The following is a 460,136-nucleotide window of genomic DNA, read 5'->3' as shown; positions in this document are numbered from 1 at the left end:
TCGACGCGGGCGCGACCGTCACGATGCCCGTCACCGACATGTTCTGGGGCGACCGCTACGGCCAGGTCAAGGATCCGTTCGGCCACAGCTGGTCGCTCGCGACGCACAAGCGCGACCTGAGCGCCGAGGAAATCCAGCAAGCGATGGCCGCGATGGACCGTTCGTCCCAAGAGAAGAAGTGAGCGGCCGATGGGCGTCGGGCAATCGCACGCCCACGCCCACCGACACCAGTCCCGAAGGAGCAACGTCATGCAGAAAATCGCGCCGTGCCTGTGGTTCGACGGCAACGCGGAAGAAGCCGCGGAGTTCTACACGTCGGTGTTTTCGGCGTCGCGCATCGCCACCACGCTGCACGCCACGGACGCCGGCCCAGGACCGGCGGGCAAGGTCGTCGCCGTCACCTTCGAAATCGAAGGCCAGGAGTTCATGGCGCTGAACGGTGGCCCGCAATACAAATTCACGCCGGCCATCTCGCTGTTCGTGCACTGCGACTCGCAGGAGGAAATCGATCGCTACTGGTCGAAGCTGCTCGACGGCGGCGGCGAGCCGTGGGCCTGCGGCTGGCTGCGGGACCGCTTCGGCGTGTCGTGGCAGATCGCGCCCAACGTGCTGCTGCAGATGCTGCGCGACCCGGATCGCGCAAAGGCAAGCCGCGTGATGGCGCAGATGATGAAGATGGTCAAGCTCGATATCGCGCCGCTCGAACAGGCGTATCGCGGCGAATAGGACGGCGGCCAGCGGGCACCCCGCCTCGCCCGCGCGATCTTTTGATAGGATCGGTCTCGACCCCAACACGGCGAGACAACCACGGTGCGCGTCAACCATCAGGCCTTCTTCTGCTCGCTGTTCATCGCGCGTCTCGCCGATCAGATCCTGCTCTTTCTGGTGCCGCTCGTGGTGTTTCAAACGACGCGCCAGGTCTCGTGGTCGGGGCTCGCGTTTTTCATCGAAACGCTGCCGCGCTACCTCGTGTTCCCGTTCTTCGGCGCGCTCTGCGACCGCTTTCCACCGCTGCGCCTGATGCGGCTGAGCCAGGCGGTGCGTGCGCTCGCATGCTTCGGCGGTATCGCCGCGTATGCGCTGTTCGGCGGCATCGGCTGGCTGATCGCGCTGTCGGCCGCGTGCGGCGTGCTGACGAGCCAAGGGCTCGTCGCGCGCGAGGTGATGCTGCCGCAGATCTTCAGCACGCAGCAGATCCAGAAGGTGCTCGCGTATTCGCAACTGGCCGATCAGCTCGGCTTCGTGCTTGGGCCGATGCTCGCCGCTTTGCTGCTCGGTGTGTGGCGTTGGGAATGGGTGGTCGCCGCGACCGGCGTGCTGTTTCTGTGCGCCGACGCCGCACTGTTCGTCTGGCAGCGACTGAGCGGTTTTCGCGCGCCTGCGCCTGTGTCCGCTCGATCGCTCACGCCCACCGCTCACTGGACCACGCCGCTGCGCATCGCGCTCGATCACGTGTGGACGCTGCCGGGCCTGAAGAAGGTCATCATGCTCGCGGCCGCGGAGAACCTCGTCATCGGTGTCACGCTTGCGACGTCGGCGGCGATGGTGACGGGTTTGCATGCGCAATCGAGCCGCTACTACGCCGGTCTGCAAACGGCCGGCGCGATCGCCACGGTGCTGGTGCTGCTGACGGTTGCGCGCGCCGGAAGGCCGGCGCGCGTGCTCGGTCTCGTCGCGTTCGTCACGATCTGCGCGGGCGGCGTGATCGCAGGCGCGAGCGCGTCGCCGTGGGGCTATGCCCTCGGCTTCCTGCTGATCGTCGGCTTCGACAAGATGTTCAACGTCTACATCCGCAGCGCGCGTTTGCAGATCATTCCGCCCGAGGACTACGGCAAGACCATCGGCGTCGCGATTCTGCTGAACAACCTGACGCAGCCGCTCGCCGGCCTGCTCGTCGGCGTGTTCTCGGCGAGCACCCAAACCGGCCCACTGATCGTCGCGCTGTCGCTGACGATGGGCGGCATCGGCGCGGCGGTATCGATCGGCTCGGCGCTGCTGCGCCGCAAGCGCGCGTGGGCGCTCGAACACTAACGGCGCTTCGACGCGCGACGACACGCTCAAAGTTACCCACAGTTTTTGTTGGCAAATCTGTGCATAACTTCCCGGAAAAATCCGCAAGCCTTTGATACGGCTGTCGTTTTTTCGTCTGCATCGAAGGTGCGGCAGCGCACGGAGTTTTACCGGGGTTCATGAGTGGCCGGCTGCGCGCAGACCGTCGTCAGCGCCGCGCATGCGAAGAGTTTCATCAGATTTACACGCCCGTCAGCTAAACCGGGCACGCTGTAATTCATGACAAAAAGGCCGCGTTCTATTGCGGCGCAATTAGTCGCATTTCTGGTTAAGAATTCACGAAAAGAAACGATCCACACATAGCCTAAATTTTTTGTATCGATGACAATGGGTCTGCATGCTCTCACGCAACCGGGGCCCACGCTTCCGCTTAGAATCAGGTATTGAGTCAATTCGATGTGAACTCGATCCGAATATGCGCCGCAAATCATTATTAACAGATAGAAATTGTTAAATCCTGATCTGTCAAATTCAATTTAAATTACATTTGTCAAATGCGTCCGGAGTACCGCATCTTTAACCAAATGCTTCGGCGAGCGCAGCAATTGCGGCGCGAAATCGGCGCCGTGCCCGCGGACGTCGGCCCCGCGCTACGCGAAGACGCGGAAGCTGCCGGCGTGTCGCAGGGACGGCGGCGCGCGCTGAAAACGCTCTCGGGGCTTGCGATCGCCGCGCCCGCAGGCTGGCTCGCGAGCCGCTTGCCGTGGCAGATGTGGACCGCCGAATTCCGCACCGCGACTGGCGAACTGGACGACGTGCTGCTGGCGGACGGCACTCAGATCACACTGGGTAGCGCGAGCGCGATCAACGCCGCGTTCGAGGCGAACGTTCGGCGCGTCGATCTGCTCGGAGGGGAAATCATGGTGCGGCCCGTGAGCGATGTTGGCGGCGCACCGGGCGCCCGAACGACTCATGCGCCTTTGCTCGTGCAGACGGCCGAAGGCGTCGTCGAAGCGCGCGGCGCGCAGTTCAGCGTGAGGCAACGGGATGGTTTCACACGCGTGGCCGCGTTTCGCGGCGACGCGTTGGTGAGGCCGGCATCGGGCGCGGCGCTGGTGCTGACGCAAGGCCAACGGTGCACGCTGACACGCTTCGGCGCCGCGGCCCCGCAAGCACTCGACCCGCGCGAGGCGATGTGGACGCGTGGCCTGCTCTACGCGAACGACATGCGTATCGCGGATCTCGTCGACGAACTCGCGCGCTATCACACCGGCGTATTGCGCTATGCCGACGACGTCGCCGATCTGCGCGTGTCGGGCGTCTATCAGCTCACCGATACCGACGCGACGCTCGCGCTGCTGCAGCGGACCTACCCGATCCGCTTGCGCTCGATCACGCCTTACTGGACGCTCGTCGAAGCGCTCGACAGCGCGAGAATCTGACGCTCAGGCCGCGACGGCCTGCGGCAACGCGAACCCTTGTTCGCCCTGCTCGCCGCCCAGCGCATCGAGCAGATCGCGCAGCATGCGGTCGAGCTCGGCCGTCATCAGCGCGACGTCGGAATCGAAGCGCTCGTCGTCGTTCTGCGCGGTCGGGTCGCTCGCTTCCTTGAGCACGTCGAGCGGCGCGACGCGCTTGATCGTCAGCGACGGCGTCAGCACGAACGACACGCGATCGTTCCACGTCATCGCAAGCCGCATGCATTGCTTGCCCGCCTCGATGTGGCGGCGCATGTCTTCGGCGTCCAGCGCATGCCCGACATAGCGCACCGTCGCGTTGCCCTCGGCGGGCGAACGCAGCTCGGTGTCCTGATCGAGCGTGAAACCCGCCGGCGCGTCGCCCTCGAGCAGCCAGCCGGTCATCGCCGCGACCGGCGACTGCGCGACGCGCACCGTCATCAGCGGCAACTGGTCGATCGACTTCACGAGCAGACCGCGCACATCGTCGGCGACTGCTTGCGACGCCGCGTCGATCACGAGCCAGCCATTCGTGCAATCGATCCACACGCGCGTATCGCGGCGGATGCTGAACGCGCGCGGCCGCAGCTCGTCGGTGACCTGCTCCTTCAGGTCGCGCATCTGCTTGCGGCCCGGCTTGAAGCCCTGCTGCTCCTCGAGCTCGGCCGCGCGCTCGCGCGTGACCTGGGTGACGACCGACGCGGGCAGCAGCTTCTTCTCGGCACGGAACGTCAGCAGCATCTGACCGTTCATTGCATAGGCCAGCGAGTCGCCGTCGCGCGGCGGCGCCCAGCCTTGGGCCTGCATCTCGACGCTCTGGCCGGGCGCGAACGCGTACGGCGCGAGCCACTTCTGCATCTGTTCAGGGTTAACGGACCACGGCGCGGGCAGACGGTGCAGCTGAAGGTTTTTGAACCACATGAGCGAAGTCGGATTTAGGCAAAGCGCAACATTTTATCCGACGAGAACCCACCGGGGCGTCCTGGCGGACACAATCCCGCAGTCCGCCTATTTTCAAAAATTAAACGAAAATCCCTCCAACTGCAGGCCAATTATCAAACGTCGCTGATGTCAGCAGAATGCGCTTCATCAACTTCCTTCCCAAGAGCGCCTACATAGTCGAAGCCGTCATGGTTTGGCCGTAGCCGGCCGCCCGCGCGTTTTGGCGGCAAATCACCTAGACTTTTGGACAGGACAGACCCGGACGGAGGCGGTCATGGCCGACCAAACCGCAAGCTGGCAGACGGTGCGATACGAGGGCTTCGAGATACACGTGTCAGCTGTCGCGAAGGATCCACCCGACCCGGCGCATGCCGCCGATGCGGCCGCGAAAAACAGCCGCTACACGTATCTAGGCTACGTCTGCCATCCGGGCGCCAACCCCCAGCTTCCCGGCCATGCGGTGCCGTTTCACGCGGACGGCGAGGAGAGCTTCGCGAGCCTCGACGACGCGCTCTACGAAGCGGTGCACGTGGGACGCAGCATCGTCGACGGCACGCATCCGGATCTGACGGTGCTGCCGCTCGTAACGCGCGGCGTTTGACACACGCAGCGCGTCAAGCAGCCGTTTTCGGCTCGCCGCCCGTCAGCCCAACGCGCGCTTGATGCGCGACTTCAACAGCGCACGGCGCAGCCGGCCGGTGCGCTCGGGCTCGCTGACCGCGAGCGCGCCGTCGATGGCGGTGCCGCGGCGCAGGTAATAGCGGTCGAAGGTCGCCTGTGTCATCCCCCACTTGTTGAGGAACTGGCGACGCCCGTCGTTCTTCACGATCTTGCCGGTGCTCTTCTGCTGGAAGTGATAGACGAGACTGTCGCCGACGCCGACGAACACGCGGCAGCCCGCGTCCCACAGCTTCATCGAGAAATCGTTGTCGCTGCTCATGCCGGGGCTCAGTTCGCTGCTGTAGCCGCCCACCTTGAACCACCAGTCCCGATACACGAGCGTCGGCGGCCACGTCGCGCCGCGCCAGTCGGCGCGCACGAGACCGGCCGCGGCGGCGACCAGCTCGTCGGCGCGAAACGCCTGCGCATCGCGGCCAAAGTCGCGCACGACCACGCATGGATTGCCCGAATCAACCGGCTCGATCATCGTGCCCGACAACATGAACAGGTTGTCGGCCGGCATCTGCGCGAGACGCTTGACGAGCGCGTCGTCCCAGCCGGGGCAGCAGTACATGTCGTCGTTCATGTAGACGATGTAGTCCCGCGTCGCGCGCGCCGCCGCGATATTGACCGCGTGGCAGATGCCGATATTGCCGGGCGACGCCGTGTGCTCGATGCCCTCCTCGCGCACCCACGCGAGCGTGCCGTCCGAACCGTCGTTCACGTGCACGATGATCTGGTGCGGATGCGTCGAATGACGGCGCAGGCTTTTGATCACGAGGCGCAGATAAGGCAGGTTGTTCCAGGTCGGGATGATGATTGAGAACATCGAGTCGGGGTCCGTTGAGCTGGGCGCGGGGCGCGGCATGCGCCGCGCGCCGGCCATGAATGTCGCGCGATTGTACCGCCCCCGCCTGCTCGCACGACAGACGCCGCCCGCGCCCGCCCCACCCGCATGCCGCGGACCAGCGGAACCTTCCCGCGTGCGGCAGCAAGCATTTCGCAAGCAAGCGCATGGTTATAATCCGGATCGCTCTACCGTCTTGAAAAACTCAAATGGTCCGGCACCCCCTGCAATTTCACCACCGGAACGGTAGTGTGTTCATCGATAACGTAGACCTATGATTTTTGCTTCCAGTCTGATCTGGCTCACGTCGGCTCTGCTGTTTCTCGCGCCCGCGGTCAATCTGATTTGGCGCGGCGGCACCGGCTACTGCTTTTTCGCGCTCGTCGCGCTCGCGCTCAGCGCGGCCATCGTCAACCGGCGCATGCCGGGCTATTTCTCCGCGTTGCGGACCTACCGCTGGTTCACGATCGGCATGCTCGCGTTCGTCGTCGGCATCGGCGCGCAGCAGTTGGTGCTCGGCTACTGGCTGCCACGCGAGTTCGACAATGCGTCGCGTTTCGTGCTCGCGCTTCTGGTGTTCCTGCTGCTGCGGCAATTGCCGTCGCGCAATCTGCGCACGATCGGCTGGGGCTGCGCGGCCGGCGCGCTCGCGGTCGGCGCATGGGCGTTCATCAATCAGCCGCCCGGCGGCTGGACCGACGCGAACCGCCTGAACAACTCGTACACGAACGCGATTCCGTTCGGCGATACCGCGCTGCTGCTCGGGTTCCTGTCGGTGTTCACGCTTGGCTGGGACAATCCGCGCGACTGGCGCGTGCTGGTGCCGCGCGTGCTCGCGCTGGTGTCGGGCGGCTATGCATCGTTTCTGTCGGGCTCGCGCGGCGGCTGGCTCGCCGTGCCGGTGTTCGTCGTGCTGCTCGGCATTCAGTACCACTGGTTCACGCAGAAGAAGCGCCTGCTGATCGCGACGCTCGTCATCGTGATCGGGGCGGGCGGTCTGTTGTCGACCGAACGGGTTCAGAAGCGCTTTGCCGAGGTGCCGAACGACGTGTCGATGATGCGCAAGGGCGAGGACGACACGGCCACCGGCCTGCGCCTGCAACTGTGGAACGCTTCGCGGATGATGTTCGAGCGGCATCCGGTGTGGGGCGTCGGCAAAGGCCATCTGGTCGACGAGCTCGGCGTGATGGCGAAGCGCGGCGAAGTGAAGGCCGAGATCGTCAACGAGCGCGCGCATAGCGACTTTTTCTCGACGCTCGCCGAGATGGGCGCGGTCGGCGTTATCTGCCTGTTGCTGTTCTACTACGGGATCACGGTGTATTTCTGGCGACACCGGCATGCGACCGATCCGGCGATTCGCGCCGCGTCGTACGCGGGTCTCGCGGTCGCGGCGAGCACGGTGATCTTCGGGCTCACTATCGACGTGCTGGTGCCGATGATGGTGACGGTGCTGCTCGCCTCGCTGGTGGCGACGCTGCTGGCGGTGATCGATGCACGCAAGCGCGAGTTGCGAAGCGAAGCGCGGACCACGCCGGCGCCAGCAGCGGTCGTGCGCGAGACGCAGCCGCGCGATTGATTATGATTTGACGAGAAGCGGCAACCCGAGCGCGGAGCGCCGTCCTCATCCTCGCGTGAACACCTCGTAAAGCGCCGCGACGTGCGCGTCGACGCTCGGGTCGTACACGAGGCTGTCGCGCGGCGTCGCGATGCGCGCGGCGCCGCTCTTCACGCGCTCGACCGCCTGCTCGATCGCGCGCTCGAAACTGCCCGCGGTCTGCCGCGAGAACCCGATCTTCGCGGCACCGGTCACCGTCTCCGCCGAGCCGACGTTGTCGGCGATCACGAGCGGCGTGCCGCACATCACCGACTCCACGCCGACGAGCCCGAACGGCTCGTACGCCGACGCGACGACCGTGAAATCGGCGGCCGCGAACAGTTTTTCGATCTCCTTGCTGTAACCCGCGTAACGAATTGTATCGCCGGTTTTCGGCACCGGGCGTCCCGCGACGACGAGGCAGACCGGCAGCTTCGTGCGCGAGAAAAACGCTTCGAGCAGCGGATAGCCCTTGCGCTCGTGACTCGTCGACGAGAACACGAACATCACGCGATCGTCGGGCACGCCGAGCTGGCGACGCACTGCCGCGCGCGCGGCGGCGTCGAGCGGCCGGAAGCGTGCGGTCTCGACGGGCGGATAAAGCACGTCGATCCGCGCGGCCGGCACGTCATAAAAACGCTGCAACTCGCGGCTCATCAATTGCGAATGCGCGACGATCGAGCGCGCCCGCGTGTAGACGCGCCGCTCGAGATCGATCTGCCATTCGTCGCTGCGGCGCGGCGCGCGGCCCGCGGCTTCGAGCGAACCCGGATGCGTGCCGCCGCACAACGCGACGTCGGCATGCGTCGAGTGATTGATCGAGAACACGCACGCCGGACGATGCCGCTTCAACCGCTGCTTCAGACGCCAGTCGAACGCGAGGTTGCGCAGCTTGCGCGGCGCCCAGCGTACGTCGAGCGGCTGCGCATCGATCCACGCGGCCTCGGGCAGCGCGCGGTCGATCTCGCGCGCGAACAGAGTCGGGCGCAAACCCATGCGATGCAGGCCGGCGATCACGTCGCGCGTGTAACGCTCGGCGCCACCGCTGTTCTTCAGCGCCTGGGCGGTCAGCGCGATGTCGGTGAGGGGGCGGCGGTTCGGGTCGAGGGCTGCGTCGCGGGTTGGCTCTGACAAGGATCGGTCTCGGTGAGGCGCACGCGCGGGCGAGGCCGTGGGTGCGGAGTTTCGGGGCAGCGGCAATTGTAAAGGATGGCTTTCGCCGGCTTCGGCTCGGGGTGCCCGGGTTCGCCGCGTGCGTCGCGCGGCGCGGCCGTCAGCGGCTAGAATCTAGGCCAATCGCCTTCGTCCCGACTCCATGACCGATTGCCCGCCGTCCGCCGCAACCGCCGACACCACCCGCCCGCTCGTCTCGATGCTGGTGATCGCCTACAACCAGGCAGAGCAGATCGGCGACGCCGTGCGCAGCGCGCTCGCGCAAACCTACGAGCCGCTCGAAATCATCGTCTCCGACGACGCGTCCAGCGACGCCACCTACGCCGCGATCGAAGCGGCGCTCGCCGGCTACGTGGGCCCACATCGCGTCATCGCACGGCGCAATACCGTGAACCAGGGCATCAGCGCGCACCTGTCGCAACTCGCGCAGCTCGCGCACGGCGAACTGCTGTTCGTCGCCGCCGGCGACGACATGTCGACGCCCGCGCGCTGCGAGCGCGTCGTCGACTGCTGGCTCGCGCATGGGCGCCGCCCCGACCTGATCGCCACCGATCTCGCCGACATGGACGAAGCGGGTCACGTGCACGAGCGCGTGAGCCCGACCGAGCTCGATCGCTATCGCAGCTTCGACGACTGGCTCGTCGAGCGTCCATGGCTGATCGGCGCGGCGCATACGTGGTCGCGACGCCTGATCGAGCGCTTCGGGCCGATGCTGCCGGGCGCCGCGGCCGAGGATCAGATCATGGTGCTGCGCGCGATCCTGTCGGGCGGCGCGATCAGTCTGCGCGAGCCGCTGGTGCGCTATCGGCGCGGCGGACTCTCGCGCAAGCGCCGCTACCAGTCGGTCGACCAGCTGATCGCGCGGATGCGGCAAAGCAATCGCTACGGACTCGCGGAGCTCGCGCAGCTGCAGCGCGACGCTCAGATCGCCGGTGTCGGCGAACGCATGCGCGCGGCGATGGCGCCGAAGCTCGCGCGCGAGCAGTTCATCCACGCGATGTTCGAAGCGGGCAGCCTCGGCGAACGCCTCGAGCTGGTGACGCGCAGCGCCGGCGTGAAGCTCGGGCTGCGGATTCGGATGTTCCTGTATGCGAGTTGCCCGATGGTCTACGCGCCGGGCATCTGGATCAAGCGGGCCGTGCGGGGCAGAAAGGCCTGAAGATGACGATAGGATCTCGCGGTGCCTGGCGACGCCACATCGGTCACGAAAGTCCGCGCGACGCACCCCGCCGCTGCCGCAAGCGTCGCGCGAGACTCGGCCTTCGCACCTCGACGCCGAAGCTCAGCACGCTCGCGCGCAAGCGCCGCAACATCTTCACCGAGCGCACGAAGGTCTCGCCGGTGTGGCTGATCATCACGAACTCGAATGCGCCGCGCCAGCTCGCGACACCGCGCGAAAACGCATACATGTCGTGACGCGCATCGACGGGCAGCTCCGCGCCGAAGCGTCGCGCGAACACCCGCACCTGATCCGCGATGGCTTCGATCTGCCGCTGCCGGCTCGCGCCGCGCCGTCGTGCCGCCTCGGCGCCGCATTCGTCGCGCGCCGCGCCGCGCTCGTTGGTCGCGCTCGCGCCGACCGCGTTGCCGTCATGCTGCCGATACTTCAGATGCGGCGCCGCGACGTGGCGAATCTCGCCGAACGACGCGACCACCATCGCGAGCCACCAGTCGTGCATCACGATGCCGGGCGGGGAACGGCAGCGCGCGTTCGAGCGTCGCGCGATTGACGAGCATCGCGCAGCCGGGCACATGGTTGCTCAGCAGAAAATCGCGCAGTCGCGTCACGCAGCGCGACTTCGCGGTGATATCGAACAGCGAGCGTGACATACAGCACAGCGTCGAGTCGACGAGCTCGATGTCGCAGAACGCGAGCGCCGGCGTCGCGGCGGCGTCGCCCGCGCTTTCCACGCGGCGCAGCTCGCGCATCAGATCGGTGACTTTCTCGGGCGCCCAGACGTCGTCCTGGTCGGCGAGCGCGATGTAGTCGCTGCGGCAACCGGCGAGCGCGCGCTCGAAATTGCCGACGATGCCGGCCCGCGTGCCATCGCCGATGAGCCGCACCGGCACGCGTCCCGTATGGGACGCGAGCAGTTCGCGGGTGCCGTCGCAGGAGGCGTCGTCGGATACCACGACTTCGAGATGGGGCCAGCTCTGCGCTTCGAGCGAAGCCAGCAGCTCGGGCAGATAAGCGCGGCCGTTGTACGTCGCGAGCGCGATGGAGACGAGCGGCTTGCTCGGATCGTCGTGAGACATGGGCAGTCGATTTCCGCGAGGCGGACCGTGATTGCCCGCCAGCATGCGATTAGCGCCGAAAAAGCGCAATAAATTGAGACTTAAACACAACACTGGCCCGCGCTCCCGTTCGCAATGTGCCGGATCAAACCGGGCTTTGCTGGAACTGGATGCGATGCAGATGGGCGTACAAGCCGTCGTGCTCGAGCAGCTCGCGATGGCTGCCGCGCTCGACGATCCGCCCCGCCTCCATCACGAGGATGCGGTCGGCGCGCTCGATCGTCGACAGGCGGTGCGCGATCACGAGCGTGGTGCGGCCTTTCATCAGCGTTTCGAGCGCCGCCTGCACGTGGCGCTCGGACTCGGAATCGAGCGCCGACGTCGCTTCGTCGAGAATCAGGATCGGCGCGTTCTTGTAGATCGCGCGCGCGATCGCGAGACGCTGGCGTTGGCCGCCCGACAGCATCATGCCGTTGTCGCCGACGAGCGTCTCGATGCCCTGCGGCATCGCCTGCACGGTGTCCCACAGGTTCGCCGCGCGCAACGCCGCCTTGACCTTCTCCGCATCGACCTCCTGACCGTACGCAACGTTGTGCGCGATGGTGTCGTTGAACAGCACGACGTCCTGGCTCACCATCGCGATCTGGCGGCGGAGCGCGTGCAGGTCGTACTCGGGCAGCGCGACGCCGTCGACCAGAATCGCGCCGCTGGTCGGATCGAAGAAGCGCGGCAACAGGTTCACGAGCGTGGTCTTGCCGCTGCCCGACGGACCCGCGAGCGCGACCATCTCGCCCGGCGCGATCTTGAACGACACCTGGTCGAGCGTATGGCGGTTGTGCGTGGAGTTCGTGCCGTAGGTGAACGACACGTCGCGGAACTCGACCTCGCCGCGCGCGTGAGCGAGCGGCTTGCCGCCGCCTTCCGGCTCGGCCGGCTCGTCGATCAGGCCAAAGATCAGCTCGGCCGCAGTCATGCCGCGCTGCAACGGCTGGTTCACGTCCATCAGATGCTTGAGCGGCGAGATGATCAGGAGCATCGACGTGACGAACGCGACGAAGCCGCCGACCGTCGTCTGATCCGACGACGACTGCACCACCGCGATCGTGATCACGACCGCGAGCGCGATCGACGCCAGGAACTGCGTCAACGGCTGCGCGAGGCCACCGGAGACCGTCATGCGCATCGCGTAGCCGCGCAGACGCCGGCTCATCTCGGTGAAGCGGTCCGTCTCGTACTGCTCGCCGTTATGCACCTTGACGACCTTGTAGCCGCCCACCGTTTCTTCGACGATATACGACAGCTCGTTGGTGAGCAGCTGATGCTCGCGGTTCAGTCGCCGCAGCCGGCGATTGATCTTGCCGACCAGCCAGCCGATGCCTGGCAGCAGCACCGCAACGATCAACGTCAGGCGCCAGTTCAGATAGAACAGATAGCCGAGCAGGAAGATCACCGTCAGCGAGTCGCGCACGAGCGTGACCATCACGCTCAGCAGCACGTTCAGGATCTGATTGACCTCGAAGACGATCGCGTTGATCACCGTGCTCGCGGTTTCGCGCTGGAAGAACGCGACGCTCGTGTGGATCATGCGGTCGAACATCTTCAGACGCAGCTCGAGCAGGATCTTGTTCGACACGTACGCGAGCAGATAGCCGGACGCGTACTGCGACACGCCGCGAATCAACGCGAGGCCGATCACCGCGATCGGCACGAGCCACTTGGTCTTGTCGACTGCGTGCGAGCCGAAGCCCTTGTCGAGCAGCGGCTTGAGCAGCGCGGGAATGGCGGCGTCGGTGCCGGCGCTCACCGCCATCGCGATGATCGCGCCGACCACGACCCACAGCAGCGGCTTGATGAAGGGCCACAGGCGCCGCAGGACGACGGCCGGCGACGACGCATCGCCTGCACCCATGGGTTTGCTTAACGTTGGCTTCGCGCTCAAGGAATCCTCTGGAAATGCGGAACGGCGAGCACGCGGCGCATGATTGGGCGGCCGCGTGAAATATCAAAAAAGAGCATTGTAATCGGTTGCAGATGACGGCCGGCGCTCGGCGCGCGACGGCATGCGCGCAACGCCTGGCGGATCGGCGCCGTGGTGTGGGGCCGGATGAGATGTGTATACTCGCTGCTCGATTGCCGGGTCGCGACCCGCTCCGTCACTTCGTCCTCCACGCAACTCAGGTATGCAAGAAACCACTCTTGGCGTTGCCATCATCACCCGGAACGCGGCGGCGCGGCTGGCCGAATGCCTGCAGGCCGTGGCCTTTGCCGACCAGATCGTCGTGATCGACGGCGGTAGCACCGACGGCACCGCCGACATCGCTCGCGCGAACGGCGCGCGGGTCATCGAACAGACGGACTGGCCGGGCTTCGGCCCGCAAAAGAACCGCGCGGTCGATGCCCTGACGACAAGCTGGATCCTGTCGCTCGACGCCGACGAAATCGTCACACCGGAACTTGCCGCATCGATTCGCGCGGCGCTCGCCGCGCCCGCCGCCGACGTCTATGCGGTGGACCGTCTGTCGAGTTTCTGCGGCCACTGGGTCCATCACAGCGGCTGGTATCCGGACTGGATTCCGCGCCTCTTCAAACGCGGCACCGCGCGCTTCTCCGACGACCTCGTGCACGAGCGCCTCGTGTTCGACACGCCCGCGCAACGCCTGACCGGCAAGCTGATGCACTACTCGTACGAGGACTACGAGGGTGTGCTGCGCAAGCTCGACGCGTATTCGACGGCCGGCGCGCGGCAGCGTTACGAGGCCGGGCAGAAAGGCAGCATTCGACTCGCGCTCGGGCGCGGCCTGTGGGCGTTCGTGCGGACTTATCTGCTGCGGCGCGGTTTTCTGGATGGCCGCACCGGGCTGATGATCGCGCTGTTCAATGCGGAGACGGTGTACTACCGGTTTCTGAAGCTGGCGCGCCTGGAAAAAACGGGCGGGCGGTAAGGCTAGCCGGTACACGCGGCACTGGCCCATCCATACCGCGGACCTCGCTCAATACACGATTTCGATCGAGCTTCCCGCAAACTCGCCGCGCAGCGCGGCGAGCAGTTCATCGGTCGGCTTCACGCGCCACGCGTCGCCCAGACGCATTTCGCCTTGCGCATGCTCGCTGCGATAAACGACCTGCACCGCGAGCCCGTTCGGAATCTGCACCGCTTGACGCTGACGGCCGCCGTCGCCGCCGAAGCCGCCACGCCCACCGCCATTGCCGCGCGGCGCGGCCGCCGGAGCGGCAATGGCGGACGGCTCGTCCTTGCCGGCGGTGTGCGCTTCGAGCACCCGGCGCAATGCCTGCGCGTCCGCGTTGCCGTTCATCTGCACCTTCAGCGAGTCCGCGTAACGGCAGCGCGCGCGGCCGAGATCCATCACCGTTTCGACCGTGAAGCGGATGCCGCCCGTGAACGCGTCGTTGCGCGCCTGGCCCTGCACGACCAGCAGCTCGTCTTCCTTGAACAACTGCTTGTGCTCTTCGAAGACCTCGTTGAACACCGTCACTTCGCACTGGCCGGTGCCGTCGTCGAGCAGCGCTATCAGCATCTTGCCGCGCTGGGTCATCTGCGTGCGCAGCGACACGATCACGCCCGCGACCAGCTTGTCGCGCCCTTCCTTCAGCTCGCCGATCTTCTGGCGCACGAAGCGACGCACTTCGTCCTTGTATGCATCGAACAGATGGCCCGACAGGTAGAAACCGAGCGCGGCCTTTTCTTCCTGCAGCTTGCGCTTTTCCGGCCACTCCGGTTCGTCGACGAGTTCGTGGCCTTGCGACGGCGCGTCGCCCATGTCGAACAGGCCGGCCTGCAGCGCATTGGCCGCCGCCTGCTCGGCCGCTTCCATCGCGAGCGACACCGACGCGATCAGCTGCGCGCGGTTCGGATGCAGCGTGTCGAACGCGCCGGCGCGAATCAGCGCCTCGATCGTGCGACGATTGACGATGCGCCGATCGACGCGGTTGCAGAAATCGAAGATGTCGATGAAGCGGCCTTCCTCGCGCGCGCGCAGGATTTCTTCGATCGCGTTCTGGCCGCTGCCCTTGATCGCGCCGAGACCGTAGCGGATCGTGCGCGAGCGCTTGCCGTCGGCTTCGGCGACCGGCTCGAAGCGATACGCGGACAGGTTCACGTCCGGCGGCAGCACGGCCATCTTGTTCGCGAGGCAGTCTTCGAACAGGATCTTGACCTTGTCCGTGTCGTCCATCGCGAGCGACATGTTGGCCGCCATGAATTCGGCCGGATGGTGCGCCTTCAGCCACGCGGTGTAGTACGCAAGCAGCGCGTAGGCGGCCGCGTGCGACTTGTTGAAGCCGTAGCCCGCGAACTTCTCCATCAGGTCGAAGATTTCGTCGGACTTCTCGCGCGTGAGGCCGTTGGTGGCCGCGCCTTCCGCGAAAATTTCGCGGTGCTTGGCCATTTCCTCGGGCTTTTTCTTACCCATCGCGCGACGCAGCAGGTCGGCACCGCCCAGCGAGTAGCCGCCGATGATCTGCGCCATCTGCATCACCTGCTCCTGGTAGACCATGATGCCGTAGGTCTCTTTGAGAACAGGTTCGACGCGCGGGTCCGGATATTCCACCACCTCGCGGCCGTGCTTACGCGCACAGAAGCTCGGGATCAGGTCCATCGGACCCGGGCGGTACAACGCGACGAGCGCGATGATGTCTTCGAAGCGGTCGGGCTGCGCGTCCTTCAGCATGCCCTGCATGCCGCGGCTTTCCAGCTGGAACACGGCGACCGTATTCGCTTTCTTCAGGATCGAGAACGACGCCGGGTCGTCGAGCGGCACCTGGGCGAGCGACCAGTCCTGCTTCGACGGATCGAGGCGGCGGATGTAGCGCTCGGCCCAATCCAGAATGGTCAGCGTGGTCAGGCCCAGAAAGTCGAACTTCACGAGGCCGACCGCTTCGACGTCGTCCTTGTCGTACTGGCTGACGACGCCGCTTTCGTCGCCCTGCGTGTACAAGGGGCAGAAATCGGTCAGCTTGCCCGGCGCGATCAGCACGCCGCCCGCGTGCATGCCGACGTTACGCGTCAAGCCTTCGACGCGCTGCGCGAGTTCGAGCAGCTGGTGCACTTCGTCTTCGTTGTCGAAGCGCTCCTGCAACAGCGGCTCTTCCTTCATCGCGTCGGCGATCGTCACGTGCTTGCCCGGCTTGAACGGGATCAACTTCGCGATGCCGTCCGTGAACATGTAGCCGAGATCGAGCACGCGGCCGATGTCGCGCACCGCCGCCTTCGCCGCCATCGTGCCGAATGTCGCGATCTGCGACACCGCGTTCGCGCCGTATTTCTCCTTCACGTACTGGATCACGCGATCGCGGCCGTGCTGGCAGAAGTCGATATCGAAGTCGGGCATCGACACGCGTTCCGGATTCAGGAAACGCTCGAACAGCAGGTTGTAGCGCAGCGGATCGAGATCGGTCACGCCGAGCGCATAGGCGACCAGCGAACCCGCGCCCGAACCCCGGCCCGGCCCGACCGGCACGCCGTTGTTCTTGGCCCAGTTGATGAAGTCCGCGACGATCAGGAAGTAGCCCGGAAAGCCCATCTTGATGATCGTGCCGCACTCGAATTCGAGGCGCTGGTAGTACGTCGGGCGTTGCGCGTCGCGCTCGGCCTCGTCCGGATACAACTGTTCGAGCCGCTTTTCGAGGCCTTCTTTCGACAGCTGCACCAGGTAGTCGTCGAGCGACATGCCGTCGGGCGTCGGAAAGAGCGGCAGCTTCGGCTTGCCGAGTTCGAGCGTCAGATTGCAGCGCTTGGCGATCTGCACCGTGTTCGCCAGCGCCGAAGGAATGTCCGCGAACAGCGTGGCCATTTCCTGTTGCGTGCGGAAATACTGCTCGGCCGTGAAGCGCTTCTGGCGACGCGGATTCGCGAGAATGTCGCCTTCAGAAATACACACGCGCGCTTCGTGCGCGGTGAAGTCGTCCGGCGTCATGAACTGCATCGGGTGCGTCGCGACGACCGGCAGTTTCAGCGACGCCGCGAGCGCGACCGCCTGCTGCACGTACTGCTCGCCGCCAGGCTGGCCATAGCGCTGCAGCTCGATATAGAAGCCGCCTGGGAACACCTTCGCCCAATGCTGCGCGTGGCGCTTCGCCGCCTCTTCGTTGCCGGCCGCCAGCGCGAGACCGATGTCGCCCTGCTGCGCGCCCGACAGCGCGAGCAGCCCTTCGCCCAGACCGGATTCGAGCCAGCCAGCTTCGATTTCCGCGCGGCCGCGATACTGGTTCGTCAGCGAGGCCTTGCTGAGCAATTCGCAGAGGTTCAGGTAACCGCGGCGGTCCTTGACCAGCAGCAGCAGCCGGGAAGGCTTGTCGCGGTCGTCAGGATTGGTGATCCAGACGTCGCAGCCGGCAATGGGTTTGATCCCTTTGCCACGCGCTTCCTGGTAGAAACGGACGAGGCCGAACGCGTTGCCGAGGTCGGTAAGCGCGAGCGCGCCCTGACCGTCTTTGGCCGCCGCCGCGACGATGTCGTCGAGACGCACGATGCCGTCGGCAATCGAGAATTCGGAGTGAACGCGGAGATGAACGAAGCGGGGATCTGACATGGGCGACATTGTAACTCCACCCTTCCGCGGATTTCAGGTCAAAACGGTGCGTTGGCCATCCGGCCAGAACGAGGTCGGAGCGAGCGCGGTTTGCGCTAGCGCAACTCGTTAGCCATTCGGCCAGGTCGGGGAAAATGCCGGGTTGAGGGATAATAGAGCTTTCGCCTCTCTCGACGTGGCCATTTAAGCGGCAAACGCGCGCGAACCCGCGCGTCAAACCCCGGGTCTCATACGGGGCGCAACAGCGGCGGCACATCCCGCCGCCCCTCGCCACGCCGGCCATCTTTACCGCAGAACACACATGAGTATCGTCAATCTCGCCGCGTATCAATTCGCGACCATCGAAGACACCGCCGCCTGGCGCCCGTTCGTCACCGAACGCTGCAATGCGCTCGGCCTGCGCGGCACCATCCTGCTCGCGCCGGAAGGCATCAACCTGTTCATTGCCGGCACGCGCGAGAACACCGACGCATTCGTCGACTACATTCGCCACGACGCGCTGTTCGAAGACAAGTTCGCGAATCTGCAGTTCAAGGAAAGCCTGTCGGACAAGCAGCCCTTCACGCGCATGCTGGTCAAGCTCAAGCGCGAAATCATCACGATGAAAAAGCCGGCGATCCGCCCCGAGCTCGGCCGCGCACCGTTCGTCGACGCGCCGACGCTGAAGACCTGGCTCGACCGCGGTCACGACGACGAAGGCCGTCCGGTCGTGATGCTCGACACGCGCAACGCGTTCGAAGTCGACGTCGGCACGTTCGACAACGCGCTCGACTATCGGATCACGAAGTTCAGCGAATTCCCCGAGGTAATCGAGAACAACCGTGCCGATCTCGAAGACAAGACGGTGGTGTCGTTCTGCACGGGCGGCATCCGCTGCGAGAAGGCCGCGATCCATATGAAGGAGGTCGGCATCGAGAACGTGTACCAGCTCGAAGGCGGCATCCTCAAATACTTCGAGGAAGTGGGCGGCGCGCATTATCACGGCGACTGCTTCGTGTTCGACTACCGCACTGCGCTGAATCCGCAACTCGAACCGACCGCGACCGCGCAATGCTTCGGCTGCCGCGCGGTGGTCACGCCCGAGCAACAGCAATCGCCGATGTACGTCGCGGGCAAGACCTGTCCGACGTGCCATCCGGACGGCAAGGCGGCGTGCGCCGCGTAATGACAGCCGGGGGGCTCCGTGACGCGGGCGCCTCGCCTGTCGTCTCCAAACCATGAACTATCGCGGACGCTTCGCGCCGTCGCCGACTGGCCCGCTGCATTTCGGCTCGCTGGTCAGCGCGCTCGCGAGCTGGCTCGACGCGCGCGCGCAGCGCGGCGCGTGGCTCGTGCGCGTCGAAGATATCGACGGACCGCGCACGATGCCGGGTGCCGCCGAGGACATCCTCGCGACCCTCGAACGCTTCGGCATGCGCGCGGACGAAACGCCGGTCTGGCAAAGCCAGCGCATGGCGCGCTATCAGCACGCGCTGGAGCAGTTGAAATCGGCCGGTCTCGTCTATCCGTGCGGCTGCACGCGCAAGGAAATCGCCGATTCGCTGCTGCACGCGCACGCGCGCAACACCACACTCGCCTACCCCGGCACCTGCCGCACGGGTCTGCATGGCAAGCCGGCGCGCGCGTGGCGCCTGCGGGTGCCCGACGGCGAGCCCGCCGTGATCACGTTCGACGACCGCTGGCAGGGTCCGCAGACGCAAAATCTCGCGACCGAAGTCGGCGATTTCGTGCTGCGCCGCGCGGACGATCAGTGGGCATATCAGCTGGCGGTGGTGGTGGACGATGCGGACGCGGGCATCACGCACATCGTGCGCGGCGCGGATCTGATGGATTCGACGGCGCGGCAGATTTATCTGCAGCGTTGTCTGGGTGTGGCAACGCCCGAGTATCTGCATGTGCCGGTCGTCACGAACGAGCACGGCGAGAAACTGAGCAAGCAGAACGGCGCGACCGCGCTCGATAGCGACAAGCCGCTCGAAGCACTAGGCGCGGCGGCACGGCATCTGGGACTGAAGTTGGGAAGCGAGCCGCTCACGACGCTGGAGCAGTTCTACAGCGCCGCGACCGCGGCCTGGGCAAAACGGATGAACATTCGCGCATCCAGATGATGCGCACGCGTGAAGCCTGCTGCGTTTTCCGAGACATCGAACCGCGCGGCCCCACCGTTTTTACGCTCGAGGCGTTGCACCCCGAGCTCTGAACCCGACAGCCCGTCTTACGACGACGAAGGCGTCTTCCTCGGCATTCCGAAGCCACCGAGCAACGCGGCCAGCTGCCGCTTCGGCGCCGTCTTTTGCGGCGCGGAGTTCGACGCGGCCGTCTCCTCGATCTTGCGCACCGATGCCGGCGACGGCTCGTACGGCTTCAGGAAGAAATCGTCGACCGGTTGCGCGCGATGATGATGCGGACGGTCATACGAACCCGACGCCCCGCCCGTGCGACGGCGGCTGCGCTCGTCGCGCGATTCGCTGCGATCGCGGCGCGGCGGACGGTCCTCGTGATGATGGCGCGCCGGCGCCTCGACGGTCAGGCGCTGCAAGTCGAGCGGACGCTTGATCAGCTTCTCGATGTCGGCCAGTTGCTTGCGCTCGTTCGGGCTGCACAGCGACAGCGCGTCGCCCGATGCACCCGCGCGGCCCGTGCGGCCGATCCGGTGCACGTAGTCTTCGGCGTTGAACGGCAGGTCGAAGTTGATCACGGTCGGCAGTTCGACGATGTCGAGACCGCGCGCGGCGACATCCGTCGCGACGAGCGCCTCGACTTCGCCGCGCTTGAACGCCTCGAGCGCCTGCATGCGCTCGCTCTGCGTGCGGTCGCCGTGAATCGCGGTCGCGACCACGCCGTCGCGTTCGAGGCTGCGCGCGAGCCGGCTCGCGCCGATCTTGCTGTTGCAGAACACGAGCACCTGCTTCAGGCCACGCTCGCGGATCAGCTGCACGACCGCGCCGGTCTTGTCGCCCTCGGCGACTTCGTAGACGATCTGCGTGACATTGGTCGCGGTCGAGTTGCTGCGCGCGACTTCGATGGTCTGCGGGTTGCGCAGATACGTCGCGGCGAGCTTCTTGATTTCGCCCGAGAACGTCGCGGAGAACAGCAGCGTCTGGCGCTCTTTCGGCAGCAGGTTCAGGATGCGCTGCAGGTCGGGCAGGAAGCCCATGTCGAGCATGCGGTCGGCTTCGTCGAGCACGAGCATCTGCACCTGGCCCAGGTTCGCGGTTTTCTGCTGCACGTGATCGAGCAGACGACCTGGCGTCGCGATCAGGATTTCAACGCCGCGGCGCAACTGGTCGGACTGCGGATTCATATCGACGCCACCGAACACGACCGCGCTGCGCAGCGCCGTGTGCTTCGCGTACGCCTGCACGTTCGCGGCGACCTGGTCGGCGAGTTCGCGGGTCGGCGTGAGGATCAGCGCGCGGACCGGATGGCGCGCCGGCGACGCGCTCGTACTGGCCTGCGGCAGCAGACGCTGGATGATCGGCAGCGAGAAGCTCGCGGTCTTGCCGGTGCCGGTCTGCGCGGCGCCCATCACGTCACGGCCTGCCAGTACGACCGGGATCGCCTGAGCCTGGATCGGCGTGGGCGACGTATAGCCCGATTCCTTGACGGCTTTCAGGATGTCGGGCGCGAGGCCGAATTGATCAAAAGTCTCGGTACTGGGCGTGACGGCTGTGTCGGACATGGTGGCTTTCGCTAAAAATGCGCGTGGCGCGATGCGCGCAGCAGCGGTCGGGACCGCGGAGGGCATCATAATGAAGGTGGAGCCATGTCGTTCCGCGCGAGACCCGTTTGAGTTCGGTTAATGCGGCCGGCTCCGGCTGGCGGAAACACCCGCCGAAAGCCGAGCATTGTAGCACTTCAGCAAAAACGCTCGTGACAGCCGACTGGCGGCTCCCGGCCGTCGTTTCGGTCGAAGCGTAGTGCGCACAAACGACAGTGGCGTGACAGCCGGGCGCTTTGGCGGGCGCCCGGCTGCGGGCGACCGGCGGCATCAGCCAGCCGCGCCGCGCCGCACTGGCCCCATTGCGAACCGCCGCCCCGCCCCCGCTCACGTCAGATCGATCCCTTCACCACGTCTCGCGCATCACCATCAGCCGCAGTTCGGTCATATCCTCGATCGCGTAGCGCACGCCCTCGCGCCCGAGCCCCGAATCCTTGACGCCGCCATACGGCATGTTGTCGACACGGAACGACGGCACGTCGTTGATCACGACGCCGCCCACTTCGAGCGCATCCCATGCGCGATGCGCATGCGCGAGCGAATCGGTGAACACGCCGGCCTGCAGGCCGAAGTCGCTGTCGTTGACCTGCGCGAGCGCCGCCTCGAAATCGTCGAAGCGCTCGAGTATCGCAACCGGCCCGAACGCCTCCTTGCGATACAGATCGGTGTCGCGCTTCACGCCTTCCAGCAGCGTCGCCTCGAACATCGCGCCGTCGACCTTGCCGCCCGCGACGATCTGCGCGCCCCCCTGCACCGCCCCCTCCATCCAGCCAGCGAGCCGCTTCGCTTCCGATTCGGAGATCATCGGCCCGACGAAGGTCTTCTCGTTCTTCGGATCGCCCATCACGAGCGACTTCGTCTTCGCGATCAGCTTCTCGCGCAGCGCGTCGTAGACGCTCGTGTGCGCGAGAATCCGCTGCACGCCGATGCAGCTCTGCCCCGACTGATAGAACGCGCCGAACGCGAGCCGGTCGACCACGTAGTCGAGCTTGCCGCCCTGGTCAGCGTCTACGATCGCCGCCGCGTTGCCGCCCAGCTCCAGAATCACCTTCTTCTTGCCGGCTTTGCGCTTCAACTCCCAGCCGACCGCGGGCGACCCGGTGAACGACAGCAGCTTGAAGCGCTCGTCGGTCGTGAACAGGTCGGCGCCGTCGCGATGCGCGGGCAAAATCGAGAACGCGCCCTTCGGCAGATCGGTTTCCGCGAGAATTTCGCCCATGATCAGCGCACCGACCGGTGTGCGGCTCGCCGGCTTCAGCACGAACGGCACGCCGGCCGCGATCGCCGGCGCGACCTTGTGCGCGGTCAGGTTCAACGGAAAATTGAACGGCGAGATGAACGAGCACGGCCCGATCGGCACGCGCTTCACATAGCCGTGATACCCGTTCGCGCGCGGCGAAATCTGCAGATTGATGATCTCGCCGTCGATCCGCACGCTCTCCTCCGCGGCGACCTTGAACGTATCGATCAGGCGCGTGACTTCGCCCTTCGAATCGTTGATCGGCTTGCCCGCCTCGATGCACAGCGCGAGCGCGAGTTCATCGTAGCGCTCGCGAAAGCGCTTGACGCAATGTTCGAGCACCGCCTGGCGCTTGAACGGCGGGTAGGCGCGCATGGCGGGCATCGCATCGACTGCGTGGCCGATCGCCTTGTCGATCGCGGCCGCGTCGGCCATCGCGACGCGCGTGGCGACTTCGCCGCTGAATTTGTCGGTGACTTCGAGATCGGTGTTGGCGGCCACCGGCTCGTTGGCGAGGTAGTACGGATAGGTTGTCTGCAACATGTCGCACTCTCCTTGATTCGATGCACGGATGCTCAAAGCCGCGCGGACAGCCGCTTGATCTCGCGATTGAGCACGCGCTCGTTGTCCGAATAGTCGATCGGCAGGTCGATCACGTGCACGCCCGGCGTCGCGAAGCACTCGCGCAACAGCGGCGCGAACTGCTCGGCCGCCTCGATCCTATGCCCCTGGGCGCCATAACTCTGCGCATAGGCGACGAAATCCGGGTTCGCAAGCGTCATGCCGTAGTCCGGGAAGTTCATGTTCTCCTGCTTCCAACGGATCATGCCGAACGCGTCGTCGCGCAGAATCAGGATCACCAGATCGAGCTTCAGCCGCACCGCCGTTTCGAGCTCCTGCGAGTTCATCATGAAGCCGCCGTCGCCGCACACGGCGATCACCTTGCGCTCGGGATGCACGATCTTGCTCGCGATCGCCGACGGCAGCCCCGCGCCCATCGACGCCAACGCGTTGTCGAGCAGCAGCGAATTCGGCTCGTGCGCGCGGTAGTAGCGCGCGAACCAGATCTTGTACATGCCGTTATCCAGACACACGATGCCGTCGACCGGCGTGGTCTCGTACACGTCGTTGACGATCCGCACCGGGTACATCGGGAAGCGATCGTCGTGCTGGCCTTTCATCAGATGCGCCTCGAAGTGCTCCTTGATCTCCTTGAAGCGCGTGAAGTCCCAGTGCTCCTGACGCGTCTTCAGGCTCTCCTTGAGTTGCCACACCGCGTTGGCGATATCGCCGACCACTTCGATCTGCGGGAAATACACCGGATCGACTTCGGCGCCCAGGAAGTTCACGTGGATCACGGTCTTTTCACCCGCCTCGCCGCTGCGCATGAAGAACGGCGGCTTTTCGATCACGTCGTGACCGACGTTGATGATGCAGTCCGCGAGTTCGATCGCGCGGTGCACGAAGTCGCCGTCGGAGAGCGTCGCGTTGCCGAGCCACATAGGATGCGATTCGTCGATCACGCCCTTGCCCATCTGCGTGGTGAAAAACGGAATGCCGATCTGGTCGACGAACTCGCGCAGCATCTTCGTCGTGGTTTTGCGGTTGCCGCCCGCACCAATCATCAGCAGCGGATGCTTCGCGGCGGTGATCGCCTCGACCGCGCGCGCGACCGCCTTCTCCTCGGCGACCGGACGGCGGCTGTAGCTCTTCGGAATCGGCTTGCCGTCGCCCTCCTCGTGCGCGACGTCCTCGGGCAATTCCAGATGCGTCGCGCCCGGACGCTCTTCCTCGGCGCGGCGCACCGCCTCGCGCACCGTCGCCGGAATATTGCCGATCGACACGATCTGCCGTGTGTATTTCGTCAGCGGCTCCATCATCCGCACCACGTCGACGATCTGGAAGTGCCCCTGCTTGCTCGACTTGATCGGCTTCTGGCCCGTGACCATCAGCATCGGCATGCCGCCCAGCTGCGCGTAGGCGGCCGCGGTCACGAAGTTGGTCGCGCCGGGGCCGAGCGTCGCCAGACATACTCCCGTGCGGCCGGTGAGCCGCCCGTAGGTGGCGGCCATGAAGCCGGCCGCCTGCTCGTGGCGCGTGAGGATCAGACGGATTTTCGAGCGGCGCAGCGACTCCAGCAGATCGAGATTTTCTTCACCGGGGATGCCAAACACATACTCGACACCTTCGGCTTCCAGCGATTTGACGAACAGGTCCGATGCTTTCATTGAGGGTCTCGCTTGATGACTCGGGGAACGGACAATCGAAGACGACAACGACGGCTGCGCGCGAAACACCGCACCGCGCGCGCGGCATGGCAAACGGCATGGCGAACGCCCTGCCGGACAGCTTACTACTCGAACGGAAACGATGCGCGCGAGCGCACGAGGCGGCGCGGGGGACAGGAAGCCAGGCGCGAGAAGAAGCAGGCGGCGGTAGGGGATGAAGCCGCCGCATGAGGTGCATGTGTCCGCCGATCAGCAAATCAGCGAATCACGGTCACGCAGTCGGAGAGAATCGGCGGCGCGTTCTCGCCGCTCATCAGGTCGTACAGGTTGGCGCGGGGACCCTTGGTCCACCAGGTGTAGCTGCCGGCCTGGTACTTCGCACCGGACCCCGAGATCGTGTTGACGAACAGCATCGACGCGCCTTTCACCGGCAGCACGGCGAAGCTCTGGCCGTTCTGCGCGTTCCAGTAGGTGACTTGCAGGATCTTGCCGGTCGCGCAGGTGTATTTGCGCGTCTGGTGGTTCTTGCCCTCGATGTGCTTGAACTGCAATGGCGCGGCCGATGCGCCGCCGGAAGATGCTGCCAGCCAGGCCACCATCCATGCTGCCGTCGTGAGGATTGCAACACGCCATGTCTTCATCGAACACCTCGATTGTTGCGGGGGTCAGGCAGGGAAGGCAACACCGGCAGCGACGCCGGTCACGGCCGAGTCACAGGCAGCTCATGGGCGATTCACGGACAGCTCAACGACGCTTCAAGGATCGATCACGTCGGCACACGCATCGGTCGGCGCTGCGGCGACGTGGCCGACCACCGGCACGATCTTCAGTCCCGCCGAAGCGATCCGGCACGGCGCGGCCGCGAGCCCGCAGCCGCTGATGCCGGCGCACAGCGCGAACGCCACGCCGAGTGCGCCGACCCGGCGAAGCGCGCCGCGCCATGGATTGCTGCGCGATTCAAGCGCCATACGATCCTCTACTCCGATCTCTTTGCTTCGATAAGCCGGAAACGAATGCGGTGGGCCCTTTCGTGTGCGTCCCGCACACTTTTGCGCTGCGCCTCGCCGCCTGTCCGTTACTTCGCCGACACCGGCCGCACCGCGGCCGCCGCCTGCCTGGCACGCGAGCGCGCTTGCTCGATGTTCTCGCCGGTCGCGAGCGCGACGCCCATGCGACGTTTGACGAAGCTTTCCGGCTTTCCGAACAGGCGCAGATCCGCATTGGGCACCGCAAGTGCGGCCGCGACGCCTTCGAACGCGATGCCGGCCTCGTCGCGACCGCCGTAGATCACCGCCGACGCGCCCGGCGCACGCGGCGACGTATCGACCGGCAGGCCGAGGATCGCGCGCGCATGCAGTTCGAACTCCGAGAAGCGCTGCGAGCACAGCGTGACGAGCCCCGTGTCATGCGGACGCGGGCTGACTTCCGAAAACCATACGTCGTCGCCGCGCACGAAAAGTTCCACACCAAACAGGCCGCGGCCGCCGAGCGCCGCCGTCACCTTGTGCGCGATCTCGCGCGAACGCTCGAGCGCGAGCGGGCTCATCGGCTGCGGCTGCCACGATTCGACATAGTCGCCCGCGATCTGCACGTGGCCGATCGGATCGCAGAAATACGTGCCGACCGCGCCGCTCGCCGGGTCGATCGCGCGCACGGTGAGCTGCGTGATTTCGTATTCGAAGTCGATGAAACCCTCGACGATCACGCGCCCGAAATTCACGCGGCCGCCCGCCATCGCGTACTGCCAGGCGGGTTCGACGTCGGCGTCGCTGCGCAGCACCGACTGTCCCTTGCCCGACGACGACATCACCGGTTTCACGACGCACGGATAGCCGACCTTCGCGATGCCCGCGCGCAGCTCGTCGAGCGAATCGGCGAATGCGTACGGCGAGGTCGCGAGGCCTAGCTCTTCCGCAGCGAGGCGGCGGATGCCTTCGCGGTTCATCGTCAGTTGGGTGGCACGCGCGGTCGGGATCACCTCGGCGAGCGCCTCGGTTTCGATCGCGGCGAGTTCGTCGGTGGCGATCGCCTCGATTTCGGGGACGATCAGATGCGGGCGCTCCTGCTCGATCAGCGCGCGCAGCGCGGCGCGGTCGGTCATGTCGATCACATGCGCGCGATGCGCGACCTGATGGCCCGGCGCGTTCGGGTAACGGTCGACGGCGATCACTTCGACGCCCAGCCGTTGCAGCGCGATGATCACTTCCTTGCCGAGCTCGCCGGCGCCGAGCAGCATCACGCGCGTCGCGGATTCAGAAAGGGGCGTGCCGATCCGTTGGCCGATCTGCATGGGAACTCCAGATAAAAGTCGGGATGAGGGTGGGATTGGATAGACCGCGATGTTAACATGCGGGCCCCTTGCCGCGCGGCGCTCAGGGTGCGCTCAGGGTGCGCTTTGGGTGCGCTCGCGAGGCCGTGGCGGTCGAGCGGAACCGTGCCGCCGCGTCGACGTTCGCAGCCGCGATCACGTCACCGCGAGCACCGCTCGCGCACGACAAGCTTAGTACGTTACCCTTACGCCTTCGCCAGTTTGAACAGGAACGACGCCATGCTCATCCGCTCCCGCCCGCGACCTCTTGCGCGCATCATTCCGTGCCTGCGCACGGCCGTCGCCGCGTTGAGCATCGCCGCGCTGCTCGGTGCCTGCGCGATCCCGAAGCATCCGGACTCGTCGGCGCCGCCGCCTGATCCGTTTAATCCCGCCGCCGCGCAACTGCTCGACGACACCAGCTGGGTGCTGAGCTCGTGGAAGAACGCCGACGGCACGGCGCGCGCGGTGCCGTCGGAGGATCAGAAGCCGCTCACGCTGACGTTGTCGACCGAAGGCGGCCGGCGTCACGCGAGCGGCTTTTCCGGCTGCAACCGCTTCATGGGTTCGTACATGCTGAAGGACGGCAAGCTGAGCTTCGGTTCCCTCGCCGGCACACGCATGGCGTGCGTCTCGCCGGGCGGCGACATCGAGAAGCCGTTCCTCGACGCGCTCGAGCGCATCGATCGCACCGGCGTGCAGATGCGAGCGCCGCAGCAGATGCAGCTGATCCTCGACAACGGCGACACCCTGATGTTCGATCGCAGCGACAAGTGATGCGAGTTTGCGCCGCGTTCGGGATTCGCGCCGGCCTTCGAAGCCGCGCGCTGCGCCGTTTAAACTCGACGGATTGCGCTTGCGCGCGCTCCGTCATTCGTAGATGTCTGGTATGCACACGGTAGTTTTCGGCTGGTTCGGCGGGTCGGCCGTCTGGTTCATTCCTCTTTTGTGGCGCCTCGTCAAGTCGATGCTGCCGGGCGGCGCGGGTCTGCGCGGCCCCGGCACGATCCGGCTGTGGCTCGGCTTCGTCTGCGTGCTGATCGCGAGTTGCACGCTCGAGGGCTCGCTGATCGGCATCGCCGGCATCAATGGTTTCGGTCATGCGCTCGCCGCGGGGCTTGGACATCTGCTCGGCCATGTCGGCACGCCGCTCGCGGCGCTCGCGCTGCTCGTGATCAGCCTGCCGTGGCTCGTCGACTTCCGCTGGAGCGACGTCGCCGTTTGGGCCGACGGCGCGTTCGGCCTCGGTCTGTCGCGGGGACTCGCGAAGCGCGACGAGGATGCGCGCCGCCACCGCAACGTCGACGACGGCGCGCCGTCGCATGTGTCGCCTGCTACCAACACGATGGCGCCGCGCAATAGCAAGGGTCGCTACGCGCGGCCGACGGTGTGGCGTCCGCCCGCGAGCGGGCGCGGCGCGGGCTCCGCCGCTGCTTCCGGCACGGCGGCGGCTGGCATCGCGGTTAGCAAGGACGCTTCCGCCCGTGGCGCCGGCGCAAGCTGGCGAGCCGATGCGGCCGCTGACGCGGCGCGCGGGCAAGTCAAGCTGACCGAGCCGGTGCTACGCACGGGGTCGAGCGCGTCGCCGCGCCCGGCAACGTCGACGGCAACGCAGGCGCTGCATGCGGACAAGGCTGCGAACAGATCCGCCGCACCATTCGTGCCGACCGAGCCGGTTGCGCCGACCGGCTGGTTGCGCAGCACGGAGCCGCGCGCGGCCACGGCGGCGGCATCGCTGGGTGCGGCGGGTGCATCGGCCGAATCGGGCATGTCGGCTCGTGATGGTGCTGCGCAGGTCGGGCGGCGCTCGGTCGGAGATCAGCGTGCGGCCGCGTCGTTCGGCTCCAGTGCCGCGTTGGCGGCGACGGCCGCCAACGCGGCCGGCGTGTCGGCGCGAGCGGCACAGGCAATGGGGGGCCGCGCCGCCGCCTCGGGCGCCGGTATCGGCATCACAGCGGGATCGATGAATGCCGCGGGCCACGCAAGCCGCCCGTCGTCGCTGTCACGTCCGGCCGACGGCAGCGCGCCGCTCAATCGCGGCGCGACGCCGCGTCAACCGTTCCCGGCCGCTTCGCGCGCCAACAGCGTGACCTCGCCGTCGACCGTGCACCGGCCTACATCGAACTTCACGCGAACGACGACGAACGCGTCGACGGTCGCGCCGCCCGCGAGCGTCGAGGAAACGCTGCGCAGCATCGCGGAAAACGCCGCGCGCTGGACCGACATCGCCGGCGTGAGCCTGGCGCGCAGCCGTGGCGCCGATAGCGCGAAGATTGGCGATGCAGAGCGTGCGTCGACGACGTTCGATGTGCCACCGGCGCAGCGGGACGTGCTACCTGTCGAAAACGGCGAGACGGTTGCGGCGCCGCAGGCGCAGAGCGTGGAGAGTTCGGCGCGGATGGTGTCGCCGGCGCAGTCGCAGCAAGAAACCGCATCGGTCGAGTTGCCGGCTGAGCGTGCGGTGGCCGAGTCCGAGACGTCGGTCGAGGGCGGCAACGAAGCGGTTGCGCAATGGCCGACCGAACCGCCCGTCATTCATGCGCCGCTTACGGCTGCGCCGCAGACGACGACTGCAATCGAGTCGATGGCCGACGTGGCTGCTGCGGCTGTCGAATCCGCGGTTGTCGAGCCATCGGCATCCGCTGTGGCTGAGCCTGCCGCCACCGAACCCGCCGCAAGCGCGCCGCAACATGAGTCGCCGACGGCGACGCCATTCGAGCGCTTCGCAGCCAGCCTACGGGACGATGCTTCGCAAGAAGACGCACCGGCGGTCCAAAACGATTCGACGCAGACAGCGACAAACACCAGCGTCCCGGCATCGCAGAGGGAGGAATCCGCGCGAACCGTCGAACCGGCCACCGCCGACACCGCGACGCCTCCGCAAGCGCTGGCTCCGGCAGCCGAAATCGTCATCGACAAGACGCTCGTGCCTTGGGAGAGCAAGCTCGGCCCCGCCGCGGCTCACCGCGCGGCCGCGTCAGCGGACTCGCCGCAGACGGAGGCCGCCGCGCCGTCGAGCGCAAGCGTGCCGCCGTGGTCCGGCGCGACGGTCTCGGAACTCGCGAGCGAACGTGCGCAGTCAGGTGAGCCCGCGACGTCGCAAGCCCCTGCCCTGCCCGCTGTGAACGAGCCCGCGAACACCCCCGCAAACGACTCGCCGTCGTCGACTTCGACGAGTGCGGCGAACCTCGCTATGCCGGCAACCGCACCGGCCGTCGTCTCGAACGTAGTCCGTTTCCCGGGCTCTGCCGCGCCGGCGACCAGCATCGAGCCTTCGGTCGGCGCAAGCGCAACGCCTGTCGCGAACACGCCGGCCGTCGAACCGTTGCCCGCTCCGTCGCCCGCTCCGTCGTCTTCACCCGCGCTAACACCGCAACCGCAGGCCCAATCCGCCGACCAACCCGCTACCGAGCCCGCCGGCCGCCCACCGCTGCGCGGCCACGCGCCGGTCAACGGCTTCGAGTTCCACGCGCCGGCCGCATCGATGGTCGAACTACCGACGCTCGATCTGCTCGCCCCCGCCGATGCGAACATCGAACCGATCTCGGATGAAATGCTCCGCGAAACCGGCCTGCTGATCGAGCAGCGCCTGCAGGAATTCAAGGTGCCGGTGATGGTGGTCGGCGCATCGGCGGGTCCGGTCATCACACGCTTCGAAGTCGAACCGGCGCTCGGCGTGCGCGGCAGCCAGATCGTCGGTCTGATGAAGGACCTGTCGCGCGGTCTCGGTCTCACGTCTATCCGCGTGGTCGAAACGATTCCGGGCAAGACCTGCATGGGCCTCGAACTGCCGAACGCGAAGCGCCAAACGATCCGCCTCTCGGAAATTCTCGAGGCGAGCGTCTACCAGAACTCGCACTCGCGACTCACGCTTGCGATGGGCAAGGACATCACCGGCCATCCAGTCGTCGCCGATCTCGCGAAGGCGCCGCACATGCTGGTGGCCGGCACGACCGGCTCGGGCAAATCGGTCGCGATCAACGCGATGATCTGCTCGCTGCTGTTCAAGGCGACGCCAGAGGAAGTGCGCCTGATCATGATCGACCCGAAGATGCTCGAACTTTCGGTTTACGAAGGGATTCCGCATCTGCTCGCGCCGGTCGTCACCGACATGAAGCTCGCGGCCAACGCGCTGAACTGGTGCGTCGGCGAAATGGAAAAGCGCTACCGGCTGATGTCGGCCGTCGGCGTGCGCAATCTCGCCGGCTTCAACCAGAAGATCCGCGACACCGAGGCGAAGGGCAAGAAGCTCGGCAACCCGTTCTCGCTGACGCCCGATGCGCCCGAGCCGCTGGCGCCGCTGCCGCTGATCGTCGTCGTGATCGACGAGCTCGCCGACCTGATGATGGTCGCCGGCAAGAAAATCGAGGAGCTGATCGCGCGGCTGGCGCAGAAGGCGCGCGCGGCCGGCATCCACCTGATCCTCGCGACGCAGCGGCCGTCCGTCGACGTCATCACCGGTCTCATCAAGGCGAACATTCCGACGCGCGTCGCGTTCCAGGTGTCGTCGAAGATCGACTCGCGCACGATTCTCGACCAGATGGGCGCCGAGTCGCTGCTCGGCCAGGGCGACATGCTGTTCCTGCCGCCGGGCACCGGCTACCCGCAGCGCGTGCACGGCGCGTTCGTCGCCGATGAGGAAGTGCATGCGATCGTCGAATATCTGAAGCAGTTCGGCGAGCCACAATACGAGGAAGGCATTCTCGACGGCCCGGCCGCCGATGGCGGCGCGGCCCAGGACCTGTTCGGCGAAGCGCCGGATGCGGAAGCCGATCCGCTGTACGACGAAGCGGTCGCGTTCGTCGTACGCACGCGGCGCGCGTCGATCTCGTCAGTGCAGCGGCAGTTGCGCATCGGCTATAACCGCGCGGCGCGGCTCGTCGAGCAGATGGAGACGGCCGGCCTCGTGTCGGCGATGAGCATCAACGGCAGCCGCGAAGTGCTGGCGCCGGGGCCGGCGGAATGAGCGCCCGGTGAATCGCTAACCGGGTCGGCGATGATCCGGAAGAAAAAACGGACAGCCTCAGGATGTGAGCTGTCCGTTTTTCATTTACCCGCGCGTGCCGCGCATCACGACGGTGATACCAGCTTGAAGTCGACCGGCGAGCCGAGATCGAAATGCTGCTTCGGATTCGGATCGAGCAGCCCCGTCTGCGGATCGCGCTTGAACACATAGACCGTGTCGCTCAGTTGATTGCCGACGATCAGCCAGTTACCGGTCGGATCGATGGCGAACTCGCGCGGCGATTTGCCGAGGCTCGACTGCCGGCCGATCTGCTTCAGGTGTCCAGTGGAGGGATCGACCGAGAAGATCACGATCTCGTTCGCGTCGCCGCGATTGGACGCATACACGAAGCGTCCGTCCGGCGACATATGGATCGCCGCCGCGCCCACCTTCCCCTTGAAGTCAGGCTCGCTCAATGGCAGTGTCTGCACGAGCTTCAGCCTGCCGTCGTGGTAGTCGAACGTGCTGACGGTCGCCGCGAGTTCGCTCGTCAGATACGCGTGCTTGCCGTCCGCGCCAAAGATCAGATGGCGCGGACCCGTGCCGGCCTTCTGCTGCGTGTAGCCCCAGTCCGTCGCGATGAATGGACCCGCGCCGGCGCTGCTCTGCGGCGCGTAGCGGTACGAGTACAGCTTGTCGGCGCCGAGGTCCTGCGCGAACAGATAGCGGCCGTCAGGCGAGAACACCGTCGAATGCACGTGCGAGTTGTCCTGCCGCCCTTTCACCGGACCGCCGCCCTCGTGATGCACGGTCTGCACCGAGGTGCCGACCTGGCCGTTCGCCTGCAGCGGAAACACCGCGAAACTGCCGCCCGGATCGGGCGCGACCGAATAGTTCGCGCTCAGCAGATACTTGCCGTCCGCCGAGATGCTCAGATAGCACGGATCATTGCCGTCCGACGACACCTTGTTCAGAAACGTCAGCTGCCCGCGCGCGGCATCGAAGCCGAACGCGCTGATGCCGCCGCGCTGCGTGGCCGGGCCGTTGTCACCGGGCAGTTCGTTGACCGAATAGACGAAGCGGCGGTCGCGGCTCACGACCAGAAACGACGGATTGACCGTCTGCGCGACCGACACCTGGGTCGCCGCGCCGGTCTTCGTATCGAAGCGAAAGACGTAGATGCCCTCGCTCTTGCCGCTGGTGTAAGTACCGACCAGCATCGTATAGACGCCGTCCGTGGGGACCGGGCCAGAATCTTGCGCATACGCGTGCGAAGCAACAATCGAAACCATGAGCGCGAAACCTCTTATTATCGAACGGGCGGCTAGCAACGGCGCTGGCCGCGTTGCGCGCCGGGCGGTGCTTTCCACCGTGCAATCCGCGGCAGATGGAGCGGCGCGGGGAGCGCCACGCGGACGGGAACCCTGAAAGGCAACACTGGCAAGAACAGAAGTAAAAACGGAAGTCGGAACTGGGCGCACGGCAATACGCCCGACGGCACGGCGACTGTGAAGCATGAGACCTCCTCGACAACGGTTGTCTGGTACGGGCTCGCGTATGAGCCGGGGTACGAGCGGTTGTAACGGTGTCTGGTCTGCCGCGCCGCGAATCGAGCGTCGTTCCATGTTGTTGTTGTCGAAGTCAGTATAAGAGCGTCAGGTCGGATCATGCAGTGAATCCGCCGCTGCGGCACGGTCTGCGCCAGCGGCTTGGGTCCCGCGCGGCGGGACGTTTTTCAATCGTTTTCTCAATCGCGCATCACGCGTCTCAACCACGGAGTCTCCATGAACGTCACTCTCAGCCTGGGTCCGCTCGTTTCGCTGATCGCCGGCATCCTGATCCTGATCATGCCGCGCCTGTTGAACTACATCGTCGCGCTTTACCTGATCATCATCGGCATCATCGGGATCTTCGGCGTGGGCTCGTCGCATCTGTGAGCGACAGGCGCCGCGACGCCGGGCGTGAGATTTGTGTCCGGTATCGAGGTGGTTTCGCACGAAGAGAAGGTTCGCTGAGTGCCAGCGCCACTCGCCCGTGTGAGAGCGCGGCAAATGTCACGCCATGATATATGCGGGAAGCGGGCATCGCGCGCAAGATGGACGCGCGCGACCGCCCGCGCCACGCGAGCGATCGACCTGACGCGACGCGGCGTGAAGATACGGATAGGAAATGCGAAGGCGCGGTACGAAGGGATGCGGCGAATGACCGGCGCGGATACGCCAGGAACCTGCGCTACGAACGCTCGGCCCTACCGCTCAACCGTTCGCCAGCTGTTCGAGCCGCAGGCGCCCCTGCAACGACAGCGCGCCGACCGCATAATGATCGGCATCCTGCTGATAGCGCCGGAAGCAGGCCCGCTCGACCAGGAAGGAGGCGGCAGCCAGCATGCCGTTGCGGCTCAGGCCGAGCCGGCCATGATCGAGTGGCAGCATGGAGTCGCCGGCAAGCTGGCTGGCGGCCGAGAGAATCGTGATGCAATCGGATTTCGAAGGGTTCAGCATGGCTTTCGTCCTCGGAAACGGCGTCTGCATGCGCCATGAGCAAGGCCGATTCGCAGTCCGGCAGCTCGCCGGACATCGGCATGAAATTTGATTGTATGCATGGATTTGACAATTTTCCAACCCGCGTTTTGCCGCACTGTGCGGTGAACCAAACACTGCCGATCGTGGTCCGGTAATAACACCCACTCGAAGCGCGGCTGCTGTCGCCGTCCGTAATAACGACTCGTTTTCCGACACGCTTTCCATGCCTGCACACATCGAAGACTACGCACTCATCGGCGATGGCCATACCGCCGCGCTCATCTCCCGCGAGGGTTCCGTCGACTGGCTCTGCTGGCCGCGCTTCGACTCGGGCGCCTGCTTCGCCGCGCTGCTCGGCTCGCCCGACAACGGCCGTTGGCTGCTCGCCCCCGCCACCGAGGGCGAGCACGGCGCGCCGACCATCACGCGGCGCTATCGCGGCGAAACGCTGATCCTCGAAACCGACTTCGAAACGCCCGACGGCGCCGTCACGCTGATCGATTTCATGCCGCCCGGCAACGGCTGGTCGGAGCTGATCCGCATCGTCGTCGGCAAGCGCGGCACCGTGCGCATGAAGATGGAACTCGTGCTGCGCTTCGACTACGGCTTCTCGATTCCGTGGGTCGACAAGCTCAAGCACGACAGCGGCATCAAGGCGATCGTCGGCCCCGACAACGCGGTGCTGCGCACGCCGGTCGAACTGCATGGCGAAGACATGAAGACCGTCGCGGAATTCACGGTAACCGAGGGCGAGCGCGTGCCGTTCTCGCTCGCGTACGGGGCGTCGCATCTGCGCATTCCGCCCGCGCGCGATCCGCACACGTCGCTCGCGCGCACCGAGAACCACTGGCTCGAATGGGCGGCGCGCGGCACCGTCGAAGGACGCTGGGCCGGGCCGATCCGCCGCTCGCTGATCACGCTGCGCGCGCTCGCCTACGAGCCGACCGGCGGCATCGTCGCGGCGCCCACCACGTCGCTGCCCGAGCGGCTCGGCGGCACGCGCAACTGGGACTACCGCTACTGCTGGCTGCGCGACGCGACCATCACGCTGCTCGCGATGATGCGCGGCGGCTACTACGACGAAGCGCGCGCCTGGCGCAGCTGGCTCGGCCGCGTGATGGCGGGCGCGCCGGACCAGTTGCAGATCATGTACGGCATCGGCGGCGAGCGGCGCCTGCCCGAATCCGAAATCGACTGGCTGCCCGGCTACGAGGGCGCGAAACCGGTGCGCATCGGCAACAATGCGGTCGGGCAGCGTCAGCTCGACGTCTACGGCGAAGTGATGAACGCGCTGCATCTGGCGCGCGTCGGCGGCCTGCAGGCGGACGTCACCGCGTGGAGCGTGCAGCGCGCGATGCTCGAGCACCTGAGCACGATCTGGCGCGAACCCGACGAAGGCATCTGGGAGACGCGCGGCGGCCCCGAGCATTTCACGTTCTCGAAGGTGATGGCGTGGGTCGCGTTCGACCGCGCGATCCGCTCGGCCGAAATGTTCAAGCTCGACGGCCCCCTCGACGAATGGCGCGCGATGCGTGACACGATCCACGCCGAGGTCTGCGAGAAGGCGTGGAATCCGGAGCTCAACGCGTTCTCGCAGTACTACGGCAGCGATCAGCTCGACGCGAGCGTGCTTCTGATGCCGCTGGTCGCCTTCCTGCCGCCGCACGATCCGCGCATCAAGGGCACGGTCGAGGCGATCGAGCGGGACCTGATGCACGGCGGCTTCGTGCTGCGCTACCGCACCACGGAATACGACGACGGCTTGCCACCGGGGGAAGGCACCTTTCTTGCGTGTTCGTTCTGGATGGTGGATAACCTTGCGCTGCAGGGTCGCGTGCAGGAAGCAATCGAGATGTACGAGCGGCTGCTCGCGCTGTGCAACGACGTCGGCCTGCTGTCCGAGGAGTACGACCCGGTCGATAAACGTCTCGTCGGCAATTTTCCGCAGGCGTTCTCCCACGTCGCGCTCGTGCACACCGGACTGAATCTGATGAAGCACGAGCAGGAGATGGCGCAGGCGACCGGCCATCCGGCGCATAACGGCATCCACGCGATGAAGCTTGAGGTTCAGGCAAGCCCTGATAGCGGCGGAGCAGCATCGCCGTTAGCATGACGCAGTGACAATTTGCGTACACTGAATGCGAATATTGTTGCATTGCACAAATTTGCCTTATTCGATATTATCGATCTGACTGTCGGCCGACAATAATGTGCCTACAACCACAATGGCCCGCCGCAACGCCTCACGCGTGTTTGCGAAGCCCCATGCGAACCGCTTAATACGGAGCAAACATGCTCTATCAATTTCACGAATTCCAGCGGGCGATGTTGAGCCCCCTCACCGCCTGGGCTCAGGCCGCATCGAAATCATTTGCGAATCCGGCCAGTCCGCTAGCCTATGTGCCGGGCGCCACGCGCCTTTCCGCCGGCTACGAACTGCTTTACCGGCTCGGCAAGGACTATGAAAAGCCCGAGTTCAATATTCACCAGATTGTCAAAGACGGCCATAACATTCCGATCGTCGAGCAGACGTTCATCGAAAAGCCGTTCTGCCGTCTGATGCGCTTCAAGCGCTTCGCGGACGACAGCGAAGCTGTCAGCCAACTGAAAGACGAACCGGTCGTGCTCGTCTGCGCACCGTTGTCAGGACACCACGCCACACTGCTACGCGATACCGTGCGCACGTTGCTGCAAGACCACAAGGTCTACATCACCGACTGGCTCGACGCGCGCATGGTGCCGCTAGAAGCCGGCTGGTTCGGTCTGAACGACTACATCGCGTATATCCAGGAATTCATTCGCCATATCGGCGCGAAGAATCTTCACGTGATCTCGGTGTGCCAGCCGACCGTGCCGGTGCTCGCCGCCATTTCGCTGATGGCGAGCCGCGGCGAGGACACGCCGCGCACGATGACGATGATGGGCGGCCCGATCGACGCTCGAAAGAGCCCGACCTCGGTCAATTCACTGGCCACGCAACACTCGTACGAGTGGTTCGAGAACAACGTGATCTTCACGGTGCCGCCGAACTATCCCGGCGCGGGCCGCAAGGTCTATCCCGGCTTCCTGCAGCACACCGGTTTCGTCGCGATGAATCCGGAGCGTCACGCGGCGTCGCACTGGGATTTCTACCAGAGCCTGCTGCGCGGCGACGAGGACGACGCCGAAGCGCACCGCCGGTTCTACGACGAGTACAACGCGGTGCTCGACATGGATGCCGATTATTACCTCGACACGATCCGCGTCGTGTTCCAGGAGTTCCGTCTTGCCGAGGGCACGTGGGTCGTCAACGGCGAACCGGTGCGGCCGCAGGACATCACGACGACCGCGCTGTTTACGATCGAAGGTGAACTCGACGACATATCCGGCGACGGCCAGACTTACGCGGCGCACGACTTGTGCAGCGGCATTCCGGCGAAGAACAAGCGTCACTTCACTGCGGAGAAATGCGGCCACTACGGCATTTTCTCGGGCCGCCGCTGGCGCACGATCATTTACCCGCAATTGCGCGACTTCATTCTCGAGCACAACAAGGCAGCAAAAACGACGAAAGAAAAAGTCGAAGCCTGAGCATTAAACTTGCATTAGCATATAAAAAGCCAACGGTCCCGTTCGAGGCCGTTGGCTTTTTTATCGCGCTTTGTTCGTGATACTGATTTTTTGCCGCGGCCATGTTCACCGCGGCACTACCCGTTACTTTCTCAACAGATACGCGAGCAGCAGTTCGGTATTCATCTGAATCACCTCGCTGCGTTCGGCGGCGCTGCTGAAATCGCGGCCGAGCGTCGCCTCGAGCGTGAAACGGTTCGACACGATGTAGTAGCCCATGCCCGAGAGCGTCACGTAAAAGCGCAGCGGGTCGATGTTCGTGCGAAACAGCCCCGCGCGCTGCCCACGTTCGAGAATGCCGCCGAGCGTGGCGACGATCGGCGAAATCATTTCGCGTATGCGCGTGGACTTCTGCATATAGCGTGCTTCATGCAGATTCTCGTTGTTGATGAGCCTCAACAACTCGGGATGATCGCGGTAGTAGTCCCACACGAAATGCGCGAGACGCGTAACCGCCTCGACCGGCGCGATTCCGTTGAGTTCGAGCGTGCGTTCCGCTTCGTTGAGTGCGCTGAACGCGTGCTCGAGTACCGCGGTGAATAGCTGCTCCTTGCTACCGAAGTAGTAATAGAGCATTCGTTCATTGGTTTCCGCGCGGCGAGCGATCTGATCGACCCGCGCGCCGAACAACCCTCCATTTGCAAACTCTTCCGCCGCCGCGAGCAAGATGCGGCGCCTCGTGCCTTCAGGATCTCTTTTGATTTTCGGCTGATTCATGGTGGCATCGTCTTCGTGAGCCGCGTTCTCCGGATCGCGCCGCCGGCCTCTCCTCGAGCCTTTTTGTGGCGGCGTTTAGCGGGCGCGTCGTGGTTGGGAAACACACCCTTTTCTGCGGTCTTTCGAATGAAGCGCTTCGATTATGGCACATGGATTGCGAATGGCAATCCGGGAAATCGGCGATAATGTGCTATTTAGTTCAGGTCGTGCGATCGCACGGCAAACCCCCGCGCCGCAACCGTGACAGACGTCAAAACACTCGCGGATCGCATCGAAGATCTGCTGCCCCAAACGCAATGCACGAAGTGCGGTTATCCCGCATGCCGTCCGTATGCCGAAGCCGTCGCCAATGGCGAGGCGAACTATAACCAGTGCCCGCCCGGCGGCGCCGAGGGCATCGCGCGCCTCGCCGCGCTGCTCGGCAAACCGGTGATTCCGCTCAATTCGGCCAATGGCGTCGAACGTCCGCGTCCGTTGGCGGTTATCGACGAACAGGTGTGCATCGGCTGCACGCTGTGCATGCAGGCGTGTCCGGTCGACGCGATAGTTGGCGCACCGAAACAGATGCACACCGTGGTCGCCGAGCTATGCACCGGCTGCGACCTGTGCGTGCCGCCCTGCCCGGTCGACTGCATCACGATGCTCCCCGTGACCGGTGAGGCCACCGGCTGGGATGCATGGAGCCAAAGCCACGCGGACGCGGCGCGGGCGCGTCATAACCGCCACGAGACCCGTCTCGCGCGCGAGCGCGACGCCGCCGAAGCGCGCGCTGCGGCGCGGCGAGCCGCAAGCGCGCCGCCGGCTGCGCCGGACGCGCTTGCGGCAAGCGGCGCAACAGTGCCGTCCGAGGCTCCCGCCGCCCCGATTGCGGACGACGCGGAAGCGAAGAAACGCGCGATCATCCAGGCCGCGCTCGAACGCGCGCGCAAGAAGAAGGAAGACTTGGCCGCGAAAGGCGAGGGACCGCTGAACACCGAGAACGTCAGCGCCGACGTGCAGGCACAGATCGACGCCGCCGAAGCGCGCCGCCGCCGTCTCGGTCTTGCCAGCGGTGGCGACACGCCCGGCTCGGAGCAGCAGTCCGACGAGTCAAATGAGTCAAACGAGTCCAATCCGCCGTCCAACTCGCCGCCAACCGCGCGCTGACCACGCCGACGCAACCCGGCCCACTCACACGGACCCGCTCCGCATGAACGCGAACAAACGCCGCGCGATCTACGAAACGCTTCAGAGCCTCAATCCGCATCCGACCACCGAGCTCGAGTACACGACGCCGTTCGAACTGCTGATCGCGGTGCTGTTGTCGGCGCAGGCGACCGACGTGTCGGTCAACAAGGCGATGCGCAGGATGTTCCCGGTCGCGAACACGCCGCAGAAGGTGTTCGACCTCGGCGAGGAAGGTGTCGCGAGCTATATCAAGACGATCGGTCTGTATCGCACGAAGGCGAAGAACGTGATCGCGACCTGCCGCATTCTGCTCGACCGGTATGGCGGCGAGGTGCCCGAGGATCGCGCGGCACTCGAAGGGCTGCCCGGTGTCGGCCGCAAAACGGCCAACGTGATCCTGAACACCGCATTCGGCCATTCGACCATCGCGGTCGACACTCACATTTTCCGCGTCGCCAACCGCACCGGCCTCGCGCCCGGCAAGGACGTGCGCGCGGTCGAAGCGGCACTCGAAAAATTCACGCCTGCCGAATTCAGGCAGGATGCGCACCACTGGCTGATCCTGCATGGACGCTACGTGTGCAAGGCGCGCCGCCCCGAATGCTGGCATTGCGCGATCGAGCCGCTGTGCGAGTTCCGGCCGAAGACTCCGCCACCCGATCTATAAGGCCGGCCCAGTTCGAGACCCGAGGCCGTGCAGCGCGCCTGCAGCCCACGCGGCCGCCGCGTAAAATAGTGTCTTACGGCGCAGCGGGCACTGCGGACACGCACCGTCGCGCTCCGCGCCTCCACTCCCACGCACCGGTTCCACGATGTTCAATCCCAGCCGCGACGAAGTTCGCCTCTTTTTCACCGACACCTGGCGCAAACAGCGCCAGGGCGAGATTTTGACGCCGCTCGAGGCGATCGCCGCCGACTGGATCGTCGAGCATCCCGAATATCACGCCGATCTCGCCGATGGTCCCGCCGCCCAGGCGCAGGACTATTCGCCGGAGCGCGGCCAGACCAATCCGTTCCTGCACCTGTCGATGCACCTGGCGATCTCCGAGCAGTTGTCGATCGATCAGCCGCCCGGCATTCGAGCCGCGCATGAGCGGCTCGCCGCGCGCCTCGGCTCGACGCACGAGGCGCAGCACGCGATCATGGACTGCCTCGGCGAAACCATCTGGGAAGCGCAGCGCACCGGCACGCCGCCGGACACACACGCGTATCTGCAACGCATCGAACGGCGCGCGACGCGCGACTGAGGCGACTGGAAACTCCGGCGCGGCACGACGCCAGCACGCCGAGGTACGACGCCCTCAAAGCAAAACACCCCGCCAAGGCGGGGTGTTTTGCTTTTGAAGCTTCGGCGCGAAACCGGCGCCCGACGCTTACTTTTTCTGCACGAGGTCGCCTTTCAGCGATTCGACGTAAGCGGCGATGTCCTTCATGTCGCCTAGCGACAGGCTCTGCACCTGTGCCTGCATGATCGCGTTGTTGCGGCCGAGGTGTGGATTGCCAGTACCCATCTGGTACTGACGCAGCGCCCAGAAGACATAGTCGGCGTGCTGACCGGCCAGCTTCGGATACTCCGGGCTCACCGGCTTGTTCAGGTTGGGACCGTGGCAGGCCGCGCAGTTGTGGCTGTCGGAGAGCACCTTACCGTTGCCGGCGTCGGCCGCGTGTGCTGCGGTCGCCGCGGCCAGACCGATTACCGCCGCAGCGCCGACCGCCTTGAATACCGTCTGGAGTGCCTGTTGGGGCTTGATCATGAAATCTCCTATCCCGCGAATTGGATGTGCTGGTGACCGACGCCGATCACTTGTCGGGATTGTTTTTCGAAGCGGCAGTTTGCGCTGCGTAGTACGCGGCGACATCGGCAATGTCCTGATCCGACAGCGTCACCGCGATCGCGTGCATCGTGGCGAAATGGCGGTCGCCCTTCTTGTAGGCGCGCAGCGCGTTTTCGAGGTACGCCTGATTCTGGCCACCGAGCATCGGCACGCGGAAAACCTCTGGATAAGCCGTGCGGTATTCAGGGATGCCGTGGCAGCCGATACACATCGCGACCTTGTCCTGGCCCGCCTTGGCGCTGCCTACGACATCCGCTGCCTGCGCATTGGCCGCATACCCCGCGAGCACCGACAGCGCTGCGATCACGACGTGTTTGCCGACGAATTTATTCATAGATGTAACCTGGCTTGAGGGGAAACGGGTGCCCACAAAGGCAGCGGTCCGCGCCGTTCTTCTTTTCTTGTAGGGTAGCCACGCAGGCCAAAAAAATCGGGCTCATTGTACCGCGACGCCGCGCCGAACGTCCACCAGACACGGGGGCCGCGCAACGCCCGCCGGGACGGGGCCCCACGCCACGACCGCGGCGGCTTCGCAACGACGCCACAGCGGCACCGCCGCCGCGTCACTGCGCGGCTGACACCATACGTGAGACGGTTTCAGGCCAACAGGCCTTCTGACTTATACTGGGTTTTTTCCCGCACAAGAGCATCTCGTCATGCGTTTCGAAGGCTCATCGCAGTACGTCGCCACCGACGACCTCAAGCTCGCGGTCAACGCCGCGATGACGCTCAAGCGTCCGCTGCTGATCAAGGGCGAACCAGGCACCGGCAAGACCATGCTCGCCGAGGAAGTCGCCGCCGCGCTCGGCATGCCGCTCTTGCAATGGCACATCAAGTCGACCACCAAGGCACAGCAGGGGTTGTACGAATACGACGCGGTGTCGCGTCTGCGCGATTCGCAGCTCGGCGACGAGCGCGTGAAGGACATCCGCAACTACATCGTCAAGGGCGTGCTGTGGCAGGCGTTCGAATCGGACGAGCAGAGCGTGCTGCTGATCGACGAGATCGACAAAGCCGACATCGAATTCCCGAACGACCTGCTGCGCGAACTCGACCGCATGGAGTTCTACGTGTACGAGACGCGCGAGCTGGTGCGCGCCAGACATCGCCCGCTCGTGATCATCACGTCGAACAACGAGAAGGAGTTGCCCGACGCGTTCCTGCGCCGCTGCTTCTTCCACTACATCAGGTTTCCGGATGCGACGACGATGCAGCAAATCGTCGACGTGCACTACCCCGGCATCAAGAAGGATCTGCTCGCCGCGGCGCTGCAGAGCTTCTTCGAGCTGCGCAACGTCGCGGGGCTGAAGAAGAAGCCGTCCACCTCCGAACTGCTCGACTGGCTCAAGCTGCTGCTCGCCGAAGACATTCCGCCCGAAGCACTGCGCTCGGCCGATCAGAAGCAGATCGTGCCGCCCCTGCACGGCGCGCTGCTGAAGAACGAACAGGACGTGAGCCTGTTCGAGCGGCTGCTGTTCATGAACCGCAACAACCGTTGAGCGGGCGCCGCGCCGCAGGACATCCAGCATGCTGATCGACTTTTTCTACTCGCTGCGCGCCGCCCGCCTGCCGGTCTCGGTGAAGGAATACCTGACGCTGCTCGAAGCGCTGAAGGCCAACGTGATCGCGCCGTCGCTCGACGAGTTCTACTACCTCTCGCGCATCACGCTCGTGAAGGACGAGCAGTACTTCGACAAGTTCGACCAGGCGTTCGGCGCCTTTTTCAACGGTGTCGCGGCGACCTCGGAGCTCGCGTTCGAGATTCCGCCCGACTGGCTGAAGAAGAAGCTGCAACGCGATCTGTCGCCCGAGGAAAAGGCGCAGATCGAGGCGATGGGCGGCATCGACAAGCTGATGGAGCGCCTGAAGGAACTGTTCGACGAGCAGAAAGAGCGCCACGAGGGCGGCAACAAATGGATCGGGACGGGCGGCACGTCGCCGTTCGGTCACGGCGGCTATAACCCCGAAGGCGTGCGCATCGGCGGCGACGCGGCCGGCAATCGCACGGCCGTCAAGGTATGGGAAGCGCGCGCGTATCGCGACTACGACGACCAGGTCGAAATCGGCACGCGCAACATCAAGGTCGCGCTGCGACGGTTGCGCCGGTTCGCCCGCGAAGGCGCCGCGGAAGAACTCGATTTGCCCGACACGATCCGCAGCACCGCCGCGAACGCCGGCTGGCTCGATCTGAAGATGGTGCCCGAGCGGCACAACAACGTGAAGGTGCTGATGCTGCTCGACGTCGGCGGCTCGATGGACGATCACGTGAAACGCACCGAGGAGCTGTTCTCCGCCGCGAAGGCCGAGTTCAAGCACCTCGAGTTCTACTACTTCCACAACTGCGTGTACGACTTCCTGTGGAAGCACAACCGCCGCCGCCACGCCGAGCGCACACCGACGTGGGACGTGCTGCACAAGTTCACGCCCGACTACAAGCTGATCTTCGTCGGCGACGCGACGATGAGCCCATACGAAGTGTTGCAGCCCGGCGGCTCGGTCGAGTACAACAACGCCGAGGCCGGCGCGGTGTGGTTGCGCCGTCTCGCCGACCACTTCCCGCACTTCGCGTGGCTGAACCCGGAGCCGGAAGCGCTGTGGCCGTACCGGCAGTCGGTCAGCGCGATCCGCGAAGTGCTGGGCCACCGCATGTATCCGCTGACGCTCGCGGGCCTCGAGACGGCCATGCGGGTGCTGAGCAAGTAACGCCCGCCGTTCCAGAATCCACGTCCCGACGCTTCAACTTCCACAACAAGAAAGCCTTCGCATGAGTTCGTCCCCGTCGCCCCAGCTGTCCCCCGCCGCCACGTCGCAAAGGCGCTTCAATCCGCTTGCCGATACGTCGCTGTCGACGATCGTCGCGGGCTTCGTCGCGGCGATGACCGGCTACACGAGCTCGCTCGTGCTGATGTTTCAGGCGGGCCAGGCCGCGCATCTGAGCGACGCGCAGATTTCGTCGTGGATCTGGGCGCTGTCGATCGGCATGGGCCTCTGCACGATCGGCCTGTCGCTGCGCTTTCGCGCGCCGATCGTGATCGCATGGTCGACGCCGGGCGCGGCGCTGCTGGTGTCGTCGCTGCCGCATGTCGAGTATGCGCAGGCGATCGGCGCATTCATCTTCTGCGCGGCGCTGCTGACGCTGGTCGGCGTCACCGGCTGGTTCGACGCGCTGATGAAGCGGATTCCGTCCGGCCTTGCGGCAGCGCTGCTCGCGGGCATCCTGTTCGAGATCGGCATCGAGATTTTCCGTGCCGCGCAGTACCAGACCGCGCTCGTGCTGACGATGTTCTTTACCTACCTGATCGTCAAACGGTTCGTGCCGCGTTATGCGATTCCGACCACGCTCGTGGCAGGCACCGCAGCCGCCGGCGGCCTCGGGCTGCTCGACTTCAGCCACTTTCACGTCGCGCTCGCGCACCCGGTGCTGACGATGCCGTCGTTTTCGGTGGCGGCTTGCGTGAGCATCGGCATTCCGCTGTTCGTGGTCGCGATGGCCTCGCAGAACGTGCCGGGCATCGCGGTGCTGCGCGCCGACGGCTATACGACCCCGTCCGCGCCGCTGATCGCGACGACCGGCGTCGCATCGCTGCTGCTCGCGCCGTTTGGCTCGCACGGCATCAATCTTGCGGCGATCACGGCGGCGATCTGTACCGGCCCCGAAGCGCACGAAAACCCCGCCAGGCGCTACACAGCGGCCGTATGGGGCGGCATTTTCTATCTGCTCGCGGGCGTGTTCGGCGCGACGATCGCCGCGCTGTTCGCGGCGTTCCCGAAGGAGTTGGTCGTCTCCGTCGCGGCGCTCGCGCTGTTCGGCTCGATCATGAGCGGGCTCGCCAATGCGATGCAGGATACGAGGCAGCGCGAGGCGGCGCTCGTCACGTTCATGGTTACCGCGTCGGGACTCACACTGCTGTCGATCGGCTCGGCGTTCTGGGGGCTCGTCGCCGGCGTGGTGACGCAAGTCGTGCTGAACGCGCGCCGCGTGTGAACGGATCGCCACGCCCGGCTGTCCATACGCGGTGTTCATACCGTCCTCGGCGATCCGCCATAGAATAGATGTATCCGGCAGCGTTTCCCAAGCCATCGTGGGACGCGCTGCGGCTTGACCCGCGGCCGCCGGCGCCGGCTGATTCCCCCTGCCGGCGCGGCGGCGTCCTCACTTCTCCGAACCATGGCGCACACGCGCCCTGAAGGCCCGAACATGACAACCGCACTCGACCAACTCAAGCAATACACCACCGTGGTGGCCGACACCGGCGACTTCCAGCAGCTCGCGCAGTACAAGCCGCGTGATGCGACCACCAATCCGTCGCTGATTCTGAAGGCCGTGCAGAAAGACGACTACCGGCCGCTGCTCGAAAAGACCGTGAAGGCGCATGCGTCGAAGCGGGCCGGCGCGATCATCGACCAGTTGCTGATCGCCTTCGGCACCGAAATCCTGAAGATCATCCCGGGGCGGGTGTCGACCGAAGTCGACGCGCGCCTGTCGTTCGACGTCGAAGGCTCGATCGCGAAAGGCCGCGAGCTGATCGCGCTGTACAAGGAACACGGCATCGAGCGCGACCGCGTGCTGATCAAGCTCGCGTCGACGTGGGAAGGCGTGCGCGCGGCCGAGGTGCTGCAGAAGGAAGGCATCCACTGCAACATGACGCTGCTGTTTTCGCTCGTGCAGGCCGCCGCCTCCGCGGAAGCTGGCGCGCAGCTGATCTCGCCGTTCGTCGGCCGCATCTACGACTGGTACAAGAAGAACGCCGGCAGCGCGTGGGACGAAGCGAAAGACGGCGGCGCCAACGATCCGGGCGTCAAGTCGGTGCGCCGCATCTACGCGTACTACAAGAAGTTCGGCTACAAGACCGAGGTGATGGGCGCGAGCTTTCGCACGACCTCGCAGATTCTGGAACTGGCCGGCTGCGATCTGCTGACGATCAGCCCCGACCTGCTGCAGAAACTGCATGAGAGCACCCACAAGGTCGAACGCAAGCTGTCGCCGGAGACATCGCACGACGACGCGGACATCGAGCGCGTGCCGGTCGACGAGAAGTCGTTCCGCTTCCTCCTCAACGACGAAGCGATGGCGACCGAGAAGCTCTCCGAAGGCATCCGCACGTTCGCCGCGGACGCGGTGAAGCTGGAAAAGCTGATCGACACGCTGCGCTGAGGCGCCGCAGGCGGTGGGCGTGGCTGGCTGAGTGACGCTCACGCTCGCTGCGCGGCTCCGCGCGAATGCCATCCATGACAGGCGGCGCTGGACCTCACGGTTCAGCGCCGCTCCTCGTTTACGCTGCGTCGCCACCGGCGACATCACGTCACAATCGACGCGCCGCCACCGACTACAATCGACTCCACGCCCCTCCCCGCCGCCGCTGGCGAGGAACGACGGCGCCCGCCCAACGCCTGACCATGGAGACGATCATGCACGTTCAGCCCTATGTGTTCTTCAACGGCCGTTGCCAGGAAGCGCTCGATTACTACACCGACAAGCTCGGCGCCCAGGTGACCTTCAAGATGCTGTTCAAGGAAGCGCCGCCGGACGCGCACAATCCGCCACGCCCCGAACTCGCCGACAAGATCATGCACGCGAGCGTGCAGCTGGGCTCGAGCACGTGGATGGCTTCCGACGGCAACTGCGATCCGGCGGCCGGCCCGTTCAATGGCTTCAGTCTGTCGCTGACCGTCGATGACGACGCGTCGGCGGAAAAATGCTTCAACGCGCTCGCGGATGGCGGCCAGGTCGTGATGCCGTTCCAGCAAACGTTCTGGAGCAAGGGCTTCGGAATGGTGGTGGACCGCTTCGGCATGATGTGGATGGTCACGCTGCCGCCGCAGGTTTGAGGCTTAGGGGCAGACCAGCGCTAGCACCTACCTACCACGCGTCGCCCGCTCGCGCCGCTCGATGTTCCAGTTCGGCTCGGTCTCCAGCAATAGCGCGCGCAACCGGTCTACCTGCTCCGCGAGCCGCTGACCGAGCCAGTACGGCCCTTGCCAGTCGGGCGGCAACGCGGTGGCCACGTCGCCGTGCCCCTTCGCGAGCGGCGCCGCGGCCGGAATGCCAACGCGCGACGCACGGCCAAAACGCAGCCCGCGCGCGGTGGACAACAGGATCGCCCGCACGGCGCGCACCTCGGCGCCGCAATGCGCTGCATAGGCGGTGCGCGCGGCGGCATCGGCGTTCATCAGCGGCCCCGTGGCAAGCAGTTCCAGCGAGCTGAGCACCGAGCGATGCAGCCGCTGGATCTCCTCGAGCCTCGACTGCGGCACGTCGATTTCCTTCGCGACCGACGGCATCAGCGAGCGCAGTTGCACGAGCCGCTTGTTGATCCGCAGGAAGCGCTTGATCTGCTCCTCCTCGGTGATCGTTTCGCCGTCGAGCAGCCGCGCGTAGATGCCCGCGCATTCGCGCAGATTGGCGGCGAGGCCGTCGCGCCACGAATACGTCGCGTGCAGCGGAAACGCGAACGAAAACGCCAGCGCGATGACGATACCGATCAGCACGTTCAGCGTGCGCCACAGGCCGACGTCGATCAGATTGTCGCCGTGGCCCGCGACGATGCACATCGTGATGGCGGTCAGGAGCCCGATATAGCCGGACGAGCCAATCGCGAACCACGCGCAGATCGACGCGATGATCGCCTCCAGCCCATAGGTGAGCGGCAGCGAACCGATGAAGTGCTGTTGCACGATCAGCAGGAGCCCGATCGATGCCCCGAGCAGCGTGCCGGCCGCGCGTTCGGCCGCTTTCTTGCGGATATTGCCGTGATGCTGCAAGCCGCCGATCACGACCAGCAGCGTCACCGACGACCAGATGCCGTGCGGAATATCGATGCCGGTCGTCGCGAGAATCGACACCAGCATCGCGAGGCCGACGCGCAGGCTATGCAGCACCTTGGCGTGCCGGTAGCGGTAGTACGGCGACGTGACCGCGCGCACCATCCGGCTGAGCGCCGCGCGGCGGGGAATCAAAGTGGGAGTATCGGCAGCAGCCATGGCGGCGCGCGGCGAACGCGTGAAAGGACGGTTCCGCTATCCTGCCCTGGAGTGCCCCGCAAACACAAACGCCCGCCAACTTCCGTCGGCGGGCGTTGCGTGTTTCAGAACGTGAATTGCAGCTGGAATCAGCCTTCGACGATGTCCAGGTAGTCCTCCGGACGCGTACGGTCCTCGGCGCGCTGCATGCCCACCGCGCGCACGATCAGGCTCACGACGACCGACACCACGAGGTTCACGACCAGCGACCACACCGCCGCATAGCCCGGAATCGCCATGCCGAACAGATGGATCGTGAAGATCGAGCTCGCGAGGTTCAACGAAATCGCCATCCACGTGCCGGTCGCGATACCTGCCGCCCAGCCGAGCAACAGACCCCGGTAGTCGAGCACGCGCGTGTAGAGACCCAGCACGATCGCCGGCAGCGTCTGGATGATCCAGATCCCGCCGAGCAGTTGCAACTGGATCGCGTACGTGAGCGGCAGAGCGAGAATGAACGCCACCGCGCCGACCTTGACGATCAGCGACACCAGCTTCGCGACGTTGGTCTCCTGGTCGTGCGTCATGTTGCGGTTGACGAACTCCTTGTGCACGTTGCGCGTGTACAGGTTCGCCGCCGCGATCGACATGATCGCCGCCGGCACCAGCGCGCCGATACCGATCGCCGCGAACGCGACGCCGACGAACCACGACGGGAAGAAGTGCAGGAACAGCGCCGGCACTGCGAAGTTCGGGCCGAAGGCCTTGAAGTACGGCGCGAACTCCGGCATGTCCTTCACGCCGGCCGCGAGCGCCATGAAGCCGAGCAGCGCGAGCAGGCCGAGCACCAGCGAATACGCCGGCAGCAACGCCATGTTGCGGCGGATCGTGTTGCCCGACTTCGACGACAGCACCGCGGTGATCGAGTGCGGATACAGGAACAGCGCGAGCGCCGAACCCACCGCGAGCGTCGCGTACGCGCTATAGCCGTTCAGGCTCGACACGTCCGGCGACTTCAGCAGCAGCTTGGCCGGCGGGACCGCGCCGAAGATATGGCCGAAGCCGCCCAGCTGCGGCGGAATCACGATGATCGCGGCGAAGATCGTCACGTAGATCAGGATGTCCTTGACGACCGCGATCATGGCCGGCGCGCGCAGGCCCGACGTGTACGTGTAGGCCGCGAGGATCGCGAATGCGATGATCAGCGGCAGATCGCCGACGAAGCCGGTCGTGTCGAAACCGAGCGCGCCGATCACCACTTCGATACCGACCAGTTGCAGCGCGATGTACGGCATCGTCGCGACGATGCCGGTGACCGCGACGGCGAGCGCGAGCATGCGGCTGCCGTAGCGGGCCGACACGAAGTCCGCCGAAGTCACGTAGCCGTGCCGCTTCGCGACGCTCCACAGCTTCGGGAACACGACGAACGCGAACGGATAGATCAGGATCGTGTACGGCAGCGCGAAGAAGCCCGTTGCGCCCGCACCGAACACGAGCGCCGGCACCGCGATGAACGTGTAGGCGGTGTACAGGTCGCCGCCGAGCAGGAACCACGTGACGATCGTGCCGAAGCGCCGGCCGCCGAGACCCCACTCTTCGATATGCGCGAGATCGCCGCGCCGCCAGTGGGCCGCGACGAAGCCGAGAATCGTGACGCCGATGAAAAACAGAACGAAGACGAAAGTTGCAATGGGGTTCATCGTTGCGCGCCCCCGTTCGTGCGACCCGTATAGCGGGACCTGGTCTTCGAATAGACGAACGCGGTGATGACCGCGCTGATCAGCACCCACAGCAGCTGATACCAGTAGAAGAACGGGAAATCGAACAGCTGCGGCTCGATCCGGTTGTAGGACGGCACCCAGATCATCGCGATCCACGGTAGCAGCAATAGCCAGAGCCAGTGCTTGCTGGCTTTCTTCACGTCGGCGTCGTGAGCCATGACGTCTCCTGTTTCCTATTTAGAATTTATCTGCCCGCGGTCAGCCACGGGCTCCCCGAAAGCTTCGAAAGAGTATAGGAGTGGCGAACACCCGGTCAAGCAGGGACGACCCGAGGCGCGTCGGCGTCCAACAACGCGACGGAAGCGCCAACGATGCAGGCTGGATGACGTTGCAGCGTAGACGTGAAAAAAATACCGGAAGCAAAGCGGCCATGCCGACCGATACGCCGGTACGGCCGCTTCATTCTCCGTGCGCTGATCAGAACTCAGCGCTCAGCGCTTCGCTTCAGCGAAGCGGGATGGCGTCGCTCAGATCGCAAACGATGCGCCCGTCTGCCCCGTCGATTCGCGCAGGCCCTTGATCCATTTGCGCGCCGGCAAGCCGAGCTCGGCTTCGATCAGCTTCGCGCGCGCCTCTAGCTCGGTGAACGGCACGTCGAGCGCGGGGCCCGAGAAGGCGATCGCGATACGGTTGCCGTCGTGCACTTCGGGCAGCGCGACGACGCGACCGTCGAAGGCTTCGTTCAGACGCTTCATGTTGCGCACGAAGCTCGGATGATCGCCGAACAGATTCACCGTGACGATGCCCGCGTCGGTCAGACACGCGCGTGCCGCACGGTAAAAGCCGACGCTGTCGAGTACCGGGCCGCGCGCGGTCGCGTCGTAGACGTCGATCTGCAGCGCGCCGATGGTGCCGTGGTTCGCGCTCTCGTTGACGAAGTCCCACGCGTCGCTTTCATGCACGCTCAGACGCGCGTCGTCGGGCGGCAGTTCGAACATCGTGCGCGCGGCCACGACGACCGCCGGATTCAGTTCGACGGCCTCGACCTTCGCGCTCTTCAGGAAGCGGTGCGCGAACTTGGTCAGCGACGCGGCGCCGAGCCCGAGCTGCACGATGCGCTTCGGCGTTTCGAGGAATAGCAGCCAGGCCATCATCTGCTGCGCGTATTCGAGTTCGATGTGATCGGGCTTGCGTAGACGCATCGCGCCTTGCACCCATTCCGTGCCGAAATGCAGGTAGCGCACGCCGCCCTCTTCGGAGAACGTCACCGGTGCGAAGCGCGGCTTGCGCGGCGCTTCGATTTGCGGCGCGTCGTGTGCGTCGTGCTCGACGGTGCCGCTCGCGTTGCGCGTGGATTTGGGCGCCTTTTTGTGGGCCATTTTCTGTTTACCGCCGATGGCTTGGGCGTCGCGGTTACGGAAAGCGCGCGCCTCGGCCGAAGCGCGCTTGATCAGATTCGTCATGTAGGGATGTCGCGCGACAGGCGCAATATTTTTGGTCGAACGAGAGCATAGCATTCGCCGCGACTCGCTCATTCAAATCGACCGCTCACAAACGGCTTTCAACGAACTCACAACCCGCCAACGACGAAGCCGGATTTAGTTCGGCATCCTCGAAGAACCAAAAATTTTTGCGACGGCTGGGTCGCGACCAACCTGCGCCATTACGCCACGCGCAAACGATTCACGTGGCGCTTTATCGCCGTTTTCCGTCACCAGCCGCAGCTTGCAGCGCATTTCCTCCCGGTGCGGCCCTCTCCCGCCGGTTAAAGAGTCCCCTGCCCAATGTCGTAAACGGGCATACGAGGAATGGCTGTCGACCCGTGCGATGCATCGCATCGCGTCGCACGGCCGCCATTACAAATCAGCGCTGCAGGGGAATTACTTTGAATCGTCAACAGTCCTGGACGCGCACAGCAGCGCCCGGCGAGATCATCTATTCCGAGGGCTACTCGGGTGAGGCCGTGGTCTTTCTGATCACGGAGGGCAAGGTCGAACTTTCCACTCGCTGCGACGACAAGAAGGTCGTCGTCGCGATGCTGGGCCGTGGCGAATTCTTCGGCGAGGCCGCGTTGCTCGCTGCCGAGCCACGCAGCAACACGGCGAAGGCGCTGACCTTCTGTCAACTGACCGTCGTGCCGGCCGGCATGCTCGACGACGAGATCGAGCGCGTGTCGCCGTTGCTGCGTCATATCACGCGCACGCTGATTCGTCGCGTAAAGCGCAAGGACGATCTGCTTGCGACCTACACCCACGCCGACTTTCTGCCGGGCGTACTCTCGTACGCGCACGTGCTGACGCTGATGTCGAACGGCGAACGGCGCGATGGGAACGACAGCTGGGGACGCCGGCCGCTGCAATCGCACGCCGAGGAGATCTCGGTGCCGCTCGTCGAAGTGATCAAGAAGTGTCGCGCGATTGCCGGCCATTCGCGTCCGCACGTGATGGCGATGCTCAAGCGGATGGAGAAGCTCAACCTCGTTACGATCGAGGCCGCGCAGCCCGGCCAGCTGACTAACGCGTCGAACGAATACTCGGCGTATGACGGCGCGGCCGCGCGCCAGGTCGTCACGTTCGACGCCGCGCGCATCGTCGATCGCGCGCAGCAGGTCGCGGACGGCGACCTCGATATCGCGGTGAACAGCGAACTCGAGCTGATCGAGCTGACCGATCTGGAAGCGTTGATCGGTGTCGACAAGACGCTGATTCTGAACAAGCTGTCGCACGGCGAAATCGCCGACGAAGTGTTCGCGTTCCGCAAATCGAAGGTACTGACCTATGTCGAGCAGCAAGGCGTCGCCTATTTCTCGCGACGCAATACGCACCAGAGCGGCGCGCTGAATTCGCTCGACGATCTCGCCTTCGTCGACCAGCGCACGCTGTTCGAAGCCGTCAGCGGCTTCGATACGTACGATCTCGCGAAGCTGCTCGCCAGCGTCGACGGGCAGCCAGTGGCCGAGCGCCTGCTGGCGGTGATGACCGAAGTGCGTCGCAACGAAGTGTCGTGGGTGATGCGGCGCGATATCAAGATCGATGCGATCGAAGTCGGCGACATCGAGCAACGGCTGCTCGACGCGGTGAAGACACTGAAGGCACCGGCGGCGCCGCGCGCGGCGCTGCAGGACGCCGCGCGCTAAGCGGTTTGACGGCGCGCCGTCGCTCATGCGCGCAGCGTGAGCGCGGCGCCGAGCGAGGAAAAGCATGGATCTGTTGACGTTGTTTGGTGTGCTGTTCGGTGGAGCGGCAATCGTTTTTGGCTTCGCGCTCGAAGGCGGGCATTTTCTGACGCTGTTCCAGTACGAGGCGTTCGTCATCGTGCTCGGCGGCACGTTCGGCGCGGTGATGATTCAGAACACGTGGGCGCGCTTCTTCGATGCGCTGAAGCTGCTCAGTCTCGCGTTCACGCGCGCGCGACGAGTCGACCAGAACAGCCTCTCCGACCTCCTCGAATGGGGTGACCAGGCGAAGCTCAACGGTCTGCTCGCGTTCGAATCGATGGACCTCAGCGGCATTCATCCGTTCGCCAGACGCGGGCTCGAACTGCTCGCGAACGGCGTGTCGACCGCCGTGCTCGAAGATGCGCTGCAGCGCGAACTCGATGCGTACGCGCGCAACCACATGGCGGCGGCGCGCGTGTGGCAGCAGGCGGGCGGCTACGCGCCGACGTTCGGCATCCTCGGCTCGGTGCTCGGGCTGATCCAGGTCACCAATCACATTCTCGACCCGGCGCAACTCGGCTCGGGGATCGCGACGGCGTTCGTCGCGACGCTGTATGGTCTCGCGCTCGCGAATCTGGTGTTTCTGCCGCTGTACGGCAAGCTGCAGGCGCAGGTCGACAGCGAGGTGCGGTTTCGCCGCCTCTATCTCGACGGGCTGCTCGCGATTTCACGCAAGGAGTCGCCGCATACGATCGCAACGCGCCTGACGGGCGAGGTGCGCGGGCGCGCGGCGGAGTCGCTGGCCTGAGCCTGCCATCGAGCGCGTTCTCATTGGAAACGGAACAATCACCTATGCAAACGACGGCTGGTGGCAAGCGCGCGCCAGGCGGCGCGGACGATCGCGCCGAACAGGGCGGCGAAGGCACCGAGGGCGGCCGCTGGCTGATCTCGTACGCGGACCTCATCACGACGATGATGGTGCTGTTCCTCGCGCTATATGTGTTGCAGTTGGCGAGATCGAAGCAACTCGAACTCAGGTATCAGACGCTCGAAACGAAAACATCGCAGCAGAGCGCGCCCGCGCCAGCAGGCGGCACGCAACAGGAGGCGCGCAAGCAGTTGAGCGCATGGCTCGATGCGCTGCGCGAGAAAGGGCTGATCACGGTGACCGACGTGCCGCACGGCGTCGAAATCGGCGTCAACGCGAAGATCCTGTTCAACGCCGGCGATGCGCGGCTGCTGCCCGATTCGTTCGATGTACTCAATCAGATCGCGCAGGGATTGCAAAAGGATGCGACGGGGAATGTGCTCGTCGAGGGGCATACCGACAGTGTGCCGATTTCGACCGCGAAGTATGCGTCCAACTGGGAGCTGTCGTCGGCTCGCGCGGGCGCAGTGGTCAGGTATCTGGTCGAGCGCGGGATCGAGCCGCATCGGCTGGCCGCGATCGGACGGGCGGACAATTTTCCGCTGGTCGCCGGCAATGACGCGGCGGCAAGAGCGGCCAACCGGCGGGTCGCGATCGTCGTGCAGTATTGAACGCGTTCGCCGGTAGCATTGGCCGCCCTTCCCTGCTACGAGCCGCCCGCCGGCGGCTCGTCTTCACATCACCTCACTTCACGCATCACGTCATTCGACGCGTACCGCCCCAAGCGCCTCGTTCAGCGTACGGCTCGGCCGCATCACCTCTTCGAGCTTGTTGAAGTCCGGCTTGTAATAGCCGCCGATGTCCGCCGGCGCGCCCTGCACCGACGCAAGCTCCGCCACGATCACCTGCTCGTTGGCGGTCAGCTGCGTCGCGAGCGGCGCGAACTGCGCGGCGAGCGCGGCGTCGTCCGTTTGCGCGGCCAGCTCCTGCGCCCAGTACATCGCCAGATAGAACTGGCTGCCGCGATTGTCGAGCTCGCCCGTCTTCGGGCTCGGACTGCGGTTGTTGTCGAGCAACTTGCCGGTTGCGGTGTCGAGCGTCTTCGCGAGGATCTTCGCCCGGTTGTTGCCGGTCTTGATGCCCAGTTCTTCGAGCGACGCCGCGAGCGCGAGGAACTCGCCGAGCGAGTCCCAACGCAGATGGTTCTCTTCGACTAGCTGCTTCACATGCTTCGGCGCCGAACCACCCGCGCCGGTCTCGTACATGCCGCCGCCCGCCATCAACGGCACGATCGACAGCATCTTCGCGCTCGTGCCCAGCTCCATGATCGGGAACAGGTCGGTCAGATAATCGCGCAGGATGTTGCCGGTGACCGAGATCGTATCGAGGCCGCGCACGACGCGCTCGAGCGTGTAACGCATCGCGCGCACCTGCGACATGATCTGGATGTCGAGGCCGGTGGTGTCGGAATCCTTCAGGTAGGCCTCGACCTTCTTGATCAGCTCCGCTTCGTGCGGGCGATACGGGTCGAGCCAGAACACCGCGGGCATGCCGGAATTGCGCACGCGCGTGACCGCGAGCTTGACCCAATCGCGGATCGCCGCGTCCTTCACCTCGCACATGCGCCAGATGTCGCCCTGCTCGACGTTCTGCGTGAGCAGCACCTCGCCGCTAGCCAGATCGACGATGCGCGCCTCGCCGTCTTCCGGCACTTCGAAGGTCTTGTCGTGCGAGCCGTATTCTTCCGCCTTCTGCGCCATCAGGCCGACGTTCGGCACGGTGCCCATCGTGACCGGATCGAACGCGCCGTTGGTCTTGCAGAAGTTGATAATCTCCTGGTAGATGCGCGCGAACGTGCTCTCCGGGATCACCGCCTTGGTGTCTTTCGGACGGCCGTCGGCGCCCCACATCTTGCCGCCGAGGCGAATCATCGCCGGCATCGACGCATCGACGATCACGTCGTTCGGCGCGTGCAGGTTCGAGATGCCCTTCGCCGAATCGACCATCGCCAGTTCCGGACGATGCTCGTGGCATGCGTGCAGGTCGCGGATCACCTCCTCGCGCTGCGATTCCGGCAGCGTCTCGAGCTTCTCGTACAGATTGACGAGGCCGTTGTTGACGTTCACGCCAAGTTCCTCGAACAGCTTGCCGTGCTTCGCGAACGCGTCCTTGTAGAACACTTTCACCGCGTGGCCGAAGACGATCGGATGCGAGATCTTCATCATCGTCGCCTTCACGTGCAGCGACAGCATCATGCCGGTCTTGCGCGCATCTTCCATCTGGTCTTCATAGAACTCTAGCAGCGCCTTCCTGCTCATGAACATGCTGTCGATGATCCCGCCGTCCTGCAGCGCGACCTTCGGCTTCAGCACGATCGTCTTGCCGTTCTTCGTGACGAGTTCCATCTTTACGTCGCGCGCGCGATCGAGCGTCATCGATTTTTCGCCGTGATAGAAGTCGCCGTGCCGCATGTGCGCGACGTGCGTGCGCGACGCCATGCTCCATTCGACCATGCTGTGCGGATGCTTGCGGGCGTAGTTCTTCACCGCGGCCGGCGCGCGACGGTCCGAGTTGCCCTCGCGCAGCACCGGATTCACCGCGCTGCCGAGACACTTCGAGTAGCGCTGACGGATCGCCTTCTGTTCGTCGGTCTTCGGATCTTCCGGATAGTCGGGCACCTTGTAGCCCTTCGCCTGCAGTTCCCTGATCGCGCTCGTCAGTTGCGGCACCGATGCGCTGATGTTGGGCAGCTTGATGATGTTGGTGTCGGGTAACGAGGTCAGGCGACCGAGTTCCGCGAGGTTGTCGGGCACCCGCTGCGCTTCGGTCAGAAACTCGGGGAACTCACCGAGGATGCGGCCCGCGACCGAGATGTCGCTGGTCTCGACCTCGATGCCGGCCGGCCTGGTGAAGGTCCGGATGATCGGCAGGAACGCGGCCGTCGCAAGCAGCGGCGCCTCGTCGGTGAGGGTGTAGATGATGGTCGGTTGCTGGGTCGTCATTGCTAGACTCTGGGCGGGCGGTTGAGAGGCATCTCGCACGTGATACGGGCAGGATGCGCAAACGTCGATCAGGAAAACGACAACGCCAGGACACAAACGCTGGGCGTGGCGGATGGCGACGCGGGGCCCTGGAACGCCAAAGCGGAACGATTAAGCGAACACGGCGGACTGCGTCGCGCAACGGGTCGCACGTTTGGATTCTGCCTCATTTTCGGGCTGCGAGGAGAATTCGGAATGTGAACATCGGGGAGCACGCATGGACACGGCAGAGCAAATGACGATCGCGACTGACTGGATACGCGAAGCCGACGGCATTCTGATCACGGCGGGCGCAGGCATGGGCGTCGATTCCGGGCTACCCGACCTTCGAGGCGATCACGGATTCTGGGCGGCTTATCCGGCGTTGAAGACCGGCGGAATCAATTTCCATGACATTGCCAATGGAACAGCCTTCCTGCGTGATCCGGTCCGCGCATGGGGTTTCTACGGCCATCGGCTCAACCTGTACCGGCGCACCGTCCCGCACTCGGGTTTCGAGATCTTGCGCAGCTGGGCATCGGCGAAAAGAAGCGGCGGCTTCGTATTCACCAGCAATGTGGATGGCCAGTTCCAGAAGGCCGGCTTCGCCGACGATCGCCTGTTCGAATGCCACGGATCGATCCATTTCCTGCAATGCGGACAGTCCTGCAGTACGCCTGAATACATCAGATCCCGAATTTTCATCCGTCGCCCATTCCTCTCCCTGTTGTCGCCTGCTAGCGTGGCAGTCCCGACAGCTACGGAGAAGTTCGGAATGTCGTATCAACAGGACGCGGACGGCGTGCGCGTGGTGCTCAGCGCGCCGCAACTGGCGGCGGTACTGGCAAGGCAGTCAATCACCCAGACCGAAATGCTTTCCAACCGGCTATGGGGCGGGTTGCAAATCGTCGGTGGCGTGCTGGAAATGGTCGGCGCAAGTGCGTTGTGTGTGATCCCGGAACCGACCATGCTCACCAAGGCAGGGTGTGTCGTGTTCGGCGTACATGGTTCTGATACGGCGGCGGCTGGTTTGCGTCAGGTCTGGACGGGCCAGGACACGGCCACATTGACCCAGCAGGGTACGACGAAGCTGGCCGAGGCAATGAAGGCAAGTCCTGACATGGCCAACAATATCGGCCTGTCACTTGACATGGTCGTGCCGTTCGGCTTTGCCGGGTCAATCAAGGCCGTGCGGGCTGCGCGTATCACGATGGGCGAGATCAACCTGAACATGCATGAAGCGAAGACGCTTCGCGGGGTTGACGGGCATACACTTTTGAAGCATGTGGGAAAGGATGATGCCTGGTTGCGACAAAGACTGAAAGATGAGCCACGGATAAAAGCGGCGACATCATTTAAAGACCAGAAGACTGCCGAGAAAGCCATTTCGGAAGTGATGATGGGCGAAACTACCCGCATCAGATCCTGGTCTCAGTCTGCGACGAGTGCTCCGTTGCGTTTAACAAGGCACATATCTGGGGACGTCGGTTACGGGGTTGTCAGGAAGACAGGACAATTTGCGAAAGGAAACAAGATTTTGGTGGTACTTAAGCGGGAGATATACAATGGAATGCCCTATTACGTCCTGACGGCGTTCATCGACTTATGAGACGCAGTTATGAATGAAAATCCGCTGTACCCCGAACTAAACCAGCTCTTTGGTGTGTACCTTAACGAGGATTTTTCGTACTGGGGTAACACCATCAAGGTGATCGTAGGTTGCTACAGAAGAGATAGTTCACAAGAGAGTTTAAGGAACATACTTGTTGAAATTGAAAACTTCGAGAGAGAGAACTTTAGCAATCTGGACGATGCATTCGAAGATACGTATGGCTCCCAGTTCGGCCCGGAGTTGTGGGGTTACACCACTGCTTCCTTCCTTGACGAATTGAAGCGGTTACTGAGTGAGTAGGCAATTGCTCAGGACCGGACCCGCGACGAGACACTGACGTCAGTCGCACTATCGTGCATGCCAAGCGTGCGAACATTCGCACCGGTACAATCCTCCGATATCGATGTTCCCGCAGATCTGCCAAACCAAGCCGGAGCGTGTGATGGACGGCGATACCAGCAAAGCCCAATCCGACTGGATTTCCCGTTCGGAATCCACCCACGGAGTCGAACGTATCGAAGCGTTTTTCCACGGCAACGCGTACTCCATGCATCGGCATGACACCTACGCGATCGGCCTGACCCTCGCCGGCGTTCAGTGCTTCCATTACCGACGCGGTTTGCGCACCAGCCTACCTGGACAGACGATGGTCCTGCATCCCGACGAAGTGCACGACGGTCAGGCCGGCACGAACGAGGGATTTCGTTATCAGATGATTTACGTGCAACCCGCTGCAATCCAGGAAGTCCTCGGCGGCCGCCCCCTGCCGTTCGTCGAAGGCGGCGTCACGACCGATCCGCGCCTGTTCGAAGCCACGCAGACAGCGCTGCGCCAGATGCGTGACGACGCGGAGCCGCTCGAACGTGACGAGGCGCTCGCCGGTCTCGCGCTCGCGCTGGATAACGCCTCGGGCGCGCGGCAGACGCGCAAGTCCGCGGATTTCGCGGCAGCGCAGCGAGCACGGGAATATCTGCACGCATCGTGCACGCACACCGTCACGCTCGATGAACTTGCCATTCTCAGCGGGCAGGACCGCTGGAGCCTCTCGCGCGATTTCCGAGCTTTTTACGGCACCAGCCCCTATCACTACCTGGTCATGCGCCGGCTCGAAGCCGCGCGCGCGATGATGCTGCGCGGCGTTTCCCTCGTGGACGCGGCGGCGGCAGCCGGCTTCGCCGACCAGAGCCACATGACCCGACATTTTCGCCACGCATACGGAATCCCTCCCGCACGTTGGCTCGCGATGACGAGCGATCGGCACGCCGGCTAACGCAAGCTTGCACGATCGTTCAAGACACTCGCCGGCGGCGGGACTATGCTCTGTTCCAGGTATCACCCGAATGGAGCCACCATGCACAGCGATTCCCAGCCGACACCCGAGCAACGCGGCCAATACAAGACCATCAACCTGCTCGACAAGATCAGTCAGATCGACGACCACTGGCAGCCGCGCGTCGTTGCTGAAATGAATGACTATCAGTTCAAGGTCGTAAAGATAGTCGGCGATTTCGTCTGGCATCGGCATGCCGATACCGACGAGACGTTCATCGTCCTCGCAGGCCGGTTGCGCATCGACTTCCGCGACCGCTCGATCGAACTGTTTCCCGGAGAAATGGCGGTGGTACCAAAGGGAGTCGAGCACAAGCCGTATGCCGAGTCCGAGGTGAAGCTGCTGCTCATCGAACCGCGCGGCGTCGTCAATACTGGCGATACGACCAACGAAAGAACGGCCGAAAACGACGTATGGATCTGAGAGCCGCCATGCAAACGCCGCGGCCGATCGTTCGCGAAGCCGTATTCCCCGCCGACACGCACAACCTCGTCGCCGTGATCCGCGAGTATGTCCGCTGGCTGGATATGGATCTGTCGTACCGTGGATTCGATGCAGAAATGGACGCGTTCGAACACGTTTATACGCTGCCATCCGGCATGTTCTTCGTCGCCGACGCCGACGGCGAGCTCGCCGGTTGCGCGGGGCTGCTTCGTCATACGGCAGAGACTGCGGAAATCAAACGGCTCTATGTTCGTGAAGCATTCAGAGGGTTGTCGCTTGGCGAAACGCTGGTCACATCGGTGATCGGGAAAGCGAAGACATTGGGATTCTCGACGCTGGTTCTCGACTCGGTTCCGCAAACCGGTTTTGCACAGCGCATCTACGAGCGGTTAGGGTTCGTCGAAACCGCGCCCTACTACGAGAATCCAGTCGAAGGCACACGGTTTCTTGCGCTCGATCTATGACCGCGAATGGCATCCTGTCGGTCGATCAGACGCAGGTTAGCCGTCGCCATATGTCCAGCTTTTGAGCGTATGAAACCGAGGCATGGGCGGGACTGCTCGATGGCAAACGGACAAGCCGATATTGCTCTCCGCGCTCGCCCAACGCTTTCATCCCGATTTTGGCCGCCGTCCCCCCGTTGAAGGCGATGGTAGCCAGTTTCGGCAGCGTATCGATGAGAGCAATCAGATCGTTGCTGGCATGGTCGCGAATCCGGCTATCCAGGCTTCCTGCTCGACGAGCCTCGGCAACGACATCCCACAGTCCGATATGGTGTTCGAGCAACGTCTCAAGACGCGTCGAATAGGCCAGACCAACCAGATCCCGTTCTATCGCTTCACCGACCAGTAACCAGAATTTGTTCTGCGGGTGTGCGTAGTATTGGCCGTGAGCCAACGACACCTCGCCCGGCAAGCTACCGAGGATCAAGACCCGCGTATCAGCGTCGACGACAGGCGCAAAGCAACGCTTGAACGACATCAGCGGCTCCGCTCGTCGGCGCTACGCGGCACGCTGTGCGCACGCGACGCGGTGTGATCGAGCGGACGACCGTGCTCGCGCACCCGCGCGTGCGCGATATGCGCCGCGCCGGTGCCTGACGCGGCAGCGTGCGCGCGAGCGGCCGCGTCCAACGCACGCAACTGCTCCCACAGTGCCGGCAACATGCATTCGGTCACCATCAAAGGCGCGCCATGCCGCTCGAACACCGAGCGACGCGCCACCAGCGCATGCGGCGCATGCCGATCGCCGCCGTCGATTTCATGCGCGGCCAACCGATACAACGGATGCCGCTGCCCCACCCTGCGGCTCACCAGCGACGAACGCGCGACGCTGCTATCGCTATACAGCAACTCCGCGAGCGGCCGGGTGCGCAGCCGGCGCGTCGCCTGCCAGATGCCGACGCTCGCGGCACGCGGCGTCACGCTATGCGCGGCGACGAACGGCACGCCATCGACCGACAGCACCACTTCGCGCACCCACACCGGCGCGCGCGGCGCGAGTCCGAGCGCGGCGGCTTCGTCGGGCCACGGCAGCGCGACGGCTTCGCGTGTCACGCGCACCGCGACCGCGCCGAGCGCGCGCAGGTGCGCGGTCAGTGAACCGCCGCGGGTCAGCCAGTCTTTCTGGGCGGCGCTGAAAGTGGCCAAAGGCGCGACGCGCCAGTGCGCGTCGGCGGGATCGAAACGGATAGGCATGGTGTCGGATTATAGCGGCGTGCTCCGACGGTAATTTTTCGCGGCAACGACCGCGGCGATCGTGCGCGCTCCTTCAGCCAGGGGAGCCGACGCAAACCAGAAGGCAAAAAAAATGCGCTGCCGAAGCAGCGCATTTCTCAACTACCGGGCGTCAATCCAGCAACGACATCAACGCTTTCGGCTCACGCTCAACCCGCGCGCGACAGCAGCAACGCATTGGTCCGCTTCACGAAGCTCGCCGGATCTTCCAGCGCGCCGCCTTCGGCGAGCAGTGCCTGATCGAACAGCAGATGGCACCAGTCATCGAAATTCGCGCTATCGGCATGCAGACCCTTCACGAGGGCGTGCTCCGGATTCACTTCGAGAATTGGATGGAACTCAGGCGCCTGCTGGCCCGCGGCCTTCAGCATGCGCTGCAGGTAGCCGCTCATTTCGCCGTCGTCGGCAACGAGGCACGACGGCGAGTCGGTCAGGCGGAACGTCAGACGCACGTCCTTCGCCTTGTCCTTCAACGCTTCCTTCATCTTCTCGACGAGCGGCTTGAACGCTTCGCCGATCTTCTCCTGCGCCTCTTTTTCCTCGTCGTTCAGCGCGCCGAGATCGAGGTCGCCGCGCGCGACGCTTTGCAGCGGCTTGCCGTCGAATTCGTTGAGGAACGACAGCATCCATTCATCGACGCGATCGGTCAGCAACAGCACTTCGACGCCCTTCTTGCGGAACACTTCGAGATGCGGGCTGTTCGACGCGGCCTGCCACGTGTCGGCGGTCACGTAGTAGATCTTCGTCTGTTCGGGCTTCATGCGAGCGACGTAGTCGGCCAGCGACACGGTCTGCTCGGCCGTGCCCGTATGCGTCGTCGCAAAGCGCACGAGCTTCGCGATGCGCTCGCGATTGCCGAAATCCTCGCCGATGCCTTCCTTCAGCACCTGGCCGAATTCCTTCCAGAAGCCCGCGTACTTTTCCTTGTCGGCGTCGTTATCCGCGTTGGCCAGTTCTTCGAGCATCGACAGCGCGCGCTTCGTCACACCTTCGCGGATCGCCTTCACGTCGCGGCTTTCCTGCAGGATTTCGCGCGACACGTTGAGCGGCAGATCGGCCGAATCGACCACACCCTTCACGAAGCGCAGATACGTGGGCAGCAGTTGCTCGGCGTCGTCCATGATGAACACGCGCTTCACGTACAGCTTCAGGCCGCCGCGCTGCTCGCGGTTCCACAGATCGAACGGCGCATGCGCCGGCACGTACAGCAGCTGCGTGTATTCGCTGCGGCCTTCGACGCGGTTATGCGTCCATGTCAGCGGATCCTGATGATCATGCGAGACGTGCTGGTAGAACTGCTTGTACTGATCGTCGGTGATGTCGTTCTTCGAACGGGTCCACAGCGCGCTCGCCTGGTTGACGGTCTCGTCCTCGTCCTTCGTGACCATCTCACTCTTTTCCGCGTCCCACTCTTCCTTGCGCATCAAGATCGGCAGCGCGACGTGGTCCGAGTACTTCTGGATGATCGACTTCAGCCGATACGACGACAACAGTTCGTCCTCATCGGCACGCAGATGCAGCGTGATGGTCGTGCCGCGCGCGGCGCGCTCGATCGTCTCGACCGCGAAATCGCCTTCGCCCGCGCTTTCCCACCGCACGCCTTCCGCGGCCGGCAAACCGGCGCGGCGCGTCTCGACGGTGATCTTGTCCGCGACAATGAAGCCCGAGTAGAAGCCCACGCCAAACTGGCCGATCAGCGCCGCGTCCTTCTGCTGGTCGCCCGACAGCTTGCCGAAGAATTCCTTGGTGCCCGAACGCGCGATCGTGCCGAGGTGCGCGATCGTCTCGTCGCGGCTCATGCCGATGCCGTTGTCGTCGATCGTGACGGTGCGCGCGGCCTTGTCGAACGACACGCGAATCCGCAGATTCGTTTCGTTCTCGTACAGCGCGCTGTTTTCGATCGCCTCGAAGCGCAGCTTGTCGGCCGCGTCGGACGCGTTCGAAATCAGCTCGCGCAGAAAGATTTCCTTGTTGCTGTACAGCGAATGGATCATCAGTTGCAGAAGTTGCTTCACTTCTGCCTGAAAGCTCATGGTTTCTTGTGCCATGGTCGGACTTCCTCTCGGTTGCGAATGGGGGATGAGCGGCGGCCGAAGCGGATTCCAACCGCGGTTCGGGCCCGCCGTGCCGGATCGTCCGCGCAAATGGGGACGCTCCGGCGCGGTTTCAAGAGGGGCGGCGCGCGACGCCGTCGAGATAACGGCTTAGGAACGCCGGTAATTCAGGATCGCCGCAATTGGCGATGTTGAAGCGCATCCACGTGCTCGGCGACTGCTGCGGCGAAAACAGCCCGCCCGGCGTCAGCAGATAGCCGGCTTCGTGCCCGGCCGCGGCGAGCGCGCCTGCATCGACGCCGGTGTCGGCCCACAGGAACATCCCGGCCGCCGGCGTCAGAAACAGCTTCATGCCGGTCTTCTCGATCATCCGCACGGCCTTCTCGCGCACGCCGTCGAGCCGTGCGCGAATGCGCTCGACGTGCCGCCGGTAGTGGCCCTCGGTCAGGATCTTGTAGATCACGCGCTCGTTCAACTCCGGGCTCGTCATGCCGACCAGCATCTTCTGATTGGCGACCACCATCGCGACCTCTGCCGCGCATGCGATGAAACCGACGCGCAGATTCGGCGCAAGCGTCTTCGAGAAACTGCCGAGGTAGATCACGCGCTTTAGCTGATCGAGGCTCGCGAGCCGCGTACCCGCGTAGCTGGGCGGGCACAGGTCGCCGTAGATGTCGTCCTCCACGACGATGAAGTCGTACGCCTCGGCAAGCCGCAGGATGCGGAACGCCTGCGCGGCGCTCAGCGAGGTGCCGGTCGGGTTCTGCAGCACCGAGTTGATCACCAGCATTTTGGGGCGCCATTCCTGGACCAGCGCTTCGAGCGCGTCGAGATCGGGGCCGTCCGGCGTGTACGGCATGCCGACGAGCCGCGCGCCCTGCGACGCGAAGCAGCCGAACATCTGGAACCACGCCGGATCGCCGACGATCACCGCATCGCCCGGCTTCACGTAGATGCGCGAAATGAGGTCGATCGCCTGGGTGATGCCCGACACCATCACAATCTGCTCAGGCGACGCGCCGATCTCCAACTCCTCGAGCCGCGTCTGCAACTGCTGACGCAGCGGCAGGAAACCTTGCGCGGTGCCGATGCCGAGCATCTGCATGCCGCTTTGCCGGCCGAGCGTGCGCAGCGCGTTGGTGATCAGGTCGCCGTCGAGCCAGCGGGCCGGCAGATAGCCGAGGCCCGGGCTGCGCTCGGGCCGCGCGCCGGTGTGCAGCATGTTGCGCAGCAGCCAGACGACGTCGATATTGGCCGGCGCGGGCAGCGTCTCGGCGCGCGGGTGCAGCTCGGTGACGCTCGCCGCGCCGCCCTGGCGCTCACGCACGTAGAAGCCGGAGCCGCGCCGCGACTCCAGAAAACCCTGCGCAACGAGTCGCTCGTACGCTTCGACCACCGTGAAGCGCGACACGCCCTTGTCGAGCGCGAGCTTGCGGATCGACGGCATGCGCATGCCGGGGCGGAACACGCGCTCCTCGATGCGGCGCCGCGCCCACTGGACCAGCTGTTCGACCAGCGTCAACGACGCGGTGTCGTGCGGGGCAGGAATCTGGGTAAGCGGGACGGACATGACGGACTCCAACTGTACCGAACAGTATCGCGCCGATTGTACCGTTACTGTGCAGGTCACGGTCGTTACATTTGAATCCAGCGAGGCTGGTGACACCATGCAAATCTATCCGCATGGGCCGCCGATCCGGCAAACGGTTATGCTTACGGCCCCGGTAGCGCAGCCTTCAAGCGTGGCGCGCAACTGGCCCTTGCGAAGAACAGCGTTTTCCGTCGATCCGCCATGACCACCCTGACAGCCCAATCGCTCAGCCTCGATCACCTCGTCGTCTCCGCGCGCACACTGGACGAAGGCGTCCAGTACGTCGCCGATACGCTCGGCGTCGCGCCGGCCGGCGGTGGCGCGCATCCGCTGATGCGGACCCACAATCGCCTGCTCGGCCTGTGGGGCGGCGTCTACCTGGAAGTGATCGCCATCGATCCGCACGCCGCGGCCGACGCAACCGATGGCACCGCGCCGCGCCCGCGCCTGTTCGCGCTCGACGACCCGGCGACGCAGGCGCGACTGGAAAACGGGCCGTATCTGTCGCACTGGGTCGCGCGCGTCGAGCGGCCGAAGCATCTGGCGACGTGGCAAGCGCAGTATCCGCAGCGCATCGCGCCGGTCGTGCCGATGACGCGCGGCGATTTCACGTGGGGCCTGACGGTGCCCGACGACGGGTCGTTCCCGGCGTGGCAAGGCGCCGGCGACGGCGTGCTGCCCTCGCTGATCCAGTGGGACTCGATGCGGCATCCGTCGCAGTCGCTGGCGCCGACCGACCTCGCGCTGAAAGCGTTGAAAGCCGTGCATCCGCGGCCAGAGCTGATTGGCGAGCAACTGCGCTGGCTCGGCGCCGCGCATCTGCTCGACGTACAGCCGACCGACGGCGCGGCGGCGCTCGTCGCCGAATTCGAAACACCCGAGGGTTCTCGAACCCTCGGATAAACAGCGCGTGATTGGGCAACCCCCGTGACAACCCCGGTGGCACCCCCGGTGGCACCCCAGCGGCAATGGTTGGCCAGTCGCGCGATAATTGAAATTTTGACCGGTTCCAGAAATACCAGAGGAGATCATGGACCAAAGCGACCTGAAAGCCCCGACGTGGCAATTGTCCGAACGCGCGCGCAAGCTCACGAGCTCCGCGATCCGCGAGATCCTGAAGGTCACGGAACGGCCCGAAGTCATCTCCTTCGCCGGCGGCCTGCCCTCGCCTGCCACCTTCCCGGCCGAGCGCATGCGCGAGGCGTCCGACCGCATCCTGCGCGACACGCCCGCCGCGGCGCTGCAGTACAGCGCGACCGAAGGTTATCTGCCGCTGCGCGAATGGGTCGCGCAGCGCTACTCGATCAACGGCGCGCAGATCCGTGCGTCGCAGGTGCTGATCACGACCGGCTCGCAACAGGCGCTCGACCTGCTCGGCAAGGTGCTGATCTGCGTCGATAGCCCGGTGCTGGTCGAAACGCCGACCTACCTCGGCGCGCTGCAATCGTTCTCGATGTACGAGCCGCACTACGTGCAGGTGCCGACCGACGAGCAGGGCCTGATCCCCGAGGGCCTGAAGCCGGAACTGACCAATGGCTCGCGTCTGCTGTACGCGCAGCCGAATTTCCAGAATCCGACGGGCCGCCGTCTGCCGGTCGAACGCCGCCGCGTGCTCGCCGAGTTCGCGAAGACCGCGCCGTTCCCGGTGATCGAGGACGATCCCTACGGCGCGCTCGACTACGCGGGCGAACCGCTGCCGACGATGTTGTCGATGGCGCCCGATCACATCGTCTATCTCGGCTCGTTCTCGAAGGTGCTCGCGCCGGGTCTGCGCGTCGGCTTCATCATCGCGCCCGAGGAGCTGATCTTCAAACTCGTGCAGGCCAAGCAGGCCACCGACCTGCACACGCCGAGCTTCACGCAGCGCATCGTGCACGAGGTGGTCAAGGACGGCTTTCTCGACACGCACGTGCCGACGATCCGCGAGCTATACCGCAACCAGTGCGACGCGATGCTCACCGCGCTCGAGCGCTATATGCCCGATGGCGTCAGCTGGAACCGTCCGGAAGGCGGCATGTTCATCTGGGTCAATCTGCCGGCGGGCATCGACACCATGAAGCTGCTCGAGGAAGCGGTCGCGCAGAACGTCGCGTTCGTGCCGGGCGCTCCGTTCTTCGCGAGCGAAGCCCAGCACAACACGCTGCGTCTGTCGTTCGTCACGGTGCCACCGGCTAAAATCGACGAAGGCGTTGCGCGTCTCGCCGCACTCGTGCGCGCGAAAATCTGAACGGAGTTAGCCGCACTGCCATCGAGGCGAAGCTTGCACGCGCGTTGCGTGCGGACTTCGCCCCGCCTGCATTCATGCAATCTCACCGAAACGAGGACACGATATGGCTCAATCGAATGTGTACGACAAGCTCAAGGAACTCGCCATCGAACTGCCGGCGGCGGGTGCGCCGGCAGCGGCCTATGTGATGAGCGCGCAAAGCGGCAACACGGTGTACCTGTCGGGCCACATCGCCAGGAAGGACGGCAAGGTGTGGGTCGGCAAGCTCGGCGCGACGCTCTCCACCGACGAAGGCAAGGCCGCCGCGCGCTCGATCGCGATCGATCTGCTCGCCACCTTGCATGCGCACGTCGGCGACCTGAACCGCGTCACGCGCGTCGTCAAGCTGATGAGCCTCGTCAACTCGACGCTCGAGTTCACCGAGCAGCATCTGGTCACCAACGGTGCGTCCGAGCTGATCGCCGACGTGTTCGGCGAACGCGGCAAGCACGCGCGCTCGGCGTTCGGCGTCGCGCAGATTCCGCTCGGCGCGTGCGTGGAGATCGAGCTGATCGCCGAGGTCCAATAGCATCGACGCGATGTGACAATGCGTGCGGTGTCGCGCGAGATTGGCACCTGATTCACGCCGCATTGCGATTGAAACGCGCCGACCGGTGTCACGCACCGGCGGCGCGTTTTTGTTTGATGCGACGGTGGATCGCCGCCGCGCAGACGGATAGAATCCGCGAACTCCCTCAACGTCCATTGCGCCGGGGCCTGTCGATGTCCGCTCACACCGTTCGTTTCAAACAGGTCGACGTGTTTACGTCGACACCGTTCAAGGGCAATCCGCTTGCCGTCGTGTTCGATGCCGACGCGCTCGATACTGCGCAAATGCAGGCCATTGCGCGCTGGACCAATCTGTCCGAAACCACGTTTCTGCTAAAGCCGACCGACGCGGCCGCCGACTATCGCGTGCGCATTTTCACGCCGGGGGGCGAGTTGCCGTTCGCGGGTCATCCGACCTTGGGCACCGCGCATGCTTTGCGCGAAAGCGGCTACCAGCCGAAGCAGGCCGGCAAGCTGATCCAGCAATGCGGGGTGGGTATCGTCGAACTCGAAGCGCTCGACAGCGGCGACAACATGCACGGCGCATGGGCGTTCGCCGCGCCGCCCGCGCGCGTGACACCGCTCGCCGAGCATCGTTACGAAGCGCTGTCTACGGCTTTACGTAGTCAGGCGATCGACTTCAGCGCGCCGCCATGCGCGGTCGACAACGGTGCGCCGTGGCTCGTCGTGCGGGTCGATTCGGCACGCGCCTGCCTCGCGCTCGAAACCGACGCGGCGGCGCTCGCCGAGCTCGTGCGTTCGGTCGACACGCACGGCGTCGCCGTGTATGGACCGCACGACGCCGACGGCCCCGCGACGTTCGAGGTCCGTTGCCTGATGGCGGGCGGCGGCTTCGGTGTCGGCGAAGACCCGGTGACGGGCAGCGCCAATGCCGCGCTCGCGGGTCTGCTGAACCTGCAGCACCGTCGTCCCGCCGCGCGCTACACGGCGCGTCAGGGCACCGCGCTCGGGCGCGCGGGCGACGTGTCGGTCCACTACGACGATGCGCGCGGCAAGATCTGGATCGGCGGGCCTTCGGTGACAATCGTCGACGGCACGTGCCGGCTCGCGTAAGCGAGCTGCGGCTTCGCGCGCACGCCACGGCGACACGCCACATGCCGCCGCTTCACACCACAAAAAGCCGCAGCGCGAGGGCGTCGCCATACCTGGTTCTCCGAATTCATCGTGGCCGGATTGCAAAAGCCCTGCCAGAAACTGCCCAGTGGCAGGCACCGTTGCCGATGAAGTCTTCGACAAACCATGGACCGGTCGCGTCGTAAGACCGGCGATGCAGGCCACGTGAACAGCCGCACCTGGGCGCCCGCCGCGCGAGCGTATACCCCATGCCCGGAAGCTTCCTTAATCCAGTGGCATTCAGTAATATCGAGACGTATATAGCGAACTCTATCCGATGACCTGTGGACGGTCCGTCGCGGCGCCACGCCCTCTCTTCCTGCGCAGCAGCTTTGGCACCTTGGTCACCATGCAGCCATCCATCTATTTCGCGCAGTCAATGCCCATGCGTTTGCAAGCGGCCCGCACCCAGCCAAGGCCCGCGCGATGACTCAGTCCCGCTTCTCCGAGCCGCGCGAAGCCAGGCCGCGACGCGATCCATTGGTCACGCGCCGGCGCGCATTGCTCGTCATTCCAGCGCTCGGGGTACTCGTACTGATCCTGCTGTGGACCGTGATCTTCGCGCGGCTGTCGGTAGAAAGGGACGCGACGTACCGCGAAGCGATGGCGTCTTCCGCAATACTTTCCGCGGCGCTCGAGCAGCACACCATCAAGGCGATTCACCAGGTCGATCAGATCACGCGCTTCGTCAAGTACGAGTTCGAAAAGACGCCCAATCATTTCGATCTCGCGAGCACGGTCGAAAAAGGCGTCGTGCAAAGCGAAACGCTCGTGCAGGTGTCGATAATCGACGAGCACGGCAGACTGATCGCCAATACAGCCGAACTCAACCCCGCTCACATCGACTTGTCGGACCGCGAGCACTTCAAGGTCCACGAGCACGAAAACGACGACCAGCTGTACATCAGCAAGCCCGTGCTCGGCCGCGTGTCGGGTCACTGGACGCTGCAGATGACGCGGCGTCTCAATCATCCGGACGGCTCGTTCGCGGGCGTCATCGTGGTCTCCGAAGACCCGAGCTACTTTACGTCGGACTTCTACAACAACGCGGCGATCGGCCGCGAAGGCGTGATCGCGGTGATCTCGGACAGCGGCACCGTGCTCGCGCGCCGCACCGGCAACGCCAGCAGGACGAGCAGCACGTTCACCGCGAGCGGCACGTATCCGACCTCGGAGCATGTGTCGGGCACCTACGTCGATTCGATCGACAACGTCACGCGCATCGTGTCGTACCGGCACATCGACGGCTATCCGCTCGGCGTGCTCGTCGGTCTTTCGCAGGGCGAAGAATTCGCCGATTACAACCACACGCGCAACGTCTATCTGTTGATGGCGGGCTTCATCTCGCTCGCGATGCTCAGCTTCTTCGCGGTCGCGACCGGCCTGATAGGCAAACTGCTAGGCCGCGAGCGCGAGATGACGCAACTCGTCGAATACGATCTGTTGACCGGCCTGCGCAATCGCTACGCGACGCTGCAGGCGCTGCGCCATGACGTCGCGCAGCCGTTCAACCTGGGTCGCCTCGCGATTCTTTTTATCGACCTCGACAACTTCAAGACCGTCAACGACACGCTCGGCCACAACGCCGGCGACATCGTGCTGCAGATGACAGCCTCGCGCCTCGCCACCGCGGTCGGCGACGACGGCGCGCTGAGCCGCATCGGCGGGGACGAGTTCGTCGTCTTGATCAAGGGCGACGATGTCGAAAAGCGCGCGGTCGCGCTCGCCGAAGCCGCCGGCGAAGCGTTCTCGAAGCCGTTCGAGGTGCGCGGCAGCGCGTTCGTGCTGCATGCGAGCATCGGCATCGCGCTGTACTCGGTCGCCAACGAAAGCGAGATCGACCTGCTGAAGAAAGCCGACCTCGCGATGTACAGCGCGAAGGACGCCGGCAAGAACTGCTACCAGTTCTATTCGCCGCATCTGTCGCATCGCGCGGACCATCTGATGAAGTGGGAGCAGCAGTTGCGCGTCGCGCTGGCCGAGGGGCAACTGTTCCTCGCCTATCAGCCGAAGATCGATCTGAAGCGCCGCTGCATCACCGGCTTCGAAGCGCTCGTGCGCTGGAACCATCCGCAGCACGGACTGATCCCGGCCAACGAGTTCATCCCCGTGGCCGAGTCGACAGGCCTGATCGTGCCGATCGGCGACTTCGTGATCGAGACCGCATGCCGTCAGCTCGCGCAATGGCAGCAGCAGGGCTACGACACGCTATCGCTCGCGGTGAACATTTCGGCGGTGCAGTTCTGGCGCGGCGACCTGTTCGAAACGGTCTCGCGCGCGATCGAGGAAACCGGCATCTCCGCCCGTCGCCTCGAACTCGAAATCACCGAAACGACGATGATGGAGTTTCCGGAAGTGGTCTCCGAAAAGATCTTCGCGTTGAAGCGTCTCGGCGTACGCATCGCGCTCGACGATTTCGGCACCGGCTACTCTTCGCTGTCCTATCTCAACCGCTTTGCCGTCGATACGCTGAAGGTGGACCGCTCGTTCGTCCAGGCGATTCCGGGCGACCGCAGCGTCTGCGTAATGGTCACCGCGATCGTCAACCTCGCGCGCTCGCTCGGGCTCACGGTGGTGGTCGAAGGCACGGAGACCGAAGAGCAGATTGCGTGGCTGGCCGCGCTCGGCCATATCGAGGCACAGGGCTTCCTGTTCTCGCGGCCGGTGCCAGTGGAGGCGATCCCGGCACTGCTCGAGCGCTTCGGGGTATGCGGCATGAACAGCGTCGGCGGCCGCCGCGTCGCACACGAAGCCCACAGCGCAAGCAGCCTATCCAGCAACAATTAAAGGACGGGCGCCCGCACAGCGGGGCCCGTGCAGCGCCGATGCAGACCATCACGAGCGATGAGGCTGCCCGCCGCGGGCAACGGGAACCGCTATGGACGCTGTTCCGGGTCGTGTGCGGCCTGTCGGCGCTGTCGTGGGGCGGTCTCGCGTTGATGGCGCAGCTCGAGCATCATTACGTGGAACGCGAGGGGCGGCTCTCGCGCGTGGCGTTCTCGGACCTGATCGCGCTCGCGTGGATGGTGCCGGGACCCGTCGGCTGCAACGTCGCCGTGCAGCTCGGGCACGCGCTGCGCGGACGCGCAGGCGCATGGGTCGCCGGGGTGGCGAGCGTACTGCCCTTCTTCACGCTGATGACGCTGTTCGCGATCTTCTATCGCACACCCATCGTGCACACGATCGCGTCGCAAACCCTGCTGCGTCACTTCAGCGTCGTGCTCGCGACGCTGATCGCGGTCACCTGGTACAAGCAAACCCGCGCGCTCGTGCGGGGCAAGCTCGAATGGACGGCGGCGCTGCTCGGCAGCATCGCGCTGCTCTATGCGCACAGCGCCGCGGCGTATGTGGTGATGCTCAGCGCGGCCTTCGGCGCCGGCTGGTTCGCGAGTCGGGAGCGCGACTCGGGACTCGCCGTGTCGCTCCAGCGCGGCGACTATCGGCTGCTGGCCGCGCTCGGCGTACTGCTCGTGCTGTTTGCGCTGCCGCTGCCGCATCGCTATGACCTCGCGCTGCTGTGGCCGCGCCTCGCGGGCGCCGGCATGACGCTGTTCGGCGGTGGCTTCTCGGCGTTGCCGGTGCTCAAGACGCTGTTCGTCACGCCGGTGGTCGGCGTATCCGATAACGACTTCACGCTCGCGTTTACGCTGTCGCCGTTGTCCCCGGGACCCCTGCTGAACGTGGTCCCGTTCTTCGGTTATCTCGTCGATGGCTGGCTCGGCGCGCTGATCGCGACGCTCGCGCTATTCGTGCCGTCAGGCTGCCTCGTCGTGCTCGCGCAGCGGCATCTGCGTCAGTTGAAGGTGAACCCGCGCTTCGAGCACGGCATGAGGATTCTGCGCGCGGTCACGACCGCGTTTCTCGCGGTCGCGGTACTGCGCATTGCCGTGCACGTACCGCTGGAGCCGATCTATCTGCTGACCGCGACGTTCTCCGCGATGTGCTTCGCGAAGCTGAAGGTGCCGGTGTATGCCGTGTATGGAACGGTGGCGGTGGCGTGCGGTTTGTGGCTCGCGTACGGCGCCACGACGTGATGCGTCGCGGGCCGCACGAAGCCTGCTGCGCCGTTGGCGATCCGGCGGTCCGGCGATTCGGCGATCAGAACCCGCGCGACAGCACAGCGACGCCGATCGTCACGACGCCCAGCACGAGATTGATCAGCACGAGACGGCGGACCGTACCGACCGCCTGCGCGCCATCGGGCCACTTCTGCGCCTGCACCGCGCGGCGAATGCGCGGATACACGGCGAAGCGGATATGCCCGAAGATCAGCATCATCACGATGCCGAGACCGGCCATCGCATGCAGCGGCCAGCTAGCATGAGCGCCGCCGAATTGCATCAGCAGGAAGCCGCCGCTGATCAGGATCACGAGCACCGACACCCCGACCCAGTTGAAGAAGCGGCCAAATACCGACTCCCACAGCGGCAGGCGCAGTTGCGGCGACAGATCGCCGAGCGCAGGGCGCAGGCAGAAATGCGCGAACACCATACCGCCGACCCACACCGCCACCCCGAGCAGATGCAGAAAAAGCGCGACTTCGATAGCCTTGTTCATGTAGTTTTCCTCTCCCGACGACGCCACACCGTTTAGGACACGCGATCCCGCTCAGCACCAACTGAGCGCGTTCGACCATACGTGATGCAGGCAGTTCCGGGTATCGACGTCTATTGCGTCGTGTTTTGTCGTTGTGATCGCGGCACGTTCATCTGGCCGCGACGCCGCCGCGCCCCGTTTGCTTCCACGCCCTTCGCGCGACGGACTTTGCTGCGACAGACCGCAGCGCCCCGCATGCTAGCAGGCGCTCACGGTTTTACAGCGTCAAACTTCGTTAAATCGACTCCACTAAGCCGGCAGCACCGGACGCATGCCGTCGAGCTTCAGCTTGCTGGCGGGCGCGCGTCCCTTGCGCGCACGCTTGCCGACATGCGTCGCAAGCTCGGCGCCGGCCAGCTTCTCCTCGTCGACGCGGCCGCCACGACGCGTGCCGATCAGCATCACGCCTGCTTTATTGATCGCGAGCGCCTGCACGAGCGTTTCGTTGTCGTCGAGCGCCATCAGCGTGACGCCACGGCCGCCGCCCGACAGCGTCTTCATCTCGTCGAGGCCGAACACGAGCAGACGTCCGCCCGACGACAGACACGCGACCTGCGCCGCGTCCGGCAGCATCGGCATCGGCGCGAGCGGCGCGGCGCCGGTGTCGATCGTCATGAACGACTTGCCGGCCTTCACGCGGCTCACCATATCGCCGACCTTCGCGATGAAGCCGAAGCCGTTGCTCGACGCGAGCAGCAGCGCCTGTTCCGCCGACGCCGCGTAGTAGTGCATCAAATGACTGCCCGATTCGAGCTCGATCAGCGACGTGACCGGCACGCCGTCTCCGCGTCCGCCCGGCAGTTGAGCCACCGCGACCGAATAGACGCGCCCGTTGCTACCCCACGCGATCAGCGTATCGGGCGTGCGGCATTGGAACGCCGCGTAAAGGCCGTCGCCGGCCTTGAAGCTGAAGCCGGCCGTATCGAGCCCGTGGCCCTTCAGCGCGCGCACCCAGCCCTTCTGCGACACCACGACGGTGACCGGCTCGTCGACCACGCGCGCTTCGAACGTCGCGCGCTTTTCCTGCTGGATCAGCGTGCGGCGCTCGTCGCCATACTGTTTCGCGTCGGCTTCGATTTCCTTGATCAGCAGGCGCTTCATCGCCGGTTCGCTGCCGAGCAGCTCTTCGAGCTTCGCCTTCTCGTCGCGCAGCTCGGCCAGCTCCTTCTCGATCTTGATCTTCTCCAGGCGCGCCAACTGACGCAGCCGGATTTCGAGGATGTCTTCGGCCTGGCGGTCCGTGAGGCCGAACGCGGCCATCAGCGCGACCTTCGGCTCGTCCGATTCGCGAATGATGCGGATGACTTCGTCGATATTCAGGAAGACGATCATCCGGCCTTCGAGAATATGGATGCGGTCGTCGACCTTCGATAGACGATGCCGCGTGCGGCGCGTCACCGTCGCGAAACGGAACGCGATCCACTCGTGCAGGATTTCGCTCAAGCCCTTCTGACGCGGCCGGCCGTCGCCGCCGACCATCACCATGTTCAGCGGTGCGTTCGATTCGAGGCTCGTATGCGCGAGCAGCGTGTTGACGAAGTCGGTCTGATCGATGCGGCTCGACTTCGGCTCGAACACGAGACGCACCGGTGCGTCCTTACCCGATTCGTCGCGCACCGCGTCGACGAGCCCGAGCAGCGTCTGCCGCGTCTGCAACTGCTCGGGCGTGAGCGTCTTCTTGCCGAGCTTTATTTTCGGGTTGGTCTGTTCTTCGATTTCTTCGAGCACCTTCTGCGCGGCCGTATTCGGCGGCAGTTCGGTGATCACGAGTTGCCACTGGCCGCGCGCGAGGTCCTCGATCTTCCAGCGCGCGCGCACCTTCAGGCTGCCGCGGCCGGTTTCGTACGCGGCGGCGATTTCCGCCTCGCTCGAAATGATCTGGCCGCCGCCGGGGAAGTCCGGACCGGGCACATGCTGCATCAGCTCCGCATGCGAGAGCTTCGGATTGCGGATCAGCGCGACCGCCGCTCCTGCGACTTCGCGCAGGTTGTGCGACGGAATCTCTGTCGCGAGGCCGACGGCGATGCCTGATGCGCCATTGAGCAGCACGAACGGCAGACGCGCCGGCAGCACCTTCGGCTCTTCGAACGAGCCGTCGTAGTTCGGCATGAAGTCGACCGTGCCCTGGTCGATTTCGGCGAGCAGCAGCTTTGCGATCGGCGTCAGGCGCGCTTCGGTGTAACGCATCGCCGCCGCGCCGTCGCCGTCGCGCGAGCCGAAGTTGCCCTGGCCGTCGATCAGCGGATAGCGCATCGAAAAGTCTTGCGCCAGACGCACGAGTGCGTCGTACGCGGACTGGTCGCCGTGCGGGTGATACTTACCGAGCACGTCGCCGACCACCCGCGCCGATTTGACCGGCTTCGCGTTGTCGCCGAGGCCCATCTCGTTCATCGCGAACAGGATGCGGCGCTGCACCGGCTTCTGCCCATCGCAAACATCCGGCAGCGCGCGGCCCTTGACCACGCTGACCGCATACTCGAGGTACGCGCGCTCCGCGTAGTTGCCGAGCGTCAGCACGTCGCTGTCCGACGGCGGCTCGTTGAAAAGGTCGAGAGTGTTATCGTCGTCCATCTAGATTCCGTGTCCGTGTTTGGCTTGAAGTGTCGTATGCCGCATTGAGGCGCAATGCGCTCAGATGTCCGCTTCCACTTCGTTGCCCTTCTCTTCGAGCCAGCTGCGGCGCGACGCCGCTTCGCCCTTGCCCATCAGCATCGTCATGCGCGCGACGGTCGCATCGTAGTCGAGTTCGCCGAGCGCGACCGGCTGCAGGCGGCGCGTGTCGGGATTCATCGTCGTGTCCCACAGCTGCTCGGCGCTCATTTCACCGAGACCCTTGAAGCGGCTGATCGACCACTGGTTGTCGCGCACGCCGTCCTTGCGCAGCTTGTCGAGAATCGCCTCGAGCTCGCCTTCGTCGAGCGCATAGAGCTTCTGCGCGGGCTTCTTGCCGCGCGCGGGCGCATCGACGCGAAACAGCGGCGGACGCGCGACGCACACATGACCGCGCTCGATCAGTTGCGGGAAATGCTTGAAGAACAGCGTGAGCAGCAGCACCTGGATATGCGAGCCGTCGACGTCCGCATCCGACAAAATGCAGATCTTGCCGTAGCGCAGATTCGACAGATCGACCTTGTCGTCCGGATTATGCGGATCGACGCCGATCGCCACTGAAATGTCGTGCACCTCGTTGTTCGCGAACAGGCGATCACGTTCGGTTTCCCATGTGTTCAGCACCTTGCCGCGCAGCGGCAGGATCGCCTGGTATTCCTTGTCGCGACCCATCTTCGCGGAGCCGCCCGCCGAGTCGCCCTCGACGAGGAACAGTTCGTTGCGGCCGATTTCCGTCGATTCGCAATCGGTCAGCTTGCCGGGCAGCACGGCAACGCCTGAGCTCTTGCGCTTCTCGACCTTCTGCCCCGCGCGCGTGCGCGCCTGCGCCTGCTTGATCACGAGGTCCGCGAGTTTCTTGCCATGCTCGACGTGCTGGTTCAACCACAGTTCGAGCGCCGGCCGAGCGAACGACGACACGAGCTTGACCGCATCGCGGCTATTCAGGCGCTCCTTGATCTGCCCTTGAAACTGCGGATCGAGCACCTTCGCCGACAGCACGAACGACACCCGCGCGAACACGTCTTCGGCGAGCAGTTTCACGCCCTTCGGCTGCAGGTTGTGCAACTCGACGAAGCTCTTGACCGCCTGATAAAGACCGTCGCGCAAGCCCGACTCATGCGTGCCGCCCGCGGGCGTAGGAATCAGGTTCACGTACGACTCGCGCGTGAGCGGCCCTTCCTCGCTCCACGCGACGACCCACGCCGCGCCCTCGCCTTCGGCAAACGTCTCTTCGCTCGAACGCGAGCTTTCCGCGTAGCGCTCGCCCTCGAACAGCGGAATCAGCAGATCGCTGCCGTTCATGCCTTCGAGCAGATAGCCGCGCAGGCCGTCTTCGTATTTCCAGCTTTGCCGCTCGCCGGTTTTCTCGTTGACGAGCGTGACCTCGACGCCCGGCAGCAGCACCGCTTTTGAGCGCAACAGACGCTGCAATTCGCCGAGCGGCAGGTTCGGCGAATCGAAGTACTTCGGATCGGCCCACGCGGTCACGCGCGTGCCGGATTTCTTGTCGGCCTTGGTGGCGGCACGCACTTCGAGCGGCTTCGCGACGTCGCCGTGCGCGAAGCTCAGTTCGGCGACCTTGCCGTCGCGCCACACGGTGACGTCGAGCCGCGTGGACAGCGCGTTGGTGACCGACACGCCGACGCCGTGCAGACCGCCCGAGAACGTATAGGCGCCGCCGGCGGCCTTGTCGAACTTGCCGCCCGCGTGCAAGCGCGTGAAAACGATTTCGACGACCGGTACGCCCTCGTCGGGGTGCAGGCCGAACGGAATGCCGCGGCCGTCGTCGTCGACCGAGACCGAATGGTCCGCGTGCAGCGTGACCGTGATTTGCCGGCCGTAGCCGCCGAGGGCTTCGTCCGATGCGTTGTCGATGACTTCCTGAATGATGTGCAGCGGATTCTCGGTGCGGGTGTACATGCCGGGTCGTTGCTTGACCGGCTCCAGACCCTTCAACACCTTGATCGACGCTTCGCTATACGCGGCGTTTGGCTTTTTCGTAGACATGATTGACTCGGTGCGTCGGTTCATCGTTGTCCACAGGTCCTGTGGACAGGGCCGTGGACAATGCGTTGAGTATTCAAAAAAAGCGAAACGAAACAACGGGGTTAGGTGGAGCGCCCGCGATGCGGGCAAGCTGTTTTGTCGCGCGGCTTCCGTTGGCGCGCTCGAATGCCGGACATGGACGCACAGCCCGCCGGGGAAGCCTGTTCGCGGGGTATTGTACTGATTTCGATCACGGCGGCAATTGACCCCGCGCTGAATTGGCCGACTGGATAAGGCGCGGCGGGCGTTGGGGGACATGCACTGGAGGATGGATGGCTCGCAGGACGGCGGCGCGATAGGTAGCGGCGGAAAATGCACGGGCGCGCGCCCGCTGAATTTCGGTGCCGTGCGCGGTGGCGCTTTCTGTTGTTTTTGTGCCGGCCGCGCACGCCGCGTTACCTGACGCGGTTTTCCAGCTCGTCCCAACGTTCGAGCGCGAGCATCAACTCCTCGTCGATCTCGGCATAGCGCTCGGTCAGACGCGCGCCTTCGCGTGCATCTTTCGCGAACACCGAGCCGTCTTCGAGCTGCGCGCCGATTGCCTTCTGTTCGGCCTCGAGGTCGGCAATCATTTTCGGTAGCGCCTCCAGTTCGCGCTGCTCCTTGAACGACAGCTTCGCGCTGCGCTGCGCATTGCGGCCCGACGCGCTGTCCTTCGGCGCCGCTTCTTTCGGCGCTTCCTTGCTCGATTCTTTCTGCGCTTCGAGCGCGAGTTGCTCCGAGCGATCGCGCTGCGTCTGCCAGTCCGTGAAGCCGCCGACGTATTCGCGCCACTTGCCGCCGCCTTCCGATGCGATCACCGACGTCACGACGTTATCGAGAAACGCGCGGTCGTGGCTGACGAGCAGCACCGTGCCGTCGTAGTCGATCAGCAGTTCTTCGAGCAGTTCGAGCGTCGGAATGTCGAGGTCGTTGGTCGGTTCATCGAGCACCAGCACGTTGGCCGGGCGCGCGAACAGGCGCGCGAGCAACAGCCGGTTGCGCTCGCCGCCCGACAGCGACTTGACCGGCGAACGCGCGCGCTCCGGCGCGAACAGGAAGTCGCCGAGATAGCTCATCACGTGCTTCTTCTGGCCGTTGATTTCGACCCACTCGCTGCCGGGGCTGATCGTGTCCGCGAGACTCTTTTCCAGATCGAGCGCCGCGCGCATCTGATCGAAATACGCGACCTGCGGATTCGTGCCGACGCGCACGTTGCCCTCGTCCGGCGCGAGTTCACCGAGGATCAGCTTCAGCAGTGTGGTCTTGCCCGCGCCGTTCGGACCGACGAAGCCGATCTTGTCGCCGCGCATCACCGAGGCCGTGAAGCGGTCCACCACCGCGCGCTCGCCATAGCGCTTCGTCACGTCCGTCAGTTCCGCCACGATCTTGCCGGACTTCTCGCCCTGACCGACGTCGAGCTTCACGTTGCCCTGCACGTTGCGGCGCTCGGCGCGCTCGTTGCGCATCTCCACGAGGCGCGCGATGCGGCCGACGCTGCGCGTGCGGCGTGCCTCGACGCCCTTGCGAATCCACACTTCTTCCTGCGCGAGCAGTTTGTCGAACTTCTCGTTCTCGATGCGCTCGACTTCGAGCTGCTGCGCCTTGCGCGTCTGGTACGCGGAGAAATTGCCCGGATACGACAGCAGCCGCCCGCGATCGAGCTCGACGATGCGCGTCGCGACGCGGTCGAGAAACGCGCGATCGTGTGTGATGAACAGCAGCCCAGCGCGCAGCGACACCAGCAGATCTTCGAGCCAGCGGATGCCGTCGAAGTCGAGATGGTTGGTCGGCTCGTCGAGCAGCAGCACGTCGGGCTGCACGACGAGCGCGCGCGCGAGCGCGGCGCGCTTCTGCATGCCGCCTGACAGCGAGCCGACACGGGCTTCGCCGTTCAGGCCGATCTGCTGCAGCGTGGTCGCGACGCGCGTGCTCCAATTCCATGCGTCCGCGGCGTCCAACGACGATTGCAGCGTGTTCATGCGCGCGAGCAGCGCGTCGTGTTCGGCGCCCTCAGGCGTGTCGGCGAGCTGATGCGCGACCGCGTCGTATTCGTCGAGCAGCGCGCGCGCCTCGGTGAGTCCGGCGGCGACCGCGTCGAACACGGTGTCGTCGGCGTTGAACTCGGGCTCCTGCGGCACGTAGACCGTGCTCAGATGCTGCTGACGCGTGACGAGGCCGTCGTCGGGTTTGGCCAGATCGGCGACGATTTTCAACAGCGACGACTTGCCCGCGCCGTTGCGCCCGATCAGCCCGACGTGCTCGCCCGCTTCGAGCGAGAAATCCGCGTGGTCGAGCAGCGCGACGTGACCGAACGCGAGCTGCGCTCCGGTAATGGTGTAAAGCGACATGGGAATGGAAGAAGACAGCGATGAGTCGGAACTGCTCATTGTACCGGGCGCAGGGCCGGTCGCAGGTATGCCGGGCGGGAACATCCGTGCGATGAAGCGCGCGACACAGCGTGCAACGCTATCGGCGCGGGCCGGCGACGCGCGCGCCGGCCCGGCCTTTCAAGCAGTTGCTTACTTGACGTGCACCGTGATCGTCTTGCTCATCTCCGGCCCATACGAGCGATGCGCGCCGTCGCCGAATTGCAGCGTCAGCGTATGGTCGCCCGGCGGCAGCGTCAGATCGGTTTCAGTCTGGCCTTTGCCGAAGTGCAGCGACTTGTCGGTCGCGGGGACGACCTCGCCCTTCGGCAGCGGCTTGCCGTCGATCAGCAGGTGATGATGCCCGGTGCCGTCCGTCAGCGTGCCGGCGGGCGCGATCTTCATGCCGTCGAGGCCAAACACGACGTGCACCGGATTGGTGACGGTCGCGCCGTCCGCCGGTTGCACGAAGGTCACGCCCTCCGCCTGCGCCACACCTGACCCGGCGAGTAGCCCAGCCGCCGCGACGCCGACCAACCATCTGTTTTTAAACATCGTTTTCTCCTTTGGAAACGAAACCCCGGCGATGCGGCGCCGCCAGCGGCCTCGCCCGAGACCGATCGTCGCAATACGTGCGAAGCGAGCGCCACATCTGTCCAATCAAATAGCTTGCAGGTCAAAGCGTACACGGCTTGTGTGACGAGGCCCGTCGCGCGAACCCGGGCTCGCCGCAGAGGTGTCGGGGCGGCGCCGCATCGGTCGTCTGCGGCTGATTTGACAAATTCCGGTAATATTGCGGGTCGCCGCGCCGCCCCATAAAGGGGCAGAGCAAGCCGGCCATTGCATTGAATGAGAGAGCGTGTCGTGAGCGAAGTAATCGAAGTGACGGAATTCAAGAGCTGGGTCTGCCTGATTTGCGGTTGGATCTACAACGAGGAAGACGGTCTGCCCGAAGAAGGCATCGCACCGGGCACGCGTTTCGCCGACATTCCGGAAGACTGGCGCTGCCCGCTGTGCGACGTGGGCAAGGCGGAGTTCGCGGTGGTGGAGTTTTGACAGTGAGATGAGCTTGGGGCGATAGGCGCGGTTGCGTGCGCTTCGCCAGATGCTCAGGTGGTTTGCGCGGCCCGGCAGGCGATGTCTGCGGGGCCGTTTGTTTTTGCGGGATTTGTGCGAGGCGCGGGCGGCTGCTGGCTTGGCTCTCCTTTTGCCCGCGCCGGTTTGATATACTCTGCGCTCGCTGGTCTGTCCGGCTCGGTCCTCTCCCTGTAGTTCAATGGATAGAACAAGTGCCTCCTAAGCGCTAGATACAGGTTCGATTCCTGTCAGGGGGACCAGATTGGCCGCAGTATCTCCTGAGAATGTCCAGAAAAGCCCCGTATGCCTTGCGCTGTGGGGCTTTTTGCTGCCATCTTGCCCACGATAGCCCAAGACAAACCAGATTTTTTTGGGGTATTGGTGGGGATATCGCCGAATATCCCAAAAATCGATACCGCCACGCCCTGCGCAATCAGATTGCACCGCCTACCGAGCTCCAAGGCCGCAAGGCCAAGCTGACTGAACAGCCCTACCGTCTTGCCGATGACAAAGGGCTCTATCTTCAGGTGATGCCGAACAGCTCACGCTACTGGAGGATGAAGTGTCGGTTTGACGGAAAGGAAAAACTCGCTTCGTTCAGTCCGTCGAGACTGGCTCGCCATCGCCTGAAAGCAATTCCGAGAGATCTTTGGCGCGTAGGCGCCGCATCGCCGTCTCAATCTTCTTGTCGTAGCGTCGATCATTGGGATCGTGGCCAGCGTGCGCCTTGCGCGCGTACTTCTGCACGAAGCAACCAAGCTCGCCAGTCAAGCGGGCACGCTTTCGATCGTCATTCACGAAAACGACTCGGGTGCAATCTTGCCGCCTTCAATCACGAGGTGTGCGGCATCAACGCCCGGCGCGAAGAAGCGCCAGTCCTCATCATCTTCAACGCCGTCAGGGATCACAACAAGGCTGTATCCTCGGGACAACGACACGTCCACGCCGCCCGCATCGTCTGCCGATACGGCCTCGACCTCGATAGGCCCTTGTCCTACGAGCGTTTCATGCAAGCGCTTGGCTGAGTCGTGCGCCTTTTCATCGACGCCACGCAGATCATCGCGGGTCGCAATAGTTTTGCCCTCGCGCTCTAGCTTCCACGCGCATTGCACGTGAAGCGCCCACGCCCCGTCCTCACGATCCCTGCCTCTAAGCGTGTACCGCCTTTGCGGGCCAAACTGCATGGTGAGCATGTCTCCCGCGTGACTGACCCAGCTCACATCGAGCCCGATGAGTGCGGAAAGACGCGTTGTTATTTCTGTCTTGGTATCAGTCATCACCGCCTCCAAACAAGTCCTGCCCACGTTCCAGCATCTCGTGATAGCCGAGGCCCTGCTTACTCATGTCGTCGTGAAGTTGCCTCGCCTGATCCTGATTGAGTCGCAACGCCTTTACGACGGCCTTGAACTGCTTGTTTTGCGCCTGATTATTACGCGGCGTGCCCTCCGCGCCCGCCAACTCCACCGCATCAACGCCCGACATAGCGTCGCTGTATTCGAACGCCTGCGCATCGCCCAGCGGCGTTGATACCGCCATGGCAATCGTTCCATCGGGCAACACGTCGCCCGGGCGGGCGAACCAGATCGCGAGCCCATCTTCGGCGGGCAGTCGCGGCAGCACTGGACGCTGGAAAGAACGCCCGGCACTCACGACAGGCAGCGCACGCCTGAATAGCTGCGACGGCGTGACGGTCTCGTAGTACGGTCGGATATTCTGCTCGATAGGCGCAGCACCTCCGCGCGAGGTACGCGGCGTGGACACGACTGCGATCACATCGCCCCGCTCGACGGCGGTCTGTAGCGCCCGGGCAATCTGCTCTGGGGCAGCGCCATTCGCATATGCGCCGCTGCGCGTGTTGCGGATGAATTCGACGAGCCCCGCTATCTGGCGCGCATCGCGCGTGAGTTCCCGCGATCCTGCCGAGGTAATGAGCTGACGGCCGGCACGCGCCTCGTTGCTCAACGCACTACCGCGATACTCCTGTCGCGTGTAGAGCGTGCAGCACCGATGCGTTCCGGCTTCGAATTCAATCGCCATCTGTCTGTAGCCCCATCAACATGCGCCCCCTCCAGATCGATTTGAAGGGGGTATACGTAGCACAAAGCCGTGAACGGAGCGACAGATCCGACACAATTGATGACATTCATTCGCGCGGCGGCCTGCCACGCGGCACCACGCACGGCAGTGCATGCGTCAAAGCAACAGAAAGATAGTGAGCGTATTTGTAGTAGGCCAAGGGGACCAAGCGCCCAACCGGCTGCCAGGTCCGCTCTTAAAAGCCCCGCACGCCTTGCGCTGTGGGGCTTTTTGTTGCCGATCCGCCTTCCGCGCGGGATCAGAGCGATCCCTACACTTCACGCGAACCACCCGTTCGACAACCCCGGAAAATCAGGCGCTCCCGTAAATCTCAGATCGCTATAATCTGCGAGCCGACTTCGAAACGTTTCCGAGGACCGACATGGATCAAGCGCTTGAATGCGTTACCGCGTTGAATTTTTGTGAGCAGGCCTATCTCGCCGCAAATCCGGACGTCGCTGAGGCTGTCAGGCTCGGCGCATTACGATCGGGAAGATCGCATTTCGAAGTTTTCGGAAGCGCCGAAAGTCATCGCAGGCAAGATGCACTGGTGGCGGCCCAATCCAGGCAGGAACGAAGAAAAAAAATAGCGTCTGTTCTTCGCACTGATATGCCATTTAGTGACGACGGAAAATTTTTCGATTTTTTGTCGCCCGATCTGCGCTCCCAGTTCGACATTTACGACTCGGAACTGGCCGGAAGCAATCTGTACGATCAGGATGCACTGAGTATGATCGAGCGCCATCCGTCGGGGATCATTCTGGATTGTGGGGCCGGCAGCCGTCCCGCGATCTACGAAAACGTGATCAATTTCGACATCACCAACTATCCATCCACCGATGTGCGAGGTGTCGGCGAAGTTCTGCCATTCAAAGATGCATCGTTCGATGGCCTTCTGTCGTTGAATGTCCTCGAACATGTGAAGGACCCATTCACTGCCGCCAAAGAGATTCTTCGCGTGTTGAAGCCAGGAGGCGATCTGGTCGTGGTGGTTCCGCTCACTCAACCTACTCACGGCTACCCGCATCACTACTACAACATGACAGCCGAGGGGATTCTCAACCTCTTCGGATCTGCGATCAATGTCGAACGTGTGTACGTACCGGAATCGACAACGGCCATCTGGTCGATTTACTGGATCATAAGCGAATGGGCCGATGGTCTCGACGAGAATGCGCTGAAGGAATTCAAGGCGCTCACGGTCGAAGAAATTCTGCAAGGACCGCCGACGTTGCTGGATCGATCGTTTGTGAAGCAGCTAAGCGCAAAAAAGAATCTCGACATTGCGAGTTCGACGACGGTGATCGCGAAACGTGTTTGAGACGACGCCAGTCCAACGGCTCCATTATTTTTGCATCGGCCGACGGACACTTTGCTCGTATATCGAAGGATCGACGACGTTCATCTGATCCTTTGGGCGTTCACCAAAAACTCGCTCGAAGTCCTCGGGACCCAGAATGTCAGCAGCGTCGTGGAGAAAAGACGAATAGGCCTGGTTCAGCTCCGAGGCGGACGGAACATCGCTGCCCTGCGGGGCATGTTGCAAACGCTCGACCTGCACCATAAATGCGCGTCGATGATTCATCAACGACTTGATTTTCGCATCCGCGTCGGGACCCTTCAAAGTCGCCTGAAGATGCTCCTGAAAATCGTCGACATCGGATTCCTGATGTCCTGGCTTCATCGCGTCACTCCCGCTTGGTGTCGAGCACTGAATCTTCTTGCTCGCCCATGCAGCATGCTGCTTGCCGTATGTTCCGAAGATCGCGATGCTCAACCAGTAGCCCCTGGACATGCGGACGGTAGCTGGAGCCGCTCCACCGCTGCCGGTCGCCCAAAGAATCTGGTTTGACAGCTGATGGCATACACCATCGCGACCATAGCTGAATATCGTTCCACGAGCGGCCGGATCGATGTTCGAGTCCACATCGGGCTTACATAGACAACTAGCATAGAGCAGATTTGCCGCGCCGGAAGCCAAAAAACCATCCGCACTGACCGGCGTCCCACCTCGGGCGTGGAAGCTGCCCCAGCTGTACCAATAGTGCTCGCCCGCGATCAGGACGTCCGCCAGCGCTGGGTAAATCTTCACGCGGCTGTCGTAGGTCGTCACCCATGTATGGTCGACCACGGAACCCTGGAAATACGCCGGAACGGACCATGCGAACAATGTAACGGCGCTCATTGCTTCACCTTTTCGTCCGGTCGCATCACAGCGCTGTCGCGCGATTCTCGCCCGATAAGCCGGTAAGAACTTTACTCACCTCAAAGGTTATACGCGCTCAGCGGTATTAATTTCAAGGACACGAAAAACCGTCGAAGCACGCTTACCGCTTCGCTCCGGCTACCGCGCTTCCCCACGACAACCCGGCGATCCAGCTGGCCACGGCCCGACTTGCCGGTCGCTCGACCCACCGATACGACCCGAGCGCCATCGCCGTCGACGCGACTACAACCGCCCCGCCAATCAGATCTCCCGGCAACCGATGTCGCGCATCGATCATCTGCATGAAGCCGACCACGACCGGCATCGCGAGCAGATGCGTCAGATACAGCGAATACGACGCATCGCCGATGCGCTCGAGCCATCGGTTCCACCGCACCTTGCTCTCGACCGACAATCCCGCCACCACGACCGCCAACGCCGGCAGGCCAAATACGAGAAACCGGTTCGCATCGGTCAACCTCGGCGCAAACACGCCCGCTGCGGCGACCACCACCAGCAATCCCGCCGCCGCGGCCACCGGCACCGTCCGCCCCGACGCATACCAGGCTCCGACGCAACACCCCAACACGAACTCCAGCACCAGCGGATTCGTGTAAAACGCGAACGCGACGCCCTCGCCGGGCAGCAGATGCAACGCGGACCTCAGGAGCAGGAACGCCCCTACCGCCAGCAGACGACGTCTCGTCACGCACATCGCCGCGGCAAACACGGCGTAAAACCACATCTCGTAGTTCAACGTCGAGCCGACGCCCAGCACGGGCGCGGCCATGCCGGTCCAGATCATCGACGGTAGAAACAGAAACGACGACAGCGCATGCCAGGCGCTCACGCGCGCATGACCGAACGCTTCGGGAACGCCCGGCACGAACGCGACGAGCGCGATAAACAACGCGGTGAGAATCCAGTAGAGCGGCACGACCCGCGCGATGCGGGCGCAAATGAACGAGCGCGCCGACTGGATTCCCGGGGGGCAAACCCTGAGTCGCCAGCGCCATCACGAAGCCGGAGATCACGAAGAAGACGTCGACGCCGATTTCGCCATAGCGCGAACACGCGCGGAAAAACATGGACTAGCCAGCCATGCGCGACAACGATGCCGTCGGTATGAAACGCGACGACGCCCAGCGCGGCGAGCGCGCGCAACGCCTGAATTGATCGATACTTCCTGAAACCTGTCATGCCCTTCGATCCGGCAAAGTGCGTAAGGGGGCATGGTAGTGCAGAGCGTCGCACGATGCCGCGTGGCCGGGCGCGTTCGATTCGCGCCCGCCCGGCCGAGCGGTCAAGCTCGCGAAACGCTCAGGCCATCAAGCCGGCCGCTGCGGAATATTCAGGCCGCGCACCACCGCCGGACGCTCGACGAACGCCGCCAGCACGCGCCGCACGTTCGGGAAGTTCTGAATCCCGACCAGTTCTCCCGCCTCATAGAAGCCGACCAGATTGCGCACCCACGGGAAGATCGCGATATCGGCGATCGAATACTGATCGCCCATCACCCAAGTGCGTCCTTCCAGGCGCTGCTCCAGCACGCCGAGCAGCCGCTTCGATTCGGCGATGTAGCGATCGCGCGGACGCTTGTCCTCGTATTCCCTGCCGGCGAATTTGTGGAAGAAGCCGACCTGGCCGAACATCGGACCGATGCCGCCCATCTGGAACATCACCCACTGGATCGTCTCGTAGCGCCCGGCGGCGTCCCGCGGGATCAGCCGGCCGCTTTTGTCGGCGAGATAAATCAGGATCGCGCCCGATTCGAACAGCGGCAGCGGTTTGCCGTCGGGACCGTTCGGATCGAGGATCGCCGGAATCTTGTTGTTCGGGTTCAACGACAGAAACGCCGGCGTCATCTGATCGTTGGTATCGAAGCGCACCAGATGTGGCTCGTACGGCAAGCCGGTTTCCTCGAGCATGATCGAGATTTTTACGCCATTGGGCGTCGGCAGCGAATAGAGCTGAATCCGGTCCGGATGCTCGGCCGGCCATTTCTTCGTGATCGCGAAAGCGGATAAATCGGTCATGGGTTCGGGTCGCCCTATGGGACAGAAATTGCAAGACCGCCCAATATAAACCGACTCGCCACAACGCGTGCGAGGCCGCGTGAAGACCCTACAAACGCTGCGGCAACAGCGCCGTTCGCGATCGGCGGTTCACCACAAGTCCTTCGTCGCCGTACCCGCGCGCACGTTGAAGCCCTCACGCCACAGCGCCGCGCCGACCGTCAGCAGCAGCGTCCTTTCGGTGCTGTCGAGCAGTTCCCACGCGGCCGCGAGCCACGTCGCGAAGTTCGCGCAGGTCGCTTCGAGATCGGGCGGCGCCTTGCCTTCCAAATACTGCCGTTCGAACATCGAAAGTATCTTTTCGGGTGTCATTGGCGCGACCTCCTGATGGGATTGCGCCAAGTCTAAAGGGCTCGCAGCGCGTGCGGAATGCCGATCATCGCGATCACGGGTTACTCCCAGGCCGGCCGCCGCGCCAACGTCAGCCGTGACCCAACTGGTGAAATCGGACGCGTCGTGTCCGACCTGCGCCATACAAAAAACAAAGGCGCCGCGACGATCGCGACGCCTCCGCCGTTACGGCAACCTGCACCGAACGGGTTCTCAGTGACGACCGCGCTTTGCATCGTCCTTGGCGTGTTCCTTCGCATCGCCATAGGCCTTCTGCACCTTGCCGGCGCCCTGCTGCAGGTTGCCCTTGAGTTCCTTCGCAGGGTCGTTCGTGGCCTTGCCGACGGCCTCGTTGACCTTGCCCTTGACCTGCTCGCCAACGCCCTTCACTTGATCCTTGTTCATGCTCGGCTCCCATATGCGTAGTCGACGGAAATGCCGGCGCGGTATTCCGCCGGTGTGTGGGAAGCAGCAACGGCTGTTCCCGGGAGCTGCTCCGCGCGCCGGGCCGCGGCACCGACGAACGCCGACGCGCGATCGGGCAAATTTTTTATCAAAAGGCCTAAAGTCTCGCCGCGCACCGCCGTAAATGCGCTCAGGGAGGAGTCATGGACCGCACGGAGACTACGATTTCGGGATCATCGCAAGCTGCGTTGATCGACCACGACATCGCGCACATCGCGCGGGTGATGCACGTATCGCTGCGCGGCGATTTCGGCGGTCCGATCCTGCCAGCCACCTATTGGCGCAAACGACTGACCGCGCTGGTCGACAGCGGCCAGCTTTCTACCGCCCAATTGGACAAAGTCGACAGCCTGCTGCTGCAACTCGATCGGCTGGCCTCGACGCCGCTGCCCGAATGGGAACGCTTCGCGCCCGCGCCGACCTCGCGATTCGAGCCGGCTGACCCGGTGAAGAAGGTGAAGTCGGCCTGACCGCATCCGCCCCGCCCGCTGCACCCGCACGCGTGGCGCCAAGCCGGCCCGCGGCTCGTCTTGCGCGCCGCAAAAAGGCGGCCGGGCACGAGGTCGCGGCCGCCACCACGCGTCGCAACGCCGCAAACCAGCGTCACGGGACAAGCGTATATCCGCATTCGTGACAGGCATGTTTCGCCGCAGACAAACGCAGCGGCGCGACGTATCGCGAAAAATTCCTGATCAATCGGCGCCGACAATAGGGAAAGGGGACGACCTTAGGTCATAATGTCCGCAAAAATTCCCAGCAAGGACGCCACGTGACCCTCGCCGCCCCGTTCGACCTGCTCAAGCAGGCGCGCGCCCGTTTCACCCAACGCGAAATCGCAGCCCATGTCGGCAAGGACATCAAGACGGTGCGTCGCTGGGAAAAAGGTGAAACGCCTTGTCCCGCGATGCTGGAACCCGCGTTGCGCGATCTGCTGCGGCAAGGCGCGCGTGAGGCGCAACACGCGGGCGACGCGGCGCGCTTCCGCTTCATCGATCTGTTCGCGGGTATCGGCGGCATTCGCATGGGCTTCGAGGCGCACGGCGGCGAATGCGTGTTCACCAGCGAGTGGAACGAGTTCTCGACGCGGACTTATCGCGAGAACCACGGCGACAACTCCGCGAGCGGCGGCGCGCACGCGCTGATCGGCGACATCGTCACGTTTCCCGCCGAGGACGTGCCGAGCCACGACGTGCTGCTCGGCGGCTTTCCGTGCCAGCCGTTTTCGATCGCCGGCGTCAGCAAGAAAAACGCGCTTGGCCGGCCGCACGGCTTCGAATGCACGACCCAGGGCACGCTGTTTTTCGACGTCGCGCGCATCATCGCCGCGAAGCGCCCCGCCGCGTTCCTGCTCGAAAACGTAAAGAACCTGCTGTCGCACGACAAGGGCCGCACCTTCGACGTGATCCTGCAAACGCTGCGCGACGAACTCGGCTACGAGGTGCACTACCGCGTGATCGATGGCCAGCATTTCACGCCTCAGCATCGCGAGCGCATCATCGTGGTGGGCTTTCGCGGCAAGACCAGGTTCACATGGGACGACCTGCGCCTGCCCGAACAGGGTCCGCGGCTCGGCGCGATCCTGCATCGCACGGACGGCACGGAACCGGTGCTGCCGTGGGACCACGACCGCTTCTTCGACCACAGCGCCCGCCGCGTGCAGCCGAAGTACACGCTCACCCCGAAGCTGTGGGCGTATCTGCAAAACTACGCGGCCAAGCATCGTGCGGCGGGCAACGGCTTCGGTTTCGGCATGGCCTATCCGGACAGCGTGACGCGCACGCTGTCGGCGCGCTATCACAAGGACGGCTCCGAAATTCTCGTCTATCAGGGCGAGGCGCTGCGCCCGCGTCGCCTGACGCCGCGCGAATGCGCGCGACTGATGGGCTTTCCCGACACCTTCAGGATTCCGGTCAGCGATACGCAGGCCTACCGGCAGTTCGGCAATAGCGTCGTGATGCCGGTGATGCGCGAAGTGGCGCGTATCATGCTGCCGCATGTGCAAACCCTGCTTGCCCACCCGACCCGCGATGCGTCGAAACACTCCCTGCCGCTCTACGCGTGAGCGGCCGCGCGACCCGTTGGCCCGCTGACGATGGTCGATATCGTCGATAGCGCGACGCGCAGCCGGATGATGTCCGGCATTCGCGGCCGCAATACCAAGCCGGAGATTCTGATCCGCAGCCTGCTGCATCGGCGGGGCCTGCGCTTCCGGCTCGACGCGCGCGATCTGCCCGGCCGCCCCGACATCGTGCTGCCGCGCTATCGCGCGGTGGTGCTGGTGCACGGCTGCTTTTGGCATGGCCACGACTGTCATCTGTTCAAATGGCCGCAGACGCGGCCCGACTTCTGGCGCGACAAGATCGGCCGCAATCGCAGCAACGACGACAAGGTGCGCGCCGCGCTGCTCGCGAGCGGCTGGCGCGTCGCGGTCGTGTGGGAATGCGCTTTGCGGGGCGCGAATCGCGATATCGCGGGCGTGATCGAGCGGCTCGTCGCGTGGATCAGAAGCGACGCGCCGGAGTTGGAGGAACGCAGCTGAAAACCGCGCGCGACCTGCCCGGCTCGCGCAAGTCTCGCGGCCGCTGGTGCTACACTCGAAAGGCTCACCCGGCGCGCTTTCGAGATGCCTTCGAGGCACGCTTCGGCGGCGTTTTCCGGGTGCTTTCCGGCGCTTTCGCGGCACGTCCTCACGCGCTTCGGCATGCCACGAGATGCGCCTCGCCCGCCGCGACATCGCGAACTCCGACGATCCCAGAACCAATCAACAAGGGAGGCACATCATGGCTGACTTCCGTCTCTGGTCCGACGATTTTCCCACCAACGGCTTCATGCCGAGAGCCCACGAGTACAACGACAAGGCGTTCGGCGGCGACGGCGAAAACATCTCGCCGTCGCTGCAATGGGAAGCGCCGCCCGCGGACACGCAAAGCTTCGCGCTCACCGTTCACGATCCCGACGCGCCGACCGGCAGCGGCTTCTGGCATTGGGTCGTCGTGAACATTCCGGCCGACGCGCGCTCGCTGCCGCGCAACGCCGGCAAGGCCGACGGCTCGCTGCTGCCGCAGGGCGCGATGCAGGTGCGCAACGACTATGGGACGGTCGGCTTCGGCGGCGCCGCGCCGCCGCGCGGCGATCGCACGCATCGCTATATCTTCCGGCTGCATGCGCTGAAGGTGCCGCATCTGCCGGTCAGCGCGGAAACCACCAACGCGGTCGCGCGCTTCATGACGCACCTGAACGAAATCGATTCGACGACACACACGGGCCTTTACGAACTCAAATAACGCACGCGCGGCGCCGGCGCCCGGTAACGCCGGCGCCGCGCCGACCGATACGCCCGCAGCGGCCAGCGCGTGAGCCGCGCACAGGCGCGCCAACATCTCCGGCAAATCAAACAATCGATGCACGCACCCTCCCCGCGCACGGACGGCTCGACGCCCTCCACTTCCCGCTTCGAAGGCAAGGAACTGGGCCTACCGGTCCCACAACGCTACTGGGCGATGCTCGTCATCGCGCTCTCGCTGACGCTCGCGGTGCTCGACAGCGCGATCGCCAACGTCGCGCTGCCGACGATTGCGCGCAACCTCAATGCGAGCGCCGCCGCGTCGATCTGGGTCGTCAACGCGTATCAGCTCGCGATCACGATCTCGCTGCTGCCGCTGGCGTCGCTCGGCGACCGCATCGGCTACCGGCGCATTTATCTGTCGGGCCTGATCCTGTTCACGGTCGCGTCGTTCGGTTGCGCGCTGTCGAACTCGCTGGCGATGCTCGCGCTCGCGCGAGTGGTTCAGGGCTTCGGCGCGGCCGGCATCATGAGCGTGAACACCGCGATCGTGCGCATGATCTATCCGCCCTACCCAGCTCGGGCGCGGCGTCTCGATCAACGCGATGGTGGTGGCGGTGTCGTCGGCGGTCGGGCCGACGGTCGCCTCGGGCGTGCTCGCGATCGCGACCTGGCCGTGGCTGTTCGCGATCAACGTGCCGATCGGAATCGCGGCGATCGTCGGCGGCTTCAAGGCGCTGCCGATGAACCCCGGCCACGAATCCCCGTATGACTATCTGAGCGCGGTGATGAACGCGTTCGTGTTCGGCCTGCTGATTTTCGCGGTCGATGGCCTCGGCCACGGCGAGCATTTCGGCTACGTGACGCTCGAGGCGCTCGGAGCGCTGGTCATCGGCTACTTCTTCGTGCGTCGCCAGCTGACGCGGCCCGCCCCGCTGCTGCCGATCGACCTGCTGCGTATTCCGGTGTTCGCGCTGTCGGTCGGCACGTCGGTCTGCTCGTTCTGCGCGCAGATGCTCGCGTTCGTGTCGCTGCCGTTCCTGCTGCAGGAAACGCTCGGCATGTCGCAGGTCGAAACGGGTCTTTTGATGACGCCGTGGCCCGCGATCATCATCATCGCGGCGCCCATTGCCGGCGTGCTGTCGGACAGGATATCGGCCGGCTGGCTCGGCGGCGTCGGGCTCGCCGCGATGACGGTCGGCCTGCTGCTGCTCGCGACGCTCGGGCCTCACCCGGACGCGCTGCAGATTTCGTGGCGCATGGCGCTGTGCGGCGCGGGCTTCGGCATCTTCCAGTCGCCGAACAATCGCACGATGCTGTCGTCCGCGCCGCGCGAACGCAGCGGCGGCGCGAGCGGCATGCTCGGCACCGCGCGCCTGACCGGGCAAACGCTCGGCGCGGCGCTGGTCGCGCTGATCTTCGGCGTCGCGCCGCAGAGCGGGACGATCATCGCGCTGTATGTGGCCGCGGGGTTCTCGGCGGTCGCGGCGGTCGTCAGCACGATGCGGGTCATGCAGAAGGCGGCGCAGCCGGCATGAAGGCTGTGGCCGTTATGCGCGCAAGACATGCACGATAAAAGGCGCGCATCGCACGAGGCGATGCACGCCTTTTTGCTTTGATCTTCCCTGTCACTCCATGCACGACGTGAGCGGCACACGCGCGGCCCGCCCGCGCGGGCCGCGCCTGTCGGCTCAGGGCAATGCCGTCACGTCAGCGAGCTTTACCGCTTTGGCCGTCACCGAAGACGCGGTCGCGACGTGGCGCAGATCATCGAGCAACGTATCGCGCCACACCGACAGGTTGCTCTCGCGCATCGGCTCCATCATGTCCGCATGACGCGCCTGACGTTCGGCGAGCGGCATCGCTAATGCGCGCTCGAGCGCTTCGGCCATCTGCGACAGATCGAACGGATTGACGACGAGCGCGCCCGGCAGCTGCTCGGCCGCGCCCGCGAATTGCGACAGCACGAGCACGCCCGGATCGGCCGGATCCTGCGACGCGACGTACTCCTTGGCCACCAGATTCATGCCGTCGCGCAGCGGCGTCACATAGCCGACCTGCGACTGGCGGAAGAGCGCCATCAGCAGATTGCGCTCGTACTTGCGGTTCAGATACTGGATCGGCGTCCAGTCAAGCTGCGCGAACCGGCCGTTGATGCGGCCCGCCTCGCCTTCGAGCGTTTGCCGGATGCGCTGATAGGTCTGCACGTCGGCGCGGGTCGGCGGCGCGATCTGCACGAGCGACACGCGGCCATGCCAGCCGGGCGCGTTCTGCAACAGCCGCTCGAATGCCTGGAAGCGCTCGACCAGCCCCTTCGAATAATCGAGCCGGTCGACGCTCATGATCAGCTTGCGCCCGCGCATGCCGTCGCGCAGGCTGCGCACCGCCTTGCGGTCGGTGAACTGCTCGGCGGCCTTCGCGATCGCGTCGGGATAGATGCCGATCGGGTACGCGCCGACCTTCAGGAAGCGGTTGTACGCGTGCACCATGCCGTCTTCGCTCGACGTGCCATGGTGACCGCGCTCGATATAGTCGACGAACGACTGGCGATCCGCCTCGGTCTGAAAGCCGATCACGTCGTAGCTGCACATCGCCTTGACGATCTCCTCGTGAGGCGGGATCGTGCGCAACACTTCGGGCACCGGAAACGGAATGTGCAGGAAGAAGCCGATCGGGTTCTTCACGCCGAGCTCACGCAGGCAGCGCGCGAACGGCAGCAGATGGTAGTCGTGCACCCAGATGATGTCGCTGGGCTTGAGCAGTTCCTTGAGCTGCTTCGCGAGCGTCGCGTTGACGCGCTGGTAGCCCGCGTAGTCCTCGCGGTCGTAGCGGGACAGGTCGTTGCGATAGTGGAAGGTCGGCCACAACGTGGTGTTCGAAAAACCGCGGTAGTACTCGTCGTAATCGCGCTTGGTGAGGCCCACAGTCGCGTAGGTGACGTTGCCCTGCTTCTCGATCACGGGCGCGGATGGCTCGCTGACCGTTTCGCCGCTCCAGCCGAACCAGACGCCGCCGGTCTCCTTCAGTGCGTCCAGCACGCCGATCGCGAGCCCGCCCGCTGCCGGACGCGCTTCCTGAATCGGTGCGACACGATTCGATACCACGATCAATCTGCTCATTAGTGCTCCATTGTTTCGTTGTATGCGGAATTGCGCCAAAACGGTGCACGCAATCATCGTGCCGACATATGAGATATCGAAAATAAAGTTGTATGAAGATGTGACAAACGAGCGAATCCCCGCCATCATCACGGATGGCGAAGAAAATTTTTCTGTTAAATCCGACGAATGCGGAGGTCTTTCTTACCGGTATCCCGATCGCCGGGATACCCCGCCCGGGTGCTACGCTGCCTCAGGCATCCTGCTCCGAGCCCAGATCGCGCTGGTATTCGAGGCCTTCCTGACGCACCCCGCCCTGGTTGTGCTCGCCGTCCGGCGGCGTATGCGGGGCGATCCGATTCTGCGCGGCCGGGTCCGGCGACACCACCGGCTCAGTCTCGACCTCGGCCGGCCGTGGCCCGCGCTTGGGGTGCCGCGCGGAACGTCGCAATGCGGGGTGTCTCATGATCGTGCCTTCGGGGGAAGCCTGCCGCTTGTCGCGGCATCCCTACAGTCTAGGGGGCGAAACCGTAAATTGCCGGTAAAACATGCGCCGGCTTTGTAACAAGTACAGCAATGCTCTGCACCGACCCAGGGCATGGCGCCTTGCAGTGCGGGATGTGGTTCCATCGAGTGCGCGACAGGGCGCCGACATCGACCGTCGTATCAACATTGCCGTGGCCGCGACGGACGGTCCGGACGGTCGGCGGCCTGAGGCGTTTGCGTTGGCTGCGGCGGCGGATCGCCGATCGGCGGCGTGACCGGTTCGACGGGTTCGATCGGATCGGGTGTCGGGCCGGGAATCGTGTCGGGTTCGGCCGGGTCCGGCGGCGCGATGGGAGGTGCCGTGGGCGGCTCGACCGGTTCGGGCCGATGAGCGTGCAACGGCCTGGACGGCGCGGAAACGGCAGCGTAATGCGACAGGTGCGGCGGCAGGTGCGGCATGTCGGTGACCTCGTTTTGCGTTCCACCGGAGCGCAGCAAGGCTTGTGCCGTTCGGGTGCCCACCCGGAAGCCCGGGCGGGCGGATACTGGGGACGCGGATGACGTGCGAACGAGCGCGGATCAGGCGTCCGCGCCGCCGAGTGCGCGTGATTCGTCGGTGGGATCGCCGTCGTCGCGCGCATCGTTGCCGTACTCGACGAGCCGGTTGTACAGCGTCTTCAGGCTGATGCCGAGAATTTCCGCGGCGCGCGTCTTCACGCCGCCGCATTGCTCGAGCGTCGCAAGAATCAGCTGACGGTCGGCTTCCGCGAGCGAGGTGCCGAACGGGATCGTGATCGCGGTGCCGGCCGCGGGCTTCGACAGCGTGATTTGCAACGGCACCGTCGCCGTGCTATCCGAATTCCCGCTCGACATGATGTGCGCGCGCTGCACGTAGTTCTTCAGCTCGCGCACATTGCCCGGCCACGGATACGACAGCAGCATGTCCTTCACCGCGACAGGGAAATGCTTCTTCGTGCCGTGACGCTCGTTGAGCTCATCGAGGAACGATTGCGCGAGCAGCTCGACGTCCTTGCCGCGATCGCGCAGCGGCGGCAGGCTGATCGGAAACACGTTCAGCCGGTGGTACAGATCGAGCCGCAGCTTGCCTTCGAGCACCGCCTGCTCGGGATCGCGATTGGTGGCCGCGATCAGACGCACGTCGGTTTCGATTTCCTTGGTCGTGCCGACGCGCATGAACATGCCGGTCTCGAGCACGCGCAGCAGCTTTACCTGCAGCTCGATCGGCATCTCGGTGATTTCGTCGAGGAACAGCGTGCCGCCGTTCGCGCGCTCGAAATAGCCCTTGTGCTGCCGGTCCGCGCCGGTGAACGAACCGCGCTCGTGGCCGAACATTTCCGATTCGATCAGATTCGGCGAAATCGCGCCGCAGTTGACCGCGAGGAACGCGTGCTTGCGGCGCAGGCTCAGCTCGTGCAGCGTCTGCGCGGCAACTTCCTTGCCGGTGCCCGATTCGCCGACGAGCATCACCGAGGCCGCAGTCGGCGCGACGCGGCTGATCTGGTCGTAGACCTCCTGCATCGCCGGCGAATTGCCGAGCATCAGACCGAAGCGGCCCATGCGGCGCAACTCGCCGCGCAGCGTGCCGATTTCCGCCTTCAGGTCGCCGGCGCGCGGCAGGCGCGACAGGATCGACTTCACGCGCTGCATGTTGATCGGCTTCACGAGGTAGTCGGCCGCGCCCATTTTCAGTGCGCTGACCGCCGACTCGACCGTCGCGTGGCCGGTGATCACGATCACTTCGACGCCGGAGCGCGGATCGAGATCTTCGAACAGATCGACCCCGCTGCCGTCGGGCAGCTTCAGGTCGGTGAAAACGACGTCCGGTATCTGCCGGATCAGTTGAATACGCGCTTCGCGCAGATCGCCCGCCGTGGCGGTGGTCAGCCCGTCTTCCCCGATGACGGCGGAAAGTGCCTCGCGGGTACCTGCGTCGTCATCGACAATGAGTACATGTGGCATCGCGTTTCGAAAGCCTGCAAGCGTGGGTCAGAAAATATGCGGAACATGCCAATGGGCATGCCGCTGGGTCGGGTCGGCTGCATGACGCGGACTCGACTGCCTCCCGTTCCGCCGACCATTTGATGAAAAATTGCAACAATAACGGCCAAATTAGCGCCAACTTCGGCGTCATTGTTGTCTATTTACCTATTATACGGCTTTATAAGATTCATTTAACAATCCCGTTCCAGGCGCCGGCCGCAGGCCATTGCATTCGAGCGAACCGCGTCAGCCCCGCGGAAACGGCCATGCGCGCTGTTCGCCGTTGACCTGGCCCGAGCCGTTGGCGCTGTGCGAGGCGGGCGCCAGCTCGGTCGACAAAGTCGCCGGCGCCGCCACCGCGCCGCCCTCGTTTTCCCAGCGGCTCAGCTCGCGCGCCGGTGAGACCTGGCCCGTACGCTTGTGTTGCACATAGCGAACCGCCAGGAAGCCGCCGATTGCCATCAATGCGCCAAAAAAACCAATTGTGGGTCGTGTCATCATGAACTCCTTGGATCGTGATGCGGATGAATGCAGCCGTGCCAAGCGCGCGCCGCGCCTTCCGGCGAGCCGATGCGAGCGCCGCCCGCTGCGCCGCGTCTAACGCGCGACCAGCACGCCGAGCAGAAAACCGGTGCCCGCCGCGAGCGCAAGCGAGCGCCACGGGTTATGGCGCACATAGTGCTCGGTGATGACCGCCGCCCCGCGATACCGGCGATGCACGTTGCGTTGCGCATCGCCGAGCGCCGATTGCAGCGTTTCCACGTGCGTGCCGAGCCGGTCGCGCAAGGCATCGACGCCTTCGCCCGGCACGTTGGCGGCGAGCCGCAGCATTTCTTCCGAGTCCCGCAGCAGCACCCGAAGATCCTCGACGATCTTCTGTCCGCCGAGTGCAAGTTGTTGTGTGGTGTCAGTCATCGTTCACTCCTCGTCTGATTCGGCGTTCGTGCGTTGCCGCGGAATCGGTGCGTCGACGGTGCAACAGTTCGGGCTTCGGGCGCACGATGCGGCCTGCCGGTTTGCGCTGGCCGGCGGCGCTGCGACGTAGCCGTCAAACCTCGCACGACTCGATCAAACGGTCAATGATGCAATGCATGTGCCCGGTATATTTACCGCTCCAGCGCGCTGATAAAGCCAATTTCGCGCACTTTCGACCGATTGCGCGCACGGCTATTTCAGCGGCTGCCAGTTCGATTGCCGGAATCAGTGTCGAAGTGGTTAAATCGTCTTTTATGAGATAGCGGCTGTACGGTCTATCGCATTCAAGGCCTGCGCGCCGCAACACGAACTCCATTTTGCACAGGACTTCCCTTTTTATGGCGTCAATCGATCTGGACTCGCCCACCGTGTCCGCCGGTGGCAATGCTTCGCCACAAGCGAAGCAGCGCGTCGCGGACGCCGTCGCGGGACTGAAATCGTACGGGCTGCTGTACGGCTCGTCGCCGGTAATGCTCGATCTGTACGAACAGATCGAACGCGTCGCCGATACCGACGCGACCGCGCTGATCATCGGCGAATCGGGCACCGGCAAGGAGCTGATCGCCCGCACCATCCACGAGCGCAGCGGCCGCAAGGACGGCGCGTTCGTCGCCGTGAACTGCGGCGCGATTCCCGATGAGCTGATCGAAGCCGAACTGTTCGGCCACGAAAAAGGCAGCTTCACCGGCGCGGTCCAGGGCCGCGTCGGCTACTTCGAACATGCGAATGGCGGCACGCTGTTTCTGGACGAAATCACCGAAATGGCGCCGGTGCGCCAGGTCAAGCTGCTGCGCGCGCTCGAAACCGGCACGTTCTATCGCGTCGGCGGCAACGAGTTGATCAGCGGCAACGTACGCGTGATCGCCGCGACCAATCGCGACCCCGCGGTAGCCGTCAAGGAAAACGGCTTGCGCGAGGATCTGATGTACCGGCTCGCGGTATTTCCGCTGCGCGCGCCGCCGCTGCGCGAGCGCGAAAACGATCGCGAACTGCTCGCGCAACACTTCCTCGCGCAATTGAATCAGCAGGAAGGCACCAACAAGAGCTTCAGCAAACGCTCGATCGAAACGCTGCGTTCATGGTCGTGGCCGGGCAACGTGCGCGAGTTGAAGAACGCCGTATATCGCGCGTTCATTCTCGCGGAAAAGACGGTCGAATTGCCGCATCCGCATCTTGCGTCGCGAGTCAAGAAAGCGGTCACGCAAGGCGACGCGATGAGCGTGTGGATCGGCACGCCGCTCGCCGACGCGCAGAAGCAGATCATTCTCGGCACCCTCAAGTACTGCGGCGGCGACAAGCGACGCGCTGCCAAAGCGCTCGGCGTGAGCCTCAAAACGCTGTACAACCGGCTGAGCGCATACGGCGACGAAAGCGGGGAAGACGAAGCCGAGCAATAGGCACTGCAACGCGGGCCGTTCGCCGATCGCGCCGGCCCGCAGCGCAGCTCGCCGTGATCGTTTCGCCGCACGTTTCTCAGCACCGAATTCACCTCCCCCTGGGAATAACTCCGACGGCAAATTTGCCCTCATTTCTCAAAATACTTTGCACAACTAGGTAAATCTTCTCCCCCATGCAACAGAAAACATCGCACCGCACGATGTTTTGCAATTTCTTGCATTTTTTCGCTGCCAATTACAAAACGCATCCTGCACAATGCGGCAGCGTATTAAACGACGTGCCCTTCGCTTACACGCGCAACACGTGATCGAAGGCACCTGTACGGCAGGGACGGGAGAAATGCAAAAGAAAATGGTGTGGGCTGGCAACGCGAAGTCCGTTGCCGCAGGCAAACGCCCTCACGCAACGGCGCTGATCGCGGTGGCGCTGGTGGTTTCGTCGGCGTTGAGCGGCTGTAGTTCGTTGTACTCGGAAGGCGCAGTCGCGGGCGCCGGTGTCGCGGGTGCCGCGGTCGCCGGCAAGGTCACCAGCAATGCGGCGGTCGCGACCGGCATCGGTCTTGGCGCGGTCGCCGCCGCCCGCGCCGGCGTGCAGTACTCGGAGCGCGTAGTCCACACGAATACGCAGAACAGCATCGCGCAGGCGGCCGGTCCGCTCGAAGTCGGCGCTGTCGCCCCTTGGAGCATCACCCACTCCTTCCCGATCGAAGACGACGAGCACGGCCGCGTGACCGTCAGCCGTCTGATCAGCACCGGCGCGCTCGACTGCAAGGAAATCGTCTTTTCTGTCGATCAGAACCCAACGCGCGACAAACCCGCGAGCAGCGCGTTTTATATCGCATCGGTCTGCCGCGATGGTCAGAACTGGCGTTGGGCATCGGCCGAGCCCGCCACCGAGCGCTGGGGTGCGCTGCAATGACGGCGTGCTCGCTTAGCGTTCCGATGCGTGGTCGGCTGCGTCTGTTCGCGGCCGGCGCGCTATGCGTCGGCGCGGGTCTGCTCGCGAGCGGCTGCTCGTCGATCGGCGCGGCAAGCGGCGCGGCGGCGGGTGTCGCGTCGGGTATCGTGACCAGCAATCCGGCCGTCGCGCTCGGCGTCGGCATCGCCGTGCAGGCCGCCACCGACGAAGCCGTCGCGCGCTACATGCGCAGCATGCACAAGGACCAGCAGGATCTGATGGCGGCGCTCGTCGGCACGATGCCGGTCGGCGAAACGAAACCGTGGTCGGTCAAGCATACGTTGCCGATCGAGAACGGCCACGGCCAGGTGCGCGTGACCCGCGCGTTCGGCTCGGCGCTGGCGCTGTGCAAGGAATTCGTGTTCTCGGTGCAAGACGGCGACGGACCGAACGCACCCGAGATGTGGTTCACCGCGAGCGCGTGTCAGCAGGACGAGGGCTGGAAATGGGCGACGGCCGAACCAGCGGTCGCACGCTGGGGTAATCTGCAATAAAAAAAGCGGCGAGGTTTTCCTCGCCGCTTTTTTGTCTGAACCGCAATCTCTCGCGCGCAAAGGCCGGCTTAAGACTCGACGTCTTCCAGACTGAAGATTTCGGTCTGATCGTTATACGAAAAGATCTCGCCGTAACGGCCCCAGTTGATGACCGCGTCGAGCGTCTCTTCCGCCGCGCTGTCCGACAGGAAGTCCTCGAGCTCCTGCTCGAAACGCACGCGCGGCGCGCGATGTCCCGGCCGCTCGTTCAACACCTTCTTGATCCGCGCCGCGAGCGGCACGTGCCGCAGCAGATGCTCGGCGAACATCATCTTCCGTTCCTGCGTGCCGAACTCGGAGAACACGCGCGCCGGCGGCGTCAGGAAAATGTCGCCCTCGCGCACGTCGGCGAAACCGAGGTGCTGCAGCACTTCGGCGATCGGGAACAGATCGTCGACCTCCAGATGCAGCGAGCGCGCGATTTCCGGCATGTCCGCGCGGCCGTGATACGGCGCGGCGGCGAGCGTTTCGATCAGACCGGCCATCAGGTTGGTCGACACGTGCGGCAGCCAGCTACCGAGCTCCAGCCCCTTCCTGGTCTTTTCGTCGGTCTGACGCGCGGTCATCTTCGCGTAGATCTCGTCGACGAGGCGGCGGAATGCCGGGTCCAGACGGTTGCGCGGATGCTTGAACGGCACCTTGATCTCGGCGATCACGCGGCCCGGGTTCGACGACAGCACCAGAATGCGGTCGCACATGAACACCGCTTCCTCGATGTTGTGCGTCACGATCAGCACCGCCTTGATCGGCATGCGCCCCTGCGTCCAGAGATCGAGCAGGTCGGTACGCAGCGTTTCGGCGGTCAGCACGTCGAGCGCGGAGAACGGCTCGTCCATCAGCAGCAGCGTCGGATCGACGACGAGCGCGCGCGCAAAGCCGACGCGCTGGCGCATGCCGCCCGACAACTCGCGCGGATACGCGTTTTCGAAGCCGTCGAGGCCGATCAGGTCGATCGCGGCGAGCGCGCGCGTGCGCCGCTCCGACGCACCGACGCCTTGCGCCTCGAGACCCGCTTCCACGTTCTGCAGCACGGTCAGCCACGGAAACAGCGCGAAGGTCTGGAACACCATCGCGACACCCTTGGCAGGGCCTGCGAGTGGCTTGCCCATGTACGTGACTTCGCCGTCGGTCGGCTCGATCAGACCGGCGATGATGCGCAACAGCGTTGACTTGCCCGAGCCCGAACGGCCAAGCAGACCGACGATCTCGCCCTCGCGCAGCGACAGATTCGCGTCGTCGAGGACGAGCAGTTCGCCCTGCGTCTTGTTGAAGCCGCGGCACACGTCCTTCACGCGCAGGATTTCCTCGCCGAGGCGCGGGGGCTTCGGCGGCGTCTGGATCGACGCGGCGGTCATAGCAGCTTTAGGATTTTGCATCGCGTTAAGCCTTCATATCTCAATCTAGACGGAGCTTGCCTTCGGCGTAGGCGTACATCGGACGCCACAGCAGACGGTTGAACAGGGTCACGAACAGGGACATCACAGCGATGCCCACGATGATCTTCGGATAGTCGCCCGCCGCGGTAGTCTGCGCGATATAGGCGCCGAGGCCATGCGCGGCGACCTTGGTATCGCCCCACTGCACGAACTCGGCAACGATGCTTGCGTTCCACGCGCCGCCCGACGCGGTGATCGCGCCGGTCACGTAGTACGGAAAAATACCCGGCAGCATCGCCTGACGCCACCACTGCCAGCCGCGAATGTGGAAATTCTTGGCCGCCTCGCGGTAGTCGTTCGGATACGAGCTTGCACCTGCAATCACGTTGAACAGGATATACCACTGCGTGCCGAGCACGATCAGCGGCGACAGCCAGATGTCCGGATTCAGGTGAAAGCGCACGATGACGATCACGAACACCGGGAACAGCAAATTCGCCGGGAACGCCGCGAGGAACTGCGCGAGTGGCTGCATCTTTTCCGCGAGCGCGGGGCGCAGGCCAATCAGCACGCCGACGGGCACCCAGATCACGGAAGCGATCGCGATCAGCACGACCACGCGCAGGAGCGTGATCAGGCCCAGCACGAACACGTGGCCGATCTCGTCGAGCGTCACGCCGGTACGCACATACAGGAACACGCGGTACACCACATACACCGTGGCGAGCAGCACGATCGCCGCCCAGATGATGTCGCCGAGCTTCGAGTTCTTCTCGCGCTGCGGGATGTGAAAGCGCGGCGCGCTAAACGCCGGCAGTTGGAAGCGCACCCGAGCCGCGCGCGCGAACATCCAGCCGAGCGGCACGAGCAACCGGTGAATCAGCCGCGTGCGGCGAATCAGGTCGAGCAGCCACGATTCCGGCGCATCGCCCGAACTCGTGAACTCCATGCGGAACTTGTCGGCCCACGCGACGAGCGGACGGAACAGCAACTGGTCATAGGCGAGAATCACGACCGTCATCGCGAGGATGACCCAGCCGATCGCGTGCAGGTTCTTGTCGCTGATCGCCTGCGCCAGGTAGGCGCCGATGCCCGGCAGCGTAACCGTATGATTGCCGACCGTGATCGCTTCGGAAGCCACGACGAAGAACCAGCCGCCCGACATTGACATCATCATGTTCCAGATCAGGCCGGGCATCGAGAACGGCACTTCGAGTTTCCAGAAGCGCTGCCATGAAGTCAGATGAAAGCCGCGCGAGACTTCGTCGAGATCGCGCGGCACCGTGCGCAGCGACTGATAGAAGCTGAACGTCATGTTCCACGCCTGGCTCGTGAAGATCGCGAAGATCGCGGCGAGTTCGGCGCCGAGCACGCGGCCCGGGAACATCGCGAGGAAGAACGTCACCGTGAACGAGATGTAGCCGAGCACCGGCACCGACTGCAGGATGTCCAGGATCGGCACCAGCACGAGACCGGCGCGGCGGCTCTTGGCGGCCAGCGTCCCGTAGACCAGCGTGAAGATCAGCGACGCGACCATCGCCGCGAGCATGCGCAGCGTGGTGCGCATCGCGTACTCGGGCAGGTTGGCCGGATCGAGCGAGATCGCCTGCGTCTTTAGCGTCGACATCGGCGCGAGCGTCTCGTGAAAGCCGATCGACGCCATCGCGATCAGGCAGATGATCAGCGGAAACGCGACGAAGTCCCAGCGGTTGGGCAACACCCGCCATGCCGACGCATTGGCGGTGCGCTTCAGGTCGAAGCTGAAATCCATCAGATGCCCTCCCTCTTCAAACAGGCATTCGAACGCTCGAAGGAGGCCGAGGCTGCTCCGCGGCGGTCTATGGGTCGGTCCGGAAAGCGGAAATCAGGCATGGCAAGACGCGCGTGCGTGGTAAATCGTTAGCGTTGGAGACACATGGGCCGGCAATGGACAGGTTCGTGAACGCGTCGCCCACGACCACAGCCATCACGCCGAACTCCTGTCGCCGCGGGCGCCGCCCGAGGGCTCGCGGGCTTTCCTCGTTTTGGACGGCACGACACTACACCATCCTATGTTTCAGGCACAACCTTTCGCCGCAAATTGCGATACGGCCTCGCGAGGCCGTGGCGTAAGTCTTCAGCAAGCGTCGGCACGCGTCGCCGCGCCGCACTGTACCCTGCTGCCGCGTACTTCGGCCTGACACGTGGCGAGGCCGTTTCGCGGCGTGGCGCGCAAGCCACATCGGCGCATCGCCCCGGCCATCGTGGCTCGATCGCTTCATTGGCCCGCACAGCTATCAAGAAAGCGGCGCGGCTGCCGTTAAGAACCTGATCGGCGCGGCATATGCAGGCGGCATCCCAGCAATAACGGTGGCATCGTGCCCCGCGACGGTTAAAATCGGGAAACGACGTACCTGTTTATCAGCGGATCATCCCGGGCATGGCGACGGCGCAGCGCAGGTCGCTCGCGACGGGACGAATCCGCAGCTGATGCAGATAACGACACAGCGTTGAGAGCGCGCTGCCCACGAACGAGCAAGTTGCATGTCACAGCCAGACGGATCAGAGGGTCGATGAACAGGACAACCTTGCGCCAGGTAGCCGGCCCGGTCAGCTTCGTGCTGATCGTACTCGTCTGCTGGTTCGTGGCTGGCATGGTCGCGGACCGGATGGTACAGCAAGAGCTGGACGCGGCGTTGCACACGCAGCGGCAAATGTCCACGTCGATCGTCGACAACATGGCTGAAGTGATTGCCAGCGACCTCGCGATGTCCCGCGCCATCCCCGCAACCATGGCCGAAATGGACGTGGTCCAGCGTGCCCTCGTGCAATCGCAGAATTATGCCGTGAACAGCGAGGCGGCGGAACCCGCCTTGCGAGCCACCTTGCTCAAGGATCCGAAGATGGCTGGGGTCAGCAGGTTCCTGCACGAAGCGCAGGGCTTCTCCGGGCTCGATCAGGTCTGGATCGTCAACGCGAACGGCATTTGCGTCGCGTCGAGCGGCACGATGTCGAACCCCGAGGGTGCGCAGCAATCGTTCGTCGGCGTGGACATGCGCGCGCGCGGCTATCTGACCAACGCGCTGCTCGGCGCATTCTCCGAAGCCTACGGCGTGGGTCGCGCGAGCGGCGAGCCGGGCATCTTCATCGCCGCGCCGGTGTACGCGGACGGGCTGCTGGTCGGCGCGGTGGTCGCGAAGGTCGGCATCGCGCGGTTGCGCCACTGGGTCGCGCACGCGGGCACCTTCGTGTCCGACGACAACGGCGTCATCATCATGGCGCACAACAGCGCGCTCGAAGGCCACGCGTTGCCGAACTCGCGCGTCACACTGATGAGCCCCGCCGAGCGGCGCATCATCTACCGCCGGGAGACGTTCCCCGACATGCTGATCCGCGAAGACACGCAAGTGCGTGAGCAGGCGCCGTGGGTGCCGGCGTCGGTCGCCGCGCAGCTGTTCGGCATGATCGAACGGCCGGCCCCGGCGCTCTATCAGAACCGCGGCGGCCTGAACTCGGGGCTCTCCGCGCACCTGGTCGATCCGCTCGCCGCGTGGCCGGAGCTGCTGCGCAACCACAAGCGCGACCACCTGCTGGTGTTCCTGACGCTGGCCGGCACCGTCGCGCTCGCGTGGGTGATCACCGTGTCCTACGTGCGCGAGCGGCGCCACCATCGCGCGACACGCGATCTCGCCGAGCAGTTGCAGTCGGCCAATACGCTGCTGTCGGCGGAGGCGCGGCACGATGCGTTGACCGGCGCGCTGTCGCGGCGCTATTTCCTCGACCTGCTACGCCACGAGATCGATCGCGCGCACGCGGGGCGCGAGCCGCTGTGCATGGCGATCGCCGATCTCGACCACTTCAAGCAGATCAACGACCGCTTCGGCCACGCCGCCGGCGACCGCGCGCTCGAACATTTCGTCGATACGTGTCGCGCCGAGCTGCGTGGCTCCGACGCGGTCGGCCGGCTCGGCGGCGAAGAGTTCGGCCTGCTGCTGCCGGCCACCGATCTGACGGGCGGGCGCGAGGTCGTCGAGCGTCTGCGGCTGCGGTTGAAAGCGGTGCCCTCGCCGAAGCTGCCGGCCTCGGCGGGGCTGAGCGTGAGCATCGGCATCACCGAACTGTCGCCCGACGATCTGCCCGAGCGTCTCATGAGCCGCGCCGATACCGCGCTGTACGCGGCGAAGACCGGCGGGCGCGACCGCACCGAAGCACTGCCGCCCGACGATACGGCGCCGCCTACGCGCACGGCGGTGAATGCCTGGTGAATGCCTGACGCTCGCCGAAAGATTCAACGCGCGACGGTATCGCCCTCTCCGCTCAGCCGACCCACGCCGACACCCTGCCCCGCGCTGAAAACGACGCCGAGCCTCCCGCAACGAAGCAGGTATCATCAATCCTGATATCGGATCGTCACTACCGCACTAACGGGAGATTCGCATGAAGGGAAATCTGGTGATCGTCTGTCGCGATCACGACGCTGATGCATTCGACCATCTGCTCGCCGAATACGGCGCGTTCCAGACGCGTCTGTCGTCGACCGCGTGGTATCTGAAACTGGAGGTCGCGCCGGAACTGATTCAGGAGGAAATACTCGCGCGCCTCGGCAAATATACGACGCACTATATTTTCGAGGCGGAATCGGTGACGTGGAATACCGTCGATAGCGAAACGGCGAACGCGTTGAATACGCTGTTTTCGGACTGAGCTCTCGCCGCTCGCGATGCCGATGCCTCGCGCGCATCGCGACTCCAACACCCCTGCTTCTACCAGGCGTTTTCCGAGGCGGTCGCGACCCGCGGCAGCACGTCGAACGGAAAACTCATCAACACCCGCAAACCGCGGCCGCCATGATTGCCGATTTCCCATTCACCGCCCGCGCGCCGCACGAGCCGCTCGACGATCGCAAGGCCTAGCCCGCTATGGCCGTTGCCGCCGCGCGCCGGATCGAGCCGCACGAACGGCCGGCTCGCGCTGATCAGATCCTGCGCGGCGATGCCCGTGCCGTTGTCGCTAATGGATAGCGTAAAGCACTGCGGTGTACGCGCGGTCGCGACGACCACCGGCGGCGCGCCATACGCATGCGCGTTGTCGATCAGATTCGACAGAATCCGGTCGAGCGTGGCCGCCGGCAGCAAAAATGACGGCCCGGCGTTCAGTTCCGTGCGCACGGTCGGCGCATTGGTGGCCACCGCCCGATAGCTGCGCACGACACGCTCGCACTGCGCATCCACTTCCACGGGTTCACTGCGGTCCGCGCCGTCGTGCGCGAACAGCAGGAACTGCTCGACGATATGCGTCATCGAATCGACGTCGCGCACGACGCCGTCGCGCGTCTTCGCGTCGTCCATCATTTCGGCGCGCAGCCGCAGACGCGCGAGCGGCGTCTTCAGGTCATGCGCGACACCGGCAAGCATCACCGCGCGATCGTTCTCGGTGCGCGCGACTTCCTGCACCATCTGATTGAAGCCATTGGTGAGTTGCCGCAACTCGCGCGGCCCGCGCTCGGGCACCGGCGGCACCGGCAGCCCGCGACCGAAGCGCGCCACCGCCTGCGCGAGCAAGCGCAGCGGCCGCTGCAGCGCCCAGGCGGCGAACAGCGCCGCCATCACCGCAAACGAGAAAATGATGACGAGCCACAAGACCGTGCGGTCGAGCGAGCGCGGCATGCGCAGCGGCTGCACCGGCACGACGATCCAGTTCTGATCGGTCGCGGCGCGCACCCATAGCATGGGCGGAGCGCCGGGCGGACCGACGCGCACCTGGGTGTCGGCCGGCATGCGGTCGCGCACGTCCTCGACGAAATGCGCGAGCGGCGGCGGCATGTTAGCGCTGGCCGCCGGCACGTCCGGGCTCGCCGGGTCGACCAGCTTCACACGCGACGGCAGCGGTTGATCCGGTGTGCGGGCGACGTGCTGACGCACCGCGTCGACGAGGAAGGTCGCTTCCTCGACCGCGTAGCGCGTTTGCAGTTGCGAACGTTCGAGCCGCATCAGCGCATACCACGCGAAATGCGACAGCAACAGCACCGCGACGACGAGCAGCGCGAGCCGCCCGAACAGCGAATCAATGGGCCGACGCATGCTGCTCGCCGTCCGGCACGAACACGTAACCACGGCCGCGCACGGTCTGGATGAAGCGCGGCGTGGATGGATCGGTTTCGAGAATGCGACGCAGGCGCCACACCTGCACGTCGATGCCGCGGTCGGTGCCGTCGTACTCGGGACCGTGCAGCAGTTCCAGCAGGCGCTCGCGCGTGAGCGTGCGCATGGGGTGATTGACGAAAATCTTCAGCAGCGCGAACTCGCTGCCCGACAGCGCGAGCGGCTTGTCTTCGAGATGCAGCGTACGCGACTGGAAATCCAGCGTGAAGCGGCCGAAGCTGAACGGCTCGCGCTGCTCGGGCGCGGCCGCCGACGGCAGCGTGCGGCGCCGCCGCAGCACCGCCTGCACGCGCGCGAGTAGCTCGCGCGGATTGAACGGTTTGCCGAGGTAATCGTCCGCGCCGAGTTCGAGCCCGACGATACGATCGACGTCGTCCGCACGCGCGGTCAGCATGATGACGGGGATATCGTCGCCCGACGCGCGCAGCTTGCGCAGCGCGGTGAGGCCGTCCACGCCGGGCATCATCAGGTCCAGCACGATGAGGTCGGGGCGCTCGCGCTCGAGGCGCCGTTCGAGCGAGCCCGCGTCGTGCAGCACCGAAACTTCGATACCCTGACGGGCGAGATAGTCGCGCAACAGATCGCGCAGTTCGACGTCGTCGTCGACGACCAGAATTTGAGTAGCCATGGAATGAAGTTTAACGCGCAGCCAAAAGGGATTTCGTTTTCCAAACGGTCTGAAGGGTTACCGGGTGTTACGGTGAAAGCCACACGTAATTGCTGGTAATAGCGGCGTCCGGGCGCGTAACACAGCGGCGCACCCGGTTCTCTACGCTGTGCCTTACCGAGTGCAGGCAGTCCAAAGACCGGTTGCTTCGTCGGCTATTCCATTACAAGGAGCCTCATATGTCCACCAAAAAGATGTCGCGCGTTCTCGCCGTTGCTGCCACCGCTCTCGCCATCGGCGCAGGCGCCGCTTACGCCGCCCAACCCGCTGAGCAGGCGCACGGCGGGCCCGGCGGCTGGCATGGCCATTTCATGAAGGAACTGACCCAACTCCACGACCAGCTGAAGCTGAACGCGGATCAGGAAAAGCTGTGGCAAAACGCGCTCGATACGATGAAGCAGAACCACGAAGCGATGCGCGCCAACCACGAGCAGGTTCAAGACCAGTTCAAGGCCGCACAGCAACAGCCGATCCTGGATCTGAACGCGATGGCCGCGACGCATCAGCAGATCGAGCAGAAGGACGCGCAACTGCGTCAGCAAACCACCGACGCGTGGCTGAAGTTCTATAACGGCCTGAACGACCAGCAGAAGACCACCGTCAGCACGGCGCTGAAGCAGCGCTTCGCGCGGATGGAGCAGCGTCACGAGAAGATGCGCGAGCGCTGGGAGCATCACAAGGGCGCGGCGTCGGCGCCGGCCGCCAATCAATAAGCGGCGCGTTGCATCCGAGAGGCGGGCCAGGGAGGGCGCCTCGCTAATAGAAAAACGCCACGGAAGATGTTTTCCGTGGCGTTGCTGTTTGGCGCTGCTCGCTGCCCGATCGGCGCCCCGCGCGAATCAACTGCTTGAATCAGCCGTTCAACTGACCCAGATCGAACAGCAGCACTTCCGCGTCGTCGCCCTTTTCCAGCGTCACCGTGTCGACGTCGCTGAGCTTCGCGGCATCGCCCGACTCGAGCACCGTGCCGTTCACGCTCAGCGAGCCGCGCGCGACGTGCAGGTAGGCGAGGCGCCCCGCCGGCAGCGCGAACGTCGCGTGTTCGGCGCCGTCGAACAGTCCCGCGTAGATCGACGCGTCCGCATGGATCGTCACGGAGCCGTCGCGGCCGTCGGGCGACGCGATCACGCGCAGGCGGCCGCGCTTGCTGTCGGCGTCGAAGCGCTTTTCCTCGTAGCCGGGCTGGTCGCCCGCGCGGCGCGGGATGATCCAGATCTGCAGCAAGTGCGCGAGTTCGTCGCGCGACGCGTTGAACTCGCTATGCTGCACGCCGGTGCCCGCGCTCATGCGCTGCACGTCGCCGGGACGGATCGTCGAGCCATTGCCCATGCTGTCGCGATGCGCAAGCGCGCCTTCGAGCACATACGTGACGATCTCCATGTCGCGATGCCCGTGCGCGCCGAAACCCTGACCGCCGGCGATGCGGTCTTCGTTGATCACGCGCAGCGGCCCGAAGTGCACGTGCTCGGGGTCGCGGTAATCGGCAAACGAGAAGCTGTGATACGAGTCGAGCCAGCCGTGGTTGGCGTGACCGCGTTCTGCGGAGCGGCGAATCTCGATCATGGAAAGTCTCCCGGTAAGTAGTCAATCAGAGCGATGTTGGGAATGTAGGGGTTCCGCCCCCCCATAACAATCGTGCGCGACCGCACCGCAGCGTTCCATCGCTGCATGCAATCGCGCGGGCGGCGCGACCGGCGAGCCTATCGCGCGGAAAGCCCGGCGCCCGGATGCCCGGCGCCCGCAAAACCGCGCCGGCGTCGCGCACGCACAACGCGTTGCACGGCGTCTTGCCGCTCGATGCCGCGCTGCGCTGGCAGCTTGCCGCTCTTCGGGTAAAATACCGCGCTTTTCAAGCCGCGTGGACGTCTCGCGGGACGTGCAGGCCGCGCCGACAAGCCTCGGCGGGCGGGCCGCAACCGGTGCGCGACGGGCTTCGACTCGGCACCACACCGCGCGAGCCGCGCCCGATAAGCACCGAACGCGCCGGACCGGCGCGCCACGTCGGACGAAACACCCGCGCAAGGACGACCAGAGCGCGGCGACAATCCCTGCGGCACGCCAATTTTGACCGCCTAGAATAGCGACCGTCGGCCCTCGGCCGGTGCTCGTCGAGTCGTGTCGTTACGACGATCAGTATGATTCAGGAGAAACATGAAGAAGCTCGCACTGTGCGTGGCTCTGGCAGTCATGGCCACCGGCGCGATGGCGAAAGAATGGAAAACGGTGCGCATCGGGGTCGATGCCAGTTATCCGCCATTCGAATCGAAGTCGCCTAATGGCGACATCGTCGGTTTCGATGCCGATCTGACCCGCGCGCTGTGCGCGAAGATGAACGTGAAGTGCGTGTGGGTCGCGCAGGATCTCGATGGCATCATCCCGGCGCTGAAAGCTCGCAAGTTCGACGCGATCATTTCCTCGCTAAGCGTGACCGACAAGCGCCGCGAGCAGATCGACTTCTCCGACAAGATGTTCGACGCGCCCGCCCGCATGATTGCGAAAACCGGTTCGGCTCTTCTGCCCACCCCTGAATCGCTGAAAGGCAAGCACGTCGGCGTCGAGCAGGGTTCGACGCAGGAACAGTACGCGAAGGCCTGGTGGGAGCCGAAGGGCGTGCTCGTCGTGTCGTACCAGAATCAGGACCAGGTGTACGCGGATCTTGCGTCGGGCCGCCTCGACGCCGCGCTGCAGGACGAAGTGCAGGCCGACGCCGGCTTTCTGAAGACGCCGCGCGGCAAAGGGTTCGCCTGGGCCGGTCCGGAAGTGAAGGATCCGCAGACGATCGGCGAAGGCACCGCGATCGGTCTGCGCAAGGGCGATGCCGAGCTGAAGGCGAAGTTCAATCGGGCGCTCGCCGAGGTTCATCAGGACGGCACATTCGAGAAGCTCCAAAAGCAGTACTTCGATTTCGACATTTATCCTGGCCGTTGAGCGAAACAGGCAGGATACTGCGCAGTAAGCCGGCTCGTGCCGGTGGCAGTGAAAGCGGCAAAGAAGGTGGCGACACCAGGCAGTAGATTCAAAACAATCCGAGACGAAAGTCCCAAAAGCGCGCTGCAGGAGCACCAACGTTTCTGCAGCATGATTTGCACAGCGGCACGCTGTGCGCCGCGGATCACGGCGAGCCAGGCGCTCGTCCCGGACGCGGCGCTACGCGGGCCGCGTCTTTCGCGGTGCGCGAGAAGCGCATCGTCGAGGACTACCTATGTTCCTTCAAGGCTACGGCCCGCTGCTTCTCAGCGGCACCTGGCAAACCGTCAAGCTGGCGGTGTTCTCGCTCGCGCTCGCGTTCGTGCTCGGCCTGCTCGGCGCGGCGGCGAAATTGTCGAAGAACCGTCTGTCGAACGGCATCGGCACCGTGTATACGACGCTCGTGCGCGGCGTGCCCGATCTCGTGCTGATGCTGCTGCTGTTCTATAGCATCCAGATCTGGCTGAACAACCTGACCGACGCGCTCGGCTGGGAGCAGATCGACATCGACCCGTTCGTGGCCGGCGTCGCGGTGCTCGGCTTCATCTACGGCGCGTACTTCACCGAGACGTTCCGCGGCGCGTTTATCGCGGTGCCGCGCGGCCAGCTCGAAGCGGGCGCCGCCTACGGCATGACGAGCTGGCAGGTGTTCTCGCGCGTGATGTTCCCGCAAATGATGCGCTTCGCGCTTCCGGGCATCGGCAATAACTGGCAGGTGATGGTCAAGGCGACCGCGCTCGTGTCGATCATCGGTCTCGCCGACGTCGTCAAGGCCTCGCAGGACGCCGGCAAGGGTACCTTGCGGTTCTTCTTCTTTACCCTGCTCGCGGGGGCGATCTATCTCGTCATCACCACAGTGTCGAACTTCGTGCTGATGTACCTCGAAAAGCGTTACTCGACCGGCGTGCGAAAGGCGGATCTATGATCGAGATCATTCAGCAATACTGGCGCAACTATCTGTTCACCGACGGCTATCGCTTCACCGGCGTCGCGATCACGTTGTGGCTGCTGGTCGTGTCGATCGGCCTCGGCTTCTGCCTGTCGGTGCCGCTCGCGGTCGCGCGCGTGTCGAAGAAGAAATGGCTCGCGGGCCTCGTGTGGCTCTATACGTATATCTTCCGCGGCACGCCGCTCTACGTGCAGCTGCTGCTGTGCTACACGGGTCTCTACAGCCTCGAGATCATCCGCAACAACGAGCTGACCAACGCGTTCTTTCGCGACGGCATGCACTGCACGCTGCTCGCGTTCACGCTGAATACCTGCGCGTACACGACCGAAATCTTCGCGGGCGCGATCAAGGCGACGCCCTACGGCGAGATCGAAGCGGCGCGCGCGTACGGCATGTCGTCGTTCACGCTGTACCGGCGCGTCATTCTGCCGTCGGCGCTGCGCCGCGCACTGCCCTACTACAGCAACGAAGTGATCCTGATGCTGCACGCGACCACCGTCGCGTTCACGGCCACGGTGCCGGATATCCTGAAGATCGCGCGCGACGTCAACTCCGCGACGTATCAGTCGTTCAACGCGTTCGGCATCGCCGCGCTGCTGTATCTGTGTATTTCTTTCGCGCTCGTGTGGCTGTTCCGCCGCGCCGAGCGTCGCTGGCTCGCTTACCTGCGGCCGCAAGGCAAGTAACTGCGCGTCCCTGGACAAGCAAGCTCGTTAAGGATCCTGATGAACTCCAAGAAGCAGAAGCTCTTCGTCGACGAGCTTCACAAAAAGTACGGCGACAACGAAGTCCTCAAGGGCGTGTCGCTGAAAGCCAATGCCGGCGACGTAATCAGCGTGATCGGTTCGTCCGGTTCGGGCAAGAGCACGATGCTCCGCTGCATCAACTTTCTCGAACAGCCGAACGCGGGGCGAATTTTCGTCGACGGCGAGGAAGTGCGCACGCAGACCGCCAAGGACGGCGCGTTGCGCGTGTCGGACCCGAAGCAGTTGCAGCGTGTGCGCACCAGGCTTTCGATGGTGTTCCAGCACTTCAACCTGTGGTCGCACATGAACGTGCTCGAGAACATCATCGAGGCGCCGGTGCATGTGCTCGGTCTGAAGCGCAGGGAAGCCGAGGACCGCGCGCGCGAATATCTGGAGAAGGTCGGTCTCGCGCCGCGTCTCGAGAAACAGTATCCGTCGCATCTGTCGGGCGGCCAGCAGCAGCGTGTCGCGATCGCGCGGGCGCTGGCGATGCACCCCGATGTGATGCTGTTCGACGAACCGACCTCCGCGCTCGACCCCGAACTCGTCGGCGAGGTGCTGAAGGTAATGCAGAAGCTCGCCGAGGAGGGCCGCACGATGATCGTCGTCACGCACGAAATGGGCTTCGCGCGCAACGTGTCGAACCACGTGATGTTTCTGCACCAGGGCCGCGTCGAGGAAGAAGGCCATCCCGACGAGGTGTTCAGGAACACGAAGAGCGAACGTCTGAAGCAATTCCTGTCGGGCAGTCTCAAGTAATAAAATTACCCGCGAGTTATGATGCGAACGGCATCGAAAATGTAGTCAATGTAGTTTTACAAGGCGCTTACGAGCGCCTTTTTCGTTTCTGCCATGTCCTTCCGCCCGGCCATTCGAACGACGAAAAAGCGCCGAAAATCCCAAAAAACGGGCCATCCAGGCCGAGTTTTCGCCCTAACCTGCCACTTTGGACTCGTCAATAGTGGCAATCCTTAATACGACCCCTTCCAGGCCGCGATTCCCTTGCCGGACAAGGCTTTGCGCCTTTTCCGGAGGAACTCCTTCGGGTCCCAGCCCACATTCGTATTGCAATTTGGCGACACCCCCTGTGGGCGGTACTAATTTCTTCTCCCAGTTAAAGTTATTTTTGATAAATTGGTAACCAAAGTAGCAAAACAAAGTTGATTAAAAGTAGTTTCACTTCAAAACGCAGAGGAGAACCGGTCGGCGTGGGATCGGCATGATGCAAAGATAGCTCGACGCTACATGTCATGACAGGAGAATCCCTATCCACCCGCCACTCTCCCTGGTACCGCTTTCTGTTCGGTGCTTATCGCGTCCGAACACCACTCGCAGTACTGGGTTTCTTTTTTGACAGGGTATGGAGGAGAAGATGAAGAAAGCTTTGCTCGTCGCTGCGCTGATGTCGGCCGGCGTTGTTGCACACGCTCAGAGTAGCGTCACGCTGTATGGCCGTTTGGATGCAGGTCTCGAGTACATGTCCGGCGTCCCGACCGGCGCTAACGCCAACGGCGCGGCCAACACCAGCTCGAACCGCTTCAAGGCGGAAAGCGGCGACTGGGGCACCAGCCTGTGGGGCATGAAGGGTGTCGAGGACATCGGCGCCGGCAACAAGATCCTGTTCCAGTTGGAAGGCTCGTTCAACACGATGACGGGCGCAGGTCCTGGCGGCGGCGGTCTCTTCAATCGCTGGGCAACGGTCGGTATTTCGAACAACCAGTACGGTACGTTCACGATGGGCCGCATGCTCTTCATCTCGAACGGCGTGTGGGACTTCGACCCGTTCGGTCAGTCGAACTGGTCGTCGGCATCGCTGGTGCGTGGCCGCAACTGGCCGCAGTCGAGCAACAACTTCGCGTACCAGTCGCCGAAGATCGCAGGCTTTGACTTCTACGGTCAGTACGCGCTGTCGAACGCGACGAGCTGGAACGGTAACGGCTCGACGCCGCAAGGTCGCGAAGCTGGCGCGCAGATCACCTACACCAGCTCGCTGTTCCAGATCCGCGGTCTGTACGACGAAATCCGCAACCCGGCGAACGGCCAGTTGTGGGGTGGCCCGGTCGCCAACAACGGCATCAATACGGGTAACACGGCCAACGGCGTATTCGCGGCATCGCGCGAGTACTCCGCTCTGCTGAACGTGTTCCTCGGCCAGTTCAAGATTCAGGCTGCTTACCAGGCAGTCCGTTCGGCAGGTGCGACGTCCGTTGCATATGGTCAGCCGACCACTCTGAATCACGAATGGGGCGGTGTGACGTGGCAGGCAACACCGGCTGCAGCGCTGATCGCGGCGGTCTACCACGTGAACGGCAACAACGGCGCGGGCAATGCGACGATCTACACGGTCGGCGGTTCGTACAACCTGTCGAAGCGCACGCTGCTCGACCTGCAGGCAGCGACGGTGCGCAACAGCCGTAATGCTAACTTCGGTCTGAACGCGAATAATGCAGGCTTCGCCGCTGCAACGGACAACCCGCTGCAAGGCCGCCAGCAAAGCGGCGTGTACGCAGGTATCCAGCACTCGTTCTAATCGAACGGTGCGCCCCGAGGGTCATCCCTCGGGGTGTAACACGAGTTTCTTCGAGAGAATCTTTTTCACGCTGCTGCGAGAGGCGCGTATCGGTGCAATATCCGCAAGGGTATTGCACCGTTTTTTATTCGGCGCACGGTTTTTTGCCGTTGCGCGCACCGGGCCGGTGCGTGATTGCGTCGGCTTATACCGCTGCTTCGTTCTCTTCGCCGGTACGGATACGGATGACGCGCTCGACGTCCGCGACGAAGATCTTGCCGTCGCCGATCTTGCCGGTACGCGCCGCGCCGATGATCGCGTCGATGACTTGATCGCACTGGCTGTCCGCGACCACGACTTCGATCTTCACTTTCGGCAGAAAGTCGACCACGTATTCCGCACCACGATAGAGCTCGGTATGCCCCTTCTGGCGGCCGAACCCCTTGACCTCGGTAACGGTCAGGCCGGAGAGGCCGACTTCCGCGAGCGCCTCGCGCACTTCGTCGAGTTTGAACGGTTTGATGACTGCGGTGATGCGCTTCATGGCGAACCTCGTCTCTTGATGGGGGAAGAGTGGAAAGGGAAAGGATGATTTTTATTCTACGCCGCGCCGGATGCATTGCGGCATCCGCGCGCGGGTGTCGTCTTTCACTCCACCGGTTCGGTGTAGCGCGACGTGATCGGATAACGCCAGTCGCGGCCGAACGCGCGATGCGTGACGCGAATGCCGATCGGCGCCTGACGGCGCTTGTACTCGTTGATCTTGATCAGGCGCGTGACGCGCTTCACGTCGTCGACCTGATAACCCGCCGCGATGATCTCCGCGAGCGAACGGTCCTCCTCCATATACATGCGCATGATCGCGTCGAGTACTTCGTATTCGGGCAGGCTGTCCTGGTCGGTCTGGTTCTCGCGCAGCTCAGCGGAAGGCGCGCGCGACAGAATCCGCTCGGGAATCACGTCGCGCGTCACAAACGTGGTGGCCGCGTTCCGATAGCGGCACAGCCGGTACACGAGCGTCTTCGCGATGTCCTTGATCACCGCGAAGCCGCCGGCCATGTCGCCGTACAGCGTGCAATAGCCGACCGCCATCTCGCTCTTGTTGCCGGTGGTCAGCACGATCGAGCCGAACTTGTTCGACAGCGCCATCAGCAGCGTGCCGCGAATGCGCGCCTGAATGTTCTCTTCGGTCGCGTCCTCGGCGCGGCCCGCGAACTCCTCGACGAGCGAGCCGCGGAACGCGTCGAACATCGGCGCGATCGCGATCTCGTCGTAGCGCACGCCGATGCGGCGCGCCATCTCGGCGGCGTCGCTGGTCGAGATATCGGCCGTGTAGCGCGACGGCATCATCACCGCGCGTACCTTGTCGGCGCCGAGCGCATCGCATGCAACGGCCAGCACGAGCGCCGAATCGACGCCGCCCGACAGACCGATCAAAGCACCAGGAAAACCGTTCTTGCCGATGTAGTCGCGCACGCCCATCACGAGCGCCGCGTAGACCTGCGCTTCGATCGACTGCTCCGGCGCGATCGCGGCCGGCAGCGGCGTGCCAGCGTCGAACTCCACGACAGCCGTGGCTTCCTCGAACTGCTCGAGCTTCGCGACGAGTTCGCCCCGCGCGTCGAGCACGAACGAACCGCCATCGAACACGAGTTCGTCCTGGCCGCCGACCATGTTCACGTAGACCATCGGAATACCGGTCTCGCGAATGCGCGCACGCAGGATGTCGAAGCGCACCGCTTCCTTGTTCAGGTGGTACGGCGAGCCGTTCGGAATCAGCAGCACCTGCGCGCCCGCGGCCTTTGCCATCTGCGCGGCCGACGCATGCCACGCGTCCTCGCAGATCACGACACCGTACTTGACGCCGTCGAGTTCGAACACGAACGGCTGCGGGTCGGAGGCGAAGTAGCGTTTCTCGTCGAACACTTCGGTGTTCGGCAGATCCTGCTTGCGATAGGTGCCCTTCACTTCGCCGTCGACGATCAGCGATGCCGCATTGAACGTATCGACTGGCGGTACGCCGCGCTCGATCGGCGCGTTTGCATTACCATGGCCGTTCGCCGGGTGGTGCGCGAGGTTGTCCGACCCGTCGCGCAGCGGATGGCCGACGATCACATGCAGACCGGTGAACGGCTTCAACTGTGCCGCGAGATCGGCCAACGCGGCCGCGCTCGCGGTATAGAACGCGGGGCGCAGCAGCAGGTCTTCGGGCGGATAACCCGACAGCGCGAGTTCAGGCGCTACCAGCAGCTTCGCACCATCGCTGTGCGCGGCGCGCGCGGCGGCGACGATCTTCGCGACGTTGCCGGCGAAGTCGCCGACGGTGACATTGATTTGAGCAAGAGCGATTCGGGTCTTCATGGCAGGATCGACAGGCAAGCCTTCACGGCTCGCGGTACCGCGGCTCGATGGCTCGACGGGATTGAACAAACCGGATAAACGAACTCAACGAACGACGTGGCAGCTTCAGTTTCACAGCGCCGCGCCGGTCATTGCAAACAGTCACTCAGATTGAACCAGCAACGTATCGATTATCGCACGGGCATTCTGGCATCGCCCTCCGAGGTGGACGCCGCCGAGTGGAACGCCCTCCTCGCCGCGCAGCCGCAGCCCACGCCGTTTTTGCAGCACGAGTTTCTGAGCGCGCTCAACGCGACGCAATGCGCGGTTCCCGACACTGGTTGGGCGCCGCAATTCGTCACGCTGACCGACGCGCGCACGGGCATGCTCGCGGCGGCGGCGCCCGTCTATCTGAAGGGACACTCGTACGGCGAGTACTTTTCATTATGTAGGGGCGAGAAAACTGCCCGACTGATTGATTGCATGTAAGTCGTTGATATATAACGAAAAAACAAAATCACACCCCAACTTTCTTTTCCGTGCATTTTTCTTCAGAATAAGATAGAACTGTGGCTTGGCTGGAGGCGCGGGATGGGTGCACTACATTGGACCGAGCCGGGCGCACTTGAAAGACATTGCTGGCGCGATGACGGTCAGCTGCGCTTCGCCGCCAAGCAAACCATTGATGGACGAACGACCTATCGGACTTTCATCGTCGACACGCATACCTTAGGGCTAGTCCCCGGGGGATGGCTGAGCGAGGCAGTCGACGCAGCGCCGAGTCAGTTACATTTCGTCCAAGCAGCACCGGTCACCAAAACGCTGGTCGCCCTTGCTCAAAGCGGCGAAGTGCTGAACCTGCTAAATACCGAAGTAAAGCAACTGCTTGAAGAGGACGTAGTCACCGTCCTTGCCGCCGTCGACGCGTACCACGCTGTACGTTCTCGTTTCCCGGTCTCGGTGACGTATGCGCAAACCAGTCGCCATTTCCTCCTCAAACCCGTCAGTGCCATTGGCAACGGAACTTTGCTCTGCGACGTCGAGTACAAGACCGCTCTGACACGTCCTTCGCCAAAAGCAAATGACACGCTCAGCGACCGCCCTCATCCGACACTGCAGGACTCCGATTTGGCGGCACCCGCAGGCGCTCTCGAATTCGCTGACATGGCGGAACTCGAGAGGAAGCAACTTGCCCATTTCACCGGAAGGATAGAAACCCTTCCTCGACTACATACTGCAAATCGCGCGCGACCGCCATGACGCAAACGTTAAGGAAGGAGCCTTTCGCTCCGCCATGGAACACGTTGGTTATGCCCTGCTCGCTCTTGCGTGCATATTCCACGCAAATCGAGCGGCCATTCTGCGGCAAAGCGAGCAAGCATTCCACGCGAAACCGAGCAGGCATTCCACAACAAAGCGAGCGCTGCGGACATGGCGACGCGGGGTGAGTTTTTTTACTCCTTCCCGCCTTCGGCGGTCAAACTATTTCGGCGCTTGCGCATCGATTCGCCTGAGAGCGTGAAGCGATGCGCGTTGTGAACCAGCCGGTCGAGAATTGCATCAGCGAGCGTCGGATCTCCGATGGCAGCATGCCAGCTGTCGACTGGAATCTGGCTGGTGACGATCACCGAGCGCCGGCCGTGCCGGTCGTCGAGCACCTCCAGCAGATCGCGCCGCGCCGCATCTGACAGCGGTGCCATGGCCAGGTCATCCATGACGAGGATGTCGGTCTTGGCCAACTGTGCCAGCAGCTTTGCGTAGCCCCCACTGCCGTGCGCGATGGCCATCTCCTCGTTGAACTTCGGCATGCGCAGATAGCAGGCCGAGAAGCCCTGGCGACACGCCTGGTTGACCAGCGCGCATGCAAGCCAGCTTTTACCGAGCCCGGTTGGTGCGACCAGAATGATGTTCTGGTGCGCCCGTACCCATTCGCCAGTGAGCACCCGGGCGAGCAGCGCACGATCCAGTCCACGGGGCTCGCGGTAGTTGATGTCTTCGGGCACCGCGTCCGGGAAACGCAGCTTCGCGCGGCGTAGCCGCGCCGTGAGCAGGCGCGACTGACGTTCGCTTGCTTCCCGTTCGACGAGCAGCCCCAGGCGCTCCTCGAAGCCGAGCTGGTCGATGCTGCTCTGGGATTGCTGGTCGGCCAGCGCGGCGGCCATGCCGAACAGGCGCAACTCGTGCAGCCGCTCGACAGTTGGATGATGCAGCATGTCATGATCTCCTTTCAGTGGTAGTAAGACGGTCCACGCACGTTGGCATGCGCGAGCGGCAATTCGGTCTGGGCGGCGGCCGTGTCGGCCCTGTTCTCCAGACCGTTCTTCAGCGTCGAGGCGATGAACCGATAGCTCGGCGCTTTAAGATCAATGGCACGCTGGCAGGCGGCTTCCAGTCGCGCATGGCCATAGTCCTTGCCCATGCGCAGCACGCCCAGACAGGCGCGGTAAGCCTGCTGTGGATGCTGGCGACCGCCAAGCAGGTGTTCGATGACTGCGGCGGTGTGCGGGCCGATCTCCATGGCCCAGTTGATCAGCCGCTGCGGATTCCACTCGGTGGTCGCTGCCCGATGATTCGCCGGCATGTGGGCGGCGATCGTGGTGTGATGGCCGCGGCGCTCGCTCTTCGCGTGCGCGGCAATGCGCTGACCGCGCAGGAAGATCTCGACGGTCGTCTTCGTGTGGCGCACCTCCACCTGCTCGCGGGCGTGGCTGTATGAGACGGAGTAAAAGTGTTCGTCGAGCTCGACATGGTAATCAATGCCGACGCGAGCAACCTTCCACTGCGCATACTGGTAGGGTCTGTCTGGCAGCGGACGAAGTGCCGGACGATCAAGTTCCTCGAAGGCGCTGCGGCGGCAACCGGGCAGTTTCTTGAACGGCCTGTTGTTCAGTTCAACGAGGAGTGCCGCGATCGCGCGGTTGGCTTCGTCGAGGCTGAACAGCCGCTGGTTGCGCAGCCGTGCCAGAATCCAGCGCTGCGCCAGGAGCACCGACTGCTCGACCTTCGCTTTATCACGGGGCCGACGTTTGCGGGCTGGGATGATCGCCACGGAATAATGCGCGGCCATCTCTCCATAGGTCCGGTTCAGAACCGGATCGTAGAAGTCGGCTTTGTGCACGCCGGACCTCAGGTTGTCGGGGACCAGGATCTCGGGACAACCGCCAATGAAGTTCAAGGCGCGCACATGCGAGCCAATCCAGTCCTCAAGCTGCTGGGTCCAGGTGACTTCGGCGTAGGTGTAGTTTGATGCGCCGAGCGTCGCGACGAATACCTCTGCTTCACGGATCTCGCCGGTGTGCGGATCGACGATGCCCAACCTGTTACCCGAATAGTCGATGAACAGCTTCTCCCCGGGCGTGTGCGTCTGGCGAAGCGTGACCGGCAACGCTGCCGCCCATCGCTCGTAATACTTGCAGAACCAGCTGTAGCCGTAGCCTTCGGGCTCCTGCGCTTTGTACTCGTTCCATAGCAGGTCAAGCGTCACGCCTTTCCTGCCGAGCTCACGATGTACCATCGGCCAATTGGGCATCGGCCGTGTCCGGCTTGACGACGGCGGCGGCGGGAATAGCAGCGCATCCAACGCTGTCTCCTCCATCGTCATCGCCTTCTCGAAGTCCAGTTGTGCGCGCCGTACGCGATCCAGATAGTCCCAGACCGTCGCGCTCGATGCGCCTATCGTCGTCGCGATCTCACGCTGGCTACGCTGGCACACAAAGCGCAGGCGTAGCACTTCCTTGATTTGACGCATGGATAACCTTTTATTCGACATTCGCTCGCTCGACAAAATCGTCAAGCGTGCCATGGTTATCCCGCGTTGCCGTCCCTCCAGCTTACCGCTCGGTTACGCGTGGAAATCGCGCTCGGGCAGTCGCGGAATCCCTGCTCGATTTGCCGTGGAATCGACGCTCGGCTTGCTGTGGAATCCGTGCTCGGTTCGCCGTGGAATTGGTGTTCGGTTTGGCGTGGAATACGCACTCTTGCGCGCTTCCTCGCCTGTAAGCACCTAACGTGGCAAGAACTTTCCGATGACATTCTTGTTGAATTTCGTGACTGGGTTAAAGAAGAAGCTAGGCATAAACCGAGTTCGAGAAACGATGAGAGTGCAAAACGAACAGCCAACTTACGGTTACGTGTTATCTACGAGTTTTTGACGTGGGCACAAGAGGACGCGCTACTCATCCAGTCACTTGTCGGCAACTCGGCCACTTTCCCGGTACGGTCATCCCTGCCGAAACTTCGGAATGTCAACCACAAGAAACTGCAAGGCGACAAGCAAAAATACCCGAAACTATTCCAAAACGTTGGCACCACATCGCGTATGAGTGACAGACAGTATTGGGCAACGGATGAAGACTTTGAGGCAATTCGCCAGTTCTTCTGGTCAACAGGTGGCGCAGATTGAGCTTGCCCCCGAAAAACGAATCCCTTGCTGAGTGTGTAAACTCAAGCAAGGAGAGGAAACGATGACGGTCAAGGCAAAGCGGGCGCAGTACACGCTCGAATTTAAACTGGAAGCGGTCCGACTGGTAAAGAACGGCCAGAGTTTGGCTGCGGTGTCGGCGACGCTGGGCGTGGTGCAGCAGACCCTTCACAACTGGGTCAAGGCGGACAGGGAAGGCAAACTGGTCGGAGCCGGGGCGAAGCCGGTCAGTCCCGAGCAGATGGAACTGGCGCGGTTGAGGGCGGAAGTGTCTCGCCTGAAGATGGAGCTCGACATCACAAAAAAAGCGGCGGCGTACTTCGCAAAGGAATTGATGTGAAGTGCGCGTTCATTGACCGGAATCGACGCCACTGGCCGGTCTCGATGCTGTGCGAAGTACTGGGAATCAGTCCCAGTGGATATCATCAGCGTCAGCAGCGCAGCGGTGATGATAAGCCGCACAGATGCCGTATCAGCAACGATGCCCTGCTCGCGCACATCAAGGCAATTCACGTGCAGGTCAAGGGCGAATATGGCTGGCCGCGCATGTGGAAAGAGCTCGTTGCGCGCGGCGTGCGCGTGGGCAAGGAGCGTGTTCGCAAGCTGATGGCGCAGCATGGCATCCGTGCCCGACACAAGCGCAAGTACATCGCGACGACGAACTCGAATCACAACCTGCCGGTGGCGCCGAACTTGTTGGAGCGTAACTTCACAGCAACGGCGCCGAACCAGGTCTGGACGAGCGACATCACGTACTGTGCGACGGCTGAAGGCTGGGTTTATCTGGCGGTCATCATTGACCTGTTCAGCAGGCAGGTGGTGGGCTGGTCGATGCAGCCACACATGAAAGCGGAACTGGTCACCGATGCGCTGCGTATGGCGTGGTTCCGGCGCCGTCCAGAGGCTGGCGTCATCGTCCATAGCGACCGGGGTAGCCAGTATTGCAGCGGGCTGTTCCAGGACACGCTGAAGGCCTACGGCATGCGCTCGTCGATGAGTCGGCGCGGCGACTGCTGGGACAATGCACCGACCGAAAGCCTGTGGGGTTCGTTGAAAGTTGCACGCCTGCATGGCCGGCACTTTGCCACACGGCGTGCCGCAATGGATGAAGTGATTGATTGGCTCGGCTTTTACAATGCGCGCCGGCTACACTCGACGCTCGATTACGTCAGCCCCATGACGTTCGAGAAAAACTGGTTCGCCGCTCAACAGGGGCGAGCCGCATAAATCTCTCAGCTATGGGATTCGCGAAACAGGGGCAAGGTCAGATACCGCCTCGAGGAACGACCTAGCCTTACGCTTATTTGAGGGTCTCGGCTGGCGACGTGCGAGTGTCAATAGCCTCACTGTTAAGCAATTTTCAGCTGATATTATTGGCCAGGCAGTAAGCTCCGGTGAGACTCATATTCCGATAACCCCACCTGACCAAAAGTTCGGCTATCAACGGGCCTTTCCTGTGCCAATAAACCTTGCGTTGGCCATCCAACGATACATCAGGGAGGAGCGTTCTGAGCTGCTGAAAAAGCATGGCCTGAAGGAAGACACCACTGAGATACATCAGGGGCGATTGTTTCTTTCCGTAAATACCGGACTACCTCTTACGCATTCGGCAGTCTCGGAAATCTTTCGAGCCGCGTTTCGCGCGATTGGGAGCGATATTGGCGCAAACACACATTCGTTCCGCCGTAAGTTTGCCGAATCCACATGGGCTGAGGAGATTGAATATCGCCAACGCGAGGGCTTTTCTTTGGCGTACGAGGATGTCGCAATGGCCGTAGCTGACATCCTAGGCCACGCATCGATTGTTTCTCAAGACGCTTATCACAGAGTCCTAAGTAGGATGCGAAAGGTGAGCGTCGAACAGGTGCTGAAGAACAAGATTGCGCAACTCAATGACACAGTCGCGGTGCAGATGAGCATGATTGCGAGGCTTCGCGACACTCTTGCAAAGTGTGTTGAGACGGCGGCTTACACGACCGTAGAGCCGGACTCACCATTACGTCACGACGTCATGAATCTGATGGCCGAGATTGATGGCGCTTGAACGGCGTATGCGCCTCGAGTTCGTCGATGTGTTCATCCATCGCCGCCGTCTCTTGGTCCAGGAACTCACTGATGGCGTGGGCGAACCTGTGGTCAGCAATCCAGTGCGCAGACCATGTTGGGGTCGGCATGAGCCCTCGTGACATCTTATGCACACCTTGGGCTCCTCCCTCGAAACTCTTCAGTCCGTTGGCAATGCCATACTCGATACCCTGCATGTAGCAGGTTTCAAAATGAAGGCCTGAAACGAACTCTTTGGTGCCCCAATAGCGGCCATACATCGTATCGCCCTGAACGACGTTTAGCGCCACCGCGACCCGCTGCCCATTTGCCTCAGCAATGACGAGCATCAGTGCATCAGGCATCGACCGATGAATCAGTCCGAAGAACTTGCGGGTCAGATACGGCGGGTTCCAGTGCTCCCGATACGTGTTCTCGTAGCACCCGTAGAAGAAGTCTAGGTCGTCTTGGCCAATCTCCTGCCCACGTAGCCATCGGAAGGTAACACCAGCGTCGTGGACCCTTCGGCGGTCCTGCTTGACCTTCTTGCGTTTGTCGTGCGACATCTTCGAGAGAAACTCGTCGAAGCTCTTGTATCCAAAATTTTCCCAGTGGAACTGGACGCCTTCCCGCAGCATGAAGCCGGCGTCGGTCAGGGCCTCAAGGTCATCTTCGTGTGAGAACAGTACGTGAATTGACGACACATCGAGCTGTTTCGCAAACTCAATTGCGCCCCGTGCGAGCAACACTCTGTCTGCATGCGTCGGCGCCATCAGTCGTGGTCCTGTAACGGGCGTGAATGGCACTGCAGACAGGAGCTTGGGGTAATACTGGATGCCATGCCGCGCGAATGCGTCTGCCCAGACGTGGTCAAAGACGTATTCGCCGCGGCTATGGGATTTCAGATACAGCGGCATGGCGCCGACGAGTTCGCCTCCGCGTCGCATCAGGAGGTAGGTCGGCTGCCATCCTGTCGACTTGGATGCACATTTCGTAATGTGCATTGCTGACAGATATTCGTGCGCCACGAAGGGATTGCCCACAGTGAGCGCGTTCCACTCTTCTGCAGGCACATCTGAAAGCGAATCGACAACCAGTATCTCAACCTTGCTGCTCACCTTGCCCCCAACGATTTTCCCGGCGCGGCGCCACGCCGCAAAGCAGCATTGTCGCGCATTCGAGAAAAATCGTCAGGCGGCTGCACCTAGGTGGTCAGGCTGCCCCCGGTGCTCGAATTGAGTCTCCCAGCTGCTCGCGCAACGCGCTGAGATGTGCAGCCAAGGCGTCTACCCTGGCCCTGGTCTTGATAAACGCGACTGTATGGCGACGGCGGGTCATCCAGACTATTTGCGCCAAGGACACCCCGCAGAGCATGCTTGTACGATAAGCAAGTTGTTAGCTTCCCAGTGGGACATAGACCCGGGTCATTTTCTTAGAGCATCGTGGTTCGGAAGTCTGTATGCCTGAATCGCTTCGCGATTTTTCTGCCTATCGAGGGAAGCGCTTCAGCACTGCGCCAGCCAAAAATTAGACACATTTGGATTGCGAACGCTGCCAGAAACCGCCTGACCTCCGCTTCAGACAAGCATGGCCCCGGAATTGAACCTTCTCCATCCATGTCGCCAGTCGCCATCGCTGCCTCCTCTTCATAAGCGTGAAAAACTGCGTCGCGCTAACGCCGCTGAGAACAGCATAGGAGATAAAGCGTCGAATCGCACGCATCCTACTAACGGCAGCCTGCGCCCTCGCAGTTACTTGGGGACCAAAGCCGAATTGGGCGCAGGGGTGCGAGTATTTGTCGCGCAGCTGCTACATCAACAGTGTATCGGCACGATGTTATCGGACTGTCCTAGTTCACAGGATACCGTGCGCAGCAACGAAACAAGCCTAGCCGAACAAGTCGCCCCGAAACATATCTACCCGCCGTGACTCGGCTGTTGGCAATAGCCTGTGCTTTGTCGACCGCGAACGGAGCTTTGAGGCCGACGTCGCTGGTTATGCGACTATCGACGTACTAGTCTGCGCGATGATGCTTGAGCTTTTTCTCAATCTCGAAGCAATTCGCCGTTGCCCAGCTTGAGGTCTTGAGGACGACGGCTCGCGCCTAGCATGTGGATACGCAACTCGGAGCAATAGTCCTTCCAGTTCAGCTATTCGTATCTGAACGGGTTCTTGCAACAGGTTCACGCCCGGCGCTCAATCGGCGATTACATCAATCTGTACAACCAGAGACGGCCTCCTTCGAGTCTGGAAGACCGCACGCCGGATGAGGCATACTTCGCAACACTGCCTGCGATCAAATTGGCAGCATGACTGCCCCGGACGTTCCACTTAAAAATATCGAGAACCTGTCCGAACAAGCGAGGCCACCTCTGTCGCCTGGTCGAACAACGACATCATTCTGGTTGCGTGGAGCTACCCAGGCCCCATCCCTGAGTGCATTGGCTTTACGGTTCAACGCAAAGAGTCATCGCAGCCCGACTCCAAGTTTGCCGCGCTCCCGTGCTATGTCGGTTGGTCAGGCGGCAAAAACGACGAGCGAAAGCCAAAGACCACTGATGAATGGCCCCTGCAGCGATTCAACTGGAAGGACCTGGTCGCGGAACCTAGCGTGAAGTACGTCTATCGCGTCGTGCCCCTTCACGGTCCGTCCGACAAGCCACAACCGATGGATGCAAGGTATTGGCTTACTACACCCGAGGTTGCGCGCTTCGACACACAGACGGGGACAGTGCGAGCAACGTTCAATCGCGGAATCCTTGCTACGCAAGCCCTGGCGCGCAAGATTCACAAACCAGGCGGCAAAGCTTTGAGCTCCTCCGAAGTTCATGATTTCGTCAAGGAGAATATCGCGGCACTCGGCGCAGCAGAAAGGCAGCGACTTACCGGTCAATTACTGGACACGCTGCTTACCTTCGCCGCCCGCGCGAAAAGGAGCGGTCGAATTGTAGGCGCGCTCTACGAGTTGACGGATGACGAACTCATCAAGGTGCTTGTCGATTTGCCGAAGAATCGCCTGGAGCTCGTTCTGTCAAACGACAACGATTCGGTTCCCGATGGTAAGACCGCGTCAGGTAAGCCGAAGCGGAAAACTGTCTACGATGGTCTGAATCTGAAGGCGCGAGGAGATTTAATTACGAAGCATGGCGACAACATTGTTACTCGCTATATGCCGTCTACTGGCATCGCGCACAACAAATTCCTCGTGTACGTCGACGGTAAGAACATCCCGCAGGCGGTACTAACAGGGAGCACAAACTGGACGCCCACCGGCCTCTGCACACAGAACAATAACGCTCTCGTGGTCGAGGACACCGCTGTTGCGACAAAGTACCTAGAGCACTGGGTTGCTCTCAAAAATGACAGCATTACGAATACGGTTCCGAAGCCGCCCGCACCCCAGCATGGGCTGCAGGCGAAGGCGCTGCGGTCCGCCGGTGCAAGTTCAGGTGCGACGTTTAAAATCGCGGCGAGTCGCGCAACTGTATGGTTTTCACCCAATACCAAGGCTCGAATTGACACGGGCACGTCCAAGGCACCGAAGATGCCTTCCGAGCCTGCAGACATGACCGCCATCGCACAGCTCATGGCGGCGGCAAATCAAGCCATCTTCTTTCTCGCGTTCCAGCCGGGCAGTGTGAAATCGGCCACCAGTATCACCTTCCTTGACCAACTGGCCAAGGTTGCTATCGACAAGCCGAGTGAACCGCCCCGGGTTTCCCCTCAGGATTACCCACAAGTAATGTGATGGTGCTATTCGTTTTGCCTGAATATTCGGTACATCATCGTGATTTCGTGCAGGACAAGAAATCCACGCCAGATGACGGTAGGACCAGGTGGACGATCATGCTTTCGAGCGAGATATCCGCCGAGTCTGGCGATCCACAAGATGACCTGCGCGAGTGACGGCGGTTTATCAGGTATTTCGGTACTGCCATGCGTACGACAGTAGAGGGCTCGCCACTCGATTGGCTGCAGCAATACTTCGCATGGCAGGTTGCCATCAAGCCTGGCAAGCAACATGGAGTACAGGATCCTCCAGCTTACGACGGCGAACAATGCGGTGGCGCGGACGAATCGATCGAGATTGCCAAATTGGCGGGCTTCAATGCGACAGCCACTTTTAAGCACACGATGCCACGATTCAATCGTCCATCGGCGCGCATACCATGCAAGACGCTCGAGGGCCTCTGCGTGTGTTTGCGTAGGCACCGAAGTCAGTAGAAGCCATTCCAATGGCTCTGCTCCTTCGTCCAAGTTCGTTTCCTGTGCATGAATTGCAAACACTTCAATTTCGGGAAGCTTCTCGCGACGACGATTTTGCGGCGGACGAAGGCGTACGGGCATGCAGCGCACAACCAGCCGTGCGGTGCGTGCCTGGCGGTTTTCGCGTGCAGGCACCTGCAGTTGCGCCTCTCCAAGCACTGGCGAGGCCAGCACGGTTTCCCACAAATATCGATCGGGGTGAGCAACGCGTCGGTTCCACGACGCGCGCACCAACCAGTCGACACCGGCAGGCCGCTGCGCCAGGAACACGTCATAGACATCGCCTTCACGGTCGCTCACGCCGATGACATGCGTGCACGGACAGTGCGTCTTGAGTACGCCCAGTTGCTCGATGCCTTCGAGCCATTTCGCGCTCTCTTTCTGTTGTACGGTTCGTTGCCCACGCAGATGTTTCTTGCCCAACTCCTCGTGCCTGCGTATCCAGGTCTTCATCCCGATCACCCCGAGTGGCAGCCCCTCTGGCGTGAGCGCAAGCAGACTGTGTATCAGGAAACCACGCACATGTGGATCGGAGCCATATCCCAGACCTTCGGTTGCCCGCAGATGAGACAAATTGAACTCGGTGGTGTCCTGAACAGCAAGGACGACTGGCACCTGTTGCATACGACACAGCGTTTGACCGATGTGCCCACCCAGCACGCCATCGACATCCACGTGCGGGTTGTCGAAAAAACGATATGCCGCCTTCAGCTCCGAACCATTGAACGACTGCGGAAAAGAGCAATGTGGGCCCAACGAAAGCTTGCGTGCCAGCGTCACGAGCCGTCTGGTCAGGCGAGCGTCGCCGAGCTCGGCGGCGCCAAACTCTTCATTTGCCCAATCATCAAGGTCAGATGTGTCCGACAATGCCCGACATCACAGATCACGAACCGGATCAAAGTTAACATCGGTCGTCACCGTTTACAAGCCATCGCCCTTCAATCGCACAGTCGCGAGCGACTTATGGGTAATCCTGAGGGGTTTCCCGGAGGCTGTTTTGCTTGAGTCACGCCGCGATGGCGGACCCAGCGAGTTTTGAATAATAAGCGGCTTCTGCCTCAGCAGGTGGAATGTTGCCGATGGGGCCGAAGAGCCGACGATTGTTGAACCAGTCGACCCATTCGAGCGTCGCAATTTCAACGGCCTGCGGATTGCGCCACGGTCCGAGGCGATGGATCACCTCTGCCTTGTACAAGCCGTTGATCGTTTCCGCCAGTGCGTTATCGTAGGAGTCGCCCACGCTGCCCACTGACGGCTCAATGCCAGCCTCGACCAGCCGATCCGTATAGCGGATCGATACGTATTGCACGCCGCGGTCGCTGTGATGTATCAACCCGTCCTGCTGCGCCGGCTGTCGCTCGTACAAGGCCTGCTCCAGTGCGTCCAGAACGAAGTCCGTGCGCGCCGAGCTCGACACACGCCAGCCGACAATGCGTCGGGCGAACACGTCAATGATGAACGCGACATAGACGAAGCCCTGCCAGCTCGATACATAGGTAAAATCTGACACCCACAGCGCATTGGGCCGTTCGGCGGTGAATTGCCGGTTCACGAGATCCTTCGGGCACGGCGTCGAACCATCGCTCACTGTCGTGCGTACCGTCTTGCCCCGCACCACACCGCGCAGGCCCATCTGCTTCATCAGCCGCTCGACCGTGCAGCGCGCCGCGACAATGCCTTCCCGCTTCAATTGCGTCCAGACCTTGTCTGCGCCATACACCTGGAAATTTTCTTCCCACACGCGCCGGATCTCATCCTTGAGCATCCTGTCGCGCTGGGCCCGCGGCGGCACCAGGCCTGGATTGACGCGGCGGGCCACATGCGTGTAGTACGTCGACGGGGCAATTGGCAGCACCCTGCAGATCGGCTCGACCCCGTAGACGTGCCGGTGATCATCGATGAACGTGATCATCACTTCGGTCGGCGGTCGAGCTCCGCCTGTGCGAAATATGCTGACGCCTTGCGCAGGATTTCATTAACCTGGCGCAGCTCACGGTTCTCCCGCTCCAGTTCCTTGAGCCGATCCTGCTCCTGCGTGCTTGTGCCCGGGCGCAAACCCCGATCCCGCTCTTCCTTGCGCACCCAGCTACGCAGCGTTTCACCCGAGCAGCCAAATTTCGCTGCGATCGACGCGATCACTTTCCATTGCGATTCGCGGTCGCCCTGGTGTTCCAGCACCATTCGCACAGCCCGCTCACGAACTTCCGGCGAGTACCTTGGGGACTTCTTCTTGGTGTTTTCCATAGCTCCATTTTCTCAAGAAGTGGAGCCTCCGGAAATCCCGGGCCGGTTCAGAGCCTTCTGGTTCGAGGTGCCGTGAGCGACCGAGGCCTTGCCCAAAAGTTTTTAATCGCGCCATTTACGATGAAGCCGGCTGGCAAAATGCGGCGGCCGTTTCGCCCGCCGGCTTTTCGACCGATTTCGGTTACTTCGAAACCGAGCTGGTGAAAACAGGGCACGCCATCATTCACGACAAAATCATCGTCATCGACCCCTTTGACGACGAAAATTGTCACGTCATCACGGGTAGCCACGTTTGAAGCGCCGCCGTACCATCGGCCACCGCTCCGCCGAACCACCGCTACTGATGAATGCTTGAGGCGTTAGTGCTTTCGGATTGTCACCACGCGTGAAAGAAGATTGCGCGGGACGTACTGTCCCGCTCGGATGGCGATGTTACTAATCATCGCTAGAGGACTGAAATCAGGCGGCTGCCGACGTGCTCGCGACCTCAGTTCCCGGCGCGGCTGCCCGAACGCCCGCAGTGCTGGATACGGCAACCTGCTTGACGAGCCGTTTCTTTGTTGCGGGAGCTTTGACGACAACCTTTTTGGCTGCGGCTTTCACCACCTCCGATTTCGTAGCACGTGCGCGCCGTGCGTATGGCGTCGGCGTCCCCCGCCGAGAGCGTGTCCTGGACCGCAGGAGACTCAATTGCCGTCCGTTGGTCGGCAATTTTCATGGGTGCGGCTTAGCCGCCCCCGCCAGCACCCGTTCGAGCGCCATCGACCTGGCCGCTTCCTCCGCTTGCTCGGCCGTATCGAACACACTGCCCGACACATACACCCTGTGCCACTCCGGGTTATCAGACGCGTCACGGAAAATGCGAAAGCGCGCGCAGTAGCCACGTGGCGTAGCCGGTATCACGTCGATGTCGACGGACGCACCTTCTATCTGATGCCTGACGAAGCCGTCCATGCCACCCTCCTGACGCCTGCGTTGTACGCAGAAATCCTAGCATGATGGTCGCGATGCGGTAGGTGCGTTGCAGCAAATCACCGGGCATCAATCAGACGCTCGATGACTTGCACACTCGTTCGACTTGATTGACATCGGTCCACAAGAAGGGCGCGAAAGAGTTCACGCTCCCCGGCCTGTTGAAGGTTGTCGCGCAAGACGTACCCGCCGAGAAAAAGCGCTTCGGCAAGGACCCGTTCACGGGTGAAGACAAGTGGTTCGCGGCGAAGCCCGCTTCGGTGCGCCTCAAGGTGCGCCCGCTGAAAAAGCTGAAGGACGCCGCGCTGTAAGCGAAAGTGTTCCGACGTGATAAGGCCCCTCGCGACCAAAATCCGGGGGGCGTTGTTATTTGCGGCGCACGACATCGGCGTACCAATTGGAAAGCGCGCCGTTTCGTGAGTGAAGCGGTTCTGGTTGAGCGCCCGTCATTTCCTTCTCAAGGACGGGGCGCGCGCGTGAATATGCCGCACGACACTTCTCGCCCGGACCGAAAGCCCCACTGCGCTGCGACGACGTTCGACGGCGGTAGGCCTGGCGATGAACAGCCTTCACGCCACCTCTTTAACCTGTCGCGTCGCCCGCTCCGAACCAAGGAGAGCCGCACAAAATCCCAGCGAACATCGTGGCGTGGCAGTCCTCGAGTGGGCTAACATCAGCGGTTGGCCGCAACTCCCGCAGACAAACTCGGCTCATTGGTTACACCGAAACGGGAACCGTCCAGTGACATCAAGTTGACTGATGCGCGAATGGATTGATGGGCTGGACCTTCTTGCGGTCTCTGACGCGCTCCAGCATTTGGCATTCTCCCCAGTCAGCAACGAGGGCCTCGAACCCGCGAACCACGTTCGATTCCATAGCTTGTACCCCGGCATCGCCGTTGAAATTGGCACTAAACGCGACGTGGAATCGATACTGGAAGTAGGCAGAGACCGCCTGGATACGCTGTGGAGTATCGGAGTCCGTGAACATCACGGATTCGGGCGAGAACGGGTCGTAGTAGATGACATGGGGGTAGTCGGTTTTTATCGCTACGCAAGGCTCATCGCTGACAAGCAGCGAGCCGGCCAATTGGATAGACCCCTTCCTCCCTTTTGGGGTTTTGAACACCCAGATGCGCTTGGGCAACCGCTCTGAGAGTTCCAGGATTTTCGTGTTGTTGGAGCCGAAATAACCAACCTCACCGTTTTTGAGGTTTTGCTCAAGCTTCGGCCAATAGTAGAAAATATCCATTTGGTGCCTGCGTACTGAATCCTGGTTCATTGCGTCACTCAATCGACCTCGCAATGTTACTAAAAACCGCTGTCATCAAACCAAAAGATGGTATGAACGAATACGCATCGCTACGCCGCCAAACGGTGCTCGTAGTACGGCCTGTCCCTGTCATCAAGTATCGCATGCAGCGCCGCCAAATCCGACGCATCCGGATTGAGCCAAGCATCAATGTTTTCAGGCTTAATGGGAACAATACATCGGTCATGGCCGGCTGCAGCAACCTCTGCGGGGGGCTCGTCGGTAATCGCCGCGAATGAAAGCAAATCCGCTTCGCCCGGCGCCGACCAGCGCGACCACAGACAGGCTACCAGCATGTCGTGTGGCGGGTTAGGCTTAAACTCCAGAACAACGTTTTCGTCCTCATCACCCTCGGCGAGTTCACGGACTTCCATCTTCGCTCTGCTCACATTCTCATAAAACGTACTGACAACAATCAGTCCATGCGAGTGGCCGAAGAGCGATTTCCAGAAACCTTCCAGATTGTCGCGGCGAGCGTTATACGTGCCTGGGTATTTCACGTCGTACGACGCGGGCTTGCCAGCAATGCGACACTGATAGCGCATCGGCTTGATGACGCGCTGTCCGTTCTCGACGACCATCACTGGCGCGTAGTGACCGGGGAATATGCGCGAGTCGCGAGCCCTCGGCTCGGCCCGCCGAATATCGTCGAGTTTGCCGAGGGTCCACTCGACCTTGTCCGTTGCAATTCGACGGCTCTCAGTCGCAGCTTTCGTTACCTTGTTTTGTAGTGAGCGCTCCGCATCGGCGAGCCGAGCCCGCTGCTTGAAGAGGTCCTGCTCAAGCTTGCTCACCAGCTCAGCATTGAATCGGTCGATAGAATGCTTCACGACACGTTCATCGTCCGACTGCGGATTGGAGAATGCATCTTCCATCGCCTTCGGCACCTTCGCCTTACTGCCCTCGGCTCGTTCAAAGAAGAGCTGAGCGAACTCCTTGATGCTCATCAAAGCGCCAAACATTTTGACAAACTTACGATAGTCCGCCTGAATCTGAGCCGAGTAGCACATCGGAATCTCCGTTTTCCGTAGCCTCAATGAAAATTCCTACTCATTGACGGCAGCTCACCCAACAGATGCGACATGTCTATCAACCGCTGCGCCACAAGATGTCGCACTTCACCTTCGCACTGCCACACACCGAGGACCCCGAGAAGCGACGCTCCAAGAAGCTTCTCTTCGCTGCTGCTCCAGCACTTTTGGCCAGACAATTATGTTGACATTTCCCGTCTCGTCTTCAATCGTAATGAAAATGACGCCGTTCGCGGTTTCAGGGCGTTGTCGTACCGTAACAATGCCACAGCCGCGAGCGAGTTGACCATTCCGATATGTCTGCAGGGTTGCGGCTGGCATCAGTCTTTTGGCAAGCAACTGTGGTCGCAGCAGCTCCAGCGGGTGTCGGCCGAGCGTCAGCCCCATCGACCGGTAGTCTCCCAGGATGTCCTCAGCTTCGGATGGCGCACCCAGTTCAGGCGTCGCGTCTTCCAGCACTGCCGACGCCAGCATGTCTTTGTCAGGCACCGAGGCGACTGACTGCCATAGCGCTTCGCGTCGATTGCCAGCTAGAGATGACAGTGCATTCGCAGCCGCAAGCACCTGCAGGTCGTGACGGTCCAACTGAGCGCGTCGCGCGAGGTCGGACACGGTCGCGAACTGCCGCACGGCTCGCGCAATTCTCAATACGCTCCGCGGCGCCATCTCGCATTCCTCGGAGCAACGACAAACCGAGCCTGACGGCAGGCTTTTCAGCGCCGTCCATGTGTTCAAGCGACGAGTCCCAACCACTTATCGTGACGTCGACCGGCAGTACCTGGACTCCGTGTCGCTTCGCATCCTGCACGAGTTGCGACGGCGAATAAAAACCCATCGGCTGGCTATTTAGCATCGCTGCGAGAAACGCTTCCGGCTCGTGACGTTTCAGCCAGCTGCTTGCGTACACGAGCAGTGCGAAGCTTGCAGCATGACTCTCTGGGAACCCGTACTCGCCAAAGCCGAGAATCTGCTGAAAGATGCCATCTGCGAATGTCTTGTCATACCCGCGCTCGAGCATGCCATTGACGATACGGTCATAGTATTTATCCAGGCCACCTTTGCGCCGCCAAGCTGCCATCGCCCTTCGCAACTGGTCTGCTTCCCCAGCCGTGAAGCCTGCGGCCAGAATGGTAACTTGCATCACCTGTTCCTGAAAAATAGGAACGCCCAGCGTGCGCCCCAATGCAGTCTCAAGAGCCGCACTGGGATAAGTCACCGGCTCGAATCCCTGCCGGCGCTGCAGGTACGGATGGACGGCGCCGCCCTGAATTGGCCCCGGACGGACGATGGCAACTTCGATAACCAGGTCATAGAACGTGCGGGGTTTGAGTCGTGGCAGCATCGACATCTGCGCGCGCGATTCAATCTGGAATACGCCCACGGTGTCTGCGCGCGAAATCATCTCGTACGTTTCAGGGTCCTCGGCAGGTATGTCCTGCATCTCAAACCGTTCTCCGCGCTGCTCAGAGACAAGGTCAAGTGTGCGACGGATAGCCGACAACATGCCGAGCGCCAACACATCAATCTTGAGCAGGCCCAGTGACTCGAGGTCGTCCTTGTCCCACTGAATCACACTGCGGTCGGCCATCGCAGCATTTTCAACGGGCACCAGACGCGTGAGTTTTCCGCGACTGATAACAAAGCCGCCCGCCCAAGGGGTCATTCAACCATCTGCCTTCGCGGGCGCGAAACACGCTGTTTCCTGGCAACGTAGTTTTGCCGGATTCACATTTCGCCCGCGCACAAGTGATAGATTCGGGCGACGTCTTATTCGAGACATCCACTATTCATCGTTGGGCTAGCAGTATGTACGGTCAGAAAAATTTATAGAAGAGCTGACCTGCTTTGCCGGTATCTATTTTCCGGCCTGAATGACAGGACTCTGCCCATGATTCGCGGAGTGACCGCTACCAATCGTTTGGTGGATTTTCCGAGGGAGCCGTCACGAATAGCAGTACTTGCTCCGAGTTCTTCGCACCACAGTTTGCGCCGCAGTTTCTCTCGAACCGTTGTCTGCCTTCTGAAGCATTCGTACGGCAATCCGAGTTCTTGCCCGCAGCGCCAAACCAAGCTCACTGACGACCCGTGGCGTGACTCCAAATTGCCACTCGTGCACGGGCGATGGACAAGCTCGCGCATGCTTTTTCCCGGCGAGGTTCCCGGCACGACGAATTCGCAAGCACAGCAGCGTCTTTTGGTGAATAAAAAGATAGGAGTCTATCGATGAGCAGATTGCCACAATCAACCGGCGCTCGCGCACTGGTCATCCTGATTCCTGCGATGTCGGTGCTCGGTGGATGCGGGGGCGCCGCCTCCTCCCAGGAGGTTGCGCTGGTGCCGATAATTTCCGTGACGCTTTAAACGCTGGTTACGCCGGCGGCTACGCGCTAGCCTGCACGGCATTCTCTGGAATGGCCCTTGCGCACCCGATTCGTATCCTGCAGCGGCGCACCGAGGAGGAAGCCATGCTCACACAGTCGTGTCGCCCATATCGCGGATACGTCATTTTGGTGCGGACAGTGGAAACCGACAGTCCATCGTTTAACGGGACAGAACGCCGATTCGCAACGTCGTGGTCCATAGAAAAGGCGGGGCCGCTGTCAAATGTCGTCGGAAGCTTCGCCGAGCCAGTGAAATTTGTGTCTGCCAATGAAGCGCTGCGCTATGCCGAGGGGCGGGCGCACACGTTCATCGATTCCACGTTTGCTTGGGCAGAAACCGAGTAGGTTCAAGGCATCACGCCGAGCTGTTGTTCATAGAGCCGCCGCTGCACGGCGTCGTTCCGCCATCGGAGTAGGCCCAACGCGGCGGCGTGCAATAGTGGCGGAACGTCCTGAAACAGGCCCTGGCGATGAGGCAGACGCCGCGACCGAAGCTGAACCCGGGGCTGGTAAAGGAAGCGATGACGGTGCTGAGCGCGGATGCTGCGCGCATGAGTGCACTGATGGCCAACCGGGGCGCCGTTGCGCCGAAGTTCGTGGTGCGAGTTCATGCGGGACCGAAGGGCTCAGAGGACGCGCGCAGTCTGGTTTCTGAGCCGCTGACGGGCTCAATTTGTTTGCTTTTCAGTTCGAAGCTTCTACTCTTCGATTGAAGCCCCGCCCGCCAATATCGAGGGAAGCTTCGCGTTCCGCTGAGTTGATATGTCTTGCGTCCCGAGTCGGTAGGCCTGCCGCGTGTAGCCAGTGGTTCCAGCGCCGCGATGCACGTTTTCCTTACTGAACCGGTCGAAGAAAAAAGGAGGAGCAAATGAAGGCAACAAGGAAAACTGTCGTCGGACTGTTATCAGCTTTTGCGCTGGTATTCGGTAGCGGTACGGCCCGGACGCAGGAGACTGGAGCGCCGAAAATCGAACAGAAAGTGTTTGTCGATAATGAAAGAGTGAAAGTGGCCGAGAACACTTTCAAGCCGGGAGCGGAAAGTCCGAGCATCGCTCGCCCGTTCCGGGTCGTGCGCGCTATCAAGGGGGGCAAATTCCAGCGCATTTACGCCGATGGCAGAAAAGAGGATGGCCAGTACCAGACTGGCGAGGTAAAGTCCTTCGATGCCAGCCCGTCGTACATCTTCAAGAATGTGGGGGACAGTGAAATCGTCCTGTACATCGTGTACATCAAAAAATGAGAATCCCGCTTTGGTCTGCCGAGAGGGGACGGTTGTTCAGCTGCCCCCCGGTACGCACCACGATTCATTATGACGGCACGCTCAGTATCCCGAAGGGTGCTGCGCCACAAGGCGGTGACTATCCCGAAAGATGTGACATTTCTCATCACGATGGGTTCGTAGGGCTTGCCAACCGCGAGTACCACTCGGGTCGTAACGTCATCGGGCGGTGCCGCGCAGCGCCGCATGGCCAAGATTGGCCTGGCTGCTTGCAGGCCTTGGTAGTTGCCAGTAGCGGACTATGCTGCTGCCACTGGGTCGCCAACCAACACGTGCTTAAAAAGGAGGAGGTCATGCTTCCACGCACAGGTTTTTGGCGCGCTGTCTTCAATGCGTTCTGCCTACTCATCGCTACGCTGCCGGACACCGTACACGCACAGGCTGCGCGCATGGAAGTCATCCCCTTTGAGTCGCTGACACTGACCGACCAGGAATTCTTGACAGGCCGTGAGGACGGCAAGCCGGTGACCATCGCCGGCGAACTGCGCCTGCCGCGAGCGGGCAACGAGCGATTCCCGCTCGTCGTTCTGCTGCATGGGGCGTGCGGCGCCTGCGGCCTTGTCCTCGATTGGGAGCGGGATTTCCTTGCGATGGGCGTCGCGACTTTCGTCGTCGACAGCTTCACGAGTCGCGGTATCGCCAACACGAACGACGACCCTTCGCGGCTCGGCCAACTGGCGCAAACGGAGGATGCCTACCGCGCGCTAGCGCTGTTGGTAAAACATCCGAGAATCGACCCAACACGTGTGATGCTGATGGGTTTCTCCAGAGGCGGCCACAGTACGCTTTACGCGAGTCTCATGCGGTTTCAGCGCGTGCATGCAGCTGCGTCAGAGGCCCATTTCGCAGCCTACGTTGCTTTCTATCCGAGCTGTAACTTTCGGTACCGCGACGATGACGACCTCACTGCGCAGCCAGTGCGTGTGTTTATGGGGACTGCCGATAACTACACCTCGATTGTGGCATGCCGGGCCTACGTTGACAGGCTGAAAGCCAAGGGTAAAGACGTTCAGCTTATCGAGTACCAGGGGGCTGGACATACATTCGACGCTCGAGCGTACAATCCGCCGCGAGTGCTGCCACAAGCGCTGACGACCCGAAACTGTCAAGTGGAGGAAGGAGACCACGGGCAGTTCGTTAATGCCAAAACCAAGCAGCCGTTTTCATACAGCGACCCCTGCGTTGAACGCGGCACGACCCTGGCATACAACGAGGCAGCAGCGACGCAAGTCAGGAAGGACATGGCCGAATTTGTCGCGATGACGCTCAAGCCAACGCGCTCGCCATAGCTTTTTGACCCACGCGATGGCCGGAGCGCCGACGTGCGAGTTGCCGCTTGAGCCCGAGGCTATCTGCCAGCAACGAGCCAAGCAGTTCGAGGCTTGAATGGCTCGCGAGGTCTTCTACGCTCGATATGGCCATCAATTGGCCACATTGTGCACCAAGTCCGCAAAGCGTTGCAGTGCGTGAGTCAGAGGCGAGTGTGCTCCGGCAGAAAGCTATCAACTCGTCGAACTCATCGAACGTTACGTCGCCAGTTGACCTGGTGCGCTTCACATCGAGCCGGCGCTGGAGCTCTCTCAAGGCTGTGAGCCCGAGCTCGTTCAAACTGTGCTTGCATTCGATGCCGACGGTCGTTAGACAGCGTTGAACGGGAAGGCCGGCACACTGGCGCCCGTCACATCTGGCGATTCGAGGCCGCGTTCAGAATTCCAGTCACCAATCCGTTCTACAACGGGAGGCCGGCAAACCGGGGGTCCACTCCACGTCAGTGTTTCCCAGGCGTCGTTTCACTGATGGCAGGGCGGCGCAATCGCCTGATTCGCCAGGTTGCCTTCAGTGACTGAACCTTGGAAGGAGAGCGGCTTCTCGCCGGAAGGCGGAGCCGGTTAGGCACTTGAACAGGAGCAGAATCATGGCCTTCGACAATCTTGGCTTTATTACTTTAGGACCAGCCGGTGGGACTGATATTCCGGCGGACACCTCCATCAGCATCAATCTATCGAGTGGGGCGGACAGCGGGGCCCAGTTCCTTGCCGCACACCTGGTTTTTGGAGCGGGCACCGTCATGGCTGACCGGCAGGCGGCAAGCAGATGGGACGACGGAACTCTTCACTACCGGGCAGATTTCCACAATCTGGAAAGAAGAGCCGTTTCATTTACTTTGACTGGCGGCGGGCTTGTCTAAACGCGTAGGAGGCTGCAATGAAAATTACGTTATTACGGACGACAAAGGTGAAATAGTCGCCACCGCCCAACGTTGGAGTGGAATGACAGAGTTCGAAGTGGAGTTACATTCTTTTCCTGGGAAAAGCTTCACCACATAGAACTCCCAGAGCATCTCGAGGGCGTTCGTGACGCAGAGGCCCTGCATAAGCAGTTACACGCTCACATCAATAAAAAAACGTAATCCGAATTGTGCAACGGCGGCCAGCGCCGGGCCGCTTCCTGTCTTGCATTCATCGAGACGCCTGGCTATAACAAACCCCATCGCCGTCATCTTTATGTGGCTGCTGACCCAAAGGTCGCCATGCGCAGACTTCTGTGCAACCCTCTGTGCCCATCTGCCCGCACGAGCCAAAAAACAACATAGTGGCGCAATACGTTCATCCCAAAAGTCCGCTGCAACGTGACGGGCGCGCATCTTCTTTTGCGCTCTTTCGTATTTGCTCGTCTATTTGTCCCGGTTCGCCTAATGCGGAGTTTTTACTGGCGTGCACCTCAACGGCATCTCGGCAGCGAATTAATTTTCGCGGATTCATGTGTTGCGCCCTGGCGCACTCAACTCGTACTGCATCCATAGGCTTCGAGTATTGACCTGAGAGGAGAGTCACAATGAAACGTGTTTCTGCACATCTTGTACTGCTAGGCGTCGCACTTGCAGTTTCTTTGCCAGCGGCTGCCTTTGAATTTGGCACATTGGGCGTAATTACGGGGCAAACCGCCCGGCTCACCGTATTCAATCTGGCAACAGGACAGGTGTCCTCCAAACCCTTGCCGTGTCCAGCTGTATTTTGCGGACGCCAATGGCCAGGCCCTGCCGGGCGGCAATGCCGACCATCCTGCACAGTCGACGCCCACGCTCGCACCCGGGGCGAGCGCCTCGATTACGTTGCCCGTGACCACCAACTTCGCAACGCGGGTCCTGGTCCGTCCCGTGGTTCATCCGCTCACGGCTTCATGCTCACTGGCGACCACGGCGGACATTGCTGATTCGCAAACGGGAAGCACCACAGTCTTCTTTCCACCAGGCCCCATCTTGCCGTCAGTTTCACTCTTGCCGCCGAGCCCTATCTATCCGCCTGGCCCGATTTTCGGGCTACGTTTACAGACAGCCGGTCAAACAGCAAGGCTCACAGTCCAGAGCCCTGTAGAAAGCGCTGGAAACGGCACTGCCCAGGTAGAGCTTAGCTTCGTCGACCCGAATGGCCAGACGCTGACGGACCCCGACGGCGCACCTTTGCAGAAAACGGCTTCCCTGAAGAAAGGGCAGGTGACGTTTGTTGACCTCGAGAACCCGCTTGGCGCAGGCGTAGCTACAGCGTACCGGCCAGTTGTCAAATCCATGTCGACGAATCTGGCGGACGATGCAGCGACAGCCCAAATCATTGTGACGAACGAGGTGATTGACTCGGCAACAGGGAAATCGTTGCTGGCGGCTCCGAGCGACCCGTGTGTGGGTGCATTCTGCCTGACGGTGAAAGGGAAATAGTCGCGCGGCCTCAAAGCGCGGGGCGGACTGATGCGTCAAGCGTCGTCGGCTGACCAGAGGACATCGGTGGTCGATTTCGGCGTCACCTGGAGAACCTTGTCGACAGGCAGCCCCATGTAGGCAAGGCCGTGCGCGCTCGGCAGGTGCGGAGGCTTCAGAAGCACAACTGGGCGGGTGCTCACGGCGGCAAGGGCAGGGCGCAGCAGGCGCAGCAGGTGCAACTAGCCTATGCCGGGCGTGGGCAGCAGCAGGCCGCGCCGGATGCTCGGTAACGACGACGCGCCCCTTCGAGCGCGCGAGCCGCGAGGCTCGCCACAGTGAAGGATGTGATTTTCGGCAGTTACAGCAGTCAACTGGACCGGCGAAAAAAGTCCACAGCAAAAGTGGATAGCGTCAAGCAGGAAGTCCGGTTTACCGACAAACATCTTGGCCGGCGCATTGACTCATCAGAATTGCAACTCGCGCTGACCTGTTGCCTCACGTAGTTTGCTACCCGTCGGATTGTCCGGCGGGAGCGGCACGAGGTGACGAGGCAAATCAGCATGACGACACGCAAGGAGTTGGTGGCAGCATTGCAATTGCGGTATGGCAGCGCGACGTTCGGTGACCGGATCAGGATTCTCGATGAGTTCGTGGCTCTGACCGGGTATCACCGCAAACACGCCATTCGGCTGTTGCGGGAAGAGCCCGGCGCAGCCAAGGGGACGGGCGAGCGCAACCGGCTGTACGACGAGGCGGTACGCCAGGCGCTGACGGTATTGTGGGAAGCAGCCGACCGGGTTTGCGGCAAGCGACTGAAGGCGCTGATCCCGAAGCTGGTTGATGCCATGGAGCGGCACGACCATCTCGACCTGGATCCGGTCGTCAAGGCCAAACTCCTTCAGGTCAGCGCGGCGACCATCGATCGCATGCTGGCCAATGCGCGTGCGCACATCGATGGGCAGCGCAAACGGCGCACGGGTGTGGGCTCGGCCATCCGGCGCAGCATTCCGGTGCGTACTTTCGCCGACTGGCGCGATCCGCCACCGGGCTTCTTCGAGATCGATATGGTCGAACACTGCGGCGGCTCGAAGAGCGACGGCGAGTTCGTCCACACCCTGACGCTGACTGATATCGCCACCGGCTGGACAGAGTGTGTGGCCATGCGAGTACGTAACCAGATGCTGGTGATTGAAGGATTTGAGAAAGCGGCTGCCGATCTGCCATTCGCGATGCTTGGAGTGGACTCGGATAATGACAGTGCGTTCATGAATCAGAGCGTCCTCGACTACTGCAAGGGTCGCGGTCTTGTGCAGACGCGCTCGAGGGCCTACAAGAAGAACGATCAGGCCTGGGTGGAGCAGAAGAACGGCGCCGTCGTGCGGCGGCTGGTGGGTTATGGCCGGCTGAGCGGTGTCGATGCCAGGAACGCGCTGGCGCAGCTGTACGCATCATCGCGGCTATACATTAACTTCTTCCAGCCTTCGTTCAAGCTGAAGTCCAAGACGCGTGACGGCGCGCGCGTACGCAAGGTCTATTTAGCACCAGCGACGCCGTGCGATCGGCTTCTGGCACACGACAGCGTCGAACCCGCTATCAAAGAGAAACTGAAGGCGCGGTTCAATGGTCTGGATCCTGTGCGGCTGCTGCAGGAGATGCGAACGGCTCAGCAGACATTGAGCGACTTCGCAGCCCACGGCGTGCGTGCTGAAGCAGCGCCGGCTGGCGAATCAGATGTTGCCGTCTTCCTCGCCAGCCTTTCTTCGGCATGGAAGGAAGGTGAGGCACGTCCAACGCACCGAAAGCAACCCAAGGCAAAGCACTGGTGGAGAAGTCGGGTGGATCCGTTCGCCGACGCGTGGCCGCTAATCGAAGGATGGCTGATTGCAGAGCCCTCGGTGCCGGCCAACGTATTGATGGATCGGTTGGCCGCAATGTTTCCAGAGGCGTACGCAAGTCAGGCACAACTAAGAACGCTGCAGCGCCGGGTCAAGGCGTGGCGAGCAGAGCGCGTAAAAGAACTGATTCTGGGCGGCCTGCGAAAGTCCGCTGGTGCGCCAGCCGCAGTGTGAGTTGCGGAGAAGTTGAAAGTCGCCGGGGGCCGGGCGCTCCGCGCCCGGCAAACCACGAAAGAAGAGAAGAAAGAAAGCGAAACGACAACAATCCGTCGGGTAACATTCCTTCGTGAGGCAACACGACCGGACGTAGTCATTGTCGCCGCCCAAAAAGGCAGGTTCGCGCCGACCCGGTACGCAGCACAGTACGCAGGGGCCTTACAGCCGTTTCCGGTGCGCGGATATATTCGGCGTTACTTGGTCATTCGCATGCCTCCAAGCTCCTTTCACCCGGGGGCTGGATTGCCACGTCTTGCCGCGGCTCCATTAAACCTTTGTATGACTTCCAAAACTCGTAGGTGAGGACCGCTATACCTTTGTGCGATGGCACGAAGTACAGACTGCCTGTAGATTTAGTTCGTGGGATGCGCCTCGTCAGCACGGTTTATGTTTATCCGAGTCTCCTCCATGTCCTCCCCAGGCATGGGTTTAGCCCGCCAATTCAGGCGGGCTTTTTTTTGGGTGGCGGACAGCCTTCCTGCGAAACAGGCTTGCCATTGTCTTATGCGCAATGCGCATCGGCGTGTGCTTCAATCCTGTTTGCATCAGGGGCACGCCGTGACGTGATGGGCACGGGCCTGCTCATTCCACTCGTGCTAGAACAAGGCCACTGGTAAGCCCATCAGGTCCGACATCTGTAACGAAGCGATAGGACGAAACGCCATGGCGCATGGACTGGACTACGCGCAGGTCGACCTGTTCACCTACGACTACGGACCAACCAAAATGGCTTGGGTCGGAAAGGACGTTTCCTGCCGGGTTCTGAGACTTTGTAACCCACCCCTCGAATGGAGAACCGCTCCCGCCTTGCCAGCCCAAGGTCCCAGTTTTGATTGCACAAGGGCCGCCACGGCTCAGGAGCGGCTTATCTGTCAGGACCCTGAACTGTCGGGAATGGACCGCAAGATGTACACGCTCTATCGCAGTGCATTGGGCGCGACGTCGCCGACAGCGCGCGCTGCGCAACGCGAGTGGCTCGCGCATTCTCGTAACGTCTGCCAGGATAAAGCCTGCCTGACCGAGAGCTATAAGATGCGCACCAGTCAGCTGTCGAACCCGCCGGCGTCCTCAACTGCGAGGCGACTCAGTCCCGTCGACTGGTAGTCGCTGACCATGTCGTCGACTTCCGATGACGCGCCAAGCTCCGGCGTCAAGTCGTCGACGCGCGCACCCGCGAGAATGTCCTTGTCCGGCACGGCCGCCGCGGGTTGCCACAACGCCTCGCGGCGGTTGCCCGCGAGCGAGGAGAATGCGTTCGCCGCCGCCAGCACCTGAAGGTCGTGACGGTCCAGCTGCGCACGGCGAGCAAGGTCGCTGCCACTAGAAAACTGCCTGACTGCACGCGCATTTTCAATGCGTTCTGCCGCGCCGTCGCGCATGCCGCGCAGTAACGACAGCCCTAGACGCACGACCGGCATCGGCTGTCCATTCGGGTGCTCCAGCACGGAATCCCACCCGCTTATCGTGACGTCCACCGGCGTCACACGCACACCGTGCCGTTGCGCGTCCTGAACTAGCTGCGACGGAGAGTAGAAGCCCATCGGCTGCGAGTTCAGCATCGGAGTGAGAAACGCCGCCGGTTCATGGCACTTCAGCCAGGCGCTCGCGTAGACGAGCAACGCGAAGCTCGCCGCGTGGCTTTCCGGGAAGCCGTACTCGCCGAAGCCCTTAATCTGCTCGAAGATGCCCTCTGCGAAAATCTGGTCGTAGCCGCGCTCGAGCATCCCGTTGATGATGCGGTCATAGTAATTTTCCAGTCCACCCTTCCGTTTCCACGCTGCCATTGCTCTTCGCAACCGGTCTGCTTCGCCAGCGGTGAAGCCCGCCGCAAGGATAGCCACTTGCATCACCTGCTCCTGGAAAATCGGCACGCCGAGCGTGCGGCCAAGCGCAGTCTTTAGCGCATCGCTCGGATAGGTCACAGGCTCGAAATCTTGCCGTCGCTGAAGATAAGGATGAACAGCGCCGCCCTGAATTGGACCGGGCCGAACGATGGCGACCTCGATGACCAAATCGTAAAATGTGTGCGGGTCCACCAGCGCTCCGACGGGCCAGCCGCCGCCCGGCAACTCTGTCGACAGCGCCGGATACCCAGTCTCGACAACCCGTCCGCGACTGCGCGCAAGCTGCGACGCCCGCCAAAGGGACGGGTGCATCTCCTCAGCAAGGACGGCAGCAGCACATTCTCCACTGCCCCGGAGCCGGTGAGCGTGAGGTTCTGCTGCGGAGCTCGGCCGCCGCCTTCCCGTAAAGGTCAGCGCACTGGGCGCAGGGTTGAATCCAAATTTCCATCGTCGGTTGCCCGTATTGCGAGCAGACATGCGGCCGGTCGGGGCTCGTAGAAAGCATACGTTTCAAAGCGAGGAATATCTGCGACGGGCGTCGCAAGGTAGACCATTGAGGTAAGCGCACCATTAGTGCGCATGCCATCAAAAACGAACAAGGAATCGATGTCTTTCGCGGTTAGTCCCCAAACGGGTTGCCGATGTCTTTCACTTCGGTATTGATGTTGTATTCCGCACGCACGGCCTTGAGCATGCCCTCGATGTCGCGCTCGAAGCCGACCGAGTTGCCGCTCAACTATTCCTTCGCCAGTATGCCCTGTCAAACAGAAAATATTTTGTCATCAAGACTGCGCTTTACGTTATCCGGTAACCTGCTCGCGCCCAGGACCGGCTCTCAGCGTCAAATGGACCGTGTGGTTCTTGTGGCGCCGCACAAATCTGGGTAAAAGCTTCTCAATAGCATCCTGAGGAATCAGATGTTCCGCGGGTATTCCCTTGGTATTCGCTCGCCACCAATACCGACGGGGCGTTTGCCCGCGTTCTTACACGCCGCCCGGCGCTGCCGCCGAATCTGTAGTTGACATCCGCCCGCTCCTTCATAGAATGACTATTGCTGCAGCGCACAAGCCATTTCATGACTCATAGCTTGCGATTTCATTCATCTGACTTTTTGACGTTGGTCACCTCACCTCCATGGAGTTAACGATGAGCAGTATTCCCCCGGAACAAATCGTCGCGGCGCAGAAAGCTGGTGTTGCCACAACATTCGGCATCCTGACGAAATCATTTGGCGCCGTCGAAAAGCTGGTCGAATTGAACATGCAAGCAGTCAAATCAAGCCTCGCCGAAAATCAGGAAAACCTGGTCAAGGCGTTTTCGGCCGGAGCGCCGCAGGAGTTTTTCGCACAACAGGCAGGCCAGGCTCAACCCGCCATAGAAAAAGCACAGTCATACTGTCGCCACGTTTACGAAATTATCTCCAGCACTCAAGCCGAATTCGCCGCCGTCGCCGAAGCACAAATCAGGCAGTTCCAGCACGATGCACAGGCATTTGTCGACAGCGTCGCGAAGAGCGCGCCGGCGGGAAGCGAAAACGCCGTGGCTGCGTGGAAGACCTTCATCACCACGGCAAGCGAGACGGCGAACACGACGTACGAAGCTGCGAGGAAGGCCGCAAAGCAGGCGGTAGAGACTGCGGAGAGCAATATCAGCGCGGCGGCTTCGACCTCGGTCAAGCGGACTCGACAGCTTGCAGCACCGGTCGAAACCAGTGAGAAGTAATAGCGTTTTGTCGTAGCGCACTACTGTCAAATCGTTCAGGCGAGCACACCCCGCCCGCGTTGCTTGCGGGGTGGCCGCCTGTGGCGGTGCGAGGCGCCCGGTGCGCCTCGCACGCGGTCGCGGAACTCGTCTCCTGCGCCAGAAATTTTCAAGCGCCGTTGCGCAGGTCGCCTGCCGTAGCTTCGTTTGATTTCGTCCGGCATCCATCACGCGAAGTGACCACTTTCTTCGAGCCCGGAGGCACATCGAGGCGAGTGCCACAGGGCAACGCCGAGCCGACGGTAACGAAGCTGAAGGAGGAGCGGATGAACACGGCAGAAAGGTCCCTGCGTTCGCTGGTTGAAAAATGGCTGACGCCAGCTGCGGCGACGCCGATTCGGGTAACCCGATTCAGTCGCACAGGCTCTAGCCGCGGACGTTTCGCACGCGTTGAGGTACAGCGACCGGAAGGTTCGGTTGCGCTTTTTTTCTTCCGGCACGATGACGGCACATGGCAGGTGTTCCCGCCCGGGACCCGCGGGCCAGGAGTATGTGCTGGCGCTAGCGCCGTGTGATTGGGTCGTCGCAGCAGCCTGTTTGTTGCATTGGTTGATTTCAAGTCCTGACCCATATTGTTATATTTTTCATACCAGTAAAGTTGGGCGAAACTTTTTTTCCGGACATATGCCGCAAAGCAGAAGCAGGTAAATCAGAGCGCACGCAATGACCTTCACTGACAGAGACCCGACGGGCATAAGTCCCTACACGTTCCGTAATATCGCCCCTGCGATTGGCCATCTCGAGCAGGTCCTGGGCGCGGAAGGAGCGCAGTCTCTATTCACCAGAACTTACTGGCGCGGGCGCGTGCTTCAGGCACTTGCGACGCAGGGACTTACACCGAACCAGCAACAACGACTGCAGAGACTGCTGGAAAGCATCGATGCATTCCAGCCTGAAATATCCGTCTCCAGTTCGGAACAGTCGATTGGTTAGGCCAACCGGCAGAGGGCTCGCACATCCAGGCGGAACTCCCCTCATCGATAGCCACTTCGGAGTTTCTATTGCACCACGCCATAGAAGTCGCGAGTTGGTTGAAAAAAAAAGCCACTACAAGGGAAGAAAGTCGCGGGCTATCGGGTCGGGACAGGCGCCGCTGTGAACCATCCCGACTGCACTGCGCCCCGTTACTCTATGGGCTGCGGCGACGCTTCCGCTTAACGATAGGGCTCGACAGCGGTCAACCCCGGGGGCCGTCTGGTTTACTATTGACCGGGTAAGCCGGCGGGTGCTTTCGGCGGCAACCCTGCGTTCGGTCAATAAGGACTCTATACAACTATGGACGACACCCTCACCGCGGAACCCGGCGTTTCTTCAGACGGAAGGTTGGTTGCTTTCGTTGCATCTTTTCGCAACCAGTCGGTGCAATGCTCAATCAGCCGCGACGCGCTCGAACGGCATTTCTGGTTGCCGGCCGGTGCTAACGAGGCGCGCACATTGAAAGCATTTGCCGACGGACACCAGCGCATAACGGCAGCCGTCGAAAGAAGAATGCTCAAGCAGACCGGCGCCCCGATAGTATTGTCGGCAGCAGACTTTGCGGACCGATAACGCGGCTCCAGCGGCGACCGTCTGTGACGCCTCGCACCGATTAAATCCGACGCATCTTTTAGAGTCGGCGCATTGCGTGCTTCCAATGCAGGCAGCCTCAGGGAAGCAACGCCAAACGCCAACCGAAGCGTCCGGACGGTGGTCGCACCCGGTCCCCAGGAAACAACGACGATGAAAGCGAAAAAGGTCTCGGCGGAGGCACGCGCCCTCGAGCGCGTGGTGACCGCCGCGCGAGAAGTACAAGCCGCGTCAGTACGGTTGGAAGCGCACTACGCAGGAGACCCACATAAGCAACCAACGACTTTGGGATTGGCCCGATTCGCGGCGGCCATGCAGGAACTGAAGGACGCGCGGGAAGCCTTCGATGCGCTGCTCGAGAAAACAGACCTCACCTCACCCTGACGGCAATCTCACGAGTCAGCTTTGTGAGGCGGCAGTCGCTAGACATTAGCATTTTCCCGCACTCGCCCTGATGGAATGCCGCAGCCGCATTACCATCGATTGTTCACACCCATTAAGCTGGAGTTCCTGATGGCCCTTCCCCCTCTGTGCAAGACCGCGACACCAAGGTCGTAGAGGTATCCGGGGTGCTTGGCGCATTCGATACTGATGAAGAGGCAGAATCAGCAGGCCTTTCGTGGTGTCGCGCGTGGGTCGATAGCCACGGTTAGTGCGGGGAAAGGCGCTCCGCCGTCGATTGCGTGGGCTAACGTCAGGGGACACATAGAGCGGGCCTGACGCCGCATTGACATGTCGCATCTGTCCGCTGGTCTCCTTGCGGTCAACGACAACTTTTCCGACCTACGCGACATTGGCGCACCACCACGATGAGGCTAATTTTGAAGCACAACGGGCGACAGAAATCGAACATCCTTCTCGGCAACAAAGTCCTTTGTTGCATCGTCATAGACTGCTCGGTACGGTTTCTGAGGCTGCTCGCTGAGCCATTCTTCTGAGGAGCCGTTCCATACCTCGAACAAAACCAGTTCGTCTTCGGCCGCAGCGTCTTCGCTGAGCACGGCGCTCACGAAAGTTGGCTCTTCCGCCATAGTCTTCATGAGCTCTGCGAGGTGCGCCACGAATAGGACCTTGGTCGAGGGAACGAGCTTGAAACGTCCCAAATTTTTTTGTTGGCAAAGCTCTCTTGCTCGCGGCCAGATTTTCAAGCGCGTTCTTCGGATGCGAAAACATCATCCCTGTATCGCCGTATACATACTGCTGCCTGCTCCGCGGTGCAGCCGCGCGACTGGTCGGACATCAACGACAGCGGTCGCGGGACAACCGGTACTGTGGGATAGCCTTGAGATACCGGACAGGGTGGCGAAGTTAGCGCCCTGAGGCGAACGGCTGACGGGCGACGCTGGCTCCGAGGGGCATCTCATGATGCTTTGGAACGTGTCTGAAGGCCTCGCTCAGGATAAGGCGGGGCTCAACTTCACCAAGTGAACCGCCCGGGAATCGTGGAGGCTGGTTGGTTTAAGTTAATGCGGGTTCGGCGACCGATGTTTCAAGTTGCCGATAGTAGTTTGCCTCAGCTTCAGCCGGCGGGATGTAGCCGATGGGTTCCATCAATCGATGATGATTGAACCAGGCCACCCATTCCAGCGTTGCCAACTCGACGGACTCGCGTGTTTTCCAGGTGCGGCGATGAATCAGTTCGGCCTTGTACAAACCGTTGATTGTCTCGGCCAGTGCGTTGTCGTAACTGTCGCCACGGCTACCAACCGAGGGCTCGATGCCCGCTTCGGCCAGTCGCTCGCTATAGCGAATGCTGACGTATTGCGAGCCTCTGTCGGAGTGATGTATCAACGTTCCATCTCCGCCTGGGCGCCGCGCATAAAGTGCCTGTTCAAGTGCATCCAGAACGAAGTCTGTAGTCATCGACGAACTGACGCGCCAGCCGACAATCCGTCGGGCGAACACGTCGATCACGAAGGCCACGTAGAGCCAGCCCTGCCACGTCGAGACATAGGTGAAATCAGAAACCCAGAGCTCGTTTGGCCGGTCCGCCCTGAACTGCCGGTTGACCCGATCCAGCGGGCGAGCGGCCGCCGCATCGGCAATGGTCGTGCGAACACGTTTGCCTCGCGTTACGCCACGCAAACCCAGTTGCTTCATCAGCCGTTCGACCGTACAGCGAGCCACCGCAATGCGCTCCCGGTTCATCTGCTTCCAGACTTTATCCGCTCCGTAGACACGCATGTTGGCTTGCCAGACACGCTGGATCTCAGGCCGCAGGCGTTCATCGCGTATCGCACGTGCGCAGCGGCGCGACGGATCGCGAAGCTGCGCAGCATGGCGCCGGTAGCCCGACGGGGCAATCCGCAAGACCTTGCAGATCGGCTCGACCCCGAAGGTGTCTCGATGCTGATCGATGAAGGCCTTCAGGACTTCAGGCGGCGGTCGAGCTCCGCCTGGGCGAAAAACGCACTCGCCAGTTTCAGAATCTCGTTGGCGCGGCGCAGTTCCTTGACTTCGCGCTCCAGTGCCTTAAGACGTTCGCGTTCCGACGTGCTCACGCCCTCGCGCTCGCCGCTATCGACTTCATCTCGTTTGACCCACCCCAGCAATGTCTGGCTCGTGCAGCCGATCTTGGGGGCGATGGATTCGATCGCCGCCCACTGTGACGGATACTCGCCCCGATGCTCTTGCACCATGCGCACTGCACGTTCCCGGACTTCAGCAGAAAATTTGTTCGACTTGTTCATGGCTCCATTCTCTCAAGAGTTGGAGCCTCCACCAAATCCGGGGCGGTTCACTATCCTGTTCACCGGAGCTACGGCGAGCGTGAAGGGCCTACCGCACCCGAGCTGAAGCTGTCGGTCCGAGCAGACGCTCGAACGGCTAAAGTTGCGTCGCCGTTTGCCGATAACTGGTTCAAATGACGCACTAAAGCGAGCCAGTTGCCAGGCCGCAAAGAGCGCATTTTCAGGAAGTGGCATGACGCTTGGTCGCGGCTTCGTGACCGGCGTCCAGACCGCGGAAAGCGGCGGCGCGCCTGAGAAGGAGAACGCTAAAAATCACACGCTCGGGGAAGGCGTCGACGGTAGGCAAACGAACGCGACGCAAAGTAAGACGAAGTAGCAGTCGGCAGTATGAAAACGGTAGTCAATAGCCTAAGTTTTCGGGCCACCTTCGGGTGGCCCCTTGTTTTCTAGCCCCACATCGCGAGAAACGCTTCGCGACCTTAGACCGTTACTGAGCCAGATAGACGTGCACGCCGTCTGGCCGAAGGTGGCTCATCTACGACCCCAGGGTGCGGCATGTTGTCGACACTTTGGTGGAACTGGCCGAACAGGGTAAACTGGATTGAATCTGCAAGTCTGCTAACCGCGAGAGAGCCTCGAATCCATGCAACATCTCCTCTCGTATCACCGGAAGCAAACGCCTAGGACAACGACAAGGTAAGCGTGTTTGCAACTTCGTCGAAGTTCCGCAAGGGGTTGTCGGAAAGAGGAACGCGAACCATGGCGCAATCGGCATTGCTCCAGACTTTTCTCGAAGCTGTGCACAGGCAGCCAAAGGAGCGCATTGAAGCACCGGCGACTTCTAGTCGTGTGGCCGCGACTCGTGGGAGTTTGCAGGCGGCCGCGTTCGGTGGCAGAGGTAACTCGCGTGCGCTAATCGTTCGTCCTGGTTGCCAAAACTCCGCGCGCTAAGTGAACAGCATTTGTCACGGATCGGCGTAATGAGGCCATTTCGGGATCGGCGTAATCGAGCCACCAGATGATCGCCGTAATCGAGCCAGTGCAGGATCGGCGTATTGGAGCCACTCGATGATCGGCGTATAGGAGCCACCTCAGGATCGGCGTAATCGGGCCACTTGACCGGCTCGTTGTTATGTCGGGCTGCAGCCCGAAACGCATTTCGAATTTCCGTAACCCGGTACCTTCGGATTCTTTGCCCGGAGGGCCGATGAGTAACAGGAGGTTCGAAGTGTTTGAGTATCGACAGGTTCTGGCGCGTATGCGTCAGGGCGATTCCGACCGCGACATTGCCGGCGCGCGCCTGATGGGGCGCAGCAAGCTGAAGACCGTACGGCAGGTCGCGCTCACCCACGGCTGGCTCGACCCGGGCAGGCCCTTGCCAGACGATGCCGAGCTCGCGGGCATCTTCGGCCGTGACCCGAAGGTGCCGCGTAGCCGCATCTCCACACTCGAGCCGTTTCGCGATCTGTTGCGCGGCTGGTTCGACGCCGACGTACAAGGCACTACGATCTTCAGTGCGCTGCAACGCAACCACGGTTACACCGGCAGCTATTCGGCAGTGCGCCGCTTCCTGCTGCACTTGAAGGCCGAGCGCGGCGTCACCGCAACGACGATTCTTGAGTGGGCGCCAGCTGACGCCGTGCAGGTGGACTTCGGCTCGGGGCCAGCGCTCACGCACGAGTCCGGCATCCCGCTCAAGACGTGGTTCTTCGTCATGACCCTGTGCTGGTCGCGGCATCAGTACGCCGAGATCGTACTGGACCAGACGGTCGAGACATGGCTGGCCTGCCACCGGCGTGCGTTCGAATGGTTCGGTGGTTGTCCAGGCCGCGTCATCATCGACAACGCGAAGTGCGCGATCATCAAGGCCTGCACGTACGATCCCGAGGTGCAGCGCTCGTATGCTTCGGCTGCCGAAGCATACGGTTTCCGGATCGACGCATGTCCGCCACGTGACCCGCAAAAAAAGGGAATCGTTGAATCGGGCGTCAAATACGTCAAACGATCCTTCGTGCCGCTGCGCGAGTTCCGCGATCTCGCCGATGCCAACCGGCAGTTGCGCGACTGGGTGATGCAGCAGGCCGGTGTGCGCGATCACGGCACGACACGTGAACAGCCATTGACGCGATTTACGATCGAGCGCCCGCTGCTCACGCCGCTGCCCGATGTGCCGCCGGTGCTCGCCGTGTGGAGCGAGGTCAAGGTGCATACGGACGGACACGTCGTCTACAGGAAGGTGTTGTACTCCGTGCCGTTCACGCTGGTGGGCAAGCAATTGTGGCTGAAGGCGACCGACACAGTGGTGCAGGTGTTCCACCGGCATGAACTCGTCGCAACACACGTGCGCAAGCGCAAGCCCGGCGATCGCTCGACGGTACGGGACCACCAGCCACCTGAAGCACAGGCCTGGCTTGAGCACGACCCGCAGTGGTGTCTGGCCCGGGCAAAGGAGATCGGGCCAGCCTGCCACGCGGTGATTCTCGCGCTGTTCAACGATACGGTGCTCGTGAACCTGCGCGGCGCGCAGGGCATCGTGCGTATGCGCGAGAAGTACGGCGATGCACGACTGAATGCCGCCTGCGAACGCGCGCTCACGTTCGCCAGCCCGAAGTACCGCACCATCAAGACCATTCTCGACAAGGGGCTGGACAGCCAGCCTGCGGCGGCCCCGGCGCAAACGCCGGCACCCGCCGACACCTATCTGAACGGCGGCCGCTTCGGCCGCGACCTCCAATCTATCCTGCTGCATTGAACATCATGAATCCGAGTCCAGAACTGAATTCCATCCTCAAGCAACTGCGCCTCTCGGGCATCCTCGACTCGCTCGAACAGCGCAACCGGCAGGCCATCGACGGGCAGCTTGCCTACACCGAATTCCTCGCCATGCTGTTGCACGACGAGGTTGCGCGGCGCGACCAGAAGAAACTCGGCGCGCGGCTCGCCCGCGCCGGCTTCGCGCTGGGCAAGACGCTCGAGAGCTTCAACTTTGACCTGCTGCCCAAGCTCAATCGGGCGCACATTCACGATCTGGCCACGGGCCGCTACATCGACGAGAAGGTCTGCATTCTGATGGTCGGCCAAACGGGCGTCGGCAAGTCGCATCTGGCTCAGGCCCTGGGCCACTGCGCGGCCCGCCAGGGGCGCGACGTGCTGTTCATCACGCAGACTGACCTGCTCAAGAAGTTGCACGCCGCGCGCGCTACCGGCCTGTACGAACGCAAGTTCCAGCAGTTCGTGCGCGTGCCGCTGCTGATCGTCGATGACTTCGCGCTCAAACCCCTGCATCCGCCCCACGACGAAGACTTCCACGATCTGATTGCCGCCAGGTACGAGCGCGCGGCGTCAGTCTTGACTTCAAATCTCGACTTCAGCGAATGGGGCGACGCGTTCCCCGACAACCGTATCCTCGGCGCCGCCACGCTTGACCGGCTACGCCACGGCGCCTATCGCGTGGTGATCGAAGGCGACAGCTTCCGCAAGCCCAAACCAATGCCTGAAAACAGCGAAAACGCCGTTGCAAAATCTGGCAAAAAACCGCATTCTTGAGTCCCTTCGAAATCGCGTTTCGGGGCCACTTCTGGTGGCCTCATTATGCCGATCATCACCGGCTCGATTACGCCGATCCGTGACAGCATTTGAAGCAAGCACACGAGAGCTTGGCAGGAAGGCTGTCAAGTGCGAATAACGAGAGACACGTCGCTCAAGGATAGCGAATTACACAGATTAAAGATTATATGATTACCGGCGCGTTCGACCGCGAGAACACCGTGCCCACACCAGAGTTCTCAGAAGTGGATACCCATTTCCCGTGTGTGAAGGACAAGTAAAACGTGGGTGGAGGACAAGTTGCGCGTGGGTGGAGGACAAGTAAAACGTGGGTGGAGGACAAGTCGCGTCGATGAACTTCGACAGAGCGTTTGCGCCACGAGCACGATGCGGAAGCGGCAGCTGCAGCTTTGTACCTGTTCGCATCAGGCCGTCGTCCGGACATGCCGCGAGTTTCAGCATCCTCATGTACGAGTTGATTGGTCGAACGTCGTGCTCTGAAACACACGAATTGGCGGCGAAGTCCAGTTCAGCCGACGAGCCGACGATAAGCGCTGAGATGCCGGACGAGGCCTTGCTTGTCGCCACGAATCTCGCTCAATCTGGCGAGGTTGAAATGAGCGTCGGCATGCGTTGGGTCAAGTTCAATGCATCGTTGATAGGATGTTTCCGCAGCGTCGTAACGTCTTAGCTCTTCGAGAACGACTGCCCGATTGAAGTGCAGTAACGCGTCATCGGGGAAATGTTGTAACGCCCCGTCAAAAACTGACAACGCCTCGTCGCAGCGGGTTTCTGCCTCGCAGAGCAATACGCCAAGATTGGTATAAGCGTGGTAATGCGGTGATGGCGCGAGCTCCAATACTTTCCGGTAAGCCTGTTCTGCGCCGACAGCATCGGTTCCCGTCAGTTGTTCCGCGAGCGCAAACCACTCCTCAGCTTGCTGTTCGCGATTCGCCCGGTTTCGCGGTGCCGAGTCGAGGAAAGCGACCTCGCCTCTAATAGGTGCGACCTCGAAGTCGAGCAGGTGCTGGCCGGAAGCGGCGTCCCATTGGGCCTGTCCTGACCTGACAGCCACCGTCTCGCCTACCGATGTGATTCGAATTCCAGACAGTGGAAGCTCATCAGGAAGTTCGGCTTTCAGCTTCGCAAGCGTTCTCAGAATCTTCCGTGATGAGACTTTGGCTGATTGCAACTGAAATGCTGTGCGCAGGACCACTACGTCCTGGAAAGAGAACCGAAGCTCGTTTCTGCGACCGCGCGCCGGGTGAACGAATCCAGCGTCAATTAGTCCGGAAAGCACCCGACGCGAGACCCCCAGCAGCGATTGAAGGCTGCGCAACGAGTAATCGTTTGACTGATTCGGTCTGGTCACTTGCGTGCTCGAACCTTTGCCGGTTGCGCCTCCTTGATGTCGGCTTTCGGTGTGGCTCGTTTGACAGGGCGCCTTGGTTTGGCTGCCAACACTTCGACGTCAGCGGCGGTGGTCTTCTTCGTTGCCGTTGTCCTGGCCGGCGCCGTCTTCGCCGGTACGTCCCGTTTCGCCTTGTTGGCGCTGAGACTCGCCCGAAGTGCTTCCATCAGGTCAATTACCTGGCCGCCCGACTCACTCGTGGACTCCTCTGGAGACACAATCTGCTTGCCCGCGATTTTCCGGTCGATGGCCTCGAGAATCCGCTTCTTCTCCTCGTCTTCATAAGCCGACGGGTCGTAAGCGTCTTCGGAGACCTGGTCGATGATTTGCAGCGCAAGCTTGAGTTCCGTGGCGGTTACGGGCGCCTGCTCGATATGCAAATCGCTCAATGCGCGCACCTCATCTGCGAACAGCAGCTGCTGGAAAACCATACCGTCTTCAGCGGGCCGTATCTGGACGATGCGGGTTTTGCCTTTATAGGACCATTTGGCGAGTGCGCACCGTTCGCTTTGGCGCATCGCCTGCTGCAGCAGACTGTAGGGTTTGCCACCCCGTTTGTCCGGCGCAATGAAATACGCCTTGTCGTAGTACAGCGGGTCGACCGATTTTTCCGGCACGAAAGAGACAATTTCCACGACATGCGTCGCGCCTTCCTCGAGCGCTTTCAGCTCATCAGGCGTGAAAACGACGAACTGTCCCTTCTCGAACTCGTACCCTTTCTTCATGTCAGCACGTGTCACGACCTTGCCGGTGGCTTCAGAAACGTACTGCTGCTTCACCCGCCCGCCTTCTGGCGACAGGAAATTGAAGCCTACCCCTGAGGCACTCTCGGTGGCCGAATACAGTTTGACCGGGATGGAAACCAGCCCGAATGAAAGGGTCAACGATGCGATTGCGCGCGCTGCCATGGACTTCTCCTCGTAGCCGGCGGCAGGAAACTCGCGCGGCTTCTGATTACGGCTGCACAAGCCACCGGTCGGAGGTCAGTCGCTATCCTCCCGGCTTTTTTGCAAGCTTAGCACCGGAAAACCAGTTTCTGGAAAGCCGAAACAAGTGCGGCTACGGGATGCCCCTTCCCATTGAAGAACATTCGGTCAGACGACAACTCACAATGGATACGACCGGACGGAGCGGATTTGCTCCCCTGCAGGTCCGGTTTTTTGGAATGCCAATGCATTGACGGTTCTTCCCCGCACGGAGGGTCTGCGCTGATTTGCGCTGTTGGCGCGGCTCTACCATCGCTCGCCTTCTTGCCGCGCAGGCTGATGCCGCTTCAGGAACAGCCGTTGCGGCCTCTCGGAACACAAACCATCAGGAGTTGGAAATGGCTACCCATCCTACTGAGCAACGCGCGGCCGACGACAAATCGGAAAAGGACGTCGATACAGCTGTCGAAGATACGTTCGCTGCGAGCGACCCGCCGTCGACCGGTGGAGCGACGGAAATCGGGCCGGACGAGAATGCTGGAACGCAGACAGACAGCGACGTTCCAGGAACAGAACCGGACGAAGACGTTCCCGACGAGGAGACGCCTCCGGAGCCGTCTCCCGGCGACCAGCCGCCGGACGAAAAGGCACCGTGACGGGCATATATCCGCGTGTGCAACCAGACCCGAGGCTCGCCCGATTTGCGGTGGGCCCATCCGGGCTGGCAGTAAAGGGCATGAGCTGGATGCGTCGCGCCGAAGCAGTGTCCCGTGGGCCGCCGTCGGCGATGTGGATACACCGTGCGGAATCAACGGCCCCGAGCGGCGTTAGCTCTTCCCCTGACCTACTGGCCCACCCAAATGTCGGTGCGGCGGATGATTCCGCCTCCGGCTGGTTTTGAAATGCAGCGGTGGCGATGCGCGACAATCGTCCTGGCTTCGTATGCCTCCGGGTGACTGGAATCTGACACCGAGCCGCACCGGCTAGAATACCGACGGTTTTCGAGCCGCACATCGGTTGAACAGGCCGACGATGAGCGACCGGTCGCCTAGCCTGCATGCTCGCGTCTCTTTGGGATTGTCCCCTCAATACGCTCGCCACACCGAAGTTATTTCGCGTTTGAAGCAACGTCAATTCTGACCTTGAAATTTCGAACGCGGATGTAGTTGAACGACTTACTCCCGGTGCATCTCGACTCCGGCGGCGTCGCACGAGCCGGCACGCGTCGCTGAACTGGCAGCAGGCGCCGCATGCCACCGGACTCAACCGGAAAGCTCTGGCGGCAACCCTGACGGCTGGAACGCGTATGTCGGTCCCAGGGCGCTCCAGCCTGGCCTCGGCGACAGCGTCGTCACGCTCCCGTTAAAACGCCGAATGCACTGACGATAGAGCGCCGCTCTCAGCGCACGGCCGCCGAGTACGACGAACAACAAAACGTCTTCGAGGGCGCAGGCCGGCGGTTGTGCAAGGCGGCATGCTTAATGCGCAAAATCGATATGTCCCGGGTTGCTGCGCTATGGCTCTCATTCTCCTGGTCGACGATGACGGTGAATCACTGTGGATGCTTCAGCTGGTTTTCGAGCGAAGTGGTCACCGGGTGCTGCTCGCGGATAGCGGTGAACCGGCGCTGGCGTTGGCGCGGCGCCATCTGCCTGATTTGATTATCACCGACTGGAACATGCCGGGAATGGACGGCATCGCCCTCTGCGAGCGGCTGAAATTTTACCCTTCACTTGCGCAGATTCCGGTGGTGATGACATCTGGCGAGTTGCCGCCCAAAGATAGGTCCGCGCTGTGGAACATGTTCTTCTGCAAGCCCGTCGACCTGAAAGCCCTTGAGTCTGCCGTCAGCTCGCTCCTGGCCCGGCGTTTGTGCTGTTCCAAAAAGCGCGTCAATGTGCCGGCTCCGGCGCCCGCGCGTTGGGCCCCGATGCCCTCAAGGTATTGGGCGTAACCGGTGAACGAACGGCATTCCGAGAGCGCCTCGCGTCTTCTCTTGAGGGCGCCATGTGCCGAAGTTCGCGTCGGCACCCGCCTGCGGAGGTATGTTGCTTGCTCGTTACGGAGGCACCATTTTCGATGGAGGTGAATCATGGGCTCAATCAACCCGCAAGGTGCTGCCCGAGGCGGAGCGAATATCGTGGGCGGTGGTGTTGGCGACGGACCGGGACCAGACGTCATGGCTGCCGCGACGCTCGACGGGACCAAGGTGATGTCTTCAGACGGCGAACACGTGGGAAAGATTTCAGACATCATGCTTGATGTCCGCAACGGACGCATCGCGTATGCGGTGCTGTCTGAAGGCGGTTTTCTTGGGATGGGGTCTAACCTGCATGCCATCCCATGGAGTGCGCTGACCCTCGATACGGACCAGAAGTGTTTCTTCGTCGACATCACCGCACAGCGCCTCAAGGACGACCCGGGCTTCGACAAGGACCACTGGCCCGCCATGGCAGATGCGAAATGGGGAGAGTCAACGTACAGCTACTACAACCGGCAGCCGTACTGGTCAGCAACACAGGAAATGATGGAAACTGACCCCAATGTCCGGCCGAGCGAGCATTGAACATTATCGGTGAGCTGTCCCGGGCGGAGGGCTTATCTGCCGCTCCATCGCCTATGCCACTATGGCTTGCTTCGGTGGCATAGGCGCATTGCTTTCCTTAACCACCAGACGCGCGCGAATAATCGGCACTTCAATCTGTATCGCGCTCGCCGCGAAGACGGCGAAAGCGCCATGGTGGGCGTACTGCCGGAACTCACCCCTAGTAGGTTTTTTCATTTCACTACTGGAGGCCGGCGAGCCCTTCGCCCCTTTTTTCTGCATCTGCTTTTTCGCGACTTGCTGCCAGAGTGACCCATCGTTTTAGAGCCGGACGCGCCAGACATCGTGTCCGCCGCGCCACTCGCGTTCGGCGTGCCGATTCCGGTGCCGCCCTAGCCGGCACTGCAGGACGGGCACACGGAATATCTCGTCGAGATGCTGAGGGCTCATGCGCTGGATTGCGTTATCGGACGTATATCGCACGAACACGCTAGCGAGCTGCGACAGGAGATTCTTTTCAGCCAGCGACTGAAGCCGCCAACGGGCTCCGGACGCTCACGCCCAAACGCGGTGCCCACGCCGCCCATGCGCGACTGTTCCGATGTGAACACCGGGGCCGAAGGCATGAGAGTCAAGCCGTTTTCGGCATTGACAAGGCACGTCCATTAACACTTATTTTTTTGTGGCAGCCGTGACTTGTTCAACGGCCTGTCTGGTCGCCCTGTTTGAGGCGGAAGCTGCTGCGTCAACGTTGTTTCCGGCAATCTCCAGTGTCTGTGCAGCGGCCTTTTTTCCGGCTTCAATCGTTGCGCTCGTCGTCTCGCTGGCGGACCTAACAGCTGATTGCAACGCGTTCATAGCGGGTTCGCTTCCCACCGGTGCATTGCTTGCGACCGTATCGACAAACGCTTGCGTATTCTGCTGTTGCTGCCTGAATTGGGCCTCGGCGCTCGCGGCCAGTTCGGCCTGTGCACTGAACATGATGTTGTACACATGCCGCCAGTAGGACTGTGCTTCTTCCATGGCGGCTTGCGCGCGCTTTGCCTGCAATGCGAACAGCTCCTGCGGGTCTTTGGCTGACAACGCCGTGCTGATGATTGCCTGATTTTCGGAGAGCGTCGATTTAGCCGCCCGCAGGTTCAGCTCAGTCAGCTTTTCGATGCAGCCGAATGCCTTGGTCCATACATCGGACACGGTTTCCAAACTGGCTCTCTGCGAAGCCACCGCCTGTTTGCTGGAAAGACTGCTCATTGCAACCTCCATCTGGGTAACGTGGCGAGTGGTCCGTGAAGCCACTTCAAGGAACCTGAACGACACGCCACAGGGCAGGAATCAGCGGTGCAGCAAGGCTTGGTCCCGGGAACGCGAGCAACGTCAGTTTGTGCTTTGCGTTGCATACAGCGGCGCGCCATACAAGGCCCCAGTTATGCACGACGATGCACGGCGAGACAGCTTCCCTTACCCACGAACGACACGTACCGACCTAGCATCCAATCTGGCGAAAGACTCAGCGCGGTACGTGATTGAGGTCGACGTGCCTGCGCACAGGAGCGCCCCCTTCTTGCAGGATGCACGTGACGGCTCGCTCGCAGTATTCTGTGCCAATTCGGACAGTGGCTGCATCGCCCAGGCCGACATGCGCGACTATCGGTTTTTCGTCGATGATGAGCGCAATCGGAGCACGCAACGACATTGCCGCCAGGCGCGTTATCGCATCAAACGACGACTCCGTTGGCGTGTCGGGGATGCCGAAGCTGTGCAGTCTACGCAAACGCTCGCACTCGTTCGCGCGAGAATGACCTTCATAAACCGTCACCCTTGTGGGTGATGGGTTCAAAATAACTTAAGGGGCAAAAGATATACCTCGTCGACATGGAGGCGATGCACGGAAAGAGTGTCGGCCTGGCGCTTCTTTTGCGCTACGGAGCATGGAGCATAGTTCGCGATGGAGGCCGACATGGGAAGGGGAACTCGTCGATGGGGCCTGAGCGCCTCAAACCGGCACGCTCTCCGGCACGCAGACGCAGAGATTTCCAATCTAGAAAAAGCACTGGGGCGGACGGGACGCACTCGATATTTGCCCAGACCTATTGGCGACGTCGTCTTCACGAAATTCACGCAACGCCGGGGCTCGGGCTTGCCCAACGTATCAAGCTGGAAAAGCTGCTCAGCATCCTGGAGGGACACGAGAAACGGTAGAAATAACGTGCGGAATTGAATGGGGTTTGCGCCTTCGTGAGAGGTTGTCGGCCGCGAGGCGGATGATGCACCGCTGACATTGGTCCGCGATTTCCCCGCGATGTGAGCATGCAGTTGAACCCGGACTCACTGTCAGCAAAGTCACCCGGGCGGCCAAGCCGAAGCTGCCGCCGCCTGTCAGATAGTCGCACAGGCAGACCCATTACATCGGGTCGTTGCCTCCCTCAGGAGGAATCCATGACGAATCAACGAAAGGGACAGACGCGCGACGTGCGCCGCGACGATGATAAAGATGAACGGCCTGGAGACGCCCCGAACGCCTCTGGCTCACCGGTGCCTGACAGCGCTCCCCCACTCGTGCAGTCAGAGGACGATGACGCAATGGTTGACGAAGACGCGCCGGGACAGGAGTCGCCGGGGCGCGGTGTTGCGCCGGAACAGACCGTTTCCAGCCAGGCACGCAACGAGCGGAGATAGCTGCAATGGACGACCGATTTGACCGACGCGAACTGCTGCTTCACCTCGGCGACATGCTCGAAGTTTTGAGCTGTTTAGCCAGGACAGGTCGGCCGGAGGCGCTGGTGGTGCAGCTCGCGAAGGAGCAGAACTTGTCACAGGATTTCCGCTTCCTCCAGGCGCTTGGGCCGAAGATGACGGTGGCCGAGTTCAGCGCGGGCGTCGCCAGCGCGTTCTTCCTGTGGCCAAAGGAGCTGCTTGATACGGAGCTCAACCGGAAAGCTCTGGCGTCAACCGTTCAGCACGAGCTCTTTGACGGCAACCCTGACGGCTGGAACTCGTATGTCGGTCACCTCCGGAAGAAGGTGAAGTGGTTCGGGGACGGGCTTCCCGGGATGAGGAAGGAGGCGGGGGCCGAACCGTTGCACGATGCCGTGGAGGAAGTGAATCGAGTCGGGGTCGCGTCGTCCCCTGAGCGGGATGTGCCCGGCGAGCGGAAGGGTTGGCCTTGGCCCGAGCCAAAGCCGACGACCTGACCGATGCCGTCGCGACGTTTCTGCCAGACTCAAGGTCACCAGCGCGCCCCGGCTCAGCCTTGGCGACATCATCGTCAACGACGAAGTCTGTCTCGTGAAACGAACCGGCGACAAATTTGACGACTCTTCCGTGGGACGAAGCCGTCGACTGGTCCACGCGTTCACCGAGCCTGCAGGCATGCGCTAGTTGCTTGTCGAGTGAGCCTGTCGCGATGTTAACGCCGCGTGCAGTCCGCTGTTTCCACTACTGGCTGTTTTCTTTTGGGCCGTACCGTGGTCTGTTCACGTCGCTGTTCGCGCCGCTACGGGTACCCATATTCAGACCATTGGCCTTCCCCCGGTTAGAACGTCCGGTCGGAGGGCTGCTCTGCATCGCACCGACGCCACCGCGTGTGACATCCGGCGAACCGTATCCACTGTCGTTCGGGGCTGTCATCGAACCGACCCCCGGTCTTAACGTCCCGCCAGCAGTGCCGCCAGCGTACGCGTATGTGATTGCCGCCAGCGCCATCACGAGAGCCGAAGCGCAAAACGTCCTATCGTTAAGTTTCATGGTTCACCTCCGAAGAGGGGATGTCGTGAAAGCGACTGCCGCTGACGAACGAAGTACTGCAAGACCCGTGCCTAGGGCCGCTGATTCGTCGCTTTGCAACGGCAGGCAGGCGATAGAACAGACAACGGACGCTCATTCCGTATCCGAAAATGCCGCCCTCACAACGCCCCTTCGCATAGCTGGCGCTCCGCGGCGGCCTGCAGTGCAGCGGGCTGTCGATTTCTTTTGCTTTGCCGTGCCTACAGCAACGCTTGGTGCTCCCGGTACCTTGGCGGCGGAGGCAGAAGTCACCCTCACGAGAGCCGCCGTATGCCAAAGCGGCTTGGGTGGGGACCTCTTTTTTTTTTCCTTGCGTTACCTACGCCTGTTTCCTATCCTCTGAACAATGGAATTAAGGAGCTTCTTGTGTCCCAGATAAGAAAAAAGATTTCCGTGATATTCACTGCTGCTCGCCTGAGTGCACTCGACGACCGTTCGGCAAGCCGGTTTCGAGGTCGGGTCGGGCAGGTCATAGCGCATGAGCCCACGGGAAAGCACGTAAGCGTCGAATTCCCGGTGGATGGTGAGCGGCGGCCTGAACGGCTTGAGCGGGTTCCGCTGGAATACCTTGAGGTCGTTCATGCGCACTCTGGCGCGGCAGCCCCCTCTCCTGCACACTCACCGCACGCTAATGCAGCTCGAATGCAGCACTCGGCAAGGTTTAAGCGAGACACCTGACGCTTTCATTAGGCCTTGGAGCCACCGCGCTTGCACTTTCAGGGGCAGCGGTGGCTCACGTCGAAGTTACCGGTGCTGCCCTCAAAGAAGGATACGGAAACTGTGCACCGGCAGCCCGTGTCGACCGGTGCGAATAATTGAGCCCATCATGCACCTCCATAACAAAACCCAAGCCTTTCGAACTCCGCGAAATCGACCCGCATCACTTCCCGGGAGAAAAACGCCGCAGTGATTTCTGGAATTCTTCTTCGGACTGCACATTGTCCGCAAGCGCGGCCTTGATACCCTCCTCGGCATCATGCAACAGGACGAGCCGACCGTGCTCGGCTTCGAGAGCGTGGTAGTAATTCAGCTTTCGGGCGTCGACAATCGCGACGTATGCCGAACCAACCTTCGTCAAGATTTTTTCGGCACCTGCGACGACGCCTTCCGTGAGCTCAGTCAGTCACGAAGAGGTGTCGCACATCAATCTGCTCGTCGCTGGCACGAGTGGACCGATAACCTGGCATTCGAAGGCAATGGGGACAAACTACCTGTCCGCCGGAGCAGCTTGTTGGCGAGGTCCTTGACTTGAGGTGAGATTGCGAGACTGTCCGACACGACGAGCATTCGCAGAAACGAGCCAGTCTCAACAACAACAGCTTTCGTACGTTCTTGAGGGTTGTCATCTAAGTTTCTGAAAGTGGGCAGCAAAGGAAGCCCACGAGTCCCGTCGCGCGTGTCAACGCTGCGCTAGCTTCCGTCAACGCTGTGTACCTCAGCAATTCGAGGCCCCGTCGAGGGGGCGCCGCATGACATCCGTGTATGACGCTGCCGCTCTCTGAGCCATCAAGCCTCGCGGCGAAAAAGGCGGCGCACGATGTAGGCAGGTCCTTCATCGTCGAAAGCGTCGGCGAAACTCGGCCTCGCTAATTACGCGCCCAGTCTTCGCATTGCTGAGGCCAGAAACGGCGTCAGCGAGTAGTAGCTCCTTCGCGCGTTGACGACTCAGCTTGCGCTTTTGCATGCGTTGGGTCGTGATGTATTTGACGCGAGCACACACATTCATGGTTTCGGCCCACGCCCATGGAACCAGGACCCAAAAGGAGCGAGGTATGCCGCCGGCACGAGCGCAGTAAGCCACACCCCATTATCCGAACGAGTGAATTCGTGGCCGTCCGCATGCATCTGCGCGGCATCGACCACCAGTACCAATGGCGGACCGTGGCGAGCACCGACCCGCGTTGCCGTATCGGCGTCCGTGCTCAGATGAACTGCGTGCCTAGTTTGAGCCGTCAACCCTTCCACGGCGATATTCGTCCAGTTACTCCAGGCGGTGCCGTGATAGAGAACAGCTGGCGGTTCCTTTGCGGCATATCCAAGGTCCACGCCTATCGAGTGGCCCTGTGCCGCGCGTATCCGCAGGCCATCCGGAGATAGTGCAAAGCGCTGTTTGTCGTTTGTGGCCACGAGCGCCAACATGAGGTCTCGCGTGATTGCTGGCAGTGTCCTTAGTCGCTTCGAGGCACCCGCGTTACGCGCGGTACGCTCGATTGCGCGCATGAGCTCATCGACAGATAGCCGACTTGAACGTAATCCGGCTGACCCTTTGTTTCAGACCAGGCTCTACGACGCGGCTAGCTTCATCGCTGACTCGGAAGACGTGCACGGACGTCGGGTCAATTCGCCGGTCGTCGCCGTCCCGACGTCAGGTGCGCGGGGCATCTGGGTACCGCTGGTTTGAATGCCATGCATGTCGACGGACGCTAGCAGGTCCATCACATCAGCGGCCTTGCGCAAGGGAATCCAGTTGAACTGCACGTTGGTTCGTGTCGTGAAGTGCGCTGAATTTGTTCGCCATATGGCACGGCGACGCGCAACATTGGCGCGTGGCGCTGTACATACCAGCCGTTCTGCAGGCGCAGCGGACGAAAGTCGTCTTCACTCAACCGGCCGCTTTCCCAGCGTTCCAGTTGGTCCCGAAACTGCGCCGCGCGGCTCTTGACAAATGCTTTGTCGAATTCGTTGTACTGATACATGAGTAGGGAGCGTCTCGCGTCGCGGTATTACGCGACGTAATTGAAGGCAAGGGATGTTGGAGGCAACCCTCCGAAAGGCGTCAGTGGCTACGATAGGCACCTCGCCCTCCGCCGAAAAGAAGCAGAAGCCGCCGATGTTTGCGTAGCAGGCAAGTTCGGTTGGCAGCGCCCACTCAATCGCTGCTGACCCCACCGCAGTCGTCGCTGGCTCATCAACAGAAGCTGTAGTATTGCGGCACAGTCTCTCGGCAGACACATCGGGAATCGCGCGAGAAACCGTGCACTGCGAGTTCGGTCACCGAAGAACACGGTAAGGGCAATCAATGAATCGCTACGAGACTATCGCGAAGAATCTGGCAACGCAAATCCGGGAAGGCCTTCTTCCCGCCGGAGCCAAGCTTCCGTCGCTTCGCCACCTAATCGCGCAGTACGGCGTGAGCCAGTCGACGGTATTTCGCGCCTACTCGCTCCTTGAGCAGTGGGGTCTCGTGCGCGCCGAGGAGCGTGCTGGGTATTTCGTCACTCAGGGCGCCACTGTGAACGAGACGGTTCGAGCAGAAGGACTCGCAGCGGAACCAAGGAAGGTAGACATCAGCGATTTGGTGTTCTCCGTGCTCGAATCAGCCCGGCATGCGGACATTGTGCCGTTGGGTTCAGCGTTCCCCGCTCCACAGCTCTTTCCATCTGCACGGCTTCTGAAGTCACTGGTTTCCGGCACCCGGTCGCTCACCCCATGGAACACGGTGGAAGACCTGCCGCCCGGTAACGACCATCTCCGCCAGCAAATCAGTCTTCGGTACGTTGGAACGGGCATGTCCGTGTCGCCAAACGAGATTCTCGTTACAAATGGCGCCCTCGAAGCGTTGAATCTATGTCTGATGGCCGTCACCCGGCCTGGAGACCTTGTAGCCGTGGAGTCCCCGGGTTTTTACGCCGCCCTGCAAGCAATTGAGCGGCTCGACCTTCGAGCTATAGAGATACCTGTCGACCCGGTATCCGGCCTTGACCTCGAAGCGTTACAAGGTGCGCTTGACCAGCACCCCATTCGAGCGTGCTGGTTCATGCCCAACTTCCAGAATCCGACCGGCACGTCCTTGTCGGCCGACAAGAAGCGCGCTCTGGTCGAACTACTGCGTCGACGCGAAGTTCCGCTCATCGAAGACGACGTCTACCAGGAGCTTCATTTCAGCCGCGACCGTCCGCTGCCGGCCAAAGCGTTCGATACACAGGGGCTTGTCATGCACTGCAGTTCATTTTCAAAAACACTCGCGCCCGGCTATCGAGTCGGGTGGACGGCGGCTGGCCGATTCGCTGACAAAGTCAGACGGCTGAAGCTGATGACAACACTTTCTGCGTGCATTCCCGCGCAAGCAGGCGTTGCCGACTATCTGCAGCACGGAGGATACGACAGACACTTGCGCTCGCTGCGTTCGTCGCTTCAGTCGCAGCTCGAGCGAATGGAGACGGCACTGCATAAGTGGCTGCCGAGTACCGTTAGGTGGGTGCGTCCGACTGGTGGCTACATGCTGTGGCTACAGCTCCCGCAGTCTGTCAAAGCAATGGAGCTTCACGCGTTGGCGAGCGCGCGCGGTATCAGCATCGCTCCGGGGCCAATTTTCTCACCGACGCACGGCTTCCAAGACTGCATCCGGCTCAATTTCGGCCATCCTTGGGACGAGCGCTTCGAAAACGCGATTCGCGGACTCGCCGAAATCCTCGACGACCCTTCCATTCACGGCTAGTGTCACCAGTGCAGCGTCAACGGCCGGGTCTACGTCGCGAGGCGCTCTGCGGCGTTTTTGCCTTGTCCAATCCGCGTGCATGAGCGCGCTTGCAATCAGAATCCTTGCATCGAACTCGTGACGTCGGCAGTCAAATGTACGGCTCCAAAGATAAGCAAGCCAATCATCAAGGCGAGTGCGATTGCGACAAACGGCAGCAGCACCATGTTGACATTCGCCAAATCCGCCTCATGAGCAGCGCGTTTGCGTACCCCAAAAAAGCCGGCCAACACCATGCAAACCATGCGGAAAAGTTCCACGATTTCTCTCCCAGAAATCCATCTCAGGCTTAATAGTCTCGTATAGCTCTCGGAATTAGAAGAAGCAGTTCTCGCCGATTCGAGGTAAGCAGGAACTGAGGGTGCAGTGGAAATGTGAACAGAGTTGGACCTGCGTTGCTGCGGCGACGCTCGCGCCCGCTGCTATCGCGACTGGCACCTATTCCCAGTTTTGGAATTCGCCTGAGGCGCGTGCGACCGCCCACATCCCAGAAGCGGGCCAATCCACCCTTGGAAGATGCGGCATGTTCCCGGGAGTAATAACTCTTCGATGGGCCCCGGAGCGCTGGCTTCTTGGTTCTCAACCATCACACGGAGCAGTTGCAGGTCCTGACGAGATACCGCGCACGCCGTGCGCCGACGCTGGTAATGCCGTGTTACCAATCTCGCGCCGCCGTTTCACATGTGTCCGACATCGCTCCTTACACTCCGAACCGTAGTCACTGACATTGCACTCAATGTGCGAGGAGTAGCGAAGATGAACATCAAGATTCTCAGTGCAGCGCTCGGTCTGGCAGTGCTGGCAGCATCAACAGCCGCATCGGCACATGTCGACGTCGCCATCGGATTGGGCATCCCCGGGGCCGTCTATGCGCCTGCAGAGCCAGTGTACGCACCGCCACCTCCCGTCGTGTATGCTCCCGCACCTGTCGCCGTCGCGTACGGCGGTGGTGGCGACTGGCGAGCCCGTGAATGGCGCGAACGTCGCGAGTGGCGTGAACGTGAATGGCACCGCCAGGAATGGCGTGAGCACGAGTGGCGCGAGCATCGTGATTGGCGCGGGTATTGAAACGACGCCTGAAGGCGCCACATCCGAAAAAACCGACCTCAGAGTACTTTTGAATGAAAACTAGCCCGATAAGAACCGCCTTCATTGCAACGACGCTGGTCTTCGCGACAGCAGGCACGGCAAACGCCGTAGGTTGCATCAAGGGCGCGGTGGTAGGCGGAGTCGCCGGGCATTACGCCGGGCACCACGCTGTCGTTGGTGCAGTCGGTGGCTGCATGGTCGGCAAGCACCTTGCGAAGCAGCACGCTCAAGAGCAGGCTCAACAGCAAGCTGCCCAACATCAAGCAGTACAGGCGCAATAAAACGTCGTCGGCGTGGTGTGCCCGGTGGAACCCAAAAGTCGCTGTTCCACCGGGCACCTGACAACTACATTTAAGTCGTCAACTCGGCGCTAGGCTCGACTGTGGCCACCGGAGCGGGCACGGCCTTCCTGGCAGGCACTTTCTTCACCGCAACCTTCTTTGTCGGAGCGGTCTTTGTCGCTGCGACCTTCTTGGCAGCAGTTTTCTTCGCAGTCGCGCCCTTCTTCGTAACAGCCTTCTTGGCCGCCGGTTTCGCATCGGCCGCTCCGCCGGCTCCATCAATCAAAAACCGTGTCCGGTCTTTGGCACCAGCGAGCCACGCCGGCGCCGGACCTCGCCCACTCCATGTCGTGCCCGACTTGGGGTCACGGTACATCGCCGGTTGCGGACCTTTGGGCTGACCCGTGCCAGCAGTGACACCGACTGACAACGAAGCCTTCTTAACCGCAGTCTTGGCTTTCTTCGCACCTGCTGCACCTGCAGCGGCAACTGCATCAGCGCCGCCTGCAATCAGGAATCTGCTGCGGTCCTTCGCGTTCGCAATCCAACCCGGAGCGCGTCCGTGTCCGGACCATGTAGCCCCTGTCTTCGGGTCCTGACACTTCGCTGCGGACGCCTTCGCGACGACCGCAGATTTGGCGCCAGGCTTCGGTCCACGCTTTTTGCCACCAACATGCGCATCGATGTCGGCAGTCGTCAGGCCGTGCTTTGACATCAATTCCCGAATCTTCTCGATAACAGCACTCGACTTTTTCGCGCGCGAGCGAGTCAGCTTGCGCCTTGAGTTTTTTGATTTTTGCTTGCAAGGATTCCAGGGTGGTCATTCCCGCCTCCGCAGTTGAGATGCCGGCACTATGACATGCCAATGATGAGGTGCGCTACTTCTGGCTCGAGGGCGGAATAGATAGTCGCTACATCACGCAGAGCCCCACGTTTCTCTTATGTCCGCCTTGAGCAGGCGAAAAAAAGGCCCGACGCGTGGTCGAGCCCGTAAAGGATGGAAGCGCCCGGCGGCGGCAGTCATTCCGTAAAACACTGATTCGCCGCTGGGACACCACCATCTGCGTGGAGGGGTGAAAGGTCGCCTGCCAGGCAGAAGTACCTGGTAAAGGGCTCGAAACAAGAACTGCAGCCACAATGAGCACGGCGGTCAGCACGACTGACTCAGCCTTAAGGACAAGTGCGAAGCGCTTCAAAGGGCGGCCCGCCGGTACAGAACGCGAACCGTTCAACGCTCCGAGCAGTTTTGGCATTTCGACGACCCGGTTATGACCTCCAACTGCAGCTGCAATGAGCACGAGTCCGAGCTTCAGTAGAAGCACCTGTCCGACGCTTCGGACAGAAGCTTACCCCAAGCGTTCTGACGCCGGGATGGCTGCAAGATGACTGATTTTTCACACTCGCGAAGACGAACAAAGTGTCATGGTGCCGTCATCTTGTGGCCGTTGACCGATGCTTACGCTGGCTAGAGTCCCAAGAGAAAGTTGGGACCCGTTGACTTATGCGCATACTCATTATTGAAAGACGAGCCTAAGATGGCCGCATACCTCAGGAAGGGATTGGCTGAGGCGAGCTTCACGGTTGATACGGCCGACAACGGGAACAATGGTCTATGCGGCGGGTGAAGCGAACAGACGTACGCATCGACCTGACGGCACAGGAGTTTTCCTTACTGCCGTTACTCACCGAACGGCAGGGCGAAGTGCTGACGCGCACATTCATCACTTCGCAAATCTGGGATATGAATTTCGAAGCGACACAAACGATGTCGATGCCGCCTTCACACGAGCCTTGGAACGCGCGTGATGACGCGGCTGACCGGATGAGCGCCGTGTGGACGCGCGGCGAACCCCGCGTCGGCTGCGGTATGTACCGGTTGCTAGAAATAACGATTGTCGAAGAAGAGTCGCGTTGAGTTCCGTCCAAGAGTATTCAGACGCATTCGAGGACTGCGAGCAACGAATCGGCTTTCCTGCTGCTCGACCGGAGCGCGACGAATTGCCGAGCTCGCCAATAGTGTTGTACCGTCGTAAGCATCCCCGGTTTGGCGGCGGCTGTTACCGACGCTTCTTATCCGGCGACCACAACCGCAACGTCAGCGCGTTACTCACAACGCTGACACTACTGAATGCCATCGCCGCGCCAGCCACTACTGGATTGAGCAGGCCCAGCGCCGCCAGCGGTACGCCAACCACGTTATAGATGAACGCCCAGAACAGGTTCTGCTGAATCTTCCGGTAGGTGCGACGTGAGATGTCGATGGCGTCCGCGATGAGTGCCGGGTCACCCCGCATCAACGTAATGCCGGCCGCGTGCATCGCGACGTCGGTCCCTGTCGCCATGGCGATGCCAACGTCGGCCGCTGCAAGCGCGGGCGCATCGTTGATGCCGTCGCCAACCATGCCGACCGTTCCACCGGACGCGCGCAGGTCAGATATGACGCGAGCTTTGTCCTCAGGCAGCACCTCGGCGCGCACGTCCTCAATTCCAAGCTTGTCGGCTACAGCACGTGCCGCACCCTGGTTGTCGCCGGTGAGCAGAACCGTGCGTATTTTCATGGCACGCATGTGGTCGATGGCGGTCGCCGCAGTGTCCTTGACGGTGTCGCCAAATGCGAGCAGCGCCACCACTTTGCGGGCATTGCCCAACTCGACAAGCCACGAAACGGTCCGACCTTCCGCTTGTGCGGAGTGGCCCTGAGCGAGAACTTCCTCGGACACATCGATTTGCGTCTCCTGCAGGAAGCGGGCATTCGCAATCGCGTAGAGGCGGCCACCAACGTTACCCTGAACTCCGCGACCGGCTATGGCTCGCACATCACTCGCGTTCGGAGCGACTATGCCGTCCGCCTGTGCCGCTTGCGTCACCGCGTGTGCCAACGGATGCTCGCTGCCCTGCTGGATGGCCGCCGCGACAGCGAGCGCTTCGTTGCGTGCCACGTCAAAGGTACGAAATTCGACGAGCGTCGGCTTGCCGACGGTCAGCGTTCCGGTCTTGTCGAACGCGACGGTATTGATTCGATGCGCGACCTCCAGGGCTTCGGCATCCTTGATGAGAATCCCATGCCGCGCCGCGACCCCTGTGCCGGCCATGATGGCGGTCGGTGTTGCCAACCCCAATGCGCACGGACAGGCGATGACAAGTACGGCCACCGCATTGAGAATGGCGGTTTCCACGTTACCTGAGTAGAGCATCCAGCCAACGAGCGTCAGGAATGCAATTCCCAAAAATCGTTGGCACAAATACAGCGCTGACCTTGTCGACCAGTCGCTGAATAGGTGCTTTCTCGGCCTGGGCGGACTCGACCAGCCGGATGATTCGGGAGAGGGTCGTCTCGGACCCGACGGCTGACGTCTCGACGACAAGCAGTCCGTCGACGTTGATGGACCCGCCAGTCACTTTATCGCCCGGTTGCATTGCCACCGGCAAGCTCTCACCCGTGATGAGTGACTCGTCCACGGAACTTGCGCCTTCTACTATCGTCCCGTCCACCGGCACGCGCTCACCCGGGCAGACGACCACTTGCGCGCCGACACGCACGGCCGCAAGAGGCACCTCCTGCTCAGTGCCGTCGATGCGCACACGCGCTTTGTCAGGCCGCAGCGCGTTCAAGGCCCGGATAGCCTTCGTAGTCTGGCGCTTTGCCTTGGCCTCGAGCCATTTCCCGAACAGCACCAGCGTGATGACAACAGCCGACGCTTCGAAATACAGATGGCCCATGTCGCCCGGATGAGCGACGACCTCATAGACGCTCAGACCGTACGCGGCCGACGTACCGAGGGCAACGAGCAAATCCATGTTGCCCGCCTTCGCGAGCACCGCTTTGTAGGCTGATTTGTAGAAACGCAGGCCGAACCCAAATTGCACGACAGTCGCCAGCGCAAACGAAAGCCAGATGGGGAGCATGACGTGCCCGCCCAACCACTGGGCTACCATCGGGACCACAAGCGGTGCGCTAAAAATGGCTGCACCGGCGACCCTGAGCGACGCAAAGTCTCGCTTCGGCGGCTGCTCAACATCAGTTGCCGGAATGGTCGCGTCGTACCCTGCCTTCTGTACGGCGCTCACGAGGACGTCCCGAGACACACTTGCAAGGGCTTTTATCGTGGCCTGCTCGGTGGCCAGGTTCACGCTGGCCGATGACACGCCGACGACCTTGCTCAGTGACTTCTCGACCCGCGCGACGCACGATGCACAGGTCATGCCGTTGATGCTCAGCATGACCTCCTGTTCCGGTACCTCATAGCCGGCCGCTCGAACTGCGTCCGCGACAGCGGAGTGCGCCTGCACAGATTCAGCTTCAATGGACGCTTTCTCGGTCGCAAGATTGACGGAGCTGCGCGTCACACCCGGCACGCGCGCAATCGCTTTTTCCACGCGCGCGACGCACGACGCGCACGTCATGCCCTCAATGGGCAGTTCGAAGGTGGTGGTAGTACCAGCCGCCGCGCGGGTGGCATTCAGAAGTTCGGTAGCCATGGTCTTGTTTGGAGGGCCGCACCGGTGGGTGCGGCCGTCGAGGACTGCGGGACCGGCACTATGCCAGCGAGAGGGTCAGGCGCGAACAGCCGGGCTGTAGCCCGCTTCCTGGATGACCAACAAAAAGTCGTCGGCACCGTGCGCGGATTCGATGCGCACCGTCCTGGTTGCAACGTCGATGTCCACCTTCGCCTGTGCGTCGACATCCTTGACCGCTTTCGTGATAACGCCCGCGCAATGCCCGCAGGTCATGTCTTTGACTTCCAGTTCCATTTTGAAAACTCCGTTTTATTGTGAGCAAAATCAGTATCGACATTCCAACTGTTGGAAGGTCAAGCGTTGCGACTAATGTTTTTGACCGGCCAGTGCTTCCAGAATCGGGCATTCCGGACGTGAGTCGCCTCTGCAGTGCTCCGCCAGATGCCCCAGCGTGTCTCTCATCTCGGTCAGTTCCCGGATACGCAGGTCCAGTTCGACGATATGCTCTTTCGCAAGCCGTTTGACCTCGCTACTGGGCCGGCTCCGGTCTTCCCACAGGCCCAGCAATACCGAAATCTGCTTCATCGGGAAGCCGAGGTGACGGGCTTGCCTGACGAAGCGCAGCACCTCCACGTCCTTGTGCGTGTACACCCGATAGTTCGATTCCGTCCGCGTGGCAGGCTGAATCAGGCCGGCGCCCTCGTAGTGGCGAATCATCTTGGCTGAAACGCCGGACGCCTTCGCTGTTTCACCAATGTTCATCTCGAGCTCCCTCTAAGCAACGGCCCATTGGCCATCCAAGCGTATTCTTGACCTTCCCACAATGGGAAGGTCAAGCAGTGTTTGACCGGGATTTGATGGCGTGGCAATGGCTTCGGCAGTGCGTAGGTGTATGCCGGCGCAGCAATCGGCATCGCGCCGGCGTGCGTCGACATGTGCAGCCCCTGAAAAGGACGGCTATTCGAGCCTGCCCTGGGCGAGCGCTAGCGCCGGCACGATGCCCAACGTCACCGCCATCGCCATGCCCATCAATTTGTTGAGAGTGTTTGCTTTCAGGTTCTCAAGAATCCAGATAGTCGATTGGACCGCTGCGGCACGGAGGCCACAGCGTGCGTTGCCCGGGCGTTATTGGTTTTGCAGCTTGGTAACCGTCACGATGTCGTTCACCTCTTCGGCAACGAAATCAATCTGGTCGCCAACCTTGACCTGCGAGAGCATCGCTGGGTCCTTGACGTTGAACACCATCGTCATGGTGTCCATGCCCAGATTCTCTATCGGACCGGCTTTGATGGTCAGTTTTCCTGCCGCAGCATCGACCTTCCTGACTTCTCCAAATGAACATGAGTAGCTCGAGCGGCGACAGCGCGAGTCGGTCAACGCAAACCTTCAAGGCAGCCGGCGAAAAAATGATGACGGACATGAGCGGCCCGTACACGGGCGATACGGATAAAGACTTTGTGTCGCACATGATTCCCCACCACCAGGGTGCGGTCGCCATGGCAGAAGTCGAGTTGAAGCAAGGGAAGGACCCCGAGATGAAGCGGCTTGCAGCAAACATCGTTAAGGCGCAAGACGAGGAAATTGCCTACATGAAAAAGTGGCAGGCAAAGCACGGCGGCAATTGACAGGGGGACAATGCTGGCGAGCGTACTTTAGAGGGCGCGGGATTTGTATGCAGCGCGATATCACGGCTCCCCGGATGAGCGCCCTCGCGCAGGCGCGCGGCGAATCCAGCGCCGCCTGTGACATCTAAAGGGTGTCAGAAGTAACGTTCGCCGAAGAAGGGTCGCGTTGTCACCTGTCCGCGACTCCCACAGACGCTGTCGAAGACCGTCGGCAAAGAATCAGTCGTGGTCCTCATGATGGTGATGTTCCCATCCACGGTGCCGACCGTGGTCATGCCATCGGCGCTCGTCGCCGTAGTCGCCTTCATAGCGGTATCCGTAGCCATAGACCGGGGCCGGCGCGTAGACCACTGGCGGCGGCGCCTCGTACACGACCGGGGGTGGCGCGACATACACGGGACCAGGAACCCCCAGATAAACGCCGATGTCCGCGTGAGCGAAAGCCGCGCTGGACGCACAGGCAGCGGAAATTCCCACCGCGAGAAAAAGGGTAGCGCGCTTCATGGAGTTCTCCAGTCCTGCCCGGTTCTGGCGGATGCCAGACAACGACGAACGACGCAGATTGTAGGAGGGCCAAGCCGCAGCAGGTACGGCCGGATTGTCAATTCTGTAACCGGCAGTAACCGTCAAGGTTCCGCCGGTTTTGGAGGCTGATTACGACGCGCTCAGGGAGTCGCCCGAGACATGAACGCGCTCACCGACCTGGACCGGCGGCTGCGTTGTGTAGTTGAAGTTCCGGTAGCTGCCATCCTTGACCTGCACCTGGTAGCTCGTCTCCTTGCGCACAGCATGCTCAATGCCATTGCCCGCAAAGCCACCGCCCACGGCGCCGGCAATCGTTGCCAGAACGCGACCGCGTCCTCCGCCGACCTGATTTCCCAACAGCCCGCCAGCGACTGCGCCGCCTACGCCTGAGCCTCAAGTTTCCCCGTGCGTGTCGTCAAGGTCAGAGGGCAAACGCTCGCAGACATGGTCGGCCATGTCGCTGATGACGTGCTTCACGTGCTCGTCCGCCGCCTCGTAGAAAATCTGCTTTCCCCGCCGCTCGGCTCGCAGTACCCGAGCAGCTCGCAGAAGGCGCAGGTGATGACTGACCAGCGGCTGTGACAGACCGAGCTTCGTGGCGATGTCGGATACGCTTATCGGCGCGTGAAGACAGGCCGCGATTATTTTCAGGCGGCTCGGGTCACCCATGAGCCGGAACATCTCGGCCAGCTCCACGACCTGGTCCTCGGTCAACTCTGTTTCTCGCATCGTGGCTCCAAGACATTAAATCAACGTATGTTTATATGTGTATATAATATCGCATTTGCAGTTTATCCGAGGCCCAGCCAATGGCTCACGACCACCAGCACAATTCGCACCTTCATGGCCGTGAGCGCGACCACAACGATGCCCACGGCCACGACCACGGCAAACGGCAGTCACATGGCGCCCATGACCACAGTAGCCATAGCCATGCAGGCCACAGTCACTCCGGCTACAACCATCTTCATGGTGTAACCGACCAACGCCGTATTGGATGGGCCTGCATCATTATTGCCGTGTTCATGATGGTCGAGACTGCGGGGGGCCTGCTGTCGGGCTCGCTCGCGCTGCTGGCAGATGCGGGGCACATGGTCAGTGACGCTGCCGCGCTCGGGTTCAGCTGGGCCGCAGTCCACTATGGCCGCCGGCCCGCAACGGCGCAGCTTTCCTATGGATTCAAGCGACTAGAAATCCTCGCAGCCTTCGTCAATGGATGTGCACTATTCGTTATAGCAGGGTGGATTGGCGTTGAAGCCATCCGCCGGTTTGCATCCCCTGTTCCCGTGGTCGGACAAACGATGCTGGTCATTGCCGTCGCTGGGCTGGTTGCTAACATCGCCGCGTTCTATGTTCTCAACGGTGGCAACCGGGAAAATCTGAACATGCGCAGCGCATGGTTTCACGTTCTCGGCGACATGCTCGGCTCGGTGGCTGCCATCGTTGCAGCAGGCGTGATTCTGCTCAGTGGCTGGACGCCAATTGACCCAATCCTGTCGATATTCGTCGCGGTCATTATCCTCAAGAGCGCCTGGGGTATCGTAAAGTCGTCCGCGCACATACTTCTCGAAGGGACTCCCGCTGGTGTTGACGTAGCGGACATCAAAGCCGACCTCGAACGGAACGTAGCGGAAGTGCGCGACGCGCATCACATCCATGCTTGGTCCATCGCTGGTGAACAACATCTTGTAACACTGCACGTGCACCCAACGGACGGTGCAGTCCACCGGGACGTCGTTGCAGCAGTCCGGCGACGTCTCTCGGAGCGTTACAGCATTGAGCATGTGACTGTTCAAGTCGAAGAAGAGGCGTGTATCGACGAGCACCAGCACGGTCCACACAGAAGCGGCGCAACGAAATGCCATTAAGCATGAAAAGGTTCGTCCTCTTCGCATTGACAGCCGTCGCCGAGCTTCTCGGCTGCTACTTGGCTTACCGCTGGCTTCGCGAAGGTCCCAGTGCATGGTTCCTCTTTCCTGCCGCATTAAGTCTCGCGGCGTTCGCCTGGCTGCTCACGCTTCACCCCTCAGCACCAGGTCGAACCTATGCAGAGGACGGTGGGGGTCTACCTGTCAGTCGCAATGATGGTCGTCGACGACAATCGGGACGCCCTTGAGGCGCTCGGGCTCCTGCTGGAAGTGGAAGGGCATGAAGTTACAACGTCGGACAATGGCTCCGACGCAATCAGGCTGATGTCAGAACGCCGCCCAGACGTCGCACTGGTTGATATCGGGATGCCAGTGATGGACGGATTCGAGGTCGCACACCTAGTCTGGCTGGACCCCAACTTTAACGACGTCGTGCTGGTGGCACTCACCGGCTACGCAGCCGAATCAGATAAGTCGCGAGCGCTTGCCGCCGGTTTCGACTACCACCTGACAAGCCACTTTCGCTGGACAAGCTCGAGTACATACTTTCCGGCCAGTTAGTTAACGGGCTGGGCGATATGGAGTAGCTCTCCGAGCCGGGGCTGCGCCGCCATTTGCATCGGTCGCCGCACGAACTAACGCTCCCCCTCGAAGCACAAGCGCCCTCTAACTCGCGTCCTCAGAATTCCCGTTCACGGACTCGCTATCCGACAACGGTCGCGGTGATTCACGCTGGAGCTTCGCCTCGCGGCGAGACCTGTCGTTGATGACCTGATGACGCCGGTGGTCAGTCATCGTCTTCCAGCCGCGAATTTCCTCGCGAGTACGAAAGCATCCCACGCACAAACCCGATTTGCCATCAATTCGACACACGTCGATACACGGTGAGTTGACTGCCATTTCTCAAGCCGTCGCCCGGGTAGGATTCACCTCGACCGTTACATGCGACAGGTCCTTGAAGCGCTTGAGGGCCGAGTGATAGAAGCTCGGGCTACGTTGCGATTCATTGGTCGCAACCGATACCACGGCACTCATGTGACCAGGACCCACGCGCCATACGTGAAGGTCGAGCACCTTGTCACCGTTGTCCTCAATCACGTGACGCACGTTGTCAGCCATCTTCCGGTCGGGGTTCATGTCGAGCAGAATTCCCCCCGTGTCGCGCACCAGACCGTAGGACCAGTTTGCAATCACCAACGCGCCGGTGACACCCGCGAGCGGGTCCATCCAGAGCCAGCCGAACGCGCGTGCCAGCACGAGGCCGATGATAGCTAGCACCGATACCGCCGCGTCGGCCATCACGTGAATATACGCGGACCGGATGTTGTGGTCCCGCGTCGCGGCCTCATGGACGTCATCGTGACTGTGCTCATGCTCTTCGAATTCGACTTCATGCTCGCCATCCGGCAACCGGACGATGGCCTTGAACGCGTGCGGTTCGGGGATGTCCTCTTTCGATTCCAGGTAGCCACCCCGGTCAGCAAATGCGAAAGGCTGCCGCGTACCATCGGGCCGTATTGTCGTCACAGAGATAGCGGCTGCATCGAGCTTCGAATTTGAAGTCTCAGGCGAGATGCGGAATACCGGAGGCACACCATCTTCAAAGATGGACACAGCGAAAACACCAGACGGCGCGAATATGCGTTGAACCTCGTCTTCGTGCGCATGCTCATCGTGGCCATGACCATGACCATCGCTATGTCCGTGACTGTGACCATGGCTATGTCCGTGATGGTCACCGCTCAGCAACCAGACACTGGCGATGTTGACGAGCAGCCCGACCACCGCGATTGGAATCGCTTCGCCGAAGTGAATGGGCACAGGCGAGAGGAACCGCGAGACGGCTTCGTAGCCAATCAGCAGGGCAATCATCGCCAGCACGATGGCGCTGGTGAACCCTGCCAGGTCACCGAGCTTGCCGGTACCGAAAACAAACCGCGAATCAGTCGCGTGTTTGCGAGCGTATGTGTACGCCAGCGCCGCAATCAGCATCGCGCCCGCGTGCGTCGACATATGCAGGCCGTCGGCGACAAGCGCCAACGACCCGAACATGCTACCGCCGACGATTTCAACAAGCATCATCGCGCTGCACAGCGCAATCACCGCCCACGTCTTGTGCTCGTTGCTCTCGTGACCTGCGCCCAGAAAGATGTGGTCGTGGCCCGCCCCGAAAGCGGTGTTTTCAAATTCGCTCATCTCTGTCTCTACTTGAAGTAGCTGTGGACCACTTCGATTAACTGCTCTGTCGCACTACCGTCGCGGCCATCGCCGGCTTCGTCCGCGTCGACCAGATGGGTGCGGATGTGGTCCTCGAGCACTACCGCCAGCAGACCGTTCATCGCGCCCCTGCAGCTCGTGATTTGCTGAAGGATATCGTTGCATCCGCGCTCTTTCTCAAGCGCACGCTCGATGGCCTCAACCTGTCCCTTGATGCGACGGACTCGGTTCAGAAGTTTCTGTTTTTCGCGAACGGTGTGACTCATGATTGGCCTCCATATACCGTGGGGGAGTATATCTCGGAAGTTAATTCCGTATAGGGTGGAGGGGTATAGTTAGTCAGGTGTGACTATCGGGGCTTACGGGGGCAAGATTTGACCTATGATTTGTGAGAACAAGTATCCGTCGGGCGACGCTCCTCGCGACTTGGACTGGATGGGGGTGGGCGGTGCAAGAGCCGAACGCAGACCACAACACCCTGCTCGCTTCCTTGCGAGTAGTGGCGGCCCAATATGGCGACATCCACGAACGAGCGATGTTCGGATGCCCGGGGGTTTTTTGCAGGTACGGCGATGGCCGCCTGTGTATATGGCGACCTGATAGTACTCAAGCTGCCTGCAGACCGCGTCACTGCGCTACTGCAAACGCCTGGTTGCTCGTACTTCGAGCCATACGACCGGGCACCGATGAGGCAATGGCTGGCATTTGGCGCAGGCAGCCCTGCATTTGATGCCCTCGCGGACCTGTTTAACGAGGCTGTGTCATTCGCGCAGACGCCATCTCTTACCAAGAAACGGCACGTCAAGGCACCAACGAAACGATAGTTCCGTCTATCGTTCGTGGCGCCAGTTCATGAGCTCGCACCGCATATCCGTCGCACCGTTGTATCTTCCTGGTTGTTCACAGATTTTGTCGGCAAGGCTGTGGATATCCTGAGTATGCAATCGCCAACTTGTTGATGCGACGGTGATTTCTGGGGGTGCATCGTTCTTCGTGCAATAACAGTCGCCTCCATCGCGACCGTGGACTAATGGAAGCAGCGGAGCTGCCGCCGCCTGGCCTCACTTTCTATCGCGCGGGCAATAGGCAGTCAAATTTCGAGGTCCGCGCTCTTCCGCTGGCAGATAGTTCCGCTTAACTTCATACGTCAGTTGAATTGATAGTGGAGGTGTTGAAAAGACTCGTCGACATGCAATGGAGGCTGAAACTGGTCACCGCACGGTCCGGACGCTGCCGAGCGTTGGCGAGCTGCGTCCAGTTCACCCACGGCCTCAGCTGTCGGGGAACTGTTGAACACGAGCGCATCTCTGATAGCGTTCAATGCGAACGCCCGTGACCGCCGCCACCGCCCCAGTATTGGCCGCCGCCCATACCACGGCCTGGGTATCCGTGCCCACCCCAGCCGCCATGACCGCCCCAACCGCCCCGATATCCATGGCCCCAATAGCCGTGGTGGCCCCAGTAGCCGTGGTGACCCCCGCCGTAACAGCAGCCGCCCCAATAGCCGAAGCTCAGTGACACCGATGGTCCCCACCACGCGGGCCAGCCGTAGTACGGATACGCGACGGGGTAATACGCAGGCACGACGAAGAGGGGCGCGGCTGGTGCGATATAGGTGTTCGTCGATGCAGTTACATCTGACGCGGCCGCACCGGTCGCGGCTGCGTCGGTCATCGAGAAAGGATATTGCTGCTGCGGCGCTGCCGCCGGCACTTCGCCGTCCGGAACGTAGCCGTAGGGCACGTAGTAGTAGCAACCGGACAAAACTGCGGACAGGACCACCGCCGCAACGACGCCGCCCGCGCGCGCCGTTGCATCCAGCGTTTTCATGACCAGCTCCCGGGTCTGATGCGACGTAACTTTCGCCGCGCCTTTAATACAGTTAGCTTACTTTAGCAAGCAGGATGCCTAGCGTCGCGGGGTTCATGCGCATCTGGTTGCGGCCGCCGGGAGCGGTCGCGAAACGTCGGCCATTCATCAGTAGTCGTCGGCGCGGGGGCTCGGTTCGGAGAGTTACGACTGTAAAACGCTTTCGCCTACAGCGCGGAGTATGGCGCACGACACTTCTTGCCCGGGCCGAAAGCCCCACTGCCGTGCGACAGCATTCGACGGCGGCAAGCCAGGCGATGAAGAGCCTTCAGGCCAGCTCTTTAACCTGTCGCGTCGCCCGCTCCGAAGCAAGGAGACCCTCGAGCATCCGGGCCTCAGCTTTCGCGATGTCGCTGAGGGAGGCTGCGTTGAGTTGCTCACTGAATACAGCAAGAGCGGTGGATAAAGCCAGGTAATCTGCATCGCAGACACGCCACCCGCCGCCTGCGTGCTCTTCGGCGTTGATACGCATGAGCGCGGCTTGTCCCGATTCAATGTCGCCCGCCGCGCTTGCCCGATGAACGAGCCGTCCGAGTTCTTCCGCAATCAGGAGGGTTCGACCAAGCGCTGAAAACAGGTCGCGTGAGCCGTGGCCCCGTCGGAAAGCATCCAGTGCAATGTAGCACCGCAAAAGCATCGCCTGCGTCACAGGCTCAAGCGAAGCCTGGCTGTAAGTCAGCGTCCGCAGTAAAGGTGACATTGCCGGGCGGCTGTGTTTTCGAGAGCGAATTTTGCGGTTCACGTTCAGTTGTCTGGTAGCGCGGTAAACGGCCAATATGTTGAGTTAGATGGACGAAAAGCAAGATGGCTGCACGACCGCTTTTTTTTGCCGAGTCTCTCAAGGTACCAAGAGCGCGGCTATGGCGCGCTTCAACCTGAGAGCAACGACTCGAATTCCTTGAGCGATAGCGGCTTCGAAAGTTGGCCATCAAAGCACGACATGTCGAAGCGCTCGCGGACGTCGTCATACGCGGTCATTGAAAAGATGCGCCGGGACGCATATTTCTCGGATGCACGGAGCCGCAGGCACAACTCGTGGCCGTTAATGTCGGGCAGTCCAATGTCCAGAAGAATGAAATCGAAAGCGCCGTCACCGCCGGCCGCAACCAATGCATCAGCACCGGAATACGCCTTCGTCACAGCATGCCCCATCGAGCATGCGACGTCGGCCAGCAGGTCAGTTGTAGCGCTGTAGTCGTCTACCAGAAGAACTTTCATCGGAAAGTACTCCAACATGCAGAACACGCGAGATCCGTCGCTCCACCTTGCGATGTCATACAGTTCTGTGCCGCGATTAACACCCACGCTGAGTACCATTGCACCGTCCCCGCGCAAGGTGCTTACTCGTCCTGGAAGTCGCTGCACCGTCGCACGTCTCCCTCGTCGCGCGAGACTTAGATTCTATGCGCTCGGGGCATTTTCCAGCAAAAGCCTCGGCCACATAGCCGGTTAACACTACGCTTTCGCCACAACAGTCATGTCGACATGGCGGCTCAGCGCGGGACTTTGGCGTATGTTCTACACGACTGCAATTGTGGCGAGATTACGGAAAGAAAGAAGTAGGTACAAGGCACAAACCGTAAAGCCGACAAACGGTTTGACCCTTGCAGGGCAAAACCGTTCTCTACCGGAGCCTGGGTTTCGGGCCGTCGATGCTTACCCGCGCGACCGGTCCTGATGGTGAACCTGGTGATGGTGAGGCTGATAATGGTGCCGCACAGGGGCATGCCGGTCGTCGCGGTGCATGTCAGCGAACGACACTGCCGGGGCAGCGAAGGTGGTTACGATGAGAACAGCAAGAGCTTTCTTTAAAACGTGTGTCATGGAAATCCTGTTGGCAGTAAAGGAGTGTCAGGTGAGCGATGCAATCCCTGAAGCGCACGCGATGCTCGGACAGTTTAGCGCAGTGACCGTTCAAAATCGAGGGATGAGCTATGGGCAGGTACGAGCCAGCACGCACCGGCCGCCGTGCTTGATTCGCTCGAAGATGAACGCACCCAACGGGAGCGGATGAACGGAATGTTACGCACCATGATTGCGGCGTGTGTTCATGTATCCCATATCAGACGAGAAGCGAATGTGGCGGGAACGCGGCAATGCCTGCCTTAGACCACTGGAACCTTAGTCGACGAAGCGCATCTGGCCGGTTTGAAGTCGGATTTCGTCCTTTTACGAGAAGGCCTTCCGCTTGTTCCTCAAGGAGCTCGCTTCCTTATTCTTTATAGGAAAAGGGGCTCCTTTAATAACTAGAAGACTCTTTTTTGGAAGCTGTAGGTAGGGCGGTTTAAATGTCGGGGCTGGCGGTAGCCGTCTTCAGCGTGCTGAAGTGCCTTGGTCTGCGACAGTCGCAGCGCTCAGTTCAGTGCTGCGACTTCGTCGCCTATCAGACGGCTGCAGGCGGTCTGAATGTCGTACGTCGTACAGACCTTGAGTTCCTCTCTGAGCTGCTGTCCGCGCAGCTCGGCGACTGCGTCGTCCAGCGCCGTGCCACATGCTCATCCTCCCTCGATAGGACTCTGTCCATCGGTAACGGTCGAGCGGCGTTCGGTTAGCCCGTTCGCCGGCTCCATCGCAGCGACTCGCATCCAGCCGGTTACGCCACCAACCTTCATCCCGTCGTGCATCAGGTTGTCCGGCGCACCAGCGTCTATTGCGGTGGCGAAGCGGCCGGAGCAATCGAAGGCGCCGCTGGCAGTACGGTGTAGGACGGGCATGGGAAGCCGGACAGCCCGAACGTTTATACCGTGATTTCGTCCGTCGGCGTCATTTCCGTCTCCATCGTGTCTGCCGCGTTGGCGGGCGGGCAAACGCAGCCACGCTATTTCAAGGATAAAAAGCCGTGTCGAAACGTCAAGCTAAAGCGCGTCGCAGGTGACGTCCGACTGCCAGAGAGCAGGTCGGTACGATGGTTCGGCCATCATTAAGGTCCCACTCGAAGCCACGGTCCGTAGGATTTCACTGGCCGAATGTCCCTAAAGCAGAGTACAGGTCACCGCTTTATTAACTTCTACGCCAAAAATCCCTTGATTTAAGGCCTCAGACGTTGCGCCTTCATGCCTGTCTTGTTACGCTGGCGCCCAACCCGAGGTTTTGTACCTTTGCGTTAGTCGGTGACGATGCAAAGGCAAAGGTCTTGGGCAACCTTTGACTAGAAGCGAGGAACTCATGGCAACTACCACCACGAAGAAAACTGCGGCTCCGGCCACGAAGAAAGCGGCAGCTCCGGCCAGCAAGAAAGCTGCTGCACCAGTTGCGAAGAAGTCTGCTGCGGCTGCTCCCCTGAAACCTATCAAGGACTCTTTCACGAAGGCATCGCTGACCATTCACCTGGCCGAGCGCTCAGGCGTCGAACCGAAGGCGGCCAAGGCGTTGATGGCGGCGCTTGAAGAAACGTTGCTCGCATCGATTCACAAGAAGGGCGCGAAAGAGTTCACGCTCCCCGGCCTGCTGAAAGTTGTCGCGCAAGACGTACCTGCCAAGAAAAAGCGCTTCGGCAAGGACCCGTTCACGGGTGAAGACAAATGGTTCGCGGCGAAGCCCGCTTCGGTGCGCCTTAAGGTGCGCCCGCTGAAGAAGCTGAAGGACGCCGCGCTGTAAGCGAAAGTGTTCTGACGTGATAGCGCCCCTCGCGACCAAAATCCGGGGGGCGTTTTTATTTGGCGGCGCACGACATCGGCGTACCAATCGGAAAGCGCGCCGTTTCGTGAGTGAACCGGCTCTGGGGGAGCGCCCGTCATTTGCTTCTCAAGGACGGGGCGCGCGCGTGAATATGCCGCACGACACTTCTCGCCCGGGCCGAAAGCCCCACTGCGCTGCGAAGGCGTTCGACGGCGGCAGGCCTGGCGATGAAAAGCCTTGCGAGCATCCCGTCAACTGGATGCTGGCGGAAGCTGACTGCACCATCTCATCTCCCTTGCCTCAGGCCTCGACGCATTCCTTTTGAGGTTCGCTGGTGACAGGCTCATGTGCGGAGGGCTCGTGACTGTTGTCGCGAGAGCTAAAGCCTGCCAGTGTTATTAGACCAAGCAGCGCGAGCGCACTGCCGAGCCAGAAGTCGGCAGGAATACCGACACGGTCGACAATCGTGCCGCCGACGGACGACCCAACAGCGATGGCAACCTGGATAATGCCGACGAACAAAGCCGAGCCCGCCTCGGGCAAGTCAGGAGTCGCGTCTTGCATCCAGACGCTGAGACAGAGTGGAATAGCGCCGAATGCGATGCCCCATGCCATCACCGCGGCAATCGCGGCCAGAGGGACGCTCTTGAGGAAAGGCAGAATCAGCAAAGCGCACAGCAGGAGAACCGTCACGGTCGCAAGCGAACGCTTGAGTCTGCGCGCCACAATTGCTGACACCGCGAAGTTGGAGACAAAGCCGACGATGCCAAAACCCAGCAGAACCAGGGTGATGGTTGACGCGCTGAAAGCCGCATCCTGCAAAAACGGGGCAATGTACGTGTAAGACGAAAAGTGGGCGCCGAAGACGAGCACAACCATCAGCAGGCTCTTTCTCGGGAAAGGACGCCGCACGACCTCGACAAGGTCGGCGAAGCGCAGCGCAGCCTTTGACGGAAGCGAAGGCAGCAACACAATCTGCAAAATCAGCGCGACTGCTACGAGCACTGCGGTCGCGATGAACGATACACGCCATGACGCCAGCCCCGCGATGAATGTTCCCAGCGGCACGCCGATGACCGTCGCGCAGGTTACACCCGCGAAGATGGCAGCTGTCGCTCGCGGAGCCTCATACGCTTGGACGAGTCGCCCTGCAGCTGCGAGGGCCAGCGTCCAGAAAGCGCCGAGCCCTGCGCCAAGGAGTGCGCGACCAACCAGCATGAGCGAAAACGTGGGAGCAAATGCTGAAAGCAGGTTCGACGCGAGGAGCATTACTGACAGCATTATCAGAATTAGACGACGGTCGACCCGCCCAGCTCCCAACATCATGCCGGGTGCAGAAATGGCTGCCATGATGCCGGGTATTGTCACCATGAGTCCTGCCGTACCCGGCAAAACGCCGAACGTGTGTGCAACCTGTGGCAACAGACCGACCGGCAGAAACTCCGTGGTCACAAATGCGAAGGCACCGATGGTTACCGCACCTACTGCCAGCCATGCTTTCAACGGCGACGGGTCACCGCTATCTGTTGTTGAGATGTCGTCCGAGGGTCTGTTCTGAATTTGCATATTTCAACTTCAAGTCGATGAATGGGTGACTTGCGCCAGCGCAGGATTTAAATTCTCCATTGCGAACTTTTGTCGCATGGCTTTCCCGCTCGAACCAAACTGCCACGGGGCGGATACACGCGGAACGTTGCGCCATGGGAAGGCGCAGCACTTAAAGCTGCTTTCAGCGCGGGTTAGCGGGCCGCCACCATATCATCGACTGTAGAAATATGCAGACAGAGTGCAATTACCGCGCGGCGTAACGCGCTCGAACAATTGCAAGATGGGCAAAGTCGCTTGTGCAAACTTCGCCGACAAATCTTGGCCACCACGACAACCCTTGCTTAGTCCGACGACATGACGCAGGCCGTGACACTCCACCCAAACAGCACCATGTGACGCAGTTTTCGTTTATATTTCAGGCCAGCCGAGACCGCCCGCCGACCCGCAGCAGGAAGAGTTGCCGCCCCCTCGGGCTGGCTACGTCAGTGGTTGTTGCTCTGTGCCGCGCGCAGTCCGGTCGAACCTCCTGCCAGCAATCTCGCAGCTGGGCCTAACAGCATGGAATCAGGGCCGTCGGAGCACGGACAGTGTACGCAAAGCCGACCAGGCGAGCAGGGCAGTGCCTCGTGCGTCCGGATAGCTCCCTGCGGCCGCACCGACGTCGACTTACCTTTTGAAAGGGTGGCGGCCGTTCGATGACCCGCCTCCAACCATCCCGCACGAACAGTCAATGGTTAGGATGGACGCCATTGCCATTATGTCAACGCCACCACGCACAGCAGGTGGCCCACCGCGCGATAACCCACTTCAGAGCTTGCCCTGTTGTGCTTGTCCTGCGTGCAGTTATTCCACCTCCGGAGTAGCAGTCCCACGCGACTCGGGCAGTCACTCGGCCACCGCCCCGCAAACACATGCCAACTCGCTCTGGCTTATCCCGATTGCCCAACTTCCGAGGCCCATGTGGCGAAACGACGCACGGGCTTTCGTCCTCATCCCCGAGCGGGCGGACAAATTTGTCCCTTCATGCACGCGCCAGCGAGTTCGATGAACCAACCGCCAATGCTTTCCAGTGCCCGCCCAATGCCGTGTGCCTTGACTGTTTTCAGAAACGCTTCCCGAATTTTCGCAACCGCAGTGCCTGTCACATAGTTTCCTCTCGGCAAAGATAGGCACACACCCCAGTGAACTTGAGCACATCAGCATGTGGCGTGTAGCAAGCGACCCTGCGAACTCAACAGGTCCCGAGCCTCGCAGCCGAAAGGCCGGTTCCGTCTGCATATGCTATACAGCCTTTCCACGAACTTTTGCGTGTGTCACACCGTGAGCCTATCTTTCCTGAAGCACTGGTTGAGTAGTCCGGCTAGCGTGGGCGCTGTTGCGCCCTCTTCGCGATATCTTGCAGACGCGATGGCCGAAGACGTGAGGTCCTTCGACGCAATAGTGGAAGTCGGAGCAGGTACGGGCGCCATTACCGAAGTCCTGGTGCGGAAGCACCCCCAGGCTAGACTTGTTTTATTCGAGCTCGCCGAAGGTTTGGCCGCGAAACTTGCGCAGCGCTACCCTCGGGCGGAAGTTATCGCGGGACCGTTCCACGAAAACGCGAAGGTGCTGCAAGGGCTTCCCGAGCGGACCATCTTTATATCAGCGCTCCCGTTCCGGTCGTTGCCGGCAAGTGTTATTGCCTTGACCGTTGACACGCTTGCCCAATCGTTGCGAGTCGCTCCTGTTCGCAAGCTGGTCCAGTTTACATACCAGCCACGCGCACCTTTTACTCCACCCGCCGGTTTCTTCTGGCGTCGCTGCAGGACCATTTGGCGCAACGCGCCACCAGCCAGTGTGTGGCAGCTCATCCAGGTCTGATTCAAGCCGCCTTGTTCGGGCCCAGCCCTCGCTTACCGTCTATGGACGCGAGGGAACCGAATGGAGTGTCGCCAGGGCGACGTTCCGAGCGTTCCGGGTTGTCACGGCCCGCGTTGTAAGTGCTCGGGCACTTCACGTCGTACGACGCATGCTTGCCAGCAACGCGGCACTGGTAGCGCATGGGCTTGATGACCCGTCGGGCCACCTCCTCCACGACAAGGACTCGCGCATAGTGTCCCGGAAAGATACGCGAGTCGAGTGCATTCGGCTCGGTCGGTCGGATGTCATCAAGCTTGCCAAGGTCCACTCGATTTTGTCGGTCGCGATGCGTTTGCTCTCAGTAGCGCCTCTTGAGGCCCTGCTTTGCAGGGACCGCTCGGCATCGGCCAGGCGGATGCATGCTTGTTGAGGTCTGCTCGGTGCATGGCTCGCAAGCGAGATTAGGCCAAACATCATAAATTGGGCGGTGGTCGCGTCATTCGTGGTGACGGCCGTATGGATTCTCATCACGAACAAGCTCGACGACGCTGATGCGGTCCCCACGACGCATCCAATTGGCGTCCTTGGGACCACGGCGCTGGCGTTCTTCGTTGTGGAAATAGGCGACAAGACACGAATCGTTACTAGGCGACACGCGGGGCCACAGGAGATTGCCATGTTCATCTATTCGATACGTTATCGCGATGTCTGCGGCCGCTGGTCGGTTGCGTTCGTACAGGCCGCTTCACAGTCCGACGCTGAGGCGATTGCAACCCGCCGTTATGGCGCTTTCCATTCCGCCAGCCGAGCCGGCTCACAGCAAGCATGACTAAGGCAGCGTAGATGCTGGACTTGAATCAGCTTGGGGGGAGCATCAATGGAAGCTTTGAAGACACAGGGAATTGAACTTCCACGCGTCGGATTTGGCACATTCCGCATGCCGGGTGGTGGCTGCCAGCCGGTAGTCGAGAGTGCGCTCGAGCTTGGATATCGACACATCGACACATCGACACTGCCGAGATGTATCAGAACAAGGAAGCCGTAGGCGCCGCGATTGCCGCCTCGGGTCTCGCACGCAAGCAACTACATCTGACGACCAAGGTATGGCACGAGAACCTCGAGTCGGAGTCGCTCCATCGAGCACTGGACGTCAGCCTCGGCAAGCTTGGTGTCGACTACGTTGACCTGTACATGGGTGCATTGGCCGTCGCGTGACATGGACCTCGGCACCGTCATGGAAACAATGCAAGGCTTTCTGCAGAACGGCACAGTTCGCTCAATCGGTGTGTGCAATTTCAACGTGACGATGCTGCGAGAAGCCATCGAGGAAATCGGCGCACCCATCGCCTGCCACCAGATTGAATACCACGCGTTTCTAGACCAGTCGAAAATGCTGGGCTACTTGCGCGAGAAAAGCATTCCACTCGTCGCCCATGCCCCACTTGCACAAGGCAGGGCCGCGAGCGACCCTGTACTACAAGGAATCGGGCTCAAGCATGGCGTGACCGCTGCCCAGGTTGCACTCGCGTGGCTTCTGGAACAGGACGGGGTGGCCGATATTCCTAAGGCTCAACGCCGCGAAAGTCAGAAATCCAATCTCGACGCGCTGGCGGTGAAACTCGACGATGATGACCGGCAAACTATTGCGGTGTTGCCGAAGAACCACCGTTTCGTCACTCCGCCGTTCGCGCCGCAGTGGGATACATAAGTGTTGTCTTCCTGTCGCAGAGTCCGTCCGCTAGTCATTGCCGCAGCGCTAGCGCGCAATCGACGTTGATTCATCGACATTTATCACATCGCACCCCCCTATCTCGGAGCAGTCCATGTATTTGCTAGCCGCCTTCGTAGTCAACCTCTCGCCCAAGGCACGGCCCTTCATCGCTCCAAGTCGAGCGCACCGAGGGCATCCATTTTTCCGAGAATGGAGTGGGTAACCTGTGCTCCGTAATCGCACGACCGCATTGCCAATATATGAGTGCAGCGGCCGAAATCGCATACCCGGTTATTGCTTCAGTTCGTCCAGGTTATCGTAAAGTTCACCTCCTCGCACCCGACCTCAATGCGCTCGCGTTTGCCGCTCAAACCCGCTCAGATTGTCAACCTCGCACTTAAACCGTACGTTGCCCTGGATTGGATTGAACGGTGTGGACTATGTGGGGAGTCGGCAAGTGTGCGCATCAAATCGAGTAATGAGGCGACGAAATGATGTTCAGACACCTGGCATTTTCACTAGGGCTTAGCGCCATTCGCACTTACCCTTTCGGGGGCAGCTATGGCCCGCGTCGATGTCGGACCAGATATCGGGGTTCCCGCGCCTGTGTATGGGTCACCGCCGCCCTCCTTGTGATTCTCGAAGCTGGGGGATGTCGATGAAAGCCGGAGAATATGCATCTAGCACGCTTACCTGCATTTGCATCCTGGGAGGCGCGTGGAACGGGCTGGGGATTCATGGATTCGAGGGCGTATACGACGACTACGGCGGACTTCGAGCGTTTGACGACTTCGTCGATGTGCGTATTCCACGCCAAACCGAACACCAATTCCACGGCGAACCGAGCACGGATTCCACAGCAAGCCGAGCGTCGATTCCACGGCAAATCGAGCAGGGATTCCGCGACTGCCCGAGCGCGATTTCCACGCGTAACCGAGCGGTAAGCTGGAGGGACGGCAACGCGGGATAACCATGGCACGCTTGACGATTTTGTCGAGCGAGCGAATGTCGAATAAAAGGTTATCCATGCGTCAAATCAAGGAAGTGCTACGCCTGCGCTTTGTGTGCCAGCGTAGCCAGCGTGAGATCGCGACGACGATAGGCGCATCGAGCGCGACGGTCTGGGACTATCTGGATCGCGTACGGCGCGCACAACTGGACTTCGAGAAGGCGATGACGATGGAGGAGACAGCGTTGGATGCGCTGCTATTCCCGCCGCCGCCGTCGTCAAGCCGGACACGGCCGATGCCCAATTGGCCGATGGTACATCGTGAGCTCGGCAGGAAAGGCGTGACGCTTGACCTGCTATGGAACGAGTACAAAGCGCAGGAGCCCGAAGGCTACGGCTACAGCTGGTTCTGCAAGTATTACGAGCGATGGGCGGCAGCGTTGCCGGTCACGCTTCGCCAGACGCACACGCCCGGGGAGAAGCTGTTCATCGACTATTCGGGTAACAGGTTGGGCATCGTCGATCCGCACACCGGCGAGATCCGTGAAGCAGAGGTATTCGTCGCGACGCTCGGCGCATCAAACTACACCTACGCCGAAGTCACCTGGACCCAGCAGCTTGAGGACTGGATTGGCTCGCATGTGCGCGCCTTGAACTTCATTGGCGGTTGTCCCGAGATCCTGGTCCCCGACAACCTGAGGTCCGGCGTGCACAAAGCCGACTTCTACGATCCGGTTCTGAACCGGACCTATGGAGAGATGGCCGCGCATTATTCCGTGGCGATCATCCCAGCCCGCAAACGTCGGCCCCGTGATAAAGCGAAGGTCGAGCAGTCGGTGCTCCTGGCGCAGCGCTGGATTCTGGCACGGCTGCGCAACCAGCGGCTGTTCAGCCTCGACGAAGCCAACCGCGCGATCGCGGCACTCCTCGTTGAACTGAACAACAGGCCGTTCAAGAAACTGCCCGGTTGCCGCCGCAGCGCCTTCGAGGAACTTGATCGTCCGGCACTTCGTCCGCTGCCAGACAGACCCTACCAGTATGCGCAGTGGAAGGTTGCTCGCGTCGGCATTGATTACCATGTCGAGCTCGACGAACACTTTTACTCCGTCTCATACAGCCACGCCCGCGAGCAGGTGGAGGTGCGCCACACGAAGACGACCGTCGAGATCTTCCTGCGCGGTCAGCGCATTGCCGCGCACGCGAAGAGCGAGCGCCGCGGCCATCACACCACGATCGCCGCCCACATGCCGGCGAATCATCGGGCAGCGACCACCGAGTGGAATCCGCAGCGGCTGATCAACTGGGCCATGGAGATCGGCCCGCACACCGCCGCAGTCATCGAACACCTGCTTGGCGGTCGCCAGCATCCACAGCAGGCTTACCGCGCCTGTCTGGGCGTGCTGCGCATGGGCAAGGACTATGGCCATGCGCGACTGGAAGCCGCCTGCCAGCGTGCCATTGATCTTAAAGCGCCGAGCTATCGGTTCATCGCCTCGACGCTGAAGAACGGTCTGGAGAACAGGGCCGACACGGCCGCCGCCCAGACCGAATTGCCGCTCGCGCATGCCAACGTGCGTGGACCGTCTTACTACCACTGAAAGGAGATCATGACATGCTGCATCATCCAACTGTCGAGCGGCTGCACGAGTTGCGCCTGTTCGGCATGGCCGCCGCGCTGGCCGACCAGCAATCCCAGAGCAGCATCGACCAGCTCGGCTTCGAGGAGCGCCTGGGGCTGCTCGTCGAACGGGAAGCAAGCGAACGTCAGTCGCGCCTGCTCACGGCGCGGCTACGCCGCGCGAAGCTGCGTTTCCCGGACGCGGTGCCCGAAGACATCAACTACCGCGAGCCCCGTGGACTGGATCGTGCGCTGCTCGCCCGGGTGCTCACTGGCGAATGGGTACGGGCGCACCAGAACATCATTCTGGTCGCACCAACCGGGCTCGGTAAAAGCTGGCTTGCATGCGCGCTGGTCAACCAGGCGTGTCGCCAGGGCTTCTCGGCCTGCTATCTGCGCATGCCGAAGTTCAACGAGGAGATGGCCATCGCGCACGGCAGTGGGGGCTACGCAAAGCTGCTGGCACAGTTGGCCAAGACCGACATCCTCGTCATGGATGACCTGGCCATGGCACCGCTGTCAGATGCGGCGCGGCGCGATCTGCTGGAGGTGCTCGACGACCGGCACGGCCGGCGCTCGGTGATCGTCACCAGCCAGATTCCAGTCGACAGCTGGCATGCTGCCATCGGAGATCCGACGCTCGCTGATGCAATTCTCGACCGGCTGGTTCACAACGCGCATCGCTTCACGCTCTCAGGCGAATCGATGCGCAAGCGCCGAAATAGTTTGACCGCCGAAGGCGGGAAGGAGTAAAAAAACTCACCCCGCGTCGCCATGTCCGCAGCGCTCGCTTTGTTGTGGAATGCCTGCTCGGTTTCGCGTGGAATGCTTGCTCGCTTTGCCGCAGAATGGCCGCTCGATTTGCGTGGAATATGCAGTCGATGCCTTCAGATGGGTCGTGGACACGTATCCGTATATTTGCTACGACTCTCTCCGCGATATGGTGGTGACTGTCACGGACGATTCTGGTTACGGCAGTGATGACCCCGATTGCGCATTGCTGACGATGCGGATGCCGGACCCCGAGACGCTTCGCGCCTGCTACGACGAGCACAGGGTCCGAATGGAGCGCGCGGCTGATTAGCGCCGCTTTACAGTGTCGCGGCGGTCAATTCTTGTGTCGGACTTCGGAATTGGTACGTTCGGAAGTCGAAGGCGAAGTCGCTTGACGTCCCTGGGCAAGTCCGGTTAGCAACGAAGCAGGCGACGCAACTCCTCGATTTCGGCCCAGCCGAGGCTCCTGTCATAGTTGACCACTACTTTGCTGATAATTGCGAAGGCGAGCTCTCCGCCTGACAACGTGCCCTGATGTCGCCGATGCCAGCTTCGCCCGCATGCCGAAATGCGGCTGACCAGTTCGATGAGCTGCAAGGCGTCGATGCTGCAGCCTTGGTTTGATGCAGGTAGGCCAATCCGATGTCGGCAGCGGGTCAAAATCATTTTGGTGTCGACAGCAAATCTGCTTGTTCCCTCCCCCGGAGGTTACCGCGTCGTTTTTGCCGAAGTGCACCGCTCGGCCGCTTAGCCTCCGGCCAGCGGGCGTCCTGTATTATCGTGAACACCGACGTTGCCCCGAAACAGGTTGTCAGCACAGGAGGGGAGGAGCCAATGGACGTATCTTTTCTCATCGACCCACTGCGCAAGACTGTGACAAGTGTCCCGGATGGCTACGCGCGAGCCGCTGAACTGATAGGCACTGATACGGCGAGCGGCTCGCCGCTATGGTCGGAGGCGACTGACCCGGATGCCTCTGTCGAGGTGATTACTGCGGACGACAGCCTGATAAACGAGCCCCTTTCGCGTGGCTTTTTCGTGGTCACCTTGACCAGGGACGGTGTACCTTATGAACGCCTATTTGCGGGCAAGGCAATTCTGAACGCCTATGGCAACCCGCCGTCGGACATCAAGGACCAGGTGAAGACGCTGAAAGCTGCACGAGAGCGCGTCAGGTTTCTCGGCTCGGAAGATGCCCTCCTTTGGTTCGAGCAGCACGCAGGTGGTGCCCCCTTCAACCTCGACGGGTCCACGGAAAACTGATTCTCAACGCCGAGCATTTTGAGTCTGTCGGAGACGGCCCTCGCTATACCTGTAGGTCACCAGGACCCTCAGTGAGGAACTCTATGTCGGCTATTCCTCAGCGAGCGCCGAAATTCCGCGTCACACGAAGCTTGGGTATAGGCGCCTGGCTGGACTGTCGTCGCGGTTGCACGCAGCGGCAACGAAAGAATACCGCGCAAGCACCGTGCCACCGTGCAGTTCGCCAAGCAATACTAATGTAATGGCTTGAATTATGGCTCGGCCACGCACTCAACGGCGTGGCGACGCTCAGCCCCTAGCCGGTTTTCGTCACCCTGGCAGCCGGCCCTTCGGGCCGTCTCCGTTGCCGTCGGCTTCTGATTCTTCCTCATCTATCTGAAACCGCGCTTGTTCCCAATACTCTTCGGCGCGTCCCTCCGAGCTGCCGTCTTTTTCCCAGAGCTGATAGGCCCTTTCACGAATCTTCTCTTCCCGCGAATCGTTATCCATTGCATGGCTCCTGGTAGGTTCCCCACGACCTGCTACTCATCAATTTGCACAGCGACCTTTTCGGTGGCAGAAGGCGAGCAAGAGCGAACGAAAGAACAGACCAACTCAAAGTCGGCGAACATATGAAAGCGTTCCGGACGCTATCCTGCGCTCCCGGCAACCTGCCGCATAACGCTCCCTAACCGGAAGCCTGACCGTGCAGATTGCTGGGTACACGTCCAACAGCACCGCCTCGCATCCGGGTCTCCGCTTTCGCGCCCATCGTCTGCATTGTCGCGCAGCATCCCTGACCTTTTACAGACCGCATATGAAAGTTGACGGCCAGGACGGGAACGCCTCAGACCCGACCAGTGGGAGCCGGCACCGTGCTTATTGCCCCCCATACTCCGCGTTTATGCGGTCGAGTTCGCCCGATTTGCGTGCTTCCAGCAGTTCCTGCTTGACCTGGGCTCGGGTCTTTCCCGTTGGAGCGCCCGCGTCACTCCTCGTGGCGGGCACACCACCCACCGAGTCTGTCGAAGACACGGTGGGATTTGTGGGCTGCGTTGCAGGCGCCATATTTTGCGCGTGGACATATCCGAATGCGAGAACGGCGGTGATAGCTGCCGCGACTTTGAGCGGTTTCATATCCATGTACTCCACAAAGTTCGATTGGTTCGGTTTCTTGAACCGGTCAACAGAGCCGCTATTTCAAACACGGCCTCCCGGGAGTGATACTCCGCGGCCGCGCTCTGACTCAATTGCCGAAAAAACGCCGCATCGAGGCCTCGGCTGACCCACCTACCGCTTAAAACGAGACTCGAGCAACAACGACTCGCGGTCCAATCAAGATGTGGTCATCCAAATTTCCGCATGTGGGTCAAGCTGGCATCGGCGACCTCAGGCGTGACTAGCTGCCCTCATAGATATCGCAAGACAGGCCCACCGTGCACGGGGCACCGTTTCTGGCTTTGCCGCTGCCGCTGCTTCCGCCGGGCTGGGGTCCGTACCCCAGGTCAGGGGTGCGGTCCATAGTCGTGGCCGGCTGAGCAGTTGTCATGGGCTGCTGGGCAGACGACGGGTCAGTTGTGCCCGACGGTTGCATTTGCTGCGAGTGGGCGGCGCCGGTCGCAGCGAGCAGTGATACCGCACTGATTACAGCTAAAAGTTGCACTTTCATCTCGTCACCTCTTTTTCATCAACGGGTTGCGAATAGCACGACCCCGGAATAACAAGTTCATGCGCAAGTTGCATTAGACCCTCTCTCGCTCCTTGCGGATTCCTGCTTTCGCTCCACCAAATGCGATACAGCGGCGTCGTCTGCGACGCCGTTTAGCCGAGGAAATGCGAAGTTGGCTTGTGGCACCGTTTGTGCCCAAAGCCGGACTTATTCGATGACTACCTGGGTAATGACGCGAGGCTGGTACCGGGCGGGGCAGAAGGATGCGCAATAAGTGCGCTGGCGATAGGACGTTGTAAAGTCAATTGACCAATAAGACCCTTGCTGCGTTTATTGTTATAGAACGCCGAGGTCGTGATTGACAGCGGAATCGACAATCGGCAAATCAGGGGCGACAGTCGCGCCTGGTCGCTCGCACTGCCCTCGGAAACAGCGACACAGCTGTCGCCCACGTATCCAGCTACCCGAGGCCCCCTTATATGCAGTCAACGCAGCGCAATCCGGCGTCGCGTCATGAGTAAACCTCTCATGAAACACACCGCTTTTCTCGTTGCTGCCGCGTTGTCAGCCGCAGGGTCCGGGTTTTCGCGGCTAGCGATATCCCGTCGTGGACATCGCGATGAATTCGACGGACCACACCACGCCCGTCGTCGCAGTTAAGGCAGTAGGCCTCGTGGGTACGCAGAAGCGTGTTGCGCGCTTTATCGTTTTCGCACCAACCAATGAAGCATTTGCAGCATTACCGCCGGCCACGGTCGACAGTCTCATCAAACCAGAAAACAAGCCGATGCCGACCTGTATCCTTCCCTGTCACGTTATCCCGGGGCGTTACGATTTTTAGAAGCTCGACCAGCCCATTAGGGAAGGTGACGGCAAGGTGGACGTTAAAACCGTTAACGGCGAGACGCTCACCTCCCCGGACGGACCACACAACATCGTGCTATTGGACACTGCGGGTGCACACGGCAGACATCTCGGCCTACGACGTCATCCAGAGTAACGGCGTAGTTGTGATGGTCGACAAGATACCGATGCCGAAGTAGCAAGACCGGCGCGCACGGTCAAATGTTCGAATCCAGCCCGGCTCTGTCATTTTCAGCGCCGAACCACGACTTACCTGCATGCCTGGCGTCCGGATAAGGCAAATGTCTGCCCTGTTCTGGCCCAAGCGGCTGCCTGCGCTTCGCCGCTGCGCAATCAGTCATCCAACGGTCAGCCGTTAGCGGTGCATGAAACTTCGACGCTGCTACAGCACGCGCCGAAATCGCAGGAGAAATGTGATGGAAAAGGTAACGCGGAAAGTCGTGCTGGCGTGCGTCGCTGTCGTCTCACTCTGCGCCTCGAGCGCGACGTTTGCGCAGGGTGGAGGGAATGGGAACGGTGGAAGTGGGGGCGGCGGTGCTCACGGTGCCGCAACAGCAGGGATGACATACCACAGCGAGCCTGTCTCGAGCCCGTGGAACGCGAGACCGGGCAAAATGACAAAGAACACTGGCTCGACCGATACGGGCATGCACAGCATGTCGCCGGACGACGATGTTATGCCGGAAAAAACAGGTCAGTAGTGCCCGCTGCCAGTAAAAGGCTGGCGCGTTTCATACAGTTCTCCTGTCCCGCTCACTGCTGGCGGGTACAGGGCAAGAGCGAGCGGTTGGGACTGTACGAGTGGCTTGCCAAACCAGGTAAAGCTGAAATACACATTCTGGCCGGCAGCCCCCCGCCGGTCATGTAGGCTTTCACGATGAATACGACGCAGTCAGAAAGTCGTCGGCGACCTGGACTCGCTCACCAATCTGCAGGGTCGCTGCCAGTCGCAGTTAGCACTGGCGTCAAGTCGTCTGCGTACCACGCCAATACTTACTCCTGCCGCGGGCACCGAGTCTGCGCGATGCGCCTCATAGGGTGCTGGCAGCAGCTTGCGCTTGGCAAGGTCGCCAGTTGCACCATACAAAACTCAAGCGAAGGAAGCCACGCGCGAACGAGGGGTTCAGCGACTGCGGCTCACAACGAGATGAGTAACGTACGCCATTCCCTTCACGAGTGACGTCTACATCGGCAACGGCGTGATGACAGCAGCAGCGTATGCTACAGGGAGTGTTCAGGAGACGACCATGAGCCTTGCCGGCAAAACCATATTCATGTCTGGTGGCAGTCGCGGCATCGGACTCGCCATTGCACTCAGAGCCGCACGCGACGGCGCGAATGTCGCGATTGCCGCAAAGACCGCCGACCCAGACCCACGTCTCGAGGGTACGATTCACACGGCGGCTGCAGCTGTTGAAGCTGCTGGCGGCAGGGCGCTCCCGCTTGTTGTGGATATTCGCGACGAAGAACGCGTGAAAGCCGCGGTTGCCGAGACCGTTGAGTTGTTCGGTGGCATCGATATCCTCGTGAACAATGCCAGCGCCATTCGACTGACTGGCACGCTAGACACACCCGTCAAACGGTACGACCTGATGCATGGGGTCAATGGCAGAGGCACGTTCGTGTGCGCGCAAGCGTGCCTGCCGCATCTCCTCAATTCGCCGAACCCGCACATCCTCACGCTGTCACCTCCGTTGGTCCACGACGCAAAATGGTTTGGCGACTTTCCGGCATACACCATTGCAAAATACACGATGAGCCTGTTCACATTAGCGCTTGCCGGGGAGTTCAAAGACCGAGGTGTCGCAGTCAATTCGCTGTGGCCTCGAACAGCTATCGCGACCGCGGCTGTGCGAAATGAGATTGGTGGTAAGGACATGATTGCAGCGTGTCGCAAGCCTGAGATAGTTGCCGACGCGGCCCACTATATCCTGACGCGCCAAGCCAGGGAGTGTTCAGGAAACTTCTTCCTCGACGACGAGGTTCTTCTGGCAGCCGGTGTGCGCGACTTTGCACAGTACGACGTGGAGGCTGGGGCTGCATTGCAGGCAGATTTCTTTGTGGAGGCCTTGCCGGGCATGTTGCCGGCGGACAATATGACGAAGCGTCCATCCCGCAATCCCCTCCGCTAAATAGTTAGGATGTGCGGAAACGGACTGACGGCACGGCATACGTAGCTACTCTAGTCCCTGTTGAATTCGGAGGAAACGTGAATCGAACCGAGACAGCGCTGATTGTGGGTGCAGGAAAGGGATTGAGCGCCTCCCTTGCTCGCCTGTTCGCGGCGGAGGGTATGCAGGTTGCGCTCGCCGCCCGCGACACGACCAAGCTCGCCGACCTGGTCGACGAGACGCGTGGAGTGGCCGTGGGCTGCGACGCCAGTCGCCCGGACGAGGTTGCAGCACTCTTTGACCAGGTAGAGCGCGTCTTTGGCGTCCCCGACCTCGTTGTCTACAACGCGAGTGGCCGCTATCGCGCGGCAGTTGAAGCTATCGAGGCAGAGAGACTTGAAGCCGCCGTTAGGGTCACCGCATTCGGCGGCTTTCTCGTCGCGCAAGCCGCAGCCGTGCGCATGCTGGCCCGCGGCCACGGCACCATCCTGCTGACCGGTGCTACGGCAAGTGTGAAAGGGCTGGCCGGTTCGACACCGTTTGCCATGGGAAAATTCGCCCTGCGGGGAATGGCCCAGTGTATGGCGCGAGAGCTTGCCCCAAGGAATATCCACGTTGCGCATTTTGTGATTGACGGCGGCATTGCCAGTAGCTGGGCACAATCAGACGATGGCAGCACGGACGACAAATGGTTGAACCCTGACGCGATAGCGCGGGAATACCTTCACGTTCATCGTCAGCACCGCAGTGCGTGGACGTGGGAGGTGGAACTCCGACCATGGGTGGAGAGGTTTTAGGAAACATCGCTCGCCTCACGACGCTGCGAATTTGGCCGCTATGCCAGCCGTGGTCTCCCTGAAGAGACAGTGAGACACACCTCGCCATTCTTTCAAGGACTTCGCATGGACGCTGACGACGAAGATGAGGCGCTTGAGACTCGGCTGGTGCAGGTGCGTGGCCAGGTGCAGGGCATCGGCTATCGGGAAGCCTGCGTACGCCAGGCCCAGGCGATTGGCGTCACCGGCTGGGTACGCAACCGCATGGACGGTTCGGTGGAGGTGATGCTGCAGGGTTCACCGGAGCAGCTTGCCAACATGTGCATGTGGCTAAGCGAGGGCATGTCCGCAGCGCTTGTGGACGAGCTTGAGGTGACCGAGGTTCAGCCGCCGTTTGCTCGCTTTGACCAGTTTGAACGATTGCCCACGCTGTAAAGGCGAGCAATTCGCCACAGCGGAAGATGTCGGGTTTTCCACCTGCAGGGCTGTCGGGCAGCGCCATCGTTGATACCCAGACGACGTCGGGAACTCTGATGCCAAAGGACCGGGTCGTCGCCGCCACCGACATGGCGGCCAGATGATGACCAGTCTGCCCGGTCAGTTGGCAAAAGACGTCCGTACGCACTATCTGGCGTCTCGCGGAGGGGCGTGAAGTCAACACCCTCTCGCCAAGCTCGTCCAACTCGTACCATTCTTTCCAGCCAGATTCCGCCCTCGTGCTCAGACGACGCCACGCGGCGACCAATCCGTCGCGTTCGGAAAGTGGGCGCGTCCATAAGAGCTTCTCTCCGGGAAGCGACTTAGGCGGATACCCTTCCGTGGCGATTTATCAATTATGTATGTGCGCACTGCACCATTAACACCACTTTCATAGCCTTTGCCGGGCCGGCGGCTGGAAGACTTCGGCACGGTCATTGCAGCTCCTCCGTAAACGTCCTGTGTCGCGTCTCGCCATGTCAACAGTTCTAATTGTCGACGATGAGTCGGATAACCTGTGGGTACTTCAGCTTCTTCTGGAAGAGCGTGGACATCACGTACTCTCTGCAGAAGATGGGGACGTGGCGCTGCGAAAGGCTGCCCGCCAAGTTCCGGAACTGATTGTTACCGACTGGGAGATGCCCGGGATGAGCGGGGTCGAACTGTGCGGACGTCTGAAGCTCTATCCGGCGCTTGCCCAGATTCCCGTGGCGATGGTTTCCGCCCGGGCTCCTCCGGAAGCAGAGGTGAAAATCTGGAACGCCTTTCTGCGCAAACCCATCGACCTGGATAGTTTTGACGCAACTGTAAGTTCGTTCCTGGCTAAACGGCTAAGGGATTTATCGAGACGCTCGTTCCCTTCGGACCGCGCAATGTCCCGATGGCAGCCAATCTGCTCGAAGTGTTGGCCGTAGCAGGTTTGCGGATGGCCTGGATGCGGCGGCGGCACGCAGAGAAAGCGGACAGGCTGCCAGTCTCGGCTCTGTTCCCTTGCAGTTGCACGGAGCAGGTAGCAACCTCTACCAGCTTGGACCGGACCACCTCATTCATGCACGATGGCTCCGCTCGTTGCGCACGGTTACCGCCGCGCTTCGCCGCCTGAAACGCCAGCCCCGGCGGTGTTAGCAGCGTACAGCTGTATGACACGGTCGCCTCTTACCCCGTGCAATACGTTGCATAGCGACATAAATAACCGCCCCGCAGAGTGCCTTCGCGGAGGAACCTCGTCCGTCTGCAGACCAGTTGCGCTGAACCGGGTCTGCTGGCCGACCGAAGACCCGTTTGATGCCTCTGAGCATGGTAGAGTCGAGATGTGACGCGGTGGCGTTAGGCTGGGTTTGTCTGTTGCCGCCTCTTTCGTCTGGCGGTGCCCGAATAACCTCACCGTTGCTCCGTTTTCACACCCCGCTCATCGAACCGGACATGCAGATTTCCCGCATCCGGCTCTCGGACAAGACATCACGCCTTCGTACACGGCAAGTTACAGCCAAGGGCCCGTCAGGCGTACGAGACCGAAGTGCCCGTAGAGGTGCTGGAGTGGATAGCTCCCGCCCCGGCGACGCCTGACCTTATGCTTGTTCCGTAACCACCGGCGCAACCGCGCAGCGGTATAGCTGTCGAGCGCCCGGTACGCGCGTCTGAACGTCCCTACCTTAAAGTAGTTCGCCCAGCCGCGTAGCATGCGATTCAACTTGCCAACCAGCTCCGTGGTGTCCAGCCACGTCATAGAAGCGGCGGTCAGCGCATGAACCTTCTCAACCATGCGCCGGATACTCTTCTTCGACGGACGCATGCCCATGCGGGCCTGACCAGTCGTCGCTGAGTACATCCGCCCAAACGTGTAACCCAGGAAATCGAATTCCCCTTCCGGAACCGCACAAAGTTGTGTCTTCTCCTCGTTGACCGTCAGCTTCAGCTTGCTCATGATCTCGCGCAGTCGAGACAACGCTTCTTCAGCTTTGCCTCGCTTGCACAGGATCACCAGATCGTCCGCGTAGGTCACGATTCGACTGCCAAGACTTCGCTCAAGCCCGAGCTTCTTCCATGCCAACACAAACCGGCGCATGTAGATATTCGCCAGCAGTGGTGAGATGGGTGAGCCTTGCGGAATGCCGCGCCTGCTGTCCTTGGCCTCGGTCGTACGTGTCTTCCGGCCTCGGTGATCGGTTTCTTCAACGGAGCACTCCAACCACATCCTGATCAGATGCAGCACGCGCCGATCCACGATGCGTCGCGCGAGCGACAACATCAAATCGGCGTGGGGAATACTTCCGAAGTAGTCCGCGAGGTCGGCGTCTACGACGTCCGTTTGCCCTCTATGCAGCCGCTCTTCCACCTCGATCACCGCTTGCTGGGCATTTCGCCCCGGGCGGTAAGCGTACTGCTCTGGTGGGAGGTCAGCTTCGAAGATCGGTTCGAGCACCAGCATCGCTGCTGTCATGCACACCCGATCTCGCAAGGTCGAGATGCCCAGTGGCCTCAGCTTGCCATTGGCCTTCGGGATAAACACTCGTCTGATAGGGTCCGGCCGGTAAGTCTCCTGCCTGAGCGCAAGCGCCAGTTCGCCAAGCCATTTCTGCACCCCATACGCTTCGACCTCCGTGAAGTCTTGCCGATCGACACCCGGGGCGCCCCTGTTCGAGCGGCACTGGGCGTACGCATGCGCCAGCACATCCTCACGATAGATCTTGTCGTACAGAGCATAGAAGCGGTACCCGGCTTCTGCCTTCGCTTTCGCGTGTAACGCCATCTGCAGCTTCTGAACACTGATCGGAGTTGATAGGTTTCCCAATCTCCAGGTCCCTCACTACGTGTTGCGTTTGTCTTGAACTGAGGCCCCTTTCCTCCACCGGCATTACCCGGCTTCAGCGGTACTACGGGCCTCTCCGTCACCCCAAGGCGCCCGGCCTGTCCCTCACGGGCGTCCGGTTGGTCATCCCTGACCACGCCAGGGGGCTTCCCGTGTTGCGTGCGCTTCCCTTGTGTGCATGCTGTCGCCACTACCCCGGCGCAGCGACTGGATGTCCTGCCTGCTCATTCACCCAGCCGTATCAGCCTTCCCCGTAATGGCAGTCGGGTCGGCCTGCGCATCGACCTTTTCGAGGCTTGCTCGGCGTTCACACGTGTTACGGCCTGCACACTCGCGCTGTCACCGTAATTTGTGACACGCTACACCGAAGGCTTCAGCCATTTCGTTACCTCCATAGCTGCTCCGGTTGCTTCCGGCTGGAGCGGTTGCCGGGTGGGGCTTACACCCACTGGGAAAACGCCGCCTTTACACGGCGCACGCCATCTTCGGTTATTGGACGGGTGGCACGACTCCCAGCTTTTCAGCAAGCATCCGTTCGTACGCATCGAAGTGCAGGTCGACTTCTTCCTGTGTCACCGACTGAACAAACATGTCCACCTGGACCGGCAGCAAGCACATCACCGCTGCAATCGCAGCTTCCGTTTGCGGCGCACAAATGCGGTCATCGGCAAGCGTCGTCCCGATAGTAATGTCATAGGCATTCTCCTGTCTGAAGACGATTTCGACGATGCGCGCCCTGACGCTCATGTTGTTGTCAACAGCGAGCCGGGTCGCCCCCGCCACTTGCTGCATGACATCTTTTGGAAAGCCTCGTGTTGAGCGCAGCCTCATCCGACGCCTGCCAAAGGTTCTCCAGTCCGTATCGAATTGCTGGCCCGCATGCGTGCCGTGCGCATCGCCGTTAGACTGAACCTGCAACACGGTCCTTTGACATCCTAGAAATGTCATTTAGCCCGCCCCGTCGGGGCGGACTTATTTTCCGGGCAACAGAAATCCAATTCATTGACCGTCGGGATTGCCCGCGAACGTAACACTCCGAACATAACGAAGCGCTGCGACGTTTTAGACTGACACATCGCATATACCCGAGGCACGGCATGGAGTCCAAGCCAATCCATCACAAAGAACTGAAGTTGACCCGCGAAAACGGACACCTATGCTTTTGATCAGGAGGTGTCGAAAATGGGCAGGCATCGTACCCCATACCCTGTGGAATTCCGGGCTCACATGGTCGAGCTGGTTAAGGCCGGAAGAACGCCTGAGGATCTGGCGCGCGAGTTCGAGCCGACCGAACAGACGATCAACAACTGGGTCGCGCAGGCCGATCGCGATGCGGGTGTGCGTCACGACGGGCTGACCACGGCCGAGCGGCAGGAACTCACACGGTTGCGTCGCGAGAACCGGCAACTGAAGATGGAAAGGGACATTCTCTCGCAGGCCGCGGCCTGGTTCGCGAGGGAGACGGGAGCCGTTCCGCCGAAGGGCGGTACGGATTCATGAGAGCGAACCGGGCCAGGTGGCCCATTGCCACGATGGCACGGCTGCTCAGGGTCTCCGCGAGCGGCTACTACGCATGGCTGGTGCGTGAGCCATCGAAACGCTCGTGTAGCGATGCGCAACTGCTCGAGCGCATCCGCACGCTGCATGCGAATTCACGCGGCACATATGGGGCGCCACGTATCCATGCGCAGCTCGCGTGGGAAGGCGTGCATGTGGGATGCAAGCGGGTCGCACGTCTGATGCACCTGGCCGGCCTGCATGGTGCGAGCCGGCGGCGCTGGCCACACACCACGCGGCAACGCGCGGGGGCTCGGCGCGCTCCGGATCTGGTGCGTCGGCACTTCTGCGCGGAGGCGACAAACATGCTGTGGGTGGCGGACGCCACCTACATCCCGACTGGCGAGGGGTTTCTGTATCTGGCCGTAGTCCTCGACGTGTTCAGTCGCCGAATTGTAGGCTGGGCGATGTCAAGCCATCTGTACACCGAACTGATGCTGCGCGCACTCGATATGGCGTTGCTGCAGCGACGCCACGAGGGCGTAATTCTACATTCGGACCAGGGATGCCAATACACCTCTATTGCATTCGGACGGCGCTGCCGCGAAGCCGGTGTGCAACCGTCGATGGGGACGGCCGGCGACGCGTACGACAACGCGATGTGCGAATCGTTCTTCGGCACGCTTGAAGCGGAGCTACTCTCGCGAGAACTCTTTGCGACTCGTGAACAGGCCCGGCAACGCATCTTCTGGTTCCTGGAGGGCTGGTACAACGTACGCCGCTTACACAGCGGCATTGGCTATCGTTCGCCGCTTGAATTCGAAAACCTCAACGTTAAAAGGCAAACCGTATCGCCTTGCGGGTTGTCCACCGGCGGGCAGCGTCATGGTCGTGAGAGGCGCCCCGCCGCCCGCCCGTGGACAACCCGCGACTCAACACTCAACGGAGGTTAGATCGCATCAAATCGCAGGCTGCAAATCCGTCCGTCGAACCGGGTCAACCTCAGAACACGTCATCGTGCCTCTCGCCTCGATGTCGGTGCCAGGGTATGCGGCAAGCGCGTTTGTCACCAGCCCTACCGGAAAGCGCAGCGCATTCGGCATACTCGCCTATTTTGCCTCGGAGAAGGCCGCGCTCAAATTCGCCATCGCGTACGCCAAGGCTCGTATTGACGGGGAGGCGGTGCCGAAACCGTCGTTCACTCGGAACGAGCGACTCTAGAGACCGGCGAGCGGACCCATATTGCGTGACTATCTATGAATGCGCTAATCGTCACGAGAGGTTGCTATGCGGCGTGCATATGATTATCGGGGCTTCGAGGCGACCATTGAAGTCGGGTCGGTGCCCACCGTTATCGTCGCGGGCTCGGTAGTCGCGTCGGGAGGTCTTGTGGTGAAGGTTGCTGTGCGACACCGGCTGTCCGGACGCGAGTTTCCCCCGGCGCAGCTCTCTGACGAAGGCGAACGGACTTTCGCCACCGAAGCTGAAGGCCTGATGGCGGGGTTTAGTGCCGCCCAACGGCTTATTGATGACGCGCTTGCAGAACGATGATGCTCGAATGCTTCGCCGTGCGTCGCGAGTTTATAGCCATATGCGTAGCTGGTGATGATGTAGGTACGCGCGGAGCGGTTCAGTAGGCCCTTGTTCCGTTTGCGGTGTATATCGCGCCGCGATGGCAGCGCGGTGTGCCACGGCAATCTCGTTGCCTATATCGCAGTCTCCGTGCGCTGAGACGGGGAGGTCCGGGAAAGCATGTAGCCGCTTCCACGCACCGTTTCGATGATGCTTTCATAGCTGACTGGTTTCAGCGCCGAGCGAAGTCGTTTGATATGGACGTCGACCGTGCGCTCCTCAATAAACACATGGTTGCCCCAGACCTGGTCCAGAAGCAGGGTCCGGCTGTGGACGCGCTCCGGGTGCGTGAGAAAAAAATGCAGAAGATTGAACTCCGTCGGGCCAAGACGCACTGGAAGCTGCGCACCATCGTCTTCGACGTAGACACGCCGGGTTGAAGGGTCGAGCGTCAGGCCATTTACCGTCACTGCGTGGTTGGCAAGCTCGGGGGCGCGCCGTCGCAGGACCGCTCCGATACGAGCCATCAGTTCCTTCGGGGAGAATGGCTTGGACATGTAGTCGTCGGCACCAGCCTCCAGACCGTCCAGCAGGTCGCGTTCTTCGGTGCATGCCGTCAGCATGATGACCGGCACCTCCCTCGTACGCGAGTCTGCACGCAGCCTGCGCAGGAAGGACAGGCCAGATGTGCCGGGTAGCATCCAGTCCAGGACGATGAGGTCGGGCAACCGTTCCGATACCAGCGCGTTCGCTCCTTCGACATCCCGTGCTGGCAGCGGATGGTAGCCTGCATACTTTGTGTGGACGGTCAATAGTTCGGCAATAGCGGGTTCGTCTTCAACAATCAGAATACTTTGGGACAACATTGTATTTCCTTCTGTAGTGTTCGATGTCCGGAGTTTTGTCCTCAAGTTGCTCGCGGGATACGGAAGAGAAACTCCCTTGGTCCGTAATTCCCACGAGATGCGAATCAGGCGACCTGAGGCTGCCCAGTGCAAAGCCAGTGCACATCGAGATGGAAGATGGCGCCGAGACGCATGCAAGCGTTCAGCGGAGGGACGGCAATTCCGCTTCGCCAATATTGCACGTCGTATTCCCTAACGCCCAGCCACTTTGCCGCGCGTGTCGAACTGATGCCGGCCTGTTTCAATACCCCGTCAAGGCGGGCGGCCAGCCGCCGGTCATTCTCGGCACTGCGCTCGAGATGACCGATACTTTGAGTATGGCGATTCATCTTGTCCAACTTCTCTCAGATGATTGCCCCTCGGACGGCTGTATCGCAGCCGGGCTCGAAGATAATTGCTAGCACAACTATTCCTTCGCCAGCACACCAATGTCAAATAGAAAATAATTGCTCGTATATGCGATGCAACGTTTAAGCTCTTCAAGATGGAACGAATGACATTTTCACGCCCATTTGGCCCGGAGAAATGACAAAGCTTTGAGTTCGAAGCGCGTGAACATGAATGCAAAGCGAGCGCTATAAGGGCTTTCGAATTGTGGGGTCATGCGAATGGCAAAGAGCAGGAAGACGCCATGCGCGAGCTGTACGGCAAGCGTGACGATTACCCCGGACAACAAGCTTATAGTCGCGCCGGTGTCCTTGAAATTTTCGATAGCGAGGAAGAAAGGTCAAAGCGCCCCGCGCTGATGCGGCGGGGTATTCCATTGGGACTGGCAGCGCGAGAAGCATTCTCGTCTGACGCCGGTCATTATCAATTTCTCTGTGGGATACCCGCTCGACCGCCGGCGTCGCCGCAGCAGACAGCAAGCAATGCCTAGGCGGCCAGGAGAGCGCTCGCATCGCTGTTGCAGCGAGCATGTTCGATGACTTGCATGAGTGCTTCGAGGGAGAAGGGCTTTTGCAGACACACATCGAAGAGCCGGGCAAACTCTTCGTTGCTATCGCTGTCACCCGTCATGGAGGCAACAAAGGGCCGGGGGAAGACTGGCCTGTCCAGCAGCGACAGCGCGACGGCACTGCCGTTGATGTCGGGGAGGTTTTCGTCCAGGAAAACGAGTTCGAAAGCGCCGGCATGGAGCAGTTCCAGCGCAGTCTCCCCGTCGTGCGCCATAACGGCGCGGTGACCAATGCAGTCCAGCAGGAAAGCCAGACTGTCCGCGACGAACTCATTATCGTCGACGACGAGCACATTCATTCAATATCCTTATTACGCGAAGTTCGCGGCGCTGCCAAGAATGCTTCTTATGTAATAAATATTATTAAAATGGCGTTGCCTGTACGTTTAGTTTTACAGATTAATTTGTAGGTATATATCCACAGACCCATTCAGCAGGCATTTAAATACCCCCCATACGACGCAAAGGACAAGGTCGACAATGCAACCAGGGACGAATGGAAGCAGCGGAGCCCCAAAAGCCCGGGTCTTCGCTTCAATCGCGCCGGACGTGCCGCCGCCTGGCCTCACTCTCTATCGCGCGGGCAATAGACAGCCCAGCCAGAAAGGCCTTTAGTCAAATTTCGACGGCCGCGCTCTTCCGTTGGCAGATAGTTCTGCTTAACTTCATACGTCGGTTGAATTGATAGTGGAGGTGTTGAAAAGACTCGTCGACATGCAATGGAGGCTGAAACTGGTCACCGCACGGTCCGGACGCTGCCGAGCGTTGGCGAGCTGCGTCCAGTTCACCCACGGCCTCAGCTGTCGGGGAACTGTTGAACACGAGCGCATCTCTGTTAGCGTTCAATGCGCATGCCCGTGACCGCCGCCACCGCCCCAGTAATGGCCGCCGCCGCCCATACCGCGCCCTGGGTATCCGTTGCCACCCCAGCCCCCATGACCGCCCCAACCGCCGCGATATCCGTGGCCCCAATAGCCGTGGTGGCCCCAGTAGCCGTGGTGGCCCCCGCCGTAACAGCATCCGCCCCAATAGCCGAAGCTCAGTGACACCGATGGTTCCCACCACACGGGCCAGCCGTAGTACGGGTACGCGACGGGGTAATACGCAGGCACGACGAAGACGGGCGCGGCTGGTGCGATATAGGTGTTCGTCGATGCAGTTACATCTGACGCGGCCGCACCGGTCGCGGCTGCGTCGGTCATTGAGAAAGGATATTGCTCCTGCGGCGCCGCCGCCGGCACTTCGCCGTACGGAACGTAGCCGTAGGGCACGTAGTAGTAGCAACCGGACAAAGTTGCGGACAGGACCACCACCGCAACGACGCCGCCCGCGCGCGACGTTGCATCCAGCGTTTTCATGACCAGCTCCGGGGTCTGATGCGACGCAACATGGGACGCGTCTTCAATTAATACGGTTCGTGAGCGTAGGCGCGCAAGCAGGATGCCTATTCGCGAGTGCAAGATTCAGCTTGACCCCAACGGTCGCGAGAGCTACGCGGACGCTGCTCTTCGCATCCTTGTAGACGCAACCACCTCCTGTGCCAGGGCTGGCGAGAGGCTGAATGAGAATGTTGCGCCGCCTTAACAACGACTGGGGGCCCAGATTTGCCCACCATGGGCTGCATGAATAGAACTGGAAATCGCAGACCCATCGCCCTGCCGGAAATGCATGTCATAAGGAACGGTTCGAAGGTCGCGGAAGCTTTTCCTCGCAAATACCAGACCCCGAGTCCTTAACCGCGGCGACAACATCGCCTTCAGGGTCAAGGCAGGACTGGACTATGCACGGTTCGACACCGCTCGTTAAATCTCCTAAGCGCAGTTATACGCCCGTATAACCAGGTGACGCTAACGCGTATCGACATATCCTACCGTATAGTAGATTTGCCATTCGGCAAAACCTATTCTTCTCTCATCGAGACAGCGTTGCCGTTATGACAGTGCAAAGCTCGCGGTTCGGCCCGACCACAACATCGCCTTTTGGGGTGGCCCGACCCGTTCGTTTTTTTAACGTCTTCAAGGATTCATCGTGTCAGCTGTTTTGCACAACTGGATATATATCGGCAGTAACGCGTATGCGGAGTACACGTTCGTGCCGTGGCTTGACAGGAACATCTATCGCCGTACCGTCGACCTCTCCGCAATATGCATCCAGTAGCCGCAAGTCAGGGATTATTCGACCTCTAGCCACGTACTGTGAAGCTCTGTTGTGCAGGTCGTTGCTATTTCAACGGCTCCCGGCACTGTCGCACCGCGCGGATGCACGCTACCGAAAGACCTTGGGGAGCCACCAACGGCCGCAAAGCGCAAGTCTGCATTGAGGAGCATCACCTCATCGGGAATTCCGACTCTACGCGAAGGCCTCAAAACACAGCTCGCGCCGATTGCCACCGCACTGACGGAAGAACTCGCGGCGCTGTTGGCAGCCGCTCTCGACGACGGAAGAAAAACAGACGCTCGACCGTCTGTCGCAGGCGCTAAGCGACGCGGTCCCAGAGTCTCTGCTAGGGGCGTTTGAACCGAAAATGCTCGCAGGCGAAAAGTCAGCGTCGGAATGTCGGCCATCGCTTGTCGCGGTAATGCGCGCGAGTCAGGCTGCGCCCACCGGGCAAGCATGCGCACCTGATGAAGACGGAAACACAGACTGTGCTGTTGGCGGCGTCAGCTGCCGCGAGAACGCTCCCGTCCAACGGACTGCTTTCAACGCGTGGGAGCAGCGGAATAGCTGTCGCCGGCAAACAGACGAAGTGAAAGACCACCGCTTCGGGGGCGGGTCATGGGATGGTGTTACTGGTCGATGACGACATGAGCCTGCTTCAGGCGCTTGAAACGTTGATTTGCGGAGAAGGTTACGAAGTAACGACTGCGTTGAACGGAGATGAGGCACTGCAGGCACCACGCCGAAGGCGCCCTGACATCGTGGTTTCGGATTTCATGATGCCGGTCATGGACGGGCCCACCCTCATAGGTGCGCTCGCGGCCGAGCCGGACTTCGCAACTATTCCTGTCCTTCTAAACTCAGCGGTGGCGACACCACCGGCCCACCTGCAGGTGTCGGCGTTTCTCAGAAAGCCAGTCGCAGCCTCGCGCCTGCTCGAACTGCTTCGACTGCACAGTCACAGTAAGGCCCAATCGCCTTGACTGGTCACTTCGATATGCCGCCAATGGAGAGCCATTCCAGCCTCCATCGAGGAGTACCGCATTTTCGAAGAAAGCGCAGCCACCGGAAACAGTGCTAAAGGGAGGAACACGATGTTGAACGCTGAACCGAATACGGGCTCTGACATGCTGTCAGAGAGTGGCTCCAATCTTACGTCTATTGTCCCCGCGCTGCCTTCAGGCCCTTATCCGTCGGCGCACCGGCCGGGCCAGCTCGCCCAGTCAAAGTCCGCTTGCGGCACTTCGTCGCCGAATGGCATGGACCCCTGGGCATCGACGCTCGCAGCCATCCATCGATTTTCTTCCCCGCCAGACCCGATGCGAACTACTCCGGACGTGTCCGGCCGCCCCCGCTCCACGGGCGAGCCGTTCCGTCCGCTGCAGACGGGCGGCGGCGACGTGCGCCCCTTCACTGTGACCGTCGTTGAGAAACTGTCCAATTATCTCTTCGTGCTGCGCTGGCATGACGCGACCCTTTGCAACTACGAAGAGCAGGTCTGGTCGGCGTATCTCGCTCGCGCGTCAGGGTGTTGCGCCCTATCCGGCAAGCATATCAATCTGGGCGACTCGGTCTACCGTCCCCGAGTCCGCGGACGAGTCATACCACTTAACAGAGACGCAATGATTCTCGCCAGCGAGCTGGTCAAAGCCCGCACAGGCGCCTGACACGCGCTGGAGTTAATGTATGTTGGACTCGGACTCGCTAAAGCATCCCCAGAACACAGGCGGTCTCAGGGTGCTCTCCACCGCCTGGCCACAGGAGGTTCAATATGAAACTTGAGGCCGCCACGTTCGTGCGACTACGCCGTCTCGCCCCGGTTCTCGACGACATACTCAGCGCAGGCGAGGTCGACCACGCAGACCAGGCCGTAGGCCTTGATTCGCTCGCCCAGCTATGCTCACAGCTCTTCGATGCATACCGCGGCCAACATCCGGGCGAGATTGCGCAAGTGCGACTCGACGCCCTTGAGTCGCTGTAACGCGCCGCTTATGGACTGGCTGGCTGCTTCAGGTGCCTCGCAGCCATAAAAAAACCGGTTCCGTCGGCATATGCTACCCAGTTTTTCTTTCGAATTTTTGCGTGTCCCACACCGTGAGGCCTGTCATGGACGAAAGAAAGCGAGATAGCATAGTTGCTTATCTCCGTCGCCGTATTAAGGCGCCTGGCATCAAGCCGGACGACCTTACGCCTGCAATTGCGAGCGACCCTGGGCCGGACCCGGTACAGCACGCTGACCCTGACGCGGTCAGTCTGCTGCGAGCAGAGTTGGTGAAATTGCTGCCTGCAGTCCCAGGTCGTATCCGTCTGCCACCTACATTGAAAGGCAGAGAGTTACTGCGGCGGTTTGGCTTGTTCACGGTTGCCAGCGGCTGCGGTGATGCCAGCGCTTCCGACGCCTTCGAAGGCTACTGAAATTCATGCCGCCGCTACCGACGGCAGAAATTCAGCCGGAATCGCAGTGGGATGGCCTGCAGTAACGCCGGTTGTTTCTAGTTTCTCCGTCCGACGAAACAACCTGTGTGCCGTCGAGCGTCGCTGCGGCCATCACCTCCGGCCCCGGACCGTCTCCGGTGCCGCTGCCGACAATGTCCGCACCGCCTTTTCCGATGCGGCGCCTTGCGGGTCCAATGTGCCCATGATGTCCTCCATGTGTAATGGTGTAAACGTTCATGCGCAACGGATATGCCCGCGCGGGGCACGGCGCGCAGATTCAGGTTGCGTTCTGTTTTTCAAGATGCGAACCGCGCAGAGCGACGCGTGGCCAGGATGTTGGGCGAACCTCCAGCTGCAACGCGATTCCATGGAGCAAGCAGCGCACGCCCGTAGGTACGCGCCTTGCGGCGTGTTTCACACCTCAGAAGTCCACCGTCAACATAGCTGTCCGCGGTGACGTTGAGGAGATAACGGCAACAAGCCGTTCCTCGACAGGAGATATCTATCTGCTTCCGAGAAGAACGGGCGCGTCGCGAATTACATATCAGAAAATCTCGCCGTACCTGTGGTACTTTTTTTGAGCGTCCACAAATCTCCCGAGATGGCAGCCACTTTTTATTGGTCGTCATGCTCATCAAATCTGGTTATACCTACTGCCGACTATCGCAGTGCTCTGAAGTCCTCAAGGACAGCAGTGTGCAGCAGTAGCCGAACGGAAGGTGCACATGAAGTGTGCTCCATTGGATTTAAGCGAATCTGGCTGGGAGATATTGATGAACGACGCGACAATGTTTGATGGAATTGACGAGCTTTTTCAGTTCGGCACTTTGCTCCCGCTCTGGACTTTCAAGCCGAGGCCAGAGCAGACGTCTGGTTTGCCCGACAGCACTCCGGTGCTGACTTGCGCGCTGACGAACAAGGAGGCTGACTGTCTAGAGACTGAGCATTCTGATTCATATATCACTTTCGAGTGGGTCGGGACTGGTGACTTTATTAGCTTAAACATCTGTCTGTATCTTGGCTACACGCGGGTGTATTGGGTCGTCGATATAAGCGACCCCGAAGTTTATGAGGCAATCGAGTTGTGGAAACGCGCTGGCAAGGTTCCTATTGCGTTTTTCGCCCGCGACGGTGAGGTCCGGCGTCAGCTTTATCACGTTACACGTATGCCGCCATTTAATCCGGAGGTTAGCACGTACTGGTCTGAACCGTGCCATGAACCGACCGCGCGCCGATGGGAGGCGATGACCGTATTGCTCAACGCATGGCTCCGATTGCCCTACATAACCGAAGTTATCGTCGGTACGCCGCTGCGGCACGCTCTCGGGAATGTTCTGCTGACGAAGCGCTGGGAACGGCTCGCAAACGAAGGCATCGTCGCCAATTCAAGGAAAGCGATGCGCGCGGAAATACCGGATTAGTCTCGCGTGTGTCTTACATCATTTGCGTTTCCGACGATAAGCCACAATCTCCCGGTACGGGCATGTCATGATGAGACGCGCAGGCCGCTGCGTTACCTAACGTTCGGTTTGGCGGATAGGTCTCTGAACAATCAGCTCCTCGGCGAAAGGATGTTGCTTACGTTGTAGCTCGGCTCGCGTTCGCGGTCGGAAGCTTCGGCGAAATTCGAACTCGCTACGTACGCACCGGCCTTTCTCGTCTCGGAGACCAGACGTAGTATCAGCGAGTAACAGTTCTTTCGCGCGCTGCAGATTTAGCCCGCACCTTCGCACTCGTCGCATCTTGAGAGGTTTGAGATAAGCGCAGACATTCACGATTTTGGCTCGCTTTCGTACGGTCTGAACTGTGAGAGGTAAGCTGCCGGCACAACCTGAGTAAGCCATACGCCGTTATCCGAGCGGGAGAAGGTATACCCATCAGCGTGCATCTGCCCGGCATCCACGACCAGTATCAATGGTTGACCGTGGCGAGCACCTACCCGCGTCGCTGTGGCGACGTCCGTGCTTAGATGCACGGCGTGCCTAGTTTGAGCCGTCAACCCTTCCACGGCGATATTCGTCCAGTTACTCCAAGCGGTGCCGTGATAGAGAACAGCTGGCGGTTCCTTTGCGGCATATCCTAGGTCCACGCCTATCGAGTGGCCCTGTGCCGCGCGTATCCGCAGGCCATCCGGTGAGAGCGAAAAGCGCTGTTTGTCGTTTGTGGCCACGACCGCGAGGATGAAGTCTCTGGTCACTGTCGGCAATGTCCTCAGTCGCTTCGATGCATTCGCGTTATGCGCGGTACGTTCTATTGCGCGTATCAGCTCATCGACAGATACCCAATCCTGACGGTCGAGCCGGATGCCAATCATCTCGGGTCCGTGTCGCAAAACCTTTGAGAGAAGCCTGCTTAACACGATATGGTCAGCCGGAACTTGCGTATCAGTATTGGGCACCGTTACCTTGAAGAAGTATCCATCTCAGTGTCTCTTGCGTTGCTTCGCTTGGCACAGCTCCAGCTCTTTTCTGAGCTCATCTATCTGCACTTGCATGCTGGCTGCTCGTTGGAGGAGTTGCCCGACCTTGTACCAATATGCGTATCCCAAATCTCCGCCCTCTAAGCCGAGTTCATGGAATTTTTGTAGTGTAATGTCCAAGTCAATTTTATTTTCCGTAGGCATGTCGCTCTCTGCAGTTAGCGAAGGATAAGGCTCGCGCAAGGAAGACGCTGAGCGCCAGAAAATGTAGCCTTGGTGCACATAGCGCTTCTTTATGCGTAACAACACCAAAGCGAGGACGGCTCCGAGCGCTGGTACATACAGTAGCGGTAGATTTTGGAGGACGACTTCCAGAATCTGTTCCATTACTTCGATAGAAGCTGTGCTCAGCGCTTCGTGAATTGTTTTGCGGCTGTCAACACCGGCTTGACCTTGTTAATCGCGAGAAATTGAAGCGGCGTCGAACCACCAAGCGCCTCTATTGGTGTGGTAAAAAAAATCCACGTGTTCCAATCGGACGTATCACCGAGGCTCCGTAAGACTTTCGCAAAGTCGTTGTTAGGAATCGTGGGGGAGAGAAAAAATCCAGGGATGTACGCCTCTCCTTCGAGCTCAACGCTAAAGACTTTCCCTGAAGCGAGGGATTTGCTCAGTTTCTTCTCTGTGACACCTGCCGCTCCAATGTAGTCTTCCATACGTAGCAACTTTCCATGGTCCACGAGAGCGTGGAGCTCGGCATTTGCCGACTCACTCTGTATCGCATCCTCGTGTGTACGCAAATTCGATTGCCGACGAATGCGCTTGCGTAAATCCTCGCCCTCTTGATGCAACGCGGGAAGGTCTAGGTTGAGTATCGTAGACACGCCGATGACTCTCCACAGCTGATTCTTAAACATACGCCCGAGCTCCTCAGCGGGGAGCTCGAGAAGTGCGTTCCAGCCTATAGGGTCACATAGGAGGGCAGCGACAACTGCACGATGAATCGCGTGGTCTATCAGTGCCAGCCGTGCTTCTTCAGGCGAAAGAGCTTCTCGTTTTTGACGAGAGGGCCGCGGTACTCCATTGGTTGTGATTGGATTCATGGCGGTAGGTGTTAGTCGGAGACCGGTGTCGTTCTTGTGATGCTAAAAAACGTCGCACTTAGCGCTTTGAAATCTGCGGCTGCAGCTAGTGCTCGCTCCACTTCCTCGCGCATCAGAAGCCTCAGTGGCGTGAGCCCTCCAAGCGACTCTGATGGCGTCGTAAAGAATTTCCATTTGCCCCAACCGGTTGAGTCACCCAAGCGCCGTACGACCTTCGCGAAATCCCTGCGGTCGACTAGATTCGATAAGGCAAAGATTGGGTAATACTGCTTGGACTCGAATTCCACAGTAAACACTCTGCACGACGCAACTTCTTCGCTTAGCTTCTGCTCAGTGATGCCTGCGGCTTTGCAAAAGTCCTCAGCGGGAAGCAGCCTTCCTTGTAGAACAAGGGAGTACCGCTCTATGTTCGCCGCAGAGACATCGGTCAACCCCGGAAGTTCTGAAGCTCGGCGGTTGGTCAGCTGCCCTTGCTTCTCGTCTTCCTCACGAGTCGAGCTTAGGTCCAAGTTCGACAACGTGGCGGTGCCAATGACTTGGATGAGGTGTGCTTTGAACAGGCGGCCAACCTCCGCATTCGACAGGAAAAGACTTGCTTCAGCGCCTGTTGGGTCCGACAGCATCGCCGCAACGGCGGCATTGCGCATGACTTGTCGCACATCGGTGCTCGTATTACTTTCGGACCTCGGCATAGCCATCCCTATGTGTTGCTACTTCATTACCTGTGGGCGCAGGACTGAGGCGACCTCCACGCCCATTTTTGACGACAGGCCACGTCCTTCCGAGATGTGCTTGCTCAGGTGCCGGCCGTAGATTTCGAATCTCGCTTACTCACCCGTTCTCGAAGCTCATTACGTTTACCAACCGTGGCCTCTCAACGCGCCTACCGGATGCGACAGGCGAGCACGGTCTCGTCTCCCCGTCGGTAGTTGAATACCAATAACGCACGACGTCCGAATCTTTGGCTTGAACCTCCGTCCACAATCCGCTTACCCGGCAGAGCGTGACGGAAGCGTCATCCTCATTACGACCCAACAGGTGAACCGAAAAGGTTACATCGCCAAGATGCAATACCAGTTCAATCAGCGCCTCAGCACCGTCCACCACCCAACCGTCCGGGCTCGCGCAGTCCGCACCGCCAGAGGAGGCTACGACAAAAAAGTTCAGCGTGAGGTCCGACCATCCAACGCAGCGCCACGGAAGAAGTGGCTGCATGAGCCTCTTCTTAATGGGATGTGGCTCTTCCCAACTGCTGTCAGTAAATAGCATCAGAACGACCAGAGGAAATTCAGATTGGAACTATAACAACGCAAAACGTTGTCTACCAACATATCACGTTGTTACATCAAATGCTAGAAGAAGGGAACATGCGCGTTGACCAACGACACTGAATGTTGAGTAGTGACAGCGACTCCAGACCACACATTGAATAATCGACTCGGGCCTAGGCTCGCTCGAATTCGCATCGAACGGGGATATTCACAGGAGTATCTGGCTCGGCGGCTAGACGTTCACGTGGAGACCATCAGCCGATTCGAACGTGGCACTGCTCTCCCAACTCTGCCCCGTTTGTTTGAGCTAGCTGAAGCGTTGGCCGTGCCTGTGGCGGAACTCTTGCAAGGGGAGTCAACGCGGCCAGTCGATGTGGGGCTAGAATTCGCGGCGCGGCTCGAGCGACTTTCGATTGAAGACCAAACCTTCATGAAAAAGTGGTTCGAGGAAATGTGCGACCACCTTGGCAAATCGCGCCGCCCGCGCAAGAAAGCAGGCTAGAACGCGAGTTGACGGAGTGCAGCGACACGTCAGCTGCGAAATTGCCGAATCGAACCCACCTTCCAAAGCTAATTGTAAGCTTTGTAATTCCGCGAGCCGCGGTAGGATTTGAAAGGTAATTGACACATAAATGCCACAAACCCACCCGACGCTACCCGTTCAAAAAAAGGCCAAAAAACCACCGGCCACATATGTCTTCGACTGGGCCTGGGCCGACGCGTACAAGCGCAACGGCGTGCCCTATTACCCGAAGCTGCTGTGCGCGGTGCCCTTCACGCCGGTACAGGGCAACCGGCTACTGTCGGCGAACGAGCATGCGTTGCGCCATCTCGCGGCCACGTTGATGGCGTTCGCCGAGCAGGCCGAGGTGTCGTCGCTGCACGTGCTGTTTCCGACGCAGAGCGAAGCGAACGCGCTCACCGATATCGGCATGATGCAGCGCGAAGGCGTGCAGTTTCACTGGCTCAACGACGGCTATCGCGACTTCGAAGACTTTCTGTCGACGCTCGAACAGAAGAAGCGCAAGAACATCCGCGCCGAACGGCGCAAGGTGCACGAGGCCGGCATCACGATGCGAAGGATCCGCGGCGCAGACATCGAGGATGCCGATTGGCGCTTCTTCAGCAAGTGCTATCGGCAAACCTATCGCGAGCATTTTTCGAGTCCGTATCTGAATCTCGATTTCTTCAGGATGATCGGCGCGTCGATGCCGGAGAATCTGCTGCTCGTGATCGCCGAATATGAAGGCAAGCCGATCGCGAGCTCGCTCGTCGTCTATCAGCGCGACGAGAAAACCGGCGGCACCTTGTATGGCCGCTACTGGGGCGCGCTCGAACACGTGCCGTGCCTGCACTTCGAAACCGCGTACTATCAGCCGCTCGAATTCTGCATCGAAGAAAAGCTCGGCGCATTCGAAGGCGGCGCGCAGGGCGAGCACAAGATGGCGCGCGGCTTTCTGCCGACGGTCACGCGCTCGACGCATTGGCTCGCGCATCCGGCGTTCGCCGATGCGGTCGGCCATTTCCTCGATAACGAAAAAAACAGCATCCACGCGTACGTGGACGAGCTGCGCGAACACAATCCATTCAAAGGCTAGAAGCGCGGTTATGGCGTGGTTTCTCTATCTGCTCGAATGCTCGGACGGCAGCGTCTATACCGGCATCGCGACCGATGTCGCTGCTCGCTTCGACAAACACCTGAGCGGCACGGGCGCGCGTTATACGCGCTCGCGCAAGCCGGTGCGGGTGCTCGCGTCGTTCGAGCTGGCGGACCGGTCGAGCGCGTCGAGCGCCGAGTATTGGGTCAAGCGGCTCACGGCGGCCGATAAACGGGCGTTGGCGGCCGGGGTGTTCACGCTGCAGTCGGTGTTGCCGGTGGCAGCGGTGAATGACGTCGCGGAAGACGGTGAACGTTCCGACGGCTGAGTCGAGCTATCCCCTCGCCTCCCGCATCCTCTCCGTCAACAGCCGATGCACCCGCGCCAGCTCGCCCACCACATCTGCTTCCAGCGACGTCAACTGCTCGCGAGCGGGTAACTCGAGCCGCACCGGCCGCAACGTGCGATTCAGCGCGGCCTCGATCGCCGCGCTGATCGCCTCGACCCATTCGTCGAGTTCGCTATGCAGGTCGCGACGGTTCGCGGTGAGGCGCAATTGCGTCGCGGTGCCGGCCATCCGTCGCAGCAGGCTCAGCACCGTCAGCGTGACCGTATCGGCCATCGAGTCCTCGAGCTTTTCGAGCCGCACGCGGCCGATCGCTTCTTCCGCGTTGTTGCTGGTGAGGCCCGCAGCGCGGCGCAATTGCTCGATCTCCTTGCCGCCATGCCGAGGCGCCTCGAGCGACGCGCGCAGATACGCGAGATTCGCGCGCACCGCGTCGCCGAGATAGACGCGCACATCGAGCTTCTCGCGCGTCGGCCATAGAAGGAACGTCGCGAGCAGCGCGAGCACACAGCCGAGCACGTTGTTGCCGAGCCGCGTCAACGCGAACGCCAACTCGTTGGCGCCCGGCGTCGCGAAGTCGGCGACCAGCACGAAGGTCGGCGTCAGGAACAGCACGAACAGGCTGTAACTGACGGGGCGCAGCGCCATCGTCGCCATCACCAGCGGGAACACCGCAAGCGAGATGCCGAGCGGCGAATGAATCGCATAGCCGATCGCCGCCGCGAGCACACCGCCGACGATACTGCCCGTCGCGCGTTCGATGCTGCGCGGCCAGGTCGCGGCGATCGACGGCTGCAGGATCAGCAGCGTGGCCATCGTGGCCCAATAGCCGAACGGCAGACCGAGCGCGCGAATCACGACGAAGCCCGCCGTCGTCGTCACGCCGACACGCGCCGCATGGCGCAAGCCGACCGACTGCCACGACAGGTTGGCCTTCAGCGTCGACCACGCGCGCGCCGTATAACGCGCGACGCACGCGCTCCACGGCTCGTCGTGCACCTCACGCGGCGCGAAATCGACGAGCTCGAAACCGGATTGCAGCTTCACCGGTTCGAGCAACCCGCTTTCGAGCCGATGCGCGAGACGCCGCAGACGCGCCTGCAGGTCCGCGAGACGTTCCCAGCGCGCGTCGCCGGTCGCGCTGCCGATGTCGCTGAGCACTTCGCCGATCGCATTGAGCGAGCGCACCGCGCGTCGCGTGCGGCGCGGATCGTCGGGCACTTTCGCGCCCGCGCCCGACACCGCGATCAGATACGCGAACAGCGCTTCGCCGTCGGTCAGCAAACCGAGCAACGTGTCGTAGACGGCCGCCCCGCCCGCCTTCGATGCGGGCACGTTCGCGAGCGCATCGCGCGAACGTTCGAGCGACGCGCGCGCATCGGCGCGAAAGCGCGCGGCATGCGTGGCCCATTCGCGCCGCGCGGCACGGCCGCCGACAAGCCGCGCGCTATCGAACGCGACATCGGCGAGGCGCAGATACACCGCGCGCAACGACGCGCGGCTCGCGCCGAATGGATGAATGCGCCACACCGTCAAGCTCAGCACGATCGCGAACAGACAGCCGATCAGATAGACGCCGAGAAACGCACCCGCGCGCGCGTCGTGCATCGGCCGATCGACCATCACGACGCAGGCGGTCGCCGCGAGGATCGTCACCTGCGACGTGGCCGCGCCCCAGATGCGGCCGAACGCGCCGAGCGTCGTGAACGCGAGCACCGCGAGCGCGGCCCACGCGGCACCCGACGCGGACGCGAACGCGGTCATGCCGCCGCACAGCGTCGACAGCAGCGCGAAGCTCATCATCGACATGAAGCGCGCGCGGTTCGAGCCGGCGGCATCGGCGAGGCAGGTCCAGAACGCGCCGATCGCCGCCCACGCAAACACCGGATCGTGCAGCACGTTGCCGAGCGCGAGCATCGCCGTCGATGCGCACGCCGCCCTCAAGCCCTCCGACAGATTCGCCTCGCTCGCCGCGAACGACACCATCCAGACCGGCCGCTTGCGATAGATCGCGGTGACGACCGAATGCAGCCGGGTCGACCAGCGCGGCGATGTCGAGTGGGGCTTGCTGCGGTTCATCATCCGGACAGTGGTTCTTGAAGTGATGGAAACGCGCGTAGATGCCTTGAGTTCGCGCGCGAGGTCGTGCGGCGAATGATAAGGGTTTACACCTAAATATAAAAATACGTTCCGTTCATCGGAGCGATGCGTTCAGGTTATGCGCGCGAGACGAAGCGTGCCAGACGAAGATCACGGCGTATTTGCACGGTAGTCGAATGCCGCGCAAATCAGATGAAAAAACCGCGCGGTCCTTGCGGACTCGCGCGGTTTTCGTACTGCATGCAGCAAGCGGATGAACCGCGGCGCGCTTACTTCTTGTAGTTCGCCACGCCTTCGCTGATTTCCTTGTGGGCAGCATCGACGTCGGCCCAGCCTTCGACCTTGACCCACTTGCCCTTCTCGAGCGCCTTGTATTGCTCGAAGAAGTGCTTGATCTGGTCCTTCAGGTAAGCCGGCACGTCGTCGACCGACTTCAGGTTCGCCGTCATCGGGCAGATCTTGTCGTGCGGCACGGCGATCAGCTTCGCGTCGACACCGGACTCATCAGTCATCTGCAGCATGCCGAGCGCGCGGGCACGCACGACCGAGCCTGCCAGCAGCGGGAACGGCGTGATCACCAGCACGTCGACCGGGTCGCCGTCGCCCGACAGCGTCTGCGGAATGAAGCCGTAGTTGGCCGGATAGCGCATGCCGGTGCCGATGAAACGGTCGACGACGAGCAGGCCCAGGTCCTTGTCGGCTTCGTACTTCACCGGGTCGCTTTGCGCCGGGATTTCGATGATGACGTTGAAATCGTGCGGAAGGTCATTGCCTGCGGGAACGTGATTGAAGCTCATGAGCGCTCTCTGAAGGGGATGGAAATCGGAAGGCGGCGAACGGCGCGCGGGCTGCGGATGCGGTGCGAACTGTGTGCGAACCGCGAACGTCGGGCACTGAAACCCTCTCGCCCCGAACGACGGGGCCGCGCACCGGACCGTACGGAATGCGCCATTATAGCCAATCGGCAGTTGGCATCCGCGGTCGGATCGGCGCGATAATCGTCTGGCGAGTCTCGCTTCGCGTCTCTACCGTTTTGTGTCTCCCCTTCGAACCCGCGCCGCCGCACGCCGGCCGCGCGTCATCAAGGAGCATGCATGGAAGAAGCACGGCATTTCATCGGCGGCGAGTGGTGCGCCGCTTCCTGCGGCGAATCGATCGCCGTACTCGATCCCTCGGACGGCCAGCCGTTCACGCGCATCGCGCGCGGCACCGAGGCCGATATCGACACCGCCGTGCGCGCCGCACGCGCAGCGTTCGACGGCGCATGGGGTGCGCTGAGCGCCGCCGAGCGCGGCCGCGTGCTGTACCGGCTGTCGCTGCTGGTGGCAGCGCGCCAGGAAGACCTTGCACGGCTCGAAGCGCGCGACACCGGCAAACCGCTCAAGCAGGCGCGCGCCGACGCCGCCGCCCTGACCCGCTACTTCGAGTTCTACGCCGGCGCGGCCGACAAGCTGCACGGCGAAACCCTGCCCTACCAATCCGGCTACACGGTGCTGACGATCCGCGAGCCGCACGGCGTGACCGGCCACATCGTGCCGTGGAATTACCCGATGCAGATCTTCGGGCGCAGCGTCGGCGCGGCGCTCGCGACCGGCAATGCGTGCGTCGTCAAACCGGCCGAGGACGCGTGCCTTTCCGTGCTGCGGGTCGCAGAGCTCGCCGCCGAGGCCGGCTTGCCGGCCGGTGCGCTGAACATCGTGACCGGCTATGGACACGAAGCGGGCGCCGCGCTCGCGCGTCATCCGGGCATCGATCACATCTCCTTCACGGGCTCGCCCGAAACCGGCAAGCTCGTCACGCAGATGGCCGCCGAAAACCACGTGCCGGTCACGCTCGAACTCGGCGGCAAGTCGCCGCAAATCGTGTTCGCCGACGCCGATCTCGACGCCGCGCTGCCGGTGCTGATCTCCGCGATCGTGCAGAACGCCGGGCAAACCTGCTCGGCGGGCAGTCGCGTGCTGATCGAGCAGGCGATTTACGAGCCGCTGCTCGACAGACTCAGCAGCGCCTTTCAGGCGTTGCGCGTCGGGCCGTCGAATGCCGACCTCGACTGCGGACCGCTGATCAGCGCGAAACAGCAGCAACGTGTGTGGGATTTTCTGTCGGACGCGCAACACGACGGCATCGCGATGGCCGCGCACGGCGAGGTGATTCCCGAAGCGCCTGAAAGCGGCTTCTATCAGGCCCCGACCTTGCTGCGCGACGTGCCCGCGAGCCACCGCCTCGCGCGCGACGAAGTATTCGGTCCGGTGCTCGCCGCGATGTCGTTCCGCGACGAAGCCGAAGCGCTCGCGCTCGCGAACGGCACGCAGTTCGGGCTCGTCGCCGGCATCTGGACACGCGATGGCGCGCGCCAGATGCGCCTCGCCCGACGCGTGCGCTCGGGCCAGGTGTTCATCAACAACTATGGCGCGGGCGGCGGCGTCGAATTGCCGTTCGGCGGCGTCAAGCATTCGGGACATGGCCGCGAGAAAGGCTTCGAGGCGCTGTATGGCTTTACGGTGCTGAAGACGATCGCGATCCGGCACGGCTAGCGCGTGCCGGAGGGCTCGCTCGCGATCGGCGCGAGCAGCACGTTACACGCAACATCGCATCGCTCTATCCATCACAAACAACGGAGACATCATGCGGTTGACAGGTAAAACGGCCATCGTCACGGGCGGAGGTTCGGGTTTCGGCGAAGGCATCGCAAAGACCTTTGCGCGCGAAGGCGCGAACGTCGTGGTCAACGACCTCAACGGGCCGGCCGCCGAACGCGTCGCGAGTGAGATCGCGATTGCGGGCGGCAAGGCGATCGCGGTACCCGGCAACGTCGCGCAACGCGACGACTGGCGCACGCTGCGCGAGGCCGCGCTGGAAGACTTCGGCAGCGTGCAGATCGTCGTCAACAACGCGGGCACCACGCATCGCAACAAGCCGGTACTCGAAGTCACCGAGGCCGAGTTCGACCGCGTCTATGCGGTGAACGTGAAGAGCATCTACTGGAGCGTGCAGGAGTTCGTGCCGTATTTTCGCGAGCAAGGCGGCGGCAGCTTCATCAATATTGCGTCGACGGCGGGCGTGCGGCCGCGGCCCGGGCTCGTCTGGTACAACGGCAGCAAGGGCGCGGTGATCGTCGCTAGCAAGTCGCTCGCCGTTGAGCTGGGGCCGCAGCGGATTCGCGTGAACTGCGTGAATCCGGTGATCGGTGAGACCGCGCTGCTGTCCGAGTTCATGGGGGTCGAGGATACGCCGCAGAACCGGCAGAAGTTCCTGGCAGGGATTCCTCTTGGGCGGTTTTCGACGCCGCAGGATATTGCGAATGCGGCGCTGTATCTGGCTTCGGATGAGGCCGAGTTCATTACCGGCGTGTGCCTCGAAGTGGATGGGGGGCGCTGCGTGTAGCGGTAGGTGATGCGCTGCGCACGCACAGCGTGCGCAGTTAGTGTTTTCCTCCAATATCGATTCGTCCTGCAAAAGACCTGGCGCGGATAGAATCGTTCGGCGGCGGCACTTCAATTCCATAAAAAAGAGGAGACATAGTCATGGCTAGTCCTGCAGATCCGCTCCACCATCCCGGCGCTGGCGCGCCGCCTTCGACGTTCGAAGAGGCGACTTATCGCAAGGTTACCTGGCGGCTCGCGCCGCTATTGATGCTCTGCTACATCGTTGCCTATCTGGACCGTGTGAACGTCGGCTTCGCGAAGCTGGGGATGAGCACGGATCTTGGCTTGAGCGATGCCGTGTATGGCTTCGGCGCGGGGATTTTCTTCATCGGCTATTTCATCTTCGAAGTGCCGAGCAACGTGATCCTGCATAAGGTCGGCGCGCGTGTCTGGATCGCGCGGATCATGATTTCCTGGGGCGTGATATCCATGCTGACGATGTTAGTCACCACGCCGACGATGTTTTATGTGATGCGCTTTCTGCTCGGGCTTGCAGAGGCGGGCTTCTTTCCTGGGATTATTTTGTATCTCACCTACTGGTATCCGGCGCATCGGCGTGGACGGATGACGACCTGGTTTATGACGGCGATTGCGTTGTCGGGGGTGATTGGTGGGCCGGTGTCGGGGTACATCCTGAAGAACTTCAACGGCGTGAACGGGTGGCACGGGTGGCAGTGGCTGTTTCTGCTCGAAGGGGTGCCGTCGGTGCTGGTTGGGATCATCGTGTTCGTGATGCTCGTTGATCGGATTTCGAAGGCTAAGTGGCTGACCCGGGAAGAGCAGCAGTTGCTTGAGAGTCAGGTGTCGGCTGAGGAAGCGACCAAGCACGATATGCCGATTCGGCAGGTACTCACTAGCGGGCGGGTGTTGATGTTGAGCCTCACCTACTTCTCGTTTGTGATGGGGCTTTATGGGGTGAGCTTCTGGTTGCCGACGATTATCAAATCTACCGGCGTTACCGATGCGTTTTTGATTGGGTTGCTATCGGCGGTGCCGTTTGCGGCGGCTGTTGCGGCGATGGTGTTTGTGGCGCGGAGTGCGGATCGGTCGAGGGAACGGAGATGGCATATTGCGTTGCCGGCGTTTCTTGGTGCTGTGGGGCTCGTGCTTTCCGTCGTTTGGACGCATAACACCTTGCTTGCTATGACTGGGTTGACGCTGGCTACCATGGGCATCCTCACTACACTGCCGTTGTTTTGGAGTTTGCCTACGGCGATTCTGGCAGGCACCGGCGCCGCTGCCGGGATTGCGATGATTAATTCGATTGGCAACCTTGCCGGTTTCCTTAGTCCTTATGCTGTGGGGTGGTTGAAGGAGGTTACCGCGGCGAACGATTCGGGGATGTATATGTTGGCGGCGTTTATGGTGCTGGGCGGTTTTCTTGCTGTTAGTGTGCCGGCGAGGATGGTTAATAAGTGAGTGGAGTCGCTGCTGCGAGAGTCTGGCGACACTCGTTACTGCCTCTCTCTTCTTCCAGGCGGAAAGCCCCGGCGGCCTCAAATCTGAAGCGCAACACCTGTTTCGTATGAAGTGTTGTGAGCACGAAAGAACTCCGTATCTACAGCTTCAACCCGAAGAGCGCCTGACCATTGCAAGCCTGCATTTGCACGGTTCGAGTGTCCAGGCCATGGCCCGGACACTCGGGCGCTCGCCTGCCACCATAAGCCGTGAGCTAGCGCGCAACAGTTCTACTACACAACCTCGTTCAACATTGCCCCTTGGTCGAACCTTGGCCGATGATGAACTGCATAGCGGCCCGGTACGAATAACCCGCCGCGCCTCGAAACCGTCGCACGGTGTTCCTTTTGCGCAAAGGTGATTTCGATGTCGGGCACTTCTGGCGCAAACGCCGCGCGCCTGAAGTCAGGTCAGCCTTCGGACGCGGGTCCTCATAAATGGACCCGGGCGAAGCCTCCTCAAAAGTCGAAAGGAGCAAAACCATGCTGACCAGAACATCCCCCGCGCTTCGCACCGAACCGAATGTCGCCACGGAAGACGCGCAATACTTCGAATACACCTCGTCCGCCAATCCGATTGGTGCGAAGCTCATCTCGCGTGTGCCGTTCCATAACTTTCCGCCTTCGCTTTATGCAGACGGCGCAACCCGGGTCGTGCCGCTCGACCTGTCTGCCGAGCTGGGTTGCCCGGGTCCCGCGACCAGTCCCGGTCTGAGCGCCAGCTTCCTGCGCATCAATGCGGGCGATGCGTTGACACTCGATCCCAATGCGACCTCGCAGGTCTGCTACGTCATTAGCGGATCGGGTAGCGTGAAGCAGTCGGAAACGAACTTCCCCTTTTCGGTAGGCGATTTCTTCACGTTCCCGGGCGGCCATGCCACGGTGCTGTCCGCTGCTGCGACGACCACGCTGTATTACGTCAATGACGCGCCACTGCTCACCTATCTTGGTACCACCGGGGTACATGCGCGTTTTGCGCCGACACGCTATCCGGCCGCCGAGGCGCAGGCAGCACTGCGCGCAGTCGGGGAACAAGCGAACGCGGGTCGTCGCAACCGCATCAGCGTACTAATGGGCAACACCAACTTTCCGCAGACACGCACGGTCACGCATGTGTTGTGGGCGATGTTCGGCATCGTGCCGCCCAACTCGGTGCAGAAGCCGCACCGGCACCAGTCGATTGCACTCGACTTCATCGCCAGCGGCAAGCCGGGTGTCTATACGCTGGTCGGAACGGAACTGGACAGGGATGGCAATATCGTGAACCCGACCCGCGTCGATTGGAAAACGGGGATGGCATTCGTCACGCCGCCGGGACACTGGCATGCGCATTTCAACGAAACGAACGAAAACGCCTATGTGATTCCGATCCAGGATGCAGGCTTGCAGACTTACCTGCGCACGCTAGACATCCGCTTCGCCCATTAAGGCTGACGCTCCAGTGCGAGTCCGTCGTCCCAGTACGGCGGCTCGCCAAACACCTCGGCATAGAAATCCACGAAGGCGCGCACCTTCGACGAGACGATCTTCTTCGGTGGGTAGACCGCCCAGACCGCGGGTTCGGCTCGTCCGGTGCGTGCTTCCCATTCCGGTAGCACGTGCTGCAAGCGTCCTCCGCGCAGGGCCGTAGAGGCGAGCCATGTCGGCAGGAGCGCCACGCCACAACCGGCCACGGCGAGCGCGAGCACGGCTTCGGAGTCGTCAGCGCGCAAGCGCCCCTGCAACTCCACCAGCACCTGTTCCTGTTCTTGCGACGCCCGCGCGTCCGCGGTGACCAGCGTGAAATACCATTTGTCGTCCGGAACCACGGACACGCGAAGCGCATCGCGCGCGGCCAGATCGCCAGGCACACGCGGTGTGCCGCTACGCGCGAAATACGCCGGGCTGCCACAGACGATACGACGATGCGGTGCCAGGCGCTTCGCCATCAATGACGAATCGGGCAGCACGCCGGTACGGATCGCCACATCAATGCCCGCATCGATCATGTTGAGCGTTTCGTCCGTAGAGACGATGTCGAGGTCGATATCAGGATAGCGCGCCATGAAGGCCGGCAGATGCGGCACGATGTGCAGGCGGCCGAATGCCGGTGGCATTGTCACGCGCAGCACGCCTTGTGGCATGCGATTTAGCGATGACGTCACTTCGCGCGCGTCATCGAGTGCTTGCAACGCTAACAAGGCGTGTTCACGAAACAGCCGGCCGCCTTCTGTCAGGACGAGGCCGCGCGTCGACCGGTTGAATAGGGCGATGCCCAGATCTCTTTCGAGTTCGCTTACGTAGCGGGAGACAGTCGAGGTCTTGACGGACAGTGCATTGGCTGTCTTGCTGAAGCTCTGCAGTTCCGCTGCGCAAACGAAGGCCCGTACTGCGGCGAAGTAGTCCATGGACTGTCTGACGTGGATGGGATTACCTGGCTTTTGCCGAGACCGGTAGTGTACTGCCCCGGCGCGGCCAGCGTGATGAGGAGTCGATCACGTCGTGAAAGCTACCGCGTTTAGATGCAATGTCCGCTTCTTGAGGCAGATCAGTCATACCTTTGCCGGGATTCAACGGCATCGGGAGCACCGTCAAAAAATGTTCATGGTCAAGCGGCCCAGATGGACTATATACAAACGAGGGGCGGCGAATGGCTGTACGTCCAACGAAAACCGCCCTTGACTCAGGTCCACGAGAGCCGCAGTCAAGCCGAACGGAGACGTACGACGCCGAATAGTCGCGACCCGTCTTTTCCCACATAGACCGGTCAGTGGATCGCAGCGTTAGCATCATTGCCAGGGGCGACGCGTTCCCGACCAATCCACCCCTGCCCGATGTTCCCTGTTCGACCTCCTTAACCACCGTGTAGTAAACGCGACAAGGGGTGAAGTAATGAAACAGATCGCGAACTGGGTAACGCTCTTGCAGGTCTGCCTGTAGCCCAATTTATCGAGGACGTAACGTACAGCTACCTGTTCTGCCCACTCGTCCATCCGACGTCACCCGTTCGCTCGTCGCCCATGCAAGGAGTACGCCATGTCATTTATCACGTGCCGTTTAGCGTTTCTATTGCGAACCATCGCGTTCGCAACGGCGTTAGGATTCGCTTCAATCAGCATTGCGCAAGCCGATTCGGAGGTTGATCCGCCAGGAGCGGTTTACGTTCTGTCAAACCAGCCGTCCGGGAACTCGGTTCTTGTCTATTCGCGCGCTGCCAACGGAATACTGAACTACGAGGCCACGTACTCAACTGGCGGTAAAGGAGCAGGCACGGGAGCCGATCCACTAGGCTCGCAGGGTTCCCTAACGTTGGCAGCGGGCTTTCTCTTCGCCGTGAATCCGGGCAGCAATGATGTTTCGCTGTTCGCGGTCGACGGCAGCAAACTGACGCTGCTCGACAGAAAACCATCAGGTGGTCAAATGCCCGTCAGCGTGACAGTCAAGGGGCCCATCGCGTATGTGCTTAATGCCGGAGGCACACCGAACATCAACGGCTTTATCGTCGACGCGTTTGGCAAGCGTCTCGTTCCATTACCAGGCTCACAACGACCACTTGCCGGCGGAAACGCCGCCCAGCCCGCGCAAGTGAAGTTTGCGCCGGAAGGCAACGAACTGCTCGTGACCGAAAAGGGCACACAACTCATTGACACGTATTATGTCGGCTTCACCGGCTACGCCTCGAAGACTCCAACCCCCCATGCGTCAAACGGCGTCACGCCGTTCGGCTTTTCCATCACGACCCGGGGTTATGCGATCGTCTCCGAGGCCGGATCTGGTTCGGTTTCCTCATATGAGGTCGAGGACAGCAAACATCTGACTTCCATCAGTGCAGCAATTCCCTTGGGCCAGAGCGCCCCTTGCTGGCTTGTCACCACGGGCGATGGACGTTTTGCCTACACGGCCAATGCCGGTAGCGGCTCGATCAGCAGTCTGCGGATCGCGGCGGACGGTACAGTACGCTTGCTCAATCCGACTGCAGGCACACTCAGCGCTCCCCTTGACATGGCGCTCAGTGGTCACAGCAAATTCCTCTACGTTCGTGAAGGTAACGGCGCTGTAAGTGGCTTTCGCGTGATGCCAGACGGAACACTCGAGCCACTTGGCTCAGTCACCGGCGTACCGCCGGGGGCACAAGGGATCGCGGCGCGCTAGACACATCTCCCCCGCGCGGGGAGATGTGCACGCGGGATCATGCTTTCGTATCCCTGTATCGGCAGCCTTCGCGCAAGAACGTTGCCGGTACCGCTGAGCACCCGCCGTCCACCTTGATCCGATTGAAATCGAGGCTCCCGGTCAAGCAGGTGTTAGGTGAGTCCAAACGGGCGACGGTGAGCGAGTTGTCCACGGCCGGCCGGCGGGTCGCCTGTTATTACCATGACGCTGGCCGGCGGCGGGTAACTCGCCAGGTGGGCGCGCGACGTTTCTTCGACATACGCCGTTTCATGAATGAGCGACGCACGAGACTACAGGGTCAAGGATGTGGGCTGCACATGCCCCTGGAAAACCTTGACGGGCCGCCTCAGGGCGTGGACCCTGCTACTGTGAGATTTGTAAGCGGTTGTAGCTAGCCGGGACGCGTTGGCATCACCCGCTCCAACGGGCCAGGGATGCGTCACGCGCCTGCAAGCGATCCGGGTGCGGTGCGCGCCTCCGGTAGAGTCGTGAAAAGGAAAAGTGCTTCGGCTACTGTAGACCGCACGCAAGCAAATCGACTCATAGAGAAAACAATGGCCGGTCACCGCGGCAATTATCGATTGGTCCTGCGCAAACTCCCGCATCAATCCTTTTCCGCCACCCGCCCCGGCTGCACAGCCGGCATCCTGCGATAGATAGTGTTCCGCGAGACCCCGAGCGCACGCGCCGCGGCAGACACGTTTCCGCCATAGCGCGCCAGCGTCATCGCAACCACAGAGGTGGCAACATCCTGCAGCCGAGCACCGTCGGGCAGCGACGCATCGCCAGCAGCAGGGGCATCCGCAGCCGAACCGGCCGAAAGGGCTGAAGAGCTCGAAGCGGCCGACGCAGCAGAGTCCCCCTGTCCAACCTCGCCGTCGCCGCAACCCGCGCCCCCCACATCATCCAAAAAATCATCCGGCAAATGTTCCCACCGGATCTCCCCATCCTCCTCCACCATCGCCGCCGCCGTGCGCAGCAGATTAGCCAGTTGCCGACAGTTACCCGGCCACGCATGTCGCCCGAACACCGCCATCACATCAGCCGCAACGCTGAGCGCCTGCCGCCCCCCGCTTTCGACTGATTCCCACTGCAACATCTTCTGAACGACGACCGCGAGATCGCTCCGCTCACGCAACGCCGGCAACCGAACCGCAAGCCCGTTGATCCGATAGTAAAGATCCTCACGAAACTGGTTCTGCGCAATCATCTCGCGCAAGTTGCGGTGTGTCGCGCAAATAATGGAGACATCGACAGGAACCGCCCGCGTCGCCCCAAGCGGCGTCACAACCCGCTCCTGCAAAACACGCAGCAACCGCACCTGCAACGAATGCGGCATATCCCCGATCTCATCGAGAAACAGCGTGCCTCCATTCGCCTGCATCAGTTTGCCGATCGCCCCTTTACGCCGCGCGCCGGTAAACGCACCCTCTTCATACCCGAATAGCTCAGATTCGATCAGCGACTCCGGAATCGAAGCACAGTTAACCGCAACAAACGGCCCATCACCTCGCGGCGAATCGTTATGAATCGCCTGCGCGAGCAACTCCTTGCCGGTACCGGTCTCGCCGGTGATCAGAATCGGAATATCCTTGCCGAGCACCTTGCGAACCTTCGCGATCAGTGCGGACACACGAGCATCGCCAGTATCGAGATCGCCGAGCCGCGACAGTCCCGCAGCCGGTTGACGCGCATTCGCACACACCGGTCGCGGTGCGACTGCACCCTGCACATCGACGACTCCACGCCCCAGCCCAAACGACGCCCGCCTGAACTGCCCGCGCGCGCAAACCACCGCACCGTTGTGCAAATTCAGCATCAGATGCGGCGCGACGCCATGCGCCAAACGATCGATCAATTGCGCATACGAGATCTGAAATAGCGACGACAGCGTATGCGCGCGCAACGCAGCGAGCGACAAGCCCAACTGAAACTGCGCACTTCGATTCGCGGACAGAAAGCGACCATCATCGGTAAACGCAATGATCCCTTCCATCAGCGTGCCGAGAAATTCCGGCCGTCCGTGGAAAGACACTTGCAGGACGTCGCGAAACGCAGTCGAGAACAGATGGTTTTCGATCATCTGCACCGACATTTTCGCGAGCGCCATCGTGTGCTGGTGATAGCTGCGGTGGTCGCCCGTCACGTCGAGCACCCCGATCAGATCGCCGTACGGATCGAGAATCGGCACACTCGAACAGGACAGGAAGCGGTTCGCCGCCAGATAGTGCTGATCGCCATGAACGACCATCGCACACCCCTCGGCCAGCGAGGTACCGATCGCGTTGGTCCCCTGACGATCCTCGGCCCAGTTCGCGCCAGGCCGCAGCGCCACTTTTTCCGCGCGATGCAGAAAGTCGTCGTCGCCGATCGAATGCAGAATCAACCCTTCGGCGTTGGTCAGCACGATCATGCTTTGCGTGTTGACGATCTGCTCGCGCAGCGTCTCCATGACCGGCATCGCATGCGCGCACAGCACCTGGTTCTGTTCGCGCTTGAGCGCGAGTCCCGTGTCGGACAGGATGTCGTAATCCGGCCGGATCGATGCGCGCAGACCGAACGTCTCGGAGCGTTCGTGGGCTTTCTGGATCGCCGGTGCGGGCCAACCTTTGGAGCGGATAGCCGCCGCCACGCTGAGCGGATGAACGTCGTCGCGCATTGTCTCCTCCTGAATGCGCCCAGGTCGTGCCGGACGCTTTGATGCGTGTCAACAGAATACTCCCTTTGTCAGTCCGCCCGACGCGTGCGGCGACCCAGCGCGGGCCCGCATCCTTGATCTCCGTCAGCGTCGGCCGAATCTGCGGCGTTTCTGAACACCCGCAGCCCGCGCAACTGTTCTGAAACGGAACACTTCCGCCATGCAGCTCACTGCAATCCCTGAAATATCGCGCTTCCATGCATTGGTACGGTTCGTGCCTGATGTGTTCCCGCGCAGTCACCCGATCACCATCACAAAACGGAGACAAGTGATGAATCCATTTGACCTGAAAGCCCTCGGCATCGACATCGAGTATCCCTATCGCCAGCGTTACGAAAACTACATCGGCGGCAAGTGGGTACCGCCGGTCGGCGGCGATTATTTCGAAAACGTGTCGCCGATCAACGGGCAGCCGTTTTGTCGCGTGCCTCGCTCGAGCGCTGCCGATATCGACCTCGCCATCGACGCCGCGCACGCAGCGCGCCGCAAATGGGCGAAGACGTCGGTGACAGAGCGCGCGAACCTGCTGCTGGCGGTGGCCGAGCGGATGGAGAAGAACCTGAAGCTGCTCGCGGTCGCCGAGACGATCGACAACGGCAAGCCGCTGCGCGAAACGATGGCCGCGGACCTGCCGCTCGCCGTCGATCATTTCCGCTATTTCGCGGGCTGCATCCGCGCGCAGGAAGGCGGCATCTCGGAGATCGACGACAACACGGTCGCTTATCACTTTCACGAGCCGGCTGGGGTGGTCGGTCAGATCATCCCGTGGAATTTTCCGCTGCTGATGGCCGCATGGAAGCTCGCGCCCGCGCTCGCGGCCGGCTGCTGCGTCGTGATGAAGCCGGCCGAGCAGACGCCGGCTTCGATACTCGTGCTGATCGAACTGATCGGCGACCTGTTCCCCGCCGGGGTCATCAACATCGTCAACGGCTTCGGCAAGGAAGCGGGCGAAGCGCTCGCCACCAGCAAGCGCATCGCGAAGATCGCGTTCACCGGCTCGACGCCGGTCGGCAAGCGCATCCTGCACGCAGCCGCGGACAACCTGATCCCGTCGACGGTCGAACTCGGCGGCAAGAGCCCGAACATCTTCTTCGCCGACGTGCTCGATCGCGACGATGCGTTCCTCGACAAGGCGCTCGAAGGTCTCGCGATGTTCGCGCTGAATCAGGGCGAAGTGTGCACGTGCCCATCGCGCGTGCTGGTTCAGGAGTCGATTTACGAGCGCTTCATCGAGAAGGCGATCGCCCGGGTGGAACGCATCAAGGCTGGCCATCCGCTGAACCTCGAAACGATGATCGGTGCGCAGGCATCGCAGCAGCAGCTCGACAAGATCCTGTCGTATATCGACATCGGCCGGGACGAAGGGGCGCGGTGTCTCGTCGGCGGCGAGCGCGCAACGCCTGGCGCCGGCCTCGGCGAGGGTTTCTACGTGAAGCCGACGATGCTGTTCGGCAACAACGATATGCGTGTGTTCCAGGAGGAGATCTTCGGGCCGGTCGCCTCGGTGATGACGTTCAAGGACGAACAGCAAGCGATCGAACTCGCGAACGACACGTACTATGGCCTGGGCGCGGGCGTGTGGACTCGCGACGGTACCCGCGCTTACAAGATGGGACGCGAGATCGAGGCGGGACGCGTGTGGACCAACTGCTATCACCTGTATCCGGCGCATGCGGCCTTCGGTGGCTACAAGCAGTCGGGGATCGGGCGCGAAACACACAAGATGGCGTTGTCGAACTATCAGCAGACGAAGTGTCTGCTGGTCAGCTATCAGGCGGAGGCGCTTGGGTTCTTCTAAGCGAAGGGCGCGTCGTCTATGGCCGGCGCGTGCCGAAGAATGCAGCCGTGCGGCGTGGTGGCCGCTCCGGCTGCATCAATCGATGCGAAATCACGAAGTCCCCTCAGACCTCAGTCCGCCTCGACTTCTCCCCCAAAGCCGCATTCCGTCATCAGTCTTTCTAAAACCGGAAGCATCCGCTCGCGAACCCACGAAAGCACTTCAACTAGCGACTCGCCTTTTGCGTCGTTCTCGGCGTCAATTGAATAGGAGTGCGTGCACATCGAGCAGTAATGGTCCTTCGGTGGCGTGGGCTTAACGGACTGTCCGGGTCTGGTCTTGTAGAAAGCTTTGGTGAAAATCGCGGTTTCCTTGCTCTCGTGGATCTTCGCTATCCCCATCCGTCGCCCACAGCGACGATATCTATCGCACTGTTTTCCTTCGTCTCGCCAGTGATCTCCTCGTCGTCTTCAAGGCCTGGTCTTTCGGCGTCGGATACAGCCTGTTTGAGCCTGCCCACCGGCACTTCGCGTCGAACGATGACTGTGCGATCGGCCGCCCTCTCCAGTTGTTCGGCGAGTCTCTTCTCATCCTGGGCACTCTGCAGCCGGCTGACAAACGCCCGCAGGAACGATTCCCGTAAGCCGTGATCTCGAACAGACCAGGCGCCGCCGCAGTGACGATCGCGGCGAGCGCGCTGTTGGCAGGTTCATCCGGGGCCTCGGCGCATGGGGGATGCTTCTTCTGGAAGCCGTGAGATCCCGTTCGCCCGACAAATAAACAAATTGCCTACATAGGCTAAAAATTCATCCAATTCCGAATGCTCCTGGTTGCCCCGCTCCCGATACTGTCGTTCGCACATAACAAGGGATGACCGATGAAGAACGGCAACGGCCAGCCGATGATCCGGCTCGCAGACAAGACGACGCACGACGGCACGGTCATCGAGGCCGCGACAGACCTCATGCACATGGGCATCCCGGTTGCACTCGATGGACACGGCGTCGAGTGTCCGAGGTGTGGCGGTGTCTATCCGATCATCGCGACCGGCCAGCGAACCCACAACGGCAAGCGGGTCAGCCATGCCGGCGACAGGACGGGCTGCGGCGCGATCCTGATCGCTTCATGATCGCTTCCCGATTGCCACGAAACACCCTTGCACGCATGGTCGAACCCGCACAGGGCCGCACGCTAGGTCTTTCCAGTGACGCACTACCCACATGGGGCAATGAGCCTTTGCTGGCTCCGCTCCGCCTGCGCGGCACCGAATCCCTGGGCAAGCTCTATCGATACACGCTCGATGTGGCGACGATCGAAAGTCCGACGCTCGGATTGTGGCAAGCACAGGAACTGGTCGTACCCGATAACCTGATTGGCAAAGTCATCGACATTTCGATCGCGTTCGACGGGAACGGATTGTTCGGTCAACAGGTGTTGGGACCCGGTGACGTGGCACACGTGGGCGCGGGCCGCCGCACGATTTCGGGCCTCGTCACAGGCATGAAACAGACCGGCACCGACGACCGGCGCGCCCATTACCGCTTCGTCGTGCGCCCCTGGTTGTGGCTGGCCACGAAGAACCGCGAAAGCAGGATCTTTCAGGACGCGAGCGTAGTGGACGTCACTGACCGGATACTCAAGGAGCGTTATCACTTTCCGGTGGTGATGGAGTTGGGCGCGACCGGTCTGTGCGAAGGCTACCCAAAGCGGGACCATGTCCGGCAGATGTGGGAATCCGATTTCGAATTCCTCACGCGGATCTGGAGAGAATGGGGAATCTACTATCTGTTCGACGGAATGACGCTGGTACTGTGCGATTCGCCCGGCTCGCACAAACAGCACGACAACGGCTACGACACTATCCGCTATCACGCGCCTGACAGCCGGCACGTCGACGAAGAACACATTCACAGGCTCGAGGTCTCGCGTCAGATCACGACGGGCAAGGTCAGTCTGATCGACTACGACTACACGCGCCCCGGCATGCACTTCGAGGGCGAGTACGAGAGCTTCAGCGAACGGGCCTTCGACAACATCGAGCAACACGGCTGGGGCGACTACTCGCAACCGCTCGCCGGCGCGACGGGATTGTCGGGTAGGCGAAACAACTTCCGCAATGAAGCCGAACACCTCGCGAGCGTGCGCGTCGATGCAATGCGCTGCCACCGGCTGCGTCTGAAGGGCCAAGGGAATCTGCGCGGCCTGACAACCGGGAAAACATTCTGGCTCGACAACCATCCGCAATGCGACATCAACGCCGAGTACCTGGCGGTATCGACCACGCTCGACATTCGCAACGCGCCGCAGAACACACAGCCGTCCGGGAACGACACGAACGACGCGTTGCGCCAGTGCGTGACCAGCTTCGTGCTTCAGCCTGCCAATACATTCTTCAGAAACCGGCCGAAAAAAAAGCCGCGCTGCGCGGCGGAAACGGCGATCGTGGTTGGGCCCGAGCACCAGCCGATCTGGGTCGATGGATACGCGCGCGCCAAGGTGCGTTTCGTGTGGGACCGGCTTGGCCCGAAAAACGAGAGCGCCAGTTGCTGGGTGCGCGTGTCGTCGCCGTGGCAAGGCAATGGCTTCGGCGCGATCTATCCGCCGCGAGTCGGTCAGGAGGTCGTGGTCAGCTACCACGAAGAGGACCCGGACAAGCCGTACGTATCGGGCCGGATGATCAATGGCTGGAACCAGCCGCCCTGGAAGCTACCGGATAACCAGGCACTTTCAGGCGTCTTGAGCAGTGAACTCAAAGGTGGCTGCGACGGCCAGACCAATCACGTCGTACTGGATGACACGCCGGGCCAACTCCAGGCACAGCTCGCCAGCGATCACGCACGCTCGCGCCTCGTGCTGGGCTACAACACGCAGGTCGTGCGCGAGGCCGGCCGACAGCAGGCACGCGGTGAAGGCTGGGAACTGGCCACCGACGCATGGGGTGTCGCGCGCGCCAACAGAGGCATGCTGATCACCACGGAGGCGCGTCGCGGCGCGACCGCGCCGGCAAAGGATCTCGGCGAGACCGTGGCGCGCCTCACGCAGGCGCGCGATATCCACGAGAACCTCGCGGGTCTCGCGCGGCAGTATGAGGCACAGGAGCAACAGACCAGTCAAAGCGACGTATCGCGGGCCATCAAGGCGCAGAACGAGGCGATACGCGGCCTCGCGGCGCGTGCGGACCTTCCCTTCCCGCAACTGAGCGCGCCCGACATGGTGCTGGCCAGCGCGGCGGGGGTCGGTCTCACCGCAGCGCAAAGCACGCACGTGGCGAGTGTCGAACACATCGCGCTCACTGCGGGCGGACACGTCAGCATGGCGGCGGCGAAATCGCTGCTGGCGTCGGCAATCAACGGCGTGCGGGTGTTCACGCAGAATCTCGGCATCAGGCTCAAGGCCGCGTCAGGCAAGGTGCGAATCGACGCGCAGAGCGATGATGTCGAGGTCATCGCGCAGCGGGTCGTCAGCATCATCAGTAGAACCGATTCGATCAATCTGATGGCCAGCAAAGAGATCGTACTCCATGCGGGAAGCACGAAGGTGGTCATCAATTCGGAAGGGTACAGGGTCTATACGGATGGAGAGCATCGGGTCCATGCGCGTGGTCATCAAACTGACAGGCCAGCGGCGCGGCCTGTCAGTGTGCCGGTCACACCCGGAAAGCCGGGCAAGCTGGCTGCGCATCATGTTCTGATCGAACACGCTACGGGCTTTGCACTACCGAACCAACCATACCGGATCACGCTCGACGATGGTCAGGTGATTCAGGGCGTGACCAATGCGCTTGGAGAAACGAGTCTCGTCACCAGCAATCTTCTTGCATTCGCGACGGTTGAACTGTTCGCCGCGAGTGAACCGGACAAGGTTATTGCGGTGAGCAGAGGCGCGGTGATCAGGGAGGCGAACGAGCCGTTTGCGGGCGCAGTGCCCAACGCCGAGAAGCGCACCGCCAGGGTCGCAGGAAAGGCCGTGGCCTCTCCCAATCAAAGCGCGACGACGGAAGACAAGCCGCCCGAATTCGTTTCATGCGATCCGATGAACTTCGGTCTGCGCTTTCATCACTTCATCAACGGTGCGACCGGGGCTGATGCGCCGGCTGGCATGTCGATGCGCAAGGATGTTGAATATCCGGTGACCAAGGCTTATACGGCTGCGATCAAAACCGCGTTGCAGGGAATCGATTGGGCCGGGGTGACGTGGCCGTTGACTTCCAGTTCGATAGAGACGATTCAAAACGCGGTCACGCCGCAATTGGAAATCGCGCTTGGTGACGGGCCCTTTGGATTGCCACGACGCGATGCCGCCAACTCGGAAAATGGTGGTGCCATGCCAAAGCTTGTGATTGTCGATCCACAGCGGGCAACGCAGTACGCCCTGCGGCAGGATGTCAGTGCCGCGTTTATCGGTGACGATTGGGTTATCGCCGTCAACGAGAGCGAGATTGCACGCATCGTCGAACTGATGGACCAGCCGGCTTCGCTGGATCACCGCCTCAGGGCATTTGCCGACACGCTGTATCACGAGTCTCGCCACTGCCAACAGTACTTCTGGATGCTTTCTTTGCTTCAGCATTTTCCAGACGACTACAGGGAACTGCGGAATATCCACTTGGTGTATTGGTCGACGATGCTAAAAAAGGCCTATACGGCCGCTGGAAACACGCCGCTACCCGACGATCACCGCGTTCACATCGGTCTGCACAGGATGCTTGTATTCCACTACTACTGGCTGATCTCCTGCATGCAGGACAAGCCGGGCTGGGAGTACGTCAGGCGAGATCTCCCGAGCGCTGAAAGGAAGGTATGTGACCTGCTGAATGTCTCCGCTGAAACAGCTCAAAAAATGGTGCAATTCGAAACCGGCTATAGGAGCCAGATTCATGAAGAAGATGCCTACGCCTGCGCGGAAGTGGTTCAGGCCTACTGGCGCAATCCTGGTGATCCTCTCGTTCGCAACCCCGGTACATGCACGGCCCAGTATGCCGACGCTCTCAGGACCGTCGGGGCCAGGAGCTGAGATGAGACCGACTGTGACCGATGCCCAGCGCGACATGGCCTTCAGGATATTGGCCACGGCGATGGCGATCCTTCGGGACGACCAGCCCTTCGATCCCGCGCATACGATATTCGGCCGCATTCTTGCAGCGCGGCCTGAGCGCGGCGTGGTAGGTGTTACGAAGTATTCCTTCGAGAATCCGGCGTTCCCACGGACGGAAATCACCGTAGTTGTGATACCCGATCCGCTCGACCGCTCTGCCGACCGCGCGCAGGTCAAGCAAGTCATGCTGGACTTCACGATCCGTTTCAGTCCACTGTTGACAGACATTAACCGTTCGACGCTGGAAGACCTCCTCCATGTCGATATCGGCTACTGGATCGACGGCAACGGCGAGCGGCGACCCGGCAACGATATGGGGACAGTGCCGCCGCACGTTCGTCTGCATCACTATCGCTATCGTGCTTCGAATCTGTCAACGAGCCGCTTTCCGGTGGACGTCGAATTTGCTTTCGGCGACCCCGACCCGAACGATCCGGCGCCGGACGAACCCAAAACGCCGGTCCTGATGGACGTTCTCCTCAATCGTGACTACTCCGCGTTGAGACGGCAACACCGTGAATAGAGCCCGTCTTGAACAGCAGGTGGCAACGCGCCACGGCGCGCGGAAGTGGTTCAGGCCTACGGGCGCAATCCTGGTGATCCTCTCGTTCGCAACCCAGGTACATGCACAGCTCAGTACGCTGACGCCCTCAGGACCGTCGGGGCCAGGAACTGAGATGAGACCGACTGTGACCGACGCCCAGCGCGACATGGCATTCAGGATATTGACCACAGCAATGGCGATCCTGCGGGACGACCAGCCCTTCGATCCCGCGCATACGATATTCGGCCGCATTCTTGCGGCGCGACCTGAGCGCGGCGTGGTAGGTGTTACGAAGTATTCCTTCGAGAATCCGGCATTCCCGCGGACGGACATCATCGTAGTTGTGATCCCCGATCCGCTCGACCCCTCGGCCGACCGCACGAAGGTCAAGCAAGTCGTGCTGAACTTCACGATCCGTTTCAGTCCGCTATTGACAGACATTAGCCGCTCGACGCTGGAAGACCTCCTCCATGTCGATCTCGGCTACTGGGTCGACGGCAACGGCGACCGGTGGCCCGGCAACGATATGGGAACGACGCCACCGCAGATTCGGCTGCATAGCTATCGCTATCGTGCTTCGAATCTGCCGACGAGCCGATTTCCGGTGGACGTCGAATTTGCTTTCGGCGACCCCGACCCGAACGATCCGGCGCCGGACGAACCCAAAACGCCGGTCCTGATGGACGTTCTCCTCAAGCGTGGCTATTCCGCATTGAAACGGCAACACCGTGAATAGAGCCCGTCTTGAACAGCAAGTGGCAAAGTGCCGCATGTACAGAGACGACATTCGCATTTTCAGCTTTGCATGGACTCGCTTGCCACCACCCTGTTTCGCCCACTCGCCTTCGCGGCGTACAGTCGCTGGTCCGCGACCGCAATCAACCCCTCGAGGTCAAAGCAGTTATCCGAGACACTCTCCGCCACCCCGATCGATATCGTGAACCATATCTCACGGCCCGGCGCGGTGCGGGTTAATTGCGTCTCCTGAAGGACGCAGGGGTTGCGGGCGACGGCCTCGCGCACGCGCTCCGCAATTCGGGCCGCGTCGTCCGCGGTCGTATCGGGCAGCAGCACACAGAACTCCTCGCCACCCAGACGTGACATCAGATCCCCCGGGCGCACGGCAATCCTGACGACGTTGGCCAGGTGCTTCAGGGCCTCGTCTCCGGCAGCGTGCCCCCAGTTGTCGTTGATCAGCTTGAAATGGTCGACATCGATCATCAGCAGCGCGATGCGGCGCTCGTCGTTGCGCCGTGAAAGTGCGTCGAATTCCTCATTCAAACGGCGGCGGTTCGCGAGACCGGTCAGGGGGTCCGCGAGCGACAATTCCCGCAGCCGCCCGTTGAGTGCCATCTGCGTGGAAAGAAGCTGGTCGACGACAAAAAGAGTGGCCCAGAGAAGCAATGCCATCAGTATCCACACCCCGGCAAACAGCGCGCTGCTCAAGCGAACGACCGAGAAGAATACGGTCGCAGCGGATACGTAATCGGTCAATACGAGATCTGCCGTATCCAGCTTTCTGAAGAGCAGGAAGTCCTGTCCCGGACTCAACGTTCCGCTGGGTGTCCGAAACAGCGTGGAAGCAGAGAGCGTGTTCCACTGCGCCGGCAGAGTCTTCAGCCAATTCTCATCATTGACCGAGAAAGTACTTCCGCTCGTTGCAATTGGCATCCCGCTCGGGTCTATCAGAGCGTGAGTTTCATCCGCTGTGGTGTTGTTCCACAGATAGTCCTGAACGATGCGTTGCGGGACCACAAAGAATATGAGGCCGCGAACCACGTCGTTACTCATCACCGGTGTCCCAAACAGCAGGCGAGGTCCTGCCGGGTTCTTGCGCCCGCGAACCGGATCGAACGTGACGTCATAGTCGAGCGGGTTCTGGTTGGCCAGTTGTAGCAGGCGCGAGCTGCCGTACATTTGCAACAGCCGGACTACCTCGTCGTCGTCAATGGTTGGGTGAGCGACCACGATACCGGTCGGCGAGACGTATACCGCGCGTTCGAGCCCCGTGCCCATCTGCAATTGCATGGCGAGCAGCCGGCTCATCAATTGGGCGAGCCGCAGGTCCTCGACAAATGCGGGCTCGTCACGGTGCAAACCAGGAGTCACCGCGAGCTGCTGTGTGCCGATACCCCGAATGGGGGCGTCGATATCGCGGACTTGAAGATCCCAGACGCGCTCGTCCTGCGCCCGGAGTACCGCCTGGAGCGAGGCATCCGGCGTTCGATCGAGCTGTGCTGTCCGGTCCGCAAGGAGCCGCTCGGCACTCTCGCGAAGAAACTGCAAGTGCTGCCTGTTATCGCGGACCGCGACATCGAGAACCCTGGCCTGAATCTCGAGCCGATGCGAACGGTTATCGAGCTCCCGGGCACGTACGAGAAAATATTGGTGTACAGCAAGAATCAACGTGACAACGAATACCACGGCGAAACACAGGATCACGGTATGCCGCGGACGTGAACTGGCGCGGTCCCAAACCGTTTTCGCAGGCGTTTTAGAAGCGGACGGCAGGCGCATGCCGGCTCTCCGGTGACCCAGCTCCAAGTCTGAATACTATTCCTTCCCAACCCCCTCGACATAGTTATCAACCGCACTGCTCACCGTCGGATGAAAGCGCGCATCGCCAATCAGATCGGTCAGCTCGAAGCGTCTGAGCTTGTCGCGAACCGGATCCTTCACCTCTGCAAAGTGCAGTGCAATCCCGCGCTCGTCGAGCGTGCGCGTCAGTTCCCGCAGCATGTCGGCGGAGGTGACGTCCACGCTCGTCACCGGTTCGGCCGCCACCACCACACGCCGCACCGGTGCCGGCGATTCGGCGACGGCTTGCAGCAGGCGCTCCTGAAACTGCTCGGCATTCGCAAAGAACAGCGGTGCATCCCAGCGAAACAGCACGAGCCCGGGGATTCGCTGGGCCTGCGGATAGCGCTGCAAGTCGTGATAGCCGCGCAAACCTTCGACGCGACCCAACACCGCGTAGTGCGGTCGCCAGCCGTCCCACAGAAATTCGATGACCGCGATCACCACCGCGAAGCAGATGCCGGGAATCGCACCGAACACCGCGACGCCGGCAAAGCATGCCATCGACAGCCAGAACTCCCATTGCTGGATGCGGAAAATCCGCTTCAGGTCCGTGATCTCGAACAGACCGATCGCCGCCGCGATGACGACCGCGGCGAGCGCACTGTTGGGCAGGTAGCGCATCAGATTGGGCGCGGCCATCAGCAGCGCCGCGACCGCCAGCGCGCCGACGACGCCCGTCAGTTGCGTCTTCGCACCCGCCGCCTCGGCGACCGGCGTGCGCGACGAACTGCTGCTGATCGGGAAGCCGTGGAACAGGCCGGCCGCAAGATTGGCCACGCCGAGCCCGACCATCTCCTGATTGGGGTCGACGCGGCTGCGAAAACGTGCCGCGAAAGTTCGCGACAGCACGCTGGTATCCGCGAACGAGATCAGCGCGACCGCGCAGCCGCCGAGCAGTATCTTGACCAGATCGGCGTCGGTGACCCACGGCAGCGCAAAGGTCGGCAGGCCTTGAGGAATCTTGCCGAGCACTTTCACACCAATGCTATCGAGGTGCAACGCGGTTACGCACAACGTCGCAACGATCACGGCGATCAGGATGCCCGGCAGCTTTTCGAAGCGCTTGAGAAACAGGATCAGCACGAGGCTTCCAGCGCCCACCGCGAAGCTATACCAGTTGGCTTTGCCATCGGCGATGGCCTGCACGAGGCTCAAGATGTCCCGCAATGGCCCGCGCTCTTCGATTGAGATGGCAAACAGTTTGGGCAGCTGACTGATCAGCACGGCGAGCGCAATGCCGTTCATATAGCCGTATCGAATGGGTTTCGACAACAATTCAGTGATGAATCCCAGCCGCAACAAGCCCATCACGATACAGAACAGGCCGGACACGATCGCCATCATGCTGGCCGCCGCAATCGCGCGCGACGGGTCGCCCGCAGCGATTTGCACCACGACCGCCAGAATCGGAGCGGCGAGCGCGGAGTCGGGACCGAGCACGAGAATCCGGCTCGGACCGAACAGCGCATACGCCAACAGCGGAACGATCGTCGCGTAGAGGCCGTACACGCCAGGGACGCCGGACGCCTCCGCGTAAGCGATCCCAACCGGCACCAGCATCGTGGTCAGTACCAGTCCCGCCGTCAGATCGTTCGGCAACCAGCTCAGCCGGTACGTCTTGAGCACCGTCAGTCCCGGTAGCCAGCGCATCCAGCGGCGCGCCCTGCTTACAGCAGTCTGTTCTTTGTGAGGAACTGGCCTGTCCGCTTCCATTTTTGGAATGTTCGTAGTCGAGGACGCCGCACCACGGTTTGTGGGCGATACCGTCATTCGAAGGATAGTCCAGACATTCCGTCGGCGACAGGGATGAGGCCCACCGGCCGCGCATCAGGGCCGCTGGCGCCTCAGCAGCCACGCGACGCCCCCCGCCAGAGCCATCACTGCCGCGCCGTACACCGCATTGCGATGCAGATCGGTGAACATCTGCCAGCAGTACGCACGCGCTTCATCATCGAAGCGACCATGCGAAGTGTAGTGGCCCGGCACCGGCTCGTAGAGATTCGCGGGCGCATCGGCGGGCAACGGTTCATCGGTCAATTGCCCGTCGTAACCCGCACGCGCGAGATAGCGGTCGAGCAGCGTCGGCGCGATCCGGTTCGCGAGGATCGCCTTGACCGTCGACCACCCGATCCACACCTGCCGCCGCCGATGGGTGGCCGCAAAGTAGATCGCCCGTGCCGCCACTTCCGGCTGAAACACCGGCGCCACCGGCCGTGCCCTGCGCCCCGTGCGATTGAGCGCCCAGTCGAATTGCGGCGTATTGACCGCGGGCAGATCGACCATCGTCAGATGGATATCGACTCCGTCGTGCAGCAACTCGGAACGCAACGAATCGGTGAAGCCGCGCACGGCAAACTTCGCGCCGCAATAGATCGACTGCAACGGCACCGACCGGTACCCGAGCGCCGAGCCGACATTGACGATCGTCCCGTGCCCGCGCGCGCGCATCACGGGGAGCGCCGCCAGCATGCCGTTGACCTGCCCCAGATAGGTCACCTGCGTGCCGCGTTCGACATCGCGCGCGCTGAGCGCCGACACCGGCGCAAACGCGGTCGCCATCGCGACGTTGACCCAGACGTCGATGCCGCCCCACTCGCGCTTCACACGCTGCGCCGCGCGCTCGATCGCGTCGGCATCGGCGACATCGGCCGGAATGGCGAGTGCGCGCACGCCATAGGTCGCGGCGATCTCCTCGGCGGCACGAGCGAGCCGTCGCGGCTCGCGCGCGATGAGCCCAACGTCGTAGCCCTGCCGCGCAAATTCGGACGCACTCGCGCGCCCCACGCCGGCACTTGCCCCTGTAATGACGACGACGCCCTTGCGCTCGACGTCGCCGCTGCGGGTCTCGGTTTGCACCGTCACAGCGTCGCTGGCCACTTTGAACACCTCCGAGGTTGCGCATCAAGTGAGGTGGTGAAGCAAAGCGCAGTCCCGACGATTCGAGCTGGGGATCTGCGAATTGCGCGCGAGTCCAGCGCACGCTCGGCCGCCGGGACGCCGGCCGCCGGATCGCCGGCCGCCGGATCGCCGGCCGCCGGAAAAACAAATGGCCGCAGCACGAGGCTGCGGCCGTCAGGTAGCGGTTTCCGAGGCTTGCGCGCTTCAGCGCATGGCCGAAAACGCCGAACTCACGTCACGTTCATCGCCAACGCACTCTCGCGATAGTGCTGGCTCGCCTTGTCGGTATCGCCCAACTGCTCGTGCAGACGCGCGAGCGCGCGATGCGAGCGGATCTTCAGCGTCTCGTTGTCGGCAAGCTTCAGCGCGCGTTCGAGGAACGACTGCGCCTTGCCCCACAACTGCTGATGCAGGCACAGGCGCCCCAGCGCGAACATCAGGTCCGCGTCTTCCGGCCGGTCCTTCTGCCACGCCTCGGCCTTCTGGATCAGCGGCAACGCGTCGCCGCCGGCCGTGTCCGGATAGCAGCGCAACAGGCGCGCATCCCAGTTCTGCGCGAGCGCCTCCTCGACGATCTTGCGCGCCTCCTGCGGACGGTTCAGCGCGACCAGCAGTTCGGCGGCGGTGTCGGCGAGGCGCGGCGAATGACGCTCGGTCGCCGACAGCGCGTTCCACAGTTCGAGCAGCGCGTCCGCATTGTGGCGACGATCGCGCAGCAGATTTTCCGCCGCCAGTTGACGCAGCCGCACCGCGACCGCCGGATGGATCGCCTCGCGCTTCTCCAGCGTCTTCACGAGCTTCAGCACTTCGCCCCAGTTCTTCAGCTGCTGCTGCGCGCGCAGCATGATTTGCTGCGCGTGAATGCGCCGCGCGCCCTGCGATTGCATCTCGGTCAGCGCATTGAGCGCGCCGTCGGCGTCGCGGCCGTCGGCGCGCATGTCGGCGGTGGCCATCAGGCGCGCGTCCTGCCAGTCGGCTTCGTCGATCTGCGCGAGCCATTCGTCGCGCCGCGCGTACTCATGCATGCGATGCGCGGCGGTCGCCGCGATCAAACCGGCCGCGCCCTTGTTGTCGCCATTCGTGAGCGCGTCCTTGGCGGCCTTTTCCGCGCGCGAGAAACGCCCCGCGTACAGGTTGCCAATCGCATCGCGCAACGCCGCGTGCGCCTTCGCGACACGCGCGCGTGCGCGGTACGCGGCGACGCGCTGCGGCATGCGCCAGATATTGCGGATGATGCGCAACAGCGCATAGACCAGGATGAACAGCACCACCAGCCCGACGACGAACAGGTTCAGCGACATGTCGACGCGGTACGGCGGATAGATCAGCAGCACTTGCCCCGCGTCGAAGCGCCCGCCCACCGCGAGCACGACCGCGACGGCGAACAGCGCCGCGAGCCATAGGAGTCCCCGGATCGCCATGATTAACCCCGGTTCCGGTATTGATTGACGGCCTGCAGGCTCGTATCGAGGTTCGGCAGCTCGACCGCGGCCGATCCGGCGTCCACCTGCTTGACCAGATCGATGACCGTCTGCGTGTCTTTCGACGACGCGTCGAAGTAGCGCGTCAACGCGGATTGCGCCGCCTGCAGGTCGGACTTCAGCGTGGTCTGGTTACGCGACAGCAGCGCGAGACGCGCCGACAGCAGACGCAGCTTCAGGTTCTCGCGCACGAAGTAACCTTGATCCGGCGTGACCAGCATCGCGTCGGCGTTGTCGATACGGCGCACCTGCACGAGGCTCGTCAGCTGTTCGCCGATGCCGTGCGTGACCTCGTCGATCCACACTTCCCAGCGCGGCTTGCCGGTGGCCGCGGCCACCTTCGCGGTGTCGGCCCACGTGGCCGCATGCGGCGTGGCACGCGGAATCGGTGCTTCACCCGACAGCGGCAGGCCGTTCACGTGATCGATCGCGTTGTCGAGCTTGATCGCGAGGCCGGTCAGATCGGTGGACGGCGCCGCCTTCAGCTTGTCGATGTCCTGCGCGATCGCCTTGCGCACCGCGATCGCCTGCGGACTGTCCGACGCCGCGAGGCGCGTATCGGCGCTTTGCAACGCGAACAGCGCGAGCTGCGTATTGCCGGTCAGCTGCAACTGCTGGCTCGCCGCCGACAGCATCTGCCCGACTTCGGCGAGCGTCCAGTCGTCGCGATTGCGCGCGAGATCCGCGTATTGCTGTTGCAGCGCCTGCTGCGCGGCCTGCGCATCGGCGAGCTTGCCTTCGAGCTGCGCGACCTGCGAGTCCGATTGATGCACGGTGGCGAGCGCCTGGTCGATCTTGATGCGCAGTTCGTTGGTCTGCGTGTCGTTGGCCTGCTGACGCTGCGCGAGTTCCTGCTCGGTGCGCACCAGCTTGCGGTTCATCGCGAAGCCGCCCACGCCCGCCGCGCACGCGATGACCACGATGACAATCCACAACAGCGGTCCGCTCGTGCTGCGGCGCTTTTGCGCTTCGTACGGCGTGAAGGGTTGGTTCGGCGGCAAGGCGGCGCTTGCGGGCGGCTGAGGTGAGGCGTTCGTGGATGCGTTCGTTTCAGTCATGCGTGGTTGAGCCGGGTTGGACGATACCGGTTGGACGACGGGAGGCACGGCGGCCGCGGCAACGAGGGCTCGGACTATGCGCTCGTCGCCCGCGCCGGACACCGTAATCCTATCAAAACCCAATGCCCGCGCGGTCTGCGCGATGCGGGGATGCGGCGTGACGAGCGGCGCGTGTTTGAGCTGCTCGATCTCGCCGGCGGTCAGATGCTCGTGCGCGAGTTCGTGCAGATTGCGTACGCCTTCGGAGCTGGTCAGAAGCCATGCGTGCGGCGTGCCCGCGAGCAGTTCGTGCACGCGCGCCCATGCGCCGATCGACGGCTCCGGCACGGTGCGCCGGTAAGCGGCCACCGCGTCGACTTCGGCGCCGGCTTCGCGCAGGCGCTCGCTCAGCCATTCGCGGCCGCCGTCGCCGCGCACGATCAGCACGCGCTTGCCTTCGAGGCCCGCGGCACCGAGTTGCGCCTCGATTGCGGCAAACAGGCTCTCGGAGTCGAAGCTCGTCGATTCGTCGTCGGCGCCCGCCGCGGGGCTGATCACGCGATGCTCGGGCGCGCTGACGCCGTGGCGCGCGAGCGCTTGCACGCTGCCCGGGCCGACCACGCCGATCGGCAGCGCATGCGGCCAGATATCGTGCTGGCGCGCGAACGCGTGATCGACTGCGTTCGGCGACACGAACACGACGAGCGCGTAGCGTTCGAGCGACGCGAGCGCGGCGCACAACGGCGCGTCGTCGATGACGGGCGCGATGTCGATCAGCGGGAAGTCGAGCGACGCGAGTCCGGCTGCTTCGAGCTGTTCGACGAGTTCGCTCGACTGGCCGGCCGGCCGCGTGATCACGACCGTGAAGGGCGCCTTCTCGGGCGAGACGGCGGCCATCACTCGCTGGCCGCCGCGCCGGGCGCGGCCGCGGGACCGCTCGCCGTACTGAGCGCGCGGACGATGTCGAGGGCGCCCTGCTGCACGAGCGAGTGCGCCACTTCCTCGCCGAGCGCGAGCGCGCGTTCTACGGTGGGCGCCGGCGCCGACGCCTGCGCACTCAGCACGCGCTGGCCGTCCGGCGTCGCGACGATGGCGCGCAGATGCAGCGCGCCATCGCCCCAGGTTGCGTAGGCGGCGAGCGGCACCTCGCAGCTGCCGCCGAGCGCGCGCGATACCATGCGCTCCGCTTCGACGGCCGCCGCCGTGCGCTGATGATGCAGCGGCGCGAGCCATGCGACGAGGTCCGCGCGATCGGCGCGAATCTCGATGCCGAGCGCGCCCTGGCCCGCCGCGGGCAGACTGTCCTCGGGATCGAGCAGCGCGCGGATGCGATCGGCGAGACCCAGCCGCTTCAGCCCGGCCGCGGCCAGAATGATCGCCGCGTAGTCGCCGCGATCGAGCTTGGCGAGTCGGGTATCGAGATTGCCGCGCAACGGCCGCACGTCGAGATGCGCATAGCGCATGCGCAGCATCGCCTCACGCCGCAGACTCGAGGTGCCGACCACGGCACCGGCCGGCAGCGCGGCGAGCGAGTCGTACTGATTGGACACGAGCGCGTCGCGTGGGTCCTCGCGCTCCATGATGGTGGACAGCGCGAAACCGGCGGGCAACTCCATCGGCACGTCTTTCAGCGAATGCACCGCGAGGTCGGCGCGGCCATCGGCGAGCGCGGCTTCGAGCTCTTTCACGAACAGCCCTTTACCACCCACCTTCGACAGCGTGCGATCGAGAATCTGATCGCCACGCGTAGTCATTCCGAGGATTTTTACGTCACAAGATGGATATAATTTGTGCAGCGCACATCGCACATGCTCGGCTTGCCACATGGCAAGGCGGCTCTCTCGCGACGCAATCACAAGCGTGTGGGGTGGCGTGGAAAACGTCTCGGTGTTCATTAGCTTGCTGCTGGATGTCGGGATGGAATAACAATCAATGTTAGCACGCGCCCTCGTTCGCGCCCTTTGGTTCCAAGGCACGGCGAAGCGCCGTGCGCAAGCGGTATCGACGGAGGAGACGGGCTTCGCGCCATGCGCGAAGGCCCCCATTGCGCGTTGTCACGTACGGTCGTTCGCGCACTGCGCGGCGGCACGCGGGATGATGCAATGCGGCGAACATGCTGAGGCAATGCCTGCCGCGTGTTCGGTCCCAGCGCGGGCTGGCAGCCCGTGGCTCCTCTCTCCCTCGTCGGCGTCGCGCGATTCGGCAGCGCTCGTGTCGTTCCGCGTACGCGGTGCGGCACGCGCAGGCCCCGCTTCTAGTGGGTCGAGCAATCGCCGTGTACAGTCGCCGTTTCAAGTCTCCGTTGCAGTTGCACTAGCAGTCCGTCTTGTAGTCCGTTGCGTAGTCCCTGTTGCACGCAGTTCACGTTGCACTTGCTGGTTGCAGTTCCGCAGTCGCAGTTCATCAATCAACAGACTCTGGCTTCCCCGAGGAAACTCATCGTGACGTCTTCCGGATCGGCGCGCCCCGCCCGCCGCAACACTGCCTCGCCCACCGCTCGCCCGGCCGACGCCGCGGCGCCTGACGCCCTGTCCGACGTTGCCGCGCACGCCATATCGTCGAGCGTCGGTCAACATGGCGACACGCGCGCCGACCAGCGCGCCACGCGCCGCGCCCTCGCCGCTCGCGCCACCAAAGCCCCGAAGGCCGCGCAGACCTCGGTGCCCGTCAAGCAGGACAAGGCGCAAAAGGCGTCGAAAGCCGGCAAGGCCAGCAAGGCTGAACAGGCCGCGACATCGGCCACCGCGCGCAAGCCGGCCAAGGCCAAGGTCGATGGCGACGCAACACCCCCGCGCGCCGCGAAACCGTTGAAACCGAAGGTCGTACCGCCGGCTGAGTCCGCCGCCGCGACCACCGCGAAGAGCGGCGGCCGCACGCGCGAGGACAAGGACCACCCGCTGTTCCAGGACATCCGCTATCTCGGGCGTCTGCTCGGCGACGTGCTGCGCGAGCAGGAAGGCGAGGCGGTGTTCGACATCGTCGAGACGATCCGGCAGACGGCAGTGCGTTTCCGTCGCGAGGACGACAGCGCCGCCGCGCAGACGCTCGACAAGAAGCTGCGCACGCTGACGCCCGAGCAGACCGTCAGCGTCGTGCGCGCGTTCAGCTACTTTTCGCATCTCGCGAACATCGCCGAGGACCGTCACCGCAACCGCCGTCACCGAATTCACGCGCTCGCGGGCTCGGCCTCGCAGCCGGGCACGATCGCCCATGCGCTCGAGCGGCTCGCCGCGGCTGGTGCCGCCGCGACACCGGTGCTGCAGCGGTTTTTCGACGACGCGCTGATCATGCCGGTGCTGACCGCGCACCCGACCGAAGTGCAGCGCAAGAGCATTCTCGACGCGCAGCACGACATCGCGCGTCTGCTCGCCGAGCGCGACCAGCCGCTGACGAACCGCGAGCGCGCGCACAACGAAGCGATGCTGCGCGCGCGCGTCACGTCGCTGTGGCAAACGCGCATGCTGCGCGACTCGCGTCTGACGGTCGCCGACGAAATCGAAAACGCGCTGTCGTACTACCGCAGCACCTTCCTCGAAGAACTGCCGGCGCTGTACGCCGACATCGAGGAGGCGCTGAAGGAGCATGGCCTCGAAGCGCGCCTGCCGCCGTTCTTCCAGATGGGCAGCTGGATCGGCGGCGATCGCGACGGCAATCCGAACGTCACCGCCGAAACGCTCGAAAACGCGATCACGCGGCAGGCCGCGGTGATCTTCGAGCACTACCTGGAGCAGGTGCACAAGCTCGGCGCGGAGCTATCGATGTCGAATGTGCTCGTCGGCGCGAGCGATGCGCTGAATGAGCTCGCGGACATCTCGCCCGACCATTCGCCGCATCGCACCGACGAGCCGTATCGTCGCGCGCTGATCGGCATCTACACGCGGCTCGCGGCAAGCGCGCGCGTGCGCCTGGGCGAAGGCAGCGTGCCGCTGCGCAGCGCCGGCCGAGGCGCGGCGCCGGTCCGCGCGATCCCCTACGACGACGCCGCCGACTTCGTGCGCGACCTCCACGTGCTGATGGATTCGCTCGCCGAGCATCACGGCGCGCCGCTCGCCGCGCCGCGTCTCGCGCCGCTCGCGCGCGCGGCCGAAGTGTTCGGCTTCCATCTCGCGAGCATCGATCTGCGGCAAAGCTCCGACATCCACGAAGCGGTGATCGCCGAGCTGCTCAAGCGCGCCGGTGTCGAGGACGATTACGCGGCGTTGCCGGAAGCCGACAAGCTGACCGTGCTGCTCGCCGAGCTCGCGCAGCCGCGCGCGCTGCGGGTGCGCTCCGCCGACTACTCCGAGCTCGTGAAAAGCGAACTCGCGGTGCTCGAGGAAGCGCGCATGACGCGCGAGAAGTTCGGCGCGCGCGCGGTGCGCAACTACATCATTTCGCACACGGAGACCGTTACCGACCTGGTCGAGGTGATGCTGCTGCAGAAGGAAACCGGCCTGTTGCGCGGACGCCTCGGCGACGAGCACGACCCCGCGCGCGCCGGCCTGATGGTGATCCCGCTGTTCGAGACGATCCCCGACCTGCGCAACGCGCCGCACATCATGCGCGATCTGATCGCGCTGCCGGGCATTAGCGCGCTGATCGAACATCAGGGCAACGAGCAGGAAGTGATGCTCGGCTACTCGGACAGCAACAAGGACGGCGGCTTCCTGACGTCGAACTGGGAGCTGTATCGCGCGGAGCTTGCGCTCGTGTCGCTGTTCAACGAACGCGGCTTGACGCTGCGTCTGTTCCATGGGCGCGGCGGCACCGTCGGGCGCGGCGGCGGCCCGACCTACCAGGCGATCCTGTCACAGCCGCCGGGCACCGTCGACGGTCAGATCCGTTTGACCGAGCAGGGCGAAGTGATCGCGAGCAAGTTCGCAAATCCGGAAATCGGCCGGCGCAATCTGGAAACCGTCGTGGCCGCGACGCTCGAAGCGTCGCTGCTGCCGCACGACCACACGTTGGCCGAGCTGCCGGTGTACGAGGAAACGATGCAGCAGCTGTCCGATACGGCGATGGCCGCGTATCGCGCGCTCGTCTACGAAACGCCGGGCTTCAAGGAGTATTTCTTCGAGTCCACACCGATCGCGGAGATCGCCGAGCTGAACATCGGCAGCCGCCCCGCGTCGCGCAAGCTGCAGGATCCGAAGCAACGCAAGATCGAGGATCTGCGCGCGATTCCGTGGGGCTTCTCGTGGGGTCAATGCCGGCTGCTGCTGACCGGCTGGTACGGCTTCGGCAGCGCGGTCGCCGAGCACCTGGACAGCGCGCCGTCCGACGCCGAACGCGCGCGCCGTCTCGCGCTGCTGCAGAAGATGCACAAGAACTGGCCGTTCTTTTCGAATCTGATGTCGAACATGGACATGGTCATCGCGAAGACCGACCTCGCGGTCGCGTCGCGTTATGCCGCGCTCGTGACCGACAAGAAGCTGCGCAAGCATGTGTTCGAGCGCATCGTCGCCGAGTGGGAGCGCACGTCGAAGGTGTTGTCGGAGATCACCGGCAAGAGCGACCGGCTCGCCGAGAATCCGCTGCTCGCGCGCTCGATCAAGAATCGCTTCCCGTACCTCGATCCGCTCAATCACCTGCAGGTCGAACTGCTCAAACGCTATCGCGCGGGCGACACGAATGCGCGCGTGCGGCGCGGCATTCATTTGAGCATCAACGGAATCGCGGCGGGGTTGCGCAATACCGGTTGAGGTTGCCGCATTGGTGGACAAAAAGCCGGGTGTGGCCGACGCAGGTCACACCCCGCTTTTCTCATTGCGCGAATCCAGCCGCTACAATAGAGTCCGCCATGTACCAGTACAAGTTCGTCAATTATTCTGGTATCTCGATTACCCCCTCCACGCGCAGCCGATAGCATGACGACGCCGTCCTCCGCCGATCACCCGCCGCCGCTCGACGCCACCCCGGCCCGCGCGCTCGGCGACTTCATCCGCGCCCATCGCGAGCGGCTGTCGCCGCAGGCGGTCGGGCTGCCGCCGGGGCCGCGTCGCCGCACGCCCGGTCTGCGGCGCGAGGAAGTTGCGCAGCTGTGCGGCGTGAGCCCGACCTGGTACACGTGGATCGAGCAGGGCCGGCCAGTGTCCGCTTCCGCCGATGCGCTCGCGCGCATCGCGGTCGCGTTGCAGCTGTCGCGCGCCGAGCGCGCGTATCTGTTCGAGCTGGCCGCGCAACGCGATCCGGCCGAGCCCGACCCGGCCGCCGCCGATGCGCCCGCCACGCTGCTGCAAACCGTGCAGCTCATCGACACACCCGCCTACGTGCTCGACCGGCAGTGGAATGCGCTTGCGTGGAACGAGCGCGCGGCCGATCTGTTCGTCGGCTGGCTCGACGGCGCGCACGACCGCAACCTGCTGCGCTACACGTTCACCGAGCCGGCCGCGCGCGCGTTGATCGTCGATTGGGAAACGCGCGCGCGGCGGCTCGCCGCCGAATTCCGCGCCGACTCCATCCGCCATCTGAACGATGCGCCCACACGTGGGCTGATCGATTCGCTGTCGGCCGTTAGCGACGAGTTCGCACGCTACTGGGCCTCCCAGGACGTCGGCGGGCGCGAAGGTGGCAGGCGCGAGTTCAACCATCCGCGCGACGGGCGCATCGTTTATGACCAGATCACGTTCAAGCCCGCGCATCGCGAGGATCTGAAGCTCGTGGTGCTGGTGCGCGAGTAGGCCCGGGATGGGCGGCAGCGCTTTGGCCGCCCTCACCCGGTGTTAAAATCTTCGTCTTTCTTCGCTGCGGCGGCGCTTCTGCGCGATTCGCGCACTCGCGTTGCCAGCCTCTTCACCGCTCGTTTTTACCGCCCAACACCATGACGTCCCAACTGCACAAAAAAGGCGAAGCCTGGTCGGCTCGCTTCTCGGAGCCGATGTCGGAACTCGTCAAACGCTACACGTCGTCGGTTTTCTTCGACAAGCGTCTGGCGTTCGTCGACATCGAAGGGTCGCTCGCGCACGCGTCGATGCTCGCCGCGCAGAAGATCATTTCCGCCGACGACCTAGCTGCGATCCAGCGCGGCATGGCGCAGATCAAAGGTGAAATCGAGCGCAGCGAGTTCGAATGGCAGCTCGATCTCGAAGACGTGCACCTGAACATCGAAGCGCGCCTGACCGCGCTGATCGGCGACGCCGGCAAGCGCCTGCACACCGGCCGCTCACGCAACGACCAGGTCGCGACCGACATCCGCCTGTGGCTGCGCGGCGAGATCGACCGCATCGGCGAGCTGCTCACCGAACTGCGCGTGGCGCTGCTCGAGATCGCGGAGAAGAACGCCGCGACCATCATGCCCGGCTTCACGCACCTGCAGGTCGCGCAGCCCGTCACGTTCGGCCACCATCTGCTCGCGTACGTCGAAATGTTCTCGCGCGACGCCGAGCGCATGATCGACTGCCGCAGGCGCGTGAACCGTCTGCCGCTCGGCGCGGCCGCGCTCGCCGGCACCAGCTATCCGATCGACCGTCACGCCGTGGCGAAGACGCTCGGCTTCGACGGCATCTGCGCGAACTCGCTCGACGCAGTCTCCGACCGCGACTTCGCGATCGAATTCACGGCCGCCTCCGCACTCGTGATGACGCACGTGTCGCGCTTCTCCGAAGAACTGGTGCTGTGGATGAGCCCGCGCGTCGGCTTCATCGATCTGGCCGACCGTTTCTGCACTGGCTCGTCGATCATGCCGCAGAAGAAGAACCCGGACGTGCCCGAACTCGCGCGCGGCAAGACCGGCCGCGTGAACGGCCATCTGATGGCGCTGCTCACGCTGATGAAGGGCCAGCCGCTCGCGTACAACAAGGACAACCAGGAAGACAAGGAGCCGCTGTTCGACACCGTCGATACGGTCGCCGACACGCTGCGCATCTTCGCCGAAATGGTCGCCGGCATCACGGTCAAGCCGCAGGCGATGCGCGACGCCGCGCTGCAAGGCTTCTCGACCGCGACGGACCTCGCCGACTATCTCGTCAAGCGCGGCCTGCCGTTCCGCGACGCGCACGAAGCAGTCGCGCTCGCGGTGCGCGTGTGCGCCGATCGCGGCTGCGATCTCGCGGACCTGACGCTCGACGAAATGCGCGGCGAACTGCCGAACGTCGCGCATCTGATCGGCGACGACGTGTTCTCGTATCTGACGCTCGAGGGCTCGGTGGCGAGCCGCAATCATCCGGGCGGCACAGCGCCCGAGCAGGTGCTGGCCGCGGTGAAAGCGGCGCGTGCGACGTTGAAGTAATCGACGCCTGGGCAGCGCCGTGAGCCTCAGCTTGCGGCGTGGCTGGTTGAACCGGGATCGAAAAGGCGGACCCGTTTGGCGGGTTCGCCTTTTTTATTGCCGCGTGCGAATGGCGAATCGAAGGCAAAAGAAAGCCCGCCAGAAGCGGGCTGAAAAGACTTCCACCGATGCCTCAGCAAGAGGCCATCAGAGTGTAGGCGGGTTTCGCTCGCCGACCAATGCGCGCACATTTCCGGCGATTACAGCGGAAAGCAAAGCGCCTCAGCGGGGCACGCACGATGACATCCGGCGGGCGAACGCCAATTGAATCCCGGCGGTTTTTGACTACCATTCAATCAGGTTCTCCTCGCGGTTCGTCGACGATGCTCTCTCGCACTTCTCCCCCTCCTGTTTCTCACCGTGTGGCTCTGCGCTCCTTCACGGCCGCTCGCATGCATCGGCTATCGCTCGCCGCGCTCGGTGTTGTCGCCGTGGCCGGCTGCACGATCACACCGCTGACGCCGCACGAAACCGTCAGCACACCGGTGGCCGCGATCAACAGCGCGACGCTCGATCAATATCGCGACGCGGTCGCACGACGGATCGTCGAGCGCAATCCGTCGTATGTGCTCCAGGGCAGGCCTCAGCCGATGCTGCGCTCGCTGGTGGTGGTGTCGTTCACGGTCGATCGTTATGGACACATCGTCGAGTCGTCGGTGTATCGCACGAACGGCGACGACGAAGCCGAAAGCACCGCGCTCGCGACGCTGCGCCGCTCGGCGCCGCTGCCGCTACCGCCCGGCAAGCTGCTGAACGGCCGCGGCCAGCTCGAGCTATTCGAAGACTGGCTGTTCAACGACAACGGCAAATTCCAGCTGCGCGAACTCGCCTCGCCGCAAGCGGAAACTTACGACTGAGCGCGGTTGGCGCGTGCGCTGACACGCACCGCCCAGCGCATCCGCGCATGGGTCGGCCACGCGCGAGCTACTCGAATCATCGCGCATAACTCATAACCCCCCCCCCCCCCGTTGCCGCGCAAACTTACGCCGCCATTGCTGCGCGACGAGCGCGCTCGCTATAATTTTCCGATTCCCCACGCCGGAGCCTTCCGGCATGGCTCACGCCGTCCGCACACCCGCCGGCGCGGCGCATGAGCCGACTGCAGTGCCGCGCCGCCACCCCGCGTGCGGCGCCCAAACCTATACCTCAACGAGGATGCCGCCGTTGCGCGCCGCCTGTCTGCGAAGCACGGGTCAGCGCGCCGCGGCCTCATACAATTGGAGACCCTGCATGTCCACTTCGCCGATTTCCGCCGCTCAGCCCGCAAGCGGGCAAAACAGTAGCGCGCGGATCATCTTCGCGAGCTTCATCGGCACCGCGATCGAGTTCTACGATTTCTATGTCTACGCGACCGCCGCGGCGCTCGTGATCGGACCGGTATTCTTCCCGCATGGCTCGGCCACCGCGCAGGCGCTGTCGGCGTTCGTCACGTTCGGCATCGCGTTCGTCGCGAGACCGATCGGCTCGTTCCTGTTCGGCCACTTCGGCGACCGCATCGGCCGCAAATCGACTCTGGTTGCGTCGCTGCTCGTGATGGGCCTGTCGACCACGCTGATCGGCTTCGTGCCGGGCTACGACGCGATCGGCAGCCTCGCGCCGATCCTGCTGTGCGCGCTGCGATTCGGCCAGGGTATCGGCCTCGGCGGCGAATGGGGCGGCGCCGCGCTGCTCGCCACCGAAAACGCGCCGGCCGGCAAACGCGGCTGGTTCGGCATGTTCCCGCAGCTCGGGCCCTCGATCGGCTTTCTCGCGTCCAACGGCCTGTTCTTCGCGCTCGCAATGTCGCTCTCCGACGAGCAGTTCCGCAGCTGGGGCTGGCGCGTGCCGTTCATCGTCAGCTCGGTGCTCGTCGCGCTCGGGCTGTACGTGCGGCTGAAGATTGCCGAAACGCCCGCGTTCCAGGTAGCGATCGAGCGCAAGGAGCGCGTGCGCGTGCCGATCGCGACGCTGTTCTCGCAGCACTGGCGGCCGACCGTGCTCGGCGCGCTCGCGATGGTGGTCTGCTACACGTTGTTCTACAACGCGACGACGTTCTCACTGTCGTACGGCGTCGGGTCGCTGCATATTCCGCGGCAGACGTTCCTCGGCCTGCTGTGCATCGCGGTCGTGTTCATGGCAATCGCAACGCCGCTGTCGGCCCGTGCGAGCGATCGCTTCGGGCGCAAGCCGGTGCTGATCGTCGGCATCATCGCGGCGATCCTGTCGGGCTTCACGATGGCGCCGCTGCTCGGCAGCGGCGAGCCGTTGCTCGTGCTGCTGTTTCTCGTGATCCAGCTGTTCCTGATGGGCGTGACCTTCGCGCCGATGGGCGCGCTGCTGCCGGAGCTGTTTCCGACCAACGTGCGCTATACGGGCGCCGGCGTCGCGTACAACCTCGGCGGGATTCTCGGCGCGTCGGTCGCACCGTATATCGCGCAGGTGCTCGCCGCGCACGGCGGCTTGGCGTGGGTCGGCGCGTACGTGTCGGTCGCCGCGGCCGTGAGCCTTGTCGGCGTGCTGTGCATGCGCGAGACGCGTGATGAGAGTTTGATGAAATGATGCAACGCGCATCGGCGGAACAACGCTTTCGTCGATGCGCGTTTGCCGAGGTTCGATCGATGCTGCACCCGCGCAGTTTTTACGCGTCTGCGGCGGCATGCAGCGGGCATTATTTCCTCGCTGTTTTCGCGGCCCGGCCCGGGTAAAACCCCCGCCTTGCGCGTCCTTTTGACTTGCCTATACTCCCTGACATAACCCTATAAGAAACGGGGAGATCCGCATGAACGTCCATCTTCACAATGCCGATATCGTGACGATCATCGCGCTGGCCTTGCTCGGCTCGCTGCTGCTCGCCCTGCGCTTCCGTCCGACGACATGGAAATCCATCGCGGTCGAGGCGCTAGCCGCGAACGCCGCGGCCATTGCCGCGGTGGTCGCGTTCGAAATGCTGGCCGCCTGAGGCTGGTGCTCCGGGCCTGAGCACCCCGCGCGGCTTAGCGGTAGTAGTAGCCGTGATGGTAGTAGCCACCGCCGCCGTAGTAATAGCCCGGCGCCGGCGCGATAACGCAGCCGCCGAGTGCCGATGCGAGCAGCGTGCCGGCCACGAGAGTCAGGATCAAGCGTTTCATGTTGTTCTCCATCGAGTCAGATTGATTCGAGCGCAAACCCCGAATGACCCGATTGGACACGATGCGCGCCGCAGCGAACGTTGCCATTTGTAAGGGTGCATCACCGAGCTGTTACAGGACCGGCGCGCTGGATCGGCACGTTCGATCGACCCGCCCCGCTGCCGCCGGATCGCGCCACCATGGCGGAAAACACCGCCTATACTCAGTTGAGCGCACTGTCGCGATAGAAACCTTGCTGGCCGCGCCAGCGTCGCCGCAATCGAGCGGTTCAACGCGCGCCGTGCGAGCGCCTCGATGCACCGCGGCGTATCAGCTTGCCGCCTTGGCGTCCGCGCATCGGACGCTTCGGCGTCCAACGAAAAGCGACAGTTTTAACAGACGTGTAATCGATTCCTCTCCGCCCGCTGTTCCCCGACACGGGCGTTCTTTGAGGCGCGACGATGCAGTCCCCGCCAGCAAGGGTGGACTACGCGTCGCGCCTCTTTTCTATTGCGCAAACGATTGCGCGAGCGCGCGAACGAACTCAGGCGGCGGCTGATCCGTGCTGCATCGCGAGCACCGGCTCTGCCACGTACACGTAGTCGATCGCTTCGAGCGCCGCGCTGATGGGCGGCACCGAGTGGCCGTCGCCGATCGAGGTCGAGCGATACGGTGCCTCGACGCCGCAATGCGATGGCGAGGTCGCGACGAAGATCATCACGGTGCGCTTCTGCAGCGCATGCGCGAGGTGCACGAAACCCGTATCGGTACCGATCACGAGCGCGCACGCGCCGATCATCTGCGCAACTTCGGTCACACTCAATGGCGGCAGCACGGTTGCGCCTGGCACCTGCGCGGCGATCTGCCTGGCTTCGGCAAGCTCACCGTCCGAACCCCACGGCAGCACCACACGGAAACCGCGCTCGCTCAACTCGCGTCCAAGCGCCGCCCAGTGCGTGAGCGGCCATTTCTTGTCGGCTTTCGAGGTGGCGTGAAAGAGCGCCGCGACAGGCGCGTCTTGCGTCGCGAACGGCTGCGGGACGGTTTCGGGTAGTTGCAGGTCGTAGATGGGCGGCCCTTCCACCTCGTAGCCGAGCGCCTCGCTGGCGCTGATGCGCATGCCGTGCCACGCGCTGCCTTGCGGACGTGGGCCGAAACGCCCGGTGTAGGCGAACGCGGCGCCACGCTCGCCCAGATCCTCGGATTGATAGCCGATGCGCCGCGACGAGCGCGCGAGGAAGGCGATGATCGCGCTCTTGTAGACGCCGTGAATGTCGATGATGTAGTCGTAGCGATACGCGCGCAACTCGGCGATCGATGCCCAGATCGCCTTCAGATCACTCCAGCGACGCGCCTTCTTGAAGCGGCGCAGCGGCGCGCACAGCACGCGATCGACGCCTTGGCTCCAATGCACGACTTGCGCAAATGCTTCATCCGCCGCCCAATCCACCTGAACGCCAGGAAATGCGCGTTTGATGTCGGCGACGACTGGCAACGCCTGCACGATATCGCCTAGTGAAGTGACCTTGACGATAAGGATTCGCTTCATTGAGGGTCTGTTCGTTGTTCGAAGTTGAAACTATTCTAGCTGACGCTTTTACCGATCCCCGCCAAATGGCCGTTGCGCGCGATCCGATTCTCAATACGGCACATTACAGCAAAAGGATATCCGCCTGACGATTCACTTCACTTCATTATTTCGAACATCTTTCACGTATTCTGGTCGGTCCCGCACGCTTTATACTTGGCGCTTTGCACGAATCTAATTCATGTCCCGGCCCTTCCCTTCCCGTTCGCCAACTGTCATGCGTCGCGCGAAACGCCTGTGGCGGCAATACGGCATCTTCTGGCTCGGTGCCATCGCCGTCGGCCTGGTCGCGGTGCTGTATGCGCGCCTGATCGACTGGGGGTATGACGCGTTTCTCGATGTCCGGCAGCGGTATGTGTGGGCGCCGCTCGTGATCACGCCCGCGGTCGCCGCACTCGCGGTCTGGCTCACGCGCAAGTTCTTTCGCGGCTCCGAGGGCAGCGGCATCCCGCAGGTGATCGCAACGCTGCACACGAAACAGCGCGGATACGGCGCGCGGCTGCTGTCGCTGCGAATTCTGCTCGGCAAAATCGGCGTGTCGTTTCTCGCGATTCTCGGCGGCTTTACGATCGGCCGTGAAGGACCGACCGTGCAGGTCGGCGCCGCGCTGATGTTCAATCTGCGCCGGTTCTATCCGCGCTCGAATGCGCAGATCGAACGGCAGCTCGCGTTGGCGGGCGCGGCAGCGGGTTTGTCGGCGGCGTTCAATACACCGCTCGCGGGCGTCGTATTCGCAATCGAGGAATTGACGCGCAGCTTCGAGGCGCGCACGAGTGGCGTGCTGATCACGGCGATCATCATCGCGGGTGTCGTCGCACTGGGCCTGAACGGCAACTACACGTATTTCGGCACGATCCAGATCGGCGCGCATTTTCCCGATCTGCTCGCCGTCGCGGTGGTGCTCACCGCGATCGTCACGGGAATCGCGGGCGGTGTCTTCGGCTGGCTGCTGCTCAATACCGCGCGCTGGATTCCGGAGCCGCTGCGTCAGTTGCACCGCGAGCGGCCGGTCGTGTTCGCCGCGCTGTGCGGCTTCGCGATCGCGGTGGTCGGCGTGATCTCGGGCGGCACGACGTTCGGCAGCGGCTATACGGAAGCGCGCGGCCTGCTCGAGGGACACGAGCAGTTGTCGGTGTTCTATCCGTTCCTGAAGATGATCGCGATGGTCGGCTCATACCTGCCGGGCATTCCGGGTGGCATCTTCGCGCCGTCGCTGTCGATCGGCGCGGGCTTCGGCAATCTGCTGCACATGGTGTTCGATTCGATGCAATTGCCGATGCTGATCGCGCTCGCGATGGTCGGCTATCTGGCCGCGGTCACGCAGTCGCCGATCACTTCGTTCGTGATCGTGATGGAGATGATCGACGGCCACGCGCTCGTGATTTCGCTGATGGCCACCGCGTTGATCGCGAGCCGAGTGTCCCGCCTGTTCGCGCCGCCGCTCTATGAGTCGCTCGCCGAGCGCTACGTGGCGCCGCTGCCGCAGCCCACGCCTGCGCCAGCGCCGGAAGTGCCCCAGGTCGAGGTGCCGGAAGCGGAAAGCGAGGACGGCGAGCCGGGCGCCGACGATGCCGCAGACGACATCACGACGGATACCTCCGACTCGCCGCGTCAGTAGACGACCACGCGCGGCGCATGCGCATACGGCGGCCGCGCCGGCACAACGACGCAGCCGGCCAGCATCGCCGCCAGGGCGGCGAGCACGAGCAGAATCTTTTTATGCGGCGTAACCGGTTAAATGCGCGAGGGCGACGCGAGGCTGACGTTGCGCATGTAACGGCCCCGCTGGAGTGCAACGGTTCATTTCGACCGGGAAATGGCGAGCGCCGTGGAGATGCGAAGAGACGGCTTCAGACAGAAGCCAGAGGACGAGCCGAACGCCGCACCGCATCACGTCGCTCCGACGCGACGCCATGCGACGTCCTGCACATGATGCGAGATGGACCGCGGTCCATCCGAAGCTCAGGCCTGGGGTATTTCGATCTTGACTTCGAGCACTTCGAGATCGTCCTGACGCTCGAGACTGACGCGAATATCGTCGTCGGAAATCTTCACGTACTTCGAGATCACGGCCACCAGTTCGCGTTGCAACGCAGGCAGATAATCGGCGGGCGCATGGCCGCCGGCGCGCTCGTGCGCGATGATCAACTGCAGGCGTTCCTTCGCTACCGACGCGGACTTCTTTTTCTCGCCCAGCAAAAACGAAAGAATCGACATTACGTGCGCTCCCCTTACTTGGTGCCGAAGAGGCGCTGCAGCAGCCCGGGCTTCTGGTAATCGACAAAGCGAAGCGATTTCTGCTCGCCGAGGAAACGCGACACGACGTCCTTATAGGCTTCGGCCACATCGGTGCCGTCCAGATGCACGGCCGGCAGACCCTGGTTCGACGCGTGCAGCACCGCTTCCGATTCCGGAATCACGCCGATCAGGTCGATGCGCAGAATTTCCTGGATGTCGGTCAGCGACAGCATTTCGCCTTCGCTGACGCGCTTCGGGTTGTAGCGGGTGATCAGCAGGTGCTCCTTGATCGGCTCCTTGCTTTCGATCGCGCGCTTGGTCTTCGACGACAGGATGCCGAGAATGCGATCGGAGTCGCGCACCGACGACACTTCCGGGTTCGTCACGATCAGCGCTTCGTCGGCGAAGTGCATCGCAAGCAGCGCGCCCGACTCGATACCGGCCGGCGAATCGCAGACGATGTATTCGAAGTCCATCGCAATCAGATCGTTGATGACCTTCTCGACACCTTCCATCGTCAGCGCGTCTTTATCGCGCGTTTGCGAGGCCGGCAGGATGAACAGGTTCTCGCATTTCTTGTCTTTGATCAGCGCCTGATTCAGATTCGCTTCGCCCTGGATCACGTTGATCAGGTCGTACACGACGCGGCGCTCGCAGCCCATGATGAGGTCGAGGTTGCGCAGGCCGACGTCGAAGTCGATCACGGCGGTCTTGCTGCCGCGCAACGCGAGGGCCGACGCAAAGCTCGCGCTCGTGGTCGTCTTGCCCACGCCACCCTTGCCCGAAGTCACCACAATGATTTTTGCCATTACCCTTACCTTGTGTTCGTCAAATGCGTCAATTGGTGCGCGGCCCGCCTCGCCGTGAAACGCCGCGTGCCGCAATCGCTCGGGGCAGCGCGCGTTTCGCGGCGCTTTACGTGAGCCGCAGCGGTTCGATCATCAGTTTTTCTTCTTCGAGCCAGATCTGCACCGGCTTGCCGAGCACGTCGGCCGGCAGCGGGTTCTCGGTCGTTCGATAGATGCCCGCGATCGAGATCAGTTCCGGTTCGAGACACGTGCAGAAGATGCGCGCGTCGTGATTGCCCTGCACGCCGGCCAACGCCCGGCCGCGCAGCGGCGCGTAAATGTGGATGTTGCCTTCCGCGATCACCTCGGCGCCGTAGCTGACCAGACCGAGCACGACCAGATCGCCTTTTGCGTAAATACGCTGACCCGAGCGCAACGGCTTGTCGACCACCATCGTTTGCGGCGACGTGGCAAGACGCACCGGCTCGGCGGCGGGCGTGGGTTCGACGGCGGCGGCAGCGGCCGTGCCCGTGGCCGCGCTGGCGGTTGCGGATGCAGAGCTGGCGGACGCGCTCGTGCCCGCGCTTGCTTCGGTGCCTGCCGCCGCGTTTGCCGCGCTCGCCGTGCTGTCCTCATCGGCCTGCTTCGCCGGCGCGCCGCGGCGATCGCGCGCTTCGAGCAGCGGCAATCCCGACTCCGTCGCCCACTGTTGCTCCGCATTCGCGACCACGCCGACCGGACGCATGCGCACGCTGTCGAGCAGTTGCGCGATGTCGGCGAGCGGCACGCGTTCGTTGCCGGCGAGACGCCGCACGTCGATCGCGACGACGTCGTTAGCGAAGAATTCGGGGGTCGCCTCGAAGCGTCGCGTCAGCTCGGCACGCATCGCATCGAGGTCGGTCGTTTTGACCACGAACATCAGCGCGTCGACAGAGCCGCTGCGCAGTTCGAAAAAGGGCGATTTCTTGGGCGACATAGCGTTCGGCGAAAAATTTTGCGTATTTTACAGGCGTACACGCGCGCGGCCACTATTTTTCCCGGGAGAATCGGTGCTCGCGCGCGGGCGCAACGCGTATCGTCGATGCGATCGACGCGCGACGGTGCGAAAGAAACGCTGGCGGGAAAAAGACCGTGATGAAGGGACGGCGAAGACAAGCGGCGCGCGCGACGCGCCGCTTGGGCGATCACTGCTGTAACACCTGCGAAGTAGTCGGCACGTGCCGCACCAGCAGACTTTCGACCTGCTCGGGTGCGCGCTCGACGCGCCGGTGCTCGCCGGTCGGGCCAAAGCCGAGCGCTTCGTAAAAGCGCATCGCGTTGCGGTTCGCGTCGGCGACCCACGCGTAGATTTCCGTGGCGCCCGCATTCGCGAGCCAGCTGCTCGCGGTATCGACGAGCAGCTCGCCGCCGCGCAGATGCCGCACGGCCGGCGCCACCCACAACTCGCAGACGAACGCGCGGCGCGCCGCGGTGTCGTCGAAATGCGCCTCGATCAGCCCGGCCGGATGACCCTCGGTATAGAGCAGGAATGCACCGACGGACTGCGAAACCGCGTGATTCGCCGCGGTCGCGTCGAAACTGGCGGCATCGACCGACAACGCCTCCTCGAGCGTCGCGCCGAAGGCGTACGGCGCCTCCCGCAGCGAGGCCGTGCGGAGTTCGCGAAAAACGGCGCCCTGATCAGCAGTGATGCGGCGAACGGTCAATGACGGACTCATGCAGACAAAAACCCCTGGAAACCCTAACGCGTAGCTTTAACCGAACCGGCCGGCGAGTCAAATTTATTATTGACCAGAATATGCGGTCCCGCTCACGGCGCGTCGTAGTCGCCCGTGCCGTCCGGCCACGGCGTCAGCAGTTCATAGCCGTCGTCGGTCACGGCGACCATGTGCTCCCATTGCGCCGACAGCGAGCGGTCCTTCGTGATCACGGTCCAGCCGTCGCGCTGTACCGACGTGCCGGCGCGGCCCGCGTTGATCATCGGCTCGATCGTGAAGACCATGCCCGGCTTCAGGCGCACGCCCTGCCCCGGCTGCCCATAGTGCAGCACCTGCGGGTCCTCGTGATAGACCTTGCCGATGCCGTGCCCGCAGTAGTCGCGCACGACCGAGAAGCCCTCGCGCTGCGCGACCTTCTGGATCGCGTGGCCGACGTCGCCGAGCGTCGCGCCCGGCCTCACCTCGCGGATGCCGGCCACCATCGCCTCGTAGGTCGTGTCGATCAGCGCACGCGCGACCGTGCTCGACTGGCCGACGCAGTACATGCGGCTCGTGTCGCCGAAATAGCCGTCCTTGATGATCGCGACGTCGATGTTGATGATGTCGCCGTCCTTCAGGATCTCGTTGCGATTCGGAATGCCGTGACACACGACATGGTTGACCGACGTGCAGACGGTCTTCGGAAAGCCCAGATAGCCGACGTTGGCCGGAATCGCTTTCTGCGTGTGGACGATGTAGTCGTTGCACAGCGCGTCGAGGTCGTCGGTGGAGACGCCTGCCTTGACGTGCTCGCCAATCATTGCCAGCACATCGGCCGCGAGGCGGCCCGCAATGCGCAGCTTCGCGATATCGTCGGGAGTCTTGTAGGTAATGGCCATGAATTCAGTCGATGTGAGTCGCGGGTCAAGCGCGAGATGACCCGCCGCGCCCGAAAGCCCGGCGGCCCGCAACCGCCGGTCGATTGGGCGATTTCGGGCAATTGTACAGAGGATCGCGGATGGACCCCGCGCAAATCGGCTGAAGCGGTGCGCTAGAAGCGGCGGTGGCGCTGTCGCGGCTTGCTGCGGGGCGCGCGCCCGAATCAGGATGACAGTTTTTGCGCGGCCCGTTGCGGGCCTGGGCGCTCGCATCGACTTAAGAGCAAAGGAACTCGAAGGATCATCGAGCCGGCAACGTCAATCGTTCAGCTTTCCATACTAAATTCCAGGCCTTCCGTCACGCCGCCCGCTGCGCCCCGCTCTTCGCCAAGTCGTGCGGAGCGCCTTCTCCGATGCATCACCGACGCTCTCGGCGATTTCGATCAGCCGCCGCCGCGGAACGCGCCACGTTCACCGCCGATCTCGACGCCGAGCGCAACCGCGGTGCGCAACGATGGCATCGACAGATCGATCGACGCAATTCGCGGCGGCGACACGGATTGGATCTGCCGCAGCGCACCGGGAAGCAGGTTGCCTCGCTCGGCGAGACGGCCTCGGCGATGGAGCAGCTCACCGCGATCGTGCAGCTCAACGCGAGCATTGCCGAAGAGGCGAGTGAACTCGCGCGCGTCGCGCGTGACGAGCATCGTAGTGAAATCGCGCAGGCGTCGCGTGAACAGAGCGATGGGATTCAGCAGTTGGGCATCGCGATCACGCAAATGGACGAGGTCACGCAACAGAACGCGGCACTCGTCGAGAAAAGCGCGGCGGCGGCCGCGTCGCCCGCGGATCAGGCGCGGGCGCTGAGGGAGGTGATGGAGGGGTTCGGGGTGGATGAGGCGCCCGCACCCCCGCCTCGATACTCCGAAGGGAAGATTGGGCGCCGCCGCCAGGCCCGGCGACACGTCGCTCTTGACACCGGGCGGCATCGACTACGGACGGGCGGAACCGCTTGCGTCGACACTCGCGGCCTAGTTGTCGGGATGGGCCGCCGTGAAGCTTTGGAAAGCACTGTAAGACGGATTCAGCGGTGAACCGTTGAGCATGATGCCGAAAGTCTGGTCGCCGCTGTCGAGCACGTAATACATGACGGACTGGATATTGTGCGTCTTGCGGTTCTGATAGTACTCGCCGAGCTTCGTCGAGATGTAGTTCGAACGATAGGCCTCAGTTTGCTCCGGTCCGGTGTTCCACTCGGTGACGATGAACGGCACGCCATACCGGGCCTTGCAATAGATCGGCAGATCGAAGCCTGGCTGCGCGCCGTCCGTACCGACGTCGAACAGATCGCCATACACCTCGTAGTTGTGCCACGTGGTGATGTCCCAGCGCACGGTCGGGTAACCGCCGCTACCATCCGGCTGCATACCGTCCCACAGCGCGTCCGCCGCGCCGATGTCGTTCACGCAGAAGTTGATGCCGCATTTGGCGTTGGACTGAACCGACTTCACGCCGTCGATCATCCCGCGCATCACGCCGCGCATCACCGGCCAGTTCGCGTTGTTGAAGTCCGACGCCCTCGTGCCCGCATAAGTGAAGTTGAGCACGGTGGCGTTCGTCCGCGTCAGCTCGTTGCCGCATTCGTAGATGGTCACGCCATACGGCTTCAGTGCGTTCGCGACGGCCTGGGCTACCGCGTAACCCTGGCTGTAAGCCGCATTCTCGCCAGCCCACAGGTTGCCGCTGGAGTCGTAGACGCCCTGGCCGATCAGCACGATCAGCGTCATCCCCGCCGACTGGAAAGCCTGCGCGAGTCCGATCACCGCGTTCAACTCGGTCGACGTGTTGTTGCAGCCGACGCGATAGCTCGTGCAACCCATGCCCTTCAGGATCGACACGATCTGTTGGGGCGTGTAGTTGTAGTCGAAGTGGCCGTTCATGCCGTAGAACATGCCGGCGGACGGTGCGATCGCGATGCGCGGATCGTTACAGGGCAGCCAATGGCCGGCGGTGTCGTTGTTCACGTAGAACTGGCCACCCGTGCCGCAATGCCAGATCTTGCCGCCGTACCACAACACGAGCGAGACGTTGTACGTGTTGCCGACCGTCGCCCCGTTGCGGTAAATGACGCCGTTAGTCAGCGTCCAGATTGCGCCGGACTTGTCGATGATGTACGGAGAAGCGGGCAGCGAGGTGCCGTCGGCCGAAGTGCCGCCGAGGCGCGGGTCGTTGCAGCCCACCCAGCCCGAGCCCGTCCATTCGTAGAACTGACCACCCGTACCTTCGTGATAAATCACGCCGCCGTAAAACAGCACGAGCGAGACGTTGTAGGTGTTGCCTGCCGCCGACCCGTTGCGGTAGACCGAACCTCCGGAAAGGGTCCAGACGTTGCCGGAGTTGTCCGTGATGGACGTGGCGGGCGGCATGGAGATGCTGTTCGGGTCGCTCGTCTTCGCAGTCGGCGTTGTATTGCTCGAGGCACCGGACGCACCCGAAGCTGCCGCAGCACCAGAAGCGCCAGTCGCAGCGGCTGCCTTGCCACTCGCGTCCGATGACCCACTGCCCCCACCACACGCGGCCAAAAGATAACTTGCGCTCAGGGCCGTCAGGCCCCCAATGAATTGACGTCGTTTTATCATCGCGGAGTAATTCCAAATGTCGGGAAAATTCCCGATAAAAAGACCAAAAGGTGGATTCGCTGTGATTCGACGGACAATGAATAAGGATTCGATGCAAATGAATTTGCAGGCCTTAAAGACTACTGTCCGGAAGTGCTTTGAACGCACGTCTGTGTTGTCCGATTGAACCGAGGCGCGCGAAGGTGCTCCTCGCGGTGGTTCAGATTGACAGGGCTGGGTGCGCGTTGGTTCGCAAACGTTTGCGTTGCAAACCTTTTACTGATTGATTGCCGAAGCTTTCATTTTCAGGAAAATTCTTCCTGTAAAAGCTTCTGACGGCGTAAATCGTACCCTGAACGAATGACCGAGCCCAGCCAAAAATCGTATTTATTTGTTAAAAAAGGCAGATCTTGCGAAGATCTGTGGGGTCGGCGAAGATTCGCACTTTCAGAAGTCGATTGGGGGGCGGGTCGCCCGCAAATTTTCTGACTTCGACCCCTTATAGCGTGCACCAGCCACACCCCGAATATGTCCGGTATATGAATTAGCGGACGGTGCAGCACGGATGACTTAAGATATTTGTATGGAAATGAGATGAAAAAGACCACGAGCAAGGAATGGCTCATGTAAAAAATTGAAACAAAGGATTTCGCCAAAATAGAAATGATGCTTGAAGAATTTCGAATTGCCTTGGCAAAGCCATTCGAGAACTCAAAGCAAAAACCCCTTGATCTCGGTGAAATCAAGGGGTTTCAGAATTTGGCGGAAAGGGTGGGATTCGAACCCACGGTACGGGGAAACCGTACGCCTGATTTCGAGTCAGGTACATTCGACCACTCTGCCACCTTTCCGGGTATTCCAACTCGCTACTGCATCGTCGGATCCAAGCGGGCCGTTGCTCGGGAGAAAAAGATTATAGAACAGCTCGAATCAGTTTTCCAAGCCCCCTCGTCGAAAAAACTTCTAAAGAATTTCGCGGGACCTCGATGCCGTTCGCGGCATCCATCGTCAGACACGCGACGACACCGCGCCTGCGCGCGCATCGGCGACGCTCAGGCCGCCGGCACTTGCAGCCGCTCGACGCCGCCGAGGTAAGGCCGCAGTGCCGTGGGCACCGTCACCGAGCCATCGGCGTTCTGGAAGTTCTCGAGCACCGCGACGAGCGTGCGGCCCACCGCGAGACCCGAGCCGTTGAGCGTATGCACGAGCTCCGGCTTGCCCTGCGCGTTGCGGAAGCGTGCCTGCATGCGTCGCGCCTGGAACGACTCGGTATTCGAGCAACTCGAAATCTCACGATAGGTGTTCTGCGCGGGCAGCCACACTTCCAGGTCGTAGGTTTTCGCTGCGGAAAAGCCCATGTCGCCGGTGCACAGCGTGATCACGCGATACGGCAGTTCGAGCTTTTGCAGAATCGCCTCCGCATGGCCGACCATCTGCTCGAGCGCGTCGTACGATGCGTCTGGCGCTACGACCTGCACCATCTCGACCTTGTCGAACTGATGCTGGCGGATCATGCCGCGCGTGTCACGGCCGTACGAGCCCGCTTCCGAGCGGAAGCACGGCGAGTGCGCGGTCAGCCTGATCGGCAGCGCGTCCGCTTCGACGATGCTCTCACGCACCGTGTTCGTCAGCGAAATTTCCGAGGTCGAGATCAGGTACTGCGTGACCGTGTGTTCACCGCCGCCCTTTTCGACGCGGAACATATCGTCCGCGAACTTCGGCAGCTGGCCCGTGCCGTACAGGATGTCTGGATTGACGATGTACGGCGTGTAGATCTCGGTATAGCCGTGCTGCTGCGTGTGCGTGTCGATCATGAACTGCGCGAGTGCGCGATGCAGCCGCGCGATCTGGCCGCGCAGCATCGTGAAGCGCGCGCCCGACAGCTTCGCGCCGGTCTCGAAGTCGAGGCCGAGCGGCGTGCCGACGTCAACGTGATCCTTGACCTCGAAGTCGAACTGACGCGGCATGCCCCAGCGGCGCACTTCGACGTTGCCGGCTTCGTCGTTGCCGACCGGCACGCTTTCGTGCGCGAGATTCGGCACGTCCAGCAGCAGATCGGACAGACGCTTCTGGATGTGTTCGAGCTTGACCGCCGACGCCTTCATCTCGTCGCCGATGCCGCCGACTTCGGCCATCACCGCCGACGTGTCTTCGCCGCGTCCTTTCATCGCGCCGATCTGCTTCGACAGGCTGTTGCGGCGCGCCTGCAGTTCTTCGGTACGGGTCTGGGTATCGCGGCGTTCCGCTTCGAGCGCGGTGAAGGCCGCGACGTCGAGGGTATAGCCGCGGTCGGCGAGGCGCTTTGCGACGCCGTCGAGGTCTTTGCGCAGCAGCTGGATGTCGAGCATGGGATGGGACGGATGTTCGTTGTATGAAAACGCGATTTTAGCGCACCGGCAAAGGTGAAACGCCTCAAGCCTTCTTCGGCTTGTTCTCGGCGCGCCACCGCGCATCGAGCTCGCCAAGGCGCGCGAGCTTCTCGCCGATCTTGCCTTCGAGACCACGCGGTGTCGGCTCGTACCAATGCGGCTCGCGCATGCCGTCGGGCAGATAGGTTTCGCCGGCCGCGTACGCATCGGGTTCGTCGTGCGCGTAGCGGTAGTCGTGGCCGTAGCCGAGTTCCTTCATCAGCTTCGTCGGCGCGTTGCGCAGATGCACCGGCACCGCGCGCGACTGGTCCTTGCCGACGAAGCGCCGCGCCTCGTTGTACGCGTTGTACCCGGCATTCGATTTCGGCGCGACCGCCAGATAGATGATCGCCTGCGCAAGCGCGAGCTCACCTTCGGGCGAACCGAGACGCTCGTAGGTTTCGGCGGCGTCGAGCGTGATGCGCGCGGCGCGCGGGTCCGCGAGGCCGATGTCTTCCCACGCCATGCGCACGATGCGACGCGCGAGATAGCGCGGGTCCGCGCCGCCGTCGAGCATGCGGCAGAACCAGTACAGAGCGCCGTCCGGGTTGCTGCCGCGCACGGATTTATGCAGCGCGCTGATCTGGTCGTAGAAGGCGTCGCCGCCCTTGTCGAAGCGGCGCAGATTCTCCGCGAGCGCGCTGCCCAATAACGCGCCGTCGATTTCGGTGGTCTTCTGCCGGGCGGCCGCGCGCGCGACGATCTCGAGGTTGTTCAGCAGCTTGCGGCCGTCGCCGTCGGCGGATCCGATCAGCGCGGCGCGCGCTTCGTCGGTGAACGTGAGGCCGCCGAGTTCCTTTCGCGCGCGCTCGAGCAGCTCGCGCTGTTCGTCGTCGGTCAGGCTCTTCAGCACGTAGACGGCGGCGCGCGACAGCAACGCGCTATTGACCTCGAACGACGGATTCTCGGTCGTCGCGCCGACGAACACGAACAGGCCCGACTCGACGTGCGGCAAGAACGCGTCTTGCTGGCTCTTGTTGAAGCGATGCACTTCGTCGACGAACACCAGCGTCTGATGGCCGTTCGCGCGATGGATCTGCGCGGTTTCGACCGCCTCGCGGATATCCTTCACACCCGACAGCACCGCCGACAACGCGATGAACTGCGCGTGAAACGCATCGGCCATCAGCCGCGCGAGCGTGGTCTTGCCGACGCCCGGCGGGCCCCACAGGATCATCGAATGGGCCTCGCCCGATTCGAACGCGACCCTGAGCGGCTTGTTCGGACCGAGCAGATGCGGCTGGCCGATCACTTCGTCGATATTGCGTGGCCGCAGGCGTTCGGCGAGCGGAACATTGGCACGGGTTTCTTCAAACATGACGTTTTGGGGATAATCTCTGCTTTCCGGGGCACGCACCGCTTCGGAGCAGCGCCTCGCGGGACAGGCGCAAAGCCCGCGCCCGGCCGGAAACACAGGCACGAACGCGGGCAACGTCCTGCATTATGACAGTGACGGCGGCCAGGCGATGGCCGACCCGGGGCGCCGGCAACGCAAAGAATCACAGCACCACCAACAGGAACGAACATCAGATGGCTCAAGATTCCGTCGCCGGCGACGCCGGCTCCACCTACGCGCCGCTCACGCCGGTGCCCGACGCGCGCCGCGCGTTTCGCACCGGCGACGCGTTCGCGCTGTGGTTCTCGCTCGGCATCGGCCTGCTCGTCGCCCAGGCGGGCGCGCTGCTGGTGCCGGGGCTGTCGCTGTCGCATGCGCTCGTCGCGATCGTGCTCGGCAGCGTGATCGGCGTCGTGCTGCTCGCGCTCGTGGGCGTGATCGGCACCGACACCGGGCTCGCGGCGATGTCGTCGCTGCGTCCGACGCTCGGCGTGCGCGGCGCGTCGGTGCCGGCCGTGCTGAACATGGTGCAACTGGTCGGCTGGGGCTCGTTCGAGGTGATCGTGATGCGCGATTCCGCCGATGCGCTCGCGAAACAGGCGTTCGGCCTGTCGATGCCGCTCGTGTGGACCGTGATCTTCGGCGTGCTCGCGACGCTGCTCGCGATCAGCGGCCCGCTGTCGTTCGTGCGGCGCTTTCTGCGCAAGTGGGGGATCTGGCTGCTGCTCGCGGGCGCCGCGTGGCTCACGTGGAACCTGCTCGCGCGCCACAATCTCGCGGACCTGATGCGTCGTCCCGGCACCGGCGAGATGTCGTTCGGCGGCGCGGTCGACCTCGTGGTCGCGATGCCGCTGTCATGGCTGCCGCTGATCGCCGACTACACGCGCTTCGGCCGCCGCGCCGGCGAGACGTTCCGCGGCACGCTATACGGCTATGGCATCGCGAACATCTGGTTCTATGCGCTCGGCGCGGTCTACGGGCTCGCTGCCGGCGGCGGCGATGCATTGCTGACCGGCGCGCTCGCGCAAGCGGGCGGCGGGTTTGCGCTGCTGCTGATTCTGATCGACGAAATCGACAATGCGTTCGCCGACATCCACTCGGCCGCGGTGTCGACCGGCACGTTCTGGACGCGCGCGAGCGTGCCGTTGCTGTCGGCCGCGTTCGGTGCGCTGTGCACGCTGATCGCACTGCTCGTGCCGATGGCGAAGTACCAGAACTTCCTGCTGCTGATCGGCTCGGTATTCGCGCCGCTGTTCGGCGTCGTGCTGATGGATCACTTCATCGTGCGCAAGCGTCGCGTCGACGCCGCGGTGCTCGCCGATGTGCGCGGCCGCTACGGCTTCTCGGGCGGCTGGCACCTGAGCGCGTTCGTCGCCTGGGCGATCGGCATCGCCTCGTACCAGGTGATCAATCAATGGCTACCGAATGTCGGCGCGACGCTGCCGTCGCTTGCGATCGGCGCGGTGTGCTATTACGCGTTCGTATCGGCGCGCAAGACCGCGTATGCGTGAGCGCGTCACCCTCAGCGCGTTGCATTAGACGCAGCTGTCACAAAATAAAAAAGACCTGCAATCCCAATTCAGGTCTTTTTTTGTGACCGTCGAACGGCCAATCACAGTGCGCGCCGCGGGCTATTTTTTCGCCGCTTTGCGCCGACGCGATTCGGCCTTGCGACACAGATCCGTGAGCAGCCAACGGGCGACGGTCTCCGGCCGATTCGGCGCGTACGAGGCGAATTTGCTCTCGTTCGCGAAATGGACGACGACGGTGCCCGTCATTACGCGATAAGTTCCGGCATGGTTTACGCCGTCCAGTTCCACGCTTAGCGCGTGGGTAGTTTCATATTCCGCGAAAGTCAAAATAAAAGCGATATCTCGAAACGAGACATTATCGCTACGATTTTTCGGAAGTCAAAAAAATATGCAATTCGTTGCATATTGAAATATTACCCGCCGGTAATTGTTGCGTTCTCCGCTTGAAAACCCAAATAACGGGCTGCCGGATACGTTAAATAATCTGACTGCCCTACTGCCGTTCAAGCCGGACCGCCGGCGTATCGGCGAAACGCTCAAGCGCGCGATTGCCTTCCCGATGGGCTTCGGCCTCATCGATAAAGGTTTTTTCACTATATGCAACGACCTTGAAACCACTTCCGGCCGAGCGCGGAACGGTTATTCCCCAATGCCACCCGCCCTCCTGCTGGAACACATGGAGGGACGGGGACAAGCGTGAATCGTGTGAAGAAGACAATCTCATGACATGCCTCACCTTTCCAGACATCCGAAGCGACAACCACCTTCGATTAGTTTAGGCGTTATTTTGTTGCATTGCAGCAAAAAATTGTTGGAGATTGCGGACCCAATCCTGGAAAATGATCGGACGCGCCAACTCCAGTCCATGAGCAATGCCGGTCTTTTCAGTCTCGCACTAAATCATTACGTCTGCCGGTACGACGATTTAATGTTCTTCGCGGCGCCGGGGGCGCATCCCTAAGCAATCCAGGCGCCGCGCGAAATCAAAAGCCGCGCTCGACAAGCGCGACTTCGCGGGCGTTTGCAAAGGCGCCGCGTGTCGGCGCCTACCGCGCGGTTTATCCGTTGATCACATCCGCGCCCTTCGGCACCGCGAACTTGAATGCATCGGGCGGCAGTTGCGGATTTTTCTGGATGTTCGAGAACGTGAGCAGCGTCACGTTACCGAACACGTCGTGCAATTCCATCGCTTCGAGATTGCCGTCCTTGAAACCGATGCCGACGCGCTCGAACTGCGTGTCCTTCGCCTTCGGCGTCAGTTCGAGCCAGTCGATGCCGGCCTTCACGCCCGCGTCGCGCAGCGAGAAGTTCTTGTCCAGATCGTTGCTGCCGAACAGGATCGCCGCCGGGCTTGCGCCGAGTGCGTTGCCGAGCGGGCGCACCGTCACCTGGTTCAGATCCTTGTCGTAGACGTAGAGCTTGTCGCCGTCCGCCTGCAGCAATTGCGAGTAGGGCTTCTCGTATTGCCAGATGAACTTGCCGGGCCGCGCGAACATGAACGTGCCGCTCGACGTGGTCGGCTTGGCCGGGTTCGCGGTGGACAGCGCGCCGCTCGCGCCCTGCGCCTTGCTCGGCGCGCGCACTTCCTGCTGCACGAAGGTGCCGCGCGCCGAATGGACCTGCGCGATGAATGCCTTCAGTTGCTCGGTGCCGCTCGCGAACGCGTGCGAGGCGACGAGCAGCGACGCACCGATCGCGACACTGCCCACGGCGCGCGCGATCTTGCGCATGCCGCGGGACACGCGCTCGCCGAGGCGCCCCGCTCGACGCTGTCGGGCATCCTGCTGCGCGATTGCTTGCATAGGTTTTTCTCCCTTGAATGAATTCGGTGATGGGCTGCGCCGGCTCGATGCACTCGCTGAACACAGAGCACAGAGTGACTGGCCCGGCGTCGAGCCGCAATGGAGCACCGGACGGTGCACGCGGCGTCGCTCGCGATGGCCGCAATGGCTCGTTGCGGCTATTCCGCCTCGCGCGCCGGCGCCAGGATCTCGCGATTGCCGTTCGACGACATCGCCGACACCACGCCCGAATTCTCCATCTGTTCGAGTAGACGCGCCGCCCGGTTGTAGCCGATGCGCAGGTGCCGCTGCACGAGTGAAATCGACGCGCGGCGATTCTTCAGCACGACGTCGACCGCCTGATCGTATAACGGGTCCGACTCGCCTTCGGTGGACGCGGTTCCCGCCGAGCCTTCGTCGCCCTCGCCGCTCGCGCCGCCTTCGAGAATGCCCTCGATATAGTTCGGCTCGCCCTGCTCCTTGAGCTTGTCGACGACGCGATGCACCTCATCATCCGAGACGAACGCACCGTGCACGCGCACCGGCAAACCGCTGCCTGGCGGCAGATAGAGCATGTCGCCCATGCCGAGCAGCGACTCGGCGCCCTGCTGGTCGAGAATCGTGCGCGAGTCGATCTTCGACGACACCTGGAACGCCATACGGGTCGGCACGTTGGCCTTGATCAGGCCGGTGATCACGTCGACCGACGGACGCTGCGTAGCGAGAATCAGATGGATGCCGGCCGCGCGCGCCTTCTGCGCGATCCGCGCGATCAGCTCTTCGACCTTCTTGCCGACGACCATCATCAGGTCGGCCAGTTCGTCGATGACGATCACGATGTTCGGCAAACGCGTCAGCGGTTCCGGATCGTCCGGCGTCAGGCTGAACGGATTCGGCAGCTTCTCTTCGCGCTTGGCCGCTTCGTCGATCTTGTTGTTGTAGCCGGCGAGGTTACGCACGCCGACCTTGCTCATCAGCTTGTAGCGGCGCTCCATTTCGGCGACCGCCCAGTTCAGCGCGTGGCCCGCCTGGCGCATGTCGGTGACGACCGGACACAGCAGATGCGGGATGCCTTCGTAGACGCTCATTTCGAGCATCTTCGGATCGATCAGGATCATGCGCACCTGCTCGGCGCTCGCCTTGTACAGCAGCGACAGGATCATCGCGTTGATACCCACAGACTTGCCCGAACCAGTCGTGCCGGCGACGAGCAAATGCGGCATCTTCGCGAGATCCGCGCACACGGGCTTGCCGCCGATGTCCTTGCCGAGACCCATCGTGAGCGGCGACGCGGCATCCGCATACACGGCCGAGCCGAGAATTTCGGACAGGCTCACGGTCTGACGGCGCTGGTTCGGCAGCTCCAGCGCCATGTAGTTCTTGCCCGGAATCGTTTCGACGACGCGAATCGACACGAGGGACAGCGAGCGCGCGAGATCCTTCGCGAGATTAACGATCTGACTGCCCTTCACGCCCGTGGCCGGCTCGATTTCATAGCGCGTGACGACGGGCCCCGGATACGCGGCGACCACGCTCACGTCGACACCGAAGTCCTTCAGCTTCTTCTCGATCAGGCGCGACGTGAATTCGAGCGTGTCCGCGGAAATGGTTTCCTGCGCGGCTGGCGCGGGGTCGAGCAGCGAGATGGGCGGCAGCGTGGAGTCGCCGGGCAGATCGGTAAAGAGCGGCACCTGGCGTTCCTTCTCGACACGCTCCGACTTCGCCGGCGTGGCGAGCGGCGGCACGATCACCACGGGCTCGTGCTCCTCGATGCGCACGCGGCCCTTCTCGACCTTGCCTTCGCGCTTCACGGCGGCCGCTTCGCCGAGCTTGCGATCGAGCCCGGCCTCGCGGCGCAGCTTCGCGAACGTCACCGCGGAAATGATCGATTCGCCGACCTTCTCCGCGACCGACAGCCACGAAAAACGGAAGTACAGCGACAGCCCGATCCCGAGACCGAGCAGCAGCGCGAGCGTGCCACCGGTGAAGCCGAGCGCATGCGAGATGCCGCGCGCGACAGCCTCGCCGATCACGCCGCCAGGCGCGCGCGGCAACTGCACCTTCAGCGACCACATGCGCAGCGCCTCGAGGCCGTTGCACGACAGCAGCACGAGCATGAACGCGAACGCGTCCGCGAGCCAGCTGACGCCGCGCGGCGCGTCGTCGTCCTGCGGCTCTTCGTTGCGGGTGATGCGCTTGTAGTTCGCGGAGATGTGGCGGCCGAGCAGCACGATCCACCAGTAGGCGGACAGGCCGAACAGCAGCAGCAGGATGTCGGAAGTCCACGCGCCGACGCGGCCCGCCCAGTTCGAGATATGGTCGACCTGCGCGGCATGGGTCCAGCTCGGGTCGTGCCTGCTGTAGCTGACGAGCGACATCAGCAGGAACACGCCGAGGGCCACCTGCAGAATCCAGCGGATTTCGGTGAAGAGGCGCGACATGCGGTGCGGCAATGCCTGCGCGCTCGCGGTATAGGGAGCTTTTGCCATTGATCCTGTTGCCTGGGGTAGCCGGTTCAGGCTGAAACTGCCGCCGGGAACGCGGCCCGAGCCTCGCCGCGCACGGCTTCGGGCCCGATCCCGGCTACCGGAAACTTCGATCCGGGCTATTGTAAACGCTGTGTCCCGCGCGAGGCTGTAAATGACGGTAACTTGGCTGTTTGACCACAGACGGATGCGCGAGGCGCGCTGAATTCGTCGTATCGCGCCGCGGGCTCGCCCCGAGCGCCCACGCCGCCACGCTATCGCGGCGATCAGAAAGCTTGATGGCGCAGCGGCACGCCCCGCCCTTTATAATGCCCGACTGATACCCATCTATAGTTTCAGCTCAAAAACGCACGGCTACGCAGCGGCGAGCCGCGCGCCGTACAAGGATTCGATCATGCCCGCAACTGCAACGAAACACGCCAAGGTTCTGATTCTCGGTTCCGGTCCCGCCGGCTACACGGCGGCGGTTTACGCGGCGCGCGCCAACCTCGCGCCGGTGCTCGTCACCGGCCTCGCGCAAGGCGGCCAGCTGATGACCACGACCGACGTCGAAAACTGGCCCGCCGACGCCAACGGCGTGCAAGGCCCGGAACTGATGGCGCGCTTCCTCGAGCACGCCGAGCGCTTCGATACCGAGATCATCTTCGACCACATCCACACGGCGAAGCTCGATGAAAAGCCGATTCGCCTGGTCGGCGATTCGGGTGAGTACACGTGCGATTCGCTGATCATCTCGACGGGCGCATCGGCGCAGTATCTCGGCCTGCCGTCGGAAGAGGCGTTCATGGGCAAGGGCGTGTCGGCCTGCGCGACCTGCGACGGCTTCTTCTACAAGCAGCAGCACGTCGCCGTGATCGGCGGCGGCAATACGGCCGTCGAAGAGGCGCTGTACCTCGCCGGCATCGCGAAGAAGGTGACCGTGATCCATCGCCGCGACAAGTTCCGCGCCGAGCCGATCCTGATCGACCGTCTGCTCGCGAAGGAGAAGGAAGGCGTCGTCGAGATCAAGTGGAACCATGTGCTCGAAGAAGTAACCGGCGACAACTCCGGCGTGACCGGCCTGCGCATCAAGCACTCGCAGACTGGCGAGACCACCGACATCGCGCTGCAGGGCCTGTTCGTCGCGATCGGCCACAAGCCGAACACGGACATCTTCGAAGGCCAGCTCGAGATGAAGAACGGCTACATCATCACGAAGGGCGGCCTGAACGGTTTCGCGACCGCGACCAGCGTGCCGGGCGTGTTCGCCGCGGGCGACGTGCAGGACCACATCTATCGCCAGGCGATCACCAGCGCGGGCACTGGCTGTATGGCCGCGCTCGACGCGCAGCGCTATCTCGAGACCATCAACGAGATGGCCGGCGAGCACGCGATGAGCGCGGAAGCGGACCGCTGATCCGCAGCGCGCTGCCGGATGGCGAGACGAAGTCCCGACAACGGCCGCGACAGTAGAATGACGGTGGCGCAGCGCTGCTGTCATTGGCTCACGAAGGCCGCGGCTGAAATGCCGGCGGCCTTTGTCGTTTTTGCCGCCTTGTCAATGTGCGTCGAGCGCGTTGGCAGCACCACCGACCGACCTTTCCGCCTGTATTGCCGACATGCCGAAGAATCTGCCGCATCCGAACGAACCGAAACGCCCGCAAGCCGCCACGCGTCCCGCGCCCGCAACGGCTGCGCCCGCCGTCGCACCGAAGCTCGGTCGCGCATCGGGGCTCGCCGGACTCGGTGCGTTGCGTGAAGCGTTGAAGGGCGAAGCCGAGCGGCGCGAGCGCGAACAGGCGGCGACGCGAGCGGCGCAGCGCGAAGCGGCCGCCGACGCCGATCTGTTCCGCCGTGAGATCGGCGAAGTCGCGCCGCTTGCGATTCCGCCGCGCGCGACGCTCACGCGCAATCCCCCGCCGCCGCTGCCGGTGCAGACGCTGCTCGACGAGGAGGCGGTGCTGCACGAAGCGATCTCCGACGAATTCGACCCCGAAGTGCTGCTCGAAACCGACGAAACGCTGTCGTATTGCCACCCCGGCGTGAGCCGCGACGTAGTGCGCAAGCTGCGGCGCGGCGACTGGATCGTGCAGGCGCAGATCGACCTGCACGGCATGCGGCGCGAAGAGGCACGCGAGGCGCTCGCGGAATTCATCCGCGAATCGGCCAAACGCGGCCTGCGCTGCCTGCGTGTGATTCACGGCAAGGGTCTGGGGTCGATCGGCAAGGAGCCGGTGCTGAAGGGCAAAGTGCGCGCCTGGCTCGTGCAGAAATCCGAAGTGATCGCGTTCTGTCAGGCGCGCCCGCATGACGGCGGCGCCGGCGCGGTGGTCGTGCTGTTGCAGCCGGGGTCGTTGCCGCCGCATGGGGCGAGCGCGAAGGTCTGAGGTCGATTTTTTCGGCCGTCGTTCGTCGTGGGGTAAACGGCCAGCCTGGCCGTCGCGCGGTGGCTCTCGTCGTCACCGCGTACTCGTGCCGTGCAACCGTCAAAGGTGATCGCGATGCCCCTGCAGCTTTATGCCCATCCGTTCTCGTCCTACTGCCAGAAGGCCCTGACCGCGCTGTACGAAAACGGTACGCCGTTCGAGATGCGCGTGCTCGCGCACGACGATCCAAAGGTCATGGCCGAATTGGCCGCGCTGTGGCCGATCAGGCGCTTCCCGGTGCTCGTCGACGGCGGGCGCACGGTGGTCGAGGCGAGCATCATCATCGAATATCTGGGCCAGCATTATCCGGGACCTGTCACGCTGTTGCCCGCCGATCCGCGCGTGGCGCTCGAGGTGCGCACGATGGACCGCTTCTTCGACAACTACATTTCGACTCCACAGCAAAAAGTCGTGTTCGATAGCCTGCGTCCCGAAGCCGAGCGCGACCGGCGTGGCGTCGCCGATGCGCGCGCGCTGCTGGACACATCGTACGCATGGCTCGACCGTCACATGGCCGAGCGCGAATGGGCCGCCGGCGACAGCTTCAGCCTCGCCGACTGCGGCGCCGCCCCGTTCCTGTTCTACGCCGACTGGACGCACCCGATCGACCCCGCGTTCGCGCACGTGCGCGCGTACCGGCAGCGGCTGCTCGCGCGGCCCTCGTTCGCACGCGCGGTCGACGAGGCGCGGCCCTACCGGCCGCTATTTCCGCTGGGCGCGCCGGAGCGGGATTGAGCCACGAGCGGCGGTGGCAGATGCGCGCGAACGAGGCGCGGCAGACAACCAGTTTTGCTGGCTGTAGACTTCCTGTCGTGTCGCAAACCTGTCCCGCCCTTCTTCTGGCTCACCACTCACAAGGCACACCATGGACCGTTTCGAAGCGATGGAGATCTTCACGCGCGTGGTCGAAGCGAACAGCTTCACCAAGGTTTCGGAATCGCTCGATCTGCCGCGCGCGAAGGTCAGCCGCACGATCCAGGCGCTCGAGGAACACGTCGGCGTGCGGCTCCTGAACCGCTCGACGCGCCAGGTCAGCGTGACCGAAGAGGGCGCATCGTTCTATGAGCGCTGCGTGCGCATTCTCGCCGACGTCGCCGATGCCGAGTCGTCGCTGTCGAGCAAGCGCGAGAATCCGGCCGGGACGATCCGCGTCGACACCTCCGGCACGCTCGCGCGCTCGCTGCTGCTGCCCGCGCTCGACGACTTCTACGCGCAATACCCCGCGATCGACGTGCGCCTCGGTCTCGCGGACCGCAACATCGATCTGATCCAGGACGGTGTCGATTGCGTGATCCGCATGGGCACGCTCGACGAGTCGAGCCTCGTTGCGAAGCGCATCGGGCTTGCGCGCATCGTCACGTGCGCATCGCCCGCGTATCTACGGAAGTTCGGCACGCCGACCACGCTGGCGGAGCTCGGCGAGCATCGCGCGGTCAACTACGTGTCCGCGCGCAGTGGCAGGACCTTCCCGTTCGAATACGAAGTGGACGGCGAAATCGAGCGCGTCGCGATGGATAGCACGCTCGCCGTCAACGACGGCTCGGTGTACATCACGGCGGCTGTGTTGGGCCACGGCATCATCCAGCCGTCGCGCTTCATGGTCGCCGAGCTGATCGAGCAAGGCGCGCTCACGGAGATTCTCGGCAACTACACGAGCCCCGGTACACCGCTGTCGATTCTGTATGCGCATCGCCGCAATCTGAGTTCGCGGCTGCGCGCGTTTATCGACTGGGCCAGCGAGCTCGCGCGCAACAATCCGGACTTGCGTTTGCCCGAGGCGGCGTAACGGCTGCGAAAGAACAAAAGCCCCATGCGCAACTCAACGCATGGGGCTTTTCTGTAGCGACGGATTCAGCGCTTACGCGACGACTTACGCAATCCGCTCTTCATTCGCCGGATCGAACAACACCGCCTTCGACGTATCGAACAGCAGCGTCGTATTCTTCTCCGGTTGCGGGTTCGACGCCGGGTGCACGCGGCTCACCGCGCGCTTGCCGTTGATCTGCGCGAACACCAGCGTGTCCGGACCAGTCGGCTCGATCACGTCGACCTTCACTTCGACCGGCTGCAGCTTCGAGTCGTCGCCGTGCGCGCCGCGCGCATCCGTGATGCGTTCCGGACGCAGGCCGAGAACCACGTTGTTGCCGACGTGCGAGCGCACCTTCCCCGAATCGAACGGCAGCACCAGCACCTTGCGCGCGACGCCCGTATCGAGTTCGATACCGACGCCCGAGCCCTGCTCGACCAGCTTGCCTTCGATGAAGTTCATCGGCGGTGCGCCGATGAAGCCCGCGACGAACAGGTTCGACGGCGAGTCGTAGATTTCCTGCGGCGCGCCGAACTGCTGAACGATGCCGTCCTTCATCACCGCGATGCGGTCGCCGAGCGTCATCGCTTCGATCTGGTCGTGCGTCACGTAGACGATCGTCGTGCCGAGGCGTTGATGCAGCAGCTTGATTTCCGAGCGCATCTCGATGCGCAGCTTCGCGTCGAGGTTCGACAGCGGCTCGTCGAACAGGAACATCACCGGATCGCGCGCGAGCGCGCGGCCCATCGCGACGCGCTGACGCTGGCCGCCCGACAGCTGACCCGGCTTGCGATCGAGCAGATGCTTGATCTGCAGCGTGTTCGACACACGCTCGACAATCTGCGTCTGCTCCTGCTTCGGCACCTTGCGGATGTTCAGGCCGAACGAGATGTTGTCGCGCACCGTCATCGACGGATACAGCGCGTACGACTGGAACACCATCGCGATGTCGCGATCTTTCGGCGACAGGTTGTTGACCGTCTTGCCGTCGATCTGGATCTCGCCCTTGGTCACGGTTTCGAGACCGGCAATCATGTTGAGCAGCGTCGACTTACCGCAGCCTGAGCCGCCCACCAGAATCAGGAACTGGCCGTCTTCGATGTCGATGTTGACACCCTTCAGAACCGGCACCCCGTTCGGGTAGGTCTTGTACACGTCACGGATGGAAAGGCTTGCCATGCTGTGAATCCTCTAGTCTCTGGTACTGCTTGAAAACGTCTTGTCAGGCGACGACGGCACGCGTTCGGTGAAACGCCGTCGCTCCAGGGTGATTTAGCCCTTCACCGCGCCCGCGGTCAGGCCGCGCACGAAGTAACGTCCGGCGATGATATAGACGAGCAGCGTGGGCAGCGCCGCGATGATCGCGCCGGCCATATCCACGTTGTATTCCTTCACGCCGGTCGAGGTGTTGACGAGGTTGTTCAGCGCCACGGTGATCGGCATCGAATCGACGCCGGAGAACACGATACCGAACAGGAAGTCGTTCCAGATCTGCGTGAATTGCCAGATCAGGCACACCATGAAGATCGGCAGCGACACCGGCAGCAGAATCTTCGTGAAGATCGTGAAGAAACCCGCGCCGTCGATACGCGCGGCCTTCACGAGTTCAGCCGGCACGCTCACGTAGAAGTTGCGGAAGAACATCGTCGTGAACGCGATACCGTAGATCACGTGCACGAGCACGAGGCCGCTCACCGTGTTCGCCAGGCCGAGGATGCCTTCGAGGCGCGCCATCGGCAGCAGGATCGCCTGGAACGGAATGAAGCAGCCGACCAGCAGCATCGTGAAGATCGGATCGGCGCCGCGGAAACGCCAGTGCGTGAGCACGTAGCCGTTGAACGCGCCGATGATCGACGAGATCAGCACGGCCGGAATCACCATGCGCACCGAGTTCATGAAGAACGGCTGCATGCCGTCGCAACGCACCCCCGTACAGGCGCCGCTCCACGCCTTGAGCCACGGCGCGAAGCTCCAGCTCGTCGGCGGCGTCAGCAGGTTGCCGGTGCGCAGCTGGTCGATGTCCTTGAACGACGTCGACAGCATCACATACAGCGGGAACAGGAAGTACAGCGCGAACAGAACCAGGGCCGCGTAAATGACGGCACGGCTAATCGTCATCTTAGGCTGCATTGCGGGTGCTCCTCGATTCCAGATACATCAGCGGCACGAGCACGGCCACTACGGTAGCGAGCATCATGATCGACGATGCCGCGCCGACGCCGAGCTGCCCACGGTTGAACGAAAACGTGTACATGAAAATGGCCGGCAGCGACGACGACGTGCCCGGACCGCCGGCGGTCAGCGCGACGACCAGGTCGAACGTCTTGATGGTGATGTGACAAAGGATCAGCAGCACGGAGAAGAACACCGGCCGCATGCTCGGAATCACGATCTTGCGGTAGATGGTCGGCAGGTTCGCGCCGTCCATCTGCGCGGCCTTGAAGATCTCGCTGTCGACGCCGCGCAAACCGGCGAGGAACAGCGCCATCACGAAGCCGGTGGACTGCCAGACCGCCGCGATCACGATACAGAAGATCGCCCTGTCCGGGTCGCCGAGCCAGTTGAACGAGAAGCTCGTCCAGCCCCAGTCGTGAAACACCTTCTCGATGCCGATGCTCGGCGTCAGAATCCATTGCCACGCGGTGCCGGTCACGATGAACGACAGCGCCATCGGATACAGGAACACGGCGCGCAGCGCGCCTTCGTTGCGGATCTGCTGATCGAGCAGGATCGCGAGCAACAGACCCAGACCGATGCAGATACCGATGAACGGGATGCCGAACCAGCCGAGGTTCGCGGCCGAAGTCCAGAACACGTCGTTCTGGAACAGTTCGCGATAGCGGTCGAGACCCGCGAACTCCCAACGAGGCATCAGCCGCGAAGTAGACAGCGACAGATAGCCGGTGATTGCGATAAAGCCATACACGAAGATCAGGCTGATCACGACGCTGGGTGCGAGCACCAGCTTCGGAATATAGCGATCGGCAAGGGCCGCCATGGGCGACGTGCGGCGGGTGACGGTGGCCGTTTTCCCGTTCCCGCTGATGGAAGCAGTCACTACTCGACTCCTGCTGAAACTGTACCCCCGGGCTGCCCATGCACGCATGGCGCGGAACCGCGACGGCCTGGGTGTGACTCCATGAAACCAGGGTGAGCCGCGTGGCGCCAGACTGCGCTGCGAACGAAAGCAGCTCGAGGTCCGACTCGACACGGCCCGAAGGGCGCGCCCGGTGCTTCGGATGCAAGCCGCCGGGCGCAACGCTTCGTACTTACGCTTACTTGGTCTTCGCTGCCTTCGCGAGAGCCTGAACCGCGGTCTTCGAATCTTCCTGCGAGTTCATGAACTTCGTGACGACGTCGGAGATCGCGCCTGCCGCGGCATCCGGCTGAGCCATGCCGTGAGCGAGCGACGGCACATAACCGCCGGCCTTGATCGCAATCTGCTCATCCGCGTACGACTTCTTCGCGCAGTCGTCGAACTTGTCCATCGGCACGCCGAGACGCACGGGGATCGAGCCCTTGTACAGGCTGAACTGCTCCTGGAACGCCGGCGACATGATCGTCTTCGCGAGCGCGAGCTGGCCCGGCGTCGCGGCCTTCTGGCCCTTCTGCTGGAAGAACACGAACGAGTCGACGTTGAACGTATAAGCCTTGTCGGTGTTCGGCACCACCGCGCAGATGTAGTCCGTGCCCGACTTCTTGCCAGCGTTGGTGAACTCGCCCTTCGCCCAGTCGCCCATGAACTGCATGCCGGCCTTGCCGTTGATGACCATGGCCGTGGCGAGGTTCCAGTCACGGCCCGTACGGCCCGCGTCGAAGTAGCCCTGGATCTTGCGGACCGTGTCGAACACCTGAACCATCTTTTCCGAGGTCAGTGTCTTCTCGTCGAGGTCGACGAGCGCCTTCCTGTAGAAGTCCGCGCCTTCCGACAGCACGACGTCTTCCCACAGCGTCAGGTCTTGCCACGGCTGGCCGCCCATTGCGATCGGCTGAATGCCCGCGGCCTTCATCTTGTCGGCTACCGCGAAGAACTCAGGCCACGTGGTCGGCACCTTGCCGCCTGCCTTGTCCAGCGCTGCCTTGTTGATGTACAGCCAGTTCACGCGATGCACCGAGAACGGCGCGCCGACATAGTGGCCGTCCGCTTGCATGATCTTGTCGATTTGCGGCGGCAGGTTCTTCTTCCAGTCGCCCGCGACCGAGTCGATCGGCACCAGCACACCCTGCGAAGCCCAGTCCTGGATCAGCGGACCCTTGATCTGCGCGGCGCTCGGTGCGTTGCCCGAGATCACCTGCGTCTTCAGTGCCGTCATGGCAGCCGCGCCAGCGCCGCCCGCGACCGCGAAGTCCTTCCACGTGTAACCCTGCTTCGTCATGTCGTCCTTGAGGACGCCGACGGCCTTGGATTCGCCGCCCGAAGTCCACCAGTGCAGCACTTCGACCGACTCCGCGGCCTGCACGGCCGACACGCCACACATCAGACCCGCAGCGCACAGAGCGCCAATGATCGCGCGAAATTTCATTGCTTATCTCCTCCAGACACCTGAACAAAAAAACGAATGGCCCCTGATGTCGCCAGGGTGCTGTGGTTGGTTCAAACAGGCAAAACACTGGGCGATCGGGCACGGTCGGGCGCATGCGCGAGGGCATGTGCCGGCGGACCGATGTCCGGCCGCTGGACGCTCAAGAGGTGAGTGGTTCGGGATGCAACTGACTGTCTCCTCTTTTGATTTTTGCCTGCCCGCATCGCGCTGCAGACTCGAGGTACCTCATACGCCAATTCGCCGCCAGCCTGACGTCGGCTGCGGGCAACGACCCCGCAAGCCCGTCGACTCCCCGGCTTTCCGTAAGGTCCGCCGGCACCCTGCTGGCGCGTACCGGAAGGCGTCGGCCCGTTAGCGTGCCGGGGACGTCCGCCGATTCGCAAAAAGCGTGCATTCCGTCTGTACAGCGCACGCTTTTTTCATCGAATTAACGCTACCTCTTGATTTGGATTGTAGTTAAACTACAATTCAGTGTCAAAAAATATTTTATCGGACTACGGTCGCTCTTCCGGGGCGCTGCGCGTGCAGTGTCCGATCAGCGCGGCGGCCCTTCAGGACATCGACGGAGACTCATGCATACCGACACAAGCTTCACCTTCGTTCTCTTCGGCGGAACCGGCGATCTGTCGATGCGCAAGATCCTGCCCGCGCTGTTCGAGGCGCACCGCGCGGGCGGCATGCTCGCCGACAGCGGCAAGATCGTCGCGGTCGCGCGGCACGTCGAGGATCGCGGCGAGTATCTGCAGTGGGTCGACGGGCACGTCAAGCCGCATGTGTCGAAGAACGGCCTCGACGAAGCCGCGTGGACGAGCTTCCTCGCGCGCATCGAGTTCGTGAAGATCGATCTCGGCAATCCGGATGACTTCGCGCAACTGCGCGACGCGATCCAGGAGATGCCCGGCATCCGCGTGTTCTATCTGGCGACGGGTCCGTCGCTGTTCGTGCCGATCTGCCATGCGCTCGCCGCGGTGGGCCTGAACCACAACGCTCGCATCGTGCTCGAGAAGCCGCTCGGCTACGACCTGAAGTCGTCGAACGCAATTAATGATGCGGTCGGCGAAATCTTCGCGGAAGAACAGATCTACCGGATCGACCATTACCTCGGCAAGGAGCCGGTGCAGAACCTGCTCGCGCTGCGCTTCGGCAATGCGCTGTTCGAGCCGCTGTGGCGCCGCGAGTGGGTCGAAAGCATCCAGATCACGATCGCCGAGGAACTCGGCGTCGAAGCGCGCGGCGATTTCTACGACAATACCGGCGCGCTGCGCGACATGGTGCAGAACCACCTGTTGCAGTTGCTGTCGATCGTCGCGATGGAGCCGCCCCACTCGATGGATTCCGACTCGGTGCGCGACGAAAAGCTGCGCGTGCTGCGCGCGCTCAAACCGGTCGAGCCGCAGGAAATCGGCAAGGTCGCGGTGCGCGGCCAGTATCATTCGGGCGTGATCCGTGGCAACACGGTCCCGGCCTACGCGACCGAGCACGGCGTGAAGCCCGATAGCTCGACCGAGACGTTCGTCGCGCTGAAGGTCGAGATCGAGAACTGGCGCTGGGCCGGCGTGCCGTTTTTCCTGCGCACGGGCAAGCGGCTCGCCGATCGCGTCGCCGAGATCGTCGTGAATTTCCGTGCGGTGCCGCATTCGGCGCTTGGCGCGTCGGCGCTGCGCGCGGGCGCGAACCGCCTCGTGATCCGTCTGCAGCCGAACGAGACGATTCGTCTGTACTGTCTCGCGAAGCAGCCCGGCGAGGGTATGAACCTCGCGAGCGTATACCTCGATCTCGCGTTCGACCGGTTCTTCCGCGAAGACCAGATGGAGGCCTATCAGCGGCTGCTGCTCGACGTGATCCACGGGCGCCTCGCGCTGTTCGTGCGGCGCGACGAACAGGAAGCCGCGTGGCGTTGGGTCGAGCCGATCCTGAACGAGTGGAAGGCCTCCACCAAGCCGCCCAAGCCGTACGCGGCGGGCACGTGGGGACCGGCCGCGGCGAGCGCGATGCTCGCCCAGCACGGCACCTGCTGGCTCGAGGAAGAGAATTGAGTTTGATGAATTGATGGACGGCGCCGCGCGCGATGAACACCTCGGCGCGCGGCTCCGGCAACACCACCGACGAACTGAACGGAGTCGCGCCGGTATCGCGTCATGCGTCCGCAGGCCACCCGCCTTGCAAGCATCGTGCGAGAGCAGTCAGGCTGATTCCGCAGACCTAACAAGAAAGCAGCACGGAGGAGAAGTGATCGAGCTTCACGCTTTCGACGACCAGCGCGCCCAATCCGACGCGCTGGCGAAAGCGGTGGGCGACGCGTTGCATGCGTCGCTTGCCGCACAGGCGGCCGGCACCGGCACGTCAACCCCGCTCGCGCGCCCGGCCATGCTGGCCGTGTCCGGCGGCAGCAGCCCGCGTCCGTTCCTGCAAACGTTGTCGACGCAGACGTTCGACTGGCCCCGCATCGCGATCACGCTGGTCGACGACCGCTGGGTGCCGGAGACCGATAGCGCGAGCAACGCGCAGCTCGCGCGCGCCACGTTGCTGCAGAACGCGGCGCAACACGCGACCTTCTGGCCGCTCGTCGACACCACCCAGGATCTGCATTCGCACGTCGCCGCGCTGAACGCGGACGCGCGCTTTGCCACGGCGCCCGACGTCGCGGTGCTGGGCATGGGCGAAGACGGCCACACCGCGTCGATCTTCGCCGACGCGCCCGAATGGGATCACGCGATCAACACGACCGAGCGTTTCGTCGCCGTGCATCCGGGCGCGGCGCCGCACGCGCGCGTGAGCTGGTCGCTGTCCGCGCTGAAGGACGTGAAGCATCTGTTTCTGCTGATCGCAGGGCCGCGCAAGATGGACGTGCTCAACGCCGCGTCCGCCGCGCCACAAAAAAATGCCATCTCGCAGCTGGCAAACGACAAGGGAGTGAGACTCGATGTCTACTGGTGTGCAAACTAAAGCTGTGCCGGGCGCGGTCCAGCACGCCGATGGACCGAGGCTCCTGGCCGACATCGGCGGTACCAATGCGCGTTTCGCGCTCGAGACGGGCCCCGGCGAAATCGGCTCGGTGCAGATCTATCCTTGCGCCGACTACCCGAGCGTCGCCGACGTCATCAAGAAGTATCTGAAGGACACGAAGATCGGCCGCGTCAATCACGCGGCGATCGCGATTGCGAACCCGGTCGACGGCGACCAGGTCAGCATGACCAATCACGACTGGACCTTTTCGATCGAAGCGACGCGCCGCGCGCTCGGCTTCGACACGCTGCTCGTCGTCAACGACTTCACCGCGCTCGCGATGGCGCTGCCCGGCCTCACCGACACGCAGCGCGTGCAGGTGGGCGGCGGCCAGCGCCGGCCGAACAGCGTGATCGGCCTGCTCGGCCCCGGCACCGGCATGGGGGTGTCGGGCCTGATCCCCGCCGACGACCGCTGGATCGCGCTCGGCAGCGAAGGCGGCCACGCCACCTTCGCGCCCGCCGACGAGCGTGAAGATATCGTGCTGCAGTACGCGCGCAAGAAGTGGTCGCACGTGTCGTTCGAACGCGTCGCCGCGGGTCCCGGCATCGAGGTGATCTATCGCGCGCTCGCGGGCCGCGACAAGAAGCGCGTGCCGGCCAGCGTCAATACGGCCGATGTGGTCAAGCGCGCGCTCGAAGGCGAGCCGCTCGCGGCCGAATCGGTCGACGTGTTCTGCGGCATTCTCGGCACCTTCGCCGGCAATATCGCGGTGACGCTCGGCGCGCTCGGCGGCATCTATATCGGCGGCGGCGTCGTGCCACGCCTCGGCGAGTTCTTCGCGCGTTCGTCGTTTCGCCAGCGCTTCGAGGCGAAGGGCCGCTTCGAGGCATATCTGCAGAACGTGCCGACCTATGTGATTACCGCCGAATACCCGGCGTTCCTCGGCGTATCGGCGATTCTGGCGGAGCAGCTGTCGAACCGCGCGGGCGGCAGCTCGTCGGCGGTGTTCGAGCGGATTCGCCAGATGCGCGACGCGCTGACGCCGGCCGAGCGCCGCGTCGCCGATCTCGCGCTGAACCACCCGCGTTCGATCATCAACGATCCGATCGTCGACATCGCGCGCAAGGCCGACGTCAGTCAGCCGACCGTGATCCGCTTCTGCCGCTCGCTCGGCTGCCAGGGGCTGTCGGACTTCAAGCTCAAGCTCGCGACCGGTTTGACCGGCACGATTCCGGTCAGCCACAGCCAGGTGCATCTCGGCGACACCGCGACCGACTTCGGCGCGAAGGTGCTCGACAATACCGTGTCCGCGATTCTGCAATTGCGCGAGCATCTGAACTTCGAGCACGTGGAACGCGCCATCGACCTGCTGAACGGCGCGCGGCGCATCGAGTTCTACGGACTCGGCAATTCGAACATCGTCGCGCAGGACGCGCACTACAAGTTCTTCCGCTTCGGCATTCCGACCATCGCGTACGGTGACCTGTACATGCAGGCGGCCTCGGCCGCGCTGCTCGGCAAGGGCGACGTGATCGTCGCGGTGTCGAAGTCGGGGCGCGCGCCCGAGCTGCTGCGCGTGCTCGACGTCGCGATGCAGGCCGGCGCGCAGGTGATCGCGATCACCTCGAGCAACACACCGCTCGCGAAGCGTGCGACGGTCGCGCTGGAAACCGATCACATCGAGATTCGCGAGTCGCAACTGTCGATGATCTCGCGCATCCTGCACCTCGTGATGATCGACATTCTCGCGGTCGGTGTGGCGATTCGGCGCGCGGTGCCGAGCGACGACGTCGCCGAGACGGTCGAGAAAGCGCGCGAAGGCGCCGACGACGACGCGACGGCCGTGCTCGACTGGCTCAGCCACGGCGCTGCGTCGTCGGCGCGCGACTGAGCCTCCGCTCACGGCTGTCCCGATCCGCTTGCGGTGAACGAATCCGCGGCGTGTGCATCGTCTTCGATGCGCCCGCCGCGGGTTTTCCTGTTTGGGGACGCGAAAAGCGACCGATAATAGGCGCTCTATCTCCTGGCCGAAGCGCTTTGCCATGATCATCCGCCCGCATCTCCACTGGTTTCACATGCTGCTCGCGTGGCGCGGCTCGGTGCTGCCGCAGTTGCTGCCGCGGCTCCTGCTGATCTTCTTCATCTCGATCATTGCGCTCGCCGCACACGATCATCTGCTGCCCGTCAGCCTGAACCTGAACTCGATCGCGCCGTTCTCGCTGGTCGGCATTGCGCTGGCGGTGTTTCTCGGCTTTCGCAACAACGCGAGCTACGACCGCTGGTGGGAGGCGCGCAAGCTGTGGGGGCAGTTGCTCAATGAGTCGCGCTCGCTGACGCGCCAGGCGCTGACGCTGCCGTCGCGAGAGTTGCCCGAAGAAGAAGCCGCCGCGTTTCTGGCGATACTGAGCGCGCTCCCGCATGCGCTGCGTCATCAGTTGCGCAAGACCGAACCGCGCGACGACCTTTCCGCGCGGCTGCCCCGCGCACTGTTTGAACGTGTGATTGGATCGCGCTACAAGCCAGCCGCGCTGTTGCTGTGCCTCGGCGAATGGGTGCAGCGCGCGGCACGCGCGGGGGCGCTCGATCCGATGGCGGTGCTCGCGTTCGACCGCAATCTGTGCGGGCTGTCGGATGTGATCGGCGGGTGCGAGCGCATCGCGTCGACGCCACTGCCGTTCGCGTATTCGGTGATGATCCACCGCACCGTGTACTTCTTCTGCGCGTCGCTGCCATTCGGACTCGTCAATAGCATCGGCATTTTCACGCCGGTGTTCGCAGTGTTCGTCGCGTACACGTTCATGGCGCACGAAGCGATCGCGTCGCAGCTCGAAGAACCGTTCGGCACCGACGACAATGACCTCGCGCTCAACACGATGTCCGCGATGATCGAGGATACGATGCGCGATCTGCGCGGCGAGCCGGCGCTCGCGCCGCCGCAGCCGCGCGAAGACCGTTATCAATGGGATTGAATGCGCGGTGGGCCGCGCCGGTCGGCGGCCGTTAGTGGTTGCCGGCCGTTTCGGAGAGCCGTTTGATCGTCGCGACGCGCGCGCCGATGATGTCGATACGCCCGTGCTCGTCGACGAGCCGCGTCGACGCCGTCAGATACGCGCTCCACGCGCGTTGCGCGTGCACGAGCGTCGGCCGCGATTGCGCCGGCATCTTCGCTTCGAGCACACGATAGTAGCGGTTCAGATCGAACATCGCGTGTTCGCAACGCGCGTCGGCGCTGCAGGCGCGCGGCCGGCGCGGCGCCGGTCCGTTCGCATCGGCGAGCGCGCTGCGCAGCGCGAGCGCGCGGTCGCGCACCGGCTGCAGCTGCATGTCGGCTTCGGAAAGCACGTACATCGAACCTTGGGTCGTGGCGAAGACCGCGGCAAGCAACTGCTTCTCGGCATCGCGCGACGCGAGCCAGCTCGACTGGCTCCTTTCCCACAGCCTGCGCCGCGCGGGCGGCAGCTTCGCGAGCAACTGCTGGTACGCGTTGTCGACCGCGATCTTCCAGCCGATGCGCGCAGCGTCCATGCACTGCACCTGCCCCATCGTCGTCGACATGTCGGCGCGCGCGAGACATGCGCGCATCGACGCGTCGAGCGGATCGGCGGCGGCCACCTCGGCATGCGCCGCCGGACTCGCGATGCCGCCGAACACCACCGTGCCGGCCGCCAGCGCGAAGGCCAGCACGCCGGCCCCGCGCCGCCAGCGGCCGATCGCTGCGAGGCCCGGCAGAAACGTCACCCTCCCCATCGTCAGATGCGCACGCAATCGACGAAGTATTCGATGCGCCCGTTGACCATTTCGCCGACGAGCCCGTGGATATCCGTATGGAAGCCCGGGAAGCGCTCGTTGAACTCGCGCGCGAAACGCAGATAGTTGACGATGGTCCTGTTGAAACGCTCGCCCGGAATCAGCAGCGGAATGCCCGGCGGATACGGCGTCAACAGGATCGACGTGACACGGCCTTCGAGCTCGTCGATCGGTACCCGATCGATCTCGCGGTGCGCGAGCTTCGCAAACGCGTCGGACGGCTTCATCGCCGGCTCCATGCTCGACAGGTACATCTCGGTCGTCAGACGCGCGATGTCGTTCGCGCGATACACGCTGTGGATCTGCTGGCACAGGTCGCGCAGGCCGACACGCTCGTACATCGGATGATGCTGCACGAACTCGGGCAGCACACGCCACAGCGGCTGGTTGTTGTCGTAGTCGTCCTTGAACTGCTGCAGCTCGGTCACCATCGAGTTCCAGCGGCCCTTCGTGATGCCGATCGTAAACATGATGAAGAACGAGTACAGGCCCGTCTTCTCGACGATGATGCCGTGCTCGGCCAGGTACTTCGTGACGATCGCGGCCGGAATGCCGGTTTCGCCGAAGCCGCCGTCCATGTCGAGACCCGGCGTGACGATCGTCGCCTTGATCGGGTCGAGCATGTTGAAGCCTTCGGCGAGCGGGCCAAAGCCGTGCCACGCGTCGTTGGGACGCAGCATCCAGTCGTCACGCGAGCCGATGCCTTCCTCGGCGAACTGGTCCGGGCCCCACACCTTGAAGAACCAGTCGTCGCCGTATTCGGTGTCGACCTTGGTCATCGCGCGGCGGAAGTCGAGCGCTTCAGCGATCGACTCCTCGACGAGCGCGGTGCCGCCCGGCGCTTCCATCATCGCCGCGGCCACGTCGCACGACGCGATGATCGCGTACTGCGGGCTCGTCGACGTATGCATCAGATACGCCTCGTTGAAGCGATGCCTGTCGAAGCGGCTGTTCTTCGAATCCTGCACGACGATCTGTGACGCCTGCGAGATGCCGGCGAGCAGCTTGTGCGTGGAGTGCGTCGCGTACACCATCGCGCCGATACGCGGACGGCCCGCGCCGATGGCGTGCATGTCCTGATAGAACTCGTGGAATTCGGCGTGCGGCAGCCACGCTTCGTCGAAGTGCAGCGTGTCGAGCCATTCGCCCAACATCTCCTTGATCATCTCGACGTTGTAGATCACGCCGTCGTAGGTGCTTTGCGTGATCGTCAGAATGCGCGGCTTCAGGTTCGGGTTCTTCGCGAGCGCTTCGCGCGCGAACGGGTTCGCCTCGATCTTCTTGCGGATGTTCTCCGGTTCGAACTCGCTGCGCGGAATCGGGCCGATGATGCCGAAGTTGTTGCGGGTCGGCGTCAGGAACACCGGTATCGCGCCGGTCATCGTAATCGCGTGCAGGATCGACTTGTGGCAGTTGCGGTCGACCAGCACGATGTCTCCCGGCGCCACCGTGCCGTGCCAGACGATCTTGTTCGAGGTGGAGGTGCCGTTGGTCACGAAGAACACGTGGTCGGCGCTGAAGATGCGCGCGGCGTTGCGCTCCGAGGCCGCGACCGGACCGGTATGGTCGAGCAGCTGGCCCAGTTCGTCGACCGCGTTGCAGACGTCGGCGCGCAGCATGTTCTCGCCGAAGAACTGGTGGAACATCTGGCCGAGCGGGCTCTTCAGGAACGCGACGCCGCCCGAGTGACCCGGGCAGTGCCACGAGTACGAACCTTCTTCCGCGTACTGCACCAGTTCCTTGAAGAACGGCGGCGCCAGCGAGTCGAGATACACCTTCGCCTCGCGGATGATATGGCGCGCGACGAACTCCGGCGTGTCCTCGAACATATGGATGAAGCCGTGCAGCTCGCGCAGGATGTCGTTCGGCAGATGGCGCGAAGTGCGCGTTTCGCCGTACAGGAAGATCGGAATATCGGCGTTGCGGCGGCGCACTTCGGTCACGAACGCGCGCAGTGCGACGATCGCGGCGGCAAGCTCGGGCGTCTCGCCTTCGACAACCACGTTATCGACGTATGGCAGCAGCTCGTCGTCGTCGATCGACAGGATGAAGCACGACGCGCGGCTCGACTGCTGCGCGAACGAGGTCAGATCGCCGTAGCTCGTCAACCCGAGCACTTCCGCGCCTTCTTTCTCGATGGCTTCGGCCAAAGCCCGGATGCCGGAACCCGAGATGTTCTCGGAGCGGAAATCTTCGTCGATGATGACGACGGGGAAACGGAACTTCATGGGCGATTCTCCAAAAAGAAAACGACCGCTGCGTTACGTAAAAAGCGCAGCGGTCACCCGAATAACTGGTGGGTCAAGACGCTGCCGACGTCACGTTTTCGGCAATGTGACGCCGTGCTGACCTTGATACTTGCCGCCGCGATCCGCGTACGACGTTTCACAAATCTCGTCGCTTTCGAAAAACAGCACCTGCGCGACGCCTTCGTTCGCGTAAATTTTCGCAGGCAAAGGTGTCGTATTCGAGAATTCGAGCGTGACGTGGCCTTCCCATTCCGGCTCGAACGGCGTCACGTTGACGATGATTCCGCAGCGCGCGTATGTTGATTTGCCGAGGCACACGGTCAGCACGCTGCGCGGAATACGGAAATACTCGACCGTGCGCGCGAGCGCGAACGAGTTCGGCGGGATGATGCAGACGTCGCCCTTGAAATCGACAAACGACTTCTCGTCGAAGTTCTTCGGATCGACGATCGTCGAGTTGATGTTGGTGAAGATCTTGAATTCGTCGGCGCAGCGGATGTCGTAGCCGTAGCTCGAGGTGCCGTAGCTGACAATCTTCCGGCCGTCTTCGGAGACGCGAACCTGATCGGGCGCAAACGGCTCGATCATCTTGTGCGACTCGGCCATGCGCCGGATCCACTTGTCAGATTTGATGGTCATAGGTGAGAGCTGCTCGACGTGAATATCAGGTGTGACGAAAGATAGATGAAAACGACCGGCGGCGCTTCGGCGCCCAGCCGGCAAAGGCCGCTTATTTTACGCGATCACGGAGACGCTGCCGCAGATGGCGCGAGGCGCGCCCGATGAAGGGGGTCCGCCGACTGGCACGACGCCGTTGCGGGGCGGGCGCGGCGATAGCGCGCTCGCGCTTCACTGCTGGCGAATCACGCCGCAGGCGATCGCCGCGCCCGCGCCATGCTGAGGGTAAGCGTAGGGATCGGTCGCATCGCGGTGGAGCAGTACCGCGCGCTGCAGCACCGAGCGGATGCCGTCGAGCGACACGTCCGGCGCGACGATGAAGCCGGTGGCCACGCCGTTCGCGTCCGCATGGATGTTGCCGAGATCGCCCTCGACGCGCGCGCCGGCCTTGAGCCGTTCGGCCGCCGGCGAAAACACCGGACCGGCGCTGGAGCCGTCGGCGGCGTTGCAGTCGCCGCGCTCGTGCACCTGCAGCGCGTGGTCGCTATTGGGCGGCAAGCCCGTGAGATTGTAGGTGACCTGGACGCCGTCCGAGCGCTCGATAAAGGTCACGAGACCGTGCGCCTGATTGCCCACGGTGGGCAGCAGTTGCGCGTCGGCGCGCTTTTCCTGTGGTCTCAGGAATACGCCACAGCCGCTCAACAGCACACAGCCGGCAGTCAGGACGATGAACGCATGTACCGCGTGCCCGTCGATTCGTTTTCCCATGCGATCCTCTCGTCGGCCTGGCGGCCGCCCCTGCGGCCGCCGAGCCGAACTCGTGAAGTCGACATGATACCGCGAGAGCTCGTGAAAATAGGGATCGAGATCGCCCCTAATCCCTTGCCCGAACGGCCGCTCAGGTGTTCTGCACGACGATGTTCGGAAACTTCGAGCTCATGTCGCGTGCGCGCTCGGCGATATGCACCGCGACCTTGCGCGCGATCGAGCGATAGATCTCCGCAACGCGCCCGTTCGGGTCCGCGACGACCGTCGGACGGCCCGAGTCGGCCTGCTCGCGGATCGTGATGTCGAGCGGCAGGCTGCCGAGCACGTCGACGCCATACTCCTTGCCCATGCGCTCGCCGCCGCCGGCGCCGAAGATGTGCTCCTCGTGCCCGCAATTCGAACAGATGTGCAGGCCCATGTTCTCGACGATGCCGAGAATCGGGATGCCGACCTTTTCGAACATCTTGAGGCCCTTCTTCGCGTCGAGCAGCGCAATGTCCTGCGGCGTCGTGACGATCACGGCGCCCGTAACCGGCACGCGCTGCGCGAGCGTCAGCTGGATGTCGCCGGTGCCCGGTGGCATGTCGACGATCAGATAGTCGAGTTCGTGCCAGTTGGTCTGGCGCAGCAGCTGTTCGAGCGCCGAGGTCGCCATCGGGCCGCGCCACACCATCGGGTTGTCCGCCTCGATCAGGAAACCTATCGAGCTGGCCTGCACGCCGTGGCCGGTCATCGGGTTCATCGATTTGTCGTCGGGCGATTCGGGGCGACCCTCGATGCCGAGCATGGTGGGCAGCGACGGGCCGTAGATGTCGGCGTCGAGAATGCCGACCGCCGCGCCCTCGCTCGCGAGCGCGAGCGCGAGATTCACGGCGGTCGTGCTCTTGCCGACGCCGCCCTTGCCCGAGGCAACCGCGACGATGTTCTTCACGCCGGGCAGCAGTTTCACGCCGCGCTGCACGGTGTGTGCGGCAATCTGTTGCGAAACCTCGACGCGCACGTTCGCGACGCCGGGCACCTCGCGCAACGCGTCGGCGAACCGCTGGCGGATCGCGTCGAACTGGCTTTTCGCCGGGTAGCCGAGCGTCACCTGAAGGCCGACCGCGTCGCCCTCCACAACCACGTTGCGGATGCTCTTCGCGGCCGCGTACGGCGCGCCGGTGTTGGGGTCAGTGACGGCCGCGACGGCGGCGTCGACCAAAGCCCGATCGATACTCATTGATACTCCGTGGGGAAGAGGTGCGGCGCGGCGAGATGGACCGATCGGCCACGCGGCGGAATTTGCAAGAAATTGTTATGCGGCATTGCGAAAATCGAACGTGCCGGGCACCCTTCGGGGCACGCGGGACGCCGTAGGGTCGCATCGCTGTGTGTTCCAGGCACTATTGTAGTGTCTGGCGGCAGCCGGTGCCCGAAGACCCTTCTTCGCTGTAGGACCGCACGAAGCATGGCGCAGGAATCGTTCCCGAATTTTCTGAGTGGTCGCTGCATTGCCGTAATGTTCGCTGCATAGACTGACCGCTACCCGCTGGCTTATTCGCACTCGAAAGGAAACCAAAATGAATGCAAGAATCATGACTCGCGTGGCCGTATTCGCCGTGGCCGGCTCGCTGGTGGCAGGCTGCGCAACCCAACAGGGCACCAACACAGCAGTCGGCACCGGCGTGGGCGCTGGTGCCGGCGCGGCGATCGGCGCGATCTTCGGCGGCGGCAAGGGCGCGGCGATCGGCGCGGCCACCGGCGCCGCGGTGGGCGGCATCACCGGCTACAACTGGGACAACATCCGCAACCGCATGTCGGGCGCGACCAAGGGCACCGGCACGCAGATCACCGAGCAACCTGACGGCTCGCTCAAGCTGAACATCCCGAGTTCGGTCACGTTCGACACCAGCAGCTACGCGATCAAGCCGTCGTTCGCACCGGTGCTCGACCAGCTCGCGCAGACGCTGCAGCAGAATCCGGAAGTCGTCGCGTCGGTCGTCGGCCATACGGACAGCACCGGCTCGCTGCAATACAACGAGACGCTGTCGGTCAATCGCGCGCAGAGCGTGACCGGCTATCTGGCGCAACGCGGCATCGCGCCGCAGCGCCTGTCGGCCACCGGCATGGGCCCGAACCAGCCGATCGCCGACAACAACACCGAAGCCGGCCGTGCGGCCAACCGTCGCGTCGAGATCTATCTGCGCGCCACGGCCCAGCACGCGACCCAATAAGGGCAAGTCTCAAGGAGAAGGCGCCGCCGGGCCGGCCGACGTTTCAGCCGCATGCGCCCGGCTTGCGGGCGGGACGAGGCGCCGGACCGTTTTGTCGACGGATCGAAAAAAATTTCGAACTCTTCGGAAAATCCGCGGTCTGTCTTTACGGTACGTGGCTGGCGAAGCCATCACGTCACCATTCTCCTCTTGTCGTTGTTGCTCCGGGGTTTATCGACCCCGGTTTTTTTTTGCCCGCGCGGTTTTGCACTTCGCTTCGCCAGGCGTCGTTCCTGGCTGTCCCCCACCGCAGCGCCCGCCCCCATCCCCCTCTGTTCCGCGCGTCCAGCCCGCCGCGCCCGGTCCGCGTGCAGCGTGCGCCCTGCTAAAATCACCGTTTCGTCCCACCGCAGGCACCCCGATCCTTATGTCAGCACCCGCCACCGACCTCCCAGCAGGCGCGCCGTCCGGCCGCCGTCAGATTCTCGTCACGTCGGCCCTTCCTTATGCGAACGGGCAGATTCATATCGGCCATCTGGTCGAATATATCCAGACGGACATCTGGGTCCGGGCGCTGCGAATGCACGGCCACGAGGTCTACTACGTCGGCGCAGACGACACGCACGGCACGCCGGTGATGCTGCGCGCGGAACAGGAAGGTCTGACGCCGAAACAGCTGATCGATCGCGTCTGGCTGGAACACAAGCGCGACTTCGACTGCTTCGGCATTTCGTTCGACAACTACTACTCGACGGACTCCGACGAAAACCGCGTGCTCAGCGAAAACGTCTACCTCGCGCTGAAGGAAGCGGGGCTGATCGACGCGCGCGAGATCGAACAGGCGTACGACCCGGTCAAGGAAATGTTCCTGCCGGACCGCTTCATCAAGGGCGAGTGCCCCAAATGCGGCGCCAAAGACCAATACGGCGACAGCTGCGAAGTCTGCGGCTCGACCTACCAGCCCACCGAGCTCGTCAATCCGTACTCGGTCGTCTCGGGCGCGACGCCGATTCGCAAGACCTCGACGCACTACTTCTTCCGCCTGTCCGATCCGCGCTGCGAGAACTTCCTGCGCGCCTGGGTCGGCGGCCTCGCGCAGCCGGAAGCGACCAACAAGATGCGCGAATGGCTCGGCGACGCTGGCGAAGCCAAGCTCGCCGATTGGGACATTTCGCGCGACGCGCCGTACTTCGGCTTCGAGATTCCGGGCGCGCCCGGTAAGTATTTCTACGTGTGGCTCGACGCGCCGGTCGGCTACTACGCAAGCTTCAAGAACCTCGCCGAAAAGCGCGGCCTCGACTTCGACGCGTGGGTCCGCAAGGGCTCGACGGCCGAGCAGTACCACTTCATCGGCAAGGACATCCTGTATTTCCACACGCTGTTCTGGCCCGCGATGCTCGAGTTCTCGGACCATCGCACGCCGACCAACGTGTTCGCGCACGGCTTTTTGACCGTCGACGGCGCGAAGATGTCGAAGTCGCGCGGCACCTTCATCACCGCGCAAAGCGTGATCGACACCGGCCTGAATCCGGAATGGCTGCGCTACTACTTCGCGGCCAAGCTGAACAGCACGATGGAAGACCTCGACCTGAACCTCGACGACTTCCAGGCGCGCGTGAACAGCGATCTGGTCGGCAAATACGTGAACATCGCGAGCCGCGCGGCCGGCTTCCTGATCAAGCGCTTCGACGGCCGCGTGCAGGACAGCGCGATGCATCATCCGCTGCTCGGCACGCTGCGCGCGGCGCTGCCGCAGATCGCCGCGCACTACGAGGCGCGCGAGTACAGCCGCGCGCTGCGTCAGACCATGGAGCTCGCCGACTCGGTCAACGCCTACGTCGATACCGCGAAGCCCTGGGATCAGGCGAAAGACCCGGCCAATGCGGTCGCGCTGCACGAGACCTGCAGCGTCAGCATCGAGGCGTTCCGTCTGCTGTCGCTGGCCCTGAAGCCGGTGCTGCCGAAGCTCGCCGAAGCGGTCGAGGCTTTCCTCGGCATCGAGCCGCTCGTGTGGGCCGACGCCACCGTGCCGCTCAGCTCGGCGCGCCCGATCAACGCGTACAAGCATCTGATGACGCGCGTCGACCCGAAGCAGATCGAGGCGCTGCTCGCGGCCAATCGCGACTCGCTGCAGGCCACGCCGGAAGCGGCGCCGGCCGACGCGAAGGCGAAGGCGAAGGCCCACGCCAAGGCCGTCGCCGCGAAGGAAGAAGAGGCCGGCATCATCACGATCGACGACTTCGCGAAGGTCGATCTGCGCATCGCGAAGATCGTCGACTGCAAGGCGGTGGAAGGCTCGGACAAGCTGCTGCAACTGACGCTCGACGTCGGCGAAGAGAAGACCCGCAACGTGTTCTCGGGCATCAAGTCCGCGTATCAGCCGGAGCAGCTGATCGGCAAGCTGACCGTGATGGTCGCGAACCTGGCGCCGCGCAAGATGAAGTTCGGCATGTCCGAGGGCATGGTGCTGGCGGCATCGGCGGCGGACGAGAAGGCCGAACCGGGCCTCTACGTGCTCGAGCCGCACAGCGGCGCGAAGCCCGGCATGCGCGTGAAGTAACGCGCGGCGCCTTTGGGCGCCTCGCCCCACCTCGCCGCAGGCAGGTATGACGAAAACGGCACGCTTCCAGGCGTGCCGTTTTTTTATGTTGCCCGCGTCACCACGAGATCCGATCGAAGCGCCGCGTGTACAGCACGTCGGCGCCATAGAACGTGCCGCCATACACGACCAGCGACCAGTATCGCGTCAGATTGATCGTCGCCTTGATCGCATTGCTCGCCGACTGCAACCCCTGCTCGTAGCCGATCACGAGCCGCTCGTTGATCGCCTTCGACACCATCACGACTTGCGGATCGGTCAGGCCCACGTCGCTGCGGCCGATCGAAAACTCGTCGAGCCCGACGGTCTGCGCGATCCGCTGACCCGTCGCGCTGCCCAGCAGCGCGAGCGCGGTCGTCATCGTGCTCTGCTGGCCGAGGTTGTTGCCCTGGTCGGTGCCGTGGCCGAACAGCAGCCACGACAGTTTTTCGTTGTCCGGCACGCTTGGCTCCGACACGAGCCGCGCGACCGGCGCCTGCAGCGTGCCCGTTACCTGTACGCCGGCCTCGACCTGCTGGTTGCGGCGCATCGCGAGAATGTTGATGCCCGGATTCGTGACTGGCCCGTTGAACGTGAAGAAGCCGTTCTCGATAGCGAGCTTGCGGCCGAATGAGGTGTAGGTCGAACCCGGCGTGACGCGCACGTTGCCGACCGCGCGCAGCGGCGTATTCGGCGCGCTCGTCGCGGTGATCGTGCCGGCGAGGCCGAGATCGGCGCCCTTCCCACGGAAGCGGAAGTCGTTGCCGAGGCCGATCTCGATGTTGGCGCGTGGCGCGAACGGGCTCGCCGGCCGCTCGCCGCCTTCGGACGGACGCGGCCGGCCGCCCGAGCGCGTGCCGTCCGGGCGGACGATCACGACGTCGTCGCCGAGGCTCGGCGCGGCCTGCTCGGGCAGATCGAACCGCGCGCTGTCGACCACGAACTTGCCGTCGATCACAGGGCCGCGCTCCACGCCGCCGTTCGAGATGTTCGCACTGCCCGACAGCGACAGATGGCGATCCGGCGACGCGAACACATCGAGCTTGTCCGCGACGATGCTCGCGGTCATGTCGGGCTCCGAGCTGTCGAGACGCACGCGGCCGGTCGCGCGCAGCGTGCCGCTCGCGCCGTGGAACTCGACCTGCTGGAAGTCCACCATGTTCTGCGACAGCGCGATGCGCACGACCCCGTCCTTCAGTTGCACGCCCTGGCTCACGACCGTCGCGGACAGACCGTCGCCGGTCAGCGAGCCGGTCACGTTCGGTTTCGCGACCGTGCCGCCGAGCGCGAGCTTCAGCGCGAGATGGCCGTCGAGCAGATAGCTGGGGCCGAGCAGGCCGCCCGTCGTGCGCAGCGACGGCACGTTCGCGTTCACGTTGCCCGACAGCGCGCTTTGCGGATCGACGCTCAACATGCCGTCACGCAGCACGAGCGGCGTGTGCGCGTCGGCATCGATCACGCCGACGCGGCTCGCCTGCGCATGCACGGTCGCGTTGAGCCGGTTGCCGCCGGTGAATTCGGCGCGCGCTCGGATGTCGCCAATGCCCATCGACGCGAGCCCGCGGCCGATCTCGACCGTCACGTCGCCGCTGCGCCGGCGCAGCTCGATGTGGCCGCTCGCCGTCGCGCCGAGCGAGAAGTCCCAGTCGCCGTCGAACACGAGGTCGGTGCGCACGGCGGGCGGCTCGCCGGTGATCTGGTGACGCAGCTCCTGCAAGTGCGCGAGCGACACGTCGGTCAGGCTGCCGGCCGACTGGATGCGGCCGTGATCGAACGCGAATGACTTCAGGGTCAGCACCGAGCCTTCGATCGTCAGGCGCGTTGCGCCGAGCGTGAGGTGCCCCGGCCCGGCGCTGAGCGCGAGCGGCGATTCAAGATTGAGTTCCGGCGTGCCGCGATTCTGCAGTCGCGTGACGGTGCCGTCCCAGCGCGAGCCGTCGCGCGTGTCGGTCAGCTTGCCGTTGGCGGCGAGCGTCAGATCGAGCGGTCGGTCCTGCAGCTTGCCAGTCGCGGCGGCTTCGAGCGTGTGGTTCGCGCGTGTGCCGGACAGGCGGGCGGTCAGCGTGGCGAGGTCGACGCCGCCCGCGTTGACATTGCGCGCGTCGGTCGTGAACGCGAGCGCGCCGTTCGCGCCGTCGCGCAACTCGGCGTGGCCTTCCGCATGGCCGATGCGGTTGCTCGCGAACACGACGCTGTCGGCCTTGTAATTCAGCGTGACGTTCGGATGCGCGAACGAGCCGGTAACGTCGCCGTCCGCGGCGACCGCGCCCGCGAGGCCGAAGCCCAGCCGATCGAGCTGCGGCGCGTCGATGCCGAAGCGCAGCCGGTCGCCGGCCGCGCCGAAGCTGCCTTGCAGATTCACCCGGTTGCCCGCCACCGAAAGATTCGCGTGGCTCGGCAGGATTCGCGAGCCGGCCAGCTGGATCATGCCGCCGCCCGTGAGCGGCAGGTCGTTGTAGACGCTCGGACCGAGCGTGAATTCGGCGCGCGTCGTGAAGACCGGCGCGAGCACACCTGCTGCCGTGACCGTGGCGTTCACGCGCGCCTCGATCCTGCGCGCTGGCGGACCTGCATGCGCGGCTGCGCGTGGCGCAAGGCCCGCGCGATGCGCGGGCGGTTGCGTCCTGCGCTCGAGCACTTCGGTCTGCACCGCGGCCTGCGCGGTGTTCTTCGCGATGGCGGCGGCCTGATCGCCGGACGCCGCGCTCTTCGTGCCGGCGGTGCTGCCCACGAGCGCCGCGGCTTGCGCTTGCCGCTCGCGTTGCGCGCCGCTCGCGGCGGACGCGCCGGATGTCGTGACAGGCGTGCGGGCGGGCATCTGCGAGGTCAGCGACAGCGGATCGAAATCGGTCAGTTGCGCCTTCAGGTTGTAGGTCGAGTTCTCATCGTGCTTCAGCGCGCCCGATAGATCGATGCGGCCACGGCCCGACGTGACGCGCACGTCGTTGAAGCTGATGCGTGCGGGGTCGAACGTAATCTTGCCCTGGGCGCGCAGCGCGGCGGCGGGGTCGGCGAGATCGAGCGTCAGGGTCTGGATGTCGTCGTTCAGGCGGATGCCGATCGGGCCGGACAGCTGCGTCGGCCGCACGGTCGCCTGCAGCGCGTTCAGGTCGAGCCGCGCGACGCTAAGATCGAGCCGGCCGAGCCGGCCGCTCAGCGCGCCGCCGCCGGTGAGCGTCGCGTTGCGCACGAGCCGCACGTTCAGGTTCGAGATGCTCTGCGTGTGGGCGTCGAGGCGCACGTCGGCGTTCGCATCGATCAGCGGCAGCAGTTTCTGGTCGATTGCGCCGGGTTTCGCGTTGACGATCGAGACATGGCCTGCGACGGCGAAACCCGCCGCCGGTTTGGCCGGCGCGTGATGGTCGCCGAAGATGTGGTGCGGATGGCTCGCGGCCGACGGTTTCGCCGCGCTGGCTGTGCCAGGCGCGCTCGCCGCGCCCTGCTCCACCGGCTGCAGCTCCGCGCGCACCGCCAGATCGGCCAGCGGCGCACCCGGCGCGAAAGCCTGCGGATTCACATGATCGAAGCTCAGCGTCGCGCGCTGCAACGGCACCGCGGCGAACGGCGCCGCTTCGACCCGCGCGTGGCCGGCGAGCTTCATGCCGCTCGCATCGAGTTCGGCGACGAGCTGCTCGAGCGTGCCGCTCAGGTGGCCGGCCACCTGCACCGCTTCATCGTTGACCTTGCCCGCATAACCGACTTCGCCGGTGAGCGGAAACGGCCGCACGCCATCGAGTTTCGCCGCTGCCGTCAGCGCCCCGAACGGCGTATCGAGCCGATCGATCGCGGCCTCGTGATGACGCCCGTCGCTGCGTCCATGAAACGCGAAGCTGGACAGCTCCGTCGTCGACCCGCCCTGGTGCAGCAGCAGCCGCTCGACCTGCACGTCGCGGATCTCCAGCTGCATCGGTAGCTGCAGATCCTGCGGCAAGCTCAGCGGCTCGCTGGTGCTCGCCGACGACGGGCCGACGCGCGCCTCGATCTTGCCGACGTGCAGGTAGTCGATCGTGAACCGCCACGGCTCGCGCGCGAGCGCCCAGCTGCCCGCGACGCGGTCGATCTCGATGTCGGTGCCGCTGCCGTCGAGGCTGCGCCAGCGCACGTCGCGCAGTTGCACGCCGCGCGCGAGCGTGCCGCCGTCGAGCGTGCCGGCGAGCCGGCCGCCGAGCAGCTTCACCGCCGCGTGCCACGCGTACGCAGTGCCGCGCTCGGTCGTCAGCGCCCCGTACAGCAGACCGACCGCGAGTGCGGCGAGCAGTACCAGCATGACCACCGTGCCCGCGACCGACTTCAGCAGCAGCCGGCCCCAGCGCCGCTTCGGCGGCGGCGTGTCGGGCGGCTGCTGCCCATCCGGCGGTCCTGGCGGCGTGGCGCCGGGCGGCTGCGCGGGGGGCGGGTCGGTGACGTCGGTGGTCATGCGTGAATACGGTGGCAAATAAGGTAGTGGGTTGTCGTCAAAACGTCAGAACGCGATGCCGAGCGTGATATACGGCCGCACCCTGTTATCGCGGATCCCGTAAGCGACATCGAGATTGACCGGGCCGACCGGGCTGCGCCAGCGCGCGCCGACGCCGGCGCCCGGATAGAAAACTTTTTCGCCCCAGGTGTCGGTCGCGGTGCCGATGTCGAAGAACACGGCCGCGCCCCAGTTGTGCGAGAACCAGTGCTGGTATTCGGCCGCGCTCGTCACCAGGTACTTGGTCGGCAGGATCGAGCCGGCGACGTTGTTACCGATGCTCTGGAAGCCGTAGCCGCGCACCGAGTTCGAGCCGCCCGCGCGGAACAGCAGCGACGCCGGAATGCCGCTCGAGCTGCCGCTCGTGAATACGCCGCCAAGCTCGGCGCGGATCAGCACGATGTCGTTGACGCCGATCGGGAAATACTGCTGGCCGCGCGCGTAGCCGCGGATGAACGACTGGTCGGCGAGCAGACCTTTCACCGCGAAGCCCGCCTCGACGTGGATCAGGTTGCCGCGGCGCGGGAACAGCGGGTCGTCGGTGTCGCGCCGCGTCCACGACCACCCCGGCACCAGCGCGTGCGCGCGGGTCGGCGGCGCCGCGTTCTGGTCGAGCTGATCGTCATAGAACAGCAGCGAATAGCTGTAGTCGAGGAACTGCGACGTGCGCGAGCGCTGCACGCCGCCGCGGATGCTGTAGATGCGCGTGTCGGAGACGTCGGTGGTCGTGTACGACGCGAGCACGCTATTGGTCCACCCGTGCTGGCCCGGCGGCATCGACAGCTGGATCTGCCCGTATTGCTGCGTGTTGTCGGCGCGGCCCTCGACGGTGAACGGCCACGCCGCGCCGAACGTGTTCAGATACGTGTAGCCGCCCTGCACGAGCGGGCCGTTGTCGGTCGAATAGCCGACGCCGCCGCGGAAGCTGTGATACGGAAACTCCGACACCTTCACGTGCACCGGCGTGTCGAGCGGCTTGGCGGGGTCGTTGTCGAGGTCGATCGCGACGCTCGCGAAGTACGGCGTGTTCTGCAGTTGCCGCTGCAGTTCGGCGACAGTGCGCGTGTCGTAGATGTCGCCAGGCGAGATCGGATTGACGTTGTGGACGATGCGCTCCGGATAGCGCTTCGTGCCCTGCACGTCGAGTTGGCCCATCGTGAAGGTCGGCCCGCTGTCGTAGATCACCGACAGCTTCGCCGTGTTCGTGCGCGGATCGATCAGCGCCTCGGAGTGGTAGATCTTCGCGGCGAGGTAGCGGCGCGATTGCAGCTCGCGCAGCGACGCGTTCTTCGCGTCGTCCCAGGCGCCCTGCGAGAACGGCTGGCCCTCCTGCAGCGAGAACGCGAAGCGCGTCGCGTTTTCGCGCGATGGGTCTTCGGTCAGCACCGCGCCGCGAAACGACAGATCGACCGACGTGACTTTGGTCTGCGGGCCCGGCTCCACGCGCACGGTGACCTGCCGCAGGTTGTCGACGGTGCGCACGTCGGTGCTGACGAGCGGCGAGAAATAGCCCTGCGTCGCGGCGAGATCGCGCACCTGCTGTGGCGTCGCGGTGATCAGGAACGAGAACTGGTCGTCGGTGACGTCGGGCCGCTTCGCGAAACGCGAGATATCGAGGTGCTGTTCGAGCAGCCGGCGCAGCGCGCGCGGCTCGGCGACCACCTCGACCTTGTAGCTCGGTGCCTTGCTCGCCGCGTGAGCCTTGCCCAAGGCGAGCAGCAACATCAGGAGGCCGAGGCCGATGGCGAGCGACACACGCAGCCAGCACCGCGCGAGCGCCTCCCGCTCACGCGCGCGCCCGCGCGCCTGGACGGTCCCGCCGCGCAACGCACGCGGCATGTCGATCGTACCTCCCGCCAAACAGGACCTCCGGCCTCAATGAGTGAATTCTCGCGCCCCGGCCGCGCATGCGATCGAGGCATGCTATTTGACCACAACGCGACCCCGATCGGCCTCTCTCGTGCCCCTGGCGGAGCTCCGCGCTTCATCTCAAAAATGGGCGGCCTGCGGCGATTTTCGACCGCCCGCGACGCATGCGGTAAAATCGCGGACGACGGCGCCCTTCGCGGCACCGCGCAGCGGCCAGCCCGAGAGCCGCCACCCTACCCACCACGGACGTCGAGCCATGTATCAATCGGACATCACCCAGTTCCTGAACCAGCTCAAGCAACAGAAGCCCAATCTGGAGGCCGAGCAACGCAAAGGCCGCGCACTGCTGTGGGACAAACAGCCGGTCGATCTGGAAGAGCGCGCCGAGCAGAAAGCTTCGCGCGTGCAGCAGACGCCTTACTCGTACTACCAGAACTTCTAAGCTCCCCAGTCACGCCGACGATGAGTCACGCTGACGAGGTGCATGGTCCGCTTCACGGCCCGATACACGGCCCGGTTCACGGCCCAGCGCCGGCACCGTCCGACACCGCGCTTTCCACGCCCGCCACCGATTCGACGCCCGACACGGTCGACGGCGTCGCGTTCGCGCGTCTGTACGGCGAGCCGCTGTTCAAGCTGCCGAACGACCTGTACATCCCTCCGGACGCGCTCGAGGTATTCCTCGAGACCTTCGAGGGGCCGCTCGACCTGCTGCTGTACCTGATCCGCAAGCAGAACTTCAACGTGCTCGACATCCCGATGGCGGATGTCACCGTGCAATATCTCGGCTACGTCGAGCAACTGCGCAAGACCAATCTCGAACTCGCGTCCGAGTATCTGCTGATGGCCGCGATGCTGATCGAAATCAAGTCGCGCATGCTGCTGCCGGTCAAGAAGGCCGACACCGGCGAGGAAGCCGAAGACCCGCGCGCCGAACTGGTGCGCCGCCTGCTCGAATACGAGCAGATGAAGCTCGCCGCGCAACGCATCGACCAGTTGCCGCAGCTTGGGCGCGATTTCCTGCGCGCCGAGGTCTACATCGAGCAGAGTGTCGCCCCGCGCTTCCCGGACGTGAACAGCGACGACCTGCGCGCCGCGTGGGCCGACGTGATCAAGCGCGCGAAGCTGGTCCAGCATCACAAGATTTCGCGCGAGGAGTTGTCGGTGCGCGAGCACATGAGCCTGATCCTGCGGCAGTTGCAGAATGCGCGCTTCATCGAGTTTTCCGATCTGTTCGACACGAGCCGCGGCGTGCCGGTCGTCATCGTGAATTTCATCGCCGTGCTCGAGCTGTGCCGTGAATCGCTCGTCGAAATCACCCAGGCGGAGCCGTTCGCGCCGATTTACGTGCGGCTGGCGTATCTACCGGCCTGAGCGCTGAATGACGGCCGCTTGACGGCCGGACCGCGGCCGGACCGTGGAAATCTCGCTACGAACACCGTCGCAGCGAAGCCTGGCGGGCCTCAGCGGGGAATGCGCGGCAAGCTCGTCGCCCGCCGCTCGGAAGTGCCGCCGCGTTTCGGTGCGTCCGCTGTCCAAATCCACTACAATCCGCGCTCCGAACCCGTCATTTGCCGGTGAGGCGATGACCCGCGCGATTCCGCCAGGTGTCGCGCCAACTGGATCGCGCGCCGCGCGAGCCTATCCCTGTCCGATCATGAAAGTCATCAGCTCGATCCATGAATTGCGCGACCAGTTGCGCGGCCAGAATCGCACGGCCTTCGTGCCGACCATGGGCAACCTGCACGAGGGCCATCTGTCGCTGATGCGCCTCGCGCGCCAGCACGGCGACCCGGTCGTGGCGAGCATCTTCGTCAACCGCCTGCAGTTCGGCCCGAACGAGGATTTCGACAAATATCCGCGCACGCTCGAAGCCGACATCGAGAAGCTGCAAAAGGAAGGTGTCTACGTGCTGTTCGCGCCGACCGAAAGGGACATGTATCCGGAGCCGCAGGAATACCGCGTGCATCCGCCGCACGATCTCGGCGACATCCTCGAGGGCGAATTCCGCCCCGGCTTCTTCCACGGTGTGTGCACGGTCGTGATGAAGCTGATGTCGTGCGTGCAGCCGCGCGTCGCGGTGTTCGGCAAGAAGGATTACCAGCAGCTGATGATCGTGCGCCAGATGTGCCACCAGTTCGCGCTGCCGACCGACATCGTCGCCGCCGAAACCGTGCGCGACACCGACGGCCTCGCGCTCAGCTCGCGCAACCGGTTCCTTTCGGCCGCCGAACGCGCCGAGGCGCCGATGCTGGCCGCTGAACTCAATCGGGTGCGCGACGCGGTGCTCGCGGGCGAGCGCGACTTCGCGAAACTCGAAGAGTCGGCCAAAGCGACGCTCGCGGCGCGCGGCTGGAATCCCGATTACATCGCGATCCGCAAGCGCTCGAACCTGATCGCGCCCGGCGCGCAGGACGCCAGCGCACCGCTCGTGGTGCTGGCCGCCGCGAAGCTCGGCGCGACCCGGCTCATCGACAACCTCGAAATCTGACGCCGCAACCGCCCGCGCGAACACAGTTACACTGCGCAGTCACAAAGGATTGGATTGATCATGCAACGCAATATGCTGAAGTCGAAGATTCACCGCGTCGCGGTCACGCACTGCGAGCTCCACTACGAGGGCTCGTGCGCGATCGACGAAGATCTGCTCGAAGCGGCGAACATCGTCGAAAACGAGCGTATCGACATCTGGAACATCAACAACGGCGAGCGCTTCTCGACGTACGCGATCAAGGGCGAGCGCGGCAGCGGCATGATTTCGCTGAACGGCTCGGCCGCGCGTCGCGCGCAGCTCGGCGATCTGGTCATCATCGCGGCGTTCGCGGTGGTCGACGAGGCGGAGTTGAAGGCGGGCTGGAAGCCGGACCTCGTGTTCGTCGATGAAAACAACAAGATCAAGGGCAGCCGCGACCACGTGCCCACGCAGGCCTGGAGCTGAGCGAAGCTCAGCTTGACGCTTGACTGATGGCGGCAGCCCCCGTCTCAGCCCTTCTTCCCCGCGCCGTTCGTCCACTCGACGATCGGCTGCCACTGCTCCAGATCCTTCTCCACACGGCTTTTCGCGACGTCCCACAGCGTCAGGCCGTGCGCCGCGAGCTGCACGTAGTTCTGCGTGTCGCGCAGAAAACCGAGCACCGGCAGCTTCAATCCCTCGACGAAGCGATGCAGTTGCTCGGCCGAGCGCGTGCGCGCATCGACGCGCATGCCGACCACGCCGACCTCGATCGCGCCCTTCCTGACCGCCTTTTCCTTCGCCAGCCGCTCGAGAAATTCCTGGGTCGCGAGAATATCGAACAGCGACGGCTGCAACGGCACGATCACCTTGTCGGCGAGATCGAGCGCGATGTTCAGGCGATTGCCGTGCAGGCCGGCCGGCGTGTCGACGACCGCGTGCTCGAGGCCTTTCGGCGGCTTGGCCGGCGTGTCGGGATTGACCTCCCAGGTTTCGATGTTCGGCAGCGTGGCGGGCCGTAATTCGAGCCACGCATGCGCGGAGTGCTGCTTGTCGAGGTCGGCCAGCGCGACCCATTCGCCCGCCGCGGCGAAATAGCCGGCCAGATTGGTCGATAGCGTGCTCTTGCCCACGCCGCCCTTCGGATTCGCCACCACGATCACCGACATGAAATCTCCCGGAAAGAAGGCTGGACGCTGCCAGCCGGTTTGCCGCGCTATTGCTCCGTTCCCGCCGATCCGTTGTGACCGGCGCCGGCGGGCCCCACGATCGCTGCCGTTCGAAGTTCGGTTCCCACGGACGCCCACCGGTACAGCCGTTGATAATATCGACAAATTCAGCGCGGCCGAAGCCCCCACATCGCGAATCGGCCGCTCCAACCCGCCGTTTTTTCGACAAGGACCTGAATCTCATGAGCAAACTACGCCCGGAATACACCGTCGAACGCCTGCTGGAGCGCCAGAAGGGCACGCTGCCGGACCTGCTGGGCCTGCGCGTGCTGACCGTGGACCAGGGCACGCTGGTCGCCGAACTGACCGTGCGCGACGCGCTGCTCGCGCCGAACGGCTTCCTGCACGCGGCCACGGTGATCGGCCTCGCCGACACCGCGTGCGGCTACGCGTGCATCGCGCATCTGCCCGAAAACTCGCGCAACTTCACGACGATCGAGCTGAAGAGCAACTTCCTCGGCACCGCGACGCAGGGCACGATCCGCGCGGTCGCGAAGGGTGTGCACCTTGGGCGCAGCACGCAGGTCTGGGACGCGACGGTCACCGGTCCGGATGATAAGACCATCGCACTGTTTCGTTGCACACAGATGGTGTTGTACTGAGCGAACCGCGCGAGCAGCAATTGCTTTCGATCCGATGAAGGAGGCCGGCGCAATGCGTCACCCCAGCGCCGCGAACAGCCTGCGCATATCGACGTGCCCGGCCAGCGTGTCGGCCAGCCGCTCCAGCGACGCCTCGCGCAACGCCGGATAGTCGAGCGCTTCGGCATCGCTCAAACCCGCCCATGCGAGCAGCGCCGCGCACGCGGCCGGCGTGTCGAACAGGCCATGCACGTAGGTCGTGAGAATCTGGCCATCGGCGGACATCGCGCCATCGGGACGGCCAAAGTCCGCGCCGCCCTCGTGCGGGCCAGCGTGGTCGACTCGCAGCGCCGGCGTGTCCAATGCCGGCCCGCGCGTCTCGCCCATATGAATCTCGTAGCCGGCGACGTCCGGCGTGCCGGGCAGCGCCAGGCGCCCGGTCACATTCTTCAGCGTCTTGTCGCGCGTGAGCACCGTCGCATAGTCGAGCCAGCCGAAGCCCGCGAAGGTGCCGGGCGCGCCCTCGACGCCATGCGGATCGGCGATCTCGCGGCCCAGCATCTGCATGCCGCCGCAAATGCCGATCACGCGGCCGCCGTAGCGCAGATGCCGCGCGAGCACGTCGTCCCAGCCCTGTGCGCGCAGAAACGCGAGGTCGTCCGGCACGTTCTTCGAGCCCGGCAGGATGATCAGATCGGCGGCCGGCGGCGGCGTACCCGCGCGCACATAGTGAAAATCGACCTGCGGATGCGCGCGCAACGCGTCGAAGTCGGTGTGATTGCTGATGTGCGGCAGCACCGGCACGACCACGCGCAGCAGACGGCGCGAATCAACGCTCGCCGCCGCGCGCAGCTCGGGCGGCAGCATGTCCTCGGCGTCGAGCGTCAGGCCATGCAGATACGGCACGACGCCGAGCACCGGCTTGCCGGTCTTCGCTTCCAGCCAGTCGAGCCCGGGCTTCAGCAGACCGATGTCGCCGCGAAAGCGGTTGATGATGAAGCCGCGCACGCGCGCCTGCTCGCTGTCGGACAGACACGCGAGGGTGCCGGTCAGGTGCGCGAACACGCCACCGCGATCGATGTCGGCGACCAGCACGACCGGGCAGTCGACCGCCTCCGCGAAACCCATGTTCGCGATGTCGCGCTCGCGCAGATTGATCTCGGCCGGACTGCCCGCGCCTTCGACGAAAATCGTGTCGTACGACGCGCGCAGCCGCGCATACGACTCCAGCACCGCCTCGAACGCGACTGGCTTGTAGTCGTGATACCCGCGCGCGTCGAGATTGATGCGCGCCTTGCCGTGGATGATCACCTGCGCGCCGCGATCGCTGGTCGGCTTCAGCAGCACCGGGTTCAGATCGGTGTGCGCGTCGATGCCCGCGGCGAGCGCCTGCAATGCCTGCGCGCGGCCGATCTCGCCGCCGTCGACGGTCACCGCGCTGTTCAACGCCATGTTCTGCGGCTTGAACGGCGCGACCCGCGCACCCGCGCGCCGCGCGAGGCGGCACAGTCCCGCAACCAGCGTGCTCTTGCCCGCGTCGGAAGTGGTGCCCTGGATCATCAGCGTGCCGCGCGGCACGGGCAGGGTGTCGGGAGAAATGGGCATTCGGGTCACGGCGGTGCAGGTGGAAGATGGACAGTGGCGTTGCAATGCAATCGAGCGGCATTATCCCATCGCGCCGGTACAATCATAAGATGACTCCCCGCGACCTCACCTTCGTCCTCGGCGGCGCCCGCTCGGGCAAGAGCGCGCATGCCGAGCGGCTCGCCAGCGCCAGCGCCTTCCCCGTCACCTACATCGCCACCGCCCGCGTCACCGACGACGCCGAATTCAACGCGCGCATTGCGCATCATCGCGAGCGGCGGCCCGCGCATTGGGGGCTCGTCGAAGCGGACGACGACCTCGCCGGCGCGCTCGCGCAACACGACGCGCCGGGCCAGTGTCTGCTGATCGACTGCCTGACGCTGTGGCTCGCAAACCTGCTATGTCCCGCCGACGGCGCGGCGGCGCCGCTGTCGCACTACTACGAGCAGGCCGCCGCGTTCGAAGCGGCGCTCGCCGGCGCGCGCGGCAAGATCATCGTCGTCAGCAACGAGATCGGCCTCGGCGTCGTGCCGCTCGGCGAAGCCACGCGTCTTTACGTCGACGAACTCGGGCGCTTGAATCAGCGCATCGCCGCGTTGAGCAGCGCGGCCACGCTGATGGTCGTGGGACTGCCGCTCGCGCTGAAAAGCGCGAGCGGCGTGTGATGCCGCCGCTGACCATGCCGCTGGTCGCGACGCTCGCGGTCGCGGGCGTCGCCGTCGATCGCTGGTTCGGCGAGCCGAGCCGCCGGCATCCGCTGGTCGGCTTCGGCAACTGGGCGGCGCGCATCGAGGCGCGCTTCAATCACGACCGGCGTCTGCGGCTCAGGGGCCTGCTCGCATGGGCGCTCGCGGTTCTGCCGCCGGTGTTGATCGCGTGGTGGCTCGTCGCCGTGCTGCCGTTGTTCGCGGCCTGCGCGCTGCATGTCGCGCTGCTGTGGTTCGCGCTCGGCGCGCGCAGCCTGCGCGATCACATCGCGCCGATCGCGCGGGCGCTCGGCCAACGCGATCTGGCCACGGCACGTGAGTTGACCGCACGGATCGTCTCGCGCGACACCGCGCAGTCGGACGAGGCCGCGCTCGCGCGCGCCGCGATCGAATCGGCGCTCGAAAACGGCAACGACGCGATCTTCGGCGCGCTGTTCTGGTTCGCGCTCGCGGGCGGGCCTGGCGCGCTCGGCTTTCGCCTCGCCAATACGCTCGACGCGATGTGGGGTTATCGCACGCCGCGCTATCTGCGCTTCGGCTGGGCCGCCGCGCGCATCGACGACGTGCTGAACTGGATTCCCGCGCGGCTGACTGCCACGAGCTACGCGCTGCTCGGCGACACGCTGACCGCCTGGCGCTGCTGGCGCGAGCAGGCGCCGCGCTGGGACAGCCCGAACGCGGGCCCGGTGATGGCCGCCGGCGCCGGCAGCCTGAACGTGCTGATCGGCGGGCCGGCCGTGTATCACGGCACGCTCGAGCACCGGCCGACGCTGGGCTTCGGGAGTCCCGCCGAGGCGCGTCATGTGGGCGCCGCGTTGATGCTGGTCGAACGCACCGTGATTCTCTGGCTGGCCGTGCTGATCGTGCTGGCATTGTTGAGCGTGCCGTTTCATGGCTGAGCGGAACGACGCGCGTAGCGATGGGATGAGCGCATGACCGACTGGACGCAACCGCGCGAGCACGCCGCAAGCGGCCCGATCGCGCACGGCGGCAACCTGCACGAAGCGGCGGCGCGCTACGGCATTGCGTACGCGCAGTGGCTCGATCTGTCGACGGGCATCAATCCGCACGGCTATCCGGTGCCGCCGCTGCCCGCCGACGCGTGGCGCCGTTTGCCCGACGAAGGCGACGGCTTCGCCGAGCGGGCCGCGCGCTACTACGGCGCGCCCGATGCCGCGCACGTGCTGCCCGTCGCCGGCAGCCAGGCGGCGATTCGCGCGCTGCCCGCATTGCTGTCGCCCGCGACGGTCGGCATCGCGCCGCTGACCTACGGCGAGTACGCGCCCGCGTTCGCGCGCGCCGGACACGCGGTCGCGCCGCTCGACGTGCATCGCGACACGCTGCCCGCCGCGCTCACGCACGTCGCGATCGTCAACCCAGACAATCCGACCGCCACGCATATCGATGCCGCCCGGCTGCTGTACTGGCACGCGCAGTTGCGCGAACGCGGCGGCACGCTGCTCGTCGACGAAGCGTTCGCCGATACGCTGCCGGCCGCGCGGGTCGCGTCGCTGGCGGCGCATACGCATCGGGACGGGCTCGTCGTGTTGCGCTCGCCCGGCAAGTTCTTCGGGCTCGCGGGTGTGCGCGCCGGCTTCGTGCTGGGCGCGCCCGCATTGCTCGCCGCGTTGCGCGACAGGCTGGGGCCGTGGACCGTCAGCGGTCCCGCGCGTCATGCAGTGAGCGCCGCGTTCGACGATGCCACGTGGCAAACGCGGATGCGTGAGCGGCTCATCGGCGACAGCGCGCGGCTTGCCGGGCTGTTGCATGCGCACTGTTTCGCGACACGGGGCACGCCGCTTTTCGCATGGACCGACGATGCGCGCGCCGCCGCGTTGCATGAAGCACTCGCGCGGCGTGGCGTGTGGACGCGTCTTTTTCCGCCGTCGCTTCGGGTGCCATCGGCCAGCGTGCGCTTCGGGCTGCCGGGCGACGAAGCCGAATGGACCCGCTTCGAGCAACAGTTGCAACAGGCGGTTGACTCGATCGATACCGCGCGCTCGAGTTAGCGCAGTGACCTTCGCACCCAAGCCGCTCAACGCTTCGTGATCCGCCCTCGTCCGATGATCCGCTTTGCACGTTCCATCCGCTTTGCCCCGCCCGCGCACGGCTTCATCCATTGGTTCGGCGCCGCAGCGCTCGCGCTGACCGCACTGAGCGCGCACGCCGCGATCACCGTCACCGACGACAGCGGCGCGACCGTCACGCTCGCCGCGCCCGCGCGGCGCGTGATCAGCCTCGCCCCGCACGTGACCGAATTGCTGTACGCCGCGGGCGGCGGCCCGAAGATGGTCGGCGCGGTGTCGTACAGCGACTATCCGCCCGAAGCGAAGCAACTCCCGCGCGTCGGCGACAACAAGGCGCTCGACCTCGAACGCATCGTCGCGCTGAAACCGGACCTGATCGTCGTGTGGCGGCACGGCAACGCGCAGCGCCAGCTCGAACGCTTGCGCGAGCTACACGTGCCGCTCTTTTTCAGCGAGCCGCGCCGTCTCGACGATATCGCCGTGTCGCTGACCAAGCTCGGCCGGCTGCTCGGCACATCGACGAGCGCGGATGCGGCGGCGGCCGCCTATCGCGACGACATCGCCCGTCTGCGCGCGCGGTATGCGAACCGCCCGACCGTCAGCGTCTTTTATCAGGTATGGGACCGGCCGCTGATGACGCTCAACGGCGAGCACATGATCAGCGACGTGATCACGCTATGCGGCGGCCGCAATGTGTTCGCGGACCTGCAGCCGCTCGTGCCGACCGTGTCGACCGAAGCGGTGCTCGCGGCGAATCCTCAGGCGATCGTCACCGCCGCGCCCGGCGCGACGCGGCCCGACACGATGCTGCCGCAACTCGACACATGGCGCGCATGGCCGGGTCTCGCGGCCGTCGCGAACGACAACCTGTTTGCGATCGACGGCGATCTGATCAATCGCCCCGCGCCGCGCATCGCGCAAGGCGCGCGGCAACTGTGCGAGGACCTCGAACTGGCGCGCTCGCGCAGAAAGCAGCCCGCGCCATGACGGCGCCGCGTGTGGCGAGAAAAAGGGATCAGTTTTCCCGATGACCACGCGGGTCACGCATTCCATCGCACGAGCGACCACTGCAGCGTCTCGTCGTTACGTCGCAACCAGACGATCCCCGTCATATCTAGCGACCACTGCAGGCAATGCGCGAGCGGCACCTCCAGCACCCACGACGCGATCGCGCGCATCACGCCCGCGTGCGTGACCACGTATGCGGGCGACAGCTCGCGCGTCAGCGCGAACGCATCGAACCACGCTCGCACACGCGCGACGAATTGCGCGACGCTCTCGCCGCCATGCGCGCGCGCATGTTCGAAATTGGCGGCCCAGTCGTCGAGGAGCGCGCGATCGATCGTATCCCAGCGCTGCGCTTCCCACTCGCCGAAATCCATTTCCTTCAAGCGCTCGTCGTGGCTGACCACGCAGCCGAAGTCGTTCGCGATCTCGGTCGCTAGCGCGGCGCAGCGCGTAAGCGGACTCGTGATCAGCACACGCGGCGCCGGCACCTGCAAGCTCGCGAGCTTCACCGCCAACGCATTGGACGTGACCTCGGCGCTTTCCGCCAACGCGACATCACTATGGCCGTAACAAACCCCCGCCTCGAGCGCGACAGCGGGATGTCGAATCAGGACGATATCCATGCAAGCCCCACCAGGTAGATGCTCAATTCGAAGATCTGCTGCGCGAAGCCGAGGCAGTCGCCGGTATAGCCGCCGATGCGTCTGACGAAATAACGGCCCATCGCAAAGCGCAGCGCGAACAGCACAGCACACGTGAGCGCGGCGAAACGCCAGTCGGGCATGCCGGGGCCGTTCGGCCACAGGAGCCACGGCAGCCCGAACAGCGCGGCGCACAACAGCGCCGGCCCGCTCAAACGCTGCGCGACCGGCTTGGCTTTGCCGGCCGCGCGCACATAGTCGAGCGTGGCCAGGTAACTGATCGCGCACGCGCGGCTCGCACCATGCGCCGCAAGCATCAGGCTTGCGGCGCGCGGCGGTGGCAACGCCGCGAGCGTTTGCCACTTGATCGCCAGAGCGATCACGAGCGCGATGGCGCCGAAAGCACCGATGCGCGAGTCGTGCATGATGCGCAGCGCATCGTCGCGCGTATAGGCGCCACCGAACGCATCGATGCAATCGGCGAGACCGTCCTCGTGAAATGCGCCCGTGACCACGAGCGACGCGGCCATCGACAGCAGCACCGCGACACTCGCCGGAAACACGCGCAGCGCGGCCAGATAGACGAGCGCGCTGAAGCCGCCGACCAACACGCCGACGAGCGGAAAATAGCGCGCCGCGGCGTTCAGATAATGCGGCTCGAAACCGACCCAGCGCGGCACGGGCACGCGCGTGAAGTAACCGAGCGCCGTGAAGAAATAGCGCAGTTCCGCGAGCGGGTTCATGAACTTGGCGAGTGCAGTTTCACGGTGCTGCGGGCCGAGCTTCGCGTTATCGCGAAGCGCGTGCTCACGCGCTTCACGGTTCGCGATCGGCGACGCCCGCCGAATCGAAGCTGGCCATCTCGTTGACGAAGGCCACCGCCGCGCGCAGCAACGGCACCGCGAGCGCGGCGCCCGTGCCTTCGCCGAGCCGCATGTCGAGCGACAGCAGCGGCTGCGCGCCGAAATGATCGAGCATGCGCCGATGCCCGGCCTCGTTCGACGCATGCGCGAACACGCAGTACTCGCGCACGTCGGGCGAGAACGCATCGGCGACCAGCAGCGCGGACGTCGCGATGAAGCCATCGACGAGGACGGTCATGCGCGCCTCGGCGGCCGCCAGATACGCACCCGCCATCATCGCGATTTCGAAGCCGCCGAAGGTCGCGAGCACGTCGAGCGGCGCGCGTGCATCCGCATGGCGTGCGAGCGCCGCCGCGAGCACGTTGCGCTTCTTCGCGAGTCCGGCATTGTCGAGACCCGTGCCGCGGCCGACGCAGTCGTCGATCGGCACACCGCACAGGCGGCTCATCAGACACGCGGCCGCCGAGGTGTTCGCGATGCCCATCTCGCCGAAGCCGATCACGTTCGTGCCGAGCGCCGCGTGATGACGCACGCGCGCGGCGCCCGCCTGCATCGCGGCGAGCGCTTCGGCGCACGTCATCGCGGCTTCGTGTGCGAAGTTGCGCGTGCCGGGCCCGACCGGAATGTCGACGAGTCGGTCCGTGGACGGCAGCGGCGTCGCGATGCCCGCGTTGACCACTTCGAGTTCGAGACCCGCGACGCGGCTGAGCGCGTTGATCGCCGCGCCGCCCGCGATGAAGTTCGCGACCATCTGCGCGGTCACCGCTTGAGGATAGGGGCTCACGCCTTCGGCGGCGATGCCGTGGTCGCCCGCGAAAACGATCATCGCGGGACGCTGCACGGTGGGACGCGTACTACGCTGGATCAGGCCCATCTGGCGCGCGAGCGTTTCGAGCCGGCCGAGGCTGCCGGGCGGTTTGGTGCGCGTATCGATGATCCGCTGCAGTTCGGCGCGTAGCGTCTGATCGAGCGGCGCGACTTCGGGCAAACCGGCTGGGTGTGGGATGCGAGTCATAGGTGTGATCGAAACAAGGGGTAGGAATAAATATCAGCCTGACTGTGCGTCATGGCCGGCAGCCGATTCGTGACGCGCGCGCGGCGCGGGTATCAGCGCCTCGTGCTCGCCGTCGCGAATCAGAATCAGCGGATAGCCGAACGCGCGGCTCGTCAACGCGGGCGTCAGCACGTCGCGCACTGGGCCCGCATACGCGCCGCCCGCGCCGTCGAGCAGCAACGCGTGCGTCGCGAAGCGGCGCGCGAGGTTCAGGTCGTGGCACGAGAACAGCACACTACGGCGCGGTTCGCGCGTCCATGCGACGAGCGCGTCGAGACAGTCGACCTGATGATGCAGGTCGAGATGCGACAACGGTTCATCGAGCAGCAACAGCGGCGCGTCCTGGCACAGCACCGCCGCGAGGGCAACGCGCTGACGCTCGCCGCCCGACAGCGACAGCACGTCGCGCGCCGCAAAGTCCGCGAGGCCGAGCCGTTCGAGCGCCGCCCGCGCGGCCGCGCGATCCTCGTCGCGCTCCCAGCCCCTGCCGCCCAGATGCGGGAAGCGGTTCAGCAGCACGATGTCGAGCACGCTTGCGTTGAACGCATCGGCCGCGCTTTGCGGCATCAGCGCGCGGCGCCGTGCGAGCGGCAGCGGCTGCCAGTCGGCCACGCGCACGCCATCGAGTTCGACATGGCCCGCCGCCGGATGCAACAGCCCCGCCAGCGTCGATAGCAAGGTGGTCTTGCCCGCGCCGTTCGGCCCGGCGATGCACCAGATTTCGCCCGCATGGAACGTGTGCGTGAACGCGTCGAGCAAGGTGCGCGCGCCGGCGCGCAACGTCAGGCGCTGCGTGCTCAGCATCGAACAGGTGGGGCTGGGTTTGGCTCGTATCATCGGCGGCGTTTGAGCAGCATCCACAGGAACACCGGCACGCCGACCAGCGACGTGATCACGCCGACCGGCAATTGCGCGGGCGCGATCACGGTCCGCGCGATCAGATCCGCGCCCATCACCGCGACACCGCCGCCGAGCGCGGCCGCCGGCAGCAGCATGCGCTGATCGTTGCCGAACGCGAGCCGCAGCATGTGCGGCACGACGAGACCGACGAAGCCGATCGTGCCCGCGGTCGTCACCGCCGCGGCCGCCGCCAGCGACGCGACCAGGTACACACGCAAACGCAGCGGCATCACGGCGACGCCCAACGCCTGCGCGGCCGCGTCGCCGCGCAGCAACACGTTCAGACGCGGCGCGGCCGGCACGATCGCAAGCAACACGAGCGCGAGCGCCATCAGCGCGGTCCACGGCAGCGCGCCGCCGTTCAGGTCGCCGGTGAGCCAGAACAGCATGCCGCGCAGACGGCTGTCGGGCGCGAGATTGAGCAGCAGCGTGATCAGCGCGCCCCACCCGGCCGCGATCACCGCGCCGGTCAATAGCAAACGGGGCGACGTGTCCTGCGGCTCGCCGCGCCATAGCTCGCGACGCGCGAGGCCGAGCACCAGCAGGATCGACACGAACGCACCCGCGAACGCGCTCGCATCGACGAGCCACCATGCGCCGCCCGCGATCATCGCAACGAGCGCGAACGTCGCCGCGCCGCCCGACACGCCGAGCACGTATGGCTCGGCCAGCGGATTGCGCAGCAGCACCTGCAGCAGCGCGCCGGCGAGCGCGAGCAACGCGCCGCACGCGAAGCCCGCGAGCGCGCGCGGCAAACGCAACGTACGCACGATTTCGCCGGCGAGATCGTCGCTGCCCGTGCCGCGGAACGTGTGCGTCGGCACGAGCGCCGCAAGCACGCGCGACGGCGCGAGCGGCACGCTGCCGAGCACCAGCGACGCGCCGAGCACCGCGATGGCGGCGAGCGCGAGGCCGAGCCAGATCGCGGCCGCGCGTTTCGCGTTCATCGGGCGCGGCGTCGCCATCGCGGCGCGCAGCGAAGTGGACGCGCGACTCATCCGCGTGCGCTCACGCATGCGGCCAACCCGGCGCGCGCGTCACTGCTGCTGCCAGCCGAGCGTGAGATACGCACCGCGTCGCGGCGAGTTATACGAGTAGGCCGTTTCATAATCCTTGTTGAACAGATTGTCGATTTGCGCGCTGACGTACCACGCTTTGGTGACGTTGTAGCGCGCCGACAGATTCACGATGCCATAACCGCCGAGGTTGCCCGTGCTATCGGTGCGCGGACCGCTGACGATCCACTCGCCGCCAACCCGCCAGCCACCGATGCTGCGATTCACCGCGAACGACCCGAACCGACGCGCGCGCCGCACGAGGTCGGTACCGTTGTCGAGATCGACCGGGTTCTGCAGCGTCACCGTTGCGCGCACGTCGGTCTTGCCGACATGACCGCTCCACGATCCCTCGAGTCCCTGCACCTTCGCATGGCCGACGTTCTCCGCGAGGTAGATGCCGGGGATCGTCTGCACGTAGTCGATCAGATTCGTATAGCGCGTCTGGAATGCGTTCAGACGCATCACGCCGAGCGCATCGGTCGCGTACTGCAAACCGGCTTCGACCGAATGACCGCGCTCGGGCTGGATCGATGGGTTGCCGCTGATCGGATAGTACAGATCGTCGAAGCTCGGCGCGCGGAACGCATCCGAATAGCTTGCGGTTACCTTCCAGCGCGACGTGATGTCGAATCCGTAGCCGAGATAGTAACTGTTCGCCCCACCGAAATCGGAGTACTGGTCGCGTCGCACGTTGGCCTGAATCTGGTTGCGGCCGAAGCGCGCGCTGTAGCCCGCGAAGACCGAATCGACGTGACGGTCGGGCGCGGCGAACGTGTCGGAGTCGAGCGTCTGGTCGAGATGCTCGTAGCCGAGTTGCAGCTTCTGGTTCGCGGCGAGCGCGAAATCGTTCTGCCACGTGTACTGACGATTGTCGGTATCGAAGCGGCCGTTGTAGATGCCATTGGTGTTCGACACGCCGCGGTCGTCGCCCTCGGCGAGCGTGACGTGGGTGGTCCACCAGTCGGTCAGCTTGCCGTTCGCGAATACCGACACCTGACGCACCTTGCTATAGAGATTGTTCAGATCGATGGGCTCGCCGTACGCATTGTCGTAGCTGTTGTCGTTGTTCGACTGGAAGTAGCTGACGCCCGCGTCCCACCTGTCGGTGAACTTGTGACGCAGCGACGCGCTGATGCTCTCGTTCAGATTGCCGTTTGCGTTCGGATTCGCGTTCGGCGCCTCGAGCGGATTGAGCGACGAAAAGCCGTCGTCCTTCGTGCGTGCGAGCGAAATATTGAAAGTCGTGCGGCCGTCCTGATCGAGCGCGCCGTTCACGCCGGCCGTTTGCGTCTGCGTGCGGTAGCTGCCGTAGCCGACCGAAAAATTGAAACGCGGCGGATGATCGCCGCCGTCTTTCGTGAACACCTGCACGACGCCGCCGATCGCGCCCGAGCCATACAACGCCGACACGTTGCCGTTCACCACTTCGACGTGATCGACCTGATCGAGCGGAATCTGCGCGAGTTGAGCTGTGCCGAGACTCACCGAATCGACGCGCACGCCGTCGATCAGCAGCAGCGATTGCGTCGACGATGCGCCGCGCAGAAAGAGGCTCGTGGTCGAACCGGGGCCACCCGTGCGCGAGATTTGCGCGCCTGGCGCGAGTTGCAACAGGCCGGGCAGATCGGTCGCGGTCGTGTCGGCGATGTCCTGCTGATCGAACTGCGTAGTCTGCGGGATCGCATCGCGCAACGCTTGCGGTCCGCGTTGCGCGGTCACGACGATCGGCGACAGCACGTTGCCCGACGCATCGGTGGAAGTGAGATTGGCCGCGTCGGCAACGTTTGCGGCGCTCGCAGCGGTTGCATCCGTCGCGGACGATGAAGACGCGGGCTCGGCGCTTTGCGCATGCACGACGAGCGGCAGGCTCGCGAACGCGAGCAGCGTTGCGCGGGCGATGGGGGACAGCATGGGATGACATTCCTGTGGATGGCGTGCGCGGCCTGCTTCCCCGCGGGCCGACGCGTCACGAGCGCCCCCTTGTTTAGCGTTTTCGCGGGGGGACGTCCCTCTTTTCTGGCCGGTATCCGGGCTACGACACATCGATCCGCCTTCCCACGCGTGACGCGCAGTGGCACACTCGCACGTTGAACTTCCAACCTTGCGACCAGGACCGACCTGCATGAGCACATCACATGCGGTCGCTTACCGTTGCGGGGGCAGCGCAGGTTCGCGCATCCGGTTTTGGCACCGCGCGCGCCCTGCTTCCCGTTTAACTGCGCGCGCCGAAAAGCGCGCGCGGGCACCAGAGTGCGGGAAGTTTAGGAGCGGCCTCGCGGGGCGTCAAGAAAGGTCGACCGGAGCGCAATCGGTTCTGTTGAATGCAGGTTATTGTCGGATGGATTGCCGGTTTTTATCTTATGGTCGACGACGCGACACCCAACGAACGTGCACGAAGCGATGCTGTTACGTCTCGAAACGAGACAATTGTCGGAACCTGTAATATTCCGCGCTAAAATGCGATGTCTTTAGAGGACGCAGCACATGCTCACCGAACTCGAATCACTCTCCCAGAACATCGGCAAGCTGATTGCGATCAGCCAGCGCCACAACGAAGCGCGGCTCGCGCTCGAAGAGCAGCTCGCGCAAACGCGTGCCGAAGTGCAAGCCACGCATGCGGAACTCGCGCAATTGCGCGAAGAGCGCGACGCACTGCAGGCGGAACGCGACGCGCTGTCCGCCAAGATCGACGACGCTCAGGTGCGCCTGAATGCGATTCTCGAAAAATTGCCGCGCGCACGCGCGAGCAGCGAACCGGATAACCAGCTCGATCTGCTCGAGTCCGCCCAGCCCGAACACGAGGAAGCGGAAAGCGACGTGAGCCGACACGGAGAAAGCGCATGACCACCAAGCAGATCGAAGTATCGATTCTCGAAGTACCCTATCGTCTCGCCTGTTCGCCGGAAACGGAAGGCGCGCTGCTCGAGGCGGTCGCGCGCGTCGACGCCGAGATGAAGAAAATCCGCAGCGGCAGCAACGTGCGCGGCACCGATCGCATCGCCGTGATGGCTGCGCTGTCGCTGGCATCGGAACTGCTTAAGCTGCAAAGCAGCGTGCGACACGGAGAAGCATTTCCTGCTGAAGAAATCCGGCGTACAATGCAGCAAATGAACGAACAGCTAGGTACTGTGATCGAGCAGTACAGCTTGCAGTAAGCAGTAGTGGGCCGGTTTCGAATCGGTCACGTGTTCAACGGTTTGGGTTGTAGCATCATCGGTTAGCTTCCCTGCCTGGTTCGCCAAGGTCATACATTCCTTGAACCAATGCCATGTGCACGGTTGCGGAAATTTGTAGCACGGGTGTGCGCGTCACTCAGTCTGATGTACCCGAAGTGTTGCTAACTGCGACCAATTCTGAACCCTCGGTTCAGGATGCCGGCCTAGCGGCTAAGGCGGGGACCTTATCTGGAACGGCATCGGACTTCGGTTCGATGCCGTTTTTCTTTGGTCGTCGTTTTTTCGTTTGAGCGCCTTTTTCAGGGGCTTTTCCGTACGCGCCTGCGTTGTTGCGCTTCGTTCAATCTCACACACGCTCACTCCGATTCATGCGCTACTGGCTGATGAAGTCCGAACCGGACGAAGCAAGCATCGACGACCTCGCCAACGCACCTCATCGCACCTTGCCGTGGACCGGCGTACGCAACTATCAGGCGCGCAACTTCATGCGCGACGTGATGCAGGTCGGCGACGGCGTGCTCTTCTATCATTCGAGCTGTCCGGAGCCCGGCATCGCGGGCATCGCGGAGGTCTCGTCGACCGCGTATCCGGACCCGACCCAGTTCGATAAAAAGAGTCCGTACTACGACGCGAAATCGTCGCCGGAAACGCCGCGCTGGATGCTCGTCGACGTCGTGTTCAAGAAGAAAATCGCGCTGATTCCGCTTGCCGCGCTGCGCGAGCATGCCGAATTGCAGGACATGCGCGTGCTCGCCAAAGGCAACCGCCTGTCGATCACGCCGGTGACCGAAGCCGAATGGCGCTTCATCACTAAACAGCTGGTTTAAGGGCGAACGCGCGACGCGGCACCTGTCGTGATCGCATCCAGGTCATCGTTTCCGATGCGGCGGCGAAGCACTAATTGGGGAACCAAGCGTCGGTAAAACCCGCCTAATCGGTCGACGAAAGCGTGAGCTCGAACCGGCCGCTCGACGGCAAGCCGATGCATTCGCCAGCGCATCCGTCAAACCGCGCGCCACCACCCGGCGCTCGCGTCGAACGTGCACAACCTGTTCAAACAAGGATTCCAGTCATGACGACAAAAACCGCACGGTCCCTCGCACTTGCGCTCGCCTTGGGCGCGCCTGTGGCACTCGCACTGAACCCTGCGCCCGCTCGAGCGCAGACCATGATGCCGCAGCCTTCGGGCGTGCTGTCGCTGAATGCGCAGGCGAGCGCGGAAGTCCCGCAGGACGAAGTCGAAATCACGCTGTTTTACGAACAGGAAGCGAGCGAGCCGTCGTCGCTGACGTCGACGCTGAACGAACGCGCCGACGCGGCATTGCAGAAAGCGCGCGGCGTCAGCGGCGTGACCGCGCGCTCGGGCGCGTTCTCGATCTTCCCGTCGACGGACCGCGACGGACGCATCTCGACGTGGCGCGGCCGCACGGAAGTCGTGCTCAAATCGCGCGACTTCGCCGCGGCATCGAAGCTCGCCGGACAGATGGCATCGATCATGCAGGTTGGCAACGTGCGTTTCTCGCTGTCGCCGGAAGCGCAGCGCGCGGCCGAACAGCGGCTCAGCGGCGAGGCGATCAAATCGTTTCGCGAGCAGGCCGCGGCGTCCTCGCAGGCGTTCGGCTTTAGCGGCTATTCGATCCGCGAGGTCAACGTGAATCACAGCGGCGTGATGCCGCGTCCGGTGATGATGATGAGCGCACGCGCGATGGGCGCCGACGCGAAGAGCGCGCCGCTGTCGCTCGAAGGCGGCACGTCGACGGTGACGGTCAACGTGTCGGGGTCGGTGCAGATGAAGTGACGCGCAAGCGCAAGCCCAAACAGAAAACGCCACGGCATCCATCGATGCCGTGGCGTTTTTTATGCAACACTCGCTACGCTAGCCGAGCGCCGCTCAGTTCGCGCCAACCGCCTGCGCCGGCTCGCGACGCCCACGGCGATACGCCCACACCATCAGGCCGATGCCCGCGAGAATCATGGGCAGCGACAGCCATTGACCCATCGACAGCCCCATCGCGAGCAGGCCGAGGAAATCGTCCGGCTCGCGCGCGAATTCGACCGTGAAGCGCGCAAGGCCGTAGCCGATCAGGAACATCGCGGAAATCGCGCCGAGCGGCTTCGGTTTGCGCGAGAAAAAGATCAGCACGAAGAACAGCGCCACGCCTTCGAGTGCGATCTCGTACAGCTCCGACGGATGTCGCGGCAGCATGTGATATTGCGCGAACACTTCGTTCAGATGCCATTGCGCGGCCAGTTGCGGATGCGCGGCGAGCCATGTGGCGTCGTCAGGCGCGGCGCCGGGAAACAGCATCGCCCACGGCGCCGACGGATCGGTCACGCGGCCCCACAGCTCGCCGTTGATGAAATTGCCGAGGCGCCCCGCCGCGAGGCCCGTGGGCACCATCGGTGCGACGAAGTCGGTGACTTGCAGCCATGAGCGCTTGCGCTGATAAGCGAACAGCATCATCGCGATCGTCACGCCGAGAAAGCCGCCGTGAAACGACATGCCGCCTTCCCACACCTTGAAGATGTCGAGCGGATGCGCGAAATAAAAGCTCGCCTTGTAGAACAGCACATAGCCGAGCCGGCCGCCGAGGATCGTACCCAGCACGCCGTAGAACAGCATGTCGTCGATATCCTTCGCGGTCCAGCCTTGCGCGGCGACATACGGCAGCCGCAGCCGCAGCCGGGCGACGACGATCGCCGCGACGAACGCGACGAGGTACATCAAGCCATACCAGCGCACGGCGAGCGGCCCCAGATGGATGGCGACAGGGTCGAAATTGGGGTGAATGAGCATCGTGTAGTTATGGGCAGTTCAGGTTCGAAAGCAGTTTTTACAGGGAATCAGAAGCGGGATCTAGACACGCGACGCGACGCTCGCCGCATGCGCGCGCACGATGTCGATGAAGCCCGCCAGCACCGGGCCGACCTCGTCGGTGCGCCAGACGAGGCCCGTCTCGATCGCGGGCACCGACTCGGACAGCGGCCGGTACACGACGCCCGTGCGCCGCAGGTTACGCAACGATTGCGGCACCAGCGCGACGCCCATGCCGGCCGACACGAGACTCACGATGGTCTGCATCTGGATCGCCTCCTGGCCGATCCGTGGCGCGAGGCCCGCAACGCCGTAGCAATCCATAATGATGTCATAAAAGCCCGGCGCGAGACGCCTTGGGAAGATCACGAGCGGCGCGTCGGCGACATCGCGCAGGCTGACGGGCATGTCGAGCCATTCGGCGGCGGGGTCTTCGGCGGCGCTGCCCTTGCCGTTTGCGTTCACGCTGCCCCACAAGCCTTGCGCCATCTCCGTCGACATCGCAATCACGAGCGGCTCGCGCGCGATCGGCAGCCACGACAGCTGCGCCGCATGCCGCGACGGCAGCGGCGCGATCACCAGACCCGCGTCGATACGCCCGGCCACCAGTTCCTCGACCTGCACGTCGCTGGTCGCCTCGGTCAGTTCGAGCCGCACGCGCGGATGCCGCGCGCCGAAATCGCGCAGCAGCAGCGGCAGCAGGCCGTAATCCGCAGTCGACACGAACGCGAGCGACAGCACGCCCGCCTCGCCGCGCGCGAGGCTCTGCGCGAGCGGCCTGAGCCCTTCCGCGGCCGCGAGCAGCCGCTGCACCTCCGGCAACAGATCGGCGCCGACCGCCGTCAACTCGACCGAGCGCTTGGTGCGCGCGAACAGCTCGACGCCGAGCGTCTCCTCGAGCGCGCGGATCGCCTGCGACAGCGGCGGCTGCGTCATCGACAGACGCGCGGCCGCGCGCCCGAAGTGCTTTTCCTCGGCGACGGTGACGAAATAGCGCAACTGGCGCAGGTCGGGGATCGTCGGCAGCATGATTAATATATTTTACGACCTGAACAACCGCGAATAATACACACGACGCGTGTCACGCAAAACCGCCGGTTTGCACGGTCTGGCGGAACTACACTGAACGGATGCGCGCGCGGACGCCGCCGCGCGCTTTCATCAGAACAGCCAGACTGGGAGCTCCCCATGGCCTACAACCGTCGTTCGAAGAACATCACGCAAGGCATCGCGCGTTCACCGAATCGCTCGATGTACTACGCGCTCGGCTACCAGAAGGAGGATTTCGACAAACCGATGATCGGCGTCGCCAACGGCCACTCGACGATTACGCCGTGCAACGCCGGCCTGCAGCGTCTCGCCGACGCGGCCGTCACCGCGATCAGGCGCGCCGACGCGAACCCGCAGACCTTCGGCACGCCGACGATCTCGGACGGCATGTCGATGGGCACCGAGGGCATGAAGTACTCGCTCGTGTCGCGCGAGGTGATCGCCGATTGCATCGAGACCTGCGTGCAAGGGCAATGGATGGACGGCGTGGTCGTGATTGGCGGCTGCGACAAGAACATGCCGGGCGGCATGATCGGCCTCGCGCGCATGAACGTGCCGGGCATCTACGTGTACGGCGGCACGATTCGGCCGGGCAACTGGAAAGGCACCGATCTGACGATCGTGTCGTCGTTCGAGGCGGTCGGCGAATTCACGGCGGGCCGCATGTCGCAGGAGGATTTCGAGGGCATCGAGAAAAATGCGTGTCCGTCGACCGGTTCGTGCGGCGGCATGTACACGGCCAATACGATGAGCTCGTCGTTCGAGGCGCTCGGCATGTCGCTCATGTATTCGTCGACGATGGCGAATCCCGACCAGGAGAAGGTCGACTCGGCCGCCGAATCGGCGCGTGTGCTCGTCGAAGCCGTCAAGAAGGATCTGAAGCCGCGCGACATCATCACGAAGCAGTCGATCGAAAACGCGGTTGCCTTGATCATGGCGACCGGCGGCTCGACCAACGCGGTGCTGCACTACCTCGCGATCGCGCACGCGGCCGAGATCGAATGGACGATCGAAGACTTCGAGCGCATGCGCAAGAAGGTGCCGGTGATCTGCAACCTGAAGCCGTCGGGCCAGTACGTCGCCACCGATCTGCACAAGGCGGGCGGCATTCCACAGGTGCTGAAGATCCTGCTCGACGCCGGGCTTCTGCACGGCGATTGCATGACGATCACCGGCAAAACGATCGCCGAGGAGTTGAAGGACGTACCAGCCAAGCCGCGCAGCGATCAGCAGGTGATCTTCCCGATCGACAAGGCGCTCTACGCCGAAGGCCATCTCGCGATCCTGAAGGGCAATCTGGCCGAAGACGGCGCGGTCGCCAAGATCACCGGGCTCAAGAACCCGGTCATCACGGGCCCGGCGCGCGTGTTCGACGACGAGCAGAGCGCGCTCGAAGCGATCCTCGCCGACAAGATCGTCGCCGGCGACGTCGTCGTGCTGCGCTATCTTGGCCCGAAGGGCGGCCCCGGCATGCCGGAAATGCTCGCGCCGACTTCGGCGATCATCGGCAAGGGGCTCGGCGAATCGGTCGGGCTCATCACCGACGGCCGCTTCTCGGGCGGCACCTGGGGCATGGTGGTTGGGCACGTCGCGCCGGAGGCGTTCGTCGGCGGCACGATCGCGCTCGTGCAGGAAGGCGATTCGATCACGATCGACGCGCACCAGTTGCTGCTGCAACTGAACATCGACGATGCCGAGCTGCAGCGCCGCCGCGCCGCATGGCAGGCGCCGAAGCCGCGCTACACACGCGGCGTGATGGCCAAGTATTTCGCGCTCGCGCAGCCGGCGAATCGAGGGGCGGTGACGGGGTAATGACCACGGCCGGCGTGGCCCGCCCCGACAGGGATAACCCGCCGCCACGTTACGCGAAAACGCAAGGGGCGCACGAAAATCCGTGCGCCCCTTTGCTCTTATAATGCGTGCACCACGAGCCGGGCGTCTGCACTGGCGGAGACCATAATGAAATCGATGTCGTACGCAGCCGTAGCAGCCACTGTTGCGCTCGCCGCCGCATTGAGCGCCGCCAGTCCCGCAGCCCGTGCCGAAGCAGCCGGGCTCGCGCTCGCCCAGCAGAAGAACTGCATGAGCTGCCACTCGGTCACTCGCCCGTTCATGGGGCCGGCGCTGCACGACGTTGCAGCCCGCTATGCGGGACGCAACGACGCCGCCTCCTATCTGAAGCGCAAGATCCTCGATGGCGGCGCCGGCGTATGGGGAACCGTGCCGATGCCCGCGAACACGCAACTGACGCCCGATCAGGCGGCCACGCTGGCGGCTTGGGTGCTGACGCTCAAATAACGGCGCTCCCAGGTCACCGCGGCGTCAACGCGAGCGCCGCGCGATTTCTTCTTCCACCGCTTCACGTACCCAATCGGTCATCTCGGCTTCGAGCGTCTGCGCGACCTCGCGCGTGATCTGGCTCACGAGCAGACTCGTGTGCTGCTGCACTGCATCGCGGCAGCGCGCCTCGATGATGCCGCGCCCCTCGCCCGTCAGAAAACGCTGGAAGCGTCCGTGCAAACGTGCGGCGAGCGCGTCGGCATCGAGTGTGGGCTGAGCGGGAGCGGCTTCGTGCGCGCCTTCATGGTCGATATCCGGCGGCACGGTCGCGCCGGCTTCGAGCGGTATGAAGGGCTCGGTACGATCGAACACACCGGGCGACACCTCCGCGTCCTCATGCAAGTCGTCATGCCCATGTCGCACATGAATGCCGTGATGCGGCCGTGCGTGTTTTCTCGGGTGCGTGTGATCAGCCACGCGCGGCTGATGAAGCTCGGTCTGCGCGAGAGGCTCATGCTCCGCCGCATGCGGGGCTTCTCGCGTCGGCATCGGCTCCGGCACGAGCACGGGCTCCGGCGAACTCAGTTGCTCGGGCGTGGGCACCGGTTGGGGCGCGAGTACCGGCTCGGGCGCCAGCGTCGGGTCGGCTCGATGCGCGGGCGGTGGCACGAATGCGGGCTCCGTGCGGGAAGCGGGCTCGGGCACCGCCGCCGGTTGCGCGGCGGCTGGGGTTGCGGCCTCGGCGCCCGGCTGGGATGCAGGCGCGGCGGCATCGGTCGACGCCTCGCGCGTCTCTCGCGCGCGGCCCGGCACGAGGACCTCGTTCAGGATCGGAATCGAATTGTCGTGGGGATCGGACACGTGCGCTCTCCGTGTTTGAGTCGAAGTCAGGGCAGGCGGTCCGCATGCCGCGTTCCTCGCGGTCATGACGCGCAGCGCAACGAACTAGCCACCCTGCTTGTAGTTGTTCAAAGCATAGCCGCGATCGCGATAGAAGCGATAGCGCTCGCGGCCCGCAGCGAGTTCCTCGTGTGCGTTACCGACCACTTCGAGCAATCTTTCGAAGCGCGCAAACTGCGCCGGCACCGTTGCGCCCAGATTGAGCAGCACCTGATGATGCGGCACGTCGTCGAGATTCGTGGCCAGCACGACCGGCGTGTCGGCGGCAAGCGGCGTGCCCGCCATGCAGTGCGGCACGAAGTCGAGCGGCGAGAAGGTCCACAGCATTTCGTCGAAGGCGCGCAGGCGCGCGGGCTCGGCCAGCACGACGAGCGGCTGGCCCGCCAGATACGCCTTGCGCACGAGGCGGCACGCGTACAGCAGCGAATCGCCGACGTTCGAGTGAAAGTCGATTCTCGTCATCGGCCGCTCCGCCCCGCTTGCCGCGCGCCGTGCGCGCGCTTACCGCACTGCGTCATTGGCCGGCGCGGTCGATCAGGAACTGCGCGAGCAGCGGCACCGGACGGCCCGTCGCGCCCTTCGCGGTGCCGCTCTTCCACGCGGTGCCGGCGATGTCGAGATGCGCCCACGGGTACGAATCCGTGAAACGCGACAGGAAGCACGCGGCCGTCACGCTGCCCGCCGGACGCCCGCCGATATTCGCGACGTCCGCGAAGTTCGACTTCAGCTGGTCCTGGTACTCGTCGTCGAGCGGCAGGCGCCAGGCCGGGTCGGCCGCTTCGCGCGACGCGTCGAGCAGTTCGCCCGCGAGCGCGTCGTCCTTCGAGAACAGGCCGCTGTTGTGATGGCCGAGCGCAATGATGCAGGCGCCCGTCAGCGTCGCGATGTCGATCACCGCGGCCGGCTTGAAGCGCTCCGCGTAGGTGAGCGCGTCGCACAGAATCAGGCGGCCCTCGGCGTCGGTGTTCAGCACCTCGATCGTCAGGCCCTTCATGCTGGTGACGATGTCGCCCGGCTTGGTGGCCGTGCCCGACGGCATGTTCTCGACGGCCGGAATGATGCCGACCACGTTGATCTTCAGGCCCATCTCGGCGACCGCGCGCAGCGTGCCGAGCACCGAGCCCGCGCCGCACATGTCGTACTTCATCTCGTCCATGCTCTCGCCCGGCTTCAGCGAGATGCCGCCCGTGTCGAACGTGACGCCCTTGCCGACCAGCACGACCGGCGCGGCCTTCGCGGCGGCGCCCTGGTACTGCAGCACGATGAACTGCGCCGGCTCGACCGCGCCCGCGGTGACCGACAGGAACGAGCCCATCTTCAGCGCTTCACACTGTTTCTCGCCGAGCACCTCGACCTTCAGCTTCCAGTCTTTCGCGAGCTTCTTCGCGGTGTTCGCCAGATAGGTCGGCGTGCAGACGTTGCTCGGCAGATTGCCGAGCTCGCGCGTCAGGTCCATGCCGTTGGCGAGCGCGGCGCCCTGCCTGGCGGCGAGCTTGGCGGCCTTCTCGTCACCGGTGTTGACGCTGAACACGATGCGCTTCAACGCGCGCGGCGTGTTGTCCGGCTTGCTCTTCATTTGCGTGAAGCGGTAGGTCAGCTCGCGCAGCGCGAGGATCGCGGCGCGCACACACCAGTCGGCCGTGCGTTCGAGCACCGGCAGTTGCGCGAGCGTGAACGTGACCTGCACGATCTTCGTGCCGAGCAGCGCGCGCCATGCGGCGCGGACCGCCTCGCCGTAGGCTTTCTGACTGAAAGCGTCCTGCTTGCCGAGCCCGACGAGCAGCACGCGGGACGCGCCGATGCCCGACACCTCGTGCAGGAACAGCGTGGTACCCGCCTTGCCGTCCATGTCGCCCGCCTTGATGATGCGCGTGAGCAGGCCCTTGGTGGCCGCGTCGATCTCCAGCGCGGCGCCCGACAGCGTTTGCGACTCGAACACACCGATCACGATGCAATCGGATTTCCCGGTCAGGAAACCGTTCGTCGAGCCTTTGGTCCAATCACAGGCTTTTATGCTAAAGTCCATCGCGCTTGTCCTCGGATAAAATCTGGGCTTAGGATGAAAGCCGCAATTATCCGCTATTTTTCCCGCGGCGGCTGCACCGGAGGCGTGACGGGAACGAACCCCCGCGTCGCCGTGAGCGCCCCCTCTCGTCATCAACAATGATCTTTGAACGCTCCCTCCAGCGCGAGCTCGCGTACACGGCTGGCGCCGTGTTCATGGTTCTCCTCACGCTCGTGCTGACGACGATGATGATCCGCATCGTCGGCTTCGCGGCCTCGGGCGAGGTCGACCCGCGCGACGTGCTGGTCCTGATCGGCCTCACCGTGATCGGCTATCTGGCCATCATGCTCGTCGCGACGCTGTTCGTGTCGATCCTGTTCGTGCTCACGCGCTGGTACAAGGACTCCGAGATGGTCGTGTGGCTGTCCTCGGGTGTCAGTCTCACGCAATTCATCAAGCCGATCGGCATTTTCGCCACGCCGATCATCATCCTGATCATGTTCTTCGTGTTCGTCGGCTGGCCGTGGTCGAACCAGCAGAGCAAGCTGATCCGCGCGCGCTTCCAGCAGCGCGACGAAGTCTCGCTGCTCGCGCCGGGGCAGTTCCGCGAATCGCCGACCACGCACCGCGTGTTCTTCATCGAGAAGATGTCGCCCGACCAGGGGCATGTGGAAAACGTGTTCGTGACGAGCACCGAGGGCGGCAAGGTCAACGTCGTGGTGTCGAAGAACGGCCACATCGAGACGCACAAGAACGGCGACCGCTTCGTCGTGCTGGAAAACGGCCGCCGCTACGACGGCGAACCGGGCCACCCCGATTTCCGCATCATGGAGTTCGAGCGCTACGGCGTGAAGATCCAGAGCCAGCCGGTCGTCAATACGCCGACCACCACCGGCTTGCCGACGCTCACGCTGCTGCGCAATCCCACTAAAGAGAACCTCGCCGAATTCGCGTGGCGCGCGGGTCTGCCGTTGATCGCGATCAACCTGGTGCTGCTCGCCATTCCGCTCGCGCACCAGAACCCGCGGCGCAGCCGCACGATCAACCTCGTGATGGCCGTGTTGATCTACCTCACTTATTCGAATCTGCTGAACGTCGTGCAGGCGTGGATCGAGCAGGGCAAGATGTCGTTCGGCGTCGGGCTCGTGATCCTGCACGTGATCGTGCTCGGGATCGTCGCGTTCATCTTCTGGATGCGGGTGCGCAACCGGCCGCTATTTACGCGCGCCATGTTCAGCCGTTCGCAGGGAGCCTGACCGATGCGAATTTATGAAAGGTATTTCGCGCGTCAGATCTATCTCACGTTCGTCTTCATCCTGTTTGCATTTTCAGGTCTGTTCTTCTTCTTCGACCTGATCAACGAACTGAACTCGGTCGGCCACGGCAACTACAAGTTTCAGTACGCGGTGCTGCGCGTCGCGCTGCAAACGCCGTCGCGTTTCTACGAAATCATTCCGGTCGCGGCGCTGATCAGCGCGATCTACGTGTTCGCGCAGATGGCGGCGAACTCCGAATACACGATCTTCCGCGTATCAGGACTCGCGACGAATCAGGCGCTGCGCTCGCTGCTGAAGATCGGCATTCCGCTCGTGATCGTCACCTATCTGATCGGCGAAGTGGTCGGCCCGTATACGGATCAGCTCTCCGAGCGCGTGCGGCTCGAGGCGCTCGGCTCGTCGGTGTCGAGCAACTTCCAGTCGGGCGTGTGGGTCAAGGACACGCTGACCGAGCGCGCCGACGGCGAGCAGGTCACGCGCTTCGTCAACGTCGGCGAGCTGAAGCCCGACGCGACGATCAGCAACGTGCGCATCTACGAATTCGATTCGAAGTTCCGCCTGTCGAACATTCGCATCGCGCAGAGCGGCCGCTATCAGCCGCCGGGCCACTGGCTGCTGACCGGCGTGACCGATACGCAACTGCTCGACGTGGCCCGCGCTCCGGGTACGCCGGCAGATGCGCTCAATCCGGTCTATCGCGCGAATCAGGTCACGCTGCCCGAGTATTCGCTGCGCTCGGAGCTGACGCCGCAGATCCTGTCGGTGCTGCTGGTGTCGCCGGACCGGATGTCGATGTTCAATCTGTTCCGCTATATCCAGCATCTGACCGAAAACCATCAGGACACGCAGCCCTATGAAATCGCGCTGTGGCGCAAGGTGCTGTATCCGTTCGCGGTGTTCGTGATGCTGGTGCTGTCGCTGCCGTTCGCGTATCTTCATACGCGCGCGGGCGTGGTCGGCGTGAAGGTGTTCGGCGGCATCATGCTCGGCATGAGCTTCCAGCTGTTCAACACGCTGTTCTCGCATATCGGCACGCTCAATACGTGGCCCGCGCCGTTGACCGCGGCAACACCTGGGCTCGTCTACCTGGTGCTGGGGCTCTTAGGGTTGAAGTGGGTCGACCGGCACTAACGCCAGTGCGTTGAGGGGCATCGTCAGGAGCTGATGCGATGGCTATGCACGGACTGATTCTGTTTGGCCACGGCGCGCGCGATGCGCGCTGGCGCGAGCCGTTCGAGCGGCTCGCCGACAAGCTGCGCGCCGCGCGCGCGGCGACGGGCGAAGCTCCTGCGGTTACGCTCGCCTTTCTCGAACTGATGGAACCCGACCTGCCGACGGCCGTCGCGCAACTCGTCACGCAAGGCTGCGATGCGATCACCGTGGTGCCGGTGTTCTTCGGGCAAGGCGGTCATGTCCGCACGGATTTGCCCGCGATCGTCGATCATTGCCGCGCCGCCCATCCCGGTGTCGAGATTCGCTGCGCGGTGGCAGTCGGCGAGGATGATTCGGTGCTGGATGCGCTCGCGCAGTATTGCCTGCGGCAGCTCTGATTTTTTCGTTCAGGTTACTCAGATTCGCCGCTCTGGGATCGGCCCTGCCGAGGATATTCAGGCCGCGACCAGCATCCCATTCGACGAGCGCTTCGCCTCGGTCTGACGCGCCGCGAACGCCTCGCCGATCATCAACAGACTCGGCTGCGACGCATCGACCCAGCGCTGCGCTTCGCCGGCCGCAAGGTCTTCCAGCGTCAACGTCAGCATGCGTTCGCGCGGCGTGCTGCACGCCTCGACGATCGCCACGGGCGTCGTCGCGGGCTTGCCAGCATCGATCAGTTGCTGCGCGATTTCGACGCCGCTGTCGCGCCCCATGTAGAACACCAGCGAATCGGCGTTGACCTGCTCGCGGATCTCATCGGAACCTGGCGCGCGGCTGAACGTCGCGAGCGCGACGCTGCGCGACACGCCGCGCAGCGTCAGCGAACGCTTCAGCGTGGCCGCGCTCGCCAGCGCGGCGGTGATGCCCGGCACGACTTCATACTCGATGCCCGCGGCTTCGAGCGCACGCATCTCTTCGTCGGCGCGGCCGAACAGCATCGGATCGCCGCCCTTCAACCGCACGACCACGTCGTGCTCCAAAGCCGCATCGACAATCTGCTTGTTGATGAACTGTTGGGCCGTCGATAGCTGGCCGCAGCGCTTGCCGACCGCAATGCGCTTCGCGCGCGCGGGCGCGTAGTCGAGCATCGCCGGCTCGACCAGCGCGTCGTGCAGCACGACGTCGGCGGCGCCGAGCAGCCGCGCGCCGCGCACCGTAATCAGGTCCGCGGCACCGGGTCCCGCGCCGATCAGATAAACCTTACCCATTGACATCAACCTGTTCGTTGGAGCGTACGCGGCGGCGCGTTGCGCCGCCTGTGTGGCCCATCCGTCGCCTGCTAGCCTTGCCGTGCTCAGGCGGAAAACGCGCGGATCATGCCGGCGGCGACCGTGTGGTTCGTCGCCTCGTCGATCAGCACGAACGCGCCGGTGCCCTGATGCGAGTCGTACGCGTCGCACACGAGCGGCTTCTGCAAGGTCAGCGCGACACGACCGATGTCGTTCATCGCCAGTTCCTTGCGATCGGTCGCCTGCGACAGCGTATGCACGTCGAGCACTTCCTTGATCGCGCCGATCTTCGCGAACACCGTGCTGGTGGTCTGCTTCAGCAGATACTTGCGCTGCGTCGACAGCGGCGCGTCGTCGAACCAGCAGAGGTCCGCTTCGAGCTTCTTCGCCGGCTCCGGCGCCGCTTCGCGCAGCACGAAGGTGTCGCCGCGCGACACGTCGACGTCTTCCGCGAGACGGATCGTCACCGTCTGACCGGCGAACGCACGGTCCACCTGCGCGGTGCCGCCGACCACCGGCGCGATGATCTCCGCCACGGTCGCTTCGCGATTGGCCGGCAGCACGACGATCGTGTCGCCGAGCTTCACTTCGCCCGATTCGACCCGGCCCATGTAGCCGCGGAAATCGTCGGCCCGGCTGCCGTCCTGGCGCGCGACCCACTGCACTGGAAAGCGCAGCGCCTCGCCGTTCTCGGTTTCGACCGGCAGCGCTTCGAGCACGTCGAGTAGCGGCTCGCCCGCGTACCACGGCATGCGCTCGCTCGCCGTGACGATGTTGTCGCCCTTCAGCGCCGACACCGGCACGAAGCGCACGTCCTGCAGACCGAGGTGACGCGCGAGTTCGACGTAGGCGTCGCGGATCTCGTTGAAGCGCGCTTCGCTGTAGTCGACGAGGTCCATCTTGTTGATCGCGACGATCACGTGCTGCAGACCGAGCAGCTTGACGATTGCGCTATGACGCTTGGTTTGCGGCAGCAGTTGCGCGACACCGTTTTCGAACGTCACGCGCGTCGCGTCGACGAGAATGATCGCCGCATGCGCGGTCGACGCGCCCGTCACCATGTTGCGCGTGTACTGCTCATGGCCCGGCGTATCGGCGATGATGAACTTACGCTTGGCGGTGGCGAAGTAGCGGTAGGCGACGTCGATCGTGATGCCCTGCTCGCGCTCGGCTTCGAGGCCGTCGGTCAACAGCGACAGATCGATTTCATCGCCGACGGTGCGCTTGTTCTTCGCGCGCGACAGCGCCGAGAGCTGGTCGCTCAATACAGCCTTGCTGTCGTACAGCAGGCGGCCGATCAGCGTGCTCTTGCCGTCGTCGACGCTGCCCGCGGTGATGAAACGCAGCACGCCGAGGTCTTCTGGTTGATGAATACTGCTCATGGTTGCATTGCCCTCGTCGTGTGCTTAGAAATAACCCTGCTTCTTGCGCTGCTCCATCGCCGCTTCCGAGACCTGGTCGTCCATCCGCGTCGCGCCGCGTTCCGTGATTTCGGTGACGGCCGTCTCGGCGATGATCTTCTCGATGACGTCCGCGTCGCTTTCGACCGGGCACGTGCAGCTGATGTCGCCGACCGTGCGGAAACGCACGAGCGCCTGTTCGCTCGTCTCACCCTCGCGCATCGGCGTGAGCGGCGTGACCGGCACGAGCAGGCCGTTGCGGCGCACGATCTCGCGCTGGTGCGCGTAGTAGATCGACGGCAGTTCGAGCTGTTCACGCGCGATGTACTGCCACACGTCGAGCTCGGTCCAGTTCGAGATCGGGAACACGCGCATGTGTTCGCCGTTGTGCAGACGCGCGTTGTACAGGCTCCACAGTTCCGGGCGCTGCGCCTTCGGGTCCCACTGGCCGAATTCGTCACGGAACGAGAAGATGCGCTCTTTCGCGCGGGCTTTTTCCTCGTCGCGGCGCGCGCCGCCGATCATCGCGGTGTAACCGTACTGCTCGATGGTTTCGAGCAGCGTCACCGCCTGCGCGGCATTGCGCGAATCCGTTTCGCGACGAAGACGCACGGTGCCGCGCTTGATCGAATCTTCAACATGGCCGACCACGAGTTCCGCGCCGATCTGTTGCGCGCGACGATCGCGGAAGTCGATCACTTCGTCGTAGTTGTGGCCCGTGTCGATATGCACGAGCGGGAACGGTAGCTGCGTTTTGCGGTTCGCACCGAGGCCGAACGCCTTCAGTGCGAGCGCGAGCACCACGACGGAATCCTTGCCGCCCGAAAACAGCAGCGCCGGCTTGCTGCATTCGGCGACCAGTTCGCGCAGGATGTGAATCGACTCGGCTTCGAGCCAATCGAGGTGATCCATCCGGTTGACCGTGTTGGCAAGCGGAGCGTTGACAGTGGAATCGAGCGTGGTGCTCATAGCGGGTCCTTCGTTGGTTCGCCCGGCAAGCGCTTCTCGCACGGGCGAAAGTATTCAGATCGGTTTCGGCGGTAGTGCGCCGCAAGCACGGTACGCGGCGCTCAGGCCGACGCGTTTTCGTTGCGCTCGACCGCAATCGGAGTAATCGCCGTGATATGCAAGCCGCATTCCTTCGTATCGCGCGACTCCCACCACCAGCGCCCCGCCCGGCTGTCTTCGCCGGGGCGGATCGCACGCGTACACGGCTCGCAGCCGATGCTCGGATAACCGCGCACATGCAGCGGATTGACCGGCACGTCGAACGCACTAAGATAATCCCAGACTTCGGCTTCGGTCCAGTCCGCGAGTGGATTGAACTTGGCGATGTTGCGCGCGTCGTCTTGCTCTTCCTCGTGCAGCTCGGCACGGGTGACCGATTGCTCGCGACGCTGCCCGGTCACCCAGGCGCTGACCTCGGCAAGCGCGCGATTGAGCGGCTCGACCTTGCGGATCTCGCAGCAGCGCTTGCGCAGCTCGACGCTTTCATAGAATGCGTTCAGGCCGTGCCCGTTCACATACTGCTCGACCGCGGCCGCCTGCGGATGAAACTGCTCGATGTCGTAGCCGTAGCGCTCTTTCACGCGGTCGAGCATGCCGAGCGTTTCCGCATGCAGACGCCCCGTGTTCAGCGAAAAGATGCCGATCTTCACGCCGCGCGACAGGATCGCATGCGTTAGCAGCATGTCTTCGGCCGCGAGGCTGCTCGCGAGCTTCACGTTCGCGTGACGCGCGGCGATCGAGTCGAGCAGCGCGTCGAGACGCTCGACCTTCGCTGCGAGCTCCGGACTCAACGATTGGGCGGCGCTCATGCCGGGACCTTGGCGGCGCCAGCTTGCGCGGCACGGCGGCGGAACAGCGGCGACGTGTCCACGGCGCCCTGGTACTGCACGCTAAAGTCGTCGAACGCTTTCAACGCGTCGTTGATGTCCTTGTCGGCGCGCAGTGCATACGCGTCGAAGCCGCAGCGGAACATGAACGTGATCTGGTCGCGCAGCACGTCGCCGATCGCGCGCAGTTCGCCCTTGTAGCCATAGCGCTCGCGCAGCAGACGGCCGATGCTGTAGCCACGGCCGTCGCGGAACACCGGGAAGTCCACGGCGATGAGGGCGAGCTTGTCGAAGTCGCCGACGATGTCCGCCGGTTCGTGATCCGGCGCGAGCCATACGCCGATGTCGGCGGCTTGACGCGCGGCCACGAGCGCTTCACGCTCGGCCTGCCACAGCGCCAGCGGCACGATGACCTTGCCGGCCGGCAGTTCGGCCACTGCCGGCAAAGCGCCGTCTTCCGCGGCACGCACGACGCTCCAGTCGTCGTTGACGATCGCGCGGTTCTTGATGATTGAAGCCATCTGTTCAGTATCCTTTCGCGGTTACGCGTGAGCCGGTTGACGCGCGGCGTACACGCGCTCCTTGAACGGCGCGATGCCGATGCGGGTGTAAGTATCGATGAATCGCTCGCCTTCCTGGCGGTTTTCCACGAACGTATCGATCACCTTCGTCATCACGTCGGGCATTTCCTCGGCCGAGAACGACGGGCCGATCACACGGCCAAGGTGAGCGCCGGTCGCGCCGGTGCCCTGCTCGCCGCCGAGAGTCACCTGGTACCACTCGGAGCCGTCCTTGTCGACGCCCAGAATGCCGATGTTGCCGACGTGATGATGACCGCACGCGTTGATGCAGCCCGAGATGTTCAGCGACACGTCGCCGAGGTCGTACACGTAGTCGAGATCGTTGAAACGTTCCTGGATCGCGAGCGCGATCGGAATCGACTTCGCATTCGCGAGCGAGCAGAAGTCACCGCCCGGGCACGAGATGATGTCGGTCAACAAGCCGATGTTCGGCGTCGCGAAACCCTGCGCCTTGGCCTTTTCCCACAGCGCGAACAGGTCGCGCTTCTTGACGTCGGCGAGGATCAGGTTCTGTTCGTGCGACACGCGGACCTTGCCGAACGAGTATTCGTCGGCCCAGTCGGCGACCGCGTCCATCTGCACGTCCGTCGCGTCGCCCGGCGCAACCGTGCTCGGCTTCAGCGACAGCGTGACCGACGCGTAGCCCGCCACCTTGTGCGGACGCACGTTACGCTCGACCCAGCGCGCGAACGCGCGGTTTTCCAGCAGATGCTTTTCGAACGGCGTATCGGTGTCCGGCAACTTGTCGTAAGCGGGCGGCGCGAAGTATTGCGTCACGCGATCGACTTCGGCCTGCGTGAGCGTCGACGGGCCGTCCTTCAGGTGCTGCCACTCTTCTTCGACCTGCGCGGCGAACTTCTCCGGCGACAGCGCCTTCACCAGAATCTTGATACGCGCCTTGTACATGTTGTCGCGGCGGCCGTAGCGGTTGTACACACGCAACACGGCTTCGCTATAGGTCAGCAGGTGCTGCCACGGCAGATCGCGGCGGATCACCGCGCCGACGATCGGCGTGCGGCCCAGACCACCACCGGCGAGGATGTCGGCCACCAGTTCGCCCTGTTCGTTCTTGCGCAGATACACGCCCATGTCATGGATCTGCACAGCCGCGCGGTCTTCCTTCGAACCCGACACGGCGATCTTGAACTTGCGCGGCAGCCACGCGAATTCGGGGTGGAACGTCGACCATTGACGCAGGATTTCGGCCCACGGACGCGGATCGACGACTTCGTCGGGCGCGACGCCGGCGAATTGATCGGCGGTGATGTTGCGAATGCAGTTGCCCGAGGTCTGAATGCCGTGCATCTGCACCGAGGCGAGCTTGCGAAGGATTTCCGGCGTTTCTTCGAGCTTGATCCAGTTGTACTGGATGTTCGAACGCGTCGAGAAATGGCCGTAGCCGCGGTCGTGTTCGCGCGCGATCTGCGCGAGCACGCGCATCTGGTCGCTGCGCAAGTTGCCGTACGGAATCGCGATGCGGTGCATGTACGCGTGGCGCTGGTAATACAGACCGTTCTGCAGGCGCAGCGGACGGAATTCCTCTTCGCTCAATTCGCCCGACAAGCGGCGGCGAACCTGATCGGCGTACTGCGCGACCCGTTCATCGACGATGGTCTGGTCGTACTGATCGTATTGGTACATTCAGGGGCCCCAATTTTTTCGAAACTTGCGTGACACGCGACCTCCGGCTCGGCCGCGGCTTGAATACCGACTTTGTCAGCTATCGCAAGCGAGCGTTTAGACCCATCGCTCATTTGCTTATAACAAATACAGATATCCATATTGAAAAAGATGGACAGATCGTAATAAACTCGCCTTATATTTCAAACGACTAAAAAATTCTTTTTATATGCGGCGAGGTTATATATGAACCTGCACCAATTCCGCTTCGTCCGCGAGGCTGTGCGGCAGAACTTCAACCTCACCGAAGCGGCCAAGGCGTTGTTTACCAGCCAGCCGGGCGTCTCGAAAGCGATCATCGAGCTGGAGGACGAACTTGGCGTCGAGATCTTCACGCGCCACGGCAAGCGCGTGCGCTCACTCACCGAGCCGGGCCGCATCATATTGGAGTCGGTCGAAAAAATCCTGCAGGAAGTGGAAAGCCTGAAGCGGGTCGGCAAGGACTTCGCGGCGCAGGATCAGGGCAACCTGACGATCGCCGCGACCCACACGCAGGCGCGCTACTCGCTGCCCGCGGCGATCGCGGAGTTCAAGAAGCGCTTTCCGAAGGTTCACCTTTCAATTCTGCAAGGCAGTCCCACCCAGGTCGCCGAAATGGTGCTGCACGACCAGGCCGACCTCGCGATCGCGACCGAGGCGATCTCGAACTACAAGGATCTGGTGTCGCTGCCCTGCTTCCAGTGGCACCACGTCGCGGTGATGCAGCCCGACCATCCGCTGCTCGAGCGCAAGCTGCTGTCGCTCGACGACCTGACCCAGTACCCGCTGATTACGTACGACAACGCGTTCGCCGGCCGCACCAAGATCAACGAAGCGTTCCGCCTGCGCGGGCTGCATCCGGACATCGTGCTCGAGGCGATCGACGCCGACGTGATCAAGACCTACGTCGAGCTGGGCCTCGGCGTCGGCATCATGGCCGACATCGCGTTCAACGCCGAGCGCGACCGCCATTTGCGCGCGATGCCGGTCGGCCATCTGTTCGGCAGCAACGTGACGCGCGTCGCGCTGAAACAGGGCGCGTATCTGCGCAGTTACGTGTACACGCTCGTCGAGCTGCTGTCGCCGAGCCTGAACCGCAAACTGATCGAGCAGGCGCTGAAGGGCGAACACGAAACCTATGAGCTTTGAACCGCTTCCATACCGCTCTCTCGCTACGGAGACCTTCCGATGAAGTTGCATAACAATAAAGTACGCAACACCCTGCGCGGCCTCGCGGCAGCGGCGCTGCTCGTCGCCGCCGCGGCGCACGCCGACCTGAAAGTCGGCATCGATCTGTCGTACACCGGACCGGCCGCCGTGATCGGCATCACGAGCAAGAACGCGATGCTGATGTGGCCGCAGACGATCGCCGGCCAGAAAGCCGACTACATCTTCCTCGACGACGCGTCCGACCCCGGCAACGCCGTGCGCAACATCCGCAAGCTGATCAACGAGGACCACGTCGACGTGATCGTCGGCCCGAACATCACGCCGGCCGCGATGGCCGCGCTCGATCCGGTCGCCGACAGCCAGACGCCGATGATCACGCTGATCGGCTCGGCCATCGTCGTCGAGCCGCAGGAAGGCAAAAAGATCTGGGCCTACAAGATGGCGCAGACCGATAGCGCGATGGCCGACGTGATGACGCGCTACATGTCGAACCACGACGTGAAGACGGTCGGCTTCATCGGTTTCGCGGATGGCTACGGCGAAAGCTGGCTCAACGAGTTCAGCAAGTTCGCGGCGCTGCGCCATATCAAGCTGGTCGCGACAGAGCGCTACAACCGCACCGACGCGAGCGTGACCGGCCAGATCCTGAAGCTGATGGCCGCGAAGCCCGACGCAATCCTGATCGCCGGCGCGGGCACCCCAACGGTACTGCCGCAGCGCACGCTGATCGAGCGCGGCTACAAGGGCCCGATCTATCAGACGCATGGCATCGCGACGCCGGAGTTCATCAAGCTCGGCGGTAAAGACGTGGAAGGCACGCTGTTCCCGACGCAACCGGTCGTTGTCGCGCGCACGCTGCCGGCCGATCATCCGTCGAAGAAGGCGGCGCTCGCGTTCGTCGACGCGTACGAGGCGAAGTACGGCCCCGGCAGCGTCACGCAGTTCGCGGGCGACGCGGCCGGCGTGTACCCGCGCCTGCAGGACGCCGTCGCGCGCGCGTTGAAGACCGCGCAGCCGGGTACGCCGGCGTTTCGCGTCGCGTTGCGCGACGAGCTCGAACACGCGCATGAACTGGTGGTGCCGAACGGGGTCGTCAATACGAGCCCGAAGGATCACGTCGGTCTCGATCAGCGGGCGAGCGTGATGGGCACCATCAAGAATGGCAAGTTTGTTTACCTGAGCCAGTAATCTGGCATCGGGGCGCCGATCAGGCGCCCCTGACGGCGGCTTCGCGCATGTGGAAGCCGCCGTTCGTTCAGCGGGCAGCCCATCCGCTTCCATCAGCCTTTCGGTAGAACTTCCCTCACGGCACGTCCGCACGATCGGCCACACCGCGCCAGCGAACGCCTACACTGCATGGGTCCGCTTCTCCGTTGGCGCATTGCACGCATGCGACGCATGCTGCGTCACGGTCAACGCGTTGCCCGTTCGGCAGACCTGATCACGCGAACGCCGCCGGAGCACAACATCCGCACGGGAGGCATGATGGCCACCGCTTCGATCGCAGAGAACGCCAGCGCTGGCATCGTCACCGTTGCAAGCAACCATGCGGGTGACGCGACCGCCGAGCGTCTTCAAACCTTGATTCTGGAGCGAGGGTTGACGGTTTTCGCGTGCATCGATTTCAGCGGTGACGCTGGGCGCGAGGGACTGGCGATGCCGTTCAGCCGGCTCCTGATCTTCGGCAATCCCAAAGCCGGTACACCGTTGATGCAACTCGCGCCGACCGCCGCGCTCGATCTTCCTTTGAAGGTGCTCGTCTGGGAGGACGCGGACGGCCGTGCGTGGCTATCGTTCAACTCGACGGCCTATCTTCGTGAGCGGCATGGTCTGCCGGACGACTTGATGAAGCCGGTGAGCGGTGTGGCCGCCCTCGTCGATGAGGCCGCGCGGTAACGCGTCGAACGAAGGAGACCGCCATGTCCATGCACGCTCTGGTCCTCAGCCAATACAACGGCCCGCTCGAACACACGACGCTGCCCCGGCCGGAACCCACTGCCGGCCAGGTCCTGGTGCGCGTCGCCGCGCGCGGCCTCAATCCGCTCGACATCAAGATTCGCGTGGGCGAGGCCGCGCACGCGCAACACCCGTTGCCGCTCGTCCTCGGTATCGACCTCGCGGGCACGGTGGAGGCGCTCGGCGATGGCGTCGGCGGGTTCGCTGTCGGCGACAACGTGTATGTGGCATGACCGGCGGCGTCGGCGGCATCCAGGGGTCACTCGCCGAGTACGTTGCGGTCGATGCCGCCCTGCTCGCCCATGCGCCGCGCAATCTGTCGATGCGCGAGGCCGCCGCGTTGCCGCTCGCGTTCATCACGTCGTATGCGGGTATCGTCGATCGCGCGCATCTGCAAGGCGGAACCAAGGTGCTGGTCCAGGTGGCGCCGGAGGGGTCGGCCACATCGCCGTGCAACTGGCGCGCGCGCTCGGCGCCGACGTCCATGCAACCGCGAGCGCACACAATGCCGAGCTGGTGCGGCGGCTCGGCGCGACACCGATCGACTACCGCGCGCAGACGGTCGAACAGTATGTGGCGAGTTTGACCGATGGCGAAGGCTTCGATCTGGTCGTCGATACGGTAGGGGGGGCCTCGCTCGATGCGTCGTTTGCCGCGGTCCGGGATTTTGGGCACGTGGTCAGTGCGCTTGGCTGGGGGACGCATGCGCTTGCGCCGCTGTCGCTTCGTGAAGCCAGCTATTCAGGGATCTTCACGCTGTATCCGTTGCTGACCGGTCGATATCGCGCGCACCTCGGCGAGATGATGCGCGAAGCGACGCGGCTCGTGGGAAGCGGCGCGCTCGCGCCCGTGGTCGATCAGACACGGTTCGATTTGCGCAGCGCGGCCGAGGCCTATCAGCTCGTTGCCAGTGGGACTGGACGTGTGAAGGTGGTGGTCGAGGTGGATACCGCGCAACGCTGACCCGGTCAGGAACAACCCGTCACCCGACTCAGGTATGCTGGGCCCTTTGTAACCGCTTCCGTTCAAGGGGAGACCATGCGGCGCGTTGTATTCAATCAGAAAGGTGGCGTAGGCAAATCGACCATCGTCTGCAACCTGGCGGCCATCAGCGCGAGCGAAGGGCTGCGAACGCTGGTGATCGACCTCGATGCCCAGGCGAATTCGACCCAGTACCTGCTCGGCGCCCAGGCGAGCGAGGTCAACCCCACCGTCGCAGGCTTCTTCGAAACCGCGCTCGGCTTCAGCTTCAAACCCGTGGAAGCGACCTCGTTTATCCATCCGACGCGCTTCCAGAATCTCGACGTGATGCCCGCCCATCCCGACCTCGACACGCTGCACGGCAAGCTCGAATCGCGCTACAAGATCTACAAGCTGCGCGACGCGCTGAACGAACTCGACATGTACGACGCGATTTACATCGACACGCCGCCCGCGCTGAACTTCTACACGCGCTCGGCGCTGATCGCCGTCGAGCGTTGCCTGATTCCGTTCGACTGCGACGACTTCTCGCGTCGCGCGCTTTACACGCTGCTCGAAAACGTCAAGGAGATCCAGCAGGATCACAACGACGCGCTGCAGGTGGAAGGCATCGTCATCAACCAGTTCCAGCCTCGCGCGAGCCTGCCGCAAAAGCTCGTCGACGAACTGATCGGCGAAGGCTTGCCGGTGCTGGGGTCGCGCTTGTCATCGTCGGTGAAGATCCGTGAGTCGCATCAGCTGGCGACACCCGTCATTCATCTCGATCCGGGGCATAAGCTGGCGCAGGAGTATCGGGCGTTGCATCGGGAGTTGAGCGAGCAAGCCGGAGCGTCGCCTCGCTAACCTGTCGCCTGCGCGCGAGCCCGCGCGCCGCGATCTCTTCATACGACAGCGTCCTCGCGTCGACGACGCCGGCATCGGTCGCGACACGCGCCAGTTCGGCGATCACGTCCACCGCCGTCACATGGATGCCGTGCCGCTGAAGCGCGAGCGCGAGCCACCCTTCTCCGCACCCCAGATCGAGGACCGTGGCCGGATTGCAAGCGAGGACCGCATCGAGCACCGCACGATCGGTGACCAGTCGCCGGCTGTCGATCTCACCCGCGCGCACCGCGTTCGTCCACGGCGACGCGTTGCGCTGCCAGCAAGCGATGATCTTGCCGTCGCTGAGCGGGTCGTGGTTCATCGCGTGTTTTCGTGCTTAGTCCCCAACCGCATACCATCGGCAAAATTGTTAAAGTAACGCTCTCGTCAATCAGCCGCCGCAGTCCCCATCATGCGCACCACCCGAGCCATCCACGCCGTCGAGCGCCTGAAAGCGCGCAGCGGCAACCCGCGCTTCGCCGCGATCAGTCTGTCCGGCGGCCTGTTCTATCTGGTCGACAAATCGAGCGGGGTCGACAAGAAAGTGTCCGACCCGCTGACGCTCGACGACTTCGTCAAGTTCGTCGACGCGTACGGCCCGCAGAAGCCGCGCAAGGCCAGCAAGCTCGATATCGCGTTCGAAGCGCAGATCAAGAAAAGCAAGGGCGGTTGACGCTTCAGCAGCTTCGCCGACCTGGCGTTTTGTTGCAACGCTTCATGCCCCTTCCATCTGCACCCACCGCCCATCCGCCGCACTGCTTTTCAGCACCGCGTCGATAAACCGCAAACCGTCGACGCCATCATCGACCGTCGTCAACAGCAGGCTCTCGGCTGGTGGCGCGCGACCATCGTTCAACGCATCGATCTGCAACGCCGCATCCTGGTACAACTGCGCGAACGCTTCCAGATAGCCTTCCGGATGCCCGGCCGGCACGCGGGTCGCATGCGCGGCAACCTGACTATTCACCCGTGCGCGCGTCAATCGTTCGGCAGCGCCGCCCAACGGCGTGAACCACAAGGCGTTCGGCTCCTCCTGATCGAACGCGAGTCCTGCTTTCGTGCCATACACGCGCAAGCGCAGCGCATTTTCCGCGCCGCACGCCACCTGGCTCGCCCACAACATGCCGCGCGCGCCGTTCGCATAACGCAGCATCGCCTGCACGTGATCGTCGACACGACGCCCCGGTACGAACGTGTGCAACTCGGCCGACAGCGCGCGCGGCATCATCCCCGTCACGAAAGCGGCCAGTTGATACGCGTGCGTGCCGATATCGCCGAGGCACCCGGCCGGCCCCGCCAACGCCGGATCGGTGCGCCAGCCCGCCTGCCTGTTCGCGCCGCCTGTTTCGACCGGCTCGGCGAGCCAGTCCTGCGCATACTCGACCTGCACGACGCGAATCTCGCCCAGTTCGCCACGTTCGACCAGCTCGCGCGCATGCCGCACGAGCGGGTAGCCCGAATAGGTATGCGTCAATGCAAACAGCCGCTTTTTTGACTGCGCGAGCTTTGCGAGCGCCTCACCTTCGGCGAGCGAAACCGCGAGCGGCTTGTCGCAGATAACATGGATGCCGGCTTCGAGAAACGCCGTCGCGACCGGCGCGTGCAGATGATTCGGCGTGACGATCGCGACCGCGTCGATGCCGTCCTCGCGCGCGGCCTCGGCGCGCGCCATCTCGCGCCAATCCGCGTAGCTGCGCGCGATGCCCGCTTCGACGGCGCTCGCCCGCGCCCGCTCGGAATCGGACGACAACGCGCCCGCCACCAGTTCGAAACGATCGTCGAGCCGCGCGGCGATCCGGTGCACGGCGCCGATGAACGCGCCCTGCCCCGCCGCCGACCATCCCCAGCCTGAGCCTTCTTCGCTGCATTGTTTGCGCTCCCATGTGTTGCGTCGGGCTGTCACCGCCCGGCTGTCAGATGCCGAGCACGCCTTTTAACTGCGCGGTATCGACACCGCTTCCCGCGAAGTCATCGAACGCACGCTCGGCCACGCGGATGATGTGCCGACGAATGAACTCCGCGCCTTCGCGCGCGCCGTCGTGCGGATGCTTCAATGCGCATTCCCATTCGAGCACGGCCCAGCCCGGAAAATCGAACTGCGCCATCTTCGAGAAGATCGCGCCGAAGTCGATCTGCCCATCGCCGAGCGAGCGAAACCGCCCCGCGCGTTCGACCCAGCCGCTGTACCCGCCGTACACGCCCTGCTTGCCGGTCGGACGAAACTCCGCGTCCTTCACATGAAACGCCTTGATGCGCTCGTGGTAGATGTCGATGAACGCGAGATAGTCGAGCTGTTGCAGCACGAAGTGGCTCGGGTCGTACAGGATGTTCGCGCGCGAATGCTGATTGACCGCCGCGAGAAAGCGCTCGAACGTCACGCCGTCGTGCAGATCTTCGCCCGGATGCAGTTCGTAGCAGACATCGACGCCGGCCGCGTCGAACGCATCGAGAATCGGCGTCCAGCGGCGCGCGAGCTCTTCGAACGCGGCTTCGACGAGACCGGCCGGCCGCTGCGGCCACGGGTACAGATACGGCCACGCGAGCGCGCCCGAAAACGACACGTGGGTGCTCAGGCCCAAACGACGCGACGCCTGCGCCGCGAGCTTCATCTGCGCGATCGCCCATTCGGTGCGCGCCGCCGGATTGCCGCGCACCTGCGGCGCGGCGAAGCCGTCGAACAGCGTGTCGTAAGCCGGATGCACGGCGACCAGTTGCCCTTGCAGATGGGTCGATAGTTCGGTGATCGCGACGCCCGCATTGTCGACGGTCTCGCGCAGTTCGTCGCAATACGCGTCGCTCGCGGCCGCCTTGTCGAGATCGATCAGGCGGGGGTCGCACGGCACCTGGATGCCCTTGAAGCCGAGACCCGCGGCCCAATCCGCGAGATGCGCGAGGTTGTCGAACGGCACGTCGTCGCCCATGAACTGCGCGAGAAAAATCGCCGGCCCTTTGATGGTTTTCATCGTACGGTTCCTCGAACTTTGCGCGCGGGCCGCGCCCGCGCGTGCTAGACGATGCTCGGCGCGCCGCTCAGAACGGCGAGTCGGGGAAATAGAACTGCTGGGCGTTTTCCTTCGTGATCAGCACCGACGGAATGATCGTGGTGGCCGGCAGCTTGTCGCCCTTCAGCCGCGCTTCGGCCGTCAGCTTGATCGCGTCGTAGATGAATTTCGGCGAGTACGACACGTCGGCCTTGATCATCGGCGCGCCGTCCATCACGTTCTTCACCATGCCCTTCGAGCCCGCGCCGCCGAACACGATCTTGATGTCGTTGCGCTTCGCCTGATCGATCGCCTTCAGCACGCCGACCGCCATGTCGTCGTCGGCGGCCCATACGGCGTCGATGTGCTTGAAGCGCGTCAGGTAGTCCTGCATCACCTTGAACGCGTCGTCGCGATTCCAGTTCGCGTACTTGGCGTCGAGAATCTTGATGTCCGGATAGTTTTTCATCACGCCGGTGAAGGCGGTCCAGCGTTCGTTGTCGAGCGTGGTCGGAATGCCGCGCAGCGCGACGACGTTGCCCTTGCCATCAAGTGCCTTCGCCAGGTACTCGGCCGGAATCTTGCCGAACGCGGTGTTGTCGCCCGCCACGTAGGCGTCCTGCGCGCTCGTGTTCGTCAGGCCGCGATCGACCACCGTCACGTACACGCCTTTCTTCTTCACCTGCTCGACCGGCTGTGTCAGCGTCGCCGATTCGTACGGGAAGATCACGAGCGCGTTGATCTTGTTGACCGTCACGAGATCCTGCAACTGGTTCGCCTGCTCGGGCGCGTTGGCGGCCGTTTTCACGATCACTTTCAGATCGGGATGCGCCTTCTCGAGATCCGCCTTCGCCTTGTTCGCCCACCAGACGATGCCGCCGGTGAAGCCGTGATCGGCCGTCGGAATCGCGACGCCCAGCGTGACCTTGTCGTCGGCGCGCGCCGCGCCGCTCGTGCCCAATATCCCCAACGCCAGCACGCCGGCGCCGATCGCTCGAATGACTTGCTTCATGGTGTGTGTCTCCAATCATGAGGCGTTCGCTCGCCCCGATTTTTCGGACCTGCCGTTGGTTTACCGCGCCTGCTTTGCTACGCCTGCTTCGCTGCGATTTGTTCAGCGCGCTTTTTTCACTGCGCTCGCGCCGCCTGGAAGTGCGCGGCTAGCGCCGCCCACGCTGCACGAACGCGACGAAAATAATCACGACGCCCTGCACCGCCGCGTTCAGATACACGCTGATGATGCTGGTCAGGTTCAGGATGTTCGCGATCACCGACAGCAGGATCGCGCCGATCACGGTGCCGATCACGCGCCCCTCGCCGCCCTTGAGCGCGGTGCCGCCGACCACCACCGACGCGATCGCTTCGAGCTCCCACAACAGGCCCGTGGTCGGCGTGGCGGAGCCGAGGCGCGGCACGTAGAGCACGGTGGCCACGCCCACGCAAATCCCCAGCAGCACATAAGTGACGATCTTCACCGTATCGACGCGAATCGCCGCATAACGCGCGACCTGTTCGTTCGAACCGATCGCCTGCACGTGCCGGCCGAACGCGGTGCGATTGAGGATCAGCGCGCCGCCGGCCGCGACCACGAGAAACACCCAGATCGGCACCGGCACGCCGAACAGGCTCGCGTAATAGACGGGACCGTAGAGGTCCGATAGCGAATCATTGAGCGTCAGGGCGCCGCCATCGGCGAGCCATGTCAGTACCGCGCGAAAAATCCCGAGCGTGCCCAGGGTGACGATGAACGGCTCGATGCGCCCTTTGGTGATCAACAGCCCATGCGCGCAGCCGAACAGCGCGCCGAGCACGAACGCCGCGACGATGCCGATCGTCACGATCACGAGCGGCGGCAACGCATGACCGGTAGCACCGGCCGCGAGCCCGTTCATCAGCCAGATCATGACGCCCGCGATCAGCGCGGCCATCGAGCCGACCGACAGATCGATGCCGCCCGAGATGATCACGAAGGTCATGCCGACCGCGATGATGCCGATGAACGACGTGCGCGTGAGCACGTTCATCAGGTTGCCGAGCGTCGCGAAGTCGCGATTGAGCAGCGTGCCGACGATGCACAGCACGATCAGTCCGGCGAGCGGCCCGAGCGTGTAGAGCCGCTGCGCGACGCGCAGCGCGCGCCGTGATTGCACGGCTTCAGTGGGTGCCGGTCGCATGAGCGATCAACTCCTCTTCGGTCAGATGCTCGAGCGTCAGCGTCGCTTGCAGATGTCCCGCGCGCATGACGGCGACGCGATGGCACAAGCCGATCAGCTCGACCAGTTCGGATGAAATGACGATCACCGCGCGGCCCTGCGCGGCGAGACGATGAATCAGGAAGTAGATGTCGCGTTTCGCGCCGACGTCGACGCCGCGCGTCGGTTCGTCGAGCACGATCACGTTCGGGTCGGGCTGCAGGAACTTCGCAAGCGCGAGCTTCTGCTGGTTGCCGCCCGACAGCATGCGCGCGCGGCTCGACAGGTCGCCGGTACGAATGCCGAATTCGCCGACGGCCTTCTGCAAGGCCGCGCGCCCCGCTTTGATGTCGAGCAGCGGACGCGCGTAGCGTTCGAGCGTCATCAGCGTGACGTTGTCCTGCAGGCTCAGGTCGACGTGCAGACCCTTGCCCTTACGGTCCTCGCTCAGATACGTGAGACCGTGGCGCATCGCGTCGCGCGGGTTCTTCAGATCGACTGCCCGGCCGGCGATTTCAATCGTGCCGCCCGTGCGTTTGCGCAAGCCGATGATCGCCTCGAACGCCTCGGTGCGGCCCGCGCCGACGAGGCCCGCGACGCCGAGCACTTCGCCCGCGCGCACCTCGAAGCTTAGATCCTCGACCCAGTCGGGCACCGTCAGGCCGTTCACACGCAACGCGATCGGCGTGTCGGCGGGCACCGTCTGCTTGTCGGGGAACATGTCGGACACGTCGCGCCCGACCATCAGGTTCGCCATCTGCTGACGCGCGAGCCCCGCGGTTTCACCGCGCGCGACGAAGCGGCCATCGCGCATCACGATCACTTCGTCGGTGATGCGCTCCACTTCATCGAGCTTGTGCGAGATGTAGACGATCGTCACGCCATCGGCCTTGAGCTTCAGCATCAGCGCGAAGAGCCGTTCGGTCTCGGCGGGCGTCAGCGTCGCGGTCGGTTCGTCCATGATCAGGAGACGCGCACGGCGCGACAGCGCCTTCGCGATCTCGACCATCTGCTTTTCCGCGACGATCAGCTCGCGCACCTTCGTGTCCGGCGCGCGCTCGAGCCCGACCTGCGCGAGATAGCGCGCGGCGTCGCTGCGCATCGCGGCATCGTCGACTAACCAGCCGCGGCGCTTCTCGTGACCGAGGTACATGTTCTGCGCGATCGTCAGATGCTCGGCGAGGTTGAACTCCTGGTGGATCAGCACGATGCCCTGCGCCTCGGCGTCGCGTGAACCGGCGAAGCGCTGCGCGTGGCCATCGACCAGCACGCTGCCTGAAGTTGCCGTTTCATAACCGGCGAGGATTTTCATCAGCGTCGACTTGCCCGCGCCGTTCTCGCCGAGCAGACCGTAGATGCGGCCGGGTGCGAGTTCGAAGCTCACGCCGTGCAGCACGCGCACGGGCCCGAAGTCCTTGCGGATGTCGTCGAAACGGATCGCGAGGCTCATGGCTCACGCACTCCCACGGATCACCAGACGATGCGGCAGCAGCACGCCCGGCACGTTCGCCTGCGGATTCGCGAGGCGTTGCAGCAGCAGACGCGCGGCGGTCTCGCCGAGCTCGCGCATCGGCTGCGCGATCGTTGTGAGCGGCGGATCGATCTGCGCGGCGAGCGAGATGTCGTCGAAGCCGGCCACGGCGACGTCGTCGGGCACGCGCTTGCCGACCCCGCGCAAGCCGTGGATCACGCCGATCGCGAGCGTGTCCGACACCGCGAAGATCGCGCTCGGCGCATCGGCCTGCCGCATCAACCCAGCCGCGGCCGACGCACCCGCTTCGTAATCGAGGCTGTTCAGATTCATGCGCCAGCGCGGATCGGGCGCGATGCCCGCGTCGCTCAATGCGTCGAGGTAACCCTGCTGACGCTGGCGCGCATACAGATAGCCGACGTCGGAATTGATCAAGCCGATGCGCCGGTGGCCGCGCGTGAGCAGGTGGCGCACCGCGTCGCCGGCCGCGCGGTAGTTGTCGATGCCGACGTACGGCACGCCCATCTGCGGATCGAACTCGCAGCACGCGACCCACGGCAGCGCCTGCGACGCTTCGCCGAGCGCCTGCTGGATCGTCGCCGGATCGAGGCAGATCGCGCCGTCCGCGCGGCGCCGCCGCAGCATGTCGAAGTAGCTGCGCTCACGCCCCGGGTCCGCGCCGGTGTCGCATAGCAGCATGAAATAGCCGTGCCGACGCGCGACGCTGTCGATGCCGCGCACGATCTCCGCGTAAAACGGATTGCCGAAGTCCGGCACCATCGTCAGCAGCAGGCGGCTTTCGGCGGTGCGCAGATTGCGCGCGAGTTCGTTGACGCGGTAGCCGCTCGCGTCGATCGCGGCGAGCACCCTGTCGCGGGTAGCGGGCCGCACGTTCTCGTGGCCGTTCAGCACGCGCGACACCGTCGCGACCGACACGCCCGCCTGCTCGGCCACGCCAGCGATCGACGGCCCGTCGGCCGCGCGCGGCGAGCGCCTCTGCGGCTGAGGTTGCGGTTGACTGCTCGCGCCTGACACCACGGCCGGCGACGATCGGGACGGCGTTCGGGACACACGACCTCGCAGCAAAAATGTAATCGATTACATTTTGTGGCGATGGCGATGCGAATCGCAAGGACGGATCGCTAGGGATTAACACGGGGGCCGCCCGGCCCGGCGCTTGCCCGCGAGCGGCCGGCGCGAGTCCGCCATTTGGTACAATCCCGCAGTTCCCCTGACGCGGCTTGCGATGCGAATATCTTGCTCCGGAGCCGCGGCCGCCGGCAATCCGCCGGGGCCGGGTCAGGACAAAAGTCTGCGGCAGCCGCCGCCCGCTCGCCAAACCAAAACCGCCGAATCCACCATGAACATCGAGCAAGCGCGTTTCAACATGATCGAACAGCAGATCCGCCCCTGGGAAGTGCTCGACCAGGACGTGCTGAATCTGCTGTCGATCGTCAAACGTGAGAATTTCGTCCCCGCCGCTTACCGCGACCTGGCTTTTGCCGACTTCGAAGTGCCGCTGCCGGCCGGCCAGCACATGCTGGCGCCGCGCGTCGAGGCGCGCGTGCTGCAGGAGCTCGCGGTGAAGAAGCACGAAAGCGTGCTGGAAATCGGCGCGGGCTCGGGTTACATGGCGGCGCTGCTCGCGCATCGCGCACAACACGTGTTGACTGTCGACATCGAACCGGAACTGGCCGAGCTCGCGAAGAGCAACCTGATCGCCAACGGCGTGCTGAACGTCGAAGTCGCAACCGGCGACGCCGCGCGCGGCTGGAGCGGCGCGGCACCGTACGACGTGATCTGCGTGTCGGGCGGTCTGCCGGTGCTGCCGCAGGAAATCCTCGAACAGTTGAAGGTCGGCGGCCGTCTCGCGGCGTTCGTCGGCAGCGCGCCGGTGATGAAGGCGCAAATCATCACGCGCATCGACGAGAAGCAATACCGCATCTCCGACGTGTTCGAAACCTATGTCGAGCCGCTCGCCAATGCGGTGCAGCCGGCGCGGTTCAGGTTCTAAGCGGCTCTTTTTCGCTGCGCTTCGCGCTGTATTGTTGATCTGGACGGGCGGCGAGTAAGCCGCCGTCCCACGAACTGGATGTCTCGCTGATGCAAAACCTGACCGCTCCCGCACTCGCCGAATGGCTCGCCGATACCTCGCGCCCCGCACCCGTGCTGCTCGACGTACGCGAGCCGTGGGAACTGCAAACGGCGTCGATCGCCGGCATCGTGTCGATTCCGATGCGCGAGATTCCCGCGCGCAGCGAAGAACTCGAAGACGACGCGCAGATCGTCTGCATCTGCCATCACGGTGCGCGCAGCGCGCAGGTCGCAATGTTCCTCGAATCGCGCGGACACACCAACGTGTTCAATCTGCAAGGCGGGATCGACGCGTGGTCGCGTCAGGTCGATCCGTCGGTTCCGACTTATTGAGATTCGGCGCGAAGGTAGCGCGTTGAAGCGGCGCAAGGGCTGACGGTCCTTGCGCCGTTTGTCTTTGGTGCTGCGCACGGTCGCTAGAGCAGCCAAAAATTTTGGGCCATCGCCCATGTACGGACAACCTGTCGCACGGTGATTATCTGATCGCTGCCGATCCGGGCAGCGACTTCAAATAGATCGTCGACATACCTATGTCCTTGTCCGTGTTTGAGATGCACTCCGTGGAGCTGCGCTGTCAGAGGCCCTTGGGTGCTTGTTATGTAATCTGTGACGAGTGGTATTTCAAGGCGTGCCTGAGGAAGGCCGCCGACCTCGAGAGGGCCAAAGCAGATACTGGGGAATTTCCCGGTATCGCCGGACTGAACCATAGCGAGTGGGAACGGGACCAGGATCTGATCAAAAGCATTGGGCGGCGTCTGTCACTACCGTTTCAAGCTTTTCGAGACCGTGACCCTGACACCGATGGCTGGTGGGTCATCAATGCGCTTCTCGCAGAGGTGCGGCGGGGAGGCCTGCTTGCCGTCAAAGGCCGTCGTGCTGACCTGTTTCCGCAAACCCATAGCCCGCCGCTGAGGAATTTTTGCGGTGAGGGCAGCCGATCTCCCGAACGACAGACTCATGCGGTCCGGCCCGTACGATCAGGTCGCGCGGCAAGTCCGGTTGTTCGCCGCACCCGCCGCCGCGGCTGGTCGCAGCAGCGACGGCAGTCTGCTCGATGTCGCTGTCGCCGTGATCGGTGCGCGAGCCGGCGATGGAGACGCATCGACGCTGCCTGGTGACGCGCAGCCGTTCAAATACCAGTCGGGTATCGCTGATGTTGACTCATTCGACATTGCCAAAACTCCAAACGAGGGCGAGCCGGGAACGTGGTACACGAATCCGGGCAGTGGGCAGATGCGGCTATTCGGAGATGATGGGAAACCTGTTGTAGACCTGGATTTCGACCATTTTCACAATGGCATGAAACCGCACGCACATAACTGGAATGGCAGCGCGCGAGACGGTGGGGGCTTGGTCGTACCCTTCAGTCCTTGGAACCCCTGATGGATGGATGACCCAAGATGAAAATCATTGAACAGTACGTATCATTTCACGACTGGTACCTGCTCGGTATAGCAGCGGACATGGACAAGGAGGTTGTCGAACTTCGTCTGATGTTCGATAACAAGAAAGACCGAGTACGGCTGTTGTTCAGCGGGGCCACCCGATGTTGGGCCAACGACTTTCTGATACAGAACATCGTCTACTCAATCAAGGTGCTAACCGATTTCAATTCGGATGAGTACCGGAAGGCACTAGCCTCGCTGGACAAAGCTTACTCGTGGGGGAAAGGGAAGCCGTTGAAAAACATTGCGGTTCTTGAGGCCACACTAGGCGCTGAATTACTTATAGAGTTTGATTCCCTTGAAGTAGAACCCGAATCATCGGTTTAGGATACTGGCACGATAGCAATGCCCCATCCACTGATCCACTGTATGACCTGCGACAGACTTGATGATGCCAGGATTCACTATTCCCTAAGCCGCCAATGACCTGATAGCGTGCTGGTTTTAGTAACCGTCGTCGGACAGCGCATCGAAATTGACGTGTTCGGCGATGGGCACATGGAAGTGTCTGGTTTTACCGGGCATGAAGATATCGAGGGTGGCGCGGAATTGATCGAGTCACTGGATCTCGTTCTCACCAATCAGGCTTGCGCAACAGAACTGGCGTGCTTGCCATCAATTTCAGTCAATGAGTCATTGAGTCAGCCGATATCCGAGGATTGGACTCCCCAGATGGATATGTCGCCTCGCTTTTTGCAGGGGATAACATTCTTCGATGCCAATCCCAAAAGGAACGCAAGCATCGCCCCGACTAGCGACACAGCATTGCCGGCCCCACGAGCGAATAGCCCGCTGGCGTTTTCGATCAAGCGGCGTCCCGATCTGGCTCGGGTGTCGATACGAAGGCACTGGCATCGTGCTTACGAGGCAACTATCCGCTTCCTATAAAGAAAATGCCGGCTTGTCTACGGCCCCGGTGGAAATCGTCAAGCAGATTAGCTGCGACTAGCAAGTCCCCTGAAGGCTGACATATCGGATGGGCTGTCGGGGGCGCGTTCTCTCGTGTCGGCTCTCCCTGTTCGGCATCGGCGGTCTTTCAGTCCACCCAATCCTCACGTCATGCACAAAGACGCGGCGCCCCGATGCCGCCGATGCACCGCCGATGCCCAGCGCGCGCCAGCGGCGCTTCGCTGGCGGCGAAGTGCGCTTCGTCGCGGCGCGACACGCACCCGAACGAGGCGCGGCGCGCACGACTGCACCACCTTCGCGCCGCGGCATCGATGGCTCGACGCGCCGCCCTCGCGCCGATAGCCGCGCCGCAACGGGCATCGCACGCGCATCGCATCGAATGTGTCACATGGCATGTGCCTTGCAGTAGACGATCGGCTAGTCGTGCGAGCTCAGCCAGGCTGGCTGAAATCGACGCTCATAAACAGTGACCATCAATGACAAGGGGATAGCGCATGAAACGTCGCAGTCTGTTGAAGTTCGGCTCCATGTCCGGCGCGCTCGCGCTCGCGGGCCGCGTGCCGTTCGCGCACGCGCAGTCCAATAGCGGCCCGATCAAGGTGGGCATCCTGCATTCGCTGTCCGGCACGATGGCGATCTCCGAAACGTCGCTGAAAGACACCGCGTTGATGACGATCGCCGACATCAACAAGAACGGCGGTGTGATGGGCCGTCAGATCCAGCCTGTGGTCGTCGACCCCGCGTCGAACTGGCCGCTGTTCGCCGAGAAGGCGCGCCAGCTTCTGACGCAGGACAAGTGCGCGGTCGTGTTCGGCTGCTGGACCTCGGTGTCGCGCAAGTCGGTGCTGCCGGTGTTCGAGGAACTGAACGGCCTGCTGTTCTATCCGGTGCAGTACGAAGGCGAGGAAATGTCGCGCAACGTGTTCTATACGGGCGCCGCGCCGAACCAGCAGGCGATTCCCGCGACCGAATACCTGATGAGCGCCGAAGGCGGCGGCGCGAAGCGCTTCTTCCTGCTCGGCACCGACTATGTGTATCCGCGCACGACCAACAAGATTCTGCGCGCGTTCCTCAAATCGAAAGGCGTGCAGGAAGCCGACATTCAGGAGGTCTATACACCGTTCGGCCACAGCGACTATCAGACCATCGTCGCGAACATCAAGACCTTCTCGCAAGGCGGCAAGACCGCCGTGATCTCGACCGTGAACGGCGATTCGAACGTGCCGTTCTACAAGGAGCTCGGCAACCAGGGGCTGAAGGCATCGGATGTGCCGGTCGTCGCGTTCTCGGTCGGCGAAGAGGAGCTGCGCGGCATCGATACGAAGCCGCTCGTCGGCAATCTCGCGGCCTGGAACTACTTCATGTCGTTGCGCAATCCGTCCAACGAGAAGTTCAAGAAGCAATGGGCCACGTGGGTCAAGGACAACAACCTGCCGGGCGGCACGAAGCGCGTGACCAACGATCCGATGGAAGCGACCTTCGTCGGCATTCATATGTGGAAGCAGGCGGTCGAGAAAGCAAAGAGCACCGGCGTCGACAAGGTGCGCGTCGCGATGGTCGGCCAGACTTTCGCCGCACCGTCGGGCTTCACGCTGGAGATGGACGGCAACCACCATCTGCACAAGCCGGTGATGATCGGCGAGGTACGCGCGGATGGCCAGTTCAACGTCGTGTGGCGCACCAAGGGACCGATTCGCGCGCAACCGTGGAGCCCGTTCATCGCCGGCAATGCTGGCAAGCCGGATGTGGTCAGCTCGATTCCGGCGTTCCTGCGGCGCTCGCGCGTCGCATGACGTGTCGGCGTGAGCCTCGTCGCGGCTCGGCGGCGATGTGGCGCGCGGGTCACCGCGCGTGTATCGCCGCTTCGGTCGCGACGCGCGACCTGCGTGCCGACGCGCGCGCGGCGCGCGCGCGACCCAGACGCCCTGCGCTTCGCGCCGCCGCCGCGCGTTCGCTGCGTCGCGCGGCGTGACCGCGCACGCCAATGCGCGGCAACGTCCCGCTGAAGCGGCGGCGCGACGTCTGACGCGACGCCCTCGCGCGCTCGAGCGGCTCATCGATTCAACCCAGTGCAAAAGGCCATCATGGCGTTTTCATTTCCGACTTCCGTACGACGACGCGGCGCGACGCTCCTGCTGCCGCTCGCGGTCCTTCTCGCCGCCGCGCCGGGCGCTGCATTCGCGCTGACCCAGGCCGACGTCGCGCCGCTCGCGGGCGACGACTTCGAGGCGAAGTCCGCCGCGATCGACAAGCTGATCTCGACGCACGATGCCGCGTCGCTCGCGGTGCTCAAGGCGCTCGCCGACGACAACGCGCTCGCCACCGACGCAGGCGCGGTACTGCTGCAGGACGGCGACGCCACCCGCGATGCCGTCACCGGCCAGCCCGTCGCCACGAGCGACGCGCAACCGGTCACGCTGAACAACCTGCTGCGCTCCAAAGTGGCGGGCGCGCTGTCGGGTCTGCAACTCGCCTCGCCCGATCGGGCGACACGCGCAGCCGCCGTCGATGCGCTGCTGCACAACCCCGATCCGTCGATCAAGCCACTCGTCGACGCGGCGCGCGCGAAAGAAACCGATCCCGCTCTGAAGAAACGTCTCGACACGCTGTGGGCGATGAGCGCAATGCACGACCCGGATCCGGCCAAGCGCCTCGAAGCGGTGCAACTGGTCGCCGCGCGCCACGACCTCGAAATGAACGAACTGCTGCGCCCGCTGGTCGCGAAGAAAGCCGACGGCACGTTTGCCGAAGCCGACGAACGCGTGCGCGCGGCAGCGCAAAGCGGCATCGATGAGCTCGATGCGATCCAGCGCCGCAGCCAGATCGCGGGCACGCTGTTCGCGGGGCTGTCGCTCGGCAGCGTGCTGCTGCTCGCCGCGCTCGGCCTCGCCATCACGTACGGCCTGATCGGCGTGATCAACATGGCGCACGGCGAATTCCTGATGATCGGCGCATATGCGACCTACGTCGTGCAGAACCTCGTTCAGCGTTTCGCGCCTAACGCGTTCGACTGGTATCCGCTGCTTGCGATACCGGCCGCGTTCGTCGCGGCGGCGCTGGTCGGCATCGTGCTCGAACGGCTCGTGCTGAAGCACCTGTACGGCCGCCCGCTCGAAACGTTGCTGACCACCTTCGGCGTGAGCCTGATCCTGATTCAGGCCACCCGCATGCTGTTCGGCGCGCAGAACGTCCAGGTCGTCAATCCGTCGTGGATGAGCGGCGGCGTCACCGTGCTGCCGAATCTGATCCTGCCGTACAACCGGCTCGCGATTCTCGCGTTCTCGCTGATCGTCGTCGCGATCGCGTGGGCCGTGCTCACGCGCACGCGGCTGGGTCTGTTCGTGCGCGCGGTCACGCAGAACCGTCGCATGGCCGCGTGCGTCGGCGTGAAGACCGCGCGCGTCGATTCGTATGCGTTCGCGTTCGGCGCGGGCATCGCGGGGCTCGGCGGCTGCGCGCTGTCGCAGATCGGCAATGTCGGGCCGGACCTCGGCCAGAGCTACATCATCGATTCGTTCATGGCGGTCGTGCTCGGCGGCGTCGGCCAGCTCGCGGGCACCGTGCTCGGCGGCTTCGGGCTGGGACTCGTCAGCAAAACGATCGAACCGTTCTGGGGCGCGGTGCTCGCGAAGATCGCGGTGCTCGTGCTGATCGTGCTGTTCATCCAGAAGCGTCCGCAGGGCATGTTCGCCTTGAAGGGCCGTAGCGCGGAGGCATGAGATGACATCGGCTACTTCATCGGCAGACCCCGCTTCCGCTTCGTCGTCGCGCGCCAGTGCCGCTGGCGCCGACGGCGCGCGCGAGTCCAACACCGGCTTCGCGCTCGGCCTGCCACCGCGGCCCGCGCTGTTGTCGCGTCGCGCGTGGCTCGCGCTGATCGCGCTGATCATCGTGTTCGGCCTCGGCGTGCCGTTCGCCGCGCTGGTGATTCCGGAGACGAGCGCCTTTCATCTGTCCGCGTATGCGATGACACTGACCGGCAAGTTCATGTGCTATGCGATCGCCGCGCTCGCACTCGATCTGGTGTGGGGCTACTGCGGCATCCTGAGTTTGGGTCACGCCTTGTTCTTCGCGCTCGGCGGCTACGCGATCGGCATGTACCTGATGCGCGCGATCGGCCACGACGGCAAGTACGGCAGCGATCTGCCCGACTTCATGGTGTTTCTCGACTGGCACCAGTTGCCGTGGTACTGGCATGGCACGCAACATCTCGGCTACGCGCTCTTGCTGGTCGTGCTGGTACCCGCCGTGGTCGCGTGGGTGTTCGGCTTCTTCACGTTCCGCTCGCGCGTGAAGGGTGTCTATCTGTCGATCATCACGCAAGCCATGACCTTCGCCGCGATGCTGCTGTTCTATCGCAACGAGACGGGCTTCGGCGGCAATAACGGCTTCACCGACTTCAAGCGCATCGGCGGCTTTCCGATCACGCATCAGGGCACGCGCGCCGCATTGCTGCTCATTACGTTCGCGGTGCTGATCGCCGCGTTCATCGGCGCGCGCGCCATCGTCACGTCGAAGCTCGGCCGCGTGGTGACCGCGGTGCGCGACGGCGAAACGCGGCTGATGTTCCTCGGCTACAGCCCGCTGGCGTACAAGCTGTTCGTGTGGACCGTGTCGGCGGTGCTGTGCGGCATCGCGGGCGCGTTGTACGTGCCGCAGGTCGGCATCATCAATCCGGGCGAGATGTCGCCGGGCAACTCGATCGAAATGGCGATCTGGGTGGCGGTCGGCGGACGCGGCACGCTGATCGGCCCCATCATCGGCGCGTTCGCCGTGAACGGTGCGAAGAGCTTCTTCACGGCGAACTTCCCCGAATACTGGCTGTTCTTTCTCGGCCTGATCTTCGTGCTGGTGCCGCTGCTGCTGCCGAACGGCATCATGGGGCTCGCCGATCTGCTGACGCGTAAAAGGAACCGCTGATGAACGAAAACCCGATGGTTCCCGATCTGGATTTACCCGAAGCACCACCGGAACGCTCGCTGAGCGGCGTCGCGAGCATGGGACACGCGGTCGTGCCCGGCGAGATCGACATATCGCACGGCACGATCCTCTACCTCGAGGACGTGACGGTCAGCTTCGACGGCTTTCGCGCGCTGAACGCGCTGTCGCTCGCGATCGACGCGGGCGAACTGCGCTGCATCATCGGCCCGAACGGCGCGGGCAAGACGACGATGATGGACGTGATCACGGGCAAGACCGCGCCCGATCACGGCAAGGTGTTTCTCGGCCAGTCGATCGATCTCACGCGCATGAACGAACCGGCGATCGCGCGCGCCGGCATCGGCCGCAAGTTCCAGAAGCCGACCGTGTTCGAGCAGCATCCGGTGTGGGAAAACCTCGAACTCGCGATGAAGACCGACAAGGGCTGGTGGGCGTCGCTGCGCGCGCGGCTCGATGGCGACGCGCAGGCCCGCATCGAGGAAACGCTCGCGCTGATCGGGCTGGAAAGCGAGGCGCGAAGGCTCGCCGGCGAGCTATCGCACGGCCAGAAGCAGCGCCTCGAAATCGGCATGCTGCTGATGCAGCAACCGGCGCTGCTGCTGCTCGACGAACCCGCAGCCGGCATGACCGACGACGAAACGATGCAACTCGCCGAATTGCTCAACCACCTGCGTGGCACCTGCTCGATGATGGTCGTCGAGCACGACATGGAGTTCGTCGCGGCGCTCGCGGGCGACACAGGCAAGGTGACGGTGATGGCCGAAGGCCGCGTGCTCGCGCACGGCACGCTCGACGAAGTCAAGCGCGACGAGACGGTGATCGAGTCTTATCTAGGCCGCTGATTGCTGCTGGAAGCGGCACCGCATCGTCAACCCGACAGGACGACTGAACAATGCTCGAAGTAGACCGACTGAACCAATACTACGGCGGCAGCCATATTCTGCGCGACGTGAAGCTCACGGTGCCCGACGGCAAGCTGACGGTGCTGCTCGGGCGCAACGGCGTCGGCAAGACCACGCTGCTGCGCTGCCTGATGGGCGTCGTGCCCGCGAAAAGCGGCGCGATCGCATGGCGCGGCGAACAGTTGATGAAACTGCCGACCCATGCCCGCGTTGCCCAGGGGCTCGCCTACGTACCGCAGGGCCGCGATATCTTTCCGCGCCTCACCGTCGAGGAAAATCTGCTGGTCGGCGCCGCGAGCAGAAAGGCGCCGAAGAAAATCCCCGAGCGCATCTACGAGCTTTTCCCGGTACTGAAGGACATGCGCAACCGGCGCGGCGGCGATCTCTCCGGCGGTCAGCAGCAACAGCTCGCGATCGGCCGCGCGCTGATGAGCGAGCCGCAACTGCTGATCCTCGATGAGCCGACCGAGGGCATCCAGCCGTCGATCATTCAGGACATCGGCCGCACGCTGCGGCAGCTCGTCGAGGACATGGGCATGACGGTGCTGCTGGTCGAGCAGTACTACGACTTCGCCAAAGCGATCGCCGATCGTTACTGGGTGATGAGTCGCGGCGAGATCGTCGCGGGCGGCGAGGGGGCGAACATGGATGCGGACGGAGTAAGGGGATTGATTGCCGTGTAAGCGAGCTCAAGTTATCCGCCGCGCAACCGTTACACAGGCTAGGCAACGCCGCAACGGTTCGACGAGGTGGACACCATGGACGACAACAAGCAGGTCAGACGCGAGTTTTACAGAAACCCAGCCTCCTATTGCAGGGTGATGAACGTCGTGTCGGCGGTCACTTTTGGTCTATTCGAAGTGGACAGCGGCGGTACGGTCGGCATGCTGTCGGTGCGCTGGGAGAAGCTCGGCAACGAACTCGCGCCCCAGCTGCACGCGTATTACGACAGCTGGCACGTGCTCGCGTCGTTCCCCGACGTTCTCGCGAGAATGGCCGGGACGACCGGGCCGTCGTGTTCGCCGGAAGCTTTCTGTCAGCTGTTGCTCGACTGCGGATTCATCAATCGCGCGGAACGGGGCGTGGACGATCACGCCGAGCCGACACTCGTACGCTAGACGCCGCCGCGATACGGCCTGGGTCGGCGACACAAAATCGATATAGAGGGAGAAAAGCATGTCCGTGACGGTTCACGTCGAATATCAGTATTGCCAACATGGCAAGAAAGCAATCCAGACAGGCAGCGACTCGTTGACCGTCCAGGAAAACACCCCCCGCGCGATCCTTGCGTTGCTGCGACTGTTGCATCCGCAGTGGGAGGGCATCAAGGTGCTGTCGGTGACCGAGGCCTCGCCCGAGGGGGCCGCTTCGTAGCCGCTTCCGCGGCTTCCGCGCTTCGACACGCGTGCTATCCTCGTCGCACGCCGATTCCCCAATCCATCCGCATGTCGCTTCACGAAAACCACGCCACGCTCGCCGCCGCGCACACGCCGTGGCGCGCGCGACTCGAACTCGGCTTCGTCGGCGGCGACGCTCGCACGACGCTCGCGCACCGGCTGCACGACGGACCGCTGCGCGTGCAACGGCCGCTCTATCCGGAAGGCCCGTCGATCTGTCACGCGGTGATCGTGCATCCGCCCGGCGGCGTCGCGGGTGGCGATCAGCTCGACATCGACATCACGCTCGCCGCGCACACGCACGCGGTGCTGACGACGCCGGGCGCAACCAAGTGGTACAAGTCGAACGGCCGCGCGGCGCGGCAGCGCATCGCGCTGCGTGTCGGTGAGCACGCGAAGCTCGACTGGCTGCCGCAGAACAACATCGTGTTCGATCACGCGAACGCGCATCTCGATTTTTCGCTGACGCTCGCGGACGGCGCGAGCGCAATCGGCTGGGACGCGACCCAGCTCGGACGCCAGGCGGCCGGCGAACGCTGGTCGGCGGGTAGCTTGCGCGCGGTGTCGCGCATCGTCGGCGCGAATGGCGAGCTGCTGTGGTTCGAACGCGCGAGCCTCACCGCCGACGATCCGCTGCGCGACGCGCCGCAGGGGCTCGCCGGCTTTCCGGCCTACGGCACGCTGTGGGCCGTAGGCGCCGCTTGCGACGACGCGCTCGCCGAATCGCTGAGCGCGCAACTGCCGTTCGACGACACGTTGCGAGCAGCCGCCTCGTGCGTGACGAACGGCGTGCTGCTCGTGCGCGCGGTGTCGCGCTCGATGGAAACGCTGCAGCACGCGCTCACGCGCTGTTGGCTGCAATTGCGGCCGGTCGTGCATGGTGTCGCGGCGGTGCCGTTGCGGATCTGGTCGACCTGAGAGCGCGGCTTCCCGCTTTCGTCTTCATCACGCTCTTTGCGCACCAAGGCGGCGCACGCGCACGCCCCAACCATGTGCGCGAACTGGCGTCGCACGCCGCCCCGCCACGCCACAGGGGGGATGGCACACAGCTTGCGTTGCACTCGCCACTTCGCGGCCGGCCACGATGAAGCCAGCGAGGACCCGACACCGACACCACCACTGCTCACGCCCATGACCCGCACTCTCTCCCGCTCCGCGCGCCGCGCCCTGCTGGCCGCATTGCTCGCCCTGCCCATCGTCGCCGATCTCGCGTTTCATGCGGGCTCCGCGCACGCCGACACGCTCGACGACATCGCCAAGGCCGGCGTGCTGAAGGTCGCCGTGCCCGAGGACTATCCGCCGTTCGGCTCGGTCGGCCTCGACATGAAGCCGCAGGGCTATGACATCGACACGGCCGCGCTGCTCGCCAAAGCGATGAACGTGAAGCTCGAACTCGTGCCGGTCAACAGCGCGAACCGCATTCCGTATCTGCAAACGGGCAAGGTCGACCTCGTGATCTCGTCGCTCGGCAAAACGCCGGAGCGCGAAAAGGTGATCGACTTTTCGAACGCGTACGCGCCGTACTACCAGGGCGTGTTCGGTCCCGCCGACATCAAGGTGAGCGGTCCCGCCGATCTCACCGGCAAGACCGTCGGCGCGACGCGCGGCGCGCTCGAGGAAATCGGTCTCACGCAGATGGCGCCGAACGCGACGATCAAGCGCTTCGAGGACAACAACGCGACGATCGCCGCGTTCCTGTCCGGCCAGGTGCAGCTGATCGCGGCCGGCAACATCGTCGCGGCGGCGATCCTCGCGAAGAATCCGCCGCGCCGTCCGGAGCCGAAGTTCGTGATCAAGAACTCGCCGTGCTTCGTCGGCATGAACAAGAACGAGCCGCGCCTGCAACAGAAGGTCGATGCCGCGATCGCCCAGGCCAAACACGACGGCACGCTCGGTGCGATGTCGAAGAAGTGGTTCGGCGCACCGCTGCCCGCCGATCTGTAATTTTGCAGACGCGGTGGCATGCGCGGTCGCAAACGTAGTTGTAAGCGCGCCGTTAGCCGGACTTGATACCGTGACCGGATGATCGCGCGACGCCAGGCCCCCGTCACCGCGACGCGACCACGACGCCGCCACGACACATCAAACGCCGAGACCCACACCCGATGAAGCTGACACCTCGCGAGAAGGACAAGCTGCTGATCTTCACCGCCGCGCTGCTCGCCGAACGGCGCCGCGCGCGCGGCCTCAAGCTGAACTATCCGGAGGCGGTCGCCTTCATCACCGCCGCGCTGATGGAAGCCGCGCGCGACGGCAAGAGCGTCGCCGAGGTGATGCACTATGGCACCACGCTGCTCACGCGCGCCGACGTGATGGAGGGCGTGCCCGAGATGATCCCCGACATCCAGGTCGAAGCGACGTTTCCCGACGGCACCAAGCTTGTCACCGTCCATCACCCGATTCCCTGAACTCCTCTTCGTCAAGGCAGGCCCCATGATTCCCGGCGAACTCCTCATCGACGACGGCGAGCACGAACTGAACGCGGGCCGCGCGACGGTCACGGTGGTCGTGTCGAATACCGGCGACCGTCCCGTGCAGATCGGCTCGCATTACCATTTCTACGAGGTGAACGACGCGCTGTCGTTCGATCGCGAAGCGGCGCGCGGCTTTCGCCTGAACATCGCTGCGGGCACCGCGGTGCGCTTCGAGCCCGGTCAGGAGCGCACCGTCGAACTCGTCGCGCTGGCCGGCGAGCGCATCGTCTACGGCTTCAACGGCAAGGTGATGGGCAAGCTGTGATGCGCTGCCCGCGCCCTGGCGTTTCGACCGCCCTGCTCCGCCTTGCCTTGCCTGTCGCTCATTTCGGACCCACACCATGACACTACGCATTGGCCGCCGCGCGTACGCGGAGATGTTCGGCCCCACCACCGGCGATCGCGTGCGCCTCGCCGACACCGAACTGCTGATCGAGATCGAGCGCGACTTCACGACCTACGGCGAAGAGGTCAAGTTCGGCGGCGGCAAGGTGATTCGCGACGGCATGGGCCAGTCGCAGCGTGTGCATGCCGAGGTCGTCGATACCGTCGTGACGAACGCGGTGATCCTCGATCACTGGGGCGTCGTGAAGGCCGACATCGGCATCAAGGACGGCCGCATCGCGGCGATCGGCAAGGCCGGCAATCCCGACATCCAGCCGAATGTGACGATCGCGATTGGAGCCTCCACCGAAGTGATCGCGGGCGAAGGGCTGATCGTGACCGCGGGCGGCATCGATACGCACATCCACTTCATCAGCCCGCAGCAGATCGAGGAAGCACTCGCGAGCGGCGTGACGACGATGCTCGGCGGCGGCACCGGCCCCGCGACCGGCACGAATGCGACCACCTGCACACCGGGGCCGTGGCATCTCGAACGCATGCTGCAAGCGGCCGACGGCTATCCGATGAACCTCGGCTTTCTCGGCAAGGGCAACGTGAGCCAGCCAGCCCCGCTGACCGAACAGATCGCCGCGGGCGCGATCGGCCTGAAGCTGCACGAGGACTGGGGCACGACACCCGCGGCGATCGACAACTGCCTTGGCGTCGCCGACGATACCGACACGCAGGTCGCGATCCACACCGATACGCTAAACGAAGCGGGCTTCGTCGAAGCGACCGTCGCCGCGTTCAAGGGCCGCACGATCCACACCTATCACACCGAGGGCGCGGGCGGCGGCCACGCCCCGGACATCATCAAGGTGTGCGGCGAAGCGAACGTGCTGCCGTCGTCGACGAATCCGACGCGACCCTACACGGTCAACACGCTCGACGAGCATCTCGACATGCTGATGGTGTGCCATCACCTCGATCCGTCGATTGCCGAAGACATCGCGTTCGCCGAATCGCGGATTCGCCGCGAGACGATCGCCGCCGAGGACATCCTGCACGATCTCGGCGCGCTGTCGATGCTTTCTTCGGATTCGCAGGCGATGGGCCGCGTCGGCGAAGTGATCATCCGCACGTGGCAGACCGCGCACAAGATGAAGGTGCAACGCGGCGCGCTGCCCGAGGACAACGCGCGCCACGACAATTTCCGCGCGAAACGCTATGTCGCGAAGTACACGATCAATCCGGCGATCACGCACGGCATCGCGCATGAAGTCGGTTCGATCGAACCGGGCAAGTGGGCCGACCTCGTGTTCTGGGAGCCGGCGTTCTTTGGCATCAAGCCGTCGCTGATCCTGAAGGGCGGCATGATCGCGATGGCGCAGATGGGCGATCCGAATGCATCGATTCCGACGCCGCAACCCGTGCACTATCGCGAGATGTTCGCGACGCGCGGCGGAGCGCTGGGCCGCACGTCGCTGACCTTCGTGTCGCAACTCGCCGCCGATGCGAATGTGGCCGAACGCTATGGTTTGCACAAGCGCATTGTCGCGGTGAAGAACTGCCGCAACGTGACGAAGGCCGACATGATTCACAACGCGTGGCGCCCGAACATCAGCGTCGATCCGGAAACCTACCAGGTGATCGCCGACGGCCAGTTGCTGACCTGCGATCCGGCCACCGTGCTGCCGATGGCGCAACGCTATTTCCTGTTCTGATCATGCGTACACTGAACAAACTTCTCGCGCCGCATCTGAAGATCGCGCCGGTACTCGTCAAGCGCGCGCCGACCTTGACGCTCGCGTTCGATGAACGTCGCAAGAGCCGTCTTGCCGCGACGCTCGATGACGGCGAGGAAATCGCATTGCTGTTGCCGCGCGGCACCGTGCTGCGCGATGGCGACGTGCTCGTCGCCGATGATGGCGGGCTCGTGCGTGTCGTTGCGGCTGATGAAGCCGTGCTTGTCGTACGCGCATCGGACGCGTTGACGTTGACGCGCGCCGCCTATCACCTCGGCAATCGTCATACGCCGGTCGAAGTGGGCGCCGATTATCTGAAGCTCGAATACGATCCGGTGCTCGCCGACATGCTCAAACGCATCGGCGCGACGGTCGAGCAGGTGTCGCTGCCGTTTCAGCCTGAGACCGGGGCGTATGGCGGTGGACATAAGCATGGGCACGACGAGACGTTCGCCGAGGACTATGCGATCGCGCAACAGGTGTTTGGTGAGCATCATGGGCATGAGCATGCTCATGCCCATGAGGGCTCTTCGCACCCGCACGATCACGATCACGATCACGACCATGACCACGTGCACGACGAATCGTGCGGACATGGACACCACCCGCATCGTCATGCGCATCGCTGAATTCACCGCGCTGCTGCATCTCGCGTCGCCAGCACTGCCGATTGGCGCGTTCAGCTATTCGCAGGGTCTCGAAGCGGCGATTGAATCGCTGCTCATCACTGATGCCGACTCCGCGCGCATATGGATCGAACGCGGCCTGACCGACGTGCTCGCGCGCGGCGAGTTGCCGTTCCTCGCGCAGCAGATTGAACGCTGGCGCACCCACGACGCCGTGGAACTCGCCGACGCCAACGCCGAATTCCTCGCGAGCCGCGAGTCCGCCGAACTGCGCCGCGAAACGGAGCAGATGGGCTGGTCGCTGCGACAGCTGTGTGTGTCGCTCGAATGGGGCGACGTGGCGAGGCGCGAAACGCTCGCGTCGCTGACGCCACTCGCGCAGCCGAGCGCGTTCGCATTCGCCGCTCACGCGCACAATGCTCCGGTCGATGCCGCGCTCGCCGCCTATGCGTTCAGCTGGGTCGAGAACCAGACCGCCGCCGCGTTGAAGGCGGTGCCGCTCGGCCAACTCGCGGGGCAACGCATCATCGTCGCGCTGCGTGAGCCGATCGACGCGGCCGTCGCGCGCGCGCTGGCGACCTCGCGTGACGACCTCAACACGTTCGCGCCGCAGCTCGGCATTCTGTCGGCGCGCCACGAGTCGCAGTATTCGCGGCTCTTCCGCTCGTAGCACGATCACACGATCCATCATGAACGCATCTCATCATTCCGCTTCCGCTACCCCTATCCGCACGAAGAAGCTGCCGCCGCTGCGCGTGGGCGTCGGCGGCCCGGTCGGCTCGGGCAAGACCACGCTGCTCGAAATGCTGTGCAAGGCGATGCGCGACCAGTACGACCTCGTCGCGATCACGAACGACATCTATACGAAAGAGGATCAGCGTCTGCTGACCGTCGCGGGCGCGCTGCCGGCCGAGCGCATCATGGGCGTCGAGACGGGCGGCTGCCCGCACACCGCGATCCGCGAGGACGCATCGATCAACCTCGAAGCGGTCGACCGCATGCTCACGCGTTTTCCGGATGCGGACATCGTGTTCATCGAATCGGGCGGCGACAACCTCGCGGCGACTTTCAGCCCGGAGCTGTCGGACCTGACGATCTACGTGATCGACGTCGCGGGCGGCGAGAAGATTCCGCGCAAGGGCGGACCAGGGATCACGAAGTCGGATCTGCTCGTGATCAACAAGACCGATCTCGCGCCGCTGGTGGGCGCGAACCTCGATGTGATGGCATCCGATGCGAAGAAGATGCGCGGCGAGCGGCCGTTTGTGATGTGTAATCTGAAGGCGCTCGAGGGTCTTGATGATGTGGTGAAGTTTATTGAAAAGAAGGGGTTGTTGAAGGTGTGAGGGTGGGTTTGGGAATGTCTGTTGTCGCGAAAATTGTGTGCGGCGGATCGTGGTCCTAGTCTTGACATTCGAAATTGATCCATATCCCCTTTAATCAAGTAAGATTTTTCAATGCCTAGTGATTTTGGGGAGTTAAAAAGAATGCCCTATTACTAACTACCGCCCTCTCATTTGGAGCCTGAATACTGCCATAGGTTTGAGCATCACAACCAATCACTCTCTTCATTGCCTGCAACAAGACCGGATCATCGGATATTTCTTTGTTCCCGCAAAGAGCCGAAGACCTCAATTCGGCCTCTGGCGTCAGAAATTTTCCCTGGCCAAGCAGCAGCATCGGCGCAGAATATGCATTTGATGGCTCTGACAACGCTGATGAATTAAACGCAGCAATCTGCCTCACAAAAAAATTAACCTCATCTCTTGAATAATTTTGGTTTGATCGTGCATCGATGCTTTCGATTTTTCCAAGATGGAGATTCGTTTGAACGGTGCCAATTGATGTCAGCACTCCATGATGCGACGAAAATCAAAGCGATGAGCAGCAAAGATTTTATTGCGAAATCAAATTGTCGATTTTTTAGCATCAACTGCCTCCACTGCTTCCGCAATACGTTGCGAATGGGTACCCCGCAGGAAATTCATCGACAGCCCATTCGGATTGACGTGAACACATCGCATTCGGGGAATGCCTAGGACTTTAACCAACTGAGCTTTTTGCTTTTTGCTTTCTACTGCCATGTCGGTGCTCTGTAGGCGAATTCGATCAAACACCGCTCGCATCTGGCTCTCGCTTGCAGCACGCCACCCCACTTCGGTAGCGGACAATGGGCGGCACGCATCGCAACCCACCTCGAAACGCCTTTGCCAATCGTAACGCGTGCCGTGCACACGCGCGGCGCGTGTTGTCCCACTGAAGCGCGAGGCAGCGCATGTGTATGGAGGAGTGATTTACCATCGGCCCTAATCGCAACAAAGCCAATGAAACTCAAGAGCAGCCAAGCGCGCTACTCTCATCGCACCTCAAATGCTTAAGGATTATTGACATGTTATCAATCACTTGCGATTGGCATTTAATCTGCCGTTCATCGCCCCCATTCTTAGATACCGCCACACCATAGTTGGAAACTTGAGATTCGGTAGCGTCATAATTCCGGAATACCGAGTATTCGTACCCCGCCCTTATGAAATGAATCCGCGTGTAATCAACATTCTGTCGAAAATAGTGATTATAATAAAATTCCCCTTCATCTCCTTGTTTTGCAGAATAGGACATCTCTATTTCTCCAGGCTTCCCAAATCGATAAGTTATCGTTTGAGTGCGCTTATCCATGCACAACGCGATAGTTTTTGAAGCCATAGTCAAGCAGGAAAAAACCACAGATTCCGGTGACTTGCATAGCGAGGGCGCAGCTATAGCCAACTCGCAAAAAGCGCCGCCAAACAGCGTCATCGCGCAGATTACATACTTGATTGATTTCATCGCCCACCTTGCTCCCTATAATTTCTTGCGATAGTTTCATCGTAGCCCTCTTGCGTTGGACCGTTGTATCTCACTGCGAACCCATGCCAGTCTTTACCGGACAGAGCCTTTTTCAAGACCGGATCTGCCTTGATAAAAGAAACAAACGCCCGAAGTTGATAAAGCTCAGACTCACTCACCGACGCAACATAGTCTTGCACATTATGGAAGCCCGTCGCCTTGAAATTGCTTCCTAATATCTGAAATCGTCCCCAAGATGAAGAAAGCAGTGCCGCATTTGAGTCGAGCGCATATGCTTCCATTAATTTTTCGTATTGAACCGTTTTTCTCCCGTAACCGCCTTGTAGGGGATTGGAAATGTGGGGATGGCTTTGATCGTAATTACCGTGGGTTGCGCGATGAAACAGATGTCGTTCGAAGAGAATAGTTGGCACCAAATCATCCCCCGAAGCCAATTCTTGGTCGGGTTTAAAGTACTGGCCTAACGAACCTGTTTCCGTTTTTTGCAACCGCCTTAATTGCTTGCACCTCACACCCCAACTCCGTAGCGGCATCGGTATAGGCTTTTTCGTTAAGCGGCTGGCCATTGGATTTCAGTAAAAACTGAAGTTCGATTCGTTGTCCATGGATGGTAATAAACGGATGCGCGGAACCTTGACCAAAATTCCCCACCAGCCCAATCGGATTGATGTGATACACATCGGAGCCGGGAAAGCCAGGGACTCTAGCCGCAACCTCGTCCCACCAAACAAGCTTCGCGATACGCTTTTTTTCCTCTTCATGCTCAGGCTTTGGCCCGGTGCGCTGCTCGATTGCACTGATCAGCGCCTGCCACTTTGCCGGGTTGGCCCATTCGCTTTCGTGCTTCGGAATGAGACGCGATGCCCGAACCGCGACCCACGGAAATCCGGAATTCTGAGGGCTTCGTCCTACACTGCAAAGATCGTCCGCCGCGTGTACGCCGTCTCCGGTTGGATAGAGCACACGGTAGAGTGAACTCATGAGCGGACTCAGCTTGCCAAGAGAACCCGCACCGGGCACATCACTTCCGAGCGCATAGTCCACATAGTCGCCAGTGGTCGCGAAAATGGTGTGCGTCGGATCGTGCTCCCCGTCATGACACCCGAAATCGATCCAGCTTTGCGAAAACTCACGGGTAACGCGACCGCCGGCAAAGCTCTGCTCACGCACCCACCCTGAGATCGGATTGCGTTGCACATCGGCGGCGTCCACTTTCCACCAGCGCCACTTGTCCCTGTCGGCGCCGGGATCTTTTTCGATGAACAGGTGATCCGCATCCTGCGGCAGCGTGGCAAACGCGCAAACCTGGATCACATCGGTCTGTTTCGGATCCCGACCGGGTTGCCCATGGTCACGGTACAGAGTCGTTCCACGCTCAACGCGCAGGATCGTCGGATCTGCGGGCAGACCGAGTTGACTCCACTGCTTCGGATTTGCACAGTTGGTCTTGATCCACGCGCGTCCGGCCTCGATGAACTGCCTGATCCCCTCGCCGCAGAACACCTCGATGTGCGCCATCCGGGTTCCGGGCTGCACGCCTGATCAGTGATGACAATCACACAGTCGAAATTCGAATCAGAGATGTTCTCTTCGGCAACCGGGCCGCCGTTCTGCGCACCTAGGTAAATCCAGCCGTTGATAGCCACGGCGGGCGCGACATAGTCACCCGCTACGGGCGCGTGCAGCGTCGCACCGTTCAGGCCGGTTACCTGGCCCCACGCTGCGCCGTGCACCGTTTGCATTTTGCCTATGCTGACGCTCGCACCCTGCGCAAGGATGCCGAGAACGGAGCCGTTAGGCGTCTTGCGCACGTGCAAACCTACCTGCGACGGGTCGGCAATCTGGCCGCTGCGACCCGGCAGGGGCTTGTCCTGTGCGTACTGCGTTAGCTGCCACTGCCGCGATCAGTACGCCGGTTTCTGCCGCTTAGGGAAGTTGCTGTCATAGTCGGCGTTGGACATCAGGTGCATGTACAGGCTGTAGAATGTCAGCTTCGTGCCGCGCGGAAACTCCATCTCATGGCGCACGAGAGCAAAGCCCGTACTGTAGGGCGCCTGAAACGGCATGTTGCTGCCGCCCAGTGCCAGTTGGCTGACCGGATAGTCGCTGTCGGCGCGGTAGGCGACCAGCACGCCATCTGCGATGCAGCGTAGTCCCGCGTCAAGGTCCAGCGCCTGACCTGCGCCGCCCTCAGTGACATGTATCCCACCATGCCACAGACCCTTGCGGCTAGCGAGATACGAGCCGGACGGCTCGCTTGCCGCGAGCAGCCGGAAAACGTCATGCTCATCAGTGAACTGTGCTGATGCCGTGATATTGCCTTGCGGCTTGCGGAGGAAGGGAAAGGCGAATGCCGGTTGCTTGAGACGCGCTACATGTGGCTGTGGTGTCGGTGGTGCATTCGGTGCGAGATTGCTCGTCATGGATTCGGTGCGCTCCTGGATGAATAGGGCCGCACCACGATGACACACAGACAAGCAGCGTCAATTAGCCGACATCTGAATTTAAGCGAACAACTGTCAAACGCTTTTGCCGCAAGCTGCGGCGCGTTCGGTCGCGCGCTACGGGAATTCAGTCGCGCGGATGTTCGCTCTCGAAATCTAGATGCGCAAGCAAGACCCGCAATTCGGGTATCACGCAGCCGTATCCTTGCGGCCACAGGAACAGCGGTTCGCCAAGGCCCCACCGGCTCACCTCGACCTGTTCCCGGCAGAAGCGCAACACGTCGAACGGCAGCCGGTCGAAGGCCTGCCCACCGTCAGCACGCTTTCGCCGCGCGTCAGACTCTACATCGGCGGCATCACAGCGCTGCTCGCACGTTTTTCCATGCGATGTATCTGATTGTCCGGACCATGGCGCGGCATCGATGTACCGAGCTTCGCATCGATCGTTACAGCGATCGTGTATCTCTGGAGATGCAACATGTCAGCATTGGCCGCAACGCTGTGGCTAAACAACACCGTGAGAAAAAAAACATAAAGATGCCGCAGCATCCTCAGGACTTTCCGGAGGTGGCCTGGCGCACCGGAGAGCCATTTCCTGCCGAGCTTTTCGACTGAACAGTCATGGCAAGGCGTTTGAGAGATTCGTGGCGTCGTTTGATCGCATCGCCAGAGAGAGCGTCCAGCGGAATCGTTGCGCATCGAGCAAAACGCAACACGCCGCATTGCACGACACCCGCCCACCCCTACTCCGGCAACAACGCCGCCAACACATCCACCGTCCTCGCCGTCGCCCCGCGATGCCTCGCCGCAAACGCGGCAGCCGCACCGCCCATCGCGAGCCGCCGCGACTTGTCGCCGAACAGCTCGCGCAGCGCGCGCGCCAGATCGGACGGATCCTGCACCTGCACGGCGGCACCGGCCGCGACCGCATCGGCGGTGGCTTGCGTGAAGTTGAAAACGTGCGGCCCGATCAGCACCGGCACGCCGACCGCGCACGCTTCGATCAGGTTCTGCCCGCCAAGCGGCAACAGACTGCCGCCGATAAACGCAAGATCCGACGCCGCGTAGTAAGCGCCCAACTCGCCCATCGAATCGCCGAGCAGCACGTTCACGTCGCGAGGCAGCGGCGCCACGCCATCGTCGGCGGTGCGCGCCGCCGACGCGACCTTCGCATCGGGCGCCCAACTCGATCGGCGTTCGAGCCGCAACCCCGCTTTCTCGACGAGCGCCGCGACTTCATTGAAGCGCTGCGGATGACGCGGCACCAGAATCAGCAGCGCATCGTCGACGCCGAGCGCCGCGAACGCCTCGAGCACGAGCGCTTCTTCGCCCTCGCGCGTGCTCGCCGCGACCCACACGGGCCGCGTGCCGATCGCCGCGCGCCACGCGTGGCCGCGTGCCGCGAGTTCGGGCGGCGTGCTCATGTCGAACTTCAGATTGCCGAGCACCGCGACATTGCGCGCGCCGAGCGAGGTCAACCGCTCGGCATCGGACGGACTCTGCGCGAGCACGCGCGCGAAGCCGCCAAACACGTCCTTCGTCGCACCGCCGAATTTCGCCGCGCGCTTGAACGAACGCGCCGACATCCGCGCGTTGGTCAGCACGAGCGGCACGTCGGCGCGACGGCACTCGTCGATCAGGGTCGGCCACACCTCGGTTTCCATCACGAGACCGAGCGACGGCCGCCACACGCGCAAGAAGCGCCGTACCGCATGCGGCATGTCGTACGGTAGATAACTGCGCAACACGCGGTCGCCGAAAATCTCGATGCCGGTCGCGCGGCCGCTCGGCGTCATGTGCGTAAGCAGAATGCGCGCGTCGGGGCGCGCCTTCATCAGCGCATCGATCAGCGGCTGCGCGGCGCGCGTCTCGCCGACCGACACCGCATGCACCCAGATCAACGGCGCGCTGTCCTCCAACAAGCGCCCGCGCGAATAACCGAAGCGCTCGCCGATATGCTCGCGATAACCGCGCTCCTTACGCGAACGGATCAACAGACGCAGCACCGCAAGCGGCGCGATGAGCCACCACAGCGCGCGATAGATCGCCCTTAGCATCGGCGCCCCGCGTGATTCGGAAGGCGCAGCGCGCTCACGCGCGCGATGCGGGCCGGCATCTGCCCGGTCCTCGAATCGACCGCCGCGCTCAAACCAGCGCCCTGCCCTTCAGGCGCTCGAGAATGCCGAGCGGCGCGCATTCCGGCTGCGCCATCGCCTTCACTGGCAGGAAGAAAGTCTGCTCCAGCATGAACTGGCCGGACATCACCGCATGCGAGGTCTGGTCGGAGAAGCACACCCACACGCTGCCCGGTGGAAACGGCATGGTCTGTTGCGGGCTCGTCTTCTGATAGTCGAGGTCGGCCTTCATGCCGTCGTGCAGACTGAGCATCAGATGATCGTATTCGCTGCGCAGCGATTTGGTCACGTGCAGCAGGTTCAGCAGCCACGCGGAGCCGGGCATCTGCGGCTTGATACGCGGCAGGAAGCGCTGCGCCATATCCTCGAACGGCTCGCCGACGCGCCATACGCGCGGCACGCCATGGGGATTGACGTTGGTGAACACGCGCAGGATGCGCTCGCCGTAATTCGGCCGCGACGGAAACGCGTCGACGTGCAGACGGCTATCGTCCTTGCGCCACGAGGTTTCGCGTGTCTCGACCTGATGCAGCCGCAGGCTCGTCGGCGCGACACGCAGCTTGCCGCTGTACTCGGGAAAGAGCCCGTCGACGAGCGTGCGCGCATTCGCCTGATAACGCGCGATCAACGCGCGCACCGCCGATTGCGTGACCGCATCGCCGGCCACGCCATGCAGCGCGCCGCCGTTCGGTTCGAGACTGATGTTCTTGCGGTTCGGATCGGCGAGCGCCGGGTCGAGCAGCGCCTGTTCGCCACCGTCGATCGCGAAGCGCAGGTTCGGGAAGTACAGCACCTTGCCGCGCTCGACGCCGGCGAGCAGCGTCTCGCGCGGCACGGACAGATTGCAGCCGTGCCAGTCGGCGTTCGCTACTTCGATGATCTGGGATTCGTTCATGGTCGCCCTTTGGAACGGAGGGTGCGCAAGGCGAAGCGCACCGACAGGATGCAGCAGGTGCTGATGCCGGCCGGCCCGGGTTACAACAGCCCGAAGCCGGCGAGCACCGACTTCACCTGCTGCAGCGTAGGCGGCTGCCCCGCCGCGCCTAGATTGACGACGTTCGGCGACCAGTAGCCGCCGGTGCGCCACGCGGTCGAGAAATTGTACAACTCGACCGTGGGCCGCTTCAGCGCCGCCGCGATATGGATCAGACCTGTGTCAACCCCGACCGTCGCGGCCGCGCCATCGATCAGCCCCACCACCGCCGGCAGCGACAGCTTCGGCGGCACGATCGCGGCCGCGCCGAACTCCTTCGCGAGGCGCTCGCTGGTCGCGCGCTCGGCGTCGCTGCCCCACGGCAGCACGATCGATGCGCCGCGCCGCACCAGCGCTTGCCCGAGTTCGATCCACGCGGCATCGGGCCACTGCTTGTCGGCGCGCGAAGTCGCGTGCACGAACACCACGTACGGCACCGGCAGATTCAGATTCGCCTGCGACAGCGCGAGCGCGGCACGGCCCGTGTCGAGACCGAAGTCGATGTCGTCGGTAGGTTGCGGCGGCGGATCGTTCAGCGCCGCGGCCACCAGTTGACGCGTGCGTTCGACCACGTGCGTGCGCGGGGCGATCGGCACGCGCCGCCCGTAGAAAAAGCGCACCGGCCATTCGTAGCCGGCGCCTTCGGTACGGTTGCCGAGGCCGACGAGCGGTCCGCGCGCCATGTTCGCGAGCCACGCGGTCTTGATGAGGCCCTGGCAGTCGATTACCAGATCGTAGTGCTCGGCGGCGAGCGCGCGGCGAAACGCGCCGATCTCGCGCCAGTTGTCGACGGACAGGATGCGCTTGCGCCAGCGCCGCAGCGACACCGGAATCGCGCGCCGCACGCCGCTCACGAGTTCCACGAGCCCGACGAAGCTTTCCTCGACGAGCCAGTCGATCTGCGCGTCGGGATGACGGCGCCGGATGTCGGCGATCACGGGCATGTTGTGAACGACGTCGCCCAGCGACGACACCCTCACGATCAGTATCTTTTGCGCGCTCAAGAGTGAGAAAACCGGCTATCCGGCTCGAAGATGCGTTGAAAGGACCGCAATTCTAGCGCGCCGTCCATGAAAGACATGAAAAACGCGGCGCGGTAAGGCAACCCGCGCCGCGTTCGGTAGGGGCGACGCTTCGAGCCGTCTTAACGAACTTCGAAGCGCCGCGCCGCATCAGCCGTCAGAACGGCAGTTTCGCATCGGCCTTCTCCGCGAGAATCACGCGGCGGAAGTCGTCCTGGATGCGTTTGAGCGCCGCGTCGTTGTCGGCCTCGAAACGCATCACCACGACCGGCGTCGTGTTCGACGAACGCGCGAGGCCGAAGCCGTCCGGATACTCGACGCGCAGACCGTCGATCTTCACGACGTTGTCCGCGCCGGTGAACTTCGCGTTCTGCTGCATACGCGCGATCAGCTCGAAGTTCTCGCCTTCTTCGAGTTTCAGCTGCAGCTCAGGCGTGGAGTGCGAGTTCGGCAGCGAGTTCAGCAGCTTGCTCGGGTCGGCGACACGCGTGAGGATCTCGAGCAGACGCGCTCCCGTGTACAGGCCGTCGTCGAACCCATACCAGCGGTCCTTGAAGAACACGTGGCCGCTCATTTCGCCCGCCAGCGGCGCGCCGGTTTCGCGCAGCTTCGCCTTCACGAGCGAGTGGCCGGTCTTCCACATCAGCGGCTCGCCGCCCTTGTCCTTGACCCACTTCGCGAGATTGCGCGTGCACTTCACGTCGTAAATGATCTGCGCTCCCTTGTTGCGCGACAGCACTTCTTCGGCGAACAGCATCAGCTGACGGTCCGGGTAGATGATCTGGCCGTCTTTGGTGACGACGCCGAGGCGGTCGCCGTCGCCGTCGAACGCGAAGCCGATTTCCGCATCCGTTTCCTTCAGCGCGCGAATCACGTCTTCGAGGTTCTCCGGGTGCGCCGGGTCCGGGGTGGTGATTCGGGAAGTTGCCGTCGACTTCGGTGAACAGTTCGACGAGTTCGCAGCCGAGCTTCCTGAACAGCTTCGGCGCGAGCCCACCGGCCACGCCGTTGCCGGTATCGACGACGATCTTGATCGGACGCGCGAGCTTCACGTCGCTCACGATGCGCTCGAGATACGCGTCGGCGATGTCGTACTCGGCGTAGCTGCCGCTGCCGTCGGCGAAGTTCTCGTCGACGATGCGCTGATGCAGCGCGAGAATCTGCTCGCCGTAAATGGCCGCGCCGCGCAGCACCATCTTGAAGCCGTTGTAGTCCGGCGGATTATGGCTACCCGTCACGACGATGCACGAGTCGACGCGGCGCTCGCCGCCCGCCAGCTTCAACGGTACGCTCGCCGCGAAGTAGCCGACCGGTGTGGGCACCATGCCCACGTTCACGACATCGACGCCGGCCGCACGCAGGCCGTCGGACAGCGCCCCAATCAGCTCGGGGCCCGACAGGCGTCCGTCGCGCGCGACCACGACCGCGTCGCCGCCCTGCGCGCGCACTTCGCTGCCGAATGCGCGACCGATGGAACGCGCGGCGTCGGCGTCGAGCGTCTTGCCAATGACGCCACGAATGTCATACGCCTTGAAAATGGATTTGGAGATCATATTGGCTCACTTGCGTGCAATGGAAAATTTTGACCTGCGCACCGATCTCGACCGGTAACAATCGCCGGTAAAAACGCGGTAAAAATTCGCGTTAAAAACCACGGTAATACTCACGTTAAAAACACGTGTTACCGCGCCTCGATGTCCCCTTGCCGGAAGCGGTCCGGTTCCAACTTATAATTGCGTTCTTCTGACCAGCCTGAATACCGCCATTCTAATGCTTAGACGCCCTCCTTTTGTAAAGTTGCCGTGGCTGCCGGCCGGGAGGGCGAATGCGCATAGCGCCGCATGCATGGCCGTGCGAGGCGGCTTGACCGACGCGCAGCGGCGAGCGGCCAACGGATGCTGACACTCAAAGCGTTTCGCCAATCCCGACGTCACCCGAGCGTTTACGAACATCGTCTGGCTGGGTCTCGAGCGGCTTACGCAGATCGGCGTCGCAATCGTGATCAGCGGCATGCTCGCGCGTTACTTCGGGCCCGAAGCGTTCGGCAAATGGCAGTACGCGAATACGCTGCTGCTGGTGCTGTCGCCGATCACCTGGGTCTGCGGCGCGGAAATCCTCGTACCGACCATCGTCAACCGGCCGCCCGAACGACTCGGCACCGTCCTCGGCAGCGCGTTCGCGTTGCGCTTCTCCGTCTCGGCCGTTGCGCTGCTGCTCACGTGGCTCGGCATTGCGCTGCACTTCTTCGAACCGCTCGTCGGTGCGATGCTCGCCGGCCTCTCGGTGACGATGCTGTTTCGCGAGCCGTTCGTCGGCGTGATCAACGCGTGGCTGCAAAGCATGACCTACAGCAAGCCGCAATTGCTGACCAGCATGAGCACCGCGGTGATCAAGGCGGCTCTCGTCTATCTGCTGGTGCGCGCGACGGCCGCGCCCGCGCGTTTCGGCTGGCTGTGGGCGCTCGAAGCGGCGGCGATCGGCGCGGTGCTGTTGCTCTACTTCATGCGCCGGCATGGCGGCAAGCTGGGCTGGCATGTCGAACGTTCGCTCTTCAGGCACTTCGCGAGCGCGGGCACCGTGTTCTGGCTCGGGCTCATCTGTATGTATCTATTTCTGAAACTGGACCGGCTGATGCTCGAGCGCGCGATTTCGTTCGCCGACCTCGGTCGCTACTCGGCCGCCCAGCAGTTGAATGAAAACTGGATCACGCTCGCGCTGATGCTCGCGCAAACCATTGCGCCCGCATTCGTCTACCGCGTGCAAGGCATCGCGCAACTGCGCCGCAACATGTGGCGGCTCGCCGCGCTGACCGCCGTGCTGATGGTGTGCGGCGCGTTCGTGCTCGATCTGCTCGCGGGCTTCATCATCCGCCGTGTGTTCGGGCCGGACTTCGAAGGCGCGATCGAAATCTTCCGCTGGGCCGTGTGGCTGTCGGTGCCCGCCGGCGTCGAGGCGATCGGCAATCTGGTCGTGCTCAAATATCAGGCCAGGTTCGTGTTGCTCGCCAAGTGGCTGCTCGCGCTCGCCGTCGCGTTCGCGGTCAATCTGCTGGCGATCCCGCGGCTCGGCGCGTATGGCGCGCTCGTCGGCCTCGCGGCCGGCTATCTGGCGGCCGTCTCGGTCAATCTTTATTACATCCGTTTCAAATTGCGCCCATGACGAACTCATCCGCCACCGCGCAAACCACGCTCGACGACGTCGCGGTGCTGATACCCGCCTATAACGGCCAGGCGGACGTCGATTCTACGCTCGCGTCGTTCGAAGAAAGTGCGCTGGTGCACGTACTGATCGTCGATGACGGCAGCACGCCGCCGATCGTCGCGCCCACGCTGCCGAACCTGAAGATCGAAGTGCTGCGCATGGCGCAGAACGGCGGCATCGAGCGTGCGCTGCGAACCGGCATCGACGCGCTCGCGCAGCGCGGCTTTCGCTATGCGGCGCGCATCGACGCGGGCGATCGCGCGGTGCCACAGCGGCTCGCGAAGCAGCGCGCGTTCATGGAAGCGCATCCGAACGTGGCGGGCCTCGGCATGTGGACCCAGGTCGTCACGCGCGCGGGCGAGCCGCTTTTCATGCTGACGCCGCCGGCCGAGCCGAACGTGATCCGGCGCCAGCGCTTTTTCCGCTCGTGCCTCGCGCATCCGTCGATGATGCTGCGTATCGATGCCGTCCGCACAGTCGGCAACTACCGCGCCGCGTATCGTTCGGCGGAGGACCTCGATCTGTTCGTGCGTCTGATGGAACGCTATGACTGCGCGAATCTGCCGGAACTCGGCCTTTTCTATGAGCTGAACGAAGGCGGCATCAGCGCGACGAAACGGCGCCGGCAGATCGGTTCGACGCTGCGTTTGCAGTTGCGCTACTTCAACGTGGCCAATCCGTACGACTGGTTGGGCCTCGCGAAGAATCTGTTGCATCTGATGCTGCCTTATCGCACGTTGCAGCGGGTCAAGCGCGCGCTGCTCACGCCGCGCGCGAACCGTTGAGTCGCGCCGCGTGTGAGCGCTGTCGTTGTCGTTGTCGTTGTCGTTGCCGCAGTCGCTTCATTCGCTGAGGTTCGCGCCGCATCGTAGGGCGCTGTCTTCGTATCAATGGTCCACACTTCATTCAACGCCCGGCATTTCTTCGCATGAAGCCCTCTTTCAAGTCGACGCCCGCGCTACGCATTACACTCGTTTGCAACACGGCCTGGGCAATCTATACGTATCGGCAAGGGCTGATCCGCACGCTGATCGGGCGCGGCGTCGACGTGACGGTGCTCGCGCCGCGCGACCGCACGTTCGAGTTGCTCGTCGCGATGGGCTGCCGTTGCATCGAGCTGCCGATGGCGTCGAAAGGCACGAGTCCGGGCGAAGATCTGCGCACGCTCGTCGCGCTGTATCGGCAGTACAGGACCATCCGTCCGCATGTCGTGTTTCACTACACGATCAAGCCGAACATCTACGGCTCGATCGCGGCGAAGCTGGCTGGCGTGCAGTCGGTGGCGGTCACCACCGGGCTCGGCTACGTGTTCATCCAGCACAGCCGCGCCGCACAGATCGCCAAAAGGCTGTATCGTTTTGCTTTCCGCTTTCCGCGTGAAGTGTGGTTCCTGAATCGCGACGATCAGGCCGCGTTCATCGACGGCAAGCTGCTCGTACATCCGGAGCGCGCGCGGCTGTTGCACGGCGAGGGCGTCGATCTCGAGCAGTTCGCGTTCACGCCGCTGCGCGAGCGCGCGGAGTTTCGCTTCGTGCTGATCGGGCGGCTGCTGTGGGACAAAGGCGTCGGCGAATACGTCGAGGCCGCGCGGCAATTGCGCGCGCGCTACCGCCACGCGCGCTTTCAGCTGCTCGGGCCGGTCGGCGTCGACAATCCGAGCGCGATCACGCGCGACGAAGTCGCCGCGTGGGAACAGGAAGGGGTGATCGAATATCTGGGCGAGGCGCACGACGTGCGGCCGTTCATCACCGATGCCGATTGCGTGGTGCTGCCGTCGTATCGCGAAGGCGTGCCGCGCACGCTGATGGAAGCGTCGGCGATGGGCCGGCCGATCGTCGCGACCGACGTGCCCGGCTGCCGCGAGGTGGTGGCCGACGGCGTCAACGGCTTGTTGTGCGAAGCGCGCAATGCGCAGAGCCTTGCCGCGAGTCTCGCACGCATGCTCGACATGAGCGGCGCGGAGCGGCGCGCGATGGCGGAACGCGGCCGGCAGAAAGTCGCGACCGAATTCGACGAACGCATGGTCGTCGAAACCTATAAAGACCTGGTGCAAAAAATCACGGGTGTTTTACTTTAATGGGAGCAACAGCATGACCACGAAGGGCACGATTCTGGTAACGGGCGGCGCGGGTTTCATCGGCTCGCACACTTGCGTCGAACTGCTGAACGGCGGCTACGACGTCGTGGTGATCGACAATCTCGTGAACAGCAAGCGCGAAGCGGTGCGGCGCGTCGAGAAAATCACCGGCCGTGCGGTGAGCTTCTACGACGACGACGCGCGCGACGCAGCCGCGCTGCAGCGGATTTTCGATGCGCATCCGATCACCGGCGCGATTCATTTCGCGGCGCTGAAAGCGGTCGGCGAGTCGGTCGCGAAGCCGATCGAGTACTACGCGAACAACGTCGGCAGCCTGCTGACGCTACTCGGCGTGATGCGCGATCGCAACGTCAAGCAGTTCGTGTTCAGTTCGTCGGCAACGGTGTACGGCGTGCCGAAGAGCTCGCCTATCGACGAATCGTTCCCGCTGTCGGCGACCAATCCGTATGGTCAATCGAAGCTGATCGCCGAGCAGATCCTGCGCGATCTCGAAGTGTCGGACCCATCGTGGCGCATCGCGACGCTGCGCTACTTCAATCCGGTCGGCGCGCATGAAAGTGGCCTGATCGGCGAAGATCCGGCCGGCATTCCGAACAACCTGATGCCGTACGTCGCACAGGTCGCGGTCGGCAAGCTCGACAAGCTGCGCGTGTTCGGCGGCGACTACGAGACGCCCGACGGCACCGGCGTGCGTGACTACATCCACGTGGTCGATCTCGCGCGCGGGCATCTCGCCGCGCTCGATGCGCTCGTCGAGCGCGATGCGAGCTTCGTCGTCAATCTCGGCACGGGCCAGGGCTATAGCGTGCTCGACGTGGTGCGCTCGTTCGAGAAGGCGTCGGGGCGACCGGTGCCGTACGAGATCGTCGCGCGCCGCCCGGGCGACGTCGCGCAGTGTTTCGCGGACCCGAGCGCGGCCGAGAAAATCATCGGCTGGCGCGCGCAGTTCGGCATCGAGCGCATGTGCGCGGACCACTGGCGCTGGCAGTCGACGAATCCGCAGGGGTTTGCCTGACGTACGTGACGCGATCGCCGTCGCGCCGGCCCGATCGATGAGTCGGGCGGGCGCCCGGCCCGCGTCACCGCCCTATCGCGCACGCGCCACCAGCGCGTGCGCTCTTTCTTACTCCGCGGATTCGCGCGGATAAAAAAACAGGCCGGAAACGTTCACCGCGCCGGTCAGGCCTTCCTTCGGCACCGCCGACACCAGAAAACGCCGGTGGGGGCCTCGCATTTCGTCGGGCGTGCAGCGCGCCGATCGAGTGAACACGAGCTGCCAGTTTTGCGCGATGCAAAACGGTACGCTGCCCTGGCGTTTGCCATACGCTTCGATGCCCACCAGAATAGGCCACAGCCGTTCCCAATCCGCGGATCCATCGAGGTCGAGAACAGCCACGCCGCCCCCCGCTTCGAGAGTGCGGATAGCTGTGTAAGCAGCGGGAATTCGAGGATCGTTGTACTGGGAAACGTTTTCAGGCGGCTGATGAATCCGGATCGCAGTGAAAGTCGCCACGGCCACACAAACGATCACGGCAATGGGCGCGGTCGCAACCGTCACATTGTCGAGGAAACGCTTCGCCAGCAACGTGAGCGCCAGAGCAGGAACGACGTAGTAGAAGATCCCGACATAGGTCAGTGAAAGATCGTCGACTCCGAAAACGGCATAAAAGACAAAGGCGGCTGTCGCGCTGGCCAGCGCCAACGACAATGCCCGCTCAGGTGCGACGCGGCTTTCATTGTCGCGCGCCGGATCGTTCGTCACGAGAACAGCACAAGCCGCCGCGCCCAGCAGAATACCGAACAGTCCGTTACTCCAGAAAAGACCGGCAAAGCGCGCGGCGTCCACTAAACGATTGGCTTTGTGGGCACGGCCAAAAGCGGCATATTCAGCGAGCGGCCCGGGAAAATGAAGGATCGTCTGGATCGCGAGAGGAATCAGGAAAATCACCACGATCGCCAACGCAACAGCGATCGTTCGAAAATTGCTCGCGAGGTAATGCCGGCTCAACACCCGGGTCCCATTGGAACCCGATCTGAACGAAAGCCAGGTATTGGCTATCAGCGCGCACGCCAGCATGATGCCCGTCATACCAAGAAAAGAAGCATGACCGTTCAGAAGAAATCCAAGGCTCACGGCAAGCAGCACAAGCCCGTCTGCGCGTCCCATGATCAATGCGCCGACGGACACCGTGAACGCCGCAAAAGCAAAGTAATAGAGATGTGGGAACCAGGGACCGGCAAAGGCCTGGTAGTTGATGTAAGCGGTGACACCGACGAATAAGGCCGTGGTGAGGACGGCTGCCGCAGTGGCTCCCCTCGTTGCCGGCTGCATCCTGATCAAAAGCGTCCCGATTGCCGCGATCCAGAAACCGGAAAGCAGTGCAACCGCGTGGATCTGACCGGAAAACGGCGACGCGACCGAGTGCGTCAGGTCGAAAAATACGATCTCGCCCGCGGCAAGCGCGTAAAGAAACGCAGGACCGGGATGATTGAACCCGACGCGCGAGTAATGTCCGACGAGCAGCTTCAGATGCTTCGCGTCGGCGATCAGCAACGAGTTCGCCGCAAAGTCTCCGACCTCGTGCAGTTGCGCGGACGGAAAGGTCTGACCGAACACGATAATGAACAGCCCGACACAGAGCGCCGAAAGAAGAAATGCTGCCAACCCTTTGAGCATCGAACACCTGTTTTCGAGTTATCCAACGCCTGGCCGTGATCGGGTGCGGTTCCCCGATCAACCACTTCCACTTGATGAAGAACGTGGAAGAAACCGGCAGCACCAGCGGAGGTCAAGATGGAAAACAGGATTCTAAGGTAGCTGTCGACGCGCTATGTCATCGACAGCCAGACGTTTCTCCGGGCTGGACTCTAAGCCGCCGCGCCCGACTCCTCAAGCCGAAACACGGCAATGGCCTCCTTCAGAACGATGGCCTGCTCCTCCAGCGACTTCGCCGCGGCCGCCGCCTGCTCGACGAGCGCCGCGTTGTGCTGCGTGACTTCGTCGATCTGCGACACCGCCTTGTTGACCTGCTCGATGCCGTCGCTCTGTTCGAGCGCCGACGCCTCGATCTCGCTCATCACGCCGGTCACGCGCTCGACGGCCTTCATCGCTTCCTGAATCGTCTTCTGCGCATCCGACACCAGCGACGCGCCCTCCTCGACCTTCGCCGCCGACTCGCCGATCAGTTCCTTGATCTCCTTGGCCGCCGCGCCCGAGCGCTGCGCGAGGCTGCGCACTTCCGAGGCGACCACCGCAAAGCCGCGCCCCTGCTCGCCCGCGCGCGCCGCTTCGACGGCCGCATTCAGCGCGAGGATGTTGGTCTGAAACGCGATCCCCTCGATCATGCCGATGATCTCCGTGACCTTGCGCGACGACTCGCTGATGCCGTCCATCGTCTCCGTCACGCGCGACACTACCTTGCCGCCGCGCGTGACCGTGTCGAGCGCGCCGTGCGCGAGGCGGTTCGCCTGCTTCGCGTTGTCGGCGTTCTGCTTCACGGTCGCCGACAGCTGCTCCATGCTCGCCGCGGTCTGCTGCAGCGCGGCCGCCTGCTGCTCGGTGCGCGCCGACAGATCGGCATTGCCCGACGCGATCTCGTTCGCGCCCTGCGTGATCGCGCTCGTGCTGCCGCGCACCTTGCCGACCGTTTCGACGAGGCCGTCGCGCATCCGCGTCAGCGCGCCGAGCAGCTGGCCCATCTCATTGCGCGATTTCACCTTGATCGCGACGCTCAGGTCGCCGGCCGCGATGCGCTCGAAGTGCTTGACCGTCGCGTTGACCGGCTTGATCAGCGCCGACGACAACGCGACCCGAGCGCCCACCGCAATCACGAGCGCGATCACCGCGATCGCGCCGAACAGCACTGTCGCGAGCTGGAAGCGTCGCGCGCCGGTCGCGGCCTGCTGATGCTGATTGTCCATCTGCGCTTTTTCGAGCGCGTCGATCGCTTTCGAGTAGGACGCGTACAGGCTGTTCGCCGTGTCGCCCTGGATGTTGCGGAAGGTGTTGAAGTCGAAGTCGGCCAATGCCTTGAATTCCGGTTCGATCGCCTTGTCGACGAGCGCCGCGCGCGCGTCGCCGACGCTCTGCGCGAGCTTGCGCTCTGCGTCGCTCGCGAACGGGCCGGCCATGTAGTTGCGGAAGTCGTTGTTCGAGTCGAGCAGCACCTTGTGCGCGGCCGGCAGCAGATCGTCGGTCTGCTTGCCGACGCTGAACAACGTCTGATAGGTGCCCAATGCGAGCTGCACCTGCAGAAGCTTCTCGGAACTCGCCTTCAGATGCGACAGCGCGACCGCACTGCGCTGCGTGTCGTCGAGGCCGTCGTTGGCGAGCTTCAGCGCGCCGTAGCCGACAGCGATCACCGTCAGAAGGAAGGCGACGAAAACGCTGATCACGAGCGTCAGTCCGCCACGAATTGTGATGTTATTTAGCATTGGGTCTCCGGAACGCCTTTGTTGCGCGCGACTTACACTTCGTCGCATCCAGGTTTACGGTTGCGGCGCGCGCGCGCCGCATAGGGGGAATCCATGAGGAGCGAGCGCTCACGGGCCTGTGCGGGCCGCTTCGGTCTCGCTATCTGGGATTTTTTGCCGGCCTGGATGAAAGCTTCGCGCCCGTGCCGCGCGCCGGCCGACGCACGTTTCGTTTGTATAATTCCGCGTCTTCGCTCAGGCCCACTTTCATGCTTAGTTTTGCGCTCGGCTTTCTCGTCTCTCTGCTGATCACGCTGTTGATCGTGCGCTATGCGCATCTGCATGAAAAGTTCTCGACCGACACCGATCTGGCCGGCGTCCAGAAATTCCACGTGCGTCCGGTGCCGCGCATCGGCGGGACTGGGATTCTGGTCGGGCTGATCGTCTCCGCGGTGCAGTTGCATCGCGCGTATCCGGCCGTATCGGGCAGCATTCTCGGGTTGATCGCGTGCGGCATGCCGGCGTTCGGCTCGGGGCTCGTCGAGGATCTGACCAAGCGCGTGTCGCCGCTCGCACGCCTGATCTGCACGATGGCGGCCGCCGCGCTCGCCTGGTTCTTTCTCGACATCGCGGTCACGCGCATCAGCGTGCCGCCGCTCGACTTTCTGCTGTCATATGCGGCGATCTCGTTCGTGGTCACGGTGCTCGCGGTCGCGGCGCTCGCCAACGCGATCAATATCATCGACGGCTTCAACGGTCTCGCGTCGATGGTCGCGTTCATGATGTTCGCGTCGCTCGCGTATGTGGCGTTCCAGGTGCACGACCCGGTCGTGCTGTCCGCGTCGTTCATGATGATGGGCGCGGTGCTCGGCTTCTTCATCTGGAACTTCCCGGCCGGGCTGATTTTTCTCGGCGACGGCGGTGCTTACTTCATCGGCTTCATGCTCGCCGAGCTGTCGATCCTGCTCGTGATGCGCAATCGCGACGTATCCGCGTGGTATCCGGTGCTGCTCTTCATGTACCCGATCTTCGAGACCTGCTTCTCGATCTACCGCAAGAGGTTCATTCGCGGCATGTCGCCGGGCATTCCGGATGGCGTGCATCTGCATATGCTGGTCTACAAGCGGCTGATGCGCTGGGCGGTCGGCGCGCGCACCGCGCGCGAGCTGACGCGCCGCAACTCGCTGACGTCGCCGTATCTGTGGCTGCTGTGCCTGATCGCGGTCGTGCCGGCGACGCTGTTCTGGCGGCACACGCTGCATCTGTTCTGCTTCGTCGTGGTGTTCGCGGCGACTTATGTGTGGCTTTACGTGAGCATCGTGCGGTTCAAGTCGCCGAGATGGATGGTGGTGAGGAAGGGGAAGCGGTAAGCAGAAGCGATAAAGGCGCCCGAGGGCGCCTTTTTATTGGTCGAAATAGCCTTAGCCGCCTCGAAAGTGGCTCATATGTACCATGGGTATCGGCCGAAAATTCGAAATCCGTTCACTCGGCTCGAAATGTAGCAATGGAACCCTCTCGTCACCGGGATTCCTCGAAATTCATCAATGCACGGGATAAAAAAAGCCCCGTCGCCGGGGCTTTCGTCTACTTCGCGCGATACCACCGCCATAGCTTCATGATCGCCACATACGCCAGCACCGCCACGAGCAGTTCGATAGTCATCCACAGGCCGATATACAGGTTTTCGGGATCACCGATACCTAGCACCTCCGAAGCGTGTATCCATGCACGCATCTCGGGCTCGGTCCACCCATCGTCGTACGGTCGGACAAATCGGAATGACAGAAGGTACAGACCTATAAACAGCAGGACTTTAAGCACCCTTCGGACAGGTGTTGCCATATGTGATGACCTCAATTGTTCCGTAGGCGCGAAGTCCCGAATTGCCGGCAGGGATCGTCATGGTGTGCAGGAGTGAGTTGCGGATTCTCAGGAAATCCGTACGGCTCGGCAGGGTAATGCAGCCAAGCGAAACACCCCGACCACCTGCCGGATGCAACCTGAAGTTTCCACGCCGCACGCCGTTGATCCATGTGTAATCGTCGATTAGCCCATCATCACGATACAGTGCAAACCATTCACTGTGATCGGTCGCGTGCGACGAGTAGTAATTGAACTCATCTTTTAACCACGTTTCTACCGCAGAGCGCACGCCGCCAGTAGGGCGCGGGACGATCCAGTACTTGCCAGCGGGGATCGGCCCGTTATTGGGAACCATTGTGCAGCCGCCCCGATTGCGGTATTGGCCGTTGCCGGAATAGGCGTCGAATGTGCCGATGCCATTAATGGTGAGCGGTGACAGCGGCGCGTTGTTCACGAGAAATTTGCCGAAGTAAGCCATGTTTCACGCCTCCTGATTGCGCTGGCTGTAGGTCATTGCGTTCTGCATAGATTCCTTCCGTTGGTGAACCTTGACCGTAAGCGCGCGTGCCGCTGGCGCGCTACAGGTCGATTCCGGAATTGCCGCCTCTTTCGCCTGGACAAAAAAACGCGCCTCAAGGGCGCGCACAACCTTTGCATCACAGAAAAAGAGCCAACAGAGCCGCCACCTCAGCGGGAACGACATACCGGGCGGCGATGGTTCAATGCTAGGTGTATGTGCCGGGCGCAGGCTTCGGACAACTCCGAAACGCCGAGGCGTGCACGATGGTCGTCAACTCTCCTGGGCAAAAATAAAAAAGCCCCAGCATGTCTGTAGGGGCTCTTATCGACAAACATCCGACGGCAAATTTCAACGGGGCGAATGACCTGCCTTCGCGGGTACTGATTCAATGCTTCGACTACTCCGATGACTCGCGGCGGCGGAACGCCTACGACACCCGCGTCGCCGGCGCCACACTACGCAGCGTCGTCGCCGTCGCCGGCAGATACTCCGGCACCCAGCGCCGCAGATCGCGCCGCACTTCATCGTCGGCCGGCACGCGATGCTGCATCAGCCACGGCAGCAGGTTGTCGATCAGGCTGTCCGGCACCTCGCGCGCCTGTGCGATGCGCAGCTTCGGGTGCGGCGTGCGCGTGGTGGTTTCGTCGTCCGCGAGCAGTTCCTCGTAGAGCTTCTCGCCCGGGCGCAGGCCCGTGAACACGACCCGAATCTGCTCTTCGGTGAAACCGTACAGGCGGATCAGATCATGCGCGAGATCGGCGATTCGCACCGGCTTGCCCATGTCGAGAATGAAAATCTCGCCGCCGCGCCCCATGCTCGACGCCTGCAACACGAGTTGCGACGCCTCCGGAATCGTCATGAAGAAACGCGTGATTTCCGGATGCGTGACGGTCACCGGGCCGCCGCGCGCGATCTGCTCCTGGAACTTCGGAATCACGCTGCCCGCGCTGCCGAGCACGTTGCCGAAGCGCACCGTCTCGAACTGCGTGCGCCGCGCGCCCTGCTGCTGCAGCGCCGAGCACGCCATCTCCGCCAGCCGCTTGCTCGCGCCCATCACGTTGGTCGGGTTGACCGCCTTGTCGGTCGAGATCAGCACGAAATGCGCGACGTCGTGACGGATCGCCGCGCGCGCGACGCGGTACGTGCCAAGCACGTTGTTGCGCACCGCCTGCCACGTGTTGACCTCTTCCATCAACGGCACATGCTTGTAGGCCGCCGCATGAAACACGATGTGCGGACAGTAGCGCGCCATCACCTGATCGAGCAGCAGCGAGTCCTTCACGTCGCCGACGATCGGCACCACCGACACTTCCGGATATTTGTCGCGCAGCTCTTCGTTCAGCCGATAGATCGAGAACTCGGAGATGTCGAACGCGACCAGTTGCACCGGACCGAAGCGCAGGATCTGCCGGCATAGCTCCGAGCCGATCGAGCCGCCCGCGCCCGTCACCATCACGACGCGGTTTTTCAGCAGCGCGGCGACGTGCTCGGTGTCGATCGTCACCGGGTCACGGCCGAGCAGGTCTTCGAGATCGATTTGCCGCACGCGCGACAGGAACGCCTGACCTTGCGTGAGCGGCGTGAGCGCGGGCAGCGTCATCGCGCGTACGCCGGCGCGCACGCACAGCGTGGCGATGCGCCGATGCGCCTCCACCGACGCCGACGGCACCGCGATGATCACATGCTCGACCTTCAGCTCCGTGCAGATTTTCTGCAGATCGCTGATCGCACCAACCACGCGATAGCCGTAGATTTCACGGCCCTGCTTGATCGGATCGTCGTCGAGCAGACCGACGAGGCGCCATTGGCCCGAGCGCTTCAGCTCGCGCACGAGGTTCGCGCCGGCATTGCCCGCGCCGAGCACGAGCACCGGCTTGCCTTGGCCGACCAGTCCGCCGTAGCGATAGAACTCCTTGGCCGCGCGATACAGCGCGCGTGAGCCGCCCATCGTCAGGAACAGCAGCATCGGCGACACGATCAGCACCGAGCGCGGCACGACCGGCGCCGGCTGCAACAGCGCAGAGCCGATCACGACGACGAGCGCGCCGACGCCGATCGCTTTCGCGATCCGCACGAGATCGGGCAGGCTCGCGAACACCCACATGCCGCGATAGAGGCCGTAGCCGCGAAACATCACCGCGTAGATCAGCAGCACCCACACGAGCGCATGCAGCCCGCTCGACCAGAACGGCGCGGGCACCGGTCCGTTGAACCGGATCACATAGGCCAGCAGCCAGGCCATTGCCACCGCGCACAGGTCGAACGCAAACGCACTGAACGAAAGCCATCTGGCTTTGAAGCTTTTCATTGCGCAGAACCTCAGATTGGCCCGGAACGGGACACATGGCGCCGCCAGCGGCGATCAATACACAGCCCCGCGACGACCAGCACGGCAGCCCATGCGACGACAACCAGCCATTGATACAGAAGAGCGAATTGTAGCGCCCAGATAGCAAGCATTATGCCCGCCGCCATGAACAAATACCAAATCCACGCGGTCGATGCGTGCCCCAAACCCGACTGCACCAGTCTTTGATAGTAGTGTTCACGATGCGCCTGCCAAAATTTTTCACCGCGCAGCAGGCGCTTGAGCAGCGTGACCGACGCATCGCCGATGAACGGCGCGAAGCACAGCGCCGGAAACCACACCGGCCATACACCCTCGCGCCACCCCCAATAGCCGAGCGCGCCGGCCAGAAAGCCGAGCGGGATCGAGCCGGCGTCACCGAGAAAGATGCGCGCTGGGTGAAAGTTGAACAGCAGAAAGCCCGCGGCCGCGCCTGTGACGATCAGGCTCGCCGTCGCGAGCGCCAGGTCCGCGTGCGACGACAGCGAGGCGGCCACCGCATAGCCGCCGAAGCCGAACAGCGCCATGCCGCCCGCGAGGCCGTCCGAGCCGTCCATGAAGTTGTAGAGATTGACGAGCCACACGAGTAGAACCGCCATGCACGCGAGCGCCCACCACGGCACGTCGGCCGGATAGACGGCGATCAGTGCCGCCACCGCCGCCGCATGACCGCCGAAGCGCACGCGTGCGGGCAGGCCACGTCGATCGTCGATCTGCGATAGCGCCGCGAGCAGCGCCGCGGCAAGCGCGGGCAGCCACAGCGACGGCGCCGCCAGCGCGATCAGCAGCACCGCGACCGGCACGATGCCCCAGCCGCCCACGCGCGGCGTCGGGCGCGTGTGCAGCGAGCGGTCGTTGGGGACGTCGGTGGCGAGCCGCCACGCGAGGCCGGTGCGCAGCAGCGTCCACAGGATCGCCGCACAGGCGGCGAGCGCGGCGACGCCCCACGGCAGTAGAGAGACGACGGAAGAGGCGGAGTGTGCAGCGAGCGGCATCGATAGCGTTAGCGGGTCAGGTCGGAGTCAAGGCGGGTTCAACATGTGGTCAATGCGTTGAGCGATACCACGCCGCGGTTTCGAGCAGCCCATGCTCGACCGTATGCGGCGCAGACCAGTTCAGACATTCGCGGATATGCGAACTGTCGACGCGCAGCTCGCCGATCAATCGATCGATCTGCGCCGAGCGGCCGGTCAGGCGACCCGCGAGACGCAGCAGGCTGGCCGGCACCGGCACGAGCCGGGCGGGCACGTGAAGCTGCGTGGCCAGCAGACGCGCGAGTTCCGGCACGCTGAGGTCGCGGCCGTCGGTCACATGGAAGGTTTCGCCGGCCGCGCGCGGATCGGTCGCGCAATGCACGAGCGCGTCCGCGAGGTTATCGACGAACACGAGGCTGCGCAGCGCGCTGAGCGCGCCGAGCGGCAACGGAATGCCTCTCGCGACCGCGTTCATCAGCTGCAGGAAGTTCGCGCGCACGCCCGGCCCGTAGACCAGCGGCGGCCGCACCACGACGACTTCGAGACCCGTCGAGCGGCCGTAGTCGAACAGCGCGCGCTCGGCTTCCAGTTTCGAGATGCCATACGCATCGGACGGCGCGGGCTGATCCGTTTCGGCGATCGGCCGGCCGCTGCTCGCCTCGCCCATCGCCTTGATGCTGCTGACGAACACGAAGCGCCTCGCGCCCGCGCGCCGCGCCGCGGCCGCGACGCGCAAGCTGCCCTCGACATTGGTCGCGCGATAGGCGGCGAGCGGCTCGGTCAGGGTCTCGCGCATCACGTGCACGCGCGACGCCAGATGGATCACCGCATCGCAAGTGAGCGCGACCGGCCAGCGCTGGTCGATGCCCGCAAAGTCTTCGGTATCGAGCAGCCATTCGCGCACGCCCTCGGCGGCCGTCTGCGGCCGGCGCACCGCGCCAGTCACGCTATCGCCCCGCCGCAGCAACGCGCGGGACACCACCTGGCCGACGAAGCCGTTGGCGCCGGTGACGAAGATCTGCAGACTCATCGCAATGCTCCGTCATGCACTTCGCGGCGCACGATTACGCCCACGCCATGCCGCGCGACCCACGCAAACAGACGATCGCCGTCAGGACTCGACGCGGCGGCAAACGGCGGGAAAGGCGGATCAGACACGATACAATCTGGCATCGGCGGTGCTTTCTCAGGAAGTCTGGCTGGGAACGTATTGTATTCGGGCGACACCCGTCGCGGCCTGCGAGTCGTCAGGGATGGCATCGCGCCACCTGGGCGCTAGAATGTCTGCGCTCCCGCGACCACGCCGGCAGCCCCAACACGCGGCACGAGCCTCGGGCCGTGATAATAAAACGGACCTGCGCCTGCTGGCGCGTCGTTCGTACACTTCGTAACAACTCAAACATATTCGCGCATGTGGAATTCGTGGTATCGATCCGACGTGCTCGACAACAGCACACGCCGGCCTGCTCGCTGGTTGTGCGATCAGGCCCCGGCCCGCGCACCGGCAAGTCCGCGCCTGAAGGCCGCGCACGCGCGCGGCGAGCATCCACGTGAATGCCCCGAAACCTGCCGGTCTCGCCGCCATGTTCGCGCGTTACGCGCAGCGGCGTGCCGCGACGTGCTGGTCTGAAGAAAAGAACTGTTTGAGCGACTAGAGTCCAACCTATGAAAGTGCTGTTCGCCACCTACCCGATGGCTTTCCATACCCCCGGCGGCGGAGAAATCCAATTGCTTGCGTATCACAAGCATCTGCCCGCGCATGGCGTCGACGTTACGCTGTTCGATCCGTGGAAGCCGCGTTTTCTAGAACACGACGTGGTGCATTTCTTCTCGTGCGTCGGTGGCTCGGTGCACTTCTGCAACTTCGTCAAGCAACTCGGCTTGCCGCTCGTCGTGTCGTCGAGTCTGTGGGTGACGGAGGAAACCAGGCATCTCTATCCGATCGGCGAGATCCGCCATCAGTTTTCTCTCGCGGACCGCGTGGTCGCGAACTCCGAGATCGAATGCGACACGCTCGCTCGCATCTTCGATCTGCCGCGCGAGAAGTTCGCGAGCGTGTTGAACGGCGTCGACCAGAGTTTTTACGAGCCGGTCGCGGCGGCGCCGTTCCGCCGTGAATCCGGCATCGAGGGTCGCTTCATCCTGAACGTCGGCAACATCGAGCCGCGCAAGAACCAGCTCGCGCTGATCCGGGCGATGAAGTCGTTCCCCGATCTGAAGCTCGTGCTGATCGGCCATCAGCGCGATCCCGAGTATGCGAAGGCATGCTTCGACGAGGGTGGCGCTCAGGTCGTCTACGCCGGCACGCTGCCCCACGATTCGCCGCTGCTGCGCTCCGCCTACGCGGCCTGCGAAGCGTTCGTGCTGCCGAGCACGCTCGAAACGCCGGGGCTCGCCGCGCTCGAAGCGCATGCCGCCGGCGCCCGCATCGCGGTGACAAAAGTTGGCTCTACCCAAGAATATTTCGCGCAGCACGTTGCCTACCTGGATCCGTTCGACGTCGACAGCATCACCGGATCGATTCGCGCGGCGCTCGCGCAACCGCGCGGCGCTGCCGCTGCCCCGACGCGCGATCTGACCTGGCAGGCCGTCCTGTCGCCCTTGAAGGACCTCTACGATTCCCTGCTGACGAAATGACAAAACCCGTGACGAACCTCGTGAAGAACCTCATGAAGAACTTCGAACTTCGTCCCTTGAATAACGTCGAGGCGTCCTCGAATTCCGGGTTCGCCTGGAACGCGACGAACGGCGATCCGCAGTTCGAGCTGACGGGATGGGAAGAGCTGTCGGGTCGCGCCGCGCGTATTTCGTTCGAGCTCGCGAAAGAAGACATGCCGGCCTCGCCGTGCATGATCTATTTCGATGCGGGCGCGGGCATGTCGGAGCACGCGACGATCGGCCTCGTGGTCGACGCTGACGGCAAGGTGGATCAGGTCGTCGCGTTTCCGCCGCTCGTCGGTCCGTTGCGCCTCGATCCGATCGCGCGCGCGGGACTGTTTTCGATCACCGGCTTCAACGTCGAACTGGTGGCCGACGCCGACTGCCCGACGGAACTGCTCGAACGCGCGCGCCGGATGGCGTCGTGGGGCGGCGGCGCTCAGCCCGCGCCGGCGCCAACCGTGGGTCATACGTATCAGGAATGGATCGAGCGGCACGAGCCGCCCGCGTCGCATTACCCGGAACTGCGCGCGCGCTCGAAGGCGTGGGCGCTGCAACCGCTGATCAGCATCGTGATGCCGACCTACAACACGCCGGCCAGGTGGCTGCGCATGGCGATCGATTCGGTCGTCGACCAGGTCTACGAGAATTGGGAATTCTGCATCGCCGACGACTGCTCGACGAACCCCGAGGTCAAGCAGGTGCTCGACAGCTACGCCGCCAAAGATCCGCGCATCAAGGTCGCGTACCGCACGACGAACGGCCACATCAGCAGCTCCAGCAACACGGCGCTCGAGCTTGCCGTCGGCGAATTCGTCGGCCTGCTCGACCACGACGACGAATTGCATCCGCTCGCGCTCTACTGCGTCGCCGAGCTGATCAACGCGCATCCGGACGCGACGGTGATCTACAGCGACGAAGACAAGATCTCGATCGACGGGGTCCGCTCGGACCCGTACTTCAAATGCGACTTCAACTACGATCTGTTCCTGAGCCAGAACATGATCTCGCATTTCGGCGTCTACAAGACTTCGGTCATGAAGGAGGTCGGCGGCTTCAGAACCGGCTTCGAAGGCTCGCAGGACTACGACCTCGCGCTGCGCGTGATCGATCGCGCGGGTCATCACACGGTGTATCACGTGCCGCGCGCGCTGTACCATTGGCGCATGATCCCCGAGAGCACGGCGGCCGGCCATGAAGCCAAGCCGTACGCGCATATCGCGGCGATGCGCGCGCTCGACGAACACCTCGCGCGCAACGGCATCAACGCCCACACCGAGCACGCGCCGGGCACGGACGCCTTCAACAAGGTCGTGTACGACTTGCCCGAGGTGCTGCCGTCGGTGGAGATCATCATTCCGACGCGCGATTCCGCCGGACTCGTCGAGCAATGCGTGGAATCGGTGCGGCAGAAATCGAGCTACCCGAACTTCCGCATCACGATCATCGACAACGGCTCGCTCAAGCAGGAAACGCACGACCTGTTCGCGCGCCTGCAAGAGGACGAGCGCATCAAGGTCGTGCGCGACGATTCGCCGTTCAACTACTCCGCGCTGAACAACCGCGTCGCGCTCGCGAGCACGGCGGACTTCGTCTGTCTGATGAACAACGACATCGAAGTGATCAACGCCGACTGGCTCGAGGAAATGGTGTCGGTCGCGCTGCAGGCGAATGTCGGCGCGGTCGGCGCAAAGCTGCTGTATCCGGACGACACGATCCAGCATGGCGGCGTGGTGCTCGGCGTCGGCGGTATCGCGAGCCATGCGCACAAGCATTTCCCAAATTCGCACCCCGGCTACTTCGCGCGCGCACGCCTGCGCAACGTGATGTGCGCGGTGACCGCCGCGTGCCTGCTGATTCGCCAGTCGATCTACAAGGAAGTCGGCGGCCTCGACGAACAGTTACACGTCGCTTACAACGACATCGATTTTTGCCTGCGTGTGCGGCAAGCGGGCTACCGCAATGTGTGGACGCCCTACGCGGAGCTTTATCATCACGAATCGGCAACCCGCGGCGCCGAAGACACACCGGAAAAAATCAGCCGCTTCAACCAGGAATCTGAGTTGGTCAGACAGCGCTGGGGGCATCTGTTGATGAACGATCCCTGCTATTCACCCAATCTGACACTGACCGCCGACGATTTTTCCTTTGCTTGGCCTTCAAGGATTGCAAATCTTGATTAATCTGGGACCCCAAAAAAACAAGACCGGATGGCTGGCGGAGTACCGCCATCCATCGCCGGGGGAACTGTTCTGCCTGCCGAGCGCGATCTACTTTCTGATGAAGTTCAGAGCCGATCTCGCGCGCTTCAATTCCAAAGTGCTGGATGACCGCGTCACGCTGTATTTCTGGTGGGAAATGTCGGCGCGCGAAACGTATCCGGACTTCAACTGGGTGCTGCGACAGGAAGACCTCGAATATTTGCGTCAGCTCGACAACGACACGCTGATCGAGCGGCATCCGGACGCCGTCACGTACTGGCTCGGCTCGACCAAACCGAGCGTGCTCGATGCGAAGCATCTGAGCGAGACGCTGCACGAGCCCGTCACCGTGCTCGAAGAAGCCGGCCTGCAATTGCCGAAGCTGACCACGACGATCGTGCGCAATCGCGGCGATCTGTCCCAGGCATTCAACCTGAACACGCTGACCGGCTATCTGAACTGCCTCGACTGGTGGGAGCAGTACGGTCAGGTCACCTGCCCGCGCGTGACGTGGCGTCCGCCGATCGCGTGGCCCGGGCTGCTGGAACCGATCGACGCGCCCGACTCCAGCGCGATGCCGTTTCCGCGCTTCCTCGCGCTGATCACGACCGAGCGGCCCGATCTGCGCAGCGCGTTCAATCTGAACAGCTTCACCTCGCGGCTCAACGCGCTCAGCTGGTGGGAAGACCACGGCCAGCGCGAGTATCCGCGCATCAAGTGGTCGCAGCCGCCGATCGGCGGCTTCATGCTCGAGCCCGAAGCGCTTCCCGCGGACGGTGGCCCTTATGTGCCGCGCTTCCTGTGCGAGATCTACAAGGACCGGCCGGACCTGCAGGCGACCTTCACGCTGCAGTCCTTCCGCGGGCGGCTCAGCTGTCTGTCGTGGTGGATCGAACACGGCCAGCATCAGTACCACGCGATCAAATGGGTGCCGCCCACGCCCTCCGCCGTGATGTTCGAGCCCGAATTTGGCTCGCACGCCGACTGGCTACCGGTGCCGCGCTTCCTGCGGCTGCTGCACGGCGAGCGCCGGGACCTGCAGGAGCTCTGCTCGCTCGACAGCTTCACCGGGCGCCTGAAGTGCCTGTCGTGGTGGATCGAGCACGGGCAGCATCAGTATCCGGCGATTCACTGGGGCATCCCGCCGTTGCCCGACACCCTGTTCAAGATGGAAGCCGGCGAGCAAGGCGCGCTGCCGCTGCTGCCGCGCTTTCTGCCACTGATCTGGAACGAGCGGCCCGACCTGCAGGCGTCGTTCAACCTGAGCAGCTTCCGCGAGCGGCTCGCGTTCATTTCGTGGTGGGAAAAGCACGGGCACAGCGAGTACTACGCGATCGAATGGTCGCCGACGCACCTCGCCGAAGAACGCGAGGGCGAATGGGTGCCGCCCACCACACCTGCGCTGATGTTCGAGCCCGAATGGGGCACGCACGCCGACTGGCTGCCGGTGCCGCGCTTCCTGCGGCTGTTGCATGACGAGCGCCAGGATCTGCAGGAGCTCTGCTCGCTCGACACCTTCACCGGGCGTCTGAAGTGCCTGTCGTGGTGGATCGAACACGGGCAGCACCAGTATCCGGCGCTTCACTGGGTCATCCCGCCGTTGCCCGACAGCCTGTTCGGCGCGCAAGCCGGCGAGCAAGGCGAGCTGCCGCTGCTGCCGCGCTTTCTGCTGCTGATCTGGAACGAGCGGCCCGACCTGCAGGCATCGTTCAACCTGAACAGCTTCAGCGAACGGCTCGGCTTCATCTCGTGGTGGGACAAGCACGGGCACGACGAGTACTACGCGATCAAATGGACGCCGACTCATCTGGCCGAAGAGCTCGCGAGAATCGACGACGAGCAGCCGGCGGACGACACCTTGCTGCCGCGCTTCCTGACGATGATCGCGAATGACCGCCCGGATCTGCGCGAAGTGTACGACCTGAACACCGCGGATGGCCGCGACCAGCTCGTGCGCTGGTGGAACGAATGGGCGTCGACCGAATATCCGCTGGTCGGCTCGCTGAAGGTGCGCTGGACCGACAGCGCCGACGACGAAGCCGATGACGACGCGTACGAGCCCGCGCGCTATCACGCGCGCGTCGAAGGCATCGGCTACGACTTCGGCGTCAACATCATCGGCTTCCCGCAAGGCGTGCTGGGCCTCGGCGAAGACGCGCGCATGGCCGCCCGCGTACTGCAACTGTCGTCGACGCCAGTCACGCTGCTCAATGCGCCGATGGCGGGACCCGCGCGCCTCGAACACTCGGTCGATCTTCTGATCAGCGACGAGCTCAAGTACAACATCAGCCTGATCTGCCTGCCGGCGCCCGAAATGGTGCGGCTCGCGCTGGAAGGCGGCCGCAGCCTGATCGACGCGCCCACGCACAAGATCGGCGCATGGCCATGGGAACTGCCCCACTGGCCGAACGCGTTCGGCAACGTGCATCAGATGGTCGACGAAATCTGGGCGCAGAGCCGCTTCGTGCAGAGCGTCTACAGCCGGCTCGGCAACACGCCGGTCTACCAGATGCCGATGGCGGTCGAGGTCCCCGCGCCGCTCGAGCCGAAGCGCGAGCGCTTTGGCCTGCCGGCCAACGAGTTCCTGTTCTACCTGATGTTCGACGGCAACTCGTGGCTGAGCCGCAAGAATCCGCTCGCCGGCGTGCAGGCGTTCAAGCAGGCGTTCGGCGACAGCTCGCCGGGCGTCGGGCTCGTCATCAAGGCGATGAACGTGCGCGACGACGACCCGGTGTGGCGCGCCGTGCTCGACCTCGCCGCAGGCGATAGCCGCATTCACATCGTGTCCGAGCGCCTGAGCCGCCAGGACTCGACCGACTTCATGGCCTGCTGCGACGCCTATATTTCGCTGCACCGTAGCGAAGGCTTCGGCCGCGTGATCGCGGAGGCGATGGCGTTGGGGCAGCCGGTCGTGGTCACGAACTTCTCGGGCAACGTCGACTTTTGCGAACCCGACACCGCGTTCCTCGTGGATGGCGAACTCGTGCCGCTGCGCCCCGGCGACTACCTGTTCGCCGAAGGTCAGTACTGGTGCGATCCGGAGGTATCGATCGCGGCGGAACAGCTCAAACGCATGATCGACGATGCGCCACTCCGTGAGCGCATTGCACTGGCGGGGAAGGCGCGCATCGAGCGCGACTACTCAGTTGAGGCAGTCGCACGCGCGTATGCGCGACGGTTGAACGACATTGCGGAGGCGAAGACGATATGACGCTGCGGGTATGTGCTCCGGACATTTTCTCGGGCGATGCGGTGGGTAACCACTGCATCGGTTTCGTACGCATGGCTGAACGTCTCGGCATGAGGGCCGAGCTGTATGCAAGCGGTTTCGAGGAGGGAACGAATGGAGTGCGCCCGCTTGACGCATTATTCGAAGAGGTCACTCGCGACGATGCGGTTCTGCTGAGTTACTCGATCTACGATCCGTACCTCGAGAGGATACTCGCGCTCGATTGCAGGAAGATCTGCTACATCCACGGCGTGACGGACCCGCAGTTGCTGCGCGCGCTCGAACCACGCACCGCACAGTTGTGCGAGAAGGCACTCGCGCAACTGCCGCTGCTCGCGCACTTCGACACCGTCGTCGCGAATTCGCGCAGCACGGCGGCGAGCCTCGCCGGCATCGTCGCGGCGGACGCCATCAAGGTCGTGCCACCGATCTTTCCCGACATGTACGTGTTCCGGCGCGAAGGACCGCGCAAGGGCCGCAAGCGCCCTGAGCCGAACCTGCTGATGGTGGGCCGGGTGGTGCCGCATAAACGCATCGAGGACGGCATCGAGATTCTGTCGCTGCTGAAGCGGCGTGATTTCGGCGCGACGCTGAGCATCGTCGGCAGCACGCCGAACTACGATTACCTGAAATTTCTGATCAATCACGCGCGTCGTCTCGGCGTGCTCGAGCAGGTCGACTTCAAGGGCATGCTCGACGACGCCGATCTGTTCGAGTGCTACGAATCCACCCACGCGTTGCTCGCGATGAGCCGCCACGAGGGCTTCTGCGTGCCGGTGCTCGAAGCGATGCATTACGGCAAGCCCGTATTCGTGCGTGGCGGCACGGCCGCTCAGGAGATTTGTCCGCCCGACTGCGTGTTCGACGCCCATGCCGAACTCGCCGCCTGGATACCCGTGATCACGCAGCGCCTCGGCCAGACCCACGGCCGCAGTCCGATCGACACGGCCTTCGTCAAACACGCCGACGGTGTGCTGCAACGTGCCAGCGACGAGGTATGGCGCAACATCTTCATCGGCGCCGGGGTCGGCATGGCGGCCGCGTCAACGCATGCGCGCGCGGGTACGGCGGCCGTTTCGCTGAAAAGAGATAGATAGTCAGCGCCGCCGCTCACCAACGCATCCCGGCGCACATCGGCGCGATCCAACCCAATCGCGCCGCCTCACTCGTTCGCTGGCGGCTTGCCGGTCCTGTCGAAGTCGATCGGTTGCCCCGTATGCGGATGCGGCGTGAACGAGAAATGCGCGCGTACGTACTTCTGCGATAGCGTGCACAGCAAGTCCATCAATGCAATCTGCTCGGGCGGAAAGACCGGCGCGCGATCCGCCGCGTCGATCGGTTTTTGCATGTAGCGCACGATGTCTTTTTCGAAATCGCTGACGCAATAGTCCAGCACCTGATCGCCTTCGATCGGATAGGCCGCCACCTTCAGTTCGGGATGCAGCGACAGATACGTGCTGAACAGACGCTCGGCAACGAATGGCAGGAACGGTGCGTCGTCCGAGTGGATCGTGGGCTCCAGCACCCCGCGCGCGGCCTCGGTGCCGCTCTGCGTTTCGAGAAACGTGGCAATCGGCTCAAGCACCTTGCCGACGTAGCTTTCCCAGAACGACTGCGAACCGACCCAGAAATTGCAATAGCACAGCGTGTGCGGCGACTGACGGGGCGCCTCACGCAGATTCCACGCGATGCCGCAGGCGTCGAGCAGTTGCTGGCTGCGTTCGACGAGTCCCGGATGCGCATGCTCGCCCTGCATCCACGCGGTGTACGAGAAATACGCGAGTTGCGGAAACGGATTGATCATCCAGACGTCGGCGTCGGCATTGGCCTGCACGAACTCCAGAAACCGGCTGCCGTCTATGCGCGCCTTCAGCGCGAACTTCGGCGAAAAAAGACCGGTGATCTGCTGCTGCCGATGCATGCCCTTGCGGTACATGTCGACGAGAATATAAAATTCGCGCCACGCGGCGTGCGCGTTATCGCGCAGTTCGAGCGGATGAAAAGCCTGTTCGGACAGGACCTGTCCCGGCGCGTAAAGCGGCTCGAAGATCTTGATCGATGCACTCATGACAGCCCTGCAATCTGCAGATAATAGTTTCCGGTATGCACGTTGCGCCGGAACAGCGTGAGCGATGCATTCGGCACCAGCACGTTGGGAAAGCGGGACAACGGCACGTTCAGCAGGTATTGCGAGATCACCGAGATCGGTCCCGCGTGACACACGGCGGCGATCAGGCCAGGCTGCTCAGCGTGCCGCAGCACCTCCTCCTCGAGCCAGTTCACCGAACGCGCGGCCAGTTCGAGATGCGACTCGCCGCCCTCGTAACGGTCCGACAGATGTTTGCCCCAGTCGGGAAACGCCAGACGAAAATCTTCGGCCTTCCACGTCGCGAACCGCCCCGCATTGGTTTCGCCGAGACGCGCGTCGACGGTCCAGTCGCTGTTGTCCTTGAACAGCACTTCAGTGGTCTGCAACGCGCGCCGCCACGGGCTCGAAAAAACGCGGTCGGGCGCGAAACCGTGACTTTCCATCAGCGTGCGTAGCTTCGCGGCCTGCTGCAGGCCATGCTCGGTCAACTCGTCCTGCTCGGTCGAGTTCAACAGGCCAGCCGCATTGGCGTGCGATTGGCCGTGGCGAATCAGAAGAAGATCCATAGGTGTTAGCTGCTTTAAGGCTTGGGGTCGGGCAAGGCCTTCAGGAACATCGACGAAATGCGTCGCACGCTGAAACGGTCGAACACGTCGGCGTAGGCATTGCGGCGGATCGACTGGCGAAGCTGCGGGTCGCCCAGCATGTCCTCCAGCGCTCGTGCCCAGCTCTCGGCCGTGTTCGACGCAATGTATCCCGTCTCACGATGTTTGACGTTCTCGCGGTAGGTCGGGCAATCCGAATAGATGCTCGGGATGCCGAGGCTGCCGTAGTCCGCGTATTTGATCGGCGACTTGCACGAGTTGAAAAACAGCGTCTCCGGATCCTCTTCGGCGCCGAGCGGCACGATCGCGAACGTGTAGCCTTCGTCGCGAATGGCCTTCTTGTATTCGAGGTTACCGCGGCTGCCGCGATGCGTCATGCGGGCAATCGTGTTGAGCTCCGGAAACGGATCGCCCCAGAAGTCGATCGACACGTTTTCGTGGCGCGCGAGAAAACTGCGCAAGGTGCCGAAAAACTCCTTGCGAAAGCTCACGAGCTTGATACCGTCGAGATTGGAGAAGATGATCTTCGGCGGCTGGGTTTCAGTCCACAGTTCCGGCGACAGGTCGAACGCCTGATCGTCGAAACCGTTCGGGATGATCAGCACGTCGTCCGAGCGCCGCACTTTGCGCATGCGCTCCTGCAACAGCGAGTTCGACGCCGTGGCCGCGCTCGCTTCGCGAATCATCGCGAGCACGTTGTAGAGCACGTCCTCGTTCATTTCGAGCACGCTCCACGACGGCAGATCGAGCAGCCAGTCGTCGAGATCGTAAATCGTATGAAGACCGAGTTCGTTGGCCATTCGCATGATCTTCAGCGACAGATTCGACACGTGCTTGTTGAACAGCACGACGTCGAAGCGATGCAGATGGCTGACGCCAACGTCCGCCTCCGAGATCTGCTCCCACTCGATCAACTGATGGCGCTGCATGTACGAAAGCAAAGGCGCGAAGCGCGCGCCGATGGTGCGCGAATTCATTCGCCCATCGGTCATGGAGCGCCGCTGAACGACGAGCAGTCGGGGAATCTTAGTAATTTGTGAGGCCGGCATCGATCAGGTGTCTGATTAGGTCTGCTGCTACCGTGCTCGACGAGTGCCGTGCATAGACGCGTTCGTAGTTACTTTCAATCTTTTCGTCCCTGTCCGGGTCGGTCAGGGCAGCATGAATGGCGGGAACGATGTCCGGCGCGCGGGTGGAAGCCGTGTACCAGACATTGTCGTCGAAGTGCTCGCGCTGCCAATCCCCATCAACCATGACGAGGGGCTTCTTCACGAACGCGCCTTCGAGGCACGAGCGTCCGGGCGGATCGAGGCTCGGCTCCGCCACTACCATCGCGCTGGCGAGCGCGGAGCGCAACAGTGCGCTGCAGGGCTGGATGAACGGCAGGAAATGAATGCCGCGACGCGCTTCGCGAACGCACTGCCGGTAATACTCCTCGTCCCTGAAACCGCCGACCATCAGGCCGTTCATGTCGAGCTGGTTCAGTGCGCGGATCAGTTCGAGCTGATTCTTGATCGGCTCGATCAAGCCGAGGCACAGCACGTAGTCCGAGACATCGCAGACCGTGGGGAGCAAATCCTTGTCGGCCGGCAGCAGGAACCGGTCGGATATGCCGGAGCCCACCACCACGCACTTACCTGGATCGACCGTGATGTACCTGTTGAAGTTCGCGAGTTCGGTGGAGGACTTGAACAGTAGCCGCTCGGCACCCTGCACGAACGCCTCGATGCGGCTGATTTCCGCCGGCTCGGGCGCGCTCAACCACCAGACGTTCGGCCACAGGAACAGCTTCTTGCCCTGATTCACCGTTTCGCGAACGATCGCTTCGCCGTCCGCATGGACGGAGAAGTGCATCACCGCGTCGTAAAAGCGTAGCGGCCGGCTGCGAATGCCGTAAATGTCGGCTTGTACGTCCGAATCGTTGAGAAGTTCGGCGACCTGCACGAGTTCCGACTCACCACCACCGCTCGTCATGAACGCGGTACTGTGAGTGGTCAGGAGAATTTTAAAATGCATATTGCGGGCTCCGTCCCGAATCGTCCCGTATCGTGGGCGCTGCTGCCGTCCGCCGGACGGTGCGGAATTCATGCGTTCGCGCGACCTGCGAAACAGGCGCGGACTATTATCGGCAGGGGCTCGATTTTACGCCAAATCGTAACGCAGACGATCGCCCACGAGCGACGCGCAGAGCACCCTGCTGCGTGCTTTCGTCGGCTTACGTGGCTTACGAAACGATGACCGCCCCGCCCTTTTCTGCCGCGCAATCGCGAGCCACGCGCGATATCCGGCGGAAAACGGACGGCACGTGTCGCTTGGCCTCGCGGCTGTGCCGATTGCTACGACGAATAATTTGTAAGTAACGGTAAATGCGGGCTCATGTCGGAACATCAGGAAATGTTGGGCGTGCAGAATACTGGGGGTACGATAGACTGGCTGGCCGGGAGGGCCGGCTCGCCGTCGGCATATCGGTATGAATTCGCTGTTCCGTCATGGCTTTTCGCAAATTCTTTCAAGCGGAGAAACAAGATGTCGGCGTCGCCCGAGCTTCTCGATTCACTTGCCGCGCAGCATCCCGAGATTGCAGAACTGATCGCTGAACGGGACAAGTATCGCATCGCGCTTCAGGTCAACATTCCGCATTTTTCGAATCTCGGCGACGTGCCTCCTGGCCACTACTATTCGCCGATCCCGTCGATCCCCGACATCAAACAGGACGAAGCACGGCTGTTCGGCAACGTCTCGCGCACGCTGCCCGGCATCGAGTTCAACGAAGAGGCGCAGGTGCGGCTCGTCGGCGAGTTCGCCGACAGGTACTACGGCGAAATGCCGTTCGAGCCGCACAAGAAAGACGGCCTGCGCTTCTACTTCGAGAACGTGATGTTCTCGTATGGCGACGCGACGTCGCTGTACTGCATGATTCGCCACCTGCGGCCGCGCCGCATCGTCGAGATCGGCTCGGGTTTCTCGTCCGCCGTTTCGCTCGATACCAACGACCTGTTCTTCGACGGCCAGATCCAGTGCACCTTCGTCGAACCGAACAATGAACGCTTGCTGTCGTTGCTGACCGAGAAAGACAAGGTCACCGCGAAGATCGTCAAGTCGCTCGCGCAGGACGTCGATCTGTCCGTATTCGCGGAGCTCGAAGCGAACGACATACTGTTCGTCGACTCGTCGCACGTGAGCAAGATCGGCAGCGACGTGAACCGCATCGTCTTCGAGATACTGCCGATCCTCGCGCCCGGCGTGCACATACACTTTCACGACGTGTTCCTGCCGCTCGAATACCCGCCGCAGTGGATCTACGAAGGCCGCGCGTGGAACGAAGCCTATCTGCTGCGCGCCTTCCTCCAGTACAACAGCGCGTTCGAAGTTGTCCTGATGAATACGTTCATGGGACACTTCCATGCGGACCTGATGAACGCGCGGATGCCGCTCTTCATGCGCAATCCCGGCGCGAGCTTCTGGATTCGAAAGACACGTTAGGCGCCGCGGCGCAAACGTCTCACATTTTGCGGAGATTCATAGATGACTTCGACGAACGCGCTCGAGCATCGCACCGAAGGCGCGTCCATGCGAGCCGGCTTGCAAGACGGAGTGCGTGCGATGAAGGTCGGCCGCATCCCGGTACCTGAGTTGCTACCCGGCACCGTGATCGTCAAGGTGGCGAGCGTCGGTATCTGCGGCAGCGATCTGCACGCTTACCGGAACGTCGACGTTCATCAAAGCTTTCCGAACGGCCACGAACTGAGCGGCACCGCGGTCGAGATCGGCGAGGGCGTGACGAGCGTGCGCGTCGGCCAGCGCGTGACGATCGACATGGTGATGGGCACCGCGTGCGGCAAATGCGAGTACTGCAAGCTCGGCACGCCGATTCACTGCCGCGCGCGCGAATTTCCGTTCGGCGGCGGCTTTGCCGAATACGTGCGCACCAAGGAATCGGGCGTGTTCCCGCTGCCCGATGCCGTCGACGATCAGCTCGGCGCCATCGTCGAGCCGGTGGCGGTCGGCATCCACGGGTGCCGCAAGATGCCGATTGCGCGCGGCTCGCTCGGCGTCGTGATCGGCGCGGGCACGATCGGCCTCGCGGCACTCGCCGCGGCGCTGGACGCTGGCAGTGAAAATGTCTACGTGGTCGCAAGACACGCGGCTCAGGCGCGCGCGGCGCTTGCGATCGGCGCCACCGCGATCCTGCCGGCCGATCGCGCCGAAGCGCTCGCCATGGTCGAACAGGCAACCGGCGGATTGGGCGCGCACTACGCGATCGAAGCGGTCGGCGGAACGGCCGACACGTTCGACTTCGCCTGTCAGTTCGTGCGCCCGCTCGGCCACGTGTGCGTGCTCGGTGCCTTCGATCACGGCTTCAGGAACATCGAAATCATCAAACCGCACATCAAGGAACTAACGATTCATCTGCCGAACTGCTACGGCTATATCGACGGTCAGCACGACTTCGCGCTCGCGATCGATCTGCTGGCGCGCAAGGGCGATACGTTGCGCGCCATGATCACGCACGACCTGAGCCTCGACGATGTCGACGAGGCCTTTCGTCTGGCCAGCGACAAAAGTTCGGACTCCATCAAGGTGCAGATGCATACCTGATGGCGTAGGCGGTCTCGCGCAATGCAGTGAACATCGGTCATAACTGGAAGCTGTGCCGTCCAATACGAGGAGGCAACATGGCGAAGGAAGACAATGCTCCAAGCATCGATGAATTTCGAGATAAGCGGCGTTGCCGTTTGCTGAAAGGCCTGAACGTCAAGGAAAGCGTCGGCGTGGAAATAGGCCCGCTTTGCTGGCCTCTCGTGCGACGCAGCGACGGCGGCGAGATCATTTACGTCGACCATACGGACACGCCGCACCTGCGAGAGAAGTACAAGGACGATCCTAATCTCGACGTCAATGAGATCGTCGATGTCGATGCGGTATGGGGGCGCAATACGCTGCACGAAGCGATCAAGGGTCGCTATGTCGACTACGTGGTGGCCTCTCATGTCGTCGAGCATGTTCCCGATCTCGTGACGTGGCTAAGAGAACTGGCCACGGTTCTCAAACGGACCGGCGAAGTGCGGCTCGCCGTGCCCGACCGACGCTACACCTTCGACTATTTTCGCCGCGAAAGCCGGCTGCCCGAAGTGCTGGCAAGCTATATCTCCCGTGCCCGGGTACCGCAGTCCTACTCGGTACTGGATCACTGCCTGTCCGCCGCCGATATCTCGACGCTGGAAGCATGGCAAAAGAGGATCGACCCGCATTCGGTCAAGCGGCTCCATACATGGCAGGGCGCGCTGCATGTCGCACGCGACGCCTTCGAAAACGGCACCTATCACGACGTTCACTGCTGGGTTTTCACGCCGCGCTCGTTTGCAAAACTGATCGCCGATCTTTGCGAAATGGAGCTGATCGATTTCGCTTGTGAAGATTTCAACGACACGCTGCACAACGATATCGAGTTTTCTGTCGTGATGAGGCGCTCGCGCGATCGCGAATATATTGCCGACAGCTGGCGGCGAATGGAGCTCGAGGCCAGCGACGCGACGCCGGCCGTGCCGTTCTGGCGCACGCATCGCAAACTCAAGGAGCTATGCGCCGGACCGAACGCCCGTAAGAGCACGCCGCGCTTGAGCGGACAGCCCAGCGAACTGGACCCGGACGTAGCGGTCGAATTGCCGCCGGGTTTCAACGAGCAGGAATATCTCGCCGTCAATACGGACGTGGCGGCGGCGGGCGTGAACGCGGGTCAGCATTACCTTCAATATGGGTGGCGGGAGGGGCGGGCCTTGCGGCCGGCCCCCGAGGCTCAGGCTGCCCCTGCTCCGGTCGCCATTGAAGCGAGGTAACGATCGAGACGGGGAAACGCTCGATGACCTAATGACCGGGCGGGCTAGCAGGAATCTGTACCGCCCAGTTCGGCGCGACCTTTAGCGTATGCCCCATGTCGTTCGCCGTAATGTTCCACATTGGCCATTCCGACGCGGGAAATCTCGTAGCGCTGGCCAGCAGGATAACGACGGCGAATCCCCCCGCTAATACCCGCGACAGCTTCGAACTCGACGTTGCGATCGACAGCAGCGCGGCCCAGAAAAAAAACAGCAAGGCAGGATAGATGTACCGGGCACCGAAGCCGTACCACTCCATGTGTACCGAGTACGGATTCGATCTCGCGGCGCCGAGCAACCAGATGATGCCCGCCATCGGCCCGAGCAGCAGACAGGCAAAAACCGCTCGCGATCTCGCCACGACGAACACCAATACGATCGCCAGGATCAAGCCGGCGATTAGCGGAATGCTATCCGGCGACGGCAGCAGACTGCAAAATAGCTCGCGGATCATCCGGGAGCCATAACGCCACCCGTACGGCGCCGGGCCGAAGTCGAGCGGCGGCGAGGCGTTCGTTGCGACCGCATAAACCTGCCCCGCTACGCCCGCGGTGTAGACGGCCAGAAATCCAGTCTGACGATATGAAAACTTCCCACGACGCCGCGCGTACATACAAGCCAGCACGGTCGGGGCGAACGTGATGATGCCAAAGGGGCCTGTCAACGCAATGACCGCAGCCGCCAAGGCCCGAACGCTATACCAGGATGTCGGCGGATTGAACAGGTTTTCCCACAGCAGAACGATGAGCGCCGGAAGCAGTATCCATTGAATATTCGTAACGTTCAGCAGCGTCTCGCCCGTCTGCGGGACCAACAGAGGAGCGCGAGAAGTGCGGCGATGGGACGCGAGAAGATTCGAAACGCGTGAGCCATGTAGGCGCTCGACCCGGCCGTGATCAACGCACACGCCCACATGAAAAAGTACGGCGCCTCGTCGATTGGCGTCGTTTTCATCTGCAGCCACGCGACCAGACGCGGAACGACATGCAAATAGCCGGAATAGCCCTGGACGAATGACCGGATACCCAGTTCGTGCGCTTGCGCGATAAAGATCGTGGCGTCTTCGGCCCACAGAAAGCCGTGCTCGACGCGCTGAGGCGCCCGATACCACATGAGCAGCAACGCGCATAAAAACACGAGCAATGGGAAGAGGCGGGGTTTTTCTCGCTGCATACCCGTAATTCAGTATTTTTTTTAGACAAAAGGATGAGCAGAAATCCACAGCCGACTCGGACATCGAGTCGGCCGTTATTGCCTCAAGCCGGCAGGCATGAGTTCGCAACGGGTGTTGCAGGGCTCATCAGGTCCGCGGCCCTTTCGCGCATGTTTGAATCTGCTGCTGCGTCCCCGCGGCGTCACTGCGCCGTAGCAGGCGGTAACCAGCGAAATTGAATGTGTCTACAGGAGCATAAGCCTGGTTCGCGAGCAGGCAATTCGCGCTTGCCTCGAAAGTCCAGAGCGGCTCATGCACGAGAATGTAATCCGGGCTGTACTTCGTGAGCCACGAATAAAGATCCTTGCGAGCAATGTAGTCCGCGTTATAGCGATTGGTCAGACCGAGAATGTCGATGATGTACCGGTCGGAGTACCAGCCCACGGTTCCGATCTCGACGCTTGCAACGACCGCCTTGGCAGGTGTGTTGGCCTTTATCCATTCACCAATATTCTTGTACGCGTCCATCGGGCCGCGCTGCACGTTCGAGATACCAAAGCTATGGTAAACGAAGCCGCTCGTGACGAGAAAAAACGCAAGGAACAGCGAGAGAAAAACAGAGCTCTCCCGGGACCGCTCGTACGTAAAGCTAAGCACCCTCCACGCGCCCACACCAACGAACAACAAGCCGAAGAGGAAGAATGGTGCGTAGTACCAGTGGTAATTCGGAATATGCAGAAACACATAAAACGAACCCAGCAGCACGAGATAGAGAATGACGAGCCACGCGATCCTCTTGCCGAGACTCGACAGCACACCGACGAGACCGATCGGCAGCATGAACGCGAGCAGCCGGAAGTCACCCCCGAAGAAAGCGTCCTTCATGTACTGCACGTGGAGAAAAATCAGTCCCTCGCCCCAGTACCCCGATTTCCCCTGCCCGAGCTTTGCATTGCCGGTAGCCGGAAGAAACGCGCCGTAGTAGAAGTAGTTGAAGATAAAATTGGCCGCGAGCAGAATGACCGGCGCGACGAAATACTTCACATGAGGCAGCTTTCTATTCCTGACAACGTAATCGACGACCACCACGAGGCCAAGGAACACACCTTCACTGCGCGTAATGAAGAGCAGGCCCAGTACAACACCGAGACCGAAAAACTGCTCCCTGCGATAGAGTACCAACGCGAGCGCGGAGAGGAACAGAAACAGCGAAGTCTCCATCCCAAAGGTGTCGTAAAAATAATTGAAGGAAACAACGATCAGCGCGCACAGCGTCTGTTCGTATTTTCCGCTCGCCAGCAGATGCGCTCCGGTGATCGCGGCCGCGCACAGGAACACGAACGACAAAAAGATCGTCGTATATTGCAAATTACCGGCCACGACGTTCGCCACGATCAGCAAGTAGGAATACAACGGTGACGTCAGCCCGTTGAAGCGATCGCCCGCGTTGTAGGTGAGCCCTTGCCCGTCAAACAGATTGCGCAAATATCGCAGATAGATCAGCGAATCATCGAGCTGAAAGTTGCGCGTCTGCCACGCGAGATAACCACCCACGGCAATGGTGACCACCAGTAGAAGCGCGTTCTCCGAAAGGTACTGTCTAAATCGTTGCATGTTCATTGGTCAATATTTTCTGATTACGCGCGTGCGGCAGCGCAACTACAAAAATCAATGCATTGCCCGAATCAGGCAAAAACGAACTTCTTGTCGAGCCGATATTTGACTATATAACCAATCACGAGGCCAATCACGCCGCCCGTAAAGCGGGCAGGCTCGGAATGATAGATCGCGTCCGCGCCGAATTCGAAGCCCCAGAAAATCGCCGTAGTTGCGAGCCCCATCACCGTGTACAGCAGAAAGCTCTGTATGCCGTGCGACAGATCGCGATGCTGGTATCGAAAGATCCAGAGCTTGTCGAGTAAGAACTTCACCACCAGCCCGCCACCCGTTCCGACGACCACGGACAGCGGCACGCTGAACGCTCCCGAATAGGTGATCAGCGAGAGCTTCTGCAGACCGATATTCGCGGCGATCGAAACTGCCGCGAATATCGCGTAAAAAATCACGAGGCGCGACGCGCTCATGGGAGTTGCCGAGGAGTTCACGAAAGGCACACCAGGTCAGGAAGGTCGAACGAACGTTCGCCGCGCCATGCGCTCGCTGGGCGGCGACGGTTGCCGTCGAGCACGGCAGACCCGTCGCGATGCATGCAATGCATCACAACGAGAGCCGCTTGAACACGCGGCCAGGAATAGAGCGAATGATCAGCATGATGCCCCACCAGAACCACGGGGTATAAATGACATCCCTACCCTTTTCCACCGCGCGCACGATATCGCCCGCGACCTTGTCGGCGGTAGCAACAAGCGGTCCCGGCAAGGGAAGACCCGCTGTCATTGGCGTCGCGACAAAGCCAGGCTTGATCGTCAGCACATGCGCGCCCGCCTTGAACAGGCGCGCCCTCAGGCCCTCGCAAAACGCGGAGAGCGCTGCTTTTGCACTGCCGTACAGATAGTTCGACTGGCGACCGCGATCGCCGGCCACCGACGAAATGACCGCGATCGTGCCGCGCCGCTGCTGCTCGATCACAGTGGCAAAACGCGTCAGCAACGCGATGATCGATACGGCATTGGTATTGAACTCGCGGACCGCGACGTCGGCATCGTTCTGACAGTCCTGCTGGTCAGGCAGCGTACCCGGCGCCACCAGCACGATGTCGAGCGCGCCGAACTCGGCCGAACAACGCTGCATCATGGCGGCATGTTCACCGAGCTGATCGATGTCCAACTGCTGATACAGCACGTCTTGCGCACCACGTGCCTTGAGGTCGTCGGCAACCTGCTGGAGGCGCTCCATGTTGCGCGCGACGAGAAAGAACCGCGCGCCCTGTTTAGCCCATTGCCGTGCACAGGCAATGGCGATCGCCGAAGTGGCGCCTACGATAACGATGTTTTTCATACTCGAGTGGTTCGTTCCCAAAAGCGTGACAGCAAAGCCGGATCACGCAGCGCTTCGACCTGTTCCCACTGCGGATAGGCAGCGCGAAAATCTTCGCCCGACATATGCGCGTCCTTGGCGGGATACAAACGGCCGCCGCTCTCGCGCACGATCGCATCCAGCCGGTCGAAAAGCTTGCGATTCGATTCCTCGCGCTGCGGGAAGTCGAGCGCGAGCGAGGTACCTTCGAGCGGAAAAGACAGCAAGCCCGGCGATTTGATGGCGCCGCAGCGCTTCAGCACGGCAAGTATCGACCCCGTGCCGCTGCGGGCAATCGCGTCGAGAACGGCCCGCGTTGCCTCGCGCGCAACGGGGGCCGGCATCACGCATTGATACTGCTGGAAGCCCGAGCGGCCATAGATGCGATTCCATTCAAGCAGGCTGTCGAGCGGATAGAAGTACGAGTCGTAACTCACCGTCGAGCGAACCGCGTCCGCGCGTTGCCGCCTGTAGTACAACTCGTTGAAGGCGCGCAGGGTCAGGCGGTTGAAAATGGGGATCGGCGACGTGAACGGCACCGTACGCGTCTTGCGGCGTTCGACGTCGAGCCCCCCCTCGGAGGCGTGATCGCCGACCATGAAAATGCCTCTGCCCAACGCGGCATCACGGCTCTGACAGTCCACCCACGCCACGCTGTACTCATGCAGTTCGTCGAGCCGTTCGGACAACGCGAAGAACTCGTCGAGGTTGGCAAAGCGGATACTGGTCACGTCGAGCATGCTCGACCTGATCGGCATCAGCTGGATTTCAGCCCACGCGATCAGCCCCGTCATACCAAGGCCGCCGATCGTTGCGGTGAAGTACTCGGGGCGGAGGTCCGGCGTACATTCGAACTGCGTGCCGTCGCTTCGCAGCAAGGAGAAACGCCGCACATGCCGGCCAAACGTGCCCCGTACATGGTGATTCTTGCCGTGCACGTCGTTGGCGATCGCGCCGCCCAACGTCGCGTACTTCGTCCCCGGCGTCACGGGCAACATCCATCCACGCGGAATCGCCACGTCGAGAATCTGCTCGAGCGTCATGCCCGGTTCGGCGCGCAATACGCCGTTTTGCCAGTCGGCCAGAATCATCCGGTCCAGCGGCAGCGTCTGGACCACGTGCCCCGACGACGCGAGGCAACTGTCGCCGTAACTGCGCCCATTGCCGAAGGCAAGGGTCGTGCGCTGCGTGCCGCCGACACTTCGCCATACCGCCGCGGCCGTATCACGCCAGGCGATCGGATGGGCCTCTTGCAGCGCGTACGGATAGCGCCCCCAGGACTGGACTTTGGACATGGCTAGATCGCCATCCAGAACACGGCACCGCATAGGGCCATGATCAGCCAGCTGCTCCGGTCTTTTGCCGCGAATATGATCGGGTCGTCATGCATGGAGCCGCGATGCGCGATGATCCACGTGCGGCTCACCCAGTAAAGCAGCAGAGGACAGGCCACCCAGATGTACTGTGGATGCCGATAGAGGCTCGCCGTATTGCCGTCCTGAATATAAAGCGCGAGAACCAGCACGGACAGATAGCCCGAGGCCGCGCCTAGTGACGAAATCAACGGCAGATCGCTCGCGACATAGCCGCGGCCGCGTGACTTCACGAGGCCGCGCTCCTTCAACGCGTGCAGTTCCGCATACCGCTTGACGAGCGCGAGGCTGAGAAAAATGAACATCGAAAACGCGAGCAGCCAGAACGTGAGCCGCGCATCGATCGCGGCGCTTCCGGCGATGATCCGTGTCGTATAGAGCAAGGCCAGCACCACCACGTCCATCATGACTCGCCGCTTCAGATAGAACGAATAGGCCAGCGTGAGTACGTAATATCCAAGCAAAACCAGCGCGAACTTATGAGGCAGGCAGAACCATGCGATCGCGCCGCCCACGACCAGCAGAACGGGACAGAGCGCCGCGCCCCAAACCAGCGGCAACGCGCCCGAAGCAAGCGGGCGTTTGCGCTTGGTCGGATGATGCCGGTCGTCCTCAAGATCGAGCAGATCGTTCAGCAGGTAGACGCTCGACGCACAGACACCGAAGGCAAAAAAAGCGAGGAGCGCGGCAATGACCAGCGCGGCGTCCGACAGTTGATGCGCCGCGAGCAGCGGAACGAAAATCAGCAGATTCTTCAACCACTGATGCAGTCGCAACGACTTCGCCCACGTTCTCGGCCACGCGGAGCGTTGGTCGATGACGCGCTCGACGTTGCCCTGCTTGCGGGCCGCGCGCTCTACGCCGCTCGACGGATTGATCACATAAGCACGCTCGGCCGCGGCCCAGACTGCGACATCGTCGTGCGAATTGCCCGCGTAGTCGAAGCCTTTCTCGCCGAACTCGGCCACGAGCCTGTCGCGCTTGCGATGCGCGGACAGATTGATGTCGCTATGCGTGGCGAAGGTTTTGTCGAATAGCCCAAGATGATCGGCAATCGCCTTCGCGTAGCGTTCATGGCTAGCGGTCGCCAGCACGAGCGACCGCCCGGCGGCCCGTTCTTCCTTCAGCCACTCGATGACCGTGGCGTCGTAGGGCAGGACGGTGACGTCGATATCGGTCGCTTCGGCCAAGCGGGCTTTGAGGCCGGCTTTGCCCCCGCGCAGGAGCCACAGAAGCGGCTCGTAGAACCGATGGGGAGCGGATCGGGTGAAAGCAAATCCGCATTCAATCAGGACGTCCGAGCGAATGAGAGTTCCATCAAGATCGACGACGAGTGGTTTGCTGCTCATTCAGTGAACCGCCGCAGGGCAGAAAAGAGTGTGGAAGGCACATGCGATGCCGTAGAAATTCGTTCTGGGCGCGGTAGCGGTTCAAGTCGAACCACGAGGATCAGAATCCGGACCGCGTAAAGCGGCATCACGCTACCATCTCGCGCCCTCCCCTACAACCGCTTCCAATTTATTTGTCAACTTATTGCCGACTGATTTAACAACCATGAGCCCGCAATATTCGTAACGAAGCAGAATAATCAGTGTACCGGGCTCAGTGTACCGGGCTCGACCGCGCAGATAAGACCCACATCTCGCATATAGGCCGAATTTGCGCAAACAAAGGTGAATAAAACACTTTCTCAAGCTTTTCAGCGATATAGAGAGAAAGAAAATAACGACTCAGGAAGACAATACGTGTTCATACAGCGATTTATATGCGTTTCCCAACGCTGCCCCAGAAAATAGCCGCTCATATCGCTGCCGCGCCGCCGCTCCCATGCCGCGCGCCAGTGCTTCATCCAGCGTCAGCCGGTTAATCGCGGCGATCAGCGGTTCGGGCGCCTCGGGTGGCACGACAAACCCCGTCACCCCATCCTCGTTGACGAACGACGTCCCGGACCCCACCTCACAGCACACCATCGGTTTGCCGAACATCGCGGCTTCGACCAGCACCATCCCGAACGCTTCGGAGCGCAAATGCGAGGGCAGCACCATCGCGCGACAGCCCTCGAGCAGCGCAACCTTTTCCTCATGCGTGACCTGCCCGGCAAACACGACGTTGGTCGCGCCATGCTGCCGCGCCAAGGCGGCGAGCCGCTCGCGCTCCGGCCCCGAGCCAGCGATGACGATTTTCGCCTGCACATGCCGGGCGGCCTCGACGAGCGTATGCAGTCCCTTGTAGTAGCGCAACACGCCGAGCGCCAGAAAATACGGTTCGCCCGGCGCCAGGCCGAGCCGGCTCTCGAGCTTGCGCCGCGCGTCGAGCGGCTGCGGCTCGTCGCGATAGTCAATGATGCCGAGCGGAATCGTCTTCAAACGCTCCTTCGACACGCACGCGGCAAGCGTCTCACTGGTCCGCGCATAGGCCGCCGACGTCGCGACCACCGCGGACATGCTGCGCAGCGTGCGCCGCATCAGCGGCCCATAGACGGCGCCGAGCAGCTTCTGCCGCACGATGTCGGAGTGGTAAGTCATCACCGTCGGTTTGCTGGTGCGTCCGAGCAGATGCAATACGTCGGCGAACGGCCACGGAAAGTGGAAATGCACGACGTCGGCCCAGTCGGCCAGCTCGCGATACCTGATCACCGAGCACGGGCCGCCGAGATCGCACGATGCCGGCGCCGCCCACGATTTCTCGCGGATCACCTGCCCTTCCGGGCGTTCGACGACGGTCGGCGTCGGGCTCGGCGACAGCGTCAGAATGCGCGGTTCGACGCCGCGCTCGCGCGTCGATAGCGCAATCTGGCGGATCGCTTCCTGCAGGCCGCCGGGCGGGTCCGGGAAGTACGTGCGGTACACATGAACGACCCTCACGTGCGCACCTCCGCGCCGTGTGGCCGCGCGCTGCTGCCGCCCGCCTGCGGGAAGTGGAAGGTGATCGCCAGCATCTTGTCCAGCCGTGCTTCCCACGTGTTCTCGCCAACCGCCGCGCGCGCGTCCTCCGCGCTCAGCTTGCCGCGTGCAAGCTGCTTCTCGATCGCCGCGATGAACGCGACGGTATCGCCGCCCACTTCGAGCCCCGCGCGCGGTTCCTTCGCGAAATCGAGCGGCGTCGATACGACCGGCAGACCGGCCGCGAGATATTCGTAGAACTTCATCGGAAACATCGAGTGCGTGTATTCGTTGATCAGCGTCGGCAACACACCGACCCGCATGCCGCGCAAATACTGCGGCAGCACGCGATACGGCCGGTAGCCGAGCAGATGCACGTTCGGCAGACGCTTGAGCTGCGCGAGCAGGTCGCTGCGCTGCCCTTCGCGCTCCTCGCCGATGATCACCCATTGCCACTGCGGCCGCGCCTGCGCGGTTTGCAGCAGCAACGGCAGATCGACCTTGAAGTCCGATAGCACGCCGTGATACACGAGCCGCGGCTCGTCGATCGCGGCGAGCTCGGCGGGCAGCGGGCCGTCCGCGCGCGCCGCGCCGAAGTGCGCTTCATCGACGACGTTGCCGAAGAAATGCGTATTGGGGTTAAACGGCAGGCATACGTCCTTCAGCGACTGCGCAGTCGTGAATACCGCCTCGCAGCGCCCGAGCAGATCCTGCTGGGCATTGCGGAACGCGTCGACGTCGACGCCCGGAATCGCCGCGATATCGTCGACGCAGTGGTAGACCAGAGGCCCGCGCGGCAGCGTCGCGATCGCATCGAGCATGTACGGGTGGTACGTCCACACGACCGGCTTGACGTAACGATGCGACCTCGCGAAGCGGTTCACCGAAAAACGCAGCATCGCCTGATTCAGCAAGCGCACGAACGGCAGATGATGCCCGGCCGGCACCATCAGCGGCGACAGCACCCAGATGTTGTCGGCGCGGCGCGGCGGGCCGAGCACGAGCGACTGCACGCCGCGCCACAGGCGTCGCCACAGGCGCGACCAGTCGCGGCCGCTGGCCACTTTCGGCGAGCGGAAGCCAACGCTTTCCACATACAGAATCCGCCAGCCGCGCGCGGCGAGGATGCTCGCCGTGTGCTGCTTGTTGGTCCAGTACGGCTCGTCCCAGTCGGCGGTCGAAAACAGCACGCAGTCTTGCGGGGCAAGCACGGGGTTCTTGCCGTCAGCCAACGAACACCTCGACCGGTCGGCCGCGCAGGCTGTCGACGATGCGTCGTGAGGCCAGTCCGTCGCCGTACGGATTCGCGCGATCGCGCAGCGCCGCGCGCCGCGCGGGATCGTCGAGCCAGCCGATCACCGCGCTTTCGATGCTCGCCGCGCTCTGGCCCGCGAGCGTCGCGAAACCGGCGTCGACGCCTTCGCGGCGCTCGGTGTGATTGCGCATCACGACGACCGGCACGCCGAAGGTCGGCGCTTCTTCCTGGATGCCGCCCGAATCGCTGACCACGACGGCGCTGCCGCTGATCAGATAAAGGCTCGTCGGATAGTCGACCGGCTCGATCAGCGCGAGGTTCGGGATGCCATCGAGCTCGCGATGCACCGGCTCGCGCACGGCCGGGTTCAGATGCACCGGGAACACCCAGCGGTAATCGCTATAGCGCTGACACAGATCGCGCAGCACGCGGCAGATGTCCTGCAGCACGTCGCCGAAATTCTCGCGCCGATGGCACGTGACGAGCACGTGCTGTTGCGCGCCATGCCATGCGGGCAGCGGACTCGCCGGCGGCGTGACGCTCCAGCTCGCGCGCACTTCGCCGATCGCATCGACGACCGTGTTGCCGGTCACGACGATCTTCTCTGGCGCGACGCCTTCGCTGAGCAGGCTGTCGCGCGCGCGCGAGGTCGGCGCGAAATGCAGCGTCGCGATGCGGCCGAGCAGGCTGCGGTTCGCTTCCTCGGGAAACGGACTCGCCAGATCGCCGGTGCGCAGCCCCGCCTCGACGTGACCGACGCGGATGCCGCGCTGGAACGCCGCGAAGCCCGCGCAGAACGCGGTCGTCGTGTCGCCCTGCACGATCACCCAATCGGGACGTGTTTCGTCGAGCGCGCGATCGAGCGCGGCGATCAGGCGCGACGCGAGCGCGTTCAGCGATTGACCCGGGTGCATCGTTTCGAGCGTGATGTCCGGTTCGATGCCGAAGAATTCGAGCGCCTGCGCGGCCATGTCCCTGTGCTGCCCGCTCGCGCAGACGATCGTGTCGAACTCGCTGCGCAGCGCTCGCACGAGCGGTGCGAGCTTGATGACCTCGGGCCGCGTGCCCATCACCACCATGACTTTCATTGCAGTGCTTTCCCCGCCTCGACCTTGGTATGAGCGCCCCGGAACTCGACGCCGAGCGCGAGCGGCGTCGTGTCGGCGAAGGGCGTGACGACGCGAAAGATGCCGTCTTGTTCGACGATCTGCGCGAGCGAGCGCAAGCGCAGGAAATCGAGCGCGGCTTCCTCGTGCAGGAACAGCGGCCGTTGGGCCTTGCCGCGCATGTAGGCGATCAACTGCTCGTGCGCGTCGATGCGCGCCGCCTCGTCGGTCCAGCCGTACGCGTAGCGCTCGGAGAACGGATGGTCAAGATAGCCGAACAGCGTGTTGGTCGCGTACGCGGTGTCGAAGGCCTGCTTGAAGATCGCGAGCGCATCGCCCTCTTTCAGCATGCAGTCGCCGTGCAGCATGCACTGTTGGCTGTGACCGACGAAGCCCGCCGGCAAACCGGCCAACGCGCCGCCGCGTGCGCTCAGAAACTCCGGATCGTTGCGGATGATGCCGCCGATGCAGCCCGCGTAGCCCGCGTCGATCAGGCCGCGCATCGCGTACGGCGGCGACTGGTGAAACGGCGACACCGCGTAGCGCACCGGCACGCCGGTCGCGCGTTCGAGCAGTTCGGCCGATTGCACGCCTTCCGCGATCGCGGTGTCGTAGCTGCCGCCCCAGTTCGGCGAGTGCGTCGCCGTGTGCGACAGCACCGCGCCCTGCTGCCGGTCGGCAAGCAGTTCGCGCAGGATGTCGTGCTGGCCGCCGCGTTGCAGGTTCTGCGTATGCACGGCGAGCGTGAACGGCACGCCGAGACGCCGGTACGCGTGCCACAACGGGCGCGCCGATTCGACGTCCTCGTCGCAATCGAGCCGCGACGTGATCGCCGCGTCGTAACCCCACGGGAGTTCGCTCAGCACCGGCTGACACGGCAGCGCATCGGCCCGGTAGCCCGACAGAAACTGCTCGACGAGGCGCCATTCGAACGAATCGCACGGGCCGACCGGCCGGTTGAACCACAGCACGGCCGATGCACCCGCATCCCACAGCGCCGCGTACGCGAACTGTCGCTCGCCGTTCACGACGACCGCGGCCAGCTCCGCTTCGGCCGCAACTTCGGGCGCCTCCGCGAGCGCCCAGATCGAGCCGTCGGCGCGAATCGCGCCGTAGCCGAGGTTGTTCCATTCGTCGGTGAAATCGAAGCGCTCGAACGGGCGATGCCATGGCGCGCCGCCGAGTGTCTGCGCGAGCGCGCCGTAGCGCACCGCCGCCGCGCTTTCGCGCGACTCGCCCGAAGGCGCCGTTGCACTGCGGCTCGCTTGCGAGAGGTCGGCGGGTAACGCCGCGGGCCGATAACGCAGATAGTCCGCGAGCGCGATCGGCATATGGCCGAACACGATCAGCTTGCGCGGCCGCGCCTGCACGAACGCGATCAGGTCGGCGCTCCACGCATCGGGCGCGTCGACCGCGACCATGACGTCGGGCGCGATCTCGTGCAGCATGTTGCGCGTGATCGCTTGGGCCTGGGTCGCGCTGACCGAGCGCCGCAGCGCCGCCAGCACGTATTGGCCGGCGTCGGCGCGGGCGTCGGGAAACGCGACGCCGATCATGCGCTCACCACGTGACGGAATTTGGCGCGACTGCCCACGCGCACGAAATCGTCGTGACCGACGTAGGCGATCGTGAACGCGTCCTGCCAGAAGTGGCGCAGCTTCGCGGTGGTGTCCTCCGCGTTCGCGTGCGGTTCGAGCACGATGCGCAAAGTGGGCGGCGTCGTGCGCAGATCGATCTGGAATTCCTGGATGCCGCCGACGCGGTGATCGAGCATGTCCTGGATGTGGTGCGTCGGATGCGCGACGCCGTTGATCGGCACGACGTCGTGAATCCGGCCGACCACGTCGGTCAGGAAGAAGCCCTTCTCCGTCTCCTGCACACGCGCGAGGTCGCCGGTCGTGTAGCGGATCAACGGCATCAGCCGGTTGCGGAACCCGGTGAACACGAGCTCGTGCGCGCCGTCGGGGTTGTCCGGCGCGACGCGGCTTTCCGGCCAGCCTTCCGATTCGAGGATCTGGAAGCCGCCTTCGTGACCGTCGAGCTCATAGGCCATCACACCGAGCTCGGCGAGGCCGTAGCGGTCGATCACGCGGCAGCGCAATGCCTTCGCGATCATCTCGCGCGCATGCGGCTCGAGCAGCTCGCCGCTCGACTCGAACACCTGGAACGCGTTGCCGCCGCCGTACTTGCGCTCGACATAGCAGGCGAGCGCGTACATCGTCGACGGATGTGAGTGCGCGAGATACGGGCGGCGGCGCTTCAGCGTGCGCCACATTTCCTCGAGGCCGTGATCGTCGATGCGGTCGAAGAAGACATTGCTGCGATTCATCGCGAAGCATTTGAAGTCTTCGCGCGACGGCCACTCGGGCACGACCTGATCCGGGAAACGGCACGCGAAGTGCAACTCCGAGCGATGGCGCAGCTTGCCGATCCGCTCGCGGCAATAGTTGGTGACCGCCGACGAATAATCGGCGCCTTCCTGGTCGTAGTAAATCGTCGTGGAGAGGCCGGTCGAGCCACCGGTCTTGCACGCGTGGTGCTTGCCAGCCACGAGCTGTCCCGACAGGAGACGCGGACCCTGCTCGCGGATGATGTCCTTGGTCAGATACGGCAGTTCCTCGAGGTAGCGCGGGTCGTTCCTGACCTTGGCGGGATCGAACTGCTTCGCCTGGAACAGGTCGCGATAGTAAGGCACCTTCGCGCCGGCGAATTCGAGCGTCGCGACGAGCCGTTCGAGCGCGATGCGGCGGCGATGCGGCATCGGCAGCGAATAGTGCTCGCGCAGCTCGCGGATTTTCGGGCGCACGTTGCGCTTTTCGGCGTTCTCCGCAATCGGATACGCGATATAGCCGCCCGCGAAACCCTTCAGCGTGCGAAACGGCTGACGCACCAGCAGGGATTCGGAGTAGCGCAGAAATGGGTGATTAGCTCGCATCAAATTCGAACCTTGTTACGCCTCGGGATTGGCCACGAGGGTGTTGCTGAACTGCGGGACTGGCTTGCGCCGGGGCGCGGTTTAGCCGATGAGCCGATGGATTTGCCTGCCGCCGTCGCGCCCGCAGCTCGCGCGTCGGCGCACATGCGGCAGGCGCAGCATGCGCCGCGCCGGTCGCGCGTCGGCGCGCTCAGTGCGGCAACTGCGCGGTGTGGCTGATGAGCGGCTCGTCGGATTTTTCCGACGGCAGCACGGGTTCGTCGGCGACCATCTTGCCGTGTTCCATCGAGATCTTGCGGGTGCACGCGCGCGCGACCAGCGACGGATCGTGCGACGCCACCACCAGCAGCGCCGCCTTGCCGACGAGGCCTTCCAGACGCTCGGCCGCCTTCACGCTGAACTCGGCGTCGCCCACGCTCAGCCATTCGTCCATGATCAGGATGTCGGCTTCGACGCTCGTCGAGATCGCGAACGCGAGGCGCAGCATCATCCCGCTCGAATAGGTGCGCACCGGCAGATTCAGGTAATCGCCCAGTTCGCTGAAGTCGGCGATCTCGTCGATCTTGCTGCGGATGCGGGCGGGCTTCAGCCCGTCGAGAATGCCGCGCAGATAGATGTTTTCGAAGCCGGTCGCGTCGGGGTCGAGGCCCATCGACACGTCGAGCAGCGACGCGATCTTGCCCTGCACCTTCAGCTCGCCGCGCACCGGCGCATAGACGCCCGACAGCGTGCGCAACAGCGTCGTCTTGCCCGAGCCGTTGTGGCCGATCAGGCCGATGCGCTCGCCTTCGCTGAAGGTGAAGCTCAGGTCGTCGATCGCGCGGACGATCGCATGGCGACCCGCGTCCTGGCCGATCCGGCCGCCCGTCGTCAGATTGAGCACCGCCTTTTTCAGCGAGCGATGCGAGTTCTCGTAAATCGGAAATTCGACGGAGATGTTACGAGCGACAATCGATGAAGAACTCACAATATCAAAGCCAGTAAGGAACGCGATTACGGAAACGCTTCATCAGGATCTGCGCGAACGCAAAACCGACAATCAGGAGACCAATCGACCACGCCCACGACTCCCAGTGGGTCGGGCGGCCGGTGAGCGGCGCGCGCACCGTTTCGATCAGGTGATAGAGCGGGTTGTATTCGGCGACCCACGCGCGGTCCTTCAGGATTTCCGGCGACCACATGACCGGCGTGAAGAAGAACACGACCTGGATCAGGTTCGTGACGATCGGCGGAATGTCGCGAAAGCGTGCGCACAGCACGCCGAGCGTGACGCCGAGCCACACGCCGTGCAGCAGCAGGATCATGAGCGCGAACGGCACCAGCACGATTTCCCAGCCCTGCCAGTGACCGAACACGAACAGCAGCACGACGACGACCGGCAGGCTATGCAGCAGGATCACGAAGTTGCGCCACGCGATGCGGCATACGTGGACCGTCAGCGGCAGCCTGATCTGCTTGATCAGATATGCCGAGCCGATGAAGGCCATGCAGCCCTCGTTCGCGACCGACGCCAGATACGCCCACACGACGAGACCCACCGCCAGATACGGCAGATAGTCGGAGAGTTCCTGGTGCAGCAGCGTCGAGTACAACGCGCCGAGCACGACCACCATGATGAGCGTGCTCAGCGTGAACCAGAACGGCCCGAGCACCGAGCGGCGATAACGCTGCCGGATGTCGTGCCAGCCCAGCGTGCCCCAGACCCGCACCGCTTTCATGCCGACCAGCAGGTCGTCGCGCTCGTTGTGACGTGTCAGGTCTTCCGAGTCGTTGGTAAAACTGATATCCATCTCAAGTACGTCCGTAAATGTCTTCGAAGCGAACGATATCGTCTTCGCCCAGATATTCGCCACTTTGCACTTCGATCATCACGAGCTCGACGACGCCCGGATTTTCGAGGCGATGTTTGTGACCCGCCGGGATATAGGTCGACTCGTTGGTCGACACGAAGAACTCTTTTTCGCCGTTGACGACCTTCGCCATGCCGCTCACCACGACCCAATGCTCGTTGCGGTGATGATGCATCTGCAGGCTCAGGCTCGCGCCCGGCTTCACCTCGATGCGCTTGATCTTGAAGCGCGGCCCCTCTTCGAGCACCGAGTACGTGCCCCACGGCCGATGCACGGTGCGATGCACCTTGTACGTCTCATGGCCGCGCGACTTCAGCTCCGCGAAAATCTGCTTCACGTCCTGCGCGCGATCCCGGTGCGCGACGAGCAGCGCATCGGGCGTGTCGATCACGATCAGGTTGTCGACGCCGACCGCGCCGATCAGGCGCCCGTCGCTGCGCAGATACGAGTCCTTCACGTCGATGAGCAGCGCCTCGCCTTCGACGCGATTGCCGCTCGCATCGGCCGGCGACAGGTCGGACAGCGCGGTCCACGAGCCGACGTCGGTCCAGCCAAGGTTGCAGCACACAACCGCCGCGTGCTCGCACTTCTCCATTACCGCGTAGTCGAACGACAGCTCCGGCACCGCGCCGAAGCAGCCCGGCTCGAGACGCACCTGCGCGCCGCTCTTGCCTTCGGCGGACGGCGACTTGTCCATGCATTCGGCCGCGGCATCGAGAATGTCGGGACAATGCTCGCGCATTTCCTTCAGGATCGTGCCCGCGGTGAAGCAGAACATGCCCGAGTTCCACACGAACTTGCCCGACGCCAGATACTCGCGGGCCTTCTCCAGTGACGGCTTCTCGACGAAGCGCACGACCCGCTCGCCATCGGCTTCGATATAGCCGTAGCCGGTTTCGGGCGTATCCGGATGCATGCCGAAGGTGACCACGTTGCCGGCCTGCGCAAGCGTCTGCGCACGCGCGACCGCCGCGGCGAACGCGGTTTGATCCGCGATCAGGTGATCGGCGGCGAGCACCAGCATCACAGTGTCTGCGCCATGCGCCTTCACCGTGTGCAAGGCCGCCGTGGCAACCGCCGCGGCCGTGTTGCGGCCGAACGGTTCGAGAATGAACGAGGTCGCGACGTTCTTGCCGTTCACCTCGCGGAAATCGTCTTCGGTCTTGAAGAACAGCTCACGGTTGGTTACCGTGAGCACTTCCTTCACGCCGGGCAACGCGACCGCGCGCAGGAACGCTTTCTGCAGCAGGCTTTCGCCGTCCGCGAGACGGATGAACGGCTTCGGGTGCGATTCGCGCGAGACCGGCCAGAGCCGCGATCCCGCTCCGCCGCACAGAATGATCGGTAACAAACTCACAGCTCCCTCTCGATACCGTATTTTTTACGTGGCCATACTGGCTTGCGCGCGGTTGACGCACACGTTTGCAATCTACTCCGCATAGAACGTTAAATCCGCGCCTGGAACGCCCTCGCGTTGAGCGACATTCTACCGCCGCACCCTTTCACCATTGTCAGGGAACAATCGTTTCGATCGGTCCCGGACCACGACGGCATCATGGCGAGCAGCGTGCGCGGCAGGACGTCCGATGCGAGTGTTTCCTTCGCCGCACCGGCGCTCGCGAGCCCTGCGTCGAAACCGCGACTCAGGTGCGCGCCGCCGGCGACTTTGGAAAACCGTCCGTCAGACACAGCTTCAACGCGTCGCGCCAATGCGGCGCGGCGAGCCCGAACACGCGCGCCAGCTTGTCGTTCGACATTCTGGAATTGGCCGGGCGCTTCGCGGGCGTCGGGTAATCCGCGGCCGGAATCGGCAGCGTGTTCGGCCTGTTCGGCAAATCCGCGAGTTCAAAGATCGCCGACGCGAAACCGTGCCACGACGTCGAGTCGCCCGCGCACAGGTGATAGATGCCCGAACGCTCGTCCCACCACTTCGCGCCGTCTTCGGCGGCGAAGGATTGCGCGCACAGATGCGCGGTCAGCGTCGCGATCGTGTTGCACCAGGTGGGCGCGCCGAACTGGTCGGCCACCACCTTCAGCTCCGGACGATCGGCGCCGAGCCGCAACATCGTCAGCAGAAAGTTCTTGCCGCGCGTGCCGTACACCCAGCTCGTGCGCAATACGAGGTGATTCACGCCGCTCGCCGCGATTGCCTGCTCGCCCGCGAGCTTGCTGCGGCCGTAGACGTTCTGCGGATCGGTTGGATCGTCTTCGACGTACGCGCCTTCTTTCGTGCCGTTGAACACGTAGTCGGTCGAATAGTGGATCAGCGCGGCGCCGAGCTTTTTCGCTTCCTCGGCGAGCACGCCCGGTGCTTCGCCGTTGATGCGCATTGCCAGGTCGCGTTCTTCTTCGGCCTTGTCCACCGCCGTATAAGCGGCCGGATTGACGATCAGCGCGGGACGCAGGTCGCGCACCACCGCGCGAATCTGATCGGGGTTCGACAGATCGAGCCGCGAGCGGTCGACCGCGACCACGTTGCCGAGCCCTTGCAGCGTGCGCGCGAGCTCATAGCCGACCTGGCCATTTACGCCGGTGACGAGAATCGTCCGTTTCGCGTCGTGTGCGCTCATGCGATCCCCTTATGCGTAGACTTCGGCGTCGGCGAGACGCTTGCCCGCCGCATCCTTGGCCGCGAGCAGCGGCTCGAAGTCGACTGGCCATTCGATCCCGATCGCCGGATCGTTCCACACGATGCTGCGCTCGTGCTCGGGGAACCAATAATCCGTGGTCTTGTAGAGGAACTGCGCGGACTCCGACAGCACGACGAAGCCGTGCGCGAAACCGGGCGGCACCCACAGCTGCCGATGGTTTTCGACCGACAACGTCACGCCGACCCACTTGCCGAAGTTCGGCGAGCTCTTGCGGATGTCGACGGCGACGTCGAACACCTCGCCCTCGACCACGCGCACGAGCTTGCCCTGCGCATGCTGGATCTGATAGTGCAGACCGCGCAGCACGCCTCTCGCCGAACGCGAATGATTGTCCTGCACGAACTCGACGCCCGGCTCGACCTTCTCGGCGAATTCGAGCGCATTGAAGCTTTCGAAAAAGAAGCCGCGCGCATCGCCGAACACCTTCGGCTCGATGATCTTGACTTCGGGCAGCGAGGTTGCGGTTACCTGGATGGCCATGCGACGTGATCCGTGAGAATGTTTTGCAGGTATTGCCCGTAGGCATTCTTCGCGAGCGGTTTGGCGAGCGCGAGCAACTGCTCGCCGTCGATCCACTGACGCCGGTACGCGATCTCTTCCGGACACGCGACCACCAGACCCTGGCGCTTTTGCAGCGTTGCGATGAAGGTCGCGGCTTCGATCAACGAATCGTGCGTGCCGGTGTCGAGCCACGCATAACCGCGGCCCATGATCTCGACGTTGAGCGCCGCGTTCGCAAGGTAGCGCGAGTTCACGTCGGTGATTTCGAGCTCGCCGCGCGGCGACGGCTTGATGTCCGCGGCGATGTCGCAGACCTGCTTGTCGTAGAAGTACAGACCCGTGACCGCGTAGTTCGAACGCGGCCTGGCGGGCTTTTCCTCGATCGACAACGCGCGGAACTGCTTGTCGAATTCGACCACGCCGTAGCGTTCCGGATCCTGCACGTGATACGCGAACACGGTGGCGCCGTCGGTCTGATCGTCGGCGCGTTCGAGTTGCTTCGCGAGATCGTGGCCGTAGAAGATGTTGTCGCCGAGAATCAACGCCGACGGATCATTGTTCACGAACTCGCGGCCGATGATGAACGCCTGCGCGAGTCCATCTGGCGACGGCTGCACCGCGTACTGGATGTTCATGCCCCACTGGCTGCCGTCACCGAGCATCGCCTCGAAGCGCGGCGTGTCCTGCGGCGTGGAGATGATCAGCACGTCGCGAATACCCGCCACCATCAGCGTGGACAGCGGGTAGTAGATCATCGGCTTGTCGTACACCGGCAGCAACTGCTTGGAGACGACGTGCGTGATCGGATACAGGCGGGTGCCCGAGCCGCCCGCGAGAATAATGCCTTTGCGCGCCATTGCCGTGCCTTTACGCGCGCTGCGCGTAGTTGGTCTCGACCCACTTCCGGTATTCGCCCGAAGCGACTTCGTCGGCCCATTGCTGGTTGTCGAGATACCACTGGACCGTTTTGGCGAGCCCCGTCTCGAACGTTTCCGCCGGCTTCCAGCCGAGTTCGCGCTCGAGCTTGCGGGCGTCGATCGCGTAACGGCGGTCGTGACCCGGACGATCTTTCACATAGGTGATCTGGTCGCGATACGAGCCGGCCGCCTTCGGGCGCTGCTGGTCGAGCAGGTCGCACAGCGTGTGCACGACCTCGAGATTCTTCTTCTCGTTCCAGCCGCCGACGTTGTACGTCTCGCCCGGCGTGCCGCGCGCGAGCACTTCACGGATCGCGCTGCAGTGGTCGCCGACGTACAGCCAGTCGCGCACGTTCTGCCCGTCGCCATACACGGGCAGCGGCTTGCCGCCGAGCGCGTTGGCGATCATCAGCGGAATCAGCTTTTCGGGGAACTGGTACGGGCCGTAGTTGTTCGAGCAGTTGGTGGTCAGCACCGGCAGGCCGTACGTGTGGTGGTAGGCGCGCACGAGGTGATCCGAACCGGCCTTGGTCGCCGAATAGGGGCTATTCGGCGCATAAGGCGTAGTTTCGGAGAACTGCGGATCGGTTGCTGACAGCGAGCCGAACACTTCGTCGGTCGATACATGCAGGAAGCGGAACGCGGCGCGCTCCGCTTCGCCCAGCGTGTTCCAGTAGCTGCGCGTCGCTTCGAGCAGCGTGAAGGTGCCGACGACGTTGGTTTGCACGAAATCGGCCGGACCGTGGATCGAGCGATCCACATGGCTCTCGGCGGCGAAATGCAGCACCGCGCGCGGCTTGTGCTCGGCCAATAGCGAATCGAGCGCGGCGCGATCGCAGATGTCGACGCGCGCGAAAATGTGTTTGGGATTGCCCTGTAGCGACTTCAGCGTGCCCAGGTTGCCGGCGTAGGTCAGTTTGTCTACGTTGAGCACCGCTTCGTCCGACGCATTCAGCCAGTCGAGCACGAAATTAGCGCCGATAAAGCCGGCACCGCCCGTTACCAGGATCATGTAATTCCCTTGTCGATGTTAGTGACAGGCGGCGAAGAGCTTGCGACCTGTTCACCCCGCGTGGTGTCCGTTTCTCTGGTCGTCCGTCGCGCTCCCCGGAGAGTGGACACTCAGACGCCAATTTTATGAACCCCAATTATAAAGCCGCCCAGTGCAAAAACTAGAACCCTAACAACTTGAAACAGCTTGACAGAATTCGTTGCCGTTGGTCTATGAAAAGGGGCTTTCCGGTGCGGTTACGCGCATTTTGGCGCCTGTAATGATGTGCGCCACATACTGTGGCGGCGCGGCGCGGAAAGAGTGGGAAACGAAGAAGAACGGCGAAAGCGTCATGAAAGGCCGCAAACGCGGCCCTTCGGTGCAGACCGTCAGGCGGTTGCTCGCGCGAGCGCGCTCAGGCCGCGAGCATCCAGCGCAGCGTATCGATGAAAGGGATCGACTCGACCGCCGGCACCAGCGAGTGCAATTTGGCGGGCGAACCGGCAAGCATCTTGACGTCCGTTTGCCGGACAAAGGCGGGATTGATCTGGACTTCGATGTTGTGACCGGTGAGTTCGCTCGCGGTCGTGAGGATTTCACGCAACGAATACGGCGTGCCGGTGCAGACGTTGACGATTTCGGCGGCGACATTGGAGTCGAGCAACGCCTCATACGCGCTCGCCACATAACGCACGTCAGAGAAGTCGCGCGCGATGTCGATATTGCCGAGTTCGATCGATGCCGCGCGCCGCGCGAAGTGGCTGACGATCTTCGGCACGAGGAAGTTCACCGCCTGGCCGCGGCCGGTGTAGTTGAACGGCCGCACGATCAGGATCGGCAGGCGGTCGAACCATGTGCGCACCAGCGCTTCCATGGCCGCTTTGCTGGCCGCGTAATGATTGACCGGCGTAAGCGGGAAGCTCTCGTCGATCGCGGCGCTGCTGACGTTGCCGTACACGTTCGCGCTGCTTGCGATCAGCAGCTTGCGCGGCACATGGCCGATCGCGGCACAGGCTTCGAGCAGGTTCTGCGTGCCGATCACGTTGACGCGATAAAAGTCGAGCGGATCGTTGTGCCCCACGAAGCTGATCGCGGCCAGATGCACGATGAAATCGGGCCGCACGGTTTCGAGCACGCGCCGGCAGTCTTCCGGTGAGGTGATGTCGAGTTTGACGCGTGTCGGCGTGTCGGGCTCGTCGCGGCCGGACACCGCTTCGATCACGGTATGGCCGCGCCCGGTCAGCTTCTCGACCAGATAGCGGCCGGTAAAACCGTTCGCACCGGTGACGAGCGTGCGAAATGATTGCTTCGCCGCGGAAGACGACATGCTGGCTTCGTTCACGAGAGAGTCATCCTGTTGTTGTATTGGAATCGCGCGCGGTCCATGCGTGGTTGCCGCCGTGCCGTGTTACGGCGGTGTTCCACCCGCGTCCCGCAACGTGATCGCGCGATACCCGAACCCCAAACGGGCTATTATGTCACGCTATCTTGCTGCTCTGCCCAGCGTGGCACGCGTCGTGCAGCACCGCGCGTATCGAATCGCCTTGATTTCCTCGATGACACCCCTCAACGCTTCCAGTACCTCCGCTCCCCTCGTCCCTCTTGCTTTCGGCGATCTGCAAGGCTGCCGCGCACCGTTTCGGCAACTGCTGGCCAAAGCCGCGCCGCCGGACGGTACACCGCTGTGGTTCGCCGGCGATCTGATCAACCGCGGCCCCGACTCGCTCGACACCTTGCGCGACGTGATCGCGTTCGGCGAGCGCGCGGTGCCGGTGCTCGGCAATCACGATCTGCATCTGCTGTCGGTGTCGGCGGGGATTCGCAAGTCGAAGAAAGGCGACACGATTGAAGAGATCCTCGCCGCGCCCGATGCCGCCGATCTGCTCGAGTGGATACGCCACCGCCCGCTCGCGCATTTCGACAACGGCATGCTGATGGTGCATGCGGGCGTGCTGCCGCAATGGGATGCGACGCTGACGCTCGAACTTGCCGACGAGTTGCAACGCGCGCTGCGTGCGCCGAACTGGAAAGAGACGCTTGCCGGCTTGTACGGCAATGAACCGAACCGCTGGAAGCCGGGCCTGAAGGGTATCGAGCGTCTGCGCGTCACGTGCAGCGCGTTGACGCGCATGCGCTTTTGCAGCGCCGATGGGGTGATGGATTTCAGCAGCAGCGGCACGCTCGCATCCACGCCGAGCGGCTGCATGCCGTGGTTCGACGTGCCGTCGCGCCAGACCGCCGACGTGACCGTCGTGTTCGGTCATTGGGCCGCGCTCGGCCTGATGTTGCGCGACAACCTGATCGGCCTCGACTCGGGTTGCGTGTGGGGGCAGAAGCTGTCGGCGGTACGGCTCGCGAAAAACCCGGCTGAGCGGACGTTGACGCAAGTCGATTGCGATTCGCGCGGCGTGCCGCGCGGGGGCAACTAAACAGAAGACGGCGACGCTGCCCGGCGGCAGCGCCGCCGCTCAGACCGAGCGGCGCGGCTGATCGACGGGCTCGATCAGCGTTTCCGCCGTCTCAGCGGCGTCGCTCGACGACGCAGCATCTACAACGTCACCCTCTTGCGCGACCGTCCCCGCCACTGCGTTGCCGGCCTGCATGTCCCGCAACGCGTTCGCCACCACCTGCTGAGCCTGCGCCGCGAGCACCCGCCGGTCCGCGTCCGGCGCGAGCGGTGCGCCAACATATACGTGGGCGGTCAGCGGATCACCACGCAACAACATGTCGAGCGAGTCGGACAACGACACGTCGTCGATATATGCGGGTGCCGTCGACTGCCGGCCCTGCGCATCCTCGTACATGATGCACAGCGGCTGCACCGGCACACCGGCCGACACCGCGGCCTGGAACATGTTCGCGTGAAACGGCAGCAACCCGAGTCCGTTCGACGTCGTGCCTTCGGGGAACACGCACATCAGTTCTCCCGCGCTGAGCCGTGCGGCGAGTTCATGCATGATGCGCTTCGCGTCACTGCGCTTCTCGCGCTGGATGAACACCGTATCGAGCTGCTGTGCGAGCCATCCGACCACCGGCCATTGCCGGATCTCCGCCTTCGAGACGAACGGCGTCGGCCGCCACGCGTTGATTACGTAGATGTCGATCCACGAGATGTGATTGGCGACGACGAGCACGCCACGATCGAGCCGCACCGCGTCGTTATGCACGACGAGGCGCATGCCGCACAGCCGCAGCATCTTCAGCGACCAAGCGCGATTGAGCGCGTGACGCCGCTCGGCGCTCGCGTTCGGAAAGCGCGTCGCGACGGTCCACATGCCGTGCAGCAGATGCGTGATGAGACGGACCTTGCGTAACGCGAGCTTCATGGCCGGAGCTTTCCTTGACTGGACCGAAACGATACCGCTCAGCGCTGTTCGTAGGCGAGCTGACCGGACACGACGGTCGCGCGCACCTGAGCCGGCAGCTCGTAGCCGAGGAACGGCGTGTTGTGCCCCTGGCTCTTCAGCGCACGCGGCTCGACGCGCCAGTGAGCGTGACGGTCGAACACGCAGAGGTCGGCCACCGCGCCGACCGCGATGCGGCCAGCCGCTTCGAGGCCGAGCACCTGCGCCGGCGCCGCGGTGATGCGATTTAGCGCGGTCGCGAGCGGCACGCCCGCTTCGTCGGCCCACTTCACCGTCAGCGACAGGAACAATTCGAGGCCGGTTGCGCCCGGCGTCGCTTCGGCGAACGGCAGCAGCTTTTCGTCGTCGTCGACCGGCGTGTGCGCGGAGCAGATCGCATCGATCGTACCGTCGACGAGGCCCGCGCGGATCGCTTCGCGATCGCGCTGCTGGCGCAGCGGCGGATCGAGCCGGAACTGCGCGTCAAAGTAACCGATGTCGAGGTCGATCAGATGCACGTGGTTCACGGTGACGTCGCACGACACCGGCAGGCCCTCGCCCTTCGCCGCGCGCACGAGCGCCACGCCCGCCGCCGACGACACATGCGACACATGCACGCGCGCGCCGGTTACGCGCACGAGTTCGAAGATCGTATGCAGCGCGATCGTTTCGGCCGCCACCGGGACACCCGACAGCCCGAGCCGCGACGCCAGCGCGCCGCTCGCGGCGACGCCGCCCTTGCCCAGATACGCATCGACGGGGCGCAGCCACACGGTGAAATCATAGGTCTTCGCGTATTGCAGCGCGCGCATCAGCACCTGGGTATCGACGATCGGCGTGTCGGCCTGCGAGAAGCCGACGCAGCCCGCCTCGGTCAGCTGGACCATCTCGGTGATGACCTGCCCCTTGAGACCGACCGTCAGCGCGCCGAGCGGATACACGTGCGCCTTGTTCTGATTGCGTGCGCGGAACTTCAGCATTTCGACGAGGCCCGGTTCGTCGAGCGTCGGATCGGTGTCCGGCGGACATACGAGGCTCGTCACGCCGCCCGCGAGCGCCGCGGCCATTTCCGAGCCTAGCGTCGCCTTGTGCTCGTACCCCGGCTCGCGCAAACGCGCGCACAGGTCGACGAGACCCGGCGCGATCGACAGACCGCGCGCGTCGAGCGTACGCTCCGCCTGGAAGCCGGCCGGCGCGTTGCCCAAGGCAGCGATCTTGCCCGCCTCGATAAAGACGTCCTGCTGCTGTTCGGTGCCCGCTACCGGATCGATCAGCGTGCCGCCTTGAATATGAATCTTCATGCGCTGCCTTTGTTAAACCTGTGGTTCAGCCTATCGTTCAGCTTCCCGATCAGTCGTTGCTTAGTCGTTATTGCCCGCGACGATCCCCATCACCGCCATGCGCACCGCGATACCGAACGTGACCTGATTCAGGATCACCGATTGGGGGCCGTCCGCGACCTGCGAGTCGATCTCGACGCCGCGGTTCATCGGGCCGGGGTGCATCACGATCGCATCGGGGGCGGCGAGCGCGAGACGCTCGGCCGTGAGCCCCCAGCTCTTGAAGTACTCCTGCGACGACGGCAGCAGCGCGCCGCTCATGCGTTCGTTCTGCAGGCGCAGCATGATGATCACGTCGACATCCTTGAGACCTTCGTCGAGGTTGTGGAACACGCGCACGCCCATCTGTTCGAGGCCGCCCGGCAGCAGCGTGCGCGGACCGATCGCGCGCACTTCGGGCACGCCGAGCGTGGTCAGCGCATGAATGTCCGAGCGCGCGACGCGCGAATGCAGGATGTCGCCGACGATCGCCACGCGCAGCTTCGTGAAGTCCTTCTTGTACTGGCGGATCGTGTACATGTCGAGCAGACCCTGCGTCGGGTGCGCGTGACGGCCGTCGCCGGCGTTGATCACGTGCACGTGCGGCGCGCAGTGCTGCGCGATCAGGAACGGCGCGCCGCTCGACGCATGACGCACGACGAACAGATCCGCGTGCATCGCCGACAGGTTGTTGATCGTGTCGAGCAGCGATTCGCCCTTGCTGGTCGACGACGCGTTGATGTTCAGATTCAGCACGTCGGCCGACAGCCGCGTGGCCGCGATCTCGAACGTGGTACGCGTGCGCGTCGAGTTTTCGAAGAACAGGTTGAACACCGACTTGCCGCGCAACAGCGGCACCTTCTTCACTTCGCGATCGGTCACGCTGACGAACTGGTCGGCGGTCTCGAGGATGTGATTGACGATGGCCTTCGGCAACCCCTCGATCGACAGCAGATGTTTGAGCTCGCCGCTCTTTGTGAGCTGCGGGTTGCCCTTCAGGAAGCCGTAGCGGAAGCGCTCGGATGCGCTAGCGGAGGAATCTTGCGGAGCCGGGGTGGCGGTGTTCATGATGTACCTGCTTCAAATACGGGCTTCAACGTGATCGAGGTCGCGTCGATACGCCGCTCACGCGCGTTTCAATCGACGCGTGCTTCAGTGTGAAAAGAAAACCGCTGGCCGCCCGCGCCGTCGTCTTCACGGGCCAGCACGAGCGTCGCGTCGGCGGGTACGTCGACCACGCCACCGACGAAGCGCGCCGCCACCGGCAACTCGCGTCCACCCCGATCGGCGAGCACCGCGAGTTCGACCGATGCCGGCCGGCCATAGTCATACAGCTCGTTCACCGCCGCGCGAATCGTGCGGCCGGTGTACAGCACGTCGTCGACCAGCACGATGCGGCGCCCATCGACCTCGAACGGTAGCGAGGTCGGGCTTGCTTGCGCGTGCAGCCCTTTCTTCGCGTAGTCGTCGCGATGCAGCGCGACGTTCACCACGCCGAAGCTCGGCAGTTTCAGGTCGCGCGCGAGCCGCTCGGCGAGCCACGCGCCGCCGCTATGGATACCCGCCAGAACCGCCGCTTCGGCACCGTGCCTGGCAACGGCGAGCTGGTCGCCATACGCCGCTCGAATCTGGTCGAGCAACGCGCGATACAGCGCTTCGGCGTCAATGGAACTCATGATCGTCGGAAAGTCCGTCTAGATATTGCTGGAGGATGATGCTCGCGGCTTCGGCGTCGAGCATGTCGGCGCGGGCATTGCCGGCGCGGATTTGCGCCTCGGCCTCGACTGACGAGTAGCGCTCGTCGACCCACGTGACCGGCAGATTGAAGCGGCCGTTCAGCTGGTTGCCGAAGCGCTTCGCGAGTTGCGTGCGCTCGTGCGGTGTGCCGTCGGGGTGCATCGGCAGGCCGACCACCAGCGCATCGGGCTTCCATTCGGCGATCAGCTTGCCGAGCGCTTCGAAGCGGTACCCCTTGCTGCGGTTTTGCACGACGACGAGCGGCCGCGCGCGGCGCGTCAGCGAATTGCCGACTGCCACGCCGATGCGTTTCTCTCCGTAGTCGAACGCAAGCAGCGTCGCCTCACGTCCGGCCGGCAGATTCATGCGCGGCCCCTCATGCGTGCCCGGCCTCGCCCGACAGCATCGACAACGACACGCCGAGCAGCGCGAGCGCCGCTTCGAGACGATCTTCGGCGGGCACGTCGAAAACGATCTTCGGATCGGCCTCGACCGTGAGCCAGCCGTTCTTGGAGATTTCGTCTTCGAGCTGACCCGCGCCCCAGCCGGCGTGGCCGAGCGTCAGCAGGAAACGCTCCGGACCGTTGCCGCTCGCGACGGCCTCGAGCACGTCTTTCGACGTGGTCATTTCGAGCCCGCCCGGCACCGACATCGACGAGGTGTATGCGCTGCCGCCTTTCGGATCGTGCAGCACGAAGCCGCGCTCGGTTTGCACCGGGCCGCCGAAATACACGGGGACATGGAGAAGCGGTTCGATCTCGAGCTTCAGATCGATGCGATTGAAGAGCGCCTGCAGGTCGATATCGGTCGGCCGGTTGATCACGAGGCCGAGCGCGCCGCGCTCACTGTGATCGCAAAGGTAGACCACCGTTCCTGAAAACGTCGGATCGGCCATGTTCGGCATGGCGATCAGGAACTGGTTGGTCAGATTGATGCGATCGGTACTCTTGGACATAGTTCGGATTTTAGCAAAGACGATGCGCGATGGCGGGCTGCTTTGAGCATTGCAACGCGTTGGGTTGCACGCTACGCGACGCGCCATCGACGCTGGATCAAGTTGCACTCTATCACGCGCGCGACTTGCGCCATGCCGCGATCAGGCGCCGAAACACCGCGTAGAACGGCACGTTCGGCGCGCGTCGCGAAGTTGCGGGATTGTGACTTGTCACAATGGGTTTCAGTGGGTTCGGCGCGCGTCGGTCGAAGCGTTGCGGACGCAATTCGCGCGCCACGTCGCGCGTTTGGTTCGACCCGGCTTGCGCTTCACGCGCCGCCCTGCTCGATCGCACGCGTGAGCGCGGCGAGCGCCGCCTGCGTGAAGCTGCCGCCGGCCGGCCCAACACCCGCGGCGACCTTGTGCAGCGACGCACGCAAGGCCTCGGCGGCCTGCTCGAGCGTGTCGGCCGGCGGCGCGCCGACGATCACGTGCGCGCGCACCGCCGGCGTTGCGACGCCCGCATGCGCACGACGCCGCCATGCGAGACCGAGTGCGTCGGCGAGCAGCGCCACGTGACCGAGACCGAGCGCGCAGGCGGCCGAGCCGAGCCGGTAGGCGGCGTCGCCCGCCTGCAGCGCTTCGCTCGGGTCGGCTTTTTCCGGCTGATCGGCCGCGCGCGCATGGGCGGCGAGCGCCTCGATGGACGCGTCGGCGGTCTGCAGGAAGTCTTCGTACGCGTTCGCGTTGACGCTCAGCACGCCGAGATCGCGCGTGTGCGGCAGCGACTGCGCCTCGAGCGTGCCCGCCTCCCACAGTGCTTCCGACGACTGCGTGCCGGCGACGTGCCAGTCGACGGTCAAGCCATAATCGTGCAGCACCTCGACCTGGTCGGCGTCTTGCGCGGACGCTCCGAACAGCGCGTAGTCGCGCCACAGCAGCGCGAGCGTCGCGCGCACCAGCGAACGCGGTGCGCGCTCGATGCCGTGCGCGTGATCGGCGAGCGCCAGGTTGCAGCGCGCGTAGAAGCGCCGCGCCTCGATATCGCGGATTGCGTGGCCGCGCGCGCGCAGCGCCTTCGCGCAGGCGCGCGCGAGCCGCCAGAAGTCATAGGGATCGGGGCCGGCGAGTTCGGTGAACACGGCGTCGAGCTCGTCGAGCGCGGCGTTCGTGACCGCAAGCGCCACCGCGCTGCCTGTGTCGGCCTGCGAGCGCAGCACCGGCAGCAACGCGCGCTCGTAGCGCGCCCGCAGATGGGCAAGCGGATCGGCCGATTGCGCGTGCAGCGAAGCCGGCGGCACTGGCCGCGCGCACAGCGCGAGGTCTTCGAACGCGACAGCGGAGCCCGGCGTGGGTTCGATGAGTTGCGCGCACAGCTCGCGGTAGTGGTTGAACAGCGTCGGCGAGCAACTGAGCTCGCGCAGATTGTGACGCTCGAGCGCCGCGCGGAAGTCGCGCAGCGCCGCGCCGAACACTGGCCGCGCGCTTTCCGCTTCGGCTGGCTCGCCGCTCGCGAGCGGCGAGAGCCGCACGAGGGCGTCGGTGAAACGCTGCGCGCTGAGCCAGCCCGCCGTGCGCAATGCATGCGACGCGCGCAGCAGCGCGGCACCGCTCTCGTCGCGCTGCTCGAACGCGAGCGACACCTCGGCGAGCGCGAGTTCCGCAGGGCGGACCGCGCCGCCGCGGGGGTTCGGCAGTGCATCGATGGAAACGGGTGCTGCGGATCGAAGAGTCATGGGCAGGCGACACGAAGCTGACGGGGCCGTCGCTTCGCGCCGCATGCTGAGTGAGCGGCCACCGCGCGAACCGGCGACAGGACAATGACAGACTACCGTTGCGACACGACGCGACCGGCGATGTTCCGCGCCGGCGCGCTCAGACAGGCGCCGGGCGTGCCGGACGCATCAAGCGATTGCAGCAATTGCGCGGCGGATGACGCCGCTGACTTTTCGGGATCGAAGCTCAGGGTTCAGGTTCGGGACCGAATCTCGGGACCCGGTTTGGGGGCCGAAGCTTCCGGCGTGTCGCACTAACCCCTCAAACCGCGACGCCGGAACAACGATCAAGCGACGCGAACGACCGACCGGCTGACGCCGGTGGCTTGCCGAACTTCAGATCTGGACCATTTCGAAGTCTTCCTTGCGCGCTCCGCACTCCGGACACGTCCAGTTGACGGGCACGTCTTCCCAGCGCGTGCCCGGCGCAATGCCTTCGTCGGGCAAGCCGGCCTCTTCGTCGTAAATCCAGCCGCAAATCAGGCACATCCAGCTTTGATATTCCATTCTTTTGTCGCGTCGTTGAGTCCGTGGAAGCGGGAGCCATGATGGTACCGTGTTGCCGCCCCCATGCCTAGCAATCGAAAACTCGCAATCGTAGCGTGGACCGGGCTTCGGCGGTGTGCCCGCGCGCCGTGCGGACGACGCTCGCGGCGTCATGCCCCATGGCGGTGGGGACACCCGGCAGCGCGATAGAGGGCGCCCTCGGCAAGCTCGCGGCGCTAGCGTGGCAACCTCAAAGCAATCCCCGCCGGCCGCGCGTCAGCGGGCCGCGAGCCAGCCTCTGGCGATCCCCGCCGCGCGAAAAAACGCCCTCTCCTCGGTTTAGGCCGCATAATTGAGCCAATTGCGCATTGCGCGCCGAAATCCCGCTTTCCTTATCCATTTTCATGCCCAGCGACACACCTCCGATCGTCCTCACCTTCGGTCTCTCAGACCCCACCGGCGGCTCCGGCCTGCAGGCGGACCTGTTGACACTTGCCAGCATGGGCTGCCACGGCGTTTCCGTGCTCACGGGCTATACCGTGCGCGACTCGGCGAACTGCGACGAAGTCACCGGGCTCGACCCGGACATCGTCGCGACGCAGGCGCGCATGCTGCTCGAGGACATGCCGATCGCCGCATTCAAGGTCGGCGCGTGCACGCGCGCCGAAGTGGTCAGCGCGATCGCGGAAGTTGTCGCCGACTACGACGACGTCCCGCTGATCCTCGCCCCGGACTTCACGCTCGACGACGAGCACGTGCTCGCCGCCGACGAACTGCGCGAAGCGATCGCCGATCTGCTCGCGCCGCAAACCACGCTGCTGATCGCCGACTCGGCGACCCTGCTCGCGCTCGCGCAGCCCGACGGCGACGCGGAGGCGCCGAGCCTCGACGCGGCGATCTCGCATCTGCTGTCGCAGGGCTGCGAGTACATTCTGTCGACCGAAACCGGCACGCATCGGCTCGTCAACACACTCTTCAGCGAGGACGGCCAGTTGCGTCAGGACATGTGGGACCGCGCGCCGCATCGGTTGACGGGCCTGACCGATACGCTCGGCGCGGCGATCGCCGCGCTTCTCGCCAACGGCCAGGAGCCCGCGGAAGCGGTGCGCGAAAGCCAGGAGTATCTGTATCAGGCAGTGCGCAATGCGTTCCGGCCCGGCATGGGGGCATACATGCCCGATCGCTTCTTCTGGGCGCGCAGCAGCGATGAAGACGAAACGCCGCCCGCGCAAGGCAAGGGCGCGGCGCCGGGGGAAGCGCGGCACTGACCTCGCCATTCGTCGGCATCGACTAAAAACCCGCTGTCAGCCGGTTTTTTTCACTAATGCGACTTTCGCGATTGGTGCGACTTTCCATTCGATTTATCCAAATTGAATAATGTAATTAGCGCGTAGCTATCGATACTGCCGCGCCCAGTTCGTCTCGTGAGCATCTTAGTCAATTTATTTTGCATCGCCGCATGAATCTTGCTGTCGGCGATGCAAGCAGACGTTTTACCGCGTAATTAAACGTTACAACGCCAATGACGTCTTTTGTCTAGACTTTACGCATCACGATCAGTCATATGTCCCCACATGTCGTTTCCTACCTTTTTCATCCATCCACCGAAATGCGGCGGTTCGACCGTTATTTCGTTTTTTGATTTGAATAAAGGTAATGACCAATTCATTAGCTTTGTCTGGGATCAGGATGGATGGGGAAACTGTCGCGCAAAGCTGCTCGAGACGCAGGTAGGCGGCGGTCATCTCCCGTATGGCATTCATCGGATGATCAAACATCCGGTCAACTACTGCACGATCCTGCGCGATCCGCTCGCGCGCCAGATCTCGCACTACTGGTATGCGGCGAACGGCAAGAACGGCCAGATCACGCGCGGCGTCAGCGTGTCGGCGACCGAGGCTCTGGCGCTGCAAGGCGTACTGTCGCTCGACGAGTGGGTCAGCGAATCGCTCGGCGGCAGGAACCTGTTCGTGCAGATGCTGAGCGGCGAGCCGGCGGTCAACGAAGCGAGCCTCGCCGTCGCGCAAATCCATTTGCGCGAACAGATCGGTACCGTCGGCGTCTGCGAGGACATGAGCGAATTCTTATTGCGGCTGTGCGGTTCGACAGGGATGAAATTCCCGTTCTGTTTCGAAGCGAATCGCACCAATGGCGCGCCGAAAGGCAAAGCTCACATCAGCGAAGCAGCCAGACAAAAGTTCATCGACGACAATAGCCTCGATTACGAACTGTTCCGCGACGCGAATCGAATCGTCGAAGCCTATGCGAATGAAACGGGCAGCGTCTTTTCGAATGCGCTCGAATTGGTCCGCGTGATTCAGTCCGAAATAAATCAGCTCGAGAATCCGCACGTCTATAGCGCGACGGTTTTCGGCATCGATGGCTCATTCCTGTCGCGCGTGCATGAGGTGATCGGCCGCTTCGATCTCGCGCCGATCGACACCTATCTGGAGTTCGCGCGAAGCCGGCAGCGTCCGCCGGTCGACCTGTTCGACGGTTTTGTCGACACGGTGCGCGACGGCGTAGTGTGCGGCTGGGCCGTCAACCTGAGCGAGCCGCAGCGGCAGGTACCGCTCGAGGTGCGGGTCGGCACGCAGATCGTCGCGGCCGGCTGCAGCGGCGAGCCGCGGCCCGATGTGGCGAGCGCCGGCTATCCGAGCGCATACAGCGGATTTTCGATTCCACTGCCGAACGATATTCCGGAAGGCTTTCGCGTTACCATTGCCAATTCCACCGAGAGCCTGCACAACGCCGGCACGTGGCGGCAAGGCTGGCACTGCGAATGAGCCAGAAAAGCCAAGAGAACCTATCCATGAAAGAGCCGCCCCAATTCGTGCAACGCTTCCACGGCAAGATCGCGGTGCGGGACCGCATACGCATGTTCGATCAGATGCCCACCACGATCTGGCTGACCGGCCTGTCCGGCGCCGGCAAATCGACGCTCGCGTTCGCGCTCGAGGAGCAGCTGATCGCGCTCGGTCACGCCTGCTATGTGCTCGACGGCGACAATATCCGCCACGGTCTGGCGAGCGACCTTGGATTCGAGCCCGACGACCGGCGCGAAAACATCCGCCGGGTCGCGCACGTCGCCCAATTGATGAACGACGCGGGTCTGATCGTGATTTCCGCGCTGATTTCGCCGCTACGCGAAGATCGGGCAATGGCGCGCGCGATCATCGGAGCCGACAAGTTCGTCGAAACCTATGTGTCCGCCTCGCTCGCCACCTGCGCGAGCCGCGATCCCAAAGGTCTTTACGCGAAAGCGAGGTCTGGCGAGATCAGCTCGTTCACCGGCGTATCAGCGCCCTATGAAGCGCCGATCGATCCCGACCTGCACGTCGACACGGGAACGCTGAGCCCCGCGCAAAGCGTTGCGCAGATCTTCCACTACCTGCGCGAACAGTGCCTCGGAAGGTCCTCTCATCGCACGGCTCACGCCGCGGGCGCCTGATCCGGACAAAAGGGCGTCCGGAGGCGCTCGCCAGCAAGCACATCAACGCCGGCCCCAAACGAAAAAAACCCGCATAAGCGGGTTTTTTCGTTTGGGGAAACGCCTCGCGGCGCGCTCCCCACTTGGACTTCCAGCCGGGCCTCGTCCGTGATCCAGACGCGCGGCAGTTCAACCACGCGGCCGGACCACGAGACCCGAGCGGAATTACATGTCCATGCCCATGCCGCCCATGCCGCCGGGCATGCCGCCAGGCATCGGAGCATCTTCCTTCGGCAGTTCGCAGACAGCTGCGTCGGTCGTCAGCAGCAGGCCAGCAACCGAAGCTGCGTTTTGCAGCGCCGTGCGCGTCACCTTCGTCGGGTCCACGACACCTGCGTCGACCAGGTCGACGTACTCGCCGGTCGCTGCGTTGTAGCCGTAGTTGCCCTTGCCAGCAGCAACCGCTGCCACGACGACGCTCGCTTCTTCGCCACCGTTGGCGACGATCTGGCGCAGCGGCTCTTCCATGGCGCGCAGAACGATCTTGATACCTGCGTCCTGATCGGCGTTAGCGCCCTTCAGGCCAGCGATTGCCGTACGTGCACGGATCAGCGCGACGCCGCCGCCAGCCACGATGCCTTCTTCCACAGCTGCGCGCGTTGCGTGCAGTGCGTCTTCGACACGTGCCTTCTTTTCCTTCATTTCGACTTCGGTCGCAGCACCGACCTTGATCACCGCAACACCGCCTGCCAGCTTGGCAACGCGTTCTTGCAGCTTTTCACGGTCGTAGTCCGAGGTCGCTTCTTCGATCTGCGTGCGCACTTGCTTGACGCGAGCTTCGATGTTCGCTGCTTCGCCAGCGCCGTCGATGATCGTGGTGTTTTCCTTGCCCACTTCGATGCGCTTCGCCTGGCCCAGTTCAGCCAGCGTTGCCTTCTCGAGCGTGAGGCCGGTTTCTTCAGCGATGACCTGACCGCCGGTCAGGATCGCGATGTCTTCCAGCATCGCCTTACGACGATCGCCGAAGCCAGGAGCCTTGACGGCAACGGTCTTCAGGATGCCGCGGATGTTGTTGACGACCAGCGTTGCGAGCGCTTCGCCTTCGACGTCTTCAGCGATGATCAGCAGCGGACGGCCAGCCTTCGCGACTTGCTCGAGCACCGGCAGCAGATCACGGATGTTCGACACCTTCTTGTCGTGCAGCAGCACGAACGGGTTCTCGAGCACGGCGACTTGCTTGTCCGGGTTGTTGATGAAATACGGCGACAGGTAGCCGCGGTCGAATTGCATACCTTCGACGACGTCCAGCTCGTCTTGCAGCGACTTGCCGTCTTCGACGGTGATCACGCCTTCCTTGCCGACCTTGTCCATTGCTTCAGCGATGCGCTCGCCGATCGACGAATCGCTGTTCGCCGAGATCGCGCCAACCTGGGCGATTTCCTTGTTGGTCGTGCACGGCTTGCTGATCTTGCGCAGTTCTTCGATTGCAGCTGCAACAGCCTTGTCGATACCGCGCTTCAGGTCCATCGGGTTCATGCCCGATGCGACGTACTTCATGCCTTCGCGGACGATCGATTGCGCGAGAACCGTAGCGGTCGTCGTGCCGTCGCCTGCGTTGTCGCTGGTCTTGGAAGCGACTTCCTTGACCATTTGCGCGCCCATGTTCTGGAGCTTGTCTTTCAGTTCGATCTCTTTCGCGACCGACACACCGTCCTTGGTGACCGTCGGGCCGCCGAAGCTGCGCTCGAGAACCACGTTGCGGCCCTTCGGACCCAGCGTGACCTTCACGGCGTTGGCGAGAATATTCACGCCTTCGACCATCTTGGCACGGGCGGAATCACCGAATACGACGTCTTTAGCTGCCATCTTCTAACTCCTTGAATACTTTGGATATAACCGGTGAAGTAGCGACCTTGCGCTTACTTCTGCACCACGGCCATGATGTCTTCTTCGCGCATCACGAGCAGTTCGTTGCCGTCGACCTTGACGGTCTGGCCTGCGTACTTGCCGAACAGGACGCGGTCGCCTACCTTCACGTCGAGCGCAATGGCTGCGCCCTTGTCGTCGCGCTTGCCCGGGCCGACTGCGAGGATTTCACCTTGATCCGGCTTTTCCGCTGCGGTTTCGGGGATCACGATGCCCGACGCGGTCTTGGTTTCCTGATCCAGACGCTTGACGATCACGCGATCATGCAAAGGACGAAGGTTCATACATACTCCTCTCTGATTGAGACTGAAGAACGCTGAAAAAAACCCGGCTGGCCGAGCCAACCGGAGATGTTGTTAGCACTCTCGTGCAGCGAGTGCTAATTATATGGACGGGCAGTGACAAATTCAAGAAGGGGGAACGCGGTCGAAGTTCACTGATGTCGAGATTCATTCAACTTGGAACTTTGTTCACTAAGTTGGAACTCCCGAGCACGCAAAAAAAACCGGCGCATCGCACCGTTTTCCCCAACAAAAACAGTCATCTACCCAATCCCCACCTAGCAAACCAACTGCGCTACCTCATACGCTGGAGACACCTGCGACGCAGATTTCAACGCGGCGCGGCGCCTGCCGCGCGTCGTCGCCCAGGGAAATCCCCGAACTGAGGAACGGGATAGCCCCGCCGACCATTCCACGGGCCTCCAGCGTGGCGCTCAAGGGGATCCGCTCGCTCACTGGAAGCACAGCACAGAGAAGATCTGTCTCGACCAAGCGTGCCTGGCGTGTCACAGGTCGACCCCGCTCCGGATGGAGTACGGCCGACCGCCTCGGGCAGCAGTCGGCCATAAAGCGTCGTTCGCCTTCGCCGACGAGCGGACGTTCATCCGTGCCTTGCTCACGGCTGGCGACGACACAGGTTTTTTCTGTCGATCACAATATCCGTGGTTGTGAATCGTCTTCAGCCGTATGGAACCGCCACCCACCACGAGTCCAATGAACGAACGCGATACCGCCATCACTGCAACCGTCTTGCGTGAGCGTATGAGACTCGGGAATTTCATCCGGCGTCGCGTACTTGATCCGAGTGAGGCGGAGGACATCTTGCAGGATGTGCTTTACGAGTTCGTCCGAGCCTATTGAACAGGTTAGCGCGTGGTTGTTTCGCGTGGCGCGAAACCGCATCATCGACCGCTTTCGCAAGAAGAAGGAGCAACCGCTAGTCGAAACGGTCGACGAGACCGACGACTCCGGCGACGAGTATCGGCTCGATCTCCTGCTGCCTGCAAACGATGCCGGACTGGAATCCGCTTATGCAAGGTCGGTGTTATTGGAGGAATTGCAACGCGCGCTTGACGGATTGCCAAAAATCAGCGTGAGATTTTCATCGCTCACGAACTCGAGGGGCGCAGCTTTAAAGATTTGTCGTCCGAGAGCGGGTGAGCGTGAATACGCTGCTGGCGCGCAAGCGTTATGCGGTGCTACATCTGCGAACCCGCTTGCGAGCCGTGTATGACGAACTGGATATTTGAAGGTGAGAGCAAATGGGTTTCGCATTTAAATTCTTCAGGAAAGCGTTGTTGGTTCTTTTGGGCATTACGGTGCTGGGATGGATGGTGATGGCATTGTGGAATTGGGTTATCCCGGCACTGTTCGTTGGCGGCCGCCCGATTGACTACACGCACGCCATGGGTCTGTTGATCCTGAGTCGTATCCTGTTTGGTGGATTTCGAGGTCATGGCGGTTGGGGCGGACGCCGGCATTGGCGTTGGTGGGAACAGATGACACCTGAAGAGCGTGAAAAATTTCAGAAAGGCATGTTTTCCGTTCGCGACAAGCACCCAGGAGACTGCACATGAGCGACGCGTCGAAATCCACTTGCAAGAAAGCCCCAGGTGTCATTGCCCCCGTGGTCAATTTAAAACGGTGCGAGGGTAAAGCCGATTGTGCCGTCGTGTGCCCTGAATCCGTTTTCGAAGTCCGCCGGATCGATACAGCAGACTATCAGCGGCTAGGGACACTGCAGAAACTCAAGCTGCGCGTGCATGGAATGAACTTTACGCCGATGCGTGCCGGGCGTGTGGCTTATGCGTGACGGCATGTCCCGAACGCGCCATCACATTGGCCAGGCTCGAATGACCCAGGTTCAGTTCATATTGAGTTGCGGGAGTTCCAGCGCAAGAGACCCGATGAACGCTGTGACCGAGGCCTTGCTCGCGGTGTATAAGGAAAGCAGAGGAAGCGGCTTGAATGTCACACTCGAGCGTCCAACAGGTAACGCTTTAGTTTGGGGTTGCAACGAGCATGTAGCCGAGGCCCCACACTGTGCGGATATGTCGCGGCGAGGTTGCCTCTGTCTCAATCACCTGTCGTAAGCGAAGAACTTGCACGTCAACGCTGCGGGCGCTCGCCTCATATTGCGACCCGCGCGCGCGCTCGATCAGATTTGCGCGGCTCACAGGACGGTTTGGCGTCTCCGCAAGCGCACACAGGAGACGCATTTCAGCTGCGCCGAGTTCGACGATGCCTGCTTCGTCCGACATCAATTCTCTGCGCCGAACGTCCAGCCTGAAGGCGCCGAACCGCAAGCATTGCGACTCGCCTGCGAGCAGCATCTCGCCCCGCACGTTTTGCAGGCGCACCTGAAACTGCTGCCGACGTAACATCGCCCGAACCCGCGCTATCAGCTCGCTCGGCAGAAACGGTTTCGCGAGATAGTCGTCGGCGCCGATCTCCAAACCTACGACCTTGTCCGCGGGATCGCCACGCGCTGTTAGCATGAGGATGGGGATTGTCTCTCTCCGCGCGCGCAACCGACGGCAGATGGACAGGCCGTCTTCGCCTGGCATCATGATATCGAGAATCAACAGGTCGAACGGGTAGCGCTCGATCAAGACGTCCAACTCAATGCCTGTCTTCACCGCGCGCACCGAGAAACCTTGTGCCGTCAGAAACCGTTGCAGCATATTGCGGATTTCAACATCATCGTCAAGCACGACGATGCGACCGGTTGGCAGATCATCTGACATATGATTAAGCAGACACCTCTAATAAAGCCTGTCTTTTAGTTCCTGTTTCCGATGCTACGCGCCGAACCGCTTAGCTTTGCTGCAGCCGTCACGTGCCTCGGTGGTCGGCGACAATCGCGTCGAAGCGAGCTGCGCCCGGCGGCTTGCCCGCCTGGTTGCGCCTGCGCTGCTTACCAATCCGCTTGATGTCTGCGGCGATACGTTTCACCTCCGACAGTGCCAGTGCGGCACGCAGTTCCGTAGCGATGTCCAATACCTTCTTTATCAAGAAAACCGACCTGCAACTCGCTCACGCCTAACGCCTTCGCGTGCATCTGCATGCCACAAGAAGTTCCGTATGGTTCGACGAACGGAATATACAAGGATCTCCGCACTGGATGTGTTGGAAAGGTATGTCAAAAGATGTCATCGGATTGTGCTTGTCACAGCACCGACTGGCAAAAGTCGACGACCGTCCGGCGCCACTGTCGATCGTGGTCAGCCAGGAAACACGTGCACCCGTGCGTTTGCGGACAGAAAAAAATAGGCGCGGCACCGCTCTGGGGAGCGGAACCAGCCCCTCGATGACATTTCCTGACATCATTTGCTAACACCTGACGTTATGAAATTCGCCTACATTTCTTTGATCGATCGTCTGCTGCAACTTCTACGGTGTGCTCACATTGCTGTTAGTCGCGGCCCCGGTCATCACTCGTTTGTGAGCGTTATTTTCTTCCTATGTCTGCTCAGATTCTTCTAATCGACGACGACGCCGAATTGTGCGATGCGACTCACCGCTACCTGGTAAGGTGGGGTTTCGACGTGTCAGTGCTACATGACGCGCGTTCGCTCGAACACCGGCTCAAACACGAACGCCCGGACCTGATAGTGCTCGATCTTATGATGCCGGGCGTCGACGGCTTGACGGCACTACGTAGGTTGCGCGCATCAGGCGACGACATTCCAGTCTTGATGCTCACCGCCCGCGCTAACGAAGAGGACCGCATCGCTGGCCTTGAATTGGGTGCCGATGACTATCTCCGCAAACCGTTTAACCCGCGTGAGCTGGTAGCACGGATTCAGTCAGTGCTGCGGCGCCAGCGCGCCGTACCCGATGCGGGCGTTCCCCAACGACGGCAACCTTACACATTCGGCGCGTTCACGCTGGACTTTCAGTCGCGCACTCTGAATACGGGAGAGACGTCTCTTACCTTATCTGCCAGCGAGTTTGCGCTGCTGCAGATTTTCGTTAATTCTCCCATGTGCACACTCACCCGCCGGCGTCTGCTCAAGTCACTTCACGGCCCGGACTCCGAGACCGCCGATCGCGGCATCGACGTTCAGGTCTGGCGTCTGCGCCGCATCGTGGAAACTGACCCGTCGACACCCCGATTCATTCAGACCGTTCGCGGCTGCGGATACGTCTTCGTGCCGGACCTCGAAGAGCATGCTGCCGGCACAGCGGCGCACCATTCGCATAACTGAGGTCTCTGGTTGCCCTCACGCTGCTGTTGCGCCTTTCGCGGAATATGCGCTGATCGTTTCGAGCGCGACCAGTTACAAAATTGCTATTCGGTCGCAGCGGCCAAGTGGCGAACACCGCGAACGCCACTGCACGTGGTAATCGAACATCCGTCGAGGGTCGGCCAACTGCCTCACCCAGATATAAGCGATTTTTGAGCGGCTGTTGTCTTGGCCGCTATCCGTGAACTGGATGCAGTTGCGCATCGTCCGTGCGGCGAGCTTCGGATAGATGCAAAGTGGCCTCTATGCATCCCGCCCGCGAGGCGGACACGCATAGACTCAGGTCAATAGTACGCGGGAGCGACGATCAGTGGCGGTCGAGGAACTACAACCAATGGCCGGGCCACTATTGGACGACCTACCGGAACGACTACACAGCCGCCAAGCACCACGGCACTCATGCAAAAACCGGCAGCAAGCGCAAAGCGACAAAGAACACGCGCATTAAGCATTATTTCAACTCCTTTCAAATGAGAATAAGCGACTGGCAGTAGGGATGCGCTCAGGCGTTACCGCGGGGTGCGACGCCCCGCTCGTGTCCCAGACCGTAGTCCGCTTTTTTTGGGGGCCAAGATTCGCGGTGGTGGTCTCCCTATCCAGGTCGCCCTCGACCGGAGCGCCGGGCGCGACGAGCACGCGGGGATTGATTTCGGTGCGCCAGGCGCGCAGAACTTCTAGCTATCGGCTTGCGCATGGCGGGTTGCTAGCGTCGGGGGTTGCCGGAGCGCGCAGCAGCCCCATCATTCGACCTGACGAGGCGACCCGATTGGGCACATTTCAATACACGGTTAAACCGGTCGGGGGTATTGAAGCTTGCCTTGCAAGCGCTTACTGCTGATGCTGCGCGGCGAACTGCTCGATCTGCTCGAGCGTCACGTACCCTTGATGCGTCGTATCGATCTCATCGAAATGGGCTGCGACGCGCGGCATACCTGCCTCCGCCTGTTCTTTCGTGAGCTTGCCGTCATGAGTTTCGTTCGCGGCAGTAAAGCGCGCTTCCAACATCTGCTGCATGCTGCTCTGCGCGAACGCAGACGACACAGCGAACATTGCAGCCAGAATAATGAATAAACGTTTCATCAAAGACTCCTTTAAGAAAATGAATGACGTGCACGGAATAGCCAGGGGACAAAGCTCGACCCAAGATTTCCAGCCGGCAGAATTCCAGGTCAAGCCGTGATCCGACCATATGAGCGAAATCAGTACGGCGCGTAGTAGTAAGGTGGGGGGGCGCCATAGATTACGGCGCGGGGCGGCACGGGGCGTACGGGCACGATGATCGCTGCCGGACGAGGTGTTTCGATCGTATCGCCCTTCGCCGTGATGCATTGTGCGTACGCGTTATCGTATTGCTGCTGCGACGACGCTTCGGTCTGATTGTGCTGCGCAGAGCCCATCATGCTGCCGAGCAGCAGTCCGGCACCCGCACCGATTGCGGCGCCGGCACCAGCGTTGCCCGCCCCGGCGCCGATCAGAGCCCCGGCGCCGGCGCCTCCAGCCGTGCCGACCGCGGT

407 protein-coding genes, 2 tRNA genes, 1 other RNA gene, 24 pseudogenes, 1 riboswitch and 2 other annotated features (2 of these 437 running past the window's edge) are annotated in these 460,136 nt (G+C 63.0%); of the genes and pseudogenes, 209 read left to right on the top strand and 225 right to left on the bottom strand.

What is annotated here, in order from left to right; genetic code table 11:
• From OKW41_RS45850 to OKW41_RS45835, 4 genes are all read left to right on the top strand, one after another.
• A protein-coding gene (locus OKW41_RS45850) for a VOC family protein (protein ID WP_429452303.1) crosses the window boundary here: on the top strand, positions 1-182 show its 3' end. The gene continues 304 nt to the left of window position 1, outside the view; 182 of the gene's 486 nt are visible here — the last part of the coding sequence; its start codon lies off the left edge, out of view; the stop codon is at positions 180-182.
• Between the two features lie 67 nt (positions 183-249).
• On the top strand, positions 250-726 hold the full coding sequence (locus OKW41_RS45845; RefSeq protein WP_184059400.1) for a VOC family protein: 477 nt from the start codon (positions 250-252) through the stop codon (positions 724-726).
• An 84-nt stretch (positions 727-810) separates the two neighbouring features.
• The gene (locus OKW41_RS45840) at positions 811-2,031 is read left to right on the top strand and encodes an MFS transporter (RefSeq protein WP_429576474.1); all 1,221 of its coding nucleotides are present in this window, start codon (positions 811-813) and stop codon (positions 2,029-2,031) included.
• 563 nt (positions 2,032-2,594) lie between these two features.
• Positions 2,595-3,452, top strand: coding sequence for a FecR family protein (locus tag OKW41_RS45835; RefSeq protein ID WP_429576473.1), 858 nt, complete (start codon positions 2,595-2,597; stop codon positions 3,450-3,452).
• 3 nt (positions 3,453-3,455) lie between these two features.
• On the opposite strand, the gene OKW41_RS45830 is transcribed toward OKW41_RS45835, so the two are convergent.
• A complete protein-coding gene (locus OKW41_RS45830; RefSeq protein WP_429576472.1) occupies positions 3,456-4,388 on the bottom strand; it encodes a recombination-associated protein RdgC in 933 nt (310 codons plus the stop codon).
• A 295-nt stretch (positions 4,389-4,683) separates the two neighbouring features.
• Here OKW41_RS45830 and OKW41_RS45825 point away from each other — a divergent pair, with 295 nt between their 5' ends.
• Entirely contained in the window at positions 4,684-5,010 is a 327-nt protein-coding gene (locus tag OKW41_RS45825; protein ID WP_429576471.1) for a hypothetical protein, read from the top strand.
• A 42-nt stretch (positions 5,011-5,052) separates the two neighbouring features.
• Here OKW41_RS45825 and OKW41_RS45820 read toward each other — a convergent pair whose 3' ends face one another.
• Complete coding sequence (locus tag OKW41_RS45820) at positions 5,053-5,898, bottom strand: glycosyltransferase family 2 protein (RefSeq protein ID WP_429576470.1); 846 nt, start codon at positions 5,896-5,898, stop codon at positions 5,053-5,055.
• A 292-nt stretch (positions 5,899-6,190) separates the two neighbouring features.
• Between OKW41_RS45820 and OKW41_RS45815 the strand changes: the two genes are divergently transcribed.
• Positions 6,191-7,492, top strand: a complete 1,302-nt coding sequence (locus OKW41_RS45815) for an O-antigen ligase family protein (RefSeq protein WP_429576469.1) — start codon at positions 6,191-6,193, stop codon at positions 7,490-7,492.
• A 45-nt stretch (positions 7,493-7,537) separates the two neighbouring features.
• On the opposite strand, the gene OKW41_RS45810 is transcribed toward OKW41_RS45815, so the two are convergent.
• Positions 7,538-8,644: a glycosyltransferase family 4 protein gene (locus tag OKW41_RS45810; protein WP_429576468.1), complete on the bottom strand. Its 1,107-nt coding sequence runs from the start codon at positions 8,642-8,644 to the stop codon at positions 7,538-7,540.
• Positions 8,645-8,825: 181 nt separating this feature from the next.
• On the opposite strand from OKW41_RS45810, the gene OKW41_RS45805 reads away from it, so the two are divergent.
• Positions 8,826-9,842 (top strand): glycosyltransferase family 2 protein, encoded by a 1,017-nt coding sequence (locus OKW41_RS45805; protein WP_429576467.1) that lies wholly within the window; start codon positions 8,826-8,828, stop codon positions 9,840-9,842.
• 43 nt (positions 9,843-9,885) lie between these two features.
• On the opposite strand, the gene OKW41_RS45800 is transcribed toward OKW41_RS45805, so the two are convergent.
• From OKW41_RS45800 to msbA, 3 genes are all read right to left on the bottom strand, one after another.
• A complete protein-coding gene (locus tag OKW41_RS45800; protein WP_429576466.1) occupies positions 9,886-10,362 on the bottom strand; it encodes a hypothetical protein in 477 nt (158 codons plus the stop codon).
• A complete protein-coding gene (locus OKW41_RS45795; protein ID WP_429576465.1) occupies positions 10,274-10,939 on the bottom strand; it encodes a glycosyltransferase in 666 nt (221 codons plus the stop codon). The genes OKW41_RS45800 and OKW41_RS45795 overlap by 89 nt, the downstream gene beginning before the upstream one ends.
• Positions 10,940-11,063: 124 nt before the next feature.
• A complete protein-coding gene (gene msbA, locus OKW41_RS45790) occupies positions 11,064-12,857 on the bottom strand; it encodes a lipid A export permease/ATP-binding protein MsbA (RefSeq protein ID WP_429576464.1) in 1,794 nt (597 codons plus the stop codon).
• 241 nt (positions 12,858-13,098) lie between these two features.
• On the opposite strand from msbA, the gene OKW41_RS45785 reads away from it, so the two are divergent.
• Complete coding sequence (locus tag OKW41_RS45785) at positions 13,099-13,860, top strand: glycosyltransferase family 2 protein (protein WP_429452329.1); 762 nt, start codon at positions 13,099-13,101, stop codon at positions 13,858-13,860.
• A gap of 48 nt (positions 13,861-13,908) precedes the next feature.
• On the opposite strand, the gene dnaE is transcribed toward OKW41_RS45785, so the two are convergent.
• Entirely contained in the window at positions 13,909-17,475 is a 3,567-nt protein-coding gene (gene dnaE / locus OKW41_RS45780) for a DNA polymerase III subunit alpha (protein ID WP_429576463.1), read from the bottom strand.
• 292 nt (positions 17,476-17,767) lie between these two features.
• Between dnaE and OKW41_RS45775 the strand changes: the two genes are divergently transcribed.
• Together OKW41_RS45775 and gluQRS are read left to right on the top strand one after the other, a co-directional pair.
• Positions 17,768-18,631: a sulfurtransferase gene (locus tag OKW41_RS45775; protein WP_429576462.1), complete on the top strand. Its 864-nt coding sequence runs from the start codon at positions 17,768-17,770 to the stop codon at positions 18,629-18,631.
• A gap of 52 nt (positions 18,632-18,683) precedes the next feature.
• On the top strand, positions 18,684-19,574 hold the full coding sequence (gluQRS, locus tag OKW41_RS45770) for a tRNA glutamyl-Q(34) synthetase GluQRS (RefSeq protein ID WP_429576461.1): 891 nt from the start codon (positions 18,684-18,686) through the stop codon (positions 19,572-19,574).
• A 107-nt stretch (positions 19,575-19,681) separates the two neighbouring features.
• Here the strand turns inward: gluQRS and OKW41_RS45765 are convergent, their stop codons facing one another.
• From OKW41_RS45765 to purT, 6 genes are all read right to left on the bottom strand, one after another.
• A complete protein-coding gene (locus OKW41_RS45765) occupies positions 19,682-21,148 on the bottom strand; it encodes a DEAD/DEAH box helicase (protein ID WP_429576460.1) in 1,467 nt (488 codons plus the stop codon).
• A 385-nt stretch (positions 21,149-21,533) separates the two neighbouring features.
• Positions 21,534-22,970 carry an aldehyde dehydrogenase family protein gene (locus OKW41_RS45760; protein WP_429576459.1) on the bottom strand — a complete coding sequence of 479 codons (1,437 nt, stop codon included), beginning with the start codon at positions 22,968-22,970 and terminating at the stop codon, positions 21,534-21,536.
• Positions 22,971-23,002: 32 nt separating this feature from the next.
• Positions 23,003-24,655: an acetolactate synthase large subunit gene (locus OKW41_RS45755; RefSeq protein ID WP_429576458.1), complete on the bottom strand. Its 1,653-nt coding sequence runs from the start codon at positions 24,653-24,655 to the stop codon at positions 23,003-23,005.
• A 257-nt stretch (positions 24,656-24,912) separates the two neighbouring features.
• Entirely contained in the window at positions 24,913-25,296 is a 384-nt protein-coding gene (locus tag OKW41_RS45750; RefSeq protein ID WP_429576457.1) for an MliC family protein, read from the bottom strand.
• 114 nt (positions 25,297-25,410) lie between these two features.
• The gene (locus OKW41_RS45745) at positions 25,411-25,623 is read right to left on the bottom strand and encodes a DUF6726 family protein (protein WP_184045813.1); all 213 of its coding nucleotides are present in this window, start codon (positions 25,621-25,623) and stop codon (positions 25,411-25,413) included.
• 107 nt (positions 25,624-25,730) lie between these two features.
• Complete coding sequence (gene purT / locus OKW41_RS45740) at positions 25,731-26,945, bottom strand: formate-dependent phosphoribosylglycinamide formyltransferase (RefSeq protein ID WP_429576456.1); 1,215 nt, start codon at positions 26,943-26,945, stop codon at positions 25,731-25,733.
• 258 nt (positions 26,946-27,203) lie between these two features.
• On the opposite strand from purT, the gene OKW41_RS45735 reads away from it, so the two are divergent.
• Both OKW41_RS45735 and OKW41_RS45730 read left to right on the top strand, forming a co-directional pair.
• Positions 27,204-27,740 carry an META domain-containing protein gene (locus tag OKW41_RS45735; protein WP_184065657.1) on the top strand — a complete coding sequence of 179 codons (537 nt, stop codon included), beginning with the start codon at positions 27,204-27,206 and terminating at the stop codon, positions 27,738-27,740.
• A gap of 112 nt (positions 27,741-27,852) precedes the next feature.
• The gene (locus OKW41_RS45730) at positions 27,853-31,929 is read left to right on the top strand and encodes a DNA translocase FtsK (protein WP_429576455.1); all 4,077 of its coding nucleotides are present in this window, start codon (positions 27,853-27,855) and stop codon (positions 31,927-31,929) included.
• Between the two features lie 104 nt (positions 31,930-32,033).
• Here OKW41_RS45730 and OKW41_RS45725 read toward each other — a convergent pair whose 3' ends face one another.
• The gene (locus tag OKW41_RS45725; RefSeq protein ID WP_429576454.1) at positions 32,034-33,425 is read right to left on the bottom strand and encodes a lactonase family protein; all 1,392 of its coding nucleotides are present in this window, start codon (positions 33,423-33,425) and stop codon (positions 32,034-32,036) included.
• 267 nt (positions 33,426-33,692) lie between these two features.
• Between OKW41_RS45725 and OKW41_RS45720 the strand changes: the two genes are divergently transcribed.
• Positions 33,693-33,845: a DUF3096 domain-containing protein gene (locus OKW41_RS45720; RefSeq protein WP_013088853.1), complete on the top strand. Its 153-nt coding sequence runs from the start codon at positions 33,693-33,695 to the stop codon at positions 33,843-33,845.
• 318 nt (positions 33,846-34,163) lie between these two features.
• Here the strand turns inward: OKW41_RS45720 and OKW41_RS45715 are convergent, their stop codons facing one another.
• Positions 34,164-34,409, bottom strand: coding sequence for a hypothetical protein (locus tag OKW41_RS45715; protein ID WP_090803648.1), 246 nt, complete (start codon positions 34,407-34,409; stop codon positions 34,164-34,166).
• A gap of 244 nt (positions 34,410-34,653) precedes the next feature.
• On the opposite strand from OKW41_RS45715, the gene OKW41_RS45710 reads away from it, so the two are divergent.
• The gene (locus OKW41_RS45710) at positions 34,654-36,543 is read left to right on the top strand and encodes a glycoside hydrolase family 15 protein (protein WP_429576453.1); all 1,890 of its coding nucleotides are present in this window, start codon (positions 34,654-34,656) and stop codon (positions 36,541-36,543) included.
• 179 nt (positions 36,544-36,722) lie between these two features.
• Positions 36,723-38,000: a polyhydroxyalkanoate depolymerase gene (locus OKW41_RS45705; protein ID WP_429452356.1), complete on the top strand. Its 1,278-nt coding sequence runs from the start codon at positions 36,723-36,725 to the stop codon at positions 37,998-38,000.
• 123 nt (positions 38,001-38,123) lie between these two features.
• Here OKW41_RS45705 and OKW41_RS45700 read toward each other — a convergent pair whose 3' ends face one another.
• Positions 38,124-38,756 carry a TetR family transcriptional regulator gene (locus OKW41_RS45700; RefSeq protein WP_013088849.1) on the bottom strand — a complete coding sequence of 211 codons (633 nt, stop codon included), beginning with the start codon at positions 38,754-38,756 and terminating at the stop codon, positions 38,124-38,126.
• Between the two features lie 240 nt (positions 38,757-38,996).
• Between OKW41_RS45700 and rsxB the strand changes: the two genes are divergently transcribed.
• From rsxB to OKW41_RS45685, 3 genes are all read left to right on the top strand, one after another.
• Complete coding sequence (gene rsxB / locus OKW41_RS45695) at positions 38,997-39,902, top strand: electron transport complex subunit RsxB (RefSeq protein ID WP_429576452.1); 906 nt, start codon at positions 38,997-38,999, stop codon at positions 39,900-39,902.
• Between the two features lie 43 nt (positions 39,903-39,945).
• On the top strand, positions 39,946-40,590 hold the full coding sequence (gene nth, locus OKW41_RS45690) for an endonuclease III (RefSeq protein WP_429576451.1): 645 nt from the start codon (positions 39,946-39,948) through the stop codon (positions 40,588-40,590).
• Positions 40,591-40,735: 145 nt separating this feature from the next.
• The gene (locus OKW41_RS45685) at positions 40,736-41,170 is read left to right on the top strand and encodes a DUF1841 family protein (protein WP_429576450.1); all 435 of its coding nucleotides are present in this window, start codon (positions 40,736-40,738) and stop codon (positions 41,168-41,170) included.
• Between the two features lie 126 nt (positions 41,171-41,296).
• Here the strand turns inward: OKW41_RS45685 and OKW41_RS45680 are convergent, their stop codons facing one another.
• Both OKW41_RS45680 and OKW41_RS45675 read right to left on the bottom strand, forming a co-directional pair.
• Positions 41,297-41,677, bottom strand: a complete 381-nt coding sequence (locus OKW41_RS45680; protein WP_429576449.1) for a c-type cytochrome — start codon at positions 41,675-41,677, stop codon at positions 41,297-41,299.
• A gap of 46 nt (positions 41,678-41,723) precedes the next feature.
• Positions 41,724-42,092, bottom strand: a complete 369-nt coding sequence (locus OKW41_RS45675) for a c-type cytochrome (RefSeq protein WP_429452366.1) — start codon at positions 42,090-42,092, stop codon at positions 41,724-41,726.
• A gap of 322 nt (positions 42,093-42,414) precedes the next feature.
• On the opposite strand from OKW41_RS45675, the gene OKW41_RS45670 reads away from it, so the two are divergent.
• The 5 genes from OKW41_RS45670 to OKW41_RS45650 all read left to right on the top strand — a co-directional run bounded on the left by OKW41_RS45670 (position 42,415) and on the right by OKW41_RS45650 (position 47,587).
• Positions 42,415-43,257 carry an AAA family ATPase gene (locus OKW41_RS45670; RefSeq protein ID WP_090803635.1) on the top strand — a complete coding sequence of 281 codons (843 nt, stop codon included), beginning with the start codon at positions 42,415-42,417 and terminating at the stop codon, positions 43,255-43,257.
• Positions 43,258-43,285: 28 nt separating this feature from the next.
• Positions 43,286-44,461 carry a vWA domain-containing protein gene (locus OKW41_RS45665; RefSeq protein ID WP_018419886.1) on the top strand — a complete coding sequence of 392 codons (1,176 nt, stop codon included), beginning with the start codon at positions 43,286-43,288 and terminating at the stop codon, positions 44,459-44,461.
• Positions 44,462-44,522: 61 nt separating this feature from the next.
• The gene (locus OKW41_RS45660; protein ID WP_429452368.1) at positions 44,523-45,743 is read left to right on the top strand and encodes a benzoate/H(+) symporter BenE family transporter; all 1,221 of its coding nucleotides are present in this window, start codon (positions 44,523-44,525) and stop codon (positions 45,741-45,743) included.
• A 213-nt stretch (positions 45,744-45,956) separates the two neighbouring features.
• Positions 45,957-46,913, top strand: a complete 957-nt coding sequence (tal, locus tag OKW41_RS45655) for a transaldolase (protein ID WP_429576448.1) — start codon at positions 45,957-45,959, stop codon at positions 46,911-46,913.
• Between the two features lie 254 nt (positions 46,914-47,167).
• Positions 47,168-47,587 carry a VOC family protein gene (locus OKW41_RS45650; protein WP_429452372.1) on the top strand — a complete coding sequence of 140 codons (420 nt, stop codon included), beginning with the start codon at positions 47,168-47,170 and terminating at the stop codon, positions 47,585-47,587.
• A 27-nt stretch (positions 47,588-47,614) separates the two neighbouring features.
• On the opposite strand, the gene OKW41_RS45645 is transcribed toward OKW41_RS45650, so the two are convergent.
• From OKW41_RS45645 to OKW41_RS45630, 4 genes are all read right to left on the bottom strand, one after another.
• Positions 47,615-48,739, bottom strand: coding sequence for an FUSC family protein (locus OKW41_RS45645; RefSeq protein ID WP_429576447.1), 1,125 nt, complete (start codon positions 48,737-48,739; stop codon positions 47,615-47,617).
• Between the two features lie 128 nt (positions 48,740-48,867).
• A complete protein-coding gene (gene mctP, locus OKW41_RS45640) occupies positions 48,868-50,418 on the bottom strand; it encodes a monocarboxylate uptake permease MctP (RefSeq protein ID WP_429576446.1) in 1,551 nt (516 codons plus the stop codon).
• Positions 50,415-50,657 (bottom strand): DUF3311 domain-containing protein, encoded by a 243-nt coding sequence (locus OKW41_RS45635; protein ID WP_184059463.1) that lies wholly within the window; start codon positions 50,655-50,657, stop codon positions 50,415-50,417. The genes mctP and OKW41_RS45635 overlap by 4 nt, the downstream gene beginning before the upstream one ends.
• Before the next feature lie 309 nt (positions 50,658-50,966).
• The gene (locus OKW41_RS45630; RefSeq protein WP_429576445.1) at positions 50,967-51,902 is read right to left on the bottom strand and encodes a spermidine synthase; all 936 of its coding nucleotides are present in this window, start codon (positions 51,900-51,902) and stop codon (positions 50,967-50,969) included.
• Between the two features lie 422 nt (positions 51,903-52,324).
• Between OKW41_RS45630 and OKW41_RS45625 the strand changes: the two genes are divergently transcribed.
• From OKW41_RS45625 to OKW41_RS45615, 3 genes are all read left to right on the top strand, one after another.
• Positions 52,325-53,575, top strand: coding sequence for a Crp/Fnr family transcriptional regulator (locus OKW41_RS45625; RefSeq protein WP_429576444.1), 1,251 nt, complete (start codon positions 52,325-52,327; stop codon positions 53,573-53,575).
• Between the two features lie 64 nt (positions 53,576-53,639).
• The gene (locus tag OKW41_RS45620; RefSeq protein ID WP_429576443.1) at positions 53,640-54,404 is read left to right on the top strand and encodes a flagellar motor protein; all 765 of its coding nucleotides are present in this window, start codon (positions 53,640-53,642) and stop codon (positions 54,402-54,404) included.
• 44 nt (positions 54,405-54,448) lie between these two features.
• Positions 54,449-55,135, top strand: a complete 687-nt coding sequence (locus OKW41_RS45615) for an OmpA family protein (protein ID WP_429452385.1) — start codon at positions 54,449-54,451, stop codon at positions 55,133-55,135.
• Between the two features lie 90 nt (positions 55,136-55,225).
• Here OKW41_RS45615 and OKW41_RS45610 read toward each other — a convergent pair whose 3' ends face one another.
• Complete coding sequence (locus OKW41_RS45610; RefSeq protein ID WP_429576442.1) at positions 55,226-57,466, bottom strand: NADP-dependent isocitrate dehydrogenase; 2,241 nt, start codon at positions 57,464-57,466, stop codon at positions 55,226-55,228.
• A 256-nt stretch (positions 57,467-57,722) separates the two neighbouring features.
• Here OKW41_RS45610 and OKW41_RS45605 point away from each other — a divergent pair.
• The 6 genes and pseudogenes from OKW41_RS45605 to OKW41_RS45580 form a co-directional block, all read left to right on the top strand.
• Positions 57,723-58,142, top strand: a pseudogene (locus tag OKW41_RS45605) (SIR2 family NAD-dependent protein deacylase); the annotation flags it as partial.
• A gap of 117 nt (positions 58,143-58,259) precedes the next feature.
• On the top strand, positions 58,260-59,093 hold the full coding sequence (locus tag OKW41_RS45600) for an RNase A-like domain-containing protein (RefSeq protein WP_429576568.1): 834 nt from the start codon (positions 58,260-58,262) through the stop codon (positions 59,091-59,093).
• Between the two features lie 9 nt (positions 59,094-59,102).
• Entirely contained in the window at positions 59,103-59,396 is a 294-nt protein-coding gene (locus OKW41_RS45595; RefSeq protein ID WP_429452389.1) for a contact-dependent growth inhibition system immunity protein, read from the top strand.
• A gap of 142 nt (positions 59,397-59,538) precedes the next feature.
• Positions 59,539-60,366: an AraC family transcriptional regulator gene (locus tag OKW41_RS45590; protein WP_429576441.1), complete on the top strand. Its 828-nt coding sequence runs from the start codon at positions 59,539-59,541 to the stop codon at positions 60,364-60,366.
• 81 nt (positions 60,367-60,447) lie between these two features.
• Positions 60,448-60,849 carry a cupin domain-containing protein gene (locus tag OKW41_RS45585; RefSeq protein ID WP_429335979.1) on the top strand — a complete coding sequence of 134 codons (402 nt, stop codon included), beginning with the start codon at positions 60,448-60,450 and terminating at the stop codon, positions 60,847-60,849.
• A complete protein-coding gene (locus OKW41_RS45580; protein ID WP_429576440.1) occupies positions 60,840-61,334 on the top strand; it encodes a GNAT family N-acetyltransferase in 495 nt (164 codons plus the stop codon). Before OKW41_RS45585 ends, OKW41_RS45580 begins: the two co-directional genes overlap by 10 nt.
• A gap of 25 nt (positions 61,335-61,359) precedes the next feature.
• Here the strand turns inward: OKW41_RS45580 and OKW41_RS45575 are convergent, their stop codons facing one another.
• From OKW41_RS45575 to OKW41_RS45560, 4 genes are all read right to left on the bottom strand, one after another.
• The gene (locus OKW41_RS45575; protein ID WP_429452394.1) at positions 61,360-61,851 is read right to left on the bottom strand and encodes a DNA-deoxyinosine glycosylase; all 492 of its coding nucleotides are present in this window, start codon (positions 61,849-61,851) and stop codon (positions 61,360-61,362) included.
• Positions 61,851-62,567, bottom strand: a complete 717-nt coding sequence (locus OKW41_RS45570) for a chorismate--pyruvate lyase family protein (protein WP_429452396.1) — start codon at positions 62,565-62,567, stop codon at positions 61,851-61,853. Before OKW41_RS45570 ends, OKW41_RS45575 begins: the two co-directional genes overlap by 1 nt.
• A gap of 188 nt (positions 62,568-62,755) precedes the next feature.
• Entirely contained in the window at positions 62,756-64,654 is a 1,899-nt protein-coding gene (gene htpG / locus OKW41_RS45565) for a molecular chaperone HtpG (protein WP_429576439.1), read from the bottom strand.
• A 118-nt stretch (positions 64,655-64,772) separates the two neighbouring features.
• Positions 64,773-66,230: a PLP-dependent aminotransferase family protein gene (locus OKW41_RS45560; RefSeq protein WP_429576438.1), complete on the bottom strand. Its 1,458-nt coding sequence runs from the start codon at positions 66,228-66,230 to the stop codon at positions 64,773-64,775.
• 231 nt (positions 66,231-66,461) lie between these two features.
• Here OKW41_RS45560 and OKW41_RS45555 point away from each other — a divergent pair, with 231 nt between their 5' ends.
• The 6 genes from OKW41_RS45555 to OKW41_RS45530 all read left to right on the top strand — a co-directional run bounded on the left by OKW41_RS45555 (position 66,462) and on the right by OKW41_RS45530 (position 74,234).
• Positions 66,462-67,154: a VOC family protein gene (locus tag OKW41_RS45555; RefSeq protein ID WP_429454561.1), complete on the top strand. Its 693-nt coding sequence runs from the start codon at positions 66,462-66,464 to the stop codon at positions 67,152-67,154.
• 127 nt (positions 67,155-67,281) lie between these two features.
• On the top strand, positions 67,282-68,478 hold the full coding sequence (locus tag OKW41_RS45550) for a PLP-dependent aminotransferase family protein (RefSeq protein WP_429452401.1): 1,197 nt from the start codon (positions 67,282-67,284) through the stop codon (positions 68,476-68,478).
• A 103-nt stretch (positions 68,479-68,581) separates the two neighbouring features.
• Positions 68,582-69,046 (top strand): RidA family protein, encoded by a 465-nt coding sequence (locus OKW41_RS45545; protein ID WP_429452403.1) that lies wholly within the window; start codon positions 68,582-68,584, stop codon positions 69,044-69,046.
• Between the two features lie 194 nt (positions 69,047-69,240).
• A complete protein-coding gene (locus tag OKW41_RS45540; RefSeq protein ID WP_429452405.1) occupies positions 69,241-70,140 on the top strand; it encodes a PhzF family phenazine biosynthesis protein in 900 nt (299 codons plus the stop codon).
• Between the two features lie 486 nt (positions 70,141-70,626).
• Positions 70,627-72,987, top strand: a complete 2,361-nt coding sequence (locus OKW41_RS45535) for a bifunctional diguanylate cyclase/phosphodiesterase (RefSeq protein WP_429576437.1) — start codon at positions 70,627-70,629, stop codon at positions 72,985-72,987.
• 38 nt (positions 72,988-73,025) lie between these two features.
• Complete coding sequence (locus OKW41_RS45530; RefSeq protein ID WP_429452410.1) at positions 73,026-74,234, top strand: chromate transporter; 1,209 nt, start codon at positions 73,026-73,028, stop codon at positions 74,232-74,234.
• Positions 74,235-74,298: 64 nt separating this feature from the next.
• Here OKW41_RS45530 and OKW41_RS45525 read toward each other — a convergent pair whose 3' ends face one another.
• The 5 genes from OKW41_RS45525 to OKW41_RS45505 all read right to left on the bottom strand — a co-directional run bounded on the left by OKW41_RS45525 (position 74,299) and on the right by OKW41_RS45505 (position 82,355).
• The gene (locus OKW41_RS45525) at positions 74,299-74,757 is read right to left on the bottom strand and encodes a CopD family protein (RefSeq protein WP_429452412.1); all 459 of its coding nucleotides are present in this window, start codon (positions 74,755-74,757) and stop codon (positions 74,299-74,301) included.
• 288 nt (positions 74,758-75,045) lie between these two features.
• The gene (gene parC, locus OKW41_RS45520) at positions 75,046-77,367 is read right to left on the bottom strand and encodes a DNA topoisomerase IV subunit A (RefSeq protein ID WP_429576436.1); all 2,322 of its coding nucleotides are present in this window, start codon (positions 77,365-77,367) and stop codon (positions 75,046-75,048) included.
• Between the two features lie 60 nt (positions 77,368-77,427).
• On the bottom strand, positions 77,428-79,413 hold the full coding sequence (locus OKW41_RS45515; RefSeq protein ID WP_090805631.1) for a DNA topoisomerase IV subunit B: 1,986 nt from the start codon (positions 79,411-79,413) through the stop codon (positions 77,428-77,430).
• A gap of 434 nt (positions 79,414-79,847) precedes the next feature.
• Positions 79,848-81,782, bottom strand: a complete 1,935-nt coding sequence (locus tag OKW41_RS45510; protein ID WP_429454563.1) for an ATP-binding cassette domain-containing protein — start codon at positions 81,780-81,782, stop codon at positions 79,848-79,850.
• Positions 81,783-81,953: 171 nt separating this feature from the next.
• Positions 81,954-82,355: a DUF4399 domain-containing protein gene (locus OKW41_RS45505; protein ID WP_429576435.1), complete on the bottom strand. Its 402-nt coding sequence runs from the start codon at positions 82,353-82,355 to the stop codon at positions 81,954-81,956.
• A 309-nt stretch (positions 82,356-82,664) separates the two neighbouring features.
• Between OKW41_RS45505 and OKW41_RS45500 the strand changes: the two genes are divergently transcribed.
• The 3 genes and pseudogenes from OKW41_RS45500 to OKW41_RS45490 form a co-directional block, all read left to right on the top strand.
• Positions 82,665-82,856 carry a rubredoxin gene (locus OKW41_RS45500; protein WP_184009557.1) on the top strand — a complete coding sequence of 64 codons (192 nt, stop codon included), beginning with the start codon at positions 82,665-82,667 and terminating at the stop codon, positions 82,854-82,856.
• Positions 82,857-83,062: 206 nt separating this feature from the next.
• A tRNA-Arg gene (locus OKW41_RS45495) sits at positions 83,063-83,137 on the top strand.
• Between the two features lie 24 nt (positions 83,138-83,161).
• Positions 83,162-83,461, top strand: a pseudogene (locus OKW41_RS45490) (Arm DNA-binding domain-containing protein); the annotation flags it as partial.
• A gap of 13 nt (positions 83,462-83,474) precedes the next feature.
• Here OKW41_RS45490 and OKW41_RS45485 read toward each other — a convergent pair.
• Genes OKW41_RS45485 through OKW41_RS45475 form a run of 3 tightly spaced genes read right to left on the bottom strand, consistent with a single transcriptional unit; the run spans position 83,475 to position 84,839 of the window.
• A complete protein-coding gene (locus OKW41_RS45485; protein ID WP_429452418.1) occupies positions 83,475-83,675 on the bottom strand; it encodes a hypothetical protein in 201 nt (66 codons plus the stop codon).
• On the bottom strand, positions 83,672-84,154 hold the full coding sequence (locus tag OKW41_RS45480) for a hypothetical protein (protein WP_184065570.1): 483 nt from the start codon (positions 84,152-84,154) through the stop codon (positions 83,672-83,674). The genes OKW41_RS45485 and OKW41_RS45480 overlap by 4 nt, the downstream gene beginning before the upstream one ends.
• Complete coding sequence (locus tag OKW41_RS45475) at positions 84,147-84,839, bottom strand: hypothetical protein (protein ID WP_429576434.1); 693 nt, start codon at positions 84,837-84,839, stop codon at positions 84,147-84,149. The genes OKW41_RS45480 and OKW41_RS45475 overlap by 8 nt, the downstream gene beginning before the upstream one ends.
• 496 nt (positions 84,840-85,335) lie before the next feature.
• Between OKW41_RS45475 and OKW41_RS45470 the strand changes: the two genes are divergently transcribed.
• Complete coding sequence (locus OKW41_RS45470; protein ID WP_429576433.1) at positions 85,336-86,274, top strand: class I SAM-dependent methyltransferase; 939 nt, start codon at positions 85,336-85,338, stop codon at positions 86,272-86,274.
• Between the two features lie 24 nt (positions 86,275-86,298).
• Here OKW41_RS45470 and OKW41_RS45465 read toward each other — a convergent pair whose 3' ends face one another.
• The 5 genes from OKW41_RS45465 to OKW41_RS45445 all read right to left on the bottom strand — a co-directional run bounded on the left by OKW41_RS45465 (position 86,299) and on the right by OKW41_RS45445 (position 89,969).
• Entirely contained in the window at positions 86,299-87,138 is an 840-nt protein-coding gene (locus OKW41_RS45465; protein WP_429576432.1) for a hypothetical protein, read from the bottom strand.
• 142 nt (positions 87,139-87,280) lie between these two features.
• The gene (locus tag OKW41_RS45460) at positions 87,281-88,096 is read right to left on the bottom strand and encodes an acyltransferase family protein (RefSeq protein ID WP_429576431.1); all 816 of its coding nucleotides are present in this window, start codon (positions 88,094-88,096) and stop codon (positions 87,281-87,283) included.
• 391 nt (positions 88,097-88,487) lie between these two features.
• Complete coding sequence (locus tag OKW41_RS45455) at positions 88,488-89,195, bottom strand: glutathione binding-like protein (protein ID WP_429452428.1); 708 nt, start codon at positions 89,193-89,195, stop codon at positions 88,488-88,490.
• Positions 89,196-89,324: 129 nt separating this feature from the next.
• Complete coding sequence (locus tag OKW41_RS45450) at positions 89,325-89,546, bottom strand: hypothetical protein (RefSeq protein ID WP_429576430.1); 222 nt, start codon at positions 89,544-89,546, stop codon at positions 89,325-89,327.
• Between the two features lie 231 nt (positions 89,547-89,777).
• Positions 89,778-89,969, bottom strand: coding sequence for a CsbD family protein (locus tag OKW41_RS45445; protein ID WP_429452432.1), 192 nt, complete (start codon positions 89,967-89,969; stop codon positions 89,778-89,780).
• A gap of 203 nt (positions 89,970-90,172) precedes the next feature.
• Between OKW41_RS45445 and OKW41_RS45440 the strand changes: the two genes are divergently transcribed.
• The 5 genes and pseudogenes from OKW41_RS45440 (at position 90,173) to OKW41_RS45420 (ending at position 94,850) form a co-directional block, all read left to right on the top strand.
• The gene (locus OKW41_RS45440) at positions 90,173-90,499 is read left to right on the top strand and encodes a hypothetical protein (protein WP_429576429.1); all 327 of its coding nucleotides are present in this window, start codon (positions 90,173-90,175) and stop codon (positions 90,497-90,499) included.
• Between the two features lie 299 nt (positions 90,500-90,798).
• The gene (dcm, locus tag OKW41_RS45435; RefSeq protein WP_429576428.1) at positions 90,799-92,091 is read left to right on the top strand and encodes a DNA (cytosine-5-)-methyltransferase; all 1,293 of its coding nucleotides are present in this window, start codon (positions 90,799-90,801) and stop codon (positions 92,089-92,091) included.
• 30 nt (positions 92,092-92,121) lie between these two features.
• Positions 92,122-92,568: a very short patch repair endonuclease gene (locus tag OKW41_RS45430; RefSeq protein WP_429452438.1), complete on the top strand. Its 447-nt coding sequence runs from the start codon at positions 92,122-92,124 to the stop codon at positions 92,566-92,568.
• A gap of 241 nt (positions 92,569-92,809) precedes the next feature.
• Positions 92,810-93,313: a YbhB/YbcL family Raf kinase inhibitor-like protein gene (locus tag OKW41_RS45425; RefSeq protein ID WP_018419796.1), complete on the top strand. Its 504-nt coding sequence runs from the start codon at positions 92,810-92,812 to the stop codon at positions 93,311-93,313.
• 117 nt (positions 93,314-93,430) lie between these two features.
• A pseudogene (locus OKW41_RS45420) lies at positions 93,431-94,850 on the top strand (MFS transporter).
• A gap of 153 nt (positions 94,851-95,003) precedes the next feature.
• Here OKW41_RS45420 and otsA read toward each other — a convergent pair.
• The 6 genes from otsA to OKW41_RS45390 all read right to left on the bottom strand — a co-directional run bounded on the left by otsA (position 95,004) and on the right by OKW41_RS45390 (position 99,812).
• Complete coding sequence (gene otsA, locus OKW41_RS45415; RefSeq protein WP_429452444.1) at positions 95,004-96,431, bottom strand: alpha,alpha-trehalose-phosphate synthase (UDP-forming); 1,428 nt, start codon at positions 96,429-96,431, stop codon at positions 95,004-95,006.
• 232 nt (positions 96,432-96,663) lie between these two features.
• Positions 96,664-96,876, bottom strand: coding sequence for a hypothetical protein (locus OKW41_RS45410; protein ID WP_090805626.1), 213 nt, complete (start codon positions 96,874-96,876; stop codon positions 96,664-96,666).
• 200 nt (positions 96,877-97,076) lie between these two features.
• Positions 97,077-97,355, bottom strand: a complete 279-nt coding sequence (locus OKW41_RS45405; protein WP_429576427.1) for a hypothetical protein — start codon at positions 97,353-97,355, stop codon at positions 97,077-97,079.
• Between the two features lie 120 nt (positions 97,356-97,475).
• Complete coding sequence (locus OKW41_RS45400; protein ID WP_429576426.1) at positions 97,476-98,876, bottom strand: sigma-54-dependent transcriptional regulator; 1,401 nt, start codon at positions 98,874-98,876, stop codon at positions 97,476-97,478.
• Between the two features lie 267 nt (positions 98,877-99,143).
• Positions 99,144-99,395, bottom strand: coding sequence for a hypothetical protein (locus tag OKW41_RS45395; protein WP_429452450.1), 252 nt, complete (start codon positions 99,393-99,395; stop codon positions 99,144-99,146).
• Between the two features lie 99 nt (positions 99,396-99,494).
• Positions 99,495-99,812, bottom strand: coding sequence for a DUF883 family protein (locus tag OKW41_RS45390; protein ID WP_429576425.1), 318 nt, complete (start codon positions 99,810-99,812; stop codon positions 99,495-99,497).
• Positions 99,813-100,210: 398 nt separating this feature from the next.
• Here OKW41_RS45390 and OKW41_RS45385 point away from each other — a divergent pair, with 398 nt between their 5' ends.
• From OKW41_RS45385 to OKW41_RS45375, 3 genes are all read left to right on the top strand, one after another.
• Positions 100,211-101,269 (top strand): sigma-54 interaction domain-containing protein, encoded by a 1,059-nt coding sequence (locus OKW41_RS45385; RefSeq protein WP_429452454.1) that lies wholly within the window; start codon positions 100,211-100,213, stop codon positions 101,267-101,269.
• A 340-nt stretch (positions 101,270-101,609) separates the two neighbouring features.
• Positions 101,610-102,188, top strand: a complete 579-nt coding sequence (locus OKW41_RS45380; RefSeq protein ID WP_429452456.1) for a hypothetical protein — start codon at positions 101,610-101,612, stop codon at positions 102,186-102,188.
• Complete coding sequence (locus tag OKW41_RS45375) at positions 102,185-102,721, top strand: hypothetical protein (RefSeq protein WP_429576424.1); 537 nt, start codon at positions 102,185-102,187, stop codon at positions 102,719-102,721. Before OKW41_RS45380 ends, OKW41_RS45375 begins: the two co-directional genes overlap by 4 nt.
• A 68-nt stretch (positions 102,722-102,789) precedes the next feature.
• Here OKW41_RS45375 and OKW41_RS45370 read toward each other — a convergent pair whose 3' ends face one another.
• Together OKW41_RS45370 and OKW41_RS45365 are read right to left on the bottom strand one after the other, a co-directional pair.
• Positions 102,790-104,136 (bottom strand): AAA-associated domain-containing protein, encoded by a 1,347-nt coding sequence (locus tag OKW41_RS45370; protein ID WP_429452460.1) that lies wholly within the window; start codon positions 104,134-104,136, stop codon positions 102,790-102,792.
• A 19-nt stretch (positions 104,137-104,155) separates the two neighbouring features.
• A complete protein-coding gene (locus OKW41_RS45365; protein ID WP_429576423.1) occupies positions 104,156-105,907 on the bottom strand; it encodes an ABC transporter permease in 1,752 nt (583 codons plus the stop codon).
• 781 nt (positions 105,908-106,688) lie between these two features.
• Here OKW41_RS45365 and OKW41_RS45360 point away from each other — a divergent pair.
• Together OKW41_RS45360 and OKW41_RS45355 are read left to right on the top strand one after the other, a co-directional pair.
• Entirely contained in the window at positions 106,689-108,380 is a 1,692-nt protein-coding gene (locus OKW41_RS45360) for a sensor domain-containing diguanylate cyclase (protein WP_429576422.1), read from the top strand.
• Between the two features lie 172 nt (positions 108,381-108,552).
• Positions 108,553-108,819 (top strand): hypothetical protein, encoded by a 267-nt coding sequence (locus tag OKW41_RS45355; protein WP_018419782.1) that lies wholly within the window; start codon positions 108,553-108,555, stop codon positions 108,817-108,819.
• A gap of 59 nt (positions 108,820-108,878) precedes the next feature.
• On the opposite strand, the gene OKW41_RS45350 is transcribed toward OKW41_RS45355, so the two are convergent.
• Complete coding sequence (locus tag OKW41_RS45350; protein ID WP_429452467.1) at positions 108,879-110,195, bottom strand: ATP-binding protein; 1,317 nt, start codon at positions 110,193-110,195, stop codon at positions 108,879-108,881.
• Positions 110,179-110,904, bottom strand: coding sequence for a response regulator (locus tag OKW41_RS45345; RefSeq protein WP_090803560.1), 726 nt, complete (start codon positions 110,902-110,904; stop codon positions 110,179-110,181). The genes OKW41_RS45350 and OKW41_RS45345 overlap by 17 nt, the downstream gene beginning before the upstream one ends.
• A gap of 218 nt (positions 110,905-111,122) precedes the next feature.
• On the opposite strand from OKW41_RS45345, the gene OKW41_RS45340 reads away from it, so the two are divergent.
• Positions 111,123-111,656 (top strand): periplasmic heavy metal sensor, encoded by a 534-nt coding sequence (locus OKW41_RS45340; RefSeq protein WP_429452469.1) that lies wholly within the window; start codon positions 111,123-111,125, stop codon positions 111,654-111,656.
• 139 nt (positions 111,657-111,795) lie between these two features.
• On the opposite strand, the gene OKW41_RS45335 is transcribed toward OKW41_RS45340, so the two are convergent.
• Complete coding sequence (locus tag OKW41_RS45335; protein ID WP_429576421.1) at positions 111,796-112,506, bottom strand: pirin family protein; 711 nt, start codon at positions 112,504-112,506, stop codon at positions 111,796-111,798.
• Positions 112,507-113,094: 588 nt separating this feature from the next.
• Here OKW41_RS45335 and OKW41_RS45330 point away from each other — a divergent pair.
• The 5 genes from OKW41_RS45330 (at position 113,095) to OKW41_RS45310 (ending at position 118,135) form a co-directional block, all read left to right on the top strand.
• Complete coding sequence (locus OKW41_RS45330; RefSeq protein WP_429576420.1) at positions 113,095-113,871, top strand: ABC transporter substrate-binding protein; 777 nt, start codon at positions 113,095-113,097, stop codon at positions 113,869-113,871.
• 274 nt (positions 113,872-114,145) lie between these two features.
• Positions 114,146-114,835 carry an ABC transporter permease gene (locus OKW41_RS45325; protein WP_184007926.1) on the top strand — a complete coding sequence of 230 codons (690 nt, stop codon included), beginning with the start codon at positions 114,146-114,148 and terminating at the stop codon, positions 114,833-114,835.
• Positions 114,832-115,545: an ABC transporter permease gene (locus OKW41_RS45320; RefSeq protein ID WP_018419774.1), complete on the top strand. Its 714-nt coding sequence runs from the start codon at positions 114,832-114,834 to the stop codon at positions 115,543-115,545. The genes OKW41_RS45325 and OKW41_RS45320 overlap by 4 nt, the downstream gene beginning before the upstream one ends.
• Before the next feature lie 39 nt (positions 115,546-115,584).
• Positions 115,585-116,364, top strand: a complete 780-nt coding sequence (locus OKW41_RS45315; RefSeq protein WP_429452475.1) for an ABC transporter ATP-binding protein — start codon at positions 115,585-115,587, stop codon at positions 116,362-116,364.
• Between the two features lie 613 nt (positions 116,365-116,977).
• Positions 116,978-118,135 (top strand): porin, encoded by a 1,158-nt coding sequence (locus OKW41_RS45310; RefSeq protein WP_429576419.1) that lies wholly within the window; start codon positions 116,978-116,980, stop codon positions 118,133-118,135.
• A gap of 184 nt (positions 118,136-118,319) precedes the next feature.
• Here the strand turns inward: OKW41_RS45310 and glnK are convergent, their stop codons facing one another.
• Both glnK and OKW41_RS45300 read right to left on the bottom strand, forming a co-directional pair.
• Positions 118,320-118,658 (bottom strand): P-II family nitrogen regulator, encoded by a 339-nt coding sequence (gene glnK / locus OKW41_RS45305; protein WP_429452479.1) that lies wholly within the window; start codon positions 118,656-118,658, stop codon positions 118,320-118,322.
• A 104-nt stretch (positions 118,659-118,762) separates the two neighbouring features.
• The gene (locus tag OKW41_RS45300; RefSeq protein WP_429576418.1) at positions 118,763-120,475 is read right to left on the bottom strand and encodes an NAD+ synthase; all 1,713 of its coding nucleotides are present in this window, start codon (positions 120,473-120,475) and stop codon (positions 118,763-118,765) included.
• Between the two features lie 150 nt (positions 120,476-120,625).
• On the opposite strand from OKW41_RS45300, the pseudogene OKW41_RS45295 reads away from it, so the two are divergent.
• Together OKW41_RS45295 and OKW41_RS45290 are read left to right on the top strand one after the other, a co-directional pair.
• Positions 120,626-120,892: pseudogene (locus tag OKW41_RS45295) on the top strand (peptidogalycan biosysnthesis protein); the annotation flags it as partial.
• 153 nt (positions 120,893-121,045) lie between these two features.
• Positions 121,046-121,714 carry a hypothetical protein gene (locus OKW41_RS45290; RefSeq protein ID WP_429576417.1) on the top strand — a complete coding sequence of 223 codons (669 nt, stop codon included), beginning with the start codon at positions 121,046-121,048 and terminating at the stop codon, positions 121,712-121,714.
• A gap of 194 nt (positions 121,715-121,908) precedes the next feature.
• Here the strand turns inward: OKW41_RS45290 and istB (OKW41_RS45285) are convergent, their stop codons facing one another.
• Entirely contained in the window at positions 121,909-122,667 is a 759-nt protein-coding gene (gene istB / locus OKW41_RS45285; RefSeq protein ID WP_429571338.1) for an IS21-like element helper ATPase IstB, read from the bottom strand.
• 14 nt (positions 122,668-122,681) lie between these two features.
• Positions 122,682-124,223 carry an IS21 family transposase gene (istA, locus tag OKW41_RS45280; RefSeq protein ID WP_429571339.1) on the bottom strand — a complete coding sequence of 514 codons (1,542 nt, stop codon included), beginning with the start codon at positions 124,221-124,223 and terminating at the stop codon, positions 122,682-122,684.
• Between the two features lie 78 nt (positions 124,224-124,301).
• Here istA (OKW41_RS45280) and OKW41_RS45275 point away from each other — a divergent pair, with 78 nt between their 5' ends.
• The 3 genes from OKW41_RS45275 (at position 124,302) to OKW41_RS45265 (ending at position 126,918) form a co-directional block, all read left to right on the top strand.
• Positions 124,302-124,856 (top strand): hypothetical protein, encoded by a 555-nt coding sequence (locus OKW41_RS45275; RefSeq protein WP_429576416.1) that lies wholly within the window; start codon positions 124,302-124,304, stop codon positions 124,854-124,856.
• Positions 124,857-124,917: 61 nt separating this feature from the next.
• Positions 124,918-126,101, top strand: a protein-coding gene (locus OKW41_RS45270) for an IS3 family transposase (RefSeq protein WP_429572141.1) whose coding sequence is annotated in 2 segments (ribosomal slippage) — positions 124,918-125,173 and positions 125,173-126,101 — 1,185 coding nt in all. Because the reading frame shifts where the segments join, the coding sequence is not laid out codon by codon here.
• A 247-nt stretch (positions 126,102-126,348) separates the two neighbouring features.
• Positions 126,349-126,918, top strand: a complete 570-nt coding sequence (locus tag OKW41_RS45265; RefSeq protein ID WP_429576415.1) for a hypothetical protein — start codon at positions 126,349-126,351, stop codon at positions 126,916-126,918.
• On the opposite strand, the gene OKW41_RS45260 is transcribed toward OKW41_RS45265, so the two are convergent.
• Complete coding sequence (locus OKW41_RS45260) at positions 126,884-128,035, bottom strand: GNAT family N-acetyltransferase (RefSeq protein WP_429452487.1); 1,152 nt, start codon at positions 128,033-128,035, stop codon at positions 126,884-126,886. The genes OKW41_RS45265 and OKW41_RS45260 overlap by 35 nt on opposite strands.
• A gap of 1,493 nt (positions 128,036-129,528) precedes the next feature.
• On the opposite strand from OKW41_RS45260, the gene OKW41_RS45255 reads away from it, so the two are divergent.
• Complete coding sequence (locus OKW41_RS45255; protein ID WP_429576414.1) at positions 129,529-130,665, top strand: phospholipase D-like domain-containing protein; 1,137 nt, start codon at positions 129,529-129,531, stop codon at positions 130,663-130,665.
• 5 nt (positions 130,666-130,670) lie between these two features.
• On the opposite strand, the gene OKW41_RS45250 is transcribed toward OKW41_RS45255, so the two are convergent.
• From OKW41_RS45250 to OKW41_RS45235, 4 genes are all read right to left on the bottom strand, one after another.
• Complete coding sequence (locus OKW41_RS45250; RefSeq protein ID WP_429443705.1) at positions 130,671-132,050, bottom strand: IS4 family transposase; 1,380 nt, start codon at positions 132,048-132,050, stop codon at positions 130,671-130,673.
• A gap of 139 nt (positions 132,051-132,189) precedes the next feature.
• Positions 132,190-133,427, bottom strand: a protein-coding gene (locus OKW41_RS45245; protein ID WP_246530497.1) for an IS3 family transposase whose coding sequence is annotated in 2 segments (ribosomal slippage) — positions 132,190-133,124 and positions 133,124-133,427 — 1,239 coding nt in all. Because the reading frame shifts where the segments join, the coding sequence is not laid out codon by codon here.
• Positions 133,021-133,137 (bottom strand) — a sequence feature (AL1L pseudoknot). Its footprint overlaps the gene before it by 117 nt.
• A gap of 47 nt (positions 133,428-133,474) precedes the next feature.
• Positions 133,475-133,717, bottom strand: a complete 243-nt coding sequence (locus OKW41_RS45240) for a hypothetical protein (RefSeq protein ID WP_429576413.1) — start codon at positions 133,715-133,717, stop codon at positions 133,475-133,477.
• 424 nt (positions 133,718-134,141) lie between these two features.
• Entirely contained in the window at positions 134,142-134,381 is a 240-nt protein-coding gene (locus tag OKW41_RS45235) for a hypothetical protein (RefSeq protein WP_018419007.1), read from the bottom strand.
• A 128-nt stretch (positions 134,382-134,509) separates the two neighbouring features.
• Between OKW41_RS45235 and OKW41_RS45230 the strand changes: the two are divergent.
• Positions 134,510-134,710, top strand: a pseudogene (locus tag OKW41_RS45230) (HU family DNA-binding protein); the annotation flags it as partial.
• Positions 134,711-135,146: 436 nt separating this feature from the next.
• Here the strand turns inward: OKW41_RS45230 and OKW41_RS45225 are convergent.
• The 3 genes and pseudogenes from OKW41_RS45225 to OKW41_RS45215 all read right to left on the bottom strand — a co-directional run.
• Positions 135,147-135,650: a hypothetical protein gene (locus OKW41_RS45225; protein WP_429576412.1), complete on the bottom strand. Its 504-nt coding sequence runs from the start codon at positions 135,648-135,650 to the stop codon at positions 135,147-135,149.
• A 110-nt stretch (positions 135,651-135,760) separates the two neighbouring features.
• Complete coding sequence (locus OKW41_RS45220; RefSeq protein WP_429576411.1) at positions 135,761-136,720, bottom strand: SOS response-associated peptidase family protein; 960 nt, start codon at positions 136,718-136,720, stop codon at positions 135,761-135,763.
• Between the two features lie 23 nt (positions 136,721-136,743).
• Positions 136,744-138,392: pseudogene (locus tag OKW41_RS45215) on the bottom strand (error-prone DNA polymerase); the annotation flags it as partial.
• A 760-nt stretch (positions 138,393-139,152) separates the two neighbouring features.
• Between OKW41_RS45215 and OKW41_RS45210 the strand changes: the two are divergent.
• The 6 genes from OKW41_RS45210 to OKW41_RS45185 all read left to right on the top strand — a co-directional run bounded on the left by OKW41_RS45210 (position 139,153) and on the right by OKW41_RS45185 (position 144,113).
• Positions 139,153-139,467, top strand: coding sequence for a hypothetical protein (locus OKW41_RS45210; RefSeq protein WP_429576410.1), 315 nt, complete (start codon positions 139,153-139,155; stop codon positions 139,465-139,467).
• A 176-nt stretch (positions 139,468-139,643) separates the two neighbouring features.
• Positions 139,644-139,835: a hypothetical protein gene (locus OKW41_RS45205; RefSeq protein WP_429576409.1), complete on the top strand. Its 192-nt coding sequence runs from the start codon at positions 139,644-139,646 to the stop codon at positions 139,833-139,835.
• 155 nt (positions 139,836-139,990) lie between these two features.
• The gene (locus OKW41_RS45200; RefSeq protein ID WP_429452493.1) at positions 139,991-140,362 is read left to right on the top strand and encodes a hypothetical protein; all 372 of its coding nucleotides are present in this window, start codon (positions 139,991-139,993) and stop codon (positions 140,360-140,362) included.
• 332 nt (positions 140,363-140,694) lie between these two features.
• Positions 140,695-141,690, top strand: a complete 996-nt coding sequence (locus OKW41_RS45195) for a dienelactone hydrolase family protein (RefSeq protein ID WP_429452495.1) — start codon at positions 140,695-140,697, stop codon at positions 141,688-141,690.
• A gap of 626 nt (positions 141,691-142,316) precedes the next feature.
• Positions 142,317-142,589: a hypothetical protein gene (locus OKW41_RS45190; protein WP_429452497.1), complete on the top strand. Its 273-nt coding sequence runs from the start codon at positions 142,317-142,319 to the stop codon at positions 142,587-142,589.
• Between the two features lie 930 nt (positions 142,590-143,519).
• Complete coding sequence (locus tag OKW41_RS45185; RefSeq protein WP_429576408.1) at positions 143,520-144,113, top strand: hypothetical protein; 594 nt, start codon at positions 143,520-143,522, stop codon at positions 144,111-144,113.
• Positions 144,114-144,148: 35 nt separating this feature from the next.
• Here OKW41_RS45185 and OKW41_RS45180 read toward each other — a convergent pair whose 3' ends face one another.
• Positions 144,149-144,334 carry a hypothetical protein gene (locus tag OKW41_RS45180; protein WP_429452501.1) on the bottom strand — a complete coding sequence of 62 codons (186 nt, stop codon included), beginning with the start codon at positions 144,332-144,334 and terminating at the stop codon, positions 144,149-144,151.
• Positions 144,335-144,655: 321 nt separating this feature from the next.
• On the opposite strand from OKW41_RS45180, the gene OKW41_RS45175 reads away from it, so the two are divergent.
• Complete coding sequence (locus tag OKW41_RS45175; protein ID WP_429572283.1) at positions 144,656-146,164, top strand: integrase catalytic domain-containing protein; 1,509 nt, start codon at positions 144,656-144,658, stop codon at positions 146,162-146,164.
• A gap of 1,085 nt (positions 146,165-147,249) precedes the next feature.
• Here the strand turns inward: OKW41_RS45175 and OKW41_RS45170 are convergent.
• Positions 147,250-148,236 (bottom strand): annotated as a pseudogene (locus OKW41_RS45170) (error-prone DNA polymerase); the annotation flags it as partial.
• Between the two features lie 960 nt (positions 148,237-149,196).
• Here OKW41_RS45170 and phaP point away from each other — a divergent pair.
• From phaP to OKW41_RS45150, 4 genes are all read left to right on the top strand, one after another.
• Positions 149,197-149,772, top strand: a complete 576-nt coding sequence (gene phaP / locus OKW41_RS45165; RefSeq protein WP_429452503.1) for a TIGR01841 family phasin — start codon at positions 149,197-149,199, stop codon at positions 149,770-149,772.
• Between the two features lie 702 nt (positions 149,773-150,474).
• Entirely contained in the window at positions 150,475-150,744 is a 270-nt protein-coding gene (locus OKW41_RS45160) for a hypothetical protein (protein ID WP_429576407.1), read from the top strand.
• Between the two features lie 342 nt (positions 150,745-151,086).
• Entirely contained in the window at positions 151,087-151,359 is a 273-nt protein-coding gene (locus OKW41_RS45155) for a DUF1488 family protein (RefSeq protein WP_429576406.1), read from the top strand.
• Between the two features lie 171 nt (positions 151,360-151,530).
• A complete protein-coding gene (locus OKW41_RS45150) occupies positions 151,531-151,761 on the top strand; it encodes a tetratricopeptide repeat protein (protein ID WP_429576405.1) in 231 nt (76 codons plus the stop codon).
• A 431-nt stretch (positions 151,762-152,192) separates the two neighbouring features.
• Here the strand turns inward: OKW41_RS45150 and OKW41_RS45145 are convergent, their stop codons facing one another.
• Together OKW41_RS45145 and OKW41_RS45140 are read right to left on the bottom strand one after the other, a co-directional pair.
• Positions 152,193-152,525: an antibiotic biosynthesis monooxygenase gene (locus OKW41_RS45145; protein ID WP_429576404.1), complete on the bottom strand. Its 333-nt coding sequence runs from the start codon at positions 152,523-152,525 to the stop codon at positions 152,193-152,195.
• Between the two features lie 310 nt (positions 152,526-152,835).
• Positions 152,836-154,067 (bottom strand): IS3 family transposase gene (locus OKW41_RS45140; protein ID WP_429571231.1). Its coding sequence is split into 2 segments (ribosomal slippage): positions 152,836-153,779 and positions 153,779-154,067, totalling 1,233 coding nucleotides; the frame shifts between segments, so codons are not numbered across the junction.
• Positions 153,673-153,789: a sequence feature (AL1L pseudoknot), on the bottom strand. It overlaps the preceding gene by 117 nt.
• Positions 154,068-155,295: 1,228 nt before the next feature.
• On the opposite strand from OKW41_RS45140, the gene istA (OKW41_RS45135) reads away from it, so the two are divergent.
• Together istA (OKW41_RS45135) and istB (OKW41_RS45130) are read left to right on the top strand one after the other, a co-directional pair.
• A complete protein-coding gene (gene istA, locus OKW41_RS45135) occupies positions 155,296-156,819 on the top strand; it encodes an IS21 family transposase (RefSeq protein WP_312893031.1) in 1,524 nt (507 codons plus the stop codon).
• 5 nt (positions 156,820-156,824) lie between these two features.
• Entirely contained in the window at positions 156,825-157,613 is a 789-nt protein-coding gene (gene istB, locus OKW41_RS45130) for an IS21-like element helper ATPase IstB (protein WP_429571136.1), read from the top strand.
• Between the two features lie 529 nt (positions 157,614-158,142).
• Here the strand turns inward: istB (OKW41_RS45130) and OKW41_RS45125 are convergent.
• Together OKW41_RS45125 and OKW41_RS45120 are read right to left on the bottom strand one after the other, a co-directional pair.
• The gene (locus tag OKW41_RS45125) at positions 158,143-158,985 is read right to left on the bottom strand and encodes a tetratricopeptide repeat protein (RefSeq protein WP_429576403.1); all 843 of its coding nucleotides are present in this window, start codon (positions 158,983-158,985) and stop codon (positions 158,143-158,145) included.
• Positions 158,982-159,932 (bottom strand): Ku protein, encoded by a 951-nt coding sequence (locus OKW41_RS45120; protein ID WP_429576402.1) that lies wholly within the window; start codon positions 159,930-159,932, stop codon positions 158,982-158,984. Before OKW41_RS45120 ends, OKW41_RS45125 begins: the two co-directional genes overlap by 4 nt.
• 416 nt (positions 159,933-160,348) lie before the next feature.
• Between OKW41_RS45120 and OKW41_RS45115 the strand changes: the two genes are divergently transcribed.
• From OKW41_RS45115 to OKW41_RS45105, 3 genes are all read left to right on the top strand, one after another.
• Positions 160,349-160,606, top strand: coding sequence for a hypothetical protein (locus tag OKW41_RS45115; protein WP_429448872.1), 258 nt, complete (start codon positions 160,349-160,351; stop codon positions 160,604-160,606).
• Positions 160,607-161,466: 860 nt separating this feature from the next.
• Positions 161,467-161,904, top strand: a complete 438-nt coding sequence (locus tag OKW41_RS45110; protein ID WP_429576401.1) for a response regulator — start codon at positions 161,467-161,469, stop codon at positions 161,902-161,904.
• A 138-nt stretch (positions 161,905-162,042) separates the two neighbouring features.
• On the top strand, positions 162,043-162,516 hold the full coding sequence (locus OKW41_RS45105; RefSeq protein WP_429452527.1) for a PRC-barrel domain-containing protein: 474 nt from the start codon (positions 162,043-162,045) through the stop codon (positions 162,514-162,516).
• Positions 162,517-163,167: 651 nt separating this feature from the next.
• On the opposite strand, the gene OKW41_RS45100 is transcribed toward OKW41_RS45105, so the two are convergent.
• On the bottom strand, positions 163,168-163,746 hold the full coding sequence (locus OKW41_RS45100; protein WP_429452531.1) for a phasin family protein: 579 nt from the start codon (positions 163,744-163,746) through the stop codon (positions 163,168-163,170).
• A 1,430-nt stretch (positions 163,747-165,176) separates the two neighbouring features.
• On the opposite strand from OKW41_RS45100, the gene OKW41_RS45095 reads away from it, so the two are divergent.
• Positions 165,177-165,686, top strand: coding sequence for a hypothetical protein (locus tag OKW41_RS45095; protein ID WP_429576400.1), 510 nt, complete (start codon positions 165,177-165,179; stop codon positions 165,684-165,686).
• A 907-nt stretch (positions 165,687-166,593) separates the two neighbouring features.
• Here OKW41_RS45095 and OKW41_RS45090 read toward each other — a convergent pair.
• The 4 genes and pseudogenes from OKW41_RS45090 to OKW41_RS45075 all read right to left on the bottom strand — a co-directional run.
• On the bottom strand, positions 166,594-166,860 hold the full coding sequence (locus OKW41_RS45090) for a hypothetical protein (RefSeq protein WP_429448844.1): 267 nt from the start codon (positions 166,858-166,860) through the stop codon (positions 166,594-166,596).
• A 298-nt stretch (positions 166,861-167,158) separates the two neighbouring features.
• On the bottom strand, positions 167,159-167,356 hold the full coding sequence (locus OKW41_RS45085; RefSeq protein ID WP_429576399.1) for a hypothetical protein: 198 nt from the start codon (positions 167,354-167,356) through the stop codon (positions 167,159-167,161).
• Between the two features lie 644 nt (positions 167,357-168,000).
• Positions 168,001-168,498, bottom strand: a complete 498-nt coding sequence (locus tag OKW41_RS45080; RefSeq protein WP_429452537.1) for an RNA 2'-phosphotransferase — start codon at positions 168,496-168,498, stop codon at positions 168,001-168,003.
• A 168-nt stretch (positions 168,499-168,666) separates the two neighbouring features.
• Positions 168,667-168,974: pseudogene (locus OKW41_RS45075) on the bottom strand (nitrite reductase); the annotation flags it as partial.
• Between the two features lie 323 nt (positions 168,975-169,297).
• Between OKW41_RS45075 and OKW41_RS45070 the strand changes: the two are divergent.
• Positions 169,298-170,716 (top strand): PLP-dependent aminotransferase family protein, encoded by a 1,419-nt coding sequence (locus OKW41_RS45070; RefSeq protein ID WP_429576398.1) that lies wholly within the window; start codon positions 169,298-169,300, stop codon positions 170,714-170,716.
• Positions 170,717-170,811: 95 nt separating this feature from the next.
• On the opposite strand, the gene OKW41_RS45065 is transcribed toward OKW41_RS45070, so the two are convergent.
• A complete protein-coding gene (locus OKW41_RS45065; protein ID WP_187639425.1) occupies positions 170,812-171,015 on the bottom strand; it encodes a DUF2970 domain-containing protein in 204 nt (67 codons plus the stop codon).
• A gap of 496 nt (positions 171,016-171,511) precedes the next feature.
• Between OKW41_RS45065 and OKW41_RS45060 the strand changes: the two genes are divergently transcribed.
• Positions 171,512-171,823 (top strand): hypothetical protein, encoded by a 312-nt coding sequence (locus tag OKW41_RS45060; RefSeq protein WP_429452541.1) that lies wholly within the window; start codon positions 171,512-171,514, stop codon positions 171,821-171,823.
• A 53-nt stretch (positions 171,824-171,876) separates the two neighbouring features.
• Positions 171,877-172,125 (top strand): hypothetical protein, encoded by a 249-nt coding sequence (locus tag OKW41_RS45055; protein WP_429576397.1) that lies wholly within the window; start codon positions 171,877-171,879, stop codon positions 172,123-172,125.
• 70 nt (positions 172,126-172,195) lie between these two features.
• Here the strand turns inward: OKW41_RS45055 and OKW41_RS45050 are convergent, their stop codons facing one another.
• Together OKW41_RS45050 and OKW41_RS45045 are read right to left on the bottom strand one after the other, a co-directional pair.
• Entirely contained in the window at positions 172,196-172,840 is a 645-nt protein-coding gene (locus OKW41_RS45050; protein WP_429452544.1) for an H-NS family nucleoid-associated regulatory protein, read from the bottom strand.
• A 379-nt stretch (positions 172,841-173,219) separates the two neighbouring features.
• A pseudogene (locus OKW41_RS45045) lies at positions 173,220-173,453 on the bottom strand (CopD family protein); the annotation flags it as partial.
• A gap of 287 nt (positions 173,454-173,740) precedes the next feature.
• Between OKW41_RS45045 and OKW41_RS45040 the strand changes: the two are divergent.
• Positions 173,741-173,913: pseudogene (locus OKW41_RS45040) on the top strand (winged helix-turn-helix domain-containing protein); the annotation flags it as partial.
• Positions 173,914-174,182: 269 nt separating this feature from the next.
• Here the strand turns inward: OKW41_RS45040 and OKW41_RS45035 are convergent.
• The 4 genes and pseudogenes from OKW41_RS45035 to OKW41_RS45020 form a co-directional block, all read right to left on the bottom strand.
• Positions 174,183-176,604 (bottom strand): annotated as a pseudogene (locus tag OKW41_RS45035) (heavy metal translocating P-type ATPase).
• Between the two features lie 75 nt (positions 176,605-176,679).
• Complete coding sequence (locus OKW41_RS45030) at positions 176,680-176,877, bottom strand: heavy-metal-associated domain-containing protein (RefSeq protein WP_429452548.1); 198 nt, start codon at positions 176,875-176,877, stop codon at positions 176,680-176,682.
• A 72-nt stretch (positions 176,878-176,949) separates the two neighbouring features.
• Positions 176,950-177,345 carry a Cu(I)-responsive transcriptional regulator gene (gene cueR, locus OKW41_RS45025; protein ID WP_429452550.1) on the bottom strand — a complete coding sequence of 132 codons (396 nt, stop codon included), beginning with the start codon at positions 177,343-177,345 and terminating at the stop codon, positions 176,950-176,952.
• Between the two features lie 363 nt (positions 177,346-177,708).
• Positions 177,709-177,921: pseudogene (locus OKW41_RS45020) on the bottom strand (copper-binding protein); the annotation flags it as partial.
• Here OKW41_RS45020 and copM point away from each other — a divergent pair.
• Positions 177,918-178,208: pseudogene (gene copM, locus OKW41_RS45015) on the top strand (CopM family metallochaperone); the annotation flags it as partial. The pseudogenes OKW41_RS45020 and copM overlap by 4 nt on opposite strands.
• A gap of 219 nt (positions 178,209-178,427) precedes the next feature.
• Here copM and OKW41_RS45010 read toward each other — a convergent pair.
• The 3 genes and pseudogenes from OKW41_RS45010 to OKW41_RS45000 form a co-directional block, all read right to left on the bottom strand.
• Positions 178,428-178,712 (bottom strand): hypothetical protein, encoded by a 285-nt coding sequence (locus tag OKW41_RS45010; RefSeq protein ID WP_429452552.1) that lies wholly within the window; start codon positions 178,710-178,712, stop codon positions 178,428-178,430.
• Positions 178,713-178,862: 150 nt separating this feature from the next.
• A pseudogene (locus tag OKW41_RS45005) lies at positions 178,863-179,117 on the bottom strand (glycine zipper 2TM domain-containing protein); the annotation flags it as partial.
• Between the two features lie 9 nt (positions 179,118-179,126).
• Positions 179,127-179,462 (bottom strand): ArsR/SmtB family transcription factor, encoded by a 336-nt coding sequence (locus tag OKW41_RS45000; protein WP_429452554.1) that lies wholly within the window; start codon positions 179,460-179,462, stop codon positions 179,127-179,129.
• An 80-nt stretch (positions 179,463-179,542) separates the two neighbouring features.
• Between OKW41_RS45000 and OKW41_RS44995 the strand changes: the two genes are divergently transcribed.
• Both OKW41_RS44995 and OKW41_RS44990 read left to right on the top strand, forming a co-directional pair.
• The gene (locus OKW41_RS44995; RefSeq protein ID WP_429576396.1) at positions 179,543-180,601 is read left to right on the top strand and encodes a cation diffusion facilitator family transporter; all 1,059 of its coding nucleotides are present in this window, start codon (positions 179,543-179,545) and stop codon (positions 180,599-180,601) included.
• Positions 180,602-180,603: 2 nt separating this feature from the next.
• A pseudogene (locus tag OKW41_RS44990) lies at positions 180,604-181,162 on the top strand (response regulator).
• Between the two features lie 105 nt (positions 181,163-181,267).
• Here OKW41_RS44990 and OKW41_RS44985 read toward each other — a convergent pair.
• The 6 genes from OKW41_RS44985 to OKW41_RS44960 form a co-directional block, all read right to left on the bottom strand.
• A complete protein-coding gene (locus OKW41_RS44985) occupies positions 181,268-181,501 on the bottom strand; it encodes a DUF1289 domain-containing protein (RefSeq protein WP_429452560.1) in 234 nt (77 codons plus the stop codon).
• A 3-nt stretch (positions 181,502-181,504) separates the two neighbouring features.
• Complete coding sequence (dmeF, locus tag OKW41_RS44980) at positions 181,505-182,797, bottom strand: CDF family Co(II)/Ni(II) efflux transporter DmeF (RefSeq protein ID WP_429576395.1); 1,293 nt, start codon at positions 182,795-182,797, stop codon at positions 181,505-181,507.
• Between the two features lie 8 nt (positions 182,798-182,805).
• On the bottom strand, positions 182,806-183,084 hold the full coding sequence (locus tag OKW41_RS44975; RefSeq protein ID WP_429452564.1) for a metal/formaldehyde-sensitive transcriptional repressor: 279 nt from the start codon (positions 183,082-183,084) through the stop codon (positions 182,806-182,808).
• Between the two features lie 1,051 nt (positions 183,085-184,135).
• Complete coding sequence (locus OKW41_RS44970) at positions 184,136-184,648, bottom strand: hypothetical protein (RefSeq protein WP_429452566.1); 513 nt, start codon at positions 184,646-184,648, stop codon at positions 184,136-184,138.
• 307 nt (positions 184,649-184,955) lie between these two features.
• Positions 184,956-185,429 (bottom strand): hypothetical protein, encoded by a 474-nt coding sequence (locus OKW41_RS44965; RefSeq protein ID WP_429452568.1) that lies wholly within the window; start codon positions 185,427-185,429, stop codon positions 184,956-184,958.
• A 128-nt stretch (positions 185,430-185,557) separates the two neighbouring features.
• Positions 185,558-185,905, bottom strand: coding sequence for a response regulator (locus OKW41_RS44960; protein WP_429452570.1), 348 nt, complete (start codon positions 185,903-185,905; stop codon positions 185,558-185,560).
• A gap of 1,947 nt (positions 185,906-187,852) precedes the next feature.
• Between OKW41_RS44960 and OKW41_RS44955 the strand changes: the two genes are divergently transcribed.
• Positions 187,853-188,284 carry an HU family DNA-binding protein gene (locus OKW41_RS44955; RefSeq protein WP_429576394.1) on the top strand — a complete coding sequence of 144 codons (432 nt, stop codon included), beginning with the start codon at positions 187,853-187,855 and terminating at the stop codon, positions 188,282-188,284.
• Positions 188,285-188,605: 321 nt separating this feature from the next.
• Here the strand turns inward: OKW41_RS44955 and OKW41_RS44950 are convergent, their stop codons facing one another.
• Positions 188,606-189,871, bottom strand: coding sequence for an MFS transporter (locus OKW41_RS44950; protein WP_429452574.1), 1,266 nt, complete (start codon positions 189,869-189,871; stop codon positions 188,606-188,608).
• Between the two features lie 1,933 nt (positions 189,872-191,804).
• Positions 191,805-192,106, bottom strand: a pseudogene (locus OKW41_RS44945) (SOS response-associated peptidase family protein); the annotation flags it as partial.
• A 262-nt stretch (positions 192,107-192,368) separates the two neighbouring features.
• Here OKW41_RS44945 and OKW41_RS44940 point away from each other — a divergent pair.
• From OKW41_RS44940 to istB (OKW41_RS44920), 5 genes are all read left to right on the top strand, one after another.
• Positions 192,369-192,521: a hypothetical protein gene (locus OKW41_RS44940; protein ID WP_164862532.1), complete on the top strand. Its 153-nt coding sequence runs from the start codon at positions 192,369-192,371 to the stop codon at positions 192,519-192,521.
• A gap of 191 nt (positions 192,522-192,712) precedes the next feature.
• A complete protein-coding gene (locus tag OKW41_RS44935) occupies positions 192,713-192,907 on the top strand; it encodes an aldo/keto reductase (protein WP_429452577.1) in 195 nt (64 codons plus the stop codon).
• A 1-nt stretch (position 192,908) separates the two neighbouring features.
• Positions 192,909-193,400, top strand: a complete 492-nt coding sequence (locus tag OKW41_RS44930; protein WP_429576393.1) for an aldo/keto reductase — start codon at positions 192,909-192,911, stop codon at positions 193,398-193,400.
• 1,008 nt (positions 193,401-194,408) lie between these two features.
• A complete protein-coding gene (gene istA / locus OKW41_RS44925; protein WP_429571339.1) occupies positions 194,409-195,950 on the top strand; it encodes an IS21 family transposase in 1,542 nt (513 codons plus the stop codon).
• Positions 195,951-195,964: 14 nt separating this feature from the next.
• A complete protein-coding gene (gene istB, locus OKW41_RS44920; RefSeq protein WP_429571338.1) occupies positions 195,965-196,723 on the top strand; it encodes an IS21-like element helper ATPase IstB in 759 nt (252 codons plus the stop codon).
• Positions 196,724-197,158: 435 nt separating this feature from the next.
• Here istB (OKW41_RS44920) and OKW41_RS44915 read toward each other — a convergent pair whose 3' ends face one another.
• Positions 197,159-197,341, bottom strand: a complete 183-nt coding sequence (locus tag OKW41_RS44915; protein WP_429452581.1) for a hypothetical protein — start codon at positions 197,339-197,341, stop codon at positions 197,159-197,161.
• Between the two features lie 237 nt (positions 197,342-197,578).
• On the opposite strand from OKW41_RS44915, the gene OKW41_RS44910 reads away from it, so the two are divergent.
• The gene (locus tag OKW41_RS44910) at positions 197,579-198,007 is read left to right on the top strand and encodes a hypothetical protein (RefSeq protein WP_429452582.1); all 429 of its coding nucleotides are present in this window, start codon (positions 197,579-197,581) and stop codon (positions 198,005-198,007) included.
• Positions 198,008-198,316: 309 nt separating this feature from the next.
• Here the strand turns inward: OKW41_RS44910 and OKW41_RS44905 are convergent, their stop codons facing one another.
• Positions 198,317-198,496 carry a DUF2934 domain-containing protein gene (locus tag OKW41_RS44905; protein WP_429576392.1) on the bottom strand — a complete coding sequence of 60 codons (180 nt, stop codon included), beginning with the start codon at positions 198,494-198,496 and terminating at the stop codon, positions 198,317-198,319.
• Between the two features lie 369 nt (positions 198,497-198,865).
• Positions 198,866-199,123, bottom strand: a complete 258-nt coding sequence (locus tag OKW41_RS44900; RefSeq protein WP_429452585.1) for a DUF4148 domain-containing protein — start codon at positions 199,121-199,123, stop codon at positions 198,866-198,868.
• Positions 199,124-200,262: 1,139 nt separating this feature from the next.
• Here OKW41_RS44900 and OKW41_RS44895 point away from each other — a divergent pair.
• Entirely contained in the window at positions 200,263-200,496 is a 234-nt protein-coding gene (locus tag OKW41_RS44895; protein ID WP_429452587.1) for a fasciclin domain-containing protein, read from the top strand.
• A gap of 915 nt (positions 200,497-201,411) precedes the next feature.
• Here OKW41_RS44895 and OKW41_RS44890 read toward each other — a convergent pair.
• Positions 201,412-201,606 carry a hypothetical protein gene (locus tag OKW41_RS44890; RefSeq protein ID WP_429452589.1) on the bottom strand — a complete coding sequence of 65 codons (195 nt, stop codon included), beginning with the start codon at positions 201,604-201,606 and terminating at the stop codon, positions 201,412-201,414.
• Between the two features lie 160 nt (positions 201,607-201,766).
• On the opposite strand from OKW41_RS44890, the gene OKW41_RS44885 reads away from it, so the two are divergent.
• The 4 genes from OKW41_RS44885 to OKW41_RS44870 all read left to right on the top strand — a co-directional run bounded on the left by OKW41_RS44885 (position 201,767) and on the right by OKW41_RS44870 (position 204,797).
• Complete coding sequence (locus OKW41_RS44885; RefSeq protein WP_429452591.1) at positions 201,767-202,651, top strand: SDR family oxidoreductase; 885 nt, start codon at positions 201,767-201,769, stop codon at positions 202,649-202,651.
• 77 nt (positions 202,652-202,728) lie between these two features.
• On the top strand, positions 202,729-203,427 hold the full coding sequence (locus OKW41_RS44880) for an SDR family NAD(P)-dependent oxidoreductase (RefSeq protein WP_429452593.1): 699 nt from the start codon (positions 202,729-202,731) through the stop codon (positions 203,425-203,427).
• A 105-nt stretch (positions 203,428-203,532) separates the two neighbouring features.
• Complete coding sequence (locus OKW41_RS44875; RefSeq protein WP_429452595.1) at positions 203,533-203,841, top strand: acylphosphatase; 309 nt, start codon at positions 203,533-203,535, stop codon at positions 203,839-203,841.
• Positions 203,842-204,359: 518 nt separating this feature from the next.
• On the top strand, positions 204,360-204,797 hold the full coding sequence (locus OKW41_RS44870) for a response regulator (protein WP_429452597.1): 438 nt from the start codon (positions 204,360-204,362) through the stop codon (positions 204,795-204,797).
• Between the two features lie 566 nt (positions 204,798-205,363).
• Here the strand turns inward: OKW41_RS44870 and ltrA are convergent.
• Both ltrA and OKW41_RS44860 read right to left on the bottom strand, forming a co-directional pair.
• Complete coding sequence (ltrA, locus tag OKW41_RS44865) at positions 205,364-206,632, bottom strand: group II intron reverse transcriptase/maturase (protein WP_429571360.1); 1,269 nt, start codon at positions 206,630-206,632, stop codon at positions 205,364-205,366.
• A gap of 549 nt (positions 206,633-207,181) precedes the next feature.
• The gene (locus tag OKW41_RS44860; protein WP_429454568.1) at positions 207,182-207,523 is read right to left on the bottom strand and encodes a hypothetical protein; all 342 of its coding nucleotides are present in this window, start codon (positions 207,521-207,523) and stop codon (positions 207,182-207,184) included.
• A gap of 351 nt (positions 207,524-207,874) precedes the next feature.
• Between OKW41_RS44860 and OKW41_RS44855 the strand changes: the two are divergent.
• Together OKW41_RS44855 and OKW41_RS44850 are read left to right on the top strand one after the other, a co-directional pair.
• Positions 207,875-209,013 (top strand): annotated as a pseudogene (locus tag OKW41_RS44855) (IS3 family transposase); the annotation flags it as partial.
• A 463-nt stretch (positions 209,014-209,476) separates the two neighbouring features.
• Positions 209,477-209,740 carry a hypothetical protein gene (locus OKW41_RS44850; RefSeq protein ID WP_429452601.1) on the top strand — a complete coding sequence of 88 codons (264 nt, stop codon included), beginning with the start codon at positions 209,477-209,479 and terminating at the stop codon, positions 209,738-209,740.
• Between the two features lie 155 nt (positions 209,741-209,895).
• Here OKW41_RS44850 and phoB read toward each other — a convergent pair whose 3' ends face one another.
• On the bottom strand, positions 209,896-210,624 hold the full coding sequence (phoB, locus tag OKW41_RS44845) for a phosphate regulon transcriptional regulator PhoB (RefSeq protein WP_429576567.1): 729 nt from the start codon (positions 210,622-210,624) through the stop codon (positions 209,896-209,898).
• 107 nt (positions 210,625-210,731) lie between these two features.
• On the bottom strand, positions 210,732-210,995 hold the full coding sequence (locus OKW41_RS44840; RefSeq protein WP_429454572.1) for an XRE family transcriptional regulator: 264 nt from the start codon (positions 210,993-210,995) through the stop codon (positions 210,732-210,734).
• Positions 210,996-211,297: 302 nt separating this feature from the next.
• Between OKW41_RS44840 and OKW41_RS44835 the strand changes: the two genes are divergently transcribed.
• Positions 211,298-211,543, top strand: a complete 246-nt coding sequence (locus OKW41_RS44835) for a hypothetical protein (protein ID WP_429452603.1) — start codon at positions 211,298-211,300, stop codon at positions 211,541-211,543.
• On the opposite strand, the gene OKW41_RS44830 is transcribed toward OKW41_RS44835, so the two are convergent.
• Positions 211,540-211,920, bottom strand: coding sequence for a response regulator (locus tag OKW41_RS44830; protein ID WP_429452605.1), 381 nt, complete (start codon positions 211,918-211,920; stop codon positions 211,540-211,542). The genes OKW41_RS44835 and OKW41_RS44830 overlap by 4 nt on opposite strands.
• Before the next feature lie 543 nt (positions 211,921-212,463).
• Positions 212,464-212,979: a hypothetical protein gene (locus OKW41_RS44825; protein ID WP_429576391.1), complete on the bottom strand. Its 516-nt coding sequence runs from the start codon at positions 212,977-212,979 to the stop codon at positions 212,464-212,466.
• Between the two features lie 1,422 nt (positions 212,980-214,401).
• Here OKW41_RS44825 and OKW41_RS44820 point away from each other — a divergent pair.
• The 3 genes from OKW41_RS44820 (at position 214,402) to OKW41_RS44810 (ending at position 215,759) form a co-directional block, all read left to right on the top strand.
• Entirely contained in the window at positions 214,402-214,761 is a 360-nt protein-coding gene (locus OKW41_RS44820; RefSeq protein ID WP_429576390.1) for a response regulator, read from the top strand.
• A gap of 111 nt (positions 214,762-214,872) precedes the next feature.
• A complete protein-coding gene (locus OKW41_RS44815; protein WP_429576389.1) occupies positions 214,873-215,445 on the top strand; it encodes a DUF3331 domain-containing protein in 573 nt (190 codons plus the stop codon).
• A 104-nt stretch (positions 215,446-215,549) separates the two neighbouring features.
• Positions 215,550-215,759: a hypothetical protein gene (locus tag OKW41_RS44810; protein ID WP_429452611.1), complete on the top strand. Its 210-nt coding sequence runs from the start codon at positions 215,550-215,552 to the stop codon at positions 215,757-215,759.
• 516 nt (positions 215,760-216,275) lie between these two features.
• On the opposite strand, the pseudogene OKW41_RS44805 reads toward OKW41_RS44810, so the two are convergent.
• Positions 216,276-216,418: pseudogene (locus OKW41_RS44805) on the bottom strand (PRC-barrel domain-containing protein); the annotation flags it as partial.
• A gap of 569 nt (positions 216,419-216,987) precedes the next feature.
• On the opposite strand from OKW41_RS44805, the gene OKW41_RS44800 reads away from it, so the two are divergent.
• Positions 216,988-217,635 (top strand): hypothetical protein, encoded by a 648-nt coding sequence (locus tag OKW41_RS44800; RefSeq protein WP_429452613.1) that lies wholly within the window; start codon positions 216,988-216,990, stop codon positions 217,633-217,635.
• Between the two features lie 350 nt (positions 217,636-217,985).
• Here the strand turns inward: OKW41_RS44800 and OKW41_RS44795 are convergent, their stop codons facing one another.
• The 4 genes from OKW41_RS44795 to OKW41_RS44780 all read right to left on the bottom strand — a co-directional run bounded on the left by OKW41_RS44795 (position 217,986) and on the right by OKW41_RS44780 (position 220,383).
• Entirely contained in the window at positions 217,986-218,573 is a 588-nt protein-coding gene (locus tag OKW41_RS44795; RefSeq protein ID WP_429576566.1) for an RNA 2'-phosphotransferase, read from the bottom strand.
• Positions 218,574-218,636: 63 nt separating this feature from the next.
• Positions 218,637-219,020 carry a hypothetical protein gene (locus OKW41_RS44790; RefSeq protein WP_429576388.1) on the bottom strand — a complete coding sequence of 128 codons (384 nt, stop codon included), beginning with the start codon at positions 219,018-219,020 and terminating at the stop codon, positions 218,637-218,639.
• A gap of 20 nt (positions 219,021-219,040) precedes the next feature.
• Complete coding sequence (locus tag OKW41_RS44785) at positions 219,041-219,550, bottom strand: hypothetical protein (protein ID WP_429576387.1); 510 nt, start codon at positions 219,548-219,550, stop codon at positions 219,041-219,043.
• 197 nt (positions 219,551-219,747) lie between these two features.
• Positions 219,748-220,383, bottom strand: a complete 636-nt coding sequence (locus OKW41_RS44780; RefSeq protein ID WP_429576386.1) for a hypothetical protein — start codon at positions 220,381-220,383, stop codon at positions 219,748-219,750.
• A 754-nt stretch (positions 220,384-221,137) separates the two neighbouring features.
• Between OKW41_RS44780 and OKW41_RS44775 the strand changes: the two genes are divergently transcribed.
• The 3 genes from OKW41_RS44775 to OKW41_RS44765 all read left to right on the top strand — a co-directional run bounded on the left by OKW41_RS44775 (position 221,138) and on the right by OKW41_RS44765 (position 222,933).
• Positions 221,138-221,509 (top strand): helix-turn-helix domain-containing protein, encoded by a 372-nt coding sequence (locus OKW41_RS44775; RefSeq protein WP_429452621.1) that lies wholly within the window; start codon positions 221,138-221,140, stop codon positions 221,507-221,509.
• 130 nt (positions 221,510-221,639) lie between these two features.
• Positions 221,640-222,605 carry a GNAT family N-acetyltransferase gene (locus OKW41_RS44770; protein WP_429452623.1) on the top strand — a complete coding sequence of 322 codons (966 nt, stop codon included), beginning with the start codon at positions 221,640-221,642 and terminating at the stop codon, positions 222,603-222,605.
• Positions 222,606-222,615: 10 nt separating this feature from the next.
• Positions 222,616-222,933 carry a GIY-YIG nuclease family protein gene (locus OKW41_RS44765; protein WP_090803545.1) on the top strand — a complete coding sequence of 106 codons (318 nt, stop codon included), beginning with the start codon at positions 222,616-222,618 and terminating at the stop codon, positions 222,931-222,933.
• 6 nt (positions 222,934-222,939) lie between these two features.
• Here OKW41_RS44765 and OKW41_RS44760 read toward each other — a convergent pair whose 3' ends face one another.
• Together OKW41_RS44760 and ppa are read right to left on the bottom strand one after the other, a co-directional pair.
• The gene (locus OKW41_RS44760; protein ID WP_429576385.1) at positions 222,940-225,033 is read right to left on the bottom strand and encodes an FUSC family protein; all 2,094 of its coding nucleotides are present in this window, start codon (positions 225,031-225,033) and stop codon (positions 222,940-222,942) included.
• Between the two features lie 287 nt (positions 225,034-225,320).
• On the bottom strand, positions 225,321-225,848 hold the full coding sequence (ppa, locus tag OKW41_RS44755; RefSeq protein ID WP_090803541.1) for an inorganic diphosphatase: 528 nt from the start codon (positions 225,846-225,848) through the stop codon (positions 225,321-225,323).
• Positions 225,849-226,145: 297 nt separating this feature from the next.
• On the opposite strand from ppa, the gene OKW41_RS44750 reads away from it, so the two are divergent.
• The 5 genes and pseudogenes from OKW41_RS44750 (at position 226,146) to OKW41_RS44730 (ending at position 231,361) form a co-directional block, all read left to right on the top strand.
• The gene (locus OKW41_RS44750; protein WP_429452627.1) at positions 226,146-227,585 is read left to right on the top strand and encodes an aldehyde dehydrogenase family protein; all 1,440 of its coding nucleotides are present in this window, start codon (positions 226,146-226,148) and stop codon (positions 227,583-227,585) included.
• A 91-nt stretch (positions 227,586-227,676) separates the two neighbouring features.
• Positions 227,677-228,435, top strand: a complete 759-nt coding sequence (locus OKW41_RS44745) for an SDR family oxidoreductase (RefSeq protein ID WP_429452629.1) — start codon at positions 227,677-227,679, stop codon at positions 228,433-228,435.
• A gap of 140 nt (positions 228,436-228,575) precedes the next feature.
• On the top strand, positions 228,576-229,895 hold the full coding sequence (locus OKW41_RS44740; RefSeq protein ID WP_429576384.1) for an MFS transporter: 1,320 nt from the start codon (positions 228,576-228,578) through the stop codon (positions 229,893-229,895).
• 106 nt (positions 229,896-230,001) lie between these two features.
• A pseudogene (locus tag OKW41_RS44735) lies at positions 230,002-230,166 on the top strand (helix-turn-helix domain-containing protein); the annotation flags it as partial.
• Between the two features lie 250 nt (positions 230,167-230,416).
• Positions 230,417-231,361: a cupin domain-containing protein gene (locus OKW41_RS44730; RefSeq protein ID WP_429452633.1), complete on the top strand. Its 945-nt coding sequence runs from the start codon at positions 230,417-230,419 to the stop codon at positions 231,359-231,361.
• Here OKW41_RS44730 and OKW41_RS44725 read toward each other — a convergent pair.
• On the bottom strand, positions 231,358-232,320 hold the full coding sequence (locus OKW41_RS44725; protein WP_429576383.1) for a LysR substrate-binding domain-containing protein: 963 nt from the start codon (positions 232,318-232,320) through the stop codon (positions 231,358-231,360). The genes OKW41_RS44730 and OKW41_RS44725 overlap by 4 nt on opposite strands.
• Before the next feature lie 628 nt (positions 232,321-232,948).
• On the opposite strand from OKW41_RS44725, the gene OKW41_RS44720 reads away from it, so the two are divergent.
• Positions 232,949-234,064: a lactonase family protein gene (locus tag OKW41_RS44720; RefSeq protein ID WP_429576382.1), complete on the top strand. Its 1,116-nt coding sequence runs from the start codon at positions 232,949-232,951 to the stop codon at positions 234,062-234,064.
• A gap of 625 nt (positions 234,065-234,689) precedes the next feature.
• Here OKW41_RS44720 and OKW41_RS44715 read toward each other — a convergent pair.
• Entirely contained in the window at positions 234,690-236,744 is a 2,055-nt protein-coding gene (locus OKW41_RS44715) for a sigma-54-dependent Fis family transcriptional regulator (RefSeq protein ID WP_429576381.1), read from the bottom strand.
• A gap of 310 nt (positions 236,745-237,054) precedes the next feature.
• Here OKW41_RS44715 and OKW41_RS44710 point away from each other — a divergent pair, with 310 nt between their 5' ends.
• The 5 genes from OKW41_RS44710 (at position 237,055) to OKW41_RS44690 (ending at position 244,934) form a co-directional block, all read left to right on the top strand.
• Positions 237,055-238,581 carry an aldehyde dehydrogenase family protein gene (locus tag OKW41_RS44710; protein WP_429576380.1) on the top strand — a complete coding sequence of 509 codons (1,527 nt, stop codon included), beginning with the start codon at positions 237,055-237,057 and terminating at the stop codon, positions 238,579-238,581.
• Positions 238,582-239,437: 856 nt separating this feature from the next.
• The gene (locus OKW41_RS44705) at positions 239,438-239,689 is read left to right on the top strand and encodes a PAAR domain-containing protein (RefSeq protein ID WP_090803518.1); all 252 of its coding nucleotides are present in this window, start codon (positions 239,438-239,440) and stop codon (positions 239,687-239,689) included.
• Positions 239,686-243,573: a type VI secretion system Vgr family protein gene (locus OKW41_RS44700; RefSeq protein ID WP_429576379.1), complete on the top strand. Its 3,888-nt coding sequence runs from the start codon at positions 239,686-239,688 to the stop codon at positions 243,571-243,573. Before OKW41_RS44705 ends, OKW41_RS44700 begins: the two co-directional genes overlap by 4 nt.
• Before the next feature lies 1 nt (position 243,574).
• Positions 243,575-244,177 carry a hypothetical protein gene (locus tag OKW41_RS44695; protein WP_429576378.1) on the top strand — a complete coding sequence of 201 codons (603 nt, stop codon included), beginning with the start codon at positions 243,575-243,577 and terminating at the stop codon, positions 244,175-244,177.
• A gap of 154 nt (positions 244,178-244,331) precedes the next feature.
• On the top strand, positions 244,332-244,934 hold the full coding sequence (locus tag OKW41_RS44690; RefSeq protein ID WP_429576377.1) for a hypothetical protein: 603 nt from the start codon (positions 244,332-244,334) through the stop codon (positions 244,932-244,934).
• Between the two features lie 59 nt (positions 244,935-244,993).
• Here OKW41_RS44690 and OKW41_RS44685 read toward each other — a convergent pair whose 3' ends face one another.
• The 6 genes from OKW41_RS44685 to hemC all read right to left on the bottom strand — a co-directional run bounded on the left by OKW41_RS44685 (position 244,994) and on the right by hemC (position 254,089).
• Positions 244,994-246,715, bottom strand: coding sequence for a diguanylate cyclase (locus OKW41_RS44685; RefSeq protein ID WP_429576376.1), 1,722 nt, complete (start codon positions 246,713-246,715; stop codon positions 244,994-244,996).
• 36 nt (positions 246,716-246,751) lie between these two features.
• Positions 246,752-248,491: a SulP family inorganic anion transporter gene (locus tag OKW41_RS44680; RefSeq protein WP_429576375.1), complete on the bottom strand. Its 1,740-nt coding sequence runs from the start codon at positions 248,489-248,491 to the stop codon at positions 246,752-246,754.
• Between the two features lie 114 nt (positions 248,492-248,605).
• Positions 248,606-249,634 carry an SDR family oxidoreductase gene (locus OKW41_RS44675; protein ID WP_429454576.1) on the bottom strand — a complete coding sequence of 343 codons (1,029 nt, stop codon included), beginning with the start codon at positions 249,632-249,634 and terminating at the stop codon, positions 248,606-248,608.
• Positions 249,635-249,906: 272 nt separating this feature from the next.
• Positions 249,907-251,097 (bottom strand): heme biosynthesis protein HemY, encoded by a 1,191-nt coding sequence (locus tag OKW41_RS44670; protein ID WP_429576374.1) that lies wholly within the window; start codon positions 251,095-251,097, stop codon positions 249,907-249,909.
• 2 nt (positions 251,098-251,099) lie between these two features.
• Positions 251,100-253,091 carry a fused uroporphyrinogen-III synthase HemD/membrane protein HemX gene (gene hemDX, locus OKW41_RS44665; RefSeq protein WP_429576373.1) on the bottom strand — a complete coding sequence of 664 codons (1,992 nt, stop codon included), beginning with the start codon at positions 253,089-253,091 and terminating at the stop codon, positions 251,100-251,102.
• Positions 253,091-254,089 carry a hydroxymethylbilane synthase gene (gene hemC / locus OKW41_RS44660; RefSeq protein ID WP_429576372.1) on the bottom strand — a complete coding sequence of 333 codons (999 nt, stop codon included), beginning with the start codon at positions 254,087-254,089 and terminating at the stop codon, positions 253,091-253,093. Before hemC ends, hemDX begins: the two co-directional genes overlap by 1 nt.
• 546 nt (positions 254,090-254,635) lie before the next feature.
• On the opposite strand from hemC, the gene ppc reads away from it, so the two are divergent.
• The 6 genes from ppc (at position 254,636) to OKW41_RS44630 (ending at position 263,377) form a co-directional block, all read left to right on the top strand.
• Positions 254,636-257,875 (top strand): phosphoenolpyruvate carboxylase, encoded by a 3,240-nt coding sequence (gene ppc / locus OKW41_RS44655; protein WP_429576371.1) that lies wholly within the window; start codon positions 254,636-254,638, stop codon positions 257,873-257,875.
• 165 nt (positions 257,876-258,040) lie between these two features.
• Complete coding sequence (locus tag OKW41_RS44650; protein ID WP_429576370.1) at positions 258,041-258,853, top strand: helix-turn-helix transcriptional regulator; 813 nt, start codon at positions 258,041-258,043, stop codon at positions 258,851-258,853.
• Between the two features lie 140 nt (positions 258,854-258,993).
• On the top strand, positions 258,994-260,400 hold the full coding sequence (gene argH / locus OKW41_RS44645; protein WP_429576369.1) for an argininosuccinate lyase: 1,407 nt from the start codon (positions 258,994-258,996) through the stop codon (positions 260,398-260,400).
• 362 nt (positions 260,401-260,762) lie between these two features.
• Positions 260,763-261,296, top strand: coding sequence for a TonB C-terminal domain-containing protein (locus OKW41_RS44640; RefSeq protein ID WP_184021206.1), 534 nt, complete (start codon positions 260,763-260,765; stop codon positions 261,294-261,296).
• Between the two features lie 373 nt (positions 261,297-261,669).
• Positions 261,670-262,977 carry an MFS transporter gene (locus tag OKW41_RS44635; protein WP_429452664.1) on the top strand — a complete coding sequence of 436 codons (1,308 nt, stop codon included), beginning with the start codon at positions 261,670-261,672 and terminating at the stop codon, positions 262,975-262,977.
• A 220-nt stretch (positions 262,978-263,197) separates the two neighbouring features.
• The gene (locus OKW41_RS44630; RefSeq protein ID WP_429452665.1) at positions 263,198-263,377 is read left to right on the top strand and encodes a hypothetical protein; all 180 of its coding nucleotides are present in this window, start codon (positions 263,198-263,200) and stop codon (positions 263,375-263,377) included.
• Between the two features lie 34 nt (positions 263,378-263,411).
• Here OKW41_RS44630 and OKW41_RS44625 read toward each other — a convergent pair whose 3' ends face one another.
• Complete coding sequence (locus OKW41_RS44625; RefSeq protein ID WP_260321106.1) at positions 263,412-263,546, bottom strand: hypothetical protein; 135 nt, start codon at positions 263,544-263,546, stop codon at positions 263,412-263,414.
• Positions 263,547-264,069: 523 nt separating this feature from the next.
• Positions 264,070-265,074, bottom strand: coding sequence for a lipopolysaccharide heptosyltransferase I (gene waaC, locus OKW41_RS44620; RefSeq protein ID WP_429576368.1), 1,005 nt, complete (start codon positions 265,072-265,074; stop codon positions 264,070-264,072).
• A 220-nt stretch (positions 265,075-265,294) separates the two neighbouring features.
• Here waaC (OKW41_RS44620) and OKW41_RS44615 point away from each other — a divergent pair, with 220 nt between their 5' ends.
• The gene (locus OKW41_RS44615; protein WP_429576367.1) at positions 265,295-266,731 is read left to right on the top strand and encodes a chloride channel protein; all 1,437 of its coding nucleotides are present in this window, start codon (positions 265,295-265,297) and stop codon (positions 266,729-266,731) included.
• A 344-nt stretch (positions 266,732-267,075) separates the two neighbouring features.
• On the opposite strand, the gene minE is transcribed toward OKW41_RS44615, so the two are convergent.
• The 10 genes from minE to OKW41_RS44565 form a co-directional block, all read right to left on the bottom strand.
• Positions 267,076-267,330, bottom strand: a complete 255-nt coding sequence (gene minE / locus OKW41_RS44610) for a cell division topological specificity factor MinE (protein ID WP_008922443.1) — start codon at positions 267,328-267,330, stop codon at positions 267,076-267,078.
• 14 nt (positions 267,331-267,344) lie between these two features.
• A complete protein-coding gene (gene minD / locus OKW41_RS44605) occupies positions 267,345-268,160 on the bottom strand; it encodes a septum site-determining protein MinD (RefSeq protein ID WP_184065409.1) in 816 nt (271 codons plus the stop codon).
• A gap of 106 nt (positions 268,161-268,266) precedes the next feature.
• Positions 268,267-269,115 (bottom strand): septum site-determining protein MinC, encoded by an 849-nt coding sequence (gene minC, locus OKW41_RS44600; protein ID WP_429576366.1) that lies wholly within the window; start codon positions 269,113-269,115, stop codon positions 268,267-268,269.
• 208 nt (positions 269,116-269,323) lie between these two features.
• Positions 269,324-269,857, bottom strand: coding sequence for a GNAT family N-acetyltransferase (locus OKW41_RS44595; RefSeq protein ID WP_429576365.1), 534 nt, complete (start codon positions 269,855-269,857; stop codon positions 269,324-269,326).
• A gap of 92 nt (positions 269,858-269,949) precedes the next feature.
• Positions 269,950-270,735, bottom strand: coding sequence for a type I methionyl aminopeptidase (gene map, locus OKW41_RS44590; RefSeq protein WP_429576364.1), 786 nt, complete (start codon positions 270,733-270,735; stop codon positions 269,950-269,952).
• A gap of 422 nt (positions 270,736-271,157) precedes the next feature.
• Positions 271,158-271,703 carry a hypothetical protein gene (locus OKW41_RS44585; RefSeq protein WP_429576363.1) on the bottom strand — a complete coding sequence of 182 codons (546 nt, stop codon included), beginning with the start codon at positions 271,701-271,703 and terminating at the stop codon, positions 271,158-271,160.
• Between the two features lie 42 nt (positions 271,704-271,745).
• On the bottom strand, positions 271,746-273,353 hold the full coding sequence (locus OKW41_RS44580) for a hypothetical protein (protein ID WP_429576362.1): 1,608 nt from the start codon (positions 273,351-273,353) through the stop codon (positions 271,746-271,748).
• A 739-nt stretch (positions 273,354-274,092) separates the two neighbouring features.
• Positions 274,093-274,183 (bottom strand) — tRNA-Ser (locus tag OKW41_RS44575).
• Between the two features lie 201 nt (positions 274,184-274,384).
• On the bottom strand, positions 274,385-275,680 hold the full coding sequence (gene serS, locus OKW41_RS44570; protein ID WP_429576361.1) for a serine--tRNA ligase: 1,296 nt from the start codon (positions 275,678-275,680) through the stop codon (positions 274,385-274,387).
• 64 nt (positions 275,681-275,744) lie between these two features.
• A complete protein-coding gene (locus OKW41_RS44565; RefSeq protein ID WP_429576360.1) occupies positions 275,745-277,058 on the bottom strand; it encodes a replication-associated recombination protein A in 1,314 nt (437 codons plus the stop codon).
• A gap of 212 nt (positions 277,059-277,270) precedes the next feature.
• On the opposite strand from OKW41_RS44565, the gene cytX reads away from it, so the two are divergent.
• Positions 277,271-278,587, top strand: coding sequence for a putative hydroxymethylpyrimidine transporter CytX (gene cytX, locus OKW41_RS44560; protein ID WP_429576359.1), 1,317 nt, complete (start codon positions 277,271-277,273; stop codon positions 278,585-278,587).
• Between the two features lie 120 nt (positions 278,588-278,707).
• On the opposite strand, the gene OKW41_RS44555 is transcribed toward cytX, so the two are convergent.
• On the bottom strand, positions 278,708-278,896 hold the full coding sequence (locus tag OKW41_RS44555; protein WP_429452679.1) for a hypothetical protein: 189 nt from the start codon (positions 278,894-278,896) through the stop codon (positions 278,708-278,710).
• A 142-nt stretch (positions 278,897-279,038) separates the two neighbouring features.
• Here OKW41_RS44555 and OKW41_RS44550 point away from each other — a divergent pair, with 142 nt between their 5' ends.
• Entirely contained in the window at positions 279,039-279,308 is a 270-nt protein-coding gene (locus OKW41_RS44550) for a hypothetical protein (protein WP_429576358.1), read from the top strand.
• Between the two features lie 358 nt (positions 279,309-279,666).
• Here OKW41_RS44550 and lolA read toward each other — a convergent pair whose 3' ends face one another.
• Positions 279,667-280,410, bottom strand: coding sequence for an outer membrane lipoprotein chaperone LolA (lolA, locus tag OKW41_RS44545; RefSeq protein ID WP_429452683.1), 744 nt, complete (start codon positions 280,408-280,410; stop codon positions 279,667-279,669).
• Between the two features lie 158 nt (positions 280,411-280,568).
• The gene (locus OKW41_RS44540) at positions 280,569-282,878 is read right to left on the bottom strand and encodes a DNA translocase FtsK (protein ID WP_429576357.1); all 2,310 of its coding nucleotides are present in this window, start codon (positions 282,876-282,878) and stop codon (positions 280,569-280,571) included.
• Between the two features lie 391 nt (positions 282,879-283,269).
• Here OKW41_RS44540 and trxB point away from each other — a divergent pair, with 391 nt between their 5' ends.
• The 4 genes from trxB to OKW41_RS44520 all read left to right on the top strand — a co-directional run bounded on the left by trxB (position 283,270) and on the right by OKW41_RS44520 (position 287,066).
• Positions 283,270-284,271, top strand: coding sequence for a thioredoxin-disulfide reductase (trxB, locus tag OKW41_RS44535; RefSeq protein WP_429576356.1), 1,002 nt, complete (start codon positions 283,270-283,272; stop codon positions 284,269-284,271).
• A gap of 202 nt (positions 284,272-284,473) precedes the next feature.
• Complete coding sequence (locus OKW41_RS44530) at positions 284,474-285,241, top strand: Smr/MutS family protein (RefSeq protein ID WP_429576565.1); 768 nt, start codon at positions 284,474-284,476, stop codon at positions 285,239-285,241.
• Positions 285,242-285,355: 114 nt separating this feature from the next.
• Positions 285,356-286,015, top strand: a complete 660-nt coding sequence (locus OKW41_RS44525; protein WP_429576355.1) for a glutathione S-transferase family protein — start codon at positions 285,356-285,358, stop codon at positions 286,013-286,015.
• Between the two features lie 130 nt (positions 286,016-286,145).
• On the top strand, positions 286,146-287,066 hold the full coding sequence (locus OKW41_RS44520; RefSeq protein ID WP_429452691.1) for a LysR family transcriptional regulator: 921 nt from the start codon (positions 286,146-286,148) through the stop codon (positions 287,064-287,066).
• Between the two features lie 84 nt (positions 287,067-287,150).
• On the opposite strand, the gene OKW41_RS44515 is transcribed toward OKW41_RS44520, so the two are convergent.
• From OKW41_RS44515 to OKW41_RS44500, 4 genes are all read right to left on the bottom strand, one after another.
• Positions 287,151-288,266, bottom strand: a complete 1,116-nt coding sequence (locus OKW41_RS44515) for an ABC transporter ATP-binding protein (RefSeq protein WP_429452692.1) — start codon at positions 288,264-288,266, stop codon at positions 287,151-287,153.
• Positions 288,267-288,359: 93 nt separating this feature from the next.
• The gene (locus tag OKW41_RS44510; RefSeq protein ID WP_167368627.1) at positions 288,360-289,217 is read right to left on the bottom strand and encodes a carbohydrate ABC transporter permease; all 858 of its coding nucleotides are present in this window, start codon (positions 289,215-289,217) and stop codon (positions 288,360-288,362) included.
• Positions 289,207-290,145, bottom strand: a complete 939-nt coding sequence (locus OKW41_RS44505) for a carbohydrate ABC transporter permease (protein WP_184059610.1) — start codon at positions 290,143-290,145, stop codon at positions 289,207-289,209. Before OKW41_RS44505 ends, OKW41_RS44510 begins: the two co-directional genes overlap by 11 nt.
• 217 nt (positions 290,146-290,362) lie before the next feature.
• A complete protein-coding gene (locus OKW41_RS44500) occupies positions 290,363-291,610 on the bottom strand; it encodes an ABC transporter substrate-binding protein (protein WP_429452694.1) in 1,248 nt (415 codons plus the stop codon).
• Positions 291,611-292,203: 593 nt separating this feature from the next.
• Between OKW41_RS44500 and zwf the strand changes: the two genes are divergently transcribed.
• The 4 genes from zwf (at position 292,204) to OKW41_RS44480 (ending at position 297,549) form a co-directional block, all read left to right on the top strand.
• Entirely contained in the window at positions 292,204-293,667 is a 1,464-nt protein-coding gene (gene zwf, locus OKW41_RS44495; RefSeq protein WP_429576354.1) for a glucose-6-phosphate dehydrogenase, read from the top strand.
• 193 nt (positions 293,668-293,860) lie between these two features.
• Positions 293,861-294,577, top strand: coding sequence for a 6-phosphogluconolactonase (gene pgl, locus OKW41_RS44490; protein ID WP_429452698.1), 717 nt, complete (start codon positions 293,861-293,863; stop codon positions 294,575-294,577).
• Positions 294,555-296,471, top strand: a complete 1,917-nt coding sequence (locus OKW41_RS44485; RefSeq protein WP_429576353.1) for a bifunctional transcriptional regulator/glucokinase — start codon at positions 294,555-294,557, stop codon at positions 296,469-296,471. Before pgl ends, OKW41_RS44485 begins: the two co-directional genes overlap by 23 nt.
• 151 nt (positions 296,472-296,622) lie before the next feature.
• Positions 296,623-297,549 carry a bestrophin family protein gene (locus OKW41_RS44480; RefSeq protein WP_429576352.1) on the top strand — a complete coding sequence of 309 codons (927 nt, stop codon included), beginning with the start codon at positions 296,623-296,625 and terminating at the stop codon, positions 297,547-297,549.
• Between the two features lie 31 nt (positions 297,550-297,580).
• On the opposite strand, the gene OKW41_RS44475 is transcribed toward OKW41_RS44480, so the two are convergent.
• The 5 genes from OKW41_RS44475 to apbC form a co-directional block, all read right to left on the bottom strand.
• A complete protein-coding gene (locus tag OKW41_RS44475; RefSeq protein ID WP_429576351.1) occupies positions 297,581-298,327 on the bottom strand; it encodes a lysozyme inhibitor LprI family protein in 747 nt (248 codons plus the stop codon).
• Between the two features lie 2 nt (positions 298,328-298,329).
• Positions 298,330-300,615 carry an Orn/Lys/Arg decarboxylase N-terminal domain-containing protein gene (locus OKW41_RS44470; protein WP_429576350.1) on the bottom strand — a complete coding sequence of 762 codons (2,286 nt, stop codon included), beginning with the start codon at positions 300,613-300,615 and terminating at the stop codon, positions 298,330-298,332.
• Between the two features lie 90 nt (positions 300,616-300,705).
• Positions 300,706-301,275, bottom strand: coding sequence for a dCTP deaminase (gene dcd / locus OKW41_RS44465; RefSeq protein WP_008924193.1), 570 nt, complete (start codon positions 301,273-301,275; stop codon positions 300,706-300,708).
• A gap of 210 nt (positions 301,276-301,485) precedes the next feature.
• The gene (locus OKW41_RS44460; protein ID WP_090803451.1) at positions 301,486-302,022 is read right to left on the bottom strand and encodes a superoxide dismutase family protein; all 537 of its coding nucleotides are present in this window, start codon (positions 302,020-302,022) and stop codon (positions 301,486-301,488) included.
• Positions 302,023-302,152: 130 nt separating this feature from the next.
• Complete coding sequence (gene apbC / locus OKW41_RS44455) at positions 302,153-303,241, bottom strand: iron-sulfur cluster carrier protein ApbC (RefSeq protein ID WP_429576349.1); 1,089 nt, start codon at positions 303,239-303,241, stop codon at positions 302,153-302,155.
• 340 nt (positions 303,242-303,581) lie between these two features.
• Between apbC and OKW41_RS44450 the strand changes: the two genes are divergently transcribed.
• The gene (locus tag OKW41_RS44450) at positions 303,582-304,235 is read left to right on the top strand and encodes an OmpA family protein (RefSeq protein ID WP_184007820.1); all 654 of its coding nucleotides are present in this window, start codon (positions 303,582-303,584) and stop codon (positions 304,233-304,235) included.
• 406 nt (positions 304,236-304,641) lie between these two features.
• Positions 304,642-306,774 (top strand): methionine--tRNA ligase, encoded by a 2,133-nt coding sequence (gene metG / locus OKW41_RS44445; protein WP_429452712.1) that lies wholly within the window; start codon positions 304,642-304,644, stop codon positions 306,772-306,774.
• Between the two features lie 97 nt (positions 306,775-306,871).
• On the opposite strand, the gene OKW41_RS44440 is transcribed toward metG, so the two are convergent.
• The gene (locus OKW41_RS44440) at positions 306,872-311,209 is read right to left on the bottom strand and encodes a translocation/assembly module TamB domain-containing protein (RefSeq protein WP_429576348.1); all 4,338 of its coding nucleotides are present in this window, start codon (positions 311,207-311,209) and stop codon (positions 306,872-306,874) included.
• Positions 311,210-311,254: 45 nt separating this feature from the next.
• Positions 311,255-313,108, bottom strand: a complete 1,854-nt coding sequence (locus tag OKW41_RS44435; protein ID WP_429576347.1) for an autotransporter assembly complex protein TamA — start codon at positions 313,106-313,108, stop codon at positions 311,255-311,257.
• 265 nt (positions 313,109-313,373) lie between these two features.
• Here OKW41_RS44435 and OKW41_RS44430 point away from each other — a divergent pair, with 265 nt between their 5' ends.
• The 4 genes from OKW41_RS44430 to panD all read left to right on the top strand — a co-directional run bounded on the left by OKW41_RS44430 (position 313,374) and on the right by panD (position 316,055).
• Entirely contained in the window at positions 313,374-313,559 is a 186-nt protein-coding gene (locus OKW41_RS44430) for a DUF3460 family protein (protein ID WP_429576346.1), read from the top strand.
• A 20-nt stretch (positions 313,560-313,579) separates the two neighbouring features.
• Positions 313,580-314,491, top strand: coding sequence for a segregation and condensation protein A (locus OKW41_RS44425; RefSeq protein ID WP_221311919.1), 912 nt, complete (start codon positions 313,580-313,582; stop codon positions 314,489-314,491).
• A gap of 283 nt (positions 314,492-314,774) precedes the next feature.
• The gene (panC, locus tag OKW41_RS44420; protein ID WP_184022806.1) at positions 314,775-315,608 is read left to right on the top strand and encodes a pantoate--beta-alanine ligase; all 834 of its coding nucleotides are present in this window, start codon (positions 314,775-314,777) and stop codon (positions 315,606-315,608) included.
• Between the two features lie 60 nt (positions 315,609-315,668).
• Positions 315,669-316,055 carry an aspartate 1-decarboxylase gene (gene panD, locus OKW41_RS44415; RefSeq protein WP_018431692.1) on the top strand — a complete coding sequence of 129 codons (387 nt, stop codon included), beginning with the start codon at positions 315,669-315,671 and terminating at the stop codon, positions 316,053-316,055.
• A 44-nt stretch (positions 316,056-316,099) separates the two neighbouring features.
• On the opposite strand, the gene OKW41_RS44410 is transcribed toward panD, so the two are convergent.
• Entirely contained in the window at positions 316,100-316,738 is a 639-nt protein-coding gene (locus OKW41_RS44410; protein ID WP_184059634.1) for a ParA family protein, read from the bottom strand.
• 242 nt (positions 316,739-316,980) lie between these two features.
• On the opposite strand from OKW41_RS44410, the gene OKW41_RS44405 reads away from it, so the two are divergent.
• Positions 316,981-317,400, top strand: coding sequence for a PaaI family thioesterase (locus OKW41_RS44405; protein ID WP_429576345.1), 420 nt, complete (start codon positions 316,981-316,983; stop codon positions 317,398-317,400).
• A 57-nt stretch (positions 317,401-317,457) separates the two neighbouring features.
• Here OKW41_RS44405 and OKW41_RS44400 read toward each other — a convergent pair whose 3' ends face one another.
• Entirely contained in the window at positions 317,458-318,984 is a 1,527-nt protein-coding gene (locus OKW41_RS44400; RefSeq protein ID WP_429576344.1) for a cobyric acid synthase, read from the bottom strand.
• 89 nt (positions 318,985-319,073) lie between these two features.
• On the opposite strand from OKW41_RS44400, the gene cobU reads away from it, so the two are divergent.
• Genes cobU through OKW41_RS44380 form a run of 4 tightly spaced genes read left to right on the top strand, consistent with a single transcriptional unit; the run spans position 319,074 to position 322,684 of the window.
• Positions 319,074-319,628, top strand: coding sequence for a bifunctional adenosylcobinamide kinase/adenosylcobinamide-phosphate guanylyltransferase (gene cobU, locus OKW41_RS44395; protein WP_429576343.1), 555 nt, complete (start codon positions 319,074-319,076; stop codon positions 319,626-319,628).
• Entirely contained in the window at positions 319,628-320,569 is a 942-nt protein-coding gene (cbiB, locus tag OKW41_RS44390) for an adenosylcobinamide-phosphate synthase CbiB (RefSeq protein WP_429576342.1), read from the top strand. Before cobU ends, cbiB begins: the two co-directional genes overlap by 1 nt.
• Before the next feature lie 33 nt (positions 320,570-320,602).
• Positions 320,603-321,679, top strand: coding sequence for a threonine-phosphate decarboxylase CobD (gene cobD / locus OKW41_RS44385; protein WP_429576341.1), 1,077 nt, complete (start codon positions 320,603-320,605; stop codon positions 321,677-321,679).
• A 54-nt stretch (positions 321,680-321,733) separates the two neighbouring features.
• Entirely contained in the window at positions 321,734-322,684 is a 951-nt protein-coding gene (locus OKW41_RS44380) for a cobalamin-binding protein (protein ID WP_429576340.1), read from the top strand.
• Positions 322,685-322,737: 53 nt separating this feature from the next.
• On the opposite strand, the gene cobC is transcribed toward OKW41_RS44380, so the two are convergent.
• The 6 genes from cobC to OKW41_RS44350 all read right to left on the bottom strand — a co-directional run bounded on the left by cobC (position 322,738) and on the right by OKW41_RS44350 (position 329,132).
• A complete protein-coding gene (cobC, locus tag OKW41_RS44375; protein WP_090803430.1) occupies positions 322,738-323,328 on the bottom strand; it encodes an alpha-ribazole phosphatase in 591 nt (196 codons plus the stop codon).
• Positions 323,313-324,089, bottom strand: coding sequence for an adenosylcobinamide-GDP ribazoletransferase (locus OKW41_RS44370; RefSeq protein ID WP_429452732.1), 777 nt, complete (start codon positions 324,087-324,089; stop codon positions 323,313-323,315). Before OKW41_RS44370 ends, cobC begins: the two co-directional genes overlap by 16 nt.
• Positions 324,090-324,162: 73 nt before the next feature.
• Entirely contained in the window at positions 324,163-325,224 is a 1,062-nt protein-coding gene (gene cobT / locus OKW41_RS44365) for a nicotinate-nucleotide--dimethylbenzimidazole phosphoribosyltransferase (protein ID WP_429452734.1), read from the bottom strand.
• A 33-nt stretch (positions 325,225-325,257) separates the two neighbouring features.
• A complete protein-coding gene (locus tag OKW41_RS44360; RefSeq protein WP_429452736.1) occupies positions 325,258-326,067 on the bottom strand; it encodes an ABC transporter ATP-binding protein in 810 nt (269 codons plus the stop codon).
• A 29-nt stretch (positions 326,068-326,096) separates the two neighbouring features.
• Positions 326,097-327,161, bottom strand: a complete 1,065-nt coding sequence (locus tag OKW41_RS44355) for a FecCD family ABC transporter permease (RefSeq protein WP_429576339.1) — start codon at positions 327,159-327,161, stop codon at positions 326,097-326,099.
• Positions 327,162-327,200: 39 nt separating this feature from the next.
• Complete coding sequence (locus OKW41_RS44350; RefSeq protein WP_429576338.1) at positions 327,201-329,132, bottom strand: TonB-dependent receptor domain-containing protein; 1,932 nt, start codon at positions 329,130-329,132, stop codon at positions 327,201-327,203.
• Between the two features lie 90 nt (positions 329,133-329,222).
• Positions 329,223-329,486, bottom strand: a riboswitch (cobalamin riboswitch).
• Positions 329,487-329,705: 219 nt separating this feature from the next.
• Between OKW41_RS44350 and OKW41_RS44345 the strand changes: the two genes are divergently transcribed.
• The 5 genes from OKW41_RS44345 to OKW41_RS44325 all read left to right on the top strand — a co-directional run bounded on the left by OKW41_RS44345 (position 329,706) and on the right by OKW41_RS44325 (position 332,195).
• A complete protein-coding gene (locus OKW41_RS44345) occupies positions 329,706-330,065 on the top strand; it encodes an ATPase (RefSeq protein WP_184007785.1) in 360 nt (119 codons plus the stop codon).
• Complete coding sequence (locus OKW41_RS44340; protein ID WP_018419691.1) at positions 330,062-330,376, top strand: cell division protein ZapA; 315 nt, start codon at positions 330,062-330,064, stop codon at positions 330,374-330,376. Before OKW41_RS44345 ends, OKW41_RS44340 begins: the two co-directional genes overlap by 4 nt.
• Positions 330,377-330,441: 65 nt before the next feature.
• Positions 330,442-330,623, top strand: a non-coding RNA gene (ssrS, locus tag OKW41_RS44335) — 6S RNA.
• 142 nt (positions 330,624-330,765) lie between these two features.
• Positions 330,766-331,224, top strand: a complete 459-nt coding sequence (locus tag OKW41_RS44330) for an EVE domain-containing protein (protein WP_184065310.1) — start codon at positions 330,766-330,768, stop codon at positions 331,222-331,224.
• Between the two features lie 245 nt (positions 331,225-331,469).
• Positions 331,470-332,195: an SIMPL domain-containing protein gene (locus tag OKW41_RS44325; protein WP_429576337.1), complete on the top strand. Its 726-nt coding sequence runs from the start codon at positions 331,470-331,472 to the stop codon at positions 332,193-332,195.
• Between the two features lie 93 nt (positions 332,196-332,288).
• Here the strand turns inward: OKW41_RS44325 and lgt are convergent, their stop codons facing one another.
• Together lgt and OKW41_RS44315 are read right to left on the bottom strand one after the other, a co-directional pair.
• Positions 332,289-333,194 carry a prolipoprotein diacylglyceryl transferase gene (gene lgt / locus OKW41_RS44320; RefSeq protein WP_187611785.1) on the bottom strand — a complete coding sequence of 302 codons (906 nt, stop codon included), beginning with the start codon at positions 333,192-333,194 and terminating at the stop codon, positions 332,289-332,291.
• Positions 333,195-333,254: 60 nt separating this feature from the next.
• Positions 333,255-334,241, bottom strand: a complete 987-nt coding sequence (locus OKW41_RS44315; protein WP_429576336.1) for a LysR family transcriptional regulator — start codon at positions 334,239-334,241, stop codon at positions 333,255-333,257.
• A gap of 159 nt (positions 334,242-334,400) precedes the next feature.
• Here OKW41_RS44315 and ilvD point away from each other — a divergent pair, with 159 nt between their 5' ends.
• Both ilvD and OKW41_RS44305 read left to right on the top strand, forming a co-directional pair.
• Positions 334,401-336,074: a dihydroxy-acid dehydratase gene (gene ilvD, locus OKW41_RS44310; protein WP_018419686.1), complete on the top strand. Its 1,674-nt coding sequence runs from the start codon at positions 334,401-334,403 to the stop codon at positions 336,072-336,074.
• Between the two features lie 147 nt (positions 336,075-336,221).
• Positions 336,222-336,560 (top strand): c-type cytochrome, encoded by a 339-nt coding sequence (locus OKW41_RS44305; protein ID WP_429576335.1) that lies wholly within the window; start codon positions 336,222-336,224, stop codon positions 336,558-336,560.
• A gap of 24 nt (positions 336,561-336,584) precedes the next feature.
• Here OKW41_RS44305 and OKW41_RS44300 read toward each other — a convergent pair whose 3' ends face one another.
• From OKW41_RS44300 to OKW41_RS44290, 3 genes are all read right to left on the bottom strand, one after another.
• Positions 336,585-337,403 carry a DUF2486 family protein gene (locus OKW41_RS44300; RefSeq protein WP_429576334.1) on the bottom strand — a complete coding sequence of 273 codons (819 nt, stop codon included), beginning with the start codon at positions 337,401-337,403 and terminating at the stop codon, positions 336,585-336,587.
• An 84-nt stretch (positions 337,404-337,487) separates the two neighbouring features.
• Positions 337,488-337,904, bottom strand: a complete 417-nt coding sequence (locus OKW41_RS44295) for a DNA polymerase III subunit chi (protein ID WP_018419682.1) — start codon at positions 337,902-337,904, stop codon at positions 337,488-337,490.
• A gap of 52 nt (positions 337,905-337,956) precedes the next feature.
• Complete coding sequence (locus tag OKW41_RS44290) at positions 337,957-339,468, bottom strand: leucyl aminopeptidase (protein ID WP_429452750.1); 1,512 nt, start codon at positions 339,466-339,468, stop codon at positions 337,957-337,959.
• Between the two features lie 137 nt (positions 339,469-339,605).
• Here OKW41_RS44290 and lptF point away from each other — a divergent pair, with 137 nt between their 5' ends.
• The 3 genes from lptF to OKW41_RS44275 are packed head-to-tail and all read left to right on the top strand — an operon-like array spanning position 339,606 to position 342,274.
• Complete coding sequence (lptF, locus tag OKW41_RS44285; RefSeq protein ID WP_429452752.1) at positions 339,606-340,703, top strand: LPS export ABC transporter permease LptF; 1,098 nt, start codon at positions 339,606-339,608, stop codon at positions 340,701-340,703.
• A gap of 3 nt (positions 340,704-340,706) precedes the next feature.
• The gene (gene lptG / locus OKW41_RS44280) at positions 340,707-341,855 is read left to right on the top strand and encodes an LPS export ABC transporter permease LptG (RefSeq protein ID WP_429576333.1); all 1,149 of its coding nucleotides are present in this window, start codon (positions 340,707-340,709) and stop codon (positions 341,853-341,855) included.
• Between the two features lie 38 nt (positions 341,856-341,893).
• Positions 341,894-342,274, top strand: coding sequence for a sirohydrochlorin chelatase (locus OKW41_RS44275; protein WP_184007767.1), 381 nt, complete (start codon positions 341,894-341,896; stop codon positions 342,272-342,274).
• Between the two features lie 57 nt (positions 342,275-342,331).
• Here OKW41_RS44275 and cobA read toward each other — a convergent pair whose 3' ends face one another.
• The 6 genes from cobA to OKW41_RS44245 all read right to left on the bottom strand — a co-directional run bounded on the left by cobA (position 342,332) and on the right by OKW41_RS44245 (position 348,565).
• Positions 342,332-343,087 (bottom strand): uroporphyrinogen-III C-methyltransferase, encoded by a 756-nt coding sequence (gene cobA / locus OKW41_RS44270; RefSeq protein ID WP_090803404.1) that lies wholly within the window; start codon positions 343,085-343,087, stop codon positions 342,332-342,334.
• A gap of 86 nt (positions 343,088-343,173) precedes the next feature.
• The gene (locus tag OKW41_RS44265; RefSeq protein ID WP_429452756.1) at positions 343,174-344,490 is read right to left on the bottom strand and encodes a sulfate adenylyltransferase subunit 1; all 1,317 of its coding nucleotides are present in this window, start codon (positions 344,488-344,490) and stop codon (positions 343,174-343,176) included.
• A gap of 24 nt (positions 344,491-344,514) precedes the next feature.
• A complete protein-coding gene (cysD, locus tag OKW41_RS44260; protein ID WP_090803401.1) occupies positions 344,515-345,477 on the bottom strand; it encodes a sulfate adenylyltransferase subunit CysD in 963 nt (320 codons plus the stop codon).
• Between the two features lie 101 nt (positions 345,478-345,578).
• Positions 345,579-346,325, bottom strand: a complete 747-nt coding sequence (locus OKW41_RS44255) for a phosphoadenylyl-sulfate reductase (protein ID WP_429576332.1) — start codon at positions 346,323-346,325, stop codon at positions 345,579-345,581.
• Positions 346,322-346,864 carry a DUF934 domain-containing protein gene (locus OKW41_RS44250; protein WP_429576331.1) on the bottom strand — a complete coding sequence of 181 codons (543 nt, stop codon included), beginning with the start codon at positions 346,862-346,864 and terminating at the stop codon, positions 346,322-346,324. Before OKW41_RS44250 ends, OKW41_RS44255 begins: the two co-directional genes overlap by 4 nt.
• 21 nt (positions 346,865-346,885) lie before the next feature.
• Complete coding sequence (locus OKW41_RS44245; RefSeq protein ID WP_429576330.1) at positions 346,886-348,565, bottom strand: nitrite/sulfite reductase; 1,680 nt, start codon at positions 348,563-348,565, stop codon at positions 346,886-346,888.
• A 225-nt stretch (positions 348,566-348,790) separates the two neighbouring features.
• Between OKW41_RS44245 and OKW41_RS44240 the strand changes: the two genes are divergently transcribed.
• The 5 genes and pseudogenes from OKW41_RS44240 to OKW41_RS44220 all read left to right on the top strand — a co-directional run bounded on the left by OKW41_RS44240 (position 348,791) and on the right by OKW41_RS44220 (position 353,533).
• Entirely contained in the window at positions 348,791-349,732 is a 942-nt protein-coding gene (locus OKW41_RS44240; RefSeq protein WP_429576329.1) for a CysB family HTH-type transcriptional regulator, read from the top strand.
• A gap of 39 nt (positions 349,733-349,771) precedes the next feature.
• Positions 349,772-350,941 carry an ABC transporter substrate-binding protein gene (locus OKW41_RS44235; RefSeq protein ID WP_429576328.1) on the top strand — a complete coding sequence of 390 codons (1,170 nt, stop codon included), beginning with the start codon at positions 349,772-349,774 and terminating at the stop codon, positions 350,939-350,941.
• A gap of 201 nt (positions 350,942-351,142) precedes the next feature.
• Positions 351,143-351,649, top strand: coding sequence for a DUF302 domain-containing protein (locus tag OKW41_RS44230; protein ID WP_429576327.1), 507 nt, complete (start codon positions 351,143-351,145; stop codon positions 351,647-351,649).
• Positions 351,650-351,672: 23 nt separating this feature from the next.
• Positions 351,673-352,672: pseudogene (locus OKW41_RS44225) on the top strand (zinc-dependent alcohol dehydrogenase family protein).
• 75 nt (positions 352,673-352,747) lie between these two features.
• On the top strand, positions 352,748-353,533 hold the full coding sequence (locus OKW41_RS44220) for a ParA family protein (RefSeq protein ID WP_429576326.1): 786 nt from the start codon (positions 352,748-352,750) through the stop codon (positions 353,531-353,533).
• On the opposite strand, the gene OKW41_RS44215 is transcribed toward OKW41_RS44220, so the two are convergent.
• Positions 353,442-353,876, bottom strand: a complete 435-nt coding sequence (locus OKW41_RS44215; RefSeq protein ID WP_429576325.1) for a class I SAM-dependent methyltransferase — start codon at positions 353,874-353,876, stop codon at positions 353,442-353,444. The two genes, OKW41_RS44220 and OKW41_RS44215, sit on opposite strands and share 92 nt — an antisense overlap.
• 90 nt (positions 353,877-353,966) lie before the next feature.
• Here OKW41_RS44215 and OKW41_RS44210 point away from each other — a divergent pair, with 90 nt between their 5' ends.
• On the top strand, positions 353,967-354,227 hold the full coding sequence (locus OKW41_RS44210) for a hypothetical protein (protein ID WP_429576324.1): 261 nt from the start codon (positions 353,967-353,969) through the stop codon (positions 354,225-354,227).
• A 42-nt stretch (positions 354,228-354,269) separates the two neighbouring features.
• On the opposite strand, the pseudogene OKW41_RS44205 reads toward OKW41_RS44210, so the two are convergent.
• The 6 genes and pseudogenes from OKW41_RS44205 to OKW41_RS44180 form a co-directional block, all read right to left on the bottom strand.
• Positions 354,270-355,422, bottom strand: a pseudogene (locus tag OKW41_RS44205) (Gfo/Idh/MocA family protein).
• Positions 355,423-355,467: 45 nt separating this feature from the next.
• A complete protein-coding gene (locus OKW41_RS44200; protein ID WP_429576323.1) occupies positions 355,468-356,517 on the bottom strand; it encodes a sugar phosphate isomerase/epimerase family protein in 1,050 nt (349 codons plus the stop codon).
• A gap of 67 nt (positions 356,518-356,584) precedes the next feature.
• Entirely contained in the window at positions 356,585-357,547 is a 963-nt protein-coding gene (locus OKW41_RS44195) for a substrate-binding domain-containing protein (protein ID WP_018419664.1), read from the bottom strand.
• 148 nt (positions 357,548-357,695) lie between these two features.
• Positions 357,696-358,709, bottom strand: coding sequence for an ABC transporter permease (locus OKW41_RS44190; RefSeq protein WP_429576322.1), 1,014 nt, complete (start codon positions 358,707-358,709; stop codon positions 357,696-357,698).
• The gene (locus OKW41_RS44185; protein ID WP_429576321.1) at positions 358,690-360,177 is read right to left on the bottom strand and encodes a sugar ABC transporter ATP-binding protein; all 1,488 of its coding nucleotides are present in this window, start codon (positions 360,175-360,177) and stop codon (positions 358,690-358,692) included. The genes OKW41_RS44190 and OKW41_RS44185 overlap by 20 nt, the downstream gene beginning before the upstream one ends.
• Positions 360,178-360,180: 3 nt before the next feature.
• Positions 360,181-361,269: a LacI family DNA-binding transcriptional regulator gene (locus OKW41_RS44180; protein ID WP_429576320.1), complete on the bottom strand. Its 1,089-nt coding sequence runs from the start codon at positions 361,267-361,269 to the stop codon at positions 360,181-360,183.
• Between the two features lie 289 nt (positions 361,270-361,558).
• Between OKW41_RS44180 and OKW41_RS44175 the strand changes: the two genes are divergently transcribed.
• The 21 genes and pseudogenes from OKW41_RS44175 to ureG all read left to right on the top strand — a co-directional run bounded on the left by OKW41_RS44175 (position 361,559) and on the right by ureG (position 378,401).
• A complete protein-coding gene (locus tag OKW41_RS44175; protein ID WP_429576319.1) occupies positions 361,559-362,212 on the top strand; it encodes a protein-L-isoaspartate O-methyltransferase family protein in 654 nt (217 codons plus the stop codon).
• Between the two features lie 89 nt (positions 362,213-362,301).
• Complete coding sequence (locus tag OKW41_RS44170) at positions 362,302-362,625, top strand: rhodanese-like domain-containing protein (RefSeq protein ID WP_429576318.1); 324 nt, start codon at positions 362,302-362,304, stop codon at positions 362,623-362,625.
• Between the two features lie 624 nt (positions 362,626-363,249).
• On the top strand, positions 363,250-363,675 hold the full coding sequence (locus OKW41_RS44165; RefSeq protein WP_429576317.1) for a hypothetical protein: 426 nt from the start codon (positions 363,250-363,252) through the stop codon (positions 363,673-363,675).
• A 17-nt stretch (positions 363,676-363,692) separates the two neighbouring features.
• Positions 363,693-364,064 carry a hypothetical protein gene (locus tag OKW41_RS44160; protein ID WP_184045504.1) on the top strand — a complete coding sequence of 124 codons (372 nt, stop codon included), beginning with the start codon at positions 363,693-363,695 and terminating at the stop codon, positions 364,062-364,064.
• 171 nt (positions 364,065-364,235) lie between these two features.
• Positions 364,236-364,487: pseudogene (locus tag OKW41_RS44155) on the top strand (STY0301 family protein); the annotation flags it as partial.
• Entirely contained in the window at positions 364,453-364,686 is a 234-nt protein-coding gene (locus OKW41_RS44150) for an STY0301 family protein (protein ID WP_429576316.1), read from the top strand. The pseudogene OKW41_RS44155 and the gene OKW41_RS44150, both read left to right, overlap by 35 nt.
• A gap of 454 nt (positions 364,687-365,140) precedes the next feature.
• The gene (gene urtA / locus OKW41_RS44145; RefSeq protein WP_429576315.1) at positions 365,141-366,439 is read left to right on the top strand and encodes an urea ABC transporter substrate-binding protein; all 1,299 of its coding nucleotides are present in this window, start codon (positions 365,141-365,143) and stop codon (positions 366,437-366,439) included.
• 291 nt (positions 366,440-366,730) lie between these two features.
• A complete protein-coding gene (gene urtB / locus OKW41_RS44140; protein WP_429576314.1) occupies positions 366,731-368,365 on the top strand; it encodes an urea ABC transporter permease subunit UrtB in 1,635 nt (544 codons plus the stop codon).
• Position 368,366: 1 nt separating this feature from the next.
• Positions 368,367-369,566 carry an urea ABC transporter permease subunit UrtC gene (gene urtC, locus OKW41_RS44135; protein ID WP_429452798.1) on the top strand — a complete coding sequence of 400 codons (1,200 nt, stop codon included), beginning with the start codon at positions 368,367-368,369 and terminating at the stop codon, positions 369,564-369,566.
• On the top strand, positions 369,566-370,429 hold the full coding sequence (gene urtD, locus OKW41_RS44130; protein WP_429576313.1) for an urea ABC transporter ATP-binding protein UrtD: 864 nt from the start codon (positions 369,566-369,568) through the stop codon (positions 370,427-370,429). The genes urtC and urtD overlap by 1 nt, the downstream gene beginning before the upstream one ends.
• A 50-nt stretch (positions 370,430-370,479) precedes the next feature.
• Entirely contained in the window at positions 370,480-371,172 is a 693-nt protein-coding gene (gene urtE, locus OKW41_RS44125; RefSeq protein WP_018419653.1) for an urea ABC transporter ATP-binding subunit UrtE, read from the top strand.
• A gap of 75 nt (positions 371,173-371,247) precedes the next feature.
• Entirely contained in the window at positions 371,248-371,607 is a 360-nt protein-coding gene (locus OKW41_RS44120; RefSeq protein WP_260336301.1) for a hypothetical protein, read from the top strand.
• Positions 371,608-371,665: 58 nt separating this feature from the next.
• Positions 371,666-371,863 (top strand): hypothetical protein, encoded by a 198-nt coding sequence (locus tag OKW41_RS44115; protein ID WP_018419651.1) that lies wholly within the window; start codon positions 371,666-371,668, stop codon positions 371,861-371,863.
• 71 nt (positions 371,864-371,934) lie between these two features.
• A complete protein-coding gene (locus OKW41_RS44110; RefSeq protein ID WP_429576312.1) occupies positions 371,935-372,804 on the top strand; it encodes an urease accessory protein UreD in 870 nt (289 codons plus the stop codon).
• A gap of 213 nt (positions 372,805-373,017) precedes the next feature.
• A complete protein-coding gene (locus OKW41_RS44105; RefSeq protein WP_429452807.1) occupies positions 373,018-373,830 on the top strand; it encodes a transporter substrate-binding domain-containing protein in 813 nt (270 codons plus the stop codon).
• A gap of 161 nt (positions 373,831-373,991) precedes the next feature.
• On the top strand, positions 373,992-374,294 hold the full coding sequence (gene ureA / locus OKW41_RS44100) for an urease subunit gamma (RefSeq protein ID WP_008923043.1): 303 nt from the start codon (positions 373,992-373,994) through the stop codon (positions 374,292-374,294).
• A 25-nt stretch (positions 374,295-374,319) separates the two neighbouring features.
• Complete coding sequence (locus tag OKW41_RS44095; protein WP_018419648.1) at positions 374,320-374,625, top strand: urease subunit beta; 306 nt, start codon at positions 374,320-374,322, stop codon at positions 374,623-374,625.
• 76 nt (positions 374,626-374,701) lie between these two features.
• Positions 374,702-376,408: an urease subunit alpha gene (gene ureC / locus OKW41_RS44090; RefSeq protein WP_429576311.1), complete on the top strand. Its 1,707-nt coding sequence runs from the start codon at positions 374,702-374,704 to the stop codon at positions 376,406-376,408.
• A 2-nt stretch (positions 376,409-376,410) separates the two neighbouring features.
• Positions 376,411-377,058 (top strand): urease accessory protein UreE, encoded by a 648-nt coding sequence (gene ureE / locus OKW41_RS44085; RefSeq protein ID WP_429576310.1) that lies wholly within the window; start codon positions 376,411-376,413, stop codon positions 377,056-377,058.
• Positions 377,045-377,725, top strand: a complete 681-nt coding sequence (locus OKW41_RS44080; RefSeq protein WP_429576564.1) for an urease accessory protein UreF — start codon at positions 377,045-377,047, stop codon at positions 377,723-377,725. The genes ureE and OKW41_RS44080 overlap by 14 nt, the downstream gene beginning before the upstream one ends.
• A 19-nt stretch (positions 377,726-377,744) precedes the next feature.
• Positions 377,745-378,401, top strand: coding sequence for an urease accessory protein UreG (gene ureG, locus OKW41_RS44075; RefSeq protein ID WP_429576309.1), 657 nt, complete (start codon positions 377,745-377,747; stop codon positions 378,399-378,401).
• 115 nt (positions 378,402-378,516) lie between these two features.
• Here ureG and OKW41_RS44070 read toward each other — a convergent pair whose 3' ends face one another.
• The 6 genes from OKW41_RS44070 to OKW41_RS44045 all read right to left on the bottom strand — a co-directional run bounded on the left by OKW41_RS44070 (position 378,517) and on the right by OKW41_RS44045 (position 382,325).
• The gene (locus tag OKW41_RS44070) at positions 378,517-378,909 is read right to left on the bottom strand and encodes a hypothetical protein (RefSeq protein WP_429576308.1); all 393 of its coding nucleotides are present in this window, start codon (positions 378,907-378,909) and stop codon (positions 378,517-378,519) included.
• A 53-nt stretch (positions 378,910-378,962) separates the two neighbouring features.
• Complete coding sequence (locus tag OKW41_RS44065) at positions 378,963-379,139, bottom strand: hypothetical protein (RefSeq protein WP_429452815.1); 177 nt, start codon at positions 379,137-379,139, stop codon at positions 378,963-378,965.
• Between the two features lie 247 nt (positions 379,140-379,386).
• On the bottom strand, positions 379,387-379,881 hold the full coding sequence (locus tag OKW41_RS44060; RefSeq protein WP_429576307.1) for a hypothetical protein: 495 nt from the start codon (positions 379,879-379,881) through the stop codon (positions 379,387-379,389).
• Complete coding sequence (locus OKW41_RS44055; protein WP_429576306.1) at positions 379,878-380,390, bottom strand: N-acetylmuramidase domain-containing protein; 513 nt, start codon at positions 380,388-380,390, stop codon at positions 379,878-379,880. Before OKW41_RS44055 ends, OKW41_RS44060 begins: the two co-directional genes overlap by 4 nt.
• Entirely contained in the window at positions 380,350-381,420 is a 1,071-nt protein-coding gene (locus OKW41_RS44050) for a hypothetical protein (protein WP_429576305.1), read from the bottom strand. Before OKW41_RS44050 ends, OKW41_RS44055 begins: the two co-directional genes overlap by 41 nt.
• A gap of 386 nt (positions 381,421-381,806) precedes the next feature.
• A complete protein-coding gene (locus OKW41_RS44045) occupies positions 381,807-382,325 on the bottom strand; it encodes a hypothetical protein (protein WP_429576304.1) in 519 nt (172 codons plus the stop codon).
• A gap of 181 nt (positions 382,326-382,506) precedes the next feature.
• Here OKW41_RS44045 and OKW41_RS44040 point away from each other — a divergent pair, with 181 nt between their 5' ends.
• The gene (locus tag OKW41_RS44040) at positions 382,507-382,743 is read left to right on the top strand and encodes a hypothetical protein (protein WP_429452823.1); all 237 of its coding nucleotides are present in this window, start codon (positions 382,507-382,509) and stop codon (positions 382,741-382,743) included.
• Positions 382,734-382,961: a hypothetical protein gene (locus OKW41_RS44035; protein ID WP_429576303.1), complete on the top strand. Its 228-nt coding sequence runs from the start codon at positions 382,734-382,736 to the stop codon at positions 382,959-382,961. Before OKW41_RS44040 ends, OKW41_RS44035 begins: the two co-directional genes overlap by 10 nt.
• 128 nt (positions 382,962-383,089) lie before the next feature.
• Here OKW41_RS44035 and waaA read toward each other — a convergent pair whose 3' ends face one another.
• The 5 genes and pseudogenes from waaA to OKW41_RS44010 all read right to left on the bottom strand — a co-directional run.
• A complete protein-coding gene (gene waaA / locus OKW41_RS44030; protein WP_429576302.1) occupies positions 383,090-384,403 on the bottom strand; it encodes a lipid IV(A) 3-deoxy-D-manno-octulosonic acid transferase in 1,314 nt (437 codons plus the stop codon).
• 88 nt (positions 384,404-384,491) lie between these two features.
• On the bottom strand, positions 384,492-385,376 hold the full coding sequence (locus OKW41_RS44025) for a Kdo hydroxylase family protein (protein WP_429452826.1): 885 nt from the start codon (positions 385,374-385,376) through the stop codon (positions 384,492-384,494).
• A gap of 80 nt (positions 385,377-385,456) precedes the next feature.
• Positions 385,457-386,458: a lipopolysaccharide heptosyltransferase I gene (gene waaC / locus OKW41_RS44020; protein ID WP_429576301.1), complete on the bottom strand. Its 1,002-nt coding sequence runs from the start codon at positions 386,456-386,458 to the stop codon at positions 385,457-385,459.
• A 175-nt stretch (positions 386,459-386,633) separates the two neighbouring features.
• Positions 386,634-386,855, bottom strand: a complete 222-nt coding sequence (locus tag OKW41_RS44015; protein ID WP_429576563.1) for a hypothetical protein — start codon at positions 386,853-386,855, stop codon at positions 386,634-386,636.
• Positions 386,856-386,984: 129 nt separating this feature from the next.
• Positions 386,985-388,029 (bottom strand): annotated as a pseudogene (locus OKW41_RS44010) (hypothetical protein); the annotation flags it as partial.
• Positions 388,030-388,426: 397 nt separating this feature from the next.
• Here OKW41_RS44010 and OKW41_RS44005 point away from each other — a divergent pair.
• The 4 genes from OKW41_RS44005 (at position 388,427) to galE (ending at position 392,790) form a co-directional block, all read left to right on the top strand.
• Entirely contained in the window at positions 388,427-389,635 is a 1,209-nt protein-coding gene (locus OKW41_RS44005) for an oligosaccharide flippase family protein (RefSeq protein ID WP_429576562.1), read from the top strand.
• Positions 389,632-390,462: a glycosyltransferase gene (locus OKW41_RS44000; RefSeq protein WP_429452832.1), complete on the top strand. Its 831-nt coding sequence runs from the start codon at positions 389,632-389,634 to the stop codon at positions 390,460-390,462. Before OKW41_RS44005 ends, OKW41_RS44000 begins: the two co-directional genes overlap by 4 nt.
• A gap of 143 nt (positions 390,463-390,605) precedes the next feature.
• Positions 390,606-391,754 (top strand): glycosyltransferase family 4 protein, encoded by a 1,149-nt coding sequence (locus OKW41_RS43995; protein WP_429576300.1) that lies wholly within the window; start codon positions 390,606-390,608, stop codon positions 391,752-391,754.
• 13 nt (positions 391,755-391,767) lie between these two features.
• A complete protein-coding gene (gene galE, locus OKW41_RS43990; protein ID WP_429294630.1) occupies positions 391,768-392,790 on the top strand; it encodes a UDP-glucose 4-epimerase GalE in 1,023 nt (340 codons plus the stop codon).
• A 108-nt stretch (positions 392,791-392,898) separates the two neighbouring features.
• On the opposite strand, the gene OKW41_RS43985 is transcribed toward galE, so the two are convergent.
• Together OKW41_RS43985 and OKW41_RS43980 are read right to left on the bottom strand one after the other, a co-directional pair.
• Positions 392,899-394,452 (bottom strand): hypothetical protein, encoded by a 1,554-nt coding sequence (locus tag OKW41_RS43985; RefSeq protein WP_429576299.1) that lies wholly within the window; start codon positions 394,450-394,452, stop codon positions 392,899-392,901.
• Between the two features lie 191 nt (positions 394,453-394,643).
• Positions 394,644-396,209: a methyl-accepting chemotaxis protein gene (locus OKW41_RS43980; protein WP_429576298.1), complete on the bottom strand. Its 1,566-nt coding sequence runs from the start codon at positions 396,207-396,209 to the stop codon at positions 394,644-394,646.
• A 248-nt stretch (positions 396,210-396,457) separates the two neighbouring features.
• On the opposite strand from OKW41_RS43980, the gene OKW41_RS43975 reads away from it, so the two are divergent.
• Complete coding sequence (locus OKW41_RS43975; protein WP_429452842.1) at positions 396,458-397,558, top strand: MraY family glycosyltransferase; 1,101 nt, start codon at positions 396,458-396,460, stop codon at positions 397,556-397,558.
• A gap of 214 nt (positions 397,559-397,772) precedes the next feature.
• Here the strand turns inward: OKW41_RS43975 and OKW41_RS43970 are convergent, their stop codons facing one another.
• The 5 genes from OKW41_RS43970 to OKW41_RS43950 form a co-directional block, all read right to left on the bottom strand.
• A complete protein-coding gene (locus OKW41_RS43970; protein WP_429452843.1) occupies positions 397,773-397,922 on the bottom strand; it encodes a hypothetical protein in 150 nt (49 codons plus the stop codon).
• 79 nt (positions 397,923-398,001) lie between these two features.
• Entirely contained in the window at positions 398,002-398,529 is a 528-nt protein-coding gene (locus OKW41_RS43965) for a DUF2778 domain-containing protein (protein WP_429452844.1), read from the bottom strand.
• A 469-nt stretch (positions 398,530-398,998) separates the two neighbouring features.
• On the bottom strand, positions 398,999-400,879 hold the full coding sequence (locus OKW41_RS43960) for a polysaccharide biosynthesis protein (protein ID WP_090803332.1): 1,881 nt from the start codon (positions 400,877-400,879) through the stop codon (positions 398,999-399,001).
• 11 nt (positions 400,880-400,890) lie between these two features.
• Positions 400,891-401,913 (bottom strand): MraY family glycosyltransferase, encoded by a 1,023-nt coding sequence (locus tag OKW41_RS43955; RefSeq protein ID WP_429576297.1) that lies wholly within the window; start codon positions 401,911-401,913, stop codon positions 400,891-400,893.
• A gap of 49 nt (positions 401,914-401,962) precedes the next feature.
• On the bottom strand, positions 401,963-402,922 hold the full coding sequence (locus OKW41_RS43950) for an NAD-dependent epimerase/dehydratase family protein (RefSeq protein WP_429576296.1): 960 nt from the start codon (positions 402,920-402,922) through the stop codon (positions 401,963-401,965).
• 635 nt (positions 402,923-403,557) lie between these two features.
• Here OKW41_RS43950 and OKW41_RS43945 point away from each other — a divergent pair.
• From OKW41_RS43945 to OKW41_RS43930, 4 genes are read left to right on the top strand one after another with little or no spacing between them, the layout of a single operon-like run.
• Entirely contained in the window at positions 403,558-404,529 is a 972-nt protein-coding gene (locus OKW41_RS43945; RefSeq protein WP_429576295.1) for a glycosyltransferase, read from the top strand.
• Positions 404,526-406,733: a glycosyltransferase family 2 protein gene (locus OKW41_RS43940; RefSeq protein WP_429576294.1), complete on the top strand. Its 2,208-nt coding sequence runs from the start codon at positions 404,526-404,528 to the stop codon at positions 406,731-406,733. Before OKW41_RS43945 ends, OKW41_RS43940 begins: the two co-directional genes overlap by 4 nt.
• The gene (locus tag OKW41_RS43935; protein ID WP_429576293.1) at positions 406,726-409,962 is read left to right on the top strand and encodes a glycosyltransferase family 4 protein; all 3,237 of its coding nucleotides are present in this window, start codon (positions 406,726-406,728) and stop codon (positions 409,960-409,962) included. The genes OKW41_RS43940 and OKW41_RS43935 overlap by 8 nt, the downstream gene beginning before the upstream one ends.
• Complete coding sequence (locus tag OKW41_RS43930; protein ID WP_429576292.1) at positions 409,959-411,077, top strand: glycosyltransferase; 1,119 nt, start codon at positions 409,959-409,961, stop codon at positions 411,075-411,077. Before OKW41_RS43935 ends, OKW41_RS43930 begins: the two co-directional genes overlap by 4 nt.
• 65 nt (positions 411,078-411,142) lie before the next feature.
• Here OKW41_RS43930 and OKW41_RS43925 read toward each other — a convergent pair whose 3' ends face one another.
• From OKW41_RS43925 to OKW41_RS43910, 4 genes are read right to left on the bottom strand one after another with little or no spacing between them, the layout of a single operon-like run.
• Positions 411,143-412,048 carry a hypothetical protein gene (locus OKW41_RS43925; protein ID WP_429576291.1) on the bottom strand — a complete coding sequence of 302 codons (906 nt, stop codon included), beginning with the start codon at positions 412,046-412,048 and terminating at the stop codon, positions 411,143-411,145.
• On the bottom strand, positions 412,045-412,635 hold the full coding sequence (locus OKW41_RS43920) for a histidine phosphatase family protein (protein WP_429576290.1): 591 nt from the start codon (positions 412,633-412,635) through the stop codon (positions 412,045-412,047). The genes OKW41_RS43925 and OKW41_RS43920 overlap by 4 nt, the downstream gene beginning before the upstream one ends.
• A gap of 14 nt (positions 412,636-412,649) precedes the next feature.
• The gene (locus tag OKW41_RS43915) at positions 412,650-413,651 is read right to left on the bottom strand and encodes a glycosyltransferase (RefSeq protein WP_429576289.1); all 1,002 of its coding nucleotides are present in this window, start codon (positions 413,649-413,651) and stop codon (positions 412,650-412,652) included.
• A gap of 49 nt (positions 413,652-413,700) precedes the next feature.
• Positions 413,701-414,690 carry a glycosyl transferase family 1 gene (locus tag OKW41_RS43910; protein WP_429576288.1) on the bottom strand — a complete coding sequence of 330 codons (990 nt, stop codon included), beginning with the start codon at positions 414,688-414,690 and terminating at the stop codon, positions 413,701-413,703.
• 510 nt (positions 414,691-415,200) lie between these two features.
• Here OKW41_RS43910 and OKW41_RS43905 point away from each other — a divergent pair.
• The 3 genes from OKW41_RS43905 (at position 415,201) to OKW41_RS43895 (ending at position 418,511) form a co-directional block, all read left to right on the top strand.
• Positions 415,201-416,157: a class I SAM-dependent methyltransferase gene (locus OKW41_RS43905; RefSeq protein WP_429576287.1), complete on the top strand. Its 957-nt coding sequence runs from the start codon at positions 415,201-415,203 to the stop codon at positions 416,155-416,157.
• Between the two features lie 42 nt (positions 416,158-416,199).
• Positions 416,200-417,273, top strand: coding sequence for a zinc-dependent alcohol dehydrogenase (locus OKW41_RS43900; protein WP_429576286.1), 1,074 nt, complete (start codon positions 416,200-416,202; stop codon positions 417,271-417,273).
• 77 nt (positions 417,274-417,350) lie between these two features.
• Entirely contained in the window at positions 417,351-418,511 is a 1,161-nt protein-coding gene (locus OKW41_RS43895) for a methyltransferase domain-containing protein (RefSeq protein ID WP_429576285.1), read from the top strand.
• Positions 418,512-418,539: 28 nt separating this feature from the next.
• Here the strand turns inward: OKW41_RS43895 and OKW41_RS43890 are convergent, their stop codons facing one another.
• From OKW41_RS43890 to OKW41_RS43800, 19 genes are all read right to left on the bottom strand, one after another.
• Positions 418,540-419,514: a hypothetical protein gene (locus OKW41_RS43890; RefSeq protein WP_429576284.1), complete on the bottom strand. Its 975-nt coding sequence runs from the start codon at positions 419,512-419,514 to the stop codon at positions 418,540-418,542.
• A 336-nt stretch (positions 419,515-419,850) separates the two neighbouring features.
• Positions 419,851-421,317, bottom strand: a complete 1,467-nt coding sequence (locus OKW41_RS43885; RefSeq protein WP_429576283.1) for a hypothetical protein — start codon at positions 421,315-421,317, stop codon at positions 419,851-419,853.
• A gap of 71 nt (positions 421,318-421,388) precedes the next feature.
• Positions 421,389-421,787 (bottom strand): GtrA family protein, encoded by a 399-nt coding sequence (locus OKW41_RS43880; protein ID WP_184038521.1) that lies wholly within the window; start codon positions 421,785-421,787, stop codon positions 421,389-421,391.
• A 133-nt stretch (positions 421,788-421,920) separates the two neighbouring features.
• The gene (locus OKW41_RS43875) at positions 421,921-422,661 is read right to left on the bottom strand and encodes an SDR family oxidoreductase (RefSeq protein WP_429576282.1); all 741 of its coding nucleotides are present in this window, start codon (positions 422,659-422,661) and stop codon (positions 421,921-421,923) included.
• The gene (locus OKW41_RS43870) at positions 422,658-423,974 is read right to left on the bottom strand and encodes an FAD-binding oxidoreductase (RefSeq protein ID WP_429576281.1); all 1,317 of its coding nucleotides are present in this window, start codon (positions 423,972-423,974) and stop codon (positions 422,658-422,660) included. Before OKW41_RS43870 ends, OKW41_RS43875 begins: the two co-directional genes overlap by 4 nt.
• Before the next feature lie 2 nt (positions 423,975-423,976).
• Complete coding sequence (locus OKW41_RS43865) at positions 423,977-425,401, bottom strand: UbiA family prenyltransferase (protein WP_429576280.1); 1,425 nt, start codon at positions 425,399-425,401, stop codon at positions 423,977-423,979.
• Between the two features lie 381 nt (positions 425,402-425,782).
• Positions 425,783-426,916, bottom strand: a complete 1,134-nt coding sequence (locus OKW41_RS43860; RefSeq protein ID WP_429576279.1) for a glycosyltransferase — start codon at positions 426,914-426,916, stop codon at positions 425,783-425,785.
• Positions 426,913-428,166 (bottom strand): glycosyltransferase, encoded by a 1,254-nt coding sequence (locus tag OKW41_RS43855; RefSeq protein WP_429576278.1) that lies wholly within the window; start codon positions 428,164-428,166, stop codon positions 426,913-426,915. The genes OKW41_RS43860 and OKW41_RS43855 overlap by 4 nt, the downstream gene beginning before the upstream one ends.
• Positions 428,159-429,277: a non-hydrolyzing UDP-N-acetylglucosamine 2-epimerase gene (wecB, locus tag OKW41_RS43850; RefSeq protein WP_429576277.1), complete on the bottom strand. Its 1,119-nt coding sequence runs from the start codon at positions 429,275-429,277 to the stop codon at positions 428,159-428,161. The genes OKW41_RS43855 and wecB overlap by 8 nt, the downstream gene beginning before the upstream one ends.
• The gene (locus tag OKW41_RS43845) at positions 429,274-430,851 is read right to left on the bottom strand and encodes a polysaccharide deacetylase (RefSeq protein WP_429576276.1); all 1,578 of its coding nucleotides are present in this window, start codon (positions 430,849-430,851) and stop codon (positions 429,274-429,276) included. The genes wecB and OKW41_RS43845 overlap by 4 nt, the downstream gene beginning before the upstream one ends.
• Positions 430,848-432,230 carry a phenylacetate--CoA ligase family protein gene (locus OKW41_RS43840; protein WP_429576275.1) on the bottom strand — a complete coding sequence of 461 codons (1,383 nt, stop codon included), beginning with the start codon at positions 432,228-432,230 and terminating at the stop codon, positions 430,848-430,850. The genes OKW41_RS43845 and OKW41_RS43840 overlap by 4 nt, the downstream gene beginning before the upstream one ends.
• Before the next feature lie 190 nt (positions 432,231-432,420).
• Positions 432,421-433,197: an ABC transporter ATP-binding protein gene (locus tag OKW41_RS43835; RefSeq protein ID WP_429576274.1), complete on the bottom strand. Its 777-nt coding sequence runs from the start codon at positions 433,195-433,197 to the stop codon at positions 432,421-432,423.
• 4 nt (positions 433,198-433,201) lie between these two features.
• Complete coding sequence (locus OKW41_RS43830) at positions 433,202-434,020, bottom strand: ABC transporter permease (protein WP_429576273.1); 819 nt, start codon at positions 434,018-434,020, stop codon at positions 433,202-433,204.
• A gap of 1 nt (position 434,021) precedes the next feature.
• The gene (locus OKW41_RS43825) at positions 434,022-435,437 is read right to left on the bottom strand and encodes a mannose-1-phosphate guanylyltransferase/mannose-6-phosphate isomerase (protein WP_429576272.1); all 1,416 of its coding nucleotides are present in this window, start codon (positions 435,435-435,437) and stop codon (positions 434,022-434,024) included.
• 286 nt (positions 435,438-435,723) lie between these two features.
• A complete protein-coding gene (rfbD, locus tag OKW41_RS43820) occupies positions 435,724-436,650 on the bottom strand; it encodes a dTDP-4-dehydrorhamnose reductase (protein WP_429576271.1) in 927 nt (308 codons plus the stop codon).
• A 9-nt stretch (positions 436,651-436,659) separates the two neighbouring features.
• Positions 436,660-437,211: a dTDP-4-dehydrorhamnose 3,5-epimerase gene (rfbC, locus tag OKW41_RS43815; RefSeq protein WP_429335841.1), complete on the bottom strand. Its 552-nt coding sequence runs from the start codon at positions 437,209-437,211 to the stop codon at positions 436,660-436,662.
• Entirely contained in the window at positions 437,196-438,089 is an 894-nt protein-coding gene (gene rfbA / locus OKW41_RS43810; protein ID WP_184065112.1) for a glucose-1-phosphate thymidylyltransferase RfbA, read from the bottom strand. Before rfbA ends, rfbC begins: the two co-directional genes overlap by 16 nt.
• A 10-nt stretch (positions 438,090-438,099) precedes the next feature.
• Positions 438,100-439,161: a dTDP-glucose 4,6-dehydratase gene (gene rfbB / locus OKW41_RS43805; RefSeq protein WP_429576270.1), complete on the bottom strand. Its 1,062-nt coding sequence runs from the start codon at positions 439,159-439,161 to the stop codon at positions 438,100-438,102.
• Between the two features lie 394 nt (positions 439,162-439,555).
• A complete protein-coding gene (locus tag OKW41_RS43800) occupies positions 439,556-440,467 on the bottom strand; it encodes a GDP-mannose 4,6-dehydratase (RefSeq protein ID WP_429576269.1) in 912 nt (303 codons plus the stop codon).
• A 229-nt stretch (positions 440,468-440,696) separates the two neighbouring features.
• Here OKW41_RS43800 and OKW41_RS43795 point away from each other — a divergent pair, with 229 nt between their 5' ends.
• Complete coding sequence (locus tag OKW41_RS43795; RefSeq protein ID WP_429576268.1) at positions 440,697-441,569, top strand: symmetrical bis(5'-nucleosyl)-tetraphosphatase; 873 nt, start codon at positions 440,697-440,699, stop codon at positions 441,567-441,569.
• A 39-nt stretch (positions 441,570-441,608) separates the two neighbouring features.
• Here OKW41_RS43795 and OKW41_RS43790 read toward each other — a convergent pair whose 3' ends face one another.
• The 8 genes from OKW41_RS43790 to OKW41_RS43755 all read right to left on the bottom strand — a co-directional run bounded on the left by OKW41_RS43790 (position 441,609) and on the right by OKW41_RS43755 (position 448,756).
• Positions 441,609-442,466 (bottom strand): lysophospholipid acyltransferase family protein, encoded by an 858-nt coding sequence (locus OKW41_RS43790; protein WP_429576267.1) that lies wholly within the window; start codon positions 442,464-442,466, stop codon positions 441,609-441,611.
• A gap of 38 nt (positions 442,467-442,504) precedes the next feature.
• Positions 442,505-443,785, bottom strand: a complete 1,281-nt coding sequence (locus tag OKW41_RS43785) for a dihydroorotase (protein WP_429576266.1) — start codon at positions 443,783-443,785, stop codon at positions 442,505-442,507.
• A gap of 60 nt (positions 443,786-443,845) precedes the next feature.
• A complete protein-coding gene (locus OKW41_RS43780; protein ID WP_429576265.1) occupies positions 443,846-444,871 on the bottom strand; it encodes an aspartate carbamoyltransferase catalytic subunit in 1,026 nt (341 codons plus the stop codon).
• A gap of 68 nt (positions 444,872-444,939) precedes the next feature.
• A complete protein-coding gene (gene pyrR / locus OKW41_RS43775) occupies positions 444,940-445,479 on the bottom strand; it encodes a bifunctional pyr operon transcriptional regulator/uracil phosphoribosyltransferase PyrR (RefSeq protein WP_429576264.1) in 540 nt (179 codons plus the stop codon).
• Positions 445,466-445,906: a Holliday junction resolvase RuvX gene (gene ruvX / locus OKW41_RS43770; protein ID WP_429452916.1), complete on the bottom strand. Its 441-nt coding sequence runs from the start codon at positions 445,904-445,906 to the stop codon at positions 445,466-445,468. The genes pyrR and ruvX overlap by 14 nt, the downstream gene beginning before the upstream one ends.
• A gap of 10 nt (positions 445,907-445,916) precedes the next feature.
• Positions 445,917-446,495: a YqgE/AlgH family protein gene (locus OKW41_RS43765; protein WP_090803272.1), complete on the bottom strand. Its 579-nt coding sequence runs from the start codon at positions 446,493-446,495 to the stop codon at positions 445,917-445,919.
• Positions 446,496-446,803: 308 nt separating this feature from the next.
• The gene (locus tag OKW41_RS43760; protein WP_429576263.1) at positions 446,804-448,210 is read right to left on the bottom strand and encodes a hypothetical protein; all 1,407 of its coding nucleotides are present in this window, start codon (positions 448,208-448,210) and stop codon (positions 446,804-446,806) included.
• Between the two features lie 375 nt (positions 448,211-448,585).
• The gene (locus OKW41_RS43755) at positions 448,586-448,756 is read right to left on the bottom strand and encodes a rubredoxin (RefSeq protein ID WP_429576262.1); all 171 of its coding nucleotides are present in this window, start codon (positions 448,754-448,756) and stop codon (positions 448,586-448,588) included.
• 383 nt (positions 448,757-449,139) lie between these two features.
• Here OKW41_RS43755 and OKW41_RS43750 point away from each other — a divergent pair, with 383 nt between their 5' ends.
• Positions 449,140-450,003 (top strand): hydroxymethylpyrimidine/phosphomethylpyrimidine kinase, encoded by an 864-nt coding sequence (locus tag OKW41_RS43750; RefSeq protein WP_429452921.1) that lies wholly within the window; start codon positions 449,140-449,142, stop codon positions 450,001-450,003.
• Between the two features lie 288 nt (positions 450,004-450,291).
• On the opposite strand, the gene OKW41_RS43745 is transcribed toward OKW41_RS43750, so the two are convergent.
• Positions 450,292-450,513: a hypothetical protein gene (locus OKW41_RS43745; protein WP_429576261.1), complete on the bottom strand. Its 222-nt coding sequence runs from the start codon at positions 450,511-450,513 to the stop codon at positions 450,292-450,294.
• On the opposite strand from OKW41_RS43745, the gene OKW41_RS43740 reads away from it, so the two are divergent.
• Both OKW41_RS43740 and cysC read left to right on the top strand, forming a co-directional pair.
• Positions 450,502-451,521, top strand: coding sequence for a chondroitin 4-O-sulfotransferase (locus OKW41_RS43740; protein ID WP_429452924.1), 1,020 nt, complete (start codon positions 450,502-450,504; stop codon positions 451,519-451,521). The genes OKW41_RS43745 and OKW41_RS43740 overlap by 12 nt on opposite strands.
• A gap of 26 nt (positions 451,522-451,547) precedes the next feature.
• Entirely contained in the window at positions 451,548-452,186 is a 639-nt protein-coding gene (gene cysC / locus OKW41_RS43735; protein ID WP_429452926.1) for an adenylyl-sulfate kinase, read from the top strand.
• A gap of 204 nt (positions 452,187-452,390) precedes the next feature.
• On the opposite strand, the gene groL is transcribed toward cysC, so the two are convergent.
• Both groL and groES read right to left on the bottom strand, forming a co-directional pair.
• Complete coding sequence (groL, locus tag OKW41_RS43730) at positions 452,391-454,031, bottom strand: chaperonin GroEL (protein WP_018419577.1); 1,641 nt, start codon at positions 454,029-454,031, stop codon at positions 452,391-452,393.
• 53 nt (positions 454,032-454,084) lie between these two features.
• Positions 454,085-454,375 carry a co-chaperone GroES gene (gene groES / locus OKW41_RS43725; RefSeq protein ID WP_429576260.1) on the bottom strand — a complete coding sequence of 97 codons (291 nt, stop codon included), beginning with the start codon at positions 454,373-454,375 and terminating at the stop codon, positions 454,085-454,087.
• 684 nt (positions 454,376-455,059) lie between these two features.
• On the opposite strand from groES, the pseudogene OKW41_RS43720 reads away from it, so the two are divergent.
• The 3 genes and pseudogenes from OKW41_RS43720 (at position 455,060) to OKW41_RS43710 (ending at position 456,229) form a co-directional block, all read left to right on the top strand.
• Positions 455,060-455,622, top strand: a pseudogene (locus tag OKW41_RS43720) (RNA polymerase sigma factor).
• 12 nt (positions 455,623-455,634) lie between these two features.
• Positions 455,635-455,949: a hypothetical protein gene (locus tag OKW41_RS43715; RefSeq protein WP_429452928.1), complete on the top strand. Its 315-nt coding sequence runs from the start codon at positions 455,635-455,637 to the stop codon at positions 455,947-455,949.
• Positions 455,950-456,055: 106 nt separating this feature from the next.
• Positions 456,056-456,229, top strand: a complete 174-nt coding sequence (locus tag OKW41_RS43710) for a 4Fe-4S binding protein (protein ID WP_429576561.1) — start codon at positions 456,056-456,058, stop codon at positions 456,227-456,229.
• A gap of 143 nt (positions 456,230-456,372) precedes the next feature.
• Here the strand turns inward: OKW41_RS43710 and OKW41_RS43705 are convergent, their stop codons facing one another.
• Both OKW41_RS43705 and OKW41_RS43700 read right to left on the bottom strand, forming a co-directional pair.
• Positions 456,373-457,119 (bottom strand): response regulator, encoded by a 747-nt coding sequence (locus OKW41_RS43705; protein WP_429576259.1) that lies wholly within the window; start codon positions 457,117-457,119, stop codon positions 456,373-456,375.
• Between the two features lie 88 nt (positions 457,120-457,207).
• Positions 457,208-457,387 carry a hypothetical protein gene (locus tag OKW41_RS43700; RefSeq protein ID WP_429452932.1) on the bottom strand — a complete coding sequence of 60 codons (180 nt, stop codon included), beginning with the start codon at positions 457,385-457,387 and terminating at the stop codon, positions 457,208-457,210.
• 449 nt (positions 457,388-457,836) lie between these two features.
• Here OKW41_RS43700 and OKW41_RS43695 point away from each other — a divergent pair, with 449 nt between their 5' ends.
• Positions 457,837-458,583, top strand: coding sequence for a response regulator (locus tag OKW41_RS43695; RefSeq protein WP_429576258.1), 747 nt, complete (start codon positions 457,837-457,839; stop codon positions 458,581-458,583).
• A gap of 867 nt (positions 458,584-459,450) precedes the next feature.
• On the opposite strand, the gene OKW41_RS43690 is transcribed toward OKW41_RS43695, so the two are convergent.
• Both OKW41_RS43690 and OKW41_RS43685 read right to left on the bottom strand, forming a co-directional pair.
• Complete coding sequence (locus OKW41_RS43690; RefSeq protein WP_429576257.1) at positions 459,451-459,702, bottom strand: EF-hand domain-containing protein; 252 nt, start codon at positions 459,700-459,702, stop codon at positions 459,451-459,453.
• A gap of 119 nt (positions 459,703-459,821) precedes the next feature.
• Positions 459,822-460,136, bottom strand: partial view of a glycine zipper domain-containing protein gene (locus OKW41_RS43685; protein ID WP_429576256.1) — the 3' portion only. It continues 240 nt past the right edge of the window; only the last 315 of its 555 coding nucleotides appear in the window; its start codon lies off the right edge, out of view; the stop codon is at positions 459,822-459,824.

Source organism: Paraburkholderia sp. UCT70 (assembly GCF_050434085.1).
GTDB lineage: Bacteria > Pseudomonadota > Gammaproteobacteria > Burkholderiales > Burkholderiaceae > Paraburkholderia > Paraburkholderia tuberum.
Note: the sequence above shows the minus strand (reverse complement) of the source record. Positions and strands in the feature narration are given on the sequence as shown.

Coding starts and splice junctions, on each gene's coding strand:
- OKW41_RS44220 (WP_429576326.1), top strand. CDS start 352,748: ATGCGGCGCGTTGTATTCAATCAGAAAGGTGGCGTAGGCAAATCGACC.
- OKW41_RS43950 (WP_429576296.1), bottom strand. CDS start 402,922: ATGAGTCTGCAGATCTTCGTCACCGGCGCCAACGGCTTCGTCGGCCAG.
- OKW41_RS45825 (WP_429576471.1), top strand. CDS start 4,684: ATGGCCGACCAAACCGCAAGCTGGCAGACGGTGCGATACGAGGGCTTC.
- OKW41_RS45425 (WP_018419796.1), top strand. CDS start 92,810: ATGGCTGACTTCCGTCTCTGGTCCGACGATTTTCCCACCAACGGCTTC.
- OKW41_RS45430 (WP_429452438.1), top strand. CDS start 92,122: ATGGTCGATATCGTCGATAGCGCGACGCGCAGCCGGATGATGTCCGGC.
- OKW41_RS43800 (WP_429576269.1), bottom strand. CDS start 440,467: ATGTCGTCTTCCGCGGCGAAGCAATCATTTCGCACGCTCGTCACCGGT.
- OKW41_RS44970 (WP_429452566.1), bottom strand. CDS start 184,648: ATGAAAACGCTGGATGCAACGGCGCGCGCGGGCGGCGTCGTTGCGGCG.
- OKW41_RS44785 (WP_429576387.1), bottom strand. CDS start 219,550: ATGTTTAAGAATCAGCTGTGGAGAGTCATCGGCGTGTCTACGATACTC.
- OKW41_RS45150 (WP_429576405.1), top strand. CDS start 151,531: ATGAAAGCGAAAAAGGTCTCGGCGGAGGCACGCGCCCTCGAGCGCGTG.
- OKW41_RS44440 (WP_429576348.1), bottom strand. CDS start 311,209: ATGACCACCGACGTCACCGACCCGCCCCCCGCGCAGCCGCCCGGCGCC.
- OKW41_RS45300 (WP_429576418.1), bottom strand. CDS start 120,475: ATGAAGACCCGAATCGCTCTTGCTCAAATCAATGTCACCGTCGGCGAC.
- OKW41_RS45395 (WP_429452450.1), bottom strand. CDS start 99,395: ATGACACGACCCACAATTGGTTTTTTTGGCGCATTGATGGCAATCGGC.
- OKW41_RS44360 (WP_429452736.1), bottom strand. CDS start 326,067: ATGCTGAGCACGCAGCGCCTGACGTTGCGCGCCGGCGCGCGCACCTTG.
- OKW41_RS45725 (WP_429576454.1), bottom strand. CDS start 33,425: ATGCTTCACAGTCGCCGTGCCGTCGGGCGTATTGCCGTGCGCCCAGTT.
- OKW41_RS45765 (WP_429576460.1), bottom strand. CDS start 21,148: ATGTCCGACACAGCCGTCACGCCCAGTACCGAGACTTTTGATCAATTC.
- ureC (WP_429576311.1), top strand. CDS start 374,702: ATGACACTACGCATTGGCCGCCGCGCGTACGCGGAGATGTTCGGCCCC.
- OKW41_RS43970 (WP_429452843.1), bottom strand. CDS start 397,922: ATGCGTGCATGGATACACGCTTCGGAGGTGCTAGGTATCGGTGATCCC.
- OKW41_RS44930 (WP_429576393.1), top strand. CDS start 192,909: ATGGACCTCGGCACCGTCATGGAAACAATGCAAGGCTTTCTGCAGAAC.
- glnK (WP_429452479.1), bottom strand. CDS start 118,658: ATGAAGCGCATCACCGCAGTCATCAAACCGTTCAAACTCGACGAAGTG.
- OKW41_RS43795 (WP_429576268.1), top strand. CDS start 440,697: ATGACACCCCTCAACGCTTCCAGTACCTCCGCTCCCCTCGTCCCTCTT.
- OKW41_RS45585 (WP_429335979.1), top strand. CDS start 60,448: ATGCACAGCGATTCCCAGCCGACACCCGAGCAACGCGGCCAATACAAG.
- OKW41_RS44190 (WP_429576322.1), bottom strand. CDS start 358,709: ATGCGACCGGCACCCACTGAAGCCGTGCAATCACGGCGCGCGCTGCGC.
- OKW41_RS44820 (WP_429576390.1), top strand. CDS start 214,402: ATGGTGTTACTGGTCGATGACGACATGAGCCTGCTTCAGGCGCTTGAA.
- OKW41_RS44670 (WP_429576374.1), bottom strand. CDS start 251,097: ATGGCGATCCGGGGACTCCTATGGCTCGCGGCGCTGTTCGCCGTCGCG.
- htpG (WP_429576439.1), bottom strand. CDS start 64,654: ATGGCACAAGAAACCATGAGCTTTCAGGCAGAAGTGAAGCAACTTCTG.
- OKW41_RS44345 (WP_184007785.1), top strand. CDS start 329,706: ATGCTCACCGAACTCGAATCACTCTCCCAGAACATCGGCAAGCTGATT.
- OKW41_RS44175 (WP_429576319.1), top strand. CDS start 361,559: ATGAACATCGAGCAAGCGCGTTTCAACATGATCGAACAGCAGATCCGC.
- galE (WP_429294630.1), top strand. CDS start 391,768: ATGACCACGAAGGGCACGATTCTGGTAACGGGCGGCGCGGGTTTCATC.
- OKW41_RS45225 (WP_429576412.1), bottom strand. CDS start 135,650: ATGGATATTTTCTACTATTGGCCGAAGCTTGAGCAAAACCTCAAAAAC.
- OKW41_RS44105 (WP_429452807.1), top strand. CDS start 373,018: ATGACCCGCACTCTCTCCCGCTCCGCGCGCCGCGCCCTGCTGGCCGCA.
- OKW41_RS44120 (WP_260336301.1), top strand. CDS start 371,248: ATGGACGACAACAAGCAGGTCAGACGCGAGTTTTACAGAAACCCAGCC.
- OKW41_RS44185 (WP_429576321.1), bottom strand. CDS start 360,177: ATGAGCCTCGCGATCCGTTTCGACGACATCCGCAAGGACTTCGGGCCC.
- minC (WP_429576366.1), bottom strand. CDS start 269,115: ATGTCGCCCAAGAAATCGCCCTTTTTCGAACTGCGCAGCGGCTCTGTC.
- OKW41_RS44940 (WP_164862532.1), top strand. CDS start 192,369: ATGTTCATCTATTCGATACGTTATCGCGATGTCTGCGGCCGCTGGTCG.
- OKW41_RS44800 (WP_429452613.1), top strand. CDS start 216,988: ATGAACGACGCGACAATGTTTGATGGAATTGACGAGCTTTTTCAGTTC.
- OKW41_RS44110 (WP_429576312.1), top strand. CDS start 371,935: ATGTCGCTTCACGAAAACCACGCCACGCTCGCCGCCGCGCACACGCCG.
- OKW41_RS44340 (WP_018419691.1), top strand. CDS start 330,062: ATGACCACCAAGCAGATCGAAGTATCGATTCTCGAAGTACCCTATCGT.
- OKW41_RS43785 (WP_429576266.1), bottom strand. CDS start 443,785: ATGAAGATTCATATTCAAGGCGGCACGCTGATCGATCCGGTAGCGGGC.
- OKW41_RS45335 (WP_429576421.1), bottom strand. CDS start 112,506: ATGATCGAGATTCGCCGCTCCGCAGAACGCGGTCACGCCAACCACGGC.
- OKW41_RS44975 (WP_429452564.1), bottom strand. CDS start 183,084: ATGAGTCACACCGTTCGCGAAAAACAGAAACTTCTGAACCGAGTCCGT.
- OKW41_RS43940 (WP_429576294.1), top strand. CDS start 404,526: ATGACAAAACCCGTGACGAACCTCGTGAAGAACCTCATGAAGAACTTC.
- minD (WP_184065409.1), bottom strand. CDS start 268,160: ATGGCAAAAATCATTGTGGTGACTTCGGGCAAGGGTGGCGTGGGCAAG.
- OKW41_RS44250 (WP_429576331.1), bottom strand. CDS start 346,864: ATGGCTTCAATCATCAAGAACCGCGCGATCGTCAACGACGACTGGAGC.
- OKW41_RS43945 (WP_429576295.1), top strand. CDS start 403,558: ATGAAAGTGCTGTTCGCCACCTACCCGATGGCTTTCCATACCCCCGGC.
- parC (WP_429576436.1), bottom strand. CDS start 77,367: ATGGACGACGATAACACTCTCGACCTTTTCAACGAGCCGCCGTCGGAC.
- cobA (WP_090803404.1), bottom strand. CDS start 343,087: ATGGGTAAGGTTTATCTGATCGGCGCGGGACCCGGTGCCGCGGACCTG.
- OKW41_RS45385 (WP_429452454.1), top strand. CDS start 100,211: ATGGCGTCAATCGATCTGGACTCGCCCACCGTGTCCGCCGGTGGCAAT.
- OKW41_RS43895 (WP_429576285.1), top strand. CDS start 417,351: ATGGCGAAGGAAGACAATGCTCCAAGCATCGATGAATTTCGAGATAAG.
- OKW41_RS45090 (WP_429448844.1), bottom strand. CDS start 166,860: ATGAACGACCTCAAGGTATTCCAGCGGAACCCGCTCAAGCCGTTCAGG.
- OKW41_RS44400 (WP_429576344.1), bottom strand. CDS start 318,984: ATGCCCATTTCTCCCGACACCCTGCCCGTGCCGCGCGGCACGCTGATG.
- OKW41_RS45595 (WP_429452389.1), top strand. CDS start 59,103: ATGAATGAAAATCCGCTGTACCCCGAACTAAACCAGCTCTTTGGTGTG.
- OKW41_RS44950 (WP_429452574.1), bottom strand. CDS start 189,871: ATGCAAATTCAGAACAGACCCTCGGACGACATCTCAACAACAGATAGC.
- OKW41_RS43750 (WP_429452921.1), top strand. CDS start 449,140: ATGCCCAGCGACACACCTCCGATCGTCCTCACCTTCGGTCTCTCAGAC.
- OKW41_RS44195 (WP_018419664.1), bottom strand. CDS start 357,547: ATGAAGCAAGTCATTCGAGCGATCGGCGCCGGCGTGCTGGCGTTGGGG.
- hemC (WP_429576372.1), bottom strand. CDS start 254,089: ATGAACACCGAGACGTTTTCCACGCCACCCCACACGCTTGTGATTGCG.
- OKW41_RS44810 (WP_429452611.1), top strand. CDS start 215,550: ATGAAACTTGAGGCCGCCACGTTCGTGCGACTACGCCGTCTCGCCCCG.
- OKW41_RS44380 (WP_429576340.1), top strand. CDS start 321,734: ATGATCCGCTTTGCACGTTCCATCCGCTTTGCCCCGCCCGCGCACGGC.
- OKW41_RS45375 (WP_429576424.1), top strand. CDS start 102,185: ATGACGGCGTGCTCGCTTAGCGTTCCGATGCGTGGTCGGCTGCGTCTG.
- OKW41_RS45515 (WP_090805631.1), bottom strand. CDS start 79,413: ATGTCTACGAAAAAGCCAAACGCCGCGTATAGCGAAGCGTCGATCAAG.
- lgt (WP_187611785.1), bottom strand. CDS start 333,194: ATGCTCATTCACCCCAATTTCGACCCTGTCGCCATCCATCTGGGGCCG.
- istB (WP_429571136.1), top strand. CDS start 156,825: ATGAATCCGAGTCCAGAACTGAATTCCATCCTCAAGCAACTGCGCCTC.
- OKW41_RS44015 (WP_429576563.1), bottom strand. CDS start 386,855: ATGCAGCAGAACGCGAAGTTCACCGGCGCGGACAACGTCGTGAAGATC.
- OKW41_RS44935 (WP_429452577.1), top strand. CDS start 192,713: ATGTATCAGAACAAGGAAGCCGTAGGCGCCGCGATTGCCGCCTCGGGT.
- OKW41_RS43980 (WP_429576298.1), bottom strand. CDS start 396,209: ATGCTAAATAACATCACAATTCGTGGCGGACTGACGCTCGTGATCAGC.
- OKW41_RS45635 (WP_184059463.1), bottom strand. CDS start 50,657: ATGGCTCACGACGCCGACGTGAAGAAAGCCAGCAAGCACTGGCTCTGG.
- OKW41_RS44530 (WP_429576565.1), top strand. CDS start 284,474: ATGCCGAAGAATCTGCCGCATCCGAACGAACCGAAACGCCCGCAAGCC.
- OKW41_RS45200 (WP_429452493.1), top strand. CDS start 139,991: ATGAAGGCAACAAGGAAAACTGTCGTCGGACTGTTATCAGCTTTTGCG.
- OKW41_RS44460 (WP_090803451.1), bottom strand. CDS start 302,022: ATGGGAAAACGAATCGACGGGCACGCGGTACATGCGTTCATCGTCCTG.
- OKW41_RS44305 (WP_429576335.1), top strand. CDS start 336,222: ATGAAATCGATGTCGTACGCAGCCGTAGCAGCCACTGTTGCGCTCGCC.
- rfbB (WP_429576270.1), bottom strand. CDS start 439,161: ATGATCCTGGTAACGGGCGGTGCCGGCTTTATCGGCGCTAATTTCGTG.
- OKW41_RS44515 (WP_429452692.1), bottom strand. CDS start 288,266: ATGGCAAGCCTTTCCATCCGTGACGTGTACAAGACCTACCCGAACGGG.
- OKW41_RS44330 (WP_184065310.1), top strand. CDS start 330,766: ATGCGCTACTGGCTGATGAAGTCCGAACCGGACGAAGCAAGCATCGAC.
- OKW41_RS45705 (WP_429452356.1), top strand. CDS start 36,723: ATGCTCTATCAATTTCACGAATTCCAGCGGGCGATGTTGAGCCCCCTC.
- cueR (WP_429452550.1), bottom strand. CDS start 177,345: ATGAACATTGGTGAAACAGCGAAGGCGTCCGGCGTTTCAGCCAAGATG.
- OKW41_RS45350 (WP_429452467.1), bottom strand. CDS start 110,195: ATGCGTCGGCCCATTGATTCGCTGTTCGGGCGGCTCGCGCTGCTCGTC.
- OKW41_RS44520 (WP_429452691.1), top strand. CDS start 286,146: ATGGACCGTTTCGAAGCGATGGAGATCTTCACGCGCGTGGTCGAAGCG.
- OKW41_RS44240 (WP_429576329.1), top strand. CDS start 348,791: ATGAACCTGCACCAATTCCGCTTCGTCCGCGAGGCTGTGCGGCAGAAC.
- OKW41_RS44510 (WP_167368627.1), bottom strand. CDS start 289,217: ATGCAGCCTAAGATGACGATTAGCCGTGCCGTCATTTACGCGGCCCTG.
- OKW41_RS44765 (WP_090803545.1), top strand. CDS start 222,616: ATGGCGTGGTTTCTCTATCTGCTCGAATGCTCGGACGGCAGCGTCTAT.
- OKW41_RS45820 (WP_429576470.1), bottom strand. CDS start 5,898: ATGTTCTCAATCATCATCCCGACCTGGAACAACCTGCCTTATCTGCGC.
- OKW41_RS44065 (WP_429452815.1), bottom strand. CDS start 379,139: ATGGCAGTAGAAAGCAAAAAGCAAAAAGCTCAGTTGGTTAAAGTCCTA.
- OKW41_RS45745 (WP_184045813.1), bottom strand. CDS start 25,623: ATGGCGCTTGAATCGCGCAGCAATCCATGGCGCGGCGCGCTTCGCCGG.
- OKW41_RS45505 (WP_429576435.1), bottom strand. CDS start 82,355: ATGTTTAAAAACAGATGGTTGGTCGGCGTCGCGGCGGCTGGGCTACTC.
- OKW41_RS44960 (WP_429452570.1), bottom strand. CDS start 185,905: ATGAAAGTTCTTCTGGTAGACGACTACAGCGCTACAACTGACCTGCTG.
- purT (WP_429576456.1), bottom strand. CDS start 26,945: ATGCAGATCGGCCAACGGATCGGCACGCCCCTTTCTGAATCCGCGACG.
- OKW41_RS45670 (WP_090803635.1), top strand. CDS start 42,415: ATGCGTTTCGAAGGCTCATCGCAGTACGTCGCCACCGACGACCTCAAG.
- OKW41_RS44565 (WP_429576360.1), bottom strand. CDS start 277,058: ATGTTTGAAGAAACCCGTGCCAATGTTCCGCTCGCCGAACGCCTGCGG.
- OKW41_RS43695 (WP_429576258.1), top strand. CDS start 457,837: ATGTCTGCTCAGATTCTTCTAATCGACGACGACGCCGAATTGTGCGAT.
- OKW41_RS45160 (WP_429576407.1), top strand. CDS start 150,475: ATGACCTTCACTGACAGAGACCCGACGGGCATAAGTCCCTACACGTTC.
- OKW41_RS45055 (WP_429576397.1), top strand. CDS start 171,877: ATGAAAACTAGCCCGATAAGAACCGCCTTCATTGCAACGACGCTGGTC.
- ruvX (WP_429452916.1), bottom strand. CDS start 445,906: ATGAATCTGCCGGCCGGACGTGAGGCGACGCTGCTTGCGTTCGACTAC.
- OKW41_RS45805 (WP_429576467.1), top strand. CDS start 8,826: ATGACCGATTGCCCGCCGTCCGCCGCAACCGCCGACACCACCCGCCCG.
- OKW41_RS45710 (WP_429576453.1), top strand. CDS start 34,654: ATGCCTGCACACATCGAAGACTACGCACTCATCGGCGATGGCCATACC.
- groL (WP_018419577.1), bottom strand. CDS start 454,031: ATGGCAGCTAAAGACGTCGTATTCGGTGATTCCGCCCGTGCCAAGATG.
- OKW41_RS45445 (WP_429452432.1), bottom strand. CDS start 89,969: ATGAACAAGGATCAAGTGAAGGGCGTTGGCGAGCAGGTCAAGGGCAAG.
- OKW41_RS43875 (WP_429576282.1), bottom strand. CDS start 422,661: ATGAAAAACATCGTTATCGTAGGCGCCACTTCGGCGATCGCCATTGCC.
- OKW41_RS44050 (WP_429576305.1), bottom strand. CDS start 381,420: ATGGCGCACATCGAGGTGTTCTGCGGCGAGGGGATCAGGCAGTTCATC.
- OKW41_RS44580 (WP_429576362.1), bottom strand. CDS start 273,353: ATGATAAAACGACGTCAATTCATTGGGGGCCTGACGGCCCTGAGCGCA.
- panD (WP_018431692.1), top strand. CDS start 315,669: ATGCAACGCAATATGCTGAAGTCGAAGATTCACCGCGTCGCGGTCACG.
- OKW41_RS45775 (WP_429576462.1), top strand. CDS start 17,768: ATGAGTATCGTCAATCTCGCCGCGTATCAATTCGCGACCATCGAAGAC.
- OKW41_RS44825 (WP_429576391.1), bottom strand. CDS start 212,979: ATGAAAACGCTGGATGCAACGTCGCGCGCGGGCGGCGTCGTTGCGGTG.
- OKW41_RS44595 (WP_429576365.1), bottom strand. CDS start 269,857: ATGAGTCCGTCATTGACCGTTCGCCGCATCACTGCTGATCAGGGCGCC.
- gluQRS (WP_429576461.1), top strand. CDS start 18,684: ATGAACTATCGCGGACGCTTCGCGCCGTCGCCGACTGGCCCGCTGCAT.
- OKW41_RS45560 (WP_429576438.1), bottom strand. CDS start 66,230: ATGTCCGTCCCGCTTACCCAGATTCCTGCCCCGCACGACACCGCGTCG.
- OKW41_RS44035 (WP_429576303.1), top strand. CDS start 382,734: ATGTATCTGATTGTCCGGACCATGGCGCGGCATCGATGTACCGAGCTT.
- OKW41_RS44350 (WP_429576338.1), bottom strand. CDS start 329,132: ATGCTGTCCCCCATCGCCCGCGCAACGCTGCTCGCGTTCGCGAGCCTG.
- OKW41_RS44410 (WP_184059634.1), bottom strand. CDS start 316,738: ATGTCGGTGATCGTGGTGGCGAATCCGAAGGGCGGCGTGGGCAAGAGC.
- cbiB (WP_429576342.1), top strand. CDS start 319,628: ATGCCGCCGCTGACCATGCCGCTGGTCGCGACGCTCGCGGTCGCGGGC.
- OKW41_RS45615 (WP_429452385.1), top strand. CDS start 54,449: ATGCAAACGACGGCTGGTGGCAAGCGCGCGCCAGGCGGCGCGGACGAT.
- OKW41_RS43705 (WP_429576259.1), bottom strand. CDS start 457,119: ATGTCAGATGATCTGCCAACCGGTCGCATCGTCGTGCTTGACGATGAT.
- OKW41_RS45535 (WP_429576437.1), top strand. CDS start 70,627: ATGACTCAGTCCCGCTTCTCCGAGCCGCGCGAAGCCAGGCCGCGACGC.
- OKW41_RS45360 (WP_429576422.1), top strand. CDS start 106,689: ATGAACAGGACAACCTTGCGCCAGGTAGCCGGCCCGGTCAGCTTCGTG.
- OKW41_RS45010 (WP_429452552.1), bottom strand. CDS start 178,712: ATGAAGCGCGCTACCCTTTTTCTCGCGGTGGGAATTTCCGCTGCCTGT.
- OKW41_RS45720 (WP_013088853.1), top strand. CDS start 33,693: ATGAACGTCACTCTCAGCCTGGGTCCGCTCGTTTCGCTGATCGCCGGC.
- OKW41_RS44995 (WP_429576396.1), top strand. CDS start 179,543: ATGGCTCACGACCACCAGCACAATTCGCACCTTCATGGCCGTGAGCGC.
- nth (WP_429576451.1), top strand. CDS start 39,946: ATGAACGCGAACAAACGCCGCGCGATCTACGAAACGCTTCAGAGCCTC.
- OKW41_RS45100 (WP_429452531.1), bottom strand. CDS start 163,746: ATGAGCAGTCTTTCCAGCAAACAGGCGGTGGCTTCGCAGAGAGCCAGT.
- cobT (WP_429452734.1), bottom strand. CDS start 325,224: ATGACTCGCATCCCACACCCAGCCGGTTTGCCCGAAGTCGCGCCGCTC.
- apbC (WP_429576349.1), bottom strand. CDS start 303,241: ATGAGTATCGATCGGGCTTTGGTCGACGCCGCCGTCGCGGCCGTCACT.
- OKW41_RS44905 (WP_429576392.1), bottom strand. CDS start 198,496: ATGGATAACGATTCGCGGGAAGAGAAGATTCGTGAAAGGGCCTATCAG.
- urtE (WP_018419653.1), top strand. CDS start 370,480: ATGCTCGAAGTAGACCGACTGAACCAATACTACGGCGGCAGCCATATT.
- ppa (WP_090803541.1), bottom strand. CDS start 225,848: ATGAGCTTCAATCACGTTCCCGCAGGCAATGACCTTCCGCACGATTTC.
- OKW41_RS45355 (WP_018419782.1), top strand. CDS start 108,553: ATGAAGGGAAATCTGGTGATCGTCTGTCGCGATCACGACGCTGATGCA.
- cysD (WP_090803401.1), bottom strand. CDS start 345,477: ATGAGCACCACGCTCGATTCCACTGTCAACGCTCCGCTTGCCAACACG.
- OKW41_RS43930 (WP_429576292.1), top strand. CDS start 409,959: ATGACGCTGCGGGTATGTGCTCCGGACATTTTCTCGGGCGATGCGGTG.
- OKW41_RS44200 (WP_429576323.1), bottom strand. CDS start 356,517: ATGAAAACCATCAAAGGGCCGGCGATTTTTCTCGCGCAGTTCATGGGC.
- ureE (WP_429576310.1), top strand. CDS start 376,411: ATGCGTACACTGAACAAACTTCTCGCGCCGCATCTGAAGATCGCGCCG.
- OKW41_RS43765 (WP_090803272.1), bottom strand. CDS start 446,495: ATGTCCAAGAGTACCGATCGCATCAATCTGACCAACCAGTTCCTGATC.
- rfbC (WP_429335841.1), bottom strand. CDS start 437,211: ATGGCCATCCAGGTAACCGCAACCTCGCTGCCCGAAGTCAAGATCATC.
- OKW41_RS44045 (WP_429576304.1), bottom strand. CDS start 382,325: ATGACGAGCAATCTCGCACCGAATGCACCACCGACACCACAGCCACAT.
- OKW41_RS43690 (WP_429576257.1), bottom strand. CDS start 459,702: ATGAAACGTTTATTCATTATTCTGGCTGCAATGTTCGCTGTGTCGTCT.
- panC (WP_184022806.1), top strand. CDS start 314,775: ATGAAAGTCATCAGCTCGATCCATGAATTGCGCGACCAGTTGCGCGGC.
- OKW41_RS45735 (WP_184065657.1), top strand. CDS start 27,204: ATGCTCATCCGCTCCCGCCCGCGACCTCTTGCGCGCATCATTCCGTGC.
- mctP (WP_429576446.1), bottom strand. CDS start 50,418: ATGAACCCCATTGCAACTTTCGTCTTCGTTCTGTTTTTCATCGGCGTC.
- OKW41_RS45815 (WP_429576469.1), top strand. CDS start 6,191: ATGATTTTTGCTTCCAGTCTGATCTGGCTCACGTCGGCTCTGCTGTTT.
- OKW41_RS45440 (WP_429576429.1), top strand. CDS start 90,173: ATGGACCGCACGGAGACTACGATTTCGGGATCATCGCAAGCTGCGTTG.
- OKW41_RS45685 (WP_429576450.1), top strand. CDS start 40,736: ATGTTCAATCCCAGCCGCGACGAAGTTCGCCTCTTTTTCACCGACACC.
- OKW41_RS45175 (WP_429572283.1), top strand. CDS start 144,656: ATGACGACACGCAAGGAGTTGGTGGCAGCATTGCAATTGCGGTATGGC.
- OKW41_RS44475 (WP_429576351.1), bottom strand. CDS start 298,327: ATGGGGAGGGTGACGTTTCTGCCGGGCCTCGCAGCGATCGGCCGCTGG.
- OKW41_RS45675 (WP_429452366.1), bottom strand. CDS start 42,092: ATGAATAAATTCGTCGGCAAACACGTCGTGATCGCAGCGCTGTCGGTG.
- OKW41_RS44450 (WP_184007820.1), top strand. CDS start 303,582: ATGAATGCAAGAATCATGACTCGCGTGGCCGTATTCGCCGTGGCCGGC.
- OKW41_RS44900 (WP_429452585.1), bottom strand. CDS start 199,123: ATGAAACCGCTCAAAGTCGCGGCAGCTATCACCGCCGTTCTCGCATTC.
- OKW41_RS43845 (WP_429576276.1), bottom strand. CDS start 430,851: ATGATCGGCGTCGCGTTTCCCGACGCCCGCGCCGACGCCGGCCAATAC.
- OKW41_RS44165 (WP_429576317.1), top strand. CDS start 363,250: ATGCGGTCCGGCCCGTACGATCAGGTCGCGCGGCAAGTCCGGTTGTTC.
- OKW41_RS43900 (WP_429576286.1), top strand. CDS start 416,200: ATGACTTCGACGAACGCGCTCGAGCATCGCACCGAAGGCGCGTCCATG.
- OKW41_RS44650 (WP_429576370.1), top strand. CDS start 258,041: ATGACGACGCCGTCCTCCGCCGATCACCCGCCGCCGCTCGACGCCACC.
- OKW41_RS43905 (WP_429576287.1), top strand. CDS start 415,201: ATGTCGGCGTCGCCCGAGCTTCTCGATTCACTTGCCGCGCAGCATCCC.
- OKW41_RS45550 (WP_429452401.1), top strand. CDS start 67,282: ATGGACCAAAGCGACCTGAAAGCCCCGACGTGGCAATTGTCCGAACGC.
- urtC (WP_429452798.1), top strand. CDS start 368,367: ATGACATCGGCTACTTCATCGGCAGACCCCGCTTCCGCTTCGTCGTCG.
- ltrA (WP_429571360.1), bottom strand. CDS start 206,632: ATGGCGTTACACGCGAAAGCGAAGGCAGAAGCCGGGTACCGCTTCTAT.
- istB (WP_429571338.1), top strand. CDS start 195,965: ATGCTGCATCATCCAACTGTCGAGCGGCTGCACGAGTTGCGCCTGTTC.
- OKW41_RS43955 (WP_429576297.1), bottom strand. CDS start 401,913: ATGCCGCTCGCTGCACACTCCGCCTCTTCCGTCGTCTCTCTACTGCCG.
- OKW41_RS44850 (WP_429452601.1), top strand. CDS start 209,477: ATGCGGCGTGCATATGATTATCGGGGCTTCGAGGCGACCATTGAAGTC.
- trxB (WP_429576356.1), top strand. CDS start 283,270: ATGCCCGCAACTGCAACGAAACACGCCAAGGTTCTGATTCTCGGTTCC.
- OKW41_RS45510 (WP_429454563.1), bottom strand. CDS start 81,782: ATGTCGCTTTACACCATTACCGGAGCGCAGCTCGCGTTCGGTCACGTC.
- cytX (WP_429576359.1), top strand. CDS start 277,271: ATGGCTCAAGATTCCGTCGCCGGCGACGCCGGCTCCACCTACGCGCCG.
- OKW41_RS45235 (WP_018419007.1), bottom strand. CDS start 134,381: ATGGACGGCTTCGTCAGGCATCAGATAGAAGGTGCGTCCGTCGACATC.
- OKW41_RS44955 (WP_429576394.1), top strand. CDS start 187,853: ATGGCAACTACCACCACGAAGAAAACTGCGGCTCCGGCCACGAAGAAA.
- OKW41_RS44860 (WP_429454568.1), bottom strand. CDS start 207,523: ATGAGGCTGCGCTCAACACGAGGCTTTCCAAAAGATGTCATGCAGCAA.
- OKW41_RS43880 (WP_184038521.1), bottom strand. CDS start 421,787: ATGAGCGCGTCGCGCCTCGTGATTTTTTACGCGATATTCGCGGCAGTT.
- OKW41_RS44500 (WP_429452694.1), bottom strand. CDS start 291,610: ATGAAATTTCGCGCGATCATTGGCGCTCTGTGCGCTGCGGGTCTGATG.
- OKW41_RS45410 (WP_090805626.1), bottom strand. CDS start 96,876: ATGAGACACCCCGCATTGCGACGTTCCGCGCGGCACCCCAAGCGCGGG.
- hemDX (WP_429576373.1), bottom strand. CDS start 253,091: ATGGCCGCCGTCTCGCCCGAGAAGGCGCCCTTCACGGTCGTGATCACG.
- OKW41_RS44115 (WP_018419651.1), top strand. CDS start 371,666: ATGTCCGTGACGGTTCACGTCGAATATCAGTATTGCCAACATGGCAAG.
- OKW41_RS44835 (WP_429452603.1), top strand. CDS start 211,298: ATGCGCGAGCTGTACGGCAAGCGTGACGATTACCCCGGACAACAAGCT.
- OKW41_RS44750 (WP_429452627.1), top strand. CDS start 226,146: ATGGAAGAAGCACGGCATTTCATCGGCGGCGAGTGGTGCGCCGCTTCC.
- urtA (WP_429576315.1), top strand. CDS start 365,141: ATGAAACGTCGCAGTCTGTTGAAGTTCGGCTCCATGTCCGGCGCGCTC.
- OKW41_RS44680 (WP_429576375.1), bottom strand. CDS start 248,491: ATGGAAGCGGACAGGCCAGTTCCTCACAAAGAACAGACTGCTGTAAGC.
- OKW41_RS45470 (WP_429576433.1), top strand. CDS start 85,336: ATGGATCAAGCGCTTGAATGCGTTACCGCGTTGAATTTTTGTGAGCAG.
- OKW41_RS44170 (WP_429576318.1), top strand. CDS start 362,302: ATGCAAAACCTGACCGCTCCCGCACTCGCCGAATGGCTCGCCGATACC.
- OKW41_RS44870 (WP_429452597.1), top strand. CDS start 204,360: ATGTCAACAGTTCTAATTGTCGACGATGAGTCGGATAACCTGTGGGTA.
- OKW41_RS45610 (WP_429576442.1), bottom strand. CDS start 57,466: ATGACGACCCAGCAACCGACCATCATCTACACCCTCACCGACGAGGCG.
- OKW41_RS45155 (WP_429576406.1), top strand. CDS start 151,087: ATGGACGACACCCTCACCGCGGAACCCGGCGTTTCTTCAGACGGAAGG.
- OKW41_RS44615 (WP_429576367.1), top strand. CDS start 265,295: ATGTCCCGGCCCTTCCCTTCCCGTTCGCCAACTGTCATGCGTCGCGCG.
- OKW41_RS44635 (WP_429452664.1), top strand. CDS start 261,670: ATGTCCACTTCGCCGATTTCCGCCGCTCAGCCCGCAAGCGGGCAAAAC.
- OKW41_RS44215 (WP_429576325.1), bottom strand. CDS start 353,876: ATGAACCACGACCCGCTCAGCGACGGCAAGATCATCGCTTGCTGGCAG.
- OKW41_RS45800 (WP_429576466.1), bottom strand. CDS start 10,362: ATGCACGACTGGTGGCTCGCGATGGTGGTCGCGTCGTTCGGCGAGATT.
- OKW41_RS43830 (WP_429576273.1), bottom strand. CDS start 434,020: ATGGATATCAGTTTTACCAACGACTCGGAAGACCTGACACGTCACAAC.
- OKW41_RS44910 (WP_429452582.1), top strand. CDS start 197,579: ATGGACGTATCTTTTCTCATCGACCCACTGCGCAAGACTGTGACAAGT.
- OKW41_RS43910 (WP_429576288.1), bottom strand. CDS start 414,690: ATGCATTTTAAAATTCTCCTGACCACTCACAGTACCGCGTTCATGACG.
- OKW41_RS45455 (WP_429452428.1), bottom strand. CDS start 89,195: ATGACCGATTTATCCGCTTTCGCGATCACGAAGAAATGGCCGGCCGAG.
- OKW41_RS45390 (WP_429576425.1), bottom strand. CDS start 99,812: ATGACTGACACCACACAACAACTTGCACTCGGCGGACAGAAGATCGTC.
- OKW41_RS43915 (WP_429576289.1), bottom strand. CDS start 413,651: ATGAATTCGCGCACCATCGGCGCGCGCTTCGCGCCTTTGCTTTCGTAC.
- OKW41_RS44790 (WP_429576388.1), bottom strand. CDS start 219,020: ATGGAACAGATTCTGGAAGTCGTCCTCCAAAATCTACCGCTACTGTAT.
- OKW41_RS45480 (WP_184065570.1), bottom strand. CDS start 84,154: ATGACTGATACCAAGACAGAAATAACAACGCGTCTTTCCGCACTCATC.
- OKW41_RS45700 (WP_013088849.1), bottom strand. CDS start 38,756: ATGAATCAGCCGAAAATCAAAAGAGATCCTGAAGGCACGAGGCGCCGC.
- OKW41_RS44830 (WP_429452605.1), bottom strand. CDS start 211,920: ATGAATGTGCTCGTCGTCGACGATAATGAGTTCGTCGCGGACAGTCTG.
- OKW41_RS44685 (WP_429576376.1), bottom strand. CDS start 246,715: ATGCGCCTGCCGTCCGCTTCTAAAACGCCTGCGAAAACGGTTTGGGAC.
- OKW41_RS45340 (WP_429452469.1), top strand. CDS start 111,123: ATGTCCACCAAAAAGATGTCGCGCGTTCTCGCCGTTGCTGCCACCGCT.
- OKW41_RS43985 (WP_429576299.1), bottom strand. CDS start 394,452: ATGCTCAAAGGGTTGGCAGCATTTCTTCTTTCGGCGCTCTGTGTCGGG.
- dcd (WP_008924193.1), bottom strand. CDS start 301,275: ATGACCATCAAATCTGACAAGTGGATCCGGCGCATGGCCGAGTCGCAC.
- OKW41_RS44715 (WP_429576381.1), bottom strand. CDS start 236,744: ATGCGCGACGACGTTCATCCGCTCAGCGTGGCGGCGGCTATCCGCTCC.
- OKW41_RS44640 (WP_184021206.1), top strand. CDS start 260,763: ATGCTCTCTCGCACTTCTCCCCCTCCTGTTTCTCACCGTGTGGCTCTG.
- OKW41_RS45110 (WP_429576401.1), top strand. CDS start 161,467: ATGGCTCTCATTCTCCTGGTCGACGATGACGGTGAATCACTGTGGATG.
- OKW41_RS45365 (WP_429576423.1), bottom strand. CDS start 105,907: ATGGATTTCAGCTTCGACCTGAAGCGCACCGCCAATGCGTCGGCATGG.
- OKW41_RS45195 (WP_429452495.1), top strand. CDS start 140,695: ATGCTTCCACGCACAGGTTTTTGGCGCGCTGTCTTCAATGCGTTCTGC.
- pyrR (WP_429576264.1), bottom strand. CDS start 445,479: ATGAGTTCCATTGACGCCGAAGCGCTGTATCGCGCGTTGCTCGACCAG.
- waaA (WP_429576302.1), bottom strand. CDS start 384,403: ATGCTAAGGGCGATCTATCGCGCGCTGTGGTGGCTCATCGCGCCGCTT.
- OKW41_RS44470 (WP_429576350.1), bottom strand. CDS start 300,615: ATGAAGTTCCGTTTCCCCGTCGTCATCATCGACGAAGATTTCCGCTCC.
- OKW41_RS43745 (WP_429576261.1), bottom strand. CDS start 450,513: ATGTTTGATCATCCGATGAATGCCATACGGGAGATGACCGCCGCCTAC.
- OKW41_RS45525 (WP_429452412.1), bottom strand. CDS start 74,757: ATGAACAAGGCTATCGAAGTCGCGCTTTTTCTGCATCTGCTCGGGGTG.
- OKW41_RS45060 (WP_429452541.1), top strand. CDS start 171,512: ATGAACATCAAGATTCTCAGTGCAGCGCTCGGTCTGGCAGTGCTGGCA.
- OKW41_RS45400 (WP_429576426.1), bottom strand. CDS start 98,876: ATGCCACATGTACTCATTGTCGATGACGACGCAGGTACCCGCGAGGCA.
- lptG (WP_429576333.1), top strand. CDS start 340,707: ATGCGAATTTATGAAAGGTATTTCGCGCGTCAGATCTATCTCACGTTC.
- OKW41_RS45530 (WP_429452410.1), top strand. CDS start 73,026: ATGCAGACCATCACGAGCGATGAGGCTGCCCGCCGCGGGCAACGGGAA.
- OKW41_RS45290 (WP_429576417.1), top strand. CDS start 121,046: ATGGGTGCACTACATTGGACCGAGCCGGGCGCACTTGAAAGACATTGC.
- OKW41_RS45680 (WP_429576449.1), bottom strand. CDS start 41,677: ATGATCAAGCCCCAACAGGCACTCCAGACGGTATTCAAGGCGGTCGGC.
- OKW41_RS44525 (WP_429576355.1), top strand. CDS start 285,356: ATGCCCCTGCAGCTTTATGCCCATCCGTTCTCGTCCTACTGCCAGAAG.
- OKW41_RS44025 (WP_429452826.1), bottom strand. CDS start 385,376: ATGAACGAATCCCAGATCATCGAAGTAGCGAACGCCGACTGGCACGGC.
- urtB (WP_429576314.1), top strand. CDS start 366,731: ATGGCGTTTTCATTTCCGACTTCCGTACGACGACGCGGCGCGACGCTC.
- wecB (WP_429576277.1), bottom strand. CDS start 429,277: ATGAAAGTCATGGTGGTGATGGGCACGCGGCCCGAGGTCATCAAGCTC.
- OKW41_RS43865 (WP_429576280.1), bottom strand. CDS start 425,401: ATGAGCAGCAAACCACTCGTCGTCGATCTTGATGGAACTCTCATTCGC.
- OKW41_RS44255 (WP_429576332.1), bottom strand. CDS start 346,325: ATGAGCGCCGCCCAATCGTTGAGTCCGGAGCTCGCAGCGAAGGTCGAG.
- OKW41_RS44150 (WP_429576316.1), top strand. CDS start 364,453: ATGCCAATCCCAAAAGGAACGCAAGCATCGCCCCGACTAGCGACACAG.
- OKW41_RS45220 (WP_429576411.1), bottom strand. CDS start 136,720: ATGTGCTACTCGGCTCAGATTCAGGCGGACTATCGTAAGTTTGTCAAA.
- OKW41_RS43740 (WP_429452924.1), top strand. CDS start 450,502: ATGATCAAACATCCGGTCAACTACTGCACGATCCTGCGCGATCCGCTC.
- cobD (WP_429576341.1), top strand. CDS start 320,603: ATGACCGACTGGACGCAACCGCGCGAGCACGCCGCAAGCGGCCCGATC.
- minE (WP_008922443.1), bottom strand. CDS start 267,330: ATGTCGATTCTTTCGTTTTTGCTGGGCGAGAAAAAGAAGTCCGCGTCG.
- OKW41_RS44730 (WP_429452633.1), top strand. CDS start 230,417: ATGCTGACCAGAACATCCCCCGCGCTTCGCACCGAACCGAATGTCGCC.
- istA (WP_429571339.1), top strand. CDS start 194,409: ATGTCGAATAAAAGGTTATCCATGCGTCAAATCAAGGAAGTGCTACGC.
- OKW41_RS44315 (WP_429576336.1), bottom strand. CDS start 334,241: ATGCTGCCGACGATCCCCGACCTGCGCCAGTTGCGCTATTTCGTCACC.
- OKW41_RS44695 (WP_429576378.1), top strand. CDS start 243,575: ATGAGACCGACTGTGACCGATGCCCAGCGCGACATGGCCTTCAGGATA.
- OKW41_RS43975 (WP_429452842.1), top strand. CDS start 396,458: ATGCTTAGTTTTGCGCTCGGCTTTCTCGTCTCTCTGCTGATCACGCTG.
- OKW41_RS45050 (WP_429452544.1), bottom strand. CDS start 172,840: ATGTCAAAGCACGGCCTGACGACTGCCGACATCGATGCGCATGTTGGT.
- OKW41_RS44875 (WP_429452595.1), top strand. CDS start 203,533: ATGGACGCTGACGACGAAGATGAGGCGCTTGAGACTCGGCTGGTGCAG.
- OKW41_RS44705 (WP_090803518.1), top strand. CDS start 239,438: ATGAAGAACGGCAACGGCCAGCCGATGATCCGGCTCGCAGACAAGACG.
- lptF (WP_429452752.1), top strand. CDS start 339,606: ATGATCTTTGAACGCTCCCTCCAGCGCGAGCTCGCGTACACGGCTGGC.
- zwf (WP_429576354.1), top strand. CDS start 292,204: ATGCATACCGACACAAGCTTCACCTTCGTTCTCTTCGGCGGAACCGGC.
- dmeF (WP_429576395.1), bottom strand. CDS start 182,797: ATGAGCGAATTTGAAAACACCGCTTTCGGGGCGGGCCACGACCACATC.
- OKW41_RS45590 (WP_429576441.1), top strand. CDS start 59,539: ATGGACGGCGATACCAGCAAAGCCCAATCCGACTGGATTTCCCGTTCG.
- OKW41_RS45570 (WP_429452396.1), bottom strand. CDS start 62,567: ATGCCTATCCGTTTCGATCCCGCCGACGCGCACTGGCGCGTCGCGCCT.
- OKW41_RS44840 (WP_429454572.1), bottom strand. CDS start 210,995: ATGAATCGCCATACTCAAAGTATCGGTCATCTCGAGCGCAGTGCCGAG.
- OKW41_RS43780 (WP_429576265.1), bottom strand. CDS start 444,871: ATGAACACCGCCACCCCGGCTCCGCAAGATTCCTCCGCTAGCGCATCC.
- OKW41_RS45205 (WP_429576409.1), top strand. CDS start 139,644: ATGACGGTGCTGAGCGCGGATGCTGCGCGCATGAGTGCACTGATGGCC.
- istB (WP_429571338.1), bottom strand. CDS start 122,667: ATGCTGCATCATCCAACTGTCGAGCGGCTGCACGAGTTGCGCCTGTTC.
- OKW41_RS45120 (WP_429576402.1), bottom strand. CDS start 159,932: ATGGCAGCGCGCGCAATCGCATCGTTGACCCTTTCATTCGGGCTGGTT.
- OKW41_RS44625 (WP_260321106.1), bottom strand. CDS start 263,546: ATGAAACGCTTGATCCTGACTCTCGTGGCCGGCACGCTGCTCGCATCG.
- OKW41_RS44210 (WP_429576324.1), top strand. CDS start 353,967: ATGCGCACCACCCGAGCCATCCACGCCGTCGAGCGCCTGAAAGCGCGC.
- OKW41_RS44720 (WP_429576382.1), top strand. CDS start 232,949: ATGTCATTTATCACGTGCCGTTTAGCGTTTCTATTGCGAACCATCGCG.
- OKW41_RS44740 (WP_429576384.1), top strand. CDS start 228,576: ATGGCTAGTCCTGCAGATCCGCTCCACCATCCCGGCGCTGGCGCGCCG.
- dnaE (WP_429576463.1), bottom strand. CDS start 17,475: ATGTCGCCCATGTCAGATCCCCGCTTCGTTCATCTCCGCGTTCACTCC.
- ureA (WP_008923043.1), top strand. CDS start 373,992: ATGAAGCTGACACCTCGCGAGAAGGACAAGCTGCTGATCTTCACCGCC.
- OKW41_RS43840 (WP_429576275.1), bottom strand. CDS start 432,230: ATGCGAGCTAATCACCCATTTCTGCGCTACTCCGAATCCCTGCTGGTG.
- argH (WP_429576369.1), top strand. CDS start 258,994: ATGACGTCCCAACTGCACAAAAAAGGCGAAGCCTGGTCGGCTCGCTTC.
- OKW41_RS45650 (WP_429452372.1), top strand. CDS start 47,168: ATGCACGTTCAGCCCTATGTGTTCTTCAACGGCCGTTGCCAGGAAGCG.
- OKW41_RS44760 (WP_429576385.1), bottom strand. CDS start 225,033: ATGATGAACCGCAGCAAGCCCCACTCGACATCGCCGCGCTGGTCGACC.
- rfbA (WP_184065112.1), bottom strand. CDS start 438,089: ATGGCGCGCAAAGGCATTATTCTCGCGGGCGGCTCGGGCACCCGCCTG.
- OKW41_RS45325 (WP_184007926.1), top strand. CDS start 114,146: ATGTTCCTTCAAGGCTACGGCCCGCTGCTTCTCAGCGGCACCTGGCAA.
- ureG (WP_429576309.1), top strand. CDS start 377,745: ATGAACGCATCTCATCATTCCGCTTCCGCTACCCCTATCCGCACGAAG.
- OKW41_RS44080 (WP_429576564.1), top strand. CDS start 377,045: ATGCGCATCGCTGAATTCACCGCGCTGCTGCATCTCGCGTCGCCAGCA.
- OKW41_RS44585 (WP_429576363.1), bottom strand. CDS start 271,703: ATGCCGCCCGGTGTCAAGAGCGACGTGTCGCCGGGCCTGGCGGCGGCG.
- OKW41_RS44040 (WP_429452823.1), top strand. CDS start 382,507: ATGCGCAAGCAAGACCCGCAATTCGGGTATCACGCAGCCGTATCCTTG.
- OKW41_RS45210 (WP_429576410.1), top strand. CDS start 139,153: ATGGCCCTTGCGCACCCGATTCGTATCCTGCAGCGGCGCACCGAGGAG.
- OKW41_RS45000 (WP_429452554.1), bottom strand. CDS start 179,462: ATGCGAGAAACAGAGTTGACCGAGGACCAGGTCGTGGAGCTGGCCGAG.
- OKW41_RS44275 (WP_184007767.1), top strand. CDS start 341,894: ATGGCTATGCACGGACTGATTCTGTTTGGCCACGGCGCGCGCGATGCG.
- OKW41_RS45310 (WP_429576419.1), top strand. CDS start 116,978: ATGAAGAAAGCTTTGCTCGTCGCTGCGCTGATGTCGGCCGGCGTTGTT.
- OKW41_RS45465 (WP_429576432.1), bottom strand. CDS start 87,138: ATGAGCGCCGTTACATTGTTCGCATGGTCCGTTCCGGCGTATTTCCAG.
- OKW41_RS45080 (WP_429452537.1), bottom strand. CDS start 168,498: ATGCGCGCAATCGAGCGTACCGCGCGTAACGCGGGTGCCTCGAAGCGA.
- OKW41_RS45645 (WP_429576447.1), bottom strand. CDS start 48,739: ATGGCTGCTGCCGATACTCCCACTTTGATTCCCCGCCGCGCGGCGCTC.
- OKW41_RS45070 (WP_429576398.1), top strand. CDS start 169,298: ATGAATCGCTACGAGACTATCGCGAAGAATCTGGCAACGCAAATCCGG.
- OKW41_RS44370 (WP_429452732.1), bottom strand. CDS start 324,089: ATGAACCCGCTCGCGGAACTGCGCTATTTCTTCACGGCGCTCGGTTAC.
- OKW41_RS45750 (WP_429576457.1), bottom strand. CDS start 25,296: ATGAAGACATGGCGTGTTGCAATCCTCACGACGGCAGCATGGATGGTG.
- serS (WP_429576361.1), bottom strand. CDS start 275,680: ATGCTCGACATCCAGCTGCTGCGCAAAGACCTCGACGGCGTCGCAAAG.
- cobC (WP_090803430.1), bottom strand. CDS start 323,328: ATGGATATCGTCCTGATTCGACATCCCGCTGTCGCGCTCGAGGCGGGG.
- OKW41_RS45030 (WP_429452548.1), bottom strand. CDS start 176,877: ATGGAACTGGAAGTCAAAGACATGACCTGCGGGCATTGCGCGGGCGTT.
- OKW41_RS45660 (WP_429452368.1), top strand. CDS start 44,523: ATGAGTTCGTCCCCGTCGCCCCAGCTGTCCCCCGCCGCCACGTCGCAA.
- OKW41_RS44095 (WP_018419648.1), top strand. CDS start 374,320: ATGATTCCCGGCGAACTCCTCATCGACGACGGCGAGCACGAACTGAAC.
- OKW41_RS44355 (WP_429576339.1), bottom strand. CDS start 327,161: ATGAGTCGCGCGTCCACTTCGCTGCGCGCCGCGATGGCGACGCCGCGC.
- OKW41_RS43790 (WP_429576267.1), bottom strand. CDS start 442,466: ATGAAGCTCGCGTTACGCAAGGTCCGTCTCATCACGCATCTGCTGCAC.
- waaC (WP_429576368.1), bottom strand. CDS start 265,074: ATGAAGCGAATCCTTATCGTCAAGGTCACTTCACTAGGCGATATCGTG.
- metG (WP_429452712.1), top strand. CDS start 304,642: ATGTCAGCACCCGCCACCGACCTCCCAGCAGGCGCGCCGTCCGGCCGC.
- OKW41_RS44160 (WP_184045504.1), top strand. CDS start 363,693: ATGAAAATCATTGAACAGTACGTATCATTTCACGACTGGTACCTGCTC.
- OKW41_RS44230 (WP_429576327.1), top strand. CDS start 351,143: ATGCGACGCATGCTGCGTCACGGTCAACGCGTTGCCCGTTCGGCAGAC.
- map (WP_429576364.1), bottom strand. CDS start 270,735: ATGGCCATTACCTACAAGACTCCCGACGATATCGCGAAGCTGCGCATT.
- OKW41_RS43925 (WP_429576291.1), bottom strand. CDS start 412,048: ATGAGTGCATCGATCAAGATCTTCGAGCCGCTTTACGCGCCGGGACAG.
- OKW41_RS45795 (WP_429576465.1), bottom strand. CDS start 10,939: ATGTCTCACGACGATCCGAGCAAGCCGCTCGTCTCCATCGCGCTCGCG.
- OKW41_RS44780 (WP_429576386.1), bottom strand. CDS start 220,383: ATGCGCAATGCCGCCGTTGCGGCGATGCTGTCGGACCCAACAGGCGCT.
- OKW41_RS44630 (WP_429452665.1), top strand. CDS start 263,198: ATGAACGTCCATCTTCACAATGCCGATATCGTGACGATCATCGCGCTG.
- OKW41_RS43870 (WP_429576281.1), bottom strand. CDS start 423,974: ATGTCCAAAGTCCAGTCCTGGGGGCGCTATCCGTACGCGCTGCAAGAG.
- otsA (WP_429452444.1), bottom strand. CDS start 96,431: ATGAGCAGATTGATCGTGGTATCGAATCGTGTCGCACCGATTCAGGAA.
- OKW41_RS44815 (WP_429576389.1), top strand. CDS start 214,873: ATGTTGAACGCTGAACCGAATACGGGCTCTGACATGCTGTCAGAGAGT.
- OKW41_RS45845 (WP_184059400.1), top strand. CDS start 250: ATGCAGAAAATCGCGCCGTGCCTGTGGTTCGACGGCAACGCGGAAGAA.
- OKW41_RS44710 (WP_429576380.1), top strand. CDS start 237,055: ATGAATCCATTTGACCTGAAAGCCCTCGGCATCGACATCGAGTATCCC.
- OKW41_RS44690 (WP_429576377.1), top strand. CDS start 244,332: ATGAGACCGACTGTGACCGACGCCCAGCGCGACATGGCATTCAGGATA.
- cysC (WP_429452926.1), top strand. CDS start 451,548: ATGAAAGAGCCGCCCCAATTCGTGCAACGCTTCCACGGCAAGATCGCG.
- OKW41_RS45545 (WP_429452403.1), top strand. CDS start 68,582: ATGGCTCAATCGAATGTGTACGACAAGCTCAAGGAACTCGCCATCGAA.
- OKW41_RS45580 (WP_429576440.1), top strand. CDS start 60,840: ATGGATCTGAGAGCCGCCATGCAAACGCCGCGGCCGATCGTTCGCGAA.
- OKW41_RS43755 (WP_429576262.1), bottom strand. CDS start 448,756: ATGGAATATCAAAGCTGGATGTGCCTGATTTGCGGCTGGATTTACGAC.
- OKW41_RS45630 (WP_429576445.1), bottom strand. CDS start 51,902: ATGACGAATCTGATCAAGCGCGCTTCGGCCGAGGCGCGCGCTTTCCGT.
- OKW41_RS43995 (WP_429576300.1), top strand. CDS start 390,606: ATGAAGCCCTCTTTCAAGTCGACGCCCGCGCTACGCATTACACTCGTT.
- OKW41_RS45600 (WP_429576568.1), top strand. CDS start 58,260: ATGTCGTATCAACAGGACGCGGACGGCGTGCGCGTGGTGCTCAGCGCG.
- phaP (WP_429452503.1), top strand. CDS start 149,197: ATGAGCAGTATTCCCCCGGAACAAATCGTCGCGGCGCAGAAAGCTGGT.
- OKW41_RS45575 (WP_429452394.1), bottom strand. CDS start 61,851: ATGTCGTTCAAGCGTTGCTTTGCGCCTGTCGTCGACGCTGATACGCGG.
- OKW41_RS44425 (WP_221311919.1), top strand. CDS start 313,580: ATGAGTCACGCTGACGAGGTGCATGGTCCGCTTCACGGCCCGATACAC.
- OKW41_RS43885 (WP_429576283.1), bottom strand. CDS start 421,317: ATGCAACGATTTAGACAGTACCTTTCGGAGAACGCGCTTCTACTGGTG.
- OKW41_RS44245 (WP_429576330.1), bottom strand. CDS start 348,565: ATGTACCAATACGATCAGTACGACCAGACCATCGTCGATGAACGGGTC.
- OKW41_RS44000 (WP_429452832.1), top strand. CDS start 389,632: ATGACGAACTCATCCGCCACCGCGCAAACCACGCTCGACGACGTCGCG.
- OKW41_RS45450 (WP_429576430.1), bottom strand. CDS start 89,546: ATGACACCCGAAAAGATACTTTCGATGTTCGAACGGCAGTATTTGGAA.
- OKW41_RS45190 (WP_429452497.1), top strand. CDS start 142,317: ATGGCCTTCGACAATCTTGGCTTTATTACTTTAGGACCAGCCGGTGGG.
- OKW41_RS45105 (WP_429452527.1), top strand. CDS start 162,043: ATGGGCTCAATCAACCCGCAAGGTGCTGCCCGAGGCGGAGCGAATATC.
- OKW41_RS45370 (WP_429452460.1), bottom strand. CDS start 104,136: ATGCAAAATCCTAAAGCTGCTATGACCGCCGCGTCGATCCAGACGCCG.
- OKW41_RS45760 (WP_429576459.1), bottom strand. CDS start 22,970: ATGTTGCAGACAACCTATCCGTACTACCTCGCCAACGAGCCGGTGGCC.
- OKW41_RS45785 (WP_429452329.1), top strand. CDS start 13,099: ATGCAAGAAACCACTCTTGGCGTTGCCATCATCACCCGGAACGCGGCG.
- OKW41_RS43920 (WP_429576290.1), bottom strand. CDS start 412,635: ATGGATCTTCTTCTGATTCGCCACGGCCAATCGCACGCCAATGCGGCT.
- OKW41_RS44770 (WP_429452623.1), top strand. CDS start 221,640: ATGCCACAAACCCACCCGACGCTACCCGTTCAAAAAAAGGCCAAAAAA.
- urtD (WP_429576313.1), top strand. CDS start 369,566: ATGAACGAAAACCCGATGGTTCCCGATCTGGATTTACCCGAAGCACCA.
- OKW41_RS43715 (WP_429452928.1), top strand. CDS start 455,635: ATGGGTTTCGCATTTAAATTCTTCAGGAAAGCGTTGTTGGTTCTTTTG.
- OKW41_RS45115 (WP_429448872.1), top strand. CDS start 160,349: ATGGCTACCCATCCTACTGAGCAACGCGCGGCCGACGACAAATCGGAA.
- OKW41_RS44540 (WP_429576357.1), bottom strand. CDS start 282,878: ATGGCAAAAGCTCCCTATACCGCGAGCGCGCAGGCATTGCCGCACCGC.
- ilvD (WP_018419686.1), top strand. CDS start 334,401: ATGGCCTACAACCGTCGTTCGAAGAACATCACGCAAGGCATCGCGCGT.
- groES (WP_429576260.1), bottom strand. CDS start 454,375: ATGAACCTTCGTCCTTTGCATGATCGCGTGATCGTCAAGCGTCTGGAT.
- OKW41_RS45730 (WP_429576455.1), top strand. CDS start 27,853: ATGCACACGGTAGTTTTCGGCTGGTTCGGCGGGTCGGCCGTCTGGTTC.
- OKW41_RS43965 (WP_429452844.1), bottom strand. CDS start 398,529: ATGGCTTACTTCGGCAAATTTCTCGTGAACAACGCGCCGCTGTCACCG.
- OKW41_RS45715 (WP_090803648.1), bottom strand. CDS start 34,409: ATGCTGAACCCTTCGAAATCCGATTGCATCACGATTCTCTCGGCCGCC.
- OKW41_RS44480 (WP_429576352.1), top strand. CDS start 296,623: ATGATCATCCGCCCGCATCTCCACTGGTTTCACATGCTGCTCGCGTGG.
- OKW41_RS44060 (WP_429576307.1), bottom strand. CDS start 379,881: ATGAAATCAATCAAGTATGTAATCTGCGCGATGACGCTGTTTGGCGGC.
- OKW41_RS44405 (WP_429576345.1), top strand. CDS start 316,981: ATGAGCAAACTACGCCCGGAATACACCGTCGAACGCCTGCTGGAGCGC.
- cobU (WP_429576343.1), top strand. CDS start 319,074: ATGACTCCCCGCGACCTCACCTTCGTCCTCGGCGGCGCCCGCTCGGGC.
- OKW41_RS44885 (WP_429452591.1), top strand. CDS start 201,767: ATGAGCCTTGCCGGCAAAACCATATTCATGTCTGGTGGCAGTCGCGGC.
- tal (WP_429576448.1), top strand. CDS start 45,957: ATGACAACCGCACTCGACCAACTCAAGCAATACACCACCGTGGTGGCC.
- OKW41_RS45755 (WP_429576458.1), bottom strand. CDS start 24,655: ATGAAAGCATCGGACCTGTTCGTCAAATCGCTGGAAGCCGAAGGTGTC.
- OKW41_RS45345 (WP_090803560.1), bottom strand. CDS start 110,904: ATGGCTACTCAAATTCTGGTCGTCGACGACGACGTCGAACTGCGCGAT.
- OKW41_RS44700 (WP_429576379.1), top strand. CDS start 239,686: ATGATCGCTTCCCGATTGCCACGAAACACCCTTGCACGCATGGTCGAA.
- OKW41_RS45380 (WP_429452456.1), top strand. CDS start 101,610: ATGCAAAAGAAAATGGTGTGGGCTGGCAACGCGAAGTCCGTTGCCGCA.
- OKW41_RS45665 (WP_018419886.1), top strand. CDS start 43,286: ATGCTGATCGACTTTTTCTACTCGCTGCGCGCCGCCCGCCTGCCGGTC.
- rfbD (WP_429576271.1), bottom strand. CDS start 436,650: ATGAGCGCACACGACGCGAAACGGACGATTCTCGTCACCGGCGTAAAT.
- OKW41_RS44485 (WP_429576353.1), top strand. CDS start 294,555: ATGTCTACTGGTGTGCAAACTAAAGCTGTGCCGGGCGCGGTCCAGCAC.
- OKW41_RS44325 (WP_429576337.1), top strand. CDS start 331,470: ATGACGACAAAAACCGCACGGTCCCTCGCACTTGCGCTCGCCTTGGGC.
- OKW41_RS44745 (WP_429452629.1), top strand. CDS start 227,677: ATGCGGTTGACAGGTAAAACGGCCATCGTCACGGGCGGAGGTTCGGGT.
- OKW41_RS45095 (WP_429576400.1), top strand. CDS start 165,177: ATGGACGACCGATTTGACCGACGCGAACTGCTGCTTCACCTCGGCGAC.
- OKW41_RS43960 (WP_090803332.1), bottom strand. CDS start 400,879: ATGAAAAGCTTCAAAGCCAGATGGCTTTCGTTCAGTGCGTTTGCGTTC.
- OKW41_RS44430 (WP_429576346.1), top strand. CDS start 313,374: ATGTATCAATCGGACATCACCCAGTTCCTGAACCAGCTCAAGCAACAG.
- OKW41_RS45830 (WP_429576472.1), bottom strand. CDS start 4,388: ATGTGGTTCAAAAACCTTCAGCTGCACCGTCTGCCCGCGCCGTGGTCC.
- OKW41_RS43760 (WP_429576263.1), bottom strand. CDS start 448,210: ATGACTCTTCGATCCGCAGCACCCGTTTCCATCGATGCACTGCCGAAC.
- lolA (WP_429452683.1), bottom strand. CDS start 280,410: ATGCAAGCAATCGCGCAGCAGGATGCCCGACAGCGTCGAGCGGGGCGC.
- istA (WP_429571339.1), bottom strand. CDS start 124,223: ATGTCGAATAAAAGGTTATCCATGCGTCAAATCAAGGAAGTGCTACGC.
- OKW41_RS44290 (WP_429452750.1), bottom strand. CDS start 339,468: ATGGACTTTAGCATAAAAGCCTGTGATTGGACCAAAGGCTCGACGAAC.
- OKW41_RS45540 (WP_429452405.1), top strand. CDS start 69,241: ATGTCCGCTCACACCGTTCGTTTCAAACAGGTCGACGTGTTTACGTCG.
- OKW41_RS45320 (WP_018419774.1), top strand. CDS start 114,832: ATGATCGAGATCATTCAGCAATACTGGCGCAACTATCTGTTCACCGAC.
- OKW41_RS44295 (WP_018419682.1), bottom strand. CDS start 337,904: ATGACGAGAATCGACTTTCACTCGAACGTCGGCGATTCGCTGCTGTAC.
- OKW41_RS45620 (WP_429576443.1), top strand. CDS start 53,640: ATGGATCTGTTGACGTTGTTTGGTGTGCTGTTCGGTGGAGCGGCAATC.
- OKW41_RS44985 (WP_429452560.1), bottom strand. CDS start 181,501: ATGGCAGTCAACTCACCGTGTATCGACGTGTGTCGAATTGATGGCAAA.
- OKW41_RS45330 (WP_429576420.1), top strand. CDS start 113,095: ATGAAGAAGCTCGCACTGTGCGTGGCTCTGGCAGTCATGGCCACCGGC.
- OKW41_RS45405 (WP_429576427.1), bottom strand. CDS start 97,355: ATGCCGCACCTGCCGCCGCACCTGTCGCATTACGCTGCCGTTTCCGCG.
- OKW41_RS44265 (WP_429452756.1), bottom strand. CDS start 344,490: ATGAGCAGTATTCATCAACCAGAAGACCTCGGCGTGCTGCGTTTCATC.
- OKW41_RS45835 (WP_429576473.1), top strand. CDS start 2,595: ATGCTTCGGCGAGCGCAGCAATTGCGGCGCGAAATCGGCGCCGTGCCC.
- OKW41_RS44235 (WP_429576328.1), top strand. CDS start 349,772: ATGAAGTTGCATAACAATAAAGTACGCAACACCCTGCGCGGCCTCGCG.
- OKW41_RS44725 (WP_429576383.1), bottom strand. CDS start 232,320: ATGGACTACTTCGCCGCAGTACGGGCCTTCGTTTGCGCAGCGGAACTG.
- OKW41_RS45315 (WP_429452475.1), top strand. CDS start 115,585: ATGAACTCCAAGAAGCAGAAGCTCTTCGTCGACGAGCTTCACAAAAAG.